The sequence below is a fragment of the Streptomyces sp. NBC_00075 genome (assembly GCF_045041225.1).
GTDB classification, from domain to species: Bacteria; Actinomycetota; Actinomycetes; order Streptomycetales; family Streptomycetaceae; genus Streptomyces; species Streptomyces adonidis.
Map to the genome: position 1 here is coordinate 1,551,283 of NZ_CP108243.1, position 461,373 is coordinate 2,012,655.

At 70.3% G+C, this 461,373-nt stretch carries 372 protein-coding genes, 1 tRNA gene and 13 pseudogenes (2 of these 386 cut by a window edge); 153 read left to right on the forward strand and 233 right to left on the reverse strand.

The window, feature by feature from the left end; all coding sequences use genetic code 11:
* From OG787_RS06745 to OG787_RS06755, 3 genes are all read left to right on the forward strand, one after another.
* Window positions 1-371 carry the final stretch of a type I polyketide synthase gene (locus OG787_RS06745; protein WP_405534562.1) on the forward strand. It extends 9,874 nt beyond the left edge of the window, so the window shows 371 of its 10,245 coding nt (coding positions 9,875-10,245); its start codon lies beyond the left edge, outside the window; it ends in the stop codon at window positions 369-371.
* A gap of 7 nt (window positions 372-378) precedes the next feature.
* Window positions 379-5,946: an SDR family NAD(P)-dependent oxidoreductase gene (locus OG787_RS06750; protein WP_405534563.1), complete on the forward strand. Its 5,568-nt coding sequence runs from the start codon at window positions 379-381 to the stop codon at window positions 5,944-5,946.
* Window positions 5,947-6,112: 166 nt separating this feature from the next.
* Window positions 6,113-6,817, forward strand: a complete 705-nt coding sequence (locus tag OG787_RS06755) for a TetR/AcrR family transcriptional regulator (RefSeq protein WP_405534564.1) — start codon at window positions 6,113-6,115, stop codon at window positions 6,815-6,817.
* A gap of 81 nt (window positions 6,818-6,898) precedes the next feature.
* Here the strand turns inward: OG787_RS06755 and OG787_RS06760 are convergent, their stop codons facing one another.
* The 8 genes from OG787_RS06760 to OG787_RS06795 form a co-directional block, all read right to left on the reverse strand.
* Window positions 6,899-7,246, reverse strand: a complete 348-nt coding sequence (locus tag OG787_RS06760; RefSeq protein ID WP_369037369.1) for a nuclear transport factor 2 family protein — start codon at window positions 7,244-7,246, stop codon at window positions 6,899-6,901.
* Window positions 7,247-7,339: 93 nt separating this feature from the next.
* Window positions 7,340-8,575, reverse strand: a complete 1,236-nt coding sequence (locus OG787_RS06765; protein WP_369037368.1) for a cytochrome P450 — start codon at window positions 8,573-8,575, stop codon at window positions 7,340-7,342.
* A gap of 19 nt (window positions 8,576-8,594) precedes the next feature.
* A complete protein-coding gene (locus tag OG787_RS06770) occupies window positions 8,595-9,866 on the reverse strand; it encodes a cytochrome P450 (RefSeq protein ID WP_405534565.1) in 1,272 nt (423 codons plus the stop codon).
* Window positions 9,867-9,883: 17 nt separating this feature from the next.
* Window positions 9,884-11,545, reverse strand: coding sequence for an acyl-CoA dehydrogenase family protein (locus tag OG787_RS06775; protein ID WP_369037366.1), 1,662 nt, complete (start codon window positions 11,543-11,545; stop codon window positions 9,884-9,886).
* Window positions 11,546-11,594: 49 nt separating this feature from the next.
* Window positions 11,595-13,451 carry an acyl-CoA carboxylase subunit beta gene (locus OG787_RS06780; protein ID WP_369037365.1) on the reverse strand — a complete coding sequence of 619 codons (1,857 nt, stop codon included), beginning with the start codon at window positions 13,449-13,451 and terminating at the stop codon, window positions 11,595-11,597.
* Window positions 13,452-13,471: 20 nt separating this feature from the next.
* Window positions 13,472-15,019: an FAD-dependent monooxygenase gene (locus tag OG787_RS06785; protein ID WP_369037364.1), complete on the reverse strand. Its 1,548-nt coding sequence runs from the start codon at window positions 15,017-15,019 to the stop codon at window positions 13,472-13,474.
* A 13-nt stretch (window positions 15,020-15,032) separates the two neighbouring features.
* On the reverse strand, window positions 15,033-21,278 hold the full coding sequence (locus OG787_RS06790) for a beta-ketoacyl synthase N-terminal-like domain-containing protein (RefSeq protein ID WP_405534566.1): 6,246 nt from the start codon (window positions 21,276-21,278) through the stop codon (window positions 15,033-15,035).
* Window positions 21,279-21,388: 110 nt separating this feature from the next.
* Window positions 21,389-29,935 carry a type I polyketide synthase gene (locus OG787_RS06795; RefSeq protein ID WP_405534567.1) on the reverse strand — a complete coding sequence of 2,849 codons (8,547 nt, stop codon included), beginning with the start codon at window positions 29,933-29,935 and terminating at the stop codon, window positions 21,389-21,391.
* A 798-nt stretch (window positions 29,936-30,733) separates the two neighbouring features.
* Between OG787_RS06795 and OG787_RS06800 the strand changes: the two genes are divergently transcribed.
* Window positions 30,734-33,475, forward strand: coding sequence for an AAA family ATPase (locus OG787_RS06800; RefSeq protein ID WP_369037874.1), 2,742 nt, complete (start codon window positions 30,734-30,736; stop codon window positions 33,473-33,475).
* A 164-nt stretch (window positions 33,476-33,639) separates the two neighbouring features.
* On the opposite strand, the gene ccrA (OG787_RS06805) is transcribed toward OG787_RS06800, so the two are convergent.
* Window positions 33,640-34,971, reverse strand: a complete 1,332-nt coding sequence (ccrA, locus tag OG787_RS06805) for a crotonyl-CoA carboxylase/reductase (RefSeq protein ID WP_405534568.1) — start codon at window positions 34,969-34,971, stop codon at window positions 33,640-33,642.
* Between the two features lie 169 nt (window positions 34,972-35,140).
* A complete protein-coding gene (locus tag OG787_RS06810; protein ID WP_405534569.1) occupies window positions 35,141-35,785 on the reverse strand; it encodes an NADPH-dependent F420 reductase in 645 nt (214 codons plus the stop codon).
* 335 nt (window positions 35,786-36,120) lie between these two features.
* On the opposite strand from OG787_RS06810, the gene OG787_RS06815 reads away from it, so the two are divergent.
* Complete coding sequence (locus OG787_RS06815) at window positions 36,121-37,884, forward strand: hypothetical protein (protein ID WP_405534570.1); 1,764 nt, start codon at window positions 36,121-36,123, stop codon at window positions 37,882-37,884.
* Window positions 37,885-38,159: 275 nt separating this feature from the next.
* The gene (locus OG787_RS06820) at window positions 38,160-38,522 is read left to right on the forward strand and encodes a hypothetical protein (protein WP_405534571.1); all 363 of its coding nucleotides are present in this window, start codon (window positions 38,160-38,162) and stop codon (window positions 38,520-38,522) included.
* 248 nt (window positions 38,523-38,770) lie between these two features.
* Here the strand turns inward: OG787_RS06820 and OG787_RS06825 are convergent.
* Together OG787_RS06825 and OG787_RS06830 are read right to left on the reverse strand one after the other, a co-directional pair.
* A tRNA-Leu gene (locus OG787_RS06825) sits at window positions 38,771-38,855 on the reverse strand.
* Between the two features lie 126 nt (window positions 38,856-38,981).
* Entirely contained in the window at window positions 38,982-39,656 is a 675-nt protein-coding gene (locus OG787_RS06830) for a GntR family transcriptional regulator (RefSeq protein WP_405540434.1), read from the reverse strand.
* Window positions 39,657-39,892: 236 nt separating this feature from the next.
* Here OG787_RS06830 and OG787_RS06835 point away from each other — a divergent pair, with 236 nt between their 5' ends.
* Window positions 39,893-40,864, forward strand: a complete 972-nt coding sequence (locus OG787_RS06835; RefSeq protein ID WP_369037890.1) for a 2-dehydropantoate 2-reductase — start codon at window positions 39,893-39,895, stop codon at window positions 40,862-40,864.
* Window positions 40,865-41,056: 192 nt separating this feature from the next.
* Complete coding sequence (locus OG787_RS06840) at window positions 41,057-41,500, forward strand: PAS domain S-box protein (protein ID WP_405534572.1); 444 nt, start codon at window positions 41,057-41,059, stop codon at window positions 41,498-41,500.
* A gap of 76 nt (window positions 41,501-41,576) precedes the next feature.
* On the opposite strand, the gene frc (OG787_RS06845) is transcribed toward OG787_RS06840, so the two are convergent.
* Window positions 41,577-42,833: a formyl-CoA transferase gene (frc, locus tag OG787_RS06845; protein ID WP_405534573.1), complete on the reverse strand. Its 1,257-nt coding sequence runs from the start codon at window positions 42,831-42,833 to the stop codon at window positions 41,577-41,579.
* 69 nt (window positions 42,834-42,902) lie between these two features.
* Window positions 42,903-44,651: an oxalyl-CoA decarboxylase gene (gene oxc, locus OG787_RS06850; protein ID WP_405534574.1), complete on the reverse strand. Its 1,749-nt coding sequence runs from the start codon at window positions 44,649-44,651 to the stop codon at window positions 42,903-42,905.
* A 256-nt stretch (window positions 44,652-44,907) separates the two neighbouring features.
* Here oxc and OG787_RS06855 point away from each other — a divergent pair, with 256 nt between their 5' ends.
* Window positions 44,908-46,482 carry a FadD7 family fatty acid--CoA ligase gene (locus tag OG787_RS06855; RefSeq protein WP_405534575.1) on the forward strand — a complete coding sequence of 525 codons (1,575 nt, stop codon included), beginning with the start codon at window positions 44,908-44,910 and terminating at the stop codon, window positions 46,480-46,482.
* A 9-nt stretch (window positions 46,483-46,491) separates the two neighbouring features.
* Here the strand turns inward: OG787_RS06855 and OG787_RS06860 are convergent, their stop codons facing one another.
* From OG787_RS06860 to OG787_RS06880, 5 genes are read right to left on the reverse strand one after another with little or no spacing between them, the layout of a single operon-like run.
* A complete protein-coding gene (locus OG787_RS06860; RefSeq protein WP_369037713.1) occupies window positions 46,492-47,427 on the reverse strand; it encodes a LysR family transcriptional regulator in 936 nt (311 codons plus the stop codon).
* A gap of 40 nt (window positions 47,428-47,467) precedes the next feature.
* Window positions 47,468-47,650: a formate dehydrogenase subunit delta gene (locus tag OG787_RS06865; protein ID WP_105971340.1), complete on the reverse strand. Its 183-nt coding sequence runs from the start codon at window positions 47,648-47,650 to the stop codon at window positions 47,468-47,470.
* A gap of 31 nt (window positions 47,651-47,681) precedes the next feature.
* Window positions 47,682-50,522: a formate dehydrogenase subunit alpha gene (gene fdhF / locus OG787_RS06870; RefSeq protein ID WP_369037714.1), complete on the reverse strand. Its 2,841-nt coding sequence runs from the start codon at window positions 50,520-50,522 to the stop codon at window positions 47,682-47,684.
* The gene (locus OG787_RS06875) at window positions 50,519-52,138 is read right to left on the reverse strand and encodes a formate dehydrogenase beta subunit (protein ID WP_405534576.1); all 1,620 of its coding nucleotides are present in this window, start codon (window positions 52,136-52,138) and stop codon (window positions 50,519-50,521) included. The genes fdhF and OG787_RS06875 overlap by 4 nt, the downstream gene beginning before the upstream one ends.
* Window positions 52,138-52,614: a formate dehydrogenase subunit gamma gene (locus tag OG787_RS06880; RefSeq protein ID WP_369037716.1), complete on the reverse strand. Its 477-nt coding sequence runs from the start codon at window positions 52,612-52,614 to the stop codon at window positions 52,138-52,140. The genes OG787_RS06875 and OG787_RS06880 overlap by 1 nt, the downstream gene beginning before the upstream one ends.
* 249 nt (window positions 52,615-52,863) lie before the next feature.
* Here OG787_RS06880 and OG787_RS06885 point away from each other — a divergent pair, with 249 nt between their 5' ends.
* Window positions 52,864-53,547: a GntR family transcriptional regulator gene (locus tag OG787_RS06885; RefSeq protein ID WP_369037717.1), complete on the forward strand. Its 684-nt coding sequence runs from the start codon at window positions 52,864-52,866 to the stop codon at window positions 53,545-53,547.
* Window positions 53,548-53,595: 48 nt separating this feature from the next.
* Here the strand turns inward: OG787_RS06885 and OG787_RS06890 are convergent, their stop codons facing one another.
* The 6 genes from OG787_RS06890 to sucC form a co-directional block, all read right to left on the reverse strand.
* A complete protein-coding gene (locus tag OG787_RS06890; protein ID WP_405534577.1) occupies window positions 53,596-54,399 on the reverse strand; it encodes an acyl-CoA dehydrogenase family protein in 804 nt (267 codons plus the stop codon).
* Window positions 54,400-54,447: 48 nt separating this feature from the next.
* Window positions 54,448-55,002: a beta-class carbonic anhydrase gene (locus OG787_RS06895; protein ID WP_405534578.1), complete on the reverse strand. Its 555-nt coding sequence runs from the start codon at window positions 55,000-55,002 to the stop codon at window positions 54,448-54,450.
* A 52-nt stretch (window positions 55,003-55,054) separates the two neighbouring features.
* Complete coding sequence (frc, locus tag OG787_RS06900) at window positions 55,055-56,284, reverse strand: formyl-CoA transferase (RefSeq protein WP_405534579.1); 1,230 nt, start codon at window positions 56,282-56,284, stop codon at window positions 55,055-55,057.
* A 37-nt stretch (window positions 56,285-56,321) separates the two neighbouring features.
* Window positions 56,322-57,878: an aldehyde dehydrogenase family protein gene (locus tag OG787_RS06905; RefSeq protein ID WP_405534580.1), complete on the reverse strand. Its 1,557-nt coding sequence runs from the start codon at window positions 57,876-57,878 to the stop codon at window positions 56,322-56,324.
* 86 nt (window positions 57,879-57,964) lie between these two features.
* Complete coding sequence (sucD, locus tag OG787_RS06910; RefSeq protein WP_405534581.1) at window positions 57,965-58,864, reverse strand: succinate--CoA ligase subunit alpha; 900 nt, start codon at window positions 58,862-58,864, stop codon at window positions 57,965-57,967.
* A gap of 11 nt (window positions 58,865-58,875) precedes the next feature.
* A complete protein-coding gene (gene sucC / locus OG787_RS06915; protein ID WP_405534582.1) occupies window positions 58,876-60,006 on the reverse strand; it encodes an ADP-forming succinate--CoA ligase subunit beta in 1,131 nt (376 codons plus the stop codon).
* Between the two features lie 120 nt (window positions 60,007-60,126).
* Between sucC and frc (OG787_RS06920) the strand changes: the two genes are divergently transcribed.
* The 4 genes from frc (OG787_RS06920) (at window position 60,127) to OG787_RS06935 (ending at window position 63,933) form a co-directional block, all read left to right on the forward strand.
* Complete coding sequence (frc, locus tag OG787_RS06920) at window positions 60,127-61,359, forward strand: formyl-CoA transferase (RefSeq protein ID WP_405540435.1); 1,233 nt, start codon at window positions 60,127-60,129, stop codon at window positions 61,357-61,359.
* Window positions 61,360-61,553: 194 nt separating this feature from the next.
* The gene (locus OG787_RS06925) at window positions 61,554-62,945 is read left to right on the forward strand and encodes an OFA family MFS transporter (RefSeq protein WP_369031374.1); all 1,392 of its coding nucleotides are present in this window, start codon (window positions 61,554-61,556) and stop codon (window positions 62,943-62,945) included.
* Between the two features lie 44 nt (window positions 62,946-62,989).
* Window positions 62,990-63,643, forward strand: coding sequence for an MFS transporter (locus OG787_RS06930; protein WP_405534583.1), 654 nt, complete (start codon window positions 62,990-62,992; stop codon window positions 63,641-63,643).
* Window positions 63,644-63,738: 95 nt separating this feature from the next.
* Window positions 63,739-63,933: a hypothetical protein gene (locus OG787_RS06935; protein WP_405534584.1), complete on the forward strand. Its 195-nt coding sequence runs from the start codon at window positions 63,739-63,741 to the stop codon at window positions 63,931-63,933.
* Between the two features lie 80 nt (window positions 63,934-64,013).
* Here the strand turns inward: OG787_RS06935 and OG787_RS06940 are convergent, their stop codons facing one another.
* The 15 genes and pseudogenes from OG787_RS06940 to OG787_RS07010 all read right to left on the reverse strand — a co-directional run bounded on the left by OG787_RS06940 (window position 64,014) and on the right by OG787_RS07010 (window position 83,588).
* Window positions 64,014-65,054 carry a sugar phosphate isomerase/epimerase family protein gene (locus tag OG787_RS06940; protein WP_369031232.1) on the reverse strand — a complete coding sequence of 347 codons (1,041 nt, stop codon included), beginning with the start codon at window positions 65,052-65,054 and terminating at the stop codon, window positions 64,014-64,016.
* Window positions 65,055-65,114: 60 nt separating this feature from the next.
* Window positions 65,115-66,527 (reverse strand): nucleotide pyrophosphatase/phosphodiesterase family protein, encoded by a 1,413-nt coding sequence (locus OG787_RS06945; protein WP_405534585.1) that lies wholly within the window; start codon window positions 66,525-66,527, stop codon window positions 65,115-65,117.
* A complete protein-coding gene (gene eboE, locus OG787_RS06950) occupies window positions 66,524-67,693 on the reverse strand; it encodes a metabolite traffic protein EboE (protein WP_405534586.1) in 1,170 nt (389 codons plus the stop codon). Before eboE ends, OG787_RS06945 begins: the two co-directional genes overlap by 4 nt.
* 3 nt (window positions 67,694-67,696) lie before the next feature.
* The gene (locus OG787_RS06955) at window positions 67,697-68,545 is read right to left on the reverse strand and encodes a TatD family hydrolase (protein ID WP_369031235.1); all 849 of its coding nucleotides are present in this window, start codon (window positions 68,543-68,545) and stop codon (window positions 67,697-67,699) included.
* On the reverse strand, window positions 68,545-69,192 hold the full coding sequence (locus OG787_RS06960) for an EboA domain-containing protein (RefSeq protein WP_405534587.1): 648 nt from the start codon (window positions 69,190-69,192) through the stop codon (window positions 68,545-68,547). The genes OG787_RS06955 and OG787_RS06960 overlap by 1 nt, the downstream gene beginning before the upstream one ends.
* Window positions 69,189-70,046 carry a sugar phosphate isomerase/epimerase family protein gene (locus OG787_RS06965; RefSeq protein ID WP_405540436.1) on the reverse strand — a complete coding sequence of 286 codons (858 nt, stop codon included), beginning with the start codon at window positions 70,044-70,046 and terminating at the stop codon, window positions 69,189-69,191. Before OG787_RS06965 ends, OG787_RS06960 begins: the two co-directional genes overlap by 4 nt.
* Before the next feature lie 860 nt (window positions 70,047-70,906).
* Window positions 70,907-72,034: pseudogene (locus tag OG787_RS06970) on the reverse strand (inositol-3-phosphate synthase); the annotation flags it as partial.
* Window positions 72,035-72,125: 91 nt separating this feature from the next.
* Window positions 72,126-73,496: a ThuA domain-containing protein gene (locus OG787_RS06975; protein ID WP_405534588.1), complete on the reverse strand. Its 1,371-nt coding sequence runs from the start codon at window positions 73,494-73,496 to the stop codon at window positions 72,126-72,128.
* 12 nt (window positions 73,497-73,508) lie between these two features.
* A complete protein-coding gene (locus OG787_RS06980) occupies window positions 73,509-76,025 on the reverse strand; it encodes a PQQ-dependent sugar dehydrogenase (RefSeq protein ID WP_369031239.1) in 2,517 nt (838 codons plus the stop codon).
* Window positions 76,026-76,140: 115 nt separating this feature from the next.
* Window positions 76,141-77,145, reverse strand: a complete 1,005-nt coding sequence (locus OG787_RS06985) for a sugar phosphate isomerase/epimerase family protein (protein ID WP_369031240.1) — start codon at window positions 77,143-77,145, stop codon at window positions 76,141-76,143.
* A 15-nt stretch (window positions 77,146-77,160) separates the two neighbouring features.
* Window positions 77,161-78,402 (reverse strand): Gfo/Idh/MocA family protein, encoded by a 1,242-nt coding sequence (locus OG787_RS06990; RefSeq protein ID WP_369031241.1) that lies wholly within the window; start codon window positions 78,400-78,402, stop codon window positions 77,161-77,163.
* A gap of 147 nt (window positions 78,403-78,549) precedes the next feature.
* Window positions 78,550-79,596, reverse strand: a complete 1,047-nt coding sequence (locus OG787_RS06995; protein ID WP_369031242.1) for a substrate-binding domain-containing protein — start codon at window positions 79,594-79,596, stop codon at window positions 78,550-78,552.
* Window positions 79,597-79,613: 17 nt separating this feature from the next.
* Window positions 79,614-80,633: an ABC transporter permease gene (locus OG787_RS07000; RefSeq protein ID WP_405534589.1), complete on the reverse strand. Its 1,020-nt coding sequence runs from the start codon at window positions 80,631-80,633 to the stop codon at window positions 79,614-79,616.
* Window positions 80,630-82,252 carry a sugar ABC transporter ATP-binding protein gene (locus OG787_RS07005; protein ID WP_405534590.1) on the reverse strand — a complete coding sequence of 541 codons (1,623 nt, stop codon included), beginning with the start codon at window positions 82,250-82,252 and terminating at the stop codon, window positions 80,630-80,632. The genes OG787_RS07000 and OG787_RS07005 overlap by 4 nt, the downstream gene beginning before the upstream one ends.
* A gap of 154 nt (window positions 82,253-82,406) precedes the next feature.
* Window positions 82,407-83,588, reverse strand: a complete 1,182-nt coding sequence (locus OG787_RS07010; RefSeq protein ID WP_369031245.1) for an ROK family protein — start codon at window positions 83,586-83,588, stop codon at window positions 82,407-82,409.
* A gap of 264 nt (window positions 83,589-83,852) precedes the next feature.
* On the opposite strand from OG787_RS07010, the gene OG787_RS07015 reads away from it, so the two are divergent.
* Entirely contained in the window at window positions 83,853-84,281 is a 429-nt protein-coding gene (locus OG787_RS07015) for a PaaI family thioesterase (RefSeq protein WP_405534591.1), read from the forward strand.
* Window positions 84,282-84,345: 64 nt separating this feature from the next.
* Here OG787_RS07015 and OG787_RS07020 read toward each other — a convergent pair whose 3' ends face one another.
* The 3 genes from OG787_RS07020 to OG787_RS07030 form a co-directional block, all read right to left on the reverse strand.
* Window positions 84,346-85,026, reverse strand: coding sequence for a GntR family transcriptional regulator (locus OG787_RS07020; RefSeq protein ID WP_369031247.1), 681 nt, complete (start codon window positions 85,024-85,026; stop codon window positions 84,346-84,348).
* A 113-nt stretch (window positions 85,027-85,139) separates the two neighbouring features.
* Entirely contained in the window at window positions 85,140-86,093 is a 954-nt protein-coding gene (locus tag OG787_RS07025) for a beta-ketoacyl-ACP synthase III (RefSeq protein WP_369031248.1), read from the reverse strand.
* Window positions 86,094-86,352: 259 nt separating this feature from the next.
* A complete protein-coding gene (locus OG787_RS07030) occupies window positions 86,353-87,687 on the reverse strand; it encodes an OFA family MFS transporter (RefSeq protein WP_369031249.1) in 1,335 nt (444 codons plus the stop codon).
* 321 nt (window positions 87,688-88,008) lie between these two features.
* Between OG787_RS07030 and fdhD the strand changes: the two genes are divergently transcribed.
* Window positions 88,009-88,866, forward strand: a complete 858-nt coding sequence (gene fdhD / locus OG787_RS07035) for a formate dehydrogenase accessory sulfurtransferase FdhD (protein ID WP_405534592.1) — start codon at window positions 88,009-88,011, stop codon at window positions 88,864-88,866.
* Between the two features lie 106 nt (window positions 88,867-88,972).
* On the opposite strand, the gene OG787_RS07040 is transcribed toward fdhD, so the two are convergent.
* Window positions 88,973-89,404 carry a MarR family winged helix-turn-helix transcriptional regulator gene (locus tag OG787_RS07040; RefSeq protein WP_369031251.1) on the reverse strand — a complete coding sequence of 144 codons (432 nt, stop codon included), beginning with the start codon at window positions 89,402-89,404 and terminating at the stop codon, window positions 88,973-88,975.
* A 347-nt stretch (window positions 89,405-89,751) separates the two neighbouring features.
* On the opposite strand from OG787_RS07040, the gene OG787_RS07045 reads away from it, so the two are divergent.
* Window positions 89,752-91,653, forward strand: a complete 1,902-nt coding sequence (locus tag OG787_RS07045; RefSeq protein ID WP_405534593.1) for an exo-alpha-sialidase — start codon at window positions 89,752-89,754, stop codon at window positions 91,651-91,653.
* On the opposite strand, the gene OG787_RS07050 is transcribed toward OG787_RS07045, so the two are convergent.
* Window positions 91,592-92,677 carry a bile acid:sodium symporter family protein gene (locus tag OG787_RS07050; protein ID WP_405540437.1) on the reverse strand — a complete coding sequence of 362 codons (1,086 nt, stop codon included), beginning with the start codon at window positions 92,675-92,677 and terminating at the stop codon, window positions 91,592-91,594. The two genes, OG787_RS07045 and OG787_RS07050, sit on opposite strands and share 62 nt — an antisense overlap.
* Before the next feature lie 171 nt (window positions 92,678-92,848).
* On the opposite strand from OG787_RS07050, the gene OG787_RS07055 reads away from it, so the two are divergent.
* Window positions 92,849-93,733 (forward strand): LysR substrate-binding domain-containing protein, encoded by an 885-nt coding sequence (locus OG787_RS07055; protein WP_369031253.1) that lies wholly within the window; start codon window positions 92,849-92,851, stop codon window positions 93,731-93,733.
* Here OG787_RS07055 and OG787_RS07060 read toward each other — a convergent pair.
* The 7 genes from OG787_RS07060 to OG787_RS07090 all read right to left on the reverse strand — a co-directional run bounded on the left by OG787_RS07060 (window position 93,705) and on the right by OG787_RS07090 (window position 101,153).
* Window positions 93,705-94,598, reverse strand: coding sequence for a DUF6879 family protein (locus OG787_RS07060; protein ID WP_405534594.1), 894 nt, complete (start codon window positions 94,596-94,598; stop codon window positions 93,705-93,707). The genes OG787_RS07055 and OG787_RS07060 overlap by 29 nt on opposite strands.
* 10 nt (window positions 94,599-94,608) lie before the next feature.
* Window positions 94,609-95,544: a hypothetical protein gene (locus OG787_RS07065; RefSeq protein WP_369031255.1), complete on the reverse strand. Its 936-nt coding sequence runs from the start codon at window positions 95,542-95,544 to the stop codon at window positions 94,609-94,611.
* An 18-nt stretch (window positions 95,545-95,562) separates the two neighbouring features.
* Window positions 95,563-96,522: an SCO2521 family protein gene (locus OG787_RS07070; RefSeq protein WP_405534595.1), complete on the reverse strand. Its 960-nt coding sequence runs from the start codon at window positions 96,520-96,522 to the stop codon at window positions 95,563-95,565.
* A gap of 1 nt (window position 96,523) precedes the next feature.
* Complete coding sequence (locus OG787_RS07075) at window positions 96,524-97,468, reverse strand: SCO2522 family protein (RefSeq protein ID WP_369031376.1); 945 nt, start codon at window positions 97,466-97,468, stop codon at window positions 96,524-96,526.
* Window positions 97,469-97,560: 92 nt separating this feature from the next.
* Entirely contained in the window at window positions 97,561-98,478 is a 918-nt protein-coding gene (locus OG787_RS07080) for an SCO2523 family variant P-loop protein (protein WP_369031257.1), read from the reverse strand.
* On the reverse strand, window positions 98,475-100,316 hold the full coding sequence (locus OG787_RS07085) for an SCO2524 family protein (protein ID WP_369031258.1): 1,842 nt from the start codon (window positions 100,314-100,316) through the stop codon (window positions 98,475-98,477). The genes OG787_RS07080 and OG787_RS07085 overlap by 4 nt, the downstream gene beginning before the upstream one ends.
* Before the next feature lie 15 nt (window positions 100,317-100,331).
* Window positions 100,332-101,153: an SCO2525 family SAM-dependent methyltransferase gene (locus OG787_RS07090; protein ID WP_369031259.1), complete on the reverse strand. Its 822-nt coding sequence runs from the start codon at window positions 101,151-101,153 to the stop codon at window positions 100,332-100,334.
* Between the two features lie 244 nt (window positions 101,154-101,397).
* Here OG787_RS07090 and OG787_RS07095 point away from each other — a divergent pair, with 244 nt between their 5' ends.
* Both OG787_RS07095 and OG787_RS07100 read left to right on the forward strand, forming a co-directional pair.
* The gene (locus OG787_RS07095) at window positions 101,398-101,832 is read left to right on the forward strand and encodes a GNAT family N-acetyltransferase (protein WP_369031260.1); all 435 of its coding nucleotides are present in this window, start codon (window positions 101,398-101,400) and stop codon (window positions 101,830-101,832) included.
* Between the two features lie 355 nt (window positions 101,833-102,187).
* Window positions 102,188-104,014 (forward strand): long-chain fatty acid--CoA ligase, encoded by a 1,827-nt coding sequence (locus OG787_RS07100; protein WP_369031261.1) that lies wholly within the window; start codon window positions 102,188-102,190, stop codon window positions 104,012-104,014.
* Between the two features lie 13 nt (window positions 104,015-104,027).
* On the opposite strand, the gene OG787_RS07105 is transcribed toward OG787_RS07100, so the two are convergent.
* Window positions 104,028-105,917, reverse strand: coding sequence for a discoidin domain-containing protein (locus OG787_RS07105; RefSeq protein WP_369031262.1), 1,890 nt, complete (start codon window positions 105,915-105,917; stop codon window positions 104,028-104,030).
* Window positions 105,918-105,928: 11 nt separating this feature from the next.
* Window positions 105,929-106,720, reverse strand: coding sequence for a Tat pathway signal sequence domain protein (locus OG787_RS07110; protein WP_369031263.1), 792 nt, complete (start codon window positions 106,718-106,720; stop codon window positions 105,929-105,931).
* Window positions 106,721-107,272: 552 nt separating this feature from the next.
* Here OG787_RS07110 and OG787_RS07115 point away from each other — a divergent pair.
* Window positions 107,273-108,109, forward strand: a complete 837-nt coding sequence (locus OG787_RS07115; RefSeq protein ID WP_369031264.1) for an aldo/keto reductase — start codon at window positions 107,273-107,275, stop codon at window positions 108,107-108,109.
* Between the two features lie 4 nt (window positions 108,110-108,113).
* Here the strand turns inward: OG787_RS07115 and OG787_RS07120 are convergent, their stop codons facing one another.
* The 3 genes from OG787_RS07120 to OG787_RS07130 form a co-directional block, all read right to left on the reverse strand.
* A complete protein-coding gene (locus tag OG787_RS07120; RefSeq protein ID WP_369031265.1) occupies window positions 108,114-108,899 on the reverse strand; it encodes a VOC family protein in 786 nt (261 codons plus the stop codon).
* A 105-nt stretch (window positions 108,900-109,004) separates the two neighbouring features.
* Window positions 109,005-109,706 (reverse strand): SDR family oxidoreductase, encoded by a 702-nt coding sequence (locus OG787_RS07125; protein ID WP_405534596.1) that lies wholly within the window; start codon window positions 109,704-109,706, stop codon window positions 109,005-109,007.
* 110 nt (window positions 109,707-109,816) lie between these two features.
* Window positions 109,817-110,719 (reverse strand): class I SAM-dependent methyltransferase, encoded by a 903-nt coding sequence (locus OG787_RS07130; RefSeq protein WP_405534597.1) that lies wholly within the window; start codon window positions 110,717-110,719, stop codon window positions 109,817-109,819.
* Between the two features lie 156 nt (window positions 110,720-110,875).
* Between OG787_RS07130 and OG787_RS07135 the strand changes: the two genes are divergently transcribed.
* Window positions 110,876-111,646, forward strand: a complete 771-nt coding sequence (locus OG787_RS07135; RefSeq protein ID WP_369031268.1) for a phytanoyl-CoA dioxygenase family protein — start codon at window positions 110,876-110,878, stop codon at window positions 111,644-111,646.
* 142 nt (window positions 111,647-111,788) lie between these two features.
* On the opposite strand, the gene OG787_RS07140 is transcribed toward OG787_RS07135, so the two are convergent.
* Window positions 111,789-113,495 carry a glycoside hydrolase family 6 protein gene (locus OG787_RS07140; protein WP_405534598.1) on the reverse strand — a complete coding sequence of 569 codons (1,707 nt, stop codon included), beginning with the start codon at window positions 113,493-113,495 and terminating at the stop codon, window positions 111,789-111,791.
* Window positions 113,496-113,574: 79 nt separating this feature from the next.
* Window positions 113,575-115,083, reverse strand: a complete 1,509-nt coding sequence (locus tag OG787_RS07145) for a cellulase family glycosylhydrolase (protein ID WP_405534599.1) — start codon at window positions 115,081-115,083, stop codon at window positions 113,575-113,577.
* Window positions 115,084-115,359: 276 nt separating this feature from the next.
* Here OG787_RS07145 and OG787_RS07150 point away from each other — a divergent pair, with 276 nt between their 5' ends.
* Both OG787_RS07150 and OG787_RS07155 read left to right on the forward strand, forming a co-directional pair.
* Window positions 115,360-118,275: a glycoside hydrolase family 48 protein gene (locus OG787_RS07150; protein WP_405534600.1), complete on the forward strand. Its 2,916-nt coding sequence runs from the start codon at window positions 115,360-115,362 to the stop codon at window positions 118,273-118,275.
* Window positions 118,276-118,559: 284 nt separating this feature from the next.
* On the forward strand, window positions 118,560-121,217 hold the full coding sequence (locus tag OG787_RS07155) for a cellulose binding domain-containing protein (protein WP_405534602.1): 2,658 nt from the start codon (window positions 118,560-118,562) through the stop codon (window positions 121,215-121,217).
* Window positions 121,218-121,287: 70 nt separating this feature from the next.
* On the opposite strand, the gene OG787_RS07160 is transcribed toward OG787_RS07155, so the two are convergent.
* Together OG787_RS07160 and OG787_RS07165 are read right to left on the reverse strand one after the other, a co-directional pair.
* Complete coding sequence (locus OG787_RS07160) at window positions 121,288-123,186, reverse strand: rhamnogalacturonan lyase (protein WP_405534603.1); 1,899 nt, start codon at window positions 123,184-123,186, stop codon at window positions 121,288-121,290.
* A gap of 114 nt (window positions 123,187-123,300) precedes the next feature.
* The gene (locus OG787_RS07165; RefSeq protein ID WP_369031273.1) at window positions 123,301-124,257 is read right to left on the reverse strand and encodes a helix-turn-helix transcriptional regulator; all 957 of its coding nucleotides are present in this window, start codon (window positions 124,255-124,257) and stop codon (window positions 123,301-123,303) included.
* Window positions 124,258-124,328: 71 nt separating this feature from the next.
* Here OG787_RS07165 and OG787_RS07170 point away from each other — a divergent pair, with 71 nt between their 5' ends.
* Window positions 124,329-124,817, forward strand: a complete 489-nt coding sequence (locus OG787_RS07170; RefSeq protein WP_369031274.1) for a hypothetical protein — start codon at window positions 124,329-124,331, stop codon at window positions 124,815-124,817.
* On the forward strand, window positions 124,814-125,359 hold the full coding sequence (locus OG787_RS07175) for a hypothetical protein (protein ID WP_405534604.1): 546 nt from the start codon (window positions 124,814-124,816) through the stop codon (window positions 125,357-125,359). Before OG787_RS07170 ends, OG787_RS07175 begins: the two co-directional genes overlap by 4 nt.
* Here OG787_RS07175 and OG787_RS07180 read toward each other — a convergent pair.
* Both OG787_RS07180 and OG787_RS07185 read right to left on the reverse strand, forming a co-directional pair.
* Complete coding sequence (locus OG787_RS07180; protein ID WP_369031276.1) at window positions 125,331-126,071, reverse strand: class I SAM-dependent methyltransferase; 741 nt, start codon at window positions 126,069-126,071, stop codon at window positions 125,331-125,333. The two genes, OG787_RS07175 and OG787_RS07180, sit on opposite strands and share 29 nt — an antisense overlap.
* 21 nt (window positions 126,072-126,092) lie before the next feature.
* Complete coding sequence (locus tag OG787_RS07185) at window positions 126,093-126,398, reverse strand: 4a-hydroxytetrahydrobiopterin dehydratase (RefSeq protein WP_405534605.1); 306 nt, start codon at window positions 126,396-126,398, stop codon at window positions 126,093-126,095.
* Window positions 126,399-126,506: 108 nt separating this feature from the next.
* On the opposite strand from OG787_RS07185, the gene OG787_RS07190 reads away from it, so the two are divergent.
* The 3 genes from OG787_RS07190 to OG787_RS07200 all read left to right on the forward strand — a co-directional run bounded on the left by OG787_RS07190 (window position 126,507) and on the right by OG787_RS07200 (window position 129,257).
* The gene (locus OG787_RS07190) at window positions 126,507-127,352 is read left to right on the forward strand and encodes a helix-turn-helix domain-containing protein (RefSeq protein ID WP_405534606.1); all 846 of its coding nucleotides are present in this window, start codon (window positions 126,507-126,509) and stop codon (window positions 127,350-127,352) included.
* A 133-nt stretch (window positions 127,353-127,485) separates the two neighbouring features.
* Entirely contained in the window at window positions 127,486-128,349 is an 864-nt protein-coding gene (locus OG787_RS07195; RefSeq protein WP_369031279.1) for a helix-turn-helix domain-containing protein, read from the forward strand.
* Window positions 128,350-128,441: 92 nt separating this feature from the next.
* Window positions 128,442-129,257 (forward strand): SAM-dependent methyltransferase, encoded by an 816-nt coding sequence (locus tag OG787_RS07200; RefSeq protein WP_405534607.1) that lies wholly within the window; start codon window positions 128,442-128,444, stop codon window positions 129,255-129,257.
* 102 nt (window positions 129,258-129,359) lie between these two features.
* Here the strand turns inward: OG787_RS07200 and dnaK are convergent, their stop codons facing one another.
* From dnaK to OG787_RS07230, 6 genes are all read right to left on the reverse strand, one after another.
* Window positions 129,360-131,222, reverse strand: a complete 1,863-nt coding sequence (gene dnaK / locus OG787_RS07205; RefSeq protein WP_405534608.1) for a molecular chaperone DnaK — start codon at window positions 131,220-131,222, stop codon at window positions 129,360-129,362.
* Between the two features lie 109 nt (window positions 131,223-131,331).
* Window positions 131,332-131,760 carry an OsmC family protein gene (locus OG787_RS07210; protein ID WP_369031282.1) on the reverse strand — a complete coding sequence of 143 codons (429 nt, stop codon included), beginning with the start codon at window positions 131,758-131,760 and terminating at the stop codon, window positions 131,332-131,334.
* 77 nt (window positions 131,761-131,837) lie between these two features.
* On the reverse strand, window positions 131,838-133,640 hold the full coding sequence (locus OG787_RS07215) for a DUF2201 family putative metallopeptidase (protein WP_405534609.1): 1,803 nt from the start codon (window positions 133,638-133,640) through the stop codon (window positions 131,838-131,840).
* The gene (locus OG787_RS07220) at window positions 133,637-134,698 is read right to left on the reverse strand and encodes an ATP-binding protein (protein WP_405534610.1); all 1,062 of its coding nucleotides are present in this window, start codon (window positions 134,696-134,698) and stop codon (window positions 133,637-133,639) included. Before OG787_RS07220 ends, OG787_RS07215 begins: the two co-directional genes overlap by 4 nt.
* Before the next feature lie 136 nt (window positions 134,699-134,834).
* Window positions 134,835-136,919: an alkaline phosphatase family protein gene (locus OG787_RS07225; protein WP_405534611.1), complete on the reverse strand. Its 2,085-nt coding sequence runs from the start codon at window positions 136,917-136,919 to the stop codon at window positions 134,835-134,837.
* Window positions 136,920-137,013: 94 nt separating this feature from the next.
* Window positions 137,014-137,448, reverse strand: a complete 435-nt coding sequence (locus OG787_RS07230) for a hypothetical protein (protein WP_235473856.1) — start codon at window positions 137,446-137,448, stop codon at window positions 137,014-137,016.
* 124 nt (window positions 137,449-137,572) lie between these two features.
* On the opposite strand from OG787_RS07230, the gene OG787_RS07235 reads away from it, so the two are divergent.
* Window positions 137,573-138,349, forward strand: coding sequence for an MBL fold metallo-hydrolase (locus OG787_RS07235; RefSeq protein WP_405534612.1), 777 nt, complete (start codon window positions 137,573-137,575; stop codon window positions 138,347-138,349).
* Window positions 138,346-138,975: a DedA family protein gene (locus tag OG787_RS07240; RefSeq protein WP_405534613.1), complete on the forward strand. Its 630-nt coding sequence runs from the start codon at window positions 138,346-138,348 to the stop codon at window positions 138,973-138,975. The genes OG787_RS07235 and OG787_RS07240 overlap by 4 nt, the downstream gene beginning before the upstream one ends.
* Before the next feature lie 191 nt (window positions 138,976-139,166).
* On the opposite strand, the gene OG787_RS07245 is transcribed toward OG787_RS07240, so the two are convergent.
* The 4 genes from OG787_RS07245 to OG787_RS07260 form a co-directional block, all read right to left on the reverse strand.
* Window positions 139,167-140,189, reverse strand: a complete 1,023-nt coding sequence (locus OG787_RS07245; RefSeq protein ID WP_369031287.1) for an MBL fold metallo-hydrolase — start codon at window positions 140,187-140,189, stop codon at window positions 139,167-139,169.
* Window positions 140,186-141,433 (reverse strand): aminotransferase class I/II-fold pyridoxal phosphate-dependent enzyme, encoded by a 1,248-nt coding sequence (locus OG787_RS07250; RefSeq protein ID WP_369031288.1) that lies wholly within the window; start codon window positions 141,431-141,433, stop codon window positions 140,186-140,188. Before OG787_RS07250 ends, OG787_RS07245 begins: the two co-directional genes overlap by 4 nt.
* Before the next feature lie 136 nt (window positions 141,434-141,569).
* Window positions 141,570-142,295, reverse strand: coding sequence for a hypothetical protein (locus OG787_RS07255; protein WP_369031289.1), 726 nt, complete (start codon window positions 142,293-142,295; stop codon window positions 141,570-141,572).
* A gap of 336 nt (window positions 142,296-142,631) precedes the next feature.
* Entirely contained in the window at window positions 142,632-143,372 is a 741-nt protein-coding gene (locus tag OG787_RS07260) for an ANTAR domain-containing response regulator (protein WP_369031290.1), read from the reverse strand.
* A gap of 67 nt (window positions 143,373-143,439) precedes the next feature.
* On the opposite strand from OG787_RS07260, the gene OG787_RS07265 reads away from it, so the two are divergent.
* Entirely contained in the window at window positions 143,440-144,633 is a 1,194-nt protein-coding gene (locus OG787_RS07265) for a GAF domain-containing protein (RefSeq protein ID WP_405534614.1), read from the forward strand.
* Here the strand turns inward: OG787_RS07265 and OG787_RS07270 are convergent.
* The gene (locus tag OG787_RS07270) at window positions 144,614-145,408 is read right to left on the reverse strand and encodes an RNA polymerase sigma factor SigF (RefSeq protein WP_369031292.1); all 795 of its coding nucleotides are present in this window, start codon (window positions 145,406-145,408) and stop codon (window positions 144,614-144,616) included. The two genes, OG787_RS07265 and OG787_RS07270, sit on opposite strands and share 20 nt — an antisense overlap.
* Before the next feature lie 198 nt (window positions 145,409-145,606).
* On the opposite strand from OG787_RS07270, the pseudogene OG787_RS07275 reads away from it, so the two are divergent.
* From OG787_RS07275 to OG787_RS07290, 4 genes and pseudogenes are all read left to right on the forward strand, one after another.
* Window positions 145,607-147,404, forward strand: a pseudogene (locus tag OG787_RS07275) (thiamine pyrophosphate-requiring protein); the annotation flags it as partial.
* Window positions 147,405-147,475: 71 nt separating this feature from the next.
* Complete coding sequence (locus OG787_RS07280) at window positions 147,476-147,877, forward strand: DUF2795 domain-containing protein (protein ID WP_369031293.1); 402 nt, start codon at window positions 147,476-147,478, stop codon at window positions 147,875-147,877.
* Between the two features lie 45 nt (window positions 147,878-147,922).
* The gene (locus OG787_RS07285; RefSeq protein WP_369031294.1) at window positions 147,923-148,483 is read left to right on the forward strand and encodes a type 1 glutamine amidotransferase domain-containing protein; all 561 of its coding nucleotides are present in this window, start codon (window positions 147,923-147,925) and stop codon (window positions 148,481-148,483) included.
* 36 nt (window positions 148,484-148,519) lie between these two features.
* A pseudogene (locus OG787_RS07290) lies at window positions 148,520-148,661 on the forward strand (catalase); the annotation flags it as partial.
* Between the two features lie 195 nt (window positions 148,662-148,856).
* Here the strand turns inward: OG787_RS07290 and OG787_RS07295 are convergent.
* The 3 genes from OG787_RS07295 to OG787_RS07305 all read right to left on the reverse strand — a co-directional run bounded on the left by OG787_RS07295 (window position 148,857) and on the right by OG787_RS07305 (window position 151,528).
* The gene (locus tag OG787_RS07295; protein ID WP_235473868.1) at window positions 148,857-149,090 is read right to left on the reverse strand and encodes a DUF6158 family protein; all 234 of its coding nucleotides are present in this window, start codon (window positions 149,088-149,090) and stop codon (window positions 148,857-148,859) included.
* Window positions 149,091-149,156: 66 nt separating this feature from the next.
* On the reverse strand, window positions 149,157-150,776 hold the full coding sequence (locus OG787_RS07300) for an ATP-binding cassette domain-containing protein (protein ID WP_405534615.1): 1,620 nt from the start codon (window positions 150,774-150,776) through the stop codon (window positions 149,157-149,159).
* 128 nt (window positions 150,777-150,904) lie between these two features.
* Window positions 150,905-151,528, reverse strand: a complete 624-nt coding sequence (locus OG787_RS07305) for a histidine phosphatase family protein (RefSeq protein ID WP_405534616.1) — start codon at window positions 151,526-151,528, stop codon at window positions 150,905-150,907.
* Between the two features lie 105 nt (window positions 151,529-151,633).
* Here OG787_RS07305 and OG787_RS07310 point away from each other — a divergent pair, with 105 nt between their 5' ends.
* From OG787_RS07310 to OG787_RS07320, 3 genes are all read left to right on the forward strand, one after another.
* Entirely contained in the window at window positions 151,634-153,127 is a 1,494-nt protein-coding gene (locus OG787_RS07310) for a bifunctional phosphatase PAP2/diacylglycerol kinase family protein (protein ID WP_405534617.1), read from the forward strand.
* 98 nt (window positions 153,128-153,225) lie between these two features.
* Window positions 153,226-154,053 (forward strand): class I SAM-dependent methyltransferase, encoded by an 828-nt coding sequence (locus OG787_RS07315; RefSeq protein ID WP_369031298.1) that lies wholly within the window; start codon window positions 153,226-153,228, stop codon window positions 154,051-154,053.
* Window positions 154,054-154,115: 62 nt separating this feature from the next.
* Window positions 154,116-154,286: a hydrophobic protein gene (locus tag OG787_RS07320; protein ID WP_235473873.1), complete on the forward strand. Its 171-nt coding sequence runs from the start codon at window positions 154,116-154,118 to the stop codon at window positions 154,284-154,286.
* 50 nt (window positions 154,287-154,336) lie between these two features.
* Here the strand turns inward: OG787_RS07320 and OG787_RS07325 are convergent, their stop codons facing one another.
* The 14 genes from OG787_RS07325 to OG787_RS07390 all read right to left on the reverse strand — a co-directional run bounded on the left by OG787_RS07325 (window position 154,337) and on the right by OG787_RS07390 (window position 172,303).
* Window positions 154,337-154,984 (reverse strand): GvpL/GvpF family gas vesicle protein, encoded by a 648-nt coding sequence (locus OG787_RS07325; RefSeq protein ID WP_369031299.1) that lies wholly within the window; start codon window positions 154,982-154,984, stop codon window positions 154,337-154,339.
* A gap of 16 nt (window positions 154,985-155,000) precedes the next feature.
* Window positions 155,001-156,872: a transketolase gene (locus OG787_RS07330; RefSeq protein ID WP_369031300.1), complete on the reverse strand. Its 1,872-nt coding sequence runs from the start codon at window positions 156,870-156,872 to the stop codon at window positions 155,001-155,003.
* Window positions 156,869-158,242 carry an NAD(P)/FAD-dependent oxidoreductase gene (locus tag OG787_RS07335; protein ID WP_405534618.1) on the reverse strand — a complete coding sequence of 458 codons (1,374 nt, stop codon included), beginning with the start codon at window positions 158,240-158,242 and terminating at the stop codon, window positions 156,869-156,871. The genes OG787_RS07330 and OG787_RS07335 overlap by 4 nt, the downstream gene beginning before the upstream one ends.
* Window positions 158,243-158,426: 184 nt before the next feature.
* On the reverse strand, window positions 158,427-158,978 hold the full coding sequence (locus OG787_RS07340) for a GNAT family N-acetyltransferase (RefSeq protein ID WP_405534619.1): 552 nt from the start codon (window positions 158,976-158,978) through the stop codon (window positions 158,427-158,429).
* Window positions 158,979-159,029: 51 nt separating this feature from the next.
* Window positions 159,030-159,272 carry a DUF1049 domain-containing protein gene (locus OG787_RS07345; RefSeq protein ID WP_369031303.1) on the reverse strand — a complete coding sequence of 81 codons (243 nt, stop codon included), beginning with the start codon at window positions 159,270-159,272 and terminating at the stop codon, window positions 159,030-159,032.
* 105 nt (window positions 159,273-159,377) lie between these two features.
* Window positions 159,378-160,304: an LD-carboxypeptidase gene (locus OG787_RS07350; protein WP_369031304.1), complete on the reverse strand. Its 927-nt coding sequence runs from the start codon at window positions 160,302-160,304 to the stop codon at window positions 159,378-159,380.
* Window positions 160,301-162,259: a prolyl oligopeptidase family serine peptidase gene (locus OG787_RS07355; RefSeq protein WP_405540438.1), complete on the reverse strand. Its 1,959-nt coding sequence runs from the start codon at window positions 162,257-162,259 to the stop codon at window positions 160,301-160,303. Before OG787_RS07355 ends, OG787_RS07350 begins: the two co-directional genes overlap by 4 nt.
* A gap of 15 nt (window positions 162,260-162,274) precedes the next feature.
* Window positions 162,275-163,579 (reverse strand): M20/M25/M40 family metallo-hydrolase, encoded by a 1,305-nt coding sequence (locus OG787_RS07360; RefSeq protein WP_405534620.1) that lies wholly within the window; start codon window positions 163,577-163,579, stop codon window positions 162,275-162,277.
* Window positions 163,572-164,405: a M55 family metallopeptidase gene (locus OG787_RS07365; protein WP_369031307.1), complete on the reverse strand. Its 834-nt coding sequence runs from the start codon at window positions 164,403-164,405 to the stop codon at window positions 163,572-163,574. The genes OG787_RS07360 and OG787_RS07365 overlap by 8 nt, the downstream gene beginning before the upstream one ends.
* A 66-nt stretch (window positions 164,406-164,471) precedes the next feature.
* A complete protein-coding gene (locus OG787_RS07370) occupies window positions 164,472-165,347 on the reverse strand; it encodes an alpha/beta hydrolase (RefSeq protein ID WP_405534621.1) in 876 nt (291 codons plus the stop codon).
* 330 nt (window positions 165,348-165,677) lie between these two features.
* Complete coding sequence (locus OG787_RS07375) at window positions 165,678-166,403, reverse strand: class I SAM-dependent methyltransferase (protein ID WP_369031309.1); 726 nt, start codon at window positions 166,401-166,403, stop codon at window positions 165,678-165,680.
* Between the two features lie 228 nt (window positions 166,404-166,631).
* Window positions 166,632-169,109 (reverse strand): SpoIIE family protein phosphatase, encoded by a 2,478-nt coding sequence (locus OG787_RS07380; protein WP_405534622.1) that lies wholly within the window; start codon window positions 169,107-169,109, stop codon window positions 166,632-166,634.
* Between the two features lie 199 nt (window positions 169,110-169,308).
* On the reverse strand, window positions 169,309-171,693 hold the full coding sequence (locus OG787_RS07385; protein ID WP_369031311.1) for an MFS transporter: 2,385 nt from the start codon (window positions 171,691-171,693) through the stop codon (window positions 169,309-169,311).
* A gap of 166 nt (window positions 171,694-171,859) precedes the next feature.
* Window positions 171,860-172,303, reverse strand: coding sequence for an SRPBCC family protein (locus OG787_RS07390; protein WP_369031312.1), 444 nt, complete (start codon window positions 172,301-172,303; stop codon window positions 171,860-171,862).
* Between the two features lie 175 nt (window positions 172,304-172,478).
* Here OG787_RS07390 and OG787_RS07395 point away from each other — a divergent pair, with 175 nt between their 5' ends.
* Both OG787_RS07395 and OG787_RS07400 read left to right on the forward strand, forming a co-directional pair.
* Window positions 172,479-173,537 (forward strand): Rv2578c family radical SAM protein, encoded by a 1,059-nt coding sequence (locus OG787_RS07395; protein WP_369031313.1) that lies wholly within the window; start codon window positions 172,479-172,481, stop codon window positions 173,535-173,537.
* A gap of 64 nt (window positions 173,538-173,601) precedes the next feature.
* Window positions 173,602-174,138 carry an N-acetyltransferase family protein gene (locus OG787_RS07400; RefSeq protein ID WP_369031314.1) on the forward strand — a complete coding sequence of 179 codons (537 nt, stop codon included), beginning with the start codon at window positions 173,602-173,604 and terminating at the stop codon, window positions 174,136-174,138.
* A gap of 4 nt (window positions 174,139-174,142) precedes the next feature.
* Here the strand turns inward: OG787_RS07400 and OG787_RS07405 are convergent, their stop codons facing one another.
* Window positions 174,143-174,724 carry an adenylosuccinate lyase gene (locus OG787_RS07405; RefSeq protein ID WP_235473890.1) on the reverse strand — a complete coding sequence of 194 codons (582 nt, stop codon included), beginning with the start codon at window positions 174,722-174,724 and terminating at the stop codon, window positions 174,143-174,145.
* Window positions 174,725-175,080: 356 nt separating this feature from the next.
* Between OG787_RS07405 and OG787_RS07410 the strand changes: the two genes are divergently transcribed.
* From OG787_RS07410 to pssA, 9 genes are all read left to right on the forward strand, one after another.
* Entirely contained in the window at window positions 175,081-176,886 is a 1,806-nt protein-coding gene (locus OG787_RS07410) for a 3-hydroxyacyl-CoA dehydrogenase family protein (protein WP_369031315.1), read from the forward strand.
* A gap of 148 nt (window positions 176,887-177,034) precedes the next feature.
* Window positions 177,035-177,847, forward strand: a complete 813-nt coding sequence (locus OG787_RS07415) for a TetR family transcriptional regulator (protein ID WP_235479819.1) — start codon at window positions 177,035-177,037, stop codon at window positions 177,845-177,847.
* Window positions 177,848-178,269: 422 nt separating this feature from the next.
* Window positions 178,270-179,613 carry a crotonyl-CoA carboxylase/reductase gene (gene ccrA / locus OG787_RS07420; RefSeq protein ID WP_405534623.1) on the forward strand — a complete coding sequence of 448 codons (1,344 nt, stop codon included), beginning with the start codon at window positions 178,270-178,272 and terminating at the stop codon, window positions 179,611-179,613.
* A gap of 114 nt (window positions 179,614-179,727) precedes the next feature.
* A complete protein-coding gene (locus OG787_RS07425) occupies window positions 179,728-181,773 on the forward strand; it encodes a protein meaA (protein ID WP_405540440.1) in 2,046 nt (681 codons plus the stop codon).
* Window positions 181,770-182,735: an HpcH/HpaI aldolase/citrate lyase family protein gene (locus tag OG787_RS07430; protein ID WP_405534624.1), complete on the forward strand. Its 966-nt coding sequence runs from the start codon at window positions 181,770-181,772 to the stop codon at window positions 182,733-182,735. The genes OG787_RS07425 and OG787_RS07430 overlap by 4 nt, the downstream gene beginning before the upstream one ends.
* A gap of 15 nt (window positions 182,736-182,750) precedes the next feature.
* Window positions 182,751-183,263, forward strand: a complete 513-nt coding sequence (locus tag OG787_RS07435; protein ID WP_383950957.1) for a MaoC family dehydratase — start codon at window positions 182,751-182,753, stop codon at window positions 183,261-183,263.
* 2 nt (window positions 183,264-183,265) lie between these two features.
* Window positions 183,266-184,471, forward strand: a complete 1,206-nt coding sequence (locus OG787_RS07440; protein WP_405534625.1) for an acyl-CoA dehydrogenase family protein — start codon at window positions 183,266-183,268, stop codon at window positions 184,469-184,471.
* 169 nt (window positions 184,472-184,640) lie between these two features.
* Entirely contained in the window at window positions 184,641-185,297 is a 657-nt protein-coding gene (locus OG787_RS07445) for a phosphatidylserine decarboxylase (RefSeq protein ID WP_369031320.1), read from the forward strand.
* Between the two features lie 22 nt (window positions 185,298-185,319).
* Complete coding sequence (pssA, locus tag OG787_RS07450; protein WP_235479820.1) at window positions 185,320-186,141, forward strand: CDP-diacylglycerol--serine O-phosphatidyltransferase; 822 nt, start codon at window positions 185,320-185,322, stop codon at window positions 186,139-186,141.
* Between the two features lie 79 nt (window positions 186,142-186,220).
* Here the strand turns inward: pssA and OG787_RS07455 are convergent, their stop codons facing one another.
* The 5 genes from OG787_RS07455 to OG787_RS07475 are packed head-to-tail and all read right to left on the reverse strand — an operon-like array spanning window position 186,221 to window position 191,217.
* Window positions 186,221-187,492 (reverse strand): ABC transporter substrate-binding protein, encoded by a 1,272-nt coding sequence (locus tag OG787_RS07455; protein WP_405534626.1) that lies wholly within the window; start codon window positions 187,490-187,492, stop codon window positions 186,221-186,223.
* Window positions 187,489-188,592, reverse strand: a complete 1,104-nt coding sequence (locus OG787_RS07460; RefSeq protein WP_405534627.1) for a branched-chain amino acid ABC transporter permease — start codon at window positions 188,590-188,592, stop codon at window positions 187,489-187,491. Before OG787_RS07460 ends, OG787_RS07455 begins: the two co-directional genes overlap by 4 nt.
* Window positions 188,585-189,475, reverse strand: a complete 891-nt coding sequence (locus OG787_RS07465; RefSeq protein WP_405534628.1) for a branched-chain amino acid ABC transporter permease — start codon at window positions 189,473-189,475, stop codon at window positions 188,585-188,587. Before OG787_RS07465 ends, OG787_RS07460 begins: the two co-directional genes overlap by 8 nt.
* Window positions 189,472-190,242: an ABC transporter ATP-binding protein gene (locus OG787_RS07470; RefSeq protein ID WP_405534629.1), complete on the reverse strand. Its 771-nt coding sequence runs from the start codon at window positions 190,240-190,242 to the stop codon at window positions 189,472-189,474. Before OG787_RS07470 ends, OG787_RS07465 begins: the two co-directional genes overlap by 4 nt.
* 51 nt (window positions 190,243-190,293) lie before the next feature.
* Window positions 190,294-191,217, reverse strand: coding sequence for an ABC transporter ATP-binding protein (locus tag OG787_RS07475; protein WP_405540441.1), 924 nt, complete (start codon window positions 191,215-191,217; stop codon window positions 190,294-190,296).
* Window positions 191,218-191,414: 197 nt separating this feature from the next.
* Between OG787_RS07475 and OG787_RS07480 the strand changes: the two genes are divergently transcribed.
* A complete protein-coding gene (locus OG787_RS07480; protein WP_369031325.1) occupies window positions 191,415-192,653 on the forward strand; it encodes a PucR family transcriptional regulator in 1,239 nt (412 codons plus the stop codon).
* A 163-nt stretch (window positions 192,654-192,816) separates the two neighbouring features.
* Here OG787_RS07480 and OG787_RS07485 read toward each other — a convergent pair whose 3' ends face one another.
* Window positions 192,817-193,935 (reverse strand): glycerate kinase, encoded by a 1,119-nt coding sequence (locus tag OG787_RS07485; protein ID WP_369031380.1) that lies wholly within the window; start codon window positions 193,933-193,935, stop codon window positions 192,817-192,819.
* A 209-nt stretch (window positions 193,936-194,144) separates the two neighbouring features.
* Here OG787_RS07485 and OG787_RS07490 point away from each other — a divergent pair, with 209 nt between their 5' ends.
* The 3 genes from OG787_RS07490 to OG787_RS07500 are packed head-to-tail and all read left to right on the forward strand — an operon-like array spanning window position 194,145 to window position 196,560.
* A complete protein-coding gene (locus OG787_RS07490; protein WP_369031326.1) occupies window positions 194,145-195,224 on the forward strand; it encodes an ADP-ribosylglycohydrolase family protein in 1,080 nt (359 codons plus the stop codon).
* 51 nt (window positions 195,225-195,275) lie between these two features.
* A complete protein-coding gene (locus OG787_RS07495) occupies window positions 195,276-195,767 on the forward strand; it encodes an NUDIX domain-containing protein (RefSeq protein ID WP_369031327.1) in 492 nt (163 codons plus the stop codon).
* A 58-nt stretch (window positions 195,768-195,825) separates the two neighbouring features.
* Window positions 195,826-196,560 (forward strand): SIR2 family NAD-dependent protein deacylase, encoded by a 735-nt coding sequence (locus OG787_RS07500; protein ID WP_405534630.1) that lies wholly within the window; start codon window positions 195,826-195,828, stop codon window positions 196,558-196,560.
* 74 nt (window positions 196,561-196,634) lie between these two features.
* Here the strand turns inward: OG787_RS07500 and OG787_RS07505 are convergent, their stop codons facing one another.
* The 3 genes from OG787_RS07505 to OG787_RS07515 all read right to left on the reverse strand — a co-directional run bounded on the left by OG787_RS07505 (window position 196,635) and on the right by OG787_RS07515 (window position 200,773).
* Window positions 196,635-197,117, reverse strand: a complete 483-nt coding sequence (locus OG787_RS07505; RefSeq protein WP_405534631.1) for a methylated-DNA--[protein]-cysteine S-methyltransferase — start codon at window positions 197,115-197,117, stop codon at window positions 196,635-196,637.
* A gap of 34 nt (window positions 197,118-197,151) precedes the next feature.
* Entirely contained in the window at window positions 197,152-198,645 is a 1,494-nt protein-coding gene (locus tag OG787_RS07510; protein WP_405540442.1) for an AlkA N-terminal domain-containing protein, read from the reverse strand.
* A 97-nt stretch (window positions 198,646-198,742) separates the two neighbouring features.
* Window positions 198,743-200,773, reverse strand: a complete 2,031-nt coding sequence (locus tag OG787_RS07515) for a heavy metal translocating P-type ATPase (protein ID WP_405534632.1) — start codon at window positions 200,771-200,773, stop codon at window positions 198,743-198,745.
* A gap of 56 nt (window positions 200,774-200,829) precedes the next feature.
* Here OG787_RS07515 and OG787_RS07520 point away from each other — a divergent pair, with 56 nt between their 5' ends.
* Window positions 200,830-201,216 (forward strand): ArsR/SmtB family transcription factor, encoded by a 387-nt coding sequence (locus OG787_RS07520; RefSeq protein WP_369031330.1) that lies wholly within the window; start codon window positions 200,830-200,832, stop codon window positions 201,214-201,216.
* A gap of 33 nt (window positions 201,217-201,249) precedes the next feature.
* On the opposite strand, the gene OG787_RS07525 is transcribed toward OG787_RS07520, so the two are convergent.
* Entirely contained in the window at window positions 201,250-201,660 is a 411-nt protein-coding gene (locus OG787_RS07525; protein WP_405534633.1) for a winged helix-turn-helix transcriptional regulator, read from the reverse strand.
* A 92-nt stretch (window positions 201,661-201,752) separates the two neighbouring features.
* On the opposite strand from OG787_RS07525, the gene OG787_RS07530 reads away from it, so the two are divergent.
* Window positions 201,753-202,607, forward strand: a complete 855-nt coding sequence (locus OG787_RS07530) for an SDR family oxidoreductase (protein ID WP_369031332.1) — start codon at window positions 201,753-201,755, stop codon at window positions 202,605-202,607.
* Between the two features lie 61 nt (window positions 202,608-202,668).
* Entirely contained in the window at window positions 202,669-203,487 is an 819-nt protein-coding gene (locus OG787_RS07535; RefSeq protein WP_405534634.1) for an SDR family NAD(P)-dependent oxidoreductase, read from the forward strand.
* Between the two features lie 33 nt (window positions 203,488-203,520).
* Here OG787_RS07535 and OG787_RS07540 read toward each other — a convergent pair whose 3' ends face one another.
* Together OG787_RS07540 and OG787_RS07545 are read right to left on the reverse strand one after the other, a co-directional pair.
* Window positions 203,521-204,033: an O-acetyl-ADP-ribose deacetylase gene (locus OG787_RS07540; RefSeq protein WP_405534635.1), complete on the reverse strand. Its 513-nt coding sequence runs from the start codon at window positions 204,031-204,033 to the stop codon at window positions 203,521-203,523.
* Window positions 204,030-205,439 (reverse strand): phytoene desaturase family protein, encoded by a 1,410-nt coding sequence (locus OG787_RS07545; protein WP_369031334.1) that lies wholly within the window; start codon window positions 205,437-205,439, stop codon window positions 204,030-204,032. The genes OG787_RS07540 and OG787_RS07545 overlap by 4 nt, the downstream gene beginning before the upstream one ends.
* 96 nt (window positions 205,440-205,535) lie before the next feature.
* On the opposite strand from OG787_RS07545, the gene OG787_RS07550 reads away from it, so the two are divergent.
* The gene (locus tag OG787_RS07550; RefSeq protein WP_369031335.1) at window positions 205,536-206,198 is read left to right on the forward strand and encodes a hypothetical protein; all 663 of its coding nucleotides are present in this window, start codon (window positions 205,536-205,538) and stop codon (window positions 206,196-206,198) included.
* Here OG787_RS07550 and OG787_RS07555 read toward each other — a convergent pair.
* On the reverse strand, window positions 206,134-206,979 hold the full coding sequence (locus tag OG787_RS07555) for an inositol monophosphatase (RefSeq protein ID WP_369031336.1): 846 nt from the start codon (window positions 206,977-206,979) through the stop codon (window positions 206,134-206,136). The two genes, OG787_RS07550 and OG787_RS07555, sit on opposite strands and share 65 nt — an antisense overlap.
* A gap of 86 nt (window positions 206,980-207,065) precedes the next feature.
* Window positions 207,066-208,892 (reverse strand): gamma-glutamyltransferase family protein, encoded by a 1,827-nt coding sequence (locus tag OG787_RS07560; RefSeq protein WP_405534636.1) that lies wholly within the window; start codon window positions 208,890-208,892, stop codon window positions 207,066-207,068.
* Window positions 208,893-209,197: 305 nt separating this feature from the next.
* On the opposite strand from OG787_RS07560, the gene OG787_RS07565 reads away from it, so the two are divergent.
* The gene (locus OG787_RS07565; RefSeq protein WP_369031338.1) at window positions 209,198-209,860 is read left to right on the forward strand and encodes a hypothetical protein; all 663 of its coding nucleotides are present in this window, start codon (window positions 209,198-209,200) and stop codon (window positions 209,858-209,860) included.
* A 31-nt stretch (window positions 209,861-209,891) separates the two neighbouring features.
* Here OG787_RS07565 and OG787_RS07570 read toward each other — a convergent pair whose 3' ends face one another.
* The 9 genes from OG787_RS07570 to OG787_RS07610 form a co-directional block, all read right to left on the reverse strand.
* A complete protein-coding gene (locus OG787_RS07570; protein ID WP_405534637.1) occupies window positions 209,892-211,430 on the reverse strand; it encodes an NCS1 family nucleobase:cation symporter-1 in 1,539 nt (512 codons plus the stop codon).
* A gap of 123 nt (window positions 211,431-211,553) precedes the next feature.
* On the reverse strand, window positions 211,554-212,573 hold the full coding sequence (locus tag OG787_RS07575) for a TIGR03842 family LLM class F420-dependent oxidoreductase (RefSeq protein WP_369031340.1): 1,020 nt from the start codon (window positions 212,571-212,573) through the stop codon (window positions 211,554-211,556).
* 16 nt (window positions 212,574-212,589) lie between these two features.
* A complete protein-coding gene (gene hydA, locus OG787_RS07580; RefSeq protein WP_369031341.1) occupies window positions 212,590-213,993 on the reverse strand; it encodes a dihydropyrimidinase in 1,404 nt (467 codons plus the stop codon).
* 105 nt (window positions 213,994-214,098) lie between these two features.
* Window positions 214,099-214,941 carry a nitrilase-related carbon-nitrogen hydrolase gene (locus OG787_RS07585; protein ID WP_369031342.1) on the reverse strand — a complete coding sequence of 281 codons (843 nt, stop codon included), beginning with the start codon at window positions 214,939-214,941 and terminating at the stop codon, window positions 214,099-214,101.
* A 189-nt stretch (window positions 214,942-215,130) separates the two neighbouring features.
* Window positions 215,131-216,699, reverse strand: a complete 1,569-nt coding sequence (locus OG787_RS07590; protein ID WP_405534638.1) for a PucR family transcriptional regulator — start codon at window positions 216,697-216,699, stop codon at window positions 215,131-215,133.
* Window positions 216,700-216,734: 35 nt separating this feature from the next.
* On the reverse strand, window positions 216,735-218,021 hold the full coding sequence (locus OG787_RS07595; protein WP_369031344.1) for an aspartate aminotransferase family protein: 1,287 nt from the start codon (window positions 218,019-218,021) through the stop codon (window positions 216,735-216,737).
* Window positions 218,018-218,860, reverse strand: a complete 843-nt coding sequence (locus OG787_RS07600; RefSeq protein ID WP_369031345.1) for a nitrilase-related carbon-nitrogen hydrolase — start codon at window positions 218,858-218,860, stop codon at window positions 218,018-218,020. The genes OG787_RS07595 and OG787_RS07600 overlap by 4 nt, the downstream gene beginning before the upstream one ends.
* Window positions 218,861-219,024: 164 nt before the next feature.
* Window positions 219,025-221,034, reverse strand: coding sequence for a hypothetical protein (locus OG787_RS07605; protein WP_405534639.1), 2,010 nt, complete (start codon window positions 221,032-221,034; stop codon window positions 219,025-219,027).
* Between the two features lie 162 nt (window positions 221,035-221,196).
* Window positions 221,197-221,457, reverse strand: a complete 261-nt coding sequence (locus OG787_RS07610; protein WP_369031347.1) for a helix-turn-helix domain-containing protein — start codon at window positions 221,455-221,457, stop codon at window positions 221,197-221,199.
* Between the two features lie 32 nt (window positions 221,458-221,489).
* On the opposite strand from OG787_RS07610, the gene map reads away from it, so the two are divergent.
* Window positions 221,490-222,281 carry a type I methionyl aminopeptidase gene (map, locus tag OG787_RS07615; RefSeq protein ID WP_369031348.1) on the forward strand — a complete coding sequence of 264 codons (792 nt, stop codon included), beginning with the start codon at window positions 221,490-221,492 and terminating at the stop codon, window positions 222,279-222,281.
* 11 nt (window positions 222,282-222,292) lie between these two features.
* A complete protein-coding gene (locus OG787_RS07620; RefSeq protein WP_369031349.1) occupies window positions 222,293-222,832 on the forward strand; it encodes an N-acetyltransferase family protein in 540 nt (179 codons plus the stop codon).
* Between the two features lie 428 nt (window positions 222,833-223,260).
* On the opposite strand, the gene ggt is transcribed toward OG787_RS07620, so the two are convergent.
* Complete coding sequence (gene ggt / locus OG787_RS07625; protein WP_369031350.1) at window positions 223,261-225,069, reverse strand: gamma-glutamyltransferase; 1,809 nt, start codon at window positions 225,067-225,069, stop codon at window positions 223,261-223,263.
* Between the two features lie 103 nt (window positions 225,070-225,172).
* Between ggt and OG787_RS07630 the strand changes: the two genes are divergently transcribed.
* Together OG787_RS07630 and OG787_RS07635 are read left to right on the forward strand one after the other, a co-directional pair.
* Complete coding sequence (locus OG787_RS07630; protein WP_369031351.1) at window positions 225,173-225,928, forward strand: hypothetical protein; 756 nt, start codon at window positions 225,173-225,175, stop codon at window positions 225,926-225,928.
* 19 nt (window positions 225,929-225,947) lie between these two features.
* Window positions 225,948-226,136, forward strand: a pseudogene (locus OG787_RS07635) (acyl esterase); the annotation flags it as partial.
* Between the two features lie 204 nt (window positions 226,137-226,340).
* Here OG787_RS07635 and OG787_RS07640 read toward each other — a convergent pair.
* Together OG787_RS07640 and OG787_RS07645 are read right to left on the reverse strand one after the other, a co-directional pair.
* Window positions 226,341-227,084 (reverse strand): amino acid ABC transporter ATP-binding protein, encoded by a 744-nt coding sequence (locus tag OG787_RS07640; protein WP_405534640.1) that lies wholly within the window; start codon window positions 227,082-227,084, stop codon window positions 226,341-226,343.
* A 135-nt stretch (window positions 227,085-227,219) separates the two neighbouring features.
* Window positions 227,220-227,660: a DUF6278 family protein gene (locus OG787_RS07645; RefSeq protein WP_405534641.1), complete on the reverse strand. Its 441-nt coding sequence runs from the start codon at window positions 227,658-227,660 to the stop codon at window positions 227,220-227,222.
* 176 nt (window positions 227,661-227,836) lie between these two features.
* On the opposite strand from OG787_RS07645, the gene OG787_RS07650 reads away from it, so the two are divergent.
* Window positions 227,837-229,636: an SGNH/GDSL hydrolase family protein gene (locus tag OG787_RS07650; RefSeq protein WP_405534642.1), complete on the forward strand. Its 1,800-nt coding sequence runs from the start codon at window positions 227,837-227,839 to the stop codon at window positions 229,634-229,636.
* Between the two features lie 123 nt (window positions 229,637-229,759).
* Here OG787_RS07650 and OG787_RS07655 read toward each other — a convergent pair whose 3' ends face one another.
* From OG787_RS07655 to OG787_RS07695, 9 genes are all read right to left on the reverse strand, one after another.
* Entirely contained in the window at window positions 229,760-230,539 is a 780-nt protein-coding gene (locus tag OG787_RS07655) for an exodeoxyribonuclease III (RefSeq protein ID WP_405534643.1), read from the reverse strand.
* 36 nt (window positions 230,540-230,575) lie between these two features.
* Window positions 230,576-231,208: an MBL fold metallo-hydrolase gene (locus OG787_RS07660; RefSeq protein WP_405534644.1), complete on the reverse strand. Its 633-nt coding sequence runs from the start codon at window positions 231,206-231,208 to the stop codon at window positions 230,576-230,578.
* Between the two features lie 73 nt (window positions 231,209-231,281).
* Window positions 231,282-232,577, reverse strand: a complete 1,296-nt coding sequence (gene pcaC / locus OG787_RS07665) for a 4-carboxymuconolactone decarboxylase (RefSeq protein ID WP_405534645.1) — start codon at window positions 232,575-232,577, stop codon at window positions 231,282-231,284.
* A 146-nt stretch (window positions 232,578-232,723) separates the two neighbouring features.
* A complete protein-coding gene (locus OG787_RS07670; RefSeq protein WP_405534646.1) occupies window positions 232,724-233,851 on the reverse strand; it encodes a LacI family DNA-binding transcriptional regulator in 1,128 nt (375 codons plus the stop codon).
* Window positions 233,852-233,939: 88 nt separating this feature from the next.
* The gene (locus OG787_RS07675) at window positions 233,940-236,027 is read right to left on the reverse strand and encodes an SWIM zinc finger family protein (RefSeq protein WP_405540444.1); all 2,088 of its coding nucleotides are present in this window, start codon (window positions 236,025-236,027) and stop codon (window positions 233,940-233,942) included.
* A 581-nt stretch (window positions 236,028-236,608) separates the two neighbouring features.
* On the reverse strand, window positions 236,609-239,449 hold the full coding sequence (locus OG787_RS07680) for a DEAD/DEAH box helicase (RefSeq protein ID WP_405534647.1): 2,841 nt from the start codon (window positions 239,447-239,449) through the stop codon (window positions 236,609-236,611).
* A 115-nt stretch (window positions 239,450-239,564) separates the two neighbouring features.
* Window positions 239,565-240,167 (reverse strand): sugar kinase, encoded by a 603-nt coding sequence (locus tag OG787_RS07685; protein WP_369031361.1) that lies wholly within the window; start codon window positions 240,165-240,167, stop codon window positions 239,565-239,567.
* Window positions 240,164-241,351, reverse strand: a complete 1,188-nt coding sequence (locus OG787_RS07690; protein WP_369031362.1) for an ROK family glucokinase — start codon at window positions 241,349-241,351, stop codon at window positions 240,164-240,166. Before OG787_RS07690 ends, OG787_RS07685 begins: the two co-directional genes overlap by 4 nt.
* Window positions 241,352-241,504: 153 nt before the next feature.
* Window positions 241,505-242,254, reverse strand: coding sequence for a GntR family transcriptional regulator (locus tag OG787_RS07695; RefSeq protein ID WP_369031383.1), 750 nt, complete (start codon window positions 242,252-242,254; stop codon window positions 241,505-241,507).
* Between the two features lie 118 nt (window positions 242,255-242,372).
* Here OG787_RS07695 and OG787_RS07700 point away from each other — a divergent pair, with 118 nt between their 5' ends.
* Window positions 242,373-243,386 (forward strand): Gfo/Idh/MocA family oxidoreductase, encoded by a 1,014-nt coding sequence (locus tag OG787_RS07700; protein WP_369031363.1) that lies wholly within the window; start codon window positions 242,373-242,375, stop codon window positions 243,384-243,386.
* Between the two features lie 331 nt (window positions 243,387-243,717).
* Here OG787_RS07700 and OG787_RS07705 read toward each other — a convergent pair whose 3' ends face one another.
* Window positions 243,718-244,908, reverse strand: coding sequence for a cytochrome P450 (locus OG787_RS07705; RefSeq protein ID WP_369031364.1), 1,191 nt, complete (start codon window positions 244,906-244,908; stop codon window positions 243,718-243,720).
* A gap of 88 nt (window positions 244,909-244,996) precedes the next feature.
* Window positions 244,997-245,677, reverse strand: coding sequence for a response regulator (locus OG787_RS07710; protein ID WP_405534648.1), 681 nt, complete (start codon window positions 245,675-245,677; stop codon window positions 244,997-244,999).
* Window positions 245,678-245,773: 96 nt separating this feature from the next.
* Here OG787_RS07710 and OG787_RS07715 point away from each other — a divergent pair, with 96 nt between their 5' ends.
* Entirely contained in the window at window positions 245,774-246,808 is a 1,035-nt protein-coding gene (locus OG787_RS07715) for an aldo/keto reductase (RefSeq protein ID WP_405534649.1), read from the forward strand.
* Window positions 246,809-246,854: 46 nt separating this feature from the next.
* Here OG787_RS07715 and OG787_RS07720 read toward each other — a convergent pair whose 3' ends face one another.
* Window positions 246,855-248,222, reverse strand: coding sequence for a histidine kinase (locus OG787_RS07720; RefSeq protein WP_369031367.1), 1,368 nt, complete (start codon window positions 248,220-248,222; stop codon window positions 246,855-246,857).
* Window positions 248,223-248,400: 178 nt separating this feature from the next.
* Here OG787_RS07720 and OG787_RS07725 point away from each other — a divergent pair, with 178 nt between their 5' ends.
* From OG787_RS07725 to OG787_RS07735, 3 genes and pseudogenes are all read left to right on the forward strand, one after another.
* Window positions 248,401-248,601, forward strand: a complete 201-nt coding sequence (locus tag OG787_RS07725) for a hypothetical protein (RefSeq protein ID WP_405540445.1) — start codon at window positions 248,401-248,403, stop codon at window positions 248,599-248,601.
* Between the two features lie 147 nt (window positions 248,602-248,748).
* Window positions 248,749-250,125 (forward strand): IS1380 family transposase, encoded by a 1,377-nt coding sequence (locus OG787_RS07730; RefSeq protein ID WP_405534056.1) that lies wholly within the window; start codon window positions 248,749-248,751, stop codon window positions 250,123-250,125.
* Between the two features lie 252 nt (window positions 250,126-250,377).
* Window positions 250,378-250,646 (forward strand): annotated as a pseudogene (locus OG787_RS07735) (ribonuclease domain-containing protein); the annotation flags it as partial.
* A gap of 810 nt (window positions 250,647-251,456) precedes the next feature.
* Here the strand turns inward: OG787_RS07735 and OG787_RS07740 are convergent.
* Window positions 251,457-252,374: an NADP-dependent oxidoreductase gene (locus tag OG787_RS07740; RefSeq protein WP_405534650.1), complete on the reverse strand. Its 918-nt coding sequence runs from the start codon at window positions 252,372-252,374 to the stop codon at window positions 251,457-251,459.
* 422 nt (window positions 252,375-252,796) lie between these two features.
* On the opposite strand from OG787_RS07740, the gene OG787_RS07745 reads away from it, so the two are divergent.
* Window positions 252,797-253,614 (forward strand): IS5 family transposase gene (locus OG787_RS07745; protein WP_405534651.1). Its coding sequence is split into 2 segments (ribosomal slippage): window positions 252,797-253,139 and window positions 253,139-253,614, totalling 819 coding nucleotides; the frame shifts between segments, so codons are not numbered across the junction.
* Between the two features lie 197 nt (window positions 253,615-253,811).
* On the opposite strand, the gene OG787_RS07750 is transcribed toward OG787_RS07745, so the two are convergent.
* The 4 genes and pseudogenes from OG787_RS07750 to OG787_RS07765 form a co-directional block, all read right to left on the reverse strand.
* Window positions 253,812-254,348: a hypothetical protein gene (locus OG787_RS07750; protein ID WP_369031384.1), complete on the reverse strand. Its 537-nt coding sequence runs from the start codon at window positions 254,346-254,348 to the stop codon at window positions 253,812-253,814.
* Window positions 254,345-260,539, reverse strand: a complete 6,195-nt coding sequence (locus OG787_RS07755; protein ID WP_405534652.1) for a DNRLRE domain-containing protein — start codon at window positions 260,537-260,539, stop codon at window positions 254,345-254,347. Before OG787_RS07755 ends, OG787_RS07750 begins: the two co-directional genes overlap by 4 nt.
* Before the next feature lie 688 nt (window positions 260,540-261,227).
* A pseudogene (locus OG787_RS07760) lies at window positions 261,228-261,350 on the reverse strand (IS110 family transposase); the annotation flags it as partial.
* 463 nt (window positions 261,351-261,813) lie between these two features.
* Complete coding sequence (locus OG787_RS07765; RefSeq protein ID WP_405534653.1) at window positions 261,814-262,446, reverse strand: tyrosine-type recombinase/integrase; 633 nt, start codon at window positions 262,444-262,446, stop codon at window positions 261,814-261,816.
* Between the two features lie 524 nt (window positions 262,447-262,970).
* On the opposite strand from OG787_RS07765, the gene OG787_RS07770 reads away from it, so the two are divergent.
* Window positions 262,971-263,120 carry a hypothetical protein gene (locus tag OG787_RS07770; RefSeq protein ID WP_369031372.1) on the forward strand — a complete coding sequence of 50 codons (150 nt, stop codon included), beginning with the start codon at window positions 262,971-262,973 and terminating at the stop codon, window positions 263,118-263,120.
* A 669-nt stretch (window positions 263,121-263,789) separates the two neighbouring features.
* Here the strand turns inward: OG787_RS07770 and OG787_RS07775 are convergent.
* The 6 genes from OG787_RS07775 to OG787_RS07800 form a co-directional block, all read right to left on the reverse strand.
* Window positions 263,790-264,185, reverse strand: coding sequence for a ribonuclease domain-containing protein (locus OG787_RS07775; RefSeq protein WP_369031373.1), 396 nt, complete (start codon window positions 264,183-264,185; stop codon window positions 263,790-263,792).
* 310 nt (window positions 264,186-264,495) lie between these two features.
* Window positions 264,496-266,127, reverse strand: a complete 1,632-nt coding sequence (locus OG787_RS07780) for a UvrD-helicase domain-containing protein (protein WP_405540447.1) — start codon at window positions 266,125-266,127, stop codon at window positions 264,496-264,498.
* Between the two features lie 417 nt (window positions 266,128-266,544).
* Entirely contained in the window at window positions 266,545-267,261 is a 717-nt protein-coding gene (locus OG787_RS07785) for a ParA family protein (protein ID WP_405534654.1), read from the reverse strand.
* 182 nt (window positions 267,262-267,443) lie between these two features.
* Window positions 267,444-268,028, reverse strand: coding sequence for a helix-turn-helix domain-containing protein (locus OG787_RS07790; RefSeq protein WP_405534655.1), 585 nt, complete (start codon window positions 268,026-268,028; stop codon window positions 267,444-267,446).
* Window positions 268,010-269,119, reverse strand: coding sequence for a transcriptional regulator (locus OG787_RS07795; RefSeq protein WP_405534656.1), 1,110 nt, complete (start codon window positions 269,117-269,119; stop codon window positions 268,010-268,012). Before OG787_RS07795 ends, OG787_RS07790 begins: the two co-directional genes overlap by 19 nt.
* Window positions 269,120-269,134: 15 nt before the next feature.
* The gene (locus OG787_RS07800) at window positions 269,135-269,344 is read right to left on the reverse strand and encodes a hypothetical protein (protein WP_369037864.1); all 210 of its coding nucleotides are present in this window, start codon (window positions 269,342-269,344) and stop codon (window positions 269,135-269,137) included.
* Window positions 269,345-269,923: 579 nt separating this feature from the next.
* On the opposite strand from OG787_RS07800, the pseudogene OG787_RS07805 reads away from it, so the two are divergent.
* Window positions 269,924-270,112, forward strand: a pseudogene (locus OG787_RS07805) (ribonuclease domain-containing protein); the annotation flags it as partial.
* Window positions 270,113-270,293: 181 nt separating this feature from the next.
* Here OG787_RS07805 and OG787_RS07810 read toward each other — a convergent pair.
* From OG787_RS07810 to allB, 3 genes are all read right to left on the reverse strand, one after another.
* Complete coding sequence (locus OG787_RS07810) at window positions 270,294-270,920, reverse strand: dihydrofolate reductase family protein (RefSeq protein WP_405540448.1); 627 nt, start codon at window positions 270,918-270,920, stop codon at window positions 270,294-270,296.
* Window positions 270,921-271,229: 309 nt separating this feature from the next.
* Window positions 271,230-272,381 (reverse strand): allantoicase, encoded by a 1,152-nt coding sequence (gene alc, locus OG787_RS07815; protein ID WP_405534657.1) that lies wholly within the window; start codon window positions 272,379-272,381, stop codon window positions 271,230-271,232.
* 67 nt (window positions 272,382-272,448) lie between these two features.
* Window positions 272,449-273,789 (reverse strand): allantoinase AllB, encoded by a 1,341-nt coding sequence (gene allB / locus OG787_RS07820; RefSeq protein WP_405534658.1) that lies wholly within the window; start codon window positions 273,787-273,789, stop codon window positions 272,449-272,451.
* A 246-nt stretch (window positions 273,790-274,035) separates the two neighbouring features.
* Between allB and OG787_RS07825 the strand changes: the two genes are divergently transcribed.
* On the forward strand, window positions 274,036-274,842 hold the full coding sequence (locus tag OG787_RS07825; protein WP_405534659.1) for an IclR family transcriptional regulator: 807 nt from the start codon (window positions 274,036-274,038) through the stop codon (window positions 274,840-274,842).
* Window positions 274,843-274,962: 120 nt separating this feature from the next.
* On the opposite strand, the gene OG787_RS07830 is transcribed toward OG787_RS07825, so the two are convergent.
* Window positions 274,963-275,247: a DUF5955 family protein gene (locus OG787_RS07830; protein WP_369030341.1), complete on the reverse strand. Its 285-nt coding sequence runs from the start codon at window positions 275,245-275,247 to the stop codon at window positions 274,963-274,965.
* 203 nt (window positions 275,248-275,450) lie between these two features.
* On the opposite strand from OG787_RS07830, the gene OG787_RS07835 reads away from it, so the two are divergent.
* Together OG787_RS07835 and aceB are read left to right on the forward strand one after the other, a co-directional pair.
* On the forward strand, window positions 275,451-276,062 hold the full coding sequence (locus OG787_RS07835; RefSeq protein WP_405534660.1) for an NTP transferase domain-containing protein: 612 nt from the start codon (window positions 275,451-275,453) through the stop codon (window positions 276,060-276,062).
* 126 nt (window positions 276,063-276,188) lie between these two features.
* Entirely contained in the window at window positions 276,189-277,811 is a 1,623-nt protein-coding gene (gene aceB / locus OG787_RS07840) for a malate synthase A (RefSeq protein ID WP_405534661.1), read from the forward strand.
* A gap of 12 nt (window positions 277,812-277,823) precedes the next feature.
* Here the strand turns inward: aceB and OG787_RS07845 are convergent, their stop codons facing one another.
* The 4 genes from OG787_RS07845 to OG787_RS07860 form a co-directional block, all read right to left on the reverse strand.
* Window positions 277,824-278,111 carry a SelT/SelW/SelH family protein gene (locus OG787_RS07845; RefSeq protein WP_405534662.1) on the reverse strand — a complete coding sequence of 96 codons (288 nt, stop codon included), beginning with the start codon at window positions 278,109-278,111 and terminating at the stop codon, window positions 277,824-277,826.
* On the reverse strand, window positions 278,108-279,019 hold the full coding sequence (locus OG787_RS07850; RefSeq protein WP_405534663.1) for a HipA family kinase: 912 nt from the start codon (window positions 279,017-279,019) through the stop codon (window positions 278,108-278,110). Before OG787_RS07850 ends, OG787_RS07845 begins: the two co-directional genes overlap by 4 nt.
* A gap of 56 nt (window positions 279,020-279,075) precedes the next feature.
* Window positions 279,076-281,589: a protein kinase domain-containing protein gene (locus OG787_RS07855; protein ID WP_405534664.1), complete on the reverse strand. Its 2,514-nt coding sequence runs from the start codon at window positions 281,587-281,589 to the stop codon at window positions 279,076-279,078.
* A gap of 124 nt (window positions 281,590-281,713) precedes the next feature.
* Window positions 281,714-283,219 (reverse strand): IucA/IucC family siderophore biosynthesis protein, encoded by a 1,506-nt coding sequence (locus tag OG787_RS07860; protein WP_369030532.1) that lies wholly within the window; start codon window positions 283,217-283,219, stop codon window positions 281,714-281,716.
* Between the two features lie 146 nt (window positions 283,220-283,365).
* Between OG787_RS07860 and OG787_RS07865 the strand changes: the two genes are divergently transcribed.
* Genes OG787_RS07865 through OG787_RS07875 form a run of 3 tightly spaced genes read left to right on the forward strand, consistent with a single transcriptional unit; the run spans window position 283,366 to window position 287,020 of the window.
* Window positions 283,366-284,871: an IucA/IucC family protein gene (locus tag OG787_RS07865; protein WP_405534665.1), complete on the forward strand. Its 1,506-nt coding sequence runs from the start codon at window positions 283,366-283,368 to the stop codon at window positions 284,869-284,871.
* A gap of 47 nt (window positions 284,872-284,918) precedes the next feature.
* Window positions 284,919-286,193 (forward strand): VWA domain-containing protein, encoded by a 1,275-nt coding sequence (locus tag OG787_RS07870; protein ID WP_369030347.1) that lies wholly within the window; start codon window positions 284,919-284,921, stop codon window positions 286,191-286,193.
* Window positions 286,193-287,020 carry a hypothetical protein gene (locus OG787_RS07875; RefSeq protein WP_405534666.1) on the forward strand — a complete coding sequence of 276 codons (828 nt, stop codon included), beginning with the start codon at window positions 286,193-286,195 and terminating at the stop codon, window positions 287,018-287,020. Before OG787_RS07870 ends, OG787_RS07875 begins: the two co-directional genes overlap by 1 nt.
* An 86-nt stretch (window positions 287,021-287,106) precedes the next feature.
* Here OG787_RS07875 and OG787_RS07880 read toward each other — a convergent pair whose 3' ends face one another.
* Complete coding sequence (locus OG787_RS07880; protein WP_405534667.1) at window positions 287,107-287,742, reverse strand: winged helix-turn-helix transcriptional regulator; 636 nt, start codon at window positions 287,740-287,742, stop codon at window positions 287,107-287,109.
* 87 nt (window positions 287,743-287,829) lie between these two features.
* Between OG787_RS07880 and OG787_RS07885 the strand changes: the two genes are divergently transcribed.
* The 5 genes from OG787_RS07885 (at window position 287,830) to OG787_RS07905 (ending at window position 291,805) form a co-directional block, all read left to right on the forward strand.
* Window positions 287,830-289,038 (forward strand): pyridoxal phosphate-dependent aminotransferase, encoded by a 1,209-nt coding sequence (locus OG787_RS07885; RefSeq protein WP_405534668.1) that lies wholly within the window; start codon window positions 287,830-287,832, stop codon window positions 289,036-289,038.
* A gap of 47 nt (window positions 289,039-289,085) precedes the next feature.
* Window positions 289,086-289,631 (forward strand): hypothetical protein, encoded by a 546-nt coding sequence (locus OG787_RS07890; RefSeq protein WP_369030350.1) that lies wholly within the window; start codon window positions 289,086-289,088, stop codon window positions 289,629-289,631.
* Window positions 289,632-289,717: 86 nt separating this feature from the next.
* Complete coding sequence (locus tag OG787_RS07895; RefSeq protein ID WP_405534669.1) at window positions 289,718-290,368, forward strand: hypothetical protein; 651 nt, start codon at window positions 289,718-289,720, stop codon at window positions 290,366-290,368.
* A gap of 95 nt (window positions 290,369-290,463) precedes the next feature.
* On the forward strand, window positions 290,464-290,886 hold the full coding sequence (locus OG787_RS07900; RefSeq protein WP_369030352.1) for an acyl-CoA thioesterase: 423 nt from the start codon (window positions 290,464-290,466) through the stop codon (window positions 290,884-290,886).
* Between the two features lie 103 nt (window positions 290,887-290,989).
* On the forward strand, window positions 290,990-291,805 hold the full coding sequence (locus OG787_RS07905; protein ID WP_369030353.1) for a chitosanase: 816 nt from the start codon (window positions 290,990-290,992) through the stop codon (window positions 291,803-291,805).
* 84 nt (window positions 291,806-291,889) lie between these two features.
* On the opposite strand, the gene OG787_RS07910 is transcribed toward OG787_RS07905, so the two are convergent.
* The 7 genes from OG787_RS07910 to OG787_RS07940 all read right to left on the reverse strand — a co-directional run bounded on the left by OG787_RS07910 (window position 291,890) and on the right by OG787_RS07940 (window position 296,891).
* On the reverse strand, window positions 291,890-293,263 hold the full coding sequence (locus OG787_RS07910; RefSeq protein ID WP_405534670.1) for an 8-oxoguanine deaminase: 1,374 nt from the start codon (window positions 293,261-293,263) through the stop codon (window positions 291,890-291,892).
* Between the two features lie 22 nt (window positions 293,264-293,285).
* Window positions 293,286-294,179, reverse strand: coding sequence for a factor-independent urate hydroxylase (gene pucL, locus OG787_RS07915; protein WP_405534671.1), 894 nt, complete (start codon window positions 294,177-294,179; stop codon window positions 293,286-293,288).
* 4 nt (window positions 294,180-294,183) lie between these two features.
* A complete protein-coding gene (gene uraH, locus OG787_RS07920) occupies window positions 294,184-294,594 on the reverse strand; it encodes a hydroxyisourate hydrolase (RefSeq protein WP_369030356.1) in 411 nt (136 codons plus the stop codon).
* Window positions 294,591-295,106 (reverse strand): 2-oxo-4-hydroxy-4-carboxy-5-ureidoimidazoline decarboxylase, encoded by a 516-nt coding sequence (gene uraD / locus OG787_RS07925; protein ID WP_405534672.1) that lies wholly within the window; start codon window positions 295,104-295,106, stop codon window positions 294,591-294,593. The genes uraH and uraD overlap by 4 nt, the downstream gene beginning before the upstream one ends.
* Before the next feature lie 131 nt (window positions 295,107-295,237).
* On the reverse strand, window positions 295,238-295,549 hold the full coding sequence (locus OG787_RS07930; protein WP_235479830.1) for a helix-turn-helix domain-containing protein: 312 nt from the start codon (window positions 295,547-295,549) through the stop codon (window positions 295,238-295,240).
* Between the two features lie 65 nt (window positions 295,550-295,614).
* Window positions 295,615-295,869, reverse strand: coding sequence for a hypothetical protein (locus OG787_RS07935; protein ID WP_369030358.1), 255 nt, complete (start codon window positions 295,867-295,869; stop codon window positions 295,615-295,617).
* A 119-nt stretch (window positions 295,870-295,988) separates the two neighbouring features.
* Complete coding sequence (locus tag OG787_RS07940; RefSeq protein ID WP_369030359.1) at window positions 295,989-296,891, reverse strand: hypothetical protein; 903 nt, start codon at window positions 296,889-296,891, stop codon at window positions 295,989-295,991.
* 317 nt (window positions 296,892-297,208) lie between these two features.
* On the opposite strand from OG787_RS07940, the gene OG787_RS07945 reads away from it, so the two are divergent.
* The 3 genes from OG787_RS07945 (at window position 297,209) to OG787_RS07955 (ending at window position 299,374) form a co-directional block, all read left to right on the forward strand.
* The gene (locus tag OG787_RS07945) at window positions 297,209-298,048 is read left to right on the forward strand and encodes a TIM barrel protein (protein WP_369030360.1); all 840 of its coding nucleotides are present in this window, start codon (window positions 297,209-297,211) and stop codon (window positions 298,046-298,048) included.
* Window positions 298,049-298,102: 54 nt separating this feature from the next.
* Window positions 298,103-298,993 carry a 2-hydroxy-3-oxopropionate reductase gene (locus tag OG787_RS07950; protein WP_405534673.1) on the forward strand — a complete coding sequence of 297 codons (891 nt, stop codon included), beginning with the start codon at window positions 298,103-298,105 and terminating at the stop codon, window positions 298,991-298,993.
* A gap of 156 nt (window positions 298,994-299,149) precedes the next feature.
* Window positions 299,150-299,374, forward strand: coding sequence for a hypothetical protein (locus OG787_RS07955; protein WP_369030362.1), 225 nt, complete (start codon window positions 299,150-299,152; stop codon window positions 299,372-299,374).
* A 240-nt stretch (window positions 299,375-299,614) separates the two neighbouring features.
* Here OG787_RS07955 and gcl read toward each other — a convergent pair whose 3' ends face one another.
* A complete protein-coding gene (gcl, locus tag OG787_RS07960) occupies window positions 299,615-301,399 on the reverse strand; it encodes a glyoxylate carboligase (protein ID WP_405534674.1) in 1,785 nt (594 codons plus the stop codon).
* A gap of 202 nt (window positions 301,400-301,601) precedes the next feature.
* Between gcl and OG787_RS07965 the strand changes: the two genes are divergently transcribed.
* Window positions 301,602-302,360 (forward strand): hypothetical protein, encoded by a 759-nt coding sequence (locus tag OG787_RS07965; protein WP_405534675.1) that lies wholly within the window; start codon window positions 301,602-301,604, stop codon window positions 302,358-302,360.
* 244 nt (window positions 302,361-302,604) lie between these two features.
* Complete coding sequence (locus OG787_RS07970; RefSeq protein ID WP_405534676.1) at window positions 302,605-303,021, forward strand: GNAT family N-acetyltransferase; 417 nt, start codon at window positions 302,605-302,607, stop codon at window positions 303,019-303,021.
* A gap of 59 nt (window positions 303,022-303,080) precedes the next feature.
* Here the strand turns inward: OG787_RS07970 and OG787_RS07975 are convergent, their stop codons facing one another.
* A complete protein-coding gene (locus OG787_RS07975) occupies window positions 303,081-304,262 on the reverse strand; it encodes a PucR family transcriptional regulator (protein ID WP_369030366.1) in 1,182 nt (393 codons plus the stop codon).
* Window positions 304,263-304,520: 258 nt separating this feature from the next.
* Between OG787_RS07975 and OG787_RS07980 the strand changes: the two genes are divergently transcribed.
* The 7 genes from OG787_RS07980 (at window position 304,521) to OG787_RS08010 (ending at window position 313,003) form a co-directional block, all read left to right on the forward strand.
* Window positions 304,521-305,576, forward strand: a complete 1,056-nt coding sequence (locus OG787_RS07980) for a Glu/Leu/Phe/Val dehydrogenase dimerization domain-containing protein (protein ID WP_405534678.1) — start codon at window positions 304,521-304,523, stop codon at window positions 305,574-305,576.
* Complete coding sequence (locus OG787_RS07985) at window positions 305,573-306,763, forward strand: MFS transporter (RefSeq protein WP_405534679.1); 1,191 nt, start codon at window positions 305,573-305,575, stop codon at window positions 306,761-306,763. The genes OG787_RS07980 and OG787_RS07985 overlap by 4 nt, the downstream gene beginning before the upstream one ends.
* Window positions 306,764-307,123: 360 nt before the next feature.
* Window positions 307,124-308,200 carry a 4-hydroxyphenylpyruvate dioxygenase gene (hppD, locus tag OG787_RS07990; protein WP_369030369.1) on the forward strand — a complete coding sequence of 359 codons (1,077 nt, stop codon included), beginning with the start codon at window positions 307,124-307,126 and terminating at the stop codon, window positions 308,198-308,200.
* A complete protein-coding gene (locus OG787_RS07995; protein ID WP_369030370.1) occupies window positions 308,197-309,327 on the forward strand; it encodes an alpha-hydroxy acid oxidase in 1,131 nt (376 codons plus the stop codon). The genes hppD and OG787_RS07995 overlap by 4 nt, the downstream gene beginning before the upstream one ends.
* Entirely contained in the window at window positions 309,324-309,866 is a 543-nt protein-coding gene (locus OG787_RS08000) for a hypothetical protein (RefSeq protein WP_405534680.1), read from the forward strand. Before OG787_RS07995 ends, OG787_RS08000 begins: the two co-directional genes overlap by 4 nt.
* On the forward strand, window positions 309,853-312,003 hold the full coding sequence (locus tag OG787_RS08005) for a malate synthase G (RefSeq protein ID WP_405534681.1): 2,151 nt from the start codon (window positions 309,853-309,855) through the stop codon (window positions 312,001-312,003). The genes OG787_RS08000 and OG787_RS08005 overlap by 14 nt, the downstream gene beginning before the upstream one ends.
* A gap of 37 nt (window positions 312,004-312,040) precedes the next feature.
* Window positions 312,041-313,003, forward strand: a complete 963-nt coding sequence (locus tag OG787_RS08010; protein ID WP_405534682.1) for a quinone oxidoreductase family protein — start codon at window positions 312,041-312,043, stop codon at window positions 313,001-313,003.
* 56 nt (window positions 313,004-313,059) lie between these two features.
* Here OG787_RS08010 and OG787_RS08015 read toward each other — a convergent pair whose 3' ends face one another.
* Window positions 313,060-314,730 (reverse strand): AMP-binding protein, encoded by a 1,671-nt coding sequence (locus OG787_RS08015; RefSeq protein ID WP_405534683.1) that lies wholly within the window; start codon window positions 314,728-314,730, stop codon window positions 313,060-313,062.
* 292 nt (window positions 314,731-315,022) lie between these two features.
* Here OG787_RS08015 and OG787_RS08020 point away from each other — a divergent pair, with 292 nt between their 5' ends.
* On the forward strand, window positions 315,023-317,848 hold the full coding sequence (locus OG787_RS08020) for an AAA family ATPase (protein ID WP_405534684.1): 2,826 nt from the start codon (window positions 315,023-315,025) through the stop codon (window positions 317,846-317,848).
* A 259-nt stretch (window positions 317,849-318,107) separates the two neighbouring features.
* On the forward strand, window positions 318,108-318,899 hold the full coding sequence (locus OG787_RS08025; protein ID WP_369030376.1) for a serine protease: 792 nt from the start codon (window positions 318,108-318,110) through the stop codon (window positions 318,897-318,899).
* A gap of 361 nt (window positions 318,900-319,260) precedes the next feature.
* Here OG787_RS08025 and OG787_RS08030 read toward each other — a convergent pair whose 3' ends face one another.
* Window positions 319,261-320,412, reverse strand: a complete 1,152-nt coding sequence (locus OG787_RS08030; protein WP_405534685.1) for a winged helix DNA-binding domain-containing protein — start codon at window positions 320,410-320,412, stop codon at window positions 319,261-319,263.
* 154 nt (window positions 320,413-320,566) lie between these two features.
* Between OG787_RS08030 and OG787_RS08035 the strand changes: the two genes are divergently transcribed.
* Window positions 320,567-321,730, forward strand: a complete 1,164-nt coding sequence (locus OG787_RS08035) for a magnesium and cobalt transport protein CorA (protein WP_405534686.1) — start codon at window positions 320,567-320,569, stop codon at window positions 321,728-321,730.
* Between the two features lie 286 nt (window positions 321,731-322,016).
* On the opposite strand, the gene OG787_RS08040 is transcribed toward OG787_RS08035, so the two are convergent.
* The 3 genes from OG787_RS08040 to OG787_RS08050 form a co-directional block, all read right to left on the reverse strand.
* The gene (locus OG787_RS08040; protein WP_405534687.1) at window positions 322,017-323,243 is read right to left on the reverse strand and encodes a tyrosine-type recombinase/integrase; all 1,227 of its coding nucleotides are present in this window, start codon (window positions 323,241-323,243) and stop codon (window positions 322,017-322,019) included.
* A gap of 45 nt (window positions 323,244-323,288) precedes the next feature.
* Window positions 323,289-323,612 carry a helix-turn-helix transcriptional regulator gene (locus tag OG787_RS08045; protein ID WP_405534688.1) on the reverse strand — a complete coding sequence of 108 codons (324 nt, stop codon included), beginning with the start codon at window positions 323,610-323,612 and terminating at the stop codon, window positions 323,289-323,291.
* Between the two features lie 232 nt (window positions 323,613-323,844).
* Complete coding sequence (locus OG787_RS08050) at window positions 323,845-324,102, reverse strand: helix-turn-helix domain-containing protein (protein ID WP_405534689.1); 258 nt, start codon at window positions 324,100-324,102, stop codon at window positions 323,845-323,847.
* Window positions 324,103-324,614: 512 nt separating this feature from the next.
* Here OG787_RS08050 and OG787_RS08055 point away from each other — a divergent pair.
* From OG787_RS08055 to OG787_RS08070, 4 genes are all read left to right on the forward strand, one after another.
* Window positions 324,615-325,535 (forward strand): hypothetical protein, encoded by a 921-nt coding sequence (locus OG787_RS08055; RefSeq protein ID WP_405534690.1) that lies wholly within the window; start codon window positions 324,615-324,617, stop codon window positions 325,533-325,535.
* Window positions 325,532-326,236 (forward strand): ATP-binding protein, encoded by a 705-nt coding sequence (locus OG787_RS08060; protein ID WP_405540451.1) that lies wholly within the window; start codon window positions 325,532-325,534, stop codon window positions 326,234-326,236. The genes OG787_RS08055 and OG787_RS08060 overlap by 4 nt, the downstream gene beginning before the upstream one ends.
* A 1,016-nt stretch (window positions 326,237-327,252) precedes the next feature.
* Entirely contained in the window at window positions 327,253-327,594 is a 342-nt protein-coding gene (locus OG787_RS08065; RefSeq protein ID WP_405534691.1) for a plasmid mobilization relaxosome protein MobC, read from the forward strand.
* Window positions 327,591-329,300 carry a relaxase/mobilization nuclease domain-containing protein gene (locus OG787_RS08070; RefSeq protein WP_405534692.1) on the forward strand — a complete coding sequence of 570 codons (1,710 nt, stop codon included), beginning with the start codon at window positions 327,591-327,593 and terminating at the stop codon, window positions 329,298-329,300. The genes OG787_RS08065 and OG787_RS08070 overlap by 4 nt, the downstream gene beginning before the upstream one ends.
* Window positions 329,301-329,377: 77 nt before the next feature.
* On the opposite strand, the gene OG787_RS08075 is transcribed toward OG787_RS08070, so the two are convergent.
* A complete protein-coding gene (locus OG787_RS08075; RefSeq protein ID WP_405540452.1) occupies window positions 329,378-330,064 on the reverse strand; it encodes a DUF317 domain-containing protein in 687 nt (228 codons plus the stop codon).
* A 265-nt stretch (window positions 330,065-330,329) separates the two neighbouring features.
* On the opposite strand from OG787_RS08075, the gene OG787_RS08080 reads away from it, so the two are divergent.
* Window positions 330,330-330,962 carry a DUF2461 family protein gene (locus OG787_RS08080; protein ID WP_405534693.1) on the forward strand — a complete coding sequence of 211 codons (633 nt, stop codon included), beginning with the start codon at window positions 330,330-330,332 and terminating at the stop codon, window positions 330,960-330,962.
* Window positions 330,963-330,964: 2 nt separating this feature from the next.
* Here OG787_RS08080 and OG787_RS08085 read toward each other — a convergent pair whose 3' ends face one another.
* From OG787_RS08085 to OG787_RS08110, 6 genes are all read right to left on the reverse strand, one after another.
* Window positions 330,965-331,219 carry a hypothetical protein gene (locus tag OG787_RS08085; protein ID WP_405534694.1) on the reverse strand — a complete coding sequence of 85 codons (255 nt, stop codon included), beginning with the start codon at window positions 331,217-331,219 and terminating at the stop codon, window positions 330,965-330,967.
* Window positions 331,220-331,365: 146 nt separating this feature from the next.
* Entirely contained in the window at window positions 331,366-332,373 is a 1,008-nt protein-coding gene (locus tag OG787_RS08090) for an RNA-binding protein (protein ID WP_405534695.1), read from the reverse strand.
* 368 nt (window positions 332,374-332,741) lie between these two features.
* Window positions 332,742-332,924 (reverse strand): DUF397 domain-containing protein, encoded by a 183-nt coding sequence (locus OG787_RS08095; protein ID WP_405534696.1) that lies wholly within the window; start codon window positions 332,922-332,924, stop codon window positions 332,742-332,744.
* Window positions 332,925-332,933: 9 nt separating this feature from the next.
* A complete protein-coding gene (locus tag OG787_RS08100; RefSeq protein WP_405534697.1) occupies window positions 332,934-333,788 on the reverse strand; it encodes a helix-turn-helix domain-containing protein in 855 nt (284 codons plus the stop codon).
* Between the two features lie 7 nt (window positions 333,789-333,795).
* A complete protein-coding gene (locus OG787_RS08105) occupies window positions 333,796-334,320 on the reverse strand; it encodes a DUF6879 family protein (protein ID WP_405534698.1) in 525 nt (174 codons plus the stop codon).
* Window positions 334,292-334,699, reverse strand: a complete 408-nt coding sequence (locus OG787_RS08110; protein ID WP_405534699.1) for a hypothetical protein — start codon at window positions 334,697-334,699, stop codon at window positions 334,292-334,294. Before OG787_RS08110 ends, OG787_RS08105 begins: the two co-directional genes overlap by 29 nt.
* A gap of 363 nt (window positions 334,700-335,062) precedes the next feature.
* Between OG787_RS08110 and OG787_RS08115 the strand changes: the two genes are divergently transcribed.
* The 7 genes from OG787_RS08115 (at window position 335,063) to OG787_RS08145 (ending at window position 344,091) form a co-directional block, all read left to right on the forward strand.
* The gene (locus tag OG787_RS08115; RefSeq protein ID WP_405534700.1) at window positions 335,063-335,788 is read left to right on the forward strand and encodes an ATP-binding protein; all 726 of its coding nucleotides are present in this window, start codon (window positions 335,063-335,065) and stop codon (window positions 335,786-335,788) included.
* 650 nt (window positions 335,789-336,438) lie between these two features.
* The gene (fxlM, locus tag OG787_RS08120) at window positions 336,439-337,647 is read left to right on the forward strand and encodes a methyltransferase, FxLD system (protein WP_405534701.1); all 1,209 of its coding nucleotides are present in this window, start codon (window positions 336,439-336,441) and stop codon (window positions 337,645-337,647) included.
* Window positions 337,648-337,711: 64 nt separating this feature from the next.
* Window positions 337,712-337,894, forward strand: a complete 183-nt coding sequence (locus OG787_RS08125; RefSeq protein ID WP_405534702.1) for an FxLD family lanthipeptide — start codon at window positions 337,712-337,714, stop codon at window positions 337,892-337,894.
* A gap of 84 nt (window positions 337,895-337,978) precedes the next feature.
* Window positions 337,979-340,882 (forward strand): lantibiotic dehydratase, encoded by a 2,904-nt coding sequence (locus OG787_RS08130; protein ID WP_405534703.1) that lies wholly within the window; start codon window positions 337,979-337,981, stop codon window positions 340,880-340,882.
* On the forward strand, window positions 340,879-342,126 hold the full coding sequence (locus tag OG787_RS08135; RefSeq protein WP_405534704.1) for a lanthionine synthetase C family protein: 1,248 nt from the start codon (window positions 340,879-340,881) through the stop codon (window positions 342,124-342,126). Before OG787_RS08130 ends, OG787_RS08135 begins: the two co-directional genes overlap by 4 nt.
* Before the next feature lie 20 nt (window positions 342,127-342,146).
* Complete coding sequence (locus OG787_RS08140; RefSeq protein ID WP_405534706.1) at window positions 342,147-342,977, forward strand: thiopeptide-type bacteriocin biosynthesis protein; 831 nt, start codon at window positions 342,147-342,149, stop codon at window positions 342,975-342,977.
* Window positions 342,961-344,091: a hypothetical protein gene (locus OG787_RS08145; protein ID WP_405534707.1), complete on the forward strand. Its 1,131-nt coding sequence runs from the start codon at window positions 342,961-342,963 to the stop codon at window positions 344,089-344,091. The genes OG787_RS08140 and OG787_RS08145 overlap by 17 nt, the downstream gene beginning before the upstream one ends.
* Before the next feature lie 39 nt (window positions 344,092-344,130).
* Here the strand turns inward: OG787_RS08145 and OG787_RS08150 are convergent, their stop codons facing one another.
* The 3 genes from OG787_RS08150 to OG787_RS08160 all read right to left on the reverse strand — a co-directional run bounded on the left by OG787_RS08150 (window position 344,131) and on the right by OG787_RS08160 (window position 346,740).
* A complete protein-coding gene (locus OG787_RS08150; RefSeq protein ID WP_405534708.1) occupies window positions 344,131-344,835 on the reverse strand; it encodes a hypothetical protein in 705 nt (234 codons plus the stop codon).
* 368 nt (window positions 344,836-345,203) lie between these two features.
* The gene (locus tag OG787_RS08155) at window positions 345,204-345,896 is read right to left on the reverse strand and encodes a TetR/AcrR family transcriptional regulator (protein ID WP_405534709.1); all 693 of its coding nucleotides are present in this window, start codon (window positions 345,894-345,896) and stop codon (window positions 345,204-345,206) included.
* 40 nt (window positions 345,897-345,936) lie between these two features.
* Window positions 345,937-346,740, reverse strand: coding sequence for an SDR family oxidoreductase (locus tag OG787_RS08160; protein ID WP_405534710.1), 804 nt, complete (start codon window positions 346,738-346,740; stop codon window positions 345,937-345,939).
* A gap of 272 nt (window positions 346,741-347,012) precedes the next feature.
* On the opposite strand from OG787_RS08160, the gene OG787_RS08165 reads away from it, so the two are divergent.
* Window positions 347,013-347,177 carry a hypothetical protein gene (locus tag OG787_RS08165; protein ID WP_405540818.1) on the forward strand — a complete coding sequence of 55 codons (165 nt, stop codon included), beginning with the start codon at window positions 347,013-347,015 and terminating at the stop codon, window positions 347,175-347,177.
* Window positions 347,178-347,276: 99 nt separating this feature from the next.
* Here OG787_RS08165 and OG787_RS08170 read toward each other — a convergent pair whose 3' ends face one another.
* Complete coding sequence (locus tag OG787_RS08170; RefSeq protein ID WP_405534711.1) at window positions 347,277-347,459, reverse strand: hypothetical protein; 183 nt, start codon at window positions 347,457-347,459, stop codon at window positions 347,277-347,279.
* 337 nt (window positions 347,460-347,796) lie between these two features.
* Here OG787_RS08170 and OG787_RS08175 point away from each other — a divergent pair, with 337 nt between their 5' ends.
* On the forward strand, window positions 347,797-348,258 hold the full coding sequence (locus OG787_RS08175; protein WP_405534712.1) for a hypothetical protein: 462 nt from the start codon (window positions 347,797-347,799) through the stop codon (window positions 348,256-348,258).
* Here OG787_RS08175 and OG787_RS08180 read toward each other — a convergent pair.
* The 7 genes and pseudogenes from OG787_RS08180 to OG787_RS08210 form a co-directional block, all read right to left on the reverse strand.
* Window positions 348,218-348,778 carry a TetR/AcrR family transcriptional regulator gene (locus tag OG787_RS08180; protein WP_405534713.1) on the reverse strand — a complete coding sequence of 187 codons (561 nt, stop codon included), beginning with the start codon at window positions 348,776-348,778 and terminating at the stop codon, window positions 348,218-348,220. The two genes, OG787_RS08175 and OG787_RS08180, sit on opposite strands and share 41 nt — an antisense overlap.
* Window positions 348,779-348,887: 109 nt before the next feature.
* Window positions 348,888-349,094, reverse strand: a pseudogene (locus OG787_RS08185) (NAD-dependent dehydratase); the annotation flags it as partial.
* A complete protein-coding gene (locus OG787_RS08190) occupies window positions 349,019-349,225 on the reverse strand; it encodes an alpha/beta hydrolase fold domain-containing protein (RefSeq protein ID WP_405534714.1) in 207 nt (68 codons plus the stop codon). The pseudogene OG787_RS08185 and the gene OG787_RS08190, both read right to left, overlap by 76 nt.
* Before the next feature lie 94 nt (window positions 349,226-349,319).
* Window positions 349,320-349,700: pseudogene (locus tag OG787_RS08195) on the reverse strand (alpha/beta hydrolase); the annotation flags it as partial.
* Between the two features lie 149 nt (window positions 349,701-349,849).
* Window positions 349,850-351,163 (reverse strand): replication-associated recombination protein A, encoded by a 1,314-nt coding sequence (locus OG787_RS08200; RefSeq protein ID WP_405534715.1) that lies wholly within the window; start codon window positions 351,161-351,163, stop codon window positions 349,850-349,852.
* A 100-nt stretch (window positions 351,164-351,263) separates the two neighbouring features.
* Window positions 351,264-351,632, reverse strand: a complete 369-nt coding sequence (locus OG787_RS08205; protein ID WP_405534716.1) for an MmcQ/YjbR family DNA-binding protein — start codon at window positions 351,630-351,632, stop codon at window positions 351,264-351,266.
* Complete coding sequence (locus OG787_RS08210) at window positions 351,629-352,024, reverse strand: MmcQ/YjbR family DNA-binding protein (protein ID WP_405534717.1); 396 nt, start codon at window positions 352,022-352,024, stop codon at window positions 351,629-351,631. The genes OG787_RS08205 and OG787_RS08210 overlap by 4 nt, the downstream gene beginning before the upstream one ends.
* Window positions 352,025-352,151: 127 nt before the next feature.
* Here OG787_RS08210 and OG787_RS08215 point away from each other — a divergent pair, with 127 nt between their 5' ends.
* Window positions 352,152-353,087 carry a helix-turn-helix domain-containing protein gene (locus OG787_RS08215; protein ID WP_405534718.1) on the forward strand — a complete coding sequence of 312 codons (936 nt, stop codon included), beginning with the start codon at window positions 352,152-352,154 and terminating at the stop codon, window positions 353,085-353,087.
* 102 nt (window positions 353,088-353,189) lie between these two features.
* On the opposite strand, the gene OG787_RS08220 is transcribed toward OG787_RS08215, so the two are convergent.
* The 5 genes from OG787_RS08220 to OG787_RS08240 form a co-directional block, all read right to left on the reverse strand.
* Entirely contained in the window at window positions 353,190-353,594 is a 405-nt protein-coding gene (locus tag OG787_RS08220) for a VOC family protein (RefSeq protein ID WP_405534719.1), read from the reverse strand.
* A 171-nt stretch (window positions 353,595-353,765) separates the two neighbouring features.
* Window positions 353,766-354,197: a YybH family protein gene (locus OG787_RS08225; RefSeq protein WP_405534720.1), complete on the reverse strand. Its 432-nt coding sequence runs from the start codon at window positions 354,195-354,197 to the stop codon at window positions 353,766-353,768.
* Between the two features lie 67 nt (window positions 354,198-354,264).
* On the reverse strand, window positions 354,265-355,287 hold the full coding sequence (locus OG787_RS08230; RefSeq protein ID WP_405534721.1) for an alcohol dehydrogenase catalytic domain-containing protein: 1,023 nt from the start codon (window positions 355,285-355,287) through the stop codon (window positions 354,265-354,267).
* 129 nt (window positions 355,288-355,416) lie between these two features.
* A complete protein-coding gene (locus tag OG787_RS08235; protein WP_405534722.1) occupies window positions 355,417-356,853 on the reverse strand; it encodes a carboxylesterase family protein in 1,437 nt (478 codons plus the stop codon).
* A gap of 1,108 nt (window positions 356,854-357,961) precedes the next feature.
* Complete coding sequence (locus tag OG787_RS08240) at window positions 357,962-359,104, reverse strand: hypothetical protein (RefSeq protein ID WP_405534723.1); 1,143 nt, start codon at window positions 359,102-359,104, stop codon at window positions 357,962-357,964.
* 800 nt (window positions 359,105-359,904) lie between these two features.
* Here OG787_RS08240 and OG787_RS08245 point away from each other — a divergent pair.
* Window positions 359,905-360,738, forward strand: coding sequence for a hypothetical protein (locus tag OG787_RS08245; protein WP_405534724.1), 834 nt, complete (start codon window positions 359,905-359,907; stop codon window positions 360,736-360,738).
* Window positions 360,739-360,927: 189 nt separating this feature from the next.
* Here OG787_RS08245 and OG787_RS08250 read toward each other — a convergent pair whose 3' ends face one another.
* A complete protein-coding gene (locus tag OG787_RS08250; protein ID WP_405534725.1) occupies window positions 360,928-362,994 on the reverse strand; it encodes a Shedu anti-phage system protein SduA domain-containing protein in 2,067 nt (688 codons plus the stop codon).
* Between the two features lie 489 nt (window positions 362,995-363,483).
* On the opposite strand from OG787_RS08250, the gene OG787_RS08255 reads away from it, so the two are divergent.
* Entirely contained in the window at window positions 363,484-364,635 is a 1,152-nt protein-coding gene (locus tag OG787_RS08255; protein WP_405534726.1) for an SAVED domain-containing protein, read from the forward strand.
* On the opposite strand, the gene OG787_RS08260 is transcribed toward OG787_RS08255, so the two are convergent.
* The 4 genes from OG787_RS08260 to OG787_RS08275 form a co-directional block, all read right to left on the reverse strand.
* Complete coding sequence (locus tag OG787_RS08260) at window positions 364,542-366,374, reverse strand: ThiF family adenylyltransferase (protein WP_405534727.1); 1,833 nt, start codon at window positions 366,372-366,374, stop codon at window positions 364,542-364,544. The two genes, OG787_RS08255 and OG787_RS08260, sit on opposite strands and share 94 nt — an antisense overlap.
* The gene (locus OG787_RS08265) at window positions 366,371-367,378 is read right to left on the reverse strand and encodes an SMODS domain-containing nucleotidyltransferase (RefSeq protein ID WP_405534728.1); all 1,008 of its coding nucleotides are present in this window, start codon (window positions 367,376-367,378) and stop codon (window positions 366,371-366,373) included. The genes OG787_RS08260 and OG787_RS08265 overlap by 4 nt, the downstream gene beginning before the upstream one ends.
* Before the next feature lie 639 nt (window positions 367,379-368,017).
* Window positions 368,018-368,542, reverse strand: a complete 525-nt coding sequence (locus OG787_RS08270; RefSeq protein WP_405534729.1) for an ImmA/IrrE family metallo-endopeptidase — start codon at window positions 368,540-368,542, stop codon at window positions 368,018-368,020.
* Complete coding sequence (locus OG787_RS08275) at window positions 368,523-368,840, reverse strand: helix-turn-helix domain-containing protein (RefSeq protein ID WP_405534730.1); 318 nt, start codon at window positions 368,838-368,840, stop codon at window positions 368,523-368,525. Before OG787_RS08275 ends, OG787_RS08270 begins: the two co-directional genes overlap by 20 nt.
* 407 nt (window positions 368,841-369,247) lie before the next feature.
* Here OG787_RS08275 and OG787_RS08280 point away from each other — a divergent pair.
* Window positions 369,248-369,445, forward strand: a pseudogene (locus tag OG787_RS08280) (CorA family divalent cation transporter); the annotation flags it as partial.
* Between the two features lie 580 nt (window positions 369,446-370,025).
* Here the strand turns inward: OG787_RS08280 and OG787_RS08285 are convergent.
* The 8 genes and pseudogenes from OG787_RS08285 to OG787_RS08320 form a co-directional block, all read right to left on the reverse strand.
* Window positions 370,026-370,253, reverse strand: a pseudogene (locus OG787_RS08285) (TetR/AcrR family transcriptional regulator); the annotation flags it as partial.
* 111 nt (window positions 370,254-370,364) lie between these two features.
* Window positions 370,365-372,302 carry a pectinesterase family protein gene (locus OG787_RS08290; RefSeq protein ID WP_405534731.1) on the reverse strand — a complete coding sequence of 646 codons (1,938 nt, stop codon included), beginning with the start codon at window positions 372,300-372,302 and terminating at the stop codon, window positions 370,365-370,367.
* A gap of 455 nt (window positions 372,303-372,757) precedes the next feature.
* A complete protein-coding gene (locus OG787_RS08295; RefSeq protein ID WP_405534732.1) occupies window positions 372,758-375,007 on the reverse strand; it encodes a LuxR C-terminal-related transcriptional regulator in 2,250 nt (749 codons plus the stop codon).
* 1,332 nt (window positions 375,008-376,339) lie between these two features.
* The gene (locus OG787_RS08300; protein WP_405534733.1) at window positions 376,340-377,764 is read right to left on the reverse strand and encodes a nickel/cobalt transporter; all 1,425 of its coding nucleotides are present in this window, start codon (window positions 377,762-377,764) and stop codon (window positions 376,340-376,342) included.
* A 5-nt stretch (window positions 377,765-377,769) separates the two neighbouring features.
* Complete coding sequence (locus OG787_RS08305) at window positions 377,770-378,849, reverse strand: DUF3500 domain-containing protein (protein WP_405534734.1); 1,080 nt, start codon at window positions 378,847-378,849, stop codon at window positions 377,770-377,772.
* Window positions 378,850-379,266: 417 nt separating this feature from the next.
* On the reverse strand, window positions 379,267-380,274 hold the full coding sequence (locus OG787_RS08310; protein ID WP_405534735.1) for a VOC family protein: 1,008 nt from the start codon (window positions 380,272-380,274) through the stop codon (window positions 379,267-379,269).
* On the reverse strand, window positions 380,271-381,143 hold the full coding sequence (locus tag OG787_RS08315) for an alpha/beta fold hydrolase (RefSeq protein WP_405534736.1): 873 nt from the start codon (window positions 381,141-381,143) through the stop codon (window positions 380,271-380,273). The genes OG787_RS08310 and OG787_RS08315 overlap by 4 nt, the downstream gene beginning before the upstream one ends.
* An 8-nt stretch (window positions 381,144-381,151) precedes the next feature.
* Window positions 381,152-382,753: a bifunctional 3-(3-hydroxy-phenyl)propionate/3-hydroxycinnamic acid hydroxylase gene (locus tag OG787_RS08320; RefSeq protein ID WP_405534737.1), complete on the reverse strand. Its 1,602-nt coding sequence runs from the start codon at window positions 382,751-382,753 to the stop codon at window positions 381,152-381,154.
* Window positions 382,754-382,883: 130 nt separating this feature from the next.
* Between OG787_RS08320 and OG787_RS08325 the strand changes: the two genes are divergently transcribed.
* On the forward strand, window positions 382,884-383,522 hold the full coding sequence (locus tag OG787_RS08325) for a TetR family transcriptional regulator (protein ID WP_405534738.1): 639 nt from the start codon (window positions 382,884-382,886) through the stop codon (window positions 383,520-383,522).
* A 375-nt stretch (window positions 383,523-383,897) separates the two neighbouring features.
* Here OG787_RS08325 and OG787_RS08330 read toward each other — a convergent pair whose 3' ends face one another.
* A complete protein-coding gene (locus OG787_RS08330) occupies window positions 383,898-385,499 on the reverse strand; it encodes an MFS transporter (protein WP_405534739.1) in 1,602 nt (533 codons plus the stop codon).
* A gap of 112 nt (window positions 385,500-385,611) precedes the next feature.
* Between OG787_RS08330 and OG787_RS08335 the strand changes: the two genes are divergently transcribed.
* Window positions 385,612-386,379: a TetR/AcrR family transcriptional regulator gene (locus tag OG787_RS08335; RefSeq protein ID WP_405534741.1), complete on the forward strand. Its 768-nt coding sequence runs from the start codon at window positions 385,612-385,614 to the stop codon at window positions 386,377-386,379.
* The gene (locus OG787_RS08340) at window positions 386,262-387,068 is read left to right on the forward strand and encodes a DUF2993 domain-containing protein (RefSeq protein ID WP_405534742.1); all 807 of its coding nucleotides are present in this window, start codon (window positions 386,262-386,264) and stop codon (window positions 387,066-387,068) included. Before OG787_RS08335 ends, OG787_RS08340 begins: the two co-directional genes overlap by 118 nt.
* Before the next feature lie 271 nt (window positions 387,069-387,339).
* Here the strand turns inward: OG787_RS08340 and OG787_RS08345 are convergent, their stop codons facing one another.
* Complete coding sequence (locus OG787_RS08345; RefSeq protein WP_405534743.1) at window positions 387,340-388,353, reverse strand: AraC family transcriptional regulator; 1,014 nt, start codon at window positions 388,351-388,353, stop codon at window positions 387,340-387,342.
* Window positions 388,354-388,627: 274 nt separating this feature from the next.
* Here OG787_RS08345 and OG787_RS08350 point away from each other — a divergent pair, with 274 nt between their 5' ends.
* The 3 genes from OG787_RS08350 to OG787_RS08360 all read left to right on the forward strand — a co-directional run bounded on the left by OG787_RS08350 (window position 388,628) and on the right by OG787_RS08360 (window position 391,644).
* On the forward strand, window positions 388,628-389,455 hold the full coding sequence (locus OG787_RS08350) for an SDR family NAD(P)-dependent oxidoreductase (protein ID WP_405534744.1): 828 nt from the start codon (window positions 388,628-388,630) through the stop codon (window positions 389,453-389,455).
* Window positions 389,456-389,545: 90 nt separating this feature from the next.
* Window positions 389,546-390,814 (forward strand): NADH:flavin oxidoreductase, encoded by a 1,269-nt coding sequence (locus tag OG787_RS08355; protein WP_405534745.1) that lies wholly within the window; start codon window positions 389,546-389,548, stop codon window positions 390,812-390,814.
* Entirely contained in the window at window positions 390,811-391,644 is an 834-nt protein-coding gene (locus OG787_RS08360; protein WP_405534746.1) for a hypothetical protein, read from the forward strand. Before OG787_RS08355 ends, OG787_RS08360 begins: the two co-directional genes overlap by 4 nt.
* A gap of 242 nt (window positions 391,645-391,886) precedes the next feature.
* On the opposite strand, the gene OG787_RS08365 is transcribed toward OG787_RS08360, so the two are convergent.
* Window positions 391,887-393,284 carry an ROK family protein gene (locus OG787_RS08365; protein ID WP_405534747.1) on the reverse strand — a complete coding sequence of 466 codons (1,398 nt, stop codon included), beginning with the start codon at window positions 393,282-393,284 and terminating at the stop codon, window positions 391,887-391,889.
* A 181-nt stretch (window positions 393,285-393,465) separates the two neighbouring features.
* On the opposite strand from OG787_RS08365, the gene OG787_RS08370 reads away from it, so the two are divergent.
* The gene (locus OG787_RS08370) at window positions 393,466-395,109 is read left to right on the forward strand and encodes a subtype B tannase (protein WP_405534748.1); all 1,644 of its coding nucleotides are present in this window, start codon (window positions 393,466-393,468) and stop codon (window positions 395,107-395,109) included.
* Between the two features lie 113 nt (window positions 395,110-395,222).
* On the opposite strand, the gene OG787_RS08375 is transcribed toward OG787_RS08370, so the two are convergent.
* Window positions 395,223-395,849: a TetR/AcrR family transcriptional regulator gene (locus tag OG787_RS08375; protein ID WP_405534749.1), complete on the reverse strand. Its 627-nt coding sequence runs from the start codon at window positions 395,847-395,849 to the stop codon at window positions 395,223-395,225.
* 110 nt (window positions 395,850-395,959) lie between these two features.
* Here OG787_RS08375 and OG787_RS08380 point away from each other — a divergent pair, with 110 nt between their 5' ends.
* Complete coding sequence (locus tag OG787_RS08380) at window positions 395,960-397,765, forward strand: SDR family NAD(P)-dependent oxidoreductase (protein ID WP_405534750.1); 1,806 nt, start codon at window positions 395,960-395,962, stop codon at window positions 397,763-397,765.
* Here the strand turns inward: OG787_RS08380 and OG787_RS08385 are convergent.
* On the reverse strand, window positions 397,755-397,943 hold the full coding sequence (locus tag OG787_RS08385; RefSeq protein WP_405534751.1) for a hypothetical protein: 189 nt from the start codon (window positions 397,941-397,943) through the stop codon (window positions 397,755-397,757). The genes OG787_RS08380 and OG787_RS08385 overlap by 11 nt on opposite strands.
* Window positions 397,944-398,253: 310 nt before the next feature.
* Here OG787_RS08385 and OG787_RS08390 point away from each other — a divergent pair.
* A pseudogene (locus OG787_RS08390) lies at window positions 398,254-398,445 on the forward strand (CorA family divalent cation transporter); the annotation flags it as partial.
* An 84-nt stretch (window positions 398,446-398,529) separates the two neighbouring features.
* Here the strand turns inward: OG787_RS08390 and OG787_RS08395 are convergent.
* The 7 genes from OG787_RS08395 to OG787_RS08425 form a co-directional block, all read right to left on the reverse strand.
* Window positions 398,530-399,783: an MFS transporter gene (locus tag OG787_RS08395; protein WP_405534752.1), complete on the reverse strand. Its 1,254-nt coding sequence runs from the start codon at window positions 399,781-399,783 to the stop codon at window positions 398,530-398,532.
* A 29-nt stretch (window positions 399,784-399,812) separates the two neighbouring features.
* On the reverse strand, window positions 399,813-400,109 hold the full coding sequence (locus tag OG787_RS08400) for a hypothetical protein (protein WP_405534753.1): 297 nt from the start codon (window positions 400,107-400,109) through the stop codon (window positions 399,813-399,815).
* 76 nt (window positions 400,110-400,185) lie between these two features.
* Window positions 400,186-400,971, reverse strand: a complete 786-nt coding sequence (locus tag OG787_RS08405) for an alpha/beta fold hydrolase (protein ID WP_405534754.1) — start codon at window positions 400,969-400,971, stop codon at window positions 400,186-400,188.
* An 86-nt stretch (window positions 400,972-401,057) separates the two neighbouring features.
* Window positions 401,058-402,398 carry an MFS transporter gene (locus tag OG787_RS08410; protein ID WP_405534755.1) on the reverse strand — a complete coding sequence of 447 codons (1,341 nt, stop codon included), beginning with the start codon at window positions 402,396-402,398 and terminating at the stop codon, window positions 401,058-401,060.
* Window positions 402,399-402,451: 53 nt separating this feature from the next.
* Window positions 402,452-403,660, reverse strand: coding sequence for a PLP-dependent aminotransferase family protein (locus OG787_RS08415; RefSeq protein ID WP_405534756.1), 1,209 nt, complete (start codon window positions 403,658-403,660; stop codon window positions 402,452-402,454).
* The gene (locus OG787_RS08420; RefSeq protein ID WP_405534757.1) at window positions 403,644-406,823 is read right to left on the reverse strand and encodes an ATP-binding protein; all 3,180 of its coding nucleotides are present in this window, start codon (window positions 406,821-406,823) and stop codon (window positions 403,644-403,646) included. The genes OG787_RS08415 and OG787_RS08420 overlap by 17 nt, the downstream gene beginning before the upstream one ends.
* 359 nt (window positions 406,824-407,182) lie before the next feature.
* Window positions 407,183-409,750 (reverse strand): FAD-dependent oxidoreductase, encoded by a 2,568-nt coding sequence (locus tag OG787_RS08425; RefSeq protein WP_405534758.1) that lies wholly within the window; start codon window positions 409,748-409,750, stop codon window positions 407,183-407,185.
* Window positions 409,751-409,923: 173 nt separating this feature from the next.
* Between OG787_RS08425 and OG787_RS08430 the strand changes: the two genes are divergently transcribed.
* From OG787_RS08430 to OG787_RS08450, 5 genes are all read left to right on the forward strand, one after another.
* Entirely contained in the window at window positions 409,924-410,643 is a 720-nt protein-coding gene (locus OG787_RS08430; RefSeq protein WP_405534759.1) for an alpha/beta fold hydrolase, read from the forward strand.
* Window positions 410,643-410,852, forward strand: coding sequence for a 2TM domain-containing protein (locus OG787_RS08435; RefSeq protein WP_369030387.1), 210 nt, complete (start codon window positions 410,643-410,645; stop codon window positions 410,850-410,852). Before OG787_RS08430 ends, OG787_RS08435 begins: the two co-directional genes overlap by 1 nt.
* Before the next feature lie 14 nt (window positions 410,853-410,866).
* Window positions 410,867-411,358, forward strand: a complete 492-nt coding sequence (locus tag OG787_RS08440; RefSeq protein WP_369030388.1) for a DUF4188 domain-containing protein — start codon at window positions 410,867-410,869, stop codon at window positions 411,356-411,358.
* 101 nt (window positions 411,359-411,459) lie between these two features.
* Complete coding sequence (locus OG787_RS08445; RefSeq protein WP_405534760.1) at window positions 411,460-411,759, forward strand: hypothetical protein; 300 nt, start codon at window positions 411,460-411,462, stop codon at window positions 411,757-411,759.
* 224 nt (window positions 411,760-411,983) lie between these two features.
* Window positions 411,984-412,544, forward strand: a complete 561-nt coding sequence (locus OG787_RS08450; protein WP_405534761.1) for a hypothetical protein — start codon at window positions 411,984-411,986, stop codon at window positions 412,542-412,544.
* A 7-nt stretch (window positions 412,545-412,551) separates the two neighbouring features.
* Here the strand turns inward: OG787_RS08450 and OG787_RS08455 are convergent, their stop codons facing one another.
* The 4 genes from OG787_RS08455 to OG787_RS08470 are packed head-to-tail and all read right to left on the reverse strand — an operon-like array spanning window position 412,552 to window position 416,996.
* On the reverse strand, window positions 412,552-413,388 hold the full coding sequence (locus OG787_RS08455; protein ID WP_369030390.1) for a carbohydrate ABC transporter permease: 837 nt from the start codon (window positions 413,386-413,388) through the stop codon (window positions 412,552-412,554).
* Window positions 413,385-414,359 (reverse strand): carbohydrate ABC transporter permease, encoded by a 975-nt coding sequence (locus OG787_RS08460; RefSeq protein ID WP_405534762.1) that lies wholly within the window; start codon window positions 414,357-414,359, stop codon window positions 413,385-413,387. The genes OG787_RS08455 and OG787_RS08460 overlap by 4 nt, the downstream gene beginning before the upstream one ends.
* Window positions 414,360-414,379: 20 nt before the next feature.
* Entirely contained in the window at window positions 414,380-415,687 is a 1,308-nt protein-coding gene (locus OG787_RS08465; RefSeq protein WP_369030391.1) for a sugar ABC transporter substrate-binding protein, read from the reverse strand.
* A 55-nt stretch (window positions 415,688-415,742) separates the two neighbouring features.
* On the reverse strand, window positions 415,743-416,996 hold the full coding sequence (locus OG787_RS08470) for an aminotransferase class V-fold PLP-dependent enzyme (protein WP_405534763.1): 1,254 nt from the start codon (window positions 416,994-416,996) through the stop codon (window positions 415,743-415,745).
* A gap of 404 nt (window positions 416,997-417,400) precedes the next feature.
* Between OG787_RS08470 and OG787_RS08475 the strand changes: the two genes are divergently transcribed.
* The gene (locus OG787_RS08475) at window positions 417,401-418,117 is read left to right on the forward strand and encodes a FadR/GntR family transcriptional regulator (RefSeq protein ID WP_369030393.1); all 717 of its coding nucleotides are present in this window, start codon (window positions 417,401-417,403) and stop codon (window positions 418,115-418,117) included.
* Between the two features lie 61 nt (window positions 418,118-418,178).
* On the opposite strand, the gene OG787_RS08480 is transcribed toward OG787_RS08475, so the two are convergent.
* Entirely contained in the window at window positions 418,179-418,658 is a 480-nt protein-coding gene (locus OG787_RS08480; RefSeq protein WP_405534764.1) for a potassium channel family protein, read from the reverse strand.
* A gap of 592 nt (window positions 418,659-419,250) precedes the next feature.
* The gene (locus OG787_RS08485) at window positions 419,251-420,096 is read right to left on the reverse strand and encodes a helix-turn-helix transcriptional regulator (protein WP_405534765.1); all 846 of its coding nucleotides are present in this window, start codon (window positions 420,094-420,096) and stop codon (window positions 419,251-419,253) included.
* A gap of 108 nt (window positions 420,097-420,204) precedes the next feature.
* Between OG787_RS08485 and OG787_RS08490 the strand changes: the two genes are divergently transcribed.
* The 5 genes from OG787_RS08490 (at window position 420,205) to OG787_RS08510 (ending at window position 426,691) form a co-directional block, all read left to right on the forward strand.
* On the forward strand, window positions 420,205-421,062 hold the full coding sequence (locus OG787_RS08490) for a helix-turn-helix transcriptional regulator (protein ID WP_405534766.1): 858 nt from the start codon (window positions 420,205-420,207) through the stop codon (window positions 421,060-421,062).
* Window positions 421,063-421,209: 147 nt separating this feature from the next.
* Complete coding sequence (locus OG787_RS08495) at window positions 421,210-422,049, forward strand: SDR family NAD(P)-dependent oxidoreductase (protein WP_369030397.1); 840 nt, start codon at window positions 421,210-421,212, stop codon at window positions 422,047-422,049.
* Window positions 422,050-422,124: 75 nt separating this feature from the next.
* Window positions 422,125-422,907 carry an SDR family oxidoreductase gene (locus OG787_RS08500; RefSeq protein ID WP_405534767.1) on the forward strand — a complete coding sequence of 261 codons (783 nt, stop codon included), beginning with the start codon at window positions 422,125-422,127 and terminating at the stop codon, window positions 422,905-422,907.
* Window positions 422,908-423,072: 165 nt separating this feature from the next.
* Window positions 423,073-423,765, forward strand: coding sequence for an alpha/beta fold hydrolase (locus OG787_RS08505; protein ID WP_405534768.1), 693 nt, complete (start codon window positions 423,073-423,075; stop codon window positions 423,763-423,765).
* A 121-nt stretch (window positions 423,766-423,886) separates the two neighbouring features.
* A complete protein-coding gene (locus OG787_RS08510) occupies window positions 423,887-426,691 on the forward strand; it encodes an ATP-binding protein (RefSeq protein WP_405534769.1) in 2,805 nt (934 codons plus the stop codon).
* Window positions 426,692-427,010: 319 nt separating this feature from the next.
* Here the strand turns inward: OG787_RS08510 and OG787_RS08515 are convergent, their stop codons facing one another.
* Together OG787_RS08515 and OG787_RS08520 are read right to left on the reverse strand one after the other, a co-directional pair.
* Window positions 427,011-428,408 carry an amidohydrolase family protein gene (locus OG787_RS08515; RefSeq protein WP_405534771.1) on the reverse strand — a complete coding sequence of 466 codons (1,398 nt, stop codon included), beginning with the start codon at window positions 428,406-428,408 and terminating at the stop codon, window positions 427,011-427,013.
* Between the two features lie 78 nt (window positions 428,409-428,486).
* Window positions 428,487-429,272: an Atu4866 domain-containing protein gene (locus tag OG787_RS08520; protein ID WP_405534772.1), complete on the reverse strand. Its 786-nt coding sequence runs from the start codon at window positions 429,270-429,272 to the stop codon at window positions 428,487-428,489.
* A 304-nt stretch (window positions 429,273-429,576) separates the two neighbouring features.
* Here OG787_RS08520 and OG787_RS08525 point away from each other — a divergent pair, with 304 nt between their 5' ends.
* Complete coding sequence (locus tag OG787_RS08525; RefSeq protein WP_405534773.1) at window positions 429,577-429,855, forward strand: Atu4866 domain-containing protein; 279 nt, start codon at window positions 429,577-429,579, stop codon at window positions 429,853-429,855.
* Between the two features lie 880 nt (window positions 429,856-430,735).
* Here the strand turns inward: OG787_RS08525 and OG787_RS08530 are convergent.
* The 4 genes from OG787_RS08530 to OG787_RS08545 form a co-directional block, all read right to left on the reverse strand.
* The gene (locus tag OG787_RS08530; RefSeq protein ID WP_405534774.1) at window positions 430,736-431,986 is read right to left on the reverse strand and encodes a cytochrome P450; all 1,251 of its coding nucleotides are present in this window, start codon (window positions 431,984-431,986) and stop codon (window positions 430,736-430,738) included.
* Window positions 431,987-432,058: 72 nt separating this feature from the next.
* Complete coding sequence (locus OG787_RS08535) at window positions 432,059-433,306, reverse strand: DUF2201 family putative metallopeptidase (protein ID WP_369030404.1); 1,248 nt, start codon at window positions 433,304-433,306, stop codon at window positions 432,059-432,061.
* The gene (locus tag OG787_RS08540) at window positions 433,303-434,577 is read right to left on the reverse strand and encodes an AAA family ATPase (RefSeq protein WP_405534775.1); all 1,275 of its coding nucleotides are present in this window, start codon (window positions 434,575-434,577) and stop codon (window positions 433,303-433,305) included. The genes OG787_RS08535 and OG787_RS08540 overlap by 4 nt, the downstream gene beginning before the upstream one ends.
* A gap of 60 nt (window positions 434,578-434,637) precedes the next feature.
* The gene (locus tag OG787_RS08545) at window positions 434,638-436,125 is read right to left on the reverse strand and encodes a hypothetical protein (protein WP_405534776.1); all 1,488 of its coding nucleotides are present in this window, start codon (window positions 436,123-436,125) and stop codon (window positions 434,638-434,640) included.
* Between the two features lie 260 nt (window positions 436,126-436,385).
* Between OG787_RS08545 and OG787_RS08550 the strand changes: the two genes are divergently transcribed.
* From OG787_RS08550 to OG787_RS08585, 8 genes are read left to right on the forward strand one after another with little or no spacing between them, the layout of a single operon-like run.
* Complete coding sequence (locus OG787_RS08550) at window positions 436,386-437,687, forward strand: extracellular solute-binding protein (RefSeq protein ID WP_405534777.1); 1,302 nt, start codon at window positions 436,386-436,388, stop codon at window positions 437,685-437,687.
* A 10-nt stretch (window positions 437,688-437,697) separates the two neighbouring features.
* Window positions 437,698-438,624: a carbohydrate ABC transporter permease gene (locus tag OG787_RS08555; RefSeq protein ID WP_369030408.1), complete on the forward strand. Its 927-nt coding sequence runs from the start codon at window positions 437,698-437,700 to the stop codon at window positions 438,622-438,624.
* The gene (locus tag OG787_RS08560) at window positions 438,621-439,502 is read left to right on the forward strand and encodes a carbohydrate ABC transporter permease (protein ID WP_405534778.1); all 882 of its coding nucleotides are present in this window, start codon (window positions 438,621-438,623) and stop codon (window positions 439,500-439,502) included. The genes OG787_RS08555 and OG787_RS08560 overlap by 4 nt, the downstream gene beginning before the upstream one ends.
* Window positions 439,499-440,920 carry a carboxylesterase family protein gene (locus OG787_RS08565; RefSeq protein ID WP_405534779.1) on the forward strand — a complete coding sequence of 474 codons (1,422 nt, stop codon included), beginning with the start codon at window positions 439,499-439,501 and terminating at the stop codon, window positions 440,918-440,920. The genes OG787_RS08560 and OG787_RS08565 overlap by 4 nt, the downstream gene beginning before the upstream one ends.
* Before the next feature lie 17 nt (window positions 440,921-440,937).
* Window positions 440,938-442,068, forward strand: coding sequence for an ROK family protein (locus tag OG787_RS08570; protein WP_405534780.1), 1,131 nt, complete (start codon window positions 440,938-440,940; stop codon window positions 442,066-442,068).
* A gap of 47 nt (window positions 442,069-442,115) precedes the next feature.
* Complete coding sequence (locus tag OG787_RS08575; RefSeq protein ID WP_405534781.1) at window positions 442,116-443,648, forward strand: GMC oxidoreductase; 1,533 nt, start codon at window positions 442,116-442,118, stop codon at window positions 443,646-443,648.
* A 39-nt stretch (window positions 443,649-443,687) separates the two neighbouring features.
* Window positions 443,688-444,296 carry a nucleoside deaminase gene (locus tag OG787_RS08580; protein ID WP_405534782.1) on the forward strand — a complete coding sequence of 203 codons (609 nt, stop codon included), beginning with the start codon at window positions 443,688-443,690 and terminating at the stop codon, window positions 444,294-444,296.
* Window positions 444,293-445,240 carry a sugar phosphate isomerase/epimerase family protein gene (locus OG787_RS08585; protein WP_369030413.1) on the forward strand — a complete coding sequence of 316 codons (948 nt, stop codon included), beginning with the start codon at window positions 444,293-444,295 and terminating at the stop codon, window positions 445,238-445,240. Before OG787_RS08580 ends, OG787_RS08585 begins: the two co-directional genes overlap by 4 nt.
* Before the next feature lie 29 nt (window positions 445,241-445,269).
* Here OG787_RS08585 and OG787_RS08590 read toward each other — a convergent pair whose 3' ends face one another.
* Window positions 445,270-446,160 (reverse strand): LysR family transcriptional regulator, encoded by an 891-nt coding sequence (locus OG787_RS08590; RefSeq protein ID WP_405534783.1) that lies wholly within the window; start codon window positions 446,158-446,160, stop codon window positions 445,270-445,272.
* A 74-nt stretch (window positions 446,161-446,234) separates the two neighbouring features.
* Between OG787_RS08590 and OG787_RS08595 the strand changes: the two genes are divergently transcribed.
* Genes OG787_RS08595 through OG787_RS08605 form a run of 3 tightly spaced genes read left to right on the forward strand, consistent with a single transcriptional unit; the run spans window position 446,235 to window position 448,236 of the window.
* Entirely contained in the window at window positions 446,235-446,918 is a 684-nt protein-coding gene (locus tag OG787_RS08595) for an RraA family protein (protein WP_405534784.1), read from the forward strand.
* Window positions 446,915-447,586, forward strand: a complete 672-nt coding sequence (locus tag OG787_RS08600) for an RraA family protein (RefSeq protein WP_405534785.1) — start codon at window positions 446,915-446,917, stop codon at window positions 447,584-447,586. Before OG787_RS08595 ends, OG787_RS08600 begins: the two co-directional genes overlap by 4 nt.
* Window positions 447,583-448,236 (forward strand): RraA family protein, encoded by a 654-nt coding sequence (locus tag OG787_RS08605; protein WP_405534786.1) that lies wholly within the window; start codon window positions 447,583-447,585, stop codon window positions 448,234-448,236. Before OG787_RS08600 ends, OG787_RS08605 begins: the two co-directional genes overlap by 4 nt.
* A gap of 13 nt (window positions 448,237-448,249) precedes the next feature.
* Here OG787_RS08605 and OG787_RS08610 read toward each other — a convergent pair whose 3' ends face one another.
* Window positions 448,250-449,422: an acyl-CoA dehydrogenase family protein gene (locus tag OG787_RS08610; RefSeq protein WP_405534787.1), complete on the reverse strand. Its 1,173-nt coding sequence runs from the start codon at window positions 449,420-449,422 to the stop codon at window positions 448,250-448,252.
* 153 nt (window positions 449,423-449,575) lie between these two features.
* Here OG787_RS08610 and OG787_RS08615 point away from each other — a divergent pair, with 153 nt between their 5' ends.
* Window positions 449,576-450,490, forward strand: a complete 915-nt coding sequence (locus OG787_RS08615) for a LysR family transcriptional regulator (RefSeq protein WP_405534788.1) — start codon at window positions 449,576-449,578, stop codon at window positions 450,488-450,490.
* Window positions 450,487-451,316 (forward strand): annotated as a pseudogene (locus OG787_RS08620) (alpha/beta fold hydrolase). Before OG787_RS08615 ends, OG787_RS08620 begins: the two are co-directional and overlap by 4 nt.
* Here the strand turns inward: OG787_RS08620 and OG787_RS08625 are convergent.
* Complete coding sequence (locus tag OG787_RS08625) at window positions 451,309-452,232, reverse strand: alpha/beta fold hydrolase (RefSeq protein ID WP_405534789.1); 924 nt, start codon at window positions 452,230-452,232, stop codon at window positions 451,309-451,311. The pseudogene OG787_RS08620 and the gene OG787_RS08625 sit on opposite strands and share 8 nt — an antisense overlap.
* On the opposite strand from OG787_RS08625, the gene OG787_RS08630 reads away from it, so the two are divergent.
* Window positions 452,231-453,103, forward strand: coding sequence for a hypothetical protein (locus OG787_RS08630; RefSeq protein WP_405534790.1), 873 nt, complete (start codon window positions 452,231-452,233; stop codon window positions 453,101-453,103). The two genes, OG787_RS08625 and OG787_RS08630, sit on opposite strands and share 2 nt — an antisense overlap.
* Before the next feature lie 55 nt (window positions 453,104-453,158).
* The gene (locus OG787_RS08635; RefSeq protein ID WP_405534791.1) at window positions 453,159-454,307 is read left to right on the forward strand and encodes a Dyp-type peroxidase; all 1,149 of its coding nucleotides are present in this window, start codon (window positions 453,159-453,161) and stop codon (window positions 454,305-454,307) included.
* A 78-nt stretch (window positions 454,308-454,385) separates the two neighbouring features.
* Here the strand turns inward: OG787_RS08635 and OG787_RS08640 are convergent, their stop codons facing one another.
* From OG787_RS08640 to OG787_RS08665, 6 genes are all read right to left on the reverse strand, one after another.
* Window positions 454,386-454,982: a hypothetical protein gene (locus OG787_RS08640; protein WP_405534792.1), complete on the reverse strand. Its 597-nt coding sequence runs from the start codon at window positions 454,980-454,982 to the stop codon at window positions 454,386-454,388.
* 4 nt (window positions 454,983-454,986) lie between these two features.
* A complete protein-coding gene (locus OG787_RS08645; protein WP_369030422.1) occupies window positions 454,987-455,859 on the reverse strand; it encodes a carbohydrate ABC transporter permease in 873 nt (290 codons plus the stop codon).
* The gene (locus tag OG787_RS08650) at window positions 455,856-456,800 is read right to left on the reverse strand and encodes a carbohydrate ABC transporter permease (RefSeq protein WP_369030423.1); all 945 of its coding nucleotides are present in this window, start codon (window positions 456,798-456,800) and stop codon (window positions 455,856-455,858) included. The genes OG787_RS08645 and OG787_RS08650 overlap by 4 nt, the downstream gene beginning before the upstream one ends.
* Window positions 456,797-458,134: an ABC transporter substrate-binding protein gene (locus tag OG787_RS08655; protein ID WP_405534793.1), complete on the reverse strand. Its 1,338-nt coding sequence runs from the start codon at window positions 458,132-458,134 to the stop codon at window positions 456,797-456,799. The genes OG787_RS08650 and OG787_RS08655 overlap by 4 nt, the downstream gene beginning before the upstream one ends.
* A 128-nt stretch (window positions 458,135-458,262) precedes the next feature.
* A complete protein-coding gene (locus OG787_RS08660) occupies window positions 458,263-459,471 on the reverse strand; it encodes a cytochrome P450 (RefSeq protein WP_405534794.1) in 1,209 nt (402 codons plus the stop codon).
* A 283-nt stretch (window positions 459,472-459,754) separates the two neighbouring features.
* A complete protein-coding gene (locus OG787_RS08665) occupies window positions 459,755-460,801 on the reverse strand; it encodes a DUF2278 family protein (protein ID WP_405534795.1) in 1,047 nt (348 codons plus the stop codon).
* Between the two features lie 238 nt (window positions 460,802-461,039).
* On the opposite strand from OG787_RS08665, the gene OG787_RS08670 reads away from it, so the two are divergent.
* Window positions 461,040-461,373, forward strand: the 5' portion of a protein-coding gene (locus tag OG787_RS08670) for an SRPBCC family protein (RefSeq protein ID WP_405534796.1). The gene runs 107 nt beyond the window's last position; the window shows 334 of its 441 coding nt (coding positions 1-334); the start codon lies at window positions 461,040-461,042; its stop codon lies off the right edge, out of view.

Genomic DNA, 461,373 nt, shown 5'->3' on the forward strand with positions numbered 1-461,373 from the left:
ACTCGCTGGCCGCGGTCACCCTGCGCAACCGGCTCGGCGCGGCGACCGGTCTCAAGCTGCCGGCCACGCTCGTCTTCAACCACCCCACCCCGGTGGCCGTCGCGGCCTTCCTCCGTGCCGAGCTGCTCCCGGAGCGGCCCGAGACGTCGCTGGACGCCGAACTCGACCGGCTTCAGGAGGTGTTGGCCGGCAGTGGTCTGGCCGACGACGCGGCGGCCCGTGATCTGGTGGCGGCCCGGCTGCGGCGGCTGCTGGACACGGTGACGGACGAGGCGTCCGGTGCCGGGGCCCGTTCCGAGGTCGAGGAACAGCTCGCCTCCGCATCCGACGACGACATCTTCAGCTTCATCGACAACGAGCTGGGACAGTGAGGATCCGATGACCACCGGCAAGGCGACTCCCGACGAGCAGAAACTGCGCACCTATCTCAAGCGGGTCACGGTCGAACTCGGCGATGTCCGGCGGCGGTTGAAGGAGCTGGAGGAGAGCGGGCGGGACCCGGTCGCCATCGTCGCGATGAGCTGCCGGATGCCCGGCGGGGTCCGTTCGCCCGAGGACCTGTGGGACCTGGTCGCGGCCGGGAAGGACGCGGTACGGGAGTTCCCCGACAACCGGGGCTGGGATCTGGCGAAGCTGTACGACCCGGATCCCGACCGGCCCGGCACCTCCTATGTCCGGCACGGCGGGTTCATGCCGGAGGTCGGGGACTTCGACGCCGCGTTCTTCGGCTTCTCCGAGGCCCAGGCGCTGGCCATGGACCCGCAGCAGCGGCTGCTCCTGGAGACCACGTGGGAGGCGCTGGAACGGGCCGGGATCGACCCGACGTCGCTGCGCGACAGCGCGACCGGGGTGTATGCCGGGTGCAGCGTCGACGACTACACGATGCTGCTCGCCGACCCGCCCGAGGAGGTGGCGGAGCACCGGCTGACCGGTGGTGGCAACGCGCTCGCCGCGCGGGTCGCCGACGTCTTCGGGCTCACCGGTCCCGCGATCACCATCGACACCGCCTGCTCTTCGTCACTGGTCGCGCTGCATCTGGCCGCTCAGGCCCTGCGCCTGGGCGAGTGCTCGCTCGCGCTGGTCAGCGGGGTGTCCGTGATCTCCACGCCCCAGGTGTTCGTGGACTTCAGCCGGCAGCGCGGTCTGGCACCGGACGGCCGGGTCAAGGCCTTCGCGGGTGCGGCGGACGGTACGGCGTGGTGTGACGCGGTGGGCACCCTGGTGGTCGAGCGGCTGTCCGACGCCCGCCGCCTCGGTCACCGGGTGCTGGCCGTGGTCCGTGGCTCCGCCGTCAACCAGGACGGCGCCTCCAACGGCCTGACGGCGCCCAACGGGCCCTCGCAGCAGCGCGTGGTCCGCGCCGCGCTGAACAGCGGCGCGCTGTCGCCCACCGAGGTGGACGCGGTCGAGGCCCACGGCACGGGCACCCGCCTCGGCGACCCGATCGAGGCGGAGGCTCTGCTGCGGACGTACGGGCAGGGCCGGCCCGTGGACCGGCCGCTGTGGCTGGGCTCGGTGAAGTCCAACTTCGGCCACGCGGGCGCGGCGGCCGGTGTCATCGGCGCCATCAAGATGGTCCAGGCCATGCGGTACGGCGTTCTCCCGGCCACCTTGAACGTGGACGAGCCGACGCCGATGGTGGACTGGGACGCGGGCGCGGTGAGACTCCTGACCGAGTCCCACCCCTGGCCCACCACGGACCGCCCCCGCCGAGCGGGCGTCTCGGCGTTCGGCGTCAGCGGAACCAACGCACACGTGATTCTCGAACAGGCGCCGGGGACAACGGAGTTGGCACCGGCGGAGCGGGGGCCGGGCCCGGCGGCGCCGGCATTCGCGGCACGGGAACCGGCGTCGCCGGGCAGTGATTCCTCGTCGGCACGGGGGACGCGGCCGGAGGCACGGGAGCCCTCGTCGGCACCAAGGAAGGCGCCGCCGGAGACGACGGAGCGGGGGGCGGCCTCGTCGGCGTCGGGGCCGGCGTTCACGGCACGGGGGACGGGGTCGGAAACAGGGGAGCCCACGTCGGAGACACGGGAGCCGTCCTCGGCGGCACCGGAGCCCTCAGCCGCGACACCGAACCCGTCCCCATCGGCGGCACGGGAACCGTCACCGGCGGCATCCGAGCCCTCGTCCGAGACACGGGAGCCGTCCTCGGCGGCACCGGAGCCCTCAGCCGCAACACCGAACCCGTCCCCATCGGCGGCACGGGAACCGTCACCCGCGGCATCCGAGCCCTCGTCCGAGGCGCTCGAACCGTCCCTGGCGGCACCGGGGCACGGCGACGCCGCCGCAGTCGGGGCCGTCGGTGTGCCGTTGGTTCTCTCGGCGGCCACTCCTGAGGCGTTGCGGGAACAGGCGCGGCGGTTGTCCGCGTACCTGGAGCTGCACCCCGGTACGGCGCGTGCCGACGTCGCGTACGCGCTGGCCCGCACCCGCGCGGCGCTGACCCATCGGGCGGCGGTTGCGGACGGGGCCGGGTCCCCTGTCGAGGGTCTCGGCCTCGTGGCGCGTGGTGCGTCCGGGCCCAGCGTCTTCACGGGTACGGCCCGTGAGGCGGGCCGTGTCGCGCTCGTAGTGCCCGACGACGGAGCCGAGTTGCTGGCCACGGCCGCCGAACTGCTCGACGCCTCCCCCGCGTTCGCCGCCCGGCTGAGCACCTGTGCCACAGCTGTCGAGCGCCAGGTGCCGTGGCGGGTCGAGGCCGTGCTGCGCGGTGTGCCCGGCGCTCCCTCGCCCACGGCCGACGAGATCCGGCGGCCGGTCCTGTTCGCCGTCACGACCGCCCTGGCCGGCTTGTGGCAGGACCACGGGATACCCGTCGACACGGTGGCCGGCCGGTCCCCCTGCGGGATCGTCGCGGAGCACCTCACCGGCGCCCGCACACTGGAGGACGCCGCCCACGCCGCCGTCGCCGGGGACCCGTCCCGCACCGCCGGCCCCACGGTCGGCGAACTCACGGCGGACGGTTGCCGGACGTTCCTGGTCGCCGGTGCCGCCCCCGACCGCACCCCGGACACCGGTACAGACGCCGAGGTCCTGGTGCTGGCCGCGCTCCCGGTGGGTGACGGGCTCGCCGAGGCCTGGGTGAACGGGTTGCCCGTGGTGTGGCAGGCGCCCGAGCGGCCGCGACCGGTGGACCTGCCGACGTACCCCTTCCAGCACCGCACCTACTGGGTCGACGCGCAGCCGATCACCGCACCGGCGGCCGACGAGCCCGACGCCGACTTCTGGGCGGCGGTCGAGGAGCGGGACGCGACAGCGCTCGCCCGGCTGCTCGGCGTGAGCGGACCCGACGCGGTCGAACCGGTGCTGCCCGCCCTGGCGGCGCTGCGCGGCGAGTCGCGCGAGGACGCCGCGGTGGAGCACTGGCGCTACCGCACGGTGTGGCGGACGGTACGCCCGTCCATGCCCGGGACGCTGTCCGGGCACTGGCTCGTCCTGGTCCCGGCCTCCCTGGCGCCGACGGAGACATGGAGCGGGGCCCTGCGGGACGCGGGAGCCACCGTGAGCCGTCTCGCCGTACCGCCCGGTGCGGGGCGGGAGACGCTCGCCGAACAGCTCACCGCGACGCTGGCCGCGGGACCGGTACGAGGCATCGTGTCGGCGTTGCCGCTCGACGAGACACCGTGCCCCGGGCATCCCGCGCTCATCGCGGGGCTGGCCGCCACGATGCATCTGGTGGGCGCCCTGACGGACCTGGGTGCCGAGGTGCCCGTGTGGTCGTTGACCCGGGGCGCCGTGGCGGCGGCCGCGGAGGACACGGTCGACTCCCCGGCGCAGGCCGGCGTGTGGGGACTGGGCCTCGCTCTGGCCGAGGAACACCCGCACCTCTGGGGCGGAACGATCGACCTGCCCGTCGACGGTACGGCCGCCGGCCTGCTGGCCGGAGTGCTCGGCGGCGCGGAGGACCGGATCGCACTGCGCGAGTCCGCCGTACTGGCCCGGCGGCTGGTCCGCGCCCCCCTCGACGGTCTGCCGGGCCGCCGTGCCGCGTGGCGGCCACGCGGCACCGTACTGGTCACCGAGGGCACACGCGGTACGGGTGCCGAGGTCGCCCGGTACCTGGCCCGTTCGGGCGCCCGGCATCTGCTGCTGACCGCGGCCCAGGAGCCGGCTGCTGCCGAACGTGCCGCGCTGGTGGGCGAGTTGGCGGCACTCGGCGCACAGGTAACCATCGCGGACTGCGACTTCACCGACCGGGCGGAGGGTGCCCGGGTGCTGGCCGCGCTGCCGGCCGACGAGCCGCTGACCGCGGTGTTCCACTGCGCCGAGCTGCTGGAGGAAAGCCCGCTGGAGGACTTCGAACTGTCCACGCTGGAGCGCGTCCTGCGGACCAAGGCGGTCGCGGCCGACACCCTGGACGAGCTGACGAGGGACCTGGACCTGTCGGCCTTCGTGCTGTTCTCCTCCATCGCCGGGAGTATCGGGGTCGGTATCGGCCTCGGCGGATTCGCCGCCGCCAATGCCCACCTGGACGCGCTCGCCCAGCGGCGACGGTCCTGCGGGCGGCCGGCCACCGCCGTCGCGTGGGGCGTGTGGACCGAGGCGTACGCCGATCCGGCCCGGGCCGCGTCGGAGGAGGCGCGGCACGAGCGACTGCGTCGCCGGGGCATTCCGGCGATCGCTCCGGAGCACGCGCTGACCGTACTGCGGCAGGCCCTGGACGCGGACGACACCGCTCTGCTGGCCACCGAGATCGCCTGGCCCGCCTATCTGCGTGCCACGGCGACCGGGCGCGGTCCGCTCTTCGCCGAACTGCCGGAGGCGTCCGCCGGCACCTCCTCGCAGACCCTGGGTGTCCCCGACAGGGCGGCGCTGCCCTCGCGGCTCACCGGTCTGGGCGCGGCGGACCGTCACGAGGTGCTGCTCGGTGTGGTGCGGGCGGAGATCGCGGCCGTCCTGGGCCTGCCGGGGCCGACGGACGTGGACGTCCGGCGCGGCTTCCTGGAGCAGGGCATGGACTCGCTCACCACGGTGGAGCTGCGCAACCGGCTGACCGCCACGACCGGTGTACGGCTGACCGTCCGCGAGATCCTCGACCGACGGACCCCGTACGCCCTCACCGACCGCGTCGCCGCCGAACTGGGCGCCGCCGCGACCGCCGCACCGGTCGAGGTGTCCGCCAAGCCGACCCTGACCGGGCTGTTCCGGTCGGCCGTCGAGTCGGACCGGGCCGGGGAGTTCACCGGACTGCTGTCCACCGCCGCCGGGTTCCGCCCGGTCTTCCACGACGCGGGCCGTGTCCCGTTGTCCGATCCGGTGCTGCTCACCCGTGGCGACGCGGGCCCGCCGGTCTTCTGTCTGCCGACCGTGCTGGCCACCTCGGGGCCCGAGCAGTTCGCCCGGCTCGCGGCCGGCTTCGGCGGTGACCGGGACGTCTCGGTGCTGCGACTGCCCGGATTCCGGGCCGGCGAGGAGCTGCCCGCCACCCAGGAGGCGCTGACCGGAGCGCTGGCCGACCTGGTCCGCCGGGCAGCCGGGGCCGGGGCGTACACCCTGCTCGGCTATTCGTCCGGTGGGCTGCTGGCCCACTCGGTCGCCGCCCGACTGGAGGCCGGGGGCGGCGGCCCGGCCGCGGTCGTGCTGCTCGACACCTTCCCGATCGGGGCGGGCCGGCTTGAGGAGTTCGGTCCCGCACTGCTGTCGGCGATGGCCGTCCGGGCGGAGGTCACCGGTCTGGACGATGACGCGCTGAGCGCCATGGGCGGCTATCTGCGGCTGCTGGCGGACTGGCGTCCCGAACCGCTCGCCGCACCCGCTCTGCTGGTGCGTGCCGCCGGCCACGACTGGGGAGGTCCGGGTCCGGACCGGGCCGAACTGGCCGCGCTCTGCACGGTGCTGGACACACCCGGCGACCACTTCACCCTCGTCGAGGAGCACGCGGCCGGTACGGCACAGGCCGTGCGGGACTGGCTCGCGGCTCTGCCGACCGTCGCCCGGGCGTGACCACGCGGCAGCCGGATCCGGCCGGGGGTCGACAGACCTCGGCCGGATCCTCTGTGTGTCCTGCTCGCTTGTCCGGCGTGTCTGCTGCGGACCCGCGCTGCACCTGCCTACACAGTGTTCAGATTACGCATGCAGTATAGAAATCATGCACCGTAGAATGTCAAGTATGGGAATCCCGGGCCAGAGCCGACGAGAGCGTCTGCGGGCAGCCACGACCGCGCAGATCAAGGCCACCGCGCTCGACCATCTGGCCGGCGGGGACTCCAACGCCCTGTCACTGCGCGCGATAGCCCGTGAGATGGGGATGACGGCGGGGGCGATATACAGCTACTTCGACACCAGGGAAGCCCTGATCAGAGAGCTGATCGCCGATCTCCACGCGGCCCTGGCCGACCGGTTGGAGACCGTGTGCCGCAGCGCCTCGACGGAGGGACCGGCCGCCGCGATCTTCGCGCTCGGCCACTCCTACCGGGACTGGGCGATCGCCAACCCGCAGCACTTCCGGCTGATCCACGGCCACCCGACCGACGAGCTGCGGACGGTTCCGGCGGCGGCCCACCGCGTACCCGGCCTGCTCGCGGGCCTGGTGGGGGCGTGGACGGGGCGTCCGGACGTACCGGAGCCCGAGCTGGGTCCCGCCTATCACGCGTACGGCTGGGCCGACTTCGAGCCGGAGTACGCGGCGCTGGTCCATGCCGCGCACCCGCATGCCTCCCCCGCCGCCGTCGCCTTCGCGCTGCGGCTGTGGGCGCGGATGCACGGGCTGGTGTCCCTGGAGGTCTACGGGCATCTCAGCGCCCAGACCCGGGAGCCGGCGAAGCTGTTCCACGCCGAGATACGTCACTTCACGCAGGTCCTCGGCGAGTGCTGAGCGCCCCGGGACCGGGCCGGTGACAGCAGAACGCCCGGCCGGAAGACCCGGCCGGGCGCCTGCGGTGACCGATCCGGCAGATCAGTCGAAGAAGCCGTGGATCCGCTTGATCCGGCCGCCCTCGAGCAGTACGAAGTCCTCGCCACTGGCGACCGGATTGCCCACGCCGCCCGGGGCCGCGCTCCAGCTGAACAGCACGGTGTCGTGGTGCTGCCGGATCTCGCCCAGCGCGAAGATCAGGCCCGGGGCCTGCTTGCGGAAGTTGCCGAGATGGCCGTTGACACCACCCCAGCCGTGGACCTCGGCCGTGGGGTCGGAGTAGATCGCGTCCTCGGTGAAGACCTCGGCGATCCCGGCCTGGCGGCTGGTGTCGTCCGTCTCGTTGAAAACGTCGATGTATTTCTTCAGAAGATTGGCGACGTCGCTCATTGCTGTCCTCTCGGATTCGGAGGTGAGCGCGCACCGCAGCAGACATGGATCACTCTACACGGCTGACGCGCTCGGACCGCGGGTCCTGTCAGGTCACCCGACGGGGTGCAGGGTCACCGGGATCTCGCTGTAACTGCGCTGTGTGATGGCGCCGTTGGTCGGCGGCGTGGGGGTCAGCAGTTCGGGCCTGAACCGCCCGAGCAGGACGTTGAGACCCACCTCGCTGACCATCTTGGCGACCGGTGCCGCCACGCAGTAGTGGATGCCGTGCCCGAAGCCCATGTTGCGCTGCCCGACCCGGGTCAGATCGAGCTTGTCCGGGTTCTCGTACACCTCGGGGTCGCGGTTGGCGGAGCCGAACATCAGGTAGACCTCCTCGCCCGCCTTGACCTCGAAACCGCCCACCTCGGCGTCCTCCAGCGCCAGCCGCTCGGCGAGCTGAACCGTGCTGTCATAGCGCACCAGTTCGTCCATCGACCGGTCGGCGTGCTCCGGGTGCGCGAGGTAGTACGCCTGCTGGTCGGGGTGGTTCAGCAGCGCCACCACCGAGAGGCCCAGCGTCGCCTGCGGGGCGGCCCAGCCGGCCAGGAAGAGGTTGGCCACGGTGGTGAGCACCTCGTTCTCGGTCAGCCGGTCGCCGGCCTCCTCGACCCGGATCAGGTCGCTGACGATGTCCTCGCGCGGGTTGGCGCGGCGGTCGGCGATCATCTCCAGGGTGATCTCCACTGCGCCGTGCCGCACGTTGACGCGCTGCTGCTCCTCCTCGGGTGTGAGCGTGAAGCCGGGGTCGAGGCCCCGGCCGCCGTCCCGGCCGAAGTTCACACACCGCTCCGTGTACTCCTCGGGCACGCCGACCAGGTGGTTGACGGACCGGACGCCGAGCGGGCGGCAGAACTCCGCGGAGAGGTCCACCGGTCCGTCGCCGTGCTTCTCGACGGCCGTGGTGAGCAGTTCGACGGCTATCCTCTCGACGGCCGGCCGCAGCCGCTGCACCACCCGATGGGTGAAAGCGCGGTTCACCAGGGCCCGCAGCCGGGTGTGGTCCGGCGGGTCCATCAGCATCAGGGAGTCCCGCGGGCCCTCCGGCGTGGGGATCTTGGCGTCCTGCGCGCCGAGGCCGTCGCCGTGGCCGAAACGGTTGTCGCGCAGCACCTTGTTGACCAGGCCGTACGTCATCACGGCCAGACCGGCGTCCGTGCGGTGCACCGCGGCCTCTTCGCGCAGTCTGGCGTAGTTCCCGTACGGGTTGGCGAGGAACTCCGGGTTCAGCGGGTCGTACGGCAGGACCTTCGGCTTCTCCGACTCGCTCAGCACCGAGATCTCGGACATGTGTGCTCTCCTTCAGGGGTCAGGCAGGCAGCAGCGCGACCGGCAGGTCGAGCAGCACGGTGTGCTTGTTGTAGGGGGTGTGGATCGCGGGGCCGGTGAGCCGGATCTCGGCCACCCGGTCGAGCAGCAGGTCCAGCAGCGGGCGCAGGGCCAGCCGGCCCGCCTCGCCTCCGGCGCAGTCGTGGGTGCCGGCGCCGAAGGACAGGTGCGGGTTGGGGTTCCTGCGGATGTCGAACGTGTCGGGCCGGGTGAAGACCGTCTCGTCGCGGTTGGCGGAGGGCCACCACAGGGTGACCTTGTCGCCGGCCCGGACGAGCTGTCCGTGCAGTTCGGTGTCCCGGGTGGCGGTGCGGCGGTTGTACGGGTTGGGCGGGGCCCAGCGCAGCAACTCCTCGACGGCGCCGGGGAGAAGCGTGCGGTCCTCACGCAACTGCCGCCACTGGTCGGGGTGTTCGGCCACGGCCAGGAGTGCGTCGGCCATGACGTTGCGGGTCTGTTCGTAGGCGTGCATCAGCAGGACGAGGTAGTTGTGCTCCCGCTCGTACGGGGTCAGCGGCAACTCGCCGGTTTCCTCGGCGAGTTGACCGTGCGCGAGGAGGGAGCCGAAGTCCTGGCCCGGCACCTCCCGTTTGGCCGCCAGCAGGTCCTTGAAGTACCCGGCCATGGCCTGGACGGTGACGCGCGAGTAGTCGTCGGGCAGGCTGGTGCGGCGGTTGACCAGACCGACGACCCCGTGCACCCAGGTCAGCAGCCGGTCCCAGGTGTCCTCCGGGGCGCCGAAGAGGCCGGCGACGGTACGCAGGGCGAAGGGTTCGACCAGGTCGTCGACGAGGTTTCCCGAGCCCCGGGCGACCGCCGCGCCGACGAGTTCGGCGGCGTGGCCGCGCAGTTCGTCCTCGTGCAGCAGCGAGCCGCTCCCGGTCAGCGACGGGGTGATCATGTCCTTGAGCGCCTGGTGGCGCGGGTCGTCCATCATCGGGAGCAGCACGCCGGCGTGCACGCCGACCGCCATGTCCTCCAGGTGGGTGCCGCCACCCTTCCGGCCGCCGCCACCCTGGGAGGAGAAGGCCGGGTCGGCGGCGACGGCGGCGATGTCGGCGTACCGGCTGAGCACCCAGAAGCCCTCGCCGTCCGGGCTGTTGACGCCCGGCGGGTGGTACAGCAGCGGTGCTTCCCGGCGCAGCCGGGCGAACACGTCGTAGGGCACGCCGTCGGCGAAGCGGGCGTGGTCGGTCAGGTCGAAGCCGTCCAGGACGTCGGGCAGTTCGACGGCCTCGGGGGTTGTCGTCATGAAGGTCTCCAGGATGGTCAGCCGCCGGCCGTCCAGGCGCGGCTGATCTTGGCGTAGTCGGGTGCCTCGGGCTCTTCCTCGGCGTACAGCCGCCGGGTCAGGTCGGTGACGCGGTGCCGGGCGGCCGTGGCGTACACGTCGGCCAGGTCCTCGGCCGGACCGCTGCCCGGCCGGGCGGCCCGGCCGAGGACCGCGCAGATGCCGAACAGTTCGGTGGCGAGCCGGCCGACGAGGATCACCGCCTCCTCCCGCTCGGCGAGTTCGGCGGGGTCGGGGTGGCGGTCGGCGAGCCGGCGGCAGATCCGGTGCAGTTCCTGGCAGGCGCCGACGGCACTGTCCAGGTGACGGCGGTTGGCGGCGGACAGGCCGGTGCCCGAGGTGTCGGGCACCGGCAGGGCGTCGGCGGTCCCGGGCCCGTAGCGGGCCAGCAGGAGCATGCCTGCCCGGTGGTCGTTGATGAAGTCGACGTTGCCGACGGTGCGCAGGGTGCGCGCGTCGCGGTGGTGGCGCTCCACAGGGTGCGGCACCGCGCCCCGGCGGCGCTTGCTCCGCGCGGTCTCGATGCCCTCGCCGCCGAGCAGGGCCACGGTACGGTCACTGGCCTGCCAACTCCGTTCGGCGGCGAGGTTCTTGGTGACGTACATCTCGAAGGACCGGTCATCGGGGCCGGGTTCGAGCATCGTCCAGCGCACCGCGCTCTCCACGGCGAACTCGTCGGCGAGGGTGGTCGCGACGATCCGCTGGACCTTGTCGTACTCGCCGAGACCCCGGCCGTTGACACGGCGCCGGGAGACGAACTCGGCCGAGTGGTCGAGGCAGTTGCGGATGACCGCCAGGGCGCCGGCCGCGCTGAAGGCCGTACGTCCGTAGGAGCCCTGGAGGGCGATGGCTCGGGGGAGGCGGAGCGTGCCGTCGCCCAGGAGGGTGTGCTCCGTGGGGACCCGCACGTCGGTCAGCCGGATCGTCGCCGAGAGGCCGTTGACGCCGATGAAGTCGTTCGGCGCGACGACCTCGAAGCCGCGGGTGTCGGTGCGCAGGAAGAAGACGCCCGCGCGTGGTCCGTCCGGCTCGGTCACGGTCGCCGAGACACCGATCACGTCGGCGATGCCGGCGTTGGCGATGAACAGCTTCTCGCCGCGCAGGAGATACGCGCTCCTGTCCCCGGTGAGGGTCGCGCTCGTGCCGGGCAGGCTGTTGTTCTGGCCGGCGGGGTCCGTGTCGCCGAAGGCCGCGATGCTTCCGGCGGCGATCTCGGCGCTCAGGAAGTCGTGCAGCGGGCCGGGCGGGATCGCGGGGAGCAGCGCGGCTCCGGCGATGCCGTTCTGCACGCACAGCATCTGTCCGACGCCCATGGCCCGGCGGTTCGCCCGGACGACGGCACGGAGCAGGTTGTAGGGCGACAGTTCACGGCCGCCGAGTTCCGCCGGGGCCAGCAGCTGGAAGTATCCACGGGCACGCAGTTGCTTCAGGAGCCCGTCCGGCCAGGTGCCCGTGCGGTCCAGTTCGTCGCCGTCCACCTGGGCGTCGACGAAGGGGCCGAACTCCGCCAGGAACTCGTCTCCCGCCGCGGTCTCCTCCCGGCCGGGTTCGGGAAAGTCGGCGAACAGCTCCCACGGGAGCCGTCCCGAGGTGAGGCCCTCGACGAAGCTCCGGGGCGCGGCGGATCGTTGCTGTGGCATTCGCTGCTCCTTGCGTCCGTTCACGGGTGCGGGTGTACGGGGGTACAGGTCAGGTGGGTGGGTTGCCGTGCTTGCGGGCGGGCAGGTCGGCGTGTTTGGTGCGCAGCATCGCCAGCGACCGGATGAGGACGACGCGGGTCTCGGCCGGGTCGATCACGTCGTCCACCAGGCCGCGTTCGGCGGCGTGGTACGGATGCATGAGTTCCGTCCGGTATTCCTCGATCTTCTTCGCCCGGGTCGCGTCCGGATCCGGGGAGTTCTGGATCTCCCGGCGGAAGACGACGTTCGCCGCGCCCTCCGCGCCCATCACCGCGATCTCGTTGGTCGGCCAGGCCAGACAGAGGTCGGCGCCGATCGAACGCGAGTCCATGACGATGTACGCGCCGCCGTACGCCTTGCGCAGGATGAGTGAGATGCGCGGGACGGTGGCGTTGCAGTAGGCGTACAGGAGTTTCGCGCCGTGCCGGATGATCCCGCCGTGTTCCTGGGCGACTCCCGGCAGGAAGCCGGGCACGTCGACCAGGGTGATCAGCGGGATGCTGAAGGAGTCGCAGAACTGGACGAAGCGGGCGGCCTTCTCGGACGCGGAGATGTCGAGCACCCCGGCCATCGCCTCGGGCTGGTTGGCGACGACGCCGACGACCTGGCCGTCGAGGCGGGCCAGCGCGCAGACCACGTTGGTCGCCCAGGCCGGGTGGACCTCGAAGTAGTCGCCGTCGTCGACGATCTCCTCCAGCACGGCCCGCATGTCGTAGGACTCCTTGCCGGACAGCGGGACCAGGTCGGCCAGCGCCTCGGTGCGCCGGTCGGGCGAGTCCTCGCTCTCGGTGCGCGGGGACAGCTCGCGGTTGTTCTGCGGCAGCAGGGACAGCAGGTAGCGGACCTCCTCCAGGCAGGTCTCCTCGTCGTCGTAGGCGAACGTGGCGACTCCGGAGGTGGCCGCGTGGACGTCGGCGCCGCCGAGTCCGTCCTGGGTGACCTCCTCACCGGTGACCGTCTTCACCACGTCGGGTCCGGTGAGGAACATCTGGGAGATGCCGCGGACCATGAACACGAAGTCGGTGAGCGCGGGCGAGTAGGCGGCGCCTCCCGCGCACGGCCCGAGCATCACGCTGATCTGCGGGATGACGCCGGAGGCCTTGGTGTTGCGCTGGAAGATGCCGCCGTAACCGGCCAGCGCGGTGACGCCCTCCTGGATCCGGGCGCCGGCGCCGTCGTTGAGCGACACCAGCGGAGCCCCGGCCGCCAGCGCAAGGTCCATCAGCTTGTGGATCTTGGCGGCGTGGGCCTCGCCGAGGGCGCCGCCGAAGATCCGGAAGTCGTGCGCGTAGACGAAGACCGTACGGCCGAAGACCGTGCCCCAGCCGGTGACGACGCCGTCCGAGGGCGGCCGGCGGTTCTCCATTCCGAAGCCGGTGGCACGGTGCAGCCGCAGCCCCTCGATCTCGCTGAAGGAGTCCTTGTCGAGCAGCAGATCGATCCGCTCACGAGCGGTCAACTTCCCCTTGGCGTGCTGCCGTTCGGTGGCGACGGGGTCAGGCCCCTGCTCGACGGCCTCCTTGCGCCGCCCGAGCTCGGCCCGGAGGTCGGCGACCGTGGGCTGGGGGGCGGGCTCGTGTGCGGCGGGCGGTGGGGCGGGAATGGGGGCTGGTTCGGCGGGGGTTGGTTCAGCGGGGGCTGGTTCGGCGGTGACCACTTGGGCCGCGGTCGATTCACCGGAGGCCGACTCGGCGACGATCCGCTCGCCGGTGGCCGACCCGGCGGCGGCCCACTCTGCGGCAGCCGACTTGGCGGTGACCGGCTCGACGGTGGGCTGTGCCTCGGCGACAGGCTCGCCCGTAGCCAGCCCGGCGGTGGCGTGTCCGCCGGTGGTCGGTAAGGCCTCGCTGACGGCAGTGCTCTGCATGCGTGTGTCCCTCCTCCTGGTCAGACGGATGCGCTTCCCCGGCCGGCCGTCAGCCCGATGAGCAGGCGTTCCACATGGTCGAGGCCGGCCGGTTCGGTGCCGGACGCCGCCACGTAGCCGTCGGGGCGCAACAGCAGGAAGCCGGCCGTGCTGCGCCGCTGGTGGTGTTCGTGTTCGAGGGCGGTGCCGTGTGCCTCGGCCAGCCATCGCCCGCGCCGGGCCAGGGCGGAGTCGGCCGCACGGCCCACGGTCAGCAGCCGGAAGCCGCCGCCGCTGCCGGGAGCCGCGGCCGGCACCCAGTGCGGCGGGCGGGTGCCGGGCAGCGGCAGGGCGCGGCCGGCCAGGCGGAGCGCGGCGCGGCGCCGACGTCCGGATCCGGTGTCCGGGGTGGGCACCAGGGCGTCGGGGTAGCGGACCCGGCGGCCGGCGAGCAGCGGGACGAACCAGCGGCGGAGCACTCCGGTGGCGCCGAGCAGGTTCCAGGACACGTTCTGCACCCGGGAGGCGGTCGGGCCGAGGGTGAACATCCTCATCAGCCGGTGTGTGGTGCCGACGATCTGCCGGGCGGCCTGGAGCCGTTCGGGCTCGTACGTGTCCAGGATCTGGGGCGTGTACCGGCCCTTGATGACGCCGGCCAGCTTCCAGGCCAGGTTGTGCGAGTCCTGAAGTCCCAGGTTGAGGCCCTGGCCGCCGACCGGTGTGTGGGTGTGCGCGGCGTCGCCGACCAGGAAGGCCCGCCCCTTGCGCATACCGGTGGCGATCCGCTCGGCGGTGGCGAACGTGGCGAGGGTGTCCAGCTCGACGACCCGCAGCCCGCCGCCGGTGCGCTCGTCCAGGAACTCCTGTACCGCCTCGGCGGTGAGCGGGAAGCCGGGGGCCAGGACACCGGAGACACGGACCTTGCCGCCGGGCATCGGGCCGAAGACGACGGACCCCTTGGGGCCGATGTAGTAGTGGAGGGTGCCGGGGTCGTAGTCGCCGTCGATACGCCCCTCGGCGAGCAGGAAGTCGAGCGGCAGCCGGACGCCCCGGAAGTCGAACCCGAGCTGTTCGCGGACCACGCTGTGCACACCGTCGGCGCCGATCAGCCAGTCGGCCTCGACCAGTTCGGTGGTGCCGCCGGGCCCCTCGGCCTTGGCCGTCACACCGGTGTCGGTCAGTTCGATGCCGGTGACCCGCACGCCTCGTTCGACCCGGCCGCCCAGCCTCTCCAGGGCCCCTTCCAGCAGTTCCATGGTCTGTTCCTGGGGCAGCAGCAGCGGCTCGTTGTCCTTGCCGAGCGCCACCGTGAGGACGCGGTCGCCGAGGTGGTAGATGTTGCTGTGGACGCGCAGGCCGCGGTCCAGTGCCTCGTCCAGGATCCTGACGGTCCGCAGCACTTCGAGGCCGAGCGGCCACAGCTGCACGGCACGCGAACCGACGGCCCGGTCCTCCCTGGCCTCCAGGAGCCGTACGGGGATCCCGAGTTGCAGCAGTTCGCAGGCCACGGCCAGGCCGCAGGGCCCTGCGCCGACGATCAGGATGGGAGTCCTGCCACTGTCCTGCGCCGGCATGGTGCGTTCGGTCATGTGACGTGCTCCTTCACTTCGCGGGTTCGAGTGCTGACCCGACACGGACGGGAAGCCACGCTCGGACGAGCCGGGCGGTCGACGCGGCATGCTCCGCGAGCAGGGAAACGCGGTCACCGGGCGCCCGCACGGCACGGTGCGGGGCGGCCCAGGACGGCCGCCCCGGCGCACCGTCCGCGGCTCGTACCAGCAGGGTGGGCACGGTGAGCGAGGCGGGTTCCGGGCCGGTGAGCAGGGGAACATAGGCGCCCAGGGCGGTGAGCCGGACGTCGTCGGGCGGCTCCTGGGCGGGACGGGCGTCGAGGAACGGGCCGCCGGGGCCGGCCAGTTCGGCGGCGGTCGGCGGTGCGGTGTCCAGCAGTACGACGCCTGCGGCGGGGTGTCCGGCTGCCTCGAGCCCGGCCGCGACGGCGTACGCCAGGAGACCGCCTGCCGCGTGGCCGACCAGCACGGCCGGAGTCGCTCCGGCCTGCCGGAGCAGCACCAGCGAGACGGCCTCGGCGACCGCCGCCGACGTCAGCGGCACCCGCTCACCGGCCCGGAACCCGGGCAGGGTGAGGGCGGTGACGTCATGCCCGCCGTCGAAGTGCGCGGCGAACGCCGCGAACTGCTCCGGTACGGCGCTGCCCAGCGGGCTCGGCAAGCAGAAGAGCGGCACCCCGTCCGTACCCCGCGCGAGCCGTGTCGCGTCGGGCAGATCGCGTTCCTCGGGCGACTCCCCGAAGGACGGACGGTATCCGGCGAGGCCGGTCAGGAGCCGTACGAACTCACCGGTCCGGTCCTCTTCCCGGGCGCGCCGGAGCAGCGGGCCGAACAGGCCGGGAACCGCGAGGGGGGTGGGAAGGGGCGGGGGTTCGGTCGTCGCGTCCGCCGCCGGGACCAGTTCGGTGCGCAGGTGTGCGGCCAGGGTGTCCGGGGTGCGCTGCTCCAGGATCGTCCGGGCGGTCAGCCGGGAGCCGGTGGCGGCGGCGAGGCGGTTGCGCAGCTCGACCGTGGTCAGGGAGTCCAGGCCGAGTTCGAGGAACGTCCGGTCGGGGTCCAGGGAGGCGGTGGCGGAGTGGCCCAGGACCCCGGCGATCTCACCGGAGACCAGGGCGAGCACCGCCTGGTGCTGCTGGGCGGCGGTGAGTCCGGCCAGCCCGGCGCGGAACGCGTCAGGTGTGGCCCGGTTGTCCACCGCGCTGGAGCCGGCGGACGTGCTCGCCTCCGGGCGACGCGCCTGTGCGGCGCCGGGGATCTCCGTGAGCAGGAGGTCGGGCGCGGCCTCGCCGTGCTCGGCGAGATAGTCCGGCCAGCGGATGTCGGCGACGACCGCGGTGGTCTCGGCCCGGGCCAGGATGCCGTCCAGGGCGGCCAGCGCCGGTTCGGGGTCGAGCGGCGGAATGCCGCGCCGGGTCAGCCGGGCGGCGCGGGCCGCCTCCTCCCGCTCGGGCGCGTCGGCGTCGACCCACACGCCCCAGGCCACCGAGGTGGCGGGCAGCCCTTCAGCGACGCGATGTGCGGCCAGCGCGTCGAGATACGCGCCGGCGGCTCCGTATCCGCCGAGTCCCGGCGCGCTGCGGAGCGTTCCTGCGATCGTGGAGAAAAGGACGAACGCGGACAGATCGAGGTCGCGGGTGAGCCGGTGGAGCTGCCAGGCGGCAGCGGCCTTGGGGGCGAGCGTCTGACCGAGCTGCTCGGGGGTGACGCTTTCGAGCGGTCCCTCACCACGCGGGTCGGCCGTGTGGACGACGACGGTCAGACGGAGATCGGCGGGTACGGCGGCCAGCGCGAGCGCCAGCTCCTCCGGGTCGGCCGGATTCGTCTCGACGACAGTCGTCCCGGCGCCCAGCAAGGCGAGTTCGGCGGCCAGTCCGGCGGCCCGCGCGGAGTCCGGGAGGCTGCCGCAGGTCAGCACCAGGTGGTCCGCCCCGGCCCGCGCCAGCCACCGTGCGACATACGGACCGGCACCCGTGAGCCCCTCGGTGACCAGCGCCGCCCCGCTCATGGACCAGCGGCCGATACGGCTTTCGGCGGCGCCCGTACGCTCCTCGGCCCCCGGTGCCCGCCCGTCGGCCACCGCACGAACCGGCCGGTCGGCGAACACACCGGTACCTCCGACGACGAGTTCAGGCTCCCCGCCAGGGGCGGCGGGCAGGGCCGCCCCACTCACGGACCAACGGCCGGTGGGGGCTTCAGCAGCGCCCGTACGCTCCTCGGCGCCCAGTGCCCGCCCATCGGCTGCCGCGCGCACCGGCCGACCGGCGAACACACCGGTACCTCCGACGACGAGTTCAGGCTCCCCGCCAGGGGCGGCGGGCAGGGCCGCCCCGCTCATGGACCAGCGGCCGATACGGCTTTCGGCGGCGCCCGTACGCTCCTCGGCCCCCGGTGCCCGCCCATCGGCCACCGCACGAACCGGCCGGTCGGCGAACACACCGGTACCTCCGACGACGAGTTCAGGCTCCCCGCCAGGGGCGGCGGACAGGGCCGCCCCACTCACGGACCAACGGCCGGTGGGGCCTTCAGCAGCGCCCGTACGCTCCTCAGCGCCCAGTGCCCGCCCGTCGGCCGTCGCACGGACCGGCCGGCCCGCAAACCCGCCGGTGCCTCGGACGGCGACCTCGCCCTCCCCACCGGGAACGGCGGCGGACACGGCCGTCCCGCTCACCGACCAGCGGCCGGTGGGATCCTGGGCAACCGGAGCCCGGTCGCCCGTACGCCCCTCGGCGCCCTTCGGCCACCCGCCCGCAGCCGCGCGGACCAGTCGGCGGGCGAACACGCCGGTGCCTCGGACTGCGAGTTCACGCTCCCCGCCGGGAGCGGCGGCGGACAGGGCCAGGGCCAGCCGGGCGCCGACGCGCGTGTCCAGGTGGGCGGGCAGGTCGATCAGCCCGCCCCACAGTGCCGGGCTCTCCAGGGCCGCCGTCTGGGCCAGACCCCAGAGCTGTGCCTGGGCCGGGCTGGTCAGCGGGTCGCGCGTGCCGGTGGAGACCGCGCCCCGGGTGAGGGACCACAACCGCGAGCCGGTGCCGAGCGTGGCCAGCGCCCGCAGCAGCGTCACCGTGCCGCCCACCGCGGCGCCCGGCATACCGCCCGCCGCGGGATCATGCGGGTCGTCGGCCATGGCCAGCAACGACACCACGCCCGTCGCCTCCGCCGCACCCGCGTCCTTGAGCCGGGCGGCGAGCCGATCGGCATCGCTGTCGTACGGATCGACGTCGGCGCGCAGCACACGGGCGCCGTGCCGGGCGAGGGCCGTCGCGACCGCGTCCGCCGTCCCACTCGCGCCGGGGGTGACGAGCAGCCAGTCCCCCGGCAGGACGGCGGAGTCAGGTTCCGGCAGCGGTCGCCATACGCTCCGGTACTGCCAGGAGTCCAGCGCGGTCCGGATCCGCCGGTCGCGGCGCCATGCGGTCAGCGCGGGCAGCAGTTCGCGCAGCGCACCGGCGTCGGCCCCGTCGCCGAGGCGCAGCGCGTCGGCGGCGCCGGGTGCGTCGCCGCTCTCGACCGCGTTCCACAGCGCGGCCGACGCGGCCCCCTCCCCCACCTGGCGGGCGGCGGCGGACTCCGGCTCGAACCAGTACCGCCTGTGCTGGAAGGCGTAGGTGGGCAGGTCGACACGGCGGGCTGCCGTGCCGGTGAACTCCGGCCGCCAGTCGACGGCCAGGCCGCGTACCCAGGCCTCGCCGAGGGAGGCACCGATCCGCCGTCGGCCGCCCTCGCCGCGCCGCAGGGTGCCGAGGGCGACGACCTCGACGCCGTACGCCTCGGCGGTCTCCTCGACGGCGGCGGTGAGCACCGGGTGCGGTCCGCACTCGATGAAGGTGGTGTGTCCGGTGGTGAGGAGGGTGTGGATGGTGGGGGCGAAGGTGACGGGTCGGCGGCAGTTCTCGTACCAGTAGTCGGGGGTGAGTTCGGTGCCGTCGAGGACGGCGCCCGTAGCCGTGGAGTAGTGGGGGAGGTGGGCTTTGCGGGGTTGGATGAAGGCGAGGGCGGTGAGGAGTCGGTCGCGGAGGGGTTCGACTTTGGGGCTGTGGGAGGCGACGGTCGAAGGGACGATGCGGGCGCGGACGCCCTGGTCGGTGAGGGTGGTGACGAGTTCCTCCAGGGCGTCGTGGTCGCCTGCGACGGTGACGGCGGTGGGTCCGTTGACGCCGGCGATCCACAACCGGTCTGGATAGGCGGCCAGATGCCGGAGCACGTTTTCTTCGGTGGTCTGGAGGGAGGCGACGGCGCCGTGTCCGGTGAGGTGGTCGGCGAAGAGCTGGGAGCGGATGAGGACGATGCGGGTGGCGTCGTGGAGGGTGAGGGCTCCGCTGATGTGGGCGGCGGCTATTTCGCCTTGGGAGTGGCCGATGACGGCGTCGGGGTGGATGCCGTGGGCCTGCCAGAGGGCGGCCAGGGCGATGTTCACGGCGAACAGCACCGGCTGCAACACCTCGATCCGCTCCAGGGCGGTCGCGTCGCCGAGCACACGGACGGGGTCCCAGTCCACGAACCGCCGTATCACCTGGGCGCATTCCTCGAAGCGCTGTCTGAACACCGGTTCCGTGGCGAGGAGTTCCTCGGCCATGCCGACCCACTGGCCGCCCTGCCCGGGCAGGACGAACACCGTCTTGCCGCGTTCACGGGCACCGGCCGACCCCCGGACCAGATTGCGCGCGGGACGGTCCAGGGCCAGCGCGTCGAGGCCGGCGAGCAACTCGGCCCGGTCCTCGCCGAGGACGACCGCGCGATGGGTGAGGGCGGAGCGGGTGACGGCGAGCGACAGACCGGTGTCCGCGAGGTCCGGCGCCGGATCGGCGGCCAGGAAGGCCCGCAGCCGAGCGGCCTGGGCGCGCAACGCGGCCTCGCCGGCACCGGACAACGGCAGCGGGAGGGCGACCGGGCCCCGCGGCGGTGCCGTCCTCTCCGGCTCGGGAGCCGGGTCCGGCTCGGGAGCCTGTTCCAGGATGACGTGGGCGTCGGTACCGGTGATCCCGAAGGCGGACACGCCCGCGCGGCGCGGCCTGCCGGTCTGCGGCCAGGGTGTCCGGTCCGCCGGCAGGGCCAGCGGGCCGTCGGCGAAGTCGATGTGCGGCGACGGTGTGCCGACGTACGGCGTGGGCGGCAGTTCGCCGTGCCGCAGCGCCATCACCGTACGGACGATCCCGGCGAGACCGGCGGCGGCCAGGGTGTGGCCGAGGCTGGACTTCACCGTCCCGACGAGCAGCGGCCGCGCCGGGTCCCGGTCCGGACCGTACGCCGCTGCCAGCGCGGTCGCCTCGGCCAGATCGCCGGCCAGGGTGCCGTCGCCGTGCGCCTCCACGGCGTCCACCTCGGACGGCGCCAACCGGGCGTCGGACAGGGCCTGTTCGATGACCCGGCGGCGCGCCCGGCCGCCGGGCGCACTGCCCGTGGCCTCCTGCTCGACCGCCGAGCCGCGTACGACGGCCAGTACGGTGCGGCCATGGCGGCGGGCCTCGGAGAGCCGCTCGGCCACCAGGACGCCGACGCCCTCCGCGAGGGCGGTGCCGTCGGCCCCGGCGGCGAACGCCTTGACCCGGCCGTCCGGGCTCAGCATGCCCCGCCGCCCGAAGTCCGTGAAACTGTCGGGCGTCGCCAGCACCGTCGCCCCGCCGACCAGGGCCAGGGAACACTCCCGGCTGCGCAGCGACCGTACGGCCAGATGCAGGGCGACCAGCGAGGTCGAGCAGGCGGTGTCCACGGTGACCGCCGGTCCCTCCAGGCCGAGGATGTACGACATCCGGCCGGACAGGACGCTGCCGGCGAGGCCGGTCAGCCGGTAGGGCTCGATCTCGTCGCTCGGGTCGGCGAGGACCAGACCGTAGTCCTCGGTGACCCGCCCGGCGAAGATGCCGGTACCGCTGCCCCTGAGCGCCTTGGGATCGATCCCGGCGCGTTCGAGCGCCTCCCAGGCCGTCTCCAGGAACAGCCGCTGCTGCGGGTCCATGGCGAGTGCCTCGCGCGGCGAGATCCCGAAGAACTCCGCGTCGAACTCGCCCGCGTCCGGCAGGAATCCCCCCGCACGGACACCCGACACAGGCATGGTCCAGCCCCGGTCTGCGGGGAACTCGGTGCTCGTGTCCCCGCCGGCCAGCAGGAGGTCCCACAGGTCCTCGGGCGAACGCACTCCGCCGGGGAACCGGCAGCCCATGCCGACGATGGCGATCGGCTCCGACCGGTCCGCCTCGGCCTCCTTCAACCGCCTGCGGGAGTCGTGCAGTTCGACGGTCGCGCGCTTGAGGTACTCCCTGAGCTTGTGTTCGTCTGACATGTGCTCCGTGATCCTTCTGGGCGATCCGGGGGTACGGGGCTGGTCGGCAGGGTCTCCTGGGCCGGGGTCGAGTGGACCGGGGTCTCATGGACCGGGGTCTCATGGGCGGTTCAGGACTCGGCGTTCTCGCTCGCCATGCGGATCAGGTCCTCGATGTCCATGGCGTCGATCAGGTCCGGTTCGACGGCCTCGGGCTCGGCGTCCTCGCCCCTGGCCTCGGCCGCACCCGGTGCGTCGTCCGGCTCCACGGGGTCGGGCAGGAGTTCGGTGACCAGGCGCCCGGCCAGTCCGGCCGGGGTGGGGTAGTTGAAGACGAGGGTGGCGGGGAGCCGCAGGCCGGTCACCTTGCCGAGCCGGTTGCGCAGTTCGACGGCGGTCAGGGAGTCCAGCCCCAGGTCCTTGAATCCCCGGGCCGCGTCCACACCGTCGGCGGACTCGTAGGTGAGAACGGCGGCCACCTCGGTCCGTACGAGGTCCAGCACCGCCTTCTCGCGTTCCGCGGCGGAGAGCGCGGCCAGCCGCTCCGCGAGGGAGGGGCCGGACGTCGCCCCGCCCCGCGCGGCCTCCGCGGCGACCGCACGCCGGACCGGGACCCGGACCAGGCCCCGCAGCAGGTGCGGGAGTTCGGCGCCCCGGGCACGCAGGACGGTCGTGTCGTAGAGGACGGCGGCCAAGGAGGCCGCGTCGACGGTCAGGGCGGTGTCGAAGAGTGCCAGACCGCGGTCCGGCGGGAGCGGGGCCATGCCGGCGCGGCTGAACCGGGCCTGGTCGGCGGCGCTGAGTTCGGCGGCCATGCCGCCTTCGGCCCAGGGTCCCCAGGCCAGGGAGGTGGCGGGGAGTCCTTGTGCGTGGCGGTGGGCGGCGAGGGCGTCGAGGAAGGCGTTGCCCGCCGCGTAGTTGGCCTGTCCGGCGCCACCGACCCAGCCCTGGATCGAGGAGAAGAGCACGAAGGCCTTCAGGTCCAGATGGGCGGTGGCCCGGTGGAGGTGCCAGGCCGCGTCGGCCTTGGGCCGCAGCACGGCGTCTAGGCTCTCCGGGGTCAGCGCTTCGAAGGTCGCGTCGTCCAGGACACCGGCGATGTGGACGACACCGGTGACCGGCCGCTCGGCGGGGACACCGGCGAGCAGCGCGTCCACGGCCGTCCGGTCGGCGGTGTCGCAGGCCGCGAAGCTCACCCGGGCACCCAACTCGGCCAGTTCCGCCCCGAGTTCGGCGGCACCGGAGGCGTCCCGGCCGCGCCGGCTGGCGAGCAGCAGGTCCCGTACGCCGTATGCGGTGACGAGATGCCGTACGAACAGTCCGCCCAGCGCTCCGGTCGCACCCGTGACCAGTACGGTGCCGTCGCCGAACCGGTCCCCGTCGGCGTCCGGTGTCGCGGCGGGCGCCTCGGCCCTGGCCATCCGGGGCACCAGCACCGACCCGGCCCGCAGGGCTGCCTGCGGCTCCCCCGAGGCCACGACGTCCGGCAGTACGGCCCAGGACTCGGGGGCGTCGTCCACGTCCACCAGCAGCAGCCGGTCCGGGTGTTCGGTCTGGGCCGACCGCAGCAGACCCCAGACGGCGGCGTGCGGCAGGTCGGCCGCCTCGTCACCCTTCGCCGCGGCGACGGCGCCCGAGGTGGCCACCACCAGGCGTACCCCCTGGAAACGGTCCTCGGCCAGCCACTCCCGCACCAACGCCAGGACGTCGCGCGTCACTTCGTGCGTCGAGCGCACGACATCGGTTCCGGAGGAGTCCGCGAGCCGCAGCAGCAGTACGTCCTCGGTTCCCTCGACCGAGTCCAGGCCGGTGACGGGCACCGTCTTCACACCCAGGCCCACGGGCACCGCGCCCAGCACCGCCCAGCGCTGCTCGTCGTCCGTCGGTGCGGAGGGGCCCCGCAGCTCACGCCAGTCCATCCGGAACAACGCGTCCTCGGTACCGGCCCCGGCCGCCTTCAGCTGGTCCTTCGAGACAGGACGGCGGTCCAGTGACCCGACCGTCGCGACGGGGTTCCCCTCGGCGTCGGCCACCTCGATGGACACGGCGTCGGGTCCGGCGGGTGCCAGTCGGATGCGGGCTGCGGGTGCTCCGGTGGCGTGGAGTCGTACGTCGTTGAAGGCGAAGGGGAGGTGGGTTTCGCCGGGGGTGGCGGGGAGTGCGCCGAGTTCGATGGCGTGCAGTGCCGCGTCGAGGAGGGCCGGGTGGAGTCCGTAGCGTCCGGCGGTCTCGGCCTGTGTGTCGTCGAGGGCGATGTCGGCGAAGATCTCGTCGCCGCGTCGCCAGGCGGCCCTGAGGCCCTGGAACGCCGGTCCGTACTCGAAACCCTGCGCCGCCAACTCCGCGTACCAGCCGGTCAGTTCGACGGGCTGCGCACCCGGCGGCGGCCAGGCGCCGCCCAGTTCAGTGCTCGCGTGCGCGGCCGGCGCGGCGGCCGGGGCGAGGACGCCCGTGGCGTGTCGCGTCCACTCCCGCGCGGACTCGTCCCCGTCCTCGGGCCGTGAATGGACGGTGACCGACCGGCGGCCGGTCTCGTCCTCCTCGCCCACGATGACCTGGAGCTGGACACCGCCCTTGGCGGGCAGCACGAGCGGGGCCTCCAGCATGAGTTCTTCCAGCGCACCGCTGTCGGCCTGGTCACCGGCCCGTATCGCCAGTTCGACCAGCCCGGTGCCGGGGAAGAGGACGGTGCCCAGTACGGCGTGATCGGCCAGCCACGGACGGTCCGCCGTCGACAGCCGGCCGACGAGCACCGTGCTGTCGCGGTCGGCGAACGGCACGGCGGCACCGAGCATCGGATGCCCCGTCGCACCGAGACCGAGCCCGGCGGCGTCGGCGGCTTCCGGGGCTGTCGGTATGTGCCAGTAGTGCTTGTGCTGGAAGGGGTAGGTGGGGAGGTCGATGGCGGGGCCGGTGTGGCGGGGCGTGGGCCACTGGAGCGTGGAGTGATGGGTGTGGAGGGTCGCGAGGGTGGTGAGGAGGGCGGTGGTTTCGGGGGTGTCGCGGTGTTGGGTGGCGAGGTGGCGAACGGTGTCGTGATCGAGGGTGGTCTTGCCGAGGGTGGTGAGGGTGGTGTCGGGGCCGACTTCGAGGTAGGTGGTCGTGTGGAGGGTGTGGAGTGTGTCCAGGGTGTCGGCGTAGCGGACGGCCTGGCGGAGGTGGCGGATCCAGTAGTCGGGGGTGGTGATGTCGTCGGGGTCGGCGATGCGGCCGGTGAGGTTGGAGATCACCGGGATGCGGGGCGGGGTGAAGGTGAGCGTGTTCAGGACGGTGTGGAAGTCTTCGAGGATCGGGTCCATGAGGGGTGAGTGGAAGGCGTGGCTGACGCGCAGGCGGCGGGTCTTGACGCCCTGCTCCTCCAGCTGACCGGCGACGGCCAGCACCGGAGCCTCGTGACCGGAGATGACGACCGAGGTGGGTGCGTTGGCCGCCGCGATCACCACCCGACCGCTGGCACCGTCAACAGCCCTGATGGCGTTGGTGACATGGTCTTCGGGGGCCTGGACGGAGACCATCGCACCCCCGGTGGGCAGGGAGTTCATCAGTCGGCCGCGTGCGGCGATGAGGGTGCAGGCGTCGGGGAGGGTGAGGATGCCGGCGGTGTGGGCGGCGACGACTTCGCCGACGGAGTGTCCGGCGAGGTGGTCGGGGTGGATGCCCCAGGAGGACAGCAGGCGGTAGAGGGCGGTCTCGAAGGCGAACAGGGCGCTCTGCGTGAACACCGTGTGGTCCAGGGCCTCGGCCTGCGGGGTGCCGGGCTCGGCGAACATGATGTCCCGCAGCGAGCCGGCTCCCGCGTCTGCGAGTTCGGCGGCCAGTTCCCTGTCCAGGAGGGCGCAGGTCTCGTTGAGGGCGTCCCGGAAGACGGGGAAGGTGTGGTGGAGTTCGCGGCCCATGCCGGGGCGTTGGCTGCCCTGGCCGGTGAACACCACCGCCAGCCCGCCACCCGGCCCAGCCTGTCCGGTGACCACCCGGGGGCTCTCCTCCCCGGCCGCGAGGGTGGCGAGACCGGTCAGCAGTTCCTCCCGGTCGGTGGCCAGGATCACCGCGCGGTGCTCCATCAGCGCCCGCGTCGTAGCCAGCGCGTGCGCGACCTCGGTCAGGGACGGTGACGGGTCGGCGGCCAGGAACTCCCCCAGCCGCACCGCCTGCGCCCGCAACGCGACCTCGCCCCGAGCCGATATCACCACCGGCACCGGCAACCCCACCGCATCGGCATCAGCGGACCCGGCCGGCGACTCCGGCTCGTCCGATCCGTACGCGGGCTGCTCGGGTGCGCTTTCGAGGACGACGTGGGCGTTGGTGCCGCTGATGCCGAAGGAGGACACCCCGGCCCGACGCGGCCGACCCGTCTGCGGCCACTCCCGCGACTCGGCCAGCAACTCCACCGCACCCGCGTCCCAGTCGACGAAGGGTGAGGGTGTCTCGGCGTGCAGGGTCCGGGGCAACACCCCATGACGCATGGCCATCACCATCTTGATGACCCCGCCCACCCCCGCAGCCGCCTGCGCATGCCCCAGATTCGACTTCAACGACCCCAGCCACAAAGGCCGTTCGGCCACCCGCCCCTGCCCGTACGTCGCCAACAAGGCATGCGCCTCGATCGGGTCACCCAGCCGCGTCCCGGTGCCGTGCGCCTCCACCGCGTCGACGTCGGCGGGCCCCACACCCGCGTCGGCGAGTGCGGCGCGGATGACGCGCTGCTGGGAGGGACCGTTGGGAGCGGTCAGCCCATTCGACGCACCGTCCTGATTGACCGCCGACCCCCGCACCACCGCCAGCACCCGATGCCCCAACCTGCGCGCATCCGACAACCGCTCCACCAACAGCACCCCGGCACCCTCGGCCCACCCCGTCCCATCAGCCTCCGCACCGAACGACCGGCACCGCCCGTCCGCCGACAACCCACCCTGACGCGAGAACTCCACAAACGTCCCCGGCGTCGACATCACCGTCACCCCACCCGCCAACGCCACATCACACTCACCCCGACGCAACGCCGACACCGCCAGATGCAACGCCACCAACGACGACGAACACGCCGTATCCACCGTCACCGCCGGACCCTCAAAACCAAACGCGTACGACACCCGCCCCGACAGCACGCTCCCGGCGCTGCCGGTCATGTGCTGGCCTTCCAGGGGGTCGGGGCCACCGCCGGGGGTGGTGTGGTCGCGGAACATGAAGGTGCCCGCGTAGACGCCGGTGTTGCTGCCCCGCAGGGTGGTCGGGTCGATGCCGGCGCGTTCGAGGGCCTCCCAGGAGATCTCCAACAGCAACCGCTGCTGCGGATCCATCGCCAACGCCTCACGCGGCGAAATACCGAAGAACTCCGCGTCAAAGCCCCCCGCCCCATGCAGAAACCCACCCCGACGCGTATACGACGACCCCGGCACCTCCCGATCAGGGTTGTACAGACCCTCCACATCCCACCCACGGTCCTCCGGGAAGTCGCCGATGACATCGCGGCCTTCGGTGACCAGGTCCCACAGCTCTTCCGGGGAGTCGACTCCGCCGGGGAGACGGCAGGCCATGCCCACGATGACGACGGGGTCGTCGTCGGTGTCCCGGGTGGGCCGGGCCGGAGTCGGCGCGGGGAGGGCGTCGGCGCGCAGGTGGCGGATCAGGGCTTCGGGGCTGGGGTGGTCGAAGACCAGGGTGGAGGGCAGGGCGACGCCGACGGCTTCGGTGAGCAGGTCACGGAGTTCGACGGCGGCCGACGAGTCGAAGCCGAGGTCCTTGAAGGTGTGCTCCCGCTCGACACGTTCGATCGAGTCGTGGCCGAGGACGGCGGCGACCTGGGTGAGGACCAGTTCGGCCAGCGCCCGTTCGCGGTCCGCCTCGGGCAGCGCGGCGAGGCGTGCCCGCAGCGGGTCGGCAGGGCTCCGGGGCTGCTCGGGGGCGACGGCGTCCGCCGCCGGTTCCACGGGCCGCGCGGCTGCCGACGGGCGGACCGGCCGGGCGCCCTTCGCGGGGTCCAGCCAGTGGCTCTCCCGCTGGAAGGCGTACGTGGGCAGGGTTACGCGGTGTCCGCCCCGGCCTTCCTGGACGCGCGCCCAGTCGACGGGGACACCGTGCACGTGCAGCCCTGCCACGGCGGCGGCGAGCGTGTCCGGCTCGGCGCGGCCGGCCCGGGCCGTGGGCAGGAAGACCGCGTCGGCGGTGACGCAGTCGCGGCCCATCGTGGCGAGCACGGCGTCGGGGCCGACTTCGAGGTGGACGGTGATGCCCCGCGCTTCGAGGGTGCGGATGCCGTCGAGGAAGCGGACTCCCCGGCGGGCATGGCGTACCCAGTGGCCCGGGTCGAGGAGTTCGCCGGGGGTGACCGCGCGGCCGGTGAGATTGGAGACGACCGGGAGGGCCGGCGGGTGGTAGGTCAGGCTCTCGGCGACCTGGCGGAAGTCGTCCAGCATGCCCTCCATGTGCGGGGAGTGGAAGGCGTGGCTGACCCGCAGCCGTTTGGTCTTGCGGCCGCGCGCCCGCCAGTCGCCGGCGATCGCGAGGACGGCGTCCTCGTCGCCTGCCAGCACGGTCGCGGTGGGTCCGTTGATCGCGGCGATCTCCACGCGACCGGTGAAGTCGGCGAGCCGCGGGGCGAGTTCGGTCTCCGACGCCTGGACGGAGACCATCGCGCCGCCCTCCGGGAGGGCCTGCATCAGACGGCCGCGTGCCGCGACGAGAGTCGCCGCGTCCGCCAGTGAGAGGACGCCGGCGGCGTGGGCGGCGGTCAGCTCGCCGATGGAGTGTCCGAGCAGGGCGGCGGGGGTGATGCCCCAGTGCTGGAGGAGCCGGAAGAGGGCGGTCCCGTACGCGAACAGCGCGGCCTGGGTGTATCCGGTCCGGTCGAGCAGCGCGGCGTCGGGCGCGTCCGGGGCGCCGAGGACCAGTTCGCGTACGGACCGGTCGAGGTGGGCGTCCAGTTCGCGGCAGGCGTCGTCGAAGGCGGTGGCGAACACCGGGTGGGCGGCGTACAGGCCGGCGCCCATGCCGGGCCGCTGGCTGCCCTGGCCGGTGAAGAGGAGGGCGAGGTCTCCCCCGGCCGGTCCTGCGGTGCCCCGTACGACACGGGGTGAGGGGCGGTGTCCGGCGAGGTCGTCGAGGGCGGTGGCGAGGGTGTCGCGGTCCCCGGCGAGCAGCGCGGCCCGGTGGGTGAGGTGGCCACGGGCCAGGGCGGTGGTGTGTGCGAGGTCGGGCAGGCCGGGGCCGGGGTGGACGGCGAGATGGTCGCGCAGCCGCCGGGCCTGGTCGCGCAGCGCGCCGTCCACGTGTCCGGAGAGCAGGACGGTGTGCGGTCCCGGGTGCGGGCCGGTACGGGAGTCGTCCTGGGAGTCGCCGCCGGCGGGCGCCGGAAGTCCGGTGGTGTCGGACAGCACGAGGTGGCAGTTGGTGCCGCCCATGCCGAAGGAGCTGACGCCGGCGAACACGGGGTTGTCGTCGCCGTCCTCCGGGGTGAGGTCGACGGTGGTGTCGGCGACACGGAGGCCGAGGGTGTCCAGCGGGATCGCGGGGTTGGGGTCGCGGTAGTGGAGGCTGGGCGGCAGGGTGCGCTCGCGCAGGCTGAGGGCGGCCTTGAGGAAGCCGGCGACGCCCGCGGCGCCTTCGAGGTGTCCGATGTTGGTCTTGACGGAGCCGACCAGCAGGGGCGAGGCGTCCGGCTGGGCGCGGCCGATGACCGCGCCCAGCGCGGACGCCTCTATGGGATCGCCGACGGTGGTTCCCGTTCCGTGCAGTTCCACGAAACGCACCTGCGCGGGGTCCACTCCCGCGTTTTCATAGGCCCGTTGCAGGACGTCGCGCTGCCCGCTCGCCCGGGGCGCGGTGAGGGTGTCACCGCCGCCGTCGTTGTTGACGGCGCCCCCTCGGATCAGACAGTGCACGGTGTCGGCGTCGGCGAGGGCCTGACGGAGGGTTTTGAGCACGACGACACCGCCGCCCTCGCCGCGTACGTAGCCGTCGGCGCGGGCGTCGAACACAGCGGCCCGGCCGGTCGGCGAGAGGGCACCGAACCGCTCGGCGACGGTGAAGCCCTCGGGGAGGAGATTGAGACTGACCCCGCCCGCCAGAGCCAGGTCGGTCTCTCCGCTGCGCAGGCTCTCGCAGGCCAGGTGGATGGCGACGAGCGAGGAGGACTGTGCGGTGTCGACGACGACGCTGGGGCCCTGGAGGCCGAGGAAATAGGAGACGCGATTGGCGATGACACCACGGCTCAGACCGGTGAGGGAGCGGCCGTTGACGGCGTCGGGCCCGTGCTCGTGGGCGAGTTTGGCGTAGTCGTCCCAGATCGCGCCCAGGTAGACGCCGGTGCGGGTGTCCCTGCGGCTGCCGGGGACGATGCCGGCGTCCTCCAGGGCCTCCCAGGCGAGTTCGAGGGCGAGCCGCTGCTGGGGGTCCATGTCGGCGGCTTCACGGGGGGAGATGCCGAAGAACTCCGGGTCGAACCGTTCCACGCCGTCGACGAATCCGGCCCGCAACGGCCGGGCGCCCTCGGGTCGGGGGGTGAACCCGGGCCGGCCCGGCGGTACGTCGGTGATGGCCTCGGTGCCGTTGCTCAGCAGCTCCCAGAACGCGGCCGGGTCCACTGCGCCGGGCAGACGGCAGGACAGACCGACGACGGCGATGGGCTCCGCCGGGACCGGCTGCGCCTGCGGGCTGCTGTCGGAACGGGGTTCGTCGGTCATGGGCGTGACTTCGCCTTCCTGTCGGGCATCCTCGGACATTCCTCGGGCTCCGGCGCCCGCACGGCGAAGGGCGCGCCGACCGCATCCCGGGGGAAGCGGACGGGAAAGTTACACACCGGTTTCCGGCGCGTTGTGTTCGCCGCTTCCTCCGTACCGGCTTCCCGTCCGTCGACACCGGCGGTATACGGCAATGAACTGCTTTTCGCGTTCCCTTGTACGAAACAAAGGACCCCTCGTGCGAAACAAAGGGCGCAGCCGACGGACCTCCGCATTCATCCGCCGAATTCGGACGGTGAAACGCTACTTGCGGGCCGACCGGAGGCCAACCCTTAGTTTCGTGCCCCTATCCCCGCGTTGCGCTGCTATTGCGGTATAGGGGTGGCTCATGGAGCGCGGGGCCCGACGGGCAGGAGCGCGGTCGATGGAGGGGGCGCGGTGCGCGGCAGACCCGATCGCCGCCGGTGGCAGGGCCAATAGGGGTTGACCGATAGGGGGTGCGCAGAGCTATTTTGGCCCGTCATAACTGGACCAGACCACTCTGGGCAACTCTGGAGGGCCGCTTATCACTGACCGTAGCGGTACCGGAATTGCCACTTCCTTTACGTGCGCTTTCAGGTATGCACTTTCGCACCCAGGCAGTTTCTTTGCGCCAGCTTAACCAGCCGCCGAGTTAGAATCGGTCAGCGGCCACCGGCCGCACCGGCCACCTCGGCGACGGGGGAATAAATGACCTTTGAACGAGGAAGCTCAGGCACCATAACGCGCAGCGAGGCCAGAGGCCGCGCAAAGGGGAATAATGTGACATTCGTTGAACGGGCGGAAGAAATTCTCCTCCTGGAAAGCTTACTCAACGAGGCCCTGGGTGGCGCCGGGCGAGTCGTCTCCGTCACCGGCCCGGTCGGGTCGGGCAAGACCGAACTCGCCCACCAACTCGCCGCCAGGGCCACCGACCAGGGCGTCCGGGTCGTACTGACCCATGCCTCACCGGCCGACGCCGGAGCAGGTTCGGGAATCTTCGGCCAGCTCCTGGAAGCCTGTTCGTCAGCGGCCGAACTGCGCCACCGGCTGGCCGAGACACGGTCCGGCCACGCCATGTCGTCACAACTCATGCTCGCCATCTGCCACGACCTGCTGCGCTCAGCGGCCCAGACCCCGCTCCTGCTGATCGCCGACGACGCCCATCTCACCGACGCCGAATCCCTGCGCGGGCTGCTCTACCTCGTCCGCCACGTCCGTGTCGCACCGGTCATGCTGGTGCTGGTGACCAGCGAGTATTCGCAGCAGACGATCCCGCTCTTCCACGCGGAGCTGTTCCGCGAACCGCACCACCGGCAGATCCAGCTGCCCCTGCTGTCGGTGGACGGAGTCACCAGCATCCTCTCCGAGCGGCTCGACGACGCCACCGCGCACCGGCTCGCCCCGGCCGCCCACTCGGCCACCGGCGGCAACCCGCTGGTGGTCCGGGCCCTGCTGGAAGAGCACCTGATGGACCCTTCGGCCGCCGGCGGGGAATCCCTGAGCCCCGGCGACATCTCCGCCACGGCCGTACTCGCCTGCCTGCACCACAGCGGACAGCCCGGCCTGGACGTGGCCCGGGGCATCGCCCTGCTCGGCGATCGCGCCACCCCCGAACTGATCTCCAAGCTGATGTCCAGGCCCCGCCGCCAGGTCAAGAGGTTCAGCGCCGCACTCTCGCAGGCCGGTCTGCTCGGCCCCGACGGATCACTGCGGCACCCGGCGGCCCGCTCGGTCGTCCTCAACGACCCGGGCTTCGAGAACGCGTCCGAACTGCGCTACCGCGCCGCCGAGTTGCTGCACAGCGAGGGCGAGACCCCGCTGCGGGTCGCCGAGCATCTGATCGCCGCCGACCGGCCCGTCCGCCACTGGCACATCTCACTGCTGCGCCAGGCGGCGGAGGACGCGCTGGACTGCCAGCAGGCCGACCTCGCCCTCCAGTGCCTGGACCTGGCGCTGCGGGACTGCCCCGACGGTGAGGAACGCGCGCTGATCACCGCGGCCAAGGTCCGGGTCGAGTGGCGGATGAACCCCGCCCGGGCCATGTCCCACTTCGCCGGGCTGCTCAACGCCTTCGAGCAGGGGCACCTCCCCGACCTGGAGGCCATCATGCTGGCCCGCGCCCTGATGTGGCACGGGCGGGAGGAGGAGGCCGCCGGGATACTGACCAGGATCCGCGAGCGTCCGCACTCCCCCGAGGTCGGCGAGGCCCTGCTCAGCACCGACCAGTCGTTGCGCAGCACCCACCCGGAGTCCGTCGTACTCCTGCGGGAGCGGCCGACGGATCCCCGTCCGGCCTGCGAGGACCCGACCGCCGGACCGCTGGTCGACTCGGTGATGTGGGACTTCATGCAGGCCGGGAACTACGACGCCACCGCCCGGGTCGCCGAGGGTGTCCTGCGCAACGACCACTCGCCGGACTACTGGCGCGGCCCTCACTCCAACGCGCTGTGCGCGCTGCTCTACGTCCATGAACTCGACCGTGCCGAGTACTGGACCACCCGGATCTACCAGAGTGCCGAAGCCGAGGGTTTCCGCACCTGGCAGGCCGTGCGGTCGGGGATCCTGTCCGAGGTGGCCCGCCGGCGCGGCAACCTGCCGACGGCGGTCCGGCTGGCCCGGGAAGGGCTGCGGCTCATGGGACCGAGGGCGTGGGGTCCCCAGATCGAGATGCCGCTGTCGACCCTGATCTCCGCCGCCACCGCGGCGGGCCATCACCGTACGGCGGCGGAGTGGCTGGCGTTCCCACGCCCCGAGGGAGCCTCGAAGACCCGGTACTACCTGCACTTCCTCGAGGCGCGTGGACAGCACCACCTGGCGATGGGGCGCCATCTGCCGGCCCTGCGGGACTTCCTGGCCTGCGGACGGCTGATGAAGAACTGGGACATGGACGTCGCCGGGATCGTGCCCTGGCGGCTGGGGGTGGCCGAGGCACTGCTGCGGCTCGGTCGCCGAGAGCGGGCCGCGCGGGCACTGGACGAGCTGGCGGAGCGTCCCGACGCCCAACACCCTCGCGTACAGGGCCCCCTGCTGCGGCTGCGCGCCGGGACGATGAGACCGCGTCAGGCAGTGGTGCTGCTGCGCAAGTCCGACGACCTGCTCGACAGCAGCCGGCTCCCGGTCGAACTGCTGGCCACACTGATGGAACTCAACCGGGTGTACGTGGAGCTGGGCGACTCCCACCAGGCGCGTTTCACCGCCCGCCGGATCTGGCGTACGGCGGCGCAGTCCGGCGCCGAGGCCCACGTACGGCAGACGCTGCTGCCGGAGTTCGCCGCCCCGCACTCCGGCACGGGGGCACCCGCGGTCGCCGAGGACGACATGCAGACAGTGCTCAGCGACGCGGAGCTGCGGGTGGCCGAACTGGCCGCTCGCGGGCACACCAACCGGGAGATAGCCGGCCGCCTCTACATCACGGTCAGCACGGTCGAGCAGCACCTCACCCGGGTGTACCGCAAGCTCCAGGTGGACGGCCGGATCGATCTACAGATCCGGCTGAACACAAAACTCCAGGGCACCGCGTGACAGGGCGAGTGGCCGGGCCGTGCCAGGGCGCCACGTGATCGTGGACGGTGGCCGGCGACGGTGACCGCACCCGGTGGGTGGCGGGTTCCTGATCCGGAACCCGCCACCCACCGGCCCGTGTCCGGCGGACCCCGCGTACGCCAGCCCCACGTACGGCCGGTCCCTCAGCCCGCCAGGGCCCGGGACCGGAAGGGTGTCAGTTTCCGCTCGCCGATCCGCGCGCGCAATCCGGGATCGGTGACGCCCAGTCCCTCCTCCGCCGCCAGGCACAGCACACCGACCTTGCCCAGGTGCTGGTTGCTCTGCACCAGACGGGCGGCCTCGCCCACGTCGGCCAGCGGGAAGGTCCGGGACAGGACGGGCGAGAGCCGGCCCAGGGTGAAGAGCCGGTTGCAGTCCCACGCCTCCTGGTAGTTCGCGATGTTGCTGCCGATGACGCGTTTGAGGTTCATCCACAGATAGCGGTTGTCGAAGTTGTGCCAGTCCCCGGAGTCGGAGCCGCAGGTGACCACGACACCGCCACGCCGCACCACGAAGACAGAGATCCCGAAGGTCGCCCTGCCGGTGGTGTCGACCGCGATGTGCGGGTCCTCGCCGACCTTGCTCCGGATCACCTTGCCCAGCCGCCGGCCGAGCTCCGCGGTGTCCCGGCCGGGTTCGTCCAGTCCCAGCTCGGACCGGTTGATCACCACGTCGCAGCCCAGCTCGGTCAGCTGACGGGCCTTCTCCTCGCTGGAGACCACGCCGACCGCGATGCCGCCGGCATTCCGTACGAGCTGCACCGCGAAGGAGCCGAGCCCGCCGGCGGCGCCCCAGATCAGCACGATGTCGCCCTGTTTGACCCGGGCGCCGTGCTCTCCGACCAGCATCCGGTACGCGGTCGTCGCGCACAGCGTGCCGGAGGCCGCCTCCTCCCACGTCAGGTGCGGCGGCTTGGGCAGGATCTGGTCGGCGCGTGCCACCGAGTAGTGGCCGAGGCCTCCGTAGTTGGTCTCCAGGCCCCAGGTCCGCTGCTCGGTGCCGAGCATGCCGTCCATGTGGGTGCCCGGCTCCTGGGAGTCGACCCACGCCCCGGCCACCACGACGTGGTCCCCCACCTTCCAGCGACGGACCGTGGAACCCACCCGGACGATCACGCCTGCGGCGTCCGAACCGATCGCGTGGAACGCCTGGTCGTGCCGCTGGTCGAATCCGCCCTGTCCGCCGAGGCGTTCCAGGAGATCGAATGTCGGCCGCGGTTCGAACGTCGCCGCGGAGACGGTGTCGTGACTGATGGAGCCGGCCATCGTGGCGATCAGGACCTCGTCGGGAGCCAGCCGGGGCATGCGCACCGTTCCGACGTTCAGCGACTTCCGCACGTCCTTGTCGGCCACGCCGCGGAAGATCTCCGTCTGGTCCTTCCGCAGATGCGCGGCGGTGTACAGGCTGGGAACCGCGACATTCTCCAGTTCACTCGGCGGGGCGCCCGAGATCACCGCTTCGGCCAGAGCGTCCATGGCAGTTGCCTCTCCGTTGGCGACGACACCTCCGTCCGGAGAACGTTACGGCCGTGAATCAGGCCGCCCCAACCCTTAGCCGCGTTGCCCGACCCCCTACTTTTGAGCCCCTAGGGAATAGAGCACGGCGGGCCGGCCGACCGCTGGAACGGTCGGCCGGCCCACTCACTCAGGCTTTCGCGACCGAGAGGTTGAACTCGGGGGACTGGAACGTGGTGTAAAGGCGGACGAACAGCAGGAGCGCGGCCTCGGTGGCACGCGCGCTGGTCACATCGCCGATGTCGAGGATCTGGGCGTCGGACCAGCCGAACGACTTCAGCAGATCGGCGACCTCGGCCTTGGCCGTCGGGTCGTCGCCGCTGAGGAAGACGGTGTGGTGGCCCGGGATACGACCGGGATCGACCATGACCTGACCGGCCATGGTGTTCAGCGACTTCACGATCCGGGCCTCGGGAAAGGCCGACTGGAGCTGCTCGGCGATGCTCCCGCCGTTCGGGGTGACGACCGCGAGGCCGCCGTCCCTGGTCTCGGTGGCGTTGGAGACGTCCACGACCACCTTGCCGCGGAGACTGTCGGCGCCGGCAGCGGTGAGGACATCGAGGGAGGAGAGCCCTGGTGCGGTGTTCACCACCAGATCGGCGCCCGCGGCGGTCTCCCGCAGACCGTCGACCTTGGCGCCGTTCTCCTCGGCCCACTTCACGGCCGGGGAGTTCTCGGGGTCGCGCGACCCCAGGGTGACCTCGTGCCCGAGGGAAACCAACTTCGAGCCAACGACCTTGGCGACATTGCCAGTTCCCAGTAACCCGATCTTCATTTCATACACTCCGCTTCTACCTGGGTACTGCTGTGACTACTCTCCGACGCCAACCACAGCCGGAGAACGGCCATTCCCGTTCCAGCGATCTTTTCCGGGGCGGACACGCGACGGCTGCGCCGTCGTGGCCTCCGGCCCGCCTCGGTGATCCGGGCCGCCGGCCACTCTGGTTACCGTGTAACCGTTCACGAGCAGCGAGGTGGTCCCGACATGGAGGGTAGAAGCGCGGCTTGAGCTGTGATAGAGGATCGTCGCCGCGAGCCGCGAGCCGCTGACCGGCTGGGGGAACTGGTTTGTTAGAGGCGGGTGCCTTGTCCGGTAGCCGGCCCCTTCGCGTGCCCGTGGGGCACGACGCCCACCGGTGGAGCACCTTCCACGGCGAACGCACCCTCGTCGTGGCCGCCCGCACGGTCACCTCGACCGTGCGCGTCCTCGAATCGCTCCCGGCGCTGCTGCGCGGCGACCACCGCGTCACCGTCGTCTTCGCGTACGACCCCACCTCGGCCTTCGACTCCGGCGTCCTCAGCCTCCTGCACGACGCAGGGTGCCGTGTCATGCCCTGGGAACAGCTGGCAGACGTGGCCCCGGATCTCATCCTGTCCGCCAGCGAGAACATCGACGTGCCGGAGGGCGACTGCCCTGTCCTCGTGCTGCCGCACGGCGTGGGGTTCCAGAAGCTCGTCCCGGACTCGCGCGGCCCGCACGAGCGCCTGTCCGGCGTCGTCCCGGACTCGCTGCTCGAATCCGGACGGGCCTGGCTGGCCGTCTCCCACCCGTCGCAGGAAGAGCAGCTGCTCGCCACCCACCCGAAGGCCGCGGGACGCACTCTCCTGGTGGGCGATCCCTGTCTCGACGAGCTGCTGAGCAGCAGGCCGAGGAGACCGGCCTACCGGGAGGCACTGGGTGTCCGGGTGGACCACAAGCTGGTCATGGTGAGCTCGACCTGGGGACCGACCTCCCTCCTGGGGACGCAGCCAGACCTCCCCGCCCGCCTCCTCGCCCAACTCCCCTACGACGAGTACAAGGTCGGCGCCATCGTCCACCCCAACGTCTGGTCGGCGCACGGCGCCTGGCAGCTGCGCACGCTCCAGACGACCGCGCTGGACGCCGGTCTGCTGCTGATGCCCGCCGTGCACGCCTGGCGCCCGGCCCTCGTCGCGGCCGATGTCCTGGTCGGCGACCACGGATCGGTCAGTCTGTACGGCGCGTCCCTGGGTACGCCGCTGCTGCTCGCCGCGTTCGGCGCCGACGCGGTGCCGGGCACCGCCGTCCACACCATGGCGGACCTGGCACCCCGGCTCGCCCCACGCGGAGACCTGCACGAGCAGATCGAGGACGCCGTACGCGAGCACACGCCGGAGCGGTACGCGCCGGTCGCCGCGAGGGCCTTCGCCGAACCCGGCCATGCCCTGGCACGCCTCCGCACCGCCCTCTACCGCCTGCTCCGGCTCCCCGAGCCCGATGCGGCGCCGCCGCACCCGCTCGCCGTACCCCTGCCTGACACGCCCACCGCGCCGGTCACCTCCTGGCGGGTGACCACCGAGGTAGGCGAGGACAGCGGCGGGCCGACCGTCGCCGTACGGCGTGTTCCGTCGGCCGTGGCCGGATACGCCGGTGCGGCACCCGAGGATCCCACGCTCTTCTCCCATCTCGCCTGCACGGACGACGAACGCGACGGGCGAGTGGCCACGAGCGCTTCGGTGATCGTCCGGCGCCGGACGGACCCGACGACCGCCGGTGCGCTGCGCTGGATCCAGGACACGCTCGCGCGGCTTCCGGGGAGTCTCCTGGCCGTGTCGGACGTACGAGGACAGACCTGCCTCGCAGGGCTCCGGGACGGCCGGATCGTGGAGGCGACAGCGACGGGAGAAGCCCGGGATCCGGGGGTGCTGGCCTCTACGAGCAAGATGCGCAGGTCGCTGGAGCAGGACCGGAACAGGTTCGCGCGCGCCTCGACGGTCCGCGGCATGGCGTCCTCTCCGACGCCCAAGGCGCTCAGGCACATGGCCAGCGCCTCGCCGGCATCCGTGATGTCCCTCCCGACCGCGGGCGTCGACGCCGACTGGTCGCGCAGATCGGCGAAGGGCACGTACAACTGACCGTCCGGATAGAGGTCCTGAACCATCTCCGCGAACCGGAGGGCCGTCGCGGTCTTGCCGACGCCGGAGACCCCCGACACCACCACGAGGTCGACGCGGTCGGAGCCGGTCCGGGCCGCGGGGAACGCCTGACGCAGCTCGTTGATCTCGTCGCCCCTGTTGACGAATCTGAAGGTCCGAGCGGGCAGTTGGTTCGGCCGCGGTCCCGTCCCCGCCGGTACCGGCGCCGGAACGGTGAAGTTGACGTTGCCCAGAAAGCGCGCGCCCTGGAAAGAATGACCGTGCTGCACGCCGCCGCGGACCGAACTGACGTACGTGACCGGTGCGGCCGGCGCCAGTTCGGCGATCAGCCGCGCCAGCTCTCCTGGGGCCTCCGGGTCGTCCCGCAGCACGCGAAGGAGACGCTCACGCAGCTGCTCCTCGACCCGTTCGACGGCCCGCTCATCTCCGTCCGCGCGGGCGCGCGCCAACTCGTCGCTGTCGGCCTGGAGTTCACCCTGCGGGTCCTCGTCCACGCCACGTCGCCGCAGCCACTGGCCGAGTCTCAGCTTGGCCTGCTCCCACGACTCCGTCACCATCAGCCCGGTCAGAGCTGTCACCGCCGTCGCCGCAAGCGCCGTCAATCTGGCTTCCGCTGAGTCCCCTTCGTACCCGGTGCCCCGGCGGGGCGGTCGGATCCAACCGTAAGGAGATCTTGGCAGCTTGCACAGTCACGCCCCGCCTGCTCGCCCTTCGCGGGCGGCGACGGTGACACCGGAACAGGACAGCGGCACCCATCGGATACCGCCCGGGCCGCACTCACTCACCGCAACGAAGCAGACACCATCCGAAAAACGGATGGTGCCGACCGAAACCCGGCCGGCACCATCCGTGCGCATCTAGAGTGTGTCCGAGGGGGGACTTGAACCCCCACGCCCGATAAAGGGCACTAGCACCTCAAGCTAGCGCGTCTGCCATTCCGCCACCCGGACTAGGTGTCTGCCGCCGTGGGAGTGCTCCCCGCGGCGACACGAACAACAATACCAAGCTTTCAGAGTGGCTTTCACCTGCATATCTCTCACCACGGGCAACGAAACGGTCACCGAGCGCCCACCCCGCTACCGCTCCCGCTGGTGGTACATCTTCCGGGTGTGTTCCGTGTGGGCCCGCATGACCTCCGTGGCCCGCTGTCCGTCGCCGTCCGTGATCGCCGCGATCAGTTCGCGGTGCTCGATCCACGACTGCCGGCCACGCTGCCGGGCGACCGGCGTGTAGTACCAGCGGACCCTGCGATCGACCTGTGCCGCAAGCTCCGCGAGGACCGTGTTCCCGGCCAGCTCCATCACCTTCGCGTGGAGCTGGGCGTTCATCGCCACCGCGCCGTCCACGTCGTCGGCGGCGACCGCGCGCTCGCCCTCCGCGCACATGTCCTCCAGCACGGTGATGGCCGCGGCACCCGCGTTGGCTGCGGCGAGGCGGGCCGCTTCCGCCTCCAACAGGGTGCGGACGGTGAGGAGTTGGTCGGCCTCCGCCTCCGTCGGCTCGTGCACGAACGCACCTTGGGCAGGCCGTAGGTCGACCCAGCCCTCGGTGCTGAGCCGTTGGAGCGCTTCGCGGACGGGCTGGCGGGAGACCCCGAGGTGTCCGGCGAGTTCGCTCTCGACGAGGTGCTGGCCGGGTTGCAGGGCACGGGTGGTGATCAGTTCGAGCAACGCCTCGTACACCCGGTCACGCAGCGGACCGGGACGTTCGAGCTTCGGTACCGCACCCTGCGGCAGTCCTGTCGTCGACAGCATGACGGCCCCTCCTCCGCAGCGTCGTCGCCACATGTGAGAGCCCAGTATGAATTGGCTTTCGCCTACAGTCTACGGCGCACAAACGACCGGAAACCCAGCTCACGCGGCCCCAGGCGGCCGTCCGGGCGCCGTCCCGGACCCTTGCTGCCACCACTTCCATCCTGTAGACAATATTTCGTCGACAGTTTTCGACAGTTCCGCGGTACACCCTCGACCGAACGGAGCGCCACCCAGTGAAAGTCGCCATCCTCGGCGCCGGAGCCATCGGTGCCTATGTCGGCGCCGCCCTGCACCAAGCAGGCGCCGACGTCCATCTTGTCGCCCGTGGACCGCACCTCGCGGCCATGAGGCAACACGGCGTACGGGTTCTCAGCCCCCGCGGTGACTTCACCGCGCACGCCCACGCCACCGACAACCCCGCCGACGTCGGCCCCGTCGACTATGTCTTCCTCGGGCTCAAGGCCAACTCGTACGCGGCGTGCGGGCCGCTCATCGAGCCGCTGCTCCACGAGTCCACCGCTGTCATCGCCGCCCAGAACGGCATCCCGTGGTGGTACTTCCACCATCACGGCGGACCCCACGACGGCCAGCGCGTCGAGAGTGTGGACCCCGGCGGCGCGGTCAGTGCCGTACTCGCACCGGAACGGGCCATCGGCTGTGTCGTGTATGCGGCGACGGAACTGGAAGGGCCGGGCGTCGTCAGGCACTTGGAGGGCACCCGGTTCTCGATCGGCGAACCGGACCGCTCCCTCTCCCCGCGCTGCCACGCCTTCAGCGAGGCCATGCGGGCCGGCGGGCTCAAGTGCCCCGTCGAGCCCGATCTGCGCAACGACATCTGGCTCAAGCTGCTCGGCAACATCTCCTTCAACCCGATCAGCGCCCTCGCCCGCGCCACGATGCGCCAGATGTGCCACCACGGCGGCACCCGTCAGGTCATCCAGACCATGATGGAAGAGACCCTGGCCGTCGCCGAGGCCCTCAACTGCCGTGTCGGCATCTCCATCGAGCGTCGCCTCGCCGGCGCCGAGAAGGTGGGCGACCACCGCACCTCCACCCTCCAGGACCTCGAACGCGGGAAGCCCCTCGAACTCGACGTCCTCCTGACCGCCGTCATCGAACTCGCCGACATCACCGGCGTCGACGTCCCCACCCTGCGGACCGTCCACGCCATCAGCGATCTCCTCGCACTCGGGACCGCCGCATGATGCCGGAGTAGTCGAGCCACGGCCCACGACGGCGGGGCCCCTGGCGGCGGGGAGCGCCCCCTGCGCCGCGGGGGTCCCGCCTCTGTTCGGAGCACAGGTCCCGAACAGACAGTATGGATTCTGTATACCATCTATCTGTATACTGTCGGCCAGAATGCGTTCGTTATCCAACTGCCCCTGCACGGAGGCGACATGGAAGATCTGCATCCCGAGGTGGTGCTGGGAATGGCCGCCCAGGCGCCCGACGGCATAGTGATCATCGACGGCGAAGGGCTGATCCGCTTCTGGAACCGGGGCGCGGAGCGCATCTTCGGGTTCTCGGCGGGCGACGTGGACGGCCGAAGTCTGGACGTCATCATCCCCGAGCGGCACCGGAAGCGTCACTGGGACGGGTTCGCGGAAGCCATGGCGCGGGGGACGACCAAGTACGGGGACGCAGACCTGCTCAACGTGCCCGCGCTGGCGGCGGACGGCCGCAAGCTGTCCATCGAGTTCAGCGTGGTCCTGCTGCCCGGCCCCGACGGCAGCACGTACGTCGGGGCGGTCATCCGGGACGTCACCGCGCGGCGCGACCGGGAGCGAGAGCGGGAGCGGCGACGGGCCGAGGCCGAGACCCAGAGCAGGGCGACTGTCTGAGGCGCCGCCGGACACGTGGAAGTGGCCGTGACCCGAAGGCCACGGCCACTTCCACGTCATCCGCCTACTGGACGATCTAGACGATGACCCCGCTCTCCTTCAGTCGGCCGATGGTCTCCTCGTCGTAGCCCAGCTCGACCAGCACCTCGGAGCTGTGCTCGCCCAGCAGCGGGGCACCGGCGATGTCCGGCTTGAAGGAGGAGAACTTCACCGGGCTGCCCACGGTCAGGTAGGTGCCGCGGCCCTTCTGCTCGACCTCGACGACCGTGCCGCTCTTGCGCAGGTCCTCGTCGTAGGCCAGCTCCTTCATGCTCATGACCGGGGCGCAGGGCACCTCCCACTCGCGCAGGATGTTCACCGCCTCGTACTTGGTCTTGTCCGCGAGCCACTTCTCGATCTCCTCGAAGATCTCGAAGATGTGCGACTGGCGGGCGCGCGCGGTGGCGTACGCCGGGTCCTCGGCCCACTCGGGGCGGCCGATCACCTCGGCGGTGCGCTTCCAGTTCTGCTCCTGGACGGTGAAGTAGATGTACGCGTTCGGGTCGGTCTCCCAGCCCTTGCACTTGAGCACCCAGCCGGGCTGGCCGCCGCCGCCCGCGTTGCCGCCGCGCGGTACGACGTCGGTGAACTCGCCGTTGGGGTACTGCGGGTACTCCTCCAGGTAACCGACCCGCTCCAGACGCTGCTGGTCGCGCAGCTTGACCCGGCAGAGGTTGAGCACGGCGTCCTGCATGGAGACGGAGACCTTCTGCCCCTTGCCCGTCTTGTTGCGGTCGATGATCGCGGTGAGGATGCCGATCGCCAGGTGCATCCCGGTGTTGGTGTCGCCGAGGGCGCCGCCGGAGATGGTCGGCGGTCCGTCCCAGAAGCCGGTGGTGGAGGCGGCGCCACCCGCGCACTGGGCGACGTTCTCGTAGACCTTGAGGTCGTTCCAGGACGAGTCGTCGTTGAAGCCCTTGACCGAGCCGAAGATCAGCCGTGGGTTGAGTTCCTGGATGCGCTCCCAGGTCAGGCCCATCCGGTCCAGGGCGCCCGGGGCGAAGTTCTCCACCAGCACGTCGGCGTCGGTGATGAGCTTCTCCAGCACCTCAAGTCCCTCAGGGGTCTTGGTGTTGATGGCGAGGGAGCGCTTGTTGCTGTTGAGCATCGTGAAGTACAGCGCGTCGAGGTCCTCGATGTCCCGCAGCTGCTTCCGGGTGACGTCGCCGCCGTTGGGGCGCTCCACCTTCAGGACATCGGCGCCGAACCAGGCGAGCAACTGTGTGCAGGCGGGGCCGGCCTGGACCCCGGTGAAGTCGATCACCTTGATTCCGGCGAGCGGCTTTTCACTCATGTCTGCTTCTTCCTTTTCGTGAACGTACGCGTACGGAGCGGGAGTTCGAGATACAGAAGGGGGTCGGGGTCACTTCTTGGCGGGCGTGATGTTGCCGACGGTGATGCCCTTGGGGTTGAGGTGCGAGATGTGGCCGCTCTCGGTGCCGGCCGAGGGGTCGATCACGCAGTCGATGAGCGCCGGACCGCCGGAGGCCAGCGCCTCGGTGAGCGCGGCGGTGACCTCGGCGGGCGTGGTCGCGCGGTAGCCCTTGCCGCCGAACGCCTCGATCAGCAGGTCGTGTCGGGCCGCGCCCATGAGGGTCGTGGGTGAGGGAGCGTCGTCGTACGGGTTGGTGTCGTCGCCCCGGTAGACCCCGCCGTTGTTCATGATCACGGTGACGACGGGCAGGTTGTAGCGGCAGATCGTCTCGATCTCGATGCCGCTGAACCCGAAGGCGCTGTCGCCCTCGACGGCGACGACCGGATCCCCGCTCTCGACGGCGGCGGCGATGGCATATCCCATACCGATGCCCATGACGCCCCAGGTGCCGCTGTCGAGGCGGTGGCGCGGTACGTGCATGTCGATGACGTTGCGCGCGATGTCCAGGGCGTTGGCGCCCTCGTTGACGATGTACGTTTCCGGGCGCGCGCGCACGACGTCGCGTACGGCCTTCAGGGCGCCCATGAACTGCATGGGGTGCGGGTCGGCCTCCAGCCGTTTGGCCATCTTGGCGACGTTCTGGGCCGAGCGCGCCCCGAGTTCCTCGCGCCAGGCCGAAGGGACCGTGATCTGGCCGGGCTTGGTGCGTTCGGCGAGGGCGTCGAGCACCGACTCGATGTCACCGACGAGGGGGGCGGCGATGGGCTGGTTGCTGTCCATCTCCTTGGGGTCGATGTCGATCTGGACGAACTTGGCGTCGGGGTTCCACCCCGTCTGGCCGTGCCCCAGCAGCCAGTTGAGGCGCGCGCCGATCAGCATCACGACGTCGGCCTTCTTCAGCGCCAGGGAACGCGCCGTGGCCGCCGACTGCGGGTGGTCGTCGGGCAGCAGGCCCTTCGCCATCGACATCGGTACGTACGGGATTCCCGTGGACTCGATGAACTCCCTTACCTTGGCGTCGGCTTGGGCGTACGCAGCGCCCTTGCCGAGCACCACCAACGGGCGCTCGGCGGAGGCCAGCAGCTCGATCGCGCGGTCCACGGCCTCCGGGGCCGGGAGTTGGCGCGGCGCCGGGTCGACGAGGCGGCTCAGGGTCTTCGCGCCCTCATCGGCGGGCATGATGGAGCCGAGCACCGCGGCGGGGATGTCGAGGTAGACGCCGCCGGGGCGTCCGGAGATCGCGGTGCGCAGCGCGCGGGCGATGCCCCGGCCGATGTCCTCCACGCGGCTCACTCGGTAGGCGGCCTTCACGAAGGGCTGCGCGGCGGCGAGTTGGTCCATCTCCTCGTAGTCGCCCTGCTTGAGGTCGACGAGGTGGCGCTCGCTGGAACCGGAGATCTGCACCATCGGGAAGCAGTTGGTGGTCGCGTTCGCCAGCGCGACCAGGCCGTTGAGGAAGCCGGGGGCCGACACGGTCAGGGCCACGCCTGGCTTCTTGGTGAGGTAGCCGGCGGCGGCCGCCGCGTGTCCGGCGTTGCTCTCGTGCCGGAAGCCGATGTAGCGGATGCCCTGGGCCTGGGCGAGACGGGCCAGGTCGGTGATCGGGATGCCGACCACTCCGTAGATGGTGTCGACGTCGTTCATCTTGAGGGCGTCGACCACCAGGTGGTACCCGTCGGTGAGTTCGGTCGGAACGTCGGCTGCTGCCGCGGTCTCCAGTGGCGAGGGGGCGGTCATGGTCCGAGGTCCTCCTTGGGCAGGTCCTGCCGGAGCGGCTACTCCTCTCACCATCCGCAGCACGTCGGGCCGCGTCCAAGACCCATCGGCGACCAGCCGATAAACAGCGTCTATCGACGGCTGGTGGAGGGGTCGCCAACTCCCTTGATAGACAGCTGCTATCGGCCGTTCACCAGCGCGTATTGGACGCCGACCGCAGGTCACCCCACGCTCGCAGAGGACTGTTCCGTCAGAACTGGCGCGAGGGGGTGGGGTCATGGCTGTTCCGGCCGCGGCATCCGTGCGCGACGCCGACCGGTACCAACCTCCGACGGTCACGGGCCTCGCCGATCTACTCGACCGGCAGGCGCGTGAACGCCCGTACGCCCGGGCTCTCGTGGTCTCCGGTGACCGGGTGCACGTGTCCTATCGGGGGCTCGCCGCGCTGGCTGACGACGTGGCGACACGGCTCGTCCGTGCGGGGCTGGGGAGCGGTGACGCGGTGGGGCTGATCTGCGCCAACACCGCCGAGTTCGTTGTTGCGTTGCTCGGTGCGGCGCGGGCTGGTGTGGTGGTCGCTCCGCTGGATCCGGCGCTGCCCGGTGCTCAACTCTCCGCGCGGTTGGCGGCGTTGGGGGCGCGGGCGGTTCTCGTCGGTCCGGCGGCGAGCGGGGGCGCTCTGCCGGTCCCGGTCTGGCCGCTGCGGGTGGAGGTGTCCCGGGCGGGCACTGCGGCGGTCTCGCTCGAACCCGGTGTCGTTCCCCACGTGCCAGGCGCGGCAGGTGAGTTGTCGGACCGGGATGCCCTCGTCCTGTTCACCGCCGGCACCACCGACCGGGCGAAGATGGTCCCGCTGACCCACGCCAACGTGGCCGCCTCCGTCCAAAACATCTGTGCCACCTATGAGTTGGGCCCCGGTGACGCGACGGTCGCGGTGATGCCGTTCTTCCACGGCCACGGGCTGTTCGCGGCGCTGCTGGCGTCCCTGGCCAGCGGGGGCTGCGTACTGCTGCCCGAGCGGGGGCGGTTCTCGGCGAGCACGTTCTGGGGCGACATGCGGGCGGTGAACGCCACTTGGTTCACCGCGGTGCCGGCCATCCACGAGATCCTGCTCGACCGTTCGGAGCGCGAGTACCCGGGGTCGCAGGCACCTCCCCTGAAGTTCGTACGGAGTTGCAGCGCGCCCCTCAACACAGCGACGCAGCGCGCGCTGGAGCGCACGTTCGGGGCGCCGCTGCTGTCGGCGTACGGGATGACCGAGTCCTCGCACCAGGCGACCAGCGAACCGCTGCCGCAGCGCGGAGAGTTGAAGCAGGGGTCGGTCGGGCGGCCGACCGGGGTCGAGGTGCGGGTCGTCGACCGGAGCGGGCGGGTGTGTCCGGTGGGTGTGGAGGGCGAGGTGTGGGTGCACGGTCCGACCGTCGCCCGTGGCTATCTCGCCGACCGTGACGGGACGGCGTACACCTTTGTCGACGGGTGGCTGCGCACCGGTGATCTTGGGGCGCTGGACGAGGACGGGTATCTGTCGCTGACCGGGCGGATCAAGAACCTCATCAACCGAGGCGGGGAGAAGATCGCGCCCGAGCATGTCGAGGACATCCTCGCCGGGTGCCCTGGGGTCGCCGAGGCGGCCGTGTTCGCCGTACCGGACGCGGTGTACGGGCAGCGGGTCGGTGCCGTCGTGGTGGTGCGCGAGGGTGAGAGCGTCGGGCCCGCCGAGATCCTGCGGTACTGCCGTGACCGGCTGGCCGTGTTCGAGGTGCCGGACCGGATCGAGCTGGTCGCGGCACTGCCGTACACCGCCAAGGGGGGACTGGACCGGAAGGCGGTGCAGGCCCGGTACGCGTCCTGACGGCGGGGCTCAGCGCACGCGGGGTTCGGCCGTCGGCAGCGGGCGGGCGAAGAAGTCGTCCAGGGACAGGCCCGTGGCGGCGTTGACGAAGGCGCGGGCGGCGACCGAGCCGGGGGTGGCCGCGTGGATCGCGACCGAGACCTGCGCTCCGGCCTCCGGGTCGACCAGGGGCAGGGCTCTCGTCCGGCCGACGACCGGCATGGCGCGCAGCCAGGTGTGCGGCACGATGCTCGCCCAACCGCCGCCGCCCACATGGGCGTAGAGGGAGGCGATGGAGTCCGTCTCGACCTGTGGGGTCACCACGAACCCCTTCTCCGCGAACACGGTGTCTACGATCTGCCGGATCCGCATGTCGGGCGTCAGCAGGGCGAGGGGCAGCTGGGCGGCGTCCGCCCAGGTCACGGTGGCGGACTGGGCGACGAGTTGGTCGTCCGAGACCAGCAGCATGTACCGCTCCTGATAGAGGGGGACGACCTGAAGTCCCTCCTGGTCGCCCGGGTCGAAGTGGGCGATCGCCACGTCCAGCTCGAAGTCCCGTAGCTGGCGGTGGAGTTCCTTCGTCGAGAGCCGGGACCGTACCTGCACCTTGGCCAGCGGGTGCGCCGCGCAGAAGGCGGCGACGGGCAGCGCGAGGGTCGTGGATGCCGTGGGGTCCGTCCCGAGCCGCAGCGTGCCCGTGATGCCGGACTGTACGGCGGCCACCTCGGCCTTGAACGCGTCCTGTTCGGCGAGGATGCGCTTGGCCCACACGACGAGCCGTTCGCCTTCCGGGGTGAGGCCCTGGTAGTTGTGCCCGCGGTTGATGAGCGTGACGTTCAACTCCCGCTCCAGCTTGGCGATCGCCGCCGAGAGCGCCGGCTGGGACACGTAGCAGGACTCCGCCGCCCGGGCGAAGTGCCGTTCCCTCGCCACCGCCACGAAGTACTCCAGCTGCCGGAACAGCATGAACGACTCCTCTCCGTCCGGGGCCGCCCCAGCCTAGGGGTCAGCGCAGGAGCTTCACGGCGGCCACCACCAAGGGGTCCAGGCCGTCCGCTCCGGCGTCGACGAACTCGTACAGCCTGGTACGCATGCGTGGGTCCCAGAACCTGCCGATGTGCCCCGCGATCTCCTCGGCGGCCCGCTCCCCCGGCAGGTGTCCGAGGTTTCTGGCGATGTCGTTCGCCATCCTTCGCTCCGACGGCACGGTCGCTGTCATCTCAGTCCACCACCATGATCAGGTCGTCGGCCACCGGATTCGCCGTCGGTTCCGCCGTCGGTTCCGCTTCAGCGGTCTCGCTCGGGCGGGCGAGGCCGACCTGGACCGCGGTCACCTTGTACTCCGGGCAGTTGGTCGCCCAGTCGGAGTTCTCCGTGGTCACCACGTTGGCGCCGGTCACGGGGTGGTGGAAGGTGGTGTAGACGACCCCGGTGGGCATCCGGTCGGAGATCTCCGCGCGCAGAGTCGTCCGCCCGACGCGGCTGGCGAGGGTGACCATGTCGCCGTCCTTGATGCCGCGGTCCTCGGCGTCGTGCGGGTGCAGTTCGAGGATGTCCTCGGGGTGCCAGGCGACATTGCCGGTACGGCGGGTCTGCGCGCCGACGTTGTACTGGCTGAGGATGCGTCCCGTGGTGAGGACCAACGGGAAGCGACGGGTGCTGCGTTCGTTTGTCGGTACGTACGACGTGACCACGAACTTGCCCTTGCCGCGCACGAATTCGTCCACGTGCATGATGGGCGTGCCTTCCGGCGCCTGCTCGTTGCACGGCCACTGGACGCTGCCGAGCTTGTCGAGGAGGTCGAAGGAGACTCCGGTGAACGTCGGTGTGACGGAGGCGATTTCATCCATGATCGCGCGCGGATGGTCGTACGACATCTCATAACCCATCGCGGTGGCGATCTCGCTGACGATCTGCCACTCGTGCTTGCCCGTCTTCGGTTTCATCACCGCGCGCACCCGGTTGATCCGGCGTTCGGCGTTGGTGAACGTGCCGTCCTTCTCCAGGAACGACGCGCCGGGCAGGAAGACGTGCGCGAACTTGGCCGTCTCGTTGAGGAACAGGTCCTGTACTACGACCAGTTCCATCGCTTCGAGGGCTGCGGTGACGTGCCCCAGGTTGGGGTCCGACTGGGCGATGTCCTCGCCGTGGACGAACAGGCCCCTGAAGGTGCCGTCGATCGCCGCGTCGAACATGTTGGGGATACGAAGTCCCGGCTCCGCGAGGAGAGTTCCGCCCCAGAGGTTCTCGAAGACGGTGCGTACCGCGTCGTCCGACACGTGGCGGTAGCCGGGGAGTTCGTGCGGGAACGAGCCCATGTCGCAGGAGCCTTGGACGTTGTTCTGGCCGCGCAGCGGGTTCACGCCGACGCCGTCCCGGCCGATGTTGCCGCATGCCATCGCGAGGTTGGCCATTCCCATGACCATGGTCGAGCCCTGGCTGTGCTCGGTGACACCGAGGCCGTAGTAGATGGCGCCATTGCGGGCGGTCGCGTACAGCCTTGCGGCGGACCGGAGTTCGGCGGCCGGTACGCCGGTGATCTCCTCGACCGCTTCAGGGCTGTTCTCCGGTCGGGCGACGAACTCCGCCCACTCGTCGAACCCTTCGCACCTCGCGTCCACGAAGGACCGGTCGACCAGCCCCTCGGCGACCACCACGTGCGCCATCGCGTTCACGACGGCGACGTTGGTGCTCGGCCTGAGCTGGAGGTGGTGCTCGGCCTCGACGTGCGGCGAGCGTACGAGGTCGATGCGGCGCGGGTCCACGACGATCAACTTGGCGCCCTCGCGCAGCCGTCGCTTCATCCGGGACGCGAACACCGGGTGTCCGTCAGTGGGGTTGGCGCCGATCACCATGATGACGTCGGCCTCGGCCACGGAACGGAAGTCCTGGGTGCCCGCCGACTCGCCGAAGGTCTGCTTGAGTCCGTATCCCGTCGGGGAGTGGCAGACGCGGGCGCAGGTGTCGACGTTGTTGTTGCCGAAGGCGGCGCGCACCATCTTCTGTACGACGTACACCTCTTCGTTGGTGCAGCGCGAGGAGGTGATGGCGCCGACCGAGCTGGTTCCGTACCTGTCCTGGAGTTCGCGCATGCGGCGGGCCACGGTGCCGATCGCCTCGTCCCACTCGACCTCGCGCCAGGGGTCGGTGATCCGCTCGCGCACCATGGGCTTGAGGACGCGGTCGGGGTGGGTGGCGTAGCCGAAGGCGAAGCGGCCCTTCACACAGGAGTGGCCCTCGTTCGCCCCGCCGTCCTTGTGGGGCACCATGCGGACGAGTTCGTCGCCGCGCAGTTCGGCCTTGAAGGAGCAGCCGACGCCGCAGTACGCGCAGGTGGTCACAACTGACCTTGTGGGCATGCCGAGTTCGACGACCGAGCGCTCCTGAAGCGTCGACGTCGGGCAGGCCTGGACGCAGGCGCCGCAGGAGACGCACTCGGAGTCCATGAAGGACTCCCCCGCCCCCGCCGCGACCTTGGAGTCGAAGCCGCGCCCCTCGATGGTGAGTGCGAAGGTGCCCTGCACCTCGCCGCAGGCCCGGACACAGCGGGAGCAGGCGATGCACTTGGACGGGTCGAAGTCGAAGTAGGGGTTGGATGTGTCCTTCTCGGCTTCGAGATGATTGGCGCCCTCGTAGCCGTACCGGACCTGCCGGAGCCCCACCACGCCTGCCATGTCCTGGAGTTCGCAGTCGCCGTTGGCCGGGCAGGTGAGGCAGTCCAGGGGATGGTCGGAGATGTACAGCTCCATGACGCCCTGGCGGAGCTTCTCCACCTTCGGCGTCTGGGTGCTGACCTTCATCCCGTCGGCGCATGGTGTGGTGCAGGAGGCCGGGGTGCCGCGTCGGCCGTCGATCTCGACCACGCACAACCGGCAGGAGCCGAAGGCCTCCAGGCTGTCGGTGGCGCACAACTTGGGTATGTCGACGCCTGCTTGTGCTGCCGCGCGCATCACGGAGGTGCCCTCCGGGACGGTCACCGGCAGGCCGTCGATCTCCACCGACACCGTTGCCGGGCCGGGCCGTTCGGGGGTGCCGAAGTCGGGTTCCTTGAGCAGGCTCATGCCGTGCCCTCCGTCGCTCGTACGGGGTGGATCTCCAGGAGCCGACGGCCGCCGAGGAAGTCGTCGGGGAAGTGCGTGAGTGCGCTGCGTACGGGCATCGGGGTCAGCCCGCCCATCGCGCACAGCGAGCCGTCGGTCATCAGGTCGCAGAGGTCTTCGAGCAGGGCCAGGTTCTCGTCCGGGTGCGTACCGGCGACGATCTTGTCGATCACCTCGACCCCGCGCACCGAACCGACCCTGCACGGTGTGCACTTGCCGCAGGATTCCTCGGCGCAGAACTCCATCGCGAAGCGGGCCTGCGCGGCCATGTCGACGCTGTCGTCGAAGACGACGATCCCGCCGTGCCCGAGCATCGCGCCGGCCTCGGCGAACGCCTCGTAGTCCATGGGCAGATCGAACAGCGACTCGGGCAGATACGCCCCGAGCGGTCCGCCGACCTGCACGGTGCGGACCGGACGCCCGGTGTGCGTCCCGCCGCCGTAGTCCTCGATCAGTTCGCGCAGAGTGATGCCGAAGGCGGTCTCCACGATGCCGCCGCGCGCGATGTTGCCGCCGAGCTGGAACACCTGGGTGCCGCGCGAGCGGCCGACTCCGAGGTCCTGGTAGGCCTTCGCGCCGTCGGCGAGGACGACCGGGACGGTGGTCAGGGTGAGGACGTTGTTGACCACGGTCGGCTTGCCGAACAGGCCCTCGATCGCCGGGATCGGCGGCTTCGCGCGGACCATCCCCCGTTTGCCCTCCAGGCTTTCCAGCATGGAGGTCTCCTCGCCGCAGATGTACGCGCCGGCCCCGACCCGGACATGCAGGTCGAAGTCGAGTGCGGAGCCGAGGATGCCCTTGCCCAACCAGCGGTGCTCGCGGGCGAGTTCGATCGCCTCGCGCATCGTCGCGATCGCGTCCGGGTATTCGGAGCGGATGTAGACGTAGCCCTCGCTCGCGCCGACCGCGTGCGCGGCGATGGTCATGCCCTCGATGAGCAGGAACGGGTCGCCCTCCATGACCATGCGGTCGGCGAAGGTCCCGCTGTCCCCCTCGTCGGCGTTGCAGCAGACGAACTTCAGCTCGTCGGCGCAGTCCAGCACCGTCTTCCACTTGATGCCGGCCGGGAATCCGGCGCCGCCGCGACCGCGCAGGCCTGACTCGGTGACCTCGGCGACCACGTCGGCGGGTGCCATGTCCAGGGCGGCACGCAGTCCCGCGAGGCCGCCGTGGTCGACGTAGTCCTGTGTCGACAGGGGGTCGGTCACGCCGACTCTGGCGAAGGTGACGCGGTTCTGGCGGGCCAGCCACGGCAGTTCGTCCACGAGGCCGAGGCGGAGTGGGTGGTCCGCACCGTCCAGCATGCCTGCGGCCAGCAGTGCGTCCACGTCCTCGGGGGCGACCGGGCCGTAGCCGACGCGGCCCTGCGGGGTGACGACCTCGACCATCGGCTCCAACCAGAGCATGCCGCGCGATCCGTTGCGTACGACATCGATGGCGAAGTCCCCACGCGTGGCGGCGCGTTGGAGGGCGGCGGCGACCTCGTCCGCGCCGACGGACCTGGCCGCCGAGTCGCGGGGGACGTAGACCGTCGCCGTGGAGCGGGAAGGGCCGGAGGAGTGGGATGAGGTGTTCATCAGGAGACCGTCCCGTCGAGGAGGGAGCCGAGTCGGGCCGGGCCCACTCGTCCGTACAGCCGTCCGTTCGCCTCGACCGACGGCCCCAGCGCGCAGTTGCCCAGGCAGAAGACCTGCTCGACGGTCACCGAGCCGTCGGCCGACGTCTCCCCCAGGGTCAGGCCGGTCTCGCGCGCGTAGTTGACGAGACGGTCGGCGCCCAGGGCCTGGCAGGCCTCGGCTCGGCAGATGCGTACCGTGGTGCGGCCCGCGGGCTCGCGGCGGAAGTCGTGGTAGAAGGTCACCACTCCGTGGACGTCCGCCCGGGAGAGGTTGAGCGCGTCCGCGAGCACCGGGATCGCCTCCTGCGGCACATGGCCCAACTCGGCCTGGACCGCGTGCAGTACGGGCAGCAGCGCGCCGCGCCGGCCCCGGTGATCGGCCACCACCCTCCTGACCACGCTCTCGACCGTCTCATCGCTCCCGCTGGTCGTCATGATCGCTCCGCCTTCCGAAACGCGGTCCCCGGCGAGGGGTGCAGGAGACTCAGACGATACCCCATACAGGCTTCTGTATACAGACGACAGTCGAACGCGTTTCACACGATTGACTGAACGTGGCTGCATGATCGGCGACCCACGCCATGTTGCATACCAAAACCTGTATGCTGAAACCGTCGTCGGCGGCCCTCTCGACGACCACCCTCCTTGGCAAAGCCGTCGGCCCGGCGGCGGAACGGGACAACCATGCGCGAGGCACTCACGGCCGCAGCGTCCCGGCGCGTCACCCGCCCGGCACCCCTGCGCCAGGCCGTGTACGACGCCCTGACCGAACTGATCGTCAGCGGCTCCCTCAAGCCGGGCCAGCACCTGGTCGAGGCCGAACTCGCCGAGCATCTCGGCGTCAGCCGGCAGCCGGTCCGTGAGGCCCTACAGCGGCTCCAGACCGCCGGCTGGGTCGACCTTCGGCCCGCCCAGGGCGCCTTCGTCCACTCCCCCACCGAGGAGGAGGCCGCCCAACTCCTCGGCGTCCGCTCGGTGTTGGAGACCTACTCGGCCCAACTCGCCGCCCGCAACGCGAAGCCCGAGGACGTCGAGCAGCTCTGCGAGCTTCAGAACGAGGGCGTCGAGGCACTCGCCGCCGGTGACGTCGAGCGCCTGGTCGCGGCCAACTCGGCCCTGCACGCGTACGTCACGTCCGTGGCCGCCAACGACGTCCTGGCCGAGATGCTGTCGCAGGTGGGCCAGAAGGTGCGCTGGTACTACACGCCCATCGCCAAGCCTCGCGGCAAGGAGGCCTGGAACGAGCACACGCAGCTCATCAAGGCCATCGCCAAGGGCGACGCGGACCGCGCGGGCGAGATCATGCGCAAGCACACGGAGCGTACGGCCGAGTTCTATCGCAAGCAGATCGCGGCCGGGGCCAGCTAGGACCGACATTCGCAGGAGCACGTGAACGGGCCGTCCGCAGGACGGAGTTCATGCCCTGCTTGAGGACGGCGTGAGGAAATCGGCGGGCCGTGCTCCGACGGGCGGGCGGTGGTGCGCCCGCCCGGTGGCAGCGGCGGCGGCCCCCAGTTCGCGCAGCCACGGCAGGACCGTACCCAGCACGATGTCGAGCCCGCCGCCGTCCGCACCGAGCCTCGCCTCGGCGGGCACCAGCACCGGGTCGGCGAACACCGTGGACGTCGAGCTGCCGGGTGGCCCCGTAGCGCCGGGCCGGGCCGGCACGAACAGGTCCGGGGCGTGCGCCGGAACCCCCCAGAGGCTCAGCCCGTCGGGCGTGCCGAGCGGCCGGGAGGACCAGACGTAACTGTCGGCCTCCCCCGCCGCGACGACCCCGTGCTTACGCCCACGCAGGGCGACCACCCCGCCGGAGCGAACAGCCGTGGCGTGCGGCATGAGCAGTTGTGCCTCCGTCTCCTGCCCGCAACCGGTGACGTCCTCCACGAGGGCGAGGCTGCTGAGATGACGTCCGGCGGCGATCTCGCCGCGCACCCAGGGGCTGCCGTACGACTCGATGACGGCGACCGCCGTGTAGTGCGACCGGAGTACGGCGGCTGTCGCCGGGCAGACCCGGGCCGTGAGGGCCACCACCTCGGCGGCTTCCAGTAGCCCCAGTCCGGCGCCGCCGAACTCGGCGGAGACGGTGAGCCCCAGCAGCCCGGTGGCCCCGAAGGCCGTCACCGCCCCACGGGGGAACCTGCCCTCCATGCCGGTCAGTTCGGCGCAGGGCGCGACGGCCCGGCGTAGGACCTCTGCGAGAGCGGTGCGGTACGACACGGGGTGCCCCCTTCGGACTTCTTCTGCTTCTTCTGACTTCTGACTTCTTCAGGCTTCGGAGTGATCGCGCACGGCATCAGGTCGTGGGTCCGTCTCCCACAGCAGCCCGGTCGCCACGTCGAAGACGAAGCCCCGGACGTCGTCCGTGTGCGGCAGGAACGGATTGGTGCGCACGCGCTGCATCGACTGGCGTACGTCCTGGTCGACGTCCCGGAAGGCCTCCACCGCCCAGGCCGGCCGTTGTCCGACCTCCAGCTCCAGTTCGTGCCGGAAGTCCTCGGTCAGGGTCTGGAGACCACACCCGGTGTGGTGGATGAGTACGACACTGCGGGTGCCGAGCGCCCGCTGACTGATCGTCAGGGAGCGGATCGTGTCGTCGGTGACGACGCCGCCCGCGTTCCGGATGGTGTGGCAGTCGCCCAACTCCAGGCCGAGGGAGGCGTGGAGGTCGATACGGGCGTCCATACAAGCCACGACGGCCACCTGGAGTACCGGGCGGGCGTCCATCCCCGGGTCGGTGAAACCGGCGGCGTAGGCGCGGTTGGACTCCACGAGCCGGTCTGTGACCGTCTCGGTGGCGAAACGGGGTGCGTGTGTGGACATGGCTGGACTACCTCACTCGGGACGGAGCAGAGGCGACGTCGGCCGCCGTCGGTCAGATCACGCCCTGTGCCTTCAGGGTCGACAACTCGTCTTCTTCCAGGCCGAGTTCGCCGATGAGGATTTCTTCGGTGTGCTGCCCGAGGAGGGGCGGGGAGGTGACGTGGGTGGGGGAGTCGGAGAGTTTGAGGGGGTTGCCGACGGTGGTGAACTCACCCCGCTCGGGATGCCCGACCGTCACGATCATGTCGTTCGCGGCCAGCGAGGCGTCCTCGATGATCTCCTTCGTGGACAGGATCGGCCCGCACGGAATGCTGTATGCGTTCAGCCGCTCCAACACCACCCACTTCGGCAGCGTCGACGTCCACTCCTCGATCAGCTGGAACATCTTCGCCAGCTTCGGCAACCGCGCCTCCGGGGTGGCCCACTCGGGGTCCTCGGCGAGTTCGGGCCTGCCGATCAACCCGGCGAGGGGTTTCCAGCCGGGCGGCTGCACGATCACGTACACGTAGTCGTTCGGCCCGCCCGGCGCGCACCGCACAGCCCACCCGGGCTGACCGCCCCCCGACGCGTTCCCCGAACGCGGCACCTCGTTGCCGAAGTCCTCATTCGGATACTCCGCCAACGGCCCGCGGGCGAGGCGCTGCTGGTCGCGGAGCTTGACCCGGCACAGATTGAGCACCGCGTGCTGCATCGCCACATTCACCCGCTGCCCCCGCCCGGTCGACTCCCGCTGGAACAGGGCGGCCAGAATCCCCGCCACCGCGTGGATACCGGTCCCGGAATCCCCGATCTGCGCCCCCGTCGCCAACGGCGGACCATCCGGAAACCCGGTCGTCGCCATCGAGCCGCCCATCGCCTGCGCGACCACCTCATAGGCTTTGAAGCCGGTGTAGGGGCCCTCCCCGAAGCCTTTGATCGACGCGTACACGATCCGCGGGTTGATCTCCCTGATCCGGTCCCAGGTGAAGCCCATCCGGTCCACCGCACCCGGACCGAAGTTCTCCACCATCACATCCGCACCCCGGATCAGCTCGGTCAGGATCTCCCTGCCCCGCCCCGTCTTCACGTTCAACGTGACACTGCGCTTGTTGCAGTTCAGCATCGTGAAATACAACGAGTCCGCACCCGGCACATCCCGCAACTGACCCCGCGTCACATCCCCGCCCGGAGCCTCCACCTTCACCACATCCGCACCCAGCCACCCCAGCAACTGCGTCGCCGACGGACCCGACTGCACATGCGTCAAATCCAACACACGCACACCCTCAAGAGCCTTCGTCATGATCGCCACCTCGCTTGTGTGTCGACGGTTGTCGGGGTCACGGCATGAGCTGGTACTCGGGGAAGTTCCCGGGCAGCCGCTCCCCCACCGGGCCCTGGGTCACCGCGCGCACCAACAGCTCACCGCCGACGAACGCACCGCGCCAGGACGCGCCGAAGCCGCCGAACAGCTCGTCGCGGTCGCCTCGCGAGCGCGGTTTGCCGTGGCCGACCTTGAAGGCGCGGATCTGCGGGGCGAGCCGGTCGAAGGTCGCCCGGTCGTCCGTGGAGAGCGTGGCCACCAGCGCGCCGTTCGAGGCGTTCATCGCGGCCAGCAGCTCCGCCTCGGTGTCGACGAGGACGATGGTGTCGACCGGCCCGAACGGCTCCGCGTGGTGCAGCGGCGAGGACGGCGGCGGGTTCAGGAGGGTGACGGGTTGGACGTACGCCGAGGTGTCCTGGCCGGGCAGAAAGCGGGCGTCCGCCAGGCTGCCCCGGTGTACGGGCACGGCGCCGCGGTCGATGGCCTCGGCGATCTGGTCGTGCAGTTCCTTCGCCTTGGCCGCGTTGATCACGGGCCCGAAGTCCAGTGCCGGGTAGGGGTCGTCGGCGTCGGCGACGGCGAGCGGGTGGCCCACGCGCAGGGTGCGCACCGCCGGGAGGTAGGCGGCCAGGAACTCGTCGAACAGCTGCCGTTGGACGACGAAGCGCGGGTACGCCGTGCAGCGCTGTTTGCCGTAGTCGAAGAGCTTGGGGACGACGGCCTTGAGGGCGTCCCAGTCCGAGTAGTTCCAGATGCCCCAGGTGTTGAGTCCTTCCTGTTCGAGTACATGACGCTTGCCCAGGTCGGCGACGGCCGTGGCCACCGCGGCGCCGGTGTCGCGACCGCCGACGAAGGAGACGCAGCCGATCTCGGGCGCCCGCACGAGCGCCTCGGACAGTTCTCCCCCGCTGCCGCTGACCAGGGTGACGGGAATCCCCTCGCGGGCGGCGAGCGCGCAGGCCAGGGTCAGACAGGCGACACCGCCGTCGGTCGGGGTCTTGGCGATGACCGCGTTGCCTGCCAGTGCCTGTACCAGCAATGCGTGAACGAGCACGCTCATCGGGTAGTTCCAACTGGCGATGTTGGACACCGGACCGTCCAGCGGGCCCCGGCCGGCGACCATCGGTTCGATGCCGTCGACGTACCACCGCACACCGTCGATGGCCCGGTCGACGTCCGCCTGCGCGAGCCGCCACGGCTTGCCGATCTCCCAGACGAGCAGGAGTGCGAGGAGTTCGCGGTGCTGGGTGAGGGCGTCGAGGGTGGCCGCGACGCGGGCGCGACGCTCGTCGAGCGGGATGTGCCGCCAGGCGCGGTGCTGGTCGAGGGAGGCACGTACGGCCTGGTGGGCGACGTCCCGGTCCAGGCGCGGCGGGCCGGCGATGGGGCTGCCGTCGACGGGGCTGGTGGCGGGCAGGGCCCGGCCGTCGGCCTGCCAGGCGGAGTTCCAGAGGTTGAGGACGCGGTCGTCACGGAACGCCTCGGGGGCGACGGCGAGGCATCGCTGCCAGGCGTCGGTCCAGGAGGTGCCGGACTTCACCACGAGGTGGGTGGAGTTGAGGGTGGTTGCCATTCGGTGTCTCCGCTCTCGGTGCACAGTCGGGGGCGGGTGATGCGGTGGGGCGCGGTGGCGCCGTGGGGTCCGGCGGTCAGCGCCTGTCAGCCATGGGTGGCGTCGCGGTCGGCTTCCAACAGGGCGAGCGCAAGGCGGGCCGTCTCGGTCGGGGTGGTTCCCACCTGGACGCCGACCGCCTCCAGCGCCGCCTTCTTGGCCTGTGCCGTGCCCGCCGAGCCGGACACGATGGCGCCCGCATGTCCCATGGTTCGGCCTTCGGGCGCGGTGAAGCCGGCGATGTAGCCGACGACGGGCTTGGTGATGTATCGCTTTATGTACTCAGCGGCGCGTTCCTCCGCGTCGCCGCCGATCTCCCCTATGAGGACGACGAGTTCGGTGTCGGGGTCGTCCTGGAAGGCGGCCAGGCAGTCGATGTGGGTGGTGCCGACGACTGGGTCGCCGCCGATGCCGACACAGGTGGAGAAGCCGATGTCCCGCAGCTCGTACATGAGTTGGTAGGTGAGCGTGCCTGACTTGGACACCAGGCCGATACGGCCCGGCTTCGTGATGTCGGCGGGGATGATGCCCGCGTTCGACTGGCCGGGCGTGATCAGCCCCGGGCAGTTGGGGCCGACGATCCGGGTGCCCGCCTCCTTCGCGTACGTGGTGAAGGCGACGGTGTCGTGGACGGGGATGCCCTCGGTGATGACGACGGCGAGTCCGATGCCGGCGTCGCCCGCTTCGACGACGGCCGCCTTGGCGAAGGCAGGCGGTACGAAGACGACGGTGACGTCGGCTCCGGTCGCCCGTATACCGTCGACGACCGACCCGAACACGGGCACGGCTCGGTCGTCGAAGTCCACGCTACGGCCCGCCTTGCGCGGGTTGACGCCGCCGACGACGTTCGTGCCTGCCGCGAGCATGCGCCGGGTGTGCTTCATGCCCTCGCCGCCGGTCATGCCCTGGACTAGGACCCTGCTCTCCTTGGTGAGGTAGATCGCCATGTTCCGTCTCCTCAGGCCGCGTTGGCGAGTTGGGCGGCTCGGCGGGCGGCGCCGTCCATGGTGGTGGCCTGCTGGACCAGCGGGTGGGCGTACTCGTCGAGGACGGCCCGCCCGCGCGCCGCGTTGTTGCCGTCGAGGCGCACGACGAGCGGCTTGGTCAACAGGACGGCGTCCAGGGCTCGTACGATGCCGTCGGCGACCGCGTCGCACGCCGTGATCCCGCCGAAGACGTTGACGAACACCGACCTCACGTCCGGGTCGGAGAGGATGACGGACAGCCCGTCGGCCATGATGCGGGCGGATGCCCCGCCGCCGATGTCGAGGAAGTTGGCGGGGCGGGCACCGCAACCGGCGACCACGTCAAGGGTCGACATGACCAGGCCGGCGCCGTTGCCGATGATGCCGACCTCGCCGTCGAGCTTCACGTAGTTGAGACCCTTGGCGGCGGCCGCCGCCTCCGGCGTGCCTTCGTGCTCCACCTCCTCCGCACCCCAACGCGCCTGCCGGAAGCGGGCGTTGTCATCAAGAGTGACCTTGCCGTCGAGGGCGAGAAGCTGCCCTTGCCGGGTGCGGACAAGCGGGTTGACCTCGACGAGGACGGCGTCCTCGCGCACGAGCACCTGCCACAGCCGTACGAGGACATCGGCGGCCTGCGGTGGCAGCCCGGCGGCCTCGGCGATCTCCTGCGCCTTCGCGAAGGTCACGCCCCCGGCAGGGTCGATGTGCGTACGGACCACCGCCTCGGGCCGAGCGGCGGCGACCTCCTCGATCTCCGTGCCGCCCGCGGCGGAGGCGATCGCGAGGAAGCGGCCCGCCGTGCGGTCGAGGACGTAGGAGATGTAGAACTCGCTCTCGATGTCCGCGGGTTGGGCCAGCATGACCTTGCCGACCGTGTGGCCCTTGATGTCCGTTCCGAGGATCTGACGTGCCGTGAGTTCCGCGGCGGCCGGATCGGCGGCGAGCCGCACACCGCCCGCCTTGCCCCGGCCCCCGGTCCTCACCTGAGCCTTGACGACGACGCGACCGCCGAGCCGACGGGCCAACTCCCTTGCTCCCTCAGGCGAGTCGGTGACCTCCGCCCTCGGTACGAGGATGCCGTGTTCTTCGAAGAGTCCGCGGGCTTGATGCTCGTACAGGTCCATGATTCGGCTCCCGTCTTAAAAGTGCTGCACGCCCCCTGGACATCACCCATCGGATGCGGGATAACAATCTTCATACAGTATTCGTCGACTGTATGCAATGTGCCAAGCGAGGTGACCCTGATGGCAATGAAGGCTCTTGAGGGTGTGCGTGTGTTGGATTTGACGCATGTGCAGTCGGGTCCGTCGGCGACGCAGTTGCTGGGGTGGCTGGGTGCGGATGTGGTGAAGGTGGAGGCTCCGGGCGGGGATGTGACGCGGGGTCAGTTGCGGGATGTGCCGGGTGCGGACTCGTTGTATTTCACGATGCTGAACTGCAACAAGCGCAGTGTCACGTTGAACGTGAAGACGGGGCGGGGCAGGGAGATCCTGACCGAGCTGATCCGGGGTGCGGATGTGATGGTGGAGAACTTCGGTCCGGGTGCGGTGGACCGGATGGGCTTCACCTGGGACCGGATCAGGGAGATCAACCCGCGGATCGTGTACGCGTCGATCAAAGGCTTCGGGGAGGGCCCCTACACCGGCTTCAAAGCCTATGAGGTGGTCGCGCAGGCGATGGGCGGCTCGATGGCGACGACCGGGTTTCCGGATGGTCCGCCGTTGGCGACGGGGGCGCAGATCGGGGATTCCGGGACCGGTATCCACGCGGTGGCGGGGATTCTGGCCGCCCTGTTCCAGCGGGAGTCGACCGGGCGGGGGCAGCGGGTGAATGTGGCGATGCAGCACGCGGTGCTCAATCTGTGCCGGGTCAAGCTCCGCGACCAGCAGCGCCTCGCCCGCGGGCCGTTGGCGGAGTATCCGAATGAGGACTTCGGCAACGAGGTGCCGCGTTCGGGGAACGCGTCGGGGGGCGGTCAGCCCGGGTGGGCTGTGCGGTGCGCGCCGGGCGGGCCGAACGACTACGTGTACGTGATCGTGCAGCCGCCCGGCTGGAAACCCCTCGCCGGGTTGATCGGCAGGCCCGAACTCGCCGAGGACCCCGAGTGGGCCACCCCGGAGGCGCGGTTGCCGAAGCTGGCGAAGATGTTCCAGCTGATCGAGGAGTGGACGTCGACGCTGCCGAAGTGGGTGGTGTTGGAGCGGCTGAACGCATACAGCATTCCGTGCGGGCCGATCCTGTCCACGAAGGAGATCATCGAGGACGCCTCGCTCGCCGCGAACGACATGATCGTGACGGTCGGGCATCCCGAGCGGGGTGAGTTCACCACCGTCGGCAACCCCCTCAAACTCTCCGACTCCCCCACCCACGTCACCTCCCCGCCCCTCCTCGGGCAGCACACCGAAGAAATCCTCATCGGCGAACTCGGCCTGGGCGACGAGGAATTGCGTCTGCTCAGGTCGAGCGGGGTGATCTGACGTGGGGGCCCTGGAGCGCACCGCGAAGGTGAAGGTGCGGAGCCGTCCGGCTGTTGGGGGGCGGTTCATGACGTAACCGAGCACAGGGAGCGGCCGACGGTGCGCGTCGGCAGCCCCGGGACCCATGCGCGCACGAAAGGCATTTGGACAGGGGGCGCTGGCCAGATCTTTCGACGCAAGGAGTCTTGACCAAGATGACAACCATCGACTACTCGACGTCCGTCCCGTACCGGGAGGTGACGGATCCCAACGGCCGCAAGTACCGCATCGGAGAATCCGATGTCGACATCATGGGCCGTGGGCGCAAGTGGATGGTCATCCTGCCGTGGATCGGCATGATGGGCATCAGCTCCGCCGAGTACGCGTTCACGTCCGCGGAGGACACCCTCCACGAGGCCCACCTGTGGGACAGCGGACACATCTTCTGGCTGATGGGCGTCTGGGTGTTCTTCCAGGCGGCCGTGGCCTTCCCCGCCGGTCAGTTGCGGGAGAGCGGCAAGCTGCCCGCGCGTACGGCGATGATGATCGGCGCGGTCGGCACCATGCTCGGCTATCTCTCACTGGCGTACGCGCCGAACGTGCTCGTGGCGTACTTCGGCTTCGGCATGTGCAGCGGTATCGGTGCCGGTCTGGTCTACGCGACCTGCGTGAACATGGTCGGCAAGTGGTATCCGGAGCGCAAGGGCGGCAAGACGGGCTTCGTCAACGGCGGGTTCGCCTACGGCTCGGTGCCCTTCGTGTTCCTGTTCACCTCGTACATGGACATCAGCAACTACCAGACCGTGCTCGCCTGCGTAGGCGTCGGACTGTGCCTGGTCGTGGCGTCGGCCGGCTGGTTCTTCAAGGACCCGCCGAAGAACTGGTGGCCCGCGCACGTCGACCCGCTCAAGGCCACGGACGACCCGAAGATCCGCCGGGCGCTGGAGAAGAACCCGCCGGCGGTCAAGCAGTACACCCCGAGGGAAGCCTCGCGTCAGCCGGTTCTGTGGATGATGTGGTTCTGCCTGCTCTGCACGGCGGGCATCAACATCTTCGGCATCGCCTTCCAGGTGCCGTTCGGCAAGGACATGGGCTTCGCGGGCGGGATCGTGGCCACGGCGATGTCCCTGAAGGCCATCGTCAACGGCACCGGTCGCGGTGTGATCGGCTGGATATCCGACCGTTACGGGCGGCGCAACACGCTGATCATCGTGTGTCTGGTGCTGGGCACGGCCCAGTTCGGTGTCCTGGTCTCCGGCCAGATGGGCAGCATGCCGTTCTTCCTGTTCTGCTCGATGGTCTCCGGCTTCGGCGGCGGGGCGATCTTCCCGCTGTTCGCGGCCATGACCGCGGACTACTTCGGTGAGAACAACAACGCCTCCAACTACGGAATGGTCTACAGCTCGAAGCTCATCTCCGGCCTCGTCGGCTCCGGAGTGGGCGCGGTCGTCGTCGACAACTGGGACTACGAGGGCGCGTTCGTCCTGGCCGGCTGCATCGGTCTGGCCTCCGCGGTGCTCGCCGTGTTCCTGAAGGCACCGGGCAAGCCGACGGCCGCCCGCCGGGTCTCCCCCAATCCCCAACCGCTCGGCGAGGAAATGGCCTGACCCACCGGCAAGGAACTGACCCGACGCAAAGGATCCACCCTGAGATGACGGCAGATCCCCTCGCGACGAACACTTCGTCGTCCGACTCACAAGCCGCACACCGTCCCTGCCGAGAAGTCACCGACTCCCGAGGCCGCGTCTACCGGATCGGCGAGACCGACCGGGACATCCTCGGTCACTCCCGCAAGCTCATGGTGTATCTGCCATGGATCGCCATGATGGCCATCAGTGTCTTCGAATACGCGTACGGCTCGGCGGAGGACACCCTGTCCCACGCGCACGGCTGGACGCAGAGCAACACCTTCTGGATCCTCAGCGTCTGGGTCTTCTTCCAGGCCGGCATCGCCTTCCCCGCGGGCTGGCTACGGGAGAAGGGCGTCCTCACGGCCCGTAGAGCCATGTACATCGGCTCGGGGCTGTGCGCCCTCGTTCTCGCCCTGTCGCACCTGAGCAACGTCTGGCTGGCGATCCTGGGCTTCGGCGTCGTCGGAGGCATCGGCGCCGGGCTGGTCTACGCGACCTGCATCAACATGGTCGGCAAGTGGTTCCCCGAGCGCCGGGGAGCAAGGACCGGGTTCGTCAACGGTGGGTTCGCGTACGGATCGCCGCCGTTCACTACCGAACACTTGTCCAGTGCTCCGTCCTTCAGGGAGGAGGTGAAGGGCAGCCGGCCCGGAAGGCCGCAGCACCACCGTTGAAGTCGCCCTGTCCGACAACATAGTTCTACCCGCTGTTCACGGCACTCACCCCGGACTACTTCGGGGAGAACTACAACGCCTCCGACTACGGGCAGGTGTGCGGCGGAAAGCTGATCAGCGGCCTGTTCGGGGGCGGCCTCGGCTCCATGGTGGTCGCCGCCTGGGGGTACATCGGGGCATACGCCCTGGCCGGCGCCGTCTCCATGGTGGCGGCGGCGATCGCCCTACTGCTGCGGCAGCCGGGGCACACCACGGCCGCTCGGACCGCGGAGCCGCAGCCCGCGGGATGAACGGCACGCGCGCGTGAGGAGGCCCTCCCGGAATCCGCCGACCCCGGGAGGGCCTCCTCATGCGCACACGGTGCCGTCCGTCAGCACTTCTCGCGCAGCGAGTGCAGGTGCTCGCTGGAGCGACGCGCGAAGGTGAAGGACTCGGTCGGGTTGTCGTGCTCGGCCTGCCAGTGGTGGGCCAGCCGCTCACCGCGGAGCCGGGTCACGGCGGAGATGAACCGCTGGTAGTCGATGTCGCCGTCACCGACATCGGTCATGCGGTAGCCGTACTGGTTGCCCGGGTCGCTGACACCGTCCTTCACATGGAAGAGCGGGTAGCGGTGGGGCTGCCTGAGTACGTAGTTCAGCGGCTCGAACGGCGCGGGTGTGCCGTCGGGACGCTTGGAGAAACGGAACTGGCCGGAGTAGGCCCAGAAGATGTCCATCTCCAGGTACACGAGCTTGGGGTCGGTCTCGGCGAGGAGTACGTCGTAGAGGCGGACCTTGGGGTTGTCGGTGGCGAAGGAGAACTCCTCGGAGTGGTTGTGCTGGTAGAACTTCATGCCGCGCGCCCGGGCCGCCGCGCCGTACGTGTTGAACTCCTCCGCCGCCCGCTTCCAGGCGTCGACGGTGGAGCCGTAGCGGAACGGGCCTGAGGCGGTGCCGATGTGCTTGAGGCCGAGGGCCTGGGCGTCGTCGAGGACCTTGTTCAGGTTCTGGGCGAAGGTGTAGGCGTTCGGGTCGCTGGAGTAGTAGCCGACGTGGCTGCCGATCGGGTTGAGGCCGTTGTTGCTGGCCAGTCGCTTGAGCTGGGCGAGGGTGATGGGGCCCGCCGAGCCCTGGGTGTATCCGGCGAACTCGACCTCGTCGTAGCCGTACTTCTTCAGTTCGGCGAAGACGGGTGCGAAGCCCAGCGTGGAGACCTTGTCGCGCAGGCTGTAGAGCTGGATGCCGAGCCGGCCGGGCGGCAGGACGGGACGGCCCCGGCCCGCGCCGCCGGACGCGGTCTGGGTGGCGGCGCCGGCGGGGGCCGCGGCAGCGCCGAGCAGCGCGGCTGCGGTGGCCCCGGCGGCCACGCCGAGCATGTTCCGTCTGCTGAGGCGGTGGGCGAGTTCGGGGTCGGTGTGCTGGATGCGGCTCATTGCTGGAACTCCTCGGGATCGGAGGGCGTTGTCAGTGGTGAGTGCTTCACTTGTGACCAGTCAGGAGAGACCGGCCAGTTGGAGCAGGAGTGACTTCACGTCGGTGGCCGCGATACGGCCGTCGACGGCACGGGGGGTGGAGCAGATGAGGAGCGGACCGTCGTCGTCGCTCGCCGGAAGGCGGCCGTGGCTGCCGCGAATAGGTGAGGGATCCAGGGGCACGACCGCCATGCGGTAGCGCAGGCCGAGTTTCTTGCGGGCCAGTGCGGTCGCCGCCTTGACCTTGACGTAGGGGTCGCGCGGATCCATGAAGAGTTCGACCGGGTCGTATCCGGGTTTGCGGTGGATCTCGACGAGCTGTGCGAAGTCGGGCGCGTGTGCGTCGTCGAGCCAGTAGTAGTACGTGAACCAGGCGTCCGGCTCCGCCACTGCGACGAGTTCGCCGGCGCGCGGATGGTCGAGATGGTGGGTCTTCTTGCCCTCGTCGTCGAGGAGTTGCTCGATCCCGGGCAGCTCGGCGAGCGCTCCTTTGACGTTCTCCAGATCCTCCGTTCGCCGCACATAGATGTGGGCGATCTGGTGGTCGGCGACGGCGAAGGCGCGTGACGCCATCGGATCGAGGTACTCCATACCGTCCTGGGTGTGCACTTCGAGCAGTCCCGCGCGGCGCAGCGCCCGGTTGATGTCGACGGGCCGGCCGACACGGGTGATGCCGTACTCGGAGAGCGCGACGACGGTCCGGCCTTCGGCCCGGGCGTCGTCCAGGAGCGGGGCCATGGCCGCGTCCAGGTCGGCGGCGGCCTTCAGGGAGCGCGGGTCGTCGGGGCCGAAGCGCTGAAGGTCGTAGTCGAGATGGGGGAGGTAGCACAGGGCCAGGTCGGGCCGACGGGTGCGCAGGATGTGCCGGGTCGCGTCGATGATCCAGCGGCTGGAGGTGAGGTCGGCGCCGGGGCCCCAGAAGTGGAACAGGGGGAACGTGCCGAAGCGGGCGGTGAGTTCGTCGTGCAGGGCCGGGGGCCGGGTGTAGCAGTCGGGTTCCTTGCGGCCGTCGGAGTAGTAGATCGGACGGGGGGTGACGGTGATGTCGGTGTCGGCGCCCATGGCGTACCACCAGCAGATGTTGGCGACCTTGTAGCCGGGGTGCGCGCGGCGGGCGGCGTCCCACAGCTTGTCGCCGGCGACGAGTCCGTTGTGCTGCCGCCACAGGAGTACGTCGCCGAGGTCGCGGAAGTACCAGCCGTTGCCGACGATTCCGTGCTCGGCGGGGAGGGTGCCGGTGAGGAAGGTGGACTGGGCTGCGCAGGTGACGGCGGGCAGGACGGTGCCCAGCGGGGCACGGGAGCCGGACTGGCCGAGGGCCTTGAGCCGGGGCATGTGGTCGAGGAGACGGGGGGTGAGGCCCACGACGTCCAGGACGAGGAGGGGGGTGGGGTCAGTGGGTGCGGGGTCTTCGCCTGCGGGGCCGGGGCTCATGGCAGCTCCTTCAGGCCGAGGTCGGTCAAGAGGTCGCGGGCGAGGGTGAGTTCGGCGGCTATGCCTTCGGTGAGTTGGGCGCGGGCTCGGGGGCGTAGTTCGGGCGGGAGGGCCTGCCAGGTGTACGTCTCGACCTCCAGATGGCGGGTGAGGGGGTGCGGGCCGCCGACGAGCCGGGTCAGGGCGGACTTGAGTACGGGGAGTGTGGAGGTGAGGGGTGCGGCGGGGGCCGCGTGGAGCGGGACGTGGAAGTGGGCGCGCCACGGGGAGGCGTCGGGCAGGGTGTCGCCCTTGAGGGCCTCGCCCAGGTCGTCCGTGCCGCGCAGGCCGGCGGCGGTGGCCGTGCGGGTCTGGTGCAGGAAGCGGGGTTCGTCGAAGGCTGCGAGTGCCTCGCGGACTTCGGGGAGGTGGGGGTGTTCGGCGTGCAGGGCGGCTGAGAGCTGGGACTTGACGACGGGGACGCGGGCTTCGGTGAGCGCGTCCAGGGCGGTGTGCGGATCCTCGAAGGAGGTGGCGAGGTGGCAGGTGTCGACGCAGATGCCGATGCGGTCGTGGCCGATCGCGGTGAGCGGGGCGATGGCGTCGGCGGTGGTCTCGACGGTGCAGCCGGGTTCTGGTTCCAGTCCGACGCGGATGGAGCGGCCGGTGAGTTCGGCGAGGGCGTCGAGGCGTTCCGCGAGGGTGCCCAGGGCGGTCATGGCCGTGGCCGCGCGCTCGCCGTCGTATGCGGTGCGCCAGGCGAGCGGCAGGGTGGAGATGCTGCCCTCGGTGACGTCGTCGGGGAGGAGACCGGCGAGGACCCGGGCCAGGTCGGTGGTGTGGGCGAGCCGTTCGGGGTCGGCCCAGTCCGGCTTGTAGACGCGGTACTTGACCTCCTCGGCGCCGAAGCCCTCGTACGGGAAGCCGTTGAGGGTGACGACCTCGAGGCCGCGCCGGTCGAGTTCGGTGCGCAGGCCGCGCAGGGCGGAGGGGTCGGTGACCAGGGCGTGGGCGGCGTCCTTGGCCAGCCACAGTCCGATGCCGAGGCGGTCGCGGCCGAGGCGTCTGCGTACGGGTTCGCAGTGGTCGCGGAGTTGGGCGAGGACGCCGTCGAGGGTTTCGGCGGGGTGGACGTTGGTGCAGTAGGCGAGGTGGACGGTGGAGCCGTCGGGGTGGCGGAAGCGCATCGGTCACTCCCCGCCGCGCAGGATGGAGTTGCCCTCGTGGGTGGCGTCGGTGGCGTCGACTTCGAGGTCGAGCCGGCCGCTGAGCCCGTAGAAGGCGACCGGGTTGCGCCACAGGACGCGGTCGACGTCGTCCTCGGTGAAGCCCTCCGCGAGCATCAGGTCGCCGACCTTGCGGGTCTTGAGAGGGTCGCTTCTGCCCCAGTCGGCCGCGGAGTTGACCAGCACCTGCTCGGGGCCGTAGGCGCGGAGGATCGCGACCATCCGGTCCTCGTCCATCTTGGTCTCCGGATAGACCGAGAAGCCGAGCCAGCAGCCGGCGTCCTTGGCCTCCTTCACGGTGGTCTCGTTGAGATGGTCGAGCAGGACGTGCTCCGGGGGCAGCGCGGACTCCCGTACGGCGTCGAGGGTGCGGCGCAGTCCTGCGAGCTTGTCGCGGTGCGGGGTGTGGACGAGCGCGGGCAGTTCGTGGTCGGCGGCGAGCTGGAGCTGGGCGGCGAGGGCGGTGTCCTCGGCGGGGGTCATCGAGTCGTAGCCGATCTCACCGACGGCGACGACGCGGTCCTTGACGAGATAGCGGGGCAGTTCGTCGAGGACGGGGAGGCAGCGGGGGTCGTTGGCCTCCTTGGGGTTGAGGGCGATCGTGCAGTGGTGGGCGATGCCGTACTGGGCGGCGCGGAAGGGTTCCCAGCCCAGGAGGGAGTCGAAGTAGTCGAGGAAGGAGGCGGGTGAGGTGCGGGGCTGGCCCAGCCAGAAGGAGGGTTCGACGACGGCGCGGACACCTGCGGTGTGCATGGCCTGGTAGTCGTCGGTGGTCCGTGACGTCATGTGGATGTGGGGGTCGAAGATGCGCATCAGGACTCCTTGGCTTCGGACGCCGTCAGGGCCAGGACTCGGTGCAGGTCCTCGGGGACGGGGCGGCCGGCGGCGGTGCGTTCGGCGGCGTAGTCGTCGAGCATGCGGGCGAGTTCGGTGTCGGCACGGGCCCGATGGTGGAGGTCGGCCACGGCGTCGACGGGCACTCCGGTGAACAGGCACTTCAGTACGGCGTGGCGCCAGTTGTGGGCGTCCAGGTGCCGGGCGGCGTACGGGCCGACGGCTGCGGCGACGAGGCGGGTGTCGTTGGTACGCAGGGCGTCCTCGACGAGGGGGAGGGCGTCGGGGCCGGGGACCAGGTGGGGCAGGGCGTGCAGGACGGCTCGGCGCTCGGCGGCGGTGCCCTGCCGGTAGACGCGGGTGAGGGCGTCCGGGTCGGCTTGGGCGGCGTGCAGGATCAGGACCCGTACGGCGTCGGCGTGGTCGGTGCCGCAGCGGCGACCGGCTTCGGCGAGACGCAACTCCCAGGCGGAGATGGGCCCGTGGGACCCGGAGCGGGCGGCTGCCTCGTCCAGGGCGCGGGCGAGCCAGGCGCGGGCGGGTTCGGTGAGGTGGGCGGTGAGGTGGGTGCGGAGGTCGTCCAGGGGGGTGAGGGAGGTGCCAGGGCCGGTGCGGGGCTGGGTCATGGGGTGCTCCCTTCGGCGACGGCCGTTGGAGCTGGGGCCGTCGGGGCGGAGGGCGCCGTTCGGCGGAGGAAGTTGAGGGAGTGTTCGGCGTAGTGGGGGCCCGCGTGGGAGTGGCGGGGGAGTTCCACGACGGTCAGGCCCTGGTAGCCGATGGCGGACAGGGCGGCCAGTACGGGCGGGAAGTCGATCTCTCCGTCGCCGAAGGGGAGGTGTTCGTGGATTCCGCGGCGCATGTCCTCGATCTGGACGTGGCGCAGCCAGGGTGCGGCGGCTCGGACGCAGTCGGCGGGAGGGAGCGGTTCGAGGCACTGGCAGTGGCCGATGTCGAGGGTGAGGCCGAGGGCGTCCGGGTCGTCGAGTGCGTGGCGGAGGTGGTGGAAGTCGGCGATGGTGGCGAGGAGTTGGCCGGGTTCGGGTTCGACGGCGAGCGGGATGCCTGCTGCGGTGGCCGCGTCCAGGACGGGGGTGAGGGCGTCGGTCAGTCGGTGCCAGGCGGTGTCCTGGTCAGTGCCGGCGGGGGTGATGCCGCTGAAGCAGTGCACGGCGTGGGCGCCGAGGTCCGCGGCGACTCGCACGGCCCGGAGCAGGAGGTCGACGCGTCGTCGGCGGTCGTCCGGATCGGGGTCCAGGAGGGAGGGGCCGTGCTTGCGGCGCGGGTCGAGTACATAGCGGGCACCGGTCTCCACGGTGACACCCAGACCGAGGGTGTCCAGGCGGCGGGCGAGCTGCCGGGTGCGGGCCGGGAGGTCGGGGGCGAGCGGGTCGAGATGCATGTGGTCGAGGGTCAGGCCGACGCCGTCATAGCCGAGGTCGGCGAGCAGGCCGAGGGCGTCGTCGAGGCGGAGGTCGGCCAGGCCGTTGGTTCCGTAGCCGAGGCGGAGGGGGGTGGTGGCGGAGGCGTCGTACGGTGCGTTGGACCAGGCGCGTGCGTGCTTGCCCCGGTCCCGGGCGCCGTCTCGGGGGGTCCCGCCGGGTCGCGTGTTCACCGGCGTTCCCCGTCCCCGTCGGCCGGTCGCGTGCCCAGGGGTCCTCCAGGCCGGGGGCCCTCCGCCCAGGCGCCCGCGTCCTGACCCGGCCTCACACCCGAAGGGCCGGCTGATCCCGAAAGCTCGGCGGGATCCGAAAGCTCGGCCGGTCCCGAAAGCCCCGCCGATCCCGTCGACTCAGCCGACGCTGAAGGCCCCGTCGGTCGCAAAAGCCCCGCCGATCCCGAAGACCCTGCCGGTTCCAAAAGCTCGGCCGGTCCCGCAAGCCCCGCCGGATCCGAAAGCCCGGCCGGATCAGTGAGCCCAGCCGACCCCGACAACCCCGCCGATCCGGAAACCCCCGCCGGATCCGAAGGCCCCGCCGGTTCACTGGACCCGGCCGACCCCGAAAGCCCCGCCGATTCCGACGACTCGGCCGATCCCGACGACTCGGCCGATCCCGACGACTCGGCCGATCCCGACGACTCAGCCGACCCTGAAGGCCCCGCCGGTCGCAAAAGCCCCGCCGATCCCGAAGACCCTGCCGGTTCCAAAAGCTCGGCCGGTCCCGCAAGCCCCGCCGGATCCGAAAGCCCGGCCGGATCAGTGAGCCCAGCCGACCCCAACAACCCCGCCGATCCGGAAACCCCCGCCGGATCCGAAGGCCCCGCCGGTTCACTGGACCCGGCCGACCCCGCAAGCCCTGTCGGTTCAATGGACCCCGCCAGCTCCAGCGACACCCCCGCCCCTCCCCCACCCCCCAACCGCCCCGCGAACCCCACCAACTCCGCGTACTGCTCCCCCAGCCCCGACGGGCCGTCGCCCACCGGGTCCTTGAAGTAGAAGCCGAGTTCGCGAAGGGGGCCGGAGAGGCCGGCCTCGTGGGCGCGGGCGGTGAGGCGGGCCAGGTCCAGGATCAGGGGGGCCGCGAGGGCCGAGTCGCAGCCCTGCCAGGTGGTCTGGAGGACCATGCGGGTGCCGAGGAAACCGTCGAAGGCGATGTGGTCCCACGCGGTTTTCCAGTCGCCGAGGGACGGGACGTCGTCGATGTGGACCGTGCCTTCGGGGGTCGTGCCGAGGGTGTCCGCCAGTACGCGTTCCTTGCCGGCGTTTTTCGCCGCCGCCGCTGAGGGGTCGGCGAGGGACGCCCCGTCGCCGCCGCCGAGGAGGTTGGTGCCCGACCAGGCGCGGACCTCCAGAGCGCGTTGCGTGAACATCGGGCCGAGGACCGACCTGAGGAGCGTCTGGCCTGTCTTGCCGTCTCGGCCTGCGTAGGGGAGACCGCTCGTCTCCGCCGCTCGTGCCAGTGCCGGGTGGTGCAGGCCTGTCGACGGGGTGAAGTTGACGTACGGGCAGCCCGCGCGCAGGGCCGCTGCCGCGTAGAGGGAACTGGGCGGGAGTGCGGTGCCCGTTGGAGTGGGCTCCGTGGAGGCCACGTTCACCACGACCGCGCGGGCCAGGGCGTGGCGTCGTACGAAGTCCTGGATGTCTGCGGCGAAGGCGGCCACCAGGTCGTCAGGCGTTCGGTCGATCTCATCCGGAGTGGGCGCGCCGGGTCTGATCTCCCGTTCCGCTGCGGCCAGTTCGTCGGCGATCGCCGACGTGAGGCCGTACGGCAGGACGCCTGCCGCCGTCAGCGCCTCCGCGCGTTTCGGGAGTGGGCAGTCCACCGTGTCGTGGCCGCCGAAGACCAGGGCGGACAGGGGTGGGAGGCCGCAGTCGGTGAACGGGGGTGTCTCGGTGACCATGCCCGTGGGGCGGTGCAGGCCCGCTGTCACGGCGGCGCAGCCCGCGACGACGGTGGTGGCCACGGAGCCTCGGGCTCCGATCAGCCATACCCCCACACGAGTTCGAGGTTGGGACGACGACGTGGACATGGGCAGCAGCCTCCTTGTCGTTCACGCGCCCCGGCGGCGGGCCGGGTGGAAGGCGGCGGGCGGGGGTCCGGCGTCCCCCGCCCGCCGCCGCTCAGTGGCCCGTGGCGGCCGGGGTCGCCGGCGCCTTCACGGGCGGCACGGGCAGTTCCTTGATCCGGATGTCACGGAAGGACACCTGGTCGTCGGCTCCGTGGTTCTGGATGCCGATGTGGCCGTCCCGCAGGCTGCGGGCCGGATCGGTATTGGTGAAATCGTTGATCCGCACGCCGTTGAGCCAGACGCGGAGCCGTTCGCCCTCCACGCGGATCTCGTACGTGTTCCACTCCCCCGGCGGATTCAGCGCACGGTCGCGCTTCTTCACGTCGGCGGACTTGAACCCGTACACGGCCCCGGTGGTGCGGTCGGGGGCGTCTGTGGCGTCGATCTGGATCTCGTATCCCTGGGAGACGGCCGACCAGGGGTCGTCGGAGGGCGGGAAGCCCACGAACACCCCGGAGTTGTCGTCGCCTTGGGCCTTCCAGTCGAGCTTCAGCGAGTAGGCGCCGAAGCTCCGGTCGGCGTACCAGAGCATGCCCATCCCGCCCGACGAGGTCAGGGTGCCGTCGTCGGAGAGGGTGAAGGTGCCCGGGCCCGCCTGTCTCCAGCCCGTCTGGGAGGTGCCGTCGAAGAGCGGCTGGTAGCCGTTCTCCGGGCGGCAGTCCGCCTGGGCCTTGCCGGTGGCCCAGCGCAGGCCGCCCAACAGGTGCTGTCGGAGGGCGGGTTCGGCGTACGCGGACGGCAGGTGGCCGACGCCGGTGTAGAAGGAGCGTCCGCCCGCGTAGTTCTGGCACCAGGCGATCGGATGGTCGCCGTTCATCGTGCCGCCGGTGTACGACGACTCGTCGAGGGAGGCCAGGACATGCACCGAACTGCGGGGATTCGAGCGGTAGTTGTACCACTCGTCGGTACGGTTCCAGTCCGCGCCCAGGGCCGAGGTGGCCGGGTGGGCGCGATCCTCGACCACCGTCCGGGCCGGCTGGATCGCCGGGTGGCCCTGGAAGTAGGCGCCGACGAGGCCGCCGTAGAACTGCCAGTCGTACTCCGTGTCGGCCGCCGCGTGGATGCCCACATAGCCGCCGCCGTGGTGAATGTAGCTTTCGAAGGAACGTTGTTGACGGTCCGTCAGGACGTCTCCGGTCGTCGAGAGGAAGACGACGGCCGCGTACCGGCGGAGGTTCGCCGGGTTGAACGCGGTCGCGTCCTCCGTCGCGTCGACCCGGAAGCCGGCGCTCGTGCCGAGTTCCTTGAGCGCCTTGATGCCGTCGGGGATCGAGTCGTGGCGGAAGGCCGCCGTCTTGGAGAAGACGAGCACCCGGTCGGCGTGCCGTGACGGTGCGGGCGTGGAGGCGGCCGGGGTCGACACGCATCCGAGGAGCAGTGCCGTGCCCACAACAGCGGTGACGGTTCTGCCTGTTGGTCGCATGGCGCACTCCCCTCAGCCAGTGGTGAAGTGGAAGTCGTCGACCTCGTACAGGTCGCCGCTCGCCGCTCCCTTGAAGACCAGGTAGAAGGTGGTCGTGCCCTGCGGGGTGTGGGAGAGGGTGGCGGTGACGTCCTGGTAGGTGTCCCAGCCGCCGGTCGCCGGTACGGTCGTCCGGCCCAGCACCCTGCCGGTCGGTGAGCCCGCGCGGATCTCCAGCCTGCCGCCCGCGCCGGCCGAGGCGACGCGTGCCGTGAGCGACTTGGCGTTGCTCAGGACGTACGGCGTGAAGGCGATCCAGTCGCCGTTGTCGATGTCGCCGACGGTCTTGGCGCCGTTGGCCGACTCGCGTGAACTCACGGCCGTACCCGAGGAGTTGTTGAAGTGCTCGGCCTGGCGGTGGGTGGGCTGGACGACGTTCTGGTCGTGGGTGGTCAGGGGTGCCTGGCCGCCGCCTCCGAGGTCGGTGTACTGGGCGTCGAAGACCCCGAAGATGTTGGCGTTGGGGTCGTGGCCGCCGTCGGCGCTGGTCTGGATGGTGCCGGAGCAGCCGTTGGCCGAGGTCTGCGGGTGGCCGTGGCTGTCGTGCCCGAGGATGAAGGTGACCTCGACCTTCGAGCAGTCGATGTTCCGGCCGTCCTCGCGGTCGGCGACCTTCACCTTGAACGGGATGGCGTCGCCGAACTCGAACAGCTGGCCGTCCTGCGGGAGTTGGAGGACCACCTTGGGCGCGGTGTTGCCGACGACGACCTGGACGCTCGCGCTGCCCGTACGGCCTGTGGTGTCCTTGGCGGTCACCGTCGCCGTGTACGTGCCGTTCTTCTTGTACTTGTGGGAGGGGTTCGCCGAGGTCGACGTACCGCCGTCGCCGAAGTCCCAGCTGTACGTGAGGGCGTCGCCGTCCTGGTCGGTGGTGCCGGCCGAGGAGAACTTCACCTTCAGCGGGGCCTGACCGGAGGTGACGTCCGCGGCGGCCTGGGCGACCGGGGAGTGGCCGTCGGTGGCGTTCTCGATGCGGTACAGGGCGGAGTGCTCGTCGCCGCCGAACCACGAGATGCCGTAGTCGAGGACGTAGAGCGCGCCGTCCGGACCGAAGGCCATGTCCATCACCTGGGTGCCGGTCCACGGAATGTCGTCGATGGACTGGACGGTCCCGTCGGCGTCGCTGCTGATCCGCTTGATCCAGCGGCGGCCGAACTCACCGGCGAAGAAGTCGCCGTCGTAGGCCTCCGGGAACTTGACCGGGGAGTCGAGCGAGGGGTCGTAGTGGTAGACCGGGCCGCCCATCGGAGACTCGGAGCCGTCGCCGAACTCCGGTACGGACGCGCCGTTGTACGGGATCCAGGCGGCCTGCGCCGGGGGAAGGTCGGTGAGGCCGGTGTTGTTGGGCGAGGTGTTCTTGGGGGCGGCGCAGTCGAACTTGGCGCCCGAGGTGCCGGTCGCGAAGTCGTAGTCGACGTAGGCGTCGTTGGCGCCGGTGCAGTACGGCCAGCCGAAGTTGCCGGGGCCGGTGACCCGGGCGAACTCGACCTGGCCTGCCGGGCCTCGGTTCGGGTCGGCCGCGCCCGCGTCGGGACCGTACTCGCCGATGTAGATGATGCCGGTCGCTTTGTCGACGCTGAAGCGGAACGGGTTGCGGAAGCCCATCGCGTAGATCTCGGGGCGCGTCCTGTCCGTGCCGGGCGCGAAGAGGTTGCCGGCCGGGACGGCGTAGGAGCCGTCCGCGTCGACCTTGATACGCAGGATCTTGCCGCGCAGGTCGTTGGTGTTGGCGGACGAACGCTGGGCGTCGAAGGCCGGGTTGCGGTTCGCGCGCTCGTCGATGGGTGTGAACCCGTCGGACTGGAAGGGGTTGGTGTCGTCGCCCGTCGACAGATACAGGTTGCCCGCCGCGTCGAAGTCGATGTCGCCGCCGACATGGCAGCACAGGCCGCGCGAGGCCGGGACGTCGAGGATCTTCGTCTCGCTGGCGTTGTTCAGGGTGCCGTCGGCGTTGAGGACGAACCGGGAGAGCCGGTTGACGCCGTCGAAGGGCGCGAAGTCGGCCGCGGTGCCCGTCTCGGGAGCGTCGCCCGCCGGGGTGTTCAACGGGGGTGCGTAGTACAGGTAGATGAAGCGGTTGGTGCTGAACTCCGGGTCGACGCCGATGCCTTGGAGGCCCTCCTCGTCATGGGAGTAGACGTCGAGCTTGCCGGCGAGCCGGGTGTTTCCGGCGGCGTCGGTGATACGGAGTTCGCCGTCGCGCGAGGTGTGCAGGACCGAGCGGTCGGGGAGGACGGCGAGCGACATGGGCTCGCCGACCTCCGGTTCGCCCTTGGCGAGGGTGACCTGCTGGAAGTCCTCGGCGGCGGCTGCTCCCACGGGGGCGGCCGCCTTGTCGGCGACGGCTGCGCCGGCCTGGGGAACGGCCAGTGTCAGTGACGCTCCCGCGAGCACCGCGCCCGTGAACAGGGCGAGCGCTCTGCGGAATCCGGGGTGTCGTCTGTGACTCTTGGTTCTGCCGGTGCGGGTGGTGCCGTCTTTCGCGTGCACGAATGCCTCCGAATGGGGCTCGTTGTACATGCGGGTGCGATACGCCGGGGTGCGCCGTCACCCCGGAACAATTCGGGAAGTACTCCGGAACATTCGGGAAGTACTCAGGAAGGGCTCAGTCGTTGCTGCCGAACGCCGCGTCGAACGAGGCCGACGGCGGCTCGAAGTCGTACGCCTTGAGGTGCGCCAGTGCCTCGGGGGCGCCCTGGAGCCGGTCCATGCCGGCGTCCTCCCACTCCACGGAGATGGGCCCCCGGTAGTCGATGGAACGCAGCATCCGGAAGACGTCCTCCCAGGGGACGTCGCCGTGGCCCGCCGACACGAAGTCCCAGCCACGACGCGGGTCGCCCCAGGGCAGGTGCGAGCCGAGGCGGCCGTTGCGGCCGTCGAGCCGCTTGCGGGCCTCCTTGCAGTCGACGTGGTAGATCCGGTCGCGGAAGTCCCACAGGAAGCCGACCGGGTCGAGGTCCTGCCACACGAAGTGCGAGGGGTCGAAGTTCAGCCCGAACGCGGGCCGGTGGTCAACTGCCTCCAGGGCGCGCTGGGTTGTCCAGTAGTCGTAGGCGATCTCGCTCGGGTGGACCTCGTGCGCGAACCGCACACCCTGGGCGTCGAAGACGTCCAGGATCGGGTTCCAGCGGTCGGCGAAGTCCTGGTAGCCGCGGTCGATCATCGACTCAGGGGCGGGCGGGAACATCGCGACCAGGTGCCAGATCGCGGAGCCGGTGAACCCGATGACGGTGTCGACACCGAAGGCCGCGGCGGCCCGTGCGGTGTCGGCGATCTCGGCAGCCGCACGCTGCCGTACGCCCTCCGCCTCGCCGTCGCCCCAGATGCGGGCGGGCAGGATCGCCTGGTGGCGTTCGTCGATGATGGCGTCGCAAACAGCCTGGCCGACCAGGTGGTTGGAGATCGCCCAGCACTTGAGGCCGTACTTGTCGAGGAGTTGGTGGCGGCCGTCCAGGTAGGAGGGGTCCGCGAGGGCCTTGTCGACCTCGAAGTGGTCGCCCCAGCAGGCGAGTTCGAGTCCGTCGTAGCCGAAGTCACGGGCGAGGCGGCAGACCTCTTCGAGGGGCAGGTCGGCCCACTGGCCGGTGAAGAGAGTGAAATCGCGCGGCATGCTCGTCGAGCCTCCTCAGACCGATACGGGCGAGACCGTGGTGGGTGGGGCCGTGGTGGGTGAGACCTTGATGGGCGTGTAGACGGAGTTCTTCTCCGCGCTCTCCTCGACCGCCGCCAGGACGCGTTGCACCTGGAGGCCGTCCGCGAAGGACGGCCGGGGCCGGCTGCCCGCCGCGATGGCGTGCACGAGGTCGCGGGCCTGGTGGACGAAGCTGTGCTCGTAGCCGAGGCCGTGGCCCGGCGGCCACCAGGCGTCCAGGTAGGGGTGGTCGGGTTCGGTGACGAGGATGCGGCGGAAGCCCGCGTGCGTGCCGGGTTCGGTGCCGTCGTGGTAGGCGAGTTCGTTGAGGCGCTCCAGGTCGAAGGCCAACGAGCCGTGTTCGCCGTTGAGTTCGATGCGCAGGGCGTTCTTGCGGCCGGTCGCGTACCGGGTGGCCTCGAAGGAGGCGAGGGCGCCCGAGGGGAAGCGGCCGGTGAACAGGGCCGCGTCGTCGACGGTGACCTCTCCGACGCCGGCGGTCGCGGCGGCGGACAGGCCGCTCGTCGGACCGCCGGGCAACGGGCGTTCCCGTACGAAGGTTTCGGTGAGGGCGGAGACTCCGGCGAGTTCCTCGCCCGCGAGGTACTGGGCGAGGTCGACGATGTGGGCGCCCAGGTCGCCGAGCGCGCCCGACCCGGCCGCCTCCTTGCGCAGCCGCCAGGTGAGCGGGAACTGCGGGTCCACCAGCCAGTCCTGAAGGTACGTCACCCGGACGTGCCGCAGGCTGCCGAGCCTGCCCTCGGCGACCATGGAACGGGCGAGTGCGGTGGCGGGGAGGCGGCGGTAGTTGAAGCCGACCATCGCCAACTGGCCGCGCTGCTCGGCCTGTTCGGCCGCCGCCACCATGGCTTCGGCCTCCTCGACGGAGTTCGCGAGGGGCTTCTCGCACAGGACGTGTTTGCCTGCGGCGAGGGCGGCGAGGGCGATCTCGGCGTGACTGTCGCCGGGGGTGCAGATGTCGACCACGTCGACGTCGTCCCGTTCGAGCAGGGCGCGCCAGTCGGTCTCGGCCGCCGCCCAGCCGTGGCGGTCCGCCGCGGCTTTGACGGCGTCGGCGTCACGGCCGCAGATCGCTGCGAGCACCGGGCGGGTCGGCAGATCGAAGACGCGGCCCACGGTACGCCAGCCCTGGGAGTGGGCTGCGCCCATGAACGCGTATCCGATCATGCCGACGCCCAGTGCCGGCTTGTCTGCGTCTGCCTGCGGCTGTGCCATGCGGAGGTCCTCCTCGGGTGGTGGGGGGTTGGTCCAGGCGGGTCGGCTGCGGGTTCGTTGTGGCTGGTCGCGCAGTTCCCCGCGCCCCCTTGGGGCGCGGCAGAACCGCACGCCTGAGAGATCGCCCCCAGCCCCGGCCCAGTCCCGCTACTTGAAGCCCGTCGGCATGTACTGGTCGACGTTGGTCTTGTCCACGACGGCCGAGTAGAGCGTGATCGACGACGGGATCTCGAATTCGGCGAGGCCGCTCACCCCCTTGGCCTGGCCGAGGGCGCGGGCCAGGTCGATGGCCGAGGCGGCCATGGTGGGCGGGTAGAGCACCGTCGCCTTCAGGACGCCGTTGTCCTGCTTGATGGCCTGGAAGGCGGAGAGGGCGCCTGCGCCGCCGACCATCAGGAAGTCGTCGCGACCGGCCTGTTCGATGGCGCGGAGCGCGCCCACGCCCTGGTCGTCGTCGTGGTTCCACACGGCGTTGAACTCGGGCTGGGCCTGGAGGAGTTGGGCCATCTTGGCCTGGCCCGACTCGACCGTGAACTCGGCGGCCTGGCGGGCCACCTTCTTGATGTTCGGGTAGTTCTTCAGGGCGTCGTCGAAACCCTTGGTGCGCTGCTGGGTCAGTTCCAGGTTGTCGAGGCCCGCGAGTTCGATGACCTTGGCGCCGTCCACGTCCTTGAGCTGCTCGCCGATGTAGTGACCGGCGTTGAGGCCCATGCCGTAGTTGTCGCCGCCTATCCAACAGCGGTACGCCTGCGGGGTGTTGAAGATACGGTCCAGGTTGACGACCGGGATTCCGGCACGCATCGCCTTGAGGCCGACCTGGGTGAGCGCCTTGCCGTCGGCGGGCAGGATCACCAGCACGTCGACCTTCTTGTTGATCAGCGTCTCGATCTGGCCGATCTGCGCGGCGGTGTCGTTGGAGCCCTCGGTGATCTCCAGGGTCACGTCGGAGTACTTCTCGGCGCGGCTCTTGGCGTTGTCGTTGATCGCGTTGAGCCAGCCGTGGTCGGCCTGCGGTCCGGCGAAGCCGATGGTGACGGCCTTGCCGGGGGTGTCGGCGGCGGCCGGCTGGTCGTTCGACGCGGGCTCGTCGTCGGACTCGTTGCTGGTGCATCCGGAGAGCAGGACTCCCGCCCCGACGGCGGCGGTCCCGAAGAGCAGCCCTCTGCGGCTCGTGAAAGGCGTCGACTCTGGCATGGCGGTGAACCCTTCCCTCAGGTCGTGCTTGCGGTACGGCGCTGGACGAGCACGGCGGCGACGATGATCGCGCCCTTGGCGATCTGCTGTACGTCGCTCTGTAGGTTGTTCAGGGCGAAGATGTTGGTGATCGTGGTGAAGATCAGGACGCCCAGGACGGAGCCGACGATGGTGCCGCGACCCCCGCTGAGCAGGGTGCCGCCGATGATCGCGGCGGCGATGGCGTCCAGCTCGTACAGGTTGCCGTTGGTGTTCTGGCCCGACCCGGACAGGATGATCAGCAGGAAGGCGGCGATCCCGCAGCACAGTCCGGACAGCAGATAGAGGTAGAGGCGCTGGCGGCGTACGTCGATGCCGGCCAGACGGGCCGCCTCCGCGTTGCCGCCGACCGCGACCGTGCGGCGGCCGAAGGTGGTGCGGTTCAGGATCAGCCAGCCGATGATCGTCACTACCGCGAAGACCAGCACCAGCGGCGGGATGCCGAGGATGTACGCGTCGCGCTCGCCGAGGTCCAGGACGCTGTCGATGGTGACGATCTGCGTCTTGCCGTCCGTGATCTGGAGGGCGAGTCCGCGCGCCGAGGCCAGCATGGCGAGCGTGGCGATGAACGGGACCATCCCGCCGTACGCGATGAGCAGCCCGTTGACCAGGCCGCAGCCCACTCCGACGAGCACCGCGGTGAAGAGGATGCCCGCGAAGCCGTACTCCTGGGTGGCGACGGTGGTCGCCCAGACCGAGGCGAGTGCCACGATCGCGCCGACCGACAGGTCGATGCCGCCCGACATGATGACGAAGGTCATCCCGACGGTGACGACACCGATCACCGAGCCCTGGGTGAGGACGAGTTGGAGGTTGCGGGTGTCGAGGAACTCGTCGGGCTTGGTGATGCCGCCGACGAGGATCAGCGCGGCGAGCACGCCGAGGAGGGAGAGGGTACGGACGTCGGCGCGGGCCACCAGGCCCTTCCAGGCGGGGAGTTGACCGGCCGACGGGACCTTGTCGGTGCTGTCGCGCGGCGGGGAGACGGGCTGCGTCATGATGCCGGGCCCCTTCCACCGTCCGCAGAGCGACCGGCACCAGAGCTACCGGCAGCAGAGCGGTCGGCCACAGAGCTGCCGGCCGCTGAGCTTGCGCTGGCCACAGGGGCTCCTTCCATCACGAGGTCGAGTACGCGGTGTTCGTCGAGTTCGCGGGCCGGTGCCGTGTGCACGACGCGGCCCTCGCGCAGTACGAGCACCCGGTCGGCGAGGCCGAGCACCTCGGGCACTTCGCTGGAGACCAGCAGGACGGCGAGGCCCTCGTCGGCGAGGCGGCGGATCACCGCGTACAGCTCGGCGCGGGCGCCGACGTCGACGCCCCGGGTCGGTTCGTCGAGCAGCAGGACCCGGCAGCCGCGCAGCAGCCAGCGGGCGAGGACCGCCTTCTGCTGGTTGCCGCCGGAGAGGGTGCGGACGGGTACGGAGGGGTTGTCGGGCCGCAGCGACAGTTCGCGGGTGGCGGCGCGGGCGGCGCCGAGTTCGGCGCCCCGGTCGATCCAACCCCCGCGTGCGAAGCGGGACATGGAGGAGACCGACACATTGCGGGTGACGGACTCCAGCATCAGCAGGGCCTGCGCCTTGCGTTCCTCGGGGGCGAGGCCGAGTCCGGCGCGCACGGCGGCCCGTACGCTGCCCGGCCGCAACACCTTGCCGTCGACGATGACTTGACCGGCTGTCGGCTTGCGTGCGCCGTAGATCGTCTCCAGGATCTCGGAGCGCCCGGACCCGACCAGCCCGGCGAGTCCGACGATCTCTCCGGGTCGCACGGTGAGGTCGACGGGCGCGAACTCGCCCTCCCTGGCGAGCCCTTGGACTTCGAGGACCGGTGTGCCGACCGCGTCTCTCGGGGTCGCCGACCGCTCCGGGAAGACGTACTCGACGTTGCGTCCCGTCATCAGGGAGACGACCTCGCGGGTCGGCGTGGACTTCGCGGGGAGTCCGCCCGCCACCGCCCGGCCGTCCTTGAGGACGGTGACCCGGTCGCCGATACGGCGGATCTCCTCCAGTCGGTGGGAGATGTAGACGACGGCGACCCCGTCGGCGGTCAGGTCGCCGACGATCCGGAAGAGGTTGTCGACCTCCTCCGGGTCGAGCGCGGCGGACGGCTCGTCCATGACGATCAGCCGTACGTCGTGGGAGAGTGCCCGCGCCATCGACACGATCTGCTGCTGCGCCGCCGACAACTCCCCCACCAGCCGCCCGGGATCGACCTCCGGGTGGCCAAGTCGCTTGAGGAGAGCGGCGGTTGCGGCCCTGGCCGCCTTTCCTCGTACGACGAATCCGGCGGTCGTGGGTTCATGGCCCAGGTGGACGTTCTCGGCGACCGACAGGTGTTCCACCAGGTCGAGTTCCTGGTAGATGGTGGCGATGCCGAGGCGCATGGCGGCGATGGGCGAGCGCAGGGTGACCGGCTCGCCGCGCCAGGTGATGGTGCCGTCGTCGGGCTGGTGGGCGCCGGCCAGGACCTTGATGAGCGTGGACTTCCCGGCGCCGTTCTGGCCGAGCAGACAGTGCACTTCACCGGCCTGGACGTCGAGGTCGACGCCGTCGAGGGCCCGGACGCCGGGGAACGACTTGGTGATGCCGGACATGCTGAGCAGCGGTGGTTCTGGTGCCATGACGGTTCCCCTTGGCGGGCGTGCGGGCCGGTTGCAGGGCAGATCCCAAGGTGGGCAAGTCGCTTGCTGGGCAGGCGTTTTCGAGCAGGGCAGAGCAGGGCGCTGTACTGGTGAGCCGTAGGTACGGGACTGACGAGCCGTAGGTACGGAGTGGCTACGCGGGTGAGAACAGGTGGTCGCTGATGAGCCGGGCCGCGCCGATGACTCCGGCGGTGGGGCCCAACTCCCCCAGCACGATGGGCAGGTTGCCGGTCGCCAGCGGCAGTGACTGCCGGTAGACCTGGGTGCGGATCGCGGCGAGCAGGGTGTGGCCGAGGCCGGTCACCCCGCCGCCGATCACCACCAGGCCGGGGTTGAAGAAGCTGACCAGGCCGGCGATGACCTGGCCGGTGCGGTTGCCGCCCTCGCGGATCAGGTCGAGCGAGGTGGCGTCCCCGGCGGCAGCGGCGGCGGCGACGTCGACGGCGCTCAGGGCGCCGCTCGCCTCCAGCCGGGCTGCGAGTTCCGCCGAAAGTCCCTGCTGGGCCGCCTCTTTGGCGTCGCGGGCGAGTGCGGCGCCGCTGAAGTGGGCTTCCAGGCAGCCCCGGTTGCCGCACGCGCACGGGCGGCCGTCGGGCACGGCCTGGATGTGTCCGATGTCGCCGGCGCTGCCCGTCACCCCGCGGTGGACCTCACCGCCGACGACGATGCCGCAGCCGATTCCGGTGCCGATCTTGACGCAGAGGAAGTCGCCCACGGAACGGGCGACGCCCGCGTGCTGCTCCCCCATCGCCATCAGGTTCACGTCGTTGTCGACCATGACCGGGCAGCCCAGTTCCTGGCTGAGCGCCTCCCGTACGGGGAAGCCGTCCCAGCCGGGCATGATCGGCGGGGCGACCGGTACGCCCTCGGGGAAGCGGACCGGGCCCGGGACGCCGATACCGGCGCCGTCGAACCCCTCCGCGAGCCCGGAGGCCCTCAACTTGGCCGCCATGGACAGGACTTGCTCGAAGACCGCGACCGGGCCCTCACGTACGTCCATGGGCTGGTTGAGGTGTCCCAGCACTTCCAGTTCGGCGTTGGTGACCGCGATGTCGATCGAGGTCGCGCCGATGTCGACGCCGAGGAAGCGCAGGGCGGGGGCGAGCCGGATGTTGTGGGAGCGGCGGCCACCGCGTGAGGCGGCGAGTCCGTCGGCCACGACCAGGCCCGTCTCCAGGAGCCGGTCCACCTCCACGGCCAGCTTGGACCGGGACAGGTCGACCTGGTCCCCCAACTGGGCCCGGGAGTTGGGCCCACCGTCACGCAACAGCCGCAGCAGCCGGGCCTGATGGGCGTTCGCGGGTCGTGCGGTCATACGTCTCACAAGCCCCTCCCCGCCTAGTCAGGCACCAACCGGCCATGATTTCCGGCCACTTCGCCGGGCTTTCGAGTGGAACGTAGCAGCGGCTGCCGGGGCTGGGAAGAAGTTGCGCACAGATTGCCGCCCACTTTTTCCTCTGAGAGGACAAAGGAGGGGCCGCGTACCGGCACCGGGCGCATTACCTCGCGGGTCATCGACCCGGCCCGCCCGCGAGGCCACACTGGCTCGGCCCGCGCCCGTCACCGTGAGAGGACAGCCATGACCACGCCGCCCGAAGCTCCCCGCCCCGGCGAACTCGCCGCCACGATCCTCGCCGCGCTGCCCTTTGCGGGGGAGCTGGGCATCGAGCTGGAGGAGGCCGGGGCCGAGCGCACCACGGGCGTGCTGGCCTGGTCCGAGCGGCTGTGCACGGTGGGCGGCACCCTGCACGGGGGTGCGCTGATGGCGTTCGCGGACACCGTCGGCGCGGTGTGCGCGTTCCTCAATCTGCCGCCGGGCGCGGGGACTTCGACGGTGGAGTCGAAGACCAACTTCTTCCGTGGCGTCCGCTCGGGCAAGGTCAGGGCCGACGCACGGCCGCTGCATATGGGCCGGTCCTTCGTCGTCGTACAGACGGATCTGTACGACGACGAGGACAGGCGGGTGGGCCAGACGACACAGACGCAGGCGGTGCTGCGCGGCAAGTAGGGCATGCGGTACACGGCCAGCGGACGCCCCGGATACGGCAGTTGCCGGAAGCCCGGCGGAGCGCTCAGGCGCGCGGACGCTCGTGGTACGTCTTGCGGGTGTGTTCCGTGTGGGCGCGCATGACCTCCGTGGCCCGCTGCCCGTCGCCGTCCGCGATCGCCGCGATCAGCTCACGGTGCTCGATCCACGACTGCCGGCCACGCTGCCGGGCCACCGGCGTGTAGTACCAGCGCACCCGACGGTCCACCTGCGCCGCCAGCTCCGCCAGAACCGTGTTGCCGGCCAGCTCCATGACCTTCGCGTGGAAGCGCGCGTTCATGGCGACCGCGCCGTCCACGTCGTCCTCGGCCACCGCCCGCTCGCCCTCGGCGCACAGCTGCTCCAGCACCTCGATACCGGCACGGCCGCCACCCGTGGCGGCGAGGCGGGCGGCTTCGGCCTCCAACAGGGTGCGGACGGTGAGGAGTTGGTCGGCCTCCGCCTCCGTCGGCTCGTGCACGAAGGCACCCTGGGCCGGCCGCAGATCGACCCACCCGTCCGTGTTGAGCCGTTGGAGCGCCTCGCGGACGGGCTGGCGGGAGACCCCGAGGTGTCCGGCGAGTTCGCTCTCGACGAGGTGCTGGCCGGGTTGCAGGGCACGGGTGGTGATCAGTTCGAGCAACGCCTCGTACACCCGGTCACGCAGCGGACCGGGACGTTCGAGCTTCGGTACCGCACCCTGCGGCAGTCCTGTCGTCGAGAACATCGCGGTCCCCCTGGGTCAGCGCCGAGCAGAGCAGCCGGGACGCCAGTATGAATTGTCTTTCGTCTACAGTCCACGGTGCACAGGAGCCGGAGGGCGCACGGACACCGGGGCACTCAGGGACAGCGGACGACCTGTCCGGCGTACGAGAGGTTGCCGCCGAAGCCGAACAGCAGGACCGGGTCGCCGGTGGTGATCTCCGCGCGCTCGACCAGTTTCGAGAAGGCGAGCGGGATGCTGGCGGCCGAGGTGTTGCCGGACTCGACGACATCGCGGGCCACTACGGCGTTCACCGCGCCGATCTTCTCGGCCAGGGGTTCGATGATGCGCAGGTTGGCCTGGTGGAGGACGACGGCGGCGAGGTCCTCGGGGGCGAGTCCCGCGCGCTCGCAGGCCTGGCGGGCGATACGCGGCAGCTGGGTGGTGGCCCAGCGGTAGACGCTCTGCCCCTCCTGCGCGAACACCGAGGGGGTGCCCTCGATCCGTACGGCGTGCCCCATCTCGGGCACGGAACCCCACAGCACGGGCCCGATGCCGGCCAGCCCCTCGGTGGGTGCCGGACAGGCCTCGACGACCGCCGCGCCCGCGCCGTCCCCGACGAGTACGCAGGTCGTGCGGTCGGTCCAGTCCGTCACGGCGGACATCTTGTCGGCGCCGATGACGAGGGCGCGCTGCGATCCCCCGGCCCGTACGGCGTGGTCGGCAGTGGCCAGGGCGTGGGTGAAGCCGGCGCACACGACGTTGAGGTCCATCGTGGCCGCCGAGGGGACGCCGATCCGGTTCGCGACCCGGGCGGCCATGTTCGGCGAGCGGTCGACGGCCGTGGAGGTGGCGACGAGGACGAGGTCGATGTCGCTCGCGGCCAGGCCCGCCGCCGCGAGGGCCTTGGCGGCGGCGTGCGCGGCCAGCTCGTCGACGGGCTCGTCGGGGCCGGCGATGTGGCGCGTACGGATGCCCACCCGGCTTCTGATCCACTCGTCGTTGGTGTCGACCAGACCCGCCAGATCCTCGTTGGTGAGCACCTTGGCGGGCTGGTAGTGACCGACGGCGGCGATGCGCGAGCCGTTCATGAGTGGGTCCCCTTACTGCATTTCGGTAGCGGGATCCACCAGTCTGATCAGTGACTCACCAGTACGACGGCACGCGATGCCACAGGATTCGCGCGGCAGGGTTGTCGGCTTCCATCAGACTCCCCGGCGACCGAACACCTACCCCGTGAACAGCTGTGTCGCCTTCTGTACCAGTTCGTAGACCCCGTAGCAGAGCGGGGCCCCCACCCATACCCAGGCGAACGCGATCAAGGGCCGCCGGTCGGGCGGTCCCGCGCTCTCAGACGGACTGCTCTCGCTGGACATCGGCGGCCTCCTTCGGTGCGGGGATGTGGTGGCGGGGGTCGACGGGACGGACGAGTTCGTTGGCGACGAAGCCGACGGCGAGCAGTCCGATCATGATGTAGAACGACATTCCGTACAGGGCGGAGCCGGTCTTGCCGGCCTCCTCCTGCCGGTCGGCTATCCAGTTCACGATCAGCGGGCCGAGGACACCGGCCGTGGACCAGGCGGTGAGCAGCCGCCCGTGGATCGCGCCGACCTGGTAGGTCCCGAAGAGGTCCTTCAGATAGGCGGGGATGGTGGCGAAGCCGCCTCCGTAGAAGGAGAGGATCACCAGCGCGCACAGGATGAACAGCGGCTTGGAGGAGTCCCCGAACCAGGCGATCGAGGCGTACATCAGCGCGCCCACACCAAGGTAGACGCGGTAGATGTTCTTGCGGCCGATCAGGTCGGAGGTGGACGACCAGCCGATCCGGCCCGCCATGTTGGCCGCCGACAGCAGCGCGACGAAGCCGGCCGCCGCCGACACCGAGACCGGTGTGGAGCTGTCCGCGAAGAAGTCCTTGATCATGGGCGCGGCCTTCTCCAGGATGCCGATGCCCGCGGTCACGTTCATGCAGAGGATGACCCACAGGCACCAGAACTGGGGGGTCCGCACGGCACTGCGCGCGGAGACCTGGACGCCCGAGAGGGAACTGGGCCCGCTCGCCCCGACCGCGGCGGGCTTGTCGCCGCGCGGCACCCGGACGAGGAGCACCCCGAGCGACATGAACACGGCGTACGACAGTCCGTGCACCAGGAAGGCGAGCGCGATCCCGGAGCTGTCGGAGCCGAACGACTCCAGCATCTGCGCCGACCAGGGCGAGGCGATGAGCGCGCCGCCGCCGAAGCCCATGATGGCGATGCCGGTGGCCATGCCGGGCCGGTCGGGGAACCACTTGATCAGGGTGGAGACGGGCGAGATGTACCCGATGCCGAGGCCGATGCCGCCGACGAAGCCGTAGCCGAAGACGATCAGCCAGTACTGCTCGGTGGCGGCGCCGAGCGAGGCGAGCAGGAAGCCGGAGGAGAAGCAGACCAGGGCGACGGTCATGGCCCAGCGCGGGCCGTTGCGCTCGACGAGGGTGCCGCCGAACGCGGCGGACAGGCCGAGCATGACGATGCCGAGCTGGAAGGGCAGCGCGCTCTGCGTGCCGCTGAGGCCGAGGGCGGATTCCAGGGGCGGCTTGAAGACGCTCCAGGCGTAGGCCTGGCCGATGGAGAGATGGACCGAGAGGGCGGCGGGAGGAACGAGCCAGCGGCTCCAGCCGGGTGGCGCTACGGGGGGACTCATGATCCCGGACGATAGGAACCGGCCGCATCGTTGGGAAGACGGCCCGTCGAACTCGCCGACCGTATGCGGTGAGCGGTATCCGGGGTGCGCCGAACGGTCGTTCGGACCGGACGAACGGTATCCGTGGATGGGCCGCAGTGCCGCTTCCGAGCCACGCGCATCCTTCGCCTCGCGTCGCACCCCTTGCCGACACAATATCCATACTGTAGACAATATTCGCGCGACGGTTCCGCCGCTCGGCCGTCGCACCTCACCCGTGCAGGACAATGAGACCGTGAAGGCCACCCACCAGCACGTACAGAACCGGGGCTGATCAACGACATGGGACGAGTCACGGAACGACGCAAGGTGATCCGCATCCGGGACGGCGCGGTCTCCGCCCGTCCGGACACCCTCGTCGCCGAGGAACCCATGGAGATCCGGCTGAACGGCAAGCCGATCGCCATCACCATGCGGACGCCGGGCGACGACTTCGCGCTCGCCGCCGGCTTCCTGGTGAGCGAGGGCGTGCTCGCCGAGGGGCGCGAACTCCAGAACATCGTGTACTGCGCGGGCGCCACGGAGGACGGCTCGAACACGTACAACGTGGTCGATGTGCGGACGGCCCCGGACGTGGTATTGCCCGACATCACGCTGGAGCGGAACGTGTACACGACGTCCTCGTGCGGTCTGTGCGGCAAGGCGAGCCTGGACGCCGTCCGTACGACGGCCCGCTGGCCCATCGACGACGGCGCAGGCGCTCCCCCGGTCCGGCTGGCACCCGAACTGCTCGCGAGCCTCCCCGACCGGCTCCGCGCGTCCCAACGGGTGTTCGACCGGACCGGGGGCCTGCACGCGGCGGCCCTGTTCACGGAGGAGGGCGAGCTGCTCGACATCCGTGAGGACGTCGGCCGGCACAACGCGGTCGACAAACTGGTCGGGCGGGCGCTCCAGAACGGCCGGCTGCCGCTGTCCCGGACGATCCTGCTGGTCTCGGGGCGGGCCTCGTTCGAGCTGGCGCAGAAGGCGGTCATGGCCGGGATCCCGGTGCTGGCGGCCGTCTCGGCGCCCTCGTCGCTCGCCGTCGACCTGGCGGCCGAGTCGGGGCTGACGCTGGTGGGGTTCCTCCGGGGCTCCAACATGAACGTGTACGCGGGCGAGGACCGTATCGCCCTGACGGCCGCGGCCTCCCAGGGCTGACCGGCCGCCAGGACTGACCGGCTTCCCCGCGGCACGGCGGCGGGGCCCGAACGGCGGGGAGCGCCCCCTGCGCCGCTGGGGCCCCGCCTCTACCACCGGTCCTCCGCTACCCGGCGCCCGATACCCGGGTGAGCAGGGACGTCAACAGTTCGCGTTCCACGACGGTGAGCGGCGCGAGCAGTTCGTCGTTGGCCCTGCGCGCGGCCCGTTCGCAGCGGGCCAGCAGCCGCCGTCCGTCCGGGGTCAGCGTCACCGCGTTCTTGCGCCGGTCGTGCGGGTCGGGTGCGCGGACGACCAGTCCGGCGTCCTGGAGGTCGTTGAGCACGCCGACCATGTCCTTGGCGTCGAGCCCCACCCCGCGCACCAGTTCGGCCTGCGCGACCGGGCCCAGCTCCGCGACGGCGGAGAGCACCACGTGATGCCACATCTTCAGCCCTTCACGGGCCAGCGCGGCGGCGACCAGCGCCCGCCCGCGGTCGGCTGCCCTCCCCAGGATCCAGCTGGGGAGGACGCGTATCGAACGAAGTTCGGCAGACATAAGAAAAGCCTAGCCAATAATCATTGGACCTCCCAACGGTTATATGTTTATCGTTGGGACTCCCAACGGTTCTCACGGAGGTGCGGTGTCAAGGTGCGGTGTGGTCGATATCGGCGGCGTGGCCCTGCCCGGCCGAATAGCAAGGTTGTCCTGATACCGCGTCACGCGGTTCTTGTGGGGCAGCTGAGCAGCCAACTACCGTCTGGTGCGCGCAAGTTGGACGTAGGTTGTCCGGATTTCCGGATGCCCTGTTGTTCAGATGTCCAGACCTCTGAAATCACCGACTCACGTTCCGAACTCTGAAGTCCAGACGCATGAAGTCCAGACGTTGAAGGGCAGGGCCGCACATGCCGTCAAGTCTTCGCGCACGTCTCAGATCCACCCTCACGGCCGTGTGCACCACGGCCGCTCTGCTGTTCGCGCTGCCCAGCCCCGCGGGCGCCGAACAGGCCACCCCGACGGCCACGTTCGAGCAGCAGGTGCTCTTCCGGGCCTCCCAGGACCCTGGCTACGCCTGCTACCGCATCCCGGCCGTCGTCCGGACCCTGAAGGGCACACTGCTGGCCTTCTCCGAGGGGCGGAAGGACAACTGCGGGGACGCCGGTGACATCGATATCGTCGTCAAGCGGTCGACCGACGACGGGCTGACCTGGGGCCCGCTCCAGGTCGTGGACGACGGCGGGGTCGACACCCACGGCAACCCGGCGCCGATCGTGGACCGGAATACCGGCCGCATCCTCCTCGCGGAGACCTGGAACACGGGCCGGGGCGGCGGCAACTGCCCGGTGCCCTGCGACCGCAGCCCCCATTTGCAGTACAGCGACGACGACGGACTGACCTGGTCCGAGCCGCGCGACCTCAGCGCCGAGATCATGCCGCCCGAGTGGAACTCCTGGTACGCGACGGGCCCCGTACACGGCATCCAGCTCACCCGGGGCGCGCACGCGGGCCGGCTCGTCTTCGGCGTCAACACCGAGACGTGGGACGGCAGCCGGATCAGCGCCAACCACGCCGCGCTGATCATCAGCGACGACGGCGGCGACCACTGGAAGGTCGGCGCGACCGACACCTGGCCGATCGCGGCGGACGGCACCTTCCGGCAGAAACCCTCCGAGGTGACGCTCTCCGAGCGCCCGGACGGGGTGATCCTGGTCAGCGGGCGCGAACAGGACGGTACGGATCTCGGACACCGCACCCAGGCCTTCAGTGCCGACGGCGGCAGCAGCTTCCAGACCCCGTTCCACGCCCTCCCGGACCTCTACGCGCCCCAGGTCCAGTGCTCCACCGTCGGCTTCGGCGCCCGCGTACTGCTGGCCTGCCCGGGCGACCCCGACCGGCGCCGGACGATGATGATCCGCTCGTCGTACGACGGCGGGCGCACCTGGGACAGCGTGGACCGGGGCACGGTCGTCACCCGGGACTGGTCGGGCTACTCCGATCTGGTGAAGATCGACAACACGATGGTGGGTCTGCTGTACGAGGGCGGCACCGTCGACGCACGCGACGAGATCCGCTTCGCCCGCTTCTCCGAGGACTGGCTGACACCGGCACGCGGCCCGGACCCGACCACCCGTGACCTGGCCCCGGGCGCCCGCCCGGCCGCCGTTCTCGGCGGCGCCGCGCAGACCACCGGCGTGTTCGGCGGTGGCGCACTGGAGTTCGACGGCGTGGACGACGCCGTACGCCTCCCGTACAGCGACCGGCTGCCGCTCGGCACGAAGGACTTCACGGTGGCCCTCTGGTTCCGGACCACGGCGACGACGGGCGACCGGCCGCTGCTGTGGATGGGCGGGGTCGGCTCGACCCAGCCGCAGGTCTGGCTGCGCGCCGAGCCGGCGAGCAACCGTGTCCGGGGGCTGATGACCGTCCGGGACGGCGCGTCGGCGGTCAGGACGGCGTCGGCGACGTCCGTGGGCACGTACAACGACGGGCAGTGGCACTTTGCCGCTCTGCGTCGTGGCGGTGGGCAGTTCACGCTCTTCGTCGACGGTACGGCGGTGAGTGTCGCGGACGTTACCGGGTCCGTGAGTCGCAACTCGGCGTTCGGGGTGCACATCGGGGAACGGATGGACAGTTTGCAGCACTTCAGTGGTGCGATCGACGATGTGCGGGTGTGGGACCGGGCGTTGAGTTCGGCCGAGCTGTCCGCGGCGGCCATGACCGCGACGGTGGATCCGGGTGCGGCCACTAGCGATACGGTGCTTTGGCTGCCTCTGGACCAGGTGACCGCGAGTCGCTCCGGGCGATAGGTCGTTCGTCGGCCGCGAGCCCGGTGGGGGCTTGTCGCGCAGTTCCCCGCGCCCCTTTCGGGGCGCGTTGCGCACCCGAACCCACCGGGTCCTGCGAGCGGCGTTTGGCTATCACCGCGCAGACCATCAGTTGCATCTGGTGGAAGAGCATCAGGGGCAGTACGGCCAGGGAGGCCTGGGGGCCGAACAGGACGCTTGCCATGGGGAGGCCGGCCGCCAGGGACTTCTTCGAGCCGGCGAACTGGATGGCTATCCGGTCCTCGCGGTTGAAGCGGAGCGCCTTGCCGCCGTACCAGGTGAGCGTCAGCATCACCGCGAGGAGTACGGCCTCGACGACCAGCAGTCCGGCGAGCCGCGCCGGACTGACCTGGTGCCAGATGCCCTCGACCATGCCCTCGCTGAACGCGGTGTAGACGACGAGGAGGATCGAGCCCCGGTCGACCAGTCCGAGCACCTTCTTGTGCCGGGTGATGAACGCGCCGATCCAGCGGCGGAGAAGCTGCCCGGCGACAAAGGGGACCAGCAGCTGGAGCACGATCTCCAGGAGCGAGTCGAGCGAGAAGCCGCCGCCGGTGCTGCCGAGCAGGGTGGCCGCGAGCAGCGGGGTGACGACGATGCCGACGAGGGAGGAGAAGGAGCCCGCGCAGATCGCGGCGGGCACATTGCCCCGGGCCATCGACGTGAAGGCTATGGACGACTGGATCGTGGACGGGACGAGGGTGAGGAAGAGCAGACCGGTGTAGAGGTCGTGGGTCAGGAACACCGGTTCGAGTCCACGGGCGGCGAGGCCGAGCAGCGGGAAGACGACGAACGTACAGGCGAGGACCGTGGTGTGCAGCCGCCAGTGTTTCAGTCCCTCCAGCGCCTCGCGGGTGGAGAGGCGGGCGCCGTAGAGGAAGAAGAGGAAGGCGATGGCGGCCGTGGAGGCACCGGATGCGACGTCGGCGCCCGTCCCGCGCGCGGGGAGGAGCGCCGCGAGGCCCACCGTCCCGAGCAACAGCAGGATGTAGGGGTCGATCGGCATCCAGCTCGGCCACTTCAGGCGTTTCACGGTGCTCCACTACTCAGGGACAGGGACGTCAGGTTCAAGGACGGTCGTGCCCTTTCCATCGTCCTCCTCGGGTTCGTGATCGGGAATCCTGTACACCGCTCTGACTGTCATCACGTTTCGCGATGACGCGCTAGCGTGGAGGGTGTGTACGACCCCTCTCATCTGCGGACCTTTCTGACCGTGGCCCAGACGCTCAGCTTCACGCAGGCCGCCCGGCGGCTCGGGCTGCGCCAGTCGACGGTCAGCCAGCATGTGCGGCGCCTGGAGGACGCGACCGGACGGCAGCTGTTCACCCGGGACACGCACTCCGTGGAGCTGACCGAGGACGGTGAGGCGATGCTCGGTTTCGCCCGCCGCATCCTGGATGTGCACGAGCAGGCGACGGCGTTCTTCACGGGCACGCGGCTGCGCGGCCGGCTGCGGTTCGGGGCGTCGGAGGACTTCGTACTGACCCGGCTGCCGGAGATCCTGGAGGGCTTCCGGTACGACCATCCCGAGGTCGATCTGGAGCTGACCGTCGAGCTGTCGGGCACCCTGCACGAGCAACTGGCCGCCGGAAAGCTGGACCTCGTGCTGGCCAAGCGGCGCCCCGAGGATCCGCGCGGCGAGCCGGTGTGGCACGACGAGCTGGTGTGGATCGGCGCGGAACGGCTCCGGCTTGACCCCGACCGCCCGGTGCCGCTGATCGTGTACCCGCCGCCGGGTATCACCCGCGCCCTCGCCATGGAGGCCCTGGAGCAGCAGGGCCGGGCCTGGCGCGTCGCCTGCACCAGCGGCAGCCTCAACGGGCTGATCGCGGCGGCCCGGGCGGGCCTCGGTGTGATGGCCCACTCGCGCGGACTGATCCCGCCCGGCCTGGTCCGCGTACCCGACCGCTTCGGGCTGCCGGAGCTGGGACGCGTCGACTTCGTCCTGGTCCACGGCCGTCGTCGTACGTCGGCCCAGAGCGCGGCGGACGCGCTGGCGGCGGCGATCCTCACGAGCGGGAACCGGCTGGTGACTACTGGGCCGCCTCCCAGAACTCGGTGAAGCGTTCGCGCCGCTCGGCGACCCGGTCGGCGCGGAGGTTCAGCGTCGTCCTGGCGTTCCGTCCGTCCAGGTCGAGCCCCACCTCGTAGGTCAGCGAGTCGTCGAAGACGATGAAGTCGCTCGACGGTCCGCGGTTCGTGGTCGCGGGGAGGTCGCTCACGGCCAGCACCCGCACCTCGATGCCCAGGTTCTGGTGGCTCTCCCGCTGAAGCTCCAGGTCGGCGTCGACCTCGTCGGACGTGGCCACAAGGAAGATCCGGCGAATCCGCACCCCCCGCGTCTGGATGGCCTCACGCTGGGCCCACAGATAGCGGCGGCCGGTCGTCGTGGTCCAGAACCCGCGGTCCGCCGCGGGGCTGACCGCGTCGATGGACGAGACGGCACACTGGGTGAGCGTCACCAGCCACTCGTGGTCCTCGCCGTCGTGATCGACGATTCCCTGGTTCATGTCCTCCATCAGGGAGGCCAGTCTGTCCATCTCGGCGCGCGCGAACGTACGCATGAGATCGGGTCCGCCGGCCCCCACCTGCGTGGCGCCGCGCGCCAGCCTCGTCACCTCGTCGGTGCGCAGCGCCGACCCCTCGACCATCCCGAAAAGCCGCGTCGCCTCGTTGATACTGGCGAAACTGCCGCTCACCAGTTCCCGCATCTTCTCGTGGTAGTCGTGCAGATCCTGGTCGAGCGCCATGATGCGACGCTCCATGTCGACCACGTACTGAATGATCAGAACGGCCGAGGCGATGACGACGGCAAGGGTGGCCCGCCACGCCCCCGGCATGTCATAGAGATTGGTGACCACATAGGCCAGGCCTCCGGCCATCAGGGTGACCAGCAGTCTCGACAGAACCGCCAACCTGTTGCTCATCCTGTCTCCCCTAGTTCCCCTCGGCCCACAGGGCGTCGAACCGCTCGATCCTCTTGTCGACGTCCGTGGTGCGCAGGACGAGTTTCGTGCTGGCGATCATCGGGTTCACCGGTTCGTTCGTCTGTCCCCGGGCCGTACTGAAGTCAGGGCTCACTTCGTAGCTGATCGCCCCGTCGAAAACCACGAAGTTGTTCACCGGGAAGATCTTCAGTTCCTCGGGCAGCTCCGAGAACGCAGCGATCTTCACGTCGATATTGGCCCGCACCTGCCGGACCCTCAGGTTCTCGATCTCCCGAGTGATCTGCTCCGGTGTGTCCACGATGATCAGCCGCCTTATCGTCACCTGGCGCCGGTCGACCGCCTCGCGCTGGGCCTCCAGATAGCGGCGCCCCAGATCGGTGTTCCAGAAAGCGAGGTCCTCGTGCGTGCTCGCGGCGTCGATGGTGCTGTTCGCGCAGCGCGCCAGGGTGAGCAGCCATTCGCGGTCCTCCCCCTCGTAGTCGACGTATCTTCCGCCCAGGTCGCCCAGCAGTCCGGCGACCCTGCTGATCTCCGCGTCGGCGAAGGCCTGGAAGATGCGCGCGCGGGCGGGGTCCAGTGCGGCGACATTGCGCACGAGCCGTTCGACCTCCTCGGCGCGGCCGGTGTCCGTGTCGAGCCGGCCCAGGAAACCGGTGATTTCCCCGAATCGCGCGAACCCCTCCTTGACGCGTTCCTCGACGGCCTGCGCGTGATCGTCGAACTTCTGCTCAAGACGCCTTGTACCGCTCTCGAAATCCATCATGAACTGGACGATGAGCGCGGAACCCGCGACGAGTACGGAGAGCGTGATCTTGGCGACCTCGGAGGATTCGAAGAGATTGGTCAGTGCATAGCTGCCGCCTCCGAGAACACCGGTGATTCCGACTTTCAACAGCACCTTCGACGACGACCAGGGCTGCGCCATCAGTTCCCCCGCTCTTCCTCAACTTCCGGGTCCACCGAGAATGGCTCGCAGGGCCAGCTGATCCCTGATCCGCTGCGCGAGTGTCTGCCACTGCCGGGTGAAACCGGGCTCCCTCTCCAACGTTTCCCACAGCGCGGTCGTGGAATTCTCCGTGCGTGCCATCGGCATCCACAGGTGCAGCAGACCGACGGCCGGGCGCAGGGCCCGTACCGCCTCATGGCCGTCCGTGGAACCGAACCCGCCGCGCTCGACCAGGCGTGCCAGGGTGGTCAACAGCCAGTCGTGCAGGGCCAGATCCGCGCAGAAGGTCTCGGCCGCGGCCCAGTCCGTCCCCTCCGGCAGCCACAGCTTCACCGTGCGCAGGCCGTCCTCGGCGAGAGTGAAGCGCTCGATCGACGGGCGGGTGGCCCCCGTTGCCCGCAGGGCCGCCCAACGCAGGTGCGTGCGCCGGGACTTGACGGGTGGCCGGTGGTCGAGGAGCGGATGCCGCAGCACCTGTGCCAGCAGCCGCTCGGCGACCGCTCCGAGGGCCGGCCGGCCGGACTGCTCCCGGTCCTCCAGAAACCCCTCGGCGACGGACGACGGTTCGGGCAGCCGGCCGACGGGCCGCAGGACTCCGGGTTCCGCCAGATAGCGGCCCCAGGACCGGCGTTGGTCGTCTCCGGCGGCGGAGACGCAGAAGCGCGCGGAGGACTGGAGGACACGGCCCTCGGTGAGGGCGGCACGGGCGCCGACCGTGCCGACGGCACGGACCCTGGTGCCGGTGGCGGTCGGCAGCAGACAGTCCACCCCGGTGAGCACGTCCGGTGAGACGACGTACAGATTGGGGCGCGTCGAGTGCCGGACCCCGTCCGCCGCGCCCAGCCGCAGCAGTTCGCGTGCTTCCCCGACCGCGAGCGAACGGGAGTTCGCGAGCAGCGTGGTCCGTACTTCGCCGCAGGCCAGCACGGTGTCCGGCCGCTCCCCCGCGGCGGCCATCTCAGGGCTCCGGGTAGAAGACGTAGAAGGCTCTCTCGGCGATTCCCGCCGGCACCGGAACGCCCTCGCTCGCCGAGCGCCGGGCGACCTGGTCGAGCGCTTCCGGGTCCACGGCGACCTGGTCGAGGACGACGGAGACCGCGTGCTCGATCGCCAGGAAGCTCGACGGAAGCACGGACCAGGTGAGGTACGCGCAGAAGGGTGCCGCGGCGGGGTTGAGCCGGGTCAGCGGCGGCAGTTCCTTCCAGTCCCGTGGAAAGCCCTCGCCGTGCCGGTCCCGGGGGTGCGGTGCGGGGCCGCCGCGGTCGCGCAGCAGGCCGAGACGCGCCAGCTGCCAGACGGCGGCGAGAAAAGCGCAGGACCAGGTGCGCCGCCCCTCGTGCTCGTCCCACAGCTCCACGTCCGTGAAGATCGAGTGTCGTCGGGCCGCGTTCTCGGCGGGTGGCCGCCACACGGTCGCCGGGGCCATGGCCTCGCGCGGCCCCGTGCCTGGTCCGCGCCGGCCGTTGGCGAGCCAGCCTGTCTCCCGTACGGGCGGCCGGGAGCCGTCGCTGCCCGGCGGGGGCGACTCGATGAGCCGGTGTTCGACGAGTTCGGCGAGCGGTACGCCGTCGGCGACCGCGCAGGCCGATTCCCGGGCCAGGTAGTCGATGGTCACCCCGGTCCGCTCCGCCTCGGCCAGCACGACCGGAATCACCTCGGCCGGCGAGGAGAAGGGCGTGAAGTAGTCGTCTACCAAGAAGCAGGTGCTGATCCGGGGCCGCGCCGCCCCGACGCCGGCCAGCGCCCGTACCGCTTCGAGCAGGGGCTTCACCCGGGCGAAGTGCGCGCGCACCCGCTCGGGGCCGGCCTCGAAGTCCTCGCGGTACAAGTGGCCCAGTTCGAGGGAGACATGAGCGAGCGGCACGGATCGGATACGTGGCTGCGCGGTGCTCTCGCGGAACACGGAACCGGGGGACGGGGAGGGCGGAGAGCCGGCGCCCGGGGAGCCGGCGGGCGGGGTGTCCGTACGCGGGGCGTCGGCACGCGGTGAGTCCGTCACGGCTGCCCCCACGCATCGTCGTCGGACAGCTTGCCCGCGAGATCCTCCAGGGCCCGGTGGGTCTCCATGGTGACGATCCCGGAGCCCAGTACGTCCTCGTCGGTGATGAGCTGTTCGCGCCACTGGAGGACGGGCTCCAGCGGGATGCGGCCCAGCACCCTGCTGAACCCGACCTCGCACTGCGCGGCGAGTTCGTCGAGCAACTGGCCGCGCTCGCGCATCCACGCGGACTGGGCGGGCGTCACATGGGACCACTGCGGCGAGTCGAGGTCCGGCACCGCGGCCCGTACGAACCGTATGGCGCCGCGCAGTTCGTCCTCGGTGTGGCCGTGGGCCGTGCCTCCCGCGACGATGCCCCGGTCGCCGAAGGCCAGTCCGGCGGCGGCGATCACATGCTGCCGGGTCCAGCGGTGGTAGACGAGCCACCGGACCACGAGGCCGCTCAGTTCGCGCCGGGAGGTCGCTTCGAGTACCAGATCCATAGCGAAGCTGCGCCCCGCGCTCAGGTCGACCATGATCACGTCGAACTCGTTGTTCAGCCGCAGGAAGAGGTCGACGCAGCGGTGCGGGGCGTCCCGGTCGAGGCTGAACTCGCCGCCCCCGCGGTCACCGGGCAGCAGCACCAGACGGCCCGAACCCGTGGGCCTCGGCCGCAGTTCGGGGTGCTCGGTCCCGGCCCACACGTCGAGGCGGGCCGGTTCGCTGCTCCGGCCCTGGAAGTAGGAGTGCAGTCCGCCCTTCTCGATGCCGCGCAACGCGCTCGACACCTCGAAGACGGCCGCCGCGGTGGGCGATCCGAAGTCGAAGTCGAGATAGCAGACGTCGTCACCGGCCAGCGCCCTGCGGTAGGCGAGGTTCGCGGTGGTGACCGAGCGCCCGGTGCCTCCCTTGTCGGAGGCCGCGAACACGATCACGGCTCACGCGCCGCGGTGTGTCTGGCCAAGGCGAGCGTGTCGAGGTCGGTGAGGACGCCCAGGGTGAGGGCGGCGGCCGTGCCGGGCTGCTCGTCGGCGAGCTGCCGGGCGCGGCGCAGCCGGACCGTGATGCTCTTCAGCGCGAGACCGTGGGCGCCGTCGGCCCGTACCAGGGGTTCCTGTTGTTCGACGCCCAGGAGATGGGTCGCCTCACTGATCAGGTCCCGGGCGAACGCGGCCAGGTCCGCGCTGCGCAGGGGTGGCCGTGCGAAGAGCTGACGGGCCACGACCATGCCCTCGACGACGCGTTCGGTGAACCTCCAGGAGAGCCGTTCGGGCGTCCGCGCCCCGGGCAGGGCACCGCGGACGCCGTCCCACAGTCCGACGCCCTCGCCCTCCGGGACGCGTCGCAGCCACAGATGCCCCATGGTGTGCTCGGCCAGCCGCAGCAGCCGGTCCTGCGCGGTCAGGTTCCGTGCCAGGTCGGCCAGTTGCACGGTCCGCTTGAGGAGCTGCGCCGAGAAGTCGTTGACCGTCCACCGCATGGGCGGTCCGAGGAGTTCGCCGCCGGCCAGCGGCAGGCTGATGCCGGGTGTGTGCAGGCGCAGTGCCGTGTCGTCCTGGGTCAGCCGGCTGGTGACGCGGCCCCGTTCGGCGAGCCGTTCCATCACGCCGACGACCCGGGTCAGATCGTCGTCGGTGGCCCTTCTGCGGACCAGGTCATGGACGAGGATGGCCGCCACGGAGAGGGAGAAGTACTCCGATTCGAGCTGGTCGGCCGTCGTCCGCCAGGGGATGTCCTCCAGGGGCCACTTGTCCTGGCTGAACCGCGCGATGCCCGACCAGTACTGCTGGGTGACCTCCCAGCGCAGCCTCAACGCCTCGGCGAGCCGCTGCTGTTCGATGGTGAGCAGCCCCATGGTGAGGGTGCGATCGGAGAAGAGGTCCGCGATGCCGTCGAGCGCCACCACGGTGAAGTAGAGCGACGGGACCGGTTCGGCGCAGCCTTCGGGCTGCCGTCCGATCTCCTCCGCGGTCTCCACCTGCGGTGCGTCCCGGACGATGCCCCACGCCCAGCCGCACTCGAACAGCTGATGGTCCTCGGAGAGGCCCTCGCTGACGTCGACCCCGAGTACGAGGGCGTCCCGGAGGGTGGCGCGCAGGGATCTGAACCTGCGCTGGAACTCCCGTACGACGACCCGGTCGGCCGATTCGCCCTGCCGGATGAGGCGGCAGAACCGCCGGCCCTGCTCGGACTCCGCGTCGAAGGCACGCACGGTGAAGGAGCGCAGGAGGCTCACCATGGCGGCGGTGAGCCGGGCCTCGCAGGCCTCCTTCAGGTCCTCGGCGAGTTGCCATCGGGGACTGTGGGGCGGGATCACGGTGGTGTGGACCTTGAGGAAGCCGAGGGTCGCGAGGCAGAGCGAGACGGACATGGAGAACGAGTCCACGACTCCCAGCGCCCGCTGCTCGTCGGTCAGTTCCTGCCCGGGGTCCTGCGGCGCGAAGTAGCCGCCGCCGGAGAAACTCGGCCGCAGGTCCTCGGCCGTGTGCATGGTGACGAAGTCCTGGAGGATCTCGCAGAGGGCCGCCGGTATCTCCTGCCGGCCGCCGAGGCCCTTCAGGGCCGCCTCGACATCGGACTGCATCAGGTCGGGCTGGACCAGTTGGAACGTGGGGATCTCCGTGGCCGGATACATCAGGCAGAGCAGGCGTTCCGCGTCCTCGACGCTGCTGGGGGTGTCACGCTCGCCCCAGTTCCACTTCCCGTCGGCGACGGAGTGGCGCACGAGGCTCGACCAGATGTCCAGCAGCTGCTGCCGCGGGTTGATCTGCATCCGCTCCCCCTTCCGTCAACGGTCGTGGTGTCCGGCCAGTTCGGAATTGCGCCGGCCGCACGCGACGATCATTCCGGTGTAGCCCTCGCGCAGCGGGCGCTCCGCCGGGTAGACGACACTGACCTCGACCTTCTCGGCGTACTGGTCCAGGCTGTCGCGCACCTCCGTCTCGTCCACGGAACAGGCGGGAAAGAACTGGGAACCCACCGGATACCCCTTCGACTCCCGGACGAAGGCGGCGGCGAAGGGGGCGCCGGGTTCGAGCGCGCGCAGGAAGCAGGCGACGGCTTCCTTGAACTCGTCGTGGGAGGTGGACATCGACTCGGCGACGAAGAACATCGTGCCGACGTCCCAGGTGACGGGCGGCAGTTGGAACAGGTTTTCGCGCTGAATCCGGATGGCGGCACCGAGGCCGCCGCGCGGTTCCTCGATCGAGTGGTACGCCGTCCGCTCACGCAGGATGTCCCAGAAGTGGCCCCACATCCATTCGCCGCCGGAGGCGAGCAGGGCGGCCTTCTGCTCCTTCAGCCAGCCCACGTTGGACTCGGAGCGGTCGCACAACGTGATCTCCCGGCACCAGGGGAGTATGGCGAGTGCCGGGTAGAGGTTTCCTCCGGTACCGACGTCCAGGCCGCGTAACGCCGCCTGTCCGCCGTCCCGGCCGGCGCGGACCTGGGTGCTCTCGCGGAAGTGGGCGGCGAAATGATCACGGACGATCGCGAGGACCTCGGAGTCCTCAGGCGCCAGGTTCTGGTAGTTGTGCTCCACATACGCGGAGACGTCGAAGGAGTCCCACGGCACATCCCGGTTGAGAACCTCGACAATCGGCTCGCGCACTCCCTGCCCCCCTCGGCCCGATCGACCCATGATAGAAGCCAACGGCGCGCGCGGCCCCAGTACGGGCACAAGTCCCGGGACACGGAAGCGCAAGTCCGTCTCCGACAACTCGTCTCCCATATGTTCTCCCCGTGCTCCCGCTCTCCCACTTGCTCGAAGGAACGGCATGACTCCACTCCCCGGTGATCCACTTCCGATTCCCTTCGCGGGACGCGCTCTTGTCATCTCAGGCCGGCAGGTCAGGATGCGGAGTGCGACCGAGCAGGACCTGCCCGACCTGGAACGGCTCGACACGGAGATCTTCACGGACTTCGCCTATCCCTTCTTCGTGCTCCGGCAGTTGTTCGACGTGCACGGACCGGATCTGCTGGTCCTGGACGACGGCACCGAACTGCTCGGCTACGCGCTCGCCGGCACCAGCCCCGACAAGAAGCAGGGCTGGATCCTCGGACTCGGCGTCGACGCCCGGCTGCGCGGTCACGGCCTGGGGCGCCGGCTGATGGCGGCGGTGCTCGACCAGCTGCGGGCCGAGGGCGTGGTCGAGGCCAAGCTCACGGTGGACCCCGAGAACAGCGCGGCGATCGCGCTCTACGGCTCCTGCGGCTTCGAACAGATCGACGAGCGGAAGGACTACTTCGGCCCGGGTGAGCACCGTCTGATCATGACGCTGCATCTGTGACCGTCGTATGCCCCTGCCGGACCCGCGTCGTAGCGGCGCGGGTGTGACAGGAACGGCCTCCGAAACGCAGACAGAGAGAGCCGGGCCGTCACCCGAGAGGAATGCCGGAAGCTTAAAGACCGTCCCAAGAGGCCTGGTACGGGCGGTGATCGGCTCGGTCGGATTCGGTGGAGATTACGGGACCGGAACTTACTTCGACGTAAGAAATTCTGTCCGTCCCCTACCCATACAGACGTATTTTCCGCCCGGTGGCAGCGTCGAAGCTGAACACCGCTCGGTTTGGCACCCCCTCCCGCGACACAGGGCTGTGAGGTAGCTTTCACCGCGCCGAGCCGGAGCGTCACTAGGAGCGGGTTTGCGCGAATTCACCAACCCTCCGTTGGCGTTGGCGCCGCCCGTGGGCGGACTGGCCGACGTGGTCTACGAGCATGCCCAGGAGGACCCCCTCCGGGTCGCGCTCGGCCGCAAGGACGAGGCCGGTCAGTGGCGGGACGTGACCGCGGGCGAGTTCCGTGACGAGGTCCTCGCCCTCGCCAAGGGCCTGCTCGCCCAGGGCATCCGGTTCGGGGACCGCGTCGCGATCATGTCCCGTACGCGCTACGAGTGGACGCTCTTCGACTACGCGCTCTGGACGATCGGCGCCCAGGTGGTGCCCGTCTATCCGACGTCCTCCGCCGAGCAGGTCTTCTGGATGCTGTACGACGCCGAGGTGACGGCGGCGATGGTGGAGCACGAGGACCACGCGATGACCATCGCCACGGTCATCGACCGCCTCCCTCAGCTGCGTCAGTTGTGGCAGCTCGACGTGGGGGCCGTGCAGGAGCTGTACGAGGCCGGGGCGCACCTCGACGACGAGATGGTGCACCGGCAGCGGCTCGCGGTCACGCCCGATTCGACGGCGACGATCATCTACACCTCCGGCACCACGGGCCGCCCCAAGGGCTGTGTGATCACCCACGCCAACTTCATGTTCGAGGCGGACACGGTCATCGAGCGCTGGGAACCGGTGTTCCACTCCCGGAAGGGCGACGAGGCGGCGACGCTCCTCTTTCTCCCCCTCGCGCATGTCTTCGGCCGGATGGTGCAGGTGGCCGCGATCCGTGGCGGGGTGCGTTTCGGCCATCAGCCGCAGCTGAACGCGGCGGCCCTGCTGCCCGACCTCGCCGCTTTCAGACCCACCTTCTTCCTCGGGGTGCCGTACATCTTCGAGAAGGTCTTCAACGCGGCCCGCCGCAAGGCCGAGCGGGAGGGCAAGTCGGGCCCCTTCGAGAAGGCCGTCGAGGTCGCGGTGCGCTATGCGGAGGCCGTGGAGGAGAAGGCCTGGGACGTGGGCCCCGGCCCGTCGGCGGGCCTGCGGATGCAGCACCAGCTCTTCGAGAAGCTCGTGTACTCCAAGATCCGGGCCGCGATGGGCGGGCGCGTACGGCACGCCATGACGGGCGGTTCGGGCATGGACCGGCGGCTCGGGCTCTTCTTCGCGGGCGCGGGCGTCCACATCTACGAGGGTTACGGCCTCACGGAGACGACGGCCGCGGCCACCGCGAACCCGCCCGAGCGCACCCGGTACGGCACGGTCGGCCAGGCCATCCCGGGCATGACCGTGCACATCGCGGACGACGGCGAGATCTGGCTGCGCGGCGACAACGTCTTCCAGGGCTATCTGAACAACCAGAAGGCGACGGACGCGACCCTGCACGACGGCTGGCTCGCCACCGGCGACCTGGGCTCCCTCGACGACGACGGTTTCCTCACGATCACCGGCCGCAAGAAGGAGATCCTGGTGACCTCGGGCGGCAAGAGCGTCTCCCCCGGGGCCCTGGAGGAACGCGTCCGGGACCACCCGCTCGTCGCCCAGTGCATCCTGGTCGGCAACGACCGCCCGTACATCGCGGCCCTGGTCACCCTGGACCAGGAGGCGGTCGAGCACTGGCTCACGATGCGCGACAAGCCCCAGCTGACCCCGACGGAACTGGTGCGCGACCCGGACCTGGAGAAGGAGGTGCGGCGCGCCGTGGTCGCCGCGAACACCCTGGTCTCCAAGGCCGAGTCGATCCGCACCTTCCGCATCCTGGCCCAGCCGTTCACCGAGGAACACGGTCTGCTGACGCCGTCCCTGAAGCTGAAGCGCAAGGCGATCGAGAACGCGTACGCGAAGGAGGTCGAGGCCCTGTACCGGGCCTGACCCCCTTCCGTCCCTAGGTGATGTCCACCCCCGCCCGGTGGTTGTACGGCTTCCGGGCCGCCGGCGTCGCGTACGCCCTGCCGATCCACGCCTCGTCGATCCGCAGCCGCTGGTGGCGGGTGGTGTCGGTGGCGGCGGCCCACGTGGAGTCGATCTCCACGCGGACGTACCGGGCATCGGCCGCGGTGAGGTCGATGACCTGGATTCCACGGTGGCTTGGGAGCTGCCCGGCCTTGACCGCGCTCCCCCAGTCGGAGCCGTCGTCACTCAGATGGACCTGGTAGTCCTTGATCCGCGCCGACTGCTCGGTGGCGGAGCGGGCGTAGGCGACGGAGTCCTCGCGCTGGTTGAGCCCGATGTACCGCACCCGCTTCACCGAGCCGAGATCGAAGGTCAGGTCGACGGGCAGGGCCTTGTCGCTGTCCCAGTAGGTGAGGTGGTCGCCGTCGGCGGCGGCCGATCCGGCGTGACCGCTCGTCGAGGCGCTCGCGCTGGTCGTGACGCCGGTCAGGATGCCCTGACGGCCGGCCGTGGTGACCTTCAAGACGGTGTCGTACGGATCCCAGTCGCCGAGCCCGGTCAGGGTGAGCACGCCGCCGGACTGGGACCACGAAATGGCCGCTCCGGTACGGAGGTTGGTGACCGAGGCGATGCGGTAGCCGTTGTCTCGGATGCGCAGGGTGCTGGTGCTGGGCGGGGTCAGGACGTGGACGTACTGCCGGTCGGGGTTCGCCCTGCTGATCGTCGTGACGCCGTGCGCGCCGTCGTTCCAGAAGCCGGGCTTGAGGCCGCCGTACATGTAGCCGCCGCCCTCGGTGCCGCGCAGGGACTCCCTGATGGGGTCCAGGTAGGAGTCGGCGAAGTCGTTGAAGGCGGCCTGGTTCGCCGGGAACCTGCCGTTGACCTGGGCGGTCTCGGCCATCAGGGCCTTCACCGAGGAGCCCACGTTGGTGATCAGACGGCCCAGGGTGAGTTTTCTGTCGACGGCCGGGTCGGAGCCGTCGTACCACCATGCCCCGGTCGAGGGCAGCTTGAAGTCGGCCTCGGTCAGGCGGGGTTGGGCGGTGTAGACGGCCTGCGGATAGTCGTAGGCCGGGGTCATTCCTGTCTTCTGCTCGTTGCTGACCATGTCCATGATCGGCGTGTCTTCGTTGTTGTTGCTGAGCGTGTAGTGCGGGCGCTTCTCGTAGATCTGCCGGTAGAGGTCGTGGCTCTCCCAGTACGCGTTGTCGTTGTCGATCCAGAACCCGCCGAGGTCGGGGTAACGGTCCATGACCTCGAAGAAGTTGTCGTAGCTGTACTGCCCGAAGCCCTCACGGGTGGTCAGGTCGACGTCCGTGCCCTTGTGGGCGGAGTACGCGGCCGAGTCGAGCCACTCGTGACCGCCCTCGGCGTGCCACTGGGGGTCGTCGGTCATGTAGAGGATGACCTTCAGGCCCTTGGACTTGGCCGCGGTGATCAGCTCGCCGAGGAAGTCCCGCCGGGTGGAGCAGGATCCGGGGATGTCCGACGGCCAGGCGCGGGCGTAGCCGAGGCGGCTGTGGAAGCTGGCGAGGACGAGGTACTGGGTGTGCAGCTTCTGCGCCTCCCGCACCCAGTAGTCGGGCGTCCAGCCGCCGTTGGTGACGTCGTTCTCCCAGGCGGTGCAGTCGGTGTGGGCGGGCGCGGTGCGCAGACCCCAGTGCAGGAAGAGGCCGCCGACGGAGTTGCGCAGGAACTCCTGGCGGGGGTTGTCCAGTTCACGCGGGGCGGCGGCAACGGCCCTGTCCACGGCGGAGGTTGGGACCGGTTGTCGCGGGGCCGGGAGAGCGGTCGAGGGGTTGGTCAGGCCCAGGACGACGGTGAGGACGAGCAGGACCATCGTCGCCGCGCCACGGGTTCGGAGCGTGGGGGGTGGTGGCATGTGACGGCTCCTCAGACGAGTTGGTAGCCGCGGAGGTTGGTGAGGAGCAGGTAGGTGTCCTGGAGGGACCCGGAGGTGTCGCCGAGGGAGCGGTAGATGCCCCACTTCGGGCGCACCCGGTCGGCCAGGAAGGTGTCGACACCGGTCTTCGAGGCGTCGATCACCGTCGAGCCGCCCGACGTGAGGATCCAACGGACCGTGCCCGCCGAGCCGTTGCCGACCTTGATCTGGAAGTCGACGTCGGTCCATTTGTTGTGCAGCGGCTCCAGGTTCGTACGGCCGATCAGGATGTTGTCGATGGCCAGCTTGAGTTCGATGGTCTGCACGCCGTTCACCCGGCGCAGCGACTGCACGACGAGCGGCGAGGTGCCGCTGCCCGGCTGCTTCATCTGCATGATGTGGGTGAAGGTGGTGGTCGCCTTGAGCGAGCTGGGGATGTACATCGAGTAGGTGACCCGCCAGGTCTGGCCCTCGGTCCACTTCAGGTAGTTGCTGCCGCTTCCGTTGCGCAGGCCCGTGACCTCCTGGCGCTGGCGGTCGGTCGAGGTGTCGCGGTCGACGGTGTGCATGTTGAAGCGCCAGTTGTTGCCGGTGGCGTAGATGTGCGGGCTCGCGGAGGTGTGGGAGTCGGCGCGGTCGTCCTCGATGGTCTCGAAGGCGCCGAGGCCGTTCGCGCTCGCCGACGGGGCCCATTTCTGCTGCCAGGAGGCGGCGTGGGCGGTGGTGGCGGTCGGCAGACCGACGGCCGCTCCGGCGGCCCCGCCGAGGGCGGCACCCAACAGGGTCCTCCTAGATGTGCTCATGACACTCATCACCTCTCAGTAGTTCGTCGCAGTTGTTCGTTCATGATCAGGAAGGCACCCAAGCCATGGAAGTCGTTGGTGGCCCGGGTGCGGGCGATGTGGCACGCGTAGTCGCCGACGTTCGTACGGTCAGGGTGGCGGCGGTGAGGGCGAGGGATCGTCAGTGCCGTCTACAGATGTCGTCTCATGGTGAGGCGGTCACCTTTTCATCCGATGTTTTCCGGTGCCTTCCGATGCCTTCTGCCGCTCCGACTGTTCGGTGGGCACGGAAAGACGAGGGGTGGGGGGTTGCGACTGCCCAGACGGGCACAAGCGTTCACATCCATGTACCAAGTTCATCGACTCAGCCGTCGGCGCGAACCAGCGTCGCGGCAGGGACGTTCCTGGGTCAATGGTCCGGACCGAAGACGTCGGATGGATTTCCGGCCAATCTCGCTCCTCCGACGCCGACTCATCGGTCAGTTCCGACGGATTCCCCGGACAGGAATGCACCACGGCCCGTGATCGTTGACGATGGGAGCACCACTCCGACGACTGAAGGATCGAGAGCTCGTGAGCAGCAAGGTCCCCCCGATCATCCTGAACAACGGCGTCGAGATGCCCCAGTTGGGCTTCGGCGTCTGGCAGGTGCCGGACGACGAGGCGGAGCGAGCGGTCGCCACCGCGCTGGAGACCGGGTACCGCAGCATCGACACGGCCGCGATCTACGGCAACGAAGAGGGCACCGGCAAGGCGATCGCCGCGTCCGGCGTCCCCCGCGAGGACCTCTTCGTCACCACCAAGCTCTGGAACGGCGACCAGGGGTACGAGTCGACGCTCCGCGCCTTCGACACCTCCCTGGAGAAGCTCGGCCTGGAGTACGTCGACCTGTATCTGATCCACTGGCCGCAGCCGGCCAAGGGCAGGTTCGTCGACACGTACAAGGCGTTCGAGAAGCTCGCCGTGGACGGCCGCGCCAAGGCCATCGGTGTCTCCAACTTCCTTCCGGAGCACCTCGATCGGCTTCTCGCCGAGACGTCGGTCATCCCGGCCGTCAACCAGATCGAGCTGCACCCGCATCTCCAGCAGCACGCGGCCCGCGAGTACCACGCGGAGCAGGGCATCGCCACGGAGGCCTGGTCCCCGCTCGGCTCCGGCAAGGGCCTGCTGGAGGTCCCCGCGATCGTGGCCATCGCCCAGAAGCACGGGCGTACGCCGGCCCAGATCGTGCTGCGCTGGCACCTCCAGCTGGGCAATGTGGTGATCCCCAAGTCGGTGACGCCGTCCCGGATCAAGGAGAACATCGAGGTCTTCGACTTCAGCCTGGACACGGAGGACCTCGCGGCGATCAGCGCGCTGAACGAGGACCGGCGACTGGGCCCGGACCCGGCGACCTTCGAATCCGGCTGATCCTTCAGACAGTTGCCGTGGGCTGGGCGGCGCCCGCGTTCACCGCGAACGCGGCGCCCCACGGGTCGAGGAGCGTCGCCTGGCGTCCGATCGCCTGCTGGGTCTCGGCCGGGTAGACGAGCGTGGCGCCCCGGGCGAGCGCCGCGTCGACGGTCGTGTCGCAGTCGTGGACCGTGAAATACGGCAGCCAGCGCGCCCCCGGCTCGAACCAGCTGGCGGGCGGTGTGATCCCGAGGGCCTCGGCCGGTGTCGTCATCAGGGCGCCCTGGGCTCCCGGCAGCCCCTTGCCGGCGGGCGAGAGGATGGTGCAGGCGGCGCCGCGTTCCAGGACGACGTCCATGCCGTCCCACGCGAACACCGCCTGGTAGAAGGCCTTCGCCCCCGGTACGTCCATGGTGTAGTACTGCGTCCACCACAGGGCGCCGGGGGCATCCACGAGGCCGAGAACCGGGGCCGGTCCGGGCTCGCGGAGGCCGAAACGGACGCCGTCGGGGTCCGTGACGTACAGGGCGCAGGTGTCGGCATCGGCGTCCTCCGCCCGTTCGCCACCGGCCGCCGTCACCGATCCGGCCGCCGCCTGCGCGTCCCGCGTGTGGAACGAGAGCACCCAACCACCCGCCGCCGCCTGGGCCTCACGCACCCCGGCCACCACAACTCCGTCGAGCCGGAACACCTCGGCGTCCCGCTCCCAGCCGAACAGAGCCGCGTAGAACTCGCTCGCCGCCCGCACGTCCGGCGTGCGCAGCTCGACCCAGTTCGGCGCGCCCGGTACCTGGTCGGTCGTGAGCATGTGCGACCTCCGTGCCAAGGGGAACTGCCTGGACGTTCTTAGCATCCCAGGCAATTACCCTTCCCCGCACGGCGGTTGATCGACTCCCGGCCGATCGGGAGGCCGTCAGACGGGTTGCCCGATCGGTCGTACGACCACGGTGTTGACGTCGACTCCCTCCGGCTGCCGGATCGCCCAGACGATCGAGTCGGCCAGTTGGTCGGCCGTCAGCAGGTGCCCCGGCGGGAGGCTGCCGTAGCTGTCCCAGAACGGGGTTTCCACGCGCCCGGGGGCCACCAGCGTCACGCCGACGCCGAACTCCGTGACCTGACGTCGGGTGTTCTCGGCGAGGCCGGTCACCGCCCACTTGGTCGCCCCGTAGATGTTGCCCGGCCCGTGGATGAACCCGGCGACGCTGCCGACCAGCACGATCCGGCCCCGGGTCTCCTTCAGCGCGTCGATCGAGGCCCTGATGAGCAGCGCGGGCCCGAGCACGTTGGTGAGCACCATCTCGGTCCAGCCGGCCGGGTCGCCCTCGGCGACGGTGTCGTGGGTGGCGAACCCGGCGTTGGCGACGACCGTGTCCAGCCGCCCGAACTCCTTGAGTGCCGCCTCGACGGCGCCGCGCACGTCGTCGTACTCGGCCGCGTTCCCGGCGATCGTCAACAGCCCTGCCGGGCGGCCGAGTTCCTCGGCGAAGCCGCGCAGCCGCTCCTCTCCCCGGCCGGTGACGACGACCCGGTGACCGGCGCCCAGCAACTGCCGCGCGACGGCGGCACCGATACCGCTGCCGCCACCGGTGATGAGCGCGACGGGTGCTTCGGACATGGTTCCCCCTGTGTGCCGTACGAGTGTCGTGAACGGCGGAGAGTCCATCACTTGAAGCGCTCTCCAAGTCAAGGACGTCAGGGACACTCGGAAGCGACGGCCCCTGAGGGCTACTCCCCCGGCTTGGTGCCCGTGTAGAGCGTGAGCGCGGACAGGACGAAGAGGTCGGGGCGGTGGTGCAGGCCCGCCTTGTCGTCGGGGTCGAGCAGGCGGTCGAGGGTGGCACGGTCCTCGGTGTCGAGTTCGTCCCCGAACATCGTGCGGCGCCGGTCGAAGACGTCGATCACGTGCGCGCGGGCCTCGTCGGTGAGCGGGGCGGGGAGGTCGAGGAGGAAGGTGCGGGTGCCGGAGGGGCGCAGACCGGCGGCGGTGAGCAGGGCCGGCCAGTCCTCGGTCTCGCGGACATGGCCGGGAAGCGTCGTACGCATCTCGGTGAACCAGGTCTGCTCGATCAGGTCGAGACGCGTCTCCAGTCCGGGGCGCCCGAAGCCGAGGTCGCGCGGCAGGTTCCGCTCCGGGAGGCCGCCCTCCATGACGGCGAGTGTGCCGCCCGGCGCGAGGACGGCCGCGAGCGCGGTGAGCGCGGCCCGTTGGTCGCCGACGTGGTGGACGACACGGCTCGACCACACCAGGTCGGCGGGGTACTCCAACTCGCCGAGTCCGTCCGGGAGTTCGGCCTCGATGGTGCTGAAGCGGTCGGTGTTGCCGAGGCGTTCGGCGTTCTCGCGGGCCCGATCGAGGAGCGCCGCCGAACTGTCCGCCGCGACGATGCGCGCCTCGGGGAACGTCTCAGCGAAGAAGCCCGAGATGATGCCGGGGCCGCTGCCCGCGTCCACGATCAGCCCTGGTTCGGGCTGCTGCCGGGACAGCCAGGCAAGCGCGTCGGTGTAGAGCGGGGCGAACAGCTGCGCCTGTCCCTCCAGCATGGGGATCATCTTGGCGAAGTCGATGTCGCCGTGGTTGTGTGCCTGGGCGTGCTCGTGCGTGTGCTCGTGCCGGTGCTGATGGGCCATGGTCTACGGGCCTCCCGTCGTCGTTGCCACCAGCCTGCTCCGACCCCGCCGACCAGGCCAGTTCTGTTGCCGATACGGCAAACCGGGACGACCTCCTCGAACGCGCACGGCAAAAACCGGATGCGCGGGCCCGCCGCTCTCCCCCACGATGTGCACATGGACGACAAGCTTGTGGAGCGCTTCCTCGAAGACGGGTTCGTGAAGATCGAGGGCGCCTTCCCGCCGCGTGTCGCGGAGCACTGCGCGCGGCTGCTGTGGCGGGAGACGGGGTGCGACCCGGACGACCCCGGCACCTGGACGAAGCCCGTGCACTGGGTGTCGGACATGGCACAGGGCCCGTTCGCCGCCGCGGTCAACACCCCTGTGCTGCATGAGGCGTTCGACACGCTGGTGGGCGAGGGCCGCTGGGCGTCGCGCTACTCCCTGGGCAGCTTTCCGCTGCGCTTTCCGCACGAGGAGGAACCGGACGACGCGGGCTGGCACATCGAGGGGAGCTACGCCGTCGAGGGCGCCGACTGGCCGTATACGAACCTCCGCTCCCGGGACCGGTCGCTGCTGATGCTGTTCCTGTTCAGCGAGGTCGGCGAGGAGGACGCCCCGACACGCATCCGGGTCGGGTCCCATCTGGACGTACCGCCCCTGCTGGAGCCGTACGGCGAGGAGGGCGTCTCGGGCCTGGAGATAGCCCCGCAACTGGTGGAGGCCTCGGCACACCGCCCGCTCGCCTACGCCACCGGCAGCCCCGGCGACGTCTACCTCTGCCACCCCTTCCTGGTCCACGCGGCCCAGCCCCACCACGGCACCCGCCCCCGCTTCATGGCCCAGCCCCCACTGCACCCGACGGTGCAGTACGACCTGAACCGCAAGGACGAGAACTACTCGACGGTGGAGTTCGCGATCCGCCAGGGCCTGGGGAAGAACAACTGAAGAACCCTGACGGACCGCGCCCAACTGTCCAGACGGCACAGATGAACACCGGCGCACACCCACGCCCCGCTTTTAGGGGCGCGGGGAACTGCGCGACCAGCCCCCACCGGGCCGCAGCAACCAAACCGCCGAACCAGCGGAGCTAAAGTGCCGGGTACGCGTTCCTCATCAGTTCCTGGAACTGCGCGGAGAACCAGTGCCCCGAAAGCGGCGAGTTCGCCAACGCCCCCGACAGGTTGTTGTTGTTCCGCGGGTTACCGGTATACGTCGGGTCGCACATCCGGTCGAACCCCTTGCCCTCGTCGTTCGGAATCGCCGTGCTGGACCCGTCCGACTCCCCCGGAGGCTTCATCCAGACGTACGCGTCGATCCCGGTAGCCGGAGCAGCCGTGGGCCGTTCGCCCAGACCCGCACCGGACTGGTTGCACCAGTTCCCGACATGGATGCGCCGGTCATACCGCCCACCGTCGACATACGTGTCGACGGTCGTCGTCGCACCGGGCCCGGCCGGCCTCGCACTGCCACCCCACCCGTTCCTGGACGTGTCGATCAGCATGCCGATCCCGGACGGGAAGCCGACCGTCACCAGCTGGTTCCGGAACGCCTGCGCGAAGGACAGCTCGTCGGTGTACCGGTTCCAGTCCACCCACTTCGACTCGCGGACGGACTTGCCGGCCACGGTGTCGTTGATGGTGAAGTTGTTCTCCTTCAGGGCGCTGTAGTTCGCCGTGTTGGTGATGAACCCGTGCACGTCGCCCACGGTCGCGCCCTCGGCGGTGGCCGCCTGCTTGAACACATCGGCGGAGGCACCGAAGTTGTCGTCCCAGCCGATCCAGCCGTGGTGGCCGGCGTCGACGTAGTTGTAGACGTTCGGCACGTCACCGAGCTTGCCGAGCGCGTAGCCGACGCCCTTGATGTAGTTGCCGTTCGCCTTCATCACATCGCACGCGGCCGTGGCCGTCGGACGACTGCCGGTGTTGGTGACGAGGTTGGGCAGCGAGTCGATCTCGACGGTCGTGACGATGCGCAGACCCGCGTACTTGGTGTCCGCGAGGATCGCCGCGATCGGGTCGATGTACGCGGTCTTGTAGCGGTCGATCTCCGTCGGGCCGAGTTCGCCGTTGGAGGCGAGGGCGGCGCAGTCGCGGCCGGGCAGGTTGTAGATCACCAGCTGGACGACGAGTTCGCCGGTGCCCTTCTGCTGGAGGGCCGCGTCGAGGTGGGCGCGCAGCCCCATCCCGCCGTTGACGCCGTTGATCGCGGCGATCCGGTCCAGCCAGACGCCGGTGGGCTGGCTGGAGATCCGGCTGCCGCCCGTCTCGGCGGCGGCCTTCGCGGACCACTCCGGGTTCACGTACACCCGGGCGCCCGCGTACGGGTTGTCGACCCGGTTGGACGGCGTACCGGGATCCGGGTCGGTGCCGCCGCCGTCGTCGACGTTGCAGGTGACGCCGTCGAGGATGAAGGAAGTCGGGAGCGCGTTCGTGCCGCTGTAGCTGCCGTTGAAGCCGAAGCTCACCGAACCCCCGGTGGCGAGCGTGCCGTTGTAGGTCTCGTTGGCGGCGGTCACGCCGGTCCCGCTCTGGGTGATCTTCGCGTTCCAGCCGCTGGTGACCTGCTGGTTGCCGGCGTACGACCACTTCACGGCCCAACTCGACTTGGCCGCGCTGTTGTTGGTGATCGTCACGGCGGCGGTGAAGCCGGTGTTCCACTGGCTCTGCACCTTGTAGTCGACGGTGCAGGGGATCGCGGCGATGCCGACGTCGGCCGGTGCGGCTGCGACGGCGGCGCCGGTGGCACCGGCGACCAGCGCCATGGCGGCGAGGATCGCTGTTCTGGTACGGCTCATGAGTGCGGGTGTCCTCTCGTGTTCCGGTTGTCTTCCGGGTGGGGTGAGAAGCGCCTTGCCATAAGGGGGAGTTGAAGCACTAGCCGATGGCGCGCAGGTGGTCGCGCAGTCCGATGCCGAAGGCCGTGGGTGTGCCGTCGTAACCGGAGATCAGGGACGGGCCGGAGGCGCAGTTCCAGGTGTTCCAGGTCCAGCCGAGGTACGACAGGGAACGGTCGTCGAACCACTTCATGACCCGGTCGATGAAGGAGTGCGCGCAGGTGTTCTCGCCGATCTCGCCCGCGACCAGCGGGACCTGGGCGGCGACCGGCGCGAGTGTCGAGTCCCAACAGCTTTCGTTGGAGCAGGAGTTGAAGTTGTAGACATGCCAGGCCGCGGCGAGATTGCCCGTCGGGTCGGTCGGCTTGTACGTCAGCCACTGGCTGAGGTCGTTCGAGTAGGCGAGCCCGCCGGCGAGGATCACGTTCTGAGCACCGGTGGCCCGGACCGCGTCGATCAGATCCTGCATACCGGCGACCTCGTACCCGATGCCGGGGCAGGTGCCGCCGTCCCGCCAGCAGGTCCAGGCCTGGGCCGCCGTGGAGGTGGCGCGGTCCGGGTAGGGCTCGTTGAACAGGTCGAACACGACGGCCGGGTCACCCTTGAAGGTGTTGGCGACCGAGGTCCAGAAGGCGGGCGTGTACTGCATGTCGGGCATCGGCTTCTGGCAACTGGCGTGTACGTCGGAGCAGCCGGCCGAGTTGCCCGTGTACTGGCCCCAGGTCCAGTGCAGCTCGACCATCGGCGTCATGCCGTGCGCCTTCACCTTCGCCACCAGGTCCTTGACGGCGGCGATGTAGTTGGCGCCCGCGTACTCGGACCTGATGTTGGACAGCCCGAGCCAGCACTCCTCGTTGAGCGGGATGCGTACGGTGTTGACGTTCCAGTCGGCGATCGCCTTCACCGAGGCGTCGTCGACGGGCCCGTCCCAGATGCCGTTGCCCTGGACGCACGCGAACTCGCCGCCGGAGCGGTTGACGCCGAGCAGTCGCCGGGTGGCGCCGCCGGAGTCGACGAGCTTGTTGCCGGACACGTGCAGGGCTGGCGGTCCGTCCTCGGGGACCGGCGGATCGGAGGGCGACGGAGTCGGTGTGGGGGTGGAAGTCGGGGTCGGAGTCGGGGTGGGCGCCGAATCCACGTTGCACGTCGTCCCGTTGAGCTTGAACGACGCCGGTACGGGATTGCTCCCCGACCGTGAGGCGAGGAACCCCGCGCTGACGCTCGCGCCCGTGCCCAGCGAGCCGTTGTAGCTCTCGTTGGCCGCGGTGACGGTGACACCGGACTGGGACCACTTGGCGTTCCAGCCCTGGGTGACCTTCTGACCTGCGCCGAAGTCGAAGGTGAGACTCCAACTGCTGAGCGCCGCCAGGTTGTTGGTGACCTTGACGGAACCCTGGAAGCCGGCGTCCCACTCACTGGTGACCGAGTACTCCACCGTGCACGCGGGGGTGGCTCCCGACGCCGTGAGGACCGGCGCGACCGCGGTGCCCACAAGGGCGACGGCGGCGCCGAGCACGACTAAAAGACCTGAACGCGGGGGGTGTCGCATGAGCGACTCCTTGCAGATCGGGCGCGTCGTGACGGACGCGTCGACTGATGGAACCGCTCCCACTGGTGTCAACGAAGCTAGCGCCAAGTGACGGTAAAGGACAGAGGAGTTGACGTGTTTCCATCAGATGTCGCCGTCGAATCTTTTCGACTCTTCAAGCACCTTGACCCTTGACACGCCTGTCCCCACTATGGGAGCGCTCCCACTGGTTCAAGGCTTGTTGCTCTCCCCACTTCTTACGCGAGCACCTCCGAGCCGCTAGGAGGAACCAGCACCATGCACCCCCGACACAGACGCCGCCTCGCGCGGCGGTTCTGGACCGCTGTCGTGGCGGCCCTCGCCCTCCCCCTGACCATGCTCGCAACAGGTACAACTCCCGCGCAGGCGGCGGCAGTTCAGTGCAGCGTGGACTACAAGACGAACGACTGGGGGTCCGGTTTCACCGCGGACGTGACGATCACCAACCGCGGTACGGACGTCATCAACGGCTGGACACTGACGTACGCCTACGCGGGCAACCAGAGGCTCAGCAATGGCTGGAACGGCACCTGGTCCCAGTCCGGCCAGACGGTCACCGTGCAGAACGCCACGTACAACGCGACGATCGCCGCCGGCGCGGCGGTCAGCACCGGTGGGCAGTTCACGTACAGCGGCTCCAACGCGGCGCCGACCTCGTTCGCCATCAACGGCACGACCTGCGCGGGGGCCCACCAGCCGCCGGTGACCGTGCTGACCAGCCCGGCCGCGGGCGCCGTCTACTCGCAGGGTGACGCGGTGCCGATGGCGGCCACGGCAGCGGCGGCGGACAGCGCGACGATCACCAAGGTCGAGTTCTACGACGACACGACGCTGCTCGGCACGGACACGACCGCGCCGTACACGTACTCCGCCACCGGCCTTGCCGTGGGCAGTCACTCACTGCTGGCGAAGGCATACGACAGCCTGGGCGCCTCGGCGCCGTCAACACCGGTCGGCATCACGGTCGCCTCGGGTCCCGCCGTGGTCGCCGTACCGACCCAACTCGGCGTCCAGCAGGGCCAGTCGGCGACGTACGACGTGAAGCTTTCGACGCAGCCGAGCGCCAACGTGACGGTGACGACCGCTCGCGCGAGCGGCAACACGGGCCTGTCGGTGACGGGCGGAGCCTCGCTCACCTTCACGCCGGCGAACTGGAACACGGCCCAGAAGGTGACCATCACCGCCAACGCGACGGGCACCGGAACGGCGGCCTTCGACTCGACGGCCACCGGCCATGCCAAGGCGACGGTCACCGTCACCGAGCTGGCCGCCTCGAAGGTGTACGACGCCCGCTTCCTGAACCTCTACGGCAAGATCACCAACCCGGCGAGCGGCTACTTCTCCCCCGAGGGCATCCCCTACCACTCGGTGGAGACGCTGATCGTCGAGGCGCCGGACCACGGCCACGAGACCACGTCGGAGGCGTACAGCTACCTCCTGTGGCTCCAGGCCATGTACGGCAAGGTGACGGGCGACTGGAGCAAGTTCAACGGCGCCTGGTCGATCATGGAGCAGTACATGATCCCCACGCACGCCGACCAGCCGACCAACTCCTTCTACAACGCGTCGAAGCCGGCGACGTACGCCCCCGAGTACGACCTGCCGAGCCAGTACCCGGCCGCGCTCAACACCGGGGTCTCGGTCGGCACCGACCCGATCGCGGCCGAGCTGAAGACCGCGTACGGCACGGATGACGTCTACGGTATGCACTGGCTCCAGGACGTCGACAACGTCTACGGCTACGGCAACTCACCCGGCAAGTGCGAGGCGGGTCCGGCGGACACCGGCCCCTCCTACATCAACACCTTCCAGCGCGGGCCGCAGGAGTCGGTGTGGGAGACGGTTCCGCAGCCGACCTGCGACGCCTTCAAGTACGGTGGTACGAACGGGTACTTGAACCTGTTCACCGGCGACGCGTCGTACGCCAAGCAGTGGAAGTTCACCAACGCCCCGGACGCCGACGCGCGTGCCGTGCAGGCCGCCTACTGGGCGGACATCTGGGCGAAGCAGCAGGGCAAGGGCGCCGATGTCTCGGCGACCGTCGGCAAGGCGGCGAAGATGGGCGACTATCTGCGCTACTCCATGTACGACAAGTACTTCAAGAAAATAGGGAGTTGTGTCGGCCCGACGACCTGCCCGGCCGGTACCGGCAAGGACGCCTCGCACTATCTGATGTCCTGGTACTACGCGTGGGGCGGCGCCACCGACACCGCGGCGGGCTGGGCCTGGCGCATCGGCTCCAGCCACACGCACGGCGGCTACCAGAACCCCCTGGCCGCCTACGCGCTCAGCTCGTACGCCGACCTGAAGCCCAAGTCGGCGACAGGGCAGGCGGATTGGGCGACCTCCCTGACCCGGCAGATCGAGTTCTACCGCTGGCTCCAGTCCAACGAGGGTGCCATCGCGGGCGGCGCGACCAACAGCTGGGCGGGGCGGTACGCCACTCCCCCGGCCGGTACGCCGACCTTCTACGGCATGTACTACGACCAGCAGCCGGTGTACCACGACCCGCCGTCCAACCAGTGGTTCGGCTTCCAGGCGTGGTCCATGGAGCGGGTCGCCGAGTACTACCAGCAGACGGGCAACGCGGCGGCGAAGACCGTCCTGGACAAGTGGGTCGACTGGGCGCTGTCCAAGACGACCATCAACCCGGACGGCACATACCGGATCCCGTCGACACTCCAGTGGTCGGGCGCCCCCGACACCTGGAACGCGTCGACTCCGGGCGCAAATGCGGGACTTCACGTCACCGTCGCCGACTACACGAACGACGTGGGTGTGGCGGCGGCGTACGCGAAGACGCTGACGTACTACGCCGACCGCTCCGGTGACACCGAGGCGGCGACGACGGCGAAGGCACTCCTCGACGGCATGTGGGCCAACCACCAGGACACCCTGGGCGTCGCCGTCCCGGAGACCCGCGCGGACTACAACCGCTTCGACGACGGTGTCTACGTGCCGTCGGGCTGGACCGGCACGATGCCGAACGGCGACGCGATCAACTCGTCGTCGACGTTCGACTCGATCCGCTCCTTCTACGAGGACGACCCCAACTGGTCCAAGATCGAGGCGTACTTGGCGGGCGGCGCCGCGCCCTCGTTCACCTATCACCGGTTCTGGGCCCAGGCGGACATCGCCCTCGCCATGGGTTCGTACGCGGAGCTTCTCGAATAGCCCCCGCTGAGCGCTCCGCGGGTTGGGCCGTGTTCGGCTGCGGGCCCGTTGTGGCTGGTCGCGCAGTTCCCCGCGCCCCTATCGGGGCTCGGGACAAGCACCGCTCGTTCTGTGGAACCGCTTGAAGGCTCCGCGTGCGCGGTCTCGTCACCTGACGACGAGACCACCTGGCCGGGCGGCCCCCTCCCGCACTGGGGGTCGCCCGGCACCTCTCGCAATACGAGGAAAGCGCTTACCACCCCACCTGTACCTTCCCGATTCCCCCCACCCGGAAAGGACCCCCCGTGCGAAGAACCCGTATCCTCACCGCCGTACTGGCCCTGGCCGCAGGCCTGTTGGCGGGCAGTCCGTCTGCTCTCGCGGCCCCGAGTGCGCCTGAGGTGACGCTCGCCGCGGACACGTACACCTGGAAGAACGCCCGGATCGACGGCGGCGGTTTCGTCCCCGGGATCGTCTTCAACCGTAGCGAGCGGAACCTGGCGTACGCGCGTACGGACATCGGCGGTGCCTATCGCTGGCAGGAGTCGACGAAGACGTGGACCCCGCTGCTGGACTCGGTCGGCTGGGACCGCTGGGGGCACACCGGGGTGGTCAGCCTCGCCTCCGACTCCGTGGACCCGAACAAGGTGTACGCGGCTGTCGGGACGTACACGAACAGCTGGGATCCCGGGAACGGTGCCGTGCTGCGGTCCGGTGACCGGGGCGCGAGCTGGCAACGGGCCGATCTGCCCTTCAAGTTGGGCGGCAACATGCCCGGCCGGGGCATGGGTGAGCGGCTCGCGGTCGACCCGAACCGGAACAGCGTGCTGTATCTGGGCGCGCCCAGCGGCAAGGGCCTGTGGCGGTCGACGGACTCGGGGGCGACCTGGTCGCAGGTGGCGAACTTCCCCAACGTCGGCAACTACGCCCAGGATCCGACCGACACCAGCGGGTACGCCAGCGACAACCAGGGCATCGTCTGGGTCACCTTCGACGAGTCGACGGGTACGGCGGGCAGCGCGACCCGCACGATCTATGTCGGGGTCGCCGACAAGGACAACGCGGTGTACCGCTCGACGGACGCGGGCGCGACCTGGTCGCGGGTGGCCGGCCAGCCCACCGGGTATCTGGCCCACAAGGGCGTACTGGACGCCACGAACGGCTATCTGTACCTGCCGTACAGCGACAAGGGCGGTCCGTACGACGGCGGCAAGGGCCAGTTGTGGCGGTACGCGACGGCGACCGGCACCTGGACGAACATCAGCCCGGTCGCGGAGGCGGACACCTACTACGGGTTCAGCGGGCTGACGATCGACCGGCAGAAGCCGGGCACGGTGATGGCGACGGCGTACAGCTCGTGGTGGCCGGACACGCAGCTCTTCCGGTCGACGGACAGCGGCGGCACCTGGACGAAGGCCTGGGACTACACCTCGTACCCGGGCCGCTCGAACCGCTTCACGATGGACGTCTCGTCCTCGCCCTGGCTGACCTTCGGCGCGAACCCGTCGCCGCCCGAACAGAGCCCGAAACTGGGGTGGATGACGGAGTCGCTGGAGATCGACCCGTTCAACTCGAACCGCATGATGTACGGAACGGGCGCGACGATCTACGGCACCGAGAACCTCACGAACTGGGACAGCGGAAGCCAGTTCGGCATCAAGCCGATGGTCCAGGGCCTGGAGGAGACGGCGGTCAACGACCTGGCGGCTCCCCCGTCGGGCGGGGCCGTGCTGCTCAGCGCACTCGGCGACATCGGCGGCTTCCGGCACACGGATCTCACCAAGGTCCCCTCGATGATGTTCACTTCACCGAACTTCACGTCCACGACGAGCCTCGACTACGCGGAGACCAACCCGGGGATCGTGGCCCGCGTCGGCAACCTGGACTCGGGTCCGCATGTGGCGTTCTCGACGGACAACGGCGCCAACTGGTTCGCCGGGAGCGACCCCTCGGGTGTCTCGGGCGGCGGGACGATCGCGTCGGCGTCGGACGGCAGCCGGTTCGTGTGGAGCCCGACGGGCACGGGCGTGCAGTACGCGACCGGCTTCAGCAATTCGTGGTCGGCGTCGACGGGCATCCCGGCGGGCGCGATCGTGGAGTCGGACCGGGTGGATCCGAGGACCTTCTACGGCTTCAAGTCGGGCCGGTTCTACGTGAGTTCGGACGGCGGAGCGTCCTTCACGGCATCGGCCGCCACAGGCCTCCCGGCCGGCGACAGCGTGCGGTTCAAGGCGCTGCCCGGTACGAAGGGCGACATCTGGCTGGCGGGCGGCGCGACGGACGGGGCGTACGGCCTGTGGCACTCCACGGACGGCGGTACGACCTTCGCCAAGCTGTCGAACGTCGAGCAGGCCGACACGATCGGCTTCGGCAAGGCGGCGACGGGGTCGACGTACCAGACCCTCTACACGAGCGCGAAGATCGGCGGCGTACGCGGCATCTTCCGCTCCACGGACAAGGGCGCGACCTGGACCCGCATCAACGACGATGCCCACCAGTGGGGTTGGACGGGCGCGGCGATCACCGGTGACCCGAGGGTGTACGGGCGCGTGTACGTGGCGACGAACGGGCGCGGTGTCGTGTACGGCGAGTCGTCGGACTCGACCGGTGGCGGGGGCGGCGGCACGGATCCGACCCCCACGGGGGCCTGCGCGGTGACGTACAAGGTGACCAGCGAGTGGTCGGGCGGCTTCCAGGCGGACGTACAGCTCAGCAACACGGGCACAACTGCCTGGACAGCATGGTCACTTGGCTGGTCCTTCCCGAACGGCCAGACCGTCTCCCAACTCTGGAACGCCGAGTACACCCAGTCGGGTGCGGCGGTGACGGCGAAGAACGTGAACTGGAACGCGAACGTGGCGGCGGGTTCGTCGGTGAGCTTCGGGTTCACGGGAAGCTGGTCGGGGACGAACGGGAAACCGACGGCGTTCAAGCTGGGCGACCAGGCTTGCACGGTGGCCTGACACACCTCGGTGGCACACGGGACGGCGGTCGTGCGGGCTCCGCACGACCGCCGTCCTTGATTTCCGTCCGCTAGGGCGTGTACACCGTCGGCCTAGGCGCCGTAGGCATCCCGTTGCCGATGAAGAAGCTCGGGTGCGGGGGTTGGTTGTATGCGGTGTTCTGCCAGGCGATGCCCGTGCGGTACATCGTGTCGTGGAGGAGGGTGGTGATCCTCGTCGTCGTTTCGGTCGGGGTCGAGTAGATGCGCAGGGCCGTGTTGTCGCTCGTCGCCCAGACGATTTCCTCGCGCCAGTCGCCGAAGAGGTCCCCGGAGAGGGCCGGGGTGGCCTTCGTGCTGTTGTTGGAGTGGACGGACGCGCCGGTCAGCAGGCGGGTGTCGGAGGATGTGCCGTACTTGTCGATGTGGGTGCCGTCGAGGAGTTCGCGGACCGGGTCTCCGTCCCACCAGGAGAGGAAGTTGACGGAGGAGGGTTCACGGCCCTTCGTGGCGCCGGCCTCGTCACGGATCGACGAGTCGGAGGCCGACCAGACCTCTGCCCCGTCGTTGCCCGCCCAGATGTCCCCGGCGACTCCGCGACCGTTGTCGCAGCACGCGGCGAGGCTCCAATTGACCGTGCCGTTGGCCGGGTTGATGTACAGCTCGGCCGGCTGGGAGGTCGACTCGGAGACCTTGAAGTACTCCAGGCCCGCGTGCGCCGGGTCCAGGTCGCCGAGGTGCTGGGCGTCGCCGTGGCCGGTCTTGGTCGTCCACAGGCCGTTGCCGTTGTCGTCGACGGCCATCGCCCCGTAGACGATCTCGTCCTTGCCGTCGCCGTCGACGTCCCCGACGGACAGGCTGTGCGAGCCCTGGCCGTCAAATCCCTTGCCGGTGTTGGTGGATGAGCTGGAGTCGAAGGTCCAGCGGCGCGTGAACGCCCCGTTGCGCCAGTCCCAGGCCGCGAGCACCGTACGGGTGTAGTAGCCGCGCGCCATGATCAGGGACGGGCGGACGCCGTCCAAGTAGGCGGTACCGGCGAGGAATCGGTCGACCCGGTTGCCGTAGGAGTCGCCCCACGAGGAGACCGTGCCGCGCGCCGGGACGTAGTCCACCGTCCCCATCGCCTTGCCGGTCTGCCCGTTGAACATCGTCAGGTACTCGGGCCCGGAGAGGACGTAACCGCTCGAATTGCGGTAGTCGGCCGACGAGTTGCCGATGACGACGCCCGTCCCGTCGACCGTCGCGTCAGCCGTCTTCATGGCGACCTCGGCCTTGCGGTCGCCGTCGTAGTCGTACACCTGGAACTGCGTGTAGTGCGCGCCCGAGCGGATGTTGCGGCCCAGGTCGATCCGCCACAGCCGCGTACCGTCGAGCTTGATCCCGTCGACGATCGTGTTGCCGGTGTAACCGGACTGGGAGTTGTCCTTGGCGTTGGTGGGCTGCCACTTGAGTACGAAGTCGAGGGCGCCGTCACCGTCCAGGTCGCCGACCGAGGCGTCGTTCGCCTCGTAGGTGTAGGCGACCCCGTCGGGGGTCGTACCGCCTGCGGGCGGGGTGATCGGGACGTCCTTGTATCCGGTGCGGAACTGGATCGCGTGCACGGAGTCGACCTGTTCGACGCCTCCGACGATCGCGCGGACCGTGTAGTCGGCCTGGGACGGGGCGCCCGAGTGGAAGTAGTTCGTCGACCCGGTGATCGGCGTCGAGTTGACCTTCGTACCGGCCCGGTAGACGTTGAACGACACGTCGTTCGGATCGGTGCCGAGCCAGCGCCAGCTGACCAGGTTGCCGCTGTCGGTGTGCACGCTGACGACACCCCGGTCCAGCGCCTCGACCTGGCGGGCGGTGGCGGCCTCGGCCGGTGCGGCGGAGAGCGACATCAGCCCTGCGGCGGCGAGCACTCCGGCGGTCACGGCGGACAGGAGAGTCCGGCGTCTCGTGCGGATCGGGGTGGGGGGACGGGGTTGTGCGTGCGGCTGCGGGTGCTGCACGGTACCTACCTCCTGCGGGGGGGGACGGACGGGTTCCACCCCTCAGTCGCCGCTGCCCGCAAGGGAGTTGCCGCCCTGGTGCGCGAAGTTGCCGTGTCCGGCGTATCAGGCGTATCAGGCGTGTCCGGCCGCGTATGTTGCGGCCAGTTCCGTCACCGTCCTCGCGATCCGCTCCCGCAACTCGGCCGGCGCCAGCACCTCGACGCCTGCCCCAAGGCGCAGAAACTCATCGTGCGCACGCTCGACGGACTCGATCGGCACCGTCGCCAAGGTCCAACCCTCTTCATCCGTACGGCCGTTGGCCTCGACCGCGCGTCCGGCGGGCCCGGCCAACCGCACGCCGGGCGCCAGCCGCACCACCGCCTCGCCGCGATAGAGCCGGTCGTGGAAGTCCCGCTGGTACGCCGTCCAGTACGCGGCCAGGTCGAAGCCCTCGGGCCGCTCGAACTCCTCGTCCCACGCCGCCAGTTCAAGGATCTGGTCGACCCGGAACGTACGCGGCCCGGGCCCGGCCACCACGTACCAGCGCCCCGCCTTCAGCACGAGCCCGTACGGTTCGAGCCGCCGCTCCACATCCGTGGGCTCGCGCCAGCGCCGGTACCGCACCCGCAGCACCCGCCCACGCCAGACCGCGTCCGCGACGGCCGGGAGGTACGGGGTGTCGTCGGCGTCCGCGTACCAGCCGGGCGCGTCCAGGTGGAAGCGTCCGGCGACCCGGTCGGCGTGCGTGCGCAGCTCGGCCGGGAGCGCGGCACGCACCTTGAGCTGGGCAGCGGCGAGGAACGGGCCGAGGCCCAGTTCGGCGGCCGGGCCCGGGGCGCCGGCCAGGAACAGCGCCTCGGCCTCGTCGGCGGTCAGGCCGGTCAGCCGGGTGCGGTAGCCGTCGAGCAGCCGGTAGCCACCGGCGTGGCCCGCGTCGCCGTACAACGGCACGCCCGCCGCGCTCAGCGCCTCCATGTCCCGGTAGACCGTACGCACCGAGACCTCCAGCTCCTCGGCGAGCTGGGCGGCGGTCATCCGCCCCCGGGTCTGGAGCAGCAGAAGCACGGACAGCAGCCGACCGGCCCTCACGGGAACCTCACCCACACCTTCGCCGGCTTCACTGACACAGGATGACAGTGAAGTGGACCTAGCGTCCCCCCATGCCCCTCACCACCTTCACCGAGAAGCTGCTGACCGTCCCCCCGCCCATCGAGGTGGCCGGCCGGCACATCAAGCGCTACCACGTCACGTCCGACCCGGACGGCATCGCGCCCGAGGTCGCGGAGGCCGCGTACGCGATGCTGCCGAAGCTGCTCCCGGAGCCGGACGGCACCCCGCCCGCCACCTTCGTCGTCCTGCACCGGGGCGGCGACGACGGCGCCTACCTCAACGCGTACAGCTGGGTGTGGGACAACGTCCTGCACTTCCGGGGCGCGGCGGCAGGCCAGCCGGTGCTGGGCTGCCCGGACCGTGACCCCACGCACTTCGTCGCACCCGACCTCCCCTGGATCGGCTGCGTCTGGGAACTGCCGCCGATCCTGCACGAACGCGACGCCTGGGTACGGCACTTGCTGGCGCCCCAAGTCCCCGACCTGGCAGCCTACTTGGCCGACACCCTCCCCGAGGGAACCACTGGAGACCGCTCATGAGCACCCCGCACGACTTCGACTTCCTGCACGGCGACTGGACGGTCCGCAACCGCCGCCGCACCGATTTCCTCGACCCCGAAAGCGGTTGGGAGGAGTTCGACGCGACGAGCCGCTGCTGGAGCCTGTTCGACGGGGCCGCGAACCTCGACGAGATCGACATGCCGCACCTCGGGTCGAAGGGGCTCACGCTGCGGCTCTTCGACCGGGAGACCGAGAAGTGGTCGCTCAACTGGTCGGCGAGCGGCGGCGGCCGACTGTTCCCGCCGGTGACGGGTGACTTCGCCGGTCAACAGAGCGGTCTCCAGAGCGAGTTCCGGGGCGAGTTCCACGGTGATGACGTGTACGACGGCAAGGACGTCCGGGTGCGGTTCGTCTGGTCGGGGATCTCGGACCGCACGGCGCACTGGGAGCAGGCGTTCTCGGCCGACGGCGGGGCGACCTGGGTGACCAACTGGACGATGGCCTTCAGCCGAGTCACCGCCGCCACCCCGCAACAGCCGCTCCTCCCGAGGACTACGGCTTCCGGAACGCCCGCAGGGTGAACACCGGGTCCGGTCGGGGCAGGTCCTGGTCGGGCAGGGCCTCCAGGCGGGTGGCGAAGCCGTCGGCCAGGGGGTGACCCGGCGGCAGCGTCATGAACCAGCCGCGCCGCAGGTCGGCGACGGCCCGCCGGGGGCTGCGCCCCTGCCCGCACCCCCGGAACCGCGCCTCCCCGGCCGGCACCAGCCCGTGCCGGACAGCATGCGCCTCGACGACAGCCGCCGTGTCCGGCGCCGCGCGCCAGGGGCGCGAGGCGAGTACGGCGTCGATGTCGCTGCCCACGTTGTGCGCGGCGCCCTTGTCGACGGTGGTGACGTACACCCCGCCCGGCCTCAGCACCCGCGCGCACTCCCCGATGATGGCCCCGACGTCCTCGGGCCGCCCGGCGAGATGCAGCACCCACACACTGGTCACGGCATCCAACTGGCCGTCGAGAAAAGGCAGTTGGCGGCTGTCGGCGAGTACGACGGCACCGGGAAGCCGGACGGCGGCCCGTCTGGCCATCGCGTCGGTGAGGTCGACGCCCGCCACCCGCATCCCGGCCCGCGCGGCAGCGAGCCGCCGGGTCACGATGCCCGTACCGCATCCCACGTCGAGCAGGCTGCGGGCCTCTTCGGGTACGAGGCTCAGTACGGCGTCCGCCGCTGCGGCGGCCCTGGGTTCGCCGCCGCGCAGGGCGTCGTACCGCTCGGCCTCCTGGCTGTAGTCCAGCACGATCGTGATCCTGTGGCCCGGTCAGCTCGCCCCGTGCCCCGGTGCGAGGGCCTCGACTCTGCGGGCCAGCTCGAAGTCGAGGTCCGTGACGGCACCGCCCACGCTGTGGGTGTTCACGGTGAGTGACACGGTGTGGTAGCCGAGGGTGAGGTCGGAGTGGTGGTCCAGTTCCTCCTGGACCTGGGCGATGTGGAGGACCAGCGCCGCCGCCGCGAAGTGCGAGCCGAGGCGGTAGGAGCGGGCGATCCGGTCTCCGTCGAGCGACCAGCCCGGCAGTTCCGCCAGCCGGTCCTCGATCTCCTTCTGCGACAGCGGTTCGACAGGCATGGCCACGCTCCTTCCACGATGGTGGGGTGCTCTCCCAGCGTGCCACAGTCCGCGCCTTCCGGCCCAGGTCAGGAGGGTACCTGCCGGCCTCTCGGCTACCGTCGCCGTATGACCAGCGTCCCCACCGGCAGCACCGCCCGCCCCAGCAGCCCCGCGGACACGGCGTACGAGGGGGTCGGGCCGCTGCTGCGGGCCTGGCGGGAGCGGCGGCGCGTCAGTCAGCTCGAACTGGCGCTGCGGGCCGACTCGTCCGCCCGCCACATCAGCTTCGTCGAGACGGGCCGCTCTCGCCCGAGCGAGGAGCTGCTCCTGCGGCTCGCGGAGCACCTGGACGTCCCGGTCCGGGAACGCAACGCCCTTCTCCTGTGCGCCGGTTACGCCCCGCGCTACCGCGAGACTCCCCTGGACGACCCGGCGCTGGAATCCCTGCGTGACGGCGTGGAGCGGCTGATCCAGGGGTACGAGCCCTACCCGGCGTTCGTGGTCGACGCCACGTACAACGTCGTGGCCGCCAACCGGGGCATCCTGATGCTGCTCGACGGCCTCCCGGAGTCCCTGCTCACGCCGCCGGTCAACGCGATGCGCCTGACCCTGCACCCGGAGGGCCTGGCCCCGCGCATCCGCAACCTCCGCGAGTGGCGCGGACACCTGCTGGCCCAGATGGAACGCGAGATCGCCCTGCACCGCTCGGCCCCGCTGCGCGCGCTGTACGACGAGGTCGCCGCGTACCCGGTACCGGAACAGGAGGAGAGCCTGGCGGACCACACAACCGGCCCCATGCCCCAGGTCGCGCTCCCGATGCGGATCGAGCACGACGGCCGGCTGCTCTCCTTCATCTCGTCGATCTCCACCTTCAACACCCCGATGGACATCACCGTCGCCGAGCTGGCCATCGAGACCCTTCTCCCGGCCGACCCGGCGACGGTCAAGTACCTGCACTCGATGACGAGTTGACGGAGACGCCTGCATGGGGGAAACCCGGGTTCCGGACCGGAGTGCGCCGCATCTCCATGGCTCGAACCTGTCGAGGCGGCAGCTGAACGTGACACACTGCTCGCTGTACTTCGGCGCGTAGGGGAGGCGTGGCGTGAGTGAGCGGCGGGCTGCGCCCACCGTGGGCCAAGTGGTGCTCGGGAGACGGCTCCAGGAGCTGCGCGAGGCGGCCGGGCTGAAGCGGGAAGAGGCCGCGCGGGTTCTGCGGGTGGCCTCGGCGACCGTACGGCGCATGGAGATGGCCGAGGTCGCCCTCAAAATCCCGTACGTGCACGCGCTGTTGACGGCGTACGGCGTGCCCGAGGACGAGGCGTCCGTCTTCGTCGACCTGGCCGAGGAGGCGAACGAGCCCGGCTGGTGGCAGCGGTTCGCCGATGTCGTACCGGACTGGTTCAGTCTGCATGTGAGCCTGGAAGGCTCCGCCCGGCTCATCCGGTCGTACGAACCCCACTTCGTACCCGGCCTGTTGCAGACCCCGGAGTACGCGCGTGCCGTCATGGAGGCCGGGACGATCGGGCACACGGGCCCCGAGGCGGTCGAGCGGCATGTGTCGCTGCGGATGGCCCGGCAGAAGCTGCTGACCCGCGAACACCCGCCCCACCTCTGGGTGATCGTCGACGAGACGGTGCTGCGGCGGCCCGTGAGCATCCGTGGCGAGGTCATGCGCGAGCAGCTGGACCGGCTCCTCGACGTGTCGGAGAGCGGCCATGTCACCATCCAGGTCGCCGAGTTCAGGGACGGCCCGCATCCAGGCACATCGGCGCCCTTCGAACTGTTCCGCTTCGCCGAGCCCGAACTGCCCGACATGGTCTACACCGAGTACCTGACCGGTGCGCTCTATCTGGACTCCCGCCGTGAGGTCGCCGCGCACCTGGAGGTGCTGGACCACATGACGGCGGGCGCGGCATCGGCCCAGCGCACAAAAGAGATCATCGCCGAGTACCGAGACGGCTACTGACCCCACAGCACCTGCTCCACGTCCCCCCACCCCACCCCCTCACGCGAACCCAAGCCATGACACAGGACCCAGGACCCAGGAGCACAGACGGCATGACCGGACCCGAGGGCGCAGCCACCCGTATCGACACCAGCAGACCGCACCCGGCCCGGGTCTACGACTGGTGGCTCGGCGGCAAGGACAACTACCCGGTGGACGAGGAACTGGCCCGCAGGATCCTCGCTGTGGACGGCACGGTGCTGCGCGGCGCGCGCGCCAACCGCCGGTTCATGCAGCGGGCGACGCGGACCGCCGCCGAGGCCGGGATCCGCCAGTTCCTGGACATCGGCACGGGCATCCCCACCGAGCCGAACCTGCACCAGGTGGCCCAGAGCGTCGCCCCCGAGTCCAAGGTGGTGTACGCGGACAACGACCCGATCGTCCTGCGGCACGCGCAGGCCCTCCTGCACGGCACACCCGAGGGCACCACCGACTACGTACACGCCGACGCCCGCGACCCCGAGAAGATCCTGGGCCTGGCCGCCGGGTCCCTCGACTTCACCCGGCCCATCGCACTGTCGCTGGTCGCACTGACCCACTACCTGAGTGACGACCCCGACGGCGACGACGTGCACGGCCTGCTGAAGACGTACGTCGACGCGCTCGCCCCGGGCAGCTACCTGATCCTCTCCCAGGTCACCCCGGACCTCAGCCCCGAGGCCATAGCCAAGGCAGCCGAACACTTCCGCCGCAGCGGCACCCCCTTCTTCCCCCGCCCCCTCACCGAGTTCCACCACTTCTTCGACGGCCTGGAACTACTCGGCCCCGGCGTGATCCCGGTCTACGGCTGGCGCCCGGAACCGGAGGACGTAGCGGCCCAGGCGGAAGGAATCGTCCCGGTGTACGCGGGCGTGGCCCGCAAGCCCTGAAGGAGCGCGGAGCGCTTCCTTCAGGGGCGCGGGGCTGTATCGATGTGCGGCTCCGCCGCGTGGGCGCGACCAGCCACAACGCACCCGCACCCCGCAACGCACCTACACCCCCGGCCCCTTCCCGTCACCACCCCCCGCCTCCCGCTCGTCATCAACAATCTCCGCGTCCACAACCCCCTCCTCCTCAGCAGCAGACCCGTCCTCCTGCTGTGGAGGAGCCTGCGCATACATCGCCTGCCCCATCCGCTGACTGACAGTTACAAGCTTCTCGACACCAGCCCGAAGCGCACTGATGTCACTCTCCGACGAGAGCAACCCCTTCACCTCGGCAACAGCCGAGGCAACCTCCCCCTTCGCCTCCGCAGGAACCCGCTCCTCGTTCTCCCGCACGAACTTCTCGGTCTGATAGACGAGTTGCTCCGCATGATTCCGCGTCTCGGCGGACTCCCGCCGCCGCCGATCCTCCTCCGCGTACTGCTCCGCCTCCCGCATCATCCGGTCGATGTCGTCCTTGGGCAGCGCCGAGCCGCCCGTGACGGTCATCTTCTGTTCCCGGCCGGTGGCGAGATCCTTCGCCGAGACATGCATGATCCCGTTGGCGTCGATGTCGAAGGCGACCTCGATCTGTGGCACGCCACGCGGGGCCGGCGGCAGCCCGGTGAGGTCGAAGACGCCCAACTTCTTGTTGTACGCGGCGATTTCACGCTCGCCCTGATAGACCTGGATGCCGACTGAGGGCTGGTTGTCGGCGGCCGTCGTGAAGATCTCCGAACGCCGGGTCGGAATGGTCGTGTTGCGCTCGATGAGCTTGGTCATGATGCCGCCCTTGGTCTCGATACCGAGGGACAGCGGGGTGACGTCGAGCAGCAGGACGTCCTTCACATCGCCGCGGATGACACCCGCCTGGAGGGTGGCGCCCAGCGCGACGACCTCGTCCGGGTTGACGCCCTTGTGGGGTTCCTTGCCGGTGAGTTCCTTGACCAGTTCGGTGACGGCGGGCATCCGGGTCGAGCCACCGACGAGGATCACATGGTCGATCGCGGCGAGCTTCACCCCCGCGTCCTTGATGGCCTGGCTGAAGGGCGTCTTGCAGCGGTCGAGCAAGTCAGCCGTCAGTTCCTGGAACTGAGCCCTCGTCAGCTTCTCCTCAAGGTGCAGCGGCCCGTCCGCGGACGCGGTGATGTAGGGCAGGTTGACGGTCGTCTCGGACGAACTCGACAGCTCGATCTTCGCCTTCTCGGCGCCCTCGCGCAGCCGTTGCAGCGCCATCTTGTCGTTGCCGAGATCGATGCCCTGCTGCCCCTTGAAGCGTTTGACGAGGTGGTCGACGATCCGCTGGTCCCAGTCGTCGCCGCCGAGTTGGGTGTCGCCGTTGGTCGCCTTGACCTCGATGACGCCGTCGCCGATCTCCAGGAGCGACACGTCGAAGGTGCCGCCGCCGAGGTCGAAGACGAGCACGGTCTGCTCCTCGCCCCGGTCGAGCCCGTAGGCGAGGGCGGCGGCGGTCGGTTCGTTGATGATCCGCAGCACCTTCAGACCGGCGATCTCCCCGGCCTCCTTGGTGGCCTGGCGCTGGGCGTCGTCGAAGTACGCCGGCACGGTGATCACCGCGTCCGAGACGTCCTCGCCGAGATAGGCCTCCGCGTCCCGCTTCAGTTTCTGAAGCACGCGCGCGGAGAGCTCCTGGGCGCGGTAGCGGGTGCCGTCGACGGACCCCTGTTCGGGGAACCGCCATTGCCCGTCGCCCATATGGCGTTTGACGGAGCGGGCCGTGCGCTCCACGTTCGTCACGGCCTGCCGTTTGGCGACCTCGCCGACGAGCACCTCGCCGTTCTTCGCGAAGGCCACGACGGACGGTGTGGTCCTCGCCCCCTCGGCGTTCGCGACGACGGTGGCTTCACCGCCCTCCAGCACGGCCACCACCGAGTTCGTGGTCCCGAGATCGATCCCGACCGCACGCGCCATAGCTGTCCCCTTTCTCCGGATCCCTCCTATGAGGTACCCGGAAACGACGATGCCGCGCACCTCGGACATCGAGGGGCGCGGCAGGGGCGTGAAAAACTCCCGGCGAACGTCAGGCGAGCTTCGCCGACAGGGTGATCGTCGTGCCGGTCAGGGCCTTGCTGACCGGGCAGTTCTCCTTGGCGTCCTCGGCGGCGGCGACGAAGGCGTCCTCGGCGAGGCCCGGTACGGTGCCCTCCACGATGAGGTGGATGCCGGTGATGCCCTCACCCGGCTGGAAGGTGACGTCGGCCGAGGTCACCAGCTTGGTGGCCGGGGTTCCGGCGCCGGCGAGGGCGTGCGAGAACGCCATCGAGAAGCAGCTGGAGTGGGCGGCGGCGATCAGCTCCTCGGGGCTGGTCTTGCCGTTCGCGTCCTGGGCGCGCGACGCCCACGTCACGGGCTGCTCGGCGATGGCTCCGGAGGAGTCGAAGGTGACAACGCCGCTGCCCTCCAGCAGGTTGCCTTCCCAGACGGTGTGTGCAGAGCGCGTGGTAGCCACGGTTCTTCCTTTCGCGTGTGGTCCCGATGCCGGGGTTCCGTACCCCCCATCCGATCACACTCCGGCCCACTTCCGGCTCACTGCACGCGAAAGACCGGCCCCCGTGCGGTGAACGGCAGACGAGCGCCCTGCGGAATCAGATAGGCGTGCTCGCGCCGCACCCGCAGGACGTCGCACCAGCCGTCCGTGATCACCAGCACGGGCGCGCCCGGCGGGAAGTCGTCGGCCCGGTGCAGCAGATCGACGCCGGGCTGGAGCACCGTCCCGCCGCGTCCGCGCACCCGGACCCGCCCGGCGATCTCGGTGACCGGCAGATAGCCCGCGTCGTGGGCGGCGGCATCGCAGAACACGACGCGCGCCGCCGGTACGTCCCGTGCGCCGGCGTACGAGGCGATCGCGCCCAGCGCCTTGCCGAGCAGCGTGCGGTCCATGGACCCGGAGGTGTCGAGGACCACGCCGAAGGTGCAGCGGGCGATCTCCTCGGGCGGGAAGTACCGCCCCGCGCGCGGGATGTCGGGCGTGGAGGACTGGCGGCGGGAGGGGCGCGCGTACGACCGAACGGGTTCCGGCCGTGGCACGAACTCGTCGAACCAGCGGGCGAGTTGGGCGTCCCAGGGCAGCGGCGGATGATTGAGGGCGCGGATCTCCTCCACCAACCCGCCGGGCAGGTACCCGCGTTCCTGCTGCTCGTGCAGGTTCAGGCCCTGGCCGAGACCGCGCCGGTAGAACTCGTCGAGGTCGACGTAGTCGCGCGGTGAGCCGAGCCGACTGCCCAGCACATCGCAGGCGCCCTTCCCGCGCAGGGTGGACAGGCGGCGCATCCGGCGCAGGTCGGTCGCGATCCGGTCGTACACCTCCTCCGCCGAGAGTCCCTTCAACTCGACGTCGTACAGCAGGCCTTGGGGCGGTGTGCCGACGTCCATCTCGGTCAGCCAGTCGTTGATGACGTAGTCGCAGGCGACGTTGAAGAGGTACGGGTCGCGGGTGCCGCAGCGGTCGCCGTGGCGCAGGGCGGCGTGCAGCATCTCGTGGGCGAGGACGAACCGCCATTCCTCGTCGTCCAGTTGGCACAGCGGGTTGAGGTAGATCTCGCCCGCCTCCGCGTTGACGGCGGCGACGGAGATGCCGTGGGCGTGGACGAGTTCGAGGTCGGCGACGAGCTTGATGCCTGCCGCGATCCCGCCGAGCAGCGGGTAGGAGGTGACGAACCAGCTCAACGCCTTTTCCCAGGGCCGCAGTCGAGCGGCGTCGTCGGACATGGACTCGCGTCGGCCGCCGGCCACGTCCATCGCCGTCGCCATGGTGCGGGTCAGTGCGGAGGCGAAGGCGAGCTGCCAGTCGGGCACCGCCGGGGCCCACTTGTCGTACGGTTCGAGCCACTGGTCGGGCTCGCTGCCCGCCGTACCGCAGCGCTCGAAGGCGACCGGGATCGAGCCCGCGCGCCGCCAGCGGGCGGCCAGTTGCTCCTCGTCGCCGTCGGGGTAGGCGCGCGGCAGGAGTTCGGGGGCGGTGCCGACCGGGAAGCCGAGCAGGAAGCGGTTGACGACGACACAGCGGGCGGCGAGGTCGTAGCGGTCGGGCTGGACGCGGTCGCCCTTCGCCGCCGGGACATGTCCGAAGCCGAGGTGGATGAGACCGTGCGCGACCGCCCACGCCCACTCGTCCGGTTCGGCCCGCCGGGTGGGGTGGACATGCAGCACGCCGTCCGAGTCGACGCACACCAGTCCGTCGCGGGGCGAGAGGACGCAGGCCTCGCTCCGGCAGGTGCTGACGTGCACCGAGCCGAGCGCCGGGTTGGCGCGTACGAGGGCCAGCCCGGCCTCGTACGCCTCCCGCGCGAGGTCCTTCTTCTTCTGCGCCTGCTTGCGCGCGCGGCTCAACGACGCGCCTCCACCAGCCGGGGCATGTCCCGCGCCGCCTCGACCAGGAACCAGGCGGGCAGCAGGGGGTTGCCGTCGGCGTCGGAGGCGATGACGCTCTGCGCGACCTCCACCGAGATCTCGGCGAGCTGCACGAGCAGCGACTTGGCGCGGTACGCGGCCTCGCGGCCGTTCGGCGACATGTGCCCCTTGCTGACGGGGAGTTCCTTGACCAGCCGCCCGCGGAACGACTCGGCGAGGTAGTAGAGCAGGTCGCGGTCCTCGATGCGGTGCGGCCAGCGCGCGTCGCCCTTGATGATCGCGTCGATGCCGAACCGGCTGCGCACGATCTTGACGTACCCGCAGAACGCGGTGGCGTGCGTCGGGGTCAGCGCGCCGTGCGCGATCACCTTCAGGGTCTCCTCGTCGAGGGCGGGCCCGAAGGAGTGCAGGGCGTCGGAGAGCATGTGCCAGGAGCGGGGCGTGGAGAAGGGCTCCTCGGTCTTCGGCGGCTTGGACCAGAGGTGGTCGGGGCGGTCGGTGAGGTGGTCCACGACCCACGGGTGGATGTCGTTGTTCGCGGCCCACACCAGCCAGTCCGTCGGCGAGGCCTCCAGGTGGACGTGGGCGAGGCGGTTGACGAGGGCGGAGGCGATCGGGCGGGCCAGTGCGTTGTCGGTGGCGCGGTTGCCTGCGCCGATCACGATCGAGCCCTTCGGCAGCTCGTAGTTGCCGATACGGCGGTCCAGGATCAGCGAGTAGAACGCCTTCTGGACATCGGGCGTGGCCGCGTTCAGCTCGTCCAGGAACAGGCAGTACGGCTCGTCACGGGCGATGGCCTCCGGCGGACAGAACACGGACCGCCCGTCCCGGATCTGCGGTACGCCGATCAGGTCCTCCGGCGCCAGCTGGGTACCGAGCAGGCTGACGCACTCCAGTCCCAGCGACTCCGCGAACTCCCTTACCAGGGAGGACTTTCCGATGCCGGGCGCGCCCCAGAGGAACACCGGTCGCACGGTCGCGAGACCGAGCAGCAGCTCCGGAATCCGGGCGGGAGTGACGGTGACGGCAGCCTGCATACAGAAAGCTCCAAGGGGTTCGTAGCGGACGGAGTGCGCGCAAAGGGCGCGATGTCCGGTACGAACAGTGTGGGTACGGAGGCGTCCGGGCGCAGCCGATTATTCGGGCGCCCCCGGCTGCCCCACCCACTACAGCTCAAGCCGCGCGCTGGTCCCCCGGACCCCGGGGAGCCTCCAGCGGCACCTGCGGACCGTTGCACTCGCGCAGCCAGCGGCGCAGTACGCGGTGGATGTGCTCGGCGCCGACCAGTTCCTCCCCGTCCTCGACCGCGGCGGACAGCGCGACCGGCGCCATCAGGAAGGGTCTGCCCTGCGCCCCGCCGAGCCCGCCGTGCGAGCCGATCTGCTCCTCGAAGGCGAGCACCTCGCCCTCGGCCGGGTCGTACCAGGAGTTGACCATGATGTCGGCGGTGTGCGGGAAGGAGTGCGTACGGCGGACCGCGTCGGCCGCGCCGGGCCCGAAGTCGGCCAGCGGACCGGGGTGTTCGCCGTCCGGCTCGTCCAACTCGTCCACCGGGATCTCCGCGCCGTGCGCGCCCAGCACCACTCCGCCGTGCTCCTCGCTGCGGACGAGGACGAAGCCGACGCCGGGATGGTTGGCGAGGGTGGTGAGCAGCGCGGGGTGACGGGCGTCGATCTCCTCCTTGGTCATGCGGTGATGCACGTCCGGGAAGGAGATCAGGCCGAGGTTGCCAGAGGCGAGCACCAGGGGTTCGGAGTGGCGGCCCGTGGGCACGTGCCGGCCGCCGTTCTCCTCGACGGGCCTGCGCAGTGCGGCGCGGACGGCGGCCCGTGCCTCGGCCCCACTGTGGGTGCGCTGCGCCTTGCGCGGTACGGGCAGTCCGCAGCCGGCCCGGACCAGGTCGCCGAGGGTGAGCCCGTACCGTCCCCGGAAGGTCTCGCCGGGGCTCTGGCCATGGTCGGAGAGGAGGACGATCCGGTAAGGGCGCGGGGCGTGTTCGGCGACGTTCGCGATCAACGCGAGGGAACGGTCCAGGCGTTGGAGGACTTTCTCCGTGTCGCGGCTGTGCGGTCCGGAGTGGTGGGCGACCTCGTCGTAGGCGACCAGGTCGGCGTAGACGGCGGTGCGTCCGGCGAGCATGTCGCCCATCACGGCGGCGACGACCACGTCCCGTTCGACGACGGTCGCGAAGGCACGGACGAGGGGGTAGAGGCCGCCGCGTGCCACGCGCGGGCGCTTCTCTCGCATCCGCGCGCGGGTCGACTGACCGATCTCGCGGCCGACCTCGGCGACGAAGGACAGGGCGGTGCGGACCGCGTTGGCGGGGTCGGAGAAGTAGGCGAAGTAGCCCGCCCGGGAACGGTTCTCCCGGCCGCGCCGCCGTACCGCGATGGACAGCACGAGAGCCTGCTGGTCGGCGCCACCGCTGAACAGGTTGCCCCGGCTGGCGCCGTCGACGGTGAGCAGGCCGCCGTCACCGGTGCGCTCGACGGCCCGGCGCTGGAGTTCGGCGGCGCTGGTGGGCCGGTTGCAGACCATGACCTCGCCCTTGTCCTTCTCGTACCAGCGGAAGGCGGGGATGTCGTGGTTGGTGCCGTGCAGGATGCCGAGCTGGCTGGCGCCGGTCTGGCTGGACCAGTCGGTACGCCAGGGAGTGAGCCGGTGGGTGGCGTCCAGCAGGCCCGCCACGGTCGGCATCAGCCCCTTCTCCACGGCCCGCACCAGGACGTCGTGGCCGACGCCGTCGAGTTGCAGGAACACCACACCGGGCGTCGTGGGACCCGGGAGCGCCCGTGCGGTGCCGCGTCGGTCGGCGAGCCGGTAGAGCCGTCTGCGGTAGGCGTCGTCGTCCCGGACGGCCAGGGCCGCACCGGTCGCCGACGCCACGGCGGACATCACCGCGGCGACCACCACCGCGGTCTCCGGTGCCACCTCGGGGCGGTCGGCCGGGGTCAGCCGGAGGGCGACGAGCAGCAGGAAGCCGTTCAGGAAGAAGACCAGCAGGCCCAGGACGAGGGCGGGCACGAGCAGCAGCAGCCGGACCAGCACCGGCCAGGCCAGGGCCGACAGCAGACCGAAGGCGCCGGCGCCGATGGCCGCGGTGATCGCGATCCGGGTGGCGCTGTCGCCGTCGTCGCTCCGGATCTGGAAGTCCGGCAGAATGCCCGCGAGCACCAGCATCGTGAGCGTCGACACGGCCCACACCGCGACGCTCCGCCCGATCTGGCTGGCGATCCGCCGCCAACGCCCCGCACCCACGCCCGCACACCTCACGTTCCGGCCCGTCCCCGTGGCGGGCCTGCACCCACCCTGTCACAACGGGCGGGCGCGGCCCGGCGTGCCCTGTGCGGGATCAGCGACCGTCGTACCCGGCGGTAGGCATGGACAGCCGGCGGTGCACCCGGGCCTTCATCTGAGCGTCGTACGACGGCTCCGCGCGCCCCACCGTCTCCACCCGCACCCCGCGCCGCTCGCACTCGGCGGTGAACTCGTCGACCGAGGTCAACGCCTGTTCCAGGACTCGCTGGCTGGGTGCCACGAAGAGGTCGAGGCCGGGTTCGACGCCGTCCCAGAGGGCGGAGTGGTCGGGGCGCAGACTGTTGACGAGCAACTCACGAGTGACGACATACCCATGTTCGGCGGCCCAGCGGGCGCACATCGCGTGCTGGCTGCGGGAGTCGACGAGGAACGGCTCCTCGTCGAGTTCTTCGAGCGGCGTCAGGCTGGCGATCGCGGTGACCCGCGGTGGCTGGCCGGGCAGGCCGGAGGCGGCGTGCGCGTGTCCCATGGCGTCCCCCTCAAAGCTCCGGGCTTCCCCGTTCACCTCAGGGTTTTCCCCACTCGCCCCGGGTTTCCCGCCGACCCTACTCCTGCCCGTAGTCTTCGGGGAGTCGCGCGAAGGAGGCAAAGGGGTGCCGGTGGACATCACGTGGTGGGGGCACGCCACCTGTACGGTCGAGGACTCGGGCGTACGTCTGCTGACCGACCCCCTGTTCGTGCGCCGGCTCGCCCATCTGCGCCGTCGACGGGGCGAGTTGCCGCCGCCCGGCGCCTGGAGCGCGCAGGTGGCGCTCGTCTCCCACCTTCACTCCGATCATCTCCATGTCCCCTCCCTCGCGCGCCTCGCGCCCGGCGCACACCTGATCGTGCCCCGGGGCGCACCGAGGGCGGTGCCGGGCCTGACGCGCCGCCTGGCGCACCTGCGGATCACAGAAGTGGCCCCCGGGGACCACACCAAGGTCGGTGACCTGGTCGTACGGGCCGTGTCCGCGCGGCACGACGGGCGGCGGCTCAACTTCGGACCGCAGCGGGCTCCCGCGCTCGGCTATGTGATCGAGGGTGAGGCGCGGACGTACTTCGCCGGGGACACGGGCCTGTTCGAGTCGATGGCCGAGGAGGTCGGGCCGGTCGACGTGGCGCTGCTGCCGGTGGGCGGCTGGGGCCCGTACCTCGGCGAGGGCCATCTGAACGCGGAGCGGGCGGCCGAGGCGCTGGCCCGACTGGCGCCGAGCACCGCCGTGCCGGTGCACTACGGCACGTACTGGCCGATCGGCATGGACGCCGTGCGCCCCCACGAGTTCTATTCGCCAGGTGAGGAGTTCGTGCGCCTCGCGGCGGAGCGGGCGCCCTCGGTCGAGGTGCACCGGCTGGAGCACGGGGAGAGCGTACGCCTAGAGGTCGCGCCGTGAACGTGCTCCTGGCCGCCGCGGCGACCTCGGGGCAGGGGGCGGCCGGGCAGGCGATCGGCTACCCGACGCTGTTCCTGCTGGTGCTGATCGGGGCACTGGTGCCGGTGGTGCCTACGGGGGCGCTGGTGAGTTCGGCGGCGGTGGTCGCCTTCCACGAGACCTCCCCGCTCGCCATGACCTTGGTGTTCGCGGTCGCCGCGCTGGCCGCGTTCCTCGGCGATGTGGCGCTGTACTGGCTGGGCCGGCGCGGGATGGGCTCGAAGAACGGCTCGCGCTGGCTGGCGGCGATCGAGTCGCGGGCACCCGAGGACCGTCTGGCACAGGCCCAGGAGAGGCTGAGCGAGCACGGGGTGACGGTCCTGGTGCTGTCCCGGCTGGTGCCGGCCGGCCGCATCCCGGTGATGCTGGCCTGCCTGATCGCGAAGTGGCCGGTACGCCGCTTCGCCCGCGGCGACGTCCCGGCCTGCCTGGCCTGGGCGGCGACGTACCAGCTGATCGGCGTCCTGGGCGGTTCCTTGTTCGACGAACCCTGGGAGGGCGTGGTGGCGGCGGTCGCCCTGACACTGGCGATCAGCGCGGCGCCGGGCGTGTGGCGCCGGGTACGCGGGGTCCGCGGGGCGGCCTGAGCGAACGGCCCGTTTCTCGCCCCCCCTTTGTCCTCAAACGCCGGACAGGCTGAAAGGTCAAGCACCGGCCGGTACCACATCCAGCCCGTCCGGCGTTTGAGGACGAGGCCCGTTCAGGGCCGACAGCGGGGGTCTGGGGGCGCAGCCCCCAGGTGATGGGAACGGGTAGGGGCGGCGGGGGCGAGAACAACTCAGCCCAGCACCCGCGAACCCCCCACCGGCAGGTCCCACAGGTCCTCGCGGGGCAGGCCGGTCTTCTCCCAGGCAGCCTGGACCCGCGTCAGCGGTTCGAGGACCGGCTCCGCCGACAGGACGAACGTCGCCCAGTGCATCGGAGCCATCCGGCGCGCCCCCAGGTCCACAGCCGCCTGCACCGCCTCCTCCGGATCGCAGTGGACATCGCTGAGCCACCACCGGGGGTTGTACGCACCGATCGGCAGCAACGCGAGGTCGATCCCCGGATACCGCTGCCCGATACGGGCGAACCAGTGCCCGTACCCGGTGTCACCCGCGAAGTAGACCCGCTGACCGTCCAGGTCGGTGAGCACCCACCCGCCCCACAGCGTGCGGCAGGTGTCGGTGAGCCCGCGCTTGGACCAGTGATGGGCCGGCACGAAGTCGAAGCGGACGCCGCCCAGTTCGGCCGTCTCCCACCAGTCCAGCTCGGTGACATGAGTGAACCGGCGGCGCCGGAACCAGCGTCCGAGCCCGGCCGGCACGAACACCGGCGTGTCGCGCGGGAGTCTGCGCAGCGTCGGGGCGTCCAGGTGGTCGTAGTGGTTGTGGCTGATGACGACGGCGTCGACGCGCGGCAGCGCGCTCCAGGCGACGCCCACGGGAGTGATCCGGGCCGGCGTGCCCAGGATGCGGCGCGACCAGACCGGGTCGGTGAGGACGGTGAGCCCGCCGATCCGGACCACCCAACTGGCGTGCCCCGCCCAGGAGACGGCGACCGTGCGCGCGTCCACGCGGGGCAGCGGGCCGGGTTCGAAGGGCAGGCGCGGAATGTCGGCGAGGCCTTCCGGCGTCGGCCGTACCGCGCCCTCCCTGGCGAATCTGGCCATGCCCCGGAGGCCGGGAAGCGGGGCGGTCAGGCGGTCGGCGAAGGAGCGCGGCCACACCCGGTCGCCGTGCGGCGGCTGAAGCACCTCAGGCGTCGGGCCGGTGCTGATGCTCGTGGTCGTAGTCGTGGTCGACTCGGACTGCTGCGTCATCGAGGAGGCTCCCGTCGCTGAGCGTCGTCACGGAGATCGTCGAAGATCGATCCCATCAGGGTCAACGCGCGTCGCACGTGTGGCAGTTCCAGTGGTTCGGGTGATCCGAGCGACTGCGCCCGTTCCCCGGGCGTGTCGCCGAGCAGCGCCCCCGTTGCCAGCCGGACGCGCAGCGCCGCGAGGTCGTCACCGAACCGGTGACCGCCCGGTGCGGGTATCCCGAGCCGGGCGGTGAGGAAGTCCTCCAGCTCCTGGGCGTCCCCGACACCGTGGGCGCCGAGGGCGGTCCGCAGGGGGCCCAGATCGACGTACAGATGGCGGCCCGCGCGCGGGGGCCGGGCCAGACAGCCCGCGGCGGTCACCGCGCGGTGCACGGCGACGGCCACGCGCGCGTGCAGGCGTACGGCGGCGGTGAGCCGTTCGGTGACCGGGTCGGGCTCGCCGAGGGCGTAGGCCGCCGCGGCGGCGACCGGTTCGGCGATCCGGGCGTCGAGCGCGGTGAGGACGTCGAGCACGCGCGCGCGTAGGGCGTCGCCCTCGGCGTTCGCGGGGAAGCGGGCGAGGGCGGCGGGCCAGCCCGGTGGCAGCAGCGCGCCGCACAGGTCGGTGACGACGGTGACCTGGTCGGGCAGCATCTCGGCCGGGCTGAGCAGCACGGTGTCGTGCGGCCGGTGCAGGGTGTCGCGCCAGGTCTCGTCGCTGACCAGATGCAGGCCCTCCGCCGCCGCTGCCTCGACGGTCTCGTGCAGGAGTTCGGGCGGGGCGACGGTCGCCGTCGGGTCGTCGGCCACGGAGAGGACGAGCAGCCGGGGATCACCGCCCTCGGCGCGCACCCTCCGTACGGTCTCCAGGAAGGCGTACGGGTCCGGCACGCCCCCGCACTCGGCGGGCGTGCCCACATGGAACACGGATCTGCCCAACGCCCGTACCTGGGGCGCCCACCAGGCCGCGCAGGGCCGGGGCACCAGGACGTCGCCGCCGATCGCGGCGGTCAGTGCGAGCAGCAGGGCCGGGGCGCCGGGGGCGGCGGCCACCCGGTCGGGTTCGGCGGACAGTCCGCGCCGGGCCCAGTAGCCGCAGGCCGCGTCGAGGAGCGCGGGGCCACCGCCGGTCGGCTGGGCGTCGGGGCGGGTGGCGGCAGCGGCGAGCACGACGGCGAGTTCGGGCAGTACGGGGAGTCCGTCGCCCGGGAGCGGCGGGCCGTAGCGGACGGGGCCGTGCCCCTGGGGGTCCGTCCGCCGCATGCGTACCTCCGCGCGGTTGCTGGTGCGGTGCCTGGTGGCTGCTTGTGGGTGCTGGTACCCACGGTGACAGGGACCCATGGGAGCCCGCTCGGGTTGCCTCGGCCGGCCGCGCGGGCGGCGCGGGCGGCATCCCGGGTCACCCGCGCGCGGACGTGTTCCTGCGGCGCAGCCGGTGTACGGCGGCCCCGGTGGCGCCCGTGATCAGCACTCCCCCGGCGACCAGCGCGGGCACCGAGTCGGTGAAGGCACCGCCCTGACCGGCCTCCACCCCGCGCTGCACCGGAGCGGGGGTGGGCTCCCAGGGGGGTGTGGGGACGTGTGTCGGGATGTGCGTGGGAGTGTGCGTCGGGCAGGTGCCCACGCCCTGGAAGTCACCGGTCAGGGAACCGCCGCTCTGGGTGTCCACGCCGTGCGACGCGGTGCCGCAGGTGCCGGTGCCGTCGCGCGTGACGGTGAACGTCGCCTGCCACGCCTTGCCCTGGCCCCCGGCCTGCCCGGGGCACGTACCGTCGGCGGACCACTCGGAGGCCGGCGCACCGGCGCTCTGGTCGGCCTCGAAGGTCAGGTCGGGCGCGATCTTCGCCGTGCCGCTGTAGGCGGGGCCGACCGTCGGGTCGTCGGTGCCGGGGACCTGCTGGAGCTGGACGGTGCCCAGCTCGAAGCCCTGCGAGTGCGCGTCGATCGACGCGGGCGGGGTCCCGCCGGTCGCCTCGCAGGCCACGGAGACGGTGACGGTGCCGCCGGGGCCGACGGTGCCCGGGCTGACCTCCCCGGCGGTGTCCGCGGACACGGCCGAGGCCGCGGCACCCAGGGCGGCACCGGCCAGGGCGGCGGCGGACAGGACACGGGCGGTGCGACGCATGGCTGGGCTCCTTCGAGCGGCGGCTGCGGAGCACGTCGGGTGATGCCCCGCATCCCCATGACAGCCCGACGGGGCGCGGGGCGCGCGCGGCCGGACACCATTCGCGGGACGCGCACGCCCGAGCGGGTGACGCCCCGGCCCGCCGGTGGCCGCCGCATCCGCCGGTGCCTGCCCGCGCCTCCCCCGCCGGGACCCGTACCTGCACTGCCGACCTGCGCGCGTACCCGTGCCGACCCGTATCCGCCCAAGTCGACCGGCACCTGTAGGTGCCGGTGCCGGCTGACCCACGCGCGTCCCCACCCGCACTCGCCCGACCACCCACCCCCGACCCGACCGTCAGTTCGACAGCGAGACCAGTTCCCCTTCCAGCCCCCGCCCCCGCCGCGCGACCACACGTGCCGCCACCTCCGACAACTTGCGGTTGGTGGCCTGTGAGATCCGGCGCAGTACACCGAAGGCGTCGTCGGCGTCGCAGCCCAGGACGTGCATGACGATGCCGCATGCCTGGTCGACGACGGGCCGGGTGCGCAGGGCGGTGCCGAGCTGCTCCAGCTCGGTGAGCGCGGCGCCGTAGGAGCGGTCGCGGACCAGACAGGTGGCCGCGAGGTCGCCGAGCGCCCGTACGGGACCGTGCGGGGCGTCCTCCAGGGTGCCGGGCCGGAAGCTGTAGAGGCTGAGGGTGACCGTCAGCCCGGAGCGCCGGAAGGGCAGCGTGACACTGGAGCGGACCCCCGAGTCGAGCGCCACGGCACGGTACTCGGGCCAGCGCCGCTCGCTCAGCAGGTCCGCCGAGTCGACGGGCGTACCGCGTTCGAGGGCGGCCGGGATGGGCCCGTCGCCGGAGCGGAGCTGGACGGCGACGAGGCCCGCGAGGTCGGGATGGGTGACGGCGGCCGAGCGTTCCGGCCCCGTCTCCTGTGCGGTTCCGGTGCCTGTCTCGGTCACCATGCTGCTGGCCCCGCAGCAGTCGGTGGTGCAGCGGACGGCCTGCTCGACAAGCTCCGACAGTCTGCGCCCGGGCACGGTCGATTCGGTCGACTCCCTTGCCCAGTGGCCGAGTTGATCGCTGTCCGGCATGGCGCCCACCTCCTTCTTTTCCGCGCCTGCCCGCTTGTCCACAAGGAAAACGGGTTAGGTTCATGTCATGGCGCAGACTGACGAATTCGGTGAGGAACTTGTGGATTTTGTGCGCAGGGTCGCCGAGTTGAAGGCTGCGAGGTCCGTACCGCCCGACGATCTCCCGACCGTCCTGGACGCGGCCATCTTCGAACTCGACCATGTGGCCGACCAGTTGTGGCCCTGGTACGAACGGCTGTCGTCCACCCTGCCCTCCGCGGGCGCGGGTCAACGCGACCGTCAGGACCAGCAGTTGCTGCGGATGATCTTCCAACAGCTTCCGCTGCCCGTGGTGTTGACGGACCGTGAGACGGTGGTGCGTCGCCTGAACCCCGCGGCGACCGCCTTCACCGGCGCCCGCGCGGGCTATGCGACGGGCCGCCCGCTGACGGGCTTCCTCGTGCACGCCGACCGGGCCGCGTTCCGCTCCCAGGTCGCGGCGGTGGCCCGTGGCGAGGGCGACCGGGGCCTCACCGTACGGCTCCAGCAGCGCCCGTCCTTACCCGTGCACACGACCCTCACCGGGCTCAGACCGAACGGCGAACCCCGCGCCACGGTCCTGGTGGTGCTCCAGCCCGCGGACCTGAGCCTGCCGCCGGGCCAGCCCGAACCGGCGGGGAACCCGGCCGCGGCCCTCCCCGATCTCTCCGAGGCGACCCGGCACGCGACCCTGCTGGACCTCCTGGACGCCATGACCTCGGCCCTGCTGACCTGCCCGTCCGATGATCCGCGGACGGTTCTGGAGCGGGCGGCCGAAGTGCTGCACGGCCGGTTCGCGGACTGGGTGATCGCCGACACGGGCGGCGCCCGCCCGTCCCGTACGACCGTGCTGGGGCCGTCCGGGACGGACACGGCAGGCGTCGCGGCGCAGGATCCCGCCGACTGTCCGCTGGTCGTCGAGGCGGCGCGGGGTGGCTCCCCCGCGCCGCGGGTGCGCCCCGACGACCCGGACGCCTTCGGCCTCGACGCGACCGGCGCACCGGTCCTGGTCCAGGCGAACGTGACGTCCCTGCTGTGCGTACCGCTGACCCGCGACGGCGTCGTCCACGGTGTGCTCACCCTGTTCCGGAGCGGCACACGGCCGGCGTTCTCGATGGCGGAGGCCCAGACGACGGACATGATGTCCCGTCACATCGCACTGGCCATGGGCGAGTTGACGCAGAAGGCGGACGAGGACGACGGATCACCCGGTCGTTCCGGATCTAGGCGACGTCCTTCATGACCTGGTCCCGCAGCCGGTCGCAGGAGCGGCTGATCAGGCGGGAGACGTGCATCTGGGAGATGCCGAGCTGCTCGGCGATGCGGCTCTGGGTCATGTCCCCGAAGAACCGCATGTAGAGGATGTCGCGTTCCCGCTCGGGCAGCGCCCGCAGCCGGGGCTTGACCGCCTCGCGGTCGATGACGGTGTCGAGCGCCGGGTCGGGTGCGCCGAGGGCGTCGCTGAGGGAGTATCCGTCCTCGCTGCCGGGGAGTTCGGCGTCGAGGGAGAGCGCGGTGAAGCTCTCCAGGGCCTCCAGGCCGACCTTGACGTCCTCCTCGCTCATGTTGGCGTGCTCGGCGATCTCGGCGACGGTGGGCCTGCGTCCCGGGATGGTCTGCGCCAGGTCCTGGGAGGCGAACCGTACGCGGTTGCGCAGGTCCTGGACCCGGCGCGGTACGTGCAGGGTCCACATGTGGTCGCGGAAGTGCCGCTTGATCTCACCGGTGACGGTGGGTACGGCATAGCTCTCGAAGGCGTTCCCGAGTGCGGGGTCGTAGCGGTCGACGGCCTTGACCAGGCCCAGCGCGGCCACCTGACGCAGATCGTCCATGTTCTCGCCGCGGTTGCGGAAGCGGCCCGCGAGCCGGTCGGCCATGGGCAGCCAGGCCTCGACGATCCTCTGGCGCAGGGTGTCGCGCTGCTGACCCTCGGGAAGGGCGGCGAGCTTGCGGAACAACTCGGCGGTGTCGGGGGCGTCATGGTGGGGATGACGCTTCGGACTCACTTGGCTTCGCATGGTGCGTCGCAACTCCCTCGGAGTGCTCTGGGATGGACGGACGGTCACCGTGGAAGCGCGTGTCCAGCCCGGACGGACACACCCGGGTCTGCGATACACCGCTCCCACGGACGTGCCTCCTGTCCGAAGCACTGATGTTGCGGCTGCCCCGCCCCATGCCCGCCAAACAGGTTCTCGGGAACGGGACCTGGTGACTGGTATCCCGGCGACGGCATCAACGGTCTGCTCGCCGCCTGGGTCCGGGCCGCGGACCGGCCCCACGGGGTCCGGGGTGTCCCCGGAAAAGCACAGCATCCAGTCCCGGCACGAGGAGATGTCCGCGTTCCAGGCGGTCGGTCACGCCAAGTTCAGCGGCCGTCTCGGGGTGTGCGCGGCGACCTCGGGTCCTGGCGCGATCCACCTCCTGAACGGCCTGTACGACGCCAAGCTGGACCATGTGCCGGTGCCGGCGATCGTCGGCCGGACGCATCGCAGCGCGATGGGCGGGTCGTACCAGCAGGAGGTCGATCTGCACTCCCTCTTCAAGGACGTCGCCTCGGACTTCGTGGAGACGGTCACCGTGCCCGAGCAGCTGCCGAACGTCCTGGACCGGGCGATCCGCACCGTATACGCGCGCCGCGCCCCGACGGCGGTCATCATCCCCGGCGACGTCGAGGAGCTGAACTACTCCGCCCCCACGCACGAGTTCAAGATGGTGCCCTCCAGCCTGGACCGCAGCGCGTGGACGACGGTCCCCTCCCAGGAGTCCCTGGCCCGGGCCGCCGAGATCCTCAACTCCGGTGACAAGCCCGCGATCCTCATCGGCCAGGGTGCGGCGGGCGCCCAGCCGGAGGTCGAGCGGATCGCCGAACTCCTCGGCGCGGGCGTCGCCAAGGCGCTCCTCGGCAAGGACGCGCTGAGCGACGAACTCCCGTACGTCACCGGCGCAATAGGGTTGCTGGGCACGCGTCCCTCGTACGAGCTGATGCGCGACTGCGACACCCTGCTGACGATCGGTTCCTCCTTCCCGTACTCCCAGTTCCTCCCGGGCTACGGCCACGCGCGTGCCGTCCAGATCGACATCGACCCGCACATGGTGGGGATGCGCTATCCGTACGAGGTGAACCTCGTCGGCGACGCCAAGGCGACGCTGGAGCGGCTGATCCCGCTGCTGGACACGGCGGAGCGGGGCCGTGAGTGGTACGACACGGTGTGCGCGAACGTCGTGCACTGGCAGGACGTGCTGGAGCGGCGGGCCGCGCTGTCGGCCGATCCGATCAACCCGGAGTACGTGGCGCGGGCCCTGAGCCCGCTGCTGCCGGACGACGCGATCGTGACGTCGGACTCCGGATCGACGGCGAACTGGTACGCACGGCATGTGTCGATGCGGCCCGGGATGCGCTCCTCGCTCTCCGGGACGCCGGCGACGATGGGCTGTGCGGTCCCGTACGCGATCGGCGCGAAGTTCGCCCATCCGGACCGGCCGGTGATCGCGCTGGTCGGGGACGGGGCGATGCAGATGAACGGGCTGGCGGAGATGATCACCGCGGCGAAGTACCGCGACCGCTGGACGGACCCGCGGCTGGTGGTGGGGGTGTGGAACAACCAGGATCTCAACCAGGTCACGTGGGAGATGCGCGCGATGGAGGGCGCCCCTTCCTTCCTCCCCTCGCAGGAGCTGCCGGACATCCCGTACGCGGCCTTCGCCCGTTCCCTGGGCCTGACCGGCGTACGGGTGGAGCGGCCGGAGGACGTCGAGGCGGGCTGGCGGGCGGGTCTTGAGGCCGACGGCCCGGCGGTGATCGAGTTCCGCACCGACCCGGCCGTCCCGCCGGCGCCCCCGCACGCCACCTGGCAGCAGCTGGAGGCGACGGCCTCGGCCGTCCTCAAGGGCGACGCCGACCGGGGCCCGATGATCCGCCAGGGCCTCAGGGCCAAGGTCCAGGAGTTCCTGCCGGGCCGGGATCGGGGCGCCGAGAGCCGCGCGGGGAGCACCCGGCACAAGAAGCACCGCTGAGGCGGTCCTGCGGTGTGTCGGCACCGGATCTTCGGGTACGCGGCGGGCACCCCCGAAGGCTGGAGGCAGTCATGCAGCAAGGCAGCGGTCGTGTCAGCGCCCATCGCGACGACGAGATGAAACACCAGGTCCAGGGCCTGCTGAGGTCCGGCCACCCGACCAGTACCGAGGAGTGGCACGACCCGGAGCCCGCCGCCGAGGACGACCCGCCGATCGCGGGCGGCCCGGTGGCCCCCGACCGCTCCCCGGCCGGGCTGGAGACGGTGCGCTTCGAACTGGCCCGCTTCCTGGGCCGTACGTCGTTCCCGGCCGGCCCGCGCGAACTGCGCGGCCTCCTGCGCGCCGGCCACGCCCCCGACACCCTGGTCGAGCCCCTGGAGCGGCTCCCCAGGAACGCCCGCTACGCCTCCGTGCAGAAGCTCGCCGAGGCGATCGTGAGCGGCGGCCCGGAGTCCCGCCCGCGCGAGCCCTGACCGAAGCGGGCCGGGCCGCCGAACCGAGAAAGGACACAGAGGACCATGCGTATCGCGTTTCTGACCGCACCCGAGGGTGTCGAGCAGATCGAGCTGACCGAGCCCTGGCAGGCGGTGACCGACACGGGCGACGAACCCGTGCTCGTGTCGACGAAGCAGGGCCGGGTGCAGGCCTTCGACCACCTCGACAAGGCGGACACATTTCCCGTGGAGGAGGTGGTCGGCGAGGTACCGGCCGCGTCCTTCGGCGGGCTCGTGCTGCCCGGCGGGGTGGCCAACCCGGACTTCCTGCGCACGGACGAGCGCGCCGTCGCGTTCGTACGGGACTTCTTCGACCGGGGCCGGCCGGTCGCCGCGATCTGCCACGCCCCGTGGACGCTCGTGGAGGCGGACGTCGTCCGTGGCCGCGTGCTGACCTCGTGGCCGAGCCTGGCCACCGACATCCGCAACGCGGGCGGGGAGTGGGTCGACGAGCAGGTGCGGGTCTGCGACCACGGGCCCAACATCCTGATCACCAGCCGCAAACCGGACGACCTGAAGGCGTTCTGCGCGGCGCTCGTCTCCGAGTTCGACAAGTCCGACGTGGCCGACGAGGAGGCCGTCTGACGGACAAGCACGAGCAGCACGAGGCGTTCCGCGCCGCCCGTCCTCGTGGGGTTCTCGACCGTGCAGGGGCCGCGCGGATCGGCGGACGGTGTTCTTCGTCCAGGACGGGATCAAGTTCCCCGATTTCGTGCACGCGGTGAAGCCGGAGCCGCACAACGACATCCCGACGGGCGCGTCACCGAACCCGGGAGCCCGGCACACAGCTGACGCCGCCGGCCGGACGGCCGCCGCCTCACGCCGAAGCCGGCGCGCCCTCGTCGCAGCGGTCGCGGTCCACCGGTACTGGGGTCGTCCCCCGGTGCGCCGCTGAGAGTCATCGCTGTGGCCGGTGCCGCTGCCGGGAGCCCATGGGCCCGGGCAGCGGCACCGATGTTCATTCGTCCGTGCAGCCTCGCTCCCGGGCGCCCTCGCGGGTGCGGCCCGCGGTGATCGGGCGGCGCGGGTGGCGGCGCAGGTACTCGCCCTCCAGCCCCGCCATGCGCGCGTTGTGGGTGCGCAGGGCGTCGTTCGAACCGTGCAGGAGCGTGTCGTGGCGTGTGCGGTGGATCGTCTCCAGCTCGCGCATCAGCTGCTGGTCGTCCAGCCGGCTCGGGTCGACTCCGGTCATGGTGACACCCCGCTCGTCGTGGCGTCCTTCCACTGTACGAAGAACCGGGCGCGCGGGCCTCGTGTGCTACCGGGCCCGCTCCACGCGCCGCTCGTCCCACACCGGCTCCGGCGTCTCCCGGACCCGCCCGTCGCTGCCGAAGACCAGATAGCGGTCGAACGAGCGAGCGAACCAGCGATCGTGGGTGACGGCGAGAACCGTGCCCTCGAACGCCTCCAGCCCTTCCTGGAGGGCCTCGGCGGACTCCAGGTCGAGGTTGTCCGTCGGCTCGTCCAGGAGCAGCGCGGTGACGCCCTCCAGCTCCAGGAGCAGGATCTGGAAGCGGGCCTGCTGGCCCCCGGAGAGCCGGTCGAAGCGCTGCTCGGCCTGCGCGGTCAGCTCGTAGCGGCGCAGCCGGGAACTGGCCGCGCCCCGGTCCTGCGCGTGCTCGGTCCACAGGATGTCGAGGAGCGTACGGCCCTCCAGCTCGGGGTGGGCGTGCGTCTGGGCGAAGTGCCCGGGCACGACCCGCGCGCCGAGCTTCCACTCGCCGGTGTGGTTCACGGTGTCACCGGCGAGCAGCCGCAGGAAGTGCGACTTGCCGGAGCCGTTGGAGCCGAGGACGGCGACCCGCTCCCCGTAGAAGACTTCGAGATCGAAGGGCTTCATCAGTCCGGTCAGCTCAAGTCCCTTGCAGGTGACGGACCTTACGCCGGTCCGGCCGCCCTTGAGCCGCATGGTGATGTCCTGCTCGCGCGGCGGCTCGGGCGGCGGCCCCGCCTCCTCGAACTTCCGCAGCCGAGTCTGGGAGGCCGCGTACCTCGACGCCATGGCCGGGCTGTTCTCAGCGGCCTGACGGAGGTTCAGCACCAGCTTCTTCAACTGGGCGTGCTTCTCGTCCCAGCGTCGACGCAACTCGTCGAAGCGCGCGAACCGTTCGGCCCGCGCCTCGTGATAGGTGGCGAACCCGGCACCGTGCACCCACGCGTCCGCACCGGCGGGACCCGGTTCGACGGACACGATCTTCTGCGCCGACCGGGAGAGCAACTCCCGGTCGTGGGAGACGAAGAGAACCGTCTTCCGGGTCTCCGCGAGCCGCTCCTCCAGCCACCGCTTGCCGGGCACGTCGAGGTAGTTGTCCGGCTCGTCGAGCAGCAGCACCTCGTCGGTGCCGCGCAGCAGCGCCTCCAGCACGAGCCGCTTCTGCTCACCGCCGGACAGCGTGCGCACCTGCCGCCACTGCGCCTTCTCGTACGGCACTCCGAGCGCGGCCGTGGTGCACATGTCCCACAGCGTCTCGGCCTCGTACCCGCGCGCCTCGGCCCAGTCGGACAGGGCCTGTGCGTACTGGAGCTGGGCGGCCTCGTCGTCGACGGTCAGCATGCCGTGCTCGGCCACGTCGACCGCCTTCGCGGCCTCCCGGATACGGGGCGTGGCGACCGACACGAGCAGGTCCCGTACGGTCGTCTCGTCCCGTACGGACCCCACGAACTGGCGCATCACCCCGAGCCCGCCACCCACGGTGACGGTCCCACCGTGCGGTTTCAGCTCACCGGAGATCAGCCGCAGCAGGGTCGTCTTCCCGGCGCCGTTGGGCCCCACCAGGGCCACGACGGCCCCTTCACCGACGCGGAACGACACATCGCCGAGCAGCGCCCTCCCATCGGGGAGGTAGTACTCAAGATGCGCCGCTTCCAGATGTCCCATGGAACCGCATTCTGCGGCCCCACGACGATCCCGGGCAAACCCATAAACCGACGGCCACGAAGACGCGCCCCAAAGGGGCGCGGGGAACTGCGCGACAAGCCCCCACCGGCCCGCAGCCAAAAAACCGCCTACCCGGCGGAGCCAACCGCAGCCAACACCGCCCCCGCCCAGGACACCGCCTTCCACCCATCCACCGGCGACCCCTCCAGCACGACCACACCGGTGTTGTCGAGCCGATGCTCGGCAGCGAAAGCCACGTCGACATTGTCCGCCCGGGCCGCCGCCCACATCCGGACCGCGGCGCCATGACTGACCATCGCGACGGTGCCGGCCCCACTCCCGGCGGCCTCCGCCACCACCGCGTCGAACCGCCCGAGCGCCTCGACCCCGTTCTCCCCACCCGGCATGCGCAGCTCCGTGTCACCGCCCGCCCAAGCGAACACGGTGGTCATGTACAGGTCCGCCGCCTCGGCGTCCCCCCGCATCTCCAGGTCCCCGGCGGCCACCTCCCGGATCCCGTCCCGCACCAGGATCTCCAGGCCACGCGCCCCGGCCAGCGGGGCAGCGGTCAGCTGCGTACGGATCAGGGTGGACGCGTACAGCGCGTCGATGTCCTCACCCGCGAGCGCCTCCGGCAGGGCGGCGGCCTGCCGCTCCCCCAGCTCGGTCAGTGCGGCCCCCGGAACTGCGGTGTCCAGCAGATACAACACGTTCGACGGGGTCTGACCGTGCCGGATGAGGAGCAGACGCATACGGGTTTTCCTCTCGCCCTACGACACTTGCGACAAGCCCCACAACACGTACAACCGACGCGTTCGACAAGACAAAAGGGCTCACTTCAGGGTACCCAGAGCGTCATGACCGCAGACATCGACCTCACCGTCCCCCTGCCCGGCCGGCACGCCCTGCGCAAGAACCTGCTGAATCTCGACTTCCGGCTGTTCGAGACCGCCGCCACCCGGCACTGGCCGGGCGCCGAACGCGTCCTGCCGAGGCTGAGCCGCAGCGCGAACCACGGCGTCCTGTGGATGGCGACGGCGGCGGCGCTGGCGGCCACCGGGAGCCCCAGGGCGCGCCGGGCCGCCGTCCGGGGCCTGGCCTCCCTCGCGGTGGCCTCCGCGACGATCAACACGGTCGGCAAGCGCTCGGTACGCCGTCCACGCCCCGTACTGGACCCCGTACCGCTGGTCAGGCAGCTGAAGCGGCAGCCGATCACCACGTCGTTCCCGTCCGGTCACGCGGCGTCGGCGGCGGCCTTCGCGACCGGGGTCGCCCTGGAGTCCCGGGGCCTCGGGGCGGTGGTGGCGCCGGTCGCCTTCTCGGTGGCGATGTCCCGGGTGTACACCGGCGTCCACTTCCCCAGTGACGTCCTGGCGGGCGCGGTCCTGGGCGCGGGCGCCGCGTTCGCCGTACGGGGGCTGGTGCCGACCCGCGACCGGTCCACGCCCCCGGGCCCGCCGCACGCGACGGCTCCTGCGCTGCCGGACGGCGAGGGGCTGATCCTGGTGGCGAACACGGCGGCGGCCACCGCCGACCGGGCCCGCGCGCTGGGTGACGTACTGCCGCTGGCGGAGATCGTGGAGTGCGCGCCGCAGGACGTACGGGACGAGCTGGAGAAGGCGGCGGCCCGCTGTCAGGTGCTCGGGGTGTGCGGCGGCGACGGCACGGTGAACACGGCCGCCGAGGTCGCCCTGCGCCACGGCAAGCCGCTCGTGGTCCTGCCCGGCGGCACGCTCAACCACTTCGCGCTCGACCTGGGGGTAGCGGACGTCCGGGACGTCGGCCGGGCGGTGCGGCAGGGCGAGGCGGTGCGGGTGGACGTGGGCCGGTTCCGGTCCGGGGAGCAGGAGGGCGTCTTCCTCAACACGTGCAGCCTGGGCGTCTATCCGGAGCTGGTGCGCGAGCGTGAGCGCTGGTCGGACCGGATCGGCGGCTGGCCGGCCGGGGTGGTCGCGGCGGCACGTGTCCTGCGCACCGACAGTCATCCCCTGGAGGCCCGGTTCCGGGGCGGTACACACCCGTTGTGGCTGCTCTTCGCGGGTAACGGCACCTACCACCGCCTGGGCCTCGTACCGGCCCGCCGGCTCGACCTGGCGGACGGGCGGCTCGACGTACGGGTGGTGCACGGCGGCCGACGGCCCGCGCTGCGCCTCCTGGCGGCGGCCGTTGCGGGCCCGCTGACCCGCTCCCCCGCCCACGCGGGTGTCCGGGTCCACCGTCTCCACGTGGACGACGTGACGCCGGGGACCCTCCTCGCGTACGACGGCGAAGTCACGGAGGTGACGGGCGGGGTGACGCTCGAAAAGCTCCCGGAGGCGCTGACGGTCTACCGCCCGCTCGGCCGGAACTGACCGCCGGTTGTCCACATCCCAAGACGCGGGTCTCATTATTCGGCACGGCTGCGTACGGTGAAGGAGAACGAGCCGAGAAGACGAGAAGGGGCACGGTCATGTCCAAGTCGCAGCCGCAGGAGACCGCCGTCTACACGCACGGGCACCACGAGTCCGTGCTCCGCTCGCACACCTGGCGCACCGCCGCCAACTCGGCCGCGTACCTCCTCGGTTCGCTGAAGCCGCACATGCGGATCCTGGACATCGGCTGCGGCCCGGGCACGATCACCGCCGACCTGGCCGAACTGGTCCCCGACGGCCATGTCACCGGCGTCGACCGGGCGCCGGGCATCCTGGACCAGGCCAGGGCCACGGCGGCCGAACGGGGCCTCGGCAACGTCGAGTTCGCGGTCGCGGACGTCCACGCGCTGGACTTCCCGGACGACACGTTCTGTGTGGTCCACGCCCATCAGGTGCTCCAGCACGTGGGCGACCCGGTGCGCGCGCTGCGCGAGATGCACCGGGTCACCAAGCCGGGCGGGTACATCGCCGTCCGCGACGGGGACTACCGGGCCATGGCCTGGTATCCGGAGTCGGCGGGCCTGGACGACTGGCTGGACCTGTACCGGCGGGTGGCCCGCGCCAACGGGGGCGAGCCGGACGCGGGGCGCCGGCTGAAGTCCTGGGCGCTGCGGGCCGGTCTCACGGACATCACGGCCACGTCCAGTACGTGGACATTCGCGGACACCGACGAGATCGCCTGGTGGAGCGGTCTGTGGGCGGACCGGACACTGGCGTCGGCGTACGCGGACCGGGCCACGGAGGGCGGCCTCGCGACCGTGGAGCAGCTGCGGGCGGTGTCGGAGGCGTGGCGGGAGTGGGGACGCCGGGAAGATGCCTGGTTCACCGTGCCGCACGGCGAGATTCTCTGCCGAAAGGCGGTCTGATTCACCCGCCAGATGTCTGAGTCGTGGATTTCTGGAAACCCGGTGTGCAGGAGGTTCACACTATGGTTCCCATTCTGCTCGTACTGCTTCTGGCCCTGATTCTCTTCGGTGCCGGATTCGCGGTGAAGATACTCTGGTGGATCGCGCTGATCGTCCTTGTCGTCTGGCTACTGGGATTCCTGGTGCGGGGCACGGGTGCGGGCGGCGCAAGGGGCCGCTGGTATCGCTGGTAGCCGGTATCGACAGAGAAATTGACAGAGAAGTTGTGGCCCGAGGACCTGGTTCAGGCCCTCGGGCCACACCCTGTGCTGCTCCCACAGAAGGAGTAGACGGCCCAGGGCCCGGTGAGTTCGACCCTCGGACCGTCGACGTCACTGTTTGTCCGGTCGACGAGTTCCACGAATTGTTCGGATTCCTCACGCGTGACCAGATAGGCCGCGTCGAGCAGCGCATTCGGCGACGCGTACAGCCGGTGGTCTTCAGCGTGCCGGGAAAGAACGCGGTGCAGTCGGCCGACGAACGCCTCGGCGTCCCTCTCGTCGCCTTTTTCACGGTCTTCGAGATACGCCTTCACGCGCCACTCCACCCGCCCGGAAAACCGGTCGAGAGCGCGCCGGAAGTCGTCCTCGCGTTCCTCGATCATCACGCGTACGGCGCTGTCGTCCCGGAAGACGGTGGCGGGCCGTAGTGGCAGCGGGGTCGTGACGGCGGTCAGCGCGTCGATCACGGCGTGGTGGGCCCGGTCGCCGTCGTCCGTCCGACGCCGGAGCGGCTCCTCGGCGAAGTCCGCCTCCGGCACCGTGCTGACGACGGCGACCAGGCCGTGATGGGTGAGCAGTCTCGGCGGGACACCCGCGACCCCCGTCAACTGGGCCTGGAGGGCCGCGTCGAAGGGACGGCAGACGGCGTACACGTACCGCAGTCCGGTCATGGGGGTCTCCTCGTCCTCACGGCGTGATCGCTTCCTCCACGAGCAGCCGACCCGCCGCCACGATCGAGTCGGCGTCGATGCCCGCGGCGTGCAGCTGCTCGTCGGGCGTCGCCGAGCCGGGCATCGTCCGGACGGCGAGGCGTACCAGACGGGGCATGGGCCGTCCGTCGAGGAAGGCGTCGAGGACCGCGTCGCCGATGCCGCCCTCCTCGCGGTGGTCCTCGACGGTGAGCAGACAGCCGGTCTCCTCGGCGGCCCGGCGCAGGGTGACCTGGTCGACGGGCTTGACGGAGTACAGGTCGACGACCCGGACCGGGATGCCCTGGGCGCCGAGCGCGTCGGCGGCGGCCAGGGCCTCGTGGACGGTCACGCCCGCCGCGACCACCGTCAGCCGGTCCTCGCGCCCGGCGGTGCGCAGCACCTTGCTGCCGCCGACGGGGAACTCCTCGCCGGGCCCGTACAGACCCGGTGTCCCGCCGCGTGAGGTGCGCAGATACGCGATGCCGTCGAGGCCTGCCATCGTGGCGACGAGCTGTGCGGTCTGGTGGGCGTCGCACGGATACAGCACCGTCGAGCCGTACAGCGTACGGAACATCGCCAGGTCCTCCAGGCCCATCTGGGAGGGCCCGTCCTGCCCGATGGCGACGCCGGCGTGCGAGCCGACGACGTTGATCCGGGCCCCGCTGACCGCGGCCATCCGCAGGAAGTCGTGCGCGCGGGTCAGGAAGGCGGCGAACGTCGACACGTACGGGATCCACCCGCGCGCCGCCAACCCGACGGCGGCGCCGACCAGTTGCTGTTCGGCGATGTAGCACTCGAAGAACCGGTCGGGGAACTCCTTGGCGAAGGCCTCGGCGCGCGTCGAGTCGCTCACCTCGCCGTCGAGGGCCACGACATCGCCCCGCGCGTGGCCGAGCGCGGCGAGCGCCTGCCCGTAGGCGTCCCGGGTGGCGACCTCGTCTCCCCTGTCCCAGCGGGGCAGTTCGAGGTGTCCGGCGCGTACGGCGTGCAGGGCGCGGGCTGCGCGCGGCTCGGGCGGGCGGACGCGCAGGTCGCGTCGGCCGCCGAGTTCGGCGATCGCCTCGTCGGCGTCCGGCAGCGGTTTGCCGTGCAGTCCCTCGCGGTCCTCGACGGAGGCGACGCCCTTGCCCTTGAGAGTGCGGGCGAGGATCACGACGGGCTGCCCGGTCGTGGACTCGGCCTCGGCGTAGGCACGGTCGACGGCCTCGACGTCGTGTCCGTCGATCTCGACGGTGTGCCAGCCGAAGGCCTTGAACCGGCGGGCGTACGCGTCGAGATCGTGCCCGTGCCGGGTCGGCCCGCGCTGCCCCAGCCGGTTGACGTCGACGACGGCGACGAGGTTGTCGAGATGCTCGTACGAGGCGTGCTCGGCGGCCTCCCACACCGAGCCCTCGGCCAGCTCGCTGTCCCCGCACAGCACCCACACGCGGTACCCGGTGCGGTCGAGCCGCTTGCCGGCCAGCGCGATCCCGACGCCGACGGGCAGCCCCTGGCCGAGCGACCCGGTGGCCGTCTCGACCCAAGGCAGCCTTCGGGGCGTCGGATGCCCTTCGAGCCGGCTGCCGAGCGTACGGAAGGTGAGCAGCTCGGCGTCGTCGATGGCCCCGACCGCCTTGTAGGCGGCGTAGAGCAGCGGCGAGGCGTGTCCCTTGGAGAGGACGAAGCGGTCGTTGCCGGGGTGGGCCGGGCGGTCGAAGTCGTAGCGGAGGTGACGGGCCAGGAGCACGGCCATCAGGTCGGCGGCGGACATGGACGAGGTCGGATGCCCGGAGCCCGCGGCGTCGGCGGCTCGGACGCTGTCGACGCGCAACTGCTGTCCCAGCTCGGCGAGTTCGGCGGCGCTGTGCAGGGGTTCGAGGGTTTTCACGACTTTCCTTCCGTTGCCTCGGACGTTGCCTCGGGCTGTTCCGGAGCCTGCCCCGAGGGCTGTTCCGGCACCCGTGCCAGCTCCGGCGACGCCGTGTCCAGTGGCACCGACCAGGACCGTACGAGCCCCAACTGCACGCCCTGGCGCGGCAGTACGGCGTCCAGCAGCCAGTCGGCCGCGACACGCACCCGGTTTCCGGGCATCGCCGCGAGGTGGTAGCCGCGGGTGACCGCACCGGCGAGCGGCCCGGACAGGGAGACGCCGAGCGGGTTGGCGGCGGCCTTGACCCCGCCCAGATCGACGACGAACCCCAGGTCACGGTGGCGGTAGGCGCGGCGGGAGCCGATTCCGAGCGAGGCGGCGACATTGCGGGCCGCGACCTTGCCCTGCCGCCAGGCATGTTGGGCCGTCATCCCCGCGAACTGCCCGGGATTGTTCAGATCGGGCACGGCGGCGGCGTCACCGCACGCGAACACCTCGTGGTGGCCCGGCACTTGGAGGTACGGGTCGACGATCAGCCGCCCGCGCTCCAGGGGCGAGCCGATGCTCTCGACAAGAGGATCGGGCCGAACCCCGACACACCACACCAGGGTGCGCGACTCGACGAACTCCCCGTCGGACAACAGGACTCCACCGTCGGTGGCCTCCTTCACGGAGGTTCCGGTGCGGACGTCGATGCCCCGTTGCCGCAGCACCCGGTCGGCGGTGCGCGACAGCTTCTCGTCCAGCTCGGGCAGGACACGCGGTGCGATGTCGAGGAGCAGCCAGCGTGGCCGCAGGCCTTCGCGCAAGGGCTGCTTACGGACCAGCGCCTCGGTGAACAGCTGTCCGTGCGCGGCGACTTCGGTTCCGGTGTAGCCGGCGCCGACCACCACGAACGTACAGCGGGCGGCGCAGCTCTTGGGGTCGTCGGCGGTGGCCGCCAGCTCGATCTGCCGGGTCACGTGGTCGCGCAGATACAGCGCCTCGGGCAGTCCCCGGAAGCCGTGCGCGTTCTCGGCGACGCCGGGCACGGGCAGCAGCTTGTTGACGCTGCCGACGGCGAGGACGAGCCGGTCGTAGCCGAGGGTGCCGTGTCCGCCCTCGGGGTCGGTGTAGCGCACGGTGCGCGCGTCGAGATCGATGCCGTCGGCCTCGGCCTCGCCGAGCACCAGACGCACATCGCGGAGCGTGCCGGGGAGGGAGACGGTGACCCGGCGGGGTTCCAGGACACCGGTGGCGACCTGGGGCAGCAGGGGCAGATACAGAAAGTGGTCGGTCGGGTTCAGCAGCGTGATGTCGGCCTTCTGCCGGGTCAGCCGGGCCAGACTACGGGCCGTCCGGTACCCGGCGAAGCCGGCACCGACGATCAGGATGCGGGGTCGACTCACGTTTCGCCTCCGGCGATGTCGCGCGTACGGAACCTTCCGCGTCCCCCTGGCCGGAGCCCCCAAACGTCGTGCGCCCTGCACGGCCGAACCCGCGCGTTCACACAGGCGGCAACCTGATCGCGCCCCCAAAGGGGCGCGGGGAACTGCGCGACCAGCCCCCACCGGGCCGCAGTGAACGAACCGCTCAGCCCTTCAGCATGTCCGACGTGACAGCCCACCGCTCGTGGTCCCGCCAGGCCCCGTCGATGTACAGGAAGTCCGGCGAGAACCCCTCCAGCCGGAACCCGCAGCGCCGCGCGAGGGCGATCGACGCGGTGTTGCCGGGCTGCACGTTGATCTCCAGGCGATGCAGCCGCAGCGGCGGCCCGAACGCGTACCGCACGACGAGATCGAGCCCCTCGCCCATCAGTCCCCGCCCGGCCGCGTGCGCGAAGGCCCCGTATCCGAGGGCCCCGCACAGAAAGCCGCCCTGGACGATGTTGTTGATGTTGATGAACCCCGCGACGGCACCGCCGTCGTCCTTCTCGCACACGAGGAACCCCGCCTTGGTCGGGTCCTCGATCAGTCGCCCGGCGTACGCCGCATACGCGTCCGGACTCGCCGGCGGCGCCAGCCAGGGATGGTGCAGCTCCCTGCTCTCCCGCACCCGGGCGATGAACTCGGCACCGTCCTCGTAGGTGAACGGGCGTATGCCCACGCGGGGCCCTTCGGCGAGAAATCCATGGCGCTCAGACACCCGGACACCTTACGCGAGCCGCCTGTTCACCGCCCCCACCTGCGCTCTTTCCTACTGTCGGCGCCGCATGAAGTAGGCCCCGCAGAGGGCGCCGATGACCGCCGTGCCGAGCAGCGCCATCCACAGCGGCATGGTCACCTCGGGGATCAGCAGCCGGATCTCGGTGGCGCGGGTGTTCTCGAAGATGAAGATCAGGGCGAGCAGGGCGAGCGCCCCGACGGCGACCCTGGTGGGCGTGAGCAGCCCCCGGGGACCACCGGCCTTGCCGCCGCTCTCGGAGGTCTTCGGGCTCATACAGCCAGCATGGGCCGATCCGGGGCTTCCCGCGCGCCCGGAGATACGCCGGACGGGTGAGGGCACACCGAAGGCCGACGCCCGCTCACCTCGCCGCAGCTCACCTCACCGCAGCGCCGGTTCCTCCAGCGTGAGCGTCCCCGCGTCAGCGTCCAGCTCGGCGGCCACCCCGAACGGGATCGTCAGCGCCCCTTCGCAGTGCCCGAACCCGAACCCCTCCAGCACCGGCACCCCGAGCCCGCCGAGCCGGTCGGCGAACACCGCACGCAGCACCTCGTACGGACCGCACCGCTCCCACGAGCCGAGGGCGATCCCGGCGACGCCGTCGAGCCAGCCCGCGCGCAGGAGCTGGGTGAGGGCGCGGTCGACGCGGTACGCGCTCTCCCCCACGTCCTCGATCATGAGCAGCCCGCCACGCGCACCGGGCCGGGCGTGCCGCGTGCCCAGGTCGCTGGTGAGCATGGCCAGGCAGCCGCCGAGAGTGACACCCCGGGCCCGCCCGGGCACCAGCGCGGAACCAGCCGACGCGCCGATGACCCGTACCGACTCAGGATCGAACAGCGTGGCCCGCAGATGCTCCTGTGCCCGCGTGTTCTTGACGAAGTCGACGCCGGACGCCGCCGGTCCGTGCAGGGTGGCGAGGCCCAGGCGGACCGCGAACGCCTCGTGCAACGCGGTGATGTCGCTGAAGCCGACGAACACCTTGGGCCCGGCCGCCCGCAGTGCGTCCCAGTCGAGCAGGTCGACCATGCGCTGCGCGCCGTAGCCACCGCGGGCGCAGATCATCGCGTCGACCGTGGGGTCGCACCAGGCGGTCTGGAAGTCGGCGGCCCGGTCGGCGTCCGTACCCGCGAGATAGTCGAACTCCCCGTGCCGGTCCAGGACATGGGGTGCGACGACGGGGTCGAGATCCCAGCCGCGCAGGATGTCGAGCCCGGCCTGCAACCGCTCCTCGCGCACGGGCCCGCTGGGCGCGACGACGGCCACACGAGCGCCGGGGGCCAGCCTCAACGGCCGTACCAGTGGCTTCACTTGGTGAGTTCCAGAGTCGGGATGCCGGGCGGGTTCAGGCCGAAGACCTGTGCGTACAGGGAGAGTTCGGACTCCAGGACGCGTACGGTCGTGTCCGCCCGCCGGAATCCGTGCCCCTCCCCCTCGAACGCGATGTACCGGTGCGGCACCTGCCGTCCCTCCGCCGCGAGCCGGGCGAGGAACCGCTCGCACTGCACGGGCGGGCAGATCACGTCGTCCAGTCCTTGCAGAAGCAGGAAGGGCGCGGTGATGTCGGCGGCGTGCTCGGCGGGCGAGCGTTCGAGATAGCGGCCAGGGACCTCGGCGAGCGGGCCGACGAGGGTCTCCAGGTACTGCGACTCGAAGTCGTGGGTCTCCCCGGAGCCCCAGCCGGCCAGGTCGAGGATGGGGTAGAGGATCGTGCCGCAGGCGTAGACGTCGGTGCCGGTGAGGGAGGCCGCCGCGGTCCAGCCGCCCGCGCTGCCGCCGCGGACGGCGAGCCGGGCGCGGTCGGCGGTGCCCTCGTCGGCGAGGGCGAGCGCGACGGCCGCGCAGTCCTCGACGTCGACGACGCCCCACTGCTCGCGCAGCCGGTTGCGGTACTCGCGCCCGTGCCCGGTCGAGCCGCCGTAGTTGATCTCGGCGACGCCGATGCCGCGCGAGGTGAAGTAGGCGATCTCCAGGTCGAGCACGAGCGGCGCCCGCCCGGTCGGCCCGCCGTGCGCCCACACGACGTACGGGGGCAGTTCGTCGGCGGGCGCCCTGTACCCGGGGTGGTGGGGCGGGTAGATGTGCGCGTGGATGTCCCGGCCCTCGGGGCCGGTGAAGGTGCGGATCTGCGGCTCGGGATAGTGCACGGGGTCGACCGGGTCGTGATGGGCGGCGCCGATCACCCGGGCCCGTCCGGTACGGGTGTCCAGTTCGACGACCTCGTACGCGCTGCGCGGGCTGGCCCCGACGGCGACGACCCGCTCCCCGTGCACGGCGAGGGTGGACCCGAACTCGGTCCAGGGTCCCGCCGCGTCGACGACGTCGCCGGTCTCGGTGTCCAGTACGCCGAGAGCGGTCGCCCCGCGCCCGTGCACGACGGCGACGAGACCGCCCTCCAGCGGTGCGAACCAGCGCTGCCCGACCTTCCACAGCGCCCCGCCGAACTCCTCCGGCCGGGGGCACACGGGCACGTCGTCGCGGTACAGGTTCCACCAGCCGGAGCGGTCGCTGACGTACAGCAGCGCTCCGTCGCCCGCCCAGTCCACCTGCGCGATCGACTCCTCGGGCCCGCCGGCGACGGTCCGGGCACCGCTCAGCGTGCCGCCGTCACCCACATCGGCGAGGACCAGCTCGGTGCCGTCCCAGGGCATCCGCGGATGGTCCCAGGCGAGCCAGGCCGCGCGCCGTCCGTCGGGCGAGATCCGGGGCCCGGTGACGAACCGGTGCCGGTCGTCGGTGAGTTCGCGTACGGCGTCCCGGTCGTCGGCCGCCGATCCGTCGAGCGGCACGGCGGCGAGCACCCGCCGCACATCGGTGGGCCCGTCGCCGGTGAACTCCTCCAGTACGCACCAGACTCCGCCGAGTTCGAGCCGCAACTGCGGCTCCACCCACCGCAGTCCGCCCCCGACCGAGGACAACGGCGTGAGCGGGCGCGGCTCTTGCCCCTCCTCCAGGCAGTACAGCCGCTGGTCGGCGAAGTTGACGAACACGACCACCGAGCCGCCGTCGCGCACCGCCCCCGCCCACGGATGCCCGCCGTACTCCATGACCCGGCTGCGCACGTTCCACGGCGCGTCCAGGACCTGCTCCTGGGAGCCGTCCACGCGCCGCCGCACCAGGGTGCGCCGACCGCCCTCGGTGGGCCGGGGCTCGGTCCACCAGGCCTCGTCGCCGACGAACCCCACGTACTCCGGGGACCCGTCGTGCTCGGCGGCCAGTGCCGCGTCGATGGGCGAAGGCCATGATCCGTACGGCAGTGTCTGCACTGTCTCCCCCACTGGTCAGGCCGTCCGCAGAAACCGGTCGAGAACCCGGACGCCGAAATGCAGCGCCTCGACCGGGACACGCTCGTCGACACCATGGAAGAGTGCCTGGTAGTCGAAGCCCTCGGGAAGCCTGAGCGGCGCGAATCCGTAGCCGGTGATGCCGAGCCGCGAGAACTGCTTGGCGTCGGTGCCACCGGACATGCAGTACGGCACCACATGCCCCTCGGGCGCGAACTCCTCGACGGCGGCCCTCATTTGGGCGTACGTGGGTGAGTCCACCGGCGCCTGCACGGCCACCGAGCGGTGGTGGAACTCCCATGCGACGTCAGGACCGGTGAGTTCGTCGAGGGTCGTACGGAACTCGTCCTCGCAGCCGTACAGGAAGCGTCCGTCGACGTAGGCGACGGCCTCGCCGGGGATCACGTTGACCTTGTAACCGGCGTTCAGCATGGTCGGGTTGGCGCTGTTGCGGACGGTCGCCTCGACGAGCCGGGCGGCCGGTCCGAGCTTGGTGAGGAGTCCGTCGACGTCGTCCAGGTCGGGTTCGATGCCGTACAGGGCGGCGAGTTCGGTGAGGGCCGCCCGGACGGTGGGAGTGAGGCGAAGTGGCCACTCGTACGCGCCGATTCGGGCGACGGCGGCGGCGAGACGGGTCACGGCGTTGCTGTGGTTGACCTTCGAGCCGTGCCCGGCGCGTCCGCGAGCGGTCAACTTGAGCCAACCCGTGCCGCGTTCACCTGCGGCGATCGGATACAGCTGCCGTCCCGCGCCGTCGTGGAAGGTGAACGCCCCTGATTCGCCGACGCCTTCGGTGCACCCCTCGAACAGCCCGGGGTGTTCGGCGGCCAGGAACTCGGAGCCGTCCTCGGCGCTGTCCTCCTCGTCGGCGGTGAACGCGACGACGATGTCCCGGCGGGGTCTGACGCCCTGCCGGGCCCAGTCGCGGACGACGGCGAGGATCATCGCGTCCATGTTCTTCATGTCGACCGCGCCCCGCCCCCAGACGACGCCGTCGCGGATCTCCCCGGAGAAGGGGTGCACGCTCCAGTCGCCGGCCTGCGCGGGTACGACGTCCAGGTGCCCGTGCACGAGCAGCGCGTCGGCGGTGGGGTCGGTGCCCTCGATCCGGGCGACGACGTTGGTGCGCCCCTTGGTCCGTTCGAGCAGCGTGGGTTCGAGGCCCGCCTCGGCGAGCAGCGCGGCGGCGTACTCGGCGGCGGGGCGCTCCCGGCAGTCGCCGCCGCCGTGGTTGGTCGTGTCGATCCGGATGAGATCCGAGGTGAACGACACCACCTCGTCGAGCGCCTGCTGCTCAGCCATACTGCTCCTCCACCGCGGCCGAGACGATCGTCGTGACCGCCTTGAAGGTACGAATTCCCTCGTACATTGTGCCGCTGGTGTACGCCACCTTCCGCTCGCCGATCCGCGCCACACCGGGCACGACGGTCGCGGCCATGGCGAGATGCTCGGCGTCGAACTCCAGCGCGACGGTGAACGGCCCGCCGACGACGGGCTCGTGCCGTACGGCCAGCGCGGCGGCCTCCTTCGCGGCGGCCCGGATGTCGGCGGCGGTCCTGGCGGGCGTACGGCACACGGCGGCGTACCGCGACACATGGTCCTTGACTGCGACCTTCAGCGCCTCGGGCGCGTATCCGAGCGCGTCCTCACAGGCGAGGTCGTCGCCGGTGACGAGGACGACCGGCACGCCGTACTCGGCGACCACATGAGAGTTGAGGAGCCCCTCGCTGGCGCGTACGTCGTTCACCCACACGCCGGTGATGGAGTTGGCGAGGTAGGTGTGGGCGAGGACGCCCTCCATGCCGGCGCCCGCGTGATAGCCGACGAAGGCGATACCGTCGACGTCACCGTGCTGTACGCCTTCGACCATGGACAGCGACTTGTGGCGCCCCGTGAGCATCTCGACCCGCTCGTCCAGCCGCTCCAGGAGCAGATTGCGCATGGTCCAGTGGGCCTCGTTGACCAGCACCTCGTCGGCGCCGCCGTCGAAGAAGCCGAGGACGGCGGCGTTGACGTCCGAGGTGAACATCGAACGGCAGCGCTCCCACTGCGGAGTGCCCGGCAGGACATCGGCCGGCCAGGTGACGCCGGTGGCGCCCTCCATGTCGGCGCTGATGAGGATCTTCACGCTGCGTCACATTACGCGGCGGCGAACCTCGGTGCCAGGGCCGCTCGGGGGTCGTGAATCTCCCTCTCATTGCCGGGGCAGGCACTCGTCCAGAAACGCGTGGGCCCGCAGATGGTACGAGCGGGCCGTCCAGCCGAGGCTGATGTTGTGGCCGGCGTCCGGCTGCCGGTCGACGACCACGCGCGGGGAACCGGTGAAGCAGGCCGCCATCCCGGCCAGGGTCTCCGGATCGTGGCGCCACCAGCCCTCGTGCTCGGCGAAGGTCATCCGCACCGGCACGCGCACGCGTGCGGCGATCCCGGGAAACAGCTCCGGCCAGCGGGACACGTCACTCCGCTCCCGGTGCGGCATGGGCGCCACCACCGAGGCGCTGGCGCGGAAGGTGTCCGGCGGGTACAGGCGCAGCGGCCCCCAGTTCCTGACCCGGTGTCCGGGACCGGCCGGGTCGAACGGTTCGTGCCCGCCGACGGCGTACACATGGCCGCAGCCGGAGATGTCCAGCCCCAGCAGGTTCCGGGCGGCCGGGTCCGCGGCGGCGCTCAGCGCCACCTTGGCGCCGTAGGAGTGGGCCAGCAGGAACAGTCCGGCACCGGTGTCGTAGCGGGAGGTGAAGTCGTCCAGCGCCGCGAGCACGGAGTGCGCCTGGCTGGCGAGGTGCTGTCCCTCGGGCAGACGGGCGGCGGAGTGCCGGTAGCCGGGGCGGTCCAGGGCCAGGACCGTGTAGCCGAGGCTCGCGCCCTGGGTCAGCAGGGAGAGATCGGGATGGGCCTGGCCGTCGAAGTAGCCGGCGTTCATGCCGCCGCCGTGCAGGGCGACCACCACCGCGCGCGGCGGCGTCCGGGGCTCGCGGAGCAGCGCGGACAGGACGACCCCGTCGGCGTCCAGGGTGATCGTCCGTACACCGGGTGAGACGGGCGCCAGGGCTGTGTCGGGAGGGGTCATGGCGGGGCTGCTCCCTTGTCCGTGGCGATCCGGTCGCGCTCCAGGGGTACCCCGGAGCGCGGTCGGGCGGTGCCCGACATCGCGGTCCCGCCCTCCCGACCGTAGGCCCGCCCGACGCCCGTCAGCACGTCGGCCGCAGCGAACGTGTACGTCCGGGGCCTCGGGAGGCGTACGGCTGCTCGGGCCCTGTCGACGGGTGCGACGGCCTGAGAGACAGGCCGGGAGGCCGGTCCAGCGGATGCCGGGCTTCTGCGTGCCGGGTCCGGCACGACCAGCGCGTCCACGGCCGTCGTCAGCGAGGAACCCCTCGATCCTCGCCGCACGGCGGGCTCAGTCGGCCCGTTTCACGACCACCCACTTCGACGGCAGCACGACCCGTGTTCCCTCCGAGGTGTACTCCGTCGTCGTGAGCGGGAGTTGACCGCTCGCGAGGATCTCCAGGCCCGCCGCGCCCAGGTACACGGGCACCGCCGAGTCCGCCACCTCGCCGGGTGCGATGCCGTGCTGGAGGATCGGGCGCAGCTTGGGCGGCGGGCCCTCGGGGCTCTCGGCGAGGCCCATCAGGATGGGGCGCGCGTCCTGCGACAACTCGACCAGGAAGGCCCGGCCGCGCCGTCCGACGAGGGTGGCGATGCCGTCGACGAGGGTCTGCCGGTCGTCGGCGTCGCACTGGTGGAGCACCCCGCGCATGTACACGTTGGTGTCGCCGAGCTTCGCGTGCAGTTCGTCGACCTCGGACTTCTCGGCGCAGTCGAGCAGTTCGTACTCGGCGGCGGCCTCCGGGTCGGCGCGGCGGGCGCGGTCCAGGGCCGCGGGCGAGAGGTCGGCGCCGATGACGCGGGTGAAGCGGTCGGTGAGGAAGCGGGTCTGGGTGCCGTTGCCGCAGCCGAGGTCCAGCAGGGGCAACTCGAAGTCCGCCATGTGCGGTTCGAAGACGGCGAGGTGGAGGCCCGCGGTCAGCATCGGCTCCGAGTCCCAGAAGACGGCCCCCTGTCCGTGGGGAGCCTCGCGCCAGAAGCCCTCCCAGGACTCCCTGTACCGACTCGACACGCTCATGGCCAACTCCCCAGGGTGCGACGGCGGCCCGTCCGAGGTGACGGGCCAGTTCGGTCTACCGCGCCCCGGTTGCGCCGACAAGCGCACCGCGCATACCTTCACTGCTCGTTCGAGAGGTATACGCCGGTGTGCGTCTCGCACGCCTCCCCCGACCCCGTGGCACGATCAATCCAAACACAGGGCACTGACAATCCCGGAGCGGCCCCAGTGGCCGCCCCGGTCGGAGCGTCAGCGCCGTCGGGGCAACGTGAGTTCGAACCACACGGTCTTGCCCGCGCCCGTACGGCTCGTGCCCCACTCCCGGGCCAGCGTGCTCACCACTCTCAGTCCGCGCCCGGAGTCGGCCGTGGGCTCGGTGTCGAGCAGTGTGGGCAGGCTGTGATCGTCGTCGTCCACCTCGCACAGCAGCGTCTCGCCCCGCACGAGCCGCAGTTCGATCGGGCGCCCGTGGGAGTGCCGTACGGCGTTGGTGACGAGTTCGCCGACCAGCAGCGTGGCACTGTCCACCAGCTTGTCGAGGCCCCAGTCGTAGAGCTGTTCGCGGACCACGGCACGGGCCCGGCCGACCTCGGCCGGGTCGAGACCGATCCGCCATTCGGCGACGTCGTCGGGTTCGATGCCGTTGAGCCTGGCCAGCAGCAGCGCCACGTCGTCCTTGCGGCCCCCGGCGGTGTTGAGGGCGCGGATGATGGTGTCGCAGGCGTCGTCCATGGAGGCGGCCGGGTGGGCGGCGGACTCGCAGAGGGTCGCCAGGCCCACGCCGATGTCCTCCCCGCGCACCTCGACCAGTCCGTCGGTGCACATGACGAGCCGGTCGCCGGGCTGCACGCGCACGCGTACCGCCTCGAAGGGCACTCCGCCGACGCCGATGGGCGCACCGGTGGGCAGGTCGAGCAGTTCGCTGCCGCCGTCCTCGGCACGGACCAGCACGGGCGGGATGTGGCCCGCGTTGGCGATGTGCAGCTCGCTCGCGATGGGGTCGTAGACGGCGTAGAGGCAGGTCGCGAGGTAGGTGTCGCCGAGGCGCTGGGCGAGGTCGTCGAGGTTGCGCAGGAGTTGGGCGGGCGGGATGTCCATGGCGGCCATGGTCTGGACGGCCGTACGCAACTGGCCCATCATCGCTGCTGAGTTGAGGCCGTGTCCCATGACGTCGCCGACGACGAGCGCGGTGCGGGCGCCCGGCAGTTTCACCGAGTCGAACCAGTCGCCGCCGACCCGGCCGAGGAGCGTGCCGGGCAGATAGCGGGTGGCGATGTCGCAGCCCGCCATGCGCGGCGGGATGTGCGGCAGCATGCTGTCCTGGAGGGTCTCGGCGACGCTCTCCTGGTAGGTGTACATCCGCGCGTTGTCGAGCACGAGGCCCGCGCGGGCGGCGAGTTCGGCGCCGGTGACGCGGTCCATGTCGTTGAACTCGACGCGCTCCGGGTGCCGCAGCAGGATCATGAAGCCGAGGACGACGTTGCGTGCCTTCAGCGGTACGACGAGCATGGAGCGGCCGGTGATCAGCGGCCGGATGTCGCGCTTCTCGAACTGCGAGGCGATCATGTGGCCCATCTGCTCGCTGATGCGCGGCACGAGGACGGGCTGACCGCTGGTCATGCACTGGAAGAACGGGGTGTGTGCCGGGAAGGGCATGGCCTCGCCGACCGGTACGACGTCGTCCCAGCGCCCTGGTTCGTCGGTGTGTTCGAGGGCGACCCGGTGCCACATCGTCGTCGTGTCGGGCACACCGTCGGGGAACCCCTCGCCCGCGACGACCTGTTCGCGCAGGTAGGTGCCCGCGACGTCCGTGAAGCGTGGTACGACGGCCTTGCTGACCTCGATGATCGTGCGGGACAGGTCGAGCGAGGTGCCGATGCGTCCGCTGACGTCGTTGAGGAACTCCAGTCGCTCGCGCACGGCCGCGTATTCGAGGTCTTGGACATCGTCCTCGATGCCCTCGGGCAGGGGTTCGCCGGCCTGCGCCGCGCGGGCCGCCCGCTCCCGGCGGGCCTTGCGCTCGGTGCGCCGGGGCACGCCCCAGTCGGGGGTGACCGGCACCAGGTCGTTCTGGCTGAACTCCAGGACGGGATAGCCCAGTTCGAGGATCTGGGCGACGATGCGGGCGCTTTCCCCGACACTCATGCTGGGCAGGATCTCGGGGAGCCTGCGGGCGAGTTCCTCGGCGCCGGGGAAGTTGGTGTGCAGGGCGAAGCCGGGCGCGATGCGCTCGACGGCGATCTCGTCGTCCTCCTGGCGCAGTACGTCGGTGTCGGCAGCCAGCACCAGCAGGCGCCCATGGCCGGGGCCCACCAGGGGGTACGCCCACCACAGGACGTCCACGCGGTCACGCCCCGGCACGGTGAGGCGGGCCCGGCCCGACGCCGGGTAGGACAGCCGGCCGTCGAGGGAGGACTCCAGGTCGGGTCCGAGGCCGTCGTCGGCCAGGTGGGCGCCGTACGGCGTGGTGTCCTCGTCGCCATCGCCGTCGCCGTCGTCGGGAAGCGCCCCGGAGACGGGCAGCAGATCGACGGCGGGCTGGCCGAGGGCCTCCTCCTTGGACGCGCCGAACAGACGCCGGGCGCCCCGGCTCCAGTGCGAGACGAGGCCTTCGCGGTCGACGACGACCACGGCCAACGGGATACGGCCCGCAGCGGCGTGCTCCGCCGGTGCGCCCTCCCCGGCCCCGCGGCCGGGAGTCGCGCCCGTCTCGGTGCCACGGTCCATGGCGCAGGCCCCTTCTTCCCACGGCTCCGCAAGATCTGTGCCGTCGCCACCACCGTACGGGTCCGGTCGGTCGCGATGTGTGGCAATCCGCTAATTGGTCTTCACCGCTCCACTCCGGCGCACAGCCACGCGCCCCGCACGCCGGTACGGCCACGCCGACCGGCCGGTCGGCGCCCTGCTCGGCGCCCTCACCTGTGACTCAGTCGTCGTGCCCGAGCTGAAGGTCGCGTTCCGTTCGGTCGCCGCCTGCCACCTGGAGGACGGTGGCGACCGGCGGGTAGCCGGAGGCGATGACCGTGTACTCGCCGCAGGAGAGGTCGACGAACCGGAACGTTCCGTCGGCTCCGGTGGTGAGCGTGTCCACGACGTTGCCGGCCGCGTCGAGCAGCGTCACGCGCGCGTCCTCGACCGGCCGTCCGCCGCCGGCCCGCACGGTGCCCTTGAGGACGGCGCCGCCCGCGAGTTCGACGTCCTGACGGGTCTCCCGGGAGGCCCGCACCAGGACGGGGAGCGCGGTCGGACGGAACGCGGGCGCGCTGGCGGCGAGGGTGTACTCGCCGGCCACCAGCTCGGTGATGACGTAGCCGCCCTCGCGTCCGCTGCGGGTGGTGGCGACGACCTCGCCATGCGCGTTGGTGAGCGTGACGGTGGCGTCCCGGACCGGCGAGCGGTCCGCGGTCAGCACCTGGCCCACGAGATGCCCCGCGCCGCCGAGGACGACGTCCAGCTCGACGGGACGTTCGCCGACGGTCACGGTGACCGCCTGCGGCTGGTGGCCGCCCGCCGCGGCGATCAGGACGTACGCCCCCGCGCCGGGCGTGGACAGCGCGTACCGCCCGTCCTCGGCGCTCGCACCGCGCCCGATCTGCGCCCCCGTGACGTCGATGAGGGTGAGTGCCGCGCGCGGTACGACGGTTCCGTCCGGGTGCTGGACGGTGCCGCACACCGGGATTCCGGCGGTGTACGGCGCCCGGGCCTGCGGGATCGCCAGGGGGGCCGTGGGTCCTGGGGAGTCGAGGTCGGCGGGGGCGGTGTGGTGGGACACCAGCGGTTTCTCCTTGAGGAAGAAGGCGATGAGGAGGCCGAGGACGAGCACCGGCACGAGGTACAGGAAGATGCGCGGCATGGCGTCGGCGTACGCCCTGATGTAGCTGTCGCGCAGCGCCGGGGGGAGCGCGTGGACGAGCGGCGGGGTGATCGAGTCGGGGTCGGGAAGGCGGGCACCCGCGCGCGTGGGGAGGCTCTTTTCGAGGGACTCGGCGAGCCGGTTCGCGAACAGCGTGCCGAAGACCGCGGCGCCGACGCTGCCGCCGATCTGGCGGAAGTAGTTGTTGGCGCTGGTCGCGGTGCCGAGGTCGGCGGGGCGCACGGAGTTCTGCACGGCGAGGACGAGGACCGGCATCACCATGCCGATGCCGGCGCCGAGGACGGCCATCCAGAGGCTGTAGTGCAGCCGGGGCGTGTCCACTTCGAGGCGGGAGAGCAGCCACATGCCGAGCACGGACAGGGCGCCGCCCAGGATCGGCCAGATCTTGTAGCGGCCGGTGTGGCTGATGAGCTGCCCGGAGACGATCGACGCGCCGACGATGCCGGCCATCATGGGCAGCATCAGCAGTCCGGACTCGGTGGCGGTGGCACCGTCGACCATCTGAAGGAAGGTCGGCAGATAGCTGGCGGCGCCGAACAGCGCCACGCCGATCACCAGGCCCACCAGACCGGTGACGTTGAAGACGGAGTCCCTGAACAGCCGTAGCGGGATGAGGGGTTCGGGCGCGAAGTGCTCGGCGACGAGGAAGAGCACGGTGGCGGCGACCGCTCCGGCGCCGAGCCCGAGGACCTCGCGCGAGCCCCACGCGTACTCGGTGCCGCCCCAACTGGTCAGCAGCACCAGGCAGGTCGAGGCCACGGCGAGCAGCAGCGCCCCGAGGAGGTCGAGCCGGGCCTTGACGGCGGGCTTCGGCAGCTTGAGCACGACGGTGACGACGGCGAGCGTCAGCAGCCCGAACGGCACGTTGAACCAGAAGCACCACCGCCAGGAGAGGTGGTCGGTGAAGTAGCCGCCGAGGAGGGGCCCGGCGACCGAGGCGAGGCCGAACGCGGCGCCGATCAGGCCCATGAAGCGCCCGCGTTCACGCGGCGGCACGATGTCGGCGATGATCGCCTGCACACCGATCATCAACCCGCCCGCGCCGACGCCCTGGAGGGCGCGGAAGGCGATGAGCTGGTCCATGGTGCGCGACCAGCCGGCCAGCGCCGAGCCGACGACGAACACGACGATCGCGAACTGGAAGACGCCCTTGCGGCCGAGGAGATCGCCGAGTTTGCCGTAGACCGGCAGCCCGACGGTGGCCATGAGCAGATACGCGGTGATCGCCCAGGACATCTTGTCCAGGCCGTGCAGCTCACCGACGATCTTCGGGAGCGCGGTCGCGACGATCATCTGCTCCAGCGCGGCGAGCAGCAGCGCGAGCATGAGCCCGAAGAACACCAACCGGACCTGGCGCGGGCCGAGTTGCGGGGGTTCGGCCGGGGGTGGCGCGGGTGCGGTCGTCGGCTCGTCCTGCACCAGAGTGATCCCGCCCATGTACCGCTCCCCTCGTCGCACCTACCGCACAATTCCCGCTTTGGGCGACAACTGTGAGCAAGCGCGACGAGTTACGGCGTACCGGTGCACGGGGGCGGAGATCCACTCGAACCGGTGAGGGGTACGAAGGGGCGAGCCAACGCCCCTTGGGAGGTTGCCCCTTGGGCTACTTCTCCACCTCGGTGGCGAGCTTGTCGAGAACGGCGTCGTAGATGCGGCCGAGGCCCTTGGGGGCGAAGGTCCGCTCGAAGAAGCCGCCGACGCCGCCGGCGCCGTCCCAGACGCTGGTGACGACGACCCGCGACTTGCCCTCGCCGGCCGGGGTGACACGCCAGGTGGTGACCATCGAGGAGTTGCGGTCCTTCTCGACGAGTTCGCCGTCGGTGGGCTCGCTGACCTCCAGCAGACAGTCCCGGACGCGCTTCTTGGTCGCCTGGAGCTTCCAGTGGACGAGGGTGCCCTCGCCGTCGCCGCCCTCACGCACCTCGTACTCGCTGAACTGCTCGGACAGCACCTTCGAGCGCGTGCCGCTGTAATCGGCGAGGGCGTCGAACACCGTCTCCGCGTCCGCCGCGACGATGCGCTCCGTGGTGGCCTCGACCTGCGCCATTGCGTTCCTCCAGCAGCTGGGTGTTCGGGGGTTCGCGCTCACCCAACCACCCCGCCGCCCGCCCACCCAAATCGGGGTCCGGACTATCGAGGAGCTTCACAGGACTCGAACATTCGATCGCACGATCAAGGGAACATGTGTTCTATTCTCGGGTCAGTGCTACCGAGGAGGTGTCATGCGCTGGGAGAACCTCACAGTGGAATCCGGCTCCGGCTCCAGCCGGACCGACGCCGCGTTGTTCGGCGCGGACGCGGTGACCACCCGTACCTTCGACTCCCCCGAGTTCCGCGGGATCACCTTCCACGAGATCCGGGCCCGTTCGATCATCAACCGGGTCCCGGGAGCCTCCCGCATGCCGTTCGAGTGGACGGTGAACCCGTACCGGGGCTGCACGCACGCGTGCGTGTACTGCTTCGCCCGCAAGACGCACAGTTATCTGGACCTCGACACCGGTCTCGGCTTCGACTCCCAGATCGTCGTCAAGGTGAACGCGCCGGAGCTGCTGCGCCGCCAGCTCGGCTCACGGCGCTGGCTCGGCGACCACATCGCGATGGGCACCAACGTCGACTGCTACCAGCGCGCGGAGGGCCGCTACCGGCTGATGCCGGGCATCCTCACCGCCCTGCGCGACCACGCGAACCCCTTCTCGATCCTGACGAAGGGCACGCTGATCCTGCGCGACCTCGACCTCCTGGTGCAGGCGTCGCAGGTCACTGACGTAGGCATCTCCGTCTCCGTCGGCTTCACCGACCCGGCGCTGTGGCGCACGGTCGAGCCGGGCACACCCGCCCCGGAACGGCGCCTGGACGTCGTACGGACGCTCGGCGAGCACGGCATCGGCTGCGGGGTGCTGATGGCCCCCGTGCTCCCCTTCCTCAGCGACCACCCGGCGCAACTGCGGGCCACGGTGCGGGCGATCGCCGCCGCCGGAGCGACCTCCGTGACCCCGCTGGTGCTGCATCTGCGCCCCGGCGCCCGCGAGTGGTACATGGCCTGGCTCGGACACCACCACCCGCATCTGGTGCGCCGGTACGAGCGGTTGTACGCGGAGGGCGCCTACGCCCCCAAGTGGTACCAACGCCGGATCACCGGGCTGGTCCACGACCTGGCCCAGGAGTACGGGATTGGCCCCACGCGCGCGGGGATGCCCCGCAGGATCCCGGCCCCCGCCGAGCCCGACCCCCTCGCCCCCGGGGCCGCGGCGCCCGAACCGGTCCAGTTGACCCTCCTCTGAGAGCGCGGACCAGGGCCCGAAAATTCGGAGGTCTCCGCGCGGGCGGTACGCCTAGGGTGCCGCCATGAACGACCCGAACGACCCGATCCTCGTCCGCGAGATGACCCTCGACGACTGCGAGCGCGTCTCCGAGATCCGCGTCCGGGGCTGGCAGCACGCCTACAAGGGCCTGATGCCGCAGCCGTATCTGGATGCCCTCAGCGTGGCGGCCGACGCCGAGCGGCGGCGTACGTTCTTCGTGGGCGCCGGGTCCGAGGTCGTGAACCTCGTGGCGGAGCGGGCCGGCGAAGTCGTCGGCTGGGCCTGTCACGGGCCCTACCGGGAGGGCGAGGTCCGCACCGACGACGCCGAGTTGTACGCGATCTACGTGGCCGTCGGGCAGTTCGGCGCCGGGGTCGGGCCGGCGCTGCTGAGGGAGGCGGTCCGCCGGTGCGCCGATTCCGGGCACCGGCGCATGCTCCTGTGGGTCCTCAAGGGCAACGACCGCGCACGACGGTTCTACGAGCGCGAGGGCTTCGCGGCCGACGGCGCCGAGGAACCCTTCGACGTGGACGGGGTCGCCGTACCGGAAGTGCGGTACGCGCGCGTGCTGCCCCGCTGACGGCTCACCTCTGCTTCGGGATGCGCGCGAGCGCGTGCACCGCCGCCTCCGCGAGGGCCGGGTGCGCGAGGGCCTCGTTCAGGACCGGGGCCGCGCGCCGGTCCCCCAGCGTGCCCAGCCCCTCCACACAGGCGAGCGCCACCCGGCGGTAGGGGTCGTGCGGCTTCAGCCGGCGGGCCAGTGTGGTGATCAGCGCGGGCACGGACTCCGGGGCGTGCAGCTCGGCCAGCAGCCGGACCGGGTGCAGGGCGTAGGCGACGCGCAGCTCGTTGGTCGCGAGGGCCGCCGCCGCGCGGGCCGTACGCGGGTCGCCGAGGCGGGCCAGGGCGTACGCGGCGGAGGCACAGCGCTGCGGATCACGGTGGTTGAGGAGGAGGACGAGGGCCTCGAAGGCACGCCGGTCCCCCGCGAGCCCGAGCCTGAACGCGGCCAACTCCCTTGCCCACAGCGGCTGTCCGGGCGCGGTGAGGACATCGGCCAGCGCGTCAGGGTCCTCGGTCGCCGCCAGGTCCTCGTACACCTTCGAGGCACCCGCCCCAGCCTCGGCCCGTAAGCGCTCCGTGAGTGATCGCAACTCTTCGTCCATGAAACCGAGATTAGGTGCGGCAACAGGGCCGCGTGGGCAGGATCTCGGGACGTACATCACAAATTCGGGGGCTGGCGCGCTCGTTACCCACCGGTTAAGCTCAGACGAGCGAGTCACCCACTCGCATGATTGCTTACGACGGCCTGGTGACGCAGCCGTCGTGAGTGCTGGTCGGTTCGGTACGCCAAGTACCGCAGTACGGCACGGCCTTGGGACAGGGCCGTCGGATCCACCTTTCTCCGGGCGTGTGCGCTCGCGGCCCGGCAACACCCGCACTCCTTCTCGCACCCGGTGCGCCCCCTCGGCGCACCCGTCGTGCTCCCAGTCGTCACCACCCTCATTCCTGGAGTCCCGCGATGGCCACTCCCCTGTCCCACACCTCTCCGTCCGCGCTCATGACCGTCGCCGTCGTCGGCCTCGGCACGATGGGCACCGGCATCACCGAGGTCCTCACCCGGGCCGGCCGCGAGGTCGTCGGCATCGACATCAGCGAGGCCACGGCCGCGAAGGCCGTCGCCGCCCTTGAGTCCTCGACCGCCCGTGCCGTGGTGCGCGGCCGGCTCACCGAACAGGAGCGCGCGGACCTCCTCGCCCGCTTCCGCACCTCCACCGACCTGCGCGATGCGGCCGACGCCGACCTGGTCATCGAGGTGGCGCCGGAGTCGTACGAGATCAAGCACCAGATCTTCCGCGCCCTCGACGACATCGTGCGCCCCGAAACGATCCTCGCGACCGGCACCAACGCCCTCTCCGTGACCCGTCTCGCCGCCGACTCGGCGCGGCCCGAGCGTGTCCTGGGCCTGCACTTCTTCAACCCGGCACCGGCGATGAAGCTGGTCGAGGTGGTCTCGTCGGTGCTGACCGCGCCGCAGGCCGTCGCCGCGGTCACCGATCTGGCGATCGAGCTGGGCAAGGAGCCCGTCGCGGTCGGTGACCGCCCCGGATTCGTCGCCGACGGACTGCTGTTCGGCTATCTCAACCAGGCCGCCGCGATGTACGAGGCGAAGTACGCCTCCCGTGAGGACATCGACGCGGCGATGCGGCTCGGCTGCGGTCTGCCCATGGGCCCGCTCGCCCTGCTCGACCTGATCGGCGTCGACACGGCCCGTACGGTCCTGGAGGCCATGTACTCCGAGTCCCACGACCGGCTGCACGCCCCGTCGCCCGTCCTCAAGCAGCTCAGCGAGGCGGGCCTGACGGGCCGTAAGTCGGGACGCGGCTTCTACTCGTACGAGGCCCCCGGCAGCGCCACAGTCGTGGCGGACGCGCTGACGCCGCTCTCCGGCGCTCCCGAGACCCCCGGCCGCACGGTCCGCTCCGTCGGCGTCGCCGGCTCCGGGACCATGGCCTCGGGCATCGCAGAGGTCTTTGCCAAGGCCGGGTACGAGGTGGTCCTGGCCGCCCGCAGCGAGGAGAAGGCGCAGATCGCCAAGGCCCGGATCGGCAAATCCCTCGCGCGCTCCGTCGACAAGGGCCGCCTGACCGCCGAGGCCGCCGCGCAGACCCTCGACCGGATCACCGCGGCGGGCTCCTACGACGCCTTCGCGGACGTCGATCTGGCCGTCGAGGCCGTCGCCGAGGACCTGGAGATCAAGCAGCAGCTGTTCGCGACGCTGGACAAGGTCTGCAAGCCGGGCGCGGTGCTGGCCACCACCACCTCCTCGCTCCCCGTCGTCGCGTGCGCCCGCGCCACCTCACGTCCGCAGGACGTGATCGGCATGCACTTCTTCAACCCGGCGCCGGCGATGAAGCTGGTCGAGGTCGTCCGTACGGTGTTGACGGCGGACGACGTCCACTCAACGGTCCGAGAGGTCTGCGTCAAGATCAAGAAGCATGCCGTTGACTGTGGCGACCGAGCTGGATTCATCGTCAACGCATTGCTTTTCCCGTATCTCAACAACGCGATCAAGATGGTGCAGGAGCACTATGCATCTCTTGACGACATTGACGCGGCGATGAAGCTGGGCGGCGGCTACCCGATGGGCCCGTTCGAGCTGCTGGACGTGGTCGGACTCGACGTCTCCCTGGCCATCGAGAAGGTCCTGCACCGCGAGTTCCGCGACCCTGGCCTGGCCCCCGCGCCGCTCCTGGAGCATCTGGTGGCCGCGGGCTGCCTCGGCCGCAAGACGGGCCGCGGCTTCCGCGAATATGCCCGCCGCTGACGGGGAGGGCGACCGGTTCGAGCACGTCTTCGGACAGGAGGACGACTGGGGCGGGCTGCTCGACCCCGCCTCGGCACCCCCGCCCGTACAGGGCGGGGGTGGCCCGGGACGTGCGCGCCACCCTGCACACATGCAGTACGTTCGGGTCATGTCCCAGGCCGCCAAGTCCTCCCGTACCCCAGCCACTCCCGACGCGCCGGAAAGCGCCGCGGGCAGCCGTGCCGCCGCCCAGCGGCTCAAGATGCGCCGAGAGCTGGCGGCCGCGGCGATGGAACTGTTCTCGACCAAGGGCTACGAAGGCACCACCGTCGACGAGATCGCGGCCCGGGCCGGCGTGGCCCGCCGCACCTTCTTCCGGCACTTCCGCTCCAAGGAAGAGGCGATCTTCCCGGACCACGACGACACGTTGATCCGGGCCGAGGCGGTGCTCAACGCGGCGCCCGCGCACGAGCACCCCCTCGACACCGTGTGCCGCGGCATCAAGGAAGTCATGAAGATGTACGCGGCCCGGCCGGAGATCTCGGTCGCCCGCTACAAGCTGACCCGCGAGGTCCCCACCCTGCGCGAGGCGGAGATCGCGTCGGTCGCCCGCTACGAACGCCTCTTCACCCGCTACCTCCTGGGCCACTTCGACGAGCACGCCCACGACGACGACGCGAACGACGACCCGCTGCTGGCCGAGGTCGCCGCGTCCGCCGTCGTCACCGCCCACAACCACGTGCTGCGGCGCTGGCTGCGGGCGGGCGGCCAGGGCGACGTAGAGACCCAGCTCGACCACGCCTTCGGGATCGTACGGAAGACCTTCGGTACGGGCATCGGGGCCGGGCGGGACACCGCGCCCCGGACGGCGCCGGCCTCGGTGACCTCGCAGGGCGAGGTGCTGGTGGCGGTCGCGCGGACCGACGCGCCGCTCGACGAGGTCATGCGGACGATCGAGCAGGCGCTGAAGGAACGCTCGTAAGGAACGGACGTACCAAGAGGCGGGCCGCGGGTGACTGCGGCCCGCCTCTTGCGTTTCCGCGCGCCTCTGTGTCCCCGCGAGAGCTACTTCTCAGTAGCCTTTGATCGATCATCGCTCATTTGTTACGTAAAGATTTCATCTGAGGCCACTTTCTGGCACCCAGTGCCTTGCTACCTGACACGGGGTGCCATACCTTGAAGGTGTCCGGGCGGCCGGCGTGCAGAGACCATTCGTACGCCGGCTGTCCCCGCAAACCACGTGATTGCGCGCCCGGACGCCTGCGTCACAGGCAACCTCCCGCGCCACCACGCGCTGCCGAAACACCACCGCCGAACCGACGGCACGTCTCACCCCAACCCTCAGCAGCACCGACGTAACCCTCAGCGTCTTCCCTCAAGACGCCATTCGCCGGAGGCACCACCGTGACCGTTAAGGACATCCTGGACGCGATCCAGTCGCCGGACTCGACTCCGGCCGACTTCGCCGCCATTCAGCTTCCCGAGTCGTACCGTGCGATCACCGTGCACAAGGACGAGACGGACATGTTCGCGGGCCTCGAAACCCGCGACAAGGACCCCCGTAAGTCGATCCACCTGGACGACGTCCCGGTGCCGGAACTCGGTCCGGGCGAGGCCCTGGTGGCCGTCATGGCATCGAGTGTCAACTACAACTCGGTCTGGACGTCGATCTTCGAGCCGCTGTCCACCTTCGGCTTCCTGGAGCGCTACGGAAGGCTCAGCGAGCTGACCAAGCGGCACGACCTGCCGTACCACGTCATCGGTTCCGACCTCGCGGGCGTCGTCCTGCGCACCGGTCCCGGTGTCAACTCCTGGAAGCCCGGCGACGAGGTCGTCGCGCACTGCCTGAGCGTCGAGCTGGAGTCCTCCGACGGGCACAACGACACGATGCTCGACCCCGAGCAGCGCATCTGGGGCTTCGAGACGAACTTCGGCGGACTGGCGGAGATCGCCCTCGTCAAGTCGAACCAGCTGATGCCCAAGCCGGACCACCTGTCGTGGGAGGAGGCCGCCGCACCCGGTCTGGTCAACTCCACCGCGTACCGCCAACTGGTGTCGCGCAACGGCGCCGGGATGAAGCAGGGCGACAACGTCCTGATCTGGGGCGCGAGCGGCGGCCTCGGCTCGTACGCCACGCAGTTCGCGCTGGCCGGCGGCGCCAACCCCATCTGTGTCGTCTCCAGCGAGCAGAAGGCGGACATCTGCCGGAAGATGGGCGCCGAGGCGATCATCGACCGCAACGCCGAGGGCTACAAGTTCTGGGCCGACGAGCACAACCAGGACCCGCGCGAGTGGAAGCGCTTCGGCAAGCGCATCCGTGAGCTGACCGGCGGCGAGGACGTCGACATCGTCTTCGAGCACCCCGGCCGCGAGACCTTCGGCGCGTCGGTCTACGTCACCCGCAAGGGCGGCACGATCGTCACCTGCGCCTCCACCTCGGGCTTCAACCACGAGTACGACAACCGCTACCTGTGGATGTCCCTCAAGCGCATCATCGGCTCCCACTTCGCCAACTACCGCGAGGCCTGGGAGGCCAACCGCCTGGTCGCCAAGGGCAAGATCCACCCGACGCTCTCCAAGGTGTACGCCCTGGAGGAGACCGGACAGGCCGCCTACGACGTCCACCGCAACCTCCACCAGGGCAAGGTCGGCGTCCTGTGCCTGGCCCCCGAGGAGGGCCTCGGTGTGTGCGACGAGGAGAAGCGCGCCCAGCACATCGACGCCATCAACCGCTTCCGGAACATCTGAGAGGCGTAAATGAGCGAGCGTCAGACCGTGCCTGCGGCGCAGGGCGCGCCGGTGTCGAAAGAGACGAAGACAAGGGAGCGCAGCGACCGCGGGCTGAGGAACGTCGACACCGGCATACAGCGCCCTGCGCCGCAGGCGCAAAAGGAAAGGGACCGGCCGTGGCTCATGCGCACGTACGCCGGTCACTCCACGGCCGAGGCGTCCAACGAGTTGTACCGGCGCAACCTCGCCAAGGGCCAGACAGGTCTGTCGGTGGCCTTCGACCTGCCGACCCAGACCGGGTACGACCCCGACCACATCCTCGCCCGGGGCGAGGTCGGCCGGGTCGGTGTGCCCGTCTCGCACCTCGGTGACATGCGCCGGCTGTTCCAGGACATCCCCTTGGACCAGATGAACACCTCGATGACGATCAACGCCACCGCCATGTGGCTGCTGGCGCTCTACCAGGTCGTCGCCGAGGAGCAGGGTGTCGACATCACCACGCTCCAGGGGACGACCCAGAACGACATCGTCAAGGAGTACCTGTCCCGGGGCACGCACGTGTTCCCGCCGGGACCCTCGCTCCGGCTGACGACGGACATGATCTGCTACACGGTCAACCACATCCCCAAGTGGAACCCGATCAACATATGCAGCTATCACCTCCAGGAGGCGGGGGCGACCCCGGTCCAGGAGATCGCGTACGCGATGTCGACGGCCATCGCGGTCCTGGACGCCGTACGGGACTCGGGGCAGGTGCCGCCCGAGAAGTTCGGTGATGTCGTCGCCCGGATCTCCTTCTTCGTGAACGCGGGTGTCCGGTTCATCGAGGAGATGTGCAAGCTGCGGGCGTTCGGGCGGATCTGGGACCAGGTCACGCGCGAGCGGTACGGCATCGAGAACCCCAAGCAGCGGCGCTTCCGGTACGGCGTGCAGGTCAACTCCCTGGGGCTGACCGAGGCGCAGCCGGAGAACAACGTCCAGCGGATCGTGCTGGAGATGCTGGCCGTGACCCTCTCGAAGGACGCACGCGCGCGTGCCGTCCAGCTGCCCGCCTGGAACGAGGCGCTGGGGCTCCCCCGGCCCTGGGACCAGCAGTGGTCGCTGCGTATGCAGCAGGTGCTCGCGTACGAGAGCGATCTGCTGGAGTACGAGGACATCTTCGCCGGGTCGCACGTGGTCGAGAAGAAGGTGGCCGAGCTGGTCGAGGAGTCGCTCGCCGAGATCGGCCGAATCGAGGAGATGGGCGGCGCGATGGCCGCTGTCGAGTCGGGCTATCTGAAGTCTCAGCTCGTGGCGTCCCACGCCGAGCGCCGGGCCCGTATCGAGTCCGGTCAGGAGAAGATCGTGGGCGTCAACATCTTCGAGTCGACCGAGCCGAACCCCCTCACGGCCGACCTCGACGCGGCGATCCAGACCGTCGATCCGGCCGTCGAGGCACGGGTGACCTCGGCGCTCCAGGGCTGGCGCGACACGCGGTACCAGCCGCCCTTCAACCACCCGCGCCCGTGCAAGGCGCTGGAGCGGCTGAAGGAGGCCGCGAAGGGCACGGACAACCTCATGGAGGCCACCCTGGAGTGCGCCCGCGCCGGGGTCACGACCGGCGAGTGGGCCGGGGCCCTGCGCGAGGTGTTCGGGGAGTTCCGGGCACCGACCGGGGTCTCGTCCGCGCCGGTCGCGGTGACCGCCGAGGAGGGCACCGCGATGGCGCTGGTGCGGCGCAGGGTCGCGGACACGGCGAAGGAGATGGGCGTCGGCAATCTCCGCTTCCTGGTGGGCAAGCCGGGCCTGGACGGGCACTCCAACGGGGCCGAGCAGATCGCCGTACGCGCGCGTGACGCCGGGTTCGAGGTGGTGTACCAGGGCATCCGGCTCACCCCGGAGCAGATCGTGGACGCGGCCCTCGAAGAGGACGTGCACGCGGTCGGCCTGTCCATCCTGTCCGGATCGCACGCGCAGCTCGTGCCGGACGTGCTGGAACGGCTCCGTGTGGCCGGTGCCACAGATATACCCGTCATCGCCGGTGGGATCATCCCCCATGGTGACGCCGAACAGCTGAAGGCTGCGGGCGTGGCCGCGGTCTTCACCCCGAAGGACTTCGACATCACCGGAATCATCGGCCGCATCGTCGACGAGATCCGGAAAGCGAACAAGCTCGACCCCCTGGAGGTCCCCGCATGACCACGCCCGTCAACCGTCTGCGCCCCCGGCGTTCCTGTCTCGCGGTCCCCGGGAGCAACCCCCGCTTCCTGGAGAAGGCCCAGGGGCTGCCGGCCGACCAGGTCTTCCTCGACCTGGAGGACGCGTGCGCGCCGCTCGCCAAGCCCGAGGCGCGGCACACCATCGTCAAGTTCCTCAACGAGGGCGACTGGACGGGCAAGACGAGGGTCGTGCGCGTCAACGACTGGACGACGGAGTGGACGTACCGCGATGTCGTCACGGTCGTCGAGGGGGCCGGCCAGAACCTCGACTGCATCATGCTGCCGAAGGTGCAGACCGCCCAGCAGGTCGTCGCCCTCGACCTGCTGCTGACGCAGATCGAGAAGACGATGGGATTCGATGTCGGCAAGATCGGCATCGAGGCGCAGATCGAGAACGCGCAGGGCCTCAACAACGTCAACGAGATCGCGACGGCCTCCCAGCGCGTCGAGACGATCATCTTCGGCCCGGCCGACTTCATGGCGTCGATCAACATGAAGTCGCTGGTCGTGGGCGAGCAGCCGCCCGGCTACCCGGCGGACGCCTACCACTACATCCTGATGAAGATCCTGATGGCCGCCCGCGCCAACAACCTCCAGGCGATCGACGGCCCCTACCTCCAGATCCGCAACATCGACGGCTACCGCGAGGTCGCCCAGCGTGCCGCCGCGCTCGGCTTCGACGGCAAGTGGGTGCTGCACCCGGGCCAGGTCGAGGCGTCCAACGAGATCTTCTCGCCCTCCCAGGAGGACTTCGACCACGCCGAACTGATCCTGGACGCCTACGACTTCTACACGTCCGAGGCCGGCGGCAAGAAGGGCTCCGCGATGCTCGGCGACGAGATGATCGACGAGGCCAGCCGCAAGATGGCGCTGGTCATCTCCGGCAAGGGCCGGGCGGCCGGCATGGAGCGCACGTCCAAGTTCGAAGCCCCCCTCGGTTAAGGAGCCCTGAGCACCATGCAGTTCGGACGCACCTACGAGGAGTTCGAGGTCGGGGCGGTCTACAAGCACTGGCCCGGGAAGACGGTCACGGAGTACGACGACCACCTCTTCTGTCTCCTGACGATGAACCACCACCCGCTCCACATGGACGCCAACTACGCCGAGAACACGACGGACTTCGGCAAGAACGTCGTGGTCGGCAACTACATCTACTCCCTGCTCCTGGGCATGTCCGTGCCGGACGTGTCGGGCAAGGCGATCGCGAACCTGGAGATCGAGTCGCTGAAGCACGTGGCGCCGACCTTCCACGGCGACACGATCTACGGCGAGACGACGGTCCTCGACAAGACGCCCTCCCGGTCGAAGAACGACCGCGGGATCGTCTACGTCGAGACCAAGGGCTACAAGCAGGACGGCACGCTGGTCTGCGTGTTCCGCCGCAAGGTGATGGTGCCCACCGAGACGTACATCAAGGAGCGCGGCGGCGAACAGCCCGGCCGGCCCCAGCTCAAGGAGCAGGAGAAGTAGCCATGGCGCGACTCGCCCAGACCGCCGGTCTGACCGACATCCAGCAGGAGATCCTGTCCACGGTCCGGGACTTCGTGGACAAGGAGATCCTCCCGGTCGCGACCGAACTGGAGCACCGCGACGAGTATCCGCAGCAGATCGTCGACGGCCTCAAGGAGTTGGGCCTGTTCGGCCTGATGATCCCCGAGGAGTACGGCGGTCTGGGCGAGTCGCTCCTGACGTACGCGCTGTGCGTCGAGGAGATCGCGCGTGGCTGGATGTCGGTCTCCGGGATCATCAACACGCACTTCATCGTGGCGTACATGCTCAAGCAGCACGGCACGCAGGAGCAGAAGGACCACTTCCTGCCGAAGATGGCGCTCGGCGAGATCCGCGGTGCCTTCTCGATGTCGGAGCCGGGGCTCGGCTCGGACGTGTCGGCGATCACCTCGAAGGCGGTCAAGGACGGTGACGAGTACGTCCTCAACGGCCAGAAGATGTGGCTGACGAACGGCGGAACGTCCACTCTGGTCGCCGTACTCGTCCGAAGTGACGAAGGACACCCGGAGGGGACCGCGCCCCACAAGTCGATGACCACCTTCCTCGTCGAGAAGGAGGCGGGCTTCGGTGAGGTCCGGCCCGGGCTCACCATCCCGGGGAAGATCGACAAGATGGGCTACAAGGGCGTCGACACCACCGAACTCATCATGGACGGACTGCGCATTCCGGCTGATCGCGTCCTCGGCGGCGCCACCGGCCGGGGTTTTTACCAAATGATGGACGGCGTCGAGGTGGGTCGCGTCAACGTGGCGGCACGTGGTTGCGGGGTCGCTCAGCGTGCGTTCGAACTGGGTGTCTCGTATGCCCAGCAGCGTCACACTTTCGGCAAGCCGATCGCCCAGCACCAGGCGATCCAGTTCAAGCTGGCCGAGATGGCTACCAAGGTCGAGGCCGCGCATGCGATGATGGTGAACGCAGCGCGCAAAAAGGACTCGGGAGAACGAAACGACCTTGAGGCAGGGATGGCGAAGTACCTCGCCTCCGAGTACTGCAAAGAGGTCGTGGAGGACGCCTTCCGGATCCACGGCGGCTACGGCTTCTCCAAGGAGTACGAGATCGAGCGCCTCTACCGCGAGGCCCCGATGCTGCTGATCGGCGAAGGTACCGCCGAGATCCAGAAAATGATCATCGGGCGCAGGTTGCTCGAAGAGTACAAATTCCAGGGCTGATTGTCCGGTTCGGGGTGTTTTCTTCGAGAAGAAGATCACACCCCGTCAGCACTCTTCAGCCGCCGACTCGGCTTCCTGGCTTACCCAGTTGTGGCTGTGAGCCGCTACGATCGCCGGAAAGCCGCCGTCCCCTGATACAGCGCGGCATCATCCGCTACGAAGGTCATCCATGCCCCACAGCCAAACCTCTGCACCTCGCGACAGCCTGGCAGGCGTACGCCTGGCGCGCGGAGCATCGCCGTGGCTCCTCCCGACCGTCGCCACCGCAGCCCTCAGCCTGGTACGCGCGCGCAAGTCCGGCGCCGCCAAGGCCGTGGCCGTACCCGCCACCGCGCTGGCGGCGGGCATGCTGTGGTTCTTCCGTGACCCCGAGCGCGAGATCACCCAGGGCCGGGTCATCTCTCCCGCCGACGGCGTGGTGCAGAGCATCATGCCGTGGAAGGACGGTCGCACCCGCGTCGCGATCTTCATGAGCCCGCTCAACGTACACGTCAACCGCGCGCCCCTCTCCGGCACGGTGACGTCCGTCGAGCACATCCCCGGCGGGTTCGTTCCGGCGTTCAACAAGGAGAGCGAGAACAACGAGAGAGTCGTCTGGCACTTCGACACCGAACTCGGTGACATCGAGATGATCCAGATCGCCGGTGCGGTCGCTCGCCGCATCGTCCCGTACGTCCCGCAGGGCACGAAGGTCGAGCAGGGCGACCGGATCGGCCTGATCCGCTTCGGCTCGCGCGTCGACATCTACCTCCCCGACGGTGTCGAGGTCGCGGTCGAGGTCGGCCAGAAGACGGTGGCAGGGGTGACTCGCATTGACCGTGATTGATCCCGAGACACAGGCCGGCTGGGTGCCGGAGGCCGACGAGGTGGGTGACGACGAGGAGGAGATGCCCCTTTCTCTCCGCCTCTCAATAGCGGACACCCTCACCCTCGGCAACGCCACCTGCGGCTTCATGGCGGTGTACTTCACCACCACCGGCATCCTGATCCCGCACCTCACCGGCAGTGACGAGTCGGGCATGGCCCGTCACTCGGCGGCGACCGCGGTGATCCTGATGCTCTGCGCGGCGGTCTTCGACCTGTTCGACGGTCTGGTCGCCCGCAAGCTGCGCTCCTCCCCCATGGGCGCCGAGCTGGACAACCTCTCCGACCTGATCAGCTTCGGTCTGGCACCGGCGTACTTCGTCCTGGTGTATGGCATGGTCGCGGACGACGCGTACCAGAAGGTGGCCGCGGTCGGTGCGATCGTCGTCCTGCTCGCGGTCGTGCTGAGGCTCGCGAGATTCTCCTGTGTGACGGTGAAGGACGGCACCTTCCAGGGCATGCCGAGTCCCTTCGGCGCCCTGACGGTCGTCTCGATCGTGCTCCTGGAGCTGCCGTTCGTGGCCACGCTCATGGCCATCGTCGGCACCGCCTGGCTGATGGTGAGCCGGGTCGAGTACCCCAAGCCGCGGGGTCCGCTCGCGGTCGCGATGCTCTCCTGGATCGTCGCCGCGATGGGTCTCCTGGCGGCCTGGGCCTTCGACGCCCCCGGCGGCCAGCTGCTCCTCCAGACCGGCTGCGCCCTGCAGCTCGTCCTGGGCGCGGTGATCCCGCTCTTCGCCACGGCCCGCCGCGTGAACAACTTCCGCGGCAACCGCCGCGAGGCACGGGCGGCACAGCTGCCGTAGCGGCAATCGCTGTACGGAGGGCCCCGAACCGGATGACGGTTCGGGGCCCTCCGCGTTGCGCGTACGGCGTCTCGGGTGGTCACTCGGCCGGCGAGTAGCCCTCCGCGACGGACGACGCCTCGGACTCCCGTACGACCTTCATACCGCCCGTCACGCTCTTGTCGGGCTGGAGGATCACGCTCTCCTTGGAGGAGGGCGACTTCGGGTCGCTGAAGTCCTGCGGGCTGCCGAAGCCGACGTCGAACGCGTTGATCGTCAGCAGGGCCTTGTCCACACCCTCCCGGGTGAGGTCCTTGCTCGCGCAGGCCTTCTTCAGGGCCTCACCGAAGACGGAGACCGCCGTCCAGCCGGCCACCACACCGTTGTCGAGCGAGTCGTTCGGGTACGCCGCATGGTAGTCGGCCACCAGCTTCTTGGCCTCCGGGGTGTCCGCCCCGATGGGCAGGGACGGTGACGCGACCCAGTAGTTCTTGGACAGGGCCGGGCCCGCCTGGGTGGCCAGGAGCTGCGGGGCGAAGGCCGAGTTGTTGCCGATGACCGGGACGTTGAAGCCACCGGCCGCTGCCACGCCCACCAGCGAGGCGGCCTGGCGCGGGCCCGCACTGATCACGATCGCCTTGACGCCCGCCTGCTTCAGCGCGGCGACCTGGGCGGTCATGTCGTTGTCGGTCGGCTTGATCTTCTGCTCGACGACCGTCAGCCCCGATTTCTCCGCCATGTACTTCGAACCGACCAGGGCGCTCTCGCCGTAGTCCCCCTCGAAGTAGACATGACCGATCTTGTCGCCCTTCTTGATCCCCTTCTCATTGATCAAGAAGTCGACCGCATTGATCGTCTCAATGTCGTACGTGGATCCGATCACGCGTATGTACGGGCTGCCGAGCAGCGAGGCGGCCCACGCCTGTGGCAGCACGAGGACCTTGTCCTGGCCGTCGACGCGCTGTTTCACCGCCGCGACGAACGGCGAGCCGATGAACTGGGCGAACCCGAGCACGTCCGGTTCCAGCTCCGTGTAGCCGGACACGGCCTTCTGCGGGTCGTAGCCGTGGTCGCGGACGGTGAGGGTCACCTGGCGCCCGCAGACGCCTCCGGCGGCGTTCAGCTGCTTCACGTACAGCTGCTGGGCCTGGGTGACGCTCTTGCCGAGGGTCGCGTAGACCCCGGTCATGTCGGTGAGCGCGCCGAGCGTGATCGTCTTGGCGGACACCCCGACGTCGGTCTTGACGCCGCCCGCCGAGGCCGAGCCCTTGTCGCCCCCGTCGTCGTCCTTGGCCTTGGAGCTGCACCCGGCCACCGCCAGCAGCACGGCGAGCGCGCCCGCAGCGGCTCGGGCCGCGTATCTCGTGGTCATCGTTCCTCCCCTGGATTACGTGCGACGCGGCGCCGGGCGGCCACCCTGACCAGCCCGCCCGGCAGGAAGAGCACCACCGCCACCACGGCGGCGCCGTACAGGTACCGGGACGCCTCGCCCGGTGCGATCCCGCCCGTGCCCGGGGCGGAGACCAGGGGCAGCGCGTCGCTGTAGCGGGTCAGCAGCTGGGGCAGCAGCGAGACGAAGGCCGCGCCGATCACCGCCCCGGAGACCGAGCCGAGCCCGCCGATGACGATCATGGCGAGGTACTCCAGCGAGAGGGTGATGCCGAAGTAGTCGGGCACGGTCCGCTGGAAGACGAGGGCGAGCAGGACGCCGGCCAGCCCCGCGTACATGGACGACAGGACGAAGACGGCGGCACGGTAGCGGGCCACGGGCACGCCGATCACCCCGGCGGCGATGCGGTGGTCGCGGATGGCGTTCATGGCCCGCCCCGGCCGCCCGCGCAGGACGCCACGGGCGAACAGCGCGCAGCCGAGGAGCAGGACGAGTCCGGCGTACCAGAGCTTCTCCGCAGAGCCGAACGGCACGTTGGCGACGAGGAGTTCGCTGTCGTCGAAGGTGAGGCCGAAGAGGCTCAGCGGGGGTACGTCACGGCCGTTGAAGCCGCCGGTCAGCTCGCGGGCGTTGAACAGGACGTGCTGGCCGATGAAGATCAGGGCGATGGTGGCGATGCCGAGGTAGGGGCCTTGCAGGCGTCCGGCGATCGGGCTGAACAGGCCGCCCGCGACGCCCGCGACGAGCGTGGCCAGCACGGCCGCGAGCCAGGTCGGCAGCCCGAGCCCGGTCAGTCCGTCGCCGCCCTCCGCGGCGAACACGCAGTAGCTGTAGGCGCCGACCGCGAGGAAGAAGGCGTGCCCCATGGAGAGCTGGCCGGTGGCGCCGGTGAGGAGGTTGATGCCGATGGCGCCGATCGCGGCGGCCATGGCGAACAGCCCGGCCAGGAGCCAGAAGCGGTCCACGTAGAACGGGAGGGCGAGGAGCAGGATGGCGCCCGCGGCAGCCGCGTACGTGCGCGCGTGCGGCTGTCGGAGTGTGCGCCGGGGCTCGGCCGGCGTGTCGGCGAGGACGTCAGACACGGGCCAGCTCCTTCGTGCCGAAGAGCCCGGCGGGCCGGACGAGCAGGATCGCGACCATGACGAGGTAGGGCGCGAGGTCGCCGAGGCCGCGGCCCATGAAGGTCAGGTCGCTCTGGTAGCCGGTGGCGAGGGACTCGGTGACGCCGACGACCAGGCCGCCGACGAGGGCGCCGGTGGTGGAGTCGAGGCCGCCGAGGATGGCGGCCGGGAAGGCCTTGAGCGCGGTGAGGGAGGTGGCCCGTTCGAGGCCCGGGGTCGGGAAGACGGTGAGGAACAGGGCGGCGACGGCCGCGAGTCCCCCCGCGACGGCCCAGGCGCCGAGCGAGACCCGGCCCAGCCTGACCCCCATGAGGGCGGCCGTCTCGCTGTTCTCGGCCGCCGCGCGCATCGCCACGCCCCAGGTGGTGTAGCGAAAGGCGAGCAGGAATGCCGTGATGAGCAGCGCGGCGGCGACGAAGGCGGCGATCCGGGTGTGCGCGAGCGAGATCGGCCCGAGGGTGAGGACGGCGTCGCCCCAGGGGTCGCCGAGCGCGAGGACGTCCGTACCGAGGCGGCGGGTGAGTTCGGTGGTCAGCAGGATGTCGACGCCGATGGTGACGATGGCCAGCACGCTGTGGTCGTTGCCCCGGGAGCGGCGCATGACGAGGAACTCCACGGCGGCGCCGACGAGCGCGGCTCCGGCGATGCCCGCAAGGAGCGCGGGCCAGAAGCCGATGTCGTCGTGGAGGGACGCGGTGACATAGCCGCCCGCGAGCAGCAGCGAGGCGTGCGCGAAGTTGACGACCTCGGTGGCCCGGAAGATCACGACGAAGCCGAGGGCGATGAGCGCGTAGACGGAGCCCATGGAGATGCCGTTGAGGAGCAGTTCGGCGAAGGTGCTCATGGCGTGGCCTCCTCACCGAGATAGGCCCGTACGACCTGCGGGTCGTTCTGTACGTCGGCCGGGGCCCCGTCCGCGATCAGCCGGCCGAAGTCGAGCACCGTGACGGTGTCCGCGAGTCTCATCACCACCCCCATGTCGTGCTCCACCAGGACGATCGAGATGCCGAGGCTGTCGCGGACCCCGGCGATGACGGCGGCGACCCGGCGCCGTTCGTCGGCGGTCATCCCGGCCACCGGTTCGTCGAGAAGCAGCAGCCGTGGCTCCATGCACAGGGCCCGGGCGAGTTCCGCGAGCTTCTGTAGCCCGTAGGGCAGGGAGCCGGCGGGGCGCCCCAGGTACCCCTCCAGGCCGACGAACTCGGCGATCTCCCGCACGCGCGCGCGGTGCCGGCGTTCCTCGCGTGCCGCCGACGGCAGCCGAAGCCCGGCGGCGACGAAACCGGTCCTGGTGAGCCGGTGGCGGCCGAGCAGCAGGCTGTCCTCGACGGTGGCGTGCGGCGGCAGGGCGAGGTTCTGGAAGATCCGGGCGACACCGAGGGCGGCGATGCGGTGCGGGGGCATGGCGGTCAGCTCGTGCTCGCCGAAGCGGACGCTGCCGGAGGTGGCCCGGTAGACACCCGACAGGACGTTGAAGCAGGTGGACTTGCCGGCGCCGTTGGGGCCGATCAATGCGTGGACGGTGCCGGGGTCGACCGTGAAGGTGACGTCGTCGAGGGCGAGGAGGCCGGCGAAGCGGACGGTGAGGCGATCAACGTGGAGGGCGGGCACGGCATTGTCGTCAATGGTGGACGGTGATCCGTCAATAGTGGCCAATGTGGATCAACCCTCCCATCTGGTCAACCTCGACATGGACGGGGTCAACCCTGGGGCAGCCGATCCACCCGTCGCGTCCATCGCCCCGGCCGCATCCGCCGCCGCGTCCTCGTCCACCACGCCCAGATAGCGGCGCCGCACCTCGTCGGAGGCGGCGAGTTCGGCGCAGGGGCCGGAGAGGGTGACCTCGCCGACCTCCAGGACGTATGCCTGGGTGGCCAGCCGCAGGGCCAGGGCGGCGTTCTGTTCGACGAGCAGGACGGAGGTGCCCTGGGCGTTGATCTCGCGCACGGTGTCGGCGATGCGCGCGGCCATCAGCGGGGCGAGGCCGAGCGACGGTTCGTCGAGGAGCAGCACCTTGGGGGTGGCCATGAGGGCACGTGCGACGGCGAGCATCTGCTGCTCGCCGCCCGACAGGAGTCCGGCGCGCTGCTGGGCGCGGTCGGCGAGGACGGGGAACAGTTCGTGGACGCGGCGCAGGGCGGCGGCCCGGTCCGCACGTCCGCCGCGTCCGCCTCGCGCGCCGAGGGCTCCGGCGCGCAGATTGTCGGCGACGGTCATCCGGGCGAACACCCGCCGTCCTTCGGGGACTTGGGACACCCCGGCGGCCACCACGCGGTCGGGGGCGAGCCCGTCGATCCGGCGTCCGCCGAGCGTGACGGTGCCGCCGGTCGTCGCGCCGCCCTGGAAGGAGAGGGTGCGGCTGATGGCGCGCAGCAGCGTGGACTTGCCGGCGCCGTTGCCGCCCAGCACGGTCACGACGGCTGCCTCGGGGACCTCCAGCGACACCTGACGCAGGGCGCGCACGGGCCCGTACCCGACCGACAGATCCCGTACGACGAGATCGGCGCCGCCCGGAGATCGCCCTCCGGAACTTCCCGGAGATGCCCCTCCGGAACTCTCCGGAGATCCTCTTGTTCCACCGCCCATGGCGTCCGCCCCTCCCGCACACACGTCCGGTGTGGCGCTCACCCCAGCACCGGGGCGGGCGTCCGTCCACGGGTCGCGGCCGAAACTCCGCCGAAACGTGGCCGGTGACCAGCGGACGCCACCGCCCGTTGTGCGCGAGCACAACACTGCGTGTCAGGGGCCTGCCGCAGGGGCGCGGCGAGTGACATCCTCCGCTCATGGGCCCCCGCAGAAGGCGTACCGGTCATGACTGGAAGGTGCTCGCGGAGTCCTGCGCGGCGCTGCTGGAACGGGTGCCGGAGCTGGTCGACGAGCATCTGCGGCAACTGACGGAGCACTCCCCCGTCTACGGCCAGGTCATCCCGTACGACCAGCAGTGGCGGGAGGCCGAGGAGGCGATGCGGATCGGCATCGGGACGATCTCCGCGCCCCGGGGCTCGCCGCGCCGCGACCTGGAGTACGCGGAGGACGCGGGCCGGCGCCGCGCCCAGCAGGGGTTACCGCTGGAGCTGCTGGTGCACGCCTACCGGAGCGCGGGCTATCTGGTCTGGGACGCGCTGCTGGAGGGGGCGGGCGGCCAGGAACCCGAACGGCTCGGGGTGTTGATGCGGTCGGCGACCCTGGTGTGGTCGGCGATCGACGCGCAGGCGGCGGTGGCGTCGGAGGCGTACCGGGCGACCGAGATGGAGCTGCGGCGGCGTACGGACGAACAGTTGCAGGCGTTGCTGGACGCGCTGCTCGACGGCCAGGAGTCGCCGGGGCTGGCCGCGCGGGCGGCGGCGGGGCTCGATCTGCCGGAGCGGGGCGCGTACGCGGTGGTGGTGCTGCGGGCGGACCGGCGGGATCCGAGGGAGGCCTTCCACCGGCCGTTGCGGGGTGCCGGGTACCGGTTCGTGTGGCGGATGCGGGCCGACCAGGAGGTGGGCGTGGTGCTGCTGGGGCCCGACCAGGGGCTCGACGCGGTGGCGCGGGCGCTGAGCGGGCGGTGCTCGGGGGCGGGCGGGATCAGTCCCGTCGTACCGGGACTGGCGGAACTGGGGCGGGCCCGGCGACTGGCCGAACTGGCGTTGCGCACCTGCCCGCCGGACACGAGCGAGGTCGTACGCCTTGACCAGCGGATGCCGACGGCCCTGGTGGTGAGCCAGCCGGAACTCGCGAACCGCCTGGTGTCGTCCGTCTTCGGCGCCCTGGTCGGTCTGGAGCCCGCCGACCGGGAGGTGCTCCTGGAGACCCTCGACGTGTGGCTGACCTGCGAGGGGTCGGCGGGCCGGGCGGCCGGACGCCTGTACTGCCACCGCAACACGGTCTTCAACCGATTACGACGGCTGGAACAACTGACGTCCAGGTCCCTGGCCAGGCCACGGGACCTGATCGAGATGACGCTGGCGCTGGACGCGTATCGGTTGTCGGGGCCGGCGGGGGTGCCGGAGGAGACGCGGCTGGCCGGGAGCGGGTAGCCCTGGAATGAGCCCCGGGCTCCGGGCCTGAGACCAGGAAAATCCCGCCCGGTGTTCGCCGCGACCCGCTCCGGGGCCGGCCCGGCGTCGGTGACGCACGCCGCGCTGGAGGAGGACACGCGGCTCGCCGGGAGCGGGTGCCCCGGTTGGCGTCCTCCGCCGCTCAGACCAGGAAGTCCCGGCCGATGTTCTCCGCGACCCGTTCCAGGATCGGGCCGGCGTCGGAGATGCACTTGGCGAGGTCCGGTTCGATGTCCGTCAGGGGGTAGGCGCGGCGGATGCCGGCCCGGCCCAGGGCCTCGGGGCGCAGGGCGAGGCGGCCGCAGACCGCGACGACCTCGCGGCCCTCCGCGCGGGCCGCCGCGGCGACGCCGGCCGGGGCCTTGCCGTGCAGGGTCTGTTCGTCGAGGGAGCCCTCGCCGGTGATCACGAGGGTGGCGCGGTCCAGGGCGGGCCCGAAGCCGAGGACATCGAGCATGACCTCGATGCCGGGCCGGAAGCGGGCGCCGAGGACCAGGGCGCCGTAGCCGATGCCGCCCGCGGCACCCGCACCCGGCGCGGCGGCGTACTCGGCGGCCTTCGGACCGATCGCCGCCTCCAGGATCTTCGCGTAGTGCGCGAGGGCCGCGTCGAGGGCGGCCACGTCGTCCGGGGAGGCGCCCTTCTGCGGGCCGTACACCGCGGGCGCGCCCTTCGGGCCGGTCAGCGGGTTGTCCACGTCGCTGGCCAGCACGAAGTCGACGTCCGCGAGGCGGGTGTCGAGGCCCGAGAGGTCGGCCGTGGCGAGGCCCTCAAGGCCGCCGCCCCCGGGCGGCAGCGGCTCGCCGTCCGCGTCCAGGAAGCGGGCGCCGAGCGCGGACAGCATGCCCGCGCCGCCGTCGGTGGTGGCGCTGCCGCCGACCCCGAAGACGATCGTGCGCGCGCCCGCGTCCAGCGCGGCCCGCAGCAGTTCTCCGGAGCCGTACGTCGATGCCGTGAGCGGCGCGAACACGCCCGCGGGCAGCCGCTGGAGGCCGCTCGCCTCGGCCATCTCCACCACCGCGGTGCCGTCGCGCAGCGCGAACGCGGCACTCACCTCGTGCCCGAGCGGCCCCGCGACCCGTACCTCACGCCGTTCGAATCCGGCGGCGACCGCGGCGTCCACGGTCCCGTCGCCGCCGTCGGCCACGGGAAGCGACTCGACCTCGACATGGGGGGCGGCCTTGCGCAGCCCGGCGGTCACCCGCTCGGCGACCTGTACGGCCGTCAGCGACCCCTTGAACTTGTCGGCGGCGATCAGCACCCGAGCCGCCCGCACACCCGTCGCCTTCGCCGTACCCGCCGTACCCGAACCGTCCGCCACCCTGCACATCCCTTGCTTTCCGGCCCTGTCGACGTCAGGGCAGTCGCGCCGCTGCGACCTTAACCGCAGGAGGCGCGCCCCGTCATGCCTTCCCGGCCGCTCACAGCCAGGGCACGGCCGACGACCGCACATGGTGGTAGACCGGAGCCATGACCCATGCAGGCACCGAGCCCGACCTCGCGGACCGTGTTCTCGGAGGCTGGCTGGGCCGGATCGCGGGCAACATGCTCGGCAAGCCGGTCGAGCGGGGCGACTACTGGACGCGCGACCGCATCGACCGCTACCTACGACGGACCGATGCCCTCCCCCTCACCGACTATCTGCCCGGGCCGCCGCCCGGAGCCGAGAAGGACGGCTTCGAACTGCGCCCCGAGTGGCGTGAGTGCGTACGCGGCCGGATCCACGGCAGCTGCCGCGACGACGACGTCGACTACGCGATCCTCGGCCTGGACCTGCTGGAGACGCACGGTTTCGACTTCAGCACCGAGCAGGTCGGCGAGCTGTGGCTGCTGCGGCTGCCGTTCCTCCAGACGTTCACGGCGGAACGCGCCGCCTACCGCAACCTCGCGGCCGGTCTCAAGCCGCCGCTGACGGCCACCCACGACAACCCGTACCAGGAGTGGATCGGCGCCCTGATCCGCGCCGACATCTACGGCTGGACCTGTCCGGACGCCCCGCACCGCGCCGCCTACCTGGCCCGCAGGGACGCCGTCCTCTCCCACACGGGCAACGGCGTGTACGGGGCGATGTTCGCGGCGGCCCTGATCTCGGCGGCGTTCACGGCACCCGACGTACGGCACGCGCTGGACACGGCGCTGACGGTGATCCCGGCGAGCAGCCGCCTGGCCCGTACGGTACGCCGGGTCATGGCGCTGCACGAGACCCGGCTGACCTGGGAGGACACGCTCACCACGGTCTCCGCGGAGACCGCCGGGCTCGGCTGGATCCACACGGTCCCGAACATCGCCGTCCTCACCGCCGGGCTCCTGTACGGCGACGGCGACTTCACCAGCACGATCGCCCTGACCGTCCGGGGTGGCCTGGACACCGACTCGAACGGCGCCACCGCGGGCTCGGTGGCCGGTGTGCTGTGCGGCGCGGAGGCGATCCCGAGCCGGTGGAAGGACCCGCTGGAGGACACCGTACGCAGCGCGGTGTTCGGTTTCGACGGGGTGCGGATCAGTGCGCTGGCGGCCCGGACCGTGCGGTTGGGACACCCACAGGTGTGACGGGAGGCCGACGGGCGACTGTCCGTCATCTCCGCTGGTTACGCTTCCGGGATGACCATTCAAGACTTCGCCACATACATCGCCGGCCTGCCCCGCGTCCTCGCCGGTGCCGCCGCGCTCTTCCGTGACGCCGACGGACGGATCCTGCTCGTCGAGCCCAACTACCGCGAGGGCTGGGCACTTCCGGGCGGCACGATCGAGTCGGACGACGGGGAGACCCCGCGCCAGGGCGCGCGCCGGGAGACCCTGGAGGAGATCGGCCTCGACCGGGAACTGGGCCGCCTGCTGGCCGTCGACTGGGTCCACATCGCGGGCCACATGCCGCTGGTCGCCTATCTGTACGACGGTGGCGTCCTCGACGAGGAGACCCTCAAGTCGATCAGACTACAGGAGGAGGAACTGCTGTCCTGGCAGCTGGTGGCCCGCGAGGATCTCGGCGAGTACCTCCTGGGTTCCCTGGGACGACGGGTGCTGCACGCCCTCGACGTGCTGGCGGAGGGCACGGGAACGGTGGAGCTGGAGAACGGGGACCGGGTGGTCTGACGGGCACCGGCCCGTTAACCGGTCGCCGCCCCGACCCCCGCGACCTACCCTCGGCACCATGACCAAGCCCCTCGTCGCCGTCCTCAGCGGCGCCGGAATCTCGACCGACTCCGGCATCCCCGACTATCGCGGCCCCAACGGCCTGTGGCGGCGTGATCCCGAGGCCGAGAAGCTCGTGACGTACGAGTACTACATGGGCGATCCCGAGATCCGGCGCCGCTCCTGGCAACTGCGGCGCCAGAACCGGACCCTTCAGGCCGAGCCCAACGCCGCGCACCTGGCCGTGGCCGAGCTGGAGCGGGCCGGGGTGCCTGTGCGGGTGATCACGCAGAACGTCGACGGGCTGCACCAGCTCGCCGGGTTGCCGGCTCGCAAGGTGCTCGAACTGCACGGCACCGCACGGGAGTTCGTGTGCACCGAGTGTCATGCGCGCGGGCCGATGGAGGACGCCCTCGCCCGGGTCGACGCCGGGGAGGACGACCCCGCCTGTCTCACCTGCGGCGGAATCCTCAAGTCGGCGACCGTCATGTTCGGTCAGCGGCTCGACCCGGTCGTCCTCGGCGACGCCCTCGCCATCACCAAGGCCTGCCAGGTGTTCATCGCCGTCGGGACGAGCCTCCAGGTCCAGCCCGCCGCCGGCCTCGCCGGTGTGGCCGCCGACCACGGCGCCCGCCTCGTCATCGTCAACGCCGAGCCGACCCCGTACGACGACCGGGCCGACGAAATCGTCCGGGAGCCGATCGGCACGGCGCTGCCCCAACTGCTGCGTGAACTGCGGGAGTCAGCGGTCTAGGCACGCGGGACCGCACACCCACCTCCCCCAGAGCCGCACAAGTCACGCTGCCCGCCGCCTCGTTGATCACAAGATCAGAAGAGTGCCGACCCCCGTTCGAAGTCCAGCAGCCGCTGCTTGCGCTCCAGCCCGCCCCCGTACCCCGTGAGACTGCCGTCCGCGCCGACCACCCGGTGGCAGGGCACGATGATGCCGACCGGGTTCTTGCCGTTGGCGAGGCCCACGGCGCGGGAGGCCTTCGGATTGCCGAGGGCGTCGGCGAGTTCGCCGTACGAGCGGGTCTCGCCGTACGGGATACGGCACAGCTGCTCCCACACGCTGCGCTGGAACTCCGTTCCCGACAGCCGGAGTCGCAGTGTGAACTCCTTCAACTCGCCCTCGAAATAGGCCTTCAGCTGGTCGATCGTCTCCCCGAACGGGGTGTCGTCGCGGGCGCCGAAGTTCTCCTCGGGCGGGCGGTGACGCTGGTCGACCATGTAGAGACCGCTGAGGACTCCGTCGTCGGCGACGAGGGTGAGGGGGCCGTACGGGCTGTCGATGACTGTGTGCTGCTTCATGTTCATGGGGATTCCCTGGGGTTCCTCAACGTCGTTATACCGGCAGGAAGTTGATGGGGTGGCTGTCCGTCGCCCACAGGTACTGGACCGCGTACGCCCGCCACGGCCGCCAGGCCGCCGCGCGTGCCGTCAGTGCGGCGGGTGTCGACGGGAGGCCCAACTCCTGGGCCGCGCGCCGGATTCCGAGGTCCGTGGGGAGAAACGCGTCCGGGTCGCCGAGGGCACGCATCGCGATGACGTCGACCGTCCAGGGGCCGAAGCCGGGGAGGGCGAGGAGCCGGGCGCGAGCCTCCGGCCAGTCGCTCTCAACGCCCAAGTGGAGCGTCCCGTCCGCGAGTTGGGCGACGAGTGTCGTGAAGGTGGTCCGGCGGGTGCGGGGCATGGCCAGGGACTCGGGGTCCAGAGCGGCCAGCGCCTGTGGCGTCGGGAAGAGGTGGGTCAGGCCGCCCTCCGGATCGTCGACCGGGTCGCCGTACGCCGTGACGAGACGGGCCGCGTGGGTACGGGCGGCGGCCGTCGAGACCTGCTGGCCGAGCACCGCCCGTACGGCGAACTCCGCCTCGTCGACCGTGCGCGGGACGCGTCGCCCCGGGGCCTTCGCGACGAGCGGCGCCAGCACCGGATCCATACGCAACTGCTCGTCCACCGCGACCGGATCGGCGTCCAGGTCGAGCATCCGGCGGCAGCGGCTGATGGCGACGGGCAGGTCGCGCAGGTCGCTGAGGGTGAGGCGGCACGCGATGTGGTCGGGCCTCGGGGTGAGGGCGACGATGCCGTGTCCGTACGGGAGACGCAGGGTCCGGCGGTAGGCGCCGTCACGCCACTCCTCCACACCGGGTACGGCGGTCGCGGCGAGGTGGCCGAAGAGGTTGTCGGGGTTGAGCGGGGCACGGAAGGGGAGGCGGAGGTTCAGGGCGGCCGGGGTGCCGACGGCCGTACTCCCGCCGGTTGTCTGCGTGCGGGTCTTCGGGAGGCGGGCGCGGAGTTCGCTCGGGGAGAGGGCGAAGACCTCGCGGACGGTGTCGTTGAAGGTACGGATCGAGGCGAAGCCCGCCGCGAAGGCGATCTCCGCCATGGGCAGCGCGGTCGTCTCGACGAGGAGCCGTGCGGTCTGGGCGCGCTGGGCGCGGGCGAGGGCGAGCGGGCCGGCGCCCAGTTCGGCGAGGAGCTGCCGTTCGATCTGGCGGGTGCTGTAGCCGAGGCGGGCGGCGAGGCCCGGGACGCCCTCGCGGTCCACGATGCCGTCGCCGATCAGCCGCATCGCGCGGGCCACCAGGTCGGCCCGCTGGTTCCACTCCGGCGAGCCGGGGCTGGTGTCCGGGCGGCACCGCTTGCAGGCCCGGAAGCCCGCCTGCTGGCAGGCCGCCGCACTCGGGTAGAAGGTCATGTTCTCGGGCTTGGGCGGCACGACCGGGCAGCTGGGCCGGCAGTAGATCCGGGTGGTCAGGACCGCCGTGAAGAACCAGCCGTCGAACCGCGCGTCCTTGGACCGGACGGCACGTACGCAGTGCTCGGTGTCGGTGTGCATCGCGTTCCGCATACGTCCAGCATCGGCGATGGGCCGGGGCGGAGCTGGCGGAAATCCGACATCAAGGTGACGTGTCCAGGGACGTTCCGGATCACCTTCACCGCTTCACCGCATCCCGCCACGCAGCCTCCCGCAGCAGCCGCAGCCCATTGAGGCCGACCAGAACGGTCGAGCCCTCGTGACCCGCGACGCCGAGCGGAAGCGGCAACGTGCCGAACAGATCCCAGGCGACGAGGCCCGCGATGAACACCCCGGCGATCACCAGATTCTGCACGACCAGGCGTCCGGCCCGCCGCGAGAGGACGATCACGGCGGGCACAGTGGTGAGTTCGTCCCGCACGATCACCGCGTCCGCCGTCTCCAGCACGAGGTCGGAACCCGCCCGCCCCATGGCCACGCCGATGTGGGCGGCGGCCAGTGCCGGTGCGTCGTTGACACCGTCCCCGACAACCATGACCCTGCGCCCGGCGGCCTCCAACTCCCTTACCGCGCCCAGCTTCTGCTGGGGAAGCAGCCCGGCCCGTACGTCCTCGATCCCGACCTCGGCGGCCAGTCGAGCGGCGGCACGCGGGTTGTCGCCGGTCAGCAACACGGGTGCGGTACCGGTGAGTTCGGTGAGCGAGGTGACGGTGCCGGCGGCACCGGGACGGAGCCGGTCGGCGAGACCGAGGACTCCGATCGGCACGTTGTCGGCGACGACGAGGACGGCCGTACGACCGAACGCCTCAACCTCCTTGACCAGCAGCCGAGTTGCCGAGCCTTCCGACGCCCCGGAACCGTCCGGCGCCCCCGCACTGCCCATCAGCCGCCCTGGTGCCCCCACCGCGACCACACACCCGTCCACGACAGCCGTCACGCCCACTCCCGGCGTCGAGTCGAAGTCCTCCGCCACCGACAGCACGAGCCCCCGCTCCCGCGCCGCCTCCACCACGGCCCGGGCCAGTGGGTGTTCGCTCGGATGCTCGGCAGCCGCCGCGAGCGCCAGCAGGTCGTCCGCGTCCAGGTCCGATCCGGGCAGCGGCCGTACGTCCGTCAGCCTCGGCGTGCCCTCGGTGAGGGTGCCGGTCTTGTCGAGGGCGACGGCGTCGACCTGGCCGAGACGTTCCATCACCACCGCCGACTTGACCAGCACGCCGTGCCGCCCGGCGTTGGCGATCGCCGAGAGCAGCGGCGGCATGGTGGCGAGCACGACCGCACAGGGCGAGGCCACGATCATGAAGGTCATGGCGCGCAGCAGGGCGTCGGTGAGTTCCGTACCGAAGACGAGCGGTACGGCGAACACGGCGAGGGTCGCGGCGACCATGCCCAGCGAGTAGCGCTGCTCGACCTTCTCGATGAACAGCTGGGTGGGAGCCTTGGTCTCGGACGCCTCCTCGACCAGGCGTACGATCCGGGCGATCACCGAGTCGGAGGCGTCGCGCTCGACCCGTACGCGCAGGGCGCCGGTGCCGTTGAGGGTGCCCGCGAAGACCTCGTCGCCGGGCTCCTTCGGAGCGGGCAGCGGTTCGCCGGTGATCGTCGCCTGGTCGACCTCGCTCGCGCCGTCCAGTACGCGGCCGTCGGCCCCGACGCGTTCTCCGGGGCGTACGAGAATGGTGTCGCCGACGGTCAACTCGTCGACGGGGAGGGTCAGTTCGTGGCCTTCGGAGTCCAGCCGGGTCGCTCTGGCGGGGGCCAGGTCGAGGAGGCCGCGTACCGAGTCGGCGGTGCGGGCGGTGGCGAGGGCCTCCAGGGCGCCGGAGGTCGCGAAGATGACGATCAGCAGGGCGCCGTCCATCACCTGGCCGATCGCGGCGGCGCCGAGGGCGGCGACGATCATCAGCAGGTCGACGTCGAGGGTCCGTTCCCGCAGCGCCTTCAGGCCTTCCCGGCCGGGCTCCCAGCCGCCGGTGACGTACGCGAGCGCGTAGAGCGCTCCCCAGGTCCAGGCCGGCGCGTCGGCCAGTTGAAGGGGCAGTGCGAGCAGGAACAGGGCCGTGGCCGCCGTGGCCCAGCGGGCCTCGGGGAGCGCGAGGACCCGGGTGCGGCGGCGGGGTGCGGTCGGCGCGGTGGATGAAGGGGCGACCGGCGAGTGGGGGGTGGACGGGGGTGGGGGCGTGGCGAGGGTGGCAGACACGGGAAGCACCATACAGGAACACATGAACACTCATTCATTCGTTCATGTGCGATGAGTAAGATACGGCCATGGGTCATGGAGCCGTCGTCACCGCGCAGGACGCCGCCGAGCGCGTACGCCTCGACGCGGACAATGTCGCGAAGGTGGCCACCACGCTCCAGGCCCTGTCGACGCCCTCCCGCCTGCTGATCCTGGCTCGACTGCGCGAAGGTCCGCTCCCGGCGACCGAGTTGGCGGCCGAGGTGGGCATGGAGCAGTCCGCGTGCTCGCACCAGCTGCGGCTGCTGCGCAATCTGGGCCTGGTCGTCGGAGAGCGCCGGGGCCGCTCAGTGGTGTACGCGCTGCACGACCACCATGTCGCCGAGCTTCTCGACCAGGCGGTCTACCACGTGGAGCATCTGCGGCTGGGCCTCAGCGACACGGACGGCGACGCCGAGACCGGAAGCGCCGGGTAACTCTCCCGGCAGGCCGCTCTCCCGACGGTCCGGTCAGGCGCGGCCCTTCGCCGCGTCGTAGCTCTCCCGCGCCCGCTCCACCTGGCTCAGCCGCTCGTTGGTCCAGAGCGCCAGGGCGCGGACCTGTTCGGCGGCCTCGTGGCCCAACTCCGTGAGGGAGTAGTCGACATGGGGCGGGATCACCGGCTTGACGTCACGGTTGACGATGCCGTCGCGCTCCAGGTTCTGCAGGGTCTGCGCGAGCATCTTCTCGGTCACCGGACCGACGGACTCGGTGGAGTCGATGGCGCGGCGCAGTTCGGCGAAGCGGTGCGGGCGCTCCAGGAGGCGGATGAGCACGAGGACGCCCCAGCGGCTGGTGACGTGCTCCATGGTCAGGCGTTGCGGGCACAGGGCCTTGGGGCCGACCGCCGTCGTGCCGCCCGCTGTGGTGCTAACAGCCATGTCAGTACCGTACTTCAAAGTACGTACTCACGCAGAGTGACCGCAGCTCCTAGGGTTGGCGACAGAGCCGATCACGAGGAGTTGTCCGCACCATGAGCATTGTCGTCACCGGAGCCACCGGGAATCTCGGCCGTCTGGTCGTCGAGGGCCTGCTGGAGCAGGTCCCCGCCGACCGGATCACCGCCGTGGTCCGCAGCGCGGAGAAGGGCGCCCGTTTCGAGGCCCTCGGGGTGCGGACCGTGATCGCCGACTACAACGTTCCCGAGAGCTTCGAGGGCGTCTTCACCGCGGGTGACAGGGTGCTGCTGATATCCAGCAGCGAGATGACCGCGGACCGCGTGGCCCAGCACCGGGTCGTGATCGACGCCGCCGGGTCCGCCGCGGTGGCGCTGCTCGCGTACACCAGCGCGGCCGGCGGCCACGAGAGCCCGCTCACCGAGGCTCATCGCCGTACGGAGAAGGTGCTGGCGGAATCCGGTCTGCCGTACGTCCTGCTGCGCAACAACTGGTACAGCGAGATCTTCGTCGACGGGCTGGCGACGGTGGTGGAACAGGGTGTCCTGGTGCGCGCCGCCGGTGACGGCCGCATCGCCTCCGCCACTCGCGCCGACTACGCGGCCGGTGCCGTCGCGGTGCTCACCGGCGAGGGCCACGAGAACCGGGCGTACGAGCTGGGCGGGGACACCGCCTGGAACTTCCCCGAGTTCACGGCCGAGTTGGGCCGCCAGACCGGCCGGGAGATCGTCTACACGCCGGTCACCGCCGAGGCGTACACCGACCTGCTGGTCGGCGCGGGGATGCCCGAGCTGTACGCGTCGATCCTGGCGGGCGCGGACGCGTCCTTCGCCAGTGGTGAACTCGCGGGTACGAGTGGAGAGTTGGCGCGGTTGATCGGGCGCCGAACGACACCGATCGCCGACACGGTCGCGGCGGCGCTGAAGCGCTGACGCCCCACGCACGATCCCGGCCGCTTCAGCACCTCAGCACCTCAGCCATCGAAGGAATCCCATGCGTACCATCCTCGTCAGCGGCGGCAACAGCGGAATCGGGCTCCGCGCGGCGCGTGAGTTCCTCGCCCGTGGTCACCGTGTCGTCCTCCTCGGCCGCGACCGGCGCAAGGGCGAGGAGGCGCTCGCGTCCTTCGGTGACGCGGCCGACCGGGCGTCGTTCCACTCCGTCGAGCTGTCGACGCACGACGGTGTCCGGGACGCAGCCCGACGGGTCCTCGCCGAGCACGACCGTCTCGACGCACTCCTGCACTCGACCGGCGTCCTCACCTTCAAGGAACTGCGCACGGCGGACGGACTGCACCCGTTCTTCTCGGTCAACTACCTGAGCCGCTACCACCTCACGCAACTCCTGCTGCCGGCGCTGCGTCGCACCGAACACGCCCGTGTCGTCATGATGACGGCGAGCATCCCGCCGTCCACACCGGCGGAGTTCGAGAGGTTCCCCGCGTTCGAGCAGTTCAGCTTCCGGCACGACAGGGAGGCGGTCCAACTCGCCAACCACCACTACGCCGCCCACCTCACGCGTGCCGAACCGGGGCTGCGCGCCGGGGTGGTGAACGCCGGCGCCGCGAAGACCGACATCCTGCGGATGTCACCGTGGTACATGCGGGCGATGGCCAAGGCCGTGGGCCCGTTGTTCTTCGATTCCGTCGAGAAGAGCGCCCACAACGTCGTCGAGGCCTGTCTGCGCGAGGACTGGCCCTCGGCGATGTACTGGCCGAAGCCCGGGGACTTCGAGCAGCGGCTGCCGATCGATCTCGACAAGTCGACCACGCGACGCCTCATGGACGTCTCCCGGGACCTCACGGCCGTCTGACGTCAACGGCACAAGGACGAAACCCCGCTACTCTCAACGGAGTTGCGCCGCGAACACCTCGTACGCCCCCTCGTCGAACAGCACGAACCGCACCTCCTCCACGGCGGTCTCCGCCTCCCGTACCGCCGTCACCGCGATGCGTGCCGCGTCGTCCATCGGCCAGCGGTAGACGCCCGTGGAGATGGCGGGGAACGCGACCGTCCGGGCGCCCAGTTCGTCGGCGACGCGCAGGGACTCCCGGTAGCAGGAGGCCAGTTGGTCCGAGCGGTCCTCCGATGCACCGCCGAACACAGGTCCTACCGTGTGGATCACCCAGCGTGCGTCCAGTTCGCCCGCGGTCGTGGCGACGGCCTTGCCGGTGGCCAGGCCCTTGCCGTAGTGACCGGCGCGCAGGGCTCGGCAGGCGGCGAGGATCTCGGGGCCGCCTCTGCGGTGGATCGCTCCGTCGACTCCTCCCCCGCCCAGGAGTGACGAGTTCGCCGCGTTGACGATCGCGTCGGCACTCTGTCGGGTGATGTCGCCCTTGACGAGTGTGATGGCGGTCATGACTGTCTCAGCCTTCTCCAGACGGCCTTCGCCGCGTTGTGTCCCGACATGCCGTGCACGCCCGGGCCCGGCGGGGTGGCCGACGAGCAGATGAAGACGGCCGGGTGCGGGGTGGCGTACGGGAACAGGGAAAGCCTGGGGCGCAGCATCAGCTGGAGGCCGCTGGCCGCGCCGGAGCCGATGTCACCGCCGACGTAGTTGGCGTTGCGGGCCGCGAGTTCGGGCGGGCCCGCGGTCGCGCGGGCGAGGACGCGGTCGCGGAAGCCGGGGGCGAAGCGCTCCAGCTGGCGCTCGATGGCGTCGGTGAGGTCGCCCGTCCAGCCGTTCGGGACGTGGCCGTAGGCCCAGAAGACCTGCTTGCCCTCGGGTGCCCGGGAGGGGTCGGCGACGCTCGGCTGCACGGTGATCAGGAAGGGGGTGTCGGGTGCCCGGTTCTCGCGGGAGGCGGCGCGCAGGGCGGTGTCGATCTCGGCGCTGTTCGCGGCGACCTGGACGGTGGTCGCCGTGCGGGCCTCCTTCGCCGTCCAGGGCACCGGGCCGTCCAGCGCGTAGTCGACCTTGAAGACGCCCGCGCCGTAGCGGTAGCCCTCGTAGTAGCCGCCGAAGCCCGCGATCCGGGCCAGTGCGGTGGGTGAGGTGTCGAAGACGTATGCACGTGCGGGTGGAAGGTCGTCCAGCCGCTTGACCTCGTAGTCGGTGTGGACGGTGCCGCCGAGGTCGGTCAGATACGCGGTGAGCGCGTCGGAGATCGACTGGGAGCCGCCGCGGGCGACCGGCCAGCCGCGGGCGTGTGCCGCGAGGGCGAAGACGAGGCCCACGGCGCCGGTGGCGACCCCGCCCAGAGGGGCCATGACATGGCCGACAAGGCCTGCGAACAGGGCTTTCGCCCGCTCGTCGCGGAAGCGGCGCATCAGCCAGGTCGAGGGCGGCAGCCCGGCCAGGCCGAAGCGGGCGAGGGTGACCGGGTCGCGGGGCAGCGAGGTCAGGGGCAGGGACATGAAGTCGTGGGCCAGGGTGTCCCACCTGCTGAGGAACGGCTCGACCAGCCTGCGGTACGCGCCCGCGTCACGCGGTCCGAAGGAGGCCGCCGTCTCGGCCACGGACCGCGAGAGCACCGCTGCCGTGCCGTCCAGGAAGGGGTGGGCCATGGGCAGGTCGGCGTGCAGCCACTCCAGCCCGTACCTGGCCAGCGGCATCGCCCTGAACGCCGGGGAGTTGACGCCGAGGGGGTGCGCGGCCGAGCACGGGTCGTGCCGGAAGCCGGGCAGCGTCAGCTCCTCGGTGCGGGCGCCGCCGCCGACGGTGTCGCGTGCCTCGAAGACGGCCACGGAGAAGCCGCGCCGGGCCAGCTCCACGGCAGCCGTCAGCCCGTTGGGCCCCGCCCCCACCACGACCGCATCGAGCATCGACGGCACCTTCGGACTCCTTCGTCAGCCGACGGCCTCCTGAGATCAGGATATGCCGGGACACCGACACTGCCCGGCGCGGGTAACCTCGGCCGGATGACGCGCCGTTTCCGCATCCAATCGCCCGGCGAGGACGCCGACGACACCGCCTGGTACTGGTTCGAGGTCGAGGACGACGGCTGGGTGCTGCGGCAGGCGGTGTTCGAGGCGGGGCTGGCGATCCCGCGCTCCTGCGAGCCCCTGCAGAACGCCGACGGCACCACCTCGGGCGGTGCCTCGATGGCCGCCGCCCAGGCCCAACTGGCGCTGGTGCGCGAGCGGTTCGGGCGCCTGGGCGTCCAGCTCTACCAGACCGTGTACGGGGCGTTCACCGAGGGCGCCGTGGAGGTGCCGCCGGAGGCGGTGGACGTGACGGATTCGGAGTTCGAGCGGGCGTGGTCCACGGCCCTGCGGCACCGGCACCTGAGCCACTACACCACGGGCCCGCTGCCGGAGGGCTCCCTGCTCACGGGCATGGTGTGCGCGCTGCCGTGGGGGCCGGGCCGGACGGGTCTGTTCGTCGACGTCAACCTGCCGGTCGACGCCTTCGTGGACATCGCCTGGCTGCCCTTCGACCCCGGCGACTGGCCGGTGGTCGGCACCGTGGCCGAGTTCGAGGTCGTCACCCTGCGGTTCAGCTCGGCCCGCCCGCAGATCAGGCTCCGCCCGACAGTAGTTCCACCACCCGGCCAGCCGTGGCCGCGTCCCGCGCCGCGGTGAACGGCAGGACGTTGCCGCCGGTTATGCGGAACGGTTCGCCCGCGCGGGTCAGATGGGCGCCGCCCGCCTCCTCGACGAGGAGGATGCCCGCGGCGTGGTCCCAGGCGGCCTCCCAGGAGAACGCCGTGGCGTCCAACTCGCCCCGGGCGATGGCCAGGTACTCCAGGCCCGCCGAGCCGCACGCGCGCGGCTGCACGCCGTCCGTCCACAGGCCCAGCAGCGCGCGCTTCTGCTCGTCCGTCGTGTAGTCCGGGTGGGAGGTGGCCACCCGGAGGTCACGGCCGGGCTCGGGCGAGCCCGCGTACAGGCGGGTGCCGTCGAGGAACGCGCCCTGGCCACGGATCGCGGTGGCGAGCTGGTCTCGGGCCGGGGCGAACGTCCAGGACGCGCGGACGACGCCGCGGTGAGCGAGCGCGACGAGGGTGCAGAAGCCGGGGTCGCCGTGGACGAACTGGCGGGTGCCGTCCACGGGGTCGACGATCCAGACCGGTGCGTCGCCCTGTATCGCCTCGTACGAGGCGGGGTCGGCGTGCACCGCCTCCTCGCCGACCACGACGGAGCCGGGCAGCAGCTTGGGCAGCACCTCGGTGAGATACAGCTCGGCCTTGCGGTCGGCGTCCGTCACCAGGTCGTGCGGGCCGCTCTTCTGGTCGACCTCGTGGGCGGCGAGTTGACGAAAACGCGGCATTATCTCGGTGGCCGCCGCCTGGCGGACCGCTTCCTCGACGTCGGACGCGTGCCGTGCGAGAAACTCTTCGATGGTTTCGGTGTCTCCGATCATGTCTCCATGAGAGCATGCGCCACTGACAATCCCCGCCCGGCCGGTGGACATGGGGTGGAATCGCCCTGAACACCCGGATTCGGACATCAGCGCCCCACGGCGTACCCCTGCATCCCCCGGGGATTGGCCGCCGCCGACAGGAGACCCGTCTCCGGGTCCCGGGCGACCGCGCACAGCCGGCCCTCGGACCAGCCGCCGCCGACCGTCACGTCGTGCCCCCGCCGACGCAGCTCCTCGACCACCTCGCCCGGCATCCGGGCCTCCACGGTGACGCTCCCGGGGCGCGTCCCGCGCGGGTAGAAGGAACTCGGGAAGCTGTCGTTGTGCCAGTTCGGGGCGTCGATCGCACCCTGGAGGTCCAGGCTGCCACGCACCCTCGGGCGCAGGGCGACCGCGAGGAAGAAGTGCAGCTGCCACTGGTCCTGCTGGTCCCCACCGGGCGTACCGAACGCCAGCACCGGCACCCCGTCGCGCAGCGCGACCGAGGGCGTGAGGGTGGTCCGGGGCCGGCGGCCCGGAGCGAGAGAACCCGGCAGCCCCTCCTCCAGCCAGGTCATCTGGAGCCGGGTGCCGAGCGGAAAGCCCAGCTCGGGCACGACGGGGTTGGACTGGAGCCAGCCGCCGCTGGGCGTGGCCGCGACCATGTTGCCCCAGCGGTCGACGACGTCGAGATGGCAGGTGTCGCCCCGGGTACGGCCGTCGGCGGCGACATCGATCTCGCCCAGGAGCGCACTGCCCCCGACCGTCGGCTCCCCGGCCCCCAGAGCGCTGGACCCGGGCTCGTCCGTGGCCACCACGCGCGCGCGTGCGCACAGCTGCGGGCTGCGACCGCCGGGGCTGCCGGGCCGCAGCTCGTACGAGGCCTTGTCGCCGACAAGGGCCCGCCGGGCGGCGTTGTAGTGGTCGGACAGCAGCTCGTCGAGCGGCACGTCGGCCCCGCCGGACGCGTCCCCGTACCAGGCCTCCCGATCCGCCATGGCGAGTTTGCAGCCCTCGATCAGCAGGTGGACGTAGTCGGCGGACCCGTACTCGGGCAGCTCGGGCGGGAGGAGCGCGAGCTGCTGGAGGAAGGCGGGGCCCTGGCTCCAGGGGCGGGCCTTGCACAGGGTCCAGCCCTGCCAGTCGTACGTCGCCGGGGCCTCGTAGGCCGCGGACCAGGAGGCGAGGTCGCCGGCGGTCAGCGTGCCGGTGTGACGCCTGCCGCTGGTGTCCATGGTGGGCCGCGCGGACTGCCGTACGAGGGCCTCGGCGATGAAGCCGGTGCGCCACACCTCCCGTGCCGCCTCGATCTGGGCGATACGGTCCCCCGCTCCGGCGACCTCGGCGAGCAGGCGCTTCCAGGTGGCGGCCAGGGCGGGATTGCGGAACAGCTCGCCGGGCCGGGGCGGCTGTCCGCCGGGCAGGTACACGTCCGCGGACGAGGTCCACTCCGTCTCGAACAGTTCCCGTACGGTCTCGACGGTCGCGGCGATGTTCTCCACGGGCGCGTGCCCGTCCTCGGCGTACCCGATGGCGTACTTGAGGACGTCGGCGAGCGGCTTGGTGCCGTGGTCGCGGAGCAGGAGCATCCAGGCGTCGAAGGCACCGGGCACGGCGGCGGCGAGGGGCCCGGTGCCGGGTACGAGGTCGAGCCCGAGCCCCCTGTAGTGCGCGATCGTGGCCCCGGCGGGCGCGACGCCCTGCCCGCACAGCACCCGCACCTCGCCGTCGGCCGGGGCGAGGATGATCGGCACCTCACCGCCGGGCCCGTTGAGGTGCGGTTCGACGACATGCAGGACGAAGCCTGCGGCGACGGCGGCGTCGTACGCGTTGCCGCCGTCCTCCAGGACCGCCATCGCCGACTGCGAGGCCAGCCAGTGCGTGGAGGACACCATCCCGAAGGTGCCCTGGAGCGTGGGTCGGGTGGTGAACACGGGCGGCTCCTTCACTACGGCACACGATCCGATGATCGTACGTACCCCACCCCAACGCAGAGCGCCAGTCGCCTATGAGGCATTCGGAAAGATTGATCGTATTGACAACCATTGATAGTGAATTGCGCACTGTCGACGCCGATTTGCGCATTCTGACGGACAGTCCGGGCGGCCGATCATGAAGGACAGTCATCGCACAGCCACGGAGCGAGTTCTTACTTCCGCCCCACAGGCAGTCATGTGACACTGGCGTCCCGTCCGGAGTGCGGACCCCCCTCCGCACCGTCCCCCACGAGAAGTGCGCCTTGAGCCTTCCTCTGCCGCTCGCGCTCGTCACACGCCTGGCGCCGGTCGCCGTGCTCGCCACCGCCGGCTGGGCGTTGTCCTCGGGTCCGCTCGCCGCGTCACCGACCGCCGACGAACCCGAGGCGGCCGCCAAGGGCGCGTCCTCGTCGCCCACCGCGCCCTCGACCTCGGCGGCCTCGAAGACCTTCACCGCCGCGCCCGCGCCCTGCTCGGCCATACCCCCGGGCACGATCAAGTCCCTTGTCCCGGGCGCCAAGGCGGCCGGCAAGGAGATCCCGTCGACGGACACGAAGGCGCGCCGCACCTGCTCCTGGAACGCGCTCAAGGGATACGACTACCGCTGGCTCGACGTGTCGTTCGAGCTGTCCGACACGGACGCGGCGGCGGAGAAGACGTACAAGGAGCGGATGACGGAGAAGAGCGGCGGCGGGGTCGTGCCGGGTCTCGGTGACGCCGCCTACTCCGTCGTGAACCTCACCACCGAGGACAAGCAGCAGACCCGCGAGGGCGTGGTGCTGGTCCGCGCGTCGAACGCGCTGGTGGTGATCACGTACAACGGCAGCGACTTCGAGTCGAAGAAGGCGCCCAGCACGGACGTGATCAACAAGGGCGCCATCAAGGCCGCCCGGGACGCGGTGGCAGCGCTGGAGGGCGGCCGGTAGAACCGGCCGCCCTCCGTCACGTGTCGCAGGGTCAGGTCTGCGCCTTCACCTCGACCTTCCCCTTGCCGGTCGCCACCATCAGCACCAGGTAGAGCACCATCGAGGTGCCCAGACCCACGGCCCAGCCGTAGTTCGCCAGTGAGGACAGCGCCGGGATGGGCCGCCCGTCGATCAGCGGGGCGAAGTTGGCGCCGCCGATCGCCAGCACACCGCCGACCAGGAACGCGACGACCGCGCGCCAGTTCCAGCCGTTCTCGTACCAGTAGCGTCCGCCCGCCTTGTACAGGTCGGCGAGGTCGAGCTTGCCGCGGCGCAGGATCCAGTAGTCGGCGATGAGGATGCCGGCGACCGTGCCGAGCAGACCGCCGACCAGACCGAGCCAGGTGAAGATGTAGCCCTGCGGGTCGGAGTACAGCTTCCAGGGGAAGATCAGCACGCCCAGTACACAGGTGGCGAGCGCGCCGGCCCGGAAACTTATCTTGCGGGGCGCGATGTTGGAGAAGTCGAAGGCCGGGGAGACCAGGTTGGCCGCGACGTTCACGGACAGGGTCGCCACCAGCACGGTGACCAGGGCGAACAGCAGCCCGAAGACGTTGTCGGTCTTGGCGGCGAGCTGTACCGGGTCCCAGATGGCCTCGCCGTACACGGCCTGCGAGCCCGAGGTGACCATGACGGACAGGAACGCGAAGAGCGTCATCGTGGTCGGCAGACCGAGCGCCTGCCCCCATGTCTGGGCCTTCTGGCTCTTCCCGTACCGGGTGAAGTCCGGGATGTTCAGCGACAGCGTGGACCAGAAGCCGATCATGCCCATGAGGGCGGGCGCGAAGATCTTCCAGAAGTCCGCGCCGTAGCCCAGCTTGGAGGGCTGGTCGAGCAGCGGGCCGAAGCCGCCGGCCTTGTCGGCCATCCACCACAGCATCACACCGGCGCCGACGAGGACGAAGGGCGCGGCCCAGTTCTCGAAGCGGCGGATCGTCTCCATGCCCCGGTAGATGATCGCGACCTGGATCGCCCAGAAGATGGCGAAGGACAGCCACATCGTCCAGGCGTAGCCGCCGATCTTCCCGGCGTCGCTCCAGCCGTTGCCGATCAGCTTGCCGGCGAGGAAGTAGATCGCCTCGCCGCCGATCCAGGTCTGGATCCCGAACCAGCCGCACGCCACCAACGCCCGTACGACGGCGGGGAGGTTGGCGCCCCGGATACCGAAGGAGGCGCGGGCGAAGACGGGGAAGGGGATGCCGTACTTGGGCCCGGCGTGCCCGGTGAGCAGCATCGGGATCAGCACGATCACGTTCGCCAGGGCGATCGTGAGCACGGCCTGCTTCCAGTCCATGCCCACGGCGATCAGACCCGAAGCAAGGGTCCAGGAGGCCGTGTTGTGGGCCATGCCCACCCAGAGAGCCGAGAAGTTGTACGTGTTCCAGGTGCGCTTCTCGACCGGAACCGGCAGCAGGTCCTCGTTGGCGTACGGCCCGCTGGGAGCGGGCGCGTCGGGGGAGATCTCCACCCGGCCGTCGGGGAGGGTGAGTTGGGAGGACGGCGGTATGGCCGTGGGAGCGGTGTCGGTCATGGGCAGGCCAATCAAACGAGGGGCGGATCCGGAAAGGCCGTGCGGGCTCCGGCCCCCTCTCCCGGGACGGCGGGAGAGGGGAGAACTGGAGTGGGGGGATGGGGAGTTGTCCGGTTGCGTGGGTCAGCTGTTGACGGCGGGGATGACCGTCGTGCCGTACGCGTCGATGACCTTCTCCTGCGCGTCGTGCATGTCGTAGACGGCGAACTGGTCGACGCCCAGCTCGCGCAGCTTGTTGAGCTTCTCGATGTGCATCTCGGGGGTGCCGATGATGCAGAACCGGTCGACGATCTCGTCGGGCACGAACTGGGTGTCGGGGTTGTCGGCGCGGCCGTGATGGGAGTAGTCGTACCCCTCACGGGCCTTGATGTAATCGGTGAGTTCCTCGGGTACGGCGGCGGAGTGTTCGCCGTACTTCGACACCAGGTCGGCGACGTGGTTGCCGACCATCCCGCCGAACCAGCGGCACTGCTCACGGGCGTGGGCGAGCGCCTCGGGCGAGTCGTCCTCGGTGATGTACGCGGGGGCGGCGACGCAGATCTTCACCTCGGACGGGTCACGTCCGGCGGCGACGGCCGCGTCCTTGACCGTCTTCACCATGTACTCGGTGAGGTAGAGGTCGGCGAGCTGGAGGATGAACCCGTCGGCCTCCTCGCCGGTCATCTTGAGCGCCTTGGGGCCGTACGCGGCCATCCAGACGGGGAGTTCGGCGCCCGGCTTCACCCACGGGAACTTGATCACCGTACCGCCGAGGTCGGCCTCGTCGCCCCGGCCCAGCGAGCGGATGACCTTCATCGCGCCGCTGATCCGGGCCAGCGTGTTGGGCGAGCGGCCGGCGACGCGCATCGCGGAGTCACCACGGCCGATGCCGCAGACCGTGCGGTTGCCGAACATGTCGTTGAGGGTCGCGAAGGTGGAGGCGGTGACCTCCCAGGTGCGGGTGCCCGGGTTGGTGACCATCGGGCCGACCGTCAACTTCTCGGTGCTGGAAAGGATCTGACTGTAGATCACGAACGGTTCCTGCCACAGCACGGCGGAGTCGAAGGTCCAGCCGTACGTGAAGCCGTTGCCCTCGGCGCGCTGCATCAGCTCGATGACACGCGAGGCCGGCGGGTCGGTCTGGAGGACGAGTCCGAAGTCCATCTGCTCCACTCCTAGTTCAGGTCAGGTACTGACAGGTGGAGCGGGGGGTGTAGACGCCGTGACCCGCGCGTCCGGTGAACTCCCGCTCGGTGATGACGAGTTCGCCCCGCGAGAGGACGGTCTCGACGCGGCCGGTGATCCGCTTGCCCTCGTACGCCGAGTAGTCGACGTTCATGTGGTGGGTCTCGGCGGAGACGGTCTGCTCGGCCGCCGGGTCGTAGATGACGATGTCGGCGTCGGCGCCCGGGGCGATGGTGCCCTTCTTCGGGTAGAGGCCGAACATCCGCGCCGGGGTGGCGCAGGCGATCTCGATCCAGCGGCGGCGGCTGATGTGTCCGTCGACTACTGCCTGGTGGAGCAGGTCCATGCGGTTCTCGACGCCCGGGAGCCCGTTGGGGATCTTCGAGAAGTCGCCGCGCCCCAGCTCCTTCTGGCCCTCGAAGCAGAACGGGCAGTGGTCCGTGGAGACGACCTGGAGGTCGTTCGTGCGCAGCCCCCGCCACAGCGCGGCCTGGTGGTCCTTGGGCCGAAGGGGCGTCGAGCACACGTACTTGGCGCCCTCGAAGTCCGGCTCGGCCAGGTTGTCCGTCGACAGGAACAGGTACTGCGGGCAGGTCTCGCCGAAGACGTTGAGCCCCTCGTCGCGCGCCCGTGCCAGCTCGGCGACTGCCTCCTGCGCCGAGACGTGGACGACGTAAAGGGGTGCGCCGGCGACCTGCGCGAGCTTGATCGCGCGGTGCGTGGCCTCCGCTTCGAGGAGGGCCTTGCGGACCTCGCCGTGGTAGCGGGGGTCGGTCTCGCCGCGAGCCAGCGCCTGTTCGACGAGGACGTCGATCGCGATGCCGTTCTCGGCGTGCATCATGATCAGGCCGCCGTTCTCGGCGGAGCGTTGCATGGCGCGCAGGATCTGGCCGTCGTCGCTGTAGAAGACGCCCGGGTAGGCCATGAACTGCTTGAAGGAGGTGACGCCCTCCTCGACCAGCAGGTCCATCTCCTTGAGCGTGTCCTGGTTCACGTCGGAGACGATCATGTGGAAGGCGTAGTCGATGGCGCAGTTGCCGTCGGCCTTGGCGTTCCAGGTGTCGAGTCCGTCGCGCAGCGACTGGCCGACGCTCTGCACGGCGAAGTCGATGATCGTGGTCGTACCGCCCCAGGCGGCGGCCCGGGTGCCGGTCTCGAAGGTGTCCGAGGCGGCCGTACCGCCGAACGGCAGTTCCATGTGGGTGTGCGCGTCGACGCCGCCGGGGATGACGTACTTTCCGGTGGCGTCTATGGTCCGCTCGGCCGTCCACGACTCGGCCGCGGTGGTGCCTGCGGCGGCGAGGGCGACGATACGGCCGTCCTCGATGAGGACGTCGGCATGGATCTCGTCGGACGCGGTGATGACTAGTCCACCGCGGATGAGAGTACGGCCGGCCATGGGTTCACGCTCCGTTCGGTTGTCTCGAAGGTGCCGGTTGGATGTGGCTGGTCGCGCAGTTCCCCGCGCCCCTAACGACGGGGCGCGGGTGTGAGCGTCTGCTTGTTACGGCGCCGTAAGGGGGCCGTAGGCCTCCGGGCGGCGGTCGCGGTAGAACTGCCAGCGGTCGCGGACCTCTCGCAGCTTGCCCATGTCCAGGTCGCGGACGACGAGTTCGGTCTCCTTGTCGCTCGCCACCTCGCCGACGAACTGTGCCTCCGGGTCCACGAAGTACGAGGTCCCGTAGAAGTCGTTGTCGCCCAGTTCCTCGACGCCGACCCGGTTGATCGCGCCGACGAAGTACTCGTTGGCGACGGCCGCAGCAGGCTGCTCCAGCTGCCAGAGGTAGGCGGACAGGCCGCGCGAGGTGGCCGACGGGTTGAAGACGATCTCGGCGCCTTCGAGGCCCAGCGCACGCCAGCCCTCCGGGAAGTGCCGGTCGTAGCAGATGTAGACGCCGATCTTGCCCACGGCCGTCTCGAAGATCGGCCAGCCCGCGTTGCCCGGACGGAAGTAGAACTTCTCCCAGAACCCGGCGACCTGCGGGATGTGGTGCTTGCGGTACTTGCCGAGGTACGAGCCGTCCGCGTCGATCACAGCGGCCGTGTTGTAGAGGACGCCCGGCTGCTCCTCCTCGTACATCGGCAGGACGAGGACGATGCCCAGTTCCTTGGCGAGCGCCTGGAAGCGCTTCACGATCGGGCCGTTCGGGATCTGCTCGGCGTACTCGTAGAACGCCTTGTCCTGGACCTGGCAGAAGTACGGTCCGTAGAACAGCTCCTGGAAACACATGACTTGAGCACCCTGCGCCGCGGCGTCGCGGACCGCCTGCTCGTGGACCTGGATCATCGACTCCTTGTCGCCCGTCCAGGCAGTCTGGAAGATGGCGGCGCGAATCACCCTGCTCATCGGGACCTCCGGTCACTCGGTGTACACCGAGCCTAGGAAGCCTGGAGATCGGGTTTGAGTTGCACGGTGTCACGCCTGCGGGCGTTCGGCGTTCCACGGTGTCACCCTGACTTGGGCCCATGTTTCACCACTGTTTTCCCAGGTCCTTTGATGTTTCGGAGCGGTAAGACGGAGCATCGGGGAGTGCGGTCATCGGCCTTGCTGAGCGTCGTGCGCGAGGAGCGCGATATGCACGGAGGCGGCCTGCTCGAAGTCGTCGAGATCGAGCCCGAGCCGCGCCTCTATCGCCTCCAGGCGGCGGTAGAGCGCGGGGCGCGAGACGTGGTGCAGTTGCGCGGTACGTGATTTGTTGCGCCCGGTGGCGAGATAGGTCCGCAGCACGGGCAGCAGCTCCGACTCGCCCTCGGCCCCGCACAGCAGCCCGTCCAGCTCGCGCTCGGCGAACGCCTGGACATGCGGATCGTCCCGCAGCAGCCGGACAAGCCCGCGAAGGCGTACGTCCCTCAGATGCACCAGGACCGGCAGATCCTGCCCCGCCGGGGTGTCCGCGACGGCCGCCGCGACATGCAGCGCCTCGCGCAGTCCGGTCGGTACGTCGTCCCAGGAGCCGAGCGCCTCGGCGGCGGCCACGACGGTCCGGGCCCCGGCGGTCTCCGTACGCAGCCGGAGCGCGAAGTGCGCGGCGAGCGCCTTGGCGTCCTGGTCCCGGGCGAGGCTCAGCAGGACGGCGGTGGCGTCGTCGGCCAGCTCGGCCACCAGTCCCGGCAGCCCCAACAGGCGTAGTACGCGGTCGAGTTCGGCGGGGTCGCCGTCCCGTACGACGAGCGGCACGAAGGTCCGCCGGTTGACCGGCAGCCCGGCCGCACGAGCCCTCGGCAACAGTTGCCTGGCCGGTACGACCCCGCTCACCAGGTCCGTGAGCAGGCTCTGCGCGGACTGCTCCTCCCACGTGTGCACGGAGCCCCCGAGCATGCGGTGCAGGACGAGGGCCTCGGCGGCCCGGTCGGCGAGCAGCCGCCCGGTGGCGACGTCGCCGCGATATCCGCAGAGCACGATCCGCCCCCACCTCTCCCCGCGCCCGCCCAGCTCGGCCCGGATCCATCCGTCGCCCTCGCTCCCGCCCGCCTGCCGGGAGATGCGCTCCCAGTCCCGCAGCACGTCGTCGACGGCCGACCTCTCCCCCGCCGTGGCGAGGACGCGATGGGCGAGGTTGGTGACGACGACGGGACAGCCACTGTGCGAGGCGACCTCGTCGAGGAGCAGTTGCATGGGAGCACCGGAGGTAATCAGCCCCGTAAGAGCGGTCCTTACCGTCTCCGACAGACTCACGGCGGCGAACTTCCGCCGTACGAGCCGGGATTGGACCTCCTCCGTCAACTCCGCGAAGGGGAACGGCCGGTGGAGCACCACCATCGGCAGCCCGCACCGCTCGGCCGCGCGCCGCATGACGTCCGGCGGCGCGGGAAAGGCCCGGCCGAGCCCGAGAACGACGGCGGCGGCCTCCGCCCGGTGCAGCGACCGGATGTACTCGGCCTGGGCCTCCTCGTCCCCCGCGAGCAGCACGCCTGTCGTGAGGATCATCTCGCCGCCGCTGAGCATCACGCCGACGTCGGCGGCCTCGGCGACATGCACCCAGCGCACGGCCCGGTCCAGATGCCCGGCCCCGGCCACCACCTCGGGCTCGCCCGCGAGCACCCGTTCCAGGCCGAGGACCTGACGGACGGAGAGGGCGGGTTCCAAGGTGGTGGTCGTAAGCATGGGGCCGACTTCCTTGCTGTGGTCCTGCTCTGGTGTTACTGGACGCAGCTCCTCAGAGCGCGTTCGAGGATCGCGGCGCCCTCCTCGGCCTCCGCGACGGTGAGCGACAGCGGCGGTGCGATGCGCAGCGCGCTCGTGTTGTGGCCGCCGCCCTTGCCCAGGAGCAGCCCCTCCGCCCGGGCCGCTTCGAGCACGGCGGCGGCGGTCTCCGGGTCGGCGGTGTCGGTACCGGGCTTCACCAGCTCGACGCCGATCATCAACCCGCGCCCACGGACCTCCCGTACGCCCGGCAGCTGCGCGGCGACGCCCCGCAGCCGTTCGATGAGCAGTCCGCCGACGCGGCGGGCGTTGCCCTGGAGGTCGTGTTCCAGGAGGTAGGTGAGGTTGGCGAGGCCGGCCGCCATGGTGATCTGGGTGCCGCCGAAGGTCGAGATGGAGTTGGAGTCGAGGCAGTTCATGATCTCGGCGCGGGCCACGACCCCGCCGATGGACATGCCGTTGCCGATGCCCTTGGCGAAGGTGACGATGTCCGGCGGACCGTTCTCCGCGTGTGCCTGCCAGCCCCAGAAGTGCTCGCCGGTGCGACCCCAGCCGGTCTGGACCTCGTCGGCGATCCAGAGGATGCCGCGCGCCGCCAGTACCTCGCGGAAGGCCGCGTACAGGCCGTCGGGCGGCGAGGTGAAGCCGCCGACGCCCTGGATCGGCTCGGCGATCAGGGCTGCGGGGGGACGGACGTGCCCGAGCAGATCCTCCAGGTCGGCGACGCAGGCGGCGATGAACTCGTCGTCACTCAGATCCGCGTACGGGCCTCGGCTGCGGACGCCGCCGTGGACGTACAGGGTCTGGAGCGGGGACAGGGAGGTCGGGGACCAGCCCTTGTTGCCGGTGATGCCGACCGTGGAGAAGGAACGCCCGTGGTAGCTGTTGCGCATCGCCAGGATCTGGTTGCTGCGCCGGTAGGAGGTGGCGAGGAGGAGGGCCGTGTCGTTGGCCTCCGTGCCGGAGGTGGTGAAGAAGACGCGGGCGTCCGGGATGCCGGACAACTGGGCGATCCGCTCGGCCAGTTCGACCATCGGGCGGTTCAGGTAGAGCGTGGACGAGTGGATGATCCGCCCGGCCTGTTCGCTCACCGCCTTGGTGATCTCGGGGAGGGCGTGCGCGGTCATCGTCGTGAGGATGCCGCCGAAGAAGTCGAGGTACTGCTTCCCGGCCGAGTCCCACACGTACCGGCCCTCGCCGTGCGTGATCTCGATCGGGTCCTCGTAGTAGAGGGCGAGCCAGTCCGGCAGGACGGCCTTGTGACGCCCGTACAGATCGCTCACGGCTGCACCAGCCCTTCGTACGCGTCCGGCCGCCGGTCCCGGTAGAAGGCCCACTGCTGCCGGACTTCCTCGATGAGATCGAAATCCAGGTCCCGCACGACGAGTTCCTCGTCCTTGTCGCTGGCGACCTCGCCGACGAACTGGCCGCGCGGGTTCACGAAGTACGAGGTCCCGTAGAAGTCGTTGTCCCCGTACTCCTCCTGCCCCACCCGGTTGATGGCGGCGATGAAGTACTCGTTGGCGACGGCCGCAGCAGGCTGCTCCAGCTGCCAGAGGTAGGCGGAGAGACCGCGCGAGGTGGCGGACGGGTTGTAGACGAGTTGCGCGCCGTTGAGGCCCAGCTGCCGCCAGCCCTCCGGGAAGTGCCGGTCGTAGCAGATGTAGACGCCGATCTTCCCGACGGCCGTCTCGAAGATCGGCCAGCCGAGGTTGCCGGGCTTGAAGTAGTACTTCTCCCAGAAGCCCTTGACCTGCGGGATGTGGTGCTTGCGGTACTTGCCGAGGTAGGTCCCGTCGGCGTCGATGACAGCCGCGGTGTTGAAGTAGAACCCGGACTGCTCGACCTCGAACACGGGGACGACGATGACCATGCCGGTCTCGCGCGCCAGCTCCTGCATACGAACCACCGTCGGCCCGTCGGGCACGGGCTCGGCCCAGCTGTAGTGCTCGGGCTCCTGGACCTGGCAGAAGTAGGGGGCGTTGAAGACTTCCTGGAACCCGATGACCTTGGCGCCCTGCCGGGCGGCCTCACGGGCGTGCTCCACATGTTTGGCGACCATGGACTCGGTGTCGCCGGTCCAGGTCGCCTGAACCAGAGCGGCACGTACGACGTTGGCCATGACCCGTTCCTTCCGGCTGGACGTCAGAGAGCCTCTACGCCCGTAGACAGAGGTCGTAGGGGCTTGAAAGTAAGCCTCCGGAACAGCCTTGCCAAGACCATCGCCGTTAACCCGCGGAGTCGATCACGTTTCACACCCCGGTGGGCGAGTCCCAGGCACCCGGGTCACGCACTGTGGCCTGCCACCCGGAGGGCGTGCACCAGATCCCAGTAGCAGTCCTCGGACGCGCCCCGGGCCGCCTCCAGGAGCAGCGGTACGAGGTGCTGGGGGTCGGGGCCGACGCTGCGGGCGGCCTCCTCGGGGGTGCGGACGCGGACGTACGCGTCGAGCAGCGCGCGCGCCTCACGCTGTCTGCCCTCCTCGACGAGCCCGAGCACGGCCTCGCCGACCTCGTGCGCGGGCCGCACGATGCCCTGCCGCAGGATCTGCTGGCCGTCGTTCCCCCGCCCGGCCGCGACGAGCGCGTCGGCGGCGGCGACCAGCTGGCCGGCCGGCAGGGACGCGGCCTCCCAGAGCAAGGTCGCCCAGTCGGCGCCCAGCCCGGCGCGGTGCAGTTCGGCGGCGAGCAGCGGGAAACGGGCTGCGGGCCAGTAGGCGGCCTCGACGAGCAGCGCGTGCGCCTCACCGCTGCGTCCCTCGCTCCGCAGTCGTACGAGGCTGCGGACGGCGTCGATGGTGTCGTGCCGGGCGTCGTCGTCCAGCGCCTCCCGCTTGGGCGCGGCGGGCTTCGCGGCAGCGGCGGACCCGGCGAAGCGTGCCCCGCGCGGGGTACGGCGGGTCGGGGCGGCGGGCGTGGGCATGACCGGCATGGAGGTGGGGTCGACGGTGGGCGTGGCGCCGGTGTCCGCGTCGTCCATCATCCCGGCGAACCGGGCGCTGCCACGGGTACGGCGCTTGGAGCGCTGCTTGGAGGCGCGGCCGGGTGCCGGCACGGGCTCGGGTTCGGGTTCGGGGGTGACGGCTGGGGCCGGGGGGTCGTACCAGTCGGCGGGGAGCTGTGGTGTCGTGCGCCCGACCGGAGGTTCCGGGGTGTCGGGGGCGTCGACCTGACGGGGGTCCTCGTGGTCGTCCGCGCCGCCGGAGCGGCGGAGGTGGCCGCGCCAGGGGCGCAGGTCGTCGTCGGAACCCGGCCGGTCAGGGCCGTGATCGTCTGCGTGGCGGGAGGTACCGGCGCCGTCCGGGGCCTGCGTCTGGGAGCCGCGTCCGCTCTCGTACCCACCGACCTGCCGCTCGTCCGCACCCTGCCGGCGGGGGCCGCGCTCGTCGTCGTACCAGCCAGCCGTGTCGTCGACCGCACCCTGTCGGCGAGCGCCACGCCCGTCCTCGTACCCGACAGCTCCACCGTCGACCGAGCGCTGTGCCCGGGCGCCGGGCTCGCCGTCGTACCAGCCAGCCGTGTCGTCGACCGCACCCTGTCGGCGAGCGCCACGCCCGTCCTCGTACTTGACAGCCGCACCGTCGGCCGAGCGCTGTCCGTGGGCGTCGGGCTCGTCGTCGTGCCAGGCGGTCGGGTCGTCGGTCGGGCGGCGTTCGTCGGTGTCGAGGTCGGTGCGCTGCCTGGGCAGGTTGAGGGCGTCGGCCGGGTGCTGGACGTTCTGGACGCGGGCGGCGAACAGGCCTGCCTCGTCGTCGGGGTCGCGGCGGGGAATGGTAGCGCCGCTCACCGCCCGGCGGGCCAACTGGTCCAGGCGGGACCGGAGTTCGGCGCAGCGCGCGGTGGCGCGTTCATGGTCGTCGTGGGCCCAGGCGAGGTCGAGGCGGAAACCCTCCGCCTCCTCGTGGGTACCGGCGGAGTTGAGCAACCGGCCCAGTTCGGCGAGCCGTTCGGCGGCGTACTTCTGCTCGCGGAGCATCACGTCGAGCCGGTCGCCGAGGGTGTCGCGGGCGCCGGGCCGGGTGTCGAACGCGGTGAGCGAGGCCTGGTGCAGGGCACGTGCCCGCTCGGCCTCGGGGGTCACGGCACCGGTTCCGTATTCGGTGGCGAGATCCTGGAGCAGCGCCTCCACGACGTCCCAGGGCGGCACTTCGTGCCCCTCGAGACAGGCGCGCATGCCGTCGGGGTCGCGCTGCCAGAACACGCCGCACCAGCCCGCGCCCTGGTCGAGGCGGGCCAGCAGGCCGCTCAGATACCGCGCGAACTCCCGCACCTGCCCCGGGAGTTGTTCCACCGCCATGATGTCCACCCCATGCCCGAACGGAGTACTCCGCCCCGTAGAAAACACCAGTCGTGTTACGGAAGGGCTACGGGGGGTTTTCGGACCGGACGCAGAGTACCGCGCACCCAGCGGAACGTGATGTGAACCACGGTCACAATGGCCTGAACCGCGCGACGGGGCTCATGCCGCGACCGGGGCGAGTGGCGCGCACCTCCCGACGAGTTCGTCCATGGACAGTCCGAGGACCCGCGCGAGGGCCGCGACCGTGAAGAACGCCGGCGTCGGCGCCCGCCCGGTCTCGATCTTGCGGAGGGTCTCGGCGGAGATTCCGGCGCGGGCCGCGATCTCTGCCATGCTGCGGCCACCACGCGCCTCACGCAGCAGCCGGCCGAGCCGCTCGCCGCGTTCACGCTCTTCGGGGGTGAGAGGAGTGCGTACCATGCCGCCATTCTAATACCGGTATAGTAATTGGCATGGTGGAACTCAAGACAGACACAGCGATCGATGCCATGTACGAGACGGGCCAGGTGGTCGGCAGCGGCCTGACGGCCGTCCGAGCGGCCGCTGACGTGGGCGTTTCCCTGCGGGAGCTGGACGAGGTGGCGCACGAGGTGCTGCGTGCGGCGGGAGCGACCTCCCCCTTCCTCGGCTACCGCCCCTCCTTCGCACCGACGCCGTTCCCGGCGGTGCTCTGCCTCTCGGTGAACGACGCGATCGTGCACGGCATCCCGAACGACTACCGGCTGCGCGACGGCGACCTCGTATCCGCCGACTTCGGCGCCGAGCTGGGCGGCTGGGCGGGCGACTCGGCGATGAGCTTCGTCGTGGGCGAGCCGCGCCCGGCCGACGTACGGCTCGTCGAGACCGCCGAGCGGGCCCTCGCGGCGGGCATCGCGGCGGCTGTCGTCGGCAACCGCATCGGCGACATCGCGCACGCGATCGGCGAGGTGTGCCGCAGCGCGGGGTACGGCATCCCGGAGGGCTTCGGCGGCCACGGCATCGGCCGCCGGATGCACGAGGACCCGCCGGTCCCGAACGAGGGCCGCCCCGGCCGGGGCATGCCGCTGCGCCACGGGCTGGTCCTGGCGATCGAGCCCATGCTGATCGGCAGCGGCAAGGACGGCTACCACGAGGCCCCGGACGGCTGGACCCTGCGCACGAACGACGGCTCCCGCGCGGCCCACGCCGAACACACGGTGGCGATCACGGAGTCGGGGCCCCGGATCCTCACGGCACGCCAGGAGGCGCACACGAGCCGGGCGTAACGTACGGCTCCATGCGCATCAGGAACGGCACTTCGGCGGACGCGGAGAGCATCGCGGCCCTGCACACGGCCAGTTGGCGCAGCGCGTACACCGCGCTCATGCCCGCCGCGTACCTGGCCGGCCCGCTGGCGGCGGAGCACCTCGCCAAGTGGCGGGCCCGCACGGCCGACCTGTCGGCAGCCGACCGATGCCTCCTGCTGGCCGAACAGAACGACGAACTCCGCGGCTTCATCCACCTGGACACGGCCACGGACGGCCGCGTCCACGTGGACAACCTGCACGCCCGCCCGGACCACGTCGGCACCGGCATCGGCCGCACCCTTCTGCACGAAGGCTTCGCCTGGGCGGCCCGCCACCACCCCGGCCAGGACATCTACCTGGAGGTCCTGGCCGGCAACACCCGCGCGATCGCCTTCTACGAACGAGCGGGCGGCCTACGCACGGCCGAACGCCCACTGCGGCTGCCCGCGGGCTTCACGGTGGCGGAGATCGAGTACACGTGGCCGTCGGCGGAGGTCCGCATGTACGGGGACGGGCCGCCGGCCTCCTAGCCGCGCACGCGGGTAGATCCTCCCCGCGACAACCGCCCGCGGCTACGAGGACGAGCCACCGGCCCCACACACCGCCGCCCGCCCTCAGCGGCCCAAGGACGCCGCGCCACGAGCACGTGCGCCCTGCGCCTGTGCTCCGCCGCTCCAGACGCGGCCAACCGCCCGGACCCCCCGGCCGGCCAAGGACGCCGACCGCACACGAGCACACCTGCGCCGCAGCCGTGATCCGCGACCACGAGGAGGGCAACCGGCACCGAACACGCCCCACCCGCCCCGCCCCGCCCGCAGGCCGCAGGCCGCAGGCCGCAGGCCGCAGGCCGCAGGCCGCAGGCCGCAGGCCAGTCTGCCCGGCCTCGTTGTCGGAGGCCGCGACCGCGAGGACGGGCGGGCGGCCTGCGTCAGTCAGGCGCCGCCCGCCCTCGGTCGGCTCAGGACGCCGGCCGGACCACCATCGCCGAGCCGCCGCCCCGGCGTACCGTCTCCGCTGCCGCCAGCCACTTGCCGTTCGGGAGGCGTTGTACGCCGGTTGCCGCGCCGATCTCGGGGTTGAGGCGGAAGCCGTGGCCGATCGCCTCCAGTTTCGTCCTCGACTCGCTGGTCCACAGGGCCGGTTCCAGCTCGGTGGTCGTCTGGTTGCGCTGGCTCGCGCGTGGTGCCGCGATCGCGTCGACCAGCGGGACCCCTCGGTCGAGGAAGCTCGTCAGGGTCTGTAGGACAGTCGTGATGATGCTCGCGCCGCCGGGTGAGCCGAGGGCCACCACCGGCTTGCCGTGGGCGTCCAGGACGATCGTCGGGGACATCGACGAGCGCGGTCGCTTGCCCGGACCGGGCAGGTTCGGGTCGGGGACGGCCGGGCTGGCCGGGGCGAAGGAGAAGTCGGTCAGCTCGTTGTTCAGGAGGAATCCGCGGCCCGGGACGGTGATGCCGCTGCCGCCGGTCTGCTCGATCGTCAGCGTGTAGGACACGACGTTGCCCCACTTGTCGGCCACCGTCAGATGCGTCGTGTTCTCGCCCTCGTACGTCGTCGGCGCCGCGACCCCGGCGGTGTTGCAGGCGGCGGGGTTGCGCGGGTCGCCCGGCGCGACCGGGCTCGTCAGCACCGCGTCGTCCTTGATCAGGCACTCGCGCGAGTCGGCGTACGACTGCGACAGCAGTTCCTTCGTCGGTACGTCCTCGAAGGCCGGGTCGCCCACCCAGCGCCCCCGGTCCGCGAAGGCGATCCGGCTCGCCTCGATGTAGCGGTGCAGGAACTGGACCTCGCTCGCCTTCGAAAGGTCCGTCTTCTCAAGGATGTTGAGGGCTTCGCCCACCGTCGTCCCGCCGGACGAGGAGGGTGCCATCGAGTAGACGCCCAGGCCCCGGTACGAGGTCTTCGACGGCGCCTGACGCTTCGCCCGGTAGGCCGCCAGGTCGGTCAGCGACAACTTGCCGGGGCGCGCGTTGTAGCCCGAACCCGGGTCCACCGGCGGCTCGTTGACCGTGTCGACGATCTCCTTCGCCAGCTTCCCCCGGTACAGGGAGCCGACGCCCTTGCGGCCCAACTCCTCGTACGTCCGCGCGAGATCGGGGTTCTTGAACGTCGACCCGACCACCGGCAACGCGCCGCCCGGCAGGAACAGCTCCGCCGTGTCCGGGAAGTATCTGAACCGCGCCTCGTTGGACGCGGTCTGCGACCGGAACGTGTCGTCCACCGTGAAGCCGTCGCGGGCGAGCCGCTCCGCCGGCTTCAGCAGCGTACCGAGCCGCTTGCTGCCCCAACTGTCCAGCGCCGCCTGCCAGGTCGCCGGTGTGCCCGGCGTACCGACGCCAAGGCCGCTGGTGACGGCGTCGGCGAAGGCGATCGGCTGGCCGTTCTCCAGGAACAGACCCGAGTCGGCCGTCAGGGGTGCCGTCTCACGGCCGTCGATCGTCTGTACCGTACGGGACTTGGCGTCGTAGTAGACGAAGTAGCCGCCCCCGCCGATGCCGTTGGAGTAGGGCTCCGTGACCCCGAGCGCGGCGGCCGTGGCGACGGCGGCGTCCACCGCGTTGCCGCCCTTGCGCAGGATCTCGATCCCGGCGGCCGAGGCGTCCGCGTCCACGCTCGCCACGGCACCGCCGTACCCGACGGCGACCGGGACCTTCTCCGGAGCGGCATCCGCCGACGCGGCGCCGGAGGGTGGCGCCGCCGCCCCCACCGACACCACAGCAGCCGAAACCGCCAGGACCGCCAGATTCCGCGCGACAGGGCGACGCATCGATACCTCCAGTCAACAGCCGTCCGCGCAGCGTAACTTCATCCCCGTGGTCCCGTAAGGGCCCCTCGAACACCGGTCCGGTCGACCGCTAACATGCGCGCCCATGACTGACGATGTGCGCAATATCGTCCTCGGTGTGGTCGCGGCCGGTATCAGCGCAGCCCTCGGCTGGCTGGCCCGCACCTATCTGTGGAGGCGCAAACTCCGCCGCAAGCAGGCCTTCTTCGGGCTGCCGGACAACTCCGAGTCGCTGCTCGTGGTGAACCGCGAGGCCGGTGGCCCCGAGCTGACGGTGATGCGCCACGACGTGTTCGCGCTCCTGGAGCTCTCCGCCCTCATCAAGGACTGCAACGCCCACGCCCAGGTCGTCGCCCACGACGCCGCCCAGCAGGGCTTCGGCGAGCGGACCGAGTTCTGTGTGGGAGGTCCGGCCTCCAACCGCCGCATGCTGGCCCATCTGCACTCGCTGCTGCCCGGCGTACGCGTCAACGTCGACGCCGAACCCGGCCCGGACCGCGGCGCCTTCCAGATCGGCACCGAGCGCTACCGGCTGGAGGGGGGCAAGAGCGAGTACGTGATCCTCGCACGGCTCACCGCCGGCCAGAGCGGCGAGGCCCGGCCGGTCTTCCTCTTCTGCGGCCAGCGCGCGATCACCAACCAGGCGGCGACCCGCTATCTCGCCCGCAACCACGAACGGCTGGCCCGCAAACACGGCAACAACTCGTTCGCCCTGCTCCTGAAGGTCGTCAACTCGCAGGCGTACGGGCCCGATGTCGTCGAGGTCGTCACGGACATCACCCGGGTGGCACAGACACCGCTGCCCGCCGTCGCCCCGCGCAGCACCCACCGCGCCTCCTAGCTCGCGGTGGAGGGTCGCGGTCTCCGGAACCAAGGAGAGCGGCGCCCACGTCGCGTACCTCTGCGACGTGGGCCCGCTCGGCCTCGGCGAGCTGGTCGGCCCGGGCGACCCGCTCCGCGTCGAGCACAACCCGACCGGCGCGCAGCTGACCTCCTCCTCGCCGGAGCACGACGCCTCACTTACGTCGGTACCCCTGCGCGAGCAGTGATCTCCGGCTGCCGCCGGTCGAACGCATGCCCTTCTACTACTGCCCGCCTGGCAGCAGCGTCCCTGATTCGGCCGGTGCCACGTCCACGGCCTCGGTCCCCATCCCCGTCGCGGACCGGCCGGGTCGCCAACACCACGGGGATGAACCGCAAATCGTAGTCGAGGTTCGCCGCGGCCGATTTCCCGCCCCGGCCGGCGTCGTCCGTCAGTGCTTGAGGATCTTGGAGAGGAAGTCCTTGGCGCGGTCGCTGCGCGGGTTGGTGAAGAACTCGTCGGGGCTGCGGTCCTCGACGATGCGGCCGTCGGCCATGAACACGACCCGGTTGGCGGCCGAACGGGCGAAGCCCATCTCATGGGTGACGACGACCATCGTCATGCCCTCGCGGGCCAGTTGCTGCATGACCTCCAGGACTTCGTTGATCATCTCCGGGTCGAGTGCCGACGTCGGCTCGTCGAAGAGCATGACCTTGGGGTCCATGGCGAGGGCGCGCGCGATGGCCACACGCTGCTGCTGGCCGCCGGAGAGCTGGGCCGGGTACTTCGGCGCCTGCGAGGCGAGGCCCACCCGGTCGAGGAGTTCACGGGAGCGTCTGTCGGCCTCGTCCTTCTTCCGCCGCCGTACCTTGACCTGCCCCAGCGACACGTTCTGCAACACGGTCTTGTGGGCGAAGAGATTGAACGACTGGAACACCATCCCGACTTCGGCCCGCAGCCGAGCGAGCGGCTTGCCCTCGTCGGGCAGCAACTGTCCGTCCAACCTGATCGTCCCGGACTCGATCGGCTCCAGCCGGTTGATCGCCCTGCACAGAGTGGACTTGCCCGACCCGGACGGCCCGATGACGACGACCACCTCCCCCCTGCCGACGGTGAGGTTGATGTCCTGGAGAACATGCAGCTCACCGAAGTGCTTGTTGACTTCCTTCAGCTCGATCAGCGGATCGACGGCCATGCCCAGCCCTACTTACTCTCAGCTGTGTCGTGGTTGCCGCAAACTATCCACACAAGAGTGGAGCGAGGACACGACACGCACTTTTCGGGCATAAGCCGTATTTACGTCAGCCATACCCCGGCACTCCCCCCTCGGCTACGACTCCGCGACCTCCGCGTACAGCTGCGACAGCTCGGGGGCACCGCTGGACGCCCACGCGTGACCGGAGGCGACGACGTCGAACTCACGGCCCGACGACAGCCGTACGACGGGCTGGCCGTTCGGCCAGAAGTCCCAGGTGGCGCCCGGGACGGTCCGCACGATGACCGTGCCGAGGTAGAGGCCCGCGTCGTTGCCGAGCCAGGACAGCGCCTCCTCGTCGTCCCGCCAGCCCGGCAGCAGCTGGTCCAGCGCCTCCAACGAGGCGGCGGAGTCGTCGAGTTCGACACCCTCCCGGCCTGCCTGGGAGCGGAGCAACTCGCACTCGGAGAGAAGCCCGGCGACCGCCTCGGGGTCGTGCTCCCCCTCGGAGAACACCGCCACCCCTCGGGCGAGTCCATGCTTCTTGCGCCAGTTGCCCAGGAAAGGGATGTTCATACGTCCAGCGTGTCATTCACACCGCCGACCGCACCACTGGGCGCGCGGGGCCGCCGGTTCCGGCCAACTTCCTCGTAGGCCCGGGCCCGGCGCACCTGCCGCATTGACGGGCACCTGGTACCTCTTTAGCTTCACACTGCATTGAGCGGCGGGCCGAGTCGACCGGGGGGACGCACATGCGCCGAGGGAGCCGAGTCGGGCGGGGACCGGGACTCCGAGGTCTCTGGGGCCCGGGCGTCATCCTCGCCCTGTTCGCGACGCTCACCCCCCTGTCGTCGACGGCCGAGGCCACCGAACCCCTCCCCCTCACCCAGTACTTCGACAACACCGCCATCAGCGACGACACCCTCCCCGGCGCGGCCGACTTCGACGGCTCGGGCGCCTCCCTGTCGTCCCAGGACCTGACGGCAGCCGGCTGGACCAGGGGCCGCGCCCTCACCGTCCAGGGCGCCAGGCTGACCTGGCCCTGCCGGAACCCTGGCGAGCCGGACAACGTCCGCGCGGCCGGCCAGCCCGTACGGGTGCGCGGGGAGGGCGACGCCCTCGCGTTCCTCGTCGCCGCCACCGGAGGCTCAGAGGTGAGCGGGGCGGGCACGGTCTCGTACGCGGACGGCACGGAGTCCTCGTACCGGCTGACCGCCCCGGACTGGCGCACCGGCCCCCTCGGCACCAAGGCGGTCGCCCTGCCGCATGTGAACACGCCGACCGGCCAACTCGCCGAGAAGGCACGGCTGTACGTCGTCACGGTGCCGATCGCTCGCGGGCACGAGGTCGAGTCCGTCCGGCTGCCGTACGCGGCCGACCTGCATGTGTTCGCCCTCTCCGTACGGCCCGACACGGCCGCCTGGACGGGCAGTTGGGCGGCGCCGACCTCGACGTACGCGACCGTCGGCCCCTGGACCGACCGGACGCTGCGGCTGGTGGTGCACTCGTCGGCCGGCGGGCCACGGGTACGGGTCCGCTTCGACAACACCTTCGCGTCGGCGCCGGTACGGATCGGCAGCGCGACGGTGGCCGTGCAGTCGGCGGGCGCGACGGCGAGCGGTACGCCGGTGCCGCTGACGTTCGGGGGCGCGGCCGGGGTCGAACTCCCGGCCGGGGCACAGGCGTTCAGCGATCCGCTGGACTTCGCGGTGCCCGCCGACACCAACCTGCTGGTGAGCTTCCATCTGCCGGGCACGGTCACGGCGGCCCCGCTGCACCGGCTCGCGCAGCAGCGTTCGTACGTCAGCGAGCCGGGCGACCACACGGCGGACGGCTCCCCGACGCCGTACACCTCGACGCTGACGACCTGGCCGCTGCTGACGGGCATCGACGTGGGTGACGGTCCCGGGTCGGTGGTGGTGCTCGGCGACTCGATCACCGACGGCGAGCGCTCGACCCTGGACACCAACCGGCGCTGGCCCGATGTCCTCGCCGACCGGCTGCGGGCCCAGAGCGCGGTTCCGCAGTACGGCGTCCTCAACCAGGGCATCGCCGCGAACCGCATCCTCACCGACCGCTACCCCGGCGACGGCGTCTCGACCGACTCGGGCGGGGTGAGCGCCCTGCACCGCCTGGACCGGGACATCCTCGCCCAGACATCGGCCCGAACGGCGATCGTCTTCCAGGGCGTGAACGACCTGCGGACGGGTGCGTCGGCGGGCGATGTCATCGCCGGGCTGCGGGAGTTGGCCGAGCGGGTGCGGGCGCGGGGGGTGCGGGTGCTGGTCGCGACGATCGGGCCGTGCGGGGGTGAGGCGCGGTGCACCTCTGTCGTCGACGGTCAGCGCGCCGCCGTCAACACGTGGATCCGCGAGGAGGCGGTGTCCGACGGTGGTTTCGAGGGGGTCGTGGACTTCGACGCGGCGCTACGGGATCCGGCACAGCCGACGCGGTTGCTGGCCGCGTACGACAGTGGGGACCATCTGCATCCCGGTGATGCGGGGTTGGCCGCGCTGGCCGGAGCGGTGCAATTGGGAGCGCTGGTTCCGTAGGCGCCGTGGGTTTGCGTGGCCGTACCTGGGGGCTCCGCCCCCAGACCCCCGTTCGCGCTGAACGCGCTCGTCCTCAAACGCCGGACGGGCTGGAGATGCCCAACCGGCGCTGAAATGATCCCCCTACACCTCCAGGTCCACCACCACAGGGGCGTGATCCGACGCCCCCTTCCCCTTCCGTTCCTCCCGGTCCACGTACGCGTCCTTCACCGCTCCGGCGAACGGCTCGTTGCCGTACACCAGGTCGATGCGCATACCCCGGTTCTTGGGGAAGCAGAGTTGGCGGTAGTCCCAGTACGTGTACGGGTGGTCGTACTTCAGGGGGCGGGGGACGACGTCCGTCAGGCCCGTCTCGCGCAGGGACGTCAGGGCGGCGCGCTCGGCCGGGGTGACGTGGGTGAGGCCCTCGAAGGCGGCGAGGTCGTAGACGTCGTCGTCCGTCGGGGCCACGTTGTAGTCGCCCAGGACCGCGAAGGGGCGGCTGCCTGCCGCGTCACCGGCGACCGCCGCCTTCAGGGCCTCGAACCACTGGAGCTTGTAGGCGTAGTGGGGGTGGTCCACCTCGCGGCCGTTCGGCACGTACACCGACCAGACGCGGACCGGGCCGCAGGTCGCGGAGACGGCACGGGGCTCCTCGACGCCCTCGTAACCGGGGTCGCCGGGCAGGCCCCGCACCACGTCCTCCAGGCCCACGCGGGAGATCACCGCGACGCCGTTCCACCTGCCGGTCGCGTTGACCGCCGCCTCGTAGCCCAGCTCCCGCAGCTGGTCGGTGGGGAACTGCTCGGCGGCGACCTTGGCCTCCTGGAGGCACAGCACATCCGTGCCGGTGCTCTCCAGCCAGGCCAGCAGCCTCGGCAGGCGGGCGGTGATCGAGTTCACGTTCCAGGTCGCGATACGCATGCCCCACAACCTACCCGCCGGGTCTGACAACGCGGCTCAGACCTCCGCCGAGGCCCCCGATGCGAGGCGCTGGTGGTCGGCGCCGCCCAGGCCGCCGACCAAGCGGTCGTAGATCGGGCGGGCGAGGTCGGTGAGCAGGGCGTCGTGGATGTCGTACGCGCGCTGCGGCTTGACCTCGCGGACGTAGTCGACGACCTCGGAGAGCTTGCTCCACGGGGCCATGACCGGGAGCAGCAGGGTGTCGACCGGGTGGTCGGGGACGGTGAGGGCGTCGCCGGGGTGGAAGACGGCGCCGTCGACGAGGTAGCCGACGTTCGTGATGCGCGGGATGTCCGGGTGGATCACGGCGTGCAGTTCGCCGTGGACCTGGACGTCGAAGCCCGCGGCGGTGAACGTGTCGCCGTGGCCGACGGTGTGGACGCGGCCCGGGAAGGCCGCGGAGAGCTGCTCCGCGACCGAGGCGAGGGTCCAGAGTTCGGCGGCCGGGTTGGCGTCCAGGGCGGCGCGCAGGCGGCCCTCGTCGAAGTGGTCGGCGTGCTCGTGGGTGACCAGGATCGCGTCGGCGCCGGCCGCGGCGTCCTCCTCGCTGAATCCCCCGGGGTCGAGGACGAGCGTCTGCCCGTTCTTCTCCAGACGGATGCAGGCGTGCGACTTCTTCGTGAGCTTCATGTGTCCCATCCTGCCGCGTTGGCCGGGGTGGTGGGCCGCCGAGACTGGTGGTTTCACCACCAGTCTCCCTCCGTCACTCCTCGGGGGTCGTCTCCTCGCGGATGACCTGCTGGGCCACCTTGAACGCGCTGTTCGCGGCCGGGACCCCGCAGTAGACGGCGGCCTGGAGCAGCACTTCCTTGATCTCGACCGGGGTGAGGCCGTTGCGGAGGGCGGCGCGGGTGTGGAAGGCGAGTTCGTCGAGGTGGCCGCCCGCGACGAGGGCGGTGAGGGTGACACAGCTGCGGGAGCGCCGGTCGAGGCCGGGCCGGTTCCAGATCTCGCCCCACGCGTATCTGGTGATGAACTCCTGGAAGTCCCCGGAGAACTCGTCCGCCTGCGCCAGCGCCCGGTCGACGTGCGCGTCGCCGAGCACCTCGCGCCGGACCTTGATCCCGGCGTCGTACTGGTCCGGGCGGCTGTGCCCGCCGGACTGTGCGGCGGCCGGCGCGATCTCCGCGATGGGGGTGATCGGCTGGGCGGCGGTCAGCACCGGCTTGAGCGGCGCCGCCGAGATGGCCGTCTGGCCGGTCGGGTTGTCGTACGCGGGCTGCCAGGCCGTCGAGAAGTGGCGTACGAGGAGATCGGTGACGGCCGCGGGCTGCTCGACCGGGACCAGGTGCGAGGCGCCGGGTACGACCGCGAGGCGGGCGTCCGGTATGCCCGCGACCAGGGTGCGGGCCTCGGCGGGGCCGGTCACCTGGTCGTCGGAGCCGACGAGGACGAGGGTCGGCACACCGACGCGGGCCAGTTCGCCCCGTACGTCGAAGGAGGCGAGGGATTCGCAGGCCGCGATGTAGCAGCCGGGGTCGGTGGTGCGGACCATCTGTACGGCCCACTCGGTGATCGCGGGCTGCGCGGCGGCGAAGCCGCTGGTGAACCAGCGCTCGGGGGAGGTACGGGCGATGGGGTCGAGCCCGTTCGTCCGGACGATCACCCCGCGCTGGCGGAACTCGTCGGGCGTCCCGAAGCGGGGCGAGGCCGCGATCAGCGCGAGCGAGGCCAGCCGCGCCGGGTGGCGCAGCGCCAGTTCGACACCGATCGCGCCGCCGAGCGCGCAGCCCGCGTAGCCGAAGCGCTGCACGCCCACCGCGTCGAGCGTGGCGAGCAGGCGGGTGGCCAGGTCGGTGACCGATCCGGCGGGGTGCGCGGGGGCGCCGCCGTGTCCGGGCAGGTCGAAGCGGAAGACCCGCCACTGCTTCACCAGCTCCGGCACCTGCCGGTCCCACATGTGCCACGTGGTGCCCAGCGAGGGACCCAGGATCAGGACAGGTGCGTCTTCCGGCCCGTCAAATCGGTATTGCAGGGTCTCTTTCGTCGTCTCACTCACCCGCTTACGCTCCCATATCTCACATCCCCTCCCGGGACGGGGCCGAGTAGCTCACGAGACCTCCCCATTGGTCCGCAGCCGTACGAAAATCCTCCACATCCGGCGGGTGACCAGGGGGTGGAGGGGGCGGACGACCGCTCCGGGGCCTACCAGGCCAGCCTGCGCACCGACTGCCTGATGACCAGCTGTGTGCCGAGCACCACATGGTCCTCGCCGCCGAGGAACTCCTCGCGCTCCAGGGCCAGGCGCACGGCGGTACGGCCGAGTTCCTCGTAGGGCACCCGGACCGTGGTGAGGGACGGGGTCAGGTCGGTCGCGAACGGTACGTCGTCGAAGCCCACGACGGACACCTCGCCCGGTACGTCGAGACCGCCCTCGCGCAGTGCGGCGAGTGCGCCCAGCGCGACCATGTCGGAGGCGGCGAACACCGCCGTGAACTCCAGCCCGGCGCGCAGGGCGTCCCGGGTGCGGGCATAGCCCGAGGCGCGGGTGTACGTCCCCTCGGTGTCGAGTTCCTCGGCGTGGTCGGCGCCATGGGCGCGCAGTGCGTCCCGGTAGCCGGACCGGCGCTCGTCGCCGCTGCTCAGCCCGGTCTCCCCGCCGAGGAACAGCACCCGGCGGTGCCCGGAGGCGAGCAGGTGCGAGGCGGCCTGGAAGGCACCGCCCCGGTTGTCGTAGTCCACGACCGTCAGTGGCAGGTCCGGGGCCGGGGCCGGGCGGCCCACCAGCACGAGCCGCGACCCGGCGGCGTCCAGCGCCCGCGCGTAGCCGGCCATCCGCCGCTCGTACGCCGCGTCCGGCACGACTCCGCCCACGAGGAGGACGGCGGCCGCGTGCTGCTCGCGCATGAGCTGGACCAGGGCGTCCTCCCGGGTCGCGTCGTCGTGCGTGGCGCACACGAGGCTGAGCCTGCCCCGGTCGGCGGCCTCCTGCTCGACTCCGGCGGCGACATGGGCGAGGGACGGCCCGGTGATGTCCTTGATGACCAGGGCGACCGGGCCCGCGACCCGCCCGGAGAGGGCTTTGGCGTGCACGTTGACCACGTAGTGCAGGGACGCGACGGCGGCCATGACCCGGGCCCGGGCCTCGTCGGAGACCGGGTAGTTACCGGCGAGGGTTCGGGAAACGGTTGCTACGGAGACACCGGCCTTCCGCGCCACGTCACGGATCGTGCTGGGCCGCTCTTTGGCGCCGTGGTGCGCGTCGGCCCGCTTCCGCTGCCCGGGGCGGCCCGCGCGCGCGGATGGCCGTTCGCTGTTCCCGTTGTCCGTCACGGCTCGACGTTACTGCATGTGGGACGCCCTGCGGCATGCGTCGGGGAGCGGCCGACGGGACGGTTCGGGATACGTTTTCTATCCGTTTCTATCCGTCTTTCTGCCTCTCGTCGCCAGGGTTGCCGAGGCCGGTGAGGGCGCCGACCGGGTCCAGGTCGGGGGTGCCTCGGGGCCACCAGTCGTCGTGGCCCGGTTCGGACTCGTACGCGTACCAGAGGCCGTCGCGGCCCAGGCGGAGCTGTATGTGACCGCGCGGGTGGGTGAGGTGGTTGCGCCAGGGCCTGAAGGCGGGGAGGTCGGCGGCGCGGAGGAGGGGCCGGGCGCGGTCGAAGCGCCCCGCCGGCGGGTCCCACACCTCCTCGAGGACCTCCAGTCCGTCGAGCCCGCCCTGCCGCCAGGCGGCCACCGCGCGCGCCAGGTCGGCCGGGGTGCGGCCGGCGGCTCTGGCGAGCGAGGAGTAGAGGGCGCGGGTGCCCGCGGTGAGGCCGGAGCCGGGGCGGGCGGCGGCGAGCCGTACGGCGTCCTGCCACAGGGTCAGCTCTCCGACCGGGTCGTGGCCCGCGGTGAGCAGCGTGTGGGCGCGGGCGGCGGCGTCCGTCGCCAGCTGGTCCAGCGCGAAGGGGTCTGGGCCGCCCGGGGCCGCCGGGTAGGCCGGGGGCGGCTCGGGGTGCGGGCGGGGAGGCAGCGGGGCCGGGAGCGGCGGGAGGGTGCGCGGGGTGAGCGCGCCGGAGGCCCGGACCCCGGGGAAGGCCGCCGTCTGCTGCTCCTGAGCGGCTCGGGCGGCACGGGCCGCGTTACGCCGGGACAGCTCGTCCAGCACTTCCCGTTCGCCCCGGCCCCGCAGGAGGAGCAGGACGAAGGGGTCGGCGTCGAGGAGGCGGGCGGTCTGGTAGCAGAGGGCGGCGGCGTGCTTGCAGGGGTGTCCGGAGTCGGGGCAGCTGCACCGGGGTTCGAGGTCGCCGGGGCCGGGCAGCAGCGGGGCCCCGCAGTCCGCGAGGGACTGGGGCAGCTCCTTGTCGAGCAGCGCGGCGATGTGCCCGGGCCGCTCCACGGCGGCGTCCAGGAACCGCTCCCACTCCTGGCCGCCGAGGGTGCGCAGCCGCACCTGTACGCGGTACGGCCGGGGCCGGGAGCCCTGTACGTAGGCGAGTACGAGCCCCGGTGTCACGGTGATGGCATCGACGTGCCCCTTCTCGGCATACCCGCGCCCCCGCACCAGCCGGGCGACATCCAAGGCACCCTCCTCCAGGGCGGTCACCCAGGCGTTCCCCCACCAGCTCTCCGCGAAGCCTGCGCCCTCGGACGCGTCCCGGTTCCCCGGGGCTCGCAGGGCGGGGAAGGTGCGGCGCAGCTCACCGTCACGGCCGGGGGCGGCCATGGAGGAGGGCACGGAGGCGGCCCGTGAGGTGTCGTTGTCACTGTCGCTGTCGCGGGGATCGGCGAGGGGCGGCGGTGCCTGTCGGGCCCCGGTGGTGGACCGGAGGGACGTGACTACCGTCTCTTCGTCGGCCTCGACACCAGGATTGTCGTCCCCCGAGGCCGGTGAGGCGACGGCACGCAGAACCTCTCCCACGGTCACCGGTGGCGAAGGGTCGTCCGTGCGCGGCTCGGCGTCAGGAGCCCTGAGGTCCCGCACCGAAGCCGCCGGGGACTCGCCGGTGGGCAACTCGAAGGAACCGGCGAGCAGTTCCCGCACGTCCCGCGCCCGGTCCCCGGGACTCCGGTCCTGCGGGTCCCGCGCACGCAGCGGCCGAACGGGCCGCCGCGCGGCCTGAGCTGCCGCCGCCTCCGCGTCGAGCCGGGCCCGCAGAGCCTCACCGCGCGCGGCACGCAGCGCCTCACGGGCGACGTCTCCGGGGCGTCCGACCTTGCGGTCGCCCGCGTCGGTACGGGCCTGCGGGGCATCGGAGACGTCCGGGGCGACGTCGGGTACGTCCGGATCCTCCGGGCCCGGCCCTGGCGAGGCACCTGACGAGCGCTCACCCCCGGCCGATGTTGCCGCGCCCCGCAGCCCCCCACGAGTCACGTCACCAGAACTCCCACCCCAACGGCCTCCCGCATCAGCACGAGCCTGCCGGACATCCGAGACACCCGCAGCACCCTCGGAAACGTCCGGGGCCTTCGCACCCTGCGCGGCCGAGGCGCCTGACGGACGCTCGCCCCTGGCCAGTGCCATCGCGTCCCGCAGCGCCGCACGAGCCGCGTCCCCCGGCCGTCCCTCGGGCCCCGCGGCGCGCAAAGCTGCTCGGGCGGCATCCCCGGGACGTCCGCCCTTGTGGTCTCCCGCGTCGCTACGAGCCTGCGCGACATCCGGAGCCTCCGGCCCAGGCCCTGCCAAAGGGCCTGCCGGGCACTCACCCTCGGCCGGTGTCGTCGCGTCCCGCAGGGCCGCGTCCCCCGGCCATGTCTCGGACCCTGCGGCCTCCGCGGGCCTCCCGCGCTGCCCAGGCTTCTCGGGTTCCGCGAGCTTCCCGGCCGCCGCCGCGCGTGCCGCGCCCCACGCGGACTCCGTCCCCGGCACTGCGCCCTGTGTCGCAGACGTCGTCGTCTGGGCAGCGCGCTCCCGGGCGGCTCGCAGGGCCCTGCGAGCGGCGTCGGCCGGTCGGTCCTGGCCGGGATCATCGGGCAGGGGGCGTTCGCCCGGAATCGGCTCGTCGGCCGGTCGGTCCTGCCCGGGCGCGTCCGGCAGGGGGCGCTCGGCCCGCACCGGCTCCTCCCCCGCCGGGCCACGCCCGTTCTCGTGTTCCTCCGTCGGCATCACACCGTCCTCCGCAGTGAGACCAGGTCGGACAGTGCGCGGTCCGTCAGTTCCGTGAGGGAGGACTCGCCGGAGGTGAGGATCGCGTCGGCCAGGGCTCGCTTGGATTCGAGCATCTCCGCGATGCGGTCCTCGACCGTGCCCTCGGTGATCAGGCGGTGCACCTGGACGGGCTGGGTCTGGCCGATGCGGTAGGCGCGGTCCGTGGCCTGTTCCTCGACCGCCGGGTTCCACCAGCGGTCGAAGTGGATGACATGGCCCGCGCGTGTCAGGTTCAGGCCCGTGCCCGCCGCCTTCAGGGAGAGGATCAGGATCGGGGTCGCGCCGGCCTGGAAGCGGTCCACCATGCGTTCCCGTTCGGGGACCGGGGTGCCGCCGTGGAGCAGTTCCGCCGGAACCGCGCGGGCCGCGAGGTGGGACGTGATCAGGCGGGCCATCCCCACGTACTGCGTGAACACGAGGGCCGAGCCGTCCTCGGCCAGCAGGGTGTCCAACAGCTCGTCCAGCAGGGTGAGTTTGCCGGAGCGGGCCGCCATACGGTCGCTCGCGGCGGGCGTCGGCGCCTCCTCCTTGAGGTACAGCGCGGGGTGGTCGCAGATCTGCTTCAGGGAGGTCAGCAGCTTCAGGACCAGGCCACGGCGCGCGATGCCGTCCGTCGTCTCGATGGCGAGCATCGACTCGCGCACCACCGCCTCGTACAGCGCGGCCTGTTCGCGGGTCAGGGGGACCGGGTGGTCGGTCTCCGTCTTCGGCGGGAGTTCCGGGACGATGCCCGGGTCGGACTTCTTGCGGCGCAGCAGGAACGGGCGGACCAGACGGGCGAGTCGGGCGATTGCCTCCTCGTCCTCGCCTGTCTCCACCGCGCGCGCATGCCTGGCCCGGAAGGACTTCAGGGGGCCCAGGAGGCCGGGGGTGGTCCAGTCGAGCAGGGCCCAGAGTTCGGAGAGGTTGTTCTCGACGGGGGTGCCGGTGAGGGCCACGCGCGCGGGGGTCGGGATCGTGCGCAGCGCCTTCGCGGTCGCCGAGTACGGGTTCTTGACGTGCTGTGCCTCGTCCGCGACGACCATCCCCCACGGCTGCTCGGCCAGCCTGGGCGCCGTCGACCGCATGGTGCCGTACGTCGTGAGGACGAAGCCGCCCCCCATGTCCTCCAGGGTGCGGTCGGGGCCGTGGTAGCGGCGGACGGGGACGCCGGGCGCGAACTTGGTGATCTCGCGCTGCCAGTTGCCCAGCAGGGAGGCCGGGCAGACCACCAGCGTCGGCTCGCTGCGGGCCCGCCGCAGATGGAGGGCGATGACGGTGATCGTCTTGCCGAGCCCCATGTCGTCGGCGAGGCAGCCGCCGAGGCCGAGGGAGGTCATGAGGTCCAGCCAGGACAGTCCCCGGAGTTGGTAGTCGCGGAGGGTGGCTTTCAGTCCCGGGGGTGGTTCCACGGGGGTGATGCCCGCCGTGAGGCGGTCGCGCAGCGTCGCCAGCGCGCCGACCGGGACCGCCTCGACGGTCTCGCCGTCGACCTCCACCTCGCCGGAGAGTGCGGCCGAGAGCGCGTCGACCGGGTCGAGCAGGCCCAGTTCGCGCTTGCGTGCCTTGCGGACGAGGGCCGGGTCCACCAGGACCCACTGGTCCTTGAGGCGTACGACGGGACGGTGGGCCTCGGCCAGCAGGTCCATCTCGGCCTCGGTGAGCGGGTCTCCGCCGAGCGCCAACTGCCAGCGGAACTGGAGGAGTTCCGCGCTCTCGAAGAAGCCGGTGCCGTCCTTCGCGGAGCCGGGCGCCGGACGGACGACCGCCTGGGCGGTCAGGTCCTGGGCGAGGTCCCGGGGCCAGTGCACGGCGACTCCGGCGGCGGCGAGCCGGGTCGCGGCCACCCCGAGCAGGTCGTACAGCTCCTCCTCGGAGAGTGCCAGTACGGCGGGCGCGTCCTGCTCGGTGAGGCGGTCGAGCGGGGGCCACACGCGGGCCGCGCGACGGACCGCCAAAGCGGCGTCCACGCGGGCGCGTGCCCCGAAGGCCGCGTCCGCGGTGCCCGCCCACAGGGTCGCCGCGTCGGTGACCAGGGTGGGGTCGGCGAGGCTGTGCACCTGGACGATCGCCGCGCCCGCGCTGCGCACCCGGTCGGGGTCGTCGAACAGTTCGTACGCCGACAGGTCGAGGCGGAGCGAGATCCGCACGCCCGCGTCCATGCCCGCGGCGACCTCCGCAGCCCAGTCGTGGGCGTCCGGCAGCCGCTGTGCCGCGCGCGCGGCGAAGGGCAGCCCCGCCGCGTACGGAGCCGCCGGGGTGCGCGGGAGGGTGTCCGCGACGGCGTCCAGGAAGGCGCGTACGAGCGCCTCCGGCTCGGGCAGTTGCAGGGCGCCCGCGCCGGGGAGGGGCACCGCGTGGCCCTCGTACGGCAGCGCTGCGGCGATGGCCCTGAGGTGGGCGATGTCGTCGGGGTCCAGCGGGCCCGCGCGCCAGGCGTCGCGGCCGGCGGGGGTGAGACCGGGCAGCAGTCTGCCGCGGGCGGTGAGCCGCAGGGCGTGCAGCGCGGCGGCGCCCCAGCAGGCCGTGGCGGGATGGGCGGCGGGGTCGCGGCGGGCCCGGACAAGCAGCGGCAGGGCCGCGTCGACGGGCAGCGTCAGCGCGGGGGTGGTCCGGCGGCGGACTCCGGCGCCGTGTCGTCGTACGACCGTCAGTTCCGTGAGCCGGTCGTGGCCGTCGCTCTGCCCGGGGAGGGAGACGTCCCCCTCCGGGTCCCAGAAGGCGATGCGGCCCTCGCGCGGGAGCGGGGCCGGGAGGAAGACGGCCGCGAGGCGCACGGACACGTCCGCCACCGCTGTCGCCGATGCCTCTTCGCTCATGCCTACGTCGCCTCCCGCCCCTCGTGTCGTGTCCGTCGAGTCGGACGTCTTCGACTGTACGGGCGGGGTCTGACAATCGGTCCCGGCGACGGGCCGGAGCCGGTCGCCCGGCCCGTCAGGGGGTGGTGCGCGAGACGACGTACACCATGTAGTGGTTGGGGTGCGACCACTTCACGACGATGTGCTGGGTGGGTGCCGGGTTCTTCTGCTGGTGGGCGATACCCCACCAGGGGCCCGGCTCCTTGAACTCCCAGCCGACGATCTTCTGGTCGCGGGCGCTGATGGTGAACTTGTCCTTCTTCAGGCTGGTGCGGGGCACGCCCATGGCCTTGAAGAAGTAGTCCAGTCCCGCGTTGGTGGTCATGAACTGGACGTACAGACGGCTGGTGCGCCAGTTGTTCGTCTCGTAGTACGCGACCTTCGTCGACAGGATGCCCTCGCCGTCGGCCTGGCGCGGGACGGGTACCTCGTAGATGTGGCGCTGGACCTTCGAGGGCCAGGCCTCGGTGAGGCCGCGCGCCGCCCACTTGCGTTCCTTGTCCTTGCCGCTGTCGCGGCTCTGGTTGGCGGAGATCACCAGATAGCCGGCCGGGACACCGATGAGCAGCACGATGATCAGCAGGGTCAGGGCGCGGCGGCGGATCATGTGGCCGCGGTCCTCGGGGGGCCCGGGCGGCTCGTGCGGGACCATGGCCTGGCGGGGCAGGGAGGCGGTCACAGCGGCCCCTGGGAGGTGCGGCGGGTCTCGGCGTACTTCTCGTAGCGTTCGTACCGCTCGACGCGCCGTCGGTTCGCTCGCCGGAAGCGGCGGGCGACCAGACGGGCGAGGTCGGCGGCGCCCACCATGCCGGCCTCGGGGCCGAGCTGGGCGCGGGCGATACGGGCCTCGGGGCGGTAGCCGCGGCCGGTCAGCTGGCGTCGGAAGGCGTCCCGCGCGGGGCCGATCAGCAGGTCGTCGGCCGCGGAGACACCGCCGCCGATCACGAAGCAGGAGGGGTCCAGGGCGGCGGCCAGGTTGGCGATGCCGACGCCGAGCCACTGGCCGATGTCCTGGAGCAGTTCGATGCACATCGCGTCGCCCTCACGGGCCAGCTCGGTGATCATCGGCCCGGTGATCTCGGCGATGTTCCCCTTGACGTGCTCGATGATCCCGTAGGCCACCGGGGAGTCGGCAGCCGCGAGTTCACGCGCCTCCCGGACGAGCGCGTTGCCGGAGCTGTACTGCTCCCAGCAGCCACGGTTGCCGCACGGGCAGCGGTGCCCGCCGGGGACCACCTGCATATGGCCGAACTCGCCGGCGACACCGAACTTGCCGCGCTTGACCTGGCCGTCCTCCAGGATCGCGCCGCCGATGCCGGTACCGAGCGTGATCATGACGAGGTGGTCCTCGTCGCGCCCCGCGCCGAAGCGCCACTCCGCCCAGGCGGCGGCGTTGGCGTCGTTGTCCACCAGGACGGGGACGGCGAGGCGGCTGGAGATGCGGTCCCTGAGAGGCTCGTTGCGCCACGACAGGTGGGGCGCGAACAGGATCCGGTTGCGGTCGGCGTCGACCCAGCCGGCCGCGCCGATGCCGACCGCGTGCACGTCGTGCCGGTCGGACAGGTCCAGGACCAGCTCGACGATGGTGTCCTCGACGACCTTGGGGCTCTTGGACTTGTCCGGCGTCTCGGTGCGGAGCTTCTCCAGGATGTTGCCGTCGGCGTCGACCACTCCCGCCATCACCTTCGTGCCGCCGATGTCGATGCCGACGGTGGGCACGCGGGGGGCTGTGAGGTGGGAACGGCGCTCGCGCGTGCCGACGGTACGCAGTGCGGGCGCCCTGCGGGAGCCGATCGGGGCGCTGCCCTCTCGGCCGGAGCTGGAGAGTGCCCTGGGGAGTGCGAGGTCGCGGTAGCTGCTCATCGGGAGTGATTCTGCCTCACCGGCAAGGAGGGTGCCCTCGCGGGGAGCAATGGGGCGGTGCGGGTGTTTTGCCGGGTGCGGGTTTCGTCGTGGTTGCTCGCGCAGTTCCCCGCGCCCCTGAGGGAAGGGAGGGGCTGCGCCCGCTCCCTTCCCTCAGGGGCGTACCAGGAGCTGGAATTCGAACGAATATCGCGTGGGGCGGTAGGTGTGGGTGCCGAATTCGACCGCTCTGCCTGTGTCGTCGAAGGTCGTGCGCTGCATCGTGAGGAGGGGGGCACCTTCTCGCTCCGTGAGGCGTTCGGCCTCCTCGGCCGTCGCTCCGCGGGCGCCGATCGACTGGCGGGCGCTGTGGAGGGTGATTCCGGCGGCGCGCATCAGGCGGTAGAGGCCGGTGGCCTCCAGCTGGGCGGTGTTCAGGTCGAACAGGCCCGGCGGCAGGTAGTTGCAGAGGTACGCCATCGGCTCGCCGTGGGACAGCCGCAGCCGTTCCACGCGGTGTACGTCGCTGCCCTCGGCCACGTTGAGGGCAGCGGCGACCTCGGCGGAGGCCGGCACGACCGTGTTGACGAGGACCTTGGTCGCGGGGCGCTGACCTGCCGCCTCCAGGTCGTCGTACAGGCTGCTCAGTTCGAGCGGGCGTTTGACCTGGCTGTGCACGACCTGCGTGCCGACGCCTCGCCGGCGTACGAGGAGGCCCTTGTCCACCAGGGACTGGATGGCCTGGCGCACGGTGGGGCGGGACAGGCCGAGTCGTCCGGCCAGCTCTATCTCGTTGCCCAGCAGGCTGCCGGGGGTGAGCGCTCCGTGCTCGATCGCGGCTTCGAGCTGCTGGGACAGCTGGAAGTAGAGCGGCACCGGACTGCTCCGGTCCACGCTCAGCTCCAGCGGCGCTGTGGGATCCACATCTGGTTTCGGCACGGGCCGAGCGTAGCTGCGGGGATTGTTGACGGGAAGTTGTGTAGTTCGATTGTCCGGACATACGCATTGACAGCGCGCCTGGTCGGACCCCAGTTTGGTTCTCATGCGCATCGGAGTCATCGGGACGGGCCGCATCGGTACATTCCACGCGAACACCCTCAGCCGCCACCGCGAGGTAGGGGGCTCACTCATCGTCACGGACGCGGACAGCGGGCGGGCACAGGATCTTGCACATCGTTTAGGAGCCACGGCCGCACCGGGTGTCGACGAGATCTTCACCTGGGGCGTGGACGCCGTGGTGATCACCGCTGCCACCTCGGCCCACGCCGAACTGATCGGTCGGGCAGCACGCTCGGGTCTGCCGGTGTTCTGCGAGAAGCCCATAGCCCTCGATCTGCCCGCCACCCTGGCCGCGATCGCCGAGGTGGAGGCAGCCGGAACGATCCTTCAGATGGGCTTCCAGCGCCGGTTCGACATCGGCTACACGGGCGCCCGGGACATCGTGCGCTCCGGGAAACTCGGCCGTCTGCACACCGTCCGCATGATGACGTCGGACCAGACGCCGCCCCCGCCCGAGTACCTCCCGCTGTCCGGCGGGCTGTACCGGGACACCCTGATCCACGACTTCGACATCCTGCGCTGGGTGACGGGGCACGAGATCGTCGAGGTGTACGCGACCGGGTCGGACACCGGTCCCTCGATGTTCCGCGAGGCGGGCGACATCGGTACGGCGGCCGCCGTACTCACCCTGGACGACGGCACGCTCGCCACGGCGACGGCGACGCGCATGAACGGCGCGGGCTACGACGTCCGCATGGAGCTGGCCGGGGAGCTGGACCAGGTCGGCGTGGGCCTGGACGACCGTACGCCCATCGCGTCCACCGAACCGGCCGGACCACCGGCCGCGAGCAAGCCCTGGACCGGCTTCCTGGAGCGTTTCGGGCCCGCCTACGAGGCCGAGCTGTCGGCGTTCGTGGAGGTGGTGCGCGGCGAGCGCGCCAACCCCTGCGACGGCCGCGAGGCACTTCAGGCCCTGCGCGTCGCCGAGGCCTGCGAACTCTCCAGACAGGAGCACAGGCCCGTACACCTCGCGGAGATCCCGGGCGGGTGGGACTGAGCACGGGACCGACGGCCGAGGAGGGACGACGGCGGCGACTCCCCGGGGCGTTCCCGGGCCGGCCGGCCATCACCACACCGGGCGGGGCGGTTGCCTACGCGCGGGAGCGGACGACTGTCGGCGCGCGGGAGCAGACGACTGCCCGCGCGCGGAACAGGACGGCTACATGCGCGCGGAATCCGGACGGCTACGTGCGCGCCAGCCCGGACGGCTACGTGCGCACAAGCCCGGACGGTTACAGGCGCACATGCCCGAGCGGCAACCGGCGCACAGGACCGGAGGGCCGCCGGCACACCGCACCGGACGGACACCGGTGCTCGGGACCGGCCCGCTACCAGCGCACCGGCAGGCTCCGTACCCCGCGCATCAGCATCCCGGGCAGCCAGTCGCCGGGCGGGCCTGCCAGGGCCAGGGCGGGGGCGCGGTCCAACAGGGTGCCTATCGCCGTGCGTGCTTCGAGGCGGGCCAGTGGGGCGCCCAGGCAGTAGTGGAGGCCGTGGCCGAAGGCCATGTGGCCCCGGGTGTCGCGGTGGATGTCGAAGCGGTCCGGGGCCGGATAGCGGTCCCCGTCGCGGTCGGCCGCGGTGAGGCCGATCATCACCGCCTCGCCCTTCTCGACGGCTGTGCCGCCGATCTCCAGGGGTTCGGCGGCGAACCGGAACGTCGCGTTCTCCACCGGTCCTTCGTAGCGCAGCATCTCCTCCACCGCGCCGTCGAGGAGGGTCATGTCGGTGCGCAGTTCGGCCAGTTGGGCGGGGTGGGTGAGCAGGGCGTGGACGCCGCTGGTGATGAGGTTGACGGTCGTCTCGTGGCCCGCTATCAGCAGGATGAACGCCATGCCGCGCAGTTCCGCGGGGGACAGCCGGTCGCCGTCCTCGGCGGTCGTCCGGATCAGGTCGCTGAGCAGGTCGCCGCTCGGCCCGGCACACCGCTTGTCCTCGATCAGGTCGGTGAGATACGCGGCGAGCTGCACGAACGCATCGTGGTGGCTCTCCGCGTCGGTGGGCGCGACCGCCTCCGAGGACAGCTTCCGGAAGGCCGTACGGTCGATCTCGGGCACGCCGAGCAGCTCGCAGATCACCATGAGGGGCAGCGGATAGGCGAACGAGTCCACCAGGTCGGCCCGGCCGCCCGGGATCATCGCGTCGAGGAGTTCGTCGGTGATCTCCTGGATCCGCGGCTTCAGGGCCTCCACGCGGCGTGCGGTGAAGGCTCGGGTGACCAGCGCGCGCAGTCGGGTGTGCTGCGGCGGGTCCGCGACGAGAAGGTACTTGCCGATCAGCTCCTCGTCCAGGAACCGCATCCCGATCTTGTTCACGTCCTTGGCCAGCCGGGGGTCGGCGAGCGCCGCCCGCGCCTCCTCGTACCCGACGACGAGCCAGGTCTCGTGGTGCGCGTCGTGGCCCGGCAGCCGGACGCGGTGCACGGGGCCGCGGGCGCGCAGCCGTGCGTACACCGGATGCGGGTCAACCCTGAACCCGTCGCCGAACTCCCCCAGATCGAGCACGTCCGCTTCCCCCACGACGACCCTCCTGACAACCACCCTCGCGGCCGGTCCCGCAGCCGGGCCCGGCCGTCCCCGTTGCCATGAGAACGTGCGCCGCCACTGGCTAGTGCCCGTCGTGCCCGTTTTCTTCCAGGAGTCCGGCGTCGTACGTCAACAGGGCGATCTGTACTCGGTTGTTGAGGTCGAGCTTGGCGAGGATGCGGGAGACGTGCGTCTTGACTGTGGCGACGCTCATGAACAGGGCGGCGGCGATCTCGGCGTTCGAGCGGCCCTGGCCCACGGCGACCGCGACCTCGCGTTCCCGGTCGTTCAGGGCGCCGATCCGTTCCCGGGCGCCGGCCCGCCGGGTGTCGGCCGTGCCGCCCGCCGCGTGGGCCATCAGCTGGCGGGTCACGGCGGGCGACAGGACGGGGTCCCCGGCCGCGACACGGCGTACCGCGGCGAGGATCTCGGCGGGCGGGGTGTCCTTGAGGACGAAGCCGGCTGCGCCCGCACGCAGGGCGCGCAGTACCTGGTCGTCGGCGTGGAAGGTGGTCAGGACCACGACCTGCGGGGCGTCCTTGAGGGCGCGGAGGCGTTCGGTGGCGGCGAGACCGTCCACCGTCGGCATCCGGATGTCCATGAGCACGACGGCCGGGCCGGTGCGGCCGACGAGCGCCTCGACCTCGCAGCCGTCCGCGGCCTCGCCGACGATCTCGATGTCGTCGGCGCCGCCCATCATCAAGGACAGGCCTGCCCGCACCAGGGGGTCGTCGTCGACGAGGAGCAGTCTGATCACGGTCATGGCCCTACGAAATCACGGTTGTGCGGCGCCGGGTCGGACACGGACGGAGCACGGCTACATTGCCCGCCTGAACATCCGTCGAGTGAGGGGCCTTTCGTGCGTTACCGACTGCTGGGCCGGACCGGCCTGCGCGTCTCCGAACTCTTCCTGGGAGCCATGACCTTCGGTGAGCAGGGCGGGGTGGGCGCACCCAGGGAGGAGTGCGCACGCATCCTCGACGCGTACGAGGCCGCCGGCGGCAATGTCGTCGACACTGCGATCAACTACCGCGGCGGTGCCAGCGAGACGATCCTGGGCGAACTCCTCAGGGGGCGGCGCGACCGGCTCGTGCTGTCCACGAAGTACACGATCTCGCGCGACGGCGCCGATCCCAACGCCGCGGGCAACCACCGCAAGAACCTCACGCTGTCCCTGGAGACGAGCCTGCGCCGGCTCGGCACGGACTACGTCGACGTCTACTGGGTGCACATCTGGGACCGCGCCACGCCCGTCGAGGAGACCATGCGTGCCCTCGACGACGCCGTGCGCTCGGGGAAGGTGCTGTACGTCGGCATCTCGGACGCCCCGGCCTGGGTCGTGGCCCGGGCCAACACCCTGGCGGAGTGGCGGGGTTGGTCCCAGTTCGCCGCGCTCCAGGTGCCGTACAGCCTGCTGAACCGGGACATCGAGCGTGAACTGCTGCCGATGGCCGAGGCGTTCGGGATGTCGGTGGCGGCCTGGAGTCCGCTGCACAATGGCATTCTGTCCGGCAAGTACACCCGCGCGCGGGGCATCGCCCCCGACGAGTCGGTACGGCTGTCCGCGGACGCGATCGGCGAGCACGAGCACACGGTGGCGCGGGCCGTGCAGTCGGCGGCGGACGAACTCGGCGCGTCCCCGGCGCAGGTGGCCATCGCGTGGACCATGGCGCACTCCCCCGCCGTGCACCCGATCGTGGGCGCGCGCCGGGTCGAGCAGCTCATGGACAACCTCGGCGCGGCCGAACTGACGCTCCCCGAGGACCTGGTGGTCAAACTGGACGAGACGACCGGATTCCAGCCGGGTTTCCCGACCGAGTTCATCGAGGAGACCTCGGGCTGGGTGTACGGGGAGGCGGGGCATCGGGTGGTACCGCGTACGGCGCGCGGCTGAAAGCGCCCTCTTCTTTAAAGAGGTCCCGCACTGAAGGGGTTCCGCTTCACAGAGGTCCGCCCCAGGGCAGCCAGGCTCGTACGGCGAACCCCACGCGCGTGTGCCCGTGTCCGCCCTCTCCCCCGTCCGCCTCCGTGCCGTGCTCCAGCTGTCCGCCCGCCAGCGCCGCGCGCTCGGTCAGGCCGATGAGGCCCTGCCCGGAGCCGGGGACGTGCGGGATGTCTCCCGGGGGCGCGGGATTGCGTACGGAGACGGTCAGGCCGTCGCCCGGGGCGCCCGCGAGGGACACCGTGACCTCGGCGCCCGGGGCGTGCTTGCGGGCGTTCGTGAGGCCCTCCTGGACGATCCGGTAGGCGGTGCGGCCGATGGAGGCGGGAACGGCCGCCGGTGCCGTCACACGGCTGTCCAGCACGATCTTCATGCCGGCCTCGCGGGATTCGGTCACCAGGGTGTCGAGCGCGGCCAGGGTCGGCTGTGGGCGCCCCGCCTCCTCCGCGTCGCCGGCCCGCAGGACCCCGATGATCTCCCGCAGGTCCTGGAGTGCCTCGTGGGCGCTCTCCCGGATGACCCCGGCCGCCCGCGCGACCTCCTCGCGGGGTGCGTCGGGCCGGAACTCCAGGGCGCCGGCGTGGACGCTCAGCAGGGTGAGCCGATGGGCGAGTACGTCGTGCATCTCGCGCGCGATGGCCTCGCGGGCGAGCCGCTGCGCCTGTTCGGCCCGCAGCGCCGCCTCCGTCTCGGCCCGTCGCAGCCGGTCCCGCAGGCTGAGCATGAGCTGCCGCTTGGACCGTACGAACATGCCCCAGCCGACCGCGGTCGCGGTCAGCAGCACACTGAGGATCACCGAGACGACGTACGGCAGGTCCGGGTCGGGGCGCAGCCAGTAGAAGAACGGGATCACGGCGACGGAGGCGGCGGCGACCAGGCCGACGTACCGGAAGGGCCGGTGCACGGCGAGGGAGAAGAGGGCGACGAGGCCGGCGCCGCCCGCCGTGCTCGACACGAGGCTGACCGCGAGCATCGCGACGGCGAGGCCGAGCGGCCAGCGGCGCCGCAGCCAGACGGCGGCGCAGGCGAGGGCGCCGAGCCACTGGTCGACGAGAGCGAGGGCGTGGGGGGTGTTCGGGTCGTCGGCCAGGGCGTCCGCGCCCAGCACTCCGATGACGACGGCCAGCAGGAAGCAGGTGAAGTCGACGACCCAGTCGCGTGCGGTGCGCCGGGGCCGTGCGGACATGCCAAGGCGGCCAAGCCGTCCGAACCGTCCGGCCCGCTCGTGTTCGGAGCCGGGGCCAGGGACTGAACCGGGGTCGGGGGCGGGGTCCAGTCCGTCGAGCACGGCCGACGGGAAGAGCCACCGCCGCCCCGGGAACGCCGTAGGGGCCTCGGGAACGGATGTCGGCCTGTCACCACTCACAGTCGACAAATCTACGCACTTCTGGCCCGTGTCACCCCTGCCGAGTAGCGATGGTCGACCAAAGTCGCGCCGCCGCAGACTTTCGACGGTGCCTCCGGGAGCGACCGACGACTTCGGGACAGCAGACCTCGCCCTACGGCCGATGGAAGAGGGCGGTGCCCGGGGCGAGGATCCCGGCATGAAGCAGCTACTGGAGATCGTCGGTTTCCTCGCCCTGGTGCAGGGCGCCGCGGGTCTGCTGCACGAATTCACCGACGTGCACTGGGGCCTCGTACAGAAGATCGGTTTTCTCGACGGCTACGAGGTCTACGCGAGCGCGGCACTGCTCGTGCTGTCGTTCGCACTGTTCGCGGCCGCCGAGAGCCGGAAGCGGGGGTGACCGGGGTGGCCGATCCCGAAGTTAACCTCGCGCTTTCATGAAGCGGGCTGTCCGATAGGCGGTCAGGCAAGCAGAAAGTGCCTCTGACCAGCAAGAATGAGGATTGTCTAGGTCCTTGTTCCCGCTGAAACCAAAGGCACTTTCCAGGTGAAGAAGCCTATCGGGTCCTACCCCCGTGTCCGTATCCGGGAGGACGGCCGGGCCGTGGTCTCGCAGGCCGGTTCGGTCCTGCTGATCGAAACTGTCCGCAAGACCGGTCTTGACCAGGCCTTATCCGCAGCCCTGACCTTGTGGCGGAAGCCGCGGGCCGTCCACGACCCCGGCAAGATACTCGTGGACCTCGCACTGGCGGTCGCGCTGGGCGGGGACTGCCTCGCCGATATCACCCTGCTGCGGTCCGAGCCTGCCGTGTTCGGGCCGGTCGCCTCCGACCCTACGGTCTCCCGGCTGATCGACACCCTTGCCGCCTCGGGCGAGAAGGCGCTGACCGCCATCCGCGCCGCACGTTCCGAAGTCCGCCGACGCGTCTGGGAGTTGGCCGGCAACCGGGCTCCGGACACCGGCGGACAGGTGACCGTGGACCTGGACGGGGTCCTGGTCGTCGCGCACTCGGACAAGCAGGACGCGGCCCCGACCTGGAAGAAGTCCTACGGTCATCACCCGCTCATGGGGTTCGTCGACCACGGTCCGGGAGGGACCGGTGAACCCGTCGCCGCCCTGCTGAGACCCGGGAACGCGGGCTCGAACACGGCCGTCGACCACATCGCAGCCGCCCGCCTGGCCCTCGCTCAACTGCCCAAAAAGTACCGGCAAGGACGGCGGACGCTGATCCGCTGTGATTCTGCGGGCGGCACCCATGAGTTCGTGGCCTGGCTCGCCCAGCGCGGGCGTTGGCTGTCCTACTCGGTCGGCATGGTGATCACCGAGGCCATCCACCAGCACGTTCTTCAGATCCCCGCATCGGCCTGGACGCCCGCGGTCGAGCCGGACGGCGAGGTTCGTGACGGGGCCTGGGTCGCCGAACTCACCGGAGACCTGCTCGACGGCTGGCCGCAGGGCATTCGGTTGCTCGTCCGCAAGGAACGTCCCCACCCCGGAGCCCAGTTGCGGATCACGGATGCGGACGGCATGCGTCTCACGTGCTTCGCCACCAACACCGCCGACCGGCCGATCGCCGAACTCGAGCTCCGTCACCGGTTGCGGGCTCGCGCGGAGGACCGGATCCGAGCCGCCCGGGCCACCGGGCTCCGCAACCTTCCCCTGCACGACACCGCGCAGAATCAGGTCTGGCTGGAGACCGTCCAGATGGCGCTCGATCTGCTGGCCTGGATGCCCATGCTCGCCCTGACCGGCCAGGCGAGACTTTGGGAACCGCGTCGCTTGCGGTTCCGCCTGTTCTCCGCGGCCGGCCAGCTCGTCATCACCGGCCGGCGCCGCCTCCTCCGCCTTGCCCGCCACTGGCCCTGGACCCGCGAGATCACAGACGCCCTCGAACGGCTCGCACTCTTGCCGAACCCCGGCTGACCAGCAGCTTTCCCACCCCTACGAGCAGCATCACCCTCACCCGGAACAGTGGAAACCGGCGTCCACCCGAGACGACACCCGGGCCCCCGGCCTGCCCGGTCTCGGCCATCGACAACGAAATGGGCCGCCGACTTCGTCGACGGCCCATCAAGAAAGATCGAGGTTAACTTCCGGAAAACTCATCGGACTTAACGGGAAATTCTTCGGGGTTGTCATTGACATGCCACTGTCTATGCGCGTCGTCGTGAGGGCATGAGATTCCCCCCACGAATCACTCTCGCATCGGCGCCGCAGCCGCCGTTCTGTCCGCTCTCCTGGTGGGTGGCACCGTCACCGTCGGCACGGCCGGTGCCGCCACCACGGCAGTGGGCAGCATCTGCTACGACGATCTGCCGTCGCAGGCCTACACGACGCTCAACCTGATCGCGCAGGGCAGCCCCTACCCGTACTCGCAGGACGGCAGCGTCTTCCAGAACCGGGAGGGCGTCCTGCCCTCGCAGTCCACCGGTTACTACCACGAGTTGTAGTTCTTGGTCGAAGTGCAAGGGCATTTATGCAGGTCATGGCCATGATCCAGACCCGATTGGGGCGGTGGGGGTCGATTCGGGGTCGAGTTCGATTGCGGATTACTTGAGGAAACGGCAGTGCCCTGGAGGCTGGGGGTCTCATCCTGGGAACTGCTGACTGGGGCATCCGGAGTGGTGCCGTCTCGAACAGAACCCGGCGTACAGCCCGACTCGTCTGCCGCTACCTGCGGCTTTACCTTGGAAGGATCCCTCTGATCTGCGGCGGAGGCCCTTCCCGGTCTTTCGGGGCTTCCCGTGCTAGGCGGCGAAACGTCCCTGGCGCGGAGGGGTGGATGACGCCTCCGGGCTGGTTCGGGTCGATGGGAGAACGCTGTCGCTCTACCCCGCAGTTTGCAACTGCCGTCAGGCAGGAGGAGGTCTGCGGTGGAGTGTTCGTGGTCTGGGGCCGGTGCACTCGTGGTGCGTAGGTCTCGGGTTCGAATCCCGAAGGCGGCTCCGGTAAATCGGGCATGCGCGTTCTACGCATCGCAATGCGTAGGTCTTATGTTGGCGGGGCGTAGCCAGTAAGCGTTATGGGGCTGTGACCTGCTCTTATGTGCCACTCGGCGGGTCTGCTCCTGTCTGCCCGGTTCGACCTGGTGGCCAAATGTGCAGCGAGCGTGCGGAGGCATCCGTGTCAGCTGTCAGTGGCCAGTTGTGTTTCCCCGCCGGCGGCCACTTGACGGGGAGTCATCTGGCCGCCAACGGTGACACCGCGTTGATGTTCCGGGGTACCGGCTCGACGGTCGCCTCGGCCGGCCGGAGCTACGGACGGAGCACGATCTTGCCGTGGGTGTGCCCCCGTTCCAGTTCGCGGAACGCGTCTCGCACCCGCTCCAGCGGGTAGGTGCGGGCGATCGGCACCTCCAGCTCCCCGCGCGCGGCAAGCCGGGCCAGCTCGCCGAGCACGACCGCGCACGCCGCCGCACCTTCTCCGTAGGTTTGCGCCCCGACCCTGGCCGCGGCCTGCCAATCGCGGATCGTGTTGATCCGCTCGGGCCGCACACCCAACTCCACCGCCAGGTCCACGTAGCCGTCGCCGAACGTGTCGATGAACGCGTCGACGTTCCCGCCGGAAGCCTCCCGGATCCGTTCGGCCACGCCCTCCCCGTATGCGACCGGGACGACACCGCGCTCCTTCAACCAGGCATGGTTCCCCTCGCTCGCCAGCCCGATCACCGTGGCGCCGCGCCGCCGCGCGAGCTGCACGACAAGAGACCCGACGCCGCCCGCCGCACCGGACACCACGACCGTGTCCGCCGGCCCGGGATCCGCCGCGAACACGCAGGCGTACGCGGTCGTGCCGGCCACGTACAACGACCCGGCCACGTCCCAGGACAGCCCCTGCGGACGCGAGACCACGTCCACGTCGTCGACCACGACGAACTCCGCATGGCTCGCCCTGTCATGGGTGAAGCCCAAGACCTCATCGCCCACCGCGAAGCCGCGCACCTGCGGGCCGACCTCCACCACGACACCGGCCAGATCACTGCCCTGCCCGGAGGGGAACGTGGCCGGCCAGCGTCCGTGCCGCGCACCCTTGCGGATCATCACCTCGCCGGGCTGGATCCCGGCCGCGCGGACCTCGACCAGCACCTGTCCGGGGCCGGGCGTCGGCTGCTCCACCTCCTCCACCCGCAGCACATCGATCCCGCCGTACTCGTGGAACCGCACCGCCTTCATCGCGTGACCACCCCTTTCCCTCGCTCGGACAAGCCTTGGACGGCCACGCGCCGGATGCCACACATCGACCGTGCCATCGCATACAACGGCTCAGGGACGGGGTTGTCTTCCCAGGACTGCCGCCGACAGCGATGACGCCCGCGCCGACATCGGCCCCGCCGGGAAAGCACCCCTGGCCTGATCTGCACCGTGCAACCCGAGCACGCGGGACGTCGACGGAGAGTGACGGCACAAGTGGCCGTACGTGGGGAATTCTCAATGGCCGCCGACAGTCAGCCTTGTATTTGGTCGGAACGACCGCGTGAGGGTTGTGCGATCTCGACAATCAAGCCCGCGCAGATGTGCCTCTCCAGTGGACCTGGATGGGGTGGTGTGCCTTCTGAGACCGTGTCCTACGTGGTGAGGCGGACGTTGGTTTCGGTATGGGGCGGGGTACGTGGAGTTGGATTGTTCCGGACGGACTGTGGGGGATCGCGAAGCCGCTGATCCCGCCCTCGAGAGTGCGGCCGCAGGGCGGCGGAACGCAGGACACCCCTGATGAGACGCTGTTCGCGGCGATCATCTACGTCCTGGTCAGCGGCTGCGCCTGGCGCCAACTGCCGCCCTGTTTCGGCATATCGAAGTCGACGGCTCACCGTAGGTTCCTCATCTGGTCGAGAGCCGGTGTCTGGGGCCGCCTCCATGAGGCTGTGCTGCACCGGCTCGACGACGCCGGCCTCGTCGACGTCACCCGCGTCGTCCTCGACACCGCCCACGTCAGGGCTAAAAAGGGGGCGACCACACAGGTCCGAACCCCGTGGACCGGGGAAAGCCGGGTTCGAAGATGCACATCTTGTCGGACGCGAACGGACTGCCCCTTCTCGTCGGCGTCTCGGCCGGCAACACCCACGACAGCGAAGGGCTGAAGCCCATGATCGAGGGTCACCAAACGAGACACGACCCCCACCGCGGCCGCCACTTCAAGCCCCAGCGCCTGCACGCGGACAAAGCCTACGACCGCGCCGACCTGCGGAAATGGTTACGCGGCAAGCGCATCGGAGTTCGGATCGCACGCAAAGGAATCGAGTCCAGCGAACGATTGGGCCGCCGCCGCCGGGTGATCGAACGCGCCATGTCGCGGCTGTCCGGCTACCGCCGACTCAGCCCGCGCTACGAACGCAATCCCCGCAACTACCTCGCCTTTCTCGGCCTCGCCGCCGCCATCTGCTGCTACAAACGGCTTGTCCGCCTCACCACGTAGGACACGGTCTAAGCCAGCAGGATCGGTGACAGCATTCTTACCAGCGTCCCAAGGGGCATCTGCACGCATCGAGATCACGACCCGCAACTCCACCTGGCGTGGATCGGCCGGCGGCACCATACGCATGGTGCCGCCGCACCGCCGAAGGCGTCCGGGCCGAAAACCTTCCTGTCTCACCCCTCAAACGCCCCGGAGCCTCACCCTTCCCCCAGCTTCTTGGTCAAGGCGCCGACCGTTCGCCTTCCGGCTCCGGCGGGAAAGAAGAAAGGATGCCTCGGTGCCGCCTCCACTACGGCCATCCGGTCGTCAGTCACAGTGACGTGGACTCTGGCGAGCCATCGAGCGGGACCTTTCAGAACTACGCCCCAACTCTGGTCACCCAGAACTATGACGTTGCCGACTCCTGGCACCGACTGAAGTGTCTCCTGGATACCGTAGGGAGCGGATCCGGTCATCGCGAGAGGTATATCGAAGCGCTCGACGCCAAGCATTGAGCGCGCGGTGACGCCTGACCCGGTTTTCGCTTTCTTGAGCTGCGAGAGGGTGACTACCACGGCAAGCACCACGCCCGCTATCGCAGCTCGCTCGAACGCATGCCGCAATGCCACACGTGCCCCAAAATGGAGCATTCCTTCAGCGAAGAGCAGTATCAGGAACACCAGGTAGAAAACAACGGTCTGGGCAAGCAGCATCCGCGCCGTGAGCACGAGCGGATGCGCGTCACGTTCACTCACTTCTTTTGACAATTCTTTCCCCCTACTTCCTCAGGATAAAGTGGTAGGTACCCGAGAAATCTATGGCCGGAAAAATATCCGACTGCCGGTGACGTGGTCTTGATGGCAAGACATTTGTGATCCATGTGAGCCTCGTCCGTGACATCGATGATCTCTGACGCCCAGAGGAGGAACCAAGCCTCGATTGCGCCCATGCACCAGTAGTTGCCATGGCACAACAAACCTCCGACAACACCGCCTAGAATCCCGGATCCAGCCGCGAAGGTCCAGCCATGCCGGGCGAAGTAGGTGTAGAGCTGCTCCGTGGCTTTGCGTGAAATATAGACGGTGCACGTGATTATTCCGCAGGTCCGGTGGGCCGTGTGGGTACCAGCAAGGTCCACCTGGTTCACGGGGTCCTGGTCGGTGTAGTCGTACGCGTTCGCGCTGCCTCCCACAACAGAGTCCACGGAAAGGAATCGCCCGGTGCCCGGATTGTAGAGACGAACTCCCATGAGCACGATTCCGGACTGGGCATCTGAATTGCGTTGCGCCTCGCCGAGCCAACCATAGCGAGCCGATCCCGTCGCGTTTCCGAATTCGTCGTAGCTGAGTGCTGTGGCGGTGGTCGTGCTCAGGGCGAGTTGGACGGCGATGTCTCCATGGAGGTTGGCGAACTGCAGCGTGGTGCCGCCGGTGGCCGAGGTGGTGGCCGCCAGGCCCGTCGCGAGGTCGGTGACGTTGCGGGTGATGGTGCCGGAGGTGTCCTCGGTGGTCCAGGCCGGGCTGTCGGAGTCGTCGTCGTAGTGGCTGGCCCGGGTTGCGGTGGTGGCCCAGGTGGTGCCGCCGTCGGTGCTGTTCTGGGTGGTCCAGGCAGCCAGGCGATGGGCTGCGTCGAGGGTCCAGGTCTGCTTGGTGGTGCTGGTGGTTTCCTGGCGGACGAGGTCACCTGTGTAGTAGGCGAGGGCAGTGCCGTCGGGGAGTGTGGTGGTGCGGCCGAAGGCATCGTAGGTGTAGCCGGTGTCGGTGATGCGGTCGGCGCTGTCGTAGGTGTGAGTGGCCGCCGTGGTGGTGGTCGTGCCGGTGGTGGTGTCGGCACAGTCGGTGGTGCTCGCGGCGGTGGTCAGTGAGGTCCGGTTGTAGCTTGTGTTGCCGGCGAAGCCGTAGCTGCGTGTGGTGCAGGCGGAGCCGGTGTCGTCGCTGGCCTGGGTGAGGCGGTTGGCGGCGTCGTAGGTGTAGTTGCTGGTGGTGGCGGCGCCGTTGTTCTCGGTGTGGCCTGCCTGCTGGCCGCCGGTGCTGTAGTCGGCGGTGTCGGTCAGGACTGGCGTCTGGTTGGGGTCCGCGTATGCGCGGGTGGTCTGTGCGCCGGTGGTGTCGTAGGTCTGGGTGAGGGTGTAGCTGCCGGGGAGGGTTTCGCCGGTGAGGTTGCCGTCGGCGTCGTAGGCGGTGGCGGTGAAGGTGCCCGCGACGGAGTCGGTGAGCGTGGCGGGCAGGCCTGTGGTGGCGTCGTAGGTGTAGGTCGTGGTGGAGGGGGCCGAGTCGGTGCGGCTGACCGCGCGGTCGGAGCTGTCGTAGGACGTGGCGGTGGTGTTGCCGGTGCCATCCTTGTACGTTGCCTGACGGCCGAGTTCGTCGTAGGCGGCCGTGATGGTCTGGCTGTTCGAGGTCACCGTGGATGGGGCGCCGGTGGTGGTGTCGTAGGTGTAGGTCGTGGCGGGAGTGGTCGTGCCCGTGCCACCGGTGGTCGTGACGGCCTGGGGCCTCTCGGCGCTGTCGTAGGTCGTGGTGGTGGTGCGGGTGGTGCCGTTCGCGGTCTCCGTCAGGGTCTTGACCTGGCCGTAGTTGTCGTATGTGTAGGTCCGGGTGGGGAGTTGGTCCGGGTTGCTGCCGCCGCCCGTGATCGTGCTCGCGGGGGCCTGGGTGCATACCAGGTCGGCCCACTCGGGGTGGCCGGCGCAGGTGCCGGTGCCGGTGTAGTAGGTGGTCAGCGTGGTCTTGGCGTCGGTGCCGGAGGAGGTCGGCTGGACTTCCTTGGTCTGGTTGCCGTCGCTGTCGTAGCTGTAGGTGGTGGTGATGGCCAGGCCGGAGGGGTCGGTGACGGTGGTCAGGGGCAGGCCGGTGGTCCAGTCGTAGGTCGTGGCCGTCGTCTGCTTGTCGCCGTCGGAGGGGTAGAGGGGGACCGCGGCGCCGGTGGTGACGGATGTCAGCAGGTCGGAGACGTCGGCGCTGCTGGGGCGGTTTTCGTCATAAGCAATGGACGTGTGGGAGCGGGCGAGTGTCTCCGATCCCGCCGGTAGGTCCGCCGTGCTGGCCCCGCCTGCGAGGTTGTGCCGGAGGGTGATGGTGTGCAGGGGCCCGGAGACATCGGACACGAGCGAGGAGCCGTCGGCGGCTGTCGTGTAGTTCGTAGTGGTCGACAGCAGACCGGCGGCTTCGGCGGGGGAGCCGGCGTTGGCAATCGCGCCGGCCACCAGGGGGTCGGTGCTGGTCGTGGTGCCGAGGGCAAGTTCGCGGTTGGCGGCGGTCAGTTCGCGGGTGGTGTTGCCCAGGGTGTCGTACTCGGTGGTGGTGAGGTGGCCGCCCGGGCTGGCGGTGTTCACGTCCAGGCCGCGCTCGTCCAGGTAGGTGATGGTGGCCTTGGTGTAGGCGCCGGACCCGAGGGTGGTGCCGTCGTGGCTGGACGGGACGGAGGTGGGCGGGAAGACGGCGGTGCCGAGGGTGGGGTTGTCGTTCTGCGCCCAGGTGGAGGTCTTGGTGGAAGACAGGTCGTAGGGGGCGGTAGTGCCGGAGACCGGGACGTCGTAGACGACGCTGGTGGTGGCCGTCCCGCCGTCGGTGGTGGCGGTGGTGCCGGTCTGGAGGGTTGGGCGGGAGGCGGACACCAGCATGCCGTCCCCGGCGTCGCCGTTGTTGCCGACGTGGTCGTAGGTGAAGGTCCACGGCAGTTGGCCGGGCGGGGTCAGGGTGGAGACCCGGCCGGCGCTGTCGTAGGTGTAGCTGGTCTTGAGAGGGGTGGACAGCCGTGGGTCCCAGGCGTCGGCGAGCCGGCCGCTGCTGGTGTAGTCGTACGCGGCGATCGGGGTGGAGATGGAGGACGAGGCTCCCGGGGCGGTGGCCCACAGGTTGATCTGCTGTACCTGGCCCGCGTAGTTGCCGGTGGTCGAGGCGGTCGCGGTGGTGGAGGGCGCGTAGACGAACTCCAGGACCCGGCAGCCCAGTGTGGACGGGTCGCCCGCGCAGGTGGCCGCGGAGACGGCGCTGGTGGGGGCGATGACGTACTGCGGCTCGGACAGGTACTCGCTGCCGCCCGACACCGCGACCGCGTGCGAGACCACCGTCGTGGTGGTCGCCGAGCCGCTGGTCACCGTGTAGGACGTGGCGAGCTGCCAGGTCACCGAGCCGGCGTTGGGCTTGGTGAAGGTGGCGGTGGTGCCGTCGGTGTCCTTCAGAGTGAAGGAGGCTCCGGACAGGGTGCCGGTCAGGGTCAGGCTCTCCGAGCCCGGCTGTGGGGTCCAGGTGCCCGCGGTGGCGTTCAGGAGGGTGAAGCCGGTCGAGGCGCCGCTGGAGTCCATCACGGCAACCGAGCTGGGCGATGTCTGTTTGATGTATCCCCAGTCGGCCTTGGTGGCGGTGATGCCGGAGAACCAGTTCGGGCCGAAGATCGCGACCTGGCCGTCCTGCCCGGATGCCCCCAGCGGGTCGCGGGAGGAGAACGTGCGGGTCACCGACGCCCCGAACGCGGAGGCGTCCGTAGCGTCCAGGCCGTAGTCACCGGTCAGCAGGTTCACAGCCCCTGGACCGAGATCCGCAGTCGGCGCGTTGTCGGCCTTGCGGTCGATGGTGACGGTGGCCGGGCTGGTGGCGTAGGTGTTCGTGCCGTCGGTGAACAGTGCCCGCACCTGTACCGGGCCGTCGTCGTTCAGCTGGCTGGTGGAGGCCCAGTCCAGGTCGACGGGCTGGGCGGAGGCGGAGAAGGCCAGGGGCCAGGACGGCACCGCCGTGCCGTCGGCGGCCTTGGTGACGTGGGTCAGGGGGATCGGCTGCCAGCCGTTGGGGTCGGCGGACCCGATCTCGAACTGGTACGTCACCTCCGTGAACGCCCCGGACTGCGTCGCCGACAAGGTCACGTCGTCATCGGTGGTGTCACCGGTCGTCGGCGAGTTCAGGCTCGCCTTGCCCACGCCGAAGGAGTAGGAGGTGGTGGCGGTGGAGAGATTGCCGCTGGAGTCGATGGTCTTCGCGGAGAAGGTGTGCCAGCCGTTGGCCGGGGTGATGTGGACGGTCAGCGGGTCTCCGCCGTTTCCGTCAGCCGTGTCGACCACCTTGTTGGGGACGGCCGAGTTGTCCAGGCCCCACTCGTAGCCCTGCCCGTCACTCGCGGAGGTGTCGAGCGTGCACGTCGCGCCACTGCTGGACTTGTCCGTCCAGACACCGGAGGGGTACGCGTCGCAGGAGACGGTAGGGGCGGCGGGCTTGGCGACGTTCGGTACGAAGTAGAGGTAGGACGACCAGGCGCCGTAGTCGGTGCCGTCGTAGCCCCGCACCCGCATCCGCAGATGCGCGGCAGCGAGCTGGCTCGCGGACGGGATGGCCAGAGTCGCGGTGGAGCCCGAGGAGACCGAGGAGGAAGTCGCCGTGTAGGAGTACGACGTCTCGCCGGTGTAGGCCGGGTCGTTGGTGATCTCGAACTGGGCCTTGACCGTCGAGCCGTCCGGGTCGGAGACCTTCGCGGACAATGTCGGGGTGTACGTGGTCACGTACCGCGTGCCGTTGTAGGTGTTGACGGCGGACGGCGACACCGCGGCCGAACTCGGCTTGGCGGGGTAGGAGTTGTAGGTGACCGTCAGCTTGGGGGCGTATCCGGTGGTGGTGTAGTTGGCGGAGCGGAAGCGGCGCCAGGTGGTGGAGTCGGTTTCGCTGGTGCCGTAGACCATGAGGCCGTAGTTGGTGGCGCCGTCGGCCCATGCCTGGACGATGGTGTCGATGTCCCAGTTGGACCAGGCGGCCGGGCAGGCCGAGGAGTAGCCGCGCGGCACCAGGTTGTTCACCGCACCGGTCCCGGACGACGACGGCCGGGTGCCCCAGGTCAGCGAGGTCGACGACCAGTCGGAGGTGATCCGGCGGACCGTGGTGCCCGCACCGTCCGTGGCGCAGGTCGACGAGTAGTAGCTGTACAGGGCGAAGTTGGTGTCGGTGATGTGCTTGCCCACGAACTTCGACACGTCGAACTTCAGGTACGAACGCGCCAGGTCCGCTCCGCCGTCGTAGGTACCCGACTTCAGCTCCTGCGAGGAGACCTGGGAGTCCGGGTAGTCAGGAGTCTGGATCCAGGTGTCCGTGGTCACCGCGAGGGTGGTGGTCGGGTCGACCGTCACCGGATAGGTCGCGGTGGCCAGGAAAGCCTGGTCGGGGGTGAGGACGAGGGTCTGTGCGCCGTCGGCAGCTGTCTCGACCTTGGTGGCGACCTGCTCCTCGTGTGCGGACTCGCCGGAGGCGGGGTTCTTGGACGCGTCCCACATCATCGGCGCGGGCGCCTCGGCCACCATCTTGCCGTCGGAGTCCTTCAGCAGGAGGTGCCCGGAATCGGCCTGGGAAAGGGCCAGGCCCTTCAGGTCCAGGGGGATCCGGTACGTCAGGGACTGAACGGCCGGCTGCTGGGCGAGGGTGATGTTCTCGGAGAAACCCTGCACTAGCGCGGTCGCCGTGAGGGTCTGGCCGTCGCCCAGGGCGTAGGAGGCGGTCGCGTCGCGCACGGTCGGCGTGGGCAGCTTGTCCTCCCAGCCTAGGCCGAAGGACCTCCCGCTCTTGGTCACCGAGGCGAGGTCGGTGTCACCGCCGTCGGACACCGCGATATCGGCCGCAGCAGCCTTCGGCTCCAAGTCGTCCCCGGCGTCGGTGAGACTGGTGTCGATGTCGTGCCAGGCCCCGTCCTGCTTCACCCGCACCGGGCCTGCGTAGGCCTCGGTCTGCATGCTTCCGTCCGCCAGCGCATACGTCGTCGAGTCCGTCGTCCGCTCCGACAGGATCTCGATCCTCCGGTTCTGCAACCGGGCCATCAGCAACGCCGACGTCTCATCCTGTGCCTCGGCCGGGCCGTAGCTCTGGTCGGAGGAGGAAGAAGCGCCGCTGGCGGTCGTCTCGGCGGGCAGGGCGAACGCAAGCCCACTGTTCTCCGCGACGAGGGCCGCGTCGATACCGAGAAGCAGCACCACTGCTGTCGCAACCTGTCGGATCCGTCTGTGCCTGGTTCTGAGCATGGGTCGGTGACGCATGGCTGGCCCCCGTAAGTCATGTGCGGAGAAATAGTGAGCGGATCTTCGCAGCCACCCGCAGAGACCCCCATGCGGAATCTGATGTTCCGGTAAAAGCGAGATCAAGAAACACGACCGCCCGGCAACCCGGAGGACTGGATCGCCATCGAGCACTGGGCGTTTTATGTACTTTCTAAGCATTTAATAGATACATAAAGCGGCTCACCGTTCAGCAATCTTTGAGTAATTCTTGATGGAAATTCCTGCTATTTATTATTGAATCGTCACATAAGGTCACATTTGGCCTCAACTGCCGCTTCCGAGGCTGCAGATGACCGCCACGCGAAGGCGACTGAGCCATCGCCGGACACCCCGACGAGACGGTCATCGGCACCCGATTCGCCCGCGTCTACGTCCTCCCCACCGACTGAACGGCATCGCAGTTCGGGGGTACGCCAGTCGGACCCGGGCGCCTGCACCAGGTCCGCACGCAAGCCGGGCCGCTTCGCGAATGTCCGGAGGCGCCTCGACCGGCCGGCCCGAGTGCCGATCACGGGGGCGGGCACCGAGATCGGAATGCGGTGGCGGCGCCATTCCGCCGCTCGTCATGGCCAACGCACTGGCAGGGGCGCAGGATCCGGCGCCTTCGGATCCGGCGGGACAGCAGCCTTTTGCCCTCCGCGTTGATCGCCACGGCGTAGTGATGTGTCTTGCCGATGTCCACACCGGCCCAGATATCGGGCACGTTCCCTTGAGCCAGCTCGTCGCACATGGAACCCGCAGACGACCTCGCCTGCGTTGTCCTACAGCAGCGATCAAGTCGCGTATCCCAATTGGCGGTCGGGTCGTCGTGGGGCTTCGGGCGGCCAAGTCCCGTAAGCCATCTAGCGGCTCAATCTTTACACCCATACCCGAAGCCCCCCGGGCCCTCCGATCCTACGAACGGCCAGAGCAGGCCCACGTCAAGAAGGTAGGACAACCCTTAGCCATCGCAGGAGGCAGGGAGATGACCGACGGAGGTTGTGCATAGGTGTCCCAGGTATCGGAAAACCTGGCATGACGGGATAGGACTTGAACCGTCTTGGGGTCGTGGAGTCCCGACGTTCCCAGCATGGAAGTATAGAAGCGCTTCAGGTACTGGAAGCGGGTTCTCGCCGGAAGCCCTGCCCTGTCGAGGGCCTGATGCCATTTGCGATGGAAGTGATCCGCCCGTACAGGCCCGTCGTGAATGTTCATCACCACAGGGCCGCGGCTTCCAGTGTCGCAGAGCTCGCCTTCGTCTTGAGCGGTGCGGCCTGTCCGTGCTGCTGTTGTTCTTTGATGCACAGGAAATTCTGTGACCAGTCGACGTGATCCCACTTCAGTCCGAGAACTTCACCACGGCGCAGCCCGGCACAGGCGCCCAGCCAGACTGCGATCTCGAAACGCGGCTCCACCTGCCGCATGGCCGCTGCCGCAGCGGCAACCTGCTCGGGTCTGAGGGCGACCTCGATATGCCTGTCGATCTCGGGTAGTTCGACGCGGGACACGATATTGGCGGGGAGCGGGACATCTTCGTCCAGCACGTAGTGCATGAGGAGGCGCCATGTCGTGAACACCTGAACCACCGAGCGCGGTGACCGAAGGCTCGGAGTGCTCATGAGGTGGTCGACGAACGCTGTGGAGTCACAGCGTCGCAGAGACGCTGCCGGTCGGCTGCCGATGAACGGCAGAATGTGGTTACGAAGATGCCCCTCGTAGGCGATCACCGTGTTGTGTCGTTTGCTTCTCTCCTTCTTCCTCTTGATCAGCTGCGTCGCGTAGAAGGAACCATCGCAGGCCGTGCAAGTGCGGTTTCCCCGGCGCTCTTTGACACTGTGCAGCGACACCTCACCCAGGTGGGCATGCGCTTCATTCTGCTCCTCGAACGAAACGCGTCGCTCCTGCCCGGCGTGATCGACGTAACGCGCTTGCCATCGCAGCCCTCATCCATGATCGGATGAAGGATAGAGAAGGCGATTCCTGGTTCCGCATTTGCAGGCAACGTCGCCACGGTGCGGTTTCGGGTAGGACTTATGCCAACGGTCAAACGGCAGCGCTGATCTCATCATGCCTCTCGCCGGAATACGCCACTTGGCCAGGCCGATTCGGTCACAGCGGCAACGAAGTGACTCCGATGCCTGCGGATTCCGGATCGTCCCGGCCGGCGGGACTGTTACGGCATCAGCATTTCCCTCCCCAAGCGCGATTATGCACAACTGTTCATGGCGTCCGGTGTGGCATGCGGATGGTGTCACTGTGTGCCAGATCGTGAACCGTCGCCAGACCCGCGACTCCTGTCCCTCAGAATGCAACTCCGCCGCCTCAGAGAGGAACGGGGCTACACCCTGGAAGAGCTAGCAGAACGCAGCGGGTGAGCTTTCGAGGTCTCATCTACATCGAACACGGGAAGCGCAATCCCGGCGCGTTGACTCTCGTGGACATCGCCACGGCGCTCGATGTCGCACCCGGCGAACTCATCGATCACCTGACGGAAGGGCACTCCGACAAAGCCCCGCAGTAGCAAGATCGGCGCGTCGGCACAGACGCCGGCCAGCACTTGTCCGTGCGGCCACGGTTGCGCCAGGAACCCCCGCTTGCGCTTCCGGGCCTCCCCCTCGACCGCTGGGCCCCAGCGGCGCTTCTGGCAGACGTTTCCGTCAGGGGATGCCCAGCGCGTCGTTGCGGACGCCCAAGTACCTCATCCGAACACTCTGGAGGGCATAGGGGCAGGGCGAGTTGAGACGGGGTACGGAGTGCTGTCGCCGCGGATAAGGCGGCGCGCCCAAGGGCGCCCACCCCGAGGGGCAGGCTCAGATGGCGGGCCTGTGAGGTGCTACCGGCGATGAGTGCCGAACACCGAGGCCGAGTTGGCGGCGAGTGCCGTCGCAACTGCCGCTGCTCGCAGCCGAACTGCCTTGCCCCGCGCCCAATATCAGTGGGGGGTACGCGGGGCAAGGAGCTCTGCGGCTAGGGACCTGGCCAATGCCCACCGCGCGCTGTTGCCGTACAGGCTCGCCGTACTGCGCTGCCGGGAGTCTGCCGTCGAGCGACGGGTCTGCTTCATCGGCCGGGGCCACATGCGCCTGTTCAGTGATGCATGCCAATTACGGGTGACAGCTGGGGAGCCGGCTGAATACAGGGCCGGGTCTCCAGCGGATTGCACCGTTCCTCGGATCGAGTCGTGGGGGACTCAGCAGCCGTAGTCGATCAGGTCGAACGAGGCGTAGTGGTCGGAGGTGTAGTAGTCCTCCTGGTACTCCTCACCCGTGACGATGCGACGGGCACCGCGCGTGGAGGAGCCAGGGGTCTTGACCGTGTACTCGTGATAGTAGCCAGTGCTCTGGCTGGGGAGGACGCCCTCGCGGTTCTGGAAGACGCTGCCGTCCTGCGAGTACGGGTAGGGGCCGCCCTGCGCGATCAGGTTGAGCGTCGTGTAGGCCTGCGACGGCAGATCGTCGTAGCAGATGCTGCCCACTGCCGTGGTGGCGGCACCGGCCGTGCCGACGGTGACGGTGCCACCCACCAGGAGAGCGGACAGAACGGCGGCTGCGGCGCCGATGCGAGTGATTCGTGGGGGGAATCTCATGCCCACATGATGACGCGCGTAGACAGTGGCATGTCAATGACAACCCCGAAGAATTTCCCGTCAAGTCCGATGAGTTTTCCGGAAGTTAACCTGGCACCCGGCGCCCCCACGCGGTCCCCGCACACCGTGGTACCGCCCGGTGACGCACGGGCGGAGCTGCTTGCTCTCCAGCGCAGCGACGGTGCGCACACCTGGAGCTGGCATGCGGCTGCTCACCTGCGACACAAGGGAGAATCCGCCCACTGGCAGCGGGTCTGCGCTGCACGTCCCAGAGTCCAAGATGCGTAACTGGTCTGGCTTGGAATGTATTTCACGGGTGGATGGTGCCTGAAGCGAACCAGGCGTGGAGTGTGGGCTCTGTTCCGTCCGGGAGATCGTCGATGAACACCACGGCCAGGCCGCGCTGGGCTCGCGAGCAGCAGACGTAGAACAGGTTGCGTGACCGTTCGGTGCGGTCGGGCTTGTCAGTGCCGGCGAGCATCTTGCCGATGCTGTACCTGTTCCAGGCACGGCCTTCGACCACCACTACGACGTTCTCGAATCCGTCGCCCTTGACACCGTGCTGAGTTGAGAACGGGGTGAGTTCGTCGATGAAGTGGGTGACGCTGATGACTTCTCGGTAGGACACGCTGCGGAGGTTGTTCGAGAAGTCCGCTCGCCGCTGGTCGCGCTCGTCCAGGTCCGTTGCGGATCTCCGGCGTTCCAGGTCCTTGAGTTTTCCCGGCAGGGCGAGGAGATGGCCGTCGGCCATCAGATCGAGCACCTCACCGATGGTGCCGGTGCTGCGTACGGCGTCGAGTGCACGGATTGCGTCACGGATGGCGCGTTTGTGGGCGTGACTGGTGATGCGTGTCCGTCCCTCGTCCAGTAGGTCGGTCAGCCCGGCGAAGTCGCTGTTGCGGAACGCGGTGCTGATGGCCTCGACGCGGGTGAGGTACTGGATGTACGGCTCGTTGCGTGCCATGAGGTCGTCGGGCCCGTAGCGGCCCAGCTTTCGGTACTGCTCCGGGAGGTTGGCGTACTCCAGGGTGCCCGCTATCCCTCGGTGGGTGAGCAGCAGGTATTTGCTGTTCTCCCGTGTCCAGCTGTTCCGGGCGAGTACTGCTTCGGCGGCGGTGAGTCGCTCAGGGCCGGCCGGGATGCTGCTGTTGAGGAACAAGTGGACCTCTCCGGTCCGCTGCTTGCCGACGGCGTCCTGGGTGAGCTCGGGACGCATCCGGTTGAGCACCTCGACGACCGGAGGCGAGCACCGGTAGTTCTCGTGCTTGGTGATCTCGGTGAGAAGGCCGGGCCGTTTTACCGCTCCGACGCCCGACTCGTAGATCTTCTGCATGGAGTCGCCGAAGAGACCGACCACGCATTTCTCGCGGCCGGCGCCCGCCAGGTGGTCCAGCAGCAGCTGGATCGTCTTGGGCGAAGTGTCCTGGCACTCGTTGACAAAGATGACCGGGTACTTGCTGGTGATGATGCGTATGAGCTTGGGGTGGGCCGAGACGAGACGGAGCGACAGCGCGATGACGTCGTCGTGGGAGATGCGCCCCTCGTGCAGCCTGCGCCCGCGGTCGGAATACTCGATGACGGGAGGATCGGTGACATCATCAAGGTCTTCCGGTTTGGACAGGTCCTTGTTGTAGTCGAGGATCTGCTGCCAGAGCTCAAGCTGGTACGGCTGGATGACACTCCACAGGAATTCGTGGATGGTGTCGACGTCGACGAGCGGGTCTGCGGCGATGCGTTCGACGATCTTTTTCTTGGCGACGTTGGTGTAGGTGATGCAGGCGATCCGCCGGCCGTGTGCCTCCAGATCTGCGCGGTGGTGGGTCAGGAGGTGCTGCAGGGCGCGTACCAGGGTGGTCGTCGCCCGCGTCTGGAGACGCCCCGTGCTGCGAGACGTGCTCGGCCGACGGCGTGGGCTGAGCCGCAGGTGCTGAAGGCTGCGCAGCCGGCGCTACGGTCTGCCCCTCCATCGACACCACAGCAGTTTCTGTTCCCGCCTCGGAGGCGACGACGGCTGGGCGGGCCGACTGACTGGCAGCAGGATCCTGCACCGGGCTGCCCGGCGCGGCCTCGACGCGCGGATGGGCGGGCGGTGCCACGGGCGCCTGCGCCACCTCGGCCATCATCTCGGTCGGGTCCTGCGTCGATACCCCAGTGGGAACGCTGGATGCAGCGGGCTGAACCTGCGGCTCGCTGGCAGCGGGAGGGCCCTCACCCCGTGCGGCGGCCTGTTCGGCGGCGAACTGCTCGGGCGTGAGCTCGGCGGCCGGCGGAGGGGGCGGTGGGGCCGTCTTCTTGGCCCCGCCCAGGGGACGCCCGCTGGTGCGGCGGGACGGCGGCTTCGGCCTGTCGTTGTTCTCGCTCATGCCTCGGTCAGCTCCTTCATGAGGTTGGCGTATTCGCTCAGTTCGGTGGGGATCTCGCCGAAGGCCTCCATGTAGTGCACCCACGAGTGGATGGTGGTCTCGGCGAGCGGGAACGCCTCGTCGCGGTCCGGGCCGATGCCCTCACCTGCGGCGGGCTCCAGCAGCTGGTCCTTCGCCCGGCTGGGCAGGCTGGTGCGGTCGTCGGCCTTGACCATGACGACGTGGGCGATGACGCCGTGCTCGTTGCGGGCGGCGGCGCGTTCGGCCTCGTCGAAGGTGGCCACGAGCTTGCGGCGCTCGATCTTGGTGGGGGCGACCGGCACGAGCAGCAGGTTCGCCTCGGTAACAGCCTCGTGGAAGATGCGGGTGCTGCCGCCACCGACGTCGACCACGATCGCGCCGAACTCGGCGCGCTTGGCGCTGATGTACTCGGCGATGTCGTCGAACGGGTACCGCGTGATGACCAGGTTGGCGGGGATCTCGAAGCCGGCGGCCTGGGCGACCTTGAACCAGTCGTAGGCGGACTGGCTGGTCGCGTCCGCGTCCAGCAGCAGTGTCGGCAGGTCGAGGACGACCGCGTGGTAGAGCGCGATGAACCAGGCGGAGGTGGTCTTGCCGGTGCCGCCCTTGAGCATGCCGACCACGATGACGAAGGCGTCCCAGGCGCTCGCCGTGGCTGCGGCCAGGGTCTTGGGTCGGGTGTTCTCACTCATGTGTGCTTGATCTCCTGAATCTGGAAAGGTGGGTTGACTTGCGTGCGCCAGCGAGGAGGCCGGCGTTGGGTTGTGGGTGTTTGCCGTCGACGGAGGACCCCGTGCTGGAGTGCTGGATCCGGGATGGCGCGCTGTCGGTCTTTTGGCCTGCCGGGCCTGGCCGGGGACAGGTGCGGGGGCGCTCATGACCGCTTCTTCGGGGTGCGGGACGGGCCGTGGTTGTGCTTGGGCCGCATCCGGGTGCCTGCCTGGTGGAGGAGTCGACAGACGGTGCCGATGGAGTAGTTGCACTCCTCGGCGAGGTCCGGCACGGTGGCGCCGGCTTCGTATCGCGCGCGGAGGGACAGCGCGAGCTTCTTTCGCCGTGCGGCGTTGGCTGCGGAGCGGATGCGGAGTGTCTGCTGGGCGGTGCGGGGCGCGCCCCCGGCCTCGATCAGCAGCCGCCGCGCGGCACGTCGCGTCACGGACGCTGCCGTGGCCAACTCCGTGAGCGTGGCGCCCTGTTGCTCGTAGAGGCGGCGCAGACGAGCCGCGAGATTACGGCGGGCTTGCCCGTCGCGCATCCTGCGCGTCTGCCACGAGGTGCGCATCACGGTCCCGGCCTCGCGCAATCGGTTGAGGACCGTGCCGTACGACAGCCCGCTCGCGGCGACGAGTTCGGCGACGGTGGCGCCGGACTCGTACTGCTCGCGCAGGCCTTGAGGAGTGACCGATGCGCTCTCGGCATCGGCGGGTGGAGGTTGTGGAGTCACGCGGCGGAGTTCCATTCCCTGAGGGCTTCGGCATGGGCAGTAGTCATCTCGTCGTAACTGCGCTGGTCAGCAGGGGTGATGAGGATCAGTCGGCCGTCGGTGGCGAAGCGCCAGTCGGCGGCAGTCCGACCGGTGACCGGGTCGAGGACGCTGCCGTCCGGGCTCTGCCACGCGGACGGGATCTCGTCGGGCCGGGGTGCCGGCACCAGGACCTGGCTCCCGTTGCGGACGATCACGGTGGCTTTGCTGCGGTGTTCCGCGCGCCGGTCCAGTGCCTTTTGGTATGCCGCTCGCTCGATCGCGTGCAGAGTCCTGCGCCGGACTGCGGCGCCCGCCGTGCCGTAGCACTGGGCGATGCCGTCCCAGCCCTGTGCCGGCCGGGTGCCCGGTTCCGTGGCGGCATCCAGGGGGCTGTCGCCGAAGCCGTCCACTGCACGGGGAGCGAGGGTCCAGGTCTCGCCGGTGTGCTGGACGAGACCCTGGTCGGCCAGGCGCTGCAAGGTCCGGTAGGCAGTGGCACGGGACACGGAGGCCGTGCCGGCAAGCTGGCTGACCGTCTGAACGGGCCGGACGTGCAATGCCCCGATGATCATGAGGGCGGAGCTGCCGAGGCCGCGGTGGGCGAAGGCGTCGTGGTCCATCAGGCGGGCGATGACGGTGGAGTCGATGTCGGCCGTCGTGGCCGTCCCAGGGGTGGTCCACTCCTCAAGTGCCAGGTCGGGGGGGTACTGAGTGGTCCAGAAACGAGACAGTGAAGCGGAGCCACGACGGCCACCGGCGCTGCCGTGGTCGAGGTACCAGGAGGAGCCCTCCCGGCCGTGCCCGACCCGCAGCCGACGCAGCCAGCCCCCGGGCTTGAGGACGGTCTCGTAGACCACGCGCAGCGTCGTCCGCGAGATCCCCGCTTCCTCCGCGGTCTGCCGCTCGCTGGCGTGGTGCAGCGGGCCACCGGCAATCTCGGCGAAGTTCAGATGCGCCCGCAGCACACGCAACGCGGTCCGTCCCCGCTCGCCGCGCCAGGGAGTGGTCTCGATGCGGTCCCGCAGCGCGGCGAGAACCTCGTAGGCGTCGTGAGGTGAGTCCAGCGTTCGGGTTCCGGAGATCACAGCCGAGGCACTGGCTCACACCCGTCGGATGTAGTCCAGGGCGCGGGCCTGCCCCGAGCGCAGTGCGATGTGCTGGGCGTGCCGGCCGCCCTCGTGGTCGGGGTGCAGCAGCAGCCGGGCCAATTCCTCGATGCTGCCGCCGGCCCGAGCGACATGGCAGGCGATCGCCGCTGTGACGCGGTGCCCGTGCTCGGCTGCCCCCGCCCGGTCGGGGCGCACGGTCACGGTCCGGCCGTCGGAGCCGAGCCTGCTGTAGCTGCCCGTCGCGTAGCGGCCGGTGAGATCCCCGAGCAGGGTGAGCTCGGCGGCTGCCGGGCGGAGGTGGTGAAGACCGAGTCAGCTGAATGGGTGAGTGGTCTGCCGCTGTGGTTCTGCGGGGTGGTTGTGGTGTGCCACGGTGAGGTCGTCTCGCAAAGACAAGGGAGCCACCCAGGCCCGCTAAAACCACGGGTGACGCCCGGAACCGAACTCCGATCGGTGCCAGCAACGCCTCCAGGATTGCCGTCCTGGAGGCATTCGTATGCCTGGCCCCGCTCTGGAGGCAGGCGTCCCCATCGCAACTCGACCAAGGCGGGAACAGAGAGCCGTCGAGGTCACCGCTCCTGATCGAACTCCGTCAACTCGGGTCCCTCGGAGGCAAGTTGCAGAGGGATCACCTCTGACTGCCTCTGAGCGGCCCAGGTCGAACCGGGGTCGAATCAGAGCGTTTTCCTCTGACCGCCTCCGATCGCCTCTGCAACCCGTCCTAGCAGGTCACAGCCGGTTCGGCCTCCATAAGTGCAGGTCAGAGGGGTGCGGTCGGATTACCACGAGTACACGGTCAAGACCCCTGGTTCCTCCACGCGCGGTGCCCGTCGCATCGTCACGGGTGAGGAGTACCAGGAGGACTACTACACCTCCGACCACTACGCCTCGTTCGACCTGATCGACTACGGCTATCGACTACGGCTGCTGAGTCCCCCACGACTCGGTTCCAGGAACGGCGCGACCTGATCGGCATGTGCCGCTGAACTCCTTGCCCCGCGTACCCCCCCCCACACCTCCATAGGGCGCGGGGCAAGGCAGTTCGGAATGGCGCGAAATGACGCGGCGCTTCGACATCTCGAACACGCGGTATTTGCTCGCGATATCGCGGTGTCTCGCACAGATCGCATTGCTACGCCTATGCCTGCGCCTACGCGTTCTCCGGAAGCTCGTAGGTGCCGTATTCCGGGCGGCCCGCGGACTCGTACGTCTGGATGGAGACGCCCGCCGCGGTCGTACGGCCTCCGATGTGCCGGAAGGCGGTCGGAACGGCGCCCTCTGCAAAGAGGCGGCGGCCGGCGCCGAGGACGACCGGGAAGGTCAGCAGGTGGACCTTGTCGACCAGGTCCAGGGCGAGGAGGGACTGGGCGAGGGCGCCGCTGCCGTGCACCTGGACCTCACGGTCGGTGCGCTCCTTGAGGGCGGCGACCTCCTTGCCGAGATCACCGCTCAGCACGGTCGTGCCGGCCCAGTGCGGTTCCCTGAGACCGGCGGAGACCACGTACTTCGGCAGAGCGTTCAGCCGGGACGCGACCGGGTCGGCGGGATCGGTGACCTTGGGCCAGTACGAGGCGAAGATGTCGTACGTACGGCGGCCCAGGAGGAAGACGTCGACGCGTTCGAAGACCTCGGTGATGAACCGGCCGAAGTCCTCGTCCCCGTACGGGACGCTCCAGCCGCCCTGTGTGAAGCCGTCACGCGGGTCCTCGTTGGGGCCGCCAGGTGCCTGGTAGACGCCGTCGAGGGTGACGAAGGACGTGAGGGTGAGGGTGCCCATGGCGGATGCCTGCTCTCTGGGAGGGGTCCTGGTTGTCATCAGCTCAGACCCTTCCGGGGCCCGCAACTCATCGGCCACCGCCCCAGCGGTTCCTCGCCCCCGCCGCCCCTACCCGTCCCATCCCTGGGGGCTGCCGCCCCCAGACCCCCGCCATCGGCCTGAACGGCCTCGTCCTCAAACGCCGGACGGGCTGGGTTTCTCAGCCCGTCCGGCGTTTGAGGACGAGAGGGTTCGGGGGCAGCGCCCCCGAGGATGGGACGGGTAGGGGCGGCGGGGGCGAAAACAAGCCCCGTGGCACCCCCGCCCGTCTCACCCCCCGAGCTCTCGATACCGCCCCGCCAGTTCCCCCGCGCCCTCCTCCGTCAGTGAGCCGAACAGGCGCAGTCGGGCGATCCCGCCGTCCGGATAGATGTCCACGCGCGCGTGGGTGCCCGTTGCCGGGGTCGGGAGGACGAAGCGGTGGTTCGTGTCGGGCTGGAGGCGGGTGCGCGGGAGGATCTCGGTCCAGCCGCCGTTCTCTCCCTGCTCCCCGTTCTCTCCCTGTTCCCCGTTCTCGCCGTCCCGGAGCGACACCGTCGCCCAGCCCGCGCTGTTCCCCTTCAGGTACGCCGTGTCGATCTCGATCGCCCGGATCTCCGACCGCGCCACCAGGCGGTAGCGGATCCAGTCGTTGCCCTGGTCGCGGCGGCGACGCGTCTCCCAGCCGTCGTCCATCTTGCGGGAGCGCCCCGGCTGGATGGTGTTCGACGCCGGTGAGTAGAAGAGGTTGGACGCGTCCTCGGCGCGGCCGCCGTTCTCCAGGGCGACCACGTCGAAGGTGCCCAGCACCGCCAGCCAGGCGGGGTCGGGGACGACCTCGCCGTACACCCGCAGGCGCGCGATGCCCCCGTCGGGATGCTGGTTGACGCGCAGGTGCGTGAAGCGCTGTTCGACCGACACCTCGAAGCCGTTCGCCGCGTGGCCGCCGACCTTCGTGCGCGGTACCAGCGTCGTCCACTTCACGTCGTCCGACAGAAGGTCCTCGGGGGACGGTGAGCCCGGTACCGACACGCCCTCCACCGACACGGCCTGCGGATAGTTGCCGCGGAAGTGCGCCGTGTCGACCACGATGCCCCGTACGACGCCGGGCGCGCCGAGCCGGACGAGGGCCCAGTCGTGGTCCTCGGCCGTCGGCCACGGGTGCTCCGCCGACGCGCCGCGCCTGCGCCGGGTCTCCCAGCCGTCCATGACCTTGCCCTTGTGGCCGAAGTCCTCGGGCACGAACTCGGCGGGCTCGGGCACGAGCATGTTCTCGCGGTGGGCGAAGAACTCGTCGTTGGCGGCGATCACCCCGGCCCCGAGACGGCGGTCGGCGAGGTCGGCGTACTGGGTGAAGGGGAAGTCCGCGGTGCGGTAGTCCGCGTACGGGTCGCCGCCTCCGTAGGGGTTCGCGTCGCCGGTGAAGCTCGGAATCGCGGTCACGGTGATCAGTTCTGCCTTTCGGAGTCGGCGCTGCGGGTGCCAGGGGGGGCGGAAAGCCGGGGACGGGTCAGGGGATACGGGTGAGGAGTTGCCCCTTCGGGTCGGTGAACTCGCCGTCCGCCACGATGCGTTCGCCGCGCAGCCATGTCGACTTGACGACACCGGTGAGGGTCTTGCCCGCGTACGCCGTCACGCGGTTGCGGTGTTGGAGGGCCGCCGGGTCCACGGTGAACGTCTCGTCCGGGGCGAGCACCGCGAAGTCGGCGTCGCGGCCCGCCTCGATGGCGCCCTTGCGTGCGTCGAGGCCCACCAGGGCGGCCGTACGCGTGGACATCCAGCGCACGACGTCCTCCAGGGAGTGGCCCCTCCCCCGCGCCTCCGTCCACACCGCCGCGAGGCTCAGCTGGAGCCCGGAGATACCGCCCCACGCCGTCGCGAAGTCGGCGGTCTTGAGGTCGGCGGTGGACGGGGAGTGGTCGGTGACGACGCAGTCGATCGTGCCGTCGGCGAGCGCCTGCCACAGCAGGTCCTGGTTGACGGCCTCACGGATGGGCGGGCAGCACTTGAACTCACTGGCGCCGTCCGGGACTTCCTCGGCGGTGAGGGTGAGGTAGTGCGGACAGGTCTCCACCGTGATCCGCACGCCCTCCGCCCTCGCCTCGGCGATCAGTGGCAGCGCGTCGCTCGACGACAGGTGCAGCACGTGCACGCGCGCGTGCTGCCGCTTCGCCTGGGCGATCAGGTTCGCGATCGCCGTGTCCTCCGCACCGCGCGGGCGCGAGGCGAGGAAGTGGGCGTATTCGGGGCCGCCCCGCTGCGGGGCCGTGTCGAGGTGGTGCGGGTCCTCGGCGTGCACGATCAGCAGTCCGTCGAAGTCGGCGATCTCGGCCATCGACAGGGCCAGTCGGTCCTGGTCGAGGTGCGGGAACTCGTCCACGCCGGACGGTGACAGGAACGCCTTGAAGCCGAAGACCCCGGCGTCGTGCAGCGGGCGCAGGTCCTTGACGTTGTCGGGCAGCGCGCCGCCCCAGAAGCCGACGTCGATGTGCGCCTTGGAGGCGGCCACGTCCCGCTTCGTACGGAGGTGGTCGACCGTCGTCGTCGGTGGGAGGGAGTTGAGGGGCATGTCGACGAGGGTGGTGATGCCGCCGGCCGCCGCCGCGCGCGTGGCGGTCCAGAAGCCCTCCCACTCCGTGCGGCCGGGGTCGTTGACATGCACGTGGGTGTCGACGAGCCCGGGCAGCAGGACGTCGTCGCCGAAGTCCTCCAGGCGCGCGCCGGGCGGTACGTCGGCCTCGTACGGGAGTACGGCCGCGATCCGGCCGTCGGCGACCGCGACCGTGGCCGCGCGCGTCCCCTCGGGCGTGATGACGCGCGTCGAGCGCAACACCAGTTCGACGTCGGACACTCGGAGACCCCTCTCTGCCGCCGTGAATCCCGCCGTTAACTTCCACGTAACGGAATTCAACGTTCTGTTGAAGGAGTCTTCCCCGCCCTCCTCGTACCGTCAAGAGTGACCCCGGCGACAACCTGGATGTTTCCACAGAACGGAATTACAGTTCCAGAAATCAGAACGTAGCTACATACAAGCAGGCCGTCAAGCAACCGACCGGTAGGCTGCATCATCGCCTGTCAGCCGTGAAAGGAACGCGCCGTGCCGACGCCCAGCGCCAGCTCCACCGACGCCGCCAAACCCGCCGCCGCCAGCGGTGGTGTGCAGTCCCTGGAGCGCGCCTTCGATCTGCTGGAGCGTATGGCCGACGCGGGCGGTGAGGTCGGCCTGAGCGAACTGTCCGTGAGCAGCGGGCTGCCGCTGCCCACCATCCACCGGCTCATGCGCACGCTCGTGGTCTGCGGCTACGTACGACAGCAGCCCAACCGCCGGTACGCGCTCGGCCCGCGGCTCATCCGCCTCGGCGAGTCCGCGTCCCGGCTGCTCGGCACCTGGGCCCGCCCCTACCTGGCCCGACTGGTCGAGGAGACCGGCGAGACGGCGAACATGGCGCTCCTGGACGGCGACGAGATCGTGTACGTGGCGCAGGTGCCGTCCAAGCACTCGATGCGCATGTTCACGGAGGTGGGCCGGCGCGTCCTGCCGCACTCCACCGGCGTCGGCAAGGCCCTGCTCGCCGACGTCCCGCCGGACGAGGTGCGTTCCCTGCTCGCCCGTACGGGCATGCCGGCCGCGACGAACAAGACGATCACGACCCCGGACGACTTCCTGACCGCCCTGGAGGAGGTACGCCGACTCGGCTTCGCGGTCGACGACAACGAGCAGGAGATCGGCGTCCGCTGCCTCGCGGTCTCCGTGCCCAACTCCCCGACCGCCGCCGCGATCTCGATCTCGGGCCCGGCGGGCCGGGTCACGGAGGAGGCGACGGAGAAGATCGTCCCCGTACTGAAGCAGGTCGCAGCCGAGTTGTCGGAGGCCCTGGCCAGCTCGGGCAGCCCCGCGCACTGATCTCGGGTGCGCCACAGCGCCCCAAAGGGACGCGGGGCTGTGTCGATCTGCGGCTCCGCCGCGGGGCGCGACCAGCCCCCACCGGCCCGCGGCGTACAAACCACCCGTCCAACGGAGTTCTCAGCGCCGCTGGTCCCCGAACAGTTCCACCGCCGCCCGCACCTCCGACAGCCCCCGAGCCAGCGCACTGACCGAGCCGATCGCCCCGGCGACCAGGAGTAACGATCGCCGCAGGCGCGGGATCTCGGGGCGGCCGGTGATGGCCATCGCGGCCAGGGAGGCCAGTTCGTCCTCGGCGATGCCACGGTCGGGGAACTCGGCCGGGTGCGCGGCAAGTTCGCGGCGCAGCCGGGACACCGCGGTCCGCAACTCCGCCACTCTCGGATCTTCGTCGCTGCCGGTCACCGACCTCTGCCCCAAGCTCCGCAACACAGCTCCCCCACGGCCCCCACATGCGCCCCGCACGCCCCCATCGCGCTGGTCGGGCGCCGGGGACGCCGGACAGTAAACGCCACCCGCGCGACAGGCGCCACACCATGGGCCGAAATTCAGCCCGCGAACGTCCGTGAACACCGCCGGTTCGCCTCCGCGTCAGGTATGCAGGAGGCATGACGGAGAAGCCGGACCAGGTACCGGACCAGGTGGCGGGGCTGCTGCTCGCGGCGGGCGGGGGACGACGGCTCGGCGGTCACCCCAAGGCCCTCCTCGAACACCGCGGACGCCTCCTCGTCGAACACGCGGCCGACGCCCTGCGTACGGCGGGCTGCGACCCGGTCCATGTCGTCCTTGGGGCGAGCGCCGACGACGTACGGAAACGGGCCGTCCTGCCCGGGTGCGTCCTGATCGACAACCCGGAGTGGACGGAGGGCATGGGCTCCTCGCTGCGGGCGGGGCTGACGTCCCTGCGGGCCACGTCGGCCCGCGCGGCCCTCGTCTCACTGGTGGACCAGCCTGGCATCGGGCCGGAGGCCATGGCCCGCGTTCTCGCCGCGTACGCCTCCGAGAAGTCCCTCGCGGCGGCCTCGTACGGCGGAACGCGCGGCCATCCGGTGCTGTTCGGCGCCGCGCACTGGGCGGGTATCACGGCGGTCGCGGTCGGGGACCGGGGCGCCCGCGACTATCTCAAGGACCACGGTGACGCGCTCACCCTCGTCGAGTGCGATGACGTCGCACAGCCGTACGACATCGACACGGCGGCCGACCTGGACCGGCTGGAGTAGAGAATCTCGACATCAACAAATTATTGAACTTCCACGATGAGGAAACTAGCATCCGTTCAGCAGAAACACCCGTTCCAGCAGCACCCAGCAACCCACAGCCCAGCCCGCTGAAGGAAGTGACCGCTCATGTCCGCACCAGCGCCGTCCCCGCTGGCCATCGTCGACGCCGAGCCCCTGCCCCGGCAGGAGGAGGTGCTCACCGACGCGGCGCTGGCCTTCGTGGCCGAGCTGCACCGGCGGTTCACGCCCCGGCGTGACGAGCTGCTCGCGCGCCGTGCGGAGCGCCGCGCCGAGATCGCCCGCACCTCGACCCTCGACTTCCTCCCGGAGACGGCCGAGATCCGCGCCGACGACTCCTGGCGGGTCGCCGAGTCCCCCGCCGCGCTGAACGACCGGCGCGTCGAGATCACCGGCCCCACCGACCGCAAGATGACGATCAACGCCCTCAACTCGGGCGCCAGGATCTGGCTCGCGGACTTCGAGGACGCCTCCGCACCGACCTGGGAGAACGTGGTCCTCGGTCAGGTCAACCTGGCCGACGCCTACACCCGGAACATCGACTTCACCGACGCGAAGAGCGGCAAGTCGTACGCCCTCAAGGCGAACGAGGACCTCGCGACCGTCGTCATGCGGCCCCGTGGCTGGCACCTGAACGAGCGCCATCTCCAGGTCGACGGGGAGCAAGTGCCCGGCGCCCTGGTCGACTTCGGCCTCTACTTCTTCCACAACGCGCAGCGGCTCCTCGACCTGGGCAAGGGCCCGTACTTCTACCTGCCCAAGACCGAGTCGCACCTCGAAGCCCGGCTGTGGAACGAGGTGTTCGTCTTCGCGCAGGACTACGTCGGTATCCCGCAGGGCACGGTCCGTGCGACCGTCCTCATCGAGACGATCACGGCCGCGTACGAGATGGAGGAGATCCTCTACGAACTCCGCGACCACGCCTCGGGGTTGAACGCGGGCCGCTGGGACTACCTCTTCTCCATCGTCAAGAACTTCCGTGACGGCGGCGCCAAGTTCGTCCTCCCGGACCGCAACGCCGTGACGATGACCGCCCCGTTCATGCGCGCCTACACCGAACTCCTCGTCCGCACCTGCCACAAGCGCGGCGCGCACGCGATCGGCGGCATGGCCGCGTTCATCCCGTCCCGGCGCGACGAAGAGGTCAACAAGGTCGCCTTCGAGAAGGTCAAGGCCGACAAGGACCGCGAGGCCGGCGACGGTTTCGACGGCTCCTGGGTCGCCCACCCCGACCTCGTCCCGATCGCCCTGGCCTCCTTCGACGCGGTCCTCGGCGACCGGCCGAACCAGAAGGACCGGCTCCGCGAGGACGTCCACGTCGAGGCCGCCGACCTGATCGCCGTCGACTCGCTGAAGGCGAAGCCGACGTACGACGGACTGGTCAACGCCGTGCAGGTCGGCATCCGTTACATCGAGGCGTGGCTGCGCGGGCTCGGCGCGGTCGCCATCTTCAACCTCATGGAGGACGCGGCCACCGCCGAGATCTCCCGCTCCCAGATCTGGCAGTGGATCAACGCGGACGTCGAGTTCGAGAACGGCGAGAAGGCAACCCCGGAGCTGGCCCGCAAGATCGCCGCCGAGGAACTCGCGAACATCCGCGCGGAGATCGGCGAGGAGGCCTTCGCGGCCGGCCACTGGCAGCAGGCCCACGACCTGCTGCTCACGGTCGCCCTCGACGCCGACTACGCGGACTTCCTGACCCTGCCGGCGTACGAGCAGCTCAAGGGCTGATCCTCTGGTCTTCTAGGAATCCGGCTTGTCCGAGTGGCCCAGGGATCTTCCCGGGGCCACTCGGTCGCGTACGGCCTGCTTCACGGCCGTGGGCTCCGGGAAGCCCTGCTCCTTGCGGTCCCAGATCACTTCGTCGTCGACCCGGACGACGAACACGCCGCCGGTGCCGGGCTTGAGCGACAGCTCGCCCAGCTCCGTCTCGAAGGTGGTGAGCAGTTCCTGTGCCAGCCAGGCCGCGCGGGGCAGCCAACGGCACTGGGTGCAGTACTCGATCTGTACGACGGGGGCGTGGGGGCTCATCCGAGATGCACCGACCAATCCTGTTCCGCCGCCGGCTTGCCGTGCAGGTCGGGGACCCGCTTGAGCCAACTCGGGCGGCCTCGTTGTGTCTTCGCCGCCCGGAGGGCCTCCTCGGCGGCGAGTTCCTCCCGGGTGGGGAAGTCGGTGGGCAGCCAGGCGGCCGAGGCCCGCACGCGCGCGTGCAGGTAGCCGACGTACGCCTCCCTGACGTCGTCCGGTGTCGCGAAGCCCGGTTCGCCGGCCAGCCAGGCGTCCGGCACCTCGGCCGCGATGCCGCGCAGCAGGTCCTCGGTCACCCGGGGGGCCAGTTCGGTGTCGGCGGCCCGGGTGTCCGGGGTGTAGTGGCCGAGGGCGTGGTGGCGGAAGTCGTAGGCCTTCGTGGGGTCGGCGCCGTCCCAGCGGTGGTGGAAGACGAGGGCGGCGCCGTGGTCGATGAGCCACAGACGCGGGGGCGCGATGCCGAGCGTCGGCCAGATCATCAGGTTGGAGCTGTGGACCGTACGGTCGACGTTGACGGTCAGTGCGTCGAGCCAGATGATCTTTCCGGCCTCCAGCGGGTCGACCGTGCAGTTCGCGGCGACCTCCGGGGTGAAGTCCCGCGCGCCCGGCAGGTAGTCCATGCCGAGGTTCAGGCCGGCGCTGGCGCTGTGCAGGTCCCGTACTTCCTGGTGGGGTTCCTCGTCGGCGATCTCCGGGTCGAAGTGGACGAGGACGAGTTCGGGGAAGCGCAGTCCCAGGGCGCGGGACAGCTCTCCGACGATCACCTCGGCGACCAGTGCCTTGCGGCCCTGCGCGGAGCCGGTGAACTTCACGACGTAGGTGCCTAGGTCGTCGGCCTCGACCACGCCGGGGACGGAACCGCCCGACCTCAGGGGCTCTACGTAGCGGGTTGCCGTGACCTCTCTCATGACGCGAGCATAGTGATCAGGTGTGACAGCCACTACGGCGTTTCTCGGCGCCGACCTCAGCGCCAGGAAGGGTGCCCCTCCGGTGTGCTGCCGGTGGTGAGCTTGCGGGCGCCCGTGCCGTCCGCGCGGATCGCCCAGATCGCCGGCCGGTCGAACGGCCCCCGCACGAAGGCCACCCACTTGCCGTCCGGTGACCAGACCGGGTCCATCTCCTGGGCGGCCGTCCGTACCAGTGTCCTGTCGCCGCTGCCGTCGGTCTTGGTGATGTGGATGTCACCCCCCGTCCCCTCGTCGGGTGCTCCGGCGGTGTACGCGAAGTAGCGGCCGTCCGGGGACCAGACGGGGTCCAGCGCCCGCCGGGACTGGTGGGTCACCTGCCGGGGTTCGGCGCCCGGCTGTGCCGGATCGACGACGTGGACCTGCCAGCCCGACGTCTTCTGTAGGCAGACGGCGATGCGCTTGCCGTCGGGGGACCAGGCCGGGTCGTCCACCTTCCCGGTGCCGGTGGTCAGTTGCTGCGCGGAGCCGTCCGAGACGTTCACGGCGTACAGCTGCTGCACACCGTCCGCGTCGCGGCGCAGGACGGCCAGTCGCTCGCCGTCCGGGGACCAGGAGACCCGGCCGCCCGAGATGGCGCCGATCCGGCGGACGTCGCTGCCGTCCGCGTTCGCCGTCCACACGGCCGATCCGTCCGCCGTCTTGCGGGTGAACGCGAACGACTCGCGGTCGGGGGACCACTGCGGGAGGGCGTCACAGGTCCCGTCGATCAGCTGTTCGGGATTGTCCGTGGTGGAGTCGCGGCGGCCGATCACGCTGTGGCATTCCGACGATCCGGGTTCCGTGTCCAGCCGGACCAGCAGCGGGGCGTCGGGGAACACGGCGGGGGTCGAACTCCGGGGCGACGGCGAGGCGCCATCGGCGTCGGCATCGCCCTGACCGGAACCGGTCCAGGGATGCCACACGAGCAGCCCCGCGACGGCCGCCGCGACCAGCAGCGCCGCCAGGGCGACCGTCCCTCGACGCCCGCGCCGCGCCCCGTCACCGCCGGGCGGCACGAGCCCTCCGGGCGGCTGTACGGGCGTGACGTCCGGCGGGGGCCCGAAGCCGGGGCCGGGCGGCGACTGGACGGTCAGGGGGTAGGAGCCCACGGCCCGGCCGTCGGCTGGCGCCGTCGGGGTGGGCGTGGCGGGGCGCGGGTCGGTGGCCGGGTGTTGCCCTTCGGCGCCCGGGGGCGGCGCGTGGACGGTCGCGCGCTGGTCGCCGACCAGTGCCTGCCCATCGCCGACCGGCGGCGGCACGGACACCGTCGCGCGCCGGTCCATCGCCAGGGGCTGTTCATCGGCGACCGGCGGCGGCCCGAACGCACCCGCGCGCGGGTCGAGGGCCGAGGCCGGTCCATCACCGACCGACGGCGACGCAGACACGGTCGCGCGCCGGTCACCGGCCAAGGCCTGCCCGTCAGCGACCGGCGGCGGCCCGAACGCACCCGCGCGCGGGTCAAGGGCTGAGGCCGGTCCATCACCGACCGACGGCGACGCGGACACGGTCGCGCGCCGGTCACCGGCCAAGGCCTGCCCGTCAACGACCGGGGGCGGCACGGCCACCGTCGCACGCTGGTCCATCGCCAAGGGCTGCCCATCGGCGACCGGCGGCGGCCCGAACGCACCCGCGCGCGGGTCGGTGGGCGCCGCCGACGGGCGGTCCGTCACCGGTGCCTGTCTCCGGATGAGTGCGGTCGCCTCGGCGGGCAGCCAGGTGTCCGACGGGTGGCGGACCGTGAGCTGGTCGAGGAACTCCGACGGGTCGGGGCGGTCGAGCGGGTCCTTGGCCAGGCAGGCCGCCACCAGTTCGCGCAGCCCGCCGGGAAGGCCCGTGAGGTCGGGCTGCTCGTGGACGACACGGTAGGGCCAGGCGGCCGACGCCCCGTCGCCGAAGGGAGCGCGGCCCGCCGCCTGGCTGAGCACCACGCCCAGGGCGAACATGTCCACCGCGGGAGTGAGCGTGCCGCCGGTGAGCTGTTCCGGCGCGAGGAAACCGAGCGTGCCGATCTGGAACCCGGTCTGCGTGAGGGCCGTACCGTCGAGGGCCCGTGCGATGCCGAAGTCGATGACCCGGGGGCCGTCCTCCGCGACGATGATGTTGGCGGGTTTCAGGTCGCGGTGGATGACCCCGGCCTGGTGGATGGCGGCCAGCGCCTCGGCGAGGCCGGCGGCCAGCACGGTGAGCGTGTCCGCGGGCAGGGGGCCCACCTGGTCGAGCAGGTCCCGCAGGGTGGGGCCGGGTACGTAGGCCGTCACCAGCCAGGCCGGCTCACCCTCCGGGTCGGCGTCCACGACCGGCGCGGTGTGAAAGCCGCCGACGCGGCGGGCCGCGGCCACCTCGTCGGCGAATCTGCGCCGGAAGCCCGGTTCCGTGCTCAGTTCCGGTCGTACGACCTTGACGGCCACCGCCCGGCCCGACCGCGACCGGCCGAAGTAGACGACGCCCATTCCGCCCTGGCCGAGCCGTCCGACCAGCCGGTATCTGCCCTCCCCGACAGAGGCGGGATCACCTGCTCCGAGCGGTTTCATGACTCCCCCATCCCCCGTCGAGCGGCCACAATCAGCCGCAAGTCTCCCCAATACCGGCCATCAGTCTAGATGTCTCGCTCATGACGTCACCGGGTCCGGAACGGTTCCCCTCCGCCTCACTAGTTCACCCCGCCAGCGGGTTCGGCAGCGGCAGATAGCGGGCGTCGGCCCCGTCCGCGCCGGTCCAGCGCAGCAGCAGGTTCGTCTTTCCCGGGAGCGTGGGCGCGGCGAGCAACTCCGCGACCTCGGGAAGGTCGTGGCGGGAAAGTTCCCGGCGTACGGCCTGCCAGGGGTCGAAGCCCGGATGGCGTTCCCGCAGCGCCTCCGCGACCTCCGTGAGGTGGTTGACGACCAGGCAGTACACGAGCCGCTCCCAGCCCGCCGCCCGCGTCACGTCCGGCAGCAGCTTGACGCCCTCCGCGTCCCGGTACAGGGCCTGTACGGGGGTTCCCTGGGCGTCGACCGCGATCAGGCAGTTCTGGAGGTGGGCCTCGATGACGACGCCGTGGCGGGCGAACAGGTCGACGACCGGTGGCACGGCACAGCGCAGATACGCCGTCCACCAGGCGGCCGGGTCGCCGAGCCCGTCGAGCGGGTTGCCGTCGAAGCCCTCGACCAGCGCGGCGGCGAGCAGCGGGGTGGCGCCGGGGACGACATGGTCGTACAGGCCGTCGCGGACCAGGACCGCCAGTTCCTCGAAGGCGAAGGCGGCGGTGCGGTAGCCCCGGTCGCTCAGCCAGGAGCCGCCGGGGGTCCTGGCAGCGGCCGCGACGACCGTCGCGTCCGTGCGGCGCAGTGCGAGCAGGTCGTGGCGCCAGAGCCGGCGTACGTCGTTGGTGATGCGGACGTCGAGGCTGAACTTGACGAAGAGGTCGTGTTCGGGCGCGTACAGCGTGCGGATCGCCGCCGTGGGCCAGGTGTCGGACGTCGTCGTGCCGAGCCGGATCAGCCGGCCGTCCGCGAAGGCGTCCGTCAGGCCCGGGCCGACGAGGTCGAGCTGCCACGGGTGGGCGGGCAGCAGCCGGTAGCCGGGCGGGGCCGTGCCGAAGGCGTCCAGGGCGGAAACGTCGCCCTCCTCGGCGACCGCGTCCTCGCGCACGCCGAGCAGCACCAGCGGGAAGGCGGCGTACGCCTCGGGCGCGTACGGCAGCCAGCGCGCGACCGGGCCGCCGCCGCGCGCCTTGGGCGCCGGGTGGTAGGGGTGCCCGGTGAGGAGGGACTGCTCGGAGCGGCGGTACGGGTCGTCGGGCGGGGTGGCCAGGTCGCGGGCGGTGAGGAGCGCGGCGACCGCGTCCCGGCTGTCGGCCATCTCGGCGGGCAGCTCGGGGTTGGACAGTCCGGTGTGGGCCTGGAGTTCCTCGGCCACGAGCTTGACGAGTTCGGCGTGTCCGACCGGGTACCAGGTGCCGTCGCCCGTGGTCACCTCGGGCGCGGCGGGCCGCCGGGTGCCGTGCACACGCAGCAGGCGCTGTCCGCTCGGCAGCCGGTACACGCGCGGCTCGCCCGTGCCGGGGACCGGCTGGGCGACTTCCCGGAGCAGACAGTTGAGCAGAGGCGCGACCGCGTAGGCGTCGGCGCGCGCTCCGGTGTCCTCGTGCGCCCCCGCAGCCGGGGGCACGGCGGGGTGCATGGTGGGGTCCACGCGTTCCCTCGTTTCTTACGGTGCTTCCCTACGGTGCGGTTTCCCGCGGTGCGCCGACGATCAGTATGTCTGTCGTCGGCCCACCCGCTCACCAGCACATACCCGCACCCAAACCCGCACCTGAGGAGCCCGCCGTGCACCGTCCCTCCAGCGCAGAGGCCGAGGTCGCCGACGAACTGGCCGCCGTACGCCCGGACCTCGCGTCGCGGTACGCGGCCGAGCTGCCCGGCGCGCGGGCCGCCGTACTGACCCGGCTGTGGCGGGCGCTCGTCCATGAGCCACTGCCGTGGATCGTCCGCCGCGAGGGCGGCACGGGTCTCCTGCTGGCGGACGGCCGCCGTCTGGAGGGCCCGTACGCCGATCCGTACGCCGTCGACGGCCGCGTGACCGCCGTACGGCTCGGGAGGGTCTCGTACGACGATCCGGCGCGGCTGCTGACGGACCTGGCCCTCCCGCACGGTGCCGCCTTCGCGGTCGAACTCGGCCACAGTGTCGCCTCGTTGGCGCTCTCCCGCGCGAACCAGGACAGCTCCCTGCCCGCCCCTCTGGCGAGCTGGGAGTGGGAGCAGCGGGTCGTCGACGGGCATCCCTTCCACCCCAACTGCCGTTCCCGGCCCGGGTTCTCGGTGGCCGAGCAGCTCGCGTACGGACCCGAGCACCGTCCGGTCGTGGAGCTGGCGCCGGTCGCTGCGGACGACTGTGCCGTGCGGGGCGAGTGGCCCAAGTGGCTGTGGGACGGGGAGCGTCCGCTGATCCCGGTGCATCCCTGGCAGTCGGCGCATGTGCTCCGACTCCCCGGCGGGGGAGGGCTGTCGGCGCATCCCCTGATGTCCCTGCGCAGCCTTGCCCTCCCGGACGGCGGCCCGCATCTCAAGACGGCGTTGAGTGCCCGGCTCACCTCCTCGGTACGGGACATCTCGCCGTACTCGATCGAGACGGCGGCGACGGTGTCGGCGTTCATGGAGTCGATGGCCGCGCGTCTCGACGGACTGCTGCACATCACCCGCACCCTCGGCGCGGTCACCGCCAACTCGCCCGATCTGGCGGCGGTGTTGCGGGAGCCGCCTGACCAGTACGCGGACGTGGTGGCGGGCGAGCGGGTCGTTCCCGTCGGGGCGCTGGCCGCCACGGGACTCGCCCGATCCCCCTCCTGGCTGGCCGAGTTCACGCGTCTCGCCCTCACCGTCGGGCTGCGTCTGCTCGATCTGGGTGTCGCCCTGGAGGCGCACGGCCAGAACCTGCTCGTCGTGCTGTCGGCGGACGGGGACCCGCTGCGGCTGGTCTACCGCGACCTCGCCGACATCCGGGTCAGCCCGGCCCGGCTGGCCCGGCACGGCATCCCGGCGCCGCAGCTGACCGGACGGATCGTCACCGACGACGAACCCACCCTGCGCCGCAAGCTGTTCGGCTCGCTGGTGGCGGGGGCGCTGGGCGCGACCGCCGGTTCGGAGGCGGCGCTGCGCGAGGCGCTGGAGACGGCCGTACGAGGGCTGCCGCGCACGCCCGATCTGCTCGCGCTGCTCGAACAGCCCCTGCCCACCAAGGCGTTGACCCTGATGCGGCTGTCGCCGGAGACACCCGGGGACCAGTGGACCCAACTCCCCAATCCCCTGGGAGAAGTCAAGCTGGAGGGCGGCTGACGGGACCCGTTTTGAAGCGGGTCGCCCTGGGTCAATAGGATCCGTCGATGATCACAAGACAACGGCTGGCGGCGGGCGCCTGCGTCCTGTTCGCCGCCCTGGCGGCCGGGATCGCGGTCCCGGCCGGAGCCGTCGCCGACGAAACCACCGCACTCGCGCCCAAGGTCAACCTCCTTCTCGACGTCAGCGGTTCGATGCGGGCGAAGGACATCGACGGGCAGTCGCGGATGGCCGCGGCGAAGCAGGCGTTCAACGAGGTGCTCGACGCGACCCCCGAGGAGGTCCAGCTCGGTATCCGCACGCTGGGCGCCAACTACCCGGGCGACGACCGCAAGGAGGGCTGCAAGGACACCGCGCAGCTCTATCCGGTGGGCCCGCTCGACCGTACCGAGGCCAAGACGGCCGTCGCGACGCTCACGCCCACCGGCTGGACGCCGATCGGCCCCGCGCTGCTGAAGGCCGCCGACGATCTCGACGGCGGCGAGGGCACCAAGCGCATCGTGCTGATCAGTGACGGCGAGGACACCTGCGCGCCGCTCGACCCGTGCGAGGTGGCCCGGGAGATCGCGGCCAAGGGCATCGGCCTCACCATCGACACCCTCGGTCTGGTCCCGAACACCAAGATGCGGCAGCAGCTGAGCTGTATCGCGGAGGCGACCGGCGGGACGTACACGTCGGTCGAGCACACCGACGAACTGGCCGACAAGGTCAACCAGTTGGTCGTCCGGGCCGCCGACCCGGTGGTGACGCCGGTCGCGGTCACGGGTGCGGCAGGGTGCGCGAACGCCCCAGCCGTGAAGTCCGGTCTGTACACGGACCGCGAGGAGTTCGGGCAGCAGCGCTGGTACAAGGCCGAGGTCCAGCCGGGGCAGGAACTGCGCGCCTCGGTGAGCGTGTCGGCCGACCGGGCCGTCAACCCCGACTACGGGGTGCTGCTGCGGGCGGTGACCGTGCACGGCCGCGAGATCGTGCGCGGCGAGGGCAACGGCACCGGGCGTACCGACGTCATCTCGACGGGCCTGCGCTATGCGAAGGCGGAGGCCGACGACGAGGACGACGCCGAGCAGACGGCCGCCGAGACCGTGTGTCTCCAGGTCACCAACTCCTTCTCGGCGGCCAGTGGTGTGGCGTCCACACCCGGTCTGCCGCTCGAACTGACCGTCGACGTCGTCGACGGTCCGAGCCAGGCGAGCGATGTGGCCTCCTTCGGTCTCGGCCGTGGCTGGTGGCTGCTGGGCGCACTCGTCCTGGTCGGCTTCCTCACGGGCGTCCTGTGGGGCTGGCTCTCTCGTTGGCGGCTCGCGGTCTGGAGGACCAGCTGATGCGTGCTCTCAACAAGCAACTGATGCGCGGCACCCGCGTGTTGGGCTCGACCCTGCTCCTGTCAGGGCTGGCCGTCACCCCGGCCGTCGCCGACGAGACGCCCTCCCCGAGCCCCTCGGACGGCAGCTCGGCGCCCACCTCGGCGGGCACGTCGTTCCGTACGGCGACGGAGATCGACCAGGGCGAGCAGGCCACCGCGAGCGGCTCGGCGGGCGACTATCTGTACTGGTCGTTCCCCGCCGACGCCGGCCAACGTCCCACGGTCAGGGCGACGGTGAAGCTGCCGGACACCCACGCGTCCGAGGCCTGGCAGCTCGACGTGTACGACGGTCTGCGGCGCCGTCAGGCCTGCCAGTACGGCGCCCAGACCCGCACCGCCGCCGCGGGCACCGCCTCCGTGGAGCTGGCGTGCACGCTGCGCACGGTCCGGGCCTGGTCGGAGCAGTGGGCCAACGACCCGCTGCCGGGCACGTATTACGTCCGCCTGACGGCCGTGAACCTCCCGACGTCCGACCTCGGCCTCCCGGTCGAAGCCGAACTGCGGGTCGACTCCAAGGACATCGGCGGTTCGGCGGCCGTGGACGGTTCGCTGGCCGAGCCGCTGGTTCCCGGAATAGCGGTCAAGTCCGAGGACACGGAGGACAGTTCGACGACGTCCGCCGTGCTGTCGAGCATCGAGCCCGACGACGGCTGGGCCTCCGGCTGGTGGTCCGACCGCTGGGTCTGGACGGCGATCGGCGGCGCGCTGGCAGCCCTGGCGGGCGTCGGCGGCTACGCCCTGACGCGCGGCTCGGGCCGGCCGAGGCAGGTCCCGCCGGGAGTCTGATCAACGCCTGACGGTTCGTCAACATGCCCGCCGCGCACGGCTGTACGCGGCGGGCATGTCCCGTTCCCGGGCCCTGGTCGTGTCGATCAGGCCTCGCGCAGGGCTTTGGCGAGCGTCCCCTCGCCGGCCACCTCGATACGTCCGCCCCGGACCGCGTCCAGCACGCTCACGTCCCCCCGGCCGACCGCCGCACAGGTGCCGGTGTCCATCGACAGCCGGGCGTCGGGCTCCTCGGGGGCGGGCCCGGCGCCGTAGACCGGAACGTCCTCGGCACCGACGTACAGATGGAACTCGCCCTCCTCCAGCCGGACTTCGACGAATCCCCCGCCGCTCACGCTCTCCAGCCCGCGCAGCAGCGGCAGCGCGAACCAGTGGGCCCGTACCGCGTCCGTTGCCCGGCGTTCGGTCAGCTCGGGGGCGCCCCACTCCCCCAGGGCCTGGAGGACGGGCAGCAACTGCCGTCCCCGGGCGGTGAGTTCATAGACGTACGCGGCACCCGGCGGGGGCAGCCGACGCCGGGTCGTCAGGCCGTCGCGTTCCATGTCCTTCAGCCGGGAGGCCAGTACGTCCGTGCTGACGCCCGGGAGATCCGCGTGCAGGTCCGTGTAGCGGCGCGGGCCGGCCAGCAGTTCGCGGACGATCAGGAGGGTCCAGCGGTCGCCTACGACGTCGAGGGCGCGCGCGGTGGAACAGTACTGGTCGTAGCTTCGGCGAGGTGACATGCGACGCAGTCTAGACATGTCGTTGGACTTTCCAAGCTGGAACTTGGTAAAACCAAGCAACACACGAAACCGGAGGGGCGAGCGCGCATGGAGTTCCGGCAGTCGAACAAGCTCAGCGAGGTCTGTTACGAGATCCGCGGCCCGGTGATCGAGCACGCGGACGCGCTGGAGAAGGCGGGCCACAGCGTGCTGCGCCTGAACACCGGCAACCCCGCACTGTTCGGCTTCGAGGCGCCGGAGGAGATCCTCCAGGACATGATCCGCATGCTGCCGCAGGCCCACGGCTACACGGACTCGCGCGGCATCCTCTCCGCCCGCCGCGCGGTCGCCCAGCGCTACCAGACACTCGGCCTGGAGGTCGGCGTCGACGACGTCTTCCTCGGCAACGGCATCTCCGAGCTGATCTCGATGGCCGTACAGGCACTGGTCGAGGACGGCGACGAAATCCTCATCCCCGCCCCGGACTTCCCCCTCTGGACGGCGGTGACGACCCTCGCGGGCGGCAAGGCGGTCCACTACCTCTGCGACGAACAGGCCGACTGGTACCCGGACCTGGACGACATGGCGGCGAAGGTCACCGACCGCACCAAGGCCGTCGTGATCATCAACCCGAACAACCCCACCGGCGCCGTCTACCCGAAGGAGATCATCGAGGGCATCCTCGACCTGGCCCGCCGGCACGGCCTGATGGTCTTCGCCGACGAGATCTACGACCAGATCCTGTACGACGACGCCGTGCACCACTCGGTCGCCGCGCTCGCCCCCGACCTGGTCGTCCTCACCTTCTGCGGGCTGTCGAAGACGTACCGGGTGGCCGGCTTCCGCTCGGGCTGGCTGGTGGTCACCGGCCCGAAGCAGCACGCGAAGAGCTATCTGGAGGGCCTGACGATGCTGGCCTCCATGCGGCTGTGCGCCAACGCGCCCGCGCAGTACGCCATCCAGGCCGCGCTCGGCGGCCGCCAGTCCATCCACGAGCTGACCGCCCCGGGCGGGCGGCTGCACGAACAGCGCACCGTGGCCTGGGAGAAGCTCAACGAGATCCCGGGCGTCTCGTGCGTGAAGCCCAAGGGCTCGCTGTACGCGTTCCCGCGTCTGGACCCCAAGGTGCACAAGATCCACGACGACGAGAAGTTCGTCCTGGACCTGCTCCTCCAGGAGAAGATCCAGGTCGTGCAGGGCACGGGCTTCAACTGGCCCACCCCCGACCACTTCCGCATCCTCACCCTCCCGTACGCGGACGACCTGGACGTGGCGATCAGCCGGATCGGGCGGTTCCTGAGCGGTTATCGGCAGTAGTGGCAGCCGGGCGGTCGACCGCGGTCCGTCATGGGTAACCCTTCCCCATGACGGACCGACCGCTGCTGCTCCTCGACGTCGACGGCCCCCTCAACCCGTTCCGCGCCCGGATCCTGCCTCCACGCGGTTACGTGACCCGCCGGATGCACCCCCCGAACTGGTCGGCCAGGCAGAAGCCGGGCTCCCGGCGGCTCCGGCGCGGTCTGCGGATACGGCTGCACCCCGGCCACGGCGCCCGGCTGCTCGCCCTGCCGTACGACCTGGCGTGGGCGACGGTCTGGATGCACGGGGCGAACAAGATGATCGGCCCGGCGATCGGACTGCCGGCCGACCTGCCGGTCATCGAGTTCACCAATATGTTCGCCGAGGATCCCGACGGGCTGTTCTGGAAGACGCGCCGCGTCGTGGAGTGGGCGGACGGACGCCCCTTCGCCTGGGTCGACGACATGATCACCGACCTCGACGTCCGCCATGTGGCCGAGCATCACCCCGGACAGGCGCTGCTGCTGCGGATCGATCCGCGCAAGGGGCTGCGGGAGCGCGAGTTCGCGGAGCTGGAGCGCTGGGCCCGCGATGTCAGTGGTGGGTCGTAGTCTTCGAACGGGTCGAATCCACCGAATCGGCCCATGATCGAGGAGACCCCTGACCAGGGCGACTCATGACCGGGGAGGAGTCCGCCATGACACGACCGCCGACCGCCGCCCAGCGACGTGTCATCGACGCCGCCGACCCCGTCACCGGCCGGCTGCGGGGTACGGAGTACCAGCTCGCCGCACTGGTGAAGCGCGGCCTCGCCTTCCGGCACCCTCGCCCACCGCACGACCACTTCCTGACGCCGACGGGCCATCGCATACGGGAGGAAGCGCCGCGCACGGACACACCGGCGGCCACCGAGGTCGCGCCTGCCTCCGCCGGGGCGACTGGCGTGTTCGCCGCGCGGGTGGGCGGCGAGGAGGAGATACCGGCCGCCGGGCCCGCCCGGACGCGTGAGGTGCACAGTGCCTGGCAGGGGCTGCTGGAGCTGCGCCGGATGACCAACACGGACGGGGCCGTGGACCGTCCGTGCGGCTGGGAGCGTACGCATCTGGTGCAGGCCGCCGCGCTGGCGCTGGAGGCGGCCGGTCAGCGTCCGGCCGACGGAGGTGGGAGTGGTGGCGGCTATCGGGTGCGGGCGACCCCGCAGCCGGAGGCCGTCGCCGTGCGCGAGCCCGACGGTGACGCGCTGCGGGCCTGCGCGGCCACGCTGGAGAAGGCGGGCTGGCAGGTCGGCGAGCACACCGAGCCGCGTACCGGCGCCCGCTATCTGCTGGCGTCGCCCCGACGGACGTAACAGCTGTTCACACAAAGGCAGTTGACGCCTATGAGCGACCGCTCAGTACGCTGGCTCGGTCATCGTGAAGCCGAGCAGTCGTGAAGGGGAAAGTCGTGGCCGAACCGTTTTCCGTCCCGGTGACCGTGCGCGGGTACGAGACCGATGTGCAGGGGCACCTCAACCAGAGCGTGTACGTCAACTACGCGGAGCACGCCCGCTGGGCGTTGCTCAAGGAGGCCGGGATCAGCCAGTCGGGGCTGATCTCGAAGGGCGTCGGACCGGTGGCCCTGGAGACCACCATCCGGTACCGGCGGGAGCTGCTCGCGGGCGACGAGGTCGAGGTGACGTGCGACTTCGTCTGGGGTGAGGGCAAGACGTTCCGTATCCGGCAGACGATCCGCAAGACCGACGGCACGGTCGCCGCCGAGATAACGGCGGTCGGCGGACTGATGGATCTCAAGGCGCGCAAACTGGTCACCGACCCCAAGGAGTACTTCCGGGCCCTGGCGTCGGAGCCGCAACTCTTCGGACTCTGACCGGTACTCACAGCGACCTCCTACCCGCACCCCACGGCATTCCCAACTTGGCGCGCGACCCTCAACCTCTTCCTTTCGCGCCCTTTTTGGAGTTCACGTGCCGATGATGCACAGAGCCGCCGCCCGCCGTACGCTGCTGGCGGCGCTCGGCGCCACCGCGATCCTCACCACCCAGCGGATCGCGTCCGGTGCGACCACCGACACAACCACGACCGGGCTCGACGACCCGGACAAGAAGGACATCGCGATGCGGCTGGTGTGCAGCGCGGAGAACTCGTCCCTGGACTGGACGGCGCAGTACAAGTACATCCAGGACATCGGCGACGGGCGCGGCTACACCGGCGGGATCATCGGCTTCTGCTCCGGTACGAGCGACATGCTGGCCCTCGTCGAGCTGTACACCGAGCGGGTCCCGGACAACGCCCTGGCCGCTTTCCTGCCCGCCCTGCGCGCGGTGGTCGGCACGGACTCGCACGAGGGCCTCGACCCTGGCTTCCCCACGGCCTGGCGCAAGGCCGCCAAGACGTCCGCGTTCCGTGCGGCCCAGGACGACGAGCGCGACCGTGCCTACTTCACCCCGGCCGTGGCCCGCGCCAAGAACGACGGCGTCGGCACGCTGGGCCAGTTCGTCTACTACGACGCCATGGTCATGCACGGCCCCGGCACGGACGGTGTCTCCTTCGGCGGGATCCGCACACGGGCCCGCTCGAACGCGGCCACCCCGGCCGAGGGCGGCGACGAGACGACGTATCTGAACGCCTTCCTCGACGCCCGGACGTGGGCGATGGAGCAGGAGGCCGCCCACGAGGACACCAGCCGCGTGGACACGGCCCAGCGGGTCTTCCTCGACCAGGGGAACCTGAACCTGGACCCGCCGCTCGACTGGAAGGTGTACGGGGACAGTTACTACATCGGCTGACCGGCCGATGCCGGCCGGCGGTGACAGCAGGACTCCGGCCGAGGGCCGTCCCCCTCGGCCGGAGGTCTTTTCGGGCCCCCTGTTTCAGGCCTGCGCCGCGATGGCCGCCAGCCGCCGGGCTTCGGTACGCGTCGAGCGGGCGATCTCGTCCTCGTCGACGTGCAGCAACCGCCCGTTCTCGACGATCTGTTCGCCGTTGACGAAGGACGCGGTGACCGGGGCCGCCGCGCCGAAGACAAGGGCGGTGACCGGGTCGGCGATCGACGCGTGGGCCAGCGTGTCCAGGTTCCAGAGGACCAGGTCGGCGAGCTTGCCCGGCTCCAGCGAGCCCGTCTCCCTTGCCCGGCCCAGGACTTGGGCTCCGCCGTACGTCCCGAGGCGCAGCGCCTGTCGGGCGTTCAGGGCGGCCTCGCGGTGGGGGCCGAGTCGGTTGATGAGCAGGGCGTTGCGCAGCTCGGTGTGGAGTTCGCCCGACTCGTTGGACGCCGTGCCGTCGATTCCGAGGCCGACCGGGACGCCGGCCGCCAGCATGTCGGGGACGCGCGCGATGCCCGCGGCCAAGCGGGCGTTGGAGGACGGACAGTGGGCCACACCCGTCTTCGTACGGGCGAAGGCGGCGATGTCCGAGTCGTTCATGTGGACGCAGTGCGCCATCCACACGTCCTCGCCGAGCCAGCCCGTCGACTCGAAGTAGTCGGTCGGGCCCATGCCGAACAGCTCCTTGCAGAACTGCTCCTCCTCGACGGTCTCGGAACCGTGCGTGTGCAGCCGTACGCCGAGTCGGCGGGCCAACTCTGCACCCTCACGCAGGAGTTCGGTCGAGACGGAGAACGGTGAGCAGGGGGCCACAGCCACCTGGGTCATGGCGTCGAAGGAGGGGTCGTGGTGCTCGTCGACCGTGGCCTCGGTGGCGGCGAGCGCGCCCTCCAGGGTCTCGACGGCGAAGTCCGGGGGCAGGCCGCCGTCCTTCTCGCTGCGGTCCATGGAGCCACGGGCGAGGGTGAAGCGGACGCCCATCTCGCGGGCCGCGCCGATGATCGCGCCGGACAGGTCGCCGGAGCCCTTCGGGAAGACGTAGTGGTGGTCCATGGCGGTGGTGACTCCGCCTCGGGCCATCATGGCGAGCGAGCCCTGCGCCGCCGCGCGGACCATCGGCTCGTCGATGCGCGCCCAGGTCGGGTAGAGCGCCACCAGCCAGTCGAAGAGGTTGTGGTCGGTGGCCAGGCCCCGGGTGATCCACTGGTAGTAGTGGTGGTGCGAGTTGATCAGGCCGGGGGTGACGAGGTGACCGCTCGCGTCGATGCGCCGGACCACGTCCGTCAGGCCCTCGGGGGCCTTGCCCGCGCCGACCGACTCGATCCGGTTTCCGGCGATCACCACATGACCGGACGCGTACTCGGTGTCGGCCGCGTCCACGGTCGCGACCGCGCAGTTCTCGATGACGATGCGCTGACTCATCGTACGAACGTCCTTAGAGGTCTCAGAGGTTGGGGAGGTCGGCGGGGATGCGCGCCTCGGCGCCGTCGCGCAGGATCGTGCCCTCGATCAGGCCGTACGGCCGGTCGGCGGCGAAGTACACCTCGTTGTCGTTCTTGAGCCCGAAAGGCTTCAAGTCCACAAGGAAATGGTGCTTGTTGGGAAGGGCGAACCTCACCTCGTCGATCTCGTCGCGGTGTTCGACGATCCGCGCGCCCATCTGGAAGAGGGTCTGCTGGAGGGAGAGCGAGTAGGTCTCCGCGAAGGCCGAGAGCAGGTGCTTGCGCGTCTGGTCGTACGACTCCTCCCAGTCCGGCATCTCCTGTGCGTCGTCGGACCAGTTGAAGCGCCAGCGCGCGGACACCTGGGTCGCCAGGATGCGGTCGTACGCCTCGGGGAGCGTCGTGTACTTGTCCTTGACGTAGCCCCAGAACTCGGAGTCGGTCGTGTTCATCACGACCAGGTCCTTGAGCCCGGAGATCACCTCCCACGCCGAACCGTCGTAGGTGATCTGGGTCAGCCGGGTCTCCTGGCCCTGCCGGGCGAAGGAGTGCTCGCCCTCGCCCGCCGCCTCGATCCGCGTCCAGGAGTACTCCTCGATCCGGATGCGCGCCTTCTCGATCGGCTCCTGGCCGGTCACGAAGTGCCGGGCCAGATGGATGCCGAACTGCTCGGCGGAGTCGATGCCGTGCTCCTTGGCGAAGGCGTACACCGTGTTCTTGGTGGTGTCCGTCGGCAGGACGTTCGCGTTCGAGCCGGAGAGGTGGACCTCGTCCATGTCGCCGGAGAGCGACACGGAGACGTTGAGGTCCTTGATGTGGTGGGTGGCGCCGTCGCGGGTGACGCGCACGACGCGGTTCTCGGCCTTGCCGTACTGGTTCTGTCCCAGGATGGGCATAGAGCTAGCTCCCTCGGTATACGGAGTAGCCGAACGGGTTGAGCAGCAGCGGTACGTGGTAGTGCTCGCCCGGTACGACGGCGAACGTGATCGCCACCTCCGGGAAGAACGCTCCCGCCGCACCGCTGTCCCGATTCGCGGGGGCGTCCTGCTGCGCATCGGCCTGGTTCTGCTTCAGCTTCTGTTCCAGATACGGCTCGACCTCGAAGTCGAGCCGCACATGGGTCGTGCCTTCCGGCAGCGCCGGCAGGTCCTTGCACCGCCCGTCCGCGTCGGTCGCGCTGCCGCCGAGCGCCTTCCAGTCCGCATGCCGGCCGCTGCGCGCGGCGAGCCGGACGGCGACACCTGCGGCGGGTCGGCCGACGCTGGTGTCCAGGATGTGCGTGGACACGGAGGCGGTGGTGTCGGTGCTCATGCCTGCTCTTCCTGTACGAGGTTGCCGAGCCGGATGCGGTTGATCTTGCCCAGTTCGGTGCGGACGATCTCGCGCTCCCGCTCCGGCGTGTTCCCGATCCGGTCCCTGACCGCGTCGCGCATCTGCTCGCCGGTGCGGCCGGTCGCACAGATCAGGAAGACATGGCCGAAGCGTTCCTGGTAGGCGAGGTTCAGTTCGAGCATCTCCGCCTTCAGCTCGTCGGAGGCACCGGCCATACCGCGCTGCTCGCGGGCGGAGGTCGGGTCACCGGGCTTGGGGCGGCCGATCGGCGGGTGGCCGGCCATCGCCTCGGCGAGGTCGTCGGCGGTCAGTTCCGTCATCGCCGCGTCGCTCGCCGCGTACAGGTCCTCGGCGGTGGCGTACGGCCGTCCGGCGAGCAGGTGGCGCCCCCAGGCGGCGGAGGCGCAGGCCTCATGGAGGGCGGCGCGGGCCTCGGACTCCTCCAGGGCGTTGAACCGGGCGAGGCCACCAGGGGTCGTACTCGACGTCACGGCAAGCCTCCGTGGCCTTGTGCGTACTGGACGGGCTCCGCACAGCTAACGCCTTCCCGCGACAAGACGTCAACACTTTGTTGAAAATTCCGGGTTACGGCGTCACCCCCGACGGCGTCCCCCGAGGCCCGTCAGGCCTGTTTCTCGCGGTTCAGGTAGTTGTAGACCGTGAAGCGGCTGACCCCGAGGGCGCCTGCCACGGTCTCGACCCCGTGCCGCACGGAGAAGGCGCCGCGCGCCTCGAGTATCCGTACGATCTCCTGCTTGGCCTTGCGGTCCAGTTCGGCCAGCGGCTTGCCGTGCTTGCGCTCCAGGGCGGCCAGGATGTGATCGAGCGAGTCGGCGAGCTGCGGCAGTCGTACGGCGACCACGTCGGCGCCCTCCCAGGCGAGCACGACGTCGTCGGGGCCGGCCTGGCCGGGCGGGACCATCTCGCCGCCCATGGCGTCGACCAGCGGTTTCACGGCCGCGACAAAGGCCGCGCCGGCCGACCCGTCCCCGCCGCCGGTCACTGACCGCCCTCCCCGTCGATCACGTTGACCTGGAGCGAGATCCGGGTCGCGCCGGCTTCCAGGGTCTTGCGCAACAGCGCGTCGAGGGCGGTGAGCACGGCGTCGGCGCGACCCTCGGCGGTGTTGCCGAACGGGCCGACGTCCACCGCGTCCAGATCGGCCGCCTCGATGACCTCGCGGGCGACCAGCGCGTGGGCGGGTGCCTCGTCGAGGTCGAAGGGCTCGGTCGTGAACTCCACTCTCAATCGCACTGTGCCCCCATGGCATCGGCTCCCGGTCGCTCGGGCTCGACCCTAACGGACTCCCCGGCGGCAATCACCAGCGATGCCCGCTCGGGCCGACGACCGTGCCCCCGAGACCACCAACCGGCCTACAGGCGCAGGGAGTTCACCTCCAGGTCAGCATCCGGTGCGGTGTCACGCACCCGGGTGGCACGCCCTCGGCGGGCGAGGGAGACGGCCAGTGCCGCCAGCGCTGCGAGCGTCGCCCAGCAGGCCGCCAGAGCGGGCAGCGGGGTGGCGGCTCCGCCCGCCTGGCGTACGTAGGCGAGTGCGGCCGAGTCGGCGTGAGCGCCCAGCAGTTGGGCCGCGGCGAGCGCGCCCGCGACGAGCACGGCAGCGGCGGCCACGACCGACGACCGGCTGAACCAGAGCGCCGTACCGGCCAGCAGACACAGCACGGAGACGCCGAGCGAGGCGGCCAGTCCGTGTCTCGGCGCGTCGACCCAGTCGAGCGGGAAGTGGGCCGCGGCGCAGAGCAGGACGAGGACTGCGGCGGCGCGGCGGAGCCAGAGGCGGGCCGGCCGCTCCTCGCCCTGCGGTGCGGTGTGCGCGGGGGCGGGCGTGGGTGCGGACGCGGGATTCCGGCCCTGGTCATGGACCTCGCCCTGGCCAGGAGCCTCGCCCTGGGCCTCGTCGAAGCGGCCGATCAGCTGGACGAGGTCTTCCACGGGTCTGCCGGTGGCCGCCGCGTGCAGGGCCTGGGCCTTGGCGTGTGCGGCGTGCGGGGCCGCGTGCAGGAGGGCGACCAGACGGCCGACCTCGGACACGGGCCGCTGCTCGGCGGCCGTCCGGATCGCCTCGTCCATCCGGTCGACGCCGCGCTGCGGCGGGCCCAGCAGTTCCACGAGGCGCGAGACGTCCTCCACGGAACGCGCCACCGCCGCCACCCGCAGGACGGACGCGGCGATCGGCAGGCCGTCGGGCGACTGCTCCAGGAGGGTGACGAGTTGGACGACGTCGTCCAGGGGTCTGGCGACGACCACTGTGCGCACCAGCTCGTCCGTACGTATTCGGGTGACGGGAGGATGTTCGCCTGTTCCGGGGGTCTCCGGGCAGACAGGGAATGGCTCGACGGCCATGTTCGCCTCACAACTTCAGGGCACTGACACACGGGCAACGTGCGCCCCGCTCATATGAACGTTTCACCTGTCTAACCTCCCTCTTCCCGCCCCGCCACTTGGGAGACCGCTCGGGGGAGCCCTCTTGACAAGCTCCGACACCCGGCGGCAATCTTCCAGTAAGCAGAAACATATTTCCATCATACGGAATTAAGATCGCGAAGATCGAACCAAGAGGGGCGTCGACGGCCATGGGATTCACCGAGCAGCGCTTCAACGTCAACCTGTCGATCCTCTTCACGGAACTCCCGCTCCTGGAGCGCCCGGCGGCGGCCCGTGCGGCCGGTTTCACCGCGGTCGAGCTGTGGTGGCCCTGGCTCGACTCCCCCACCCCGGAACAGTCCGAGCTGGACTCCCTGCGGGCCGCGATCGAGGACGCGGGCGTCCGGCTCACCGGTCTGAACTTCTACGCCGGACAGCTGCCGGGCCCGGACCGGGGCGCCCTGTCGGTGCCCGGGGCGGAGTCCGAGCGGTTCCGCGCCAACATCGAGGTGGCCGCCGGTCTGGCCGAGTCGCTCGGCTGCGGCGCCCTCAACGCGCTGTACGGCAACCGGATCGAGGGCGTGGACCCGGCGGAGCAGGACGCGCTGGCGCTGGAGAACCTGGCGCTCGCGGCCCGGGCCGCCGACCGTATCGGCGCGATCCTCCTCGTAGAAGCGCTCAACAGGCCGGAGTCACCCCGGTACCCGCTGGTCAGCGCCCCGGCCGCCGTGGAGGTCGTCGACCGGGTCAACGCGGCGACGGGTCTCGACAACGCCCGTTTCCTGATGGACCTCTACCACCTGTCCATGAACGGCGAGGATCTCCCGTCGGTGATCGACGAGTTCGCCGCGAAGACGGGCCACGTCCAGATCGCCGACAACCCCGGCCGTGGCGCCCCCGGCACCGGCACGCTCCCCCTCGCGGACCACCTCGACCGGCTGCGCAAGGCCGGTTACGCGGGCTGGGTCGGCCTGGAGTACAAGCCGGGCGACCGGCCGAGCGCCGAGGCCTTCGACTGGCTGCCGCGCGAAGCACGCCGAACCCCCTGACACCGCAGAGCAGCAGACCGACAAGGAACCAAAGAGCCAGAGAGGCACCCCATCATGAGCAATCTCCCCCGGGTCGCCTGGATAGGCCTCGGCATCATGGGCTCCCCCATGTCCGAGAACCTGATCAAGGCGGGTTACGACGTCACCGGCTTCACCCTGGAACAGGACAAGCTCGACCGACTGGTCGCCGCCGGCGGCACCGCGGCCGGCTCGATCGCCGAGGCCGTGCGCGACGCCGACGTGGTGATCACGATGGTGCCCGCGTCACCGCAGGTCGAGGCGGTCGCGTACGGCCCCGAGGGCATTCTGGAGAACGTGCGGCCCGGTGCCCTGCTGGTCGACATGTCGTCGATCACCCCGCAGACGTCGGTGGACCTGGCGAAGGCGGCGGCCGAGAAGGGGATCCGGGTGCTGGACGCGCCCGTGTCGGGCGGTGAGGCGGGCGCGGTCGAGGCCGTGCTGTCCATCATGGTCGGCGGCGAACAGGCCGACTTCGACACGGCGAAGCCGATCTTCGAGGCGCTGGGCAGGACCATCGTGCTGTGCGGTCCGCACGGCTGCGGCCAGACGGTGAAGGCCGCGAACCAGCTGATCGTCGCCGTCAACATCCAGGCGTGCGCCGAGGCCGTGGTCTTCCTGGAGAAGTCGGGCGTGGACCTGAGTGCGGCGCTGGAGGTGCTGGGCGGCGGACTGGCCGGCTCGACGGTGCTGGCCCGCAAGAAGGACAACTTCCTGAACCGTGACTTCGCGCCGGGCTTCCGTGTCGACCTCCACCACAAGGACATGGGCATCGTGACGGACGCGGCCCGTACGGTCGGCGCCGCGCTGCCGGTCGGCGCGGTGGTCGCCCAACTCGTCGCGTCCCTGCGCACCCAGGGCGACGGGGGCCTGGACCACTCGGCGCTGCTGCGGGGCGTGGAACGCCTGTCGGGCGCCGAGGCCTGACCCGCCCTCCCTCGATCTTCCGGGCGGCGCCACCGCTGACAACTGTCCTGTCGCGCCCAGGCGTTGGCGCCGCCCGGAAACCCACAGTGCTTCCCCCTGCCCGCGTGGCCCGGTTCCCGATGTGCGGAACGGGTGCGCGGGCAGCACGCTGGGAGCATGGACGTACCCAGCATCGTCGTGCATCCCCCGGCCCTGGACGGATCGAGGCGGGTCACCGCCGGGGACGAGACACTCGGGGTCGCCTCCCACCTCGACGATGTCGTCGAGGCGCTGCGACTCGCCGATCTGGAGTGGATCGACCCCGAGACGAGCGATCTCGTCGAGTGGCAGGGCGGCGGGCCCGAGGACTGGCCGGGGCTCTCGGAGCATCACGGGCAGTGAGGGTGCCGCGCGGGGAGGGCGCTCGTACGGCCGCCTGCGTACGGCGGCTTGCGTACGGCACCTACGCAACCCTCAAATCTAGCTCTGAACACGACCCGGGGGGCTTCAACTGCCGCCGGGTTCGGGCACATTGAGAGCAGCACGGGGAACAACGCACGAGGGAACACCGCACGGGGGAACAACGGGGGAAACAAGAAAGGGGTGCCCAGGCGGGCACCCCTTTCTCGCGTGTCGTCGCGGTCAGACCTTCAGCGGCCTGATCGAGGTCGGCGCGTGCCCCGGTTCGGTCGCGATGTCCTCGAACTCCACCACGTTTCCTATGTCGTTGGTCGTCGACATGGAGATGTTCGTGACGCGTTCCAGGATCGCCTCGACGACCACCGGGACCCGGTGTTCGGCCGCGAGCTTCTTCGCCTGCTCGAAGGCCGTGGCCAGTTCGGCCGGGTCCGTCACGCGGATCGCCTTGCAGCCCAGCCCCTCGGCGACCTTGACGTGGTCGACGCCGTAGGCGCCCAGTTCGGGCGAGTTGAGGTTCTCGAACTCCAGGTTGACCTGGAAGTCGATGTCGAAGGCCCGCTGCGCCTGTCGGATCAGGCCGAGGTAGGAGTTGTTCACCAAAACGTGGACGTACGGGATGCGGTGCTGGGCGCCGACCGCCAACTCCTCGATCATGAACTGGAAGTCGTAGTCCCCGGAGAGGGCGACCACGGACGCCTCCGGGTCGGCGACGGCGACGCCCAGCGCGGCGGGGATCGTCCAGCCGAGGGGGCCCGCCTGGCCGCAGTTGATCCAGTGGCGGGGCCGGTAGACGTGCAGCATCTGGGCGCCGGCGATCTGGGAGAGGCCGATCGTGGTGACGTACCGCGTCTCGGGGCCGAAGGCCTTGTTCATCTCCTCGTACACGCGCTGCGGCTTGATCGGGATGTCGTCGAAGTGGGTACGGCGCTGGAGACGGGCCCTGCGTTCCTGTGTCGCCGCAGCCCAGTCGGAGCGGTCGGGGAGGCCGCCCGCGTCCTTCGACTCCCTTGCCACCGTGACGAAAAGCTCCAGCGCGGCCTTCGCGTCGGAGGCGATGCCGTAGTCGGGGGCGAAGATACGGCCGATCTGGGTGGGCTCGATGTCGACGTGCACGAAGGTGCGGCCGGCCGTGTAGACGTCGAGCCGGCCGGTGTGGCGGTTGGCCCAGCGGTTGCCGATGCCGAGGACGAAGTCGGATTCCAGGAAGGTGGCGTTGCCGTGGCGGTGCGAGGTCTGGAGGCCGACCATGCCGGCGTTCAGCTCGTGGTCGTCGGGCAGCGCGCCCCAGCCCATGAGGGTGGGGACGACCGGGATGCCCGTCAACTCGGCGAACTCGACGAGGAGTTCGGCCGCGTCGGCGTTGATGACGCCGCCGCCGGCCACGATCAGCGGCCGGTGCGAGGCGTTGAGCATCGCGAGCGCCTTCTCGATCTGGGCGCGGGTGGCGGCCGGCTTGTGGACGGGCAGCGGTTCGTAGGTGTCCGGGTCGAACTCGATCTCCGTCTGCTGGACGTCGACCGGCAGATCGACCAGTACCGGCCCCGGGCGGCCCGACCGCATCAGATGGAAGGCCTGCTGGAGGACGCCGGGCACCTGGGCCGCCTCCAGGACGGTGACGGCCATCTTGGTGACCGGCCGGGCGATGGAGGCGATGTCGACGGCCTGGAAGTCCTCCTTGTGGATCACGGCGGTGGGCGCCTGTCCGGTGATGCAGAGGATCGGGATCGAGTCGCCGGTCGCGGAGTACAGGCCTGTGATCATGTCGGTGCCGGCGGGGCCAGAAGTGCCCACGCAGACACCGATGTTGCCGGGGTGGGTGCGGGTGTAGCCCTCGGCCATGTGCGAGGCGCCCTCGACATGGCGGGCGAGGGTGTGACTGATCCCGCCGGAGGCCTGGAGCGCCGCGTAGAAGGGGTTGATCGCCGCGCCGGGCACACCGAACGCGTGCGTGACGCCCTCCCGCTTGAGGATCTCGACTGCCGCGCGGGCAGCGGTCATACGTGCCATGGAGCAACTCCTCGGATTCGTACTCCCGTCGCGCCCCGCGGAGAGTTGAACCTTCCGTGACAGTTTCCGTATTGCGGAATCTACTTTCTGCTATCTGGAAACAATGTAAGTGGGGCCGGAAAGGCCGTCAAGAGACGGACAAGCGGGGGTTCCGTGCAGCACGATGGGGCTCTGACCCCGACATCACGTAGTGGAGTGGGCCATGGCCGAGAGCATGCCGGTGCGATGTCCGGCCTGCCTGCGCGAGCATCTGTACGCGGCACCCTCGTATCCGTGCGCGTGCGGTACGCCCGTCAGCCCGTCGCTCGACGAACGGGCGCCCGCGACAGCCGTCACCCACCGTGTCTGGGACGAGGAGTGGGTCACCGTGCGCTGCTCGGCCTGCGGCCGGGGAGACCAGTGGCCGCACCCCGAACTGGGCTGCCCCTGCGGCACGGTCCTGCGCATTCCGGTGACACGGGCGGCCCAGGACGCTCCCGAAGACCGTCCCCGGCCGACGGACACCCCGCCCCCTCCGAGTGGCACCGCGAAGCTCCCGGGCGTCCTCCGCGCCCCGCGACCCCACCCCTCCGCCCGCCCCCGGCGCGCCTTCCAGCCCGTCACCATCCGCACCGCACGCGACGCCGTCACCGCCGCCGCCCTCTATCTGCGCTGGCTCGGCTACCAGGACATCCGCCGCGCCGACCAGCGCCCCCCGTCCGGCGTCGGCCTGGCCGCACGCGGAGTCCTGGCACAGGTCGACCCGACGGTGAGCCCGGCATCGCTGCGGGACATCGAGTGCCTGTGGCTGACGGCCATGACGGAGTCCTCGAACTGCGTCTACTTCTCCCTCGCCGGCTACGACAGCGACGCCCGAGCCCGAGCCGACACCCTGGGCATCCCCCTCTTCGTCCTCGACCTGACGGGCACGCCGCAGCCGGTCAACAGCCCCGCCGACGACCTGGACGCCACCGGAGTCTGAGCCCGAAAATCCAGATGCCCGAAGCGCACGCCCGCCGGATACTCGGCAAATGCGCATCCGCCCGGCCAGCTCGGCAGAGCTTCCCGTCCTCCGCGCCATCGAACGAGCGGCCGGTGCCCCTTTCCGTACCTTGGCCGCACCCCGAAGGGGCGCGGGGCTGTATCGATATGCGGCTCCGCTGCGGGGCGCGACCAGCCACGACAGCGCAGCACCAAACCGACAACCCCCCACGGCACCCCCCGACATGGCGGAGATCGCCGACGACGAACCGCCCTCCCTCGAAGTCCTGGAGCGATACCGAAAAGCAGGCCACGCCTGGGTAGCCGCCGACGACGAGAACCACCCCGTCGCCTATCTGATCGCAGAACCCGTGGACGGCGCCCTCCACATCGAACAGATCTCCGTCCACCCCGACTTCGCCCACCGCCGCATCGGCGAAGCCCTCCTCGCGTACGCCACCGACCGCGCCGCCGAGGAAGGCCTGACGCACCTCACCCTGACCACGTTCACCGAGGTCCCCTGGAACGCGCCCTACTACGCCCGCCTCGGCTTCCGCACCCTCGACGAGGCCGAACTCACCCCGGGGCTGCGGATGATCCGCGCCGCCGAGGCCGAGCACGGCCTCGACCGCTGGCCGCGCGTCTGCATGCGCAGGCCCTGAAGCAACGTCCAGCACGCAGCGCGTCGTCCGCCGCTTGCGGACCTGGTCGGATGAGCGTTTCAGAGTGTCGGCAGGCCGAGCGCGATGATCGTGGACGACAGTCCCTGCCAGGTGCGTACGTCCCAGTCGGTGAGTTGTTGCCAGCGCTGTAGGCGGTACTTCACGGTGTTCGGATGTACGTGCAGGACGCGGGCGGTCGCGCTGAGCGAGAAGCCGTTCTCGGCGAACCTGAGCACTGTCTCCGCCAGGTCGGGGTGTTGTCGCGCGGCCTCTCTGCGCGGCTCGAGCAGCACCGCGAAGCGTTGCGCGGTGGGTGCCAGGGTGGCGAGCAGCCAGTGGTCGGCAAAGGACTTCACCTGTCCCGGATCCGTCAGCGGCAGCGCCGCTCTCGCGTCCGCCATGCTCATCGCGGCGCCGGGGAGCCCGGTCCGCAACAGGCCGATGCCGAAGCTCGCATCAGGGTTCTGCCGCTGGGCCGCTTCGACCACGGCCTGCGGCGGGATGTCCTGGACCAGGGCGATCATGAGGTTGCCGCGGGTCGCGCAGCGCAGCGTGCCCGGCCACCGGCGGTGCCGCAGATCCATCATGCGCTCGTCGGGCCAGGCCTCGGCCGGTGAGCACAGAGCCTGGAACTCGCCGGCCGGGTCGAAGGTGAGGGCGGCGGCCAGTTGCTCGAGGTCGACGCCTGCGGGCGTGGCGGTGGCAAGGCCGTCGAGGAACTGGTGGGTCAGCCTCAGGAGCGTGGCATCGGCGGCGCGGACGGCGACGCCGTACGCCTCGGCGGCCGCGCTGCTGGAATGCTGCACCCACGTCCAGACCATCCCGACGATCGAGACGAGTTGCGCGACGACCCGGGTGTCGTGCGACTGAGCGCGAGCGAGCAGCACGTTCCACATCTCACGGTAGCCGACGTGGTAGGCCTCGACGAGGGCGTGCAACGGCAGCCCGGTGGCGGCGCGTTCGGCTCCGAGTGCGTGTGCGGCCTCGACCTCTTCGCGGGTGGGCGAGCGGCGTGCGGCCACGCCGGTCAGCAGTCCCTGGTAGTGGCGGGTGACGTCGCGTTCCTGCTGATCGCGGTCCACGATCTGATAGCTCGGGATTTCGAACCGTATGCGGTCGACGATGTTCGGGATCACCGTGGGCAGTTCTGCGGCGAGTGACTCGCAGAGTTCGACGACGGGCTGCCACGTCACGGCGGTGTAGGGCTGTGCCCCGGCCCCCTCGGTCACAGACTCCACCATCCCGATGTGGATTTCATAGTGATCTCTCTCGCGATTGTATGGCAGCTTCCTGTGACCATGCGTGGACGAGAGGCGATCAAGAACGCGCATGCCGCCCTTTTGTGGACTTCGCAAAGACGACGCCGGGAAGTTCTCGGATTCGGTTCTGGTCCCGCCGACCGGTCGTCGGCAGGCTGGACAGCGGACGGCGCGGGGGCCTGGTCCCCAGCGGGTGGGCCGAAAGCATCTGGGTGCACTGGAGGACGCGTGGAGACTCCGATGGAGTTCAGTCATGAATCGGTCGTGATGCGACGCGGGCGGCGGAGCCGGCTGCCGATCGTCGTCGCCGTGCACTCCACCGCTCTCGGCCGTGCGGTCGGCGGCTGCCGCATGTGGGCGTACGACAGCTGGGAGAGCGGCCTGCGCGACGCGCTGCGCCTGTCGGAGGGCATGACCCGCAAGTGCGCTGCCGCCGGACTGCCGAACGGCGGCGGCAAGACGGTCGTGGTCGTCCCCGCCGGGCGGAGCCTCACCGCAGACGAACGCCGCGCGGCGCTGCACGACGTCGGCGACATCGTGGCGGAGTTCGACGGCGCCTACGTGACCGGTCCGGACGCGGGTACCGGGCCGACCGACATGGCGGTCATCGGCGAACGGACCGAGTACGTGTTCTGCCGACCGGAGGCCGTCGGCGGCAGCGGCGACCCCTCGCCGTTCACGGCCCTGGGCGTCGTCGCCGCGCTGCGCTCGACCTGCCTGGCGCTGTTCGGCTCGCCGGACTTGATGGGCAGGCGATTCGCGGTGGTCGGCCTGGGACACGTCGGGGAGCAGATCGCCCGGCAGTTGGCGGCGGCGGGCGCCGACCTGGTCCTGAGCGATGTCGACCCGGTGAAGCGCTCGCTCGGCGCGGAACTGGGCGCGGTGTTCGCCGAACCCGACGCGGCGGCCACCGCCGAGGTGGACGTGCTCGTCCCCGCCGCGCTCGGCGGCCTGCTGACCCGGGATCTGGTGGCGCGACTGCGATGCGGCGCGGTCGCGGGCGCGGCCAACAACCAACTGGCCGATCCCGGCGTGGCGGAGTTGTTGCGGGAGCGCGAGATCCTCTGGGCCCCCGACTACATCGCCAACGCCGGAGGTGTCGTCAACGCGGTCTCGCGCGAAGTCCTCGGCGACGAACCGGCGGAAGCGGTCAAGCGCATCGAGTCGATCGCCGACACCCTGACCGGTCTGTTCGAGACGGCCGCGCGCACGGGGAGCACGACAGCGCGGGCCGCCGACGACCTCGCGCGCCGGCGGCTGGCCGTACCTGTTCCCACCGCGCCGGAACCGGCATGAACCCCCGGATCTACGTGCTGGCCCTGGCCACCTTCACCGTCGGTACCGAGGGCTATGTCATCGCCGGCGTACTGCCGGCGGTCGCGGACTCCATGGACGTGTCCGTCTCGGTGTGCGGACAGCTGGTCACGGTCTTCGCGCTGGTCTACGCCCTGGCCGGGCCGCCACTGATCGGCGCGTTCCGGAGGGTGCCGCCGAAGTCGGTGCTGATCTGGGCCATGCTGGTTTTCGCGCTCAGCAACGCCCTCGCGGCGTGCGCACTCGACTATGCCGTGCTCGCGGCGGCGCGCGTGCTGGCCGCGGCGAGCGCTGCCCTGCTGGCCGGGCCGGCCGCCGCGGCGGCGGCCGCGCTGTGCCGTCCGCAGGACATGCCCAACGCGATCGCGGTCACCGCCAGCGGCAACGCGCTGGCGCTCACCCTGGGCGCACCGCTCGGCACCTTGATCGGCGGGCTGTTCGGCTGGCGGGGTACGTTCCTGTTCGTCACGGTCCTGGCGCTGACGACCGCGCTGATACTGGCGGTCCTGCTGCCGACGGTGCCGGCGGCTCCCCTCGGCACCGGCCGGACCGAACTGCTGCGCAGCCCGGCCGTCCGGTGGAGTCTGCTGACCACCTTCGGGGTCTTCCTCGCCGCGTACTGCACTTACACGTATCTCGCGCCGATCGTCGAGCGGGCGACCAGGATGGGAAGCCAGGGTGTCGCGGCGCTGATGATCGTCTTCGGCACGGGCGCGTTCCTGGCCGGGCGCACGATCGGCAAGGTCCTGATCAAGGTGCCCGTGGCGCGGGTGCTGCGCGTGGCTCTCTCGCTGATGGCGCTGCTCCTCGCGACCATCGCCGTCGGCACCGCCTGGCATCCCCGCACCGTCGCGGAGATCGCCGCGTTTCCGGTGCTGTTCTGCCTGGGTGCCGCCTGGTGCTGCGGCGGGATCTCCCAGCAGACACGGATCGCCGCCCTGGCGCCCGCGCAGCGGTCCCAGGCTCTGGGGCTGCACTTCTCCGTGCAGTTCCTGGGCGTCGCCGTCGGCGGCGCCGTCGGCGGGCTCGCCCTGTCGACGGGAGGACCGGTGGCCATTCCGGCCCTGTCCGCGCTGATCGCGTGCGTGTCGCTGCTCTCCGTGCGGCATACCGTCTCGGAAACAGCAGGCTCACCGGATCGCGTGGCGCCCGCGAAGATCCCGCGGTGATCACCGCGCGGGAGTGAGCGGCAGATCGGCCCGGAGCGTCACCCAGAAGCGCCTCCACATGTGGAGGCGCTTCTCTGCTTGTCCACATGTTCGCCTCACCATGACGGACCCCGGGAAAGTTCGATGAAATCCACAGAATACCTGGCCTCAGATTTGCGAGAATTGCAATCGACGATTCCGAATTACCTGCTCAGCGCGCACTAGATGTGTCATGAAACATGGATTCAATCTCGTGTTCCGTCGCACCGCCGAATGTGGCCGTTGTCAAGCCGCCCGAGGGGACGGTACGTTCGAGTTGAGCAAGCAACAAAAGGGCCTGAGTCTGTTTTCGGTCGACTTCAATGCGTTTGGAGAACTGCCATGCATGTGTTGCGTGATGCTCGGTTGGATCACGTCGAGTTCTATGTCGCAGACATTGACGCGACCGTCGAAGATCTTGTCTCGAAATACGCCTTCGAGATAGCGGGAACGTCGAGCACGAGCGTCCGGTCCCACCGCTCGATCGCGTTAAGGCAGGGGGACATCGTCCTCTTGGTCACCCAAGGGCTGACCGAGGGCTCCCCGGTGTCCACCTGGGTCCGCACCCATGGCGACGGCGTGGCCACCATCTGGCTGCGCACGCCGTCGGTCCGTACGGCCTTCGCGGAGGCCGTGGCCAACGGCGCCGAAGCCGTGCTCCAGCCGGTCGAGCGCGACGGTGTGCCGGTCGCCGGCTTCGGCGCGTTCGGCGACGTCCGGCACGGCCTGGTCGAACGCCCGGACGACGCAGCACCCGGGCAACTGCCGCCGGGCATCGTCCCGGCACAGGAGTCCGCGTCGCGGGCGCCCGCGGAGTTCGGCGTGCTCGACCACTTCGCCTACCTCGTCGGCGCCGGCGACCTTCGGAACGCGGTGAAGTTCTATGAATCCGTCCTGGGTTTCTCGGTGATCTTCGAGGACCGGACCATGGTCGGCGGTCAGGGTATGGATTCCCAGGTCGTGCGCAACGCCGCGGGCGACGTCACGTTCACCATCGTCGAGTCCGCCGCGAAGCCGGGGCAGGCGCTGGACTTCATCGCGGAGTTCGTGCAGAACAACGCCGGGCCCGGGATCGAGCACATCGCGTTCGGCTGCGCGGACATCGTGACGGCCGTCCAGAAGCTGCGCGGGCGCGGGGTGGACTTCCTCGACACTCCGGGCGCCTACTACGACCTGCTGCCCGACCGCATCGGCGGCGTGGCCCGCCACGAACTCGAGCAACTGCGCGGACTGGGCATCCTCGCCGACCGGGACCACGGCGGCGAGCTGTTCCAGATCTTCACGCACTCCACGCATCCGCGTAACACCTTCTTCTTCGAGGTGATCGAGCGGGTCGGTGCCGAAACCTTCGGCAAGGGCAACGTCAAGGCGTTGTTCGAGGCCAGGAAGGCGGAGCGGAGCCAGCGGGAGGAACGGTGACGGAGGCCGGGCAACCGAGTCGGCCGCAGTCCGTGGCCGAGTTCGCCGACGCGGCCCGCGCCGTGATACCGCCCGCGTCCTGGGACTTCGTCTCCGGTGGCAGCGGTGCCGAGCTGAGCGTGGCCGCCAACCGGCGCACCTTCGACAACCTGTACGTGGCGCCGCGGATGCTGCGGGACGTGTCGCAGGTGTCGACCGCGTCCCGCCTGGTCGGCACCGAGGCGAGCCTGCCGGTGGCCGTCGCCCCGATGGCCTACCACGGGCTGGTCCATCCGCAGAGCGAGGCGGCCACCGCACGCGCGGCGAAGAAGGCCGGCGTGCCGTTCACCGTGGCGATGCTCAGCGGGACACCGGTGGAGCGCATCGCCGAGTCGGGTGCCGACCTGTGGTTCCAGCTGTACTGGCTGCGGGACCGGGGCGCCACGACGGAACTGGTGAGCCGGGCCGAAGCCGCGGGCTGCCAGGCGCTCATGCTCACCGTCGACGTGCCCCGGCTGGGCCGCCGACTCAAGGACCAGCGCAACGGCTTCGCACTGCCGCCCGATGTCTACGCCGCCCACTTCCGCGGCGAGGCCGCGATCGGGGCCCAACGGGCCTCGGCCGAAGGCTCGGCCGTCGCCTCGCACACCACCGAGATGTTCGACCCCTCGTTGTCCTGGAGCGACATCGAATGGCTGCGGGCGCACACCCGGCTGCCGCTCGTCGTGAAGGGCATCCTGACGCGCGAGGACGCCCTCAGGGCGACGCGCGCGGGCGTGGACGCGCTGGTGGTCTCCAATCACGGCGGGCGTCAGCTCGACGGAGCCGTGCCCGCACTCACGGTGCTGCCGGAGATCCGGGCCGCGGTGGGGGACACGGTTGAGGTACTCGTCGACGGCGGCATCCGGTCAGGGGCTGACGTACTCAAGGCCCTGGCTCGCGGCGCCGACGGCGTCCTGCTGGGGCGGCCGGTCCTCTACGGGCTCGCCGTCGGCGGCGAGTCGGGCGTCGACACCGTGCTGTCACTGCTGCGCGAGGAACTCGAGACGGATCTCGCCCTGTCCGGCTGCCGCACCGTCGGCGAGGCCGCCCACCTGACAACGTACGAATTCAGAGCTTCCAGCAGTACGGGGACTGCAACATGGTGAAGCAGGACGTCATCAAGACGCTCGGTCCGTCGGGGACGGACGCGCACGCGGAGGCCGTACGCATCGGGGGCGAGAACATCGAGCTCTTCCCCTCCTTTCGTGCCGCCATCGACGATTCCGAGACACACGGCGGCAGGGCGCTGGTCGCCGCCGGGTATCTGGACATGAACAACGGATCAGTGGTCGACTCCTGGGTCGATCTTCATTTCAGCAAGCTGCGATCGATGACGATGGTCGGGGTCTGGGAATCGCCGACCAAGCCCATGTGCGTCGCGGTCCATTCGGAGTTCTCCGGCGAGATCGCGGACATCCGCTCGGCGGCGTCACACCCGGCCACCCTCCAGTTCGTGCGCGAACACATGCCGGTCGACGTGGCGGTCTCGACGGTGCGGGCGAAACCGGAGGCCGCACGGCTGGTGAGCGAACAGGTCGTCGATGCCTGCATCGGATCGGTGGACGTCGTCGAATCCATCAAGAATCTGAAGATCTTGAAGAAATTGGAGGCGACAATGGTGTGGTGCCTTTATGAGCATCGCTGAAGTCGCCGCGGACGCGTGGGTCCGGATCGGGTCCCTGCGGGTCGCGCGCGCGTTTCGGGATTTCGTGGAACTGGAGGCTCTCCCCGGCATCGGCGTGGCTGCCGGGGAGTTCTGGGCCGGGTTCGAGCGGCTGATCGACGACCTCGCGCCGCGCAATCGCGCGTTGGTGGACCGGCGCCGCGAACTGCAGGACAGAGTTGACGCCTGGCACACCGAACACCGCGGCGAGAACGTCGACGCGGACGCGTATCGCCGGTACCTGACAGAGATCGGCTACCTGGTCGAGACACCGGAGCCCTTCACCGTGGACACCGCCGGCGCGGACGCGGAGATCACGCGGATCGCCGGCCCGCAGCTGCTGGTGCCGGTGGTCGACGAGCCCTTCGTGCTCGAAGGGGTCAACGCCCGGTGGGGGTCGCTGTATCGGGCCCTGTACGAGACCGACGTGATCCCTCCGGGCGACGCCGCCGAACGCCGCAAGGCGGTCATCGACCTCACTCGGGGCGTTCTCGACATGATGGCGCCGCTCGACGAGGGCTCGCACACGGAGTCGACCCGCTACCAAGTCATCGACGGCGCATTGCGCGTGCGGTTGTCCGACGGCACGTTCAGCACACTGGCCCCCACGGCGCGGCTGGCCGGATTCCGCGGTGATCCCGCTCGCCCGTCGGTCGTGCTGATCGAACATCATCATCTGCACGTCGAGATCCTGTTCGACCCGGACGGCGAGTTCGGCCGCCTCGACGCGGCCGGCATCCAGGACGTGGTCCCGGAATCCGGGATCAGCACGATCATGGACTTCGAGGACTGTGTCGCCGCCGTGGACGTCGCGGACAAGATCGAGGTCTACCGTGCCTGGTTGCGTCTGATGTGCGGCAGCTACACCGCGCGGCACAGTGGCGTCGGCATGGATCCCGATCGCCGGTACACCGCCCCGGACGGCGGCCGAATCTCGCTGCCCGGGCGGGCACTCCTGTTCGCCCGGATCGTCGGGCAGCTGATGACCACGGACGCGATCCTCGACCACGAGGGCGCCGAGGTGCCGGAAGTCGTCGTCGACGCCGTGATCGCCACCCTCGCGGCGCTGCACGACCTGCGGGGCGACACCTCCCGCGTGAACTCCCGTGCCGGCGCGGTGTATCTGGCGGTGCCGAAACTGCACGGGCCGGACGAGTTCGCCTTCGTCGACGAGCTGTTCGGCCGCGTCGAGCGCCTGCTCGGACTGCCGGATCACACGGTGAAACTCGGGCTGCTGGACGAGGAGCGGCGCACCACCGTCAACCTGGCGGCGTGCCTGAAGGCGGTCCGGCATCGGGTCGTCTCCACCAACAACGGCCTGCTCGACCGGACCGCCGACGAGATCCACACCTCGATGGCGGCCGGGCCCATGGTGCCCAAGGCCGCCATGAAGACCCAGCACTGGCAGCTGGCCTACGAGCAGTGGCACGTCGACACCTGCCTGGCCCACGGCCTTCAGGGCCGGGCACTGATCGGTCTTGGCATGTGGCCCACGCCCGACCGGATGGGCGACCTGTTCGCGTCCAAGATCGGCCAGCTCTCCCTGGGCGCGGGGATGACGTGGGTGCCGACCGCCGTCGCCGCGACCCTGCACGCCGTGCACTACCACCAGGTGGACGTCGCCGACGTACAGCGCGGGATCGCGGCGGCCGGACCGCGCCGTTCGCTCGGCGAGCTCCTGCGCCCGCCCGTCGCCGAGACCGAGACCCTCACCGGTCTGCGGACGGAGCTGGACGCCCACTGCTACACCGTTCTCGGCTACGCGGTGCGCTGGATCGAGCGTGCCGTCGCCAGTTCCCCGATGCCCGCCTTCGACGGTGTCGTCGTACTCGAAGACCGCGCCACCCTGCGGATGTCGACCCAGCTGCTGGCGAACTGGCTGCACCACGACGTGATCACCCTGCGGGACGTGGACGACGGTCTGCGCCGGACGGCGGCAGTCCTCGACGAGCGCCTCCGCGACGAACCGGGCTACCGGCCGCTGTTACCCACGGGGGAAGCCTCCCTCGTGTGGCAGGCGGCCCGTGAACTGATCACCCGGGGCGCGACGGCGCCGAACGGCTACACCGAACCGGTGCTGTACCGATTCCGCCGCGAACAGAAGGCCAAGGCAACGTGATGCGGTCGGACCGACGCGAGCGAGAAAGGGAGACCTCGTGCACGCAGTAGTGGTGACCGAGCCCGGCGGCCCGGATGCTCTCCGTTACCGCCGGATGCCGGACCCGGTTCCCGGGCCGGGCGAGGTGCTGGTGCGGACCAGGGCGATCGGCGTGAACTACCGCGACGTGTACGTGCGCCGAGGGGAGTATCCCGCCGAACTCCCCGTTCCGGGCCTCGAAGGAGCAGGCGAGGTCGTGGCTGTGTGCGAGGGAGCCGAGGTCGCCGTCGGGGACCGGGTGGCCTGGGCGTACGGCAGGGCCAGCTATGCCGAACTCGTGGCCGTGCCGGCCGACCAGTGCGTGCCGGTGCCCGACGGGATCGACTGGCAGGTCGCCGGTGGCGCGTTGTTGCAGGGAATGACCGCGCACTACCTCCTGGAGTCGGTGTACCGGCCGACGCCGGGAGACCCGATCCTGATCCACGCGGGCGCCGGCGGTATGGGCCAGCTTCTGGTGCAATGGGCCGCGGCGCGAGGCGCCGAGGTGATCACCACCGTGTCCACCGACGAGAAGGAGAAGCTCGCCCGGGAGGCCGGGGCCGGGCACGTGCTGCGTTACGGCGACGAACTCGCCGCTCGGGTCCGGGAACTGACGGACGGCGAAGGTGTCTCCGCCGTCTACGACGGCGTCGGCGCCGCCACCTTCGAGTCGAGCCTCGCCTCGCTCCGGCCGCGGGGCACCCTCGCGTTGTTCGGCTCCGCGAGCGGCCGAGTACCGCCGTTCGATCCGCAACGTCTCGCCGAACTGGGTTCGCTGGTCCTGACCCGGCCGGTGCTGCCGCACTTCGTCCGTACCCGCGCCGAGGTGCTGTGGCGCGCGAACGAGGTCTTCAGCGCGATATCCGAGGACATACTGCGCATACGGTTCGGTGGCACCTACGCCTTGTCCGACGCGGCACAGGCCCATCGGGCGATCGAGTCCCGCGCCACAGCCGGTTCACTCGTGCTGCTGCCGACATGACGGTGGACCTCGGATGACGAGCGCGCCGGTCCCTCGGGTGCAGGAACTCACCGAACTCACCGGAAGTCCTCCTCCCGGTACTCGTCCGCCGAGCCCGCCGCCGTCGCCTCGCGCAGTTCGATCCGGCGGATCTTGCCGGAGACCGTCTTGGGGAGGTCGGCGAACTCCAGGCGGCGCAGGCGCTTGTAGGGGGCGAGGACCTCGCGGCTGTGCTCGAACAGCACCTTCGCGGTGTCGGGTCCCGGCTCCCAGCCCGCCGCGAGCACGATGTACGCCTTCGGTACGGCCAGGCGCAGTTCGTCCGGCGCGGGGACCACGGCAGCCTCCGCCACCGCCTCGTGCTCAAGGAGCGCGCTCTCCAGCTCGAAGGGGGAGATCTTGTAGTCGGATGCCTTGAAGACGTCGTCGGCCCGGCCGACGTACGTGATGTAGCCGTCCTCGTCGCGCGAACCGATGTCCCCGGTGCGGTAGAAGCCGCCGGCCATCGCCTCCGCCGTGAGGTCGGCGTCGCCGTGGTAGCCGGTCATCACACCGACCGGACGGGTGGCGAGGTCGAGCGCGATCTCGCCCTCGTCCGCGCCCGGTTCACCCGAGACCGGGTCGAGGAGGACGACCTTGTAGCCGGGGCTCGGGCGGCCCATGGAGCCCGTCTTCAGGGGCTGGCCAGGGCTGTTGGAGACCTGGACGGCGGTCTCCGTCTGGCCGAAGCCGTCCCGGATCGTGACACCCCAGGAGCGGCGCACCTGTTCGATGACCTCGGGGTTGAGCGGCTCCCCGGCGGCCACGGCCTCGCGCGGCGGAGTGCGCAGCTGGGTCAGGTCGGCCTGGATGAGCATGCGCCAGACGGTCGGCGGGGCGCAGAAGGAGGTGACGCCCGCGCGGTCCATCTCCGCCATCAGCCGGGCCGGGTCGAAGCGGGTGTAGTTGTGGATGAAGACGGTCGCCTCGGCGTTCCAGGGCGCGAAGAGATTGGACCAGGCGTGCTTGGCCCAGCCGGGCGAGGAGATGTTCAGATGCACGTCGCCGGGCTTGAGGCCGATCCAGTACATGGTCGCCAAGTGCCCGATGGGGTACGACGCATGGGTGTGCTCGACCAGTTTGGGGCGGGCGGTCGTGCCCGAGGTGAAGTAGAGCATCAGGGGGTCGTCGCAGTGGGTCGGCCCGTCCGGCGTGAACTCCGCGGGGGCGTCGTACGCGTCCTCGTACGGCTGCCAGCCCTCGGGGGCGCCGCCCGCCGCGATCCGGGTGTAGTCGCCGGGCACCTCGTCGAACTTGCCGGTGTCCTCGGCACGGACCAGGACATGGGCGACCCGGCCGCGGTCCACGCGGTCGCGCAGATCGGCGGGGCCGAGCAGGGGTGTGGCGGGGATGACGACGGCGCCGAGCTTCATCGCGGCGAGGGCCGTCTCCCACAGTTCGGCCTGGTTGCCGAGCATGACGAGGAGCCGGTCCTCGGGGCGGACCCCGCGCCCGCGCAGCCAGCCCGCGACCCGGTCGGAGCGGGCGGACAGTTCGGCGAAGGACAGCTTGGTCTCGGAGCCGTCCTCCTCGACGACGTGCAGGGCGGTGCGGTCGTTCCCGTCCGCGATGACGTCGAACCAGTCCAGGGCCCAGTTGAAGCGCTCGGGGCGGGGCCAGCGGAAACCCTCGTAGGCGGTGGCGTAGTCCTCGCGGTGGGCCAGCAGAAAGTCCCGTGCCTCGCGGAAGCGCTCGGTCACCGTCGTCATCAGTCCTCCTCGATCCCGGACCGTCGCCGGGCGACTCCCCGGCATCGTGTAATCCGTGTCGCAGGTCTCCCTACCCCTGAACGGGGGTGAGCGCCACGTCCGATCGGGCAACGACTTGCGATCGGCGAAGAATCTCGTCACGCTCCGCACACGCATAGGGCGTATTCATTCACAAGTGACTTGAATTTCCCCATGCCGCTACCGTCCTGTTATTCGGCTCACCACACCGCCGGTCCGAAATTCAAAGATCTGTTGCCTAATATTGGGGCCCACACGACACAGGAGGGGAGCGGTGACCGTGCGACGGGACTTCCAGGAGTCTGGCCGATGCCGCTCTGACCTGCTCATAGGCCGGGACGAGGCACTCATCGCGGCCCGCGAGCAGCTTTCGCGGGGCGGCAGCGTACTGCTGCACGGACCCGCCGGAATAGGAAAGTCCACCGTCTTGCGGACATTGGCCGCGGAATACGGCGAATCGGCACGAACCGTGTTGCGCTGCTCCGCCACCGAGTCCGAATCGCATCTCCCCTTCCTCGCACTCGCCGACCTTCTCGGCCTCGCCCTCGACGAGGTGTCCGCCCAGCTGCCCGTCGCCCAGCGTGTCGCTCTGGAGGCGGCGCTCACCGGCCGCGGCGAGTCCACGCTCCAGCGCGACGGCCTCGCGTTGCGGCTGGCCGTGCTGTCCGCACTGCGCGCGCTGGCCGCCAAGGGCCCCGTCCTCGTCGTCGCCGACGACCTCCAGTGGCTGGACACCGCCAGCACCGAACTGCTCGGCTTCGCCGCCCGCCGCCTGGGCGACGACCCCGTCCGCATGGTGTTCGCCGGCCGGTCGGACGGCCAGGAGTACGACCGCTATCTACGCGCGTCCACACCCGACACCCTCGCCGTCCGGGTCAACCCGCTGACCCACTCCCAGGTGGCCGCGCTCCTCGAACACCGGGGCTACGGCGGCCTCCCGCGTTCGACCGTGCGGGAGATCCACCGCACCAGCGCGGGCAATCCGCTGTACGCCCTCGAACTGGGCCGGGCCCTCGCCGAGAGCCCCACTCCCCCGCGTCCGGGCGAACCCCTGCCGGTGCCGACCTCGCTGCGCGCGCTGGTCCTCAGCCGTCTGGAGATGCTGTCGGACGACGCCCGCCGCACCCTCCTCGTGGTGAGCGCCGGCGCCCGTCCCACCCTGGCCCTGCTGCACGAGGCGGGCCGGGAGAACGCCGAGGCCGAGACCGCCCAGGCCGCCGCCCTCGGACTGCTGGCCACCGAGCCCGAGGGTCCGGCCGTACGGTTCGCGCATCCCCTCGTCTCGGCCGCGCTGTACGCCGAGGCGAGCGCCCAGGAGCGCCGGGCCGCGCACGCCGCGCTGTCCACGGCCGCCTCCGACCCCATCGAGCGGGCCCGGCACCTCGCCCTGGCCACCGAGGGCACGGATCCGGAGGTGGCCGCCCGGCTCGCGGAGGCCGCCGCGCTGGCCCGGGACCGCGGTGCGCCGTCGGTGGCGGCCGCGCTCGGTCAGCTCGCCGTGCGGCACATGCCGGCCGACAGCGTGCCGAGCCCGGACGAGCACCGGCTGCGGGCCGCCGAGGACGCGATCACCTCCGGTGACCTCGATCTCGCGCGGGACATCGCCCGTCAGGTGCTCGACGGGACGGCCGTGCCCGACGAGCGGGTGCGGGCCTGGATGATCGTGATCGACACGGCGGGCCACGCCATGACGGAGGTCGACTCCGTCTTCCCGCAGGCGCTGGCCGACGCCGGCGACGACCCTCGGCTGCTCGCCCTGATCCACTACCAACTGGCCTGGCGGGCGGTGCTCGTGGAGGGCGACTTCGCCGAGTGCCGTGCGGAGGCGGCACGCGCGGCGGAGCTGGCCGCGCGCGGCGGCGACCGGCACACGGAGCTGATGTCGCTCTCCTTCCAGGCCCAGACCGAGACCCTGATGGGCCACCCGGACGCGCCCGCGACCATCAAACGCGCGCTGAAGGAGCCCCAGGACCCGGAGGTGACGGTCCATCACAACGGCATCGGCTCGACCCGGTTCCGCTGGCTGATCATGAGCGACCAGCTGCCCGAGGCGCGGGCCACCATCACCACCCTGCTGCGCGAGGTGCGCCGGCGCGGATCGGTCGAGAGCGAGGTCCACTTCCTGCGCGGCCTCGCCGAGACCGAACTGCGCTGCGGGCACTGCGGCCGGGCGCTCGACCTGGCCCGGGAGAGCCTGCGGCTGGCCCGGGACACCGGCATCGGCGAGGTCGCCTCCGCGATGCTCGCCGCGCTGGCCGAGGCGTCCGGCGGGGACGTGGACCGGGCGCTGGCGCTGGCCCGGGAGTCGGTCGAGCAGGCCGAGGAGAACGGCGACCTGATCTATCTGTCCCGGGCCCAAGCCGCCCTGGGATACGCCCGGTTGGTGGCCGGGGACGCGCCCGGCGCGGTCCAGTCGCTGCGCCGGGCGCGGGAGTTGGAACACGATCTCGGCGTCGACGACCCGGCGCGCGGGCGCTGGCAGGGCGACCTCGCGGAGGCGCTCGTACGCGTCGGCGAGATCGACGAGGCGCAGGAGGTCATCGACGTGTCGCGGGCCCACGCACTGCGGCTGGGGCGCGAGAGCGTGCTCGCGGTGCTCGACCGGGCCGAGGCGCTGGTGCGTGCCGCGCGCGGCGAACACGACGCGGCGCTCGCCCAGTTGACGTCCGCGCAGGACCGACTGGCCAAGCTGGGCTATGGACTTGAGGAGGCGCGCGCCGCGCTCGCCCTCGCCGAGCTGCGCACAGGTCCCCCCGGGCCGACACCTGCCCCGACGTCGTACGACGAGGCCGCACGGCTGTTCAGACGCTCCCGTGCGCTGCCCTGGCTGCGCCGGGTGGACGCGGCCACCGTGCCCAACCCCGCGCCGCAGCCCCTCGTACAGCAGCCGCAGGCCGTCGCCGCGCTCGACGGGCTCGCCGCGATGGAACGTCAGGTCGCGGCGCTCGTGATGGAGGGTGCGACCAACCGCGAGATCGCCGGACGCCTGTTCATCAGCGTCAAGACGGTCGAGGCGACGCTCACCCGGGTGTACCGGAAGCTGGGGATCCGGTCTCGGGTGGACATCGTCAGGCTGGCGGCGGGACGCCACACCAAGTAACGCACACATACCAGGTACGGCTGCTCCTGCGCGGGATCCATCCTTGCGCTCTCACCGTACCGCGCTGTCGACCCCGTACGACCGAGGGTTTTCCCTCCCCCAACTCCCCTAGGGGGTTCCCTCATTGGGGAGGCCCTTATCCGGCTCCTACCTTGTGGATGTGCCGCAACGCCGGGCACACGGGGCAGCACCACCGCCCCGTGCACCACCCCCCACACCCGCGCGTCCCCCCACCGGCAATTCCCCAAGAGGAGAACCCATGTTCGGGCTCGCTCGTGCCAAGAAGGCCGCCGCCGTGCTGACGGCCATCGCCGCCGCCGCCACGACCGCGTTGATCGCCGCCCCCGGCGCCGTCGCCGCCCCCCAGCCCATCGTGGGCGGAACCACGACCACCGCCGCGACGTACCCCTACGTCATGCAGATCACGGACTCCTCGCAGAACCAGTTCTGCGGTGGCACCCTCGTCTCGGCCACCAAGGTCGTGACCGCCGCCCACTGTATGGTCGACGAGACCACGAGCAGCGTGAGAGTCGTCGGCGGCCGCACCTACCGCAACGGCACCAACGGCACCGTCAGCCGGGTCACCAAGATCTGGATCCACCCGAGCTACGTCGACGCCACCGAGGGCGACGACGTGGCCGTGCTGACCCTCGCCACCTCGATGCCGTACACCACGGCGTCGTACGTCACCTCGTCCCAGACGGGCGTGTACGCGGCCGGCACCACCGCCCGCATCATCGGCTGGGGCACCACCTCCGCGGGTGGCAGCTCCTCCAACCAGCTGCGCACGGCGACGGTCCCGACCGTCTCCAACGCCAGCTGCACCAGCTCGTACGGCTCCAGCTACATCGCGAGCGACATGGTCTGCGCCGGATACACCTCCGGTGGCGTCGACACCTGCCAGGGCGACAGCGGCGGCCCGCTGATGATCGGCGGCGTCCTGGCAGGCATCACTTCCTGGGGAGAGGGCTGCGCGGAAGCCGGCTACCCCGGGGTCTACACCCGGCTGACCACCTTCTCCAGCCTGGTGGCGACGCAGGTCGCGTCGTAACCAGCGGAGCGACACCAGCGGTATAGCCACTGGTACAGCCACCACAGTCTCCTGAGCACCCCTCAGGTGAATGCCAGGGGGCGTTGCGGACCGGCCACGAGCGGTCCGCAGCGCCCCCTATCCATGTCTCCGGTCCGCTTCTCCGGTCCGCTTCTCCGGTCCGCTTCTCCGGTCCGCTTCTCCGGTCCGCTTCTCCGGTCCGCTTCTCCGGTCCGCTTCTCCGGTCCGCTTCTCCGGTCCGCTTCTCCGGTCCGCTTCTCCGGTCCGCTTCTCCGGTCCGCTTCTCCGGTCCGCTTCTCCGGTTCGTGTCTCCGGTTCGCTTCTCCGGTCCGCTTCTCCGGTTCGTGTCTCCGGTTCGCTCTCATCCTCGTAGGACGGTGCCGAACCGGATGTCGTACGCCGTCCCCGCGTGCAGTGTCCCGAGCATCCGCTCGCCTTCCTCAACCACCGCCGCCCGCACGCCCTTTGTGAGGCTGCCGAAGGGCTCGACGGTGAGCGTGCCGTCCGCGAGGCGCCACAGGCCCGCGACGAGGCCGTCGACGAGCAGGACGCAGTGCGCCTGATTGCCCGTCCACGTACGGCCCTTGAGGTCGGCGGGGACGAGACGGGTGCGGTCGGCGTGCGAGAGGAGCAGGTTGTCGAACTCGGGCAGGAAGCGCGGCGGGGCCGGGGTGTCCGGGTCGGGGCGGGGAGCGTCGGGCAGGTCGAACAGCTCGGTGCCGTGCTCGTCCCGGAAGGTGAGGAGCTGCGGGCGCAGGCGTTCGAAGGCCGCGCGCAGCCGGGTGAGGCCGGCCCAGGTCTGCATGTCCTTGACGGAGGCGGGGCCGAAGGCGGCGAGGTAGCGGAGCACGGTCGCGTCGATCGTCGATGCCGGGTCGGGGTCCGGTTCGGCCCGGCGGCCGAGCCAGTGTTCGGCGGTGGTGAGGGCGACCTGGCCGCTGTGGCCCCAGAGCCCGCGTGGGGTGACCTGGACGAGCGGGAGCCGGCAGCGGGCGGCGACGCTCAGGGACTGCGGGTCGGCATCGGGCCACTCGACGAGGAGCGCCTCGCGCAGCTGCTTCATCGTGCGCGGCTCGGTCTCGACGAGGTCACGCGCGAGGGTGGCGAGCCGGTCGAGGTCGACGCCCACAAGTCCCTTGCGGAAGTAGGTGAGTTCGCGGTCCCGGGCGGGCTGGACGAGCGGGCGCAGGGTGAGGCAGTCGTCGGCGGTGTGGGTGTGGATGGTCGAGCGCATGGTGACGATCCGGACGGCCTCGCGCTCGGCCATCAGCCGGGAGAGTTCCTCGGGGTCGAAGCCGTCGAGGCGGGCGGCGAGCGCGTAGTACGGGGGCTTCACGTTCTGCGCCTGGAGACCGAGGAGGTGGGTAAGGGCGTCCTTGGCGGACATCGGCGACCTGGCAAGGAGCAGCTGCCGGGCGAGGGTGGCGCGGTTGAGGGCGCGGGGGCCGAGGACGGGAGCCGCGGTGGCCGAGGGGCTCGCCGTGGTGCCGGTTGCCGAGGTCGTCTTCGTCATGTTCCGCACGCTAGCCCTACTTGCGGACAGCTACTGTCCGCATTCCTTACCGAACCCGAGGCCCATGTCATTTGACCCGTATATCCTGCTCCGTGATCGACTCAGCCGCACCTGAACGCATGTTCGAGCACCGTCGAGACGGGAGCCAGCCGCGATGTCCGAGCGACGTGCCCGCCCAGCCTCGAAGAACGGACGGAAGCCGGCCTGGCGACGCGCCCTGACGCCGCCCTCCGCGCCGCCCGCGAAGCCCGCCGTCCCCCGGACCGACGCACCGCCCCCGGCACCGGCCGAACCGACCGACAGCATCGTGCACGCGGCCCTCTACCGCGACGGCGTACGCGTCTCGACGCCCAGCACCCTCGCGGAGACCTTCCGCGAGCTGCGCGACGAGCCGGACGGCATGGCGTGGATCGGCCTGGCCCGCCCCACGGAGGCCGAACTCCTCACCCTGGCCGACGAGTTCGACCTGCATCCGCTCGCCGTCGAGGACGCGATGGAGGCGCATCAGCGCCCGAAGCTGGAGCGGTACGGCGACACGCTCTTCGTCGTCCTGAGCGCCGCGCGCTATCTGGACGCGGCCGAGGAGGTCGACTTCGGCGAGCTGCACGTGTTCGTCGGCGCCGACTTCCTGATCACGGTCCGCCATGGCGCGGCCCCTGACCTGTCGGCCGTACGCCGCCGTATGGAGGAGACCCCGGAGCTGCTGAAGCTGGGCCCGGAGGCGGTGCTGTACGCGATCCTGGACGCGGTGGTCGACGGTTACGCGCCGGTCGTCGAGGGCGTCCAGAACGACATCGACGAGATCGAGACGGAGGTCTTCCGGGGCGACCCGGAGGTCTCCCGCCGTATCTACGAACTCTCCCGCGAGATGGTCGAGTTCCAGCGCGCGACCCGCCCCCTGGTCGGCATGCTGCACAGCCTGATGGCGGGCTTCGCGAAGTACGGCACGGACGAGGAACTCCAGCGCTACCTGAGGGATGTGGCCGACCACGTCACCCACACCAGCGAACGCGTCGACGGCTTCCGCCAGGCCCTGGCGGACATCCTGACGGTCAACGCCACCCTGGTGACCCAGCAACAGAACGCGGAGATGCGGGCGTTGGCGGAGGCGGGGTTCGAGCAGAACGAGGAGATCAAGAAGATCTCGTCGTGGGCGGCGATTCTTTTCGCTCCGACGCTGGTCGGGACGATCTACGGGATGAACTTCGATCGGATGCCGGAGTTGCACTGGGTGCTCGGGTATCCGTTCGCGATCCTGCTGATGGCGGTCGTATGCACCAGTTTGTACGTCATCTTCAAGCGGAAAGACTGGCTCTGAGTAATCGCCCTGGGAGGCGCTCCCGTGAGTGGGCGCGGCCCGGATCGCAGGCTCTGCCGACGCATTCGAGGCCGCTGGGGAGAATCTGGGGAGAATGAGCCGCGCTCCGATCTGGGCGGTCTCCTGCGATCGAGTGCGTTGACCTGCGGGAGCCTCGCCGTTGAAGCGCAGGCCGGGAGCACTGATCGGCACGGAGAGTAGCGAACTTCCCTTGAGGAACGCCGAAACGGGTGGGCACAGCAGATCGCTGTGCCCACCCGTTTCGTGGGTCGTGTGGAGCGGACGGCTACGCAGCCAGTGCAGGCTGGCCGAGCAGAGCGTCGATGGCACCGCGCCCCTTGCCGCCGGCCTCCGGCATGAAGTGGGCGTAGTAGTCCAGGGTGATGGTCGGGCTCGAATGGCCGAGCCAGCGGGCCAGGGTGACGACGGACTCGCCCGCTTCGAGGATGACCGAGGCGTACGTGTGCCGAAGCACGTGAAAGCCGTCCTTGCGGGACACCTTCCACCGCTCGCCCTTCTCCCGCAGGGGGATGATGCCGACGGCTGCCAGAGCTGGCTTCCACACATCGACGTTGAAGATGTTCGCGCGCAGGGCGTTTCCGTACGTCGTGGTGATGACGAGCGGGAACTGCTTCGTCTCCCGTTCGGGCTCCGGGCCGCCCCACGGCAGCTCCACCTCGACCGCCGGGTACTCCATGAAGTACTGGGCCAGGGCCGCCGCGACCGACGGAGGCATGTCGACGACGCGGGTCTTGCCGCCCTTCGGCAGGGTGAAGTACAGCCGCCCGCCGAGGAGTTGGACCTGCCGGCGGATGCGCAGGACTCCACGAGCGAAGTCGACGTCCTCCGGCGACAACCCGAAGACCTCGCCCTGCCGCAGCCCGCAGCCCAGCGCAAGCACGACGGCGATGCGGTACCGCGCGTTGATCGCCTCCCGTACGCGCTGCGCGGTCTCCAGGGGCCAGGCTTCCCTCTGGTCCTCCGGTGCCTTGGGCCAGCGCACGGACTTGGCCCGCATCGGGTTGCGCACCAAGCGCTTGTCGTCGATGGCGGTCTCGAAGATGTTCGAGAGCGTTCCGAGGATCTGCCGGGCGTATCGCGGTGAGAGCTCGCTCTCCAGCGTGGCTATGTATCCGCGGAGTACTGCCGGGCTGATGTCGCGCAGGGCGACGGTGCCCAACTGAGGCTGGATGTGGAGGCGGACGCGTTCGTCGATGCGTTTGACCGTGCCGGGCGCACCGCGAACTCCCGTCTGCCAGAAGCGTGTTACGTAGTCGTCCAGCGTGATGGAGCCGTCGCGGGGATCGACGAACTCGCCGCGTTCGCTGTCGGTGCCGGCCCTGCGCAGCCACGCCTTGGCGTCTTCGAGCACGTCGAACGACTTGTCCCGGACACCGGGGATGCCGGCGACCCGGTACCTGGAGCCCTTGCCGTAGCGGGCGGTGCGTTCCCGCTTGCCGGTGTCGGGGTCCTTCTTTTTCTTGATCCAACGGTCTTCTATGTAGCCGGCCAAATACTTCCCTCGATGGCAGGTTGCGTGCGGTGGGAGTCAGCCAGGTCAGGCGCCCGTGGCGTAGTCCGAGCGTTTCTGCGGTGCGGCGCCCAATGGGCTCAGAGTCGTGTTGGAGCGCGAGTCGGCGCGCTCCTGTTCTCGAATCCAGGCGTCGAGCGCTTCTATCCGGTACATGACGCGGCCACGCGGCCCCATCCGGAAACTGGGCGGGCCGTTTCGGCGATGCCGCCACACGTAGAGGGTGTGCGGGGACAAGCCGAGGTATTCGGCGGCTTCTTTCACGCTCAGGAATGCCTGGCGCATTGTGGGGGTGGCATCCGGAACTTGGATAGAACTCGGCTTCGGAGCAGAAGGCAGACGTGCAGGCATAGTTGGCCTCCGTGTGCGTGGCGCGGGGGTGTGTGGTCTGCCAGGCGGCGCGACATTGGAAAGGGGCGCTCTCTGGCGAGCGCGGTCGGCGAACACCATCAATGGTGCGGAGGATCCCCGGTTTCGGTAACCGGGGATCTCGTGCTATATGCCCCAGCGAGTACGAGCCGTACGGCCCGGGGCAAGCGCTCACCGACGGTCCCCGGACTGTGAAAACAGCTCCGGGGACAGGTCAGACGAGTGCGAGGTCTCCGAGGAGCACTGGGGGTGCGACGTGCAGTGCCTCTGCGAGAGCCACGAGGTCGTCGATGTCGCACCATCGCTGAGCGCGTTCGATGCGAGACAGCATGGTGTTGGACATCGGGTGGCCAAGTGCGGTGACGTGGCGGGCGAGTTGGCGTTGCGACAAGCCACGTTCGGTGCGGAGTATTTCGATGGTGCGGGCCGCCCGCATTCCTGCGGGACCGATTTCCAATGAGCGTGCGGGCATGGCTCCAGTTGTAGCGTCCATTCGCCGGTTTGGTTAACCGGCGATCGTGGTCTATGTTCCCCCCGCGTTGTCCGCATGCGGAGCGGTTCCCCGCGCTGACATGACCCGAGAGCCGTCGCACCGATCGCCGCTCAGCGACTGCTGCGACATGGGGTGTTGTGTTGTAGCTTGCCCGTCGCCGACACGTCAACGGCTTCCCGCTGTGATGCTTCTGGCTCGGAAACCGGCACAACTATTTGGTCAACCGGCGATCGTGCCTTACCGTTTTCCCACCGCCCTCTACCGCCTGCCTTTACGGCTGCCTTTCTGCCGTAAGAGATTGCGCGGGATGGGGCTGGACTTGTGCGAACTGGGTGTGGCTATGTTGACGACACCCCCGGAAAGTGCGAGCGGCCATCAGCGCGCCCCGTGCCGCCGGCCGGTCAACTCCCCCACCCCGTACGCCCGTACCGCCGATCGACGGTGAGCCGTGGGCTCCTGCCCACCTGCAACCGAGTGAGGACCCGCCCCTCTTGGCACGAATCCGCACCATCAAGCCCGAAGCCTTCGTCTCCGAATCCCTGGCCGCCGTCACCCTGACCGCGGAGCGCACCTTCCTCGGCCTGCTCCCCCAGGCCGACGACCAGGGCCGCCACCGCGACCACGCCGCGATCATCGCCGGACAGCTGTGGGTCCTGCGCCCCGAGCACACCCCGTCCGACGTCGAGACAGACCTCGCCCAGCTCTCCGACGCCGGGCTGATCTGCCGCTACACGGGGCCGGACGACAAGCGCTACCTGCACATCGTCACCTGGCACCAGCATCAGAAGATCAACCGGCCCAGCGTGAGCCGCCTCCCCAGCTGCCCGCACCACGACGCTCGGGCCGGAGCCGCGCCGAGCGTCACAAGAGTCGGCTTCACGGAGTCCTCACCGCTGCCTCCCGGAGCCCTCCGTGAAGGCACACCGGAGATGCGCGATCCTGCACCGAATCCGGGCACCGATGACGAAGCTCCAGGTCAGGAAGGATTCACGCAGTCCTCCGTGAGGGCTCACGGAGGACTCCCGGAGTCGTCGGTGAAGCCTCACTGCCCGGATCTAGGACCTAGGATCATGGATCTAGGAAGTACTCCTTCGGGGGGCGCAAGCGCCCCAGCGCCCGACACGGTCTCGGCGCAGCAGCTCATCACCGAGTACGTCGCGGCGTGCAACCACCGCCCGCCGGGCGACTTCCTGGGCCATCTGGGCCGGCAGGTGCGCAAGCTGCTCGACGAGGGCGTCGCTCCCGCCCACCTCCGGGCCGCGCTCGAACGTCACCGGGTCAAGGGCATGCACCCCAGCTCCCTGCCCAGCCTCGTGAACGAGGTCATGAACGCCACGCCCAACGCCCCTGCCGTGCACCAGGCGTGGACCAACCCCACCGATGTCGCCGCCGCCTACGGAGATGAGCTCTGATCGCCACCCTCACCCGCGAACCCCAGTGCGTCGGCCCGCTCGCCAACCGACTCAACAGCATCCTGGCCGGCCGCGGTATCGACACCACCGCCGCCGCTGCTGCCGAGGAGCCGCCGACCGAGCCCGTCACCGCCCTGGAACTCGCGGACGCCCGCATCCCCGCCCGCTACCGCCGCGCCCTGGCCGACCACCCCCAGATCACCGCCTGGGCCGACCAGATCTCTGGAGCAGGACGCCCCGGCCCCGGCGGACCGGGCATCGCCGAAGGCCCGTCGCTGCTGATCGCCGGCCCCACCGGCACCGGCAAGACCTACCAGGCGTACGGCGCCGTCCGCGCCCTCCTGAGCCGAGGCGTCCGGCTGCGCTGGGAAGCCACCACCACCGCCGACCTCTACGCCCGCCTGCGCCCCCGCGCCGGCCACGACGCCGAACGCGACCTGCAGACGCTGGCCCGCTGCCCGCTGCTCCTCCTGGACGACCTCGGCGCGGCCAAGACCAGCGAGTGGACCGAGGAGCTCACCTACCGGCTGATCAACCACCGGTACGAGCACATGCTCCCCACCCTCATCACCACCAACCTGCCGATCCCTGAGCTGCGCACCGCGCTCGGTGACCGCGTCACCTCCCGCCTCGCCGAGATGACCGAACGCGTCGTCCTCACCGGCCCCGACCGACGGCGCCGCACCGCGCCCGCCGTCTGACCGGCCCGCGCGTCCTTTCCACCTCCCCCTCCACCTCGCATCGTCGGGCAGCGACGTGGCACCGCCCCGCTCAGACATCCGTCGGTCCCCGGCCGGCCGTGCGCGGCGAACGGGGACCGTGCCGACGAGCACCATGCCGGACCGGGGACCGAGCACAACGAGATCGGGGACCGGGCCTCGGTCCCGGACGTTCCCCAAGACCAGGATCGAGACGGGGACCGTCCCGCGCGGAGCAGCGCAAGAGCGTCCACCGGGACCGAGAAGGACGAAGCCGGGGACCGCTACAACAGTGCCGTCGGGGACCGGCATCGACAGTGGCGGGACGGGACCGGTTCACTCTGGGAAACCCCTGCTCAGGGCGCTATGAGGCCGGTCCCCACAGCGGTCCCCGACGGCGGGGACCGGTCCCGCAACCGGCCCTGGCACCTTGGGGACCGTCGCGTGCGACGACACGGGGACGGGGACGGTCCCCCTGACTCGACGTCAGGGGGACCGTCCCCAACAAACGTCGCAGCGTGGTCCCCAACGATCCGGGGACCGTGGATCACATCGCTTCGGGGACCGGGCCCGAATGAGCCCCGTCCGCTGGTCCCCGCCGACCCACGGTCCCGAACCTCTCCGGCGACCGGTCGAGAGCAGCTCCGGCACGGTCCACGCTCCTCACCCGCCCGATACGACGGCCCGCTCTGCCAAAACAGCACGACCGCCCCTCATCACGCAGACCCCACGGAGAACCGAGCATGCGCAACCGGCACCACGAACGCCCCACCGCACAGCAGGAGGCGAACACTGCCCCAGACAACCGCACAGCAAGTTGTACCGGGAGCAATGCTCCCGGAGTTCCCGCCCCAGGGGTGGCGGGAGCAGCCCGGCGCCAGGGGGCACCGGACCGTCAGGCAGCGACCGAGGGCGGACCGCAGCTGGGAGGAAACCGGCAGGCCGAGCCCCTCGCGAAGAGACGTCAGCGCGCGCGTCAACCGAAGTCGCGCAAGCGTGTGCACCAGCCCAGCTGTCGCATGAACGACAACGAACTCAAGCGTTTCACCGACGCCGCCGCCCACTGCCAGATGTCCAACGCCGCCTTCCTCGCCTACGCCGTCGACAAAGCCGCCCGCGACCTGACCCGCACCGCCGCCGAGATCGCCACCGAACGGGAGGTCATCGACGAGCTGTTCGCCGCCCGCCGGCACCTGGGCCGCATCCACGGACTGTTCAACCAGGTCGCCAAGGTCCTCAACTCCGGCGCCGACGCACCACACCTGGATGCCTCGGCCGAGGCCGTCCGCAGCGCCGCCCGCCGTATGGAGGAAGCCGCCGATGCCCTGCTCGCCCACCGCGACGGCGGTGCCCCTGCGTGATCCCCAGCATCCACAAGACCGGCAGCGAGACCATCGGGCTCATCAACTACCTCTACGGCCCCGGCACCGACGAAGTGCACATCGACCCGCACCTGGTGGCCGCCTTCGACCCGCTCACCCCCGACCCCGGCCGCGACCCGAAGGCCACCTACGAGCAGCTTGAGCACCTGCTCGACCAGCCCGTCAACGCCCTGCCGGCCAGCAAGCGTCCCGAGAAGCATGTGTGGCACCTGTCGGTGCGGGCCGCCCCCGAGGACCCGATCCTGTCCGACGAGGACTGGGCCGCCATCGCCCGCCGCATGGTCGCCGCCACCGGCATCGCCCCCGACGGCGACGAACAAGCCTGCCGGTGGGCAGCCGTCCGCCATGCCCACGACCACATCCACATCATCGCCACCCTCGTCCGGGACGACGGCCGCCGCCCCCGCCGCCACAACGAGGCCCGCCGCGCCCAGGCCGAATGCCGCCGCATCGAAGCCGACTACGGGCTGCGTCGCGTACCGCCCGGGGACGGCACCGCCGCCAAGCGCCCCACCAGCGCCGAACTCCACAAGGCGGAACGAGAAGGCAGGGAGCGAGCCGCCCGCGAGGAGTTGCGGGAAAACGTACGGCGGGCAGTGGCGGGAGCAGCGAGCGAGGAGGAGTTCTTCGACCGACTGGCCGCCGCCGGTCTGCTGATCCGTAAGCGCGTCGCGCCGTCCGGCGACCTTCTCGGCTACAAGGTCGCCCTACCGGACAACCGCAACGGCGAGAAAGAGCCGGTGTTCTACGCGGGCTCCACCCTCTCCCCGGACCTGTCCCTGCCTCGTATCCGCAAGCGCTTCTCCGGCGACAGCGACTCCCCCAGCCTGAGGGCGCCTTCCCCTGAGTCCGCCGGTCCGGCCGCCGCGCGGCGGAGTACGGCCACCGCAGCGTGGCAAGCGCTCCTGATCATCGACCACGGTGAGGACAGCCTGGTGGCCGCGCACATTGCGGCGGCCGGGGAGGTCCTAGACGCGCTCGCCACAACCTCAGCCGCACACACCCGCACCGAACTACGGGAGGCGGCCTTCGTGTTCGAGCGGGCCACTCGCTCCCACATCCAGGCCGAGCGCGGGCACGACCGGGCCCTGCGCCAGGCCGCCCGCGACCTCGTCTACAGCGGGCCCGCGCTCGGCCGCGGAGAAGACGGCGCCACAACCGCGATGGCGATCGACATGCTGTTCTTCCTCGTCACCGCCGCCGCCCACTGGCATGCGAAGAAGGAGCATGCCCAGCAGGCCGCCGCAGCCCGCGAGGCCGCCGAACACCTACGCACCGCCTACAAGGCCACCGCCGGCGCCCCGTTGGGGGTGCTGTACCTGCGAGGGCGGCGCCTGTCCCAGCCCCTGCGCCAGAAGCAGGCCGCCCATCTGCGGGCGGCCGTGCCTGAGCTCGCCGAGCAGATCCTGGCCGAGCCGGGCTGGCACGCCCTGGCGGCCACCCTGGCCGATACCGAGAATGCCGGCCACGACCCGTCCGCGCTGCTGAGGGAGGCTGCCGGACGGCGGGAGCTGGGCACTGCCGACTCGATCAGCGACGTGCTGGTGTGGCGCCTGCGCCGCCTGGCCAACCTGCCCGCCGACGCCACCACGATGCCCGGCCACACCCCAGCTGCGGCCAGGGGCAACGGGCGCGCTGTCTCACCCATCCCGAACCGAGACGACCTGCCCGGCAAGACGCGGTGATGCAGCGCATGCGCCGGTGCGGCGAATAGCAGAGGCCACGATCAGAACCACAGCCTCCACCTGGGAGCCCGGGATCGTCAGCTGCGGCGGACAACGGTGAGCTGGCCCTCCGTACTCCTGGGCAAGGTGCGGCGCGGCACCGGAACAGATGATGCGAGGGAGGAGGCGAACGCGGCGACCAGGTCATACGGGACGCTGGCGCTGAAGCTGGCGCACCATAGGTACGGGGCGCCGACGACGGGTTCTGCCCACGCCTGCCAGCCCAGCAGATCAGGACGTGGGTCGGCGTCCTGGATGAGTGGCGGCACCATCTCCAGGGAGACGCTGGAGGCGAAGCCGGGGTCCATGGCAGTGGTGGTGGGCCGGTCCACGTCGCGGATCCAACCTCGGGCCCCGAGCGCGTTGAGAACCATCTCAGGCTCCGTGAAGCCAACGTCGGGCGCCTCGCGGGCGTCAATCGCGAAGAGGAGATCGGCGAGCGCTTCGTACGGGACACCGGTGGTGAAATACGCGTTCCACTCAGTCATCGCGGAGTGGACGTGCGGGCGGACGCTCAGCTGCCAGGCTACGGGCAGCCCACCCAGCTCGAACGGATAGGCCGCGAGAATCCATTCGGCACCGCGCAGTTCGTCCCGACTCACGTAGAGCAGGGTGTGGCGGGCAGTTGGCCACATGCGCCAGCCAAGGCCGGCCAGCGTGTCGCCGATCCGCTCGGCGAGCGCGTCATCATCACCGGCCAGGTGACGTGGGGTGACCCAGTACACCGGGTCCGGCGAGTCGGGACGGGAGGGATGGGTGAGGTGGTGCAGGGCGCCTCCGTGGGCTCGGGGGACGGGCATTGGCCGTCGTTGACCTGGGGATTCGGAAGGTCATCCACGTTGACAGCTCTTCCAGCAACGCACCAGTCGTCTCGGGGATCTTCCCTGTCTGCCTCCGGCGAACTGGTGACCTCCCACCTTGTCTGGGGTACGCCTCCCTGCCCGTCTCACTCTCGGCGCGCGCGGATCACAGGTGAGCTAACCTGCGCGCATGCGCGGACAGTTCACCGGCTGGCCGGAGCAGGCCATGGACGTGTTGTGGCAGCTCCAGGGCGAACCGACCCACGCGACCCGCGAGCGCTATCGCGCGGACCGCGAACGCCTGGTCCGGCAGCCGATGATCGCCCTGCTCAACGAGGTCGCGGACACCGACCCCCGGTACGAGGACTTCTCCGTCTGGCACTACCGCACCGACTCCTGGTGGTGGCAGCACCAGAGCGCGGTGATCCGACTCGGCCGCAAGATCGAGATCAATCTCCGGTTCGCCCTGGACGGCCTGCAGATCCAGGGCGCCTGGTGGTACCCCGATCCCGGCCAGGTGGACATGTTCCGCAAAGCCGTGGCCTCCGAGGGGAGCGGCCGCGAACTGTCCGCCATCGTCGAGGACGTGCGGAAGAAGGGCTACGACATCTCCGGGGACATGATGAAACGCCCCCCGCGCGGCTATCCGACCGACCACTCCCGTACGAACCTGCTGCGCCACCGTTCGCTGATAGCCGCCCGTCCCCTCGGCTGCGAGGAGTGGCTGCACACCCCCGAGGCGGTCGACCGGGTCCTCTCGGCCGCCGCCGACCTGGACGCCCTGCTGATGTGGCTGGTCCGCCACGTGAAGCGCGCCGCCTGACATCACGAGGGCGCCAGGCGGCACGGGAGGAACCACACCCGTGCCGCCGGCCCCCGCACTCTGACGGTGATGCGCACTTTCAGCGCCGACCGGTCGTCCATCGCCCGATAACCGTCCGGCACCTCGGCCAGGGAGACGGCACCGTCGAAGACGGGCCCGGGATCGAGGCCCCCGCAGAGCGCATCCGGCAAGAGTTCGGGACTGCAGGCGCGGACCGGGGCGACGCCCCCGCGCAGCGTGATGCTGCGGTCGAGCATCCGGCGGCAGAACGACCTCCGCGTTTCCCGCCGTACGGCACCCCCACACAGCCGACCGCACCTCCGTCCCGGGTGACAGCGGGCCGTGAGACACCGCAGGTCAGCGATCTGCCCGTCCGGAGCGGCCTCAGCAGGGACAGGAGCGCTCACCCTTTGGGCTGACGAAGTGCCCAGTCGCGGTCGCTTGGCGTCGGCTCGGTTCGCCAACGGGCCCGGAGGACTCCGTCGTTGTCGGGCATGACGGCAGTGCACAGGGGCACACGTTCGCCCGCATACACAGACAGGAGCGCGGCGGCATGGGCACGGGATATCCGGGCGGTCAGTTCGGGGAACTCGTTCTCGTCGGCGATAGCGCTGCGGATGTTGCCGTCATCGTCCTGCCACACGCCTTCGATGAGGCCATCAGCGGGCAGGGTTCTCAGGACGGCGTCGATGTCGGTGGACAGGGACGGCCAGACGGAGAGACGGGCCCGGGGGGCCAGTCCAACGCGAACGGGGTCGATGGTGTCGCTGGTGAGGTGGTGCCATCGTGAGGCACCTTCGAGATACGTCTCTTCCAGGATTCCTGCACGTCCGGTGACGACTGCCCTGTGCAGGTCGGCCCAGAAGTCGTCATCGCCGGGCCGCTGGATGACCTGCTTTTCCTCCTCGGTCTCGAAGGCGTACGGGGAGGCGTGCAGGCGTTCCGGGAACAGTCCGAGCTCGCGGGTGCGGGCCAGTGCTTCCTCGCAAGGCCGGCTGCTGCTGATGTAGAGGTACTGGTCCCACCCTACGTGGACCGCGAACGTGTTCTCCACCTCCAGTCGGCACCAGGCCCCGCTGTCGCGCAGCATGACCCGCACAAGCTCCAGCGCGAAATCGAGCAGCACCGGTGCCCCGTCGTGGAAACCGGCTTGGCCGGGCGGGAAGAGCTGTGCCAGCCCGAAACTGTCCACCGGAGGCTCAACTCCGAAGTGCGCGAGGGAGGGAACCTGCGGTTCGCGTACGACTAGGTGATCGATGCCGGTGTCCGCAGCAAAGGCAGCGACCGCCCGAAGATGGGCCGCCTCGACCTCGCCGTGGTCGCTGACAGTGTCCTCAGGACCGGTGTAGCGGCCATGTCCATCGCGGTCGGCGGGGTCGTACTTGGTAACGCGGTACACGTAGGTCAGCACGGCCTCATCCTTCCGCGCGGGCCCGACACCACGCCGAGGAAATACCAGGGGAGCTGAGACACCGGGATAGGGACACGCTCTGAGACATGTCCGAAACTTCCTGGTCAGAGCGATGCTCTATGTCAGGAGCCGCGAGGTCGTACACAAAGATGGACCGCCCCGGGGACGCCGTAGCAACTGGTGGACGCCGTGGCGATGCTGGCCAGCGCACTAGGGCGAGCCCACGCACGCGTCAGGTGGCCTTCAGCCGGGCTCGTACCGACCCACACCGCCTTCGTCTGATGGCGCCAGCGCTCCAGCCGTTGCATGAGCTGGAGCGCGCCCCTTTCCGTAGATGGTGGCCCTTGCTCCAGGGGGGCGACACTGCGCTACCCCTGCATGGCGTACCCGACGAATGCCGTCCAGCTGTCGCGCTCCACGGCCAGGTATCCCTGATCGCGCGCCTTCGTGTCCCGAACCATCACCTTCGTCGGGTCGTTGTCGGCCACTTCAACGCAGTTCTCTGTCCCTGTGTAGGAGCTGGTACGCCAGTTCGGGGTCGCGGGCTGCATGGTGTTCTCCTAATCGTTCGGCATCTGATCGAAGTGGTGGATCGCTGTGAGGATGAGGTCTCGGACTGCGGTTCCGTAGACCGCTGACTGCTTCAAGAGGGCGAACGCCTTGGTGTACAGCTCGATTTCGCGGGGCTGGGTGACGGAGAACTCCGCCGAGTAGGTCTCGACGAGGACGAGCTTGTCGTCGAACATCGAGAAGGAGTTGCCGGGCCAGATGCCCACGGGCGCGGATCGCGGGATGATGCCCAGGCTCAACCTGGGTAGCCGCATCACCGCCAGCAAGCGGTCGAGCTGGCCCTTCATCACCTCCGGGCCGCCGAAGTTGGTGTAGAGCGCCTGCTCGCCGAGGACCACGTTGAAGATCCGATTGCCCTGGTACAGGTATTGCTGGCGTTCGAGGCGCTTGGCGGTGGCGGCTTCCGCATCGTCGGGGATCTCGAAGTAGTCGACGACGTGTCTGAAGGTCTCGGCCGCGTAGTCCGCCGTCTGGAGCGTTCCCCATATGAGTGTCGGGTGCCAGATACGGAAGACCTTGGTCTTGGCGTAGACCGGCAGTGCCTTGCGCTGGCGTTGTTCCACCCCGGTCTGGAACTGCCGGCGCCACTCAAGCCAAAGCTCGTCGATGTGGCGCACCGTGGCTATCAAGTCCTCAAGGTGTTCTTGCCGTTCGGTCTTGATGCACCAGACACGGATGTCGTCTTCGCTGGGGTTCTGCTTGCCGTTCTCCAGCCGGGAGACCTTGGACTCGGCCCACCCCGTGGCCACGGCGAACGCCCGGCCGCTCGCGAACCCCGCGTCCTTCCGGAATCCGCGCAGCCGGGCGCCCAGCGCCTCTCGTGCTTCTTGAGCCTGGTTATTCACTGATCGGTCAGAGCTTGTACTCGGCGTGGGGGATGGCGGCGTCCCAGAGAAGGTCGCGCACGCGGACGCACTCGGCCACGGTGTCCGAGTCGGCGACGATTTCCGACCCCAGCACCCGGCCCTCCGGGTCGAAGTGGCCGACGGCGAGGAGGCGATCGTCGTACAGCCACCAGTCGTTGCCATCGGCCGGGAAGGTGATGCCATCCGGCAGCCGGTGCCGCGGAAGCCACCGGATGTCCTCGCCGGCCTCCAGGTTGAGGTGGGTCAACGAGTGCTCCCAGCCGACGTACTGGGAGTGCGGCTCCGTGACGACACGGACGCGCCGGACAGTCTTCCCTTCGCCCGAAACTCGCTTCATAAGCCCCATCCAGGGGGTGAGCCACGCGTAGTCGTCGGGCTCGCCCCGCTGCCACCGCGCGTAGGGCGTGTCCTCGACGGGAGACCCGTAGTCGTCCCTCAGCTCCAGGTGGAAGGCGTCGCGTTCGAAGCTGTTGAACAGCTCGTCACGCTGGGCTGGGGTGATCAGGTCCACTGTTCTCCTCCAGTAGGGCCGTGATCGAGGACTTGGGAACCTCGATGCAGGTCTCATAGTCGGGCATCCGCATCTGGCTCAGAGCCTCGGGATCCATCATCTCCGGGCCTTGCAGGATGCAGGTGTCCTGCTCCGTGACGAGCATGATCGGGGCGGTGAAGCGCTTGATCTCGCCGGTCGTGTGTCCGTCGTTCGTCAGGTGCTCGAACAGCTCCGGCGGTACCTCGATCACCGTCTGGCCTTCGGGCACGTCGAGTTGCATGAGCAAGTCGTTCGCGAACACCTTCCAGCCTTGGATGACGTAGCTGTCCTCGTCACTGGCGTACAGGGTGGGGCTGTCTCCGGGGGTGGAGTTCTTACCAAGGAACCGTAGCTTCACGGCTGCTCTCCCGTCCGCTGCCTTGCGCCGGTTTGCGCGACACCTCGATATTCTTCGAGGCATTTCATGCCGTCAATCGGCTTGCTGCAAACTCGCGCAATCTACTTGGGAGTTGAGAGACGCCCGTTCTACGGTCGTCTCGAAACCCGAGCAACCAGGGGAAGTCGGCGAACGCACCCGAGGTGCCGTGCCGAGAGCAACCTTCCTGCCCGTGACCTGCGGAGGACAGCGATGGCCCTTGCCTTGCAGAGTGCAACCGCTCCCGAGGCGACGTGCGGGAGATTACGGAGCGCTTCCGGCGGCATAGCCAGCGCTGTTCCGCCGCAGGGAAGGGTTCCGCAAGTCCGCGGTCCGGGGAGAGACATGGACCAGCCCGCTCGCTTCGTCATCTCCTGCACCCGCGCGCCGCAGCGGGTGCGGCAACTACGCCGGATCAGTGCCGCCCATCTCCGGCTTTGGGGGGTCGGCTCCTGCATCGACACAGCCGGCCTGCTCATCAGCGAGCTGGTCACCAACGCCATCCGGTACGGCACGACGGACGACGTAAACCTCTCCGTCTCGTACTGGCGGGGCGAGGTCCGTATCGAAGTAGCCGACGGAACTCCGGGCCGGCCTCAAGTGAAGAGCCCGACCGACGACGAGGAGAGCGGTCGCGGCATGCTGATCGTCGAGGCCCTCGCCGAGGACTGGGGTACCAGCGAGGACGGCACCCTCACGTGGTGCACGATCGCCGTACCGGAGCCGGTGGTACCGAAGTCGGGGTTCTGGTGCGAGTGGCGTCAGGAGGACGGCAAACTGCTCGCGGTCGCAGCCATGCCCACACCGGACCGCGCGATCCGCTGGGCCCGCATCCAGATGCGCGTCATCGCCTCGGCCATCAACGCCTCGCTGGTCGGCTACGTCTGGGACTGGCTGTCCGACGGATGGCGGGAGCCCGCCGAGGCGCTGAAGAACGGGGAGGAGTTCGCACTCCCTCTCTCGGCCGGGCCGTACACGTTCGTCTGGCACGCCCGGCCGGTGCGCTTCGTGCCCATCGTCGGTGGAATCCCTCTGCCTCACACCTCGGAGGAGGAGCCGGAATGGGATTGAAGCCTTGTGAGCTGTGGGGCCGCTTCGGCTGGCAGGACGGAAGCTGCTTCAGGTGCGAGCGGACCGGCGTTCCCGTGGCGGACATCGGCGAAATCACGGTGGTAGGAAGGGCCTTCCCGCTTTCCGCCTGCCAGTGGTGCGTGTTCAGGCTTGAACAGCTCCACTACACGATGAGCGAGCGAGCCGTCCGCCGGCCGAACGCCCCCTCACAGCCGCGCCCCATCGGCCAGTGGCCCACCAGCGCACCACTCGACAGACCGCCCGCCCAGGTCGCGTAGCAGGGCGGCCGTGCCGTGGGCGGGCCTTCAACTCCCGTCCCTGCCGTTCGAACTGGAGGTTCCCCGGCCTCAGAAGGACAGGTCACGACAGGGACGGGATCACTGCGCCGAGGACGGACGTAGGGCCGAGCGCCTCGCCTCGCGCAGACTCCCGCCCGGCAGGCACCAACTGCATGTAGCCCTGTGCCTGCTGGCGGGCCGATCGCGCCAGCCGACGAAACGAGGGACTGGTGAGCGTCCAAGGACCCCATTTACGGCGGCGCGTAATCGTCCTTCAGAGCCAGAGCCAGCTCCCTGGCTAGCTCCTTGCCAGCCGCTAAGCCCGAGCGGAATCACTGCGAGCACGCCCCTCAAAAGAAGTTAGGTGACCGAATGACTGCCATCGATGACTCGACTGTGCGCGACCCCGACACGCTGCGCGCGAGCATGGTCCGCGCACTCCGTGACCAGGACGCGATCACGTCCGAGCCCGTCGCCGCCGCCTTCGCCACCGTGCCCCGACACCGGTTCGCGCCCGAAGCGCCTCTGGAACTCGCCTACGACCTTCACCGCACCGTGCCAGTCAAGAAGGACGAACACGGCCTGGACATCAGCGTCATGTCCGCCGCGCACCTCCAGGGCGTGATGCTAGAGCAGGCCGACATCAAGCCCGGCACGAAGGTCCTGGAGATCGGCTCCGGCGGCTACAACGCCGCGCTCATCCAGGAACTCGTGGGCGGCGACGGAGTGGTCACCACCGTCGACATCGACCGTGACGTCATCGACCGCGCCCGTCAGTGCCTGGACGATGCCGGGTACGGCCAGGTGAAGACGGTCCTCGCCGACGGCGAGAGCGGTGTCCCCGACGGCGCGCCGTACGACCGGATCATCGTCACCGTGGCTGCGTGGGACATCCCCGCCTCGTGGATCAACGGGCTCACGGGGAACGGCCGGCTCGTCGTCCCTCTGACCGTGCGCGGTACCACCCGCTCCATCGCGTTCGACCGCGAAGGCGAGGGTCTACTGAGCCGCTCCTACCGTCTGGCGCGCTTCGTTCCCATGCAGGGCGAAGGCGCCGCCAAGGAAGAACGGAAGGCACTGCTGCGGGACGGGGTCGCCGTGCAGACCGACGACGCTCGAGTACGCCTCGCCCCGGAGGCGCTGAATCACGCCCTGGACACGCCCAGGCTGGTGCGCTGGTCGGGGGCGGCCTACGACCTGCCCGACGAGCTGGAGCTGTACCTCACGCTGAACCTGCCGAACGCGGCCCGACTGCACGCGTCCATGGACGTCGTCGAGAGCGGGCTCGTGGAGGCATCGGCCCTGCTCGGCGTGCCGGCGCTGGTCAGCGAGGACAGCATCGCGTACCGCACCCGTCGCGAGGACGGGGACACCGAGGGCTTCGAGAGCGGCGTGGTCGCTCACGGCCCGCAGGCCGAAGCTCTCGCGGACCAGTACGTGGAGCTGCTCCGGCGCTGGGCCCAGAAGCACCGCCGCCGGGGAGCGGCCGAGATCCGCTACCTGCCGGGTCCCGCTCCGTCCCCTCTGCCCCGGGGCGCCGTGCAGAAGCGGCACGGCGTCGTCGCGGTGACCTGGCACTAAGACCCCGGGGCCCGCTCCCGGGCCTCGGTACCTCGCACCATCACTCTCTGCCAAGGAGGCAGGCATGACCGTTCAGCTGGAGCGCCCGCTTGTTCAGCCGATCGCCGAGCAGGAGGAGCCCGGACAGGGCGACTTCGACCTGGACATCACGATCGTCGAGGGCGGCCCCGCGGCGGACCAGCTCATCCGTCTGACGAACGACGGCTGCGGCTCGACGTGCGCGTCCGCGTGCACGAGCTGCCCGTAGCCGCACCTGACCGCGTCCATCGCGGTGCCTGGCCACGCCTGCTCCTCTGGGCGTGGCCAGGCACCGCGGCCACAGGAGGGGTGTGTGTATCACTACATTGACGCCGCGGTGATACGGGCGGCTGCGCTGAGCTTCGACCGTCCAGAGGTCTGGCCCGCGCTGACCGGCCCGACCGCCAATTCGGCATCGTGGCGGGAGTGGCTGCAACAGACCTGGCAGAGCGCCGTCTTCGCGACCGCCGTCACAGCCGCGAGCCCGGACCTCGCGAGTCGAGTGGACCAGGTCTGTGCGGGCCGGCCGCTGCCGGAACCCGCGGTACGCCGCACTGTGCTCTCCGTACTGCGCTACCTGTTGCGGGCCCGTACACGCGCCACCCCGTTCGGTCTGTTCGCCGGGGTCGCGGCAGCGCGTATCGGAGCCGCCCCGGCGCTGTGCATGGGAACCGGGCACCAGGCAGCCGCCAGACCCGACGCGACCTGGACCACGGCCTTCGTCGGCCGCTTCGAGGAGCACCCCGGGCTGCGGCCCCGTCTGATGCTGCTCGCCTCCAGCCTCGCCGTCGAGCGTGACGGGTACGTGGTGATCGAGCACCGCCCCAGCGGGACACGCGACGCGGCCCCCGAACACGTGCGGATACGCGTGACCGGACCGGTCCGCGAAGCCCTGGCCAGCGCGCGGACTCCGATCCTCTGGAACGATCTCACCGCGAAGCTCTCCGCCGGTTTCCCGACCGCGCCGCTCGCCACGATCGAAAAGCTGCTCGCCGGCCTCATCAGCCAACGATTCCTGATCAGCAGCCTCCGCCCGGCGATGACGGCCACCGACCCGCTCGCCGTTCTCCTCAACCACACACGGCATCTCCCGCCGACCGAGACAGTGGAACTGCGGGAGGCCCCCAAGTCATCGCTCGACCTGCGAGTGGACTGGGACCTGGTCCTCCCGGAGACCGTGGCCCTGGAGGCAGCGGCTGCGGCCCAGACGCTCATCCGTCTCGCGCCCCGTGCGGCGCTGACCGGATGGACCGAATGGCACAGCCGGTTCCTTGAACGGTACGGGCCAAGGGCGACCGTCCCAGTCATGGACGCCGTTGAGGCGCTCGGATACCCACCCGGCTACCTCGGGTCCACCTCCGCCCCGACACCCTCTCCGCTGCCCGACCGCGACAGCCAACTCATCAAACTCGCCCACACCGCCGGAATGCGGCACCGCCTTGAGGTCGAACTCGACGATGCCGCAATCGAGAAACTGGCCACCACTGCTCCCGGCCACCCCGTCCAGCCGAGCACAGAGGTGACCGTCCGCATCGACGCGGCCAGCGTTCCGGCACTGGAGCAGGGCGAGTTCACGCTCCACGTCGTCGGAGTGGCGCGCTCGGCCGGAACGACCACAGGCCGCTTCCTGGGCATCCTGGACGACGAGGACCGACGCCGCATGACCAAGGCGTACGCCAGCCTCCCGGGCGTACACCAGGGCGCGCTCGTCGCACAGATCAGCTCTACTCCCCTGTCCGTACGCGCCGAGAACGTCGCGCGTGCCCCGCAGGCGACCGAGCTGGTGATCTCACTCGGCGACCATCACGGCTCGGACACCAGCCTCGTGCCCCTTTCGGACCTGGCGGTGACCGCCGACGCCGAACGGCTGCACCTGGTCTCGCTCTCCCGCAGGCGCCCGGTGCACACGCTGCTGCTGAACGCCGTAGACCTGGGCCACCACTCCCATCCGCTGACCCGCTTCCTGGCCGAGGCACCCGTCGCGCTCGCCGTCCCCTGCACCGGGTTCATGTGGGGCACCGCTGCCTCCAGCCTGCCGTTCCTCCCCGCGTTGCGATACGGACGCACCGTCCTGTCCCCGGCCCGCTGGCTCCTCGTAAAGGACGACCTCCCCGCCGCGTCAGCACCGTGGCCGCAATGGGACGAGGCCCTGACCCGATGGCGCCACGACATGCGCCTGCCCGACCTCGTATACCTGAGCGAAGCCGACCAGTGCATGGCCCTGGACCTGACGGAGCCCTCGCACCGGGCCCTGCTGCGCACCCACTTGGACCGCCCGGGCGCGGTGACTCTGCGCCCCGCACCCGCTCCACGGGATCTGGGCTGGACAGGCGGTCGCGCCCACGAAGTAGTCATCCCCTTGGCCACAGAACAGAACGTGACCCCCGTCCGGCCCGGGGCCCACGTCGTCGGCCGCGAGCACGGCCACCTGCCCGGCTGCGACAACCGCGTCTACCTCCAACTCCACGGACACCGCGACCGGCAGAACCCTCTCCTGACCCGGCACCTGCCCACCCTGCTGAACGAACTCGGCGACCCTCAATGGTGGTTCGTCCGATACCGAGACCCCGACGACCACCTCCGCCTCCGCCTGGCCTGCTCACCCGGCACACTCGGCACCACCGTCGAACAGATCGGCAAGTGGACCCGGCAGCTCCAACAGAGCGGCCTGATCACCCATGCCGGCATGGAGACCTACCACCCGGAGACCGCGCGATTCGGCGGGCCCTCAGTGATGGACTCGGCCGAGCAGTATTTCGCCGCCGACTCCGACGCCGTCCTGGCCCAACTCACCGCCCAGGCCCGGAAGAACGCACCGGACGCCCGGGCGATAACCGCCGCGAGCATGGTGGACATCGTCACCGGCCTGCTCGGCAACGACGACACGGCGATGCGCTGGATCACCGAGCACACGCGCACCGACCAGACGGCTCCGCCCCGCGACGTCTACCGCCAAGCAGTCGACCTGGTGAACGCGGACCCTTCCGGTCTGGACGAACGCATCACCACCGCCTGGTCCTCACGACGCGCGGCACTGGCCGCGTACGACCACGCGCTCAAGGGCACGGCCACGGACGCCCACGACCTGCTCCCGGACCTGCTGCACCTCCACCACGTCCGAATGCACGGACCAGGACTGTCCGAGGAACGCGCCCACCTGCACCTGGCCCGAGCTGCCGCCCTGAGCCGGAGGGCACGGGCGAGGAGGACATCGTGACCACCACAGCCCCCGTTCGAGCCGCATTGTCGACCGCCGACCGGCTGGCTCTCGCACTGGCCGACCCCAGCACTGCATGGTCCGGCGGGCGGCCCGAAGGCGTGCGCGCCTGGCCGCAGTCACTCGCCGGAGGAGCCTCGGGGATCGCCCTGCTGCACATCGAGCGCGCCCGGACCGGCCGCGCCAACTGGGACACTGCGCACACCTGGCTGACCGCAGCCGTGCACGGCGAAGTGAGCGCGGCGGCCAACGCGAACCTCTACTTCGGTGCTCCCGCCCTCGCGTTCATCACGCACCGCGCAGCCACTGCGTCGAGCCGATACCTGCGCATCCTGGAGCGGCTGGACGCGGCGACTCTCACCGTCACCCGGAACCGCCTGCGCGAGGCCCACCAACGCATCGACCGCGCCGAGCGGCCTCCCATGGAGGAATTCGACCTGATCCAGGGCCTGTCAGGGCTGGGCGCCCACCACCTGAGCCGCCATCCCCACCACGAGATCACCCGGGACGTCCTGGCCTACCTGGTGCGGCTGACCGAGCCCCTGCCCAATCGGTCAGGGCTGCCGGCGTGGTGGATGAACGTCTCGCCCACCGGCGCCCAGCACGCCGACTACCCCGGCGGGCACGGCAACTTCGGGCTCGCCCACGGAATCGGCTCCGCCCTGTCCATCCTGTCCCTCTCCCTGCTGCGCGGGGTGGACGTACCCGGCGCGGTCGACGCGGTCGAACGGATCTGCGCCTGGACCGACCAATGGCGTCAAGGCGACCAGACGGCCCCTTGGTGGCCGGGCTACCTCTCGATGCGGCAGGCAACCGACAACCACGTCCACTCCGCCCTTCGCCCCCGCCCCTCCTGGTGCTACGGGGTCAGCGGAACCGCCCGCGCCCAGCAGCTGGCCGGACTCGCCCTCCGAGACCCGGTACGCGTGCAGGTTGCCGAGAACGCGCTCCTCGCGACCCTGCGTGACCCTCTGCAACTGGACAAGCTCCCCGAGACCGGGCTGTGCCACGGCATGGCCGGACTCCTGCACGCCGCCTGGCGGATGGCCACCGAGACAGGCAACGCCGAGATCACCGCGGAGCTACCGCGCCTGACCGACCGTCTGACCACCGCGCTCGACCAGGACGAAACCGAGAACCCCGAACTCCTCGACGGAACCGCCGGAGCAGCCCTCGTCCTTCACACCCTCGGCACCGGCAGCGCACCCCCACCCCACTGGGACGCCTTCCTCGCCCTGGCATGAACACCCCGGAGACCCGCCTCATGAAGTCACCCACCTGGTGCCAGACCAACGTCGCGTTCCCGGACTGGGAGCGCGCCGAGACAGCCGCCGTGGCCCGACTCGCCCCACTCCTACGCGCCGCAGAAGACGAAGGAACCCTCACCGCGTGGTTCATCATCCGCAAACGCCCCTGCTGGCGCCTGCGTTACCTCCCCACCCCGGGGGCGCACGACCACATCGGCCGGGGCCGCGACGCGCTGATCGCCGAGGGAACCATCACAGCGTGGACGGAGATCATCTACGAGCCCGAGGCCCATGCCTTCGGCGGTACGGAAGCCATGGCGTCCGCGCACCGCCTCTTCCACCGCGACAGCCGCAGCGTCATCGACTCTCTCCGGAACAACGCCGGCATACACCGACGCGAGACCTCGCTCATGCTGTGCAGCCTCATGCTGCGCTCCGCGAGGCTGGACTGGTACGAGCAGGGCGACGTCTGGGCGAGAGTCAGCGCCCACCGAGCGCGGCCTGCGGGTGCCGAACGGGGCGACAGCGGGCGCCTGCTCTCCGCCGTACGTCGGTTGGTCTCCGTGAACGGCGAGGACATGATGCGCGCGGGTGGACCGCTGGCCCACGCCGCCGAATGGGCCGACGCCTACCGCGTCGCCGGAAGTGAGCTGGTCCACCTCGCAGACTCCGGGCTGCTTCACCGTGGTCTGCGTGACGTCCTGGCCCATCACGTGCTGTTCGCCTGGAACCGGATCGGCCTGACGTACGCGATGCAGGCTGCCCTCGCGTCCGCCGCGAGGACCGTCATCTTCGGCCCGGACCCCACCACCGAAAGGAGCGCTGCGGAGCATGTGGAGACTTCCTGACGCTCTGGCCCAGCACTTCCCGCTCGTCGCGCGCCCCCGTCCGGCCTGTCTCCCTCTTCCTCAACGCGTGAACGGGCTGGCCGAACTCGCCGACACCGCAGCGAAGACGGGCGACGCGAGCGTGGCCTCCACGGTCTACAACCAGGCCGCCCTGATCGCCTCCGACGTCGGCGTCCCGGACACCGCCCGCGAGATGTGCCACCAGCACGCAGCCGCCTACCTGTACGCGACCCCCTTGACCGCAAGGACAGCGATCCACGCCCTCGAACCCGTGGTCAACCTCGCGCGCCTTCAACTCCGCGCCGGGCAGTCCGAGACTGGCCGCCAGTACCTCCTGTCGCTGCTCGACGCCGTGACGACCGGCAGCGCCGTGCAGATCGAAGACATCGCGTTGCCCGCGGACCTCGTCGCGAACGCCGCCGACCGCCACGAGGTCCGCTCCTGGCTGTGGAGCGTCATCCTTGCCGACGGCACACGCGCCCTGACCGCTGCCGGCCGCTGGACCGAAGCTCAAACCCATGTCGAGACACACCACGGCGTCGGACACCGCATGCTCGACGGCCGCCAAGTCGCTGTCCTTGCCGCCCTCGCCACCGGAAACCACCTCACCGCCGAGAACCTCCTAGCCACTACAGCGCCAGGAGAAGCATGGGAGAGGGTCGTCACCGACTGCCTGGCTGTCCTGTGCCGCCGCATGTCGGGGCGCCCGTGGCGACGCTCCGTGCAAGATCTGGCGACCACCTATCTTGAACGCCTCGATCAGCGCGACCTGGCCGTCTTCGACACCAGACTCGGACTTGCGGTACTGGACGTGGTCGAATCGTCCGAAGACCCGGCCGCGCGCGTGCTGGTCGCGAAGCTGCACCGCCGGGCGATGAACACGAGTAGCGGCTACGCCGCCCGAGAAGCCTTGAGGCACCCACTGTTCACAGCCGTCGCCACCGACCGGGAAGCCCAGGACCTCCGTACGCTCGTTGATGCCTGCGCACTCGAAACCGGAAGGTTTCCCGAGGAGTTGAGCAACCAACTCGACGTCGCCCTATGCACAAGTAACGGAGTCATTCGGCAAAGCCTCGCCCATCCGGAAAGGCTACCAGCGGACTGGATGAGGTGAACACGCAGGCATTCGGGAACATGACGAGGAAAGAAAGCGTCACAGTGCAGGAGCACAGACCCGGCACGGCTTGTAGTTTCTTCCGCCCTTGGGGCCCGTGTTCTGGGCGGTCCAGGCCCTCGCTTCAGCAACTGTCATGGGGCGAAAGGTTGGATATGTTGCCGCCCTGTTCCAACAGCCGTCAAAATCCTCGTAGTTACCGGTGTCCATGAACGGGTTGGCTGCGTGCGCGTACTCCCGTAGTGCTTGGCTGAACTGGCTTCCAACTGGACGAGAGAACTGCTTCGGCATCGCACGCTTTACTACAGAGCAGCCGGTTTCATGCAGCCCCTTCTTCCCTGCGGTGAAGGGGTACTTCTCCGGCTGCTGATATCTGCGCCAGAATCCTTCGGCATCCGCAACGAGGCGCTCGAAGTCGCTCTGGTGACGACGACAGGCTTCGCATCCTCCGTCTCGCTCGCACCAAGCCTGCCGGTCCTCAGCCGATTCGTAGTCAAAACAACCGTTGGGCCCATACATGCGGTTCACTGCTTCGAGAAGTCCCTTGCGCGCGTCGTCGGCCGACACCAGCCCAGCGCTCACCGCCTCAAGGATGTCAAGGACGGCCAGCAGTTCTATGTCGAACCCCCACCCCTCGCAAACGGTCCGCTTCCGAAGCTCCGGAAAGTGATCCCCGATCATGAACCTGGTCTCGGGGATCGCGATTGACCCGATGGTCACGTCGTCCGTGTCAAATGTGGGCACCGGGGAGCCTCCTAGCGTTCAACGGGCGAAGCACGCCAAACTACAGGAGTGGGGCCGCCGCCGAGGTGGGCGTCGATATATCCGCCTCAGCTACGTGCTCGCCCCACCCACCTGCGGCCCGGACAGCGGCCGATGCGCGCCTTTCTGCAGGTCACCGGCGATTGCCAGTACCCTTCTGCACGCTCGATTCATGCGCAACCACAGCCGCTTCGGAATGGCCAAAGGCGCCGAACTCCTCGGCCGCCAAGGGGATTTCCTGAAGATGCAGGTCAGCACCCCTCTCGACGACGAGGGGTTCCTCGGTCGCCAGTGCCCCGACTGCTCCCTGATCACCGGGGTCCTTGCAGCGCGAACTGACGGTCCGGGGTTCAGGATCCGGTGCGATAGCGGGTGAGCATGAGGGCGACGGCTTCGTCCACGATCGTGGTGTCGGTGGGGTCGGGCGGGACGAAGTCGGTGCGTACGAGCTGGGGCCACAGGAGCTGGCCGCAGATCATGCCGAGGAACTGTTCGGCCACTGCGGATGCCGGCTGGGTCTGTCCGTCGGCCGAACGGAAGTCGAGTGTGCCGGCCTGCGCTTCGGCGTCCAGGTAGTCGCGGAGCCGGTCGAAGAAGGGGCCGCGGTCGATGGCGAAGCCGGTGCCGACGATGTCGGCGAGTTCCGGCATCTGGGGAAGTTCGGTGATGATGAGGCGGCACAGCGCCGCCGTGCCGGGCCGCGAGACCAGGCAGGCGTAGTCGCGGCCGATGTGGTCCAGACCGTACCGGGGATCACCGGGCGGGGGCGCTTCGGCGTACTGCACGTCCAGCTGCCACTGTTCGGAGGTGACGGCCGCGAACAGCGCAGCCTTGGAGGGGTACCGCTTGAAGAGGGTGCCGGTGGAGACGCGCGCCTCCCGGGCGATCTGGGCCAGGGAGGTCTTGTCGTATCCCCGGGCGAGGAAGAGGTCGCGGGCGGCGCGGATGATGCGCGCGCGGTTCTCCGCTTTGATCTGCGCGTGATATCCGGCCTGGCACGTATCGCCACCGGTTTCCGTTTGGTCACGGTCCGCCACCGACATACCCACGCCCCTCGCCCGTCTCCCAGCCGCATCCTCGCTGTCAGAGAACGGTCTGGCCACCGTCCAGGATAAGGTCCTGGCCCACAGTGAAGGCGGAGGCATCGGAGGCCAGGTACACGACGGCTTCCGCGACCTCCCCGGGCATACCCATGCGTTCCAGAGGGATGCCGGAGCTGATCGCCTCCAGAACCGCCGCCTGCTGGGCAGGATCCTCGATCCCGAGCTTCGAGTACAGCGGGGTGTTCACCGGGCCTGGGCTGATCGCGTTGAACCGGATGCCGTGCGACCTGAGCAGGTCCGCGTTCCACGACCGCATCAGGGAACCGACAGCCGCCTTCGTCGCGGCGTAGGCGTTCGACTGCCCGTAGCCGCCGTGCGCGCTGTTGGACGCGTTGAGGATGACCGAGGACGAGTTGGACAGCACGGGCACCAGGGCCTGTGTAAGAAAGAAGACACTCTTGACGTTGATGTCGAAGAGCCGGTCGAAACTGTCCTCCGTGTGATCCTCGAACGGCCGCCAGTCCGAGACGCCGGCGTTCAGGAACGCCACGTCCAGCTCCCCGAAATGCTCACGCACCCGCTCCGCCAGGCCGCGCTGCGCATCGAGATCGCGCGCATCGGCCTGCACCACCGGCACCTTGTCCCCGAGGATCTGCCGCGCCTTGTCGATGCTGGCCGGGGTGACCCCCGTGACCAGCACGTCGGCCCCCTCCGCGATAAAACGCTGCGCGGTCTCCAGACCGATCCCACTCGTGCCGCCGGTGATGAGGGCGCGCTTGCCCGCAAGACGATTCATGTTCATTGTTCCTTGCCGAGTCGTGAGGTAAGTCGATGGACTCACCATGTGAAGGTAGCCCCCGCGTCATCCACAAGGCAAGTCGATCCACTTACCATCGGGGGGGATCGGCGGCGAGACCTACTGATCATGGAGACGCCAAGCGATGAGGTGACGCGTGTGCGTACGCTGCCGGAACGCTGGTGACGAGTTACTGCATCGAAGGACGCGGAGGGCGCGCCGCGCGGTCGCGGCGGCACACAGTTGATCCTTTCTCTGAAACAGGCAGAAGGGTCCCATAGGCTGCGGACACCCCCCTTCGACGCGAGAGCCCGGACCTTATGGGCGGTCTCCCCGTCGTCCACGATCGGGTGGTCGACGCCCAGCGCCCGCAGTTCGTCGGCACGTTCGGTGTGACGCGTGGTGGAGATGACGGCAGCGCGACCCGCTGGCCCGACTCCGAGGCGCCGACGGGCGTGGACCTGGGCTTCCCGCGCAACCACTGAGCCCTGCGGCGAGGGGACGCTGTGCACCGTCCGCCCCCTCGCCGTCGTATTAGCTGGAGCGGTCGGACAAGCCGAGTGTGCCGCTGCCGTAGTCCATGGTCAGGCCCACTCCCCCCAGCATTCCTGGCCCGGCCAGCACGCGGAGAGGGTGTGGGCGTTTGACGATGCCTGTGGGGTGAGCTTGTTCTGGCCGTTGTCGGCGGAGGCGATGCCGACGGCTGTGGCGATGAGGGTTGCGGTGGCCACGGCCGTGGTCAGGGCCTTGGTTACGAGTCGTTGCATGACTGCGCTGATTCCTTCGCATAGCGAGTGGGGGGTGCGATAGATCATTCTTGTGGGATTGCCACCTGGATCAATGTGAAGTTTCAAGTTTTTCTGTGAGAACTCAGTAGATCGCTCAGGTGAAGTCCCAGGTCACCACCGAGCACGTTCCGTCGTCCTTGCCGCCCTCACTGCGGTGGCACGTCCCATCCTTGCGTCGAAGCCGACGGGAAGGGCGGTAGGCTGCGGACACGTGATGGTCGACAAGTGACACTCCGGGCCGAGGGGGCAGGCTGGACCGGCTGCGGTTCCGCTGTACGGTTTCCAGCCCCCGGTCGGTACTCCCTACGGCCTGGAGGTGAGTACCGTCGAGGAGTTCTTCGCCCAGCACGACGACTGGCCGTGGAACCCGCCCCGTCCGGTCCGCGCCACCTTCCACTACCTCATCGCCGTCACCGAGGGCGAGCTGCGGCACGACGTCGACCACGTCACGCGGACCATCACCCCCGGCCAGTGGCTCTGGGTGCGTCCCGGACACACACTGTGCTGGCATCCGCCCGGCTCCGCCCGCGGCCCGTTCATCCTGTTCGAACCGGACGTGCTGCGGCCCGCGCTTCTTCCGCGACCGCACCGGCCTCACCCCGGCCGCCTTCGCCACCCGCGCAGCGAAGACCGACGCGTGACGGAAACCCGGCACAGGCCCCTTTCCAGGCCACGGATGCCCGCCGGGCTATTTCCGCTTGGTGAACCGCCAGAAGGTTCTGGCCAGTTCTCTGCCCTCACCGGTCCGCGTCTTGTCGGGCAAGACCGTCGAGGATGACGTTCATCAGAGGCCGTGCCCTTGATCCCCACTCATCCTGGTCCAGTCGGCCGAGGTATGCGACGAGGAGGAGGACCCCGTGGGTGTCCACGTCCGTACGGATGGAGCCGGCCGCTTTCTCGGCGTCCAGCAGGTGACCGAGGGCGCCCTCGATGGGATTGCGGCTGTGGGCGAGAAGGTCCTGCCACGCCGCCGTCTCAAGGGCTGCCAGGACGCCGTGCTTGATCTCGGCGTAGTCGATCAGTCGGTCGAGCCAGTGACGCAAGGCTTCGACGGGCTCGTGTTCCGCCAGCAGTGCGGAGGCGGCGGCCACCAGTTCTTCGACATCGCGCCGATAAACCTCGGCGAGAAGCGCCTCGCGGTTGGGGAAGTTCCGGTAGAGCGTTCCCTGTCCCACACCGGCGCGCTTGGCGATCTCGTTGAGGGGGACGTCGTGGGACTCGGCAACGGCTGCGCGGGCGGCCTCCAGGATGCGGGTCCGGTTCTGCGCCGCATCCCGACGGCGTGCTGGCGCACTCATAGGCTTCTCCTGATGTTCCACCCACCACAAAGGGACACGTGTCGTGGGCCGCGCACGGGAAGGCAGAAACGAGGAGGAAGCAGCCAACTCCTGCCTTCGCTGCGGCGGTTGCCGCGATTTCCACGCCCTGCCCGTCGACGGCGTCCGCCTGTCGCGGGCCGGCTCCGCTCGCGCCCGCGGTGACGACGACTGCGTCGGCACCTTCCAGACGGGCAGCTGGAATGTCGGCGCTGAGCGACGTCAAGTCGCCGAGAACCGGCTTTGTTCCGTCGGATTCCAGGGTGTACGCCTGCCCGGCATGGCGGTGAAGGCCCACGACCTAAGCGAGGGAAAGGCGCGGTCGCGGGCGAGTAGCGCGGTCCCCGCCGCGAGGCCGCCGCCGCCACTGACTCCGGCGATCAGGAGCCGCTCGGGGTCGATGCCGAGCTCGTCCGCGTTCTTCGCCATCCACACCAGCCCCGCATAGCAGTCCTCGACCGGCGCGGGCGGGATCGGGGTGCTCCGGCGCCAGTCGGTACTCGACCGACACGACGACCGCATTCCCCTCGATCGCATGGGGGAGGAGATGACTCACGTGGTCCCGGCGTCCCCCCATGATCATCCCGCCACCGTGGAGGCTGAGGATGCCTCCCTTGGGACCTCGGTCCTCGACGGGGCTGAGAATCAGCACAGTGAGGTCCGGCGCGCCTTCCGGCCCCGGTACCTGGCGCTCCTCCATCCGCACTCTGCCGCCTGCGGTCAGAGCCTCCGACTCCAGCCCAGGGGAACCCGCGGCGATCTGCCGTCGGATCTCTGGCAGGGTCTCGTCCGACAGGGCCGGAAAAACAGCTCCCCGCGCCTCCTCGACGGGCGCGAGCTCCGGGTCCAACGGGGGCCGGATGGTCACGGCACCGAAAGAGTCTGCTGCTGTCTGGTCTGCCATCTGTTCTCTCCTTCGGGGAAAAACGACGGGGAGTAGGTGAACCTCGTCCTCGGATGCGGCGCAGGCTCGGGTGAGTGCACGTCACGGGCAACTCGGGCGCGCTGTCTTCACTCCTCCGGCCGTGATGATTCCTCGCGGGCGTCGGCCGGTCAGCCGCGTTGCCGGCGGGCACGCAGGGCGGCCCAGTGGCGCAGGCGCTCGGTGATCTGGGCTTCGTAGCCGTTGCGGGTGGGCTCGTAGTACGTCTCGCGATCCATGTCATCGGGGAAGTAGTCGTCACCGGAGAAGCCGTCGGCTGTGTCCGGGTCGTACTGGTAGTCCTTGCCGTAGCCGAGGTCTTTCATCAGCCGGGTCGGGGCGTTGAGGATGTGGGCGGGTGGCATGAGTGAGCCGGTGTGCCGGGCTGCTCGGTGTGCGGCGTTGAAGCCGCGGTAGACGGCGATGGACTTGGGGGCGGTGGCGAGGTAGACGACGGCCTGGGCGATCGCCAACTCGCCCTCGGGGGAGCCGAGTCGTTCGTACACGTCCCAGGCGGCGAGGGCCTGCTGGACGGCGTGCGGGTCGGCCATGCCGATGTCCTCGCATCCGAAGCGGACCAGGCGGCGGGCGACGAACAGCGGGTCCTCGCCGCCGTCGAGCATGCGGGCGAGCCAGTACAGGGCCGCGTCCGGGTCGGAGCCGCGCATCGACTTGTGGAGCGCGGAGATCAGGTTGTAGTGGCCCTCCTGCGCCTTGTCGTACAGCGGGGCCCGCTGCTGGATGTGATGGGCGAGCCCGGCGGTGTCCAGGGTGGTTTCGGTGTCGGGGAGGGCCTGGAGCTGTTCGGCCATGTTGAGGAGGTAGCGGCCGTCGCCGTCCGCCATGGCGATGAGGGCGCGGCGGGCGTCGTCGTCCAGGGGCAGATGGTGGCCGGTGAGCTGCTCGGCGCGGTCGAGGAGCGTGGACAGTGCGGCTTCGTCGAGGCGCTTGAGGACGAGGACCTGGGTGCGGGAGAGGAGGGCGCCGTTGAGTTCGAAGCTCGGGTTCTCCGTGGTGGCGCCGATCAGGGTGACGGTGCCGTCCTCGACGTAGGGCAGGAAGCTGTCCTGCTGGGCACGGTTGAAGCGGTGGATCTCGTCGACGAACAGCAGGGTGCCCTGGCCGATGCCGCGCCGGCTGCGTGCGGCGGCGAACACCTTCCGCAGGTCGGCCACGCCGGAGAAGGTGGCGGACACTGGTTCGAAGGCCAGGTTGCCGGCGTCCGCGAGGAGCCGGGCGATGGTGGTCTTCCCGACGCCGGGCGGGCCCCACAGGATGGCGGAGCCGAGGCGCTGCTGGGCGACCATGCGGCCCAGCGGGGCGTCCGGGGCAAGGAGGTGGTCCTGCCCGACGACATCTTCCAGCCGGGTGGGGCGCAGACGGTCGGCGAGGGGCCGGGCAGGCTCCTCGTCGAAGAGCGGCAGGGTCGCTTCGGTCGGTTCCATCGGTCTCTCGGGTCGCAGGCGGACGTGTGCGGACGTGGCCAGCCGTGCACGGGGCACTGACAGGCGCCGGCTCAGCCGATCGTGGGGAAGCTCGCGGCGTTCATCGGGCGCCGGGGCGGTCGCTTCGCGGCAGCCGCTCGGCGACCAGGTCGTAGGAGTCCTGGACCGCGTCGGTGACCAGCCGCTCGGTGATGCCGGGTCCGGGCCCGAGTGAGATCCAGTGGCGTTTGTCGAGGTAGCGGCCCGGTGTGATCGAGGCGTAGCCGTGTGCGTGAGCGCGGGCGTGTTCGGGTTCGCACTTGACCGTGATGATCTGGTCGTCCGGGTCGTCGGTGACGATCAGGAACACCTTGCCTGCGACCTTGTACACGTCGAGGCCGGGGGTGAAGGGGTAGCCGTGGCTGACGTCGGGGAGGGCGAGGGCCGCCTGGCGGGCGGTGTCCTGGAGCCGGTCACCGGCCGCGCTCACCGGGCCGCCCGCGTGCCGGTGCCGTAGGTGTGCGGGTCGACGGGCTGCTCGGCCTTGGGCAGGTGGGCGACGACGAGCCGGTAGGAGTCGGTGACGAGCTCCCTGACGAGCTCCTCGTCGATGCCTTCTCCGCTCTCCAGGGTGATCCAGTGCTTCTTGTTCATGTGGTAGCCGGGGGTGATGTGGCTGTACTGCTGCCGCAGGGAGTGGGCCTCGCCGGGGTCCGTCTTGAGGATCACGACGGGACGCCCGGGGACCTCGGTCATCAGCATGAACACCTTGCCTCGTACCTTGTAGACCTCCCAGTCGTCACCGAAGGGATGCTCCAGCTGGGCTCCGGGAAGCTCCTCGGCGCAGGCGGCGGCGGTCTTGTGCAGGGTCGTTTCGTTCATGAACGTTTCCTTCATCGGGGGAGCGCGGGCTGGGCACCCCATGACGCGAGTGGCGCGCCGCGCGGTCGTGGCGGCACCTCCCACTCTCTCCCCGAAACCGACATAAGGCGCCGTAGACTGCGGACACATGATGGTCGGCAAGCGACACCCCAGCCCAAGCGGACGGGCTGAACCGGCTGCGGTTCCGCTGTACGGTTTCCAGCCCCCGGTCGGTACTCCCTACGGCCTGGAAGTGAACACCGTCGAGGACTTCTTCGCCCAGCACGACGACTGGCCGTGGAACCCGCCCCGTCCGGTCCGCGCCACCTTCCACTACCTCATCGCCGTCACCGAGGGCGAGCTGCGGCACGACGTCGACCACGTCACGCGGACCATCACCCCCGGCCAGTGGCTCTGGGTGCGTCCCGGACACACGCTGTGCTGGCATCCGCCCGGCTCCGCCCGCGGCCCGTTCGTCCTGTTCGAACCGGATGTACTGCGGCCCGACATCGCCCGTCTGCTGGCCCCGCTCACCGCGCACGACGCCCCTGCCGTGCTGAGCCCGCAAGCCGACGACGCCGCCTGGCTCCAGCAGACAGCGCTCCAACTCCTGGACGAACACCGCGCACTCGGGCGGCGCCCCCTCGACATCCACCACGCCCTGCGTCGCAGCCTGCTCGAATCGCTGCTGCTGCGCCTGACCAATGCCCCGGGCATCACCCCCACCGGCACGGCCACGGCCGGCACGGGCCGCACCGACAGGTACGGACGCTTCCTGGACGCCCTGGAACTGCACTTCCGGGAGCTGCACCAAGCCGCGGACTACGCCGAGCTGCTCGGCTGTTCGGTCCGCACCCTGAGCCGCGCCGCCCGGGACGCCACCGGCAAGGGAGTACGTGAACTCATCGACGAACGCCGCCTCCTCGAAGCCCGGCGTCTGCTGGGAGGTGCCCGGTGGGACGCCCGGACGGTGGCCGCCCACCTCGGCTTCAGCGACCCCGCGAACTTCGGCCGCTTCTTCCGCGACCGCACCGGTCTCACCCCGGCCGCCTTCGCTGCCCGCGAGGCGAGGACCGGGGCGTGACGCAAACGCGGCGGAGGCGCCTTGCCCGTCAGGAGGAGACGGCTGCCTTCGCGGTCTGCGTGAACGCCCAGTGGGAGTGCCCGACGTGCCACTCGCCGTCGATCATCCGGTACGCCTCGCGCCGGCCGTGCGGAGGTCGCGTTCGCAGACGGCAAGAACGTTGCCGGAGGGGTCGGTGAACCAGGCGAACCAGGGGCCGTTGGCGCGGTAGATCCCGTCTGAGTCGATCTGCACTCCCTCATAGTGCTCGAAATCCACGCCGCGTCGGGTGAGGTCCGCGACAGTAGTGGGGAGGTCAGGGACGACGATGTTGAGGATGGTGAATCGTGCCGGTTGGTGGTTGCGGGAGGCGTACGCGACGGTGCTCGCACCGCCGGGGAGGCGGATGGTGAGCATTGCGTCCCGGTCTTCGACCTGCAGCCCGAGTACGTCGTGGTAGAAGGTGCGGGTCGATTCCAGGTCGGTCACGGTGAAGGAGCTGTAGGCGTCGGTTGCGGTGTCGGTCATCATGGGATCCTGACGTTCGGTCATTCGATGCGCTGGTGTCGCGGGGCGTGTCTCGGAGCTGATCGGTGCGGCTGGGACGACCACTGGCCGGATGCCGGCGGCACAGGCGGGGCCCCTTTCGCCATGCCGGAGGAAACCCGGTCAGGCTGGGGCCCACAGGCTGCGCGGCGGTCAGGAGGCGATCCTTTCGGTCACGGTCTGGGAGAACGCCCAGTTGGAGTGCACGATGAGCCACTGGCCGTCGACGAGCCGGTAGCCGTGCGTGGCGTTCCAGGCGCGCCGCTGCTTCTCGTTGCCGTCCTCGTCGAGCACATAGGTCTTCAGGTTGTAAGCCAGGACGGCGAAGTCGCCGCTGTCGCCGACGTGGACCGTCGGGTTGAGGTACTCGCTGCGCACGATGTGCGGGTTGGAGTAGAGGGACGACAGCCACGCGACGGTCTTGTCCTTGCCGACGACGATGTTCTCGAGGATCGGGTCGAAGTAGCTCACCTCGTCCGCGAAGCCGTCCAGGTAGCCGCCCGGGTCGCCGACGCTGAAGCGTTCGTTGTACGACTTCTCCAGCTCGATGATGGTCTTGCTGACTTCTTCCTTGTTGACGCCCACGGCGTCCTCCCTTTCTTTGTGCATGCCCCCGCCGGTGCCTGTCGGCGAACCAGGGGATGTGTTTCTTTCAGTCGTCCAGGACGACGACGTGCTTGCCCGGCGTGGTGCCGGATTCGAGGTCGGCCTGGGCGTCTCGGACTTGTTCCAGGCCGTGGTAGACCTTCGCGACCGGGACGTTGAGGCGTCCGGCGGCGATGGCCTGGAGCTGGTGGGCGAAGACGTCGGCCGGCAGGTCGCTGGCCTGACCGCCGTAGGAGGTCAGGCGTACCCCGAAGGGGATCATGAACGGGGTGAAGTCCGGGATGGACCACTGGCCTGCCAGGGCTCCGGTGAAGCAGACGGTGCCGTGCCGGCGGACGGTGCGCAGGGTGTCGGGGAGGACCGAGCAGCCGACCAGTTCCAGGGCGGCGTCGACGCCATCCGGGATTAGCTCGCGCACCTGGTCGGCGAGGGTGCCGTTGTCGACGAGGGGATGGTCGACGCCGGCGGCCCGCAGTTCCCCGGCCCGGCCGGGGCTGCGGGTGGTGGAGATGACGGTGGCGCCGAGGTCCTTCGCGATGGTGGCCGCGCTCAGCCCGACCGTGGAGGTGCCGCCGCGGATCAGCAGCGTCTGCCCGGCTTTGAGGTCCAGGCCGCGGGTCAGGGATCCGTAGGCGGTCTGGAACATCTCCGGCAGCGCACCGACGACGTCCCACGGCAGGCTGGTCTCGAACGGGATGACCTGCACGGCGGGGACGGTGACGTACTGGGCGTACGCGCCGTCGTACGAGCGGCCCATGCCGCCCATCATCGTGGCCACCTGCTGTCCCGGCCGCAGCCCGCTGTCCTCGTCGGCCTCATCGACCACGCCGACGCCCTCGATGCCGGGCACGCGCGGGTAGGTGACCACCGCGTCCGACTCGCCCTTGCGGGTGGTGACCTCGGACTCGTTGACGCCGAACGCCTTCACCTTGATCCGCACCCAGCCGGGCTTGCGGACGGGCACCGGCACATCCTCGATCTCCAGTGCGTCGAGGCCGCCGGGCCGGGTGACGACGACGGCCCGCATCGTCACCTGTGCGGCGCCGCCGGTTGCTGTCGATTGACTCATGCCGAGCTCCTTGTTCTGTTCGTCCCCCGGGAATGTGAAAACGGAGCCGGGGCTCCAGGCACAGGTGCCCGGGTGATCAGTCAGTGGTGACCCTGCGCCGTTGCGCATCTCGGGATCGCGCGGTGACCGTCAGGGGCGGTCGATGCCCTCCCACAGGTCGAGGGCCGCCTGGTAGTGGGCGGTGGCCTCGAAGGGCGGGTTGCCGACGCTTCCCGAGATGGGTTTGTCCGTGACGGCGGGCCACAGACGGGACTGCTCACCGGTGGCGAAGTCGAGCACGATGTCGCGGATACGCGTGTCCCGCTCGGCCTGCTCGGCGCTGCGGCCCGGCTTGTCCTGACCGACCAGGGCGTACATCTCGGTGCCGTGCACGGCCGGCGCGCCCTCGGCGGGCCCGATCATGAGCAGATGGGCATTGCCGCCCGCGGCGGCGTGCGCCAGGGCACCGCGGACGGCCGGGAGCGCGAAAAGGTAGTCCGCCATAACCGCGGCGCGGACCTCGGCCGGGGTACGGCCGCCCTGGTCGTAGACGTCGACGATCTTCTTTGCGCGGGAGCGGGAAATACGCCACCCCGCAACCTCGTCGACGACGCGGTCGAGGGCGTGCGGGTCGAAGCGGTCGAGGTCGTTCGCCACCCACCAACCCATGTCGTCACTCGCCATACTCAGCAGCACGTCGACATCGCGGTGCGCGCCCGAGGCGAGGACGTCCATGGGATGGGCGTGCACCACCGCACCCGGCTGCCCGATGTCCAGGACGACGCCGGTGGCCTTGTTGTCCACCCCGCCGCGGACTCCGAGGTCCGTCGGAGCGACCTTGCGCAGGACGTCCCTCAGGGAGACCGCGTCGAGGTCGAGCAGCTTCTCCGGGTTGTCCGCCACGCCGAGTTCGGTGACGAACAGGTGCGCGAGCTCCTCGGCCCACCAGGCCGGGACGCTACGAGCGGGCCCGCCGGAGAACCCGGCCAGGCGCCGGTACAGGCCATCGGCGGAGGAGGCGCCGAGCAGACCGAAGGTGGAGTAGGCACCGGCACTGTGACCGTAGACCGTGACCTGGTCGGGATCGCCGCCGAAGTGGGCGATGTTCCGCTTGACCCAGGTCAGCGCGGCGATCACGTCCTGCAGGAAAAGGTTGCTGGCCTCGGCGAGCCGCCCGCCGTACTGCGAGAGCGAGAGCGCACCCAGGGCGCCGAGCCGGTAGTTGATGGACACGCCCACCACGCGCCCCGTCGCGGCAAGACCGGCGGCGTTCGAGGTGGTCTGCGTGTTCGCGCCGTACTCGAATCCGCCGCCATGGACGTATACGGCCACCGGCAGCGTCTTGTCGGCCGGCTGCTCGGGGGCCCACACGTTCAGGTTCAGGCAGTCCTCGCCCGTCCCGCTGTCCGCTTCGAGCCAGTCACCGGCATCGGGCTGGACAGGGGCGACGCCCTTGCGGTCATAGGGGCGGTCCGGATCGAAGTCCGCGACCACGGGGCGGCGATACCGCTCGGCGGTGGCGTACGGGATTCCCCACCAGGACCGCACCCCTGGTGCAGTCGGAGCCTTGGGCGCGGGCGCGGTCATGACGTGTCCTTCCAGCGCGGTTCGGGTATTCGCGCGGTGCTGCGGCGGCTGGTTGCTCGCGGTGACGTCTCCCATCGTTTCCCGGGATCCGACAAAGCGCCCGGTGGGTGGCGGTCACCTGATGGTCATCAGGTGACACTTGTCCGCTCCTCCTCGGTGATCGAGCTGACCGACGGATCCCTGCTCACCTGCGACGAGCCGAACGTCACCTTCGATGACTAGGAGGACGCGCCTGATCCCCGTGATCCCGCAGGCGCGTCGGCGGACCCGTAGCCGTCGACGCCGAGGACAGCGAGCGATCCGTCAGACCAAGGCTGGTTCGGCCGCCGCTGAGACCCGCTCCGTGTGCTCCCGCAACCGCGCCCTTCCGGCCAGCGCTGCTCCCAGAGCTCGGTGGTTCGTCAAGTCCCCAGGAGGAGCCTTCCGCGCCTCCAGGCCGACTCCGTGCCCATAGCGTGCCCATAAGACCGGTAAACCACGGTCAACTACGGTGCGATCGTGCCCTCCCGGTCGCCACGCAAGAAAACGTATGACCAGGTCAGAGGCTATCCGGCTCCCCAAGCGCCGTCGCTTCCCAAGCTGAGAGTGCAAGTCCGACAGCGTCAATCCACCAGCCCGGCGAACTCACCAGGGTCGGCTGATGTCTCCGTCGGCGGTCAGGCCGTATCGCCTGAGCCTCACCCACTCGCTGTCGGTTCCCTCCGCCCAAGTACGGCGAACCGCCAGCCGCAACAAGATCCCTGCGTAGCCGGCATCAGCAGCACGATGAGCCAGCCATCGCGCTGCCGGAAGGTGGTGGTGCTCGCGGCGCTCCACCAATACTTCCAACAAACGCAGCACCCCCTGAGCGTCAGCTGCGAGTACCACACGTTCCTCCAAGCCAGCACCGCCCCCGCGAGTGGCCGCACTGGACGCCGAGCGGCATCTGGCCGTGCTTGCCACAGAAACTCCGAGATGGTTCCGACGGTCGTGCCAGCCTGACCGCCTGGAGCGTCGGGGTGCAAACAGTCGTGGGCAACGTGCAGTCTGGGCCGTGGCGTTCCGCACCCGTCCTTTGTGGCAGTGCACGGAGGACAAGCGCCCCAGGCCCTCTACTCAACGGAAAGCTTCACTGCACTGCCGCTTCGGGTTCGTCCGACGCAGACGGATGGACGTATCTGCCCTCGTTGAACGGGGTGAACCACGAATTGAATGCCATGGGCGCGACTCCGAGCGCGGCACTCTCGGAGGCTTCGTCGATCCCGTCCATCGAGTCGTCGTAGAGCCACTCGTGGTCCATGTCTTCATAGACGTTGTCGGCGAGCGCGTCGAGGGCGGAAGACACGTCGTCGTCGAGTAGCTCGTACAGCTCCAGGGCCATGGTCGCCTGGCTCAGAAGGAATCTCAAGGCGAGTTCCTCGGCGACGCAACTGAGTCGTTCGAAGCTCCCATCGGTGAAGCGGGTGGTCATGGCGATCACCGTCACCAGGAAGCGACGGGCGAAGCGAGCGTCGTACTGGAGGGCATACCGGTCCGGAAGGCGCTCCAAATGCCACAAGGGACCCTCGCATTCCGCGACGCTTGCCTCCTCCTGTGTCAGGATCTGCACGTCTTCGAACAGCTCGTCCACCAGGATGTCGGTCGCGTAGACCAAGGCGCCGGCGGCAAGTCTGGCGCTTTCCGGCGGGACAGCGAACTCGTCATCGCCGCTTTCCCTCTCGTCGTCTTCGCCGTCGATCACACCGAACATGACCGGAGGGAAGGAGCGCAATTCGTCCGCCAGTCCCAGCATCCGGCTTCGCACGGCCGCGACTTTCGCCTCGGCGTCGTAGCCCCCTTCGGTACCTTCAGCTGTTGGGCCGTCGGTGTGCCGGGCCTTCCGGGCAGCAGGATCATCGGGCGGGGCATCCGGACCTTCAGCTGCATCGAGGCTCTCCCTGGCCAGATCCTGGTGCAGCTCGACCTCGCAGCGCTCAATCGTCCAGTCGGCCAACAGCTCCGAGCGCTCCAGCAGTTCATCCACAAGCGCCTGCACCGATTCCTCGGCGACCTCCAGTGCGGGAGCATCCACGAAGACCTTCAAAAGGGCACCGCCGGGATGGACGGCCACAATGGTGTCCAGAAGATCGACTTCCACACCGTCGGGCCCTTCGACGGCCCGGACAGAGCCGAATCCGTCCTCGATGAGCGCCACGGCGCCGGCGCGCTGAAGCGGGTCCATCTCCGGAGTTCCCTCCGGGATGCAGGTGTCCACAGTCACTACGTACGTCACGTGTCCGAGCCTGCCAGGAAGGAACCGTCCCGCGCGAGGGAATGGGCCCGTCTACAAAAGGGATTTGGCCCATGCGACCTGCGCTGTCAGTGGCATGGGTCACGGTGGGCTGAGCGCGAGGACGCCCTTGGGGGGCTCCCATGACCGCTGAAGAGCCGCGCTCGGGGCTGCCCATCGGAGCTTCTCCGTACGGTCGCCGCAGAGGCGAGCCCAGGCTTCCCGCCGGTTCGCATGGAAGTGGAGAGAGCACTGGAGCTACCGAAAGGGCACTCCTGCAATGCCCCCTGACAGCTCTCCTCCATGGTGCGCCCGGCGTCTCTGCCCAGCTGGCCGCCAGACCTCCAGAGGGCGCCACAGACCCACCACGATAGTGCTGACAAATCTCAACCGCCCTATGACGTTCCCGGCCGCTGCGTCTCTGCCCCATGGCGCACTTGGCAGCAACCGGCGGTGCCCGACCGGGAATATTCCGGGACGAGGCCGTTTGGTCCCTGCCATCCTTAGCCATGGCGACCGCGTGGAGATCATGGAGTTTGGACTGGCGCCGGCTGGACTGCCTGGCTGGTTGTGGGGTGCTCGTCAAGCGTGCCCGCGACTCGTGGGTCGAGATAGGGGGCACACGCTCCGGGAGTTGGCTGATCGGATCCCGAGTCGACGTGGGCCGGGCATTCGCCGACCCTCTGCCTCCACCGGCCGACGAGCCGCTCTACATGTTGGGCGCGGCTCACCGGTCGTGTCTCGAAACTGCCGTCAGGCTTCTCCGGACACGTAGAGCCCAACTACCCGAGGTCCTGACCACGATGGACGTCGAACTGATTCTCGACGGCCCCGCCCACACCAACTGGATGGCGCCGCCTCCGGGCCGTTGCCCCTTTTGCCAGGACCTCTCCGCTCAGCCCACGGACGAGGACATCTACCCCAAGTGGCTCGTGCGCGAGATGGAGCGACACGGCGCGAGGAGCTCGGACCCACGTCGGCGGCGTATCAACTGGCCAACAACGACTGTCTGTCAGCATTGCAACAACACATGGATGTCGACGCTGGAAAACGACGTCAAGGACATCCTCGTCCCGATGTTCTTCCAAGTGAGATCGCTGGACGAGCATACCCAAGGCCGACTGGCGCTGTGGGCTGCCAAGATGGCCGTCCTCCTGGACGTGGTGGGCGACAACATCGTCCCCCACGGGGCTGGGCAGGGCCTGGAAATCTTCCGCCAACCACATCACGGGATGCAGGTCTGGATCGCGGCGTACCACGACGTGAATCCGCTGGCTGTCGTGTCGCGCCCGATCTACATGCCCGAGAACGACTCACATGACGGCTTTCTCGGCCTGTGCGTCACCTTCTCGGTGGTCAAAGTCGCATTTCAGGTCTTCATCCCCTTCTGCGAGGGAGACCTCGCCCAGCTTGAGGACTTTCACGGCTCTGTCCTGCAGATATGGCCACCCGCCGACCCGCTGCTGGACTGGCCACCTCGATACCGGTTCGACAGCACGTCCATCCAGGCACTCGCCGCAAGGATCAACGACAACCGCGAGAACGTGACGATGAACGTGAACCTCAGCGCGGCACAACGCGTGGCGAAAGCCCCTCCAGAGAACGAGCCTGTCGGCGAATCTCGGCAGACGGAATGACCCGCACCCAACATCACTCGGGGCCAGTACGATCCTTCCCGAAAACGCCGGAAAACTCGCTGACAGCCGGTCAGGAGATCACGTAGGGGCAGGTCAGAGGCGCAGCGGACGTGTCCTCGCTAAGCGCCTTCTAAGCGCCTGCTCCGTCCGGGGGGACCAGGTTCCCTCCTTGGTGCGGTCGGGTGCGCGTCAGCGGTCCTCCACGATGAAGCAGGCCCGTTCGTAGAGTTCGTCGAACGTGATGACCTCAACGTCCTGGATAGATCGCCTGTACTGCTCGAAGGAGGTGATCTTCTCCGGGTTCGTCGCGCCCCGGTCGGTGAACTCGTTGAGGCTTCCAATCACCAGCACCTGTCGGGGACGGGCGGTGGAGATTTCGATGTCGGTCGGAACGCCGTCGTCCCGGTAGAGCCTGTGCAGTGCGCCGGTGACCAGTCGTAGGGCCTTGTGGGCGGTCTTCTGCACCTGCGCCACGGCACCGACGACGTCCTTGGAGACCTGGTAGACGTCCGGAGGCCGATACGGCGCGCTGGCCAGCAGAGGTGTCACGTGAGTCTTGATCTCGCAGAGCAGCAGGCTGCTGATGAAGCCCTTGGAACGCATGACAGCATCACTACGCTTCCCCGCCCCGGTAAAGATGTTGGCGCCAGTCGTGATGCGCTCCAGTTTTCCGTCGTCGAGGGGTTCACAGGCGACTAGGTTCAGGCCGTACCCGAAGATCCACGGATTCTCCTCGAAGAAGCCCTGCCAGACCGCTTCCGGCCCTGCCGCCCGGCCACGCTCCTGCTCGAAGAACTCCGGATCGGTCAACAGTCTCTTGAACCGCTGGAGTTGCGACTTGCGGTTGCTGACTCGCCGAATGTCTTCTTCAGTGAGGGCGCCGCCGATGGCGGTCCTGACTGCTTCGAGGAGCGTCGTCCGGTCTTGGCCGGCAAGCAGCCGACCCAACTCGGCCTCGCCGTCGACGGCTGGCCGTCGTCTGCCACCAGGGATGTTGTCCAGCCCAACGCAGTTCTGGATGAAACAGATGACCTTCCAGAAGTTCTCGTGGACGTCATTGGTGTCGACGAGCGCCTTGATGATCTGGGTGGATTCGGTCCCGGGTATCGCCTCCATGGCCACTGTCCTCGCGGCTTTGGTCTTGTCTTTCTTCCACAGTTTGATTCTTGGAGAGAGGGCGCCATCCCTGTTGATGAGGGTGACGTTGCACAGAGTTGCGACCAATGGCCGGTCATCGAGGAGAAAATCAGTGATCATCCGGCCCGTGCGGGTGTCGTAGAAATAGGAGAACCCACGGCCGCGGATCTCAAGGTCGGCGAAGTCCTGCCGTGCAACAACGAACTCTGTGGGCGGGAAGTCGATTCGGAAGCGTCGAGCCCCCGAGGGATCGAGCTCAGGCTCGGCGGTCTGGTTCCTCCAGTCCGGCGGGACGGCCAGGAGCGGCCCGATGTCACCATCGACCACGAGGGACTGAACGTCTTCGCGCTGGAGCCAGGTGAGAACGGATCTCAGTCGCTGCCAGATCGCGTCGGTGACCGCTTCCGTGAACTCGGGCAGAAGCGTGCGATCCACCGTAAGGACGGCCTCGTATGTGGCGGCCGTCCAACCGTCGCCGGGCATGGGGTGGTAGACGCAGCCGTCGCCGCGCAGCGTGAGGACAGCCGAGCGGAGCAGGTCGCGGGCAACCTCCTCGCCGTCGCGGTCAAGGAGTCTGTAGGTCTGGCCCAGAACGAGGTCGAGTTTGCCAGTGTCGTCGTCATCGACAGGCAATGAGACCTGTGGGCCGGTGGCCTGCGTGGGGACCGGCGTGTAGAGCGGCCGACCCAACAGGAAATCGAAGGGGCGGAGAGTCCAACCGTCCGGCCCTAGGAGGCGGTTCAGCTCCTCAACGCGTTGGGATGACTGGTCGACGTCGGACTGTACTTCTGGATGAACGAGCCGTGCCAGAAAGGAGAGAAGCACCTCATCGGGGCCATCGACAAGTCGGAAGCGCGGGTCCTCGAAGAGCCAGTCGTCGTCCCAGTCCAATGGGTTGGTGAACCGGTGCTGGACGATGTCGCCGCGCGCTGTCGTAAACCGGGGATCCGTAGACGCCAACCTGTCCAGGTCGTACAAGCCGACCAGAAAGTCGATCTCGTCAAGCCGTCCCCACCAGGGGCCGCCCTCGCCGCGCAGGTAGTCAAAGATGTCGCGTCGCGTCAGCGCCGTGATCCTCTGCGCCCTGTGCGGTGCCGGGGAGGCGTCGGACTCAGTCATGCGCCCAGGATGGACGTGCGTCGGCCCACCAGGCGGGCCATTGGAACTCTTGGGCCTCTTGACTTCAGCGGGTGCCGTCGTTCGCTGGCACTGACGTGGCGAGGTCGGTCCGCCATGCGAGTCCTTGGCAGTTCCCGAGGACGCTGACGGCGACGTGTCCACCAGCCCAAAGGGGACTTGGACTCGGGACCGGCGCCCCGTCGGCTTAGGGCTGATGTCAACCCCGGACCTCCGTGGGGGTACACCACGCTGATTTGGTCGGCGCGAGTGGCACCGCCCCCGGAGTTTGTCAAGTCCGTTCGAGGCGATGGCCGTTGCAGCATAGCTTCGAGGAGCAGGTCTCAACTGGTTCGAAGGGCAGGCACCGTGAAGAGTAAGGACAGCACGCGAGGTGCAAGCGGCAAGCCGTCTGAACCGGTGCGCCGGGAGGTATGGGTGCGTAGTGGGGGCAGGTGCGCACTCTGCAACGCCTACCTGTTGGAAGGTTCGATGTCGTGGCGGACGCTGAATCTTGGCGAGCTGGCTCACATCGTCGGCCGCGGCAGCAGCGCCCGCTCTCCACGGGGCGAGCATCCCCTGGACTGCGCACATAGGGAGGACGCCTACAATCTGATGCTGTTGTGCGCCGATCAGCACAGTGAGGTCGATGCGGTAGGCGGGCTGGATCTGTTCACGGTGGAGAAACTGCGCCGGGTAAAGCAGGAACATGAAGACCGGATTCGCCATGTGACGGGTCTGGGTTCGGACCGCGCAACCACGGTGGTGCGGATGGTGGGTTCGGTCCACGGCAATCAGGTGGAGTTGTCCCGGCAGACCGCTGCGACTGCGGTCATCGCCGGGGACCGATATCCGCTGTTCCTGGAGTCCTACGCGCGCCATGGCCTCGAAATCGACCTGCGTGGTGTGCCCGGCGAATCGTCGGCCGCCCCGTGCACGGCGTCGCGGGCTGCTGCCAGTCGTACCTACTACCGCATGGCTACCCAGCTGGTCGACGACGTGATCGAGCTGCAGCTACGGCCCGGCATCACGCGCGATGCCGTGCGGCATGTGAGCGTGTTCGGCTTCGCACGCCTGCCACTGCTGGTGCATCTGGGTTCCCGGCTGGACGACACGGTGCCCACCGACATCTTCCAGCGGCACCGTGAGAACGAGTCCTGGGTGTGGCGCGAAGAGGATGGCCTGGCCCCAAGTTTCGCCGCACGGGTCGATCACGATGTGCTGGTCGGGAGTGAGGCCGTGGTGGTCATCAACGTGTCGGGGGCTATCGGGGTACAGGAAGTGCCGGCCTCGCTGAGGGGAATGCGTCGCTGGGAGATCCGTCCAGTTGGAGTGCCGACAGGCCCGGACATCATGCGTGCTCGCGGGTGCCTGGAGCGTTTCACAGGCGCACTTCGGGGCTTCTTCGCCGAACTGGAGTCAGAGGCGAAGACGTTAGAGCGACTGCATGTGCTGCCCGCGCTGCCGATGTCTGCCGCGGTCGTATTGGGCCGTGTCCATCACCCGCAGGTCCACCCTCAGTTGGTGGTGTACGAGCGGCTGGCCGGACGCTACGCACCAACGCTTGAGGTGGGCGGAGACAGCGGGACAGGCGTGGAGGCAGTGGCAGGAGCGGCGGCCGGGTCTTCGGGGCGGGATGTGTAGGGGACGAAGTGCTGAGCCGGCTGGGTTCCGGTATGAGGCAGAGCACACAGGTGAGTTCCGGAAACCGGGTGGTGCATCTGCGTGCCGAGGAGGATGACGAGGGTCGCGGTGATTCCGACGAGGTCAGCGGCAGATCCATGGAAAGTAGGCACGGAGCAACCACGGGTGGGTCTGATCTCCTGGCCTGGCTGTGGTTCGCTCCACAGCAGGTGGTAGGGCTCCAGGGCAGGGTTGGCCAGGACCTGCTTGCCGGTGGTGTAGTCGATGAGCGCAGGGCCGTGGCTGGTGTCGGGGGCTGAGACCGAGAGGATGCCGTGACTGGCGGTGGTGACATCGGTGGTCATCTGAGCAAGCACTGCTCTACGGCCGGGGAGGCGTGCCAGGAGGTCGAGGAAGCGTCCGGCGGTGATGCTGACGGTGGCGTCGATGACGACGTCGGCTTGGTGGGCCGCGTCAAGCAGTTCGGGTGAGGGTGGCGATGGGCAGATGTCGATGGTGAGGTCGTCGCGCAGGCTGCGGAGGCGTTTGGCCAAGGCCACCGCTTTGTTCTCGCCGATGTCAGCTTCGGTGTAGTTCTGTCTCACCAGCAATCCTCCGGTGACGGGGGTGCCGGGGTCACTGAGGCTGATACGGGCGGCTCCTGCGCGCGCGATCAGTTCCGCGACCCAGGAACCGATACCGCCGCAGCCCCAGAGGTGAACGTGGGTGTTGTAGAAGGCGTTGACTGGTCGTTGGACGTCACGGCGAGTGGTCACGGCTTCCCGTTCGTCGGAGAGGTAGCACCATTCGATGGTGCTGTTGCGTACGTCGGCGGGCAGTACGGACAGACCCTGTGTCACGCGGGGTATGCGACGCAGGGCATCACTGACCTGGGCGGGCAGGCGGCCGGCCAGGAGGAAGCGGGGTTCTGCCGGGAGACGGGGGTGGGGTACGGCAAGGACGAAGTACTGACTGGTTCCCTGGGGGTTGCGGCGGGCTGTGTGGATCAGGGCCGTCAGGAAGGCGGATGAGGGGCGTCGGGGCTGGTGGGGGGTTCTTGTTTCGCTGAGCGTGGGGTTGTCGATGCGGTCGAGGAGAGCGGCGAGGGTGTGGCCGGCCGCCAGCGGCAGATGGCGGCTGAGGGGTAGTACGGACAGGCGCTGACTGTGCTCGTTGGCCTGGCGGTTGGACAGGTCAAGTCGCTGACCGGAGCGCGGGGTGAGCCAGGCGATGTGCGCGATGCGGTGCTCGTCCGGTTCCCGGGCGACGATGGTGGGTGTGCCATCAGTGCGGTGGAGAACTCCCCCGACGGCGTGGTAGAGGGCGGTGGTGCCGTCGAATCGGTTGGAAGCAGCGTCGGTGAGCCACTGCCACAGTCGATTCAGGACGGCGGGGATGCCTCCTTCGGGGTTCCACTCTCGGTCGGCATCGAGGTAGATGCACAGACGCATTCCCTCCAGTACATGCGGAGTGCCGGCGAAGCGGGTGTGCGGGGTGAGTACCTGCGGAGGCACCCGCTCGGTGGGCGGGAGGCCGAGGACGAACTCCTCGGCCTCGCCCAGAGCGAGACCGCCCTCGACATGCGGGATGCTGGCTGTGAACAGGCGGATGGAGACCAGAACCGTGCCGCTCGGCAGGATCTGGGGGTCACCCAGGACCCGGAGGTCTGCTGGGTGCTGGGCGGCAAGTGCTTTGAGGTCGGACAGCAGGTCCTGCTGCCACTGGTTCGCCTTGAGAGCGGGAGGCTTTCGCTTGGTCATCCGGCACGTCCAGTCCGGGTAGGGGTAATCAGGGGCGGCACCGGGAACTTGGGACCAGCCGCCGGCGCGGTGGACGAGGAGGACGTCTCTGGCGGCTCGGGGAAGCGGCTGCCGAACAGATCCCGCCACAGGCGCACGCTGGTGGCGGAGTCCGTCTCGTCGTAGGCGGCGCGGATCTCCCGCGCGTGGGTGTTGATCCGGTCGCGGAAGTAGGCGTAAGTGGCCTGGTTCCAGCGGTGGTCGAAGGTGAGGCCCGATTGGGACGGATCAGGGATGGAGGGCTTGTAGGGGCGGGCCTGCAGCCACTCGTCGAGGTCTTCGACGATGGTGAGGAGCGCGGTGGGCACGTTGGCGTAACAGCCCGTCTCAAGCAGGGCGGTGGACTGGGTGACGCGTTCGCCGAGGAGTGTGGTGAGGATGATGGAGCGGGTCCCGGTGAAAGAGTTCCTGTGGTCACGCAGGTACTTCATCAGGCGGATGACCTTGCGGAGGTTGCCGCCTGCGATGTCGTCCTTCTCCTTCATCCAAGCCGTGAACCCTGCGGGGTTGGTCGGCTCGAACCGGTTCTCGTCACGGCTGACGATGACTTCGCGGCCGTCGGCGAGGTGCAGGTAGGGGACGATGTCGACGTGCATGGAGTTGGCGTAGGTCAGCTGCACGCATCGACATTTGCGGGTGTGCGGCATGTCCTTGTAGGTGCTGTGCCGGTGAAGCGCGGCGTAGATCTTGTCGATGTAGGTTGCGGGGTTACCCGCCCAGTCCAGGACTTCCTGGAGGTGGAGCATGAAGTCGGCGTCGAACTCCTTGTCCCCGACCGGGTTGATGATGGTGCGCTGTGCCCACGAGCCCTGCGGTTTCTTGCCGAGGATGAGCGGTCCAAGTTCCGGGTCGCTCTTGAGTGCCTGGTAGATGGCCTCCACCCGGCAAGCAAGGAGATCGAGCTTGGCCTGGCTGAGGTTGACGACGTCCCGCAGGAACGTGGTGAAACAGTTGACGTGCTGCATGGGGGGTCCTCTTCCTTTGACGGCGTGGAGAATTGCCCTGTCCTCTGTACGACTGCGTGCATGCCGTAAGCGTCGGGGAGTACTGCGCGGCCCTCGGGCATGGGCAGCGCGCAGGCCACGTGCCGGCTGGCCGGTTCGTCGCCACGGACACACCAGAGAGGTGTGCTACGGGGCTGTCCGCGCAGGGCAGAGGTGACAGGGTGGCCGCGTATCCAAGAAGGTGCGGGAGAACACGGCAGACGGTGAGTACATCTGGCGTTGCTGACGCCTTGAACCCCGAGCGACGTGATCAGAGACCGACTGGCCACTGTGCGCGGCTGGCTGGAGCGGCGCCTGTACGGCAGACCAAATGTGCAGTGGTGCCGTCCGGCCAGTGCTGCGGTCCGTCGTCACGGCCCGGCATGCAATGCGCGGTACGACCCTGGTCAGGTGGTCACCTGCCTGGCAAAACGCCGGGTAAGTGCACATTGTCCCCAAAGAGCTTGCCTGCTCTCTGGCGTAACAATCACAGCACACACAGCGACCACTACGCAAGGCATTCTTTGATGGTCAGTTTCGCTGACATCGCTTCACTGGGCGTCTACCCAGGGTGAGTCGGGCCGACAGCGACCACCTGCGAAGGCGCGGAGCGCTTGAACTCTATTGCGGAGGGCCTGAGATGATGCCCAGGTTCATCAAGCGATAGGTCATGGCGATCTCGCTGAGCACGAATGTGCGCCCCAACTGGGTCACCAGCTCTCCAACGGTCCGGAAGGAGGTCTGGTACACCGAGGACCGGACCAACACCTCGGGAGCGAGCAGAGCCGCAGCAAAGCGGTTGGCCTCGATCTCCTCGCGGTCGGTCGCCATACTTGACACCGTATTGCGGTAGTTCACCCGTGTATCCGTGTCAAGGATCAAGGGGCGGCCACGATGCATCCGCAGGTGCCCGAGTTCATGCGCCACGGTGAATCGCTGCCTCAAGGGAGAATGGGTACGGTTCACACCGATCACACACCGGCCGTCCCGCCGCAGCAGCATGCCTGAGACATCGTCATCCAAGTCCCGCAGCACGACCTGAGCATCAAGGCTCCCCGCCAGCGCAAACGGGTCGATCGGAGCGGCGTTGATCTCGAACTCCCGCAGCAGAGCCCGCGCGGCAGTGTCAGCCCTGGCCATGAGCATCTTTCAAATTCTCGGAGTCGGACCATACCGAAGCGACATCGGCCGCGTACTGGGCCGGAAGGCCAGCGGCCTCCTCCGGCAGAAGCTGCGGAAGCAGTTCGGCTGGCTGCACGTGCAGCGCCGCCGCGATGCGGACGAGACGGTAGAGCGGGGGCGCCTGCGTCCCGCTCTCGATGTTCGTGATCGACCCCCGCGACAGCCCGGCCTGGCGCCCGAGCAGTTCCTGCGTCAGCCGCGCCCTGATTCTGGCCTCCCTGATCCGCCGACCCACAGCGGCGTTGAACGCCTTCTCCTCCACGCTGCCCCCAAGCAGTGCCAGCCTCACTGACAACCTACTTGCCCAACTATGGCGCTACCAGGCCCGGAGCGAACGCGTGATCGATCACTCCGTACCTCGCCACATCACCACACGACTCACACTTCGTTGCACGCGCCTCTCTTGGCACTCCACAGTCAAAGTGACCGCAGCCGGGATGCCAGCGACAGAGCGTGATCGACACCTCGGGGTGCTGCAGTATCCCAGCACTGTCCGAACTGGGTCCGGCACGAGCCGCGCCATGGGGAGAATCTGGGGAGTTCGAGCCGCTCCGGGGAGCGCGTGGGGAGAATCGGTTGCGCAACCGGACACGAGCACGAAAGACCCGGAAAGACGGATCCGCCCAGGCCAGAGACCTATAAGGTGACATCAGCGCAGGTCAGCGCCCCCAAGTAGACAACTTCAAGAAGATCTCCAGCTGGGCGGCGATTCTGTTTGCTCCGACGCTCGTAGGAACTATTTACGGCATGAACTTCGAGGACATGCCTGAGCTGGGTTGGAGCTTCGGATACCCCTTTGCCATCGGCCTGATGGGGGTGGTTTGCGTTAGTTTGTACGTGATCTTCAAGCGACGGGACTGGCTCTAGGATCCCGACGTGAGGCTCAGTTCCCGTTCACGATTTGCTCACGCACCCCTTGCGGATCGAGCCAGGAGCGGCCATGGGGAGTCCCTGGGGAGAAGTGATGCGGGTGATCTCCTCGCCCTGCCAGCGAAGGGCCCCTGACCTGGCCTTATGGGCGCCGCCGAACGCCGGGGAGAATCCGGGGAGAAACGACTGACAACCCGCGCTTCGCTCCTCCCAAACGAGGATCGCCTGCCACCTCCGACGCCTCAAAGCCGTCCTGGCCAATGCGACACCGGGAGGAAGCGTCTCGGGCACCCAGCGACTGCTGGTGACCCATGGCGACGCACTCCATGTGATGCACATGCAGAGAATCACTGACCGCCCGCCCACCACTTCGTCCGGCGTACGGCAGAAGAGCCGCCAGCGTGGGCCCGACACGTGGAGGCTGGTGAGGGAACAACGCCGAAGGGCGCTCGGGCGGCTCCCAGCAGGCCGCTTGCGGTGCCTGACGTTCCGCGCTCGCCCGTTCCGACGTGAGTCGATCCGGTGGACCGAGGCGTGAGGCCGGGGCTCGAAGCCCCATCGACAGGCGGGCGGCGACTCAGTCGTCAGCAGCGGCCACCGCTACGACCGCGGCGGCGACATCGTCGACCGCAACACGCGCCCGCCGCTCCGGCACACCGGCCGCGACGAGCGTGACGACGGTGGCCCGTCTGCCGTCGTCCTCCAGCGCTCCGGCGTTGACCTGCTCCAGCAGCGCGACAGTCATCGCCTCCGACCCGGCGCTGAGAACGGCGGGCGGCACATGGCCGTGGAAGACGCCATGCCGCACGATTAGCCATGGGCAGCCTGTCGGCACACCTTGGAACCTGGTGCTGGGGCAGGGACAGGTTGTGCTGTCCCTCCCCGCCTTCGGTTCACCGTGCCGCGAGGGCTGCGGTCAGAGGACCGGGTTCCAGCCGTCGCTGCCAGCCAAGTACTTCTGTGCGGTGTAGTCGGCCGCCTCAGAGTCGGGCAACATGGGGCGGTTGGAACCCCCGGGGGCGGAGCTGGTGCTGCACACCTGATCCACACAGTAGACGGAGGAGTTGCTGTACTCCTTGAACCGGGCCCAGCTCCAGGGGTATTCGGGCACCATGTCGGTCCAGGGGTGATCGCTCTTGATGCCTGAGTGGATCTTGGTGCCGCGGATCACAGCCTGGGGCCAGGCTTCCTGCACGTTGTGCCACGGCCGACCAAGGTACATCGTGTTGTCCGGCACGCCGTTGGTGAAGATCTCGCTGCCGGTGATCAGGATCCCGTACTTCTGCCGCCAGTCGGTGTTCGGCGCCAGCACCGTGCCGCCGACCCAGTTGCGCATGGCGATCTTGCATCGGTCGAACACTGCCGTGGCGTTGCCGAAGATGAAGTCGATCGAGCCCTCGATGTAGCTGTTGACGAAGTACTGCCGGGTCTGGTCGGTGACAACCGGCGACTTGACGAGCACCGTGTCCTGGCGGCCGATGATCCGGACGTTGTTGTACACCTGCCGATCGCCCATGGCGGCCAACGCTACGGCCTGGGTCTCGTATGGGTTGATCTCCGGGTGGGCGGCAGGGTCGAACGAGTTGGCGATCGTGAGATTCGAGACTCGCAGGTCGATCGACTTGAAAGTCGCCACGGCGCTGCCCTGGGTGCCCCACTGTGTGCCGTCGGGCTTGAGCATTCCGTGGGCCCTGTCGCCGGTGATGACGACATCGGCGGCGTTGGCGCTGACGCCCTCGAGCATCATCCAGGGCTTGCCCGCCGGGATGTTGATGAATTCGTGGTAGGTGCCCTCGTCGATGAAGATGGTGTATGGCTGGTCGAAATAGGGGACGTAGTCGATCGCGTCCTGCACGGTCCAGTGGTCGCCGGTGCCGTCGGGCGCGACGAGCAGCCACGCCCCTTCGATTTTCTTGCCGCCCCTCTTGGTGTGCTTGCCCCCGTGGTGGGCCAGCATGATCACGGCCGCGAGGGCCACCACGGTTTGGTAGGTGGCGCCGATTGCTTCGATTTCAGGCGTGAGGGCGACGGCACCCGCGACCATCGCGCCCAGGAGCACACCGCTCCACAAGGACCAGTTGTTGTGATGCTCTATGTGTCTCGCGGTGACGGTGAACGGCAGACCGTTTCCGAAGGCGGTCGCGGTTTCAGCCGCTTGATGCCGGAACCGGGAAGCTTCGGCGATTCCCACGATGATCTGAAGGATCGCCGCCGCCGCGTTCCTGGTCGTGGCCTGGGCACCGCCCTGGAGGGTCAGCACGGCGTTGTGGAGGCTGGAGGGGCTGATCTGCATGCCGTCGCGGGTGGCACCCTGTTGCTGCAGGTCGCTGTAGTTCGCCAGATTCTCGAACCGCGTGTTCGTGTTCGCGTTCGTCACACCGTTGCCTGGGCGGATCGAACCCGGAAGCTGCACGTGGGGATCCAACGTGAAGAAGGTGCTCAGGTACGCGACATCACCGTCCCGGGTGGCCGACCGCCATCCCATGATGTAGGCGTCGGACCGGCGTATGAACAGCCGGATGAGTTCGGGCCTGTCCTCTGCCTCCAGATCGACGGTGATGAACTCATTGTCCCCGTCCTCGTCGGTGACCAAAACGGGGCGGCCCGTGGTTGTGCGCTGCGGGTTGTCATCGCTCACCAGCCTCCTGATGCCGTTGAGCAGTCGGGCATAGTCCATCTTGGCCAGTTCGGGCTCACTGGAGATGGTCCAGGTGAGGTTCGCGGTGGGCGTGGCGCTGGCGCTGGGGGCGGCGGCGACCACCAGGCCCAGGCCGCCGACGGCCATCGCACTGACGGCCGTCGCGGCGGCGAGGAATGATCTACGGGAAGGTCGGCCCTGCTCTGCGCTCGTCACTTGAGCTCCGTTTCGTTGTTGGTGGCCCATTGGTGGGATGGCCATGTGCAGCGGTTTCCGATCTCGACGGTGTGCCGGCGGTGACCGAGTGCTCCGGGTTCGCGCAACGCGCGCTGTCGGCGGGCCCGGCCGACTGCCGTGTCCGGCTGTCAGCTGCTGCCGCAGAGGTCTGAACTGCCCCTGGAACCGGTCTGTGCCGAAGGTGGCCACGGCAGTCGTGCCTCGAAAGATGGCGGGAGGGTCAGGCCGCGTCGCGGCGCCATATCCCGTCTCCGACATCGACGGGTGTCTTCAGCCGGGCCGCCTCGGGTCGTAGGTCCGATGCCCGCGGTACTGGATCGTCCGCTTCGGTGTGTGTCATGCGAGCAAGGGTCAACGCGGGGTCTGCCGCCAGGCCATACGTATTTCTGCGCTGCGGGCCCCGCCCCGGGTCCGCGTAGTTTTGCGGGGTTGTCCTACAGGGTGGGCGCCTGGTTGGCTGTCCACCAGGACGCGATCCGGGCGCGGGAGCCGAAGCCGAGCTTGGCAAGGATGTTCTTGACGTGGCCGTCGACCGTGCGCGGGGAACGTCCGAGTGCGGAGCCGATCTGCCGGTTGCTCATGCCCTGGGCCACGAGCGCGGCCACCTCCCGCTCTCTGCGGGTCAGGAGGCTCGGGGCGGTGGCCGGTTCCGGGGCGGCCGTGTCGGAGTCGGGGCCGGCGAGAGTGTGGGTGCGGGGCTCCACAGCGAAGGCGATGGCCCGGTCGGGGCTACCGTGCGGACTGCCTTCCTCGAACACCGTCTGGTACGAGGCCGGGCCCAGGGCGTCGATGACCTCTGCCTCGCAGCGCGCGTGGTGCTCGGCCATCCGCGGGTCGAACGCGGTGATGGCGGTGCCGGCGTCCCTCCACAGGTGGTCCGCGGCGCCCAGGAGCCGAGCGGCCTGCTTGCGATCGCCCACGGAGGCGGTGGCCCAGGCGAGCACTTCCAGCATCCTCGCGACCGCTGAATGGTCGTTGAAGCCCCTCATGCTCTCGAGCGCGGCTCGGGCGTGTGCCCCGGTCCCCTCCTGGTCACCCCGCTGCCAGGCGTCGAAGCCGAGGGCCAGCAGCACCTGCGCGCGTCCCCATCTCTCTCCAGTCGCCTCGGCGGCGTTGATCAGGTGCCCGCCCGTCTGCGCCGCACGCGGGTCCCCTACATAAGCCTGGAGGCAGGCCAGCGCGAGCAGCCAGCCGGCCGCCCCGCGTTCGTCGCCCAGCGCCGTCAGGGTGGCCAGCGCGTCCTCGTACCGGGTCATGGCTTCCCCCAGCCGCCCCCGGAAGTGCGCCGACACTCCGCGAAAGCCCCGCACGTCGGCCAGCAGGGCCGGGTCGCCCAGCTCCTCGCCGATCGCGTCGGCCTCATCCAACCACCGGTCGGCCACCGCCAGATCACCCTGACACAGCGCCACCCAGACAGCGCTCACCAGCGCCCGGGCCCGTGCCGGTGTGGGCTCGGACGCCACCGCCAGAGCCCGGTCGAGCTGACGGCGTCCCTCGCCGAGGAAGCCGCCGACGCACCAGTGGAAGGCCAGCGCGGCGGCCAGCGCCAGCCGGGCCTGGGGGTCGGCTCCGCCGAGGGCCGCCAGCAGGTTGCCGTGCTCGGCGCGCAGCCGGGTCAGGTTCTCCACCTGGCCGGGGCCGTACCAGCCCTTGTCGACGCGCTGGGCGAGGGCGAGGAGGAAGTCGCGGTGCCGCAGCAGCAACCTGTCCTCCTCGCCGGACTCGGCGAGTCGTTCCCGTCCGTATTGCCGGATGGTCTCCAGCAGCCGGTAGCGCGGCAGGCCCTCGGCCTCGCAGGTCAGCACCACGGACTGGGCGACGAGTCGGTCCAGGAGGTCCAGCACTTCGTATGCTTCGATGCCCTCGCCCGCGCAGACTTCCTCGGCCGCGTCCAGGCCGAAGGTCCCGGCGAAGACCGACAGTCGGTTCCACAGCAGCCGCTCGACGGGAGAACACAGCTCCCAGCTCCAGTCGACCAGCGCACGCAGCGTGCGCTGCCGTGGCGGCGCGGTCCGGCAGCCACCGGTGAGCAGCGCGAACCGATCCGCCAGCCGATCCGCGGCCTGGTCGACGGTGAGGGTGCGCAGCCGGGCCGCGGCCAGCTCGATCGCCAGCGGCAGCCCGTCCAGGTCGGCGCACAGCCGGAGGACCTGTGCCCGGTTCGCGTCGGTGACCTGGAAATCCGGCCGGACGGCGGAGGTTCTGGTCCGCAGCAGTTCGACTGCCTCGTCCGGGGGCAGCGGGGGCACGGTGAAGACATGCTCGCCCGTGATGCCCAGTGTCTGCCGACTGGTCGCCACCATGCGCAGCCCGGCGGCGGCCGGCAGAAGCGTCTTCGCCAACTCGGCGCAGGCGTCGACGAGATGTTCGCAGTTGTCCAGCACGATCAGCGCGTGCCGCCCGGCCAGATATCCCGTGAGCTGCTCCAGGACGGGCCGGGTGCCCATGTCCGGCACGCCCAGCGCGGCCGCCAGCGTGTCTGCCACCGCCGACGGCACCCGCACCGGGGCCAGGTCCACTACCCACGCACCGTCCGCGAACTCCTTGCGGGACTCCGCGGCCACCTCCAGGCCCAGCCGGGTCTTGCCCATCCCGCCTACCCCGGTCAGGGTCAGCAGCCGCGCCGTGGCCAGCACACGCCGGACCTCGGCGACCTCCCGCTTCCGCCCCACGAAAGGGGTCAAGGCCGCGGGCAGGTTCCCCGCTTCGGATACCACACTGGTCGGGACAACCATGTTCACTCTCACCGGCAATCGTGTGGGCGACGTACCGAAGCACCATCGGCGCGGTGCGGCCGCAGCACACCGTTGCGCCCGCGGCCTCGGCCACAGCCGAGGCATCTGCCCCTCGACCTGTGCAATAGCGTCATCCGCCCGGCAGGGGACAGGGACCGCCCCCGGCGACCGAGGCTCTCAGCGCAACAACGACGGCATACCTGCGTGAATTGCTTTCCGCGTGTGCGCGTGACGAATATCGGCACCGCACTATCCCTTTCAACTGGAGCAGCCAGGCCATAATTGCACACATGCGAGCAATTATCTAAATGACGGTGCTCACAGTCCGCTGCGGCAACATCTGGATGCTCGACGCCCACAGCAGAGACGAAAGACGTCCCGACCTGCCTCGTCACGACCGGCCCGGCACCCGTGCAAGGACTCCCACTGTCATGCGGCATGGCTTGCCGCCGGGTGGGCGCGAAGCGCACCGGAGGCATTCGTCATGATCAAGCCCAGCCAGTGTCAACGACGCTCGTGATCAATACGCCTGGGCCGGTCAGCCCCCCCCCATTTGGCAGGGCGAGTTGGGCGAGGCTAAGGACTTCCCGCGATACACGTCCCGGCTTCCGACTCCGGGGATCGCTGCTGTGGTATTGGGAGCCCGAAGGCTACCTAGGGGGTCGTGGCTACGAGGTTTCAGGCGTTGCTGCCACACCTGGAGTAGCGCAAACGTCGGCTGACCACAGAGGCGGAGGTTCGGCCGCTGGCAGGGCGGGATCAGGCTCGTCGCCGCTGCGACCGGGGTCCGGAAGGCCACGGTTCGCACGGAGAGTTCTGACCGACGCCCCGGACGCCACCTGAGAGCGGATTCCGTGCGGAGACGGCGCGAAGGCCGGCCCGTCACAGCCCGTCCCGCCTTGAGGAGGTCGCCTACTGCCTCACCTTCGCCCTCGCGGAGGCAGACGTCTCCGAACTGGTCCGCCTGGCCGGCTCCCGATGGGCCGTTGAGGAGTCCTTCCCGGCCACGAAGAACGAGCGCGGCCTGCACCAGTACGAAGTCCGCCGCTACGTTGGCTGGTACCGCCGCATCACTCCGCCCATGCCCGCGCACACCTTCCTGGCCGCGATGGCCGCTCACGCCCTCGAAAAGGACGCCGAAGACACGGTCCGAGCAGTCTCGTTCCCTTCGCCGTGGCCGAAGTGCGACAGCTCCTGGATCTTGCCTATTCCCAGCAGTCCGGCTGCCGCGGCCCGTCATGAACCACCACCTAGCATGACAAATAAACAAACCCAACTAGATTACTGGCCGAGCAGCCCGCTCACTCCTCTGATCGTGATGGTCAGGCCGAGGATGGTCACGACAGCCGCGGAGACCATCGGCAGCCACCGGATCAGCGGGCTCCACCTGTCCGGGCGCTGGAACCCTTCCAGCCTCGTACGGGCGCTGACCAGGATCAGTCCGAGTCCGACCAGCACCCCGGCCAGCCCGACACTGAACGCGACGATCATGGCCAGGCCCAGCGCCGTGCGGTTGAGCCCGATGGCGAGCAGGAGCACGCCCAGAGCCTCGGGACAGGGGATGATCCCGCTGGAGACGCCCATGGCGGCGAGACCACGGAAGGTGGTGGGGACGGTCAAAGGCGCGTGATGGTGGTGACCCTCTCCGTGACTGTGGCTATGGCTATGGCCATGGCCATGGCTGTGGCTGTGGCTGTGGCTGTGGCTGTGGCTGTGGCTGTGGCTGTGAGCGTGCCCGACGCGCTGCTGCCAGCGGCGCAGTAGCAGTCGCGCGCCGAGGACCAGTACGACCGCCCCAGCGGTTATCTCCAGTACCGGCACCAGGACTTCGGGTACGACGAACCGGCCCGCGAACAGCACCAGCGTGCCGAGGGCGATCACGGAGGCGGTGTGGGTGACGGTGATGACCGCGCCGAGGCCGACCGCCTGCCGGGGGGTGCTGTTGGCGCCGACCAGGTAGGAGGCGAGGAGTGCCTTGCCGTGTCCGGGTGTCAGGGCGTGGAAGGCGCCGAGCAGGGCGCAGGTGCCGATCAGCAGGAGCAGTGCCCAGGGGGAGGTCAGCGGGGCGCGCAGGGCACTGAGCATCGTCCCCTCGCCTTCCCCCGCGTCGGCGGAGCTCGGAACGGTGTCTACCTCTCCCTCCCCGAACATGAGCGTCATGGCCCGCCCCTCGTCTCCTCTCTCGAACCCGCTGGGGCGCACCGCGTCCGTTGCCGCGACCAGCACGTCCGCCTGGACCGTCGTACGGACGCCGGGGTCGTACGCGTTGGTGAAGACGACCTGGCCGAGGCTGCCGGGCGACGGCAGTTCGGCCGTCAGGCCGACGCGTACGGCGCCGCCGGCTGCGGCGAGCAGCGCGTACTCGGCGTACTCACTGCCCGTCACGGTCAGCTTCACCTCCCGGCCGTCCACGCGCAGCGCGAGGGCAGAGGTGACACGGTGCAGGTGGACGGCCCGCTCGCGGGCGTCCAACTCCCCGTCACCGTCGGTGTCGAGGGATTCGGCGAAGGCGGGTGCCACCAGCACGCCAGGTGTGATGGCGAGTTCGACGTCGAGGCGGGTGGTGGTGGGCGTCAGGTATGCCTGCTGCGCCACCTCGTCGGTCGGGTGCGCCTCGGCGGGTACGGCGGCCATGCCCGACCCGGCGACGGCCAGCGAGAGGGCCGCCGTCCACCGGGCCAGGCGACGGGTGCGGGGGGAGATCACGGACGTCAGTCCTCGGCGCCGTAGTCGTTGCCGTTCTCGCGGTAGATGGCGTGGATGTGGGTGACCCCGCCGGCGTTGGCGCCCTGGCCCTGCTGGTGGGCGAACTCGATGGTGTACGACGGGCTCTGCACCCGGTAGTAGATCGGCTGGTCGCTCTCTGTCGAGCCGTACCAGGCGAAGTAGGTGCTCTTGAGGTTCTTCTTGGCGTCCGCCAGCTTGGCCTTCGCCTGCTCGTCGTTGAGCGGGGTGATCCACTCGTCGATCAGGCTGAGCAGCAGCTTCTGCTGCTTCGCGGTGAGGTCGGACGCCTTGACGCCCTCGCTCTCCAGCGTCTTCCCGTCCTGCCCGGCGCCCAGCACGATCTCGGTGACCGCAGTGTCCAGCTCGGCCGTCTCGAACTGCTCGTCGTCCAGCGACTGCACGACCTTGAATGCCTTCTCGGTCTCGCCCTTCAGCGGCTCGACCTCGTTGCCGTCCTTGTCGTAGTACGCGGGCTGGGCGGCCCACAGGGTCGGGCCGAGCGTCATGGTGTCGCCGGTGAGGGTGATGTTGGTGCCGAGGTGGTGGCCGCCGTACTGGAGTGTCCACTGTCCGGTCTCGGACGGGGTGCCCAGGACGCGGATCCAGTAGTGGTCCGCGCCGAAGTCGAGGTCGATGCCGCCCGCGTCCTTCAGGACGCCGTCGCCGTACGTGATCCCGGTGACCTGCTCGTAGCCGTCCTCGCTGAGCGCCGCCTTGAGGATGGCGAGCACAGCGGCCTGCTGCTCGTCGTCGAGGGAGTCCATCCTGAGGCCCGCCCGCTCGAAGAGCTGGTCGGGCAGGTTGGACCACTGCGACAGGTTGGCCTGGGTGCGCTCGGCCTGCACGGACGACTTCTGCGAGTCGTCCAGGGTCGCCAGGAACGCCTTGGTCGCGGTCAGGACCTGGGCGGCCGCCTTGCCGCCGCCGGAGCCGGAGCCGGACGACGTGGTGGCGGAGGCCGAGGCGTCCGTGGACGTCGACGACGACTCGGAGTCACCCGACCCACAGGCAGTCGCGAACAGAAGCACGGCGGCAACACCGGCCGCGAGACGGTATTCGGACACGGCAGTTCTCCAATGGAGGGGAAGGGAGAGGAGGGGAGAGCGGGGAGCGGGGAGCGGGGAGCGGGAGGGGACGACGCTCCAGGCGGTGATCATGGAGAAAACTGATGGAAGCGTCAAGTGTGATCGGGGCCGATCACGTTGCCTGACGGTAGGCGAAAACTCTGTTTACGCAGATGAGGCATGCGTTCGCCGCGCGATCGCTGACGAAATTGCTAACAAAATGACAGCTTCGGCCCCGATGCGAGACGGGCCGTGCGGAGCTGGTCGACGAAGCCGCGGATGGGTTCGAGGCTCTGGATGGCGGACGGTGCCGCAGCCGATTGCCCTTGGCCGGCAGCGCGGCACGCCGGGCAAGGAAATGTGCCCCGCACCCGCCGATCGGGACCGGCGTCGACGCCGGTCCCGACAGGGGCGCTGTCACTCGTCGGGGATACCGGCGCCACTGAGGGCCGGGACGGCGTTCTCCGGGTGGGCGAGGGAGCGGGCTCCGAGCCGGAACTGGTCGAGTTTGTCGACGATGGTCTGGCCGACCGGGGTGTGGCCCCAGATGCTGATGCCCTGGTGGGTGCTGGGTTCCCAGGTGGACTCGTCGACGACGATCGGGTTCCAGCCGACCTCCCACTCGAAGCCCGAGGGGGTGCGGGCGTAGTAGGAGAGTTCCCTGTCGTTGGTGTGCTGGCCGACGGACAGCGCCATGTCGAAGCCGAGTTCACACACCCGCTGGTAGCTGCGGGCCACGTCGTCGAGGCTGGTCACCTCGATGTTGAGGTGCTGCACCCGGGTGCGGATCGGGTCGATGGGCAGGCCGCGGACGGCGGCGATGGCGATGGAGTGGTGGCGTTCGTTGACCCGCAGGAAGCGGATCTTGAGCTTGACTCCGCTGATCGTCTCGTCGATGTAGTCGGTGAGGCGGGCGTCGAAGACCGTGTTGAAGTAGCCCCGCAACTGGGCCGGCTTGGTGGACGTGATGGCGACGTGGCCCATGCCCGAGTCGCCGGTGACGAACCCGGAGGCGAGCATCCGCAGCGGCTCGGCGGACTTCACCGGGGTGGTGTAGATCTCCTGGGTGATGCCCTTGGGGCCGGGGAAGCGGAGCAGACGCTCGACGCCCCGCAACTCCGCCTCCTCCTTGGTGCCTTCGACGACGGGGACGCCGTGGGCGCGGATGCGGGCCTCGATCTGCTCGAACGTGGCGTGGTCGTCGAGGTGCCAGCCGGTGGCGACGACGTCCTCGGCGAGCCCGCGCCGGAGCAGGAAGCGGCACTCCTGGTCGTCGAGGCGGAACCGCATCAGGCCGGCGTCGAGGTCGTCGCGGTGCATGCCGATGGCCTCAGTGCCGAAGCGGCGCCAGTCGGCGAAGCGGTTGGTCTCGATGACGACGTAGCCGAGGTGGACGGCGCCGAAGACCGAAGCGGTGGTGTTCATCGGCGGCCTGCCAGGAAGTCGGCGCACAGCCGGTTGAACAGCTCGGCGCGTTCGAACTGGACCCAGTGCCCGGTGTTGGCGACCTCGTACAGGTCGCAGTTGGGCATCCTCCCGGCCAGCATGGGACCGCCGGAGGGGCGGTTGACCTTGTCCGCCGCGCCCCACAGCACCAGGGTGGGCACGGGCAGCCGGGCCAGTCGCTTGTCGCGGGTGAAGTCCATCTTCCACAGGGTGCGCAGCGCGTTCGGGCCGGACGGGCGGCGCAGCGGCGGCGCCGCGACGACGTCCGGGTCGATGCTGTCCTGGTACCGCGCGTCGATCACACTGTCCGGCACGTCGGCGGCGTTGAAGACGAGGTAGTTGCGGATGAACTTCTCCAGCTTCAGCCGCGAGGGCCCGTCCCCGGAGTAGTAGTTGAGCAGGCTGTTCAGGCCCGGGGTGGGCAGCGCACGCGTGGTGCCGATGCCGCCGGGGCCCATGAGGACCATGCGGTCGACGCGGTCGGGGGTGTCCAGGGCGAGGCGCAGGGCGCAGGCGCCGCCGTAGGAGTTGCCGACCAGGTGGGCCTTGTCCAGGCCGAGTTGGTCGAGCAGAGCGCGGATCGTGTCGGCGAGGTACCCGAAGGGGTCTGCGCCGTCGACGCCCTTGGTGCTTCGTCCGTAGCCGGGCAGGTCCGGGACGATGACCCGGTACTCCTTGGCCAACTCCGCGATGTTCCGAGCGTAGTTGGAGACACCGGAGGCACCGGGTCCGCCGCCGTGCAGCAGCAGGACGGGCGGGCCCTCTCCGGTCTCCGCGACGAAGATCTTCTTGCCGGCGGCGTCGAGCAGGGACTCCTGCATCGACGGCAGTTCGGCGTGCGTGGTCATGGCAGTCCTTACGGGGCGATCGAGGCGGTCGGGTGCGCTGCCGTAGCGAAACCGGCGGGAGGCGGCGGGAGTGGGGCGCCGGTGCGTGCGGCGGCGTAGACGTAGGCGTCCGGGCGCAGGGCGAGGGTGGCCACGCGGTGCTCGGCCAGCCAGGGCAGCAGCACGCCCTCGCTGTCGACGACCGTGCCCTCGGCCGGCTCGGAGCCGGCGGGCGTGACGGTCAGCGAGGGAACGCCGGCGCGGTCCCACGCGGGCTGGGGCACGGACGGGCCGCCGTGCAGGAGCAGCCAGCGGCCGCCGAGTACGTCGTCAAGGCATACGCGTTCACCGTCGGGGCCGGTGACCCAGGGCTGCGGGATCTGGTGGCCGGACGCCTTGGTGCGGGGGCGGGCCTGGAAGCCGTCGGCGTAGTGGGCGATGGGGATCCAGTTGGAGTCCTGGAGCCAGTTACTGAAGCCCGGTATGCGGTTGAGGCCGCGCAGTGCGGTGTTCCTGATGCGGGTTACCGGGAGGCGCCGTTCGGTGATGATCCGCCCGACGAACACCGCCCGCTTGGTGATCTCCTTGACGTGCGGCTTGCGTTCGGCCTCGTAGCTGTCCAGCACTTTCTCGGGCAGTTCGCCGCGCAGCACGGCGGCCAGCTTCCAGCACAGGTTGGCCGCGTCGCGCACTCCGGCGGCCATGCCCTGGCCGATCCACGGCGGCATCGCGTGGGCGGCGTCGCCGGCCAGGAAGACCCTGCCCATACGGAAGCGGGCGGCGAAGCGAACGTGGTGGCTGTAGACGGTGGCCCGCAGGATCTTGATCTGGTCCGGGCTGATCCCGTACCGCGACACCATCGAGTGGATCGCGTCGTCTGTGGTCAGGTACTGCTCGTCGTCGCCGGGGAGGATCGGGAACTCCCAGCGGTGATGGCCGAGCGGGGTCGGGCAGTCCACGGCAGGCCGCGTGGGGTCGCAGCGGAAGCGCAGCCGGTCGTGGTCCGGCCAGGGCTTGAGCATCTCGGTGTCGATGACGACCCAGCGGTCCTCGTACGTCTTGCCCTCGTAGCCGATATTGAGCTGGGCACGGGTGAGGCTGGAGCCGCCGTCGGCAGCGATGACGTAGGAGGCTCGCACCCGGTGCAAGGAGTCGTCGGCGGTCCCGACCACCGTCAGCTCCACGCCCTCCGCATCCTGCCGCAGCCGTAGACACTCGTGCCGCAGCAGGACGTCCACGTTCGGGTAGCGGCCGACGCCCTCTCGCAGCACCTGTTCCAGCGCCGGCTGGTAGATGAACATCTGCGGCGGATGGCCATGGCCGCGCGGGCTGGGGTGTGCGCTGATGAAGGCACGGCCCTTGGCGTCGACGAAGTCCAGCGGCCGCTCGGCCAGCATGTCTTGCTTCAGCCGCTCGGCCAGACCGGCGCGCTGCCAGATCCGCATGACCTCCTCGTCCGTGGAGATCGCCCTGGCCCGGGAAAAGATCTCGGCGTCGCGCTCGAGTACGACGACCCTGAGACCCATCGCCCCAAGCAGGTTCGCCGCGGTCACTCCTGTGGGTCCGTAGCCGATCACGGCCACGTCATACGCCTCGTCTTCGGCTCTGTCCCTGGCACGGGTTCCGCTCACCAGGCCACCTCACTGTCATCCCTGAACTACATCGGCTCTTGCTGTAGCATTCACTCCAATTAGAGTAATCGCTACGGTAAAGTGGGTACACGACGAGGTCAAGAGCTGGACTGAGGGAGGGGCGGATTCGATGACCAGGCCGCAGGGGGCGCGCCAGAAGCGCGCGAACGGGGTGGAGTCGCGGCAGCGGATCCTCGACGCCGCGGTGGAGATCGCCGGTGAGCGGGGGTACGAGGGCACGTCGATCGCGGCGGTGAGTACCAAGTGCGGGCTGCCCGCGAGCTCGATCTACTGGCACTTCAAGGACAAGGACGATCTGATCGCCGCCGTCATCGAGCGCAGTTTCGAGACATGGCTCGCGGCCGTGGAACTGCCGGGGGAAGAGACGGGCACGCCGCTGCAGCGGGTCACGAGCATGGCGGCGAACGTGGCGAAGTCGCTCGTCGACGCCCCGGACTTCCTGCGCCTGGGTCTCATGCTCGCCCTGGAGCGACGGCCCACCGAGCCCCGGGGCCGGACGGTGTTCCTCCAGGTCCGTGACATCGCAGGCCGGAAGATCACCGAGGTGATCGAGATCCTGGCCCCAGACCTGGACGAGGACGCCGTACGCACGCTCACCACCTATGCCGTCGCCGGCGCAGACGGACTGTTCATCCAACGGGAGGTCGTCGGCGACGCCGTCGACCTCGTCGCGATGTTCGAGCTGCACGCGCAGTTGGTCTATGAAGCGGCCATCTGTATGGCTGCGAGGAGCGGGGGGCGACTCTGAACGCCTGACAGCGGGTCCGGCCGGGTGCGACGACCCGACGGAACCCGTCGCTGCGGGCTTCCGGCTCGGCACGCGGATGGACGAGTCCCACCCGGAACTCATCAGGTCCTGCGCCCCGCTGCCTCGGACAAGTCCACTCGGGCCGCTTCACAGCCCTCGAACCTCGCCGAGACGGCGCTGCGCATGCTGGGCGTCCCGACGGTCGACGCCCGCCAGGTCGACGCCCGTTGCCCGACCTCGGCCGAGAAGGAGGGCGGCCGGCCGCCCCTCCCGGCACCGCCCCGGCCGTGCGCCGCTCAGGCACGGCCGCCCTGGGATGGAGGAGTACGGCGGATCCGCCGGGCGGCCTCCTCCTGAACCGCCCCGCCTGGAGCCTCAGGCGACGCCCGCGCGCTCCGCCTCCGCCGCATCCTCCTGAGCAGACTTTCCGGCGCGCTTGCGTCCCGGCAGGACGACGAGAACGATCAGGGTGCCGGCGGCCATGATGATGCCGCCGATGAGGCTGGTGTGCGCGACGCTGTGCGCGAAGGACTCGTTCACCGCGTCCACCAGTGCCTGCGCCTGCTGGGCGCCGGTGGTGGAGGTCTTCGCGAGCTGTTCGGCGACCGCGAGGCCGCCGCCCACGGATTCCTTGGCGGTCTCCAGCGCATCGGCCGGGAGCTGTCCGCCGACCAGGTCGGTCAGCTTGTCCTGGTAAGCCGTGCCCAGCAGTGAGCCGAGGATCGCGATGCCGAGGGAGCCGCCGAGTTCCATGGAGGTGTCGTTGGCGCCACCGCCGACGCCGAGTTCGGACTCGGGGAAAGAGCCCATGATGGTGTCGGTCGCCGGGGACACGCTCAGGCCGATCGCGAAGCCGAGCAGCATCATCGGTGTCAGGAAGTCGGTGTACGTGGAGCCCTTGTCGACCTGCGTGAGCAGGAAGACACCCGCCGTGCCTATCAGCATGCCGGCCACAACCATCGGCTTCATGCCCAGCTTCGGGGTCAGCTGCCCGGTCACCGCGGCGCCGAGGAAGACGGCGCCGGCCAGCGGCAGCAGCCGTACGCCGGTTGCCAGCGCGTCGTAGCCGAGGACGAACTGCAGGTACTGGGTGGAGTAGTAGATGGCGCCGAAGGTGCCGAAGAAGAAGAACAGCACCGCGAGCATCGCACCGCTGAAGGGGCGCAGCCGGAACTTGCGCACGTCCAGCATGGGGTGCGGGTGGCGTAGCTCCCACGCGACGAAGGCGACCAGGCCGACACCGGCGACCACCGCGGCGGCGATCGGGCCGGCGCCCCAGCCGAAGTGCGGGCCCTCGATGGTCGCGTAGACCAGGCAGCCGACCGAGACGATGGAGAGCAGACCGCCCACGTAGTCGATCCGGCCCATGCCTTCAGCCTTGGACGGCGGGATCAGGACCAGCGCGCCGATGACGGCGACGACGGCGATGGGGACGTTGATCAGGAAGGTCGAGCCCCACGCGTGGTCCTCCAGCAGCCATCCGGCGACCAGCGGGCCGACGGCGATGGCGAGACCGGACGTGGCGGTCCAGGCCGTGATGGCCCGCGTTCGCTCGCGCTTGGGGAAAGTCGCGACCAGCAGGGACAGTGTGGCCGGCATGACCACGGCGGCACCCACACCCATGATCGCGCGGGCCGTGATGACCAGTACGGTCTGGTCGACCAGGCTGCCCATCACCGAGCCGCCCGCGAAGATCACCAGGCCGGTGATCAGGGCGCCACGGCGGCTGTACTTGTCGCCGATCGAGCCCAGCACCAGCATCAGCGCGGCGTACGGGACGGTGTAGCCGTCGATGACCCACTGCAGATCACTGCTGGACAGACCCAGGTCCGTGGTCATGTCGGGCGCGGCCACGATCAGCGATGTGTTCGCCATGACCACGATCAGCAGACTCAGGCACAGCACGATCAGAGCCCACCAGCGGCGGGGATACGGCCCCGTCATCTTCTCGACGGGTGTGGTGGCGATCAAGGGCATGGGGGCTCCCAGGGGCGGGTTAATTGCACATCGATGGGTAGATTATTTCATTGCTCACCTATGTGCAAATTCTCCGAGGCCCACCACCCGTTCCCCTTCAAAAGGTGCTGATGTGACCAACGGACCACCCCCACACGCGCCACAGCGCCGCACGGCGCGCACCACCCGCGAACGCATCCTGGAGGCGGCCGGGCAAGAGCTGGGCCGCAACCCTGACAGCAGCCTCGCCGACATCGCCGAAGCCGCGGGCGTGGCACGTCGCACCGTCTACGTCCGCTTCGCCGGCCGGACCGCACTCGTCGAGGGACTCGCCGCGGATGCGGGGGAAGGGATACGCCTCGCGGTCACCGTCGCGAAAACGCCGTCCCCCGACCCGGCGAGTGCCCTGGCGCTCTTTGTCCTCACCCTGTGGCCGGTCGGCGATCGCTACCGCACACTCATCGCCCTCGCCTGCCGGGATCTGGGGGCCGATCGGGTGAGCGAACTCCTCTCCCCCGCCCGCGACACGGTCGCCGAGATCCTCGCCCGCGGCCAGCGGCAGGGCGTCTTCCACACCAGCGTTCCGCCCGGCCCCCTCAGCAGAGCCCTCGAAGCACACCTGCTGGCACTCCTGGACAGCGTCAACTCCGGGACCTGGGGCGACGACGGCACCGGCGCCGCCACCGCCGCGCTGATCGCCGCAGGCGTCGACCAGGACGACGCAGCTTCCACGGTCCAGCGTCTGCACGGCGCCGGGCACAGTCACCCCTCTGAAGGAGTCTCATGCGCCAGCCCCGCTACGGATATGAGGACGACGTCCCGTACGCGTCATTCGAGCCACCCGCGGCGCCCCGCAGGGCCCGACGGCCGGTCGTCGTCGGCGTCGTCCTGGTCGCGCTGACCCTCGTGCCCCTCGTGGTCGACCGGGTCGCGGCGGCCCACGTGGAGTCGCGCACGGCGAAGGCATTCCAGCAGGGCATGGACACGCCTGAACGGCCCGAGGTCCACGTCCGCGGCTTCCCGGTGCTGGCCCAACTGGCCTCCGGCACCCTGCGGCACGTGGACATCACCGCGCACGACATACCCGCCGACGGACCCGACCGCCCACTTCCGGTCTCCCGACTCGACCTCGCACTGGACGGACTGTCGAAGTCCGACGACGACACCGAGGCACTGGCACACTCGGCGGAGGCGACCGCCTACCTGTCGTACACGGACGTGTCCCACACTCTCGGGCTGGAGGTCTCCCAGGGCACCCGCCCGGGCCGGATCACTGCGCGCGTCCCGCTCCCCCTCGGCAGCGACGTCACCGTGACGGCCACCGTCTCGGCGGTCTCCGGCAACCGCGTCTCCTTCAAGGACTTCGAGGTCGCGGGCGGCGCACCGGCCACCACCCAAGCGCTGCTCGACAAGATCTTCGAGCAGCCGATCCCACTACGGAACGTCCCCGAGGGCCTGCACCTGCGCTCGGTCACCCCCACGGCGAGCGGACTCAGCGCCCGCTTCTCCGGCGAGTCGGTCACGTTCCGCCCCGACGGTGGGTCACAGAGCAACTCGGCTCAGGACAACTCGTCGTATCGCCAGGCGTGAGAACGAGGATGAGCCCTCGGCCGTCCACCGTCGCCTGAGCACCCGCGAGGTGGGGGCTGCGTACGGACCTGGCTCGCCGCCTTCGCCGCAGTCGGCCCTTACGAGGTCACCTCGCGCTTCTACCGCCCCATCCCTGAATGCATCGCCGGGGGGGACGTGGCGCCCGGCATGATCGACACCGACATGCTCTCCGCTCACCGAGGAACCCGGGATGCGGCGGTCCGCGGTGGAGGCCGTACCGCTGGGCCGGATCGGCACCGCGGGCGAGGGATTACCGGTTGCCGCGACGAAGCGCCGTCGGCGTCTGTCCGAACCAGCGCCTGCAAGCACGCGTCAGGGCCGACTGTTCGGAGAAGCCCAGGGCGAGTGCCACGTGCGACATCGAAAGGGAGGACTCCGTGAGGTACTGGTGCGCCAGTTCCCTCAGCGCCTCGTCGCGCAGGTGGTCGAAGCTGGTTTCCTCCTCGGCCAGGCGGCGCTGCAGTGTCCTGGGGTGGAGCGCCAGCATTCTCGCCACCTGCTCAAGGCCCGCTCCCGCCCGCCCGCCGGGAGTTCGCGCCATCGCGGTGCGGACGAGGTCGGCCGTGGACGAGCCGGGCGCCGGGTAGTTCGTGTCGAGGTAGCTGGTCGCGACCCGGCGGATCGTCTCGTCGACGTCCTGGAGAGGGACGTCCATCAGACGCTCGTCGATGATCAGGGCACCGTGGGCACGTTCCGGTCGCACTTCGGCTCCGAAGAAGCGCACGTAACTCGACAGCGGGGCAGCGGGCGAGTGCGGCAGCAGCACGGCCCGGGGCCGGTATCCGCTCCTGACGACGAGACCGAGAAGCCGGTGGGCCGTGGCGAGACCCAGCTCCATCGCCTGACGGGCGGGCGGGCGGGGGTCGAGCACCATCTCGAAGCGCATCGCGACGTGGCCGGGGAACTCCTGGCCCGCGGGGACCAGCGCCAGGGTGAGCGACGGGCTGTGCACGAACAGGTACTGCGCCGCGGTCTGGATCATCTCCCGCACGGTCGGCGTGTTCTGCAGGACCAGGGCCAGTGGTCCAAGTGCGGTCGGGTCCTGCGCATGCGCCATCCGCAGACCGAAGTCCGGGCAGCGCAGACCTACCGCCGACGCCTCCAGCAGATGCATCGCAGCGCGCGCCGGAACCAGGGCATCCTCCTCGTCCAGCGCCTGACCGGGCAGACGCGCCGATGCGAGTAGCGCGTCCGGGTTCCCGCCGAGCTGGCGGACCAGACTCGCCCAGCCCCGCAGGGTCGCGGCCCGCACCAATGGTTCCATGTCGTGCAAAGTAAAAATTCTGTCGCATGATGTCAAGCAAACCCTCGTGCACCGCGCCACACTCACTGCTGGCGCCCGTTACTTCGAGTAGCGGACACGCCTCTGCGGGCCCAGGGACAGGCTCGCCAGCCAGCGGGTCACACGCCAGGTCCGGCCGCCGGGACGCGTCGCGGACAGGGCAGGGTGACCGCCCGACTTCAGTCGGGCTGCTGCCCTGAGCCCACCCGCCATCGACCTGCGGCCCGCCCGCACCCATCGGAAGGCATCGAGCCGCGTGAACGCATTCGCAGACAGGGTCGCCGTCATCACCGGAGCGGGCTCCGGCATCGGCCGGGCGCTGGCCGTCGCACTCGCCTCCAAGGGGGCCAGGCTGGCCCTGTCCGACGTCGACACCGCAGGGCTCGCCGCAACAGTACGGCGAGTCGAGGCGTTCGGCGCCGACGTCGAAGCAGCGCGGGTCGACGTCTCCGAGCGTGAGGCCGTCTTTCGCTACGCCGGTGAGGTCGTCGGTCGGTTCGGGCGGGTCCATCAGCTCTACAACAACGCCGGCATCGAGTACCACGGCGCGTTCGAGCGCTCCGCTCTCGAGGACGTCGAACGGATCATGAACGTCGATTTCTGGGGCGTGGTGAACTTCAGCAAGGCGTTCCTGCCGCACCTGATCGCGTCGGGGGACGGACACCTGGTCAACGTCTCGAGCCTGTTCGGCCTGATGTCGGTGCCCGGGCAGAGTGCCTACAGCTCGGCGAAGTTCGCGGTGCGTGGCTTCACCGAGTCGCTGCGCCAGGAGATGCTGGCAGCCGGCCACCCCGTCAAGGTCACGTGTGTGCACCCGAGCAGCGTCAAGACGGCCATCGCACGCAATGCGGGTGTGCCGGCCGGCGACGACCGAGCCGCAGTGGTCAACCTCTTCGACCGCAAGCTGGCCCGCATCTCCCCCGACGACGCGGCACGGACGATTCTGCGCGGCGTCCGCAGGAACAAGGCACGTGTCCTCGTCGGCGCCGACGCGAAGTTCCTCGACGCCTTCGTCCGCATCGTGGGGCCTTCCTACCAGCGCGTCACCGCGGCCGTCGCGGCGCGAGCACTTACCGACCACTGAACCGGCAGCACTGGCAACCGGCCGTCGTGGACGACTCGGCCACGACGCGCCCGAACATCACAGCATCCATGAGGTAGAGGAGAGCCACCGATGCCTACTCCCCCGACCAGCCCGCTCCTGCGCCCCTTGCGGATCGGCCCGCTCACCGTGCCGGGCCGGCTCTACAAGTCGGCGACCAGCGAGACCCGTGCCACCGACGACGGGTACGTGACGGACGAACTGCTCGAGTTCTACGAACCGATGGTGCGGGCCGGTACCCCGCTCATCGTCACCGGCAACCTCTACGTCTCTCTGCAGTCCAAGTCCGCGGGACGTCAGGCGGGCATCGACGCCGACGACAAGAAGGCCGGCCTGCGGGACTGGGTCGACCTGGCGCACAGCGGCGGCAGCCTCCTGATCGCCCAGCTCAACCACGGCGGCCGTCAGATGGTCAGGTCGGCCGACCCGGGCAAGGCACCGGTGTCCGCGTCAGCGGTGCGCGAGCCCCTGTACGGGACGAAACCGAGGCCCCTGCGCCGGGACGAGATCCCGGCCGTGGTGGAGACCTTCGCGGCCGCCGCGGAGCGGGCCCGGGGCGTGGGGTTCGACGGCGTACAGATCCACGCCGCCCACGGCTACCTGCTCGGCCAGTTCCTCACCCCGCACACCAACCGCCGCACTGACGGGTACGGCGGCAGCCTCGACAACCGGATGCGCCTGCTGCGCGAGGTGTACCGGGCGATACGCACCCGCGTCGGCGACGACTTCCCCGTACTGCTCAAGCTGAACGGCACCGACATGCTCCCCCTGCGCCGCGGGGCGACGACTGCCGAGCTCGTGCGCGTCGCCAAGGTGATGGAAGGCGAAGGCATCGACGCGGTCGAGATCTCGAGGGCGCACTACGAGTCGTGGCCGGGCATGATCCTGGGACACTACAAAGGGTTCATCCGCGGACAGATCACCGAGGGCTCAGGGATGTCGATGACGCGTCGGCGACGCCTGGCGATGCTGGCTGCCGCCCCCGTCATCGAACGTGTCGCAGAGCGTCTCGCCCCTGGCGGCGAGGGCTTCAACCTCCCCCAGGCCGAGCAGTTCACCGCGCGGCTGGACATCCCGGTGATCTGCGTCGGTGGGTTCCACACGAGGGAAGGGATGGAGTCGGCCATCGACAGCGGCCGCTGCGATGCCGTCTCGGCGGCCCGAGCCATGATCGCCGACCCGTTCCTGTTCAGGAACGTGCAGGACCCCATGCCGGGTCGGCCGGTGTGCGAGTACCGCAACGGATGCATCGCCCGTTTCGGCGGCAAGGCGATCGACTGCTACGTCGAGCCGATCCGCATCCAGAAGAACCACATGCTGCGACGGACGGAGCAGGCGTGAACCACATCCCGAGCGACCACGAGCCCTTTGGCACCCGCCTGGGCAGCCCGATCACCGGGAGTAGGACGGCTCCGGTACCGACCACTTCGGGAATCTTCCCGGTGTGGCTCCGCGAGGACCTGCCGAGAGAAGTCGCCCGCCAGTACTGGAAAGGACCGCACGCGCAGATCGTCGCGCGGCTGCCCAGCATCGCCGAATACCTCCAGCATCACTTCTCCCCCACCGATCACGGCTACTGGCCCGCGTCTCCTACGGTGGGCACCGTCGTCCCCCCGAACTGGCGCTGTGACGGCATCGCCGAGGTCCGGATGGTGAGCATGGCCGGCGCGCTCACCATCCCGGTCCATATGCGAGAGGTGTACCTCGACGAGCAGAACGTCTTCGACCGGGTGCTCGGAAACCTGACCGGCCCACGGGGAGGCCGCTGGTGGACCGACGGCCACGACGTCGGCGTCGGCCACCGCACCGTCCTGCTGCTGCGACGACGTCGCGGATTGAGCCGCCGCGCGTTCCGCAGATACGTGCACGAGCGCATCGGTCCCGCGCTCCACGAGGCTGGTGCGCGTGACCTCCGCACGTACACCTTCCTGCCCTGGACCTCGCTTCCGCATCCCACGCCCGGCATCTCGCACGACAATCCGACCTTCCGCCGCTACCACGGATGTGTCGTCCTCGGAGCCGACAACCGCGCCGCCGTGGACGAGATCCTGGCGTCCAAGCAGATCGCCGATCTGGTCGCCGATCAGCACACGGTCATGACGGCCGTCCACGCATTCACTGTCGAGCACACCGAGCCGGTCATCAGGACGGGCGCTCCGGTCCGGCCCTGAGGCAGGCCACCCGGGGGGGCTGCGCGAGCTCGGTCAGTTGATGGCGGCACGGCGTCTCCCACAGGCGCGGGGGCAAGGTCACGGTAGTGACTGCAAACGGATGGCATGGAGAAGCCATGAGCAACCGGGCAGACGTCACCTTCGAGTCGGGCGGTGAGAGGTGGGCGGCATGGGCTGCCCGGCACTGTTTCAGCTGTGTGAGAGAGAATTGATGATCAACGGCCGGTGGCCGGCGTCGGGCCTCACCGGCCGTGCACAGCCGTGATCGGTGCGGCGCCATCTCCGGTCGGCACGGTGGTCGGGTCGTCGAGGATCCGGTCCCGGCCCACCTGGACGGCCCCGTGGAGTGTGGCGTCGGCGCCGAGGACGCCTACGGACACGGTGAGCCCCACGCCCGGGATCTCGGTGCGGCGTCCGGTGAGGCGGGCGTCGATGCCGGGGGTCAACCAGGGCGCCCACTCGGCGAGATAGCCGCCGAGGACGGCCTCGCCGGCGTCGGTGGCGCTGGCGACGGCCAGGAGTGCGGCGCCCAGGGCATGGCCGGCGCGGTCGAGCGCCGCAAGCGCTTGAGGGTCCCCGGACCGCAGGCGACGGCTGAGTTCGGCGCGGTCGTCGCCGGGCCGTTGCCCCGGGGCCGGGGCGCCCATCCCGGCAGCAGCGATCAGGGCCCTGAGACTGAGATAGGAGTCCAGGCAACCGCGCGAACCGCACAGGCAGGACCGGCCGTCGAGGGACACCGGGACATGGCCGATCTCGCCGGCCATGCCATGGCTGCCCTGATGGACACGGCCTCCTATGAGCAGTCCGCCGCTGACTCCGATCTCGCCCTTGACGTAGACGACGGTGTCGGGCCGGCTGACGCCGGCGGCGGCCAAGGCGTGGTACTCGGCGAGTGCGGCCACGTTCGCCTCGTTGACGACCTCGACCGGACAACCCAGGTCAGGCAGGTGTCCGGTGACAAGTCCTGCCAGATCGGTCACCCCCCACCCGAACCCGATGGCCGCCCCCACCACACCCTCGATCACCGGCCCAGGCACAGCGATGACAACCCGCCCCACATGCGCACCCCCGGCCCGAGCGACAGTCCGCTCGACGGCCCGGGCGATCATTGCGGCCACGGGCCCGGGCTTCCGCCCGGCCTTCCACCTGGGCATCAGCCCACCGGTCGGCCCCGTTCGCCGCTCGGCATCCGGCCCAGCCACCGCTCCCGCATCCGGTCCGGTCACAGCCCCGGCCGTCCGCCCCACCGCCCCTTCCCCCGGCGGACCGCCCGGCGGCCCAGGAGCCCCCAGCGGCACGTCATGCGCCACCCGCTCCGCATGAACCACCGCACCCCCAAGATCGGCGGCCCACACACGCACGTACTCCCACGACACCTGGACGGCCACGGTCCACACCCGCCCGGGAACCTGCCGCAGCAGACGTCTAGGCCGCCCCCGCCCGCCCGAGAGCGCGGCGCCCGCCTCCTCCACCAGCCCCCGCTCGATGAGATCCGCGACCAGCGCAGTCACCGAGGCGTGCACCAGCCCGGTGGCGGCGGCGATCTCGGTGCGCGCACAGGGGCCGAACGCCTCGATATGGCGGAGCACGAGGGACAGGTTGGCGCGGCGCACGTCCGCGGAGTCGGCTGGACTGATCACGCAACCGATTGTCCCCGACCGGTCTGGTAGCGTGGAACCATATTTTTCACACGTTGAAAAATTTAGCTGAGGGTTCCCTGAGAAGTCGACGAAATTGTTGACGATCCGCTCGAAACATCACTAGCTTCACGAATGCCAACACAAAGGGCAGGCGATGAACCGCGTGATGAGGAGAGCGACCATGCAGCACAGGGCAATCAAGCGAAGGAACGTCGTCATCGGGATCGGCGCGACCGCCGGTGTCGCCGCGGTCGGCGGCATCGCGCTGACGGCGCAGGCGTCGAGCGACAAGCAGGGCTCCACGACATCCTCCGACGCCCTGGTCTTCGACAAGGACGACTACACCGAACTGACCGAGACGCTCGCGGACGCGTCCGGTACCGACCACTCGGTGACGTACCACTTCTACAAGCCCCGCAACTACGTCACCAACCCCAGCGACGACACCCACCAGAGCCTGGTCGTCAGCGTCCCCGTCAAGATCGACGGCAAGGCCGTCGACGCCTCCAGGGCGCCGATCGTCCTGGCGAACGCGGTGGGCGCCTACATGCCGTCGACCGTCGCGACCGCAACGGGTGTGGGGCAGGCCGCGCTGGAAATGGGCGCCATCGGCGGCGGCACCGGAACCGGCGGGATGCCGTCCGGGATGCCCACCGACGGGTCGATACCCAGCGGCATGCCCTCGGGCGGTCCGGGCGGCGGCACGGGGGCCATCAACGGCATGGTCAACCTCGCGAAGCTCGCGCTGGTGGCGGGCTACGTCGTCGTCGAGCCCGGCACCCGCGGCCGCAGCCTGACCGACTCGTCCGGTACCTACTACGGAACGGCCCCGGCGGTCATCGTGGACCTGAAGGCCGCGGTGCGCTACATCCGCTTCAACAAGGGCCGCCTGCCCGGCAACGCCACCCGGATCGTCTCCACCGGCACCAGCGCCGGTGGTGCCTCGTCCGCCCTGCTCGGCGCGTCCGGCGACAGCAAGATCTACGACACGTACCTGAAGGAGGCCGGTGCCGCCGAGGCCTCCGACGCGATCTTCGCGACCGGCGCCTGGTGCCCGATCACCGACCTGGAGCACGCCGACGGCGCCTACGAGTGGAACTGGGGCACCAACGTCACCCAGTCCACCGGCAAGGTCGTCGACCAGACGGTGTCGAAGGAACTGCAGTCCCAGTTCGCGGAGTACCAGGCGAAGTTGAAGCTGCGCGGCCTGAACGGCTACGGAACCCTGACCGCCCGCAACTACGACGACTACCTGCTCCAGACCTATCTCCAGGCGTCCGCGACCAAGTACCTCGCCGCCCTGTCGGATTCGGACCGCGAGACCTACCTGGCCAAGAACACGTTCATCACCTGGTCCGGCGGCAAGGCGACCTTCACGTGGGAGGACTACCTCGCGCACGTGGGCGCGCGGAAGAAGACCACGCCGGCCTTCGACGCCTTCGATCTGTCTGCGGGTGAGAACAACGAGTTCGGCACCGGTACGACCGAGTCGCGCCACTTCACGGCGTACAGCGCCAAGAACGACAGCACGGGCCTGAGCAGCACGCGCGTCGCGAGCGACATCCCCGAGAAGCTGCGGCTGATGAACCCGATGTACCACCTGCTCGAAGAGCGCAACCCGAACCGCTCCAAGCACTGGTGGATCCGGCTGGGCACCAGCGACACCGACACCTCGCACGTCATCTCCGCCAACCTCGCCGCCGCCGTGGACAACCTCGGCGACAACGTCAACCACTCCTTCTACTGGGACCAGGGCCACGCCACCAACGAAGACCCGGGCGACTTCCTCGAGTGGGTCGCCAAGGTAACCGGCTACAAGAAGTAGCCCGGGTCGGGCACCCCCGTAACGAGTCGCCGGCGTCTCACCGAGTACGTCACCGAAGGGCCCCACCGTTTACGGTGGGGCCCTTCGGCGTGCCTTGATGCAGTCGGCCCGCCTCAGGGGCGGTTGACGTCCTCGTACACGGCGAGCAACCCGCGCACCGCACCGCCGACAGCGGCGACGTACATCCGCAGCACGTGGTCGAGCTCCTCCTCGGGGTGGGCCAGCCACCAGTGGCCGAGCTGCTCACCGATACCCGAGATGACGTGGGCGGCCGCCAGGAGGCTTGGTCGATCGAGCCCTACGGGATAGGGCGAGGCAACGTCCGCGATGCGCTCGATGGTCTGCCGCCGGAGCTTGATGAGCTGTTCGGCCATGTCGCCGCCGAGCCCGGAGGAGGAGGTGAACAGCAGCGCCCACCGGCGTGGGTCGTTGGCGACGAGTTCGAGGAAGACGCGGCCTCCGGCGGTGATCAACTCGTCCATGTCGCCACCGGCCGTCGCGATCGCCGTGACAAGGGTGTCCTCGAACTCATGGCGGGCCCGTCGCACGCACGCCACGAAGATGCCCTCCTGTGATCCGTGGTGCTGGTACACGACCGGACGGCTGACGCCGGCGGCACGGGCGATGTCCTCGACGGAGACGCCTTCGTAACCGCGCTCGGTGAACAGGTCCTCGGCGACGTCGAGCAGCTGCTCTTCCCGCTGCTTGCCGGTCAGGCGTCGGCGTGCTGCGACGGCCACGTGTCCTCCGAATGGTTCCGTACCTGGCGGGCTCATTGACAATCCAACTTACGAACCGTAACTTACGATCCGTAAGTTACACATCGTAACCTTCTGGCCGGGAGTATCGCATGAGACTGGGGATGGACCGCGGGGCGCTGGTCGCGTGGGACCCGGACGGCAAGGAGTGGGTCGTTGTCGGCGAGCGGTGGAACCACGACCTGCTGGCCTTCCTGGCCGACGGGGAAGAAGCGGTGCGTGAGGCCGAGCGCGTGTTCGCCGATCCGGAGCGGGCCTCGGGCCGGGCGCCGGGTGGGCTGCCGTTCGCGCCGGCTTCGCTGCGCGCGTTCGCCCTGTGGGAGTCCCACATGGTCAATGGGGCGAGGGGCATGGTCGCCGTGTTCGGCTCATCGGGCGTCCGTCGGCTGACGCGGGGATTCGAGGCGGTGACCGGTCGCGTACTGCCTCCGTTGCGCCCCAAGGCCAACTACTACCGCGAGCCGCAGTTCTACATGGGCAATCACCGCTCGGTGCTGCCGGACGGAGCCGACGTGGCATGGCCGTCGTTCGCCCAGGTCCTTGACTTCGAGCTGGAGTTGGGCGTCGTCATCGCCCGCGAGGTCAGGGACTGCACGCCGGCCGAGGGACTGGCCGCCATCGGCGGCTTCGTCGTCATGAACGACTGGAGCGCCCGTGACACCCAGTGGGACGACACCCGGCGCGGCACGTTCGGCGGCGTGGTGAAGGCCAAGACGTTCGCCGGTGCCATGTCGGCGGTGGTGGTGACGGCCGACGAAGTTCTGCCCCGGTGGCGCGACCTGACCGGCCGGGCGCTGGTCAACGGGGAAGTATGGGCGCAGGGCAGCACCGCCTCACCCCTGCATGACCTGGGGGCAGCCGTTGCCTATGCCGCACGCGGTGAGTCCCTCGGCCCCGGCGAGATTCTGTCGAGCGGCACTCTGCCGGGCTGCTGCGGGCTGGAGATGCGCCGCTTCCCCCGTCCCGGCGACGAGGTTCACCTTGAGCTCGATCTGGCGGCCGGGGAACCGGTCACGCTCACCAACACCCTTGGTGCGCGTCCGCGCCGTACCTCCGAGGACAAGCGGGGCGTGGCCGTGGTGACCGGCTGCGACTCCGGCATCGGCAAGGAACTGGCCAGGGAGTTGCACCGCCGCGGCCGCACCGTGTACGCGACTGGACTGAAGGCGGAGGCCATGAACGACCTGGCCGCCGCCGGACTGCGGGTCGCCGCCCTCGACGTCACCGACCCCGCGAGCGTGAACGCATTGATCAAACGCCTCGCCGCAGACGGTGAAACGGTGGACCTGCTGGTCAACAACGCCGGCTACGGCGCCATGGGCCCGGTGATCGAGATGCCGATCGCCGATGTGCGCCGACAGTACGAGGTGAACGTCTTCGGCCTGCTCACGACCACACAACAGTTGGCTCAGGGCATGATCGAAGCCGGTAGAGGCACCATCGTGAACATCGGATCGACCTCAGGGCTGCTGACCTCACCCTTCGCCGGCGTCTACTGCTCCACCAAGTCCGCGGTCCATGCGCTCACCGATGCCATGCGGATGGAGCTCGCACCCTTCGGAATCGCCGTCGTGCGCATCGAACCGAACCAGATTCGCACCCGCTTCGGCGACACCGCGACCGCCGGCCTGACCGCTCGCATCTCAGCGGATTCGCGGTACTTCAGACTGCGTGACGCGATGACCTCCCGCGCCCAGGGATCGCAGACCAGCAACGCCATGCCGGCCGATGCATTCGCCCGGAAGGTCGCCGACGCCGTGCTGTCCGACAAGCCCCCCATCAGGCTGAGGCTCGGCCGCGAAGTGTGGCCCTACACCCTGCTCAAGCCATTCCTGCCCTCCCGCCGGATCGACGCGATCCTGAGCAATCGCTTCGGCCTGGACAGGCTCAGCGCATAGGGGCGATCGTGACCCGCCGCACACTCGTGTCGTCATAAGCCAGTTCGTCTTCCGGGACGGGCGCGAAGTTGTGGTTTTGCCACGCTTCCGCGACCAAGCGGACCGTCATGTCGGTGGCCAGGGAGCGAAACTCGTTACGGGTGGCACGACTGACCAGGTCGCGACGGTACGAAGACATGCTGAGAAGATACGACGCATCATCGTGGTGAGGCTGCCCGTTTTCCATCGAACGACCAGAGACCGCCGCGAGTCTGGCGGTAACGGAAGGTGAGCGGTGCCCATCACGCCTCGAATACCGCCACAGCATCACACCGGCTCTCCCACAGGCGGCTCTCTGGGGAGAATCTGGGGAGTACGGGCGACGCTGGGGAGCGCGTGGGGAGAATCAGCTGCGTAACGCGGCATGCCACTGAAAGACGCGGAAAGAGCCATCCGCGCAGGTCAGAGGCGCCTGAAACCGTATCGCCGCAGGTCAGAGCCGCCAAGTAGACAACTTCAAGAAGATCTCGTCGTGGGCGGCCATTCTGTTCGCCCCGACGCTCGTCGGGACCATCTACGGCATGAACTTCGAGGACATGCCGGAGCTGGGCTGGAGCTTCGGGTATCCGTTCGCGATCGGTCTGATGGGGGTCGTCTGCGTGAGTCTGTACCTGATCTTCAAGCGGCGGGACTGGCTCTAGGGTTGAGGACTCGACTGACGAGACCGACCGGACGTCCGTCGGTTCGACAGGTGGGACCGAGCACCTCTGCGACGGCTCTGGACGTCACGCCGTACTCGGCGAGCCGACCGGAACGGGCGCCGGCTTCACCCGGGCGACGGTCATGACGTACAGGAGCAGGCCCGCGGTGGTGAGAACGAAGCCGGCCCACACGGTGGACAGGGTCCCCCAGCCGGCGTCGAGGGCGACCGCTCCGCCGATCGCGCCAAGACAGTTGGCCAGGTTGAGGGCGGCCAGGTTGAGCGTTCCCATCAGGGTCGGGGCGTCCGGTGCGAAGCTGGTCAACCGGACCTGGATGGTGGGGATGGCGAACATCATGGTCGCGCCGACGCCGAACAGGCAGGGCAGCAGAACCACCAGCTCTGCGCCTGCCACGCCGATCAGCACCAGGAACGCCAGCGCACCGCCGTAGCCCAGGATCAGACCCCGGTTCTCGTACCGGTCGGCGACACGTCCGCCGACGTGGTTGCCGACCGCCATGCCGAGGCCGAAGACGGCGAGCGCGATCGGGATGAGCGAGGCGTCCCGCAGCGCCGCATCGGTGACGAACGGGCCGATGAACGTGTAGACGGCGAAGATGCTGGAGACACCGAGCGCCGCGACGGTGACCATCAGCCAGACGCCCCGCCGCCGGAGGGCGCCCAGTTCGCCCGTGAGGGAGCTGCCGCGCAGGTCGTCGGTGCGCGGCAGCCAGGCCAGCAGGGCGGCTCCGGCGAGCAGGCCGACGGCGACCACGGTCCCGTACATGGCGCGCCAGCCGGCGTGCTGGCCGATGAAGGTACCGAGCGGCGACCCGGCGATGGTGGCGACGGTGAGTCCTCCCATCACGGTGGCGAACGCCTTGCCGCCCTTGCCCGGCCCGTACACGTACGCGGCGACGACGGCCCCGGCGCCGAAGAACGCACCCTGCACGCTGCCCGCGACGAACCGGAAGACGACGAACGACGCGATGTCCGGCGCCAGGGCGGAGAGTCCGTTGCCGACCAGGAACAGCCCGATCAGGCCGAGCAGCAGAGTGCGCCGGTTGACCCGGGCGGCGAGCAGGGTGATCGCCGGAGAGCCGATCATCACCCCGAAGGCATACGCGGTGATCGCGTAGGTCGCGACCGGAACGGACACGTCGAGGTCGGACGCGAACAGCTGGATGATGCCGTTGCTGCCGAACTCGCCGGCGCCGATCGCGAAGGTGCCCAACGCCAGTGCGAACAACGTCAATCTCGGATTCCTGATGGGCGACTTCGCGGAGGTGTGCCGCTGCTCCTCGGCAGTGCACTGGCTGTCGTATGCGCGCTGATGCATCGTCTCGCCTCTCGTCCTTGGCAGGAGGGTCAGTTGGTCGGCGTACTGGCCGGTGCGGGACGGAGATCAGGCGTGGGGGGCGGGTCGTCGCCCTCCCGGAGGCCGTCGCGGGCGTAGAAGCGCCGCAGGGGCGCCGGCGCCCACCAGTTCGCGTTCCGAGCAGGCCCGTCGTTGCCGGTCCGGCCCAGCGTCGCCTCGGCACGTGCGGCCGCGCGCGAGCTCTGGCCGACCGGATCGTCGAACCCTCCGGTGGTCAGCGAGCCGAGGACCCCGTGCCCCAGATGCCGCCCAGCGCCAGGAAGGCCGCGGCCAGGCCGATCACCCACCACCGTCAGCTGACGATCGTCCGGCCCAGCCTCTCGAACATCGCCGTCCCCTCCTGGCTTCGTCGGCTCGGTGGTGTCAGCGCGCGGCGCGCTTGATGAGGGCGGCCGTAGCCGCGGGCCGCGCGATCATCGCGACATGCGAGGTGTCGGCCTCGAAGGTGTGTGCGCCGGCCCGGCGCGCCATGAACCGCTGTGCCGCCGGGGGCAGCACCTGGTCGTCGCGGCCCACGAGATACCAGGACGGAACGGTCTTCCAGGCCGGGGCGCCGGACGGCTCCCCGAGGGTGCGCACGTCCGCCGGCCGCTGGCCCGCCCACATCAGCTCGGTGGTCGCCTTCGGCAGGTCCCCGGCAAACACGTCGTGGAAGAACTCCCTCTTGATGTAGCCGTCGACGAGGCCCTCACCGTAGGGACGGAAGTCCAGTGCCGCCTCGCTGAGTCTGCTTCCCGGGTACTTCGTCTGAAGGCCCAGCAGCGTCTCCCCCTGATCGGGCACGAACGCGGCCACGTAGACCAGCGCCTTCACGTTCGGGTTGCCGGTCGCGGCGTTCGTGACGACGATCCCGCCGTAGGAGTGCGCGACGAGGACGAGCGGGCCGCTGAGGGTCGCGAGGATGCCGGCCAGATAGGCGGAGTCGGAGGCCACGCCGCGCAGCGGGTTGGGCGGTGCGATGACCGGATAGCCGTCGCGGACGAGCCTGGAGGCGACCCCGTTCCAGCCCGACGCGTCGGCGAACGCGCCGTGTACGAGGACCACGGTGGGCTTGCTCGTGGTGTGTGCCTGTGCGGCGGGCGCGTCGAGCGCGGCGCCCACCACGACCGCTGCGGATCCGGCCAACAGCCCTCTGCGAGTTGTCGTCATCGTTGTACGCCCTTCGGTATCCGGTGTTCTCGTTGATGAACGTAGAGCCGGTTACTTGACGGGCACTGAACAGAAATCCGGGCGCTCTACAGGGACTGCTTCACTGTGAGTTCCGTGTGAGCGTGCTCGTCCAACGTGTACCGGCGTTGCAGCACGATGGCGATCGTCATGAGCACGGCCGGCACCAAGGTGAAGCCGTAGCGGACGGCCGCCAGCGCGCCGGAAGGCTGCGTGGTGTGCTCGCCCGCGCTACTGGCCACGAACCCGCCCGCGGCCAGGCAGGCCGAGTACACGTACGGCCCCAACGCGCCGCCGGTGGCCTCGGCGGCGGTCCACACGCCGGTGTAACTGCCCGCACTGGCGGTTCCGTTCGGCCCGACGGCGGCGATGACGTCGGGCACCATCGACAGCGGCATCAGCTGCATCGCGGCGAACGAGACGCCCAACACCGCCACGGCCGCGAGCAGCAGGGGCAGGCCGGCCCCGGCGCCCAGGGCCAGCACCAACGACGCGGCCACGAACGCGGCCTGGGCGACGAGCAGGCTGCGCTGCTTGCCGAGACGCCGGGCCACCAGTACCCACAGGGGCGTGGTCAGGACCGCCGGCGCCATGAACGCCGCGATGAGCACGGTCGTGAGGGAGGAGCGGCCCAGCTCGTACTCGGCGAAGTACGGCATGCCGGCCAGTACCAGGTTCATCGTGATCGCGACGGTCAGATAGGACGCGGTCAGGGCACGGAACTGCCGGTCGCGCAACGCCACCAGCAGCCCGCCCCGGTGCCCCGGCTCGGCCGGGGTGCCGGGCGCGGCCCGGTTGAGGCGGGCGACGCCGGTGATGCCGACCAGCATCGCCGCGAGCATGACCGCGCCGAGCAGCAGGGCCATCCTCGTGTAGTCGCCGACGCCCGGATCGTCGCCGGCGACCAGCGGCGCGGCCACTCCGGCGAGCAGGACGCTCACGATGATCACGACACTGCGGTAGCCCATGAGGCGGGTCCGCTCGTGGTAGCCGATACCCAGGTCGGCCGGTGTGGCGAGGTAGGAGACCTGGTAGAGCGAGTAGAGCAGGTTGCCGACGACCAACGCCACGGAGACCCAGATCGCGGCGGTCGTCCCGTGCAGGTCCGACGGCACGGCGAACAGGGCCACGAAAGCGAGCACCACGACGCAGCCGACCACCATCGCTCTCCGGCGGTGGCCGGTGCCGGCCAGGTCGGCATCGGAAAGCCGGCCCACCCACGGGTGTGTCACGATGTCGGCGACGTTCGGCAGCAACAGCGCGAGGCCGGCCACGGACGGAGGCACGGCCAGGACGTCGGTCAGGAAGTACAGCAGGAAGATGCCCGGCACGGTGACCCAGATGCCCATGCCGACCGAACCGGCGGCGAACGGGACGAGTGCGCGCAGGGGAAGTCGAACGTCGGTCATGAGCCGCCTCCAGGAGATCCGCGGTAGGGGACTGTCGTTGCTCGCTTGCGTCCTCAGAAAGCCAGGGCCAGCCGGCGTACGGCCTCCCGCAGTTCCTCCGGAGTGCGGTCGCTGTAGGACAAGCGCAGGTGCCGGGCCGAGGACTGCCGCCGGGGGTCCGCCGCGTCCGCCGCGAAGTACTCGCCCGGCTGGTAGACCACGCCGTGGGCGGCCGCCCGCCGGAACAGCGCCGCGGGGTCCACTGCGTCGTCGGTGAGCCGCGGCCAGAGGAACAGCCCGCCTTCGGGGGCCACGATGTCGAGGGCGCCCGGGAGTTGTTCCCGCAGGGCGTCGACCAGCACGCCGGCGCGTTCCCGGTAGAGCGCGGTGGCGCCGCGCACGACCCCGTCGAACCATTGGGCGTCGTCGGTGAGCAGCCGTTCGATGATCGCCTGGGTCACCGAGGACGTGTGGACGTCGAGACGGTTGCGCAGCCGGGTCACCGGGTCCACGAGGTGGTGCGGCAGCACCAGCCAGCCCACGCGCCAGCCGGGGCCGAGGGTCTTGGTGAAGGAGTTGACGTGGATCGCCCGGTCCGACTGGTTGAAGACCGCGACACCCTGGTCCTGGCCGCCGAACCGCAGTTCGCGGTACGGATTGTCCACGATCACGTAGAAGCCGTACCGCTCGGCGAGTTCGATCAGTGCCTGCCGCTTCGGCGCCGAGAGACTGACCTGGGCGGGATTGTGGAAGTCGGGCACGGTGTAGGCCGCGGCGATCCGCGCGCCGGTGGCGAGCCGCCGGGCGAGGTGTTCGACGTCGAAGCCGTCGGCCACGACCGGTACCGGCAGGATCCGTGTCGTCGACACCTCCAGGGCCCACAGGAAACCCGGGAACACCGGATCGTCCACCGCGACGGTGGCACCGCGCTCGACGACGGTCAGGACCGCCAGGGAGAGGCCGTGCATGCCGCCGTTCGTCACCACGATCCGACTCGGGTCGACGCCCTCCCGTCGCGCGATCCAGTCGCACAGTGCGGCGGATCCGCGCGCCGGCGCATACTGGAGGCTCGCGACCGCGGCGTCGGGGGTCTGCCACAGCTGCGCCGATGCCTTGCCGATCGCCTCGACCGGCAGGGCCGTGGGCGCGGGGATGCCACCCAGCAGGCGAATCGTTCCGGGGGCCGGGGAGGCGAAGCTGGCGTCGACGAAGCCTTTCGGCGCCGAGAGCCCACGGGCCAGGGCCGTCAGCCCGCCCTGTTCCTCGTCAGGGCCTGCGGTCATGCATTGCCTCCAAGTCCTGAGAGAGCTGTTCGGCGCGTCGCGCGAACAGGTGCGCCTCGCATCTGGTGGATTGCGTGGAGGCGCGTTCGGCGGCGGCCCGGACAGCGGTGAGCGGTGCACCGCGGGCCTGTAGCAGGCGCGCCCTCAGCAACAGGAGGAGCCCTTCGGCGTAACGCTGGCCGAAGTCCCATATGGCCCGGTCGGCTCGGTCGAGAGCCGCTTCGGCCCGATCGGGCGATCCGGCGGCCAGCCACATCTCGGCGATCAGTGCGTAGTGGTAGGCGATGCCCCATTGCGGCGGATCGAGCAGGTGGGCGGCCAGGAGTTCCTCGGCCTCGGTCGCGGCGCCGGCCGGATCCTCACCGGTGAGGGCGCGCGCCCAGCACCAGAACTGCCGGATGTAGAGGTCGATGTTGGAGCGGAGACGTACGAATCCGACGGCGGCCCACCGCTCGCCGGCTCGCCGTGCCGCTTCGGCGTCCCCGGCCATGGAAGTGATCATGGTCGTGTAGTAGACCCAGACCGAGGCCGCGTACGGGTCCCCCGGGGTGTCCCAGGTGTCGACGAAGGCCAGCGCCGCGTCGACATCACCGTGCAGCGCGGTCATGACTGCCCGCCAGCCGGGCCCTTCCCCGGGAATGCTGCCGTCCCGCCGGAGCGGCGTCTCCTCGTCCGGGGCGATCGTGCCGCCGACAGCGGCTACATCCTCCTTGACGAAGGACCGGTACGCCTCGCCGATGTTGCCGATGTCCCACTGATGCAGGCCCCAGGCGTGCCGGCCGTAGCGTCGGACGGCCGGATCGGAGGACACCTGACCGAGCTCGTGCAGTCGGCGGGCCAGCTCCCCGCGGCCCTTCTCGATGGAGGTGTAGGCACCCATCATGCGGATGAAGAGGAAGTCTGCGGCTTCCGCCTCCCGGCCGAGGGTGCTGGCCAGGTATTCGGCCCGCTCCAGCAGATCGAATGTCGAGGCGTCGTACCCCGCCTGTCGTCTGACGACGATGGCGAGCAGTGTGAGGGCGGAGAACTCCAGCTCCATGAGTCCGGAAGCCCGGGTGACCTGTATCGCGGAGCGCAGCTGTCGATTGGCGGACTCGAAGGCGAGTTTGGCCGCCGCGCGGCGCCCGGCGCGGATCAACGCCTCCGCGACGCGCACGGGCTCGGCGAGGGGGCCGGCGGCCCACAGGTGGTACGCGAGGCGTTCGGCGACGTCCTCGTCGTCGGCGTGGATCTGTTCGAGCGCGTCCGCGACGCGCAGATGCAGCTGGGTGACCTGCACTTTCGTCGCGGTCTCGGAGACCGACTCGCGCACCAGGTCGTGCGCGAAGCGGAGCGAGGACGGGTCCTGCGGCCCGGGTTCGAGCAGCCCGAGAGTATGCAGCGGTTCCAGGCGGTGGAGGCAGTCCGCGACGTCCACACCGGTGGCGCGGGACAGCAGTCTGAGGTCGACGTCGCGGCCGATGAGCGCGGCCACGCGCAGCAGGTCGCGGGCGCGGTCGTCGAGCCCGGCCATCCTGTCGCGGACCACGTCATGGACGGTGGACGGGACCCTGGCCGAGGCGGACGTGTCGCCGTCGCCGATCGCGCCGTTCCCGCTGAGGAGCCGGGACAGTTCGCGGACGAAGAACGGATTGCCGGAGGTACGGGCGTGGATGGCGCGGGCGACGGCGTCGCCGGGATCCTGGCCGGCCTCGTGGCGGACGAGTTCGGCCACGTCGGCCGGACCGAGCGGACCGAGCCGGAACCTCCGGTGACCGGGCAGTCGGCTGACAGCGGCCAGCACCCGGGAGAGGTCCGGGCCGAGTGTGGGTGCGCGGTCACGTAACGCGCCGATGATCGCGGCACCCTGGGGCAGCCGTCCCGTCACGTGCTGCAACAACTGGAGGGAGGTGACGTCGGCCCATTGGAGATCGTCGAGTATCAGGAGTGTCGGCCGCCGTGCCGAGGCTTGTCCGACGAGGGCGACGACCTGTTCGAACAGCCGGAACTGGGCGTTGCCGTCAGGAAGTTCCCGGGTCGCGTCGTCCCGCGCCGCGAGGAGGCTCCCCAGCCCGCCGGTGAGCCACTGCTCGCTCGCCGGAGCGGGCAGACTGTGGACGACCTGGCTCAGCGCCTGCTCCCACGGCCACATCGCCGGTGTCCCGTCGCCCTCCAGGCAGGAGCCCCAGACGGTGAGTGCGCCCAGTCGGCCCGCCACGGCGGCGGCTTCCTCCAGCAGCCGGGTCTTGCCTGCGCCCGGTTCGCCTTCGACAACGCCGATCGCGGTGTCGCCGGCGAGTGCGCGCTCCACGATGCGCCGCAGCGTGGCGAGCTCCTCGGTCCGGCCGATCAAGGTGGCCGCCGTGGTTCGCCCTGCCTCCGCGTCCGTCTCCCGCACGAGCGGCGACGCCGGGGACTGGGTGAGAATCCGCCGCTGTGCGTCCTCCAGCGCCGGACCCGGGTCGATGCCGAGTTCCTCGGAGAGCCGGTCGCGGACCTGACGAAACACCTTCAGCGCCTCCGCCTGCCGGCCGGCAGCGCCCAGAACGCCGACGAGACCGGCCAGCACGGGTTCGTTGAACGGTGCCATCGATGCGGCCAGTCGCAGAGCCGCGAGCACCCGCTCCGGCTGGCCCGTCGACACGGCAAGCTCCGCCGCCGCCGTGCACGCGTCGTAGAACTCGTTGTCGAGTGCGGCGAAGACAGCCGTGATGTTCGTCCCGTCGGCGATGCCGTCGCCCGCCGGGCCGTGCCAGAGCCCGAGCGCTCCGACGTAGTGATCGAGGGCCGCCTCGTGATCGTGTCGAGTCAGCGCGGCCCTGGCGGCGTCGACGAGTTCGCGGAAGACGACGAGGTCCAGGGTGGCGGAGCCGACGGTGAAAAGGTAGGAGTTGCCGCGACGCTGGAGGAACGAGCCGGCTTCGCGGACGGGCCGCAGAGGCTCGAACAGCCGTCGCAGTGAGCCGACGTACTTCTGGAGAATGTTCACGGCCGACGCCGGGACGTCCTCGGCCCAGATCAGGTCGACCAACTCGCTCGTACTGATCGGCTCGCCCGCGCGGGCGAGCAGCACCGCGAGCAGGTACGACTGCTGCCGCGGCCCGGTGTCCAGTTCGACGCCGTCCCGCCAGATCCGCAACGGACCGAGAATCTGCAGACGCAGATGTCCGCCGGAGGAAGCCATGCCCACCCCTACCCCTACTCACGGCCCGACCACGTTCGACTGCGGCATATTCATTTTACGGTTGCTCTGCGGCTCGGGTCCATGCGCCGAGGCGGCCGGTGGGCAGTGCCGTCGCGGCGGAACCAGGTGCCCGATCGGCCGGTACCGATGCATCGGCGGCCCACGGCCGGTCCACGTGCCGATGGCCGCGCGCCGCACAGGGCTCGCGGACATGTCTCCGCGCGCCCGCACACCGTTCCGGCGATGGCAATGAGGAGCCCGTACCAGGTTGCCGGGCCCGAGCGTGGCCGGTCGGAAGCCGTGGTCCGTCGTGCTGTCGACGGGACGGCGTGGACGGTGACCGCGGCCGGACCGCCGCCCTACCGACCGATCACCAGGTCCTCGGTGGGCAGTGTCTGGCAGGCCAGCCGCCAGCCCGCCGCCAGCTCGTCGGCGGAGAACATCCCCCGGTCGTCGGTCTCGTGGGCGCCGGAGAGCACCCGCACCCGACAGGTACCGCACGCGCCTTCGCCGCACGACTGGGGCAACGCGACGCCGACGGCGTTGGCGGCGTCGAGGACCGACTGCCCAGGGCTGCACGGGAACGCCGGGGCCCCGTCCACCGTGCCGATCACGAACTCGGTGACACCGGCCGCCGCGGCGGCGACGGCGATGGCGTGCGCCTTCTCCCGGCGGGTCTCCTTGCTCCGGCCCGAGACGAACGCCTCGGTGTGGATGGCCTCTCGCGGCACCCCCAGTTCGGTCAGGCGGCCGATCAGGTCCTGCATCATGGGCGCCGGCCCGCACAGGTGCACCCGGGTCGTCGGGCTCGCGTGGGGCAGCAACTCCTCGCGGCCGATCCGCCGTTCCCGGTCGGTCGCGAACACCGACGTCTCCAGCCCCGGCAGCCGGAACCGCAGCGCTTCGATCTCCGGCCCGAACAGCACCTCGTCCGCGGTCCGGTGGCTCGCCAGCAGGACGATCCGCCCCGTGTGACCGGCGTCGGCGGCCGCGCGCAGGACGCTCATCAGCGGGGTGATCCCGACGCCCCCGGCGATGAGCAGAAGCGTGTCCGCCTCGGTGCCCGGCTCCCAGGTGAACTCGCCGTGCGGGCCGCTCACCCGCAACGCGAGCCCGACCTCCAGTTCCTCATGCAGGAATCCCGAGCCCAGCCCGTCCGGCTCGTGCTTCACCGCGATCTCGACGAAGCCGCTCTCCCCGGGACTGCTGCATATCGAGTACGACCGTTCGATCGGCTCGACGGCGACGGGCAGATCGACCTTCACGTACTGCCCGGCGGCGAACGAGAACGGCATCGCGTCGCCCGCCAGGGGTTCGAAGCGGATCCGCCGGACCGTCGGGGTCAGTTCCTCGATGCCGGCCACACGCAGATAGCCCTCCCAGGGCGTGGCCGGATCCCGGGGCATCCCGCCGGCACGGATGGCCTGCCACATCGTCCCGAGCTGCCGCGGTTTCAGGACCGCGTTCGCCGCCATCAGCCCGCCCGCCAGCGCCCCCACCACACCGGATCCCCAGGCGTCCTGCCCGGCCACGAACAGACCCTTGACCGGAGTACGGCATCCCGCCCGCGCCGAGCGCAACCGCTGGGGAGTCGCCGCGAGTCCGTAGAAGGATCCCCGCACGCTGTGCTGATAGGTCTCGAACGACAGCGGCGTCGCCAGTTCGGCGAAGGCGATCGTCTCCCGGAAACCGGGCCACCGTTCCTCCAGGCGGGCGATCAGCCGGCCGGTCAGCTCGTCCTTGAACTTCCGGTAGCTGTCCGGACGTTCGTTCTCGGGCGTGCCGCGCCACTGGTCGACCACCTTCGGATCGACGAGTTCCAGCAGCTCCACCGTGTGGAACCGGGCGGCCGGGTTGTTGAGCGAGGCGAACGAGACGTACAGCGTGCCTTCCCCCGGAGGGCGGTGGATGCTGTCGTGCTCGTCGAGATCCGGCATGAACCAGTGGTTCTCGCCGCGCAGCCCGAACTCGGCCGGCGACCGGTCCAGCCCGAGAAACAGCATGACCGCCGACCGTTCCGCGGGCAGCTCCGCCAGTTCGTGGCTCTTCCCGATCAGGGCGTACGTGTTGCGCACCCCGGCCGCCGAGACGACGGTGTCCGTCCGCACCCGGTACCGGCGGCCGGTGCCGGTGTCCTCGACGTCGACACCGGCCACCCTGCCCTCCTCGACGACGACCTCATGGACCCGCTGCCGGGAGCGCAGCACGACGCCGTACCGCGCGAGGATCTCCAGCACGACCCGGTTGAGCTCCTGCGGGCCGCCCACGGGATGTGCGGTGCCCTCCATGAAGAAGGTCAGCGGGACCGCCGCGTGATAGCCGAACGCGCTCGATGCCGGCGGAGTGCCGTACAGCCCCCACCGCGCGGCCAGCACGGCCCGCAGCTGCGGATCGCGGAAACTGCGGGCGACCTGGTCCCGCAACGACCGGTACGCCGACGGGAAGAGCCGCTCGACGACGGGCGCGCCCGCTCTGCGTACGCCGGCGGGGAACGACGCGAAGACATTGCGCGCGGTCAGCCCGGCCATGGCCCAGCGCGTGGTCCGGAAGAATCGGTCGATCGCGTCGGACTCGGCAGGGAACCGTTCCTTCAGACGCTCACGGAACCGTTCCTTCGTGGCGGGGACGGCGAAGTCGAACCCCGGGAAATGCAGTGCGTCGTACTCGTCCGGCAGGGGGGAGAGCTGCGCCCTTCCGTCCGTCATGAACCCGAGGAACGGGCCGGCACCCGCGCTCATGTAATGCAGACCGGTTCCGAACCGGTATCGCCCGGCGCGGGAGAACTCGTGCGTCATCCCGCCGAGCGTGTAGTGCTGTTCGAGGACGAGCACACGCTTCCCGCCGAACTGCGCGATCGTGCGCGCCGCCGCGAGACCGCCCATACCCGACCCGATCACCACCACATCGGCTTCCTCGTCCGACACCATCGGCACCCCCCAGTCAGCTGTCCTCCGAGGCGCTCAGATTGGCCGAACCGGCTTGACGTCGACTGAATGATCACTGAAGGCCACCCGGAACCAGGTCCCGGCCTCATTCATTTCCCGTCCAGTGCGACGCCATAGCTTTGCGTCGATCCGCACGCCCGAGGAAAGGCTGGTCCATGGTGAACGGAAAACCGACGATCGTGCTCGTACACGGAGCCTTCGCCGACAGCAGCGGCTTCAACGCCGTCACCAAGCGGCTTGTCGCCGACGGCTATTCAGTGATCGCCGCGCCGAATCCACTGCGAGGGCTCGCCTTCGACGCAGCCAACGTCAAGGCTCTGCTGGACAGCATCGAGGGACCGATCGTGCTGGTCGGGCACTCGTACGGCGGTGCGGTCATCTCCGCTGCCGCCGAGGGGAACGCGAACGTGAAGGCGCTGGTCTACCTGGCGGCGTTCGTGCCGGAGACGGGCGAGAGCGCGCAGGCACTGGTCGAGAAGTTCCCGGGCAGCACCGTGGGCGAGTCCCTCAAGCCTGTGCCGCTGCCCGACGGTCAGGTCGACCTGTACATCGACCCGAAGGTCTTTCATCCCCATTTCGCCGCCGACGTGTCGGCGGAGGAAGCCGCCCTCTACTCGATCACGCAACGCCCGGCCACCGGCGCCGCCCTGGGCGAGCCCGCCACCGGTCCGCAGGCATGGCAGACGATCCCGAGCTACAACCTGATCAGCGGCGCCGACAGGATCATCCCGCCGGCGACGCAGGAGTTCATGGCCCAGCGCTCCGGTGCGAAGACCCAGGTGGTCGAGGGTGCCTCGCACATGGTGTTCGTCTCGCGGCCGGGGGCGACGGTGGGCCTCATCGAGACGGCCGTACAGGACACGCAGGAGGCGTGATGCACAAGAACGAAAAGGCCATGAGGTGGGGCCTGCGGATCCACCTGTTCTGGTACGTCATCGCCAATGTGGCCCAAGTGGTGCTGTGGGGAATTCTCACACCCGACCACTTCTTCTGGCCCTTGTGGTCGATTGTGGGCTGGGGCATCGGGCTGGTGATCCACTTCTGGGTGATTCGTGCGAAATCCCGACCGCTCGTCCGGCCGTGAAACAGAGGAGATCCATGTCCGAGAAAGTAGCTCCGGGCCGTCAGACCTCCGCCGCCGAAGGCGACATCGTCGTCTTCCACATAGGGCTACGGATCAACCGGCTGCGAGCATTCTCCAGTTGGCTGCCGGCGTTCATGTCGATGCCACGCATGCTTCGCGAACTGTCGGAAGAGAAGGGCAGCGGACTTCTCGGCTACAAGGTGCTCTACGGCAGCCTCCGGGACTTCTACGTCGTCCAGTACTGGACCGACAAGGAGCGGCTCCTCGCCTACGCCCACCAGCAGGACAAGGAACACCGGCCCGCATGGACGGAGTTCAACCGACGAGCACGCGCCGGGAAGGGCCATGTGGGTATCTGGCACGAGACGTTCATCGTCCCGGCGGGCTCCTACGAATCGGTGTACGTCGACATGCCCCCTTACGGCCTCGCCGCCGCGACAGGTGTCGTACCGGTCGGCCGACGCGGCGACACGGCGGCCCAGCGTCTGCGGGCGGCGGAGAGGTAGGCGTCCGCTCCGCGAGGATCGCTCACACTGAACGGCCCAGCACTTGACCAGAGCATCTCTTGCCTGGGCCGTGGACGGCCCGGGCAAGGTCCCCCTCGATCTTGCTCCGGCAGTCACGCTCGCCGGGAACTGTCCCGCGGACATCGCCGTGCTGCGGGCCGAGCGGGTCCGGGGGAACCGGTGGCCGCCCCACCCCTGAACTCTCCGGATGGTTCCAGCAAGTCCTCGCGCGTACCTCCGCCGGCATCGCCCATGCGGCCACCGACAGCGTCCAGGACTCCGCGTACACCCTGCTCGGCATCCCGTTCGTGGGCACCGACCACGCCTTCCGCCTCGACGGAACACGCGTGGAGGCATTCTCCGGAGTCCATGCGGACCTCTTCGGCCAACTGAGCCTCTGAGCCTCCTCCAGAGGCCGTCCGCACCTCCCCCGGCGGCCGCCCTCTCGCACTCCCCGGCGCGCGTCCCGGTCGATGCGCGTGGGCGTCAGCCAACGCACCCCCGCTCGCGTGTCCCCCTTCTGGGCGAGTCCGTCGCCGGCTGCCAGGCTGATGTCCTCCGCAGCCGCACCCCAGGGGGACCCCGCCCCGGCGGACACCGGATGCGAGGACCTCCAGGAGGCGCCGTGAAGTCCGTGAAGCGGTATTCCCTTGTCGCCGCCGTCTCGGGGACGGCGGCCTTCGCCCTGGTGCTGGCGTCCGCGCCGACGGCCACCGCGGACTCCCTGCCGTGCACGCCCCAGACGCCGGCGAACTGTCCGGCACCGGGGACGTACGCCCCCGGCGGTGACGGAGTCGTCCGCGTGGAGCCCGGCTGGAGCCTCCACTGGTCGTGGTCGGAGGTGGAGAAGCCGCCGTCCGGCCAGGTGCCGCAGTACCTCCACGTCTACGTCACCTACCGCAACGACAGCGACCGCGTCCTGTACTTCACCTGCCGGGGCTGGGAGGACCCCGAGCTGTCCAAGGAGTGGTTTCTGCGTGACGGCCGGAAGATCGGGTACGTCGCCGCCGACGCGACCCTGTGCAGCACGCAGCCCCAGGCCGACTTCACCCTGGGGCCGGGGCGCAGCTTCGTCTCCTGGGCGACGTTCCACAACGTTCCGTGGAAGGGCGACCGGATCTCCGTGGAGTGGGGAGGGCTGGGCAGCAGCAGGTATCTCGATCCCTATTGGCCGCTCAACCCATGAGCGCTCGTCAGCCCTTCACCGCGCCGGAGGTGAGTCCCTGGACGATGTAGCGGCTGGCGAAGGCGAAGAGCAGCATCGTGGGCGCGATGGTGAGCACCGCCGCCGCCGACATCGAGCCCCAGTCGATGTTGAAGCTGGAGATGAAGCCGTTCAGCGCGGTCGGCACTGTCTTGTTGGCGTCGCTGTTCATCAGGGTCACCGAAAGGAACAGCTCGTTCCAGCAGTTGACGAAGTTGAAGATGAACGCGGCGATGATGCCGGGCTGCATGACCGGCAGCAGCACCCGGAAGAGTGCCCCGAGCCGTGAGCAGCCGTCGATCATCGCGGCCTCCTCCAGCGCGTCCGGCACGTTCTCGAAGAACCCGCGGAGCATCACCGTGCAGAAGGGGATGCAGACCGCGACGTAGACGAGGGTCAACCCGAGCCGGTTGTCGACGAGTTGGAGTTCCGTCATCAGCATGTACAGCGGCCCGAGCGCGATGAAGGACGGGATCATCTGGGTGACCAGGGCCGCCATCAGGAGCGCGGTCTTGCTCCGGAACTCGAAGCGCGCGAGGACGTATGCCGACAGGAGGGAGATGACGGTCGCCACCACGCCGGCGACCGTCGCGATGACCAGGCTGTTGGTGAGGTAGACGCCGAACTGTGCCTTGCTGAACAGGCCGGTGTAGTTGGCGAGCGAGAAGTGCTCGGGCCAGTAGGCGATCGAGGGGCTGAAGATCGTCCCGGGGCTCTTGAGCGAGGTGATGGTGATCCAGTACAGCGGGAAGACCGTGACGATCAGCCAGCCCGTCAGGAATGTGATGCGTACGGCGCGTCCGGCGGTGGACTCCTTGTTGATCATGACGTCTTTCCGTTCCGCTCCCGGGTGGCCGTGAGGTAGAAGACCGAGAAGACCATCAGCATGGCGACGACGATCAGCCCGACCGCCGAGGCCTTCCCGTAGTCGCCCTGCTGGGTGATGGAGATCATCCAAGTCGTGACGATGTGCGTCTCGTTGGACGGGCCGCCGCCGGTCATGCCGAAGATGATGTCGGGGAAGTTGAAGATCCAGATGACCCGGAGCAGGACCGTCAGCGCCAGCGTCGCGCGGATGGAGGGGATGGTGATCTGGAAGAGCGTACGGACCTTTCCGGCGCCGTCGAGGGCAGCGGCCTCGTAGATCTCGTCGGGGATCGACTGGAGCGCGGCCAGGATCATGATGGTGAAGAAGGTGACCCCGTACCAGATGTTGGCGATGACGACGGCGGTCATCGCGGTCTTCGGGTCGGCCAGCCACGGGATCGGGGTGTCGATCAAGTGGGCTTTTTCCAGCAGGTCGTTGACGACCCCGAACTCGCTGTTGAACATCCAGCGGAACAGGATGCCGATGAGGAACCCGGAGATCGCCCACGGGAAGAAGATCAACGCCTGGTAAAGCCCACGGAGGCGGAACCTGCGGCGCAGCCACAGGGCGATGGCGAACCCGATGACGAACTGGGGCACGATCGAACCGACCACCCAGACCGCGGTGTTGCCGAGGACGGTGTAGAAGACCGGGTCGTCCAGGATGCCCTTGAAGTTCTTGAGGCCGACCCAGGAGGTGTCGGTGAGGTCGTTCAAGTTCCAGTTGCGGAAGGCCATTTGACCGCCCGCGATCATGGGGTAGTAGACGAACACCGCGACGAACAGGGCCGCCGGCGCCATGAACGCCGCGATGCTCAGGCCCCGGCGGCCGGTGAAGACCGGCCTGCGCGGGCGCGGCGCGGGCGCCGAGGTCTTCGCGGGTGGCGGGGCCGCCTGCCGGGGCCCCGCGTCGGTGGTTGAGGGATTCACGTCCGGCCTTCCCGCCAGCCCTACTGGCTCTTCCACTTCTCGGTCCAGTAGGTGTCCCAGCCGGCCAGGAGCTCCTTGGGTGTCATCTTGCCGAGCAGCACCTTCTGGATCTCGGAGTCGGACTTCTGGATCCACTCGGTCCACCAGGAGGAGTTACGGGGCTGGGTGACCGTGATGTACGTGTCCGGGTTCTCGGTCATCTTCACGTAGCTCGCCCAGGCGCCCGTCTTGTAGAACGTGTCGTCGGCGGAGCTCTTGAGGATGGGGACGAGGCTGTTCTTCTTGTCGAAGGTGGTGGCCGCGTCGCCCTCGGAGAGGAACTCGATCAGCTTGACGGCCTCCGCCTTGTGCTTGCTGCCGGACGCGATGCCCCAGCCCGCGGTCGCCACCGGCTGCACGGCCTTGCCGCTGGGGCCGGTCAGCAGCGGCGCCGTATTCCATTGCTTCGTGGTGATCGACTTCGACTCCGCCACCGTGGCGATCACTTCGGGGTCCTGGAGGAGGAAGGCGGTCGAGCCGTTGGAGAAGCCCTCGACCATCTCCGGGTAGCCCCAGGCGACGGACGACGGCGGCGACGCCTTCTTGAAGAGCTTGAAGTACGTCTCCAGGGCGGTGAGCGCCTCCGGTGCCGAGAAGATCGTCTTCCCGTCGGTCAGCTTGAACCCGTTGTCCCGGTCGATCCTGTCGGCGACGTACGCCTCGATGACCGCTACGGCGTTGCTGTTGGCGTTCGTTCCGCCGCGGAAGGCGTAGCCGTACCGGCGCTTGTCGGGGTCCTGGATGGCGGTGGCCTGCTTGAGCAGGTCGTCCCAGCTCGCGGGCGGGGCGCTGAAGCCGGCCTCGGAGACCAGGTCGGTGCGGTAGTAGAGGCTGAGGCCGTAGAAGCCGTACGGGATGTAGTACGTCCGGTTCTTGGCGTCCTTCGCGTACTTGACAGCGTTGTCGGTCAGCGCGTCCCAGCCGCTCCAGCCCTTGAGGGGCTTGCTCATGTCGTAGAGCCAGCCGTTGGTCGACCACGGCCCGGCCGTGATGTCCCGGACCTCCATGGTGTCGATGCCGCTGCCGGACTGGAGCATCTGCTGGATCTTCTGGTCCGCCTGTTCGGTGGGCGGGGAGATCAGGTCGACCTTGATCTTGGGGTTCTGCTTCTCGAACTGGCCGATGAGGGTCTTCAGTACGGCCGTACGGGCCGGGTTGGTGAGGCTCTCGACCATGTGGAGCGTGACGGTTCCGTCGCTCGTGCCGGAGCCGCCGCCGACGGCACAGCCCGACGCCGTCAACGCGGTGGCGAGCCCGAGGGCGACCGCTGCTGCCTTTCTGCTGCTCAACACTGTGCTCTCCCAGTTCCGGGGGGTCTGTGATGGATCTGATGGATCTGATGGGTCACTGCGATGTGAGGTGTGCGTCGTGCTGGGTGCGGGCCCATGCGCCGAGCACCGGAACGCAGTGCTCGGCGAAGTACTCGAAGTCGGCGGCCGTGTTGTACACGTGCGTCGACAGCCGGAGGTAACCGACGCCTCCGAAGCTGGTGAAGGCGGCCTCGACGCCCAACTCCGCGGCGACACGGTCGCGCAGGGCGTCGGCGGCGGCATGGGTGGCGCCGAGACCGTCGGGGAGCCGGACCAGGCGCAGCGCGTTGACCGGCATGCCGACGTCAACCGAGCTGCTCTCCCCCGTGAGTTCGGCGAAGGCGTCGCCGACGATCCGTTCCGCGTAGTCGGCCAGCGTCCGCATGTAGGCGCGTGCTGTGTCCCAGCCCCAGGTGTCCTCGACGAAGCCGAGGGCGGTCGGCGCGGCGAGGTAGCTCGTGACGTCGACGGTGCCCTGGGTGTCGAAGCGGGCGGGGTACGGCTCCGGGGCGCCCCACGAGTCGATCAGCGGGTGGAGGTCGTCGCGGAGCGGACCGCGGGCGACCAGGGCCGCCGTACCGCGGGGCGAGCAGCCGAACTTGTGGAGGTTGCCGACCCACACGTCGCAGTCCAGCCCCGCGAGCGGATCCTCGGCCAGTCCTGGCACATGTGCGCCGTCCACCAGCAGCGGGATGCCGCGCTCACGCGCCACGCGTCCGATCCGCTCCACGGGCATCCAGCGGGCGGTCGCGGAGGTGATGTGGTCGAGGACGATCAGGCCCGTCGCGTCGGTGATCCCGGCGAGGACCGCCTCGTACGCCCGGTCCTCGTCCGCGTCGAGCGGAACGTGCGCGGTGCGGACGGTGCCGCCCCAGCGCCGGGCCAGGCGCTGCGCGCCCATGGTGACGGCGCCGTAGCCGTGGTCCGTCACGAGAACCTCGCCGCCCGGCCTCGCCGGTACGTTCGTGTAGACGACGCTCGCGCCGCCGCTGGCGTTCGGCACGAGGGCGAGGTCGTCCACGGCGACCCGCAGGAACGCGGCGACTTCGGCCCGGGCTGCCGCGACCCGGGCCGACAGCCCCGGGAACCACACGCCCGGCGAGCGGTCCATCTCCGCCCGCAGCCGGTTCTGCTCCTGCTGTGCGACGACCGGAACCGCCCCGAACGACCCGTGGTTGACGTGCTTGTGCGCGGGGTCCAGCGACCACGCCTCGGCCGCCGGTCTTCCGTCGGCGAGCAGCAGGGGGCTCGGCGCGGTGGTGACAGTGCTGACATCCAGCTCGCTCACGTATGACTCACGATCTCCTTGGCCCCACGACAGCAGGCCCACACATCGGACGGCAACGAAAATAGGTCAGATGACTTGCGGCGCATCGTGGCATCGAGGCCCTGGGACAGGCAAGGGGCCGGGGGCGTCGACATCAGACGGTCACGCGGAACGGAGGGGCGACCCGTACTCGTATCGCATCATTGAGCATCCAAAAAATGCCCTCTCACCTGCAAAGATGCCAATGGATGGGACTCGGTGACGCAATCCTCGGGGCGGTCGGCGACTTGATGGCGTCGTGACCGACCGATTACGTCCTCGAAATAAGTCATTGGATGACTTGAGGGGAGATGCCGTAACTCATCAGATGACTCTGTAGGCTGCCGAAGGCCGAGTGAAGCGGCCGAGTCCTCAGGAGGCGAAGAATGTCCGCAGTTGACCAGGCGTTCCACGGACTACGGCACATGATCTCCACCGGCCGCCTGGTGGCCGGGCAGCGCATCCCGCCGGAGGGCGAGCTGTGCGAGGAACTGGGCGTCTCCCGGGGCTCCTTGCGCGAGGCCGTGCGGATGCTCGCGGCCCTGCGGGTCATAGAGCCCCGGCACGGCTCGGGCACCTATGTCTCACAGCTGCGGCCGGAGGACATCGTGGGCAGCCTGTCGCTCACGGTCGATCTGCTGCCGCTCGCCGGACTGCTGGAGATGTACGAGATCCGGCGGATCCTGGAGTCCCACGCGGCGGCGCAGGCGGCGGCCCGGATGACCCCCGAGACACTGAAGTCGATCTTCGAGCACATCGAGGCGATGGAGGCGACCGAGGACCCGGAGCGGGTCTCCGCCCTCGACCAGAGCTTCCACGCTGAGATCGCCCGCGTCGGCGGAAACCCCACGCTCGGCTCGCTGCTCGGGGTGTTCCGGGCCCGGTCCCGCGCCTATCAGGTGTTCACGCTTCCCGACGGCCCGCACATCAAGCGCGCCAGCGACGAGGACCACCGCGCGATCGCCACGGCGCTCGCCAACCGCGATCCCGTCGCCGCCGCGGGCGCGGCCGCGGCCCACGTGGCCCATACGGAGAAATGGCTCACGGTCTTCCTCCAGCAGCAGCCGGCCGCCGACGGTGACGCGGGCGCCGCCCAGGAATAGCTGCCCCGGTCGGCGTTGTCCGGTGGTCGCCGCCGTGGCCGGGGGCAGCGTGCGGCGCTGTTCATTCGGACCGTCCCCCCGGACGGTCATGGCTGATGACCAGGTGTTCCAGGCGGTCGAACCGGTCGTGCAGGGCGCGGGCGGTGTCCTCGCACAGTTCGTGGGCGGTGTGCGCGAGGCGATGTCGGCGTTCCTCCTCCCGGCCGACGAACCAGGTGGCGAGGGCCGCGGTGACCATGCCGTACGTGGTGATGCCGACGACCATCACCACGGCGCCGACGATCCGGCCCCACAGGGTCACCGGGTAGAAGTCGCCGTATCCGACGGTCGTCGCCGTCTCGACCGACCACCACAGGGCCTTCGGGTACGACGTCAGGTTGGCGCCCCTGGCGCCCTCCTCGGCGGCCACGACCACCCACGAGCCGAGGAGCATCACCGCCCCGAGGGCCGCCGTGGCGCCGCCCGCCGCCTTCAGATGCAGCGAGCGGCCCTCACGGCCGAGGAGGAACTCGACCGTCCGGGTCCAGAACTGGGGCAGCATGCACCGGATCCTGCGGGACGGACGGCGCGCTGGCCGTGCGGGCGCGCGGCGGTGTGCGGGCATGTCATTCCATCGGCCGGTGCGGGGAGGGCGGCACGGGTGGGGCGGAGACGAAGGCGCGCGCGGGATCGGGGCGGGGTTGCCTTTCCTCGCCCCCGCCGCCCCTACCCATTCCCATCCCCAGGGGCTCCGCCCCTTCGACCCCGGTCAGGAGCGCGGCCTCCTGAACCCCCGACGGGGCGCTGCCCCTGCACCCCGGCGGGGACTGCGTCCCCTGCACCCCGCTCGGGGCTGCCTCCCTGAACCCCCGGCGGGGACTGCGTCCCCTGCACCGCGCTCGGGGCTGCCTCCCTGAACCCCCGGCGGGATCTGCATCCCCTGCACCCCGCGTCCGGGCGCGCGCCCGGACGTTCCGTGGGGGTGGGTCCCGCACATCCCGCTCGGGGGTGCGAGCCGGAACCCGGGGCGGGACTGCGCCCCTTGGTGGGGGTGGGGCTGCGCCTCCGGGGCTCCCGTGAGGGCTGCGTCCCGTGCGCCTCGCTTCGGACTGTGTACCTACCTGGAACCCCGCGGGCACCGCGCCCCCGTGGCGCTACCTCTGGGCTGTCTCCGCCTGCTTCGGGCGGGTGGCCATGGTCCTCAGGGTCTCGAAGGCCGTTGCCGTCTGGCTCGCCGGTTCGGCTTGGTAGACGACCAGTTGTTGGTGTGGGGATCCGTTTACCGTGAAGGCCGCGAATTTGATGTGCAGGTCGCCGACCTGGGGGTGTTTGAGGTGCTTGCCCTCTTGGGATTTGCCTTTCACGTCGTGTCGCTTCCAGAGTTCGGCGAATTCCTTGCTCTGGGCGGAGAGTTGCGTCACGAATTCGGCGATTCGGGGTGATTTGGGGTCGTGGCCGTAGGCGGCGCGGATTTCGGCGGTGCAGGAATGTGCGGCCCGCTCCCATTCCTGGTAGAACTCGCGGCCCGCCGGGTCGACGAACACCATGCGGGCGAGGTTGTCGAAGGCGTCGAAGCCGCTGTGGAGGGCCGTGGCCAGGGAGTTGCCCGCCAGGATGTCGAGGGCCGGGCCGACGACGAAGGCCGGGGTGTGCTCCCAGCCGTCCATCAGTTGCAGCAGTTGTTGGCTGACGGCCGTCTCGCCCCGGTCGCGCGGGCGTTGCGAGGCGGTGAGGCAGAGGCGGTTGAGGTGGTCGGTGGCTTCCGCGTCCAGTTTCAGCGCCTGCGCCACGGCGTCGAGGACCTGCGGGGACGGGCTGTTCTCGCGGCCCTGTTCCAGCCTGATGTAGTAGTCGGAGCTGACTCCGGCGAGCAGCGCGACTTCCTCTCGGCGCAGGCCCGGCACCCGCCGTCGCCCGTGTTCGGGCAGTCCCACGTCGTGCGGCTTCAGGGCTTCTCGGCGGGCTCTGAGGAAATCACCCAGGGGTGTCCCGTTGCTCATGGGGCAAGACTACAAACCTTCGCCTCCATGGGGGCTCGCCGATCCTGGGTGTAATACACCCACCGTCGGCCGAACTCCGCCCGCCCTTCTCCGCCTAGCCTTGACGGTATGGACAACGACATTCGGCATGACCCGGTTGGAGGGCTGGGTCCGTTCCTCCGCTCCCGTAGGGAACGCCTCAGCCCTGACGCGGCGGGCCTGTCCGGCGCCGGCCGGCGGAGGGTGCCCGGTCTGCGGCGTGACGAGGTCGCGACGCTCGCCGGTGTCAGCCCGAGCTACTACAGCCGGCTGGAGCAGGGCCGTGAGCTGAGCCCCTCACCCCGAGTGCTGGAGGCCCTCGCCCGCGCCCTGCGCCTCGGGGACGAGGACAAGGGGGAACTCTTCCGGCTGGCGCAGCCGGCGGCCCGGCGTACGAAATCCCCGGTTCGGGTCGAGCGGGTCCGCCCGCACCTGCGGCAGCTGATCGAGAGCTGGACCGCGACACCGGCCTTCATCATCGGCCACGCCCAGGACCTGCTGGCCACGAACGCCCTGGCCGACGCCCTCTACGGCGACTTCGCCCAGCACGACAACGTACTGCGCATGCTCTTCCTCGACCCCACGGCCAAGACCTTCTACCGGAACGCGGAGCGGGCCAGGCACCGTGCGGTCGCCGACCTTCAGCGGACCGCCGCGAGCACCCCCGAGGATCCCCGGATCCTGGAGCTGGTCGGTGAACTGTCGGTGCGCAGCGGCGAGTTCCGCGCTCTGTGGGCACGCGAGTACACCCGGGTCCCGCCCTACGACGTCAAGCATGTGCGCCACTCCGTCGTGGGAGACCTGGAGCTGCGGCACGAGGCGCTCAGCATCCGCAGCGTCCCGGGACAGCAACTCGTCGTCCTCCAGGCCGAGCCCGGCTCCCCCTCCGCCGACGGGCTTGCTCTGCTGGGTTCCGTCAGCGCACCCGAAGCGCCTCGCCTTTCCTAGCCTTTCCTACCTTTCCTGGCCTTTCCTAGGTGTGGGACTCCCAGGAGAAGCGCGGCCTTCATCATTCCTGGGCCGACGGGCAGACTCGAATTCGTCAACAGGAGATCTCCGAAAAGGGGATCCGAAAAAGACGAAAGAGGTTTTCCCATGGCTACGTGGTTCGTCACCGGCGCCTCCCGTGGAATCGGTGCGGAAATCGCCCGTGCCGCCCTGGCGGGAGGCAACGATGTCGTGGTCGCCGCACGGAATCCGGAGCGCGTGCCGGACGATCTGAAGAACTCCGACAAGGTCTTCGCGGTCGCCCTGGACGTCACGGACAACGACAGCATCCCGCAGGCGGTCGAGGCCGCCGTGGAGCGGTTCGGCGGCATCGACGTCCTCGTCAACAACGCCGGCCGGGGTCTGCTCGGCGCGCTGGAGGAGATCACCGACGCGGAGGCCCGGTCGCTGTTCGACCTCAACGTCTTCGGGCTGATCAACGTCACCCGCGCCGTGCTGCCCGTGATGCGCAAGCAGGGCTCGGGCCGGCTGGTGCACATCGGTTCCCGCTCCGGGTTCGAGGGCGAGCCCGGTGTCAGCCTGTACTGCGCGTCGAAGTTCGCCGTCGCCGGCATCAGCGAGGCGCTCTCCGTCGAGATGGCCCCGTTCGGGATCCAGTCGATGGTCGTCGAACCGGGCGTGTTCCGTACGGACTTCCTCGACGCCAGTTCCCTGTCGGTCGCCGCGGACCGTATCGCCGACTACGACGACACCCCGGCGCACGTGACGCTGGACTGGATCGACCGGGCCAACCACGCCCAGCTCGGCGACCCCGTCAAGGGTGCCGCGCTCATCGTCGAGGCCGCCTCCACGGAGAAGCTGCCCACACATCTCTACCTCGGGCGCGACACCTTGGAGCGGCTGGACGTCAAGTATCAGCAGGTGCAGGAGGATCTCGCCGCCTGGCGCGAGAAGTCCGCCGCCACCGGCCATGACGACGTCGCCTGACGCATCGTCAGAGATCGGTCCCAGAAACCGGAAATCGGTCCCAGAAACCGTACCCAGCAAAGAGATCGAGGTTTTGTGATGTCCGCTGCCCTGCTCACCGGCACGCCCCTGGCCGGCCGTGACGCCGTCGTCTCCGGTGCCTCCAGCGGCATGGGTGCCGTCACCGCCCGGCGCCTCGCCGAACTCGGCGCCACCGTGGTCGTGTTGGCCCGGCGGAAGGAGCGTCTCGACAGTCTGGTCAAGGAGATCGAGGCCGGTGGCGGCTCCGCGCTCGCCCTGGCCGTCGACGTGACCGACCGTGCCGCCGTCCGGAGCGCCGCCGACCGGGTCGCCGCCCGCTTCGGCAAGGCCGATCTGGTGTTCAACAACGCCGGGGTCCAACTCATCTCCGGCATCGAGGAGTTGAAGGTCGACGACTGGCAGCGCCAGATCGACCTCAACATCGGCGGCCTGATGAACGTCATCGCCGCGTTCCTCCCCCACCTCACCCATTCCGCCGCCCAGGGCAGGCCCGCCGACCTGATCAACACCTCGTCCATCGCGGCGACCCGCATCCTGGCGAAGTTCTCCGTCTACTCCGGCACCAAGGCGTACATCAGCCATCTCACCCGGCTGCTCCGCGTCGAACTCGGTCCCAAGATGGTCCGCGTGGCCACGATCGAGCCCGGCATGGTCGAGACCGAACTCCCCGACCACGTCACCGACCCGGACGCCTCGAAACTGATGGCGGACCTCATCCACGACATCGACTGTCTGAAGTCCGCGAACATCGCGGAGACCGTCGCCTTCATGGCCGCCGTCCCGCGCCATGTCAACCTCACCGAGATCACCGTCATGCCCACCGCGCAGGCGATCTGAGGTCGTCCGTGCGGACGCGAGGGGCGCTCGGCGGGCAGCCTGAACGAGGCCGCCCGCCGGGCTACGTCGCCTGGAACTACGTCACTTGACGGAATCGGTCGAACTCGCGCCCGTCTAGCTTCGGTTGCGTGGCCACAGCGGCCCGGTACGCGGAAGGAGCGGTCGATGAGCGCGAGTTCGGGATCGAGGAACGTCGTCCTCGTCCACGGAGGTTTCGTGGACGGATCAGGCTGGCAGGGGGTCCACGAGATCCTCGAGCAGGACGGGTACAACGTCAGCGTCGTCCAGAATCCGACGCTGTCCCTCGAGGGGGACGCCGCCGCGGTACGGCTCGTACTGGACGCGCAGGACGGCCCGGTCGTCCTGGTGGGGCATTCGTACGGCGGCGCCGTCATCTCGCAGGCGGGCACCCATCCGAAGGTGGCGGCGCTGGTCTACATCGCCGCGTTCGCGCCCGACAAGGGCGAGTCGGTGAACACGCTCATCGCCGACCCGCCGCCGGGCGCCCCGGTCCCGCCCATCCTGCCGCCCAGGGAGGGCTTCCTGTTCCTGGACCCGGAGAGGTTCGCGGAGGCCTTCGCCGCCGATCTGCCCGCCGGGCAGGCGGCGTTCCTGGCCGACTCCCAGGTCCCGTGGGGCGTCGACGCCCTCACCGGTGCCGTGGTCGAGCCCGCCTGGCGGGTGAGGCCGAGTTGGTACCTCGTCGCCACCGACGACCGGATGATCCCGCCGCCCGCTCAGCGCGTGATGGCGGAGCGGGCGGGCTCCCAGGTCGTCGAGGTCGCCGGCAGCCACGCGGTCTACGTGTCGCGGCCGACCGAGGTGGCCGCCTTGATCAAGCAGGCCGCCGACCACTGATCACGGGCACGCCCCCACCCCCCTTTTCCTCGCCGTCTCCCCCGGCCACAAGGCGCCCCACAGGGTGCTGACCGGCCGGCGCACCCGGGCGTAGAGTGCAGCGGGCGTTAGGGGGACGCGGATGGACGGTGGGGGCTCCTTACCAGCGGATACGGCGGGTACGACGGGTGCGGCCGGGCAGTTGATCGGGCGCGAGCGCGACCTGGAGCTGGTGCGGGGGTTCGTCGTCGGGGCCATGCACTCCGGCGGCGCGCTCCTGCTGTCCGGGGAGGCCGGCGTCGGCAAGACGGTCCTGCTGGACGCCGCGGCCACACAGGCTCATGACCTGGGCTCGCGTGTCGTACGGGCCGCCGGTGTGGAGTTCGAGAGCACCGTGAGTTTCGCGGGGCTTCATCAGGTGCTGCGCCCGTTGCTGGCCGGGCTCGAGCGGCTGACCGATCCGTACCGCGGTGCGCTGAGCGTCGCGCTGGGCCTGGCCGACGGGGCGCCGTCCGATCAGCTCCTGGTGTCGAACGCGACGCTGACCCTGCTCTCCGAGGCCGCCGCCGAGCGCCCGTTGCTGGTGATCGTGGACGATCTGCCGTGGCTGGACCGGGCCAGCGCCGTGGTGCTCGGCTTCGTCGCCCGCCGGCTCGACGGCAGCCGGGTCGGTCTTCTCGGCGCGTACCGCTCGTACGAGGGCAGCTTCTTCGAGCGCGGCGGGGTGCCCGAACACGACGTACGGCCCCTCGACGCGACCGCAGCGGCGGAGTTGATCCAGGACCGCTTCCCCTCCCTGGCACCCCGGATGCGCGATCGGCTGCTGGCCGAGGCACAGGGCAATCCGCTGGCCCTGTTGGAGCTGCCCATCGCCCTCAGCGGCAGTCGGCGCTCCGGAGCCGGGGTACCCGACGTCCTGCCGTTGAGCCGCCGGCTCCAGGCCGTGTTCGCCTCCCGTGTCGAGGCCCTGCCCGAGGCCACGCGGCTGCTCCTGCTCTACGCGGTCCTGGACGGCACCGGTGACCTGCGGGTCCTGGCGTCGGCCGGGTCCGAGGAAACCGGAATGGAGGATCTGGCCCACGCGGAGCGGGCCGGCCTGGTGCGTGTGGACGACCGCACCAGCAGGCTGGCGTTTCGCCATCCCCTGACGCGATCCGCGGTCGTGGAGCTGTCGACCAGCGACCAGCGGCGCAAGGTCCATCGCGCGCTGGCCGAACACCGGGCCGACCGGCCCGAGCGGCGCGCCTGGCATCTCGCCCACGCCACCGTCGAACCCGCGGAGGACGTCGCGCGGCTGCTGGAGGGGGTCGCGCACGACATCGTGCGGCGCGGCGACGCGGGCGGCGCCATCGCCGCGCTGCTGCGTGCCGCGGAACTGAGCCCCCGTGGCTACGACCGCGGCCGCCGGATCGCCGAGGCGGCCTACCTCGGCGCGGATCTGACCGGTGATCTGCGTGATGTGCCCCGACTGCTCGAAGAGGCCCGCCAGGCCGACGGCGGACGCGCGGGGCCGCTGGTCGCCGCGGTCGCCGCCGCCCATCACATCCTCCTCAGCGGCGAGGGCGACCTCGACACCGCCCACCGTCTGCTCGTCGGCGCGATCGAGATGCAGCACCAGCCGTACGACGCGACCGACGACACCATGATCGAGGCGCTGTACACCCTGGCCTGGGTGTGCCACGGCAGGCAGCGCGCCGAGCTGTGGGAGCCCCTCCACCGGGCACTCGGCCTGCTGAAACCGCAGGTCCCGGACCGGCTGGCCCTCATCATCGGCACGATCGCCGATCCTGCGCGCACCGCACCGCCCGCGCTCGAAGGGCTCGACGAGGTCATCGCCTCGCTCGACCAGGAGATCGACCCGGTCCGGATCGTCCGGATCGCCATGGCGTCCGTGTACGTCGACCGGCTGGCCGGGTGCAGAACGGCGCTGCGGCGGGTGCTCCGCGACGGGCGGGACAGCGACTCGGTCACCCTGGAACTCCAGGGGCGGCTCTTCCTCGGCCGGGACCGGTTCGCGGCGGGTGAGTGGGACGAACTGGAGGCACAGGCCGAGCAGGGCCGACGCCTCGGGGAGACCCACAGCTACCGGTTGTTGTCGACGGACTTCGCGTACCAACGGGCCCTGGTCGCCGCCGCGCGCGGTGACGAATCCGCGACCAGGGCGCTGACGGACGAGATGACCCTGTGGGCCGCGCCCCGCCAGGTCGGCTTCTTCCTGTCGTGCGCCTCGCACGCCAGGGCGCTCGCCGCGCTCGGCCGGGCGCGGTTCGAGGACGCCTACCGGCATGCGTCCGCGATCAGCGGCGCGGGAGAGATCGCCTCGCACGTGCCCACCGCGCTCTTCGTCGTCATGGACCTCGTCGAGGCCGCGGTCCGAACGGGCCGGGGTGCGGAGGCGGTGGCTCATGCGGCGGCGGCACGTGAGTCGGGCATCGGCGCGATCTCGCCCCGGCTCGACATGGCCGTGCAGGCGTCGGCGGCGATCGCCGCCGCCGATCACGGCACCGCGGTCGACCGGTTCGAGGAGGCGCTCGCGGTTCCCGGTACCGACCGCTGGCCGTTCGAGCTGGCTCGGGTTCGGCTGGCCTATGGTGAGCGGCTCCGGAGGGCGAGGTCGACGACGGAGGCGCGTGCGCAACTCGGGGCCGCGCTCGACGCCTTCGAGCGGCTCGGCGCGCGCGCCTGGACGGCCCGGGCCGGCAACGAGCTACGGGCGACCGGGCAGTCCGCCCGACGCCTCGATCGCCACGGGCCGGTGTCGCTGACCCCACAGCAGCGGGAGATCGCCCTGCTCGCGGCGGCCGGTCTCACCAACAAGCAGATCGGCGAACGGCTCTTCCTCTCCCCGCGCACCGTCTCGACCCATCTGTACCAGCTCTTTCCCAAGTTGGGGGTGACGTCCCGGGCGGCGCTGCGGGACGCGTTGGCGCGGCAGTCTCCGGACTAGGCGGTGGGAGGGCGTGGTCGAGGCGGTTGGGGGGTGCGCTGCTTTTTCTCGCCCCCGCCGCCCCTACCCGTCCCATCCCTGGGGGCTGCGCCCCCAGACCCCCGCTCCGGCCCTGAACGGGCCTTGTCCTCAAACGCCGGACGGGCTGAAATACCGGCCGGCGTCGGAGGACGAGCGCGTTCAGCACGACCCACCCGCGCCCGCCCCCTCCAGCCCGTCCGGCGTTTGAGGACGAGGCCGTTCAGGCCGATGGCGGGGGTCTGGGGGCGGCAGCCCCCAGGGATGGGAACGGGTAGGGGCGGCGGGGGCGAGGGGCTGTTCAGGTGGACGGGGTGTTCAGGACGTGGTCGCGGGAGGCGTGTACCTCGTTGCGCAGGGCGGTGAGGTCTACGTCCAGGACCTGGGCGTTCCACTTGCGGGGTTCGCCGTTGATGAGGACGGCGCTGATGTTGCGGGCGTCGGAGCCCAGCACAACCGTGCCGATCGGGTCGTTGAGCGGCATGTTGTTGAGGTCCTCGGCCCGGATGACCAGCAGGTCGGCCTTCTTGCCCGGGGTGAGTGAGCCGGTGACGGCTGCCAGGCCGTTCGTCCGGGCGCCCTGGAGGGTGGCGAAGTCGAGGACGTCGTACGTGGTGATGCGGGAGGGCTCCACGTCGGTGCCGTAGGCGGCGTTGACCGCGCGCATCCGCTGGATGGCGTGCAGGGCCCGCATCTGGGTGAACATGTCGCTGGCCAGGGCGACTTCGACGTCGATGCTCAGTCCGGGGCGGATGCCGACGGCGAGGGCCTCGTCGGCGGCGGGGATCGCGGTCTCCAGGCCGATCTGCGCGTCGGAGGTCGGGGCGAGGGCCACCGTGGTGCCGGACTCCCCCATCGCCTTCCAGGCCTCGGGGGTCAGTCCGGTGGAGTGGATCAGAGTGACGTCGGGGCCCAGAACGCCGTCCTTGGCCCAGCGCAGGACCGCCTCGGAGCCGGACGCGCCGAAGACTGCGTCGACGCTCACTCCGATGCCCAAGTCCTTGGCGACGCGGGCGAGTTCGGGGCCGTACGCGAGTGCCGGGCCCGCGATCTCGTCGGTGGCCAGGGTCGCCAGGCGCAGGGTGAGCAGCTGGTCGTCGCTGCTGAAGTACGTGTCCTTCATGCGGGTCAGGTCGCCGGGCCACTGGCGGTCCCACTCGCCGAAGTGCGGGCCCATGGACGCGTGCACGCCTCGGATGCCGGTGTCGACGAGAGCCTCGACGGCGGCGTCGGAGTGCTCGGCGGTGCGGGAGTTGTGGGAGAAGTCGAGCATCGTCGTGATGCCGCTGTCGATCGCGGTCAGGGCGGCCAGGCGAGTGCCGGTGTACATGTCCTGGGGCCGGTAGACCGTGGCGTAACCGGCGAGGGTGGCCATGACGTAACCGCCGAGGTCGTCGACGTCCGGCATGATCCGGCGCAACTGGGCCTCCCAGGCGTGCCGGTGGGTGTCGACGAAGCCGGGGGTGAGGACCGTACCGGTGGCGTCGACGACCACGGCGTCGCCCGCGTCGAGGTCGCGGCCGACGGCGGTGATGGTGTCGCCCTCGACGAGGACGTCACCGCCGTCGATGACGCCGAGACCGGGGTCCATGGTGACGACGGTCGCGCCGGTGAACAGGATGCGCCGCCGGTCGGCGGGGCGGCGCCGAAGCTCTTCGAGGACGGCGGTGCTGGTGGTGTCGTTGGCGTTGCTGGTCATGGGAGGTCTTCCTTCGGCTTTCGATTCGGCGGGGAGGGGAGGTGGGGGGAGGGATGGTGGGGAGGTGGGGTGGGGAGGTCAGGCGAGCTTCATGACGTAGCCCGCGTGGTGCAGTTCGTCGTACTGGAACGCTCCGTAGGCCCAGAAGCCGAGGTCGTCCAGGTAGTCGATGCGGTCGCCGTCGATCCAGTAGCGGCCCTGGTAGGCGTGCGGGCGTCCGCCCCGGGTCTCGTCGTAGCGGCCGTCTGCGGTGAGTTCCTGGTGCAGGAAGTCGTTCCGGTCGATCCAGACGCCGACGCGCGGGCTGCCGGTCAGGTCGGCGGCGGCCGGGATGCCCGTCTCGGGGGCGGTGACGCGGCCGGGGACGTCGGTGCCGGCCCACAGGACCGGGCTGCCGGCCGCGACGAGGGCGCGGATCTGCTCCGGCCGGGTGAAGAGGGCGGCCACGGCGCGGGGCACGTCGACGGCGAGTTCGTCGGGCAGGACCAGGAAGTCGGGGGTGTTGCCCGGGGTCAGTGTCGCGACGAACTCCGAGCGGTGGCCACGGCCGCCGGTCAGCGCCACGGTGTCCACGACGGCGGGGGCGATGGTCAGGCCGGTGCAGTCGACGACGATGGCGTTGTCGTCCCCCGCCGCGGTGATGATGCCGGGTCCGACCCCGACGACCAGGGCGCCGACGAACAGCAGGTCGGCGCCGGTCATGGTCCCGATCAGCGGGTCCGCCGTCAGGATGCGGGCGTTGGTGAACAGGACGGGACGCCCCTCGTCGTTCGAGAGGATCTCGGCGAGGGCCTCGGGGTTCCAGCCCACGGCGCCGGAGTCAGGGTTGGTGGCGGTGTCGGAGATGGCGTGGGTGACGGTCATCGCGTCCTCCTCGGTGGATTCGTCTCGTCGGTGTCACCGCTGCGCGAACTGAGCGCCGGTACAGGTCCCGAGGCGAGTGTTTCGGCAGCCGCTGCGGCTGCTCGACCACCAGATTCGTCGCGCCGGGGAATCGGAACCAGGCCGCGGTTTCCCCAGGTGTCACGCACCCAGGATCCGGCCCCCGCGTACGAGGGAGTGAGCCCGGGGAGGTCGCTCGCGATGGTGGGTGTGCGGCACCCAGGAGGCGCCCACCTGGGGAGACGGCGGCCTGGTCGCCCCCGGCCGGCGGGGCGATCGTAGAGCCATGACCAGCAACGACGCGCCCCGCGCCCCGCACCCGTACGTCGGGATGTGGGTGACCGCCGACGGGTTCATCCGCCAGGAACTGCTGCCGAACGGCCGCTACGACGAGGCCCGCGGCAACCGCCGCAGCGCCTACACCGGCAGCTACACCGTCACCGGCGACCACATCGACTACGTCGACGACACCGGCTTCACCGCCACGGGCGATGTCCGTGACGGTGTCCTCTTCCACGAACACCTGGTGCTCTACCGCGAGGGCGCGGAGCCCGCCCGGCGGTGAACCGGAGCGCCCGGCGTCGCCAGGGCGCCGGGGGGGGGCGGGCCAGGGTGACGGTCGGGGCTGGGGCCGCGATCGGGGTCGAGTGTGCCGTGGTCGGGTCGGGGCCGGGGGGCCGGGCCGGGGGCCAGGCGCGCCGCAGACGGTGGAGCCAGGGGCGCCGGGGCCCGGGCCACGATCGGGCCGGGGGGGCCGGGGCGCCGCAGCCCGGGCTGGGGTCACGGTCAGGGCCGCAGCCTCGGCCACGACTGGGGGCGGGGCCGGGGGCGCGGCCGGGCCTCCGCCATAGGGACCGGGCCGCCGTCGTCAAGGCCAGGGCCACAGCCCCACGGTCAGACCCAGGGCCGCGGCATCAGCCACGACCGGGCCGCCACCATCGAGGCCGGGCCGCCACCAAGACCGGGTCCGAAGCCGCCACCATCGGAACCGGGCCGCGGACGTCAAGACCGGGTCCGAGGCCGCCACCGTCAAAACCAGGGCCACAGCCCCGCGGCCAGACCCAGGGCCGCGGCATCAGCCACGACCGGGCCGCCACCATCGAGGCCGGGCCGCCACCAAGACCGGGTCCGAAGCCGCCACCATCGGAACCGGGCCGCGGACGTCAAGACCGGGTCCGAGGCCGCCACCGTCAAAACCAGGGCCACAGCCCCGCGGCCAGACCCAGGGCCGCGGCATCAGCCACGACCGGGCCGCCACCATCGAGGCCGGTGCGCCGCCGTCAAGGCCGGGTCCGGGGCCGCCACCATCGGGACCGAGCCGCGGACGCCAAGACCGGGTCCGAGGCCGCCACCATCGGGACCGAGCCGCCGCCGTCAAACCAGGGCCGCCGCCATCAAAGCCAGGCAACCCATCGACACCGATGGGTTGTTCATGCGCTGCGGCGTCAGGATCCCGCCACGACCGGCCCCGTGTCCGTCCCCACCGGAGTGAAGGCGACGTCCAGGCGCGTGAGCCCGCGGAAGTTCAGGCTGCGCTGCCACTTCGGGGGCTCGGTGCCGTCTAGGCGGAGGTTCGGGAGGCGGTTGAGGAGGGTGTCCAGGACGATCTCGCCCTCCATGCGGGCCAGTGCCGCGCCGAGGCAGAAGTGCGGGCCGTGTCCGAAGGACATGTGCCGGCCGCCTGAGCCGGAGCGTTCGAAGTCCAGCGTGTGGGGGTCGGGGAAGACAGCCGGGTCCCGGTTGGCGGCGCCGCACACCAGCAGCACCGTCTGCCCCTCCTCGATGGCGCGGCCCGCGAGGTCCAGGTCGTGCCGGGCGCGGCGCAGCATCAGCTGTACCGGGGCGTCGTAGCGCAGGAGTTCCTCGACGGCTGCGGGCATCAGCTCGGGTTTGGCGCGCAGTCGGTCGGCGGCGTCCGGGTCTCGGAGCAGGGCGAGGGTGGCGTTGCCGATGAAGTGGGTGGTGGTCTCGTGGCCGGCGATCAGCAACAGGGCGCAGTTGGCGAGGAGTTCGTCGAGGTCCTGGTCGTTGTTGCCGGCCTGGGCGTTCACCATCGCGCGCAGGGTGTGGGGAGTCGGCGTGGCGTCCTGGCGGGTGAGGAGTTCCCGCAGGTACGCGAGCATGTCCGCCATGCTCTGCGAGGCCTCGCGGTTGCGGTCCTCGTCGAGCCGGGAGTTGCCGATGGCCTCGGCGACCGGCTCGGACCACGCGGCGACGGCGGCGCGGTCCTCCTCCGGTACGTCGAGCAGGTCGCAGATGATGGTCAGAGGGAGGGGCTTGGCGAGGTCCGCGACGATGTCCATACGGCCGGTCGGCGCCGCCTCGGCGATGATCCGGTCGACGGCCTCGACGATCCGCGCGCGCAGTGCCGCCACCGCACGCGCGGTGAACGCCTTGCCGATCAGGGCCCGGAGCCGGGCGTGGTCAGGGGCGTCGTTGTAGAGCATCTGTCTGCTCAGGACCCGGGCGAGCGGCCGTAGTTCCTCGGGGACGGCCTCGATGTCGGGGTAGCGCACCGAGGACAGGCCGGGCGCGTTCGCGGCGCTGCTGACCACGGCGTGCCCGGTCGCGATCCAGGCGCCCGTGCGGCGGTCCCAGAACAGGTCGTCGGCGCTACGGAGTTCTTCGTAGAAGTCGTAGAGACGCTCTTGGACCTTGGGACGAAACGCCGACAGAAGTGAGGAAGGGGTGCTCATCGGGCCATCCTTTCAGTCCTGTCGGCCCGGAGATCACCGGGTGCCGAGCCGTGGACGACTGTCCCTGGACGTCTATCCGATGTGGACCACTCGCGCCCAGTCGGGCGGTGAGTCCGGTACGTAGTCGTCGTCGCCCTCGCTCTCGCCCCACCGCCTGGCCGTGGGCTGCCGGGGGAACAGGCCCACCACCGTCCGGCACGGCGGCCGGGTCTCCGGCCAGGGTGTCTGACCGTCGGTCAGGACCACGACGGCGTCGGGGCGCGGGTTGGCCCTCAGCGCCTTGGCGAAGCCGGTGCGCAGGTCCGTACCCCCGCCGCCCAGCAGGGGAATCCCCTCGGCGCTGCACAGCGGGTGCACGAACTGGGCCGACGCGTCGCACGGCACCACGGTGACCAGGTCCCGTCGGCCGCCCACCGCGCGGGAGATCGCCGCGACCTCCAGGAGCGCGCTGCCCAGTTCTGCGTCGCTGACCGACCCGGAGGTGTCGATGACCACGCAGACCCGGGGCGGTCTGCGCAGCAGGCTCGGCAGGACGACGCCGGGCAGCCCGGCCGAGCGGCGCGACGGCCGGCCGTACGTGTAGTCCTCGCCGACGCCACCGCTCGAGGCCGCCGAGCGGACCGCCGCGCCCAGCAACTCCCGCCAGGGCTGCGGCGGATGGAACGCCTCCTCCGCCCAGCGCCGCCATCCCTTCGGGGCGTGCCCGGGGCGGCCGTTGATGCCCTGCGCCACCCGGAAGCGGACCGCGTCCCGTTCCTGCTCGCTCAGGCCGTGCGCGCCGTCGGGGCCGAGATCCCATTCCCGGCCGAGTCCGTCGGCGCCGCTGCCGCAGTCCAGCCAGTACAGGCCCATCATGTTGGGTGCGAGCTTGAACCGGGTCAGGTACTCCTCCATGAGCAGGCCTTGCGGAAGCCCCGCCGATCCTGGCTGGACGGCGCCTTCGGGGTGGACGAGCCCGTCGCCGAACACGTCGTCGTTGATCTCGAAGTCCGCGGCGATGTTCATCCGCAGTCGTTCCCCGGGGCCGGTCAGCCCGTGCTCGCGGGCGAAGCGGTCGCTGCGGCCATGGTGGTCGCGCAGCAGGTGCGACACCTCGTGCACCCACACCCCGGCCAGTTCCTCGACCGGCATCCGGTCCACGAACGCCGGCGAGACATAGCACCGCCAGTGCCGGTCGACGGCCATCGTCGGGACCTGCCGCGACTCGACGGGGTGCAGGGCGAACAGGGCCGTGGCCAGGTACGGACGGGCCCGCACGGCGTGCAGTCGGGCGGCGAAGAGTTTGCCGAGGTCCAGAGCGCCCGGTGCTTCAGTGTTCATCGGCCGCCCTCCGCTCCCGCCCCGGTCCGGGCCGCGACACGGTCCGCCGCCCGGTCCGCCCGCCGGGACAGGGACACCACACCGGCGAGCTGCTCGATCGCCGTCGGGACGTCCCAGTCCTCCTGCCGCAGCGAGGCCAGTGTGGTCGCCGGGACGACCACCAGGTCCGGGGCCCCGGTCTCCAGCGCCCGGACGAGCAGCGCCCACGCCGCGTCCCAGCGGGACTTGTCCGGGCGCCCCCGGACGGCCGCCACCACGCCGTCGAGCACGGCCTGGCGCAGATCCCCGCGCTCGGGCAGTTCGGCACTGGCCGGGTCGGCGAGCAGCGACTCGGGGTCCGGGAGGTCCAGCCGGTCCAGGCTCGCCATCAGCTCCAGCCCCGGGCCGTCCCCGACCGCGCCCCTGACCAGCAGCGAGAGCACTTCCCGGGAGGAACCGGCGGCGGTCACGAAGGCGATCAGGCTCAGGGTCATGTCCCAGCTGCGGGGTGACGGCCAGGCCCCGCCCCGGCGCGTCTCGTTGCTGGGCAACTGGTGTACGAGTTTGGGGCGGGCGGCGAGCAGCGCGCACACCGCGCGGCGGGCGAAGTCCACGGCCTCGGGCAGCTTCTCGGGGTCGAGCCGGGGCAGCGTGGCCCGGGGCCAGGTCCCGCCGAGGCCGCGTACGACGACCTCGTGGTCGTGGGTCCACCGGAGATGGACGAAGCGGTTGGCGAGCGGCGGGCTCAGTTCCCAGCCGTCGGCGGCCGAGGACCGGGGGTTGGCGGCGGCCACGATCCTTACGCCGGGCGGCAGTTGGAGGGCGCCGATCCGCCGTTCCAGGACCAGCCGGAGCAACGCGGCCTGAACTGCGGGCGGCGCGGTGGACAGTTCGTCGAGGAACAGCAGTCCCCGGCCGGCCCGTACGAGTCGTACCGCCCAGTCCGGTGGGGCCATCGGCACACCGTGCGTCGCGGGGTCGTCGCCGATGACAGGCAGCCCGGAGAAGTCGGACGGCTCGTGGACACTCGCGATCACCGTGGTGACGGGCAGGTCCAGGGCGGCGGCCAGCTGTGTGAGGGCCGCGGTCTTGCCGATCCCCGGTTCGCCCCACAGCAGCACGGGCAGATCGGCGGCCACGGCCAGCGTCAGTGCCTCCAGCTGGATGTCGGGGCGGGGTTCGGTCGTGGTGTCGCGAAGCAGGGTCAACAGGTCGGCGGCGATGTCGAGTTGGGGGGTGGGGGGTAGGGCCGAGGCGGACTCGGGGGTGGCGAAGGAAATGTCTGTGGGCATGTTTGATCACCTTTGGGTTCGTAGTAACTAGCAGCGATTCAGGGGAACTTGGAGCGACTCTCAGTGAGTTCGGCGGCCGTGAGGGCGGCCCCGGGATCCAGGTCCCGGTCCGGGTCCAGGTCCGGGCCCGGCTCCGATCAGACCCGCCCTGAACAGTCCGTACGTGATCCGCCGCTCGGCGGCCCGCTCCAGCTCGTCGCGCAGGGCACCGCCCCGCAGCACCGCCTCAGGGCCCAGCAGTCCTTCTACGACGGCCAGCGCACCGGCGATGTCGCCGTGGTCCAGGCGCTCGCGGACGCCGGTGAGGCAGTCCGGGTGGCGGTGGGCCTCGTCGATGGCGCGCAGACAGGGCATCGGGGTGCCGGTCAGCTCGGCCAGGAGTTCTTCCCGGCGTAGCTCGGCCGGGTCGTGGTCCAGCGGGGAGAGCACCCCGTCGACCAGGGCGATCCGGTGGCGGGCGCCCCGGCACTCGACGAGGCGTGGCTCGCCCGCCCGGTCCGGGATCCGGGGCGGGCCGGCCGGCGGACGGTCCGGACGGTCCGGTACGAGTGCCGAGGCGACCAGCGGGTGCAGCCGGTCCACCTCGATCGCGCCGGCCCGGAGCAGCTCCAGGTCGGGCGGTACCCAGGTCGACGCGTCCGGCAGGACCGGGAGCCCGGAGGCGTGGCTGCCCTTGGGCGCCTCCGTGATCCGCAGCGCGGGCGGGGCGCCGCCGTCCGGGGCCGCGACCAGTTCCAGGAGCAGTCGGCGCCTGGCCCCGAACCGTACGGTGACGGCGCCCGCGCCGGTGCCGGTGGACCGTCCGTCGGCGTCGAGCAGCAGCTCCGCCTCGGCCGCCCACCGGTCCACGGCACAGCGGCGCCCCTGCGGGACCCGGTCCAGCAGATCCGGGGCCGGTGCGGGACCGTCGCCGCCGGGCGGCCGGTCGGCCCCGGACCGGGTCCGCAGCTCATCGGTTCTGCGCGCGTCCCAGAGGTGGCGATGCAGGTCGAGGCGGAACCGTCGGCTGGGGTGGGGGTGCGGATGGCGGCGGGCGCCCGCATCGGCGTGGGAGGCGAGGAAACCGTAGGAGCTGTGAGAGCCGAAGGAACTGTGAGACCCGTAGGAGCCGTGCGCGCCGCGGAAGCCGTCCCACAGCGTGAGGCTGATCCGCTGGCCGGCGTCCGCCCAGGCGGGCGGGGTCCGGGCCACGAGGTGCACCGGGTGGGCGCCGGGCTGCCCGGTGGCGTCGTACCGGGCCAGGCTGATCGTCAGTCCCGGGCGCAGGAGTCCGTCGGGGGCGATCCTCGGCAGGTGCCAGCGCAGCAGGTCGGGTGCCAAGTGGCGGAGATCGGCGCGGAGTCGGGCGGCGAGTTCGCGGCCGTGGGTGCGGGCCACAGACCGTGAGTTCAGGTCGACGTCGACGCCCGCGGCGGCACACGCGCCCGCCCAGTCCCCGGCCAGACGGCGCGCGGTCGCGGTCTCGATCATGGACGGAGGCACGGCGAACTGTCGTACGCGCGGCCAATAAGAGAGGTGGGTGTCCCCGGACGCGTGGCGAGTGAGCATCAGCACTCACCTTGCGCGGACGGGACCCCCGATCTGTCAACGGAGTCAGTAGTCATCGTGCGGGACCGTACCGACCCCCGGCCGTGGTCCGCCACCTCTTTTCCGCTCGACCATTACCTCTCAAATGCTGCAAATCACCATCAATAGATTTCGCTACAAGTTCCGAAATTATTCGTGACGGCGGTGCCACTCGACCGAAATACCTCGCTCATACCTTTTCGCCATCAGTCACTGGCACACCCCCTGCACAGGAGTCCCGAGTGTCCATACCCTCCAGACGCGGCGCCCTGAAGCTGACCGCGGGCCTCGCTCTCGCGGGCGCCTTCGCCCTCACGGGCTGTGGACGCAGCGACGACACCGCCGCCGCGACAACCACCGCCGAACCCGTCGACAGCTCCCCGGCCACCGGCACTGTCACCGTCTGGGCCGCCCAGGGCGACGCCGACGTGCTCGACAAGGTCATCAAGCCCTTCAAGGCCGCGAACCCCGACGTCACCGTGAAGCTGACCCTGATACCGAACGGCGAGTACTACACCAAGCTCCAGTCGGCGATCGCGGCGGGCAAGGGGCCCGATGTCGCCCAGTTCTTCCCCGAGTCGCAGGCGCAGTTCCTCGACCCGGCGATCCTCCGGCCCGTCCCGGACGGCCTCGTCGACAAGTCGGCCTTCTTCGAGAGTCTCTGGGCCGCGGGCGTGGCCGGAAACGTCGCCTACACGGTGCCCTGGTACGCGTACACCTACGCGCTCGTCTACCGCGCCGACCTCGCCAAGAAGGCGGGCGTGAGCGTGCCGACCAAGTGGGACGAGACGGTGCCGTTCCTCAAGGCGCTCCAGGGCGCGGGCGCCAAGCGCGGTCTCGGGGCCGACATCGGCTGGGACATCTTCAACGGCCAGGACGTCGCGATGTACGCCTGGCAGGCCGGCGGCTCGCTGCTCTCCTCCGGCGGGAAGTGGACCCTCGACACTCCGGCGATGGTCGACGCGCTCCAGTACAACGCGTCGTTCTTCACCTCCGGCGTGGCCGACACCAGCGGGCCCACGTTCCTCGACGCGCAGCCGTACTTCGTGTCCGGGAAGACCGCCATGATGATCACCGGGCCGTGGGTCGTCGGCCAGCTCGACGCAGCCGCGAAGAAGGACGGCTGGACGGCCGCCAATGTCGCCACCGCGCCGCTGCCCGCCGGATCCTCGGGCAGCAAGTCCTTCTCCGCCGGGGGCAGTTGGGGTGTCCTCGCGGGCGACGGCGACGCGGACGCGTCGTGGAAGCTGGTCCGGTATCTGACGGAGCCGAGCACGCAGGTCGCGCAGTACAAGGCGTACAGCTCGCTGCCGGCGGTCATCTCCGCCTGGGACGACCCGGCGATCGCGGACCAGCCGCTCCTCGACGCCTTCCTCACCCAGCTGAAGAACACCGAGGCGTTCCCCCAGGTGAGCACCTGGCAGCAGGTCGCGACGCGGCTCGGCAAGGAGATGGAGGCCGTGGCCAAGGGCAAGGAGACCGCCGCGAAGGCCGCCGCGAACGTCCAGTCGTACGCCGACAGCCTCGGCGCGGGCACGAAGTGAGCCGCCGACGATGACCACCATCAGTCCGGGGGCGCCGCGCCGGGCGCGCCGCTCCCGGAGCCCCCGGGGCGGTCGGCGGACCGCCGTCGCCTGGCTGTTCCTCGCGCCGTTCGGCGTCGTGTTCCTCCTCTACACGGCGATCCCCACCGTCGCCGCGCTCGGTTTCAGCCTCACCGACCTCCGGGGCGCGGACCTGCGGCACCCGTTCGCGGTCAACTTCACGGGGCTGGAGAACTATCTCCGGCTGTTCCAGGACGAGAGCTTCCTGCGGGACATCCTGAACACCGCCCTCTTCGTGGTCGTCGGGGTGCCGCTGACCATGGGCATCGGATTCGCGCTGGCGCTCGCGCTGAACTCCGGCATCCGGCGGCTGCGCGGGGTGTTCCGTACGGTCTTCTTCGCGCCGGTCGTGACCAACATCGTGGCGGTGGCCCTGATCTGGCAGTACGCCTTCAACGCCGACGGCACCGTCAACAAGGTGCTCGGCGCGGTCGGCCTCGCCGGACCGAACTGGCTGGACGACCAGAACCTGGCGATGCCCGTCGTCATCCTGCTCGGCATCTGGCGCAACTTCGGCACCGCGATGGTGCTGTTCCTCGCCGGGTTGCAGGCGATCCCGCAGGACGTGTACGAGGCCGCCGCCCTCGACGGAGCGGGCCGCTGGCGGCAGTTGAGGCACATCACCCTGCCCCTGCTGCTGCCGACCACCCTCATGGTGTCGGTGCTGCTGACCGTCTTCTATCTCCAAGTCTTCGACGAGCCTTACCTGTTGACCAACGGTGGCCCCTTGGGCTCCACCGAGTCGATGGCGCTGTACACCTACCGCCAGTTCGGCTCGGGCGAGTTCGGGGTCTCCTCGGCCGCGTCCTTCGTGATGCTGCTGCTGGTGGCCCTGGTGAGCATCGTCCAGTTCCGACTGCTGAGGTCCCGCACATGACCGCCCTCGCCGCACCGGCGAACGCCCACGCGACCACCGACCTGGCCGCCGCGCCCCGCCGTTCCCTCTCCCGGCCGCTGCTGTACGGCGCACTGGTTCTGTGCGCGCTGCTCACCCTGCTCCCGTTCGTCTGGGTGGCCAGCGGCTCACTGCGCAGCCTCGACGAGATCCGCTCCGACCCCGGCGCCTGGCTCCCGCACCACGTCACCCTCGACAACTTCACCCGGCTGTTCCGGACCGAGGGCTTCGGACGGTTCCTCGCCAACAGCGTCGTGGTCGCGGGCCTCGTGGTGGTGGGCAACATCGTGGCCGCGTCGGCCGCCGGTTACGCGCTCGCCAAGCTCGAATTCGCCGGCAAGCGGCTCGCGTTCGGCGCGGTGATGGCGGCGATGATGGTGCCGCTGACCACGGTGTTCGTCCCGCAGTTCGTGCTCACCGTGGACATGGGGCTCGCGGACACCCTCACCGGAATCGCCCTGCCCGGCGTCGCGTTGCCGCTGTCGGTGTTCATCATGCGGCAGTACGCGATGTCCGTCCCCGACGAGCTGCTGGAGGCGGCGCGGATCGACGGCGCGGGCGAGTTCCGGATCTTCTTCCGGATCTTCCTGCCGCTGGCCGGCCCGGCGGTCGCGACGATCACGATCATGTCGTTCCTCACCTCGTGGAACAACTTCATCTGGCCGCTCATCGTCGCCCAGAGCATGGACACCTACACGCTCCCGGTAGGCCTCGCGGCGGCCAGCCAGGCGGCCGCCCACGTCACCGACTACGGCCTGCTGCTCGCCGGCGCGATCGTCGTGATGCTGCCGGTACTGGTGCTCTTCCTGTTCCTCCAGCGCTACTTCGTCCAGGGCATCTCCGGATCGGGAATGCGGTGACCGCCGTGGACGACGCCGCCGACATCGCCGTCACCGTGCACTCCCCCGCCGGTGCCGTCGTCGGCCGTCGCAGCGGCCCCGTCCAGCGTTTCCTCGGCATCCCGTACGCCCAACAGCCCTCCGGTGTACGGCGGTTCGCGGCGCCGGTCCGACGCGGCCGGTTCCCGGAGCCGTTCGACGCGTCCCGGCCCGGGCCCACCTCGCAGCGCGTTCCGCTGTTCGCCACGACCACGATCCCGGAGCCGTCGGTGCCCGGCGACGACATCCTGAACCTCTCCGTCGTCGCACCGGCGCCCTCCCCGGCCGCCGATCACGCGCCCTTCCCCGTCCTGGTGTGGATCCACGGCGGCGGCTTCCTCGCGGGCAGCCCGGCGAGTCCCTGGTACGACGGCCGTTCCTTCGCCCGGGACGGCGTCGTCTGCGTCACCGTCGGCTACCGGCTGGGCGTCGACGGATTCGCCCCGCTGGACGGCGTACCCACCAACCTCGGTCTGCGCGACCTGCTGCTCGCGCTCGACTGGGTCCAGGAGAACATCGGGGCGTTCGGCGGTGATCCGGGCCGGGTCACCGTCGCCGGTCAGTCGGCCGGGGGCGCGGCGGTGCTGGCGCTGCTCTCGTCGCCCGCCGCGAGCGGCCTCTTCCAGCGGGCGGTCAGCCTGTCGGGCGGCCTCTTCGACGGGGACGGAGTCGTCGCCCGCGAGTTCGTCGAGCGGCTCGGGGAGCGGGTGGGCGTGCCGTCGACACGGGCGGGGTTCGGCAACCGTCCCGTGGAGCAGCTCCAGGAGGCCGTGGTCGCACTGCGGGACGAACTCGGCGCCGACATCCTCCCGTTGGGCCCGATCGTCGGCGACGACATCCTGCCGGTGCCGGTCGCCGACGGACTCGCGCGGCACGGACACGGCGTACCTCTGCTGCTCGGCGCGACGGGCGACGAGTTCGACTGCGTCGCCGCGCCGGAGAACCCGCACCCGAGCCCGTACAGCCCCGCCGAACTCGCCGCCGCCCGCGCGGCCGGCACCAGGGCGACGGACACCCTGTTCCGTGCCGCATGTCCACGCGTGGCGGCGGCGCGTCGTGACGCGGACGCCGGTACCTGGCTGTACTCCTTCGAGTGGCCCTCCCCCGTGCTCGGCGGCTCCGCGCACTGCGTGGACATCCCGTTCTTCTTCGACGTACTCGACGCACCGGGCTGCGCGGAGGCGCTCGGGCCGTACCCGCCCACGGAGTTGGCCACAGCCACGCACACCGATCTCGTCGGCTTCGTCCACGGCCGGGAGCCGGGCTGGGCGCGGGCGACCGGTGAGCCCGGTGATCCGGCGCGCGAGTACGGTCGGCCCGGCGCAGCGGTCGTGGCCGACACCACGGGCGTGTTCGATCCCGTCGCGCGTGCGGTGTCCGGGGTGGTGGGGGCATGCTGAGGTCCGGGATGAACGGCATGAACCAGACCGCGGTCCGACGCGTCAACACCTCGGTGATCCTGCGGGCGTTGGCGGTGTCGGCCGAGCCGATGACGCTGACCGCGCTCGCCGAGCGGGCCGGTCTCTCGCGCCGCACCATCGAACTCATCCTGGACTCGCTCGTCGAGGCGGGCTGGGTCACGGAGTTGGAGCGCGTACCGACCAGCGGCTGCGCCGGGCGCCCCGCCCGACGCTACGAACTGCGCGCCGAACACGCCCTGTTGGCGGCGGCGCAGATCACCACCTCGGGCGCGTCCGCGGTCGTCGCCGATGTCCGCGGCCGTATCCTCGGCCGGGCCCACCGGCCGCTGCGCGCCTACCAGGATCCCCAGGCCACCCTGGACGACGTGGCCGCGCTGGTGCTGGAGGCGCTCGACGACGCGGGCGGGTCGGTGGACCGGCTGCGGGCCGGCGCGGTCGCGGGCCTCGGTGCCATCGACGACGACGGAGTCGTACGCCGACTGGTCCACACGACACGGTGGGAAGGCGTGAACCTGCCCGAGGAGCTCACGCGACGCATCCGGGTGCCGTGGTTCGCGGACAACGACACCAACCTCGGTGCCCTCGCGGAGCGTTGGCGGGGCGTGGCCGGCGACCACGACAACGTCGTGTGGGCGATGCTCGGGAACAGGACCGGACTCGGCATCCTCATCCGAGGGGCCGTGCACCGGGGTCTCGACGGCGCCGCGGGTGAGATCGTCGAGGCGGCCTCGATCCCGGCCAACTCGGTCGAGAACCACCCGGTGGCCTGGCTCACCTCGCCGGATCCGGCCCAACGCGCGGTCGCGCTCGGCCGGTTCGAGGCGGCCCGCAAGGGTGACGCGACCGCCCTCGGCGAGGTCGACGAACTCGTGGAGCACATCACGTCGATCCTCACGACCCTGTCGTGGACCGTCGCGCCCTCGCTCATCGTGCTCGGCGGCGGCCTGGAGGAGGCGGCCGACATGCTGCTGCCCCGGGTGCGCGCGGCGCTGCGCGAGGCCCGCAACCCCGCAGTCGAACTGCGTGCCACGCTCCTGGGCCGCGACGCCCCGCTCGTCGGAGCCGTCAAGCTGGCCCTCGACCGCATGGACACCGAGCTGTTCGGCCCCCTCGTCCACAGCGTGTAGCGCGCCCTCATCTGCGTCAACCGCGGTACAAGACATGGAGCTTCACTGTGACCGACACCCCCCACACCGATGTCCTCGTCGTCGGCAGCGGCATCATGGGAGCCGTCGTGGCCCGGCTGTTGCGGGACACCGATCCGGCGCTGTGCATCACGATGGTCGACGGCGGCGAGGCGATCGGTACGGCCCCCGGTGTGCATCTGCACGACGTCGACGACCCGGTCCTGTGGGAGCGCTACAACGAGCAGGTCACCTCCGGCATCCAGGGCATGTACACGGGCGCCGAGGTGGTGCGCGAGGTCGCGGACGGCCTCGACGCTCTGACGCCGGGCATGTTCCACGCGCTGGCCTTCGGCGAGGACGCCGAGGCGATGCCCGCGACGGCGCTCGCGTGGAACGCGGGCGGCATGGGCGTGCACTGGACGGCCGCGACGCCGTGGCCCGCCGGGGACGAGGTGTTCGACTTCGGCGACCCGGCAGGCTGGGCGGCGGATCTGGCCACCGCCCACCGGATGCTCGCGGTCACACCCGCCCCGATCGGCCCGACCAAGGTCGGCGAACTGGTCCTCGACGTCCTGCGCCGACGCTACGACGGCACCGGACCCCATGACCGGCGTCCGCAGCCCATGCCCATGGCGGTCACCGCGACGCCCTCGGGCCCGCTGCCACGCACCGCCCCGGGGACGATCTTCCCTCCGATCGCGGCAGGCGGGGACCCCGCCTTCACCCTGGTGACCGGCACCCTCGCGACCTCGCTCATCGTGTCGGAGGACGACGGCCGGATCGCCGGCGCCCGGCTGCGGCGCGTCACCGACGGCGCCGAGTCCGAACTCCACGCCGACACCGTGGTGGTGTGCGCCGACGCGCTGCGCACCCCGCAGCTCCTGTTCGCCTCGGGCATCCGCCCCGACGCCCTGGGCCGCCACCTCAACGAGCACGCCTTCGTCACCGGCCGGGTGCTGCTCGACCTCGACCGGTTCGGCATCGCCCTCGACGCCCTGCCGCTGGCCCGCGTCGGCGAGTTCTGCACGGACTCGCTGTGGCTGCCACGGAACGGAGCGGCACAGCCGTTCCACGGCCAGATCATGAACCGGACGTACGTGGACGAGGCCGGCCGGCCCCTCGCGCACAACGTGGGCCTCGCGCTGTACGTCCCCGTGGAGTCGCGTCCCGAGAACCGGCTCGTGTTCTCGGAGTCGGCCACCGATCTCGCCGGACTGCCGCGCATAGGCGTCGAGTTCGCCTACTCCGACGCCGACCGGGCACTGCTCAGGCGCGCGCTGGACGAAGTCCGGGCGATCGCCGAGGAGTTCGGCCCGTTCGATCCGGCGACCGAGTCGGCGCTGCTGCCGCCCGGCTCGTCGCTGCACGTGACCGGCACGGTCCGCTCGGGTACGGCCGACGACGGCACCAGCGTGTGCGACCCGGACGGCAGGGTGTGGGGCTTCGACAACCTGTACCTCGCCGGCAACGGCGTGATCCCCACGGCGATGGCCGCCAACGTCACCCTCACGGGCGCGGTGACGGCCGTACGGGCGGCCCGTGCCGTCGCGGCTCACCGCACCGCCCTCACCGCGCACTGACCTCTATTGAACCGCCGTACACCGCAAGGGAGTTGGACCGTGATCGAGATCGCGAGGGAATACCGGGTGGCGCTGCCGGCCTGGATCGACGACGAGTTGGCGGACGTGCCCGGCGTCGTCCCGGACCGCGACGACCGGATGCGTCTCGTGCACCGCCTGGCGGACCGCAACTGGCGTGAGGGCAACGGCGGTCCGTTCGCGGCACTCGTCGCCGAGCAGGACACCGGCCGGATCGTCTCGGTCGGCGTGAACGTCGTCCTCGCCTCCGGTGTCTCCAGCGCGCACGCCGAGGTCGTCGCCCTCGGGCTGGCCCAAACGGCGCTCGGCGGCTGGGACTTGGGCGGAGACGGCCTGGCGGCGCACGAGCTGGTCGTCAACTGGCGTCCGTGCGTGCAGTGTTACGGCGCGACCCTGTGGTCCGGGGTGCGCGGTCTGGTGGTCGCGGGCGAGGGACCCGAGCTGGAGGAGATCACCACGTTCGACGAGGGCCCGCTGGGCGCGGACTGGGCCGAGCAGTTCGAGGCGCGTGGCATCAAGGTCGTACAGGACGTGCTGCGGGAGGAGGCGCTCGCCGTGTTCCGGAACTACCGGGACGCGGTCGACGCCGACGGTGTGGTCGTCTACAACGCCCGTGGGGGTGCGGAGTGACTCCGCCGACCGCCCACGCGGAACCGCGGTTCGCCACCGACGTCATCACCTTCTACCACCCGGCGTTCTGGGGGCTCGAAACCGCGGACGCCGTAAGGGAGTTGGCGCTCGCCGACCCCGGGGGCTTCTGGGAGCGGGTACTGGACGCGCTGGCCGAGGCCGGGGTCACCGGTATCGAGTTGACCTTCGCGCCCGGCGACATCGAGTCGGCCCTGCGGGCGTTCGGCAGCGCGTCCTCGTTCCGGCGCGCGCTGGAGGCACGGGGGTTGAGCGTCGTGAGCGCGTTCATCGCCGGGAGCGACGCCCCCGACTGGCGGCAGGGCGACAACCTGCCCGCGATCGTCGCCGACGCCGAGCGGCGCGCGGCCTTCCTCGCCGAGGTCGGGGCGGACCTCCTGATCGCCGGGCTGCCCATGCGGACGACGTTCGGGACGCTCCCGCCCTTCTTCGTCGACGCCGCGTACATGTCCCGGATGGCCGACATCGCCCACGCGGTCGGCGACGCGGTCACCCGGCACGGCGTGCGGCTCGCCTTCCACACGGAGTCCAACAGCACGCTCTGGTACGAGCGGGACATCGACCTGTTCATGGCGCTGACCGACCCGCGCTATGTATGGCTGTGCCCGGACTCGTGCCACATCGCGCTCGGCGGCGGGGATCCGGTGGCCGTCGCGCGTCGGCACGCGCAGCGGATCGCACTGGCGCACTGGAAGGACGCGGTCCGGCCGATCGACGTCGAACTCACCATCGACGAGACGGTGTTCGCCCAGCAGCAGCCCTACATGACGGAACTGGGCACGGGCATCGTGGACTGGCCCGGCTGGGCCGACGCGATGTCCCGCACACCCGGCGCCGGCACGGTGCTCATCGAGCTGGACGAGGCACCGGATCCGGTGGCTGCGCTGCGGGCGGGGGTGGCTGTCGCACGGCGGGCCCTCGCGTGACATGACCGCCCCCTCCGGGGCCCGTCCCGTCACCCGGCGATATCGGCGATGTGCAGGAACTCCCGGGTCAGGGGTTCCTCCGTACCGCCGTCCCGCGACACGAGTGAGAGTTCGACGAGGTCGGCGCGGGCCTTGAGCGGCCGGAACGGGACCGGGGGTTCCGTCGAGGCGGCCGTGATGTTCGGGACGAGGGTGACGCCCAGGCCGCAGCGCACCATCGCCAGCTGGGTCAGGATCGACTGGGCGAGGTGGCGTACGTCCGGGGTGAGTCCGGCTCTGCGGCAGGTGGCCATGAGCTGGTCGTGGTAGTCCGGTGAGGCCTCGCGGCGCAGCCACACCCAGGGGTCGTCGGCGAAACGGGCGAGGTCGACGGGGTGCGGGGCGTCGGCGGCGAGCGGGTGGTCCGGCGGAAGGGCGATCACGAACTCGTCGTGACGCCAGGGACGGGCGCGCAGCCCACGGACCGGTGCGCTGGGCCGGACGACCGCGATGTCGATCTCGTGCTGGAGCAGGGCCTGTTGGGCCGATCCGGTGTCCCACTCGGTGATCCGCAGTTCGACGCGCGGGCGGGCCTGCCGGAAGGCGGCGAGGGTGCCCAGCAGGGGTTCGCTGAGCGCCGAGGTGACCACGCCGATGCGCAGGGTGCCGACCAGGCCGGCCTCGGCCTGCGTCGCGACCTCCTCCGCGTGCCGGGCGGCTGCCACCAGCGTGCGGCACTCGGCGGCGAACGCCCGGCCGGTCTCGGTGAGCGTGACCTGACGTCCGCTGCGGTCGAACAGCCGGACACCCAGGCGTCGTTCGAGCTGGAGGATCGCCTGGCTCAGGGGCGGCTGCGACATGGCAAGCTGCTCGGCGGCGCGGCCGAAGTGGAGGGTCTCCGCGACGGCCAGGAAATAGCGGGCCTGCCGTACCTCGATCATCAGTCGCTCCGCATATCGAAGGGAGAGGAAACCAGACCTTCAGTATATGAATCGGTCTTGTTTGACTGAGGGCCATGAGCACCGCCACGACACCTGAAGCGACCCTGTTGACCCAGTTCACAGCGCTGGACACCGCCACGGTCTCCGACGCGTTGGACGCCTGCGGACTGCCACCGGGGCAGGGCGGCCTCCGGCCCATGTGGGGCCGTCCGAGGGTGGCCGGGTTCGCGGTGACCGTCGAACTCGAACCACTGACCGACGAACACACCGGCACCGGCGCCCACATCCACACGGACGCGATCGCCGCCGCGGGGCCGTACGACGTCGTGGTCGTCGCCAACGGCGGCCGTACGGACGTCTCTTCGTGGGGCGGCATCCTGAGCGTCGGCGCCTCGGTGCGCTCCGTCCGGGGTGTCGTCACGGACGGCGCCTGCCGGGACGTGGGCCAGGCCCGCCAGCTCGGCTTCCCCGTCTTCGCCCGCGCCCAGGTGCCCGCGACGGCACGCGGACGCCTGCGCCAGCGGGCCACCGGCGAGCCCGTCGCCCTCGGCGCGGTGACCGTCCACCCCGGCGACGTGGTGCTGGCCGACGAGGGCGGCGTCGTGGTCGTCCCCCGCGAGCGGGCCCCGCAGGTACTGGAGACCGCGCGACGCCTCGCCGAACGTGAGGCGGCCATCGAGGCCGACGTACGCGCCGGAGTCCCGCTGCCCCGCGCGATGCGCGACGCCCGCCTGGCCGGAACGGAGGGCACCCGATGACGTACGACATCGACGCCGACGTCCTGCGCCGACTCCGCGCCCTGCCCACCGCAGCCGTCTCGGACGCCCTCGACCGGGCCGGCGTCCCGGGCGCGGTCCACGGCCTCGCTCCCCTCGCGAACGACTTCCGGGCCGTCGGCCCCGCCTTCACCGTGCGCTACGCACCGCTGGACGACACCACGGGCCGAGGCACGGTCGGCGACTTCCTCGACGACGTACCGCAGGGCGCGGTGATCGTCATCGACAACGGCGGACGCACCGACGTCACCGTGTGGGGCGGCATCATGACCGGGATCGCGGCCGTACGCGGCATCTCCGGCACCGTGATCGACGGTGTCTGCCGGGACGTGTCGGCGTCACTCGCGCACACCTACCCCCTGTTCACCCGGGGCCGTTTCATGCGGACCGGCAAGGACCGGGTGCGTCTGACGGCCGTCAACGAGCCGGTCACGATCTCCGGCGTCGACATCCGGCCCGGCACCCTCGTATGCGCCGACGCGGACGGAGTGGTCGCCGTCCCGGCAGCGGACGCGGAACGGATCACGGAGAGCGCGGAGCGGATCGAACGTGTCGAGGCGGACATCGTCGAGGCCGTGCGCGCGGGCAGCACGTTGCGGGCGGCCCGCGAGCAGTCGGGCTACCACCATCTCCAGACGAGGCAGTCATGACGGACACGGGTACGAGGGCGGGCACGGATACGGATTCCGACGCCGCGCGCGGCCACAGCACCGCCACCCTCTACGAGGCGTCCTCCTCGTACACCCGCGTCTGTACCCCCGCACTCCGTGCCGTCTGGTCCGGGGCCCGGGTGGCCGGGCCGGCGTTCACCGTGCAGGGTGTCGGCGGAGACAACCTGGCGCTGCACCGCGCGGTCACCGAGGCGCCGGTCGGCAGTGTCCTGGTCGTCGATCTGCGGGGTGCCGCGCACGGCCACTGGGGGGAGATCCTCGCCGTGGCCGCCCAGCAGCGCGGCCTGCTCGGGCTGGTCGTCGACGGCGGGGTACGGGATGTCGCCGAGCAGGCGCAGCTTGGCTTCCCCGTCTTCGCACCGCACGTCACGGTGGTCGGCACCGGCAAGGAGCACCCGGGCGTGTTCGGCGTACCGGTCCGGGTGGGCGGGGTGGTCGTCCGGCCCGGTGACCTGGTCGTCGGTGACGCGGACGGCGTGGTCGTCGTACCGGCGGCGGCCGTGCCCGCGACTCTCGACGCCTCGGACGCCCGGGTCGCCGACGAGCGCCGGGCCCTCGCCGCCATCCGCGCCGGTGTCTCCACACTCGACCTCTACGGCCTCAGGGAACAGACGGGCCATGGCTCATGACGTCCGGTCGGATTCAGTTGTCGAGTCCGCCCCGCTTCACCAACTGGCTCGCGATCACGTTCCGCTGGATCTCGTTCGTACCCTCGCCGACGATCATCAACGGCGCGTCACGGAAGTAGCGTTCGACGTCGAACTCGGTGGAGTAGCCGTAACCGCCGTGGATCCGGACGGCGTTGAGGGTGATCTGCATCGCGGTCTCCGAGGCGAACAGCTTGGCCATGCCCGCCTCCATGTCGACCCGTCGGCCCGCGTCTGCCTCCCGGGCCGCGTAGAGGGTGAGTTGACGGGCGGCGGTGAGCGAAGTCGCCATGTCGGCGAGGTAGTTGCCGATGGACTGGTGCTGCCAGATCGGCTTGCCGAACGACTCGCGCTGCTGTGCGTAGGCGAGGGCGTCCTCGAAGGCCGCCCGGCCGACACCCAGCGCACGGGCGGCGACCTGAAGGCGTCCGGTCTCCAGACCCTTCATCATCTGGGCGAAGCCCTTGCCCTCAACCTCGCCCAGGAGAGCGTCCGTTGGTGCCCGGTGGTCCTCGAAGGTCAGCTCGCAGCTCTCGACGCCCTTGTAGCCGAGCTTGGGCAGATCACGCGAGACGGTGAGTCCGGGGCCGTGCTCGACGAGGAGGACGGAGATGCCGTGATGAGCCGGTTGTGCGTCCGGGTCCGTCTTGCAGAGCAGGGCGATCAGCTGGGAGCGCCGGGAGTTGGTGATCCAGGTCTTCGCACCGTTGACCACGTAACCGTCGCCGTTGGCGTCTTTGCGGGCGACCGTCCGCAGGGCCTGAAGATCGGAGCCACCGCCCGGCTCGGTCAGGGCCATGGTCGCGCGGACCTCACCGGTGGCCATCCGGGGCAGCCAACGGCGCTTCTGCTCCTCCGTACCGAAGGCGACCAGCAGCTTGGCGACCACCGTGTGCCCGCCCATGGCCCCGGCCAGGCTCATCCAGCCACGGGCGAGTTCCTCGGTGACCAGGACGTAGCAGGGGGTGGAGACCGGGGTGCCGCCGTACTCCTCCGGGACGGCCAGCCCGAAGACGCCGAGCCGTTTCATCCGTTCGATGAGGGCCTCGGGGTAGGTGTCGGCGTGTTCGAGTTCGCGCACGACGGGCCTGACATCCCTGTCGACGAAGTCGCGCACGGTACCGACGACGGACCGCTCTTCCTCGGACAGTGTGTCGAGTGCGCTCATACGGTTCCGCTCCCTCGTCCGACTCGCCCGCACCCCGGGCGTACCATCATGAATGGTCATGCGACCGCAAGTGAAATAGCAATACGTGATGGGATCATGCGTGGCTCGCATGACGCGCCGCACACGCACCGAGCGGGCACCGGAGGCTCACCCGTGGACGTCAAGCAGCTCAGGGCGCTGGTCACCGTGGCCGAGGTGGGCAGCGTGACCCGCGCCGCCGAGCTGCTGCGCCTGGTGCAGCCGGCGGTCACCCGCCAGATCCGCACGCTGGAGGAGGAGTTGGGCGTCCCCCTCTTCGAACGGACCCGGCAGGGCATGCGCCCCACCCCGGCCGGCACGATCATGGTGGACCGCGCCCGCCGCGCCCTGGGCGAACTCGAACGCGCCCGTGCCGAGATCCAGCCGACCCCCGGCGAGGTGACCGGCATCGTCACCGTCGGCCTCCTGGAGAGCACCGGCGACCTGCTCGCCGAGCCGCTGGTGTCGGCCGTGACCCGCGACCACCCGGGCGTCGAACTGCGCCTGCTCACCGCCTACTCCGGGCACCTCCAGCAGTGGCTCGACGAGGGCGACCTCGACCTGGCGCTCCTCTACAACCTCGACAGCACCCCGTCCCTCAACGCCCTTCCGCTGGTACGGGAACGCCTGTGGGCGGTCGCTCCCCCGGCCGCCGGACTCCGCGCCGACCGGCCCGTCCCGTTCACCGAGGCCGCCGCGCACCCCCTGGTCATGCCGGCCGCCGGCCACGCCCTGCGCACCCTCATCGACGGGGCGGCGGCGCGGGCGGGGGCGGCCCTGGACATCGCCGTCCAGACCAACTCGATGCGCGTACAGAAGCAGTTGGTGCTGGCCGGGCACGGCTGGACGATCCTGCCGGGCGTGGGCATCGCGGAGGACGTCGCCCAGGGCACGCTGAGCGCGGCGCCGCTGTGCGAGCCCGAGGTGTGGCGGTCGATCGTGCTCGCCACATCGAGGTCCGGCCGGACACCACCGGCCGTGGAGGTGGTCGCGCGGGAACTGGTCGGCCATATCAACTCAGCAGTGGAAGAAGGACGTTGGAACCGATGACAGACACCACCGGCCGCCGACTCCACGCCGTCGCCCGAGCCCAGGACGGCACGGCCCTCGCCTATCAGCACCAGGGCGCTCATGACGATACGGCCCGCTCCCTCCTGCTCCTGGCCGGCCAGGCCAACAACCACCACTGGTGGGACGGCCCGCGCGAGGACTTCGACGCCACGCACCGCACGATCACCATGGACCACCGGGGCACCGGCGCCAGCGACAAGCCCCGACAGGGCTACTCCACCCGGCAGTTCGCCGAGGACGCGATCGCGGTCCTCGACCACCTGGGGGTGGAGCGCGCGGACGTCTACGGCACGTCCATGGGCGGCCGGGTCGCTGGGGGTACCCCCTCTGGGGGAGGATCGCCGCCCGCCACCCGGACCGGGTCCGACGACTCGTCCTGGGCTGCACCTCCCCCGGCGGGCCGTACGCCGTAGAGCGCGACGTCTCCGTACGGCGCGCCCTGGCCGGGCCCGACCCGGCCGCCGTACGCGGTGCGCTGATCGACCTGATGTACTCCCCCGGCTGGCTCGCCGGCCACCCCGGCCCGTACGCCACCCTCGGCGATCCGGACATGCCCCCGCACGCCCGCCACGGCCATCTGATCGCCAGCAACACGCACGACGCCTGGGAGGTGCTCCCCCTGATCACCGCGCCCACACTGATCCTGCACGGCGACGAGGACCGCCTCACCCCGCCGGACAACGTCCCGCTGCTCGCCGCCCGCATCCCGGACACCAGGACGCACCTGTTCCCAGGCGCCCGGCACGCGTATTTCGAGGAGTGCCGGGACGAGGCCGGGAAACTGGTCCAGGACTTCCTCAGCTGATCCGGGCATGGAAATCGGCGATCCGGTCCCACATCGTCACCGGGTTGGAATACATGGGCCAATGCCCACTGTGCGGAATCTCCGCCAGCTCCACACCGCCCGAAGTCAACTCGCCCAGATAGGAAAGGGAAGCGTTCTGCTCGCCGTACATGAACATGCGCGGAAAGGGAAGCGACAGGAACTTCTTCATCAGGTCGCCGTGGTCGGAAAGGCCGACCATCGACTCGAAGATTCCGCGTACGGCCCCGGGGCGGACCTTGTGACGCAGGCTCGACGCGTAGAGGGCACTGGCGAGGGAGGGTGCCTGGCGGGCCCGTTGGGTGAGGTCGGCGAGGAAGGTCTCGGGATCGTCCGTCGCGTGGGTGAGGATCTGCCTGCTCAGGAAGCAGTCCTCGGGGGCGAGATTGCCCTCGATGTCGACGAAGCTGAGCACACGGCCCGGTTCCTCGTGCGCCAGCAGCAGCCCGGTCAGTCCGCCCATGGAATGGCCGACGAGATGGAAACGCCGGATTCCGAGGCTGTCGAGCACGGCCCGGGCGGTCTTCACCAGGAACGGGATCGACATCCCCGCCAGGTCGTCGCACGCACTGTCCCCGCATCCCGGCGCGTCGTACGCGAGGAACGGCCGCCCGGCGAATTCGGGCCGGTACGCGAGGTCGGCGTAGTCCTCCTTCGTCGAACCGAAGCCGTGCAGAAAGACAATGGGGGCGTGTTGTTCTCCGCCACGGCGGATGGCGGCGACCTCGACACCAACGCCAACCCGACCGGCACCCACACCGTCGACACGAAGACACACTTTCTCACTGGTCAATTCCACGACAAAGAGTGCACCAGAGACCGCCGACGGACTCCAGGACCAATCCCGTCTCCCGCCAAGACGCCCGGCATCTCGATCCGGAAGGACCTCCCCGACCATGCCTCCCTCCTCCCCCGCCCCGCTGGCCTCGTACGTCGAGTCGTGGCACCCCGAGCCGGTCAGGGACGAGGACCCGCTGCCGCCGGGCCCGGTGGCGGCCGTGTCCGCGCTTCTCGATCTGCCCGAGACGGTCGCCGGGGCCGGGGACCCGCTGCCGCCGCTGTGGCAGTGGTTCTACTTCCTCCACTGGCCGCCCCAGCACGCACTCGGCCCCGACGGACACCTGCGGGACGCGCTGTTCCTGCCGCCCGTCCCCGACCGGCAGCGCATGTGGGCCGGCGGGCGCTGCGAGATCGCCGAGCCACTGCGCCTCGGTGAACCGGCCGAGCGGATCAGCAGCTTGAGCGCGGTCTCACCGAAGCAGGGCCGCACGGGGGAACTCCTGTTCGTCACGGAACGCCGCGAGTTCCGGCAGTACGGCCGTACGTGCGTCGTCGAGGAACAGGACATCGTCTACCGGTCGGGCCGCGCCCCCGGCAGGCGGCACGCCGAGACACCGACCGACCGCGCACCTGCCCCGACAAGCCCCTGGCACCTACGCCTCCAGCCCGACCCGACCCTCCTCTTCCGCTTCAGCGCGCTCACCGCCAACGCCCACCGCATCCACTACGACACGCCGTACTGCCAGGACACGGAGGGCTATCCGGGCCTGGTCGTCCACGGCCCACTGCTGGCACTGCTCATGCTCGAACTGGCCCGCCGCAACGCCCCGGAGCGCAGGGTCCGCTCCTTGTCCTACCGGCTACGGCAACCGGCGTTCGCCGGCGAGCACCTCTTGGCCGAGAGCCAACTCACGGGCGAGGGAGCCGAGTTGCGCGTCAGCACCGCTCGCGAGAAGCAACACGCCACGGCGGAGGTGACGTTCACCTGACTCCCGGAAAGGGAATCTTTGGCGTGATCATGGATGTATCATCCCTTTCACTCTCATGACAGCACATACCGCTTCCCCCACGCCCGACGGCACGTCGACCCCCGCCCGCCGGGACGTTCTGACCCACGCCGCAGCCCTCGCCACCCTCGCCGCGGCCACCTCAGGCTGCACCGGCGAGTCACGCTCCCGTCCCCCTGCCGCCGCCGGTCCGCCCGCGTTCCGCTTCCGGGGCCCACGCCAGGCCGGCGTGACGACCCCGCAGCAGTCCGCCGCACTCGTCACGGCGTACGACCTCGCCCCTGCGGTACGGGGAGCGGGCGGCGTACGCGCCCTGCGGGAGGTGCTCGGCCGCTGGACACGGGCACTGACGGAAACCCTGGACGGCGAACTCCGGCCACCAAGTCCCGTACGGGCAACGGAACTTGAAGGAGCAGCCGGGAAGTCCCGCTTCACCGCGACCGTGGGAATCGGTCCCCGGCTCCCCCAACTCCTCTGTGTCGCCGCGCCGCCTGGCCTGCGCGAGCTGCCGCCGTTCCCCGACGACCGGCTCGACCCCGCGTACAGCAGCGGGGACTTGGTCGTCCAGCTCTGCGCCGACGACCCGCGCGTCACCCGGGCCGCCGCGAGCGCGCTCACCCGGCTGGCGGGCGACACCCTGCGCCCGCGCTGGCGGCAGACCGGGTTCCTGCCGCCGACCCCGGCCGGGCAGACACCGCGCGACCAACTCGGCTTCGAGCACGGCACGGAGAACCCGACTCCCGAGGAGTGCGAGCGCTGGGTGTGGTCGAACGACGCCACCTTCCTCGTCGTACGGCGGATCCATGTCGACGTGGGCGGGCTCGCGCGGCTCGGTACGCGGCGGCGGCAGGAGGTCGTCGGCCGGGAGCGTGCGAGCGGGGCGCCGCCGGGGCACGGGCAGGACGACGTGATCCCGCCGCGCTCGCACGTACGGGCGGCCGGTCCACAGCTGGACGCGGGCGCCCGGATGCTGCGCCGGAGCTACAGCTATGACGCCGGACCGGACGACCGGGGCCTGCTGTTCCTCGCCTTCATGCGGGACCCGGCATTGTTCGCACGCGTCCAGCGCCGGATGGCGGCGACGGACGAACTGAGCCGCTTCACCGAGCATCGGGGTTCGGCGGTGGCGTACGTCCTTCCGGGCGCCCTCCCGGGCGAAGAACTGGGCGCACATCTGCTGGCCTGACCGGATCCGCGGGCCTCGACGCCGAGCATCGTGCGGTGAGTCGCGAGGCCCGCGATCGGTGGCGTCAGGCCGGTCGGACTATCCGGCGGAGGTGCGTACGTCGATCGCCGTGAGCGCCATCGCCAGGGGTCCCGGCGCCAGGAACGCGAGCGGGAGCAGCGTCCAGGCGCACAGGGCGGCCGTCGCCAGGGCGAGCAGGACGAGGGCGCTGCCGCCCGGGTCGCGGGCGGTGTCCCGGGCGGCGGCGCGGACGGCGGCCGGCCAGTCGGTGAGCGACTCGGGGCGTCCGCAGGCGCGCAGGCCGGTCACGGCGGCGTACGCGCCGATCACGGCGGCGACGACCGCGAAGGCCGGTCCGCCGGGCAGGCCGGTGCGCGCGAGCGCCAGGTCGGCCAGCACCAGCAGGACGCCCGCCACGGCGGCGAGCCCGGCGATCAGGTCGCCTGCGCGCAGCCGCTGCCGCAGGAGGCGGAAGTAGCGTCCGGCGGTGGCGGGGCGGTCCTCGCGGGTGCCGCGCAGGATCTCGCAGGCCGTGGAAAGCGCGGCGGGGGCGGTGAGCAGGGGCAGGCTCGCGACCGCCGTGGCGAGGCCGACGCTGAGGACGTCCGCGAAGAGGGTCATGCGCGGGCCGAAGATCTCGCCCGGCTCACGGGTCGTACCGCGTGTTCCGCTCATCGCTTCACCCCTTGATCCCGGAGTTGGCCATGCCCTCCACCAGGAACCGCTGGAAGGCGAGGAAGAACAGGACGATCGGCAACAGGGCGATCACCGACATGGCGAACATCGGGCCGAACGCGGAAGTGCTGGACGCGTCCACGAACGACCTGAGGGCGAGCGTGAGGGTGAACTTGTCCGGCGAGAAGAGATAGATCAGCTGGGTGAAGAAGTCGTTCCAGGTCCAGATGAAGGTGAAGATCGCGGTGGTGATCAGCGCCGGGCGGGTGAGAGGGAGGATGACGAGGAAGAAGGAGCGGAACGGGCCGCAGCCGTCGATGCGCGCCGCCTCCTCCAGTTCCCTCGGCAGTCCGCGCATGAACTGCACGATCAGGAAGACGAAGAACGCCTCCGTGGCAAGGAACTTGGGCAGGATCAGCGGCCAGTAGGTGTTCACCATGCCGAGCTGGTTGAAGATGATGTACTGCGGGATCAGCACCGCGTGGTGCGGCAGCATGATCGTCGCGATCATGAACGCGAACAGCGGCCCCCGGAAGCGGAACCGGAGCCGGGCGAAGGCGTAGGCCGCCAGGGAGCAGCTGAGTACGTTGCCGAGTACCGCGCCGCCCGCGATCAGCAGGGAGTTGGTCAGCAGGCGCCAGACCGAGACGTCGTTCACGCCGTCAAGGGCGGTCTTGTAGTTGGACCATTCCAGGTGGCTGGGCAGGAGGTCGAGGCTGGCGATGACCTCGTTCGCGGGCTTGAGGGAGGTCGCGAGCAACCAGGCCAGCGGGTAGAGCATGACGAGGAGCGCGGCCAGACAGCAGAGGTGGAGAGCGATCCGGCGCCACGCAACGGGCTTGCGCACACCGGGAGTCGGGGACACGGTGGCCGTCATCGGACGCCCCCTTCGGTGTCGGAGGCGTAGAAGACCCAGGAGCGCGAGGTCCGGAACAGTACGGCGGTGACGGCGCCGATGACGATCAGCAGCACCCAGGCCATCGCGGACGCGTAGCCCATGTGGGAGGCGACGAAGCCCCGGTCGTAGAGGTAGAGCGTGTAGAAGAGGGTCGAGTCGGCGGGTCCGCCCTTGCCGCCGCTGACCGCGAAGGCGGGGGTGAAGACCTGGAAGGCCTGGATCGTCTGGAGGACCAGGTTGAAGAAGATCACCGGAGACAGCATCGGCACGGTGATGGACAGGAACTGGCGCCAGCGGCTCGCGCCGTCCACCTCGGCGGCCTCGTACAACTCCCCCGGGATCTGCTGGAGTCCGGCGAGGAAGATGACCATCGGGGCGCCGAACTGCCACACCGTCAGCAGGGCCACGGTGACGAGCGCCCAGCCCGGCTTGAAGATCCAGCCGCCGGTGCCGAAGAGGTTGTCGACGGTGCCGCCCTCGTTGAACAGCGCCCGCCAGACGAGGGCGACGGACATCGAGGCGCCGAGGAGGGAGGGGGCGTAGAAGGCGGAGCGGTAGAAGGCCCGGCCGTGTTTCATGTTCTTCAGGGCGAGGGCGACGACGAGGGCGAGTCCGAGCTGGAGCGGGACCGCGATGACGACGTAGCTGAGGGTCGCGACGACCGACCGCCAGTAGCGCGGGTCCTCGGTGAACATCTGCGTGTAGTTGCGCAGACCCACCCAGTTGGGCGAGTTGAACAGGTCGTAGTCGGTGAAGGAGAGATAGAGCGAGACCGCCATGGGGAGCAGGGTGAGCACGCAGGCGCCCAGCACCCAGGGGGACAGGAACACCCAGGCGGCGCCCTCGCGTTGGCGCTTGGGCCGCTTCACGGGAGGGGTCTGTGCGGTGCGGGCGGGGGTCGGTATCTGGGTGGTGGTCATGACCGCAGCTCCGCCTTCGCCTCGGTGACGTAGTCCTGGGCCGCCTCGCGGGGCGACATGCGCTCGTACGACACCTGGTCGTAGTCGCGCTGGAAGGTGGTCTGGAGGGCACTGTCGCCCGAAGGGGGCGCCTGGGGCGGGGTGTTGAGCTGCCCTTCGAGGGTGGCCTGGTAGGCGTAGATCGTCTTGTCGAAGTCCTTGAGTTCCGGGGCGAGTTCCTCGCGGATGGACTCGTTGACGGGGATGCCCCGGGTCGCGCCGAGGATCTCGGCGGCCTCGCGGTCGTTGAGCATGAAGTCGATGAGCTGGGCGGCCTGTTCGGGGCTGCCGGTGTCGGCGGCGATGCCCATGAACATGGAGGGCTTGAAGTACTGGCCGGGGGTGCCGTCGGCGCCCGAGGGCATGGGAGCGAGGGCGATGCCGTCGGGGATCAGGGCGAGGTAACCGCTGGCCGGGGCGTCCCAGTTCATGTCGGAGAAGGCCTTGCCGCGGCCGAGCGGGGTGTTCTCGACCGTGCCGTCGAGCTGGGTGGTCTGCTCGGCGGGCGAGACGGCGCCCTCGCGGCGCAGTCCGTCGGTGAAGGTCCACCAGCGAGTCAAGTCGTCGACGGTGAAGCCGAGTTCATGGGTCTCCGTGTACAGGGACTTGCCCTGGCCGCGCAGCCAGACCTCGAAGGCGTCCTCGCTCTGCCCGGGGTCGGTGCCGCCGGGTGTGCCGGTCCTCTCCTTCAACACCCGCATCGCGTCGGCCCACTGGTCCCAGGTCCAGCCGCCGTCCGAGGCGTCGGCGGGCGGTTCGAGGCCCGCTTCCTTCCACCGGGTGGGGTCGTAGACGACGGTCTCGGTGCCACGCCCCTGCGGGACGGCGTACTGCTTGCCGTTCAGCTTGCCGGTGGCGAGCAGCCCGGGGTCGAACTCCCCTGTCTTCAGGGTGGCTTGCTGCTCACCGAGGTCGAGAAGGACGCCTCCCGAGGCGTACTGGTCGATCATCCGGTAGTCGAGCTGCATGACGTCGGGGGCGTCGCCGCCGGCCGCCTGGGTCGCCAACTTCTGCTTGTAGGCGTCGTATCCGGCGAACGAGGTCTGTACGTCGACGTCCGGATGCTTCTCCTCGAAGAGGTCGACCGCCTCCTGGGTCCTGGCCGCCCGGTCCGGGTTGCCCCACCAGGTGTAGCGCAGGACGACCTTGCCGCCCGCGCTCGTCGAACCGTCCGGACCGGAGCAGGCGGTGAGGACGGCACCGAGGGCGAGACCGGCGGCCAGGGCCGCCTTTCGACGCCTCATTCGACACTGCTTCCGAGGCCACCAGGACGCCGTTGTCCTGTTTCCGGGCATGAGTGGGTCACCTCTTTCACCAGAAAGCGCTTCCACCCCCCTTGAGGGACCCTAGGGAAGATCCGGATGTCAGAACAAGACCCGTGCACCGGTCACCCGGTTTGTCACCGGGTCCACGACCGGTTCTGTCACCAGGTCAGGTGCAGGCTCTCCGGAGATCGGTGGATCATCGTCGGCCGCATGGTGACCGGGTGGTCCTCGGACAGTCGCAGGCCCGGCAGACGGCTGGTCAACTCCCGCAGGGTGAGGCGGAGTTGTTCCCGGGCGAGCTGGGAGCCGGGGCAGGCGTGGGCGCCGAAACCGAAGGCCAGGTGGCGGGCCGGGGTGCGGGTGATGTCGAAGTCGTCCGCGCCGGGGTACCGGACACCGTCCCGGTTGGCGGCACCGAAGGCGACGAACAGCGTTGCCCCGGCCGGGAGTTCGGTGCCCGCGAGGGTGACCGGGCGGGTGGTGACACGGCGGAATCCCTGGACCGCGGCGTCGTACCGGGCGGCCTCCTCCACGGCGGCCGGGATCCGGTCCGGCTCGGCGCACAGCAGCTCCCACTGGTCCGGGTGCCGGAGCAGATGGAGGACCGTCGTGCCGATGAGGGCGGTGGTGGTGAGGTGCCCGGCGATCAGCAGGTTCTGGAGGTGGGACGCGGCTTCGTGACGCTGGTCAAGGGTGAGTTCGGCGCTTCCCTCGTCCGCGACGGAGGCGACGATCTCCGTGCAGAGATCCTCGCGGGGTTCGGCGTGCCGGGCGCGGGCGTACCGGTCGAGGATGCGCTGGGTCGCGACCACGTCCTCGGCGACGGCGATCTGCTCGTCCTCCGGCAGGGGCCGGAAGAGGAGTTCCTCGGCGCGGTAGCCGCCGTGCACGACGGCCGGGATGTCGGCGGGGTCGAGTCCGACGATGCGGCCGATGACGTCTCCGGGGAGCCGCCGGGCGTAGGCGGACATCAACTCGACTTGCCCGCCCTTGTGTTCGCCGAGCTGGTCATTCATGAACGCGTCGACCAGGGCGGCGGCGCGCTCGGCGGCGTACGGCACGGCGGCGGCGACCCGGGCGGGCGAGAGGCCCCGGACGATCGGCGCGCGCAGTTCCTGGTGCCGGTCCCCGTCCGCGCCGACGACCACGGGCCGCCCGCCGAAGCCGCCGCCCAGCACGGCCAAGGCGGCGGGAGCAGGCATGACGTCGGGGCGGAGGGAACCGGCCGAGGAGAAGTCCTCGGCGCGGCGCAGCACTTCACGTACGTCGGCGTCCCGGGCGACCAGCCAGGAGCCGAGTTCGGCGACGAAGGTCAGGCCCTGGGCGTCGCGAGCGCGGGCGTAGTGGGGATAGGGATCGCGCTGCAACTCGTCGAGTTTGTCGTGCGGTTGGTCAGCTGTGCCGTGGGATTGCTCGGCTGGGTCGTGGGATTGGTCGACTGCGTCGTGGGATTGACCGAGTGTTCCGTCAGGTTGGTCGAGTGTGTCGTGCGGTTGGCTGTCCACGCGGGCGCCCTCCGGCCGGGATACAGGTCACGGGATACAGGTCACGGGTCACGAGATCGCGCCCATGCTGCCGTACACCGTGCGGGGGCGGAAGCGGTCGAGAGGGCACAACCGCGCCGCCCGCCGCTCCCGCCCGGTCCCCCGCTCAGAACACCACCGTCCAGCCCTCGCGTCCGGCGTCCTCGGCGGTGTAGGAGACGCCGTGGGCCTTGAGGCCGGCCGCGTCCAGCAGGGTGATCTCGCCGCCGTGGTTGCCGAGTTGGGCGCCGCCGGTGAGCAGGACGGGGAGAGCGGCGCCCGCGGCGATCGGCACCGGTGGCAGCGGGCTGCTGTGGCCGAGCCGGTCGAGGAGGCGCCAGCCGGTGAGGTCGACGGTGGCCGGTGAGGCGTTGAGGAGGGTGACCGTCTCGGCCTCGGGGGCGGGGCCGCGCGGGTTGACGAGGGCGGCGACGATCCGGACGGGCTGGGTTCCCGGTGCGGGACGCCCACCGCCGGTGTCCGTCCCGGTGTCGGGAGCCGTACCCGGGAGGGCGTGGCCGGTGCTGTCGTCGGTGTGCCACTTCTGGCTCTGGAAGGCGAGGAAGACGGCGACCCACCGCTCCTGGGCGGGCTCCTGCCCCGGGAAGCGGATGAGGAGCCCGCCGTCCTGCCAGACCCCGTCGTCGCCCTGGAAGCGGCGGCTGTTGCCCTGGTTCATGTGGATGTCGTGGACGCCGTTGCCGGGCAGGAAGCCGAAGATCTTGTCGCGGACGTCGGCCTCCGGCCCCCAGCGCTCGCCGAAGACGTACAGGCGCGCGGCCGGATCCTCGATCGCACGTCGTACGTAGTGGTCGAGGAGGTCGGCGAGGTCGTTGTCCGGGCCTGCCACGTCAGGCGGCAGGACGCGCATCTTCGACGGGTCGAAGAGATTGCCGCGCACGAAGTCGAGGTTCGGGCCACCGGGCCCGGCCGGAAGGGTGTTCCAGCCGCTCGCCAGGCCCGCGAGGCGGGCGGTGACGGGATGCCGGAGGTCGTCGTCGACGAGGTAGAGCAGCTCGTTCGGCCGTTCCTGCGACTTCACGTTGACGGAAGCGCGGTAGTGCGTGCCCTGATCGTCCGTCAACTCGATCTGGTAGTGCGGGGTGTTGGCGGAGCCCTCGCGACGGGCGTCGACGGCCCGCGCGATCAGTACGCCATAGGTCTTCAGCGGCATGACGAACAACTCCCCGTGAGCGTGAGCGTGGCCGGATTGCCGGATTGTCCACTCCTGCGGCAAATGTTAGTGCGTGGCGGCTCATCGTCCCCCGCCGCGACAGGAATTGACCGCCGGTGTCCGTCCTACGTCACCTCGTGAATGCGCGACTGGGCCATCTGTGTGAGTCATCTGTGAACAGGGGTCGCGGGCCCCCGGATCGTGCCGTACCGCCCGCCGGGTTCCCTACGATCGTGCCGTGGTCAACTTCCTCCTCGAACGCACGGTGCCGCTCCCCCTCGACGAGGCCTGGCGCCGGCTCACGGAGTGGCCCCGCCACGCTTCCGTGGTCCCCCTCACCCGCGTCACGGTGCTCACGGCGCCGCCGACCCACGAGGGCACGGTTTTCGTCGCCCGCTCGGGCATCGGCCCCCTCGCCTTCGACGACCGTATGGAGGTCACCGTCTGGCGCCCCCCGACCGAGGACACCCCGGGCCTCGTCCGCCTGGAGAAGCGCGGCCGGGTCGTCCTGGGCTGGGCGGAGATCGAGGTCCGCCCGGGCCCGGGCGGACGCTCACGGGTGGTCTGGCGCG

Coding starts and splice junctions, on each gene's coding strand:
- OG787_RS06750 (WP_405534563.1), top strand. CDS start 379: ATGACCACCGGCAAGGCGACTCCCGACGAGCAGAAACTGCGCACCTAT.
- OG787_RS06755 (WP_405534564.1), top strand. CDS start 6,113: ATGGGAATCCCGGGCCAGAGCCGACGAGAGCGTCTGCGGGCAGCCACG.
- OG787_RS06760 (WP_369037369.1), bottom strand. CDS start 7,246: ATGAGCGACGTCGCCAATCTTCTGAAGAAATACATCGACGTTTTCAAC.
- OG787_RS06765 (WP_369037368.1), bottom strand. CDS start 8,575: ATGTCCGAGATCTCGGTGCTGAGCGAGTCGGAGAAGCCGAAGGTCCTG.
- OG787_RS06770 (WP_405534565.1), bottom strand. CDS start 9,866: ATGACGACAACCCCCGAGGCCGTCGAACTGCCCGACGTCCTGGACGGC.
- OG787_RS06775 (WP_369037366.1), bottom strand. CDS start 11,545: ATGCCACAGCAACGATCCGCCGCGCCCCGGAGCTTCGTCGAGGGCCTC.
- OG787_RS06780 (WP_369037365.1), bottom strand. CDS start 13,451: ATGCAGAGCACTGCCGTCAGCGAGGCCTTACCGACCACCGGCGGACAC.
- OG787_RS06785 (WP_369037364.1), bottom strand. CDS start 15,019: ATGACCGAACGCACCATGCCGGCGCAGGACAGTGGCAGGACTCCCATC.
- OG787_RS06790 (WP_405534566.1), bottom strand. CDS start 21,278: ATGTCAGACGAACACAAGCTCAGGGAGTACCTCAAGCGCGCGACCGTC.
- OG787_RS06795 (WP_405534567.1), bottom strand. CDS start 29,935: ATGACCGACGAACCCCGTTCCGACAGCAGCCCGCAGGCGCAGCCGGTC.
- ccrA (WP_405534568.1), bottom strand. CDS start 34,971: ATGGACGCTCTGGCCGAAGCGGTGATCTCGGGCGCCCCGCCGAGTGAA.
- OG787_RS06810 (WP_405534569.1), bottom strand. CDS start 35,785: ATGAAGATCGGGTTACTGGGAACTGGCAATGTCGCCAAGGTCGTTGGC.
- OG787_RS06820 (WP_405534571.1), top strand. CDS start 38,160: ATGACCGTGCTGCACGCCGCCGCGGACCGAACTGACGTACGTGACCGG.
- OG787_RS06840 (WP_405534572.1), top strand. CDS start 41,057: ATGGAAGATCTGCATCCCGAGGTGGTGCTGGGAATGGCCGCCCAGGCG.
- frc (WP_405534573.1), bottom strand. CDS start 42,833: ATGAGTGAAAAGCCGCTCGCCGGAATCAAGGTGATCGACTTCACCGGG.
- oxc (WP_405534574.1), bottom strand. CDS start 44,651: ATGACCGCCCCCTCGCCACTGGAGACCGCGGCAGCAGCCGACGTTCCG.
- OG787_RS06855 (WP_405534575.1), top strand. CDS start 44,908: ATGGCTGTTCCGGCCGCGGCATCCGTGCGCGACGCCGACCGGTACCAA.
- OG787_RS06860 (WP_369037713.1), bottom strand. CDS start 47,427: ATGCTGTTCCGGCAGCTGGAGTACTTCGTGGCGGTGGCGAGGGAACGG.
- OG787_RS06865 (WP_105971340.1), bottom strand. CDS start 47,650: ATGGCGAACGACATCGCCAGAAACCTCGGACACCTGCCGGGGGAGCGG.
- fdhF (WP_369037714.1), bottom strand. CDS start 50,522: ATGAGCCTGCTCAAGGAACCCGACTTCGGCACCCCCGAACGGCCCGGC.
- OG787_RS06875 (WP_405534576.1), bottom strand. CDS start 52,138: ATGAACACCTCATCCCACTCCTCCGGCCCTTCCCGCTCCACGGCGACG.
- OG787_RS06880 (WP_369037716.1), bottom strand. CDS start 52,614: ATGACGACCAGCGGGAGCGATGAGACGGTCGAGAGCGTGGTCAGGAGG.
- OG787_RS06885 (WP_369037717.1), top strand. CDS start 52,864: ATGCGCGAGGCACTCACGGCCGCAGCGTCCCGGCGCGTCACCCGCCCG.
- OG787_RS06895 (WP_405534578.1), bottom strand. CDS start 55,002: ATGTCCACACACGCACCCCGTTTCGCCACCGAGACGGTCACAGACCGG.
- frc (WP_405534579.1), bottom strand. CDS start 56,284: ATGACGAAGGCTCTTGAGGGTGTGCGTGTGTTGGATTTGACGCATGTG.
- OG787_RS06905 (WP_405534580.1), bottom strand. CDS start 57,878: ATGGCAACCACCCTCAACTCCACCCACCTCGTGGTGAAGTCCGGCACC.
- sucD (WP_405534581.1), bottom strand. CDS start 58,864: ATGGCGATCTACCTCACCAAGGAGAGCAGGGTCCTAGTCCAGGGCATG.
- sucC (WP_405534582.1), bottom strand. CDS start 60,006: ATGGACCTGTACGAGCATCAAGCCCGCGGACTCTTCGAAGAACACGGC.
- frc (WP_405540435.1), top strand. CDS start 60,127: ATGGCAATGAAGGCTCTTGAGGGTGTGCGTGTGTTGGATTTGACGCAT.
- OG787_RS06925 (WP_369031374.1), top strand. CDS start 61,554: ATGACAACCATCGACTACTCGACGTCCGTCCCGTACCGGGAGGTGACG.
- OG787_RS06930 (WP_405534583.1), top strand. CDS start 62,990: ATGACGGCAGATCCCCTCGCGACGAACACTTCGTCGTCCGACTCACAA.
- OG787_RS06940 (WP_369031232.1), bottom strand. CDS start 65,054: ATGAGCCGCATCCAGCACACCGACCCCGAACTCGCCCACCGCCTCAGC.
- OG787_RS06945 (WP_405534585.1), bottom strand. CDS start 66,527: ATGAGCCCCGGCCCCGCAGGCGAAGACCCCGCACCCACTGACCCCACC.
- eboE (WP_405534586.1), bottom strand. CDS start 67,693: ATGCGCTTCCGCCACCCCGACGGCTCCACCGTCCACCTCGCCTACTGC.
- OG787_RS06955 (WP_369031235.1), bottom strand. CDS start 68,545: ATGCGCATCTTCGACCCCCACATCCACATGACGTCACGGACCACCGAC.
- OG787_RS06960 (WP_405534587.1), bottom strand. CDS start 69,192: ATGACCCAGCCCCGCACCGGCCCTGGCACCTCCCTCACCCCCCTGGAC.
- OG787_RS06975 (WP_405534588.1), bottom strand. CDS start 73,496: ATGCGACCAACAGGCAGAACCGTCACCGCTGTTGTGGGCACGGCACTG.
- OG787_RS06985 (WP_369031240.1), bottom strand. CDS start 77,145: ATGCCGCGCGATTTCACTCTCTTCACCGGCCAGTGGGCCGACCTGCCC.
- OG787_RS06990 (WP_369031241.1), bottom strand. CDS start 78,402: ATGGCACAGCCGCAGGCAGACGCAGACAAGCCGGCACTGGGCGTCGGC.
- OG787_RS06995 (WP_369031242.1), bottom strand. CDS start 79,596: ATGCCAGAGTCGACGCCTTTCACGAGCCGCAGAGGGCTGCTCTTCGGG.
- OG787_RS07000 (WP_405534589.1), bottom strand. CDS start 80,633: ATGACGCAGCCCGTCTCCCCGCCGCGCGACAGCACCGACAAGGTCCCG.
- OG787_RS07005 (WP_405534590.1), bottom strand. CDS start 82,252: ATGGCACCAGAACCACCGCTGCTCAGCATGTCCGGCATCACCAAGTCG.
- OG787_RS07010 (WP_369031245.1), bottom strand. CDS start 83,588: ATGACCGCACGACCCGCGAACGCCCATCAGGCCCGGCTGCTGCGGCTG.
- OG787_RS07015 (WP_405534591.1), top strand. CDS start 83,853: ATGACCACGCCGCCCGAAGCTCCCCGCCCCGGCGAACTCGCCGCCACG.
- OG787_RS07020 (WP_369031247.1), bottom strand. CDS start 85,026: ATGTTCTCGACGACAGGACTGCCGCAGGGTGCGGTACCGAAGCTCGAA.
- OG787_RS07025 (WP_369031248.1), bottom strand. CDS start 86,093: ATGAACGGCTCGCGCATCGCCGCCGTCGGTCACTACCAGCCCGCCAAG.
- OG787_RS07030 (WP_369031249.1), bottom strand. CDS start 87,687: ATGAGTCCCCCCGTAGCGCCACCCGGCTGGAGCCGCTGGCTCGTTCCT.
- fdhD (WP_405534592.1), top strand. CDS start 88,009: ATGGGACGAGTCACGGAACGACGCAAGGTGATCCGCATCCGGGACGGC.
- OG787_RS07040 (WP_369031251.1), bottom strand. CDS start 89,404: ATGTCTGCCGAACTTCGTTCGATACGCGTCCTCCCCAGCTGGATCCTG.
- OG787_RS07045 (WP_405534593.1), top strand. CDS start 89,752: ATGCCGTCAAGTCTTCGCGCACGTCTCAGATCCACCCTCACGGCCGTG.
- OG787_RS07050 (WP_405540437.1), bottom strand. CDS start 92,677: ATGCCGATCGACCCCTACATCCTGCTGTTGCTCGGGACGGTGGGCCTC.
- OG787_RS07060 (WP_405534594.1), bottom strand. CDS start 94,598: ATGAGCAACAGGTTGGCGGTTCTGTCGAGACTGCTGGTCACCCTGATG.
- OG787_RS07065 (WP_369031255.1), bottom strand. CDS start 95,544: ATGGCGCAGCCCTGGTCGTCGTCGAAGGTGCTGTTGAAAGTCGGAATC.
- OG787_RS07070 (WP_405534595.1), bottom strand. CDS start 96,522: ATGGCCGCCGCGGGGGAGCGGCCGGACACCGTGCTGGCCTGCGGCGAA.
- OG787_RS07085 (WP_369031258.1), bottom strand. CDS start 100,316: ATGCAGATCAACCCGCGGCAGCAGCTGCTGGACATCTGGTCGAGCCTC.
- OG787_RS07095 (WP_369031260.1), top strand. CDS start 101,398: ATGCGGAGTGCGACCGAGCAGGACCTGCCCGACCTGGAACGGCTCGAC.
- OG787_RS07105 (WP_369031262.1), bottom strand. CDS start 105,917: ATGCCACCACCCCCCACGCTCCGAACCCGTGGCGCGGCGACGATGGTC.
- OG787_RS07110 (WP_369031263.1), bottom strand. CDS start 106,720: ATGAGCACATCTAGGAGGACCCTGTTGGGTGCCGCCCTCGGCGGGGCC.
- OG787_RS07120 (WP_369031265.1), bottom strand. CDS start 108,899: ATGCTCACGACCGACCAGGTACCGGGCGCGCCGAACTGGGTCGAGCTG.
- OG787_RS07125 (WP_405534596.1), bottom strand. CDS start 109,706: ATGTCCGAAGCACCCGTCGCGCTCATCACCGGTGGCGGCAGCGGTATC.
- OG787_RS07130 (WP_405534597.1), bottom strand. CDS start 110,719: ATGGCCCATCAGCACCGGCACGAGCACACGCACGAGCACGCCCAGGCA.
- OG787_RS07135 (WP_369031268.1), top strand. CDS start 110,876: ATGGACGACAAGCTTGTGGAGCGCTTCCTCGAAGACGGGTTCGTGAAG.
- OG787_RS07140 (WP_405534598.1), bottom strand. CDS start 113,495: ATGAGCCGTACCAGAACAGCGATCCTCGCCGCCATGGCGCTGGTCGCC.
- OG787_RS07145 (WP_405534599.1), bottom strand. CDS start 115,083: ATGCGACACCCCCCGCGTTCAGGTCTTTTAGTCGTGCTCGGCGCCGCC.
- OG787_RS07150 (WP_405534600.1), top strand. CDS start 115,360: ATGCACCCCCGACACAGACGCCGCCTCGCGCGGCGGTTCTGGACCGCT.
- OG787_RS07170 (WP_369031274.1), top strand. CDS start 124,329: ATGCCCCTCACCACCTTCACCGAGAAGCTGCTGACCGTCCCCCCGCCC.
- OG787_RS07175 (WP_405534604.1), top strand. CDS start 124,814: ATGAGCACCCCGCACGACTTCGACTTCCTGCACGGCGACTGGACGGTC.
- OG787_RS07185 (WP_405534605.1), bottom strand. CDS start 126,398: ATGCCTGTCGAACCGCTGTCGCAGAAGGAGATCGAGGACCGGCTGGCG.
- OG787_RS07190 (WP_405534606.1), top strand. CDS start 126,507: ATGACCAGCGTCCCCACCGGCAGCACCGCCCGCCCCAGCAGCCCCGCG.
- OG787_RS07200 (WP_405534607.1), top strand. CDS start 128,442: ATGACCGGACCCGAGGGCGCAGCCACCCGTATCGACACCAGCAGACCG.
- dnaK (WP_405534608.1), bottom strand. CDS start 131,222: ATGGCGCGTGCGGTCGGGATCGATCTCGGGACCACGAACTCGGTGGTG.
- OG787_RS07220 (WP_405534610.1), bottom strand. CDS start 134,698: ATGCAGGCTGCCGTCACCGTCACTCCCGCCCGGATTCCGGAGCTGCTG.
- OG787_RS07230 (WP_235473856.1), bottom strand. CDS start 137,448: ATGGGACACGCGCACGCCGCCTCCGGCCTGCCCGGCCAGCCACCGCGG.
- OG787_RS07245 (WP_369031287.1), bottom strand. CDS start 140,189: ATGACGCAGCAGTCCGAGTCGACCACGACTACGACCACGAGCATCAGC.
- OG787_RS07250 (WP_369031288.1), bottom strand. CDS start 141,433: ATGCGGCGGACGGACCCCCAGGGGCACGGCCCCGTCCGCTACGGCCCG.
- OG787_RS07255 (WP_369031289.1), bottom strand. CDS start 142,295: ATGCGTCGCACCGCCCGTGTCCTGTCCGCCGCCGCCCTGGCCGGTGCC.
- OG787_RS07260 (WP_369031290.1), bottom strand. CDS start 143,372: ATGCCGGACAGCGATCAACTCGGCCACTGGGCAAGGGAGTCGACCGAA.
- OG787_RS07265 (WP_405534614.1), top strand. CDS start 143,440: ATGGCGCAGACTGACGAATTCGGTGAGGAACTTGTGGATTTTGTGCGC.
- OG787_RS07270 (WP_369031292.1), bottom strand. CDS start 145,408: ATGCGAAGCCAAGTGAGTCCGAAGCGTCATCCCCACCATGACGCCCCC.
- OG787_RS07280 (WP_369031293.1), top strand. CDS start 147,476: ATGCAGCAAGGCAGCGGTCGTGTCAGCGCCCATCGCGACGACGAGATG.
- OG787_RS07285 (WP_369031294.1), top strand. CDS start 147,923: ATGCGTATCGCGTTTCTGACCGCACCCGAGGGTGTCGAGCAGATCGAG.
- OG787_RS07295 (WP_235473868.1), bottom strand. CDS start 149,090: ATGACCGGAGTCGACCCGAGCCGGCTGGACGACCAGCAGCTGATGCGC.
- OG787_RS07300 (WP_405534615.1), bottom strand. CDS start 150,776: ATGGGACATCTGGAAGCGGCGCATCTTGAGTACTACCTCCCCGATGGG.
- OG787_RS07305 (WP_405534616.1), bottom strand. CDS start 151,528: ATGCGTCTGCTCCTCATCCGGCACGGTCAGACCCCGTCGAACGTGTTG.
- OG787_RS07310 (WP_405534617.1), top strand. CDS start 151,634: ATGACCGCAGACATCGACCTCACCGTCCCCCTGCCCGGCCGGCACGCC.
- OG787_RS07315 (WP_369031298.1), top strand. CDS start 153,226: ATGTCCAAGTCGCAGCCGCAGGAGACCGCCGTCTACACGCACGGGCAC.
- OG787_RS07320 (WP_235473873.1), top strand. CDS start 154,116: ATGGTTCCCATTCTGCTCGTACTGCTTCTGGCCCTGATTCTCTTCGGT.
- OG787_RS07325 (WP_369031299.1), bottom strand. CDS start 154,984: ATGACCGGACTGCGGTACGTGTACGCCGTCTGCCGTCCCTTCGACGCG.
- OG787_RS07345 (WP_369031303.1), bottom strand. CDS start 159,272: ATGAGCCCGAAGACCTCCGAGAGCGGCGGCAAGGCCGGTGGTCCCCGG.
- OG787_RS07360 (WP_405534620.1), bottom strand. CDS start 163,579: ATGGCTGAGCAGCAGGCGCTCGACGAGGTGGTGTCGTTCACCTCGGAT.
- OG787_RS07370 (WP_405534621.1), bottom strand. CDS start 165,347: ATGACCCCTCCCGACACAGCCCTGGCGCCCGTCTCACCCGGTGTACGG.
- OG787_RS07375 (WP_369031309.1), bottom strand. CDS start 166,403: ATGAGCGTGTCGAGTCGGTACAGGGAGTCCTGGGAGGGCTTCTGGCGC.
- OG787_RS07380 (WP_405534622.1), bottom strand. CDS start 169,109: ATGGACCGTGGCACCGAGACGGGCGCGACTCCCGGCCGCGGGGCCGGG.
- OG787_RS07385 (WP_369031311.1), bottom strand. CDS start 171,693: ATGGGCGGGATCACTCTGGTGCAGGACGAGCCGACGACCGCACCCGCG.
- OG787_RS07390 (WP_369031312.1), bottom strand. CDS start 172,303: ATGGCGCAGGTCGAGGCCACCACGGAGCGCATCGTCGCGGCGGACGCG.
- OG787_RS07395 (WP_369031313.1), top strand. CDS start 172,479: ATGCGCTGGGAGAACCTCACAGTGGAATCCGGCTCCGGCTCCAGCCGG.
- OG787_RS07400 (WP_369031314.1), top strand. CDS start 173,602: ATGAACGACCCGAACGACCCGATCCTCGTCCGCGAGATGACCCTCGAC.
- OG787_RS07405 (WP_235473890.1), bottom strand. CDS start 174,724: ATGGACGAAGAGTTGCGATCACTCACGGAGCGCTTACGGGCCGAGGCT.
- OG787_RS07410 (WP_369031315.1), top strand. CDS start 175,081: ATGGCCACTCCCCTGTCCCACACCTCTCCGTCCGCGCTCATGACCGTC.
- OG787_RS07415 (WP_235479819.1), top strand. CDS start 177,035: ATGTCCCAGGCCGCCAAGTCCTCCCGTACCCCAGCCACTCCCGACGCG.
- OG787_RS07430 (WP_405534624.1), top strand. CDS start 181,770: ATGACCACGCCCGTCAACCGTCTGCGCCCCCGGCGTTCCTGTCTCGCG.
- OG787_RS07435 (WP_383950957.1), top strand. CDS start 182,751: ATGCAGTTCGGACGCACCTACGAGGAGTTCGAGGTCGGGGCGGTCTAC.
- OG787_RS07440 (WP_405534625.1), top strand. CDS start 183,266: ATGGCGCGACTCGCCCAGACCGCCGGTCTGACCGACATCCAGCAGGAG.
- OG787_RS07445 (WP_369031320.1), top strand. CDS start 184,641: ATGCCCCACAGCCAAACCTCTGCACCTCGCGACAGCCTGGCAGGCGTA.
- OG787_RS07455 (WP_405534626.1), bottom strand. CDS start 187,492: ATGACCACGAGATACGCGGCCCGAGCCGCTGCGGGCGCGCTCGCCGTG.
- OG787_RS07465 (WP_405534628.1), bottom strand. CDS start 189,475: ATGAGCACCTTCGCCGAACTGCTCCTCAACGGCATCTCCATGGGCTCC.
- OG787_RS07475 (WP_405540441.1), bottom strand. CDS start 191,217: ATGGGCGGTGGAACAAGAGGATCTCCGGAGAGTTCCGGAGGGGCATCT.
- OG787_RS07480 (WP_369031325.1), top strand. CDS start 191,415: ATGGGCCCCCGCAGAAGGCGTACCGGTCATGACTGGAAGGTGCTCGCG.
- OG787_RS07490 (WP_369031326.1), top strand. CDS start 194,145: ATGACCCATGCAGGCACCGAGCCCGACCTCGCGGACCGTGTTCTCGGA.
- OG787_RS07495 (WP_369031327.1), top strand. CDS start 195,276: ATGACCATTCAAGACTTCGCCACATACATCGCCGGCCTGCCCCGCGTC.
- OG787_RS07500 (WP_405534630.1), top strand. CDS start 195,826: ATGACCAAGCCCCTCGTCGCCGTCCTCAGCGGCGCCGGAATCTCGACC.
- OG787_RS07505 (WP_405534631.1), bottom strand. CDS start 197,117: ATGAAGCAGCACACAGTCATCGACAGCCCGTACGGCCCCCTCACCCTC.
- OG787_RS07510 (WP_405540442.1), bottom strand. CDS start 198,645: ATGCACACCGACACCGAGCACTGCGTACGTGCCGTCCGGTCCAAGGAC.
- OG787_RS07515 (WP_405534632.1), bottom strand. CDS start 200,773: ATGGTGCTTCCCGTGTCTGCCACCCTCGCCACGCCCCCACCCCCGTCC.
- OG787_RS07520 (WP_369031330.1), top strand. CDS start 200,830: ATGGGTCATGGAGCCGTCGTCACCGCGCAGGACGCCGCCGAGCGCGTA.
- OG787_RS07525 (WP_405534633.1), bottom strand. CDS start 201,660: ATGGCTGTTAGCACCACAGCGGGCGGCACGACGGCGGTCGGCCCCAAG.
- OG787_RS07530 (WP_369031332.1), top strand. CDS start 201,753: ATGAGCATTGTCGTCACCGGAGCCACCGGGAATCTCGGCCGTCTGGTC.
- OG787_RS07535 (WP_405534634.1), top strand. CDS start 202,669: ATGCGTACCATCCTCGTCAGCGGCGGCAACAGCGGAATCGGGCTCCGC.
- OG787_RS07540 (WP_405534635.1), bottom strand. CDS start 204,033: ATGACCGCCATCACACTCGTCAAGGGCGACATCACCCGACAGAGTGCC.
- OG787_RS07545 (WP_369031334.1), bottom strand. CDS start 205,439: ATGCTCGATGCGGTCGTGGTGGGGGCGGGGCCCAACGGGCTGACGGCT.
- OG787_RS07550 (WP_369031335.1), top strand. CDS start 205,536: ATGACGCGCCGTTTCCGCATCCAATCGCCCGGCGAGGACGCCGACGAC.
- OG787_RS07555 (WP_369031336.1), bottom strand. CDS start 206,979: ATGATCGGAGACACCGAAACCATCGAAGAGTTTCTCGCACGGCACGCG.
- OG787_RS07570 (WP_405534637.1), bottom strand. CDS start 211,430: ATGACCGACACCGCTCCCACGGCCATACCGCCGTCCTCCCAACTCACC.
- OG787_RS07575 (WP_369031340.1), bottom strand. CDS start 212,573: ATGGACTTCGGACTCGTCCTCCAGACCGACCCGCCGGCCTCGCGTGTC.
- hydA (WP_369031341.1), bottom strand. CDS start 213,993: ATGGCCGGCCGTACTCTCATCCGCGGTGGACTAGTCATCACCGCGTCC.
- OG787_RS07585 (WP_369031342.1), bottom strand. CDS start 214,941: ATGAGCAGGGTGATTCGCGCCGCCATCTTCCAGACTGCCTGGACGGGC.
- OG787_RS07590 (WP_405534638.1), bottom strand. CDS start 216,699: ATGCTTACGACCACCACCTTGGAACCCGCCCTCTCCGTCCGTCAGGTC.
- OG787_RS07600 (WP_369031345.1), bottom strand. CDS start 218,860: ATGGCCAACGTCGTACGTGCCGCTCTGGTTCAGGCGACCTGGACCGGC.
- OG787_RS07605 (WP_405534639.1), bottom strand. CDS start 221,034: ATGGCGGTGGAACAACTCCCGGGGCAGGTGCGGGAGTTCGCGCGGTAT.
- OG787_RS07610 (WP_369031347.1), bottom strand. CDS start 221,457: ATGGTACGCACTCCTCTCACCCCCGAAGAGCGTGAACGCGGCGAGCGG.
- map (WP_369031348.1), top strand. CDS start 221,490: ATGGTGGAACTCAAGACAGACACAGCGATCGATGCCATGTACGAGACG.
- OG787_RS07620 (WP_369031349.1), top strand. CDS start 222,293: ATGCGCATCAGGAACGGCACTTCGGCGGACGCGGAGAGCATCGCGGCC.
- ggt (WP_369031350.1), bottom strand. CDS start 225,069: ATGCGTCGCCCTGTCGCGCGGAATCTGGCGGTCCTGGCGGTTTCGGCT.
- OG787_RS07630 (WP_369031351.1), top strand. CDS start 225,173: ATGACTGACGATGTGCGCAATATCGTCCTCGGTGTGGTCGCGGCCGGT.
- OG787_RS07640 (WP_405534640.1), bottom strand. CDS start 227,084: ATGGCCGTCGATCCGCTGATCGAGCTGAAGGAAGTCAACAAGCACTTC.
- OG787_RS07645 (WP_405534641.1), bottom strand. CDS start 227,660: ATGAACATCCCTTTCCTGGGCAACTGGCGCAAGAAGCATGGACTCGCC.
- OG787_RS07650 (WP_405534642.1), top strand. CDS start 227,837: ATGCGCCGAGGGAGCCGAGTCGGGCGGGGACCGGGACTCCGAGGTCTC.
- OG787_RS07655 (WP_405534643.1), bottom strand. CDS start 230,539: ATGCGTATCGCGACCTGGAACGTGAACTCGATCACCGCCCGCCTGCCG.
- OG787_RS07660 (WP_405534644.1), bottom strand. CDS start 231,208: ATGAAGCTCACGAAGAAGTCGCACGCCTGCATCCGTCTGGAGAAGAAC.
- OG787_RS07675 (WP_405540444.1), bottom strand. CDS start 236,027: ATGGCACTGGCCAGGGGCGAGCGTCCGTCAGGCGCCTCGGCCGCGCAG.
- OG787_RS07680 (WP_405534647.1), bottom strand. CDS start 239,449: ATGAGCGAAGAGGCATCGGCGACAGCGGTGGCGGACGTGTCCGTGCGC.
- OG787_RS07690 (WP_369031362.1), bottom strand. CDS start 241,351: ATGAGCAGCTACCGCGACCTCGCACTCCCCAGGGCACTCTCCAGCTCC.
- OG787_RS07700 (WP_369031363.1), top strand. CDS start 242,373: ATGCGCATCGGAGTCATCGGGACGGGCCGCATCGGTACATTCCACGCG.
- OG787_RS07710 (WP_405534648.1), bottom strand. CDS start 245,677: ATGACCGTGATCAGACTGCTCCTCGTCGACGACGACCCCCTGGTGCGG.
- OG787_RS07725 (WP_405540445.1), top strand. CDS start 248,401: ATGAAGCAGCTACTGGAGATCGTCGGTTTCCTCGCCCTGGTGCAGGGC.
- OG787_RS07740 (WP_405534650.1), bottom strand. CDS start 252,374: ATGAAGGCGGTGCGGTTCCACGAGTACGGCGGGATCGATGTGCTGCGG.
- OG787_RS07775 (WP_369031373.1), bottom strand. CDS start 264,185: ATGAGATTCCCCCCACGAATCACTCGCATCGGCGCCGCAGCCGCCGTT.
- OG787_RS07785 (WP_405534654.1), bottom strand. CDS start 267,261: ATGAGTGAGAACACCCGACCCAAGACCCTGGCCGCAGCCACGGCGAGC.
- OG787_RS07790 (WP_405534655.1), bottom strand. CDS start 268,028: ATGGAACTCCGCCGCGTGACTCCACAACCTCCACCCGCCGATGCCGAG.
- OG787_RS07810 (WP_405540448.1), bottom strand. CDS start 270,920: ATGGGCACCCTCACCCTCACGTCCTTCGTCACCCTCGACGGCGTCTAC.
- OG787_RS07835 (WP_405534660.1), top strand. CDS start 275,451: ATGACGGAGAAGCCGGACCAGGTACCGGACCAGGTGGCGGGGCTGCTG.
- aceB (WP_405534661.1), top strand. CDS start 276,189: ATGTCCGCACCAGCGCCGTCCCCGCTGGCCATCGTCGACGCCGAGCCC.
- OG787_RS07845 (WP_405534662.1), bottom strand. CDS start 278,111: ATGAGCCCCCACGCCCCCGTCGTACAGATCGAGTACTGCACCCAGTGC.
- OG787_RS07850 (WP_405534663.1), bottom strand. CDS start 279,019: ATGAGAGAGGTCACGGCAACCCGCTACGTAGAGCCCCTGAGGTCGGGC.
- OG787_RS07855 (WP_405534664.1), bottom strand. CDS start 281,589: ATGAAACCGCTCGGAGCAGGTGATCCCGCCTCTGTCGGGGAGGGCAGA.
- OG787_RS07860 (WP_369030532.1), bottom strand. CDS start 283,219: ATGCACCCCGCCGTGCCCCCGGCTGCGGGGGCGCACGAGGACACCGGA.
- OG787_RS07870 (WP_369030347.1), top strand. CDS start 284,919: ATGATCACAAGACAACGGCTGGCGGCGGGCGCCTGCGTCCTGTTCGCC.
- OG787_RS07875 (WP_405534666.1), top strand. CDS start 286,193: ATGCGTGCTCTCAACAAGCAACTGATGCGCGGCACCCGCGTGTTGGGC.
- OG787_RS07880 (WP_405534667.1), bottom strand. CDS start 287,742: ATGTCACCTCGCCGAAGCTACGACCAGTACTGTTCCACCGCGCGCGCC.
- OG787_RS07885 (WP_405534668.1), top strand. CDS start 287,830: ATGGAGTTCCGGCAGTCGAACAAGCTCAGCGAGGTCTGTTACGAGATC.
- OG787_RS07890 (WP_369030350.1), top strand. CDS start 289,086: ATGACGGACCGACCGCTGCTGCTCCTCGACGTCGACGGCCCCCTCAAC.
- OG787_RS07895 (WP_405534669.1), top strand. CDS start 289,718: ATGACACGACCGCCGACCGCCGCCCAGCGACGTGTCATCGACGCCGCC.
- OG787_RS07905 (WP_369030353.1), top strand. CDS start 290,990: ATGATGCACAGAGCCGCCGCCCGCCGTACGCTGCTGGCGGCGCTCGGC.
- OG787_RS07910 (WP_405534670.1), bottom strand. CDS start 293,263: ATGAGTCAGCGCATCGTCATCGAGAACTGCGCGGTCGCGACCGTGGAC.
- pucL (WP_405534671.1), bottom strand. CDS start 294,179: ATGCCCATCCTGGGACAGAACCAGTACGGCAAGGCCGAGAACCGCGTC.
- uraH (WP_369030356.1), bottom strand. CDS start 294,594: ATGAGCACCGACACCACCGCCTCCGTGTCCACGCACATCCTGGACACC.
- OG787_RS07930 (WP_235479830.1), bottom strand. CDS start 295,549: ATGGGCGGCGAGATGGTCCCGCCCGGCCAGGCCGGCCCCGACGACGTC.
- OG787_RS07945 (WP_369030360.1), top strand. CDS start 297,209: ATGGGATTCACCGAGCAGCGCTTCAACGTCAACCTGTCGATCCTCTTC.
- OG787_RS07950 (WP_405534673.1), top strand. CDS start 298,103: ATGAGCAATCTCCCCCGGGTCGCCTGGATAGGCCTCGGCATCATGGGC.
- OG787_RS07955 (WP_369030362.1), top strand. CDS start 299,150: ATGGACGTACCCAGCATCGTCGTGCATCCCCCGGCCCTGGACGGATCG.
- gcl (WP_405534674.1), bottom strand. CDS start 301,399: ATGGCACGTATGACCGCTGCCCGCGCGGCAGTCGAGATCCTCAAGCGG.
- OG787_RS07965 (WP_405534675.1), top strand. CDS start 301,602: ATGGCCGAGAGCATGCCGGTGCGATGTCCGGCCTGCCTGCGCGAGCAT.
- OG787_RS07970 (WP_405534676.1), top strand. CDS start 302,605: ATGGCGGAGATCGCCGACGACGAACCGCCCTCCCTCGAAGTCCTGGAG.
- OG787_RS07975 (WP_369030366.1), bottom strand. CDS start 304,262: ATGGTGGAGTCTGTGACCGAGGGGGCCGGGGCACAGCCCTACACCGCC.
- OG787_RS07980 (WP_405534678.1), top strand. CDS start 304,521: ATGGAGTTCAGTCATGAATCGGTCGTGATGCGACGCGGGCGGCGGAGC.
- OG787_RS07985 (WP_405534679.1), top strand. CDS start 305,573: ATGAACCCCCGGATCTACGTGCTGGCCCTGGCCACCTTCACCGTCGGT.
- hppD (WP_369030369.1), top strand. CDS start 307,124: ATGCATGTGTTGCGTGATGCTCGGTTGGATCACGTCGAGTTCTATGTC.
- OG787_RS08005 (WP_405534681.1), top strand. CDS start 309,853: ATGAGCATCGCTGAAGTCGCCGCGGACGCGTGGGTCCGGATCGGGTCC.
- OG787_RS08015 (WP_405534683.1), bottom strand. CDS start 314,730: ATGACGACGGTGACCGAGCGCTTCCGCGAGGCACGGGACTTTCTGCTG.
- OG787_RS08025 (WP_369030376.1), top strand. CDS start 318,108: ATGTTCGGGCTCGCTCGTGCCAAGAAGGCCGCCGCCGTGCTGACGGCC.
- OG787_RS08030 (WP_405534685.1), bottom strand. CDS start 320,412: ATGACGAAGACGACCTCGGCAACCGGCACCACGGCGAGCCCCTCGGCC.
- OG787_RS08035 (WP_405534686.1), top strand. CDS start 320,567: ATGTCCGAGCGACGTGCCCGCCCAGCCTCGAAGAACGGACGGAAGCCG.
- OG787_RS08045 (WP_405534688.1), bottom strand. CDS start 323,612: ATGCCTGCACGTCTGCCTTCTGCTCCGAAGCCGAGTTCTATCCAAGTT.
- OG787_RS08050 (WP_405534689.1), bottom strand. CDS start 324,102: ATGCCCGCACGCTCATTGGAAATCGGTCCCGCAGGAATGCGGGCGGCC.
- OG787_RS08065 (WP_405534691.1), top strand. CDS start 327,253: ATGAACGACAACGAACTCAAGCGTTTCACCGACGCCGCCGCCCACTGC.
- OG787_RS08080 (WP_405534693.1), top strand. CDS start 330,330: ATGCGCGGACAGTTCACCGGCTGGCCGGAGCAGGCCATGGACGTGTTG.
- OG787_RS08085 (WP_405534694.1), bottom strand. CDS start 331,219: ATGCTCGACCGCAGCATCACGCTGCGCGGGGGCGTCGCCCCGGTCCGC.
- OG787_RS08095 (WP_405534696.1), bottom strand. CDS start 332,924: ATGCAGCCCGCGACCCCGAACTGGCGTACCAGCTCCTACACAGGGACA.
- OG787_RS08115 (WP_405534700.1), top strand. CDS start 335,063: ATGGACCAGCCCGCTCGCTTCGTCATCTCCTGCACCCGCGCGCCGCAG.
- fxlM (WP_405534701.1), top strand. CDS start 336,439: ATGACTGCCATCGATGACTCGACTGTGCGCGACCCCGACACGCTGCGC.
- OG787_RS08125 (WP_405534702.1), top strand. CDS start 337,712: ATGACCGTTCAGCTGGAGCGCCCGCTTGTTCAGCCGATCGCCGAGCAG.
- OG787_RS08140 (WP_405534706.1), top strand. CDS start 342,147: ATGAAGTCACCCACCTGGTGCCAGACCAACGTCGCGTTCCCGGACTGG.
- OG787_RS08145 (WP_405534707.1), top strand. CDS start 342,961: ATGTGGAGACTTCCTGACGCTCTGGCCCAGCACTTCCCGCTCGTCGCG.
- OG787_RS08155 (WP_405534709.1), bottom strand. CDS start 345,896: ATGTCGGTGGCGGACCGTGACCAAACGGAAACCGGTGGCGATACGTGC.
- OG787_RS08160 (WP_405534710.1), bottom strand. CDS start 346,740: ATGGTGAGTCCATCGACTTACCTCACGACTCGGCAAGGAACAATGAAC.
- OG787_RS08165 (WP_405540818.1), top strand. CDS start 347,013: ATGGGCGGTCTCCCCGTCGTCCACGATCGGGTGGTCGACGCCCAGCGC.
- OG787_RS08170 (WP_405534711.1), bottom strand. CDS start 347,459: ATGCAACGACTCGTAACCAAGGCCCTGACCACGGCCGTGGCCACCGCA.
- OG787_RS08180 (WP_405534713.1), bottom strand. CDS start 348,778: ATGAGTGCGCCAGCACGCCGTCGGGATGCGGCGCAGAACCGGACCCGC.
- OG787_RS08190 (WP_405534714.1), bottom strand. CDS start 349,225: ATGGCGAAGAACGCGGACGAGCTCGGCATCGACCCCGAGCGGCTCCTG.
- OG787_RS08200 (WP_405534715.1), bottom strand. CDS start 351,163: ATGGAACCGACCGAAGCGACCCTGCCGCTCTTCGACGAGGAGCCTGCC.
- OG787_RS08210 (WP_405534717.1), bottom strand. CDS start 352,024: ATGAACGAAACGACCCTGCACAAGACCGCCGCCGCCTGCGCCGAGGAG.
- OG787_RS08215 (WP_405534718.1), top strand. CDS start 352,152: ATGATGGTCGGCAAGCGACACCCCAGCCCAAGCGGACGGGCTGAACCG.
- OG787_RS08220 (WP_405534719.1), bottom strand. CDS start 353,594: ATGACCGACACCGCAACCGACGCCTACAGCTCCTTCACCGTGACCGAC.
- OG787_RS08230 (WP_405534721.1), bottom strand. CDS start 355,287: ATGAGTCAATCGACAGCAACCGGCGGCGCCGCACAGGTGACGATGCGG.
- OG787_RS08235 (WP_405534722.1), bottom strand. CDS start 356,853: ATGACCGCGCCCGCGCCCAAGGCTCCGACTGCACCAGGGGTGCGGTCC.
- OG787_RS08245 (WP_405534724.1), top strand. CDS start 359,905: ATGGACGTCGAACTGATTCTCGACGGCCCCGCCCACACCAACTGGATG.
- OG787_RS08250 (WP_405534725.1), bottom strand. CDS start 362,994: ATGACTGAGTCCGACGCCTCCCCGGCACCGCACAGGGCGCAGAGGATC.
- OG787_RS08255 (WP_405534726.1), top strand. CDS start 363,484: ATGTCGTGGCGGACGCTGAATCTTGGCGAGCTGGCTCACATCGTCGGC.
- OG787_RS08260 (WP_405534727.1), bottom strand. CDS start 366,374: ATGACCAAGCGAAAGCCTCCCGCTCTCAAGGCGAACCAGTGGCAGCAG.
- OG787_RS08265 (WP_405534728.1), bottom strand. CDS start 367,378: ATGCAGCACGTCAACTGTTTCACCACGTTCCTGCGGGACGTCGTCAAC.
- OG787_RS08270 (WP_405534729.1), bottom strand. CDS start 368,542: ATGCTCATGGCCAGGGCTGACACTGCCGCGCGGGCTCTGCTGCGGGAG.
- OG787_RS08310 (WP_405534735.1), bottom strand. CDS start 380,274: ATGAACACCACCGCTTCGGTCTTCGGCGCCGTCCACCTCGGCTACGTC.
- OG787_RS08315 (WP_405534736.1), bottom strand. CDS start 381,143: ATGACCACGCACGCCGAACTGCCGTCGATGCAGGAGTCCCTGCTCGAC.
- OG787_RS08325 (WP_405534738.1), top strand. CDS start 382,884: ATGACCAGGCCGCAGGGGGCGCGCCAGAAGCGCGCGAACGGGGTGGAG.
- OG787_RS08330 (WP_405534739.1), bottom strand. CDS start 385,499: ATGCCCTTGATCGCCACCACACCCGTCGAGAAGATGACGGGGCCGTAT.
- OG787_RS08340 (WP_405534742.1), top strand. CDS start 386,262: ATGCGCCAGCCCCGCTACGGATATGAGGACGACGTCCCGTACGCGTCA.
- OG787_RS08345 (WP_405534743.1), bottom strand. CDS start 388,353: ATGGAACCATTGGTGCGGGCCGCGACCCTGCGGGGCTGGGCGAGTCTG.
- OG787_RS08355 (WP_405534745.1), top strand. CDS start 389,546: ATGCCTACTCCCCCGACCAGCCCGCTCCTGCGCCCCTTGCGGATCGGC.
- OG787_RS08370 (WP_405534748.1), top strand. CDS start 393,466: ATGCAGCACAGGGCAATCAAGCGAAGGAACGTCGTCATCGGGATCGGC.
- OG787_RS08380 (WP_405534750.1), top strand. CDS start 395,960: ATGAGACTGGGGATGGACCGCGGGGCGCTGGTCGCGTGGGACCCGGAC.
- OG787_RS08385 (WP_405534751.1), bottom strand. CDS start 397,943: ATGTCTTCGTACCGTCGCGACCTGGTCAGTCGTGCCACCCGTAACGAG.
- OG787_RS08395 (WP_405534752.1), bottom strand. CDS start 399,783: ATGCATCAGCGCGCATACGACAGCCAGTGCACTGCCGAGGAGCAGCGG.
- OG787_RS08405 (WP_405534754.1), bottom strand. CDS start 400,971: ATGACGACAACTCGCAGAGGGCTGTTGGCCGGATCCGCAGCGGTCGTG.
- OG787_RS08410 (WP_405534755.1), bottom strand. CDS start 402,398: ATGACCGACGTTCGACTTCCCCTGCGCGCACTCGTCCCGTTCGCCGCC.
- OG787_RS08415 (WP_405534756.1), bottom strand. CDS start 403,660: ATGACCGCAGGCCCTGACGAGGAACAGGGCGGGCTGACGGCCCTGGCC.
- OG787_RS08420 (WP_405534757.1), bottom strand. CDS start 406,823: ATGGCTTCCTCCGGCGGACATCTGCGTCTGCAGATTCTCGGTCCGTTG.
- OG787_RS08425 (WP_405534758.1), bottom strand. CDS start 409,750: ATGGTGTCGGACGAGGAAGCCGATGTGGTGGTGATCGGGTCGGGTATG.
- OG787_RS08430 (WP_405534759.1), top strand. CDS start 409,924: ATGGTGAACGGAAAACCGACGATCGTGCTCGTACACGGAGCCTTCGCC.
- OG787_RS08435 (WP_369030387.1), top strand. CDS start 410,643: ATGCACAAGAACGAAAAGGCCATGAGGTGGGGCCTGCGGATCCACCTG.
- OG787_RS08440 (WP_369030388.1), top strand. CDS start 410,867: ATGTCCGAGAAAGTAGCTCCGGGCCGTCAGACCTCCGCCGCCGAAGGC.
- OG787_RS08455 (WP_369030390.1), bottom strand. CDS start 413,388: ATGATCAACAAGGAGTCCACCGCCGGACGCGCCGTACGCATCACATTC.
- OG787_RS08475 (WP_369030393.1), top strand. CDS start 417,401: ATGTCCGCAGTTGACCAGGCGTTCCACGGACTACGGCACATGATCTCC.
- OG787_RS08480 (WP_405534764.1), bottom strand. CDS start 418,658: ATGCTGCCCCAGTTCTGGACCCGGACGGTCGAGTTCCTCCTCGGCCGT.
- OG787_RS08485 (WP_405534765.1), bottom strand. CDS start 420,096: ATGAGCAACGGGACACCCCTGGGTGATTTCCTCAGAGCCCGCCGAGAA.
- OG787_RS08490 (WP_405534766.1), top strand. CDS start 420,205: ATGGACAACGACATTCGGCATGACCCGGTTGGAGGGCTGGGTCCGTTC.
- OG787_RS08495 (WP_369030397.1), top strand. CDS start 421,210: ATGGCTACGTGGTTCGTCACCGGCGCCTCCCGTGGAATCGGTGCGGAA.
- OG787_RS08505 (WP_405534768.1), top strand. CDS start 423,073: ATGAGCGCGAGTTCGGGATCGAGGAACGTCGTCCTCGTCCACGGAGGT.
- OG787_RS08510 (WP_405534769.1), top strand. CDS start 423,887: ATGGACGGTGGGGGCTCCTTACCAGCGGATACGGCGGGTACGACGGGT.
- OG787_RS08515 (WP_405534771.1), bottom strand. CDS start 428,408: ATGACCAGCAACGCCAACGACACCACCAGCACCGCCGTCCTCGAAGAG.
- OG787_RS08520 (WP_405534772.1), bottom strand. CDS start 429,272: ATGACCGTCACCCACGCCATCTCCGACACCGCCACCAACCCTGACTCC.
- OG787_RS08525 (WP_405534773.1), top strand. CDS start 429,577: ATGACCAGCAACGACGCGCCCCGCGCCCCGCACCCGTACGTCGGGATG.
- OG787_RS08530 (WP_405534774.1), bottom strand. CDS start 431,986: ATGAGCACCCCTTCCTCACTTCTGTCGGCGTTTCGTCCCAAGGTCCAA.
- OG787_RS08535 (WP_369030404.1), bottom strand. CDS start 433,306: ATGAACACTGAAGCACCGGGCGCTCTGGACCTCGGCAAACTCTTCGCC.
- OG787_RS08540 (WP_405534775.1), bottom strand. CDS start 434,577: ATGCCCACAGACATTTCCTTCGCCACCCCCGAGTCCGCCTCGGCCCTA.
- OG787_RS08545 (WP_405534776.1), bottom strand. CDS start 436,125: ATGCTCACTCGCCACGCGTCCGGGGACACCCACCTCTCTTATTGGCCG.
- OG787_RS08555 (WP_369030408.1), top strand. CDS start 437,698: ATGACCACCATCAGTCCGGGGGCGCCGCGCCGGGCGCGCCGCTCCCGG.
- OG787_RS08560 (WP_405534778.1), top strand. CDS start 438,621: ATGACCGCCCTCGCCGCACCGGCGAACGCCCACGCGACCACCGACCTG.
- OG787_RS08570 (WP_405534780.1), top strand. CDS start 440,938: ATGAACCAGACCGCGGTCCGACGCGTCAACACCTCGGTGATCCTGCGG.
- OG787_RS08590 (WP_405534783.1), bottom strand. CDS start 446,160: ATGATCGAGGTACGGCAGGCCCGCTATTTCCTGGCCGTCGCGGAGACC.
- OG787_RS08595 (WP_405534784.1), top strand. CDS start 446,235: ATGAGCACCGCCACGACACCTGAAGCGACCCTGTTGACCCAGTTCACA.
- OG787_RS08600 (WP_405534785.1), top strand. CDS start 446,915: ATGACGTACGACATCGACGCCGACGTCCTGCGCCGACTCCGCGCCCTG.
- OG787_RS08605 (WP_405534786.1), top strand. CDS start 447,583: ATGACGGACACGGGTACGAGGGCGGGCACGGATACGGATTCCGACGCC.
- OG787_RS08610 (WP_405534787.1), bottom strand. CDS start 449,422: ATGAGCGCACTCGACACACTGTCCGAGGAAGAGCGGTCCGTCGTCGGT.
- OG787_RS08630 (WP_405534790.1), top strand. CDS start 452,231: ATGCCTCCCTCCTCCCCCGCCCCGCTGGCCTCGTACGTCGAGTCGTGG.
- OG787_RS08625 (WP_405534789.1), bottom strand. CDS start 452,232: ATGGTCGGGGAGGTCCTTCCGGATCGAGATGCCGGGCGTCTTGGCGGG.
- OG787_RS08635 (WP_405534791.1), top strand. CDS start 453,159: ATGACAGCACATACCGCTTCCCCCACGCCCGACGGCACGTCGACCCCC.
- OG787_RS08640 (WP_405534792.1), bottom strand. CDS start 454,982: ATGAGCGGAACACGCGGTACGACCCGTGAGCCGGGCGAGATCTTCGGC.
- OG787_RS08645 (WP_369030422.1), bottom strand. CDS start 455,859: ATGACGGCCACCGTGTCCCCGACTCCCGGTGTGCGCAAGCCCGTTGCG.
- OG787_RS08650 (WP_369030423.1), bottom strand. CDS start 456,800: ATGACCACCACCCAGATACCGACCCCCGCCCGCACCGCACAGACCCCT.
- OG787_RS08655 (WP_405534793.1), bottom strand. CDS start 458,134: ATGCCCGGAAACAGGACAACGGCGTCCTGGTGGCCTCGGAAGCAGTGT.
- OG787_RS08665 (WP_405534795.1), bottom strand. CDS start 460,801: ATGCCGCTGAAGACCTATGGCGTACTGATCGCGCGGGCCGTCGACGCC.